The organism is Caenimonas terrae, from assembly GCF_042655405.1.
Taxonomy (GTDB): domain Bacteria; phylum Pseudomonadota; class Gammaproteobacteria; order Burkholderiales; family Burkholderiaceae_C; genus Ramlibacter; species Ramlibacter terrae_A.
Genome location: NZ_JBHSMF010000015.1, coordinates 1 through 398,345 on the forward strand (window position 1 = coordinate 1; position 398,345 = coordinate 398,345).

General features: G+C 68.5%; 383 protein-coding genes, 1 tRNA gene, 3 pseudogenes and 1 riboswitch. Of the genes and pseudogenes, 255 read left to right on the forward strand and 132 right to left on the reverse strand.

Annotated elements, in window-relative coordinates:
• Positions 1-86: 86 nt before the first annotated feature.
• Positions 87-1,055: an MBL fold metallo-hydrolase gene (locus ACFPOE_RS22000; RefSeq protein WP_376852484.1), complete on the reverse strand. Its 969-nt coding sequence runs from the start codon at positions 1,053-1,055 to the stop codon at positions 87-89.
• A complete protein-coding gene (locus ACFPOE_RS22005; protein WP_376852485.1) occupies positions 1,052-2,737 on the reverse strand; it encodes an AMP-binding protein in 1,686 nt (561 codons plus the stop codon). The genes ACFPOE_RS22000 and ACFPOE_RS22005 overlap by 4 nt, the downstream gene beginning before the upstream one ends.
• 119 nt (positions 2,738-2,856) lie before the next feature.
• Here ACFPOE_RS22005 and ACFPOE_RS22010 point away from each other — a divergent pair, with 119 nt between their 5' ends.
• The 5 genes from ACFPOE_RS22010 (at position 2,857) to ACFPOE_RS22030 (ending at position 9,799) form a co-directional block, all read left to right on the forward strand.
• On the forward strand, positions 2,857-3,777 hold the full coding sequence (locus ACFPOE_RS22010; RefSeq protein WP_376852486.1) for an esterase/lipase family protein: 921 nt from the start codon (positions 2,857-2,859) through the stop codon (positions 3,775-3,777).
• A gap of 62 nt (positions 3,778-3,839) precedes the next feature.
• Positions 3,840-4,955, forward strand: coding sequence for a response regulator (locus tag ACFPOE_RS22015; RefSeq protein ID WP_376852487.1), 1,116 nt, complete (start codon positions 3,840-3,842; stop codon positions 4,953-4,955).
• Positions 4,955-8,308 (forward strand): response regulator, encoded by a 3,354-nt coding sequence (locus ACFPOE_RS22020; RefSeq protein ID WP_376852488.1) that lies wholly within the window; start codon positions 4,955-4,957, stop codon positions 8,306-8,308. The genes ACFPOE_RS22015 and ACFPOE_RS22020 overlap by 1 nt, the downstream gene beginning before the upstream one ends.
• 247 nt (positions 8,309-8,555) lie before the next feature.
• The gene (locus ACFPOE_RS22025) at positions 8,556-9,077 is read left to right on the forward strand and encodes a helix-turn-helix transcriptional regulator (protein WP_376852489.1); all 522 of its coding nucleotides are present in this window, start codon (positions 8,556-8,558) and stop codon (positions 9,075-9,077) included.
• A 59-nt stretch (positions 9,078-9,136) separates the two neighbouring features.
• Positions 9,137-9,799, forward strand: a complete 663-nt coding sequence (locus ACFPOE_RS22030; protein ID WP_376852490.1) for a Crp/Fnr family transcriptional regulator — start codon at positions 9,137-9,139, stop codon at positions 9,797-9,799.
• Between the two features lie 12 nt (positions 9,800-9,811).
• On the opposite strand, the gene ACFPOE_RS22035 is transcribed toward ACFPOE_RS22030, so the two are convergent.
• The 5 genes from ACFPOE_RS22035 to hppD all read right to left on the reverse strand — a co-directional run bounded on the left by ACFPOE_RS22035 (position 9,812) and on the right by hppD (position 16,827).
• On the reverse strand, positions 9,812-11,803 hold the full coding sequence (locus ACFPOE_RS22035) for a S8/S53 family peptidase (RefSeq protein WP_376852491.1): 1,992 nt from the start codon (positions 11,801-11,803) through the stop codon (positions 9,812-9,814).
• 3 nt (positions 11,804-11,806) lie between these two features.
• Complete coding sequence (locus ACFPOE_RS22040) at positions 11,807-12,901, reverse strand: phosphatase PAP2 family protein (protein ID WP_376852492.1); 1,095 nt, start codon at positions 12,899-12,901, stop codon at positions 11,807-11,809.
• A 31-nt stretch (positions 12,902-12,932) separates the two neighbouring features.
• Positions 12,933-14,711 (reverse strand): adenylate/guanylate cyclase domain-containing protein, encoded by a 1,779-nt coding sequence (locus tag ACFPOE_RS22045; protein ID WP_376852493.1) that lies wholly within the window; start codon positions 14,709-14,711, stop codon positions 12,933-12,935.
• Positions 14,712-14,842: 131 nt separating this feature from the next.
• A complete protein-coding gene (gene phhA, locus ACFPOE_RS22050; protein ID WP_376852494.1) occupies positions 14,843-15,691 on the reverse strand; it encodes a phenylalanine 4-monooxygenase in 849 nt (282 codons plus the stop codon).
• Positions 15,688-16,827 (reverse strand): 4-hydroxyphenylpyruvate dioxygenase, encoded by a 1,140-nt coding sequence (gene hppD / locus ACFPOE_RS22055; protein ID WP_376852495.1) that lies wholly within the window; start codon positions 16,825-16,827, stop codon positions 15,688-15,690. The genes phhA and hppD overlap by 4 nt, the downstream gene beginning before the upstream one ends.
• Positions 16,828-16,932: 105 nt before the next feature.
• Here hppD and ACFPOE_RS22060 point away from each other — a divergent pair, with 105 nt between their 5' ends.
• The 20 genes and pseudogenes from ACFPOE_RS22060 (at position 16,933) to ACFPOE_RS22155 (ending at position 39,200) form a co-directional block, all read left to right on the forward strand.
• Positions 16,933-17,415, forward strand: coding sequence for an Lrp/AsnC family transcriptional regulator (locus tag ACFPOE_RS22060; protein ID WP_376852496.1), 483 nt, complete (start codon positions 16,933-16,935; stop codon positions 17,413-17,415).
• A gap of 102 nt (positions 17,416-17,517) precedes the next feature.
• A complete protein-coding gene (locus ACFPOE_RS22065) occupies positions 17,518-18,180 on the forward strand; it encodes a GNAT family N-acetyltransferase (RefSeq protein WP_376852497.1) in 663 nt (220 codons plus the stop codon).
• A 79-nt stretch (positions 18,181-18,259) separates the two neighbouring features.
• The gene (locus tag ACFPOE_RS22070; RefSeq protein WP_376852498.1) at positions 18,260-19,135 is read left to right on the forward strand and encodes an HlyC/CorC family transporter; all 876 of its coding nucleotides are present in this window, start codon (positions 18,260-18,262) and stop codon (positions 19,133-19,135) included.
• Positions 19,136-19,137: 2 nt separating this feature from the next.
• Entirely contained in the window at positions 19,138-20,643 is a 1,506-nt protein-coding gene (lnt, locus tag ACFPOE_RS22075; protein WP_376852499.1) for an apolipoprotein N-acyltransferase, read from the forward strand.
• Between the two features lie 30 nt (positions 20,644-20,673).
• Complete coding sequence (glyQ, locus tag ACFPOE_RS22080) at positions 20,674-21,579, forward strand: glycine--tRNA ligase subunit alpha (protein WP_376852500.1); 906 nt, start codon at positions 20,674-20,676, stop codon at positions 21,577-21,579.
• Positions 21,580-21,582: 3 nt separating this feature from the next.
• Positions 21,583-23,712, forward strand: coding sequence for a glycine--tRNA ligase subunit beta (gene glyS, locus ACFPOE_RS22085; protein ID WP_376852501.1), 2,130 nt, complete (start codon positions 21,583-21,585; stop codon positions 23,710-23,712).
• 94 nt (positions 23,713-23,806) lie between these two features.
• On the forward strand, positions 23,807-24,379 hold the full coding sequence (gmhB, locus tag ACFPOE_RS22090; RefSeq protein ID WP_376852502.1) for a D-glycero-beta-D-manno-heptose 1,7-bisphosphate 7-phosphatase: 573 nt from the start codon (positions 23,807-23,809) through the stop codon (positions 24,377-24,379).
• 20 nt (positions 24,380-24,399) lie between these two features.
• Entirely contained in the window at positions 24,400-25,143 is a 744-nt protein-coding gene (locus tag ACFPOE_RS22095; protein WP_376852503.1) for a lysophospholipid acyltransferase family protein, read from the forward strand.
• Positions 25,144-25,154: 11 nt separating this feature from the next.
• On the forward strand, positions 25,155-26,057 hold the full coding sequence (locus ACFPOE_RS22100; protein WP_376852504.1) for a M48 family metallopeptidase: 903 nt from the start codon (positions 25,155-25,157) through the stop codon (positions 26,055-26,057).
• A gap of 127 nt (positions 26,058-26,184) precedes the next feature.
• Entirely contained in the window at positions 26,185-30,126 is a 3,942-nt protein-coding gene (locus ACFPOE_RS22105; protein ID WP_376852505.1) for a PAS domain S-box protein, read from the forward strand.
• Positions 30,127-30,208: 82 nt separating this feature from the next.
• Positions 30,209-30,610, forward strand: a complete 402-nt coding sequence (locus ACFPOE_RS22110) for a MerR family transcriptional regulator (protein ID WP_376852506.1) — start codon at positions 30,209-30,211, stop codon at positions 30,608-30,610.
• A 48-nt stretch (positions 30,611-30,658) separates the two neighbouring features.
• Positions 30,659-31,120, forward strand: a complete 462-nt coding sequence (locus ACFPOE_RS22115) for a PaaI family thioesterase (RefSeq protein ID WP_376852507.1) — start codon at positions 30,659-30,661, stop codon at positions 31,118-31,120.
• A gap of 17 nt (positions 31,121-31,137) precedes the next feature.
• Positions 31,138-32,334: an isovaleryl-CoA dehydrogenase gene (locus ACFPOE_RS22120; protein WP_376852508.1), complete on the forward strand. Its 1,197-nt coding sequence runs from the start codon at positions 31,138-31,140 to the stop codon at positions 32,332-32,334.
• A 145-nt stretch (positions 32,335-32,479) separates the two neighbouring features.
• Complete coding sequence (can, locus tag ACFPOE_RS22125) at positions 32,480-33,139, forward strand: carbonate dehydratase (RefSeq protein WP_376852509.1); 660 nt, start codon at positions 32,480-32,482, stop codon at positions 33,137-33,139.
• 36 nt (positions 33,140-33,175) lie between these two features.
• A complete protein-coding gene (aceK, locus tag ACFPOE_RS22130) occupies positions 33,176-35,002 on the forward strand; it encodes a bifunctional isocitrate dehydrogenase kinase/phosphatase (protein ID WP_376852510.1) in 1,827 nt (608 codons plus the stop codon).
• Positions 34,999-35,802 carry an alpha/beta hydrolase gene (locus ACFPOE_RS22135; protein WP_376852511.1) on the forward strand — a complete coding sequence of 268 codons (804 nt, stop codon included), beginning with the start codon at positions 34,999-35,001 and terminating at the stop codon, positions 35,800-35,802. The genes aceK and ACFPOE_RS22135 overlap by 4 nt, the downstream gene beginning before the upstream one ends.
• A gap of 97 nt (positions 35,803-35,899) precedes the next feature.
• On the forward strand, positions 35,900-37,081 hold the full coding sequence (locus ACFPOE_RS22140) for an acetyl-CoA C-acyltransferase (RefSeq protein WP_376852512.1): 1,182 nt from the start codon (positions 35,900-35,902) through the stop codon (positions 37,079-37,081).
• A gap of 6 nt (positions 37,082-37,087) precedes the next feature.
• Positions 37,088-38,215 (forward strand): acyl-CoA dehydrogenase family protein, encoded by a 1,128-nt coding sequence (locus tag ACFPOE_RS22145; protein ID WP_376852513.1) that lies wholly within the window; start codon positions 37,088-37,090, stop codon positions 38,213-38,215.
• 11 nt (positions 38,216-38,226) lie between these two features.
• A pseudogene (locus ACFPOE_RS22150) lies at positions 38,227-38,532 on the forward strand (YchJ family protein); the annotation flags it as partial.
• Positions 38,529-39,200 carry an HAD family hydrolase gene (locus tag ACFPOE_RS22155; RefSeq protein ID WP_376852514.1) on the forward strand — a complete coding sequence of 224 codons (672 nt, stop codon included), beginning with the start codon at positions 38,529-38,531 and terminating at the stop codon, positions 39,198-39,200. The pseudogene ACFPOE_RS22150 and the gene ACFPOE_RS22155, both read left to right, overlap by 4 nt.
• 18 nt (positions 39,201-39,218) lie before the next feature.
• Here ACFPOE_RS22155 and ACFPOE_RS22160 read toward each other — a convergent pair whose 3' ends face one another.
• Together ACFPOE_RS22160 and ACFPOE_RS22165 are read right to left on the reverse strand one after the other, a co-directional pair.
• Entirely contained in the window at positions 39,219-39,914 is a 696-nt protein-coding gene (locus ACFPOE_RS22160; protein WP_376852515.1) for a VIT1/CCC1 transporter family protein, read from the reverse strand.
• Between the two features lie 2 nt (positions 39,915-39,916).
• Positions 39,917-40,669 (reverse strand): Crp/Fnr family transcriptional regulator, encoded by a 753-nt coding sequence (locus ACFPOE_RS22165; RefSeq protein ID WP_376852516.1) that lies wholly within the window; start codon positions 40,667-40,669, stop codon positions 39,917-39,919.
• A 278-nt stretch (positions 40,670-40,947) separates the two neighbouring features.
• Here ACFPOE_RS22165 and ACFPOE_RS22170 point away from each other — a divergent pair, with 278 nt between their 5' ends.
• Complete coding sequence (locus tag ACFPOE_RS22170; RefSeq protein WP_376852517.1) at positions 40,948-41,154, forward strand: CsbD family protein; 207 nt, start codon at positions 40,948-40,950, stop codon at positions 41,152-41,154.
• A gap of 25 nt (positions 41,155-41,179) precedes the next feature.
• On the opposite strand, the gene ydiK is transcribed toward ACFPOE_RS22170, so the two are convergent.
• A complete protein-coding gene (ydiK, locus tag ACFPOE_RS22175; protein ID WP_376852518.1) occupies positions 41,180-42,238 on the reverse strand; it encodes an AI-2E family transporter YdiK in 1,059 nt (352 codons plus the stop codon).
• A gap of 314 nt (positions 42,239-42,552) precedes the next feature.
• On the opposite strand from ydiK, the gene ACFPOE_RS22180 reads away from it, so the two are divergent.
• The 4 genes from ACFPOE_RS22180 (at position 42,553) to ACFPOE_RS22195 (ending at position 48,391) form a co-directional block, all read left to right on the forward strand.
• Positions 42,553-44,217 (forward strand): ShlB/FhaC/HecB family hemolysin secretion/activation protein, encoded by a 1,665-nt coding sequence (locus ACFPOE_RS22180; RefSeq protein ID WP_376852519.1) that lies wholly within the window; start codon positions 42,553-42,555, stop codon positions 44,215-44,217.
• Positions 44,218-44,253: 36 nt separating this feature from the next.
• Positions 44,254-47,004, forward strand: coding sequence for a two-partner secretion domain-containing protein (locus ACFPOE_RS22185; protein ID WP_376852520.1), 2,751 nt, complete (start codon positions 44,254-44,256; stop codon positions 47,002-47,004).
• Positions 47,005-47,047: 43 nt separating this feature from the next.
• Complete coding sequence (locus tag ACFPOE_RS22190) at positions 47,048-47,779, forward strand: hypothetical protein (RefSeq protein ID WP_376852521.1); 732 nt, start codon at positions 47,048-47,050, stop codon at positions 47,777-47,779.
• Positions 47,780-47,884: 105 nt separating this feature from the next.
• Positions 47,885-48,391, forward strand: coding sequence for a hypothetical protein (locus tag ACFPOE_RS22195; RefSeq protein ID WP_376852522.1), 507 nt, complete (start codon positions 47,885-47,887; stop codon positions 48,389-48,391).
• Here ACFPOE_RS22195 and ACFPOE_RS22200 read toward each other — a convergent pair.
• Positions 48,388-48,996 carry a hypothetical protein gene (locus ACFPOE_RS22200; protein ID WP_376852523.1) on the reverse strand — a complete coding sequence of 203 codons (609 nt, stop codon included), beginning with the start codon at positions 48,994-48,996 and terminating at the stop codon, positions 48,388-48,390. The genes ACFPOE_RS22195 and ACFPOE_RS22200 overlap by 4 nt on opposite strands.
• Before the next feature lie 83 nt (positions 48,997-49,079).
• Here ACFPOE_RS22200 and ACFPOE_RS22205 point away from each other — a divergent pair, with 83 nt between their 5' ends.
• Both ACFPOE_RS22205 and ACFPOE_RS22210 read left to right on the forward strand, forming a co-directional pair.
• Entirely contained in the window at positions 49,080-50,138 is a 1,059-nt protein-coding gene (locus ACFPOE_RS22205; protein ID WP_376852524.1) for a hypothetical protein, read from the forward strand.
• Entirely contained in the window at positions 50,135-50,500 is a 366-nt protein-coding gene (locus ACFPOE_RS22210; RefSeq protein WP_376852525.1) for a hypothetical protein, read from the forward strand. Before ACFPOE_RS22205 ends, ACFPOE_RS22210 begins: the two co-directional genes overlap by 4 nt.
• A gap of 3 nt (positions 50,501-50,503) precedes the next feature.
• Here the strand turns inward: ACFPOE_RS22210 and ACFPOE_RS22215 are convergent, their stop codons facing one another.
• Entirely contained in the window at positions 50,504-51,277 is a 774-nt protein-coding gene (locus ACFPOE_RS22215; RefSeq protein ID WP_376852526.1) for an SDR family NAD(P)-dependent oxidoreductase, read from the reverse strand.
• 183 nt (positions 51,278-51,460) lie between these two features.
• On the opposite strand from ACFPOE_RS22215, the gene ACFPOE_RS22220 reads away from it, so the two are divergent.
• Positions 51,461-51,961 (forward strand): hypothetical protein, encoded by a 501-nt coding sequence (locus ACFPOE_RS22220; protein ID WP_376852527.1) that lies wholly within the window; start codon positions 51,461-51,463, stop codon positions 51,959-51,961.
• A 37-nt stretch (positions 51,962-51,998) separates the two neighbouring features.
• Here the strand turns inward: ACFPOE_RS22220 and ACFPOE_RS22225 are convergent, their stop codons facing one another.
• The 3 genes from ACFPOE_RS22225 to ACFPOE_RS22235 all read right to left on the reverse strand — a co-directional run bounded on the left by ACFPOE_RS22225 (position 51,999) and on the right by ACFPOE_RS22235 (position 57,008).
• Positions 51,999-54,041, reverse strand: a complete 2,043-nt coding sequence (locus ACFPOE_RS22225; RefSeq protein WP_376852528.1) for a hybrid sensor histidine kinase/response regulator — start codon at positions 54,039-54,041, stop codon at positions 51,999-52,001.
• Between the two features lie 9 nt (positions 54,042-54,050).
• Positions 54,051-56,171, reverse strand: coding sequence for a sensor histidine kinase (locus tag ACFPOE_RS22230; RefSeq protein WP_376852529.1), 2,121 nt, complete (start codon positions 56,169-56,171; stop codon positions 54,051-54,053).
• A 99-nt stretch (positions 56,172-56,270) separates the two neighbouring features.
• The gene (locus ACFPOE_RS22235) at positions 56,271-57,008 is read right to left on the reverse strand and encodes a response regulator transcription factor (RefSeq protein WP_376852530.1); all 738 of its coding nucleotides are present in this window, start codon (positions 57,006-57,008) and stop codon (positions 56,271-56,273) included.
• A gap of 136 nt (positions 57,009-57,144) precedes the next feature.
• Here ACFPOE_RS22235 and ACFPOE_RS22240 point away from each other — a divergent pair, with 136 nt between their 5' ends.
• Genes ACFPOE_RS22240 through ACFPOE_RS22250 form a run of 3 tightly spaced genes read left to right on the forward strand, consistent with a single transcriptional unit; the run spans position 57,145 to position 60,622 of the window.
• Positions 57,145-57,822: a hypothetical protein gene (locus tag ACFPOE_RS22240; RefSeq protein ID WP_376852531.1), complete on the forward strand. Its 678-nt coding sequence runs from the start codon at positions 57,145-57,147 to the stop codon at positions 57,820-57,822.
• Between the two features lie 43 nt (positions 57,823-57,865).
• Positions 57,866-59,149, forward strand: a complete 1,284-nt coding sequence (locus ACFPOE_RS22245) for an SPFH domain-containing protein (protein WP_376852532.1) — start codon at positions 57,866-57,868, stop codon at positions 59,147-59,149.
• A gap of 3 nt (positions 59,150-59,152) precedes the next feature.
• Entirely contained in the window at positions 59,153-60,622 is a 1,470-nt protein-coding gene (locus ACFPOE_RS22250) for an SH3 domain-containing protein (RefSeq protein ID WP_376852533.1), read from the forward strand.
• Positions 60,623-60,648: 26 nt separating this feature from the next.
• Here the strand turns inward: ACFPOE_RS22250 and ACFPOE_RS22255 are convergent, their stop codons facing one another.
• From ACFPOE_RS22255 to yghU, 7 genes are all read right to left on the reverse strand, one after another.
• Positions 60,649-61,188, reverse strand: coding sequence for an RES family NAD+ phosphorylase (locus ACFPOE_RS22255; protein WP_376852534.1), 540 nt, complete (start codon positions 61,186-61,188; stop codon positions 60,649-60,651).
• Between the two features lie 12 nt (positions 61,189-61,200).
• The gene (locus ACFPOE_RS22260) at positions 61,201-61,542 is read right to left on the reverse strand and encodes a hypothetical protein (protein WP_376852535.1); all 342 of its coding nucleotides are present in this window, start codon (positions 61,540-61,542) and stop codon (positions 61,201-61,203) included.
• 11 nt (positions 61,543-61,553) lie between these two features.
• Entirely contained in the window at positions 61,554-62,843 is a 1,290-nt protein-coding gene (locus tag ACFPOE_RS22265; protein WP_376852536.1) for a hypothetical protein, read from the reverse strand.
• Positions 62,844-63,074: 231 nt separating this feature from the next.
• Entirely contained in the window at positions 63,075-63,674 is a 600-nt protein-coding gene (locus ACFPOE_RS22270; protein ID WP_376852537.1) for a M15 family metallopeptidase, read from the reverse strand.
• Positions 63,675-63,735: 61 nt separating this feature from the next.
• Positions 63,736-64,116, reverse strand: coding sequence for a hypothetical protein (locus ACFPOE_RS22275; RefSeq protein WP_376852538.1), 381 nt, complete (start codon positions 64,114-64,116; stop codon positions 63,736-63,738).
• A gap of 87 nt (positions 64,117-64,203) precedes the next feature.
• Positions 64,204-64,839 carry a glutathione S-transferase family protein gene (locus tag ACFPOE_RS22280; RefSeq protein WP_376852539.1) on the reverse strand — a complete coding sequence of 212 codons (636 nt, stop codon included), beginning with the start codon at positions 64,837-64,839 and terminating at the stop codon, positions 64,204-64,206.
• Positions 64,840-64,856: 17 nt separating this feature from the next.
• Positions 64,857-65,732, reverse strand: coding sequence for a glutathione-dependent disulfide-bond oxidoreductase (gene yghU / locus ACFPOE_RS22285; protein WP_376852540.1), 876 nt, complete (start codon positions 65,730-65,732; stop codon positions 64,857-64,859).
• A 106-nt stretch (positions 65,733-65,838) separates the two neighbouring features.
• Here yghU and ACFPOE_RS22290 point away from each other — a divergent pair, with 106 nt between their 5' ends.
• Positions 65,839-66,693, forward strand: coding sequence for a YhjD/YihY/BrkB family envelope integrity protein (locus ACFPOE_RS22290; protein ID WP_376852541.1), 855 nt, complete (start codon positions 65,839-65,841; stop codon positions 66,691-66,693).
• On the opposite strand, the gene ACFPOE_RS22295 is transcribed toward ACFPOE_RS22290, so the two are convergent.
• Positions 66,682-68,862, reverse strand: coding sequence for an FUSC family protein (locus ACFPOE_RS22295; RefSeq protein ID WP_376852542.1), 2,181 nt, complete (start codon positions 68,860-68,862; stop codon positions 66,682-66,684). The genes ACFPOE_RS22290 and ACFPOE_RS22295 overlap by 12 nt on opposite strands.
• 115 nt (positions 68,863-68,977) lie before the next feature.
• On the opposite strand from ACFPOE_RS22295, the gene ACFPOE_RS22300 reads away from it, so the two are divergent.
• Together ACFPOE_RS22300 and ACFPOE_RS22305 are read left to right on the forward strand one after the other, a co-directional pair.
• Positions 68,978-69,670 (forward strand): hypothetical protein, encoded by a 693-nt coding sequence (locus tag ACFPOE_RS22300; RefSeq protein ID WP_376852543.1) that lies wholly within the window; start codon positions 68,978-68,980, stop codon positions 69,668-69,670.
• Entirely contained in the window at positions 69,667-70,983 is a 1,317-nt protein-coding gene (locus tag ACFPOE_RS22305) for a M16 family metallopeptidase (RefSeq protein ID WP_376852544.1), read from the forward strand. The genes ACFPOE_RS22300 and ACFPOE_RS22305 overlap by 4 nt, the downstream gene beginning before the upstream one ends.
• On the opposite strand, the gene ACFPOE_RS22310 is transcribed toward ACFPOE_RS22305, so the two are convergent.
• Positions 70,980-71,411, reverse strand: coding sequence for a YciI family protein (locus ACFPOE_RS22310; RefSeq protein ID WP_376852545.1), 432 nt, complete (start codon positions 71,409-71,411; stop codon positions 70,980-70,982). The two genes, ACFPOE_RS22305 and ACFPOE_RS22310, sit on opposite strands and share 4 nt — an antisense overlap.
• A gap of 169 nt (positions 71,412-71,580) precedes the next feature.
• On the opposite strand from ACFPOE_RS22310, the gene ACFPOE_RS22315 reads away from it, so the two are divergent.
• Together ACFPOE_RS22315 and ACFPOE_RS22320 are read left to right on the forward strand one after the other, a co-directional pair.
• Positions 71,581-71,934 carry a hypothetical protein gene (locus tag ACFPOE_RS22315; protein WP_376852546.1) on the forward strand — a complete coding sequence of 118 codons (354 nt, stop codon included), beginning with the start codon at positions 71,581-71,583 and terminating at the stop codon, positions 71,932-71,934.
• A 96-nt stretch (positions 71,935-72,030) separates the two neighbouring features.
• Positions 72,031-72,393 carry a hypothetical protein gene (locus ACFPOE_RS22320; protein ID WP_376852547.1) on the forward strand — a complete coding sequence of 121 codons (363 nt, stop codon included), beginning with the start codon at positions 72,031-72,033 and terminating at the stop codon, positions 72,391-72,393.
• 56 nt (positions 72,394-72,449) lie between these two features.
• Here ACFPOE_RS22320 and ACFPOE_RS22325 read toward each other — a convergent pair whose 3' ends face one another.
• Positions 72,450-72,620 (reverse strand): hypothetical protein, encoded by a 171-nt coding sequence (locus ACFPOE_RS22325; RefSeq protein ID WP_376852548.1) that lies wholly within the window; start codon positions 72,618-72,620, stop codon positions 72,450-72,452.
• Positions 72,583-73,500 (reverse strand): nucleotidyltransferase family protein, encoded by a 918-nt coding sequence (locus ACFPOE_RS22330; protein WP_376852549.1) that lies wholly within the window; start codon positions 73,498-73,500, stop codon positions 72,583-72,585. The genes ACFPOE_RS22325 and ACFPOE_RS22330 overlap by 38 nt, the downstream gene beginning before the upstream one ends.
• A gap of 109 nt (positions 73,501-73,609) precedes the next feature.
• On the opposite strand from ACFPOE_RS22330, the gene ACFPOE_RS22335 reads away from it, so the two are divergent.
• The 3 genes from ACFPOE_RS22335 to ACFPOE_RS22345 all read left to right on the forward strand — a co-directional run bounded on the left by ACFPOE_RS22335 (position 73,610) and on the right by ACFPOE_RS22345 (position 75,617).
• Complete coding sequence (locus tag ACFPOE_RS22335; RefSeq protein ID WP_376852550.1) at positions 73,610-74,350, forward strand: metallophosphoesterase family protein; 741 nt, start codon at positions 73,610-73,612, stop codon at positions 74,348-74,350.
• A 110-nt stretch (positions 74,351-74,460) separates the two neighbouring features.
• Positions 74,461-75,051, forward strand: a complete 591-nt coding sequence (locus ACFPOE_RS22340) for a hypothetical protein (RefSeq protein ID WP_376852551.1) — start codon at positions 74,461-74,463, stop codon at positions 75,049-75,051.
• Between the two features lie 8 nt (positions 75,052-75,059).
• On the forward strand, positions 75,060-75,617 hold the full coding sequence (locus ACFPOE_RS22345; RefSeq protein ID WP_376852552.1) for a hypothetical protein: 558 nt from the start codon (positions 75,060-75,062) through the stop codon (positions 75,615-75,617).
• A gap of 20 nt (positions 75,618-75,637) precedes the next feature.
• Here ACFPOE_RS22345 and ACFPOE_RS22350 read toward each other — a convergent pair whose 3' ends face one another.
• Together ACFPOE_RS22350 and ACFPOE_RS22355 are read right to left on the reverse strand one after the other, a co-directional pair.
• Positions 75,638-76,573 (reverse strand): tetratricopeptide repeat protein, encoded by a 936-nt coding sequence (locus ACFPOE_RS22350; protein ID WP_376852553.1) that lies wholly within the window; start codon positions 76,571-76,573, stop codon positions 75,638-75,640.
• Positions 76,574-76,665: 92 nt separating this feature from the next.
• Positions 76,666-77,106: a DUF1810 domain-containing protein gene (locus tag ACFPOE_RS22355; protein WP_376852554.1), complete on the reverse strand. Its 441-nt coding sequence runs from the start codon at positions 77,104-77,106 to the stop codon at positions 76,666-76,668.
• A 168-nt stretch (positions 77,107-77,274) separates the two neighbouring features.
• Here ACFPOE_RS22355 and ACFPOE_RS22360 point away from each other — a divergent pair, with 168 nt between their 5' ends.
• The 5 genes from ACFPOE_RS22360 (at position 77,275) to ACFPOE_RS22380 (ending at position 80,226) form a co-directional block, all read left to right on the forward strand.
• Positions 77,275-77,580: a hypothetical protein gene (locus ACFPOE_RS22360; protein ID WP_376852555.1), complete on the forward strand. Its 306-nt coding sequence runs from the start codon at positions 77,275-77,277 to the stop codon at positions 77,578-77,580.
• An 88-nt stretch (positions 77,581-77,668) separates the two neighbouring features.
• Positions 77,669-78,163 (forward strand): CBS domain-containing protein, encoded by a 495-nt coding sequence (locus tag ACFPOE_RS22365; RefSeq protein WP_376852556.1) that lies wholly within the window; start codon positions 77,669-77,671, stop codon positions 78,161-78,163.
• 25 nt (positions 78,164-78,188) lie between these two features.
• Positions 78,189-78,365 (forward strand): hypothetical protein, encoded by a 177-nt coding sequence (locus ACFPOE_RS22370; protein WP_376852557.1) that lies wholly within the window; start codon positions 78,189-78,191, stop codon positions 78,363-78,365.
• Positions 78,362-78,793 carry an archease gene (locus tag ACFPOE_RS22375; RefSeq protein WP_376852558.1) on the forward strand — a complete coding sequence of 144 codons (432 nt, stop codon included), beginning with the start codon at positions 78,362-78,364 and terminating at the stop codon, positions 78,791-78,793. The genes ACFPOE_RS22370 and ACFPOE_RS22375 overlap by 4 nt, the downstream gene beginning before the upstream one ends.
• A gap of 2 nt (positions 78,794-78,795) precedes the next feature.
• A complete protein-coding gene (locus ACFPOE_RS22380) occupies positions 78,796-80,226 on the forward strand; it encodes an RtcB family protein (protein WP_376852559.1) in 1,431 nt (476 codons plus the stop codon).
• On the opposite strand, the gene ACFPOE_RS22385 is transcribed toward ACFPOE_RS22380, so the two are convergent.
• Positions 80,216-81,718 (reverse strand): flavin-containing monooxygenase, encoded by a 1,503-nt coding sequence (locus ACFPOE_RS22385; protein ID WP_376852560.1) that lies wholly within the window; start codon positions 81,716-81,718, stop codon positions 80,216-80,218. The two genes, ACFPOE_RS22380 and ACFPOE_RS22385, sit on opposite strands and share 11 nt — an antisense overlap.
• Before the next feature lie 39 nt (positions 81,719-81,757).
• Between ACFPOE_RS22385 and ACFPOE_RS22390 the strand changes: the two genes are divergently transcribed.
• Positions 81,758-82,621: an NAD(P)-dependent oxidoreductase gene (locus ACFPOE_RS22390; RefSeq protein WP_376852561.1), complete on the forward strand. Its 864-nt coding sequence runs from the start codon at positions 81,758-81,760 to the stop codon at positions 82,619-82,621.
• Positions 82,618-83,406: a hydroxyacylglutathione hydrolase gene (locus ACFPOE_RS22395; RefSeq protein ID WP_376852562.1), complete on the forward strand. Its 789-nt coding sequence runs from the start codon at positions 82,618-82,620 to the stop codon at positions 83,404-83,406. Before ACFPOE_RS22390 ends, ACFPOE_RS22395 begins: the two co-directional genes overlap by 4 nt.
• 4 nt (positions 83,407-83,410) lie before the next feature.
• Here the strand turns inward: ACFPOE_RS22395 and ACFPOE_RS22400 are convergent, their stop codons facing one another.
• From ACFPOE_RS22400 to ACFPOE_RS22420, 5 genes are all read right to left on the reverse strand, one after another.
• Positions 83,411-84,607, reverse strand: coding sequence for a pyridoxal-phosphate-dependent aminotransferase family protein (locus ACFPOE_RS22400; RefSeq protein ID WP_376852563.1), 1,197 nt, complete (start codon positions 84,605-84,607; stop codon positions 83,411-83,413).
• A 76-nt stretch (positions 84,608-84,683) separates the two neighbouring features.
• Complete coding sequence (locus ACFPOE_RS22405; RefSeq protein ID WP_376852564.1) at positions 84,684-85,514, reverse strand: endonuclease/exonuclease/phosphatase family protein; 831 nt, start codon at positions 85,512-85,514, stop codon at positions 84,684-84,686.
• Positions 85,515-85,549: 35 nt separating this feature from the next.
• A complete protein-coding gene (locus ACFPOE_RS22410; protein ID WP_376852565.1) occupies positions 85,550-86,299 on the reverse strand; it encodes a glutathione peroxidase in 750 nt (249 codons plus the stop codon).
• A gap of 77 nt (positions 86,300-86,376) precedes the next feature.
• The gene (locus ACFPOE_RS22415; protein ID WP_376852566.1) at positions 86,377-87,087 is read right to left on the reverse strand and encodes a hypothetical protein; all 711 of its coding nucleotides are present in this window, start codon (positions 87,085-87,087) and stop codon (positions 86,377-86,379) included.
• A gap of 7 nt (positions 87,088-87,094) precedes the next feature.
• Positions 87,095-88,144, reverse strand: coding sequence for an AraC family transcriptional regulator (locus ACFPOE_RS22420; RefSeq protein WP_376852567.1), 1,050 nt, complete (start codon positions 88,142-88,144; stop codon positions 87,095-87,097).
• A gap of 163 nt (positions 88,145-88,307) precedes the next feature.
• Here ACFPOE_RS22420 and ACFPOE_RS22425 point away from each other — a divergent pair, with 163 nt between their 5' ends.
• The 7 genes from ACFPOE_RS22425 (at position 88,308) to ACFPOE_RS22455 (ending at position 96,469) form a co-directional block, all read left to right on the forward strand.
• Positions 88,308-89,915 carry a carboxyl transferase domain-containing protein gene (locus ACFPOE_RS22425; protein WP_376852568.1) on the forward strand — a complete coding sequence of 536 codons (1,608 nt, stop codon included), beginning with the start codon at positions 88,308-88,310 and terminating at the stop codon, positions 89,913-89,915.
• Between the two features lie 107 nt (positions 89,916-90,022).
• Positions 90,023-91,156, forward strand: a complete 1,134-nt coding sequence (locus ACFPOE_RS22430) for an acyl-CoA dehydrogenase family protein (RefSeq protein WP_376852569.1) — start codon at positions 90,023-90,025, stop codon at positions 91,154-91,156.
• Positions 91,157-91,168: 12 nt separating this feature from the next.
• The gene (locus ACFPOE_RS22435) at positions 91,169-91,957 is read left to right on the forward strand and encodes an enoyl-CoA hydratase/isomerase family protein (RefSeq protein ID WP_376852570.1); all 789 of its coding nucleotides are present in this window, start codon (positions 91,169-91,171) and stop codon (positions 91,955-91,957) included.
• Positions 91,958-91,962: 5 nt separating this feature from the next.
• A complete protein-coding gene (locus ACFPOE_RS22440) occupies positions 91,963-92,625 on the forward strand; it encodes a DUF4126 domain-containing protein (protein WP_376852571.1) in 663 nt (220 codons plus the stop codon).
• Positions 92,600-94,597 (forward strand): acetyl/propionyl/methylcrotonyl-CoA carboxylase subunit alpha, encoded by a 1,998-nt coding sequence (locus ACFPOE_RS22445; protein WP_376852572.1) that lies wholly within the window; start codon positions 92,600-92,602, stop codon positions 94,595-94,597. The genes ACFPOE_RS22440 and ACFPOE_RS22445 overlap by 26 nt, the downstream gene beginning before the upstream one ends.
• Before the next feature lie 34 nt (positions 94,598-94,631).
• Positions 94,632-95,552 carry a 2-hydroxyacid dehydrogenase gene (locus ACFPOE_RS22450; protein WP_376852573.1) on the forward strand — a complete coding sequence of 307 codons (921 nt, stop codon included), beginning with the start codon at positions 94,632-94,634 and terminating at the stop codon, positions 95,550-95,552.
• Positions 95,553-95,560: 8 nt separating this feature from the next.
• On the forward strand, positions 95,561-96,469 hold the full coding sequence (locus ACFPOE_RS22455) for a hydroxymethylglutaryl-CoA lyase (RefSeq protein WP_376852574.1): 909 nt from the start codon (positions 95,561-95,563) through the stop codon (positions 96,467-96,469).
• 13 nt (positions 96,470-96,482) lie between these two features.
• Here ACFPOE_RS22455 and ACFPOE_RS22460 read toward each other — a convergent pair whose 3' ends face one another.
• On the reverse strand, positions 96,483-98,192 hold the full coding sequence (locus ACFPOE_RS22460) for a response regulator (protein ID WP_376852575.1): 1,710 nt from the start codon (positions 98,190-98,192) through the stop codon (positions 96,483-96,485).
• Positions 98,189-100,153 (reverse strand): PAS domain S-box protein, encoded by a 1,965-nt coding sequence (locus ACFPOE_RS22465; protein WP_376852576.1) that lies wholly within the window; start codon positions 100,151-100,153, stop codon positions 98,189-98,191. The genes ACFPOE_RS22460 and ACFPOE_RS22465 overlap by 4 nt, the downstream gene beginning before the upstream one ends.
• A gap of 123 nt (positions 100,154-100,276) precedes the next feature.
• Between ACFPOE_RS22465 and ACFPOE_RS22470 the strand changes: the two genes are divergently transcribed.
• The 3 genes from ACFPOE_RS22470 to ACFPOE_RS22480 are packed head-to-tail and all read left to right on the forward strand — an operon-like array spanning position 100,277 to position 101,651.
• Positions 100,277-100,792 carry a YbaK/EbsC family protein gene (locus tag ACFPOE_RS22470; RefSeq protein WP_376852577.1) on the forward strand — a complete coding sequence of 172 codons (516 nt, stop codon included), beginning with the start codon at positions 100,277-100,279 and terminating at the stop codon, positions 100,790-100,792.
• Entirely contained in the window at positions 100,789-101,013 is a 225-nt protein-coding gene (locus ACFPOE_RS22475) for a DUF1289 domain-containing protein (RefSeq protein WP_376852578.1), read from the forward strand. The genes ACFPOE_RS22470 and ACFPOE_RS22475 overlap by 4 nt, the downstream gene beginning before the upstream one ends.
• The gene (locus ACFPOE_RS22480; RefSeq protein ID WP_376852579.1) at positions 101,010-101,651 is read left to right on the forward strand and encodes a DsbA family protein; all 642 of its coding nucleotides are present in this window, start codon (positions 101,010-101,012) and stop codon (positions 101,649-101,651) included. Before ACFPOE_RS22475 ends, ACFPOE_RS22480 begins: the two co-directional genes overlap by 4 nt.
• On the opposite strand, the gene ACFPOE_RS22485 is transcribed toward ACFPOE_RS22480, so the two are convergent.
• From ACFPOE_RS22485 to ACFPOE_RS22515, 7 genes are all read right to left on the reverse strand, one after another.
• Positions 101,645-102,901: an ATP-binding protein gene (locus ACFPOE_RS22485; protein WP_376852580.1), complete on the reverse strand. Its 1,257-nt coding sequence runs from the start codon at positions 102,899-102,901 to the stop codon at positions 101,645-101,647. The two genes, ACFPOE_RS22480 and ACFPOE_RS22485, sit on opposite strands and share 7 nt — an antisense overlap.
• A complete protein-coding gene (locus ACFPOE_RS22490; protein ID WP_376852581.1) occupies positions 102,898-104,520 on the reverse strand; it encodes a PAS domain-containing protein in 1,623 nt (540 codons plus the stop codon). The genes ACFPOE_RS22485 and ACFPOE_RS22490 overlap by 4 nt, the downstream gene beginning before the upstream one ends.
• Before the next feature lie 95 nt (positions 104,521-104,615).
• Positions 104,616-109,826, reverse strand: coding sequence for a trifunctional serine/threonine-protein kinase/ATP-binding protein/sensor histidine kinase (locus tag ACFPOE_RS22495; protein WP_376852582.1), 5,211 nt, complete (start codon positions 109,824-109,826; stop codon positions 104,616-104,618).
• Positions 109,823-111,925 (reverse strand): ATP-binding protein, encoded by a 2,103-nt coding sequence (locus tag ACFPOE_RS22500; protein ID WP_376852583.1) that lies wholly within the window; start codon positions 111,923-111,925, stop codon positions 109,823-109,825. Before ACFPOE_RS22500 ends, ACFPOE_RS22495 begins: the two co-directional genes overlap by 4 nt.
• Positions 111,926-111,937: 12 nt before the next feature.
• Complete coding sequence (locus ACFPOE_RS22505; protein WP_376852584.1) at positions 111,938-113,662, reverse strand: response regulator; 1,725 nt, start codon at positions 113,660-113,662, stop codon at positions 111,938-111,940.
• Positions 113,663-113,857: 195 nt separating this feature from the next.
• Positions 113,858-115,996, reverse strand: a complete 2,139-nt coding sequence (locus ACFPOE_RS22510) for an ATP-binding protein (protein ID WP_376852585.1) — start codon at positions 115,994-115,996, stop codon at positions 113,858-113,860.
• A gap of 54 nt (positions 115,997-116,050) precedes the next feature.
• Positions 116,051-117,325, reverse strand: coding sequence for a sensor histidine kinase (locus ACFPOE_RS22515; protein ID WP_376852586.1), 1,275 nt, complete (start codon positions 117,323-117,325; stop codon positions 116,051-116,053).
• A 285-nt stretch (positions 117,326-117,610) separates the two neighbouring features.
• On the opposite strand from ACFPOE_RS22515, the pseudogene ACFPOE_RS22520 reads away from it, so the two are divergent.
• From ACFPOE_RS22520 to ACFPOE_RS22550, 7 genes and pseudogenes are all read left to right on the forward strand, one after another.
• A pseudogene (locus ACFPOE_RS22520) lies at positions 117,611-118,409 on the forward strand (MFS transporter); the annotation flags it as partial.
• Between the two features lie 334 nt (positions 118,410-118,743).
• Positions 118,744-124,701 carry an excinuclease ABC subunit UvrA gene (gene uvrA / locus ACFPOE_RS22525; protein WP_376852587.1) on the forward strand — a complete coding sequence of 1,986 codons (5,958 nt, stop codon included), beginning with the start codon at positions 118,744-118,746 and terminating at the stop codon, positions 124,699-124,701.
• 80 nt (positions 124,702-124,781) lie between these two features.
• Positions 124,782-125,435 carry a peroxiredoxin gene (locus tag ACFPOE_RS22530; protein ID WP_376852588.1) on the forward strand — a complete coding sequence of 218 codons (654 nt, stop codon included), beginning with the start codon at positions 124,782-124,784 and terminating at the stop codon, positions 125,433-125,435.
• Positions 125,436-125,450: 15 nt separating this feature from the next.
• Complete coding sequence (locus tag ACFPOE_RS22535; RefSeq protein ID WP_376852589.1) at positions 125,451-126,497, forward strand: histone deacetylase family protein; 1,047 nt, start codon at positions 125,451-125,453, stop codon at positions 126,495-126,497.
• A gap of 14 nt (positions 126,498-126,511) precedes the next feature.
• Positions 126,512-126,979: a GNAT family N-acetyltransferase gene (locus ACFPOE_RS22540; RefSeq protein ID WP_376852590.1), complete on the forward strand. Its 468-nt coding sequence runs from the start codon at positions 126,512-126,514 to the stop codon at positions 126,977-126,979.
• A 58-nt stretch (positions 126,980-127,037) separates the two neighbouring features.
• On the forward strand, positions 127,038-127,802 hold the full coding sequence (locus tag ACFPOE_RS22545; RefSeq protein WP_376852591.1) for a gamma-glutamyl-gamma-aminobutyrate hydrolase family protein: 765 nt from the start codon (positions 127,038-127,040) through the stop codon (positions 127,800-127,802).
• 191 nt (positions 127,803-127,993) lie between these two features.
• A complete protein-coding gene (locus ACFPOE_RS22550) occupies positions 127,994-128,929 on the forward strand; it encodes an NHL repeat-containing protein (protein WP_376852592.1) in 936 nt (311 codons plus the stop codon).
• A gap of 31 nt (positions 128,930-128,960) precedes the next feature.
• Here ACFPOE_RS22550 and ACFPOE_RS22555 read toward each other — a convergent pair whose 3' ends face one another.
• Positions 128,961-129,764, reverse strand: coding sequence for an HAD-IIB family hydrolase (locus ACFPOE_RS22555; RefSeq protein WP_376852593.1), 804 nt, complete (start codon positions 129,762-129,764; stop codon positions 128,961-128,963).
• A gap of 8 nt (positions 129,765-129,772) precedes the next feature.
• Positions 129,773-131,404 carry a peptide chain release factor 3 gene (locus ACFPOE_RS22560; protein ID WP_376852594.1) on the reverse strand — a complete coding sequence of 544 codons (1,632 nt, stop codon included), beginning with the start codon at positions 131,402-131,404 and terminating at the stop codon, positions 129,773-129,775.
• Positions 131,405-131,503: 99 nt separating this feature from the next.
• Here ACFPOE_RS22560 and ligD (ACFPOE_RS22565) point away from each other — a divergent pair, with 99 nt between their 5' ends.
• The 3 genes from ligD (ACFPOE_RS22565) to ACFPOE_RS22575 all read left to right on the forward strand — a co-directional run bounded on the left by ligD (ACFPOE_RS22565) (position 131,504) and on the right by ACFPOE_RS22575 (position 133,923).
• Complete coding sequence (gene ligD, locus ACFPOE_RS22565) at positions 131,504-132,793, forward strand: non-homologous end-joining DNA ligase (RefSeq protein ID WP_376852595.1); 1,290 nt, start codon at positions 131,504-131,506, stop codon at positions 132,791-132,793.
• A gap of 69 nt (positions 132,794-132,862) precedes the next feature.
• On the forward strand, positions 132,863-133,597 hold the full coding sequence (locus ACFPOE_RS22570) for an AzlC family ABC transporter permease (protein WP_376852596.1): 735 nt from the start codon (positions 132,863-132,865) through the stop codon (positions 133,595-133,597).
• Positions 133,594-133,923 (forward strand): AzlD domain-containing protein, encoded by a 330-nt coding sequence (locus tag ACFPOE_RS22575; RefSeq protein WP_376852597.1) that lies wholly within the window; start codon positions 133,594-133,596, stop codon positions 133,921-133,923. The genes ACFPOE_RS22570 and ACFPOE_RS22575 overlap by 4 nt, the downstream gene beginning before the upstream one ends.
• A gap of 6 nt (positions 133,924-133,929) precedes the next feature.
• Here the strand turns inward: ACFPOE_RS22575 and ACFPOE_RS22580 are convergent, their stop codons facing one another.
• Positions 133,930-135,018: an ATP-dependent DNA ligase gene (locus tag ACFPOE_RS22580; protein ID WP_376852598.1), complete on the reverse strand. Its 1,089-nt coding sequence runs from the start codon at positions 135,016-135,018 to the stop codon at positions 133,930-133,932.
• A gap of 82 nt (positions 135,019-135,100) precedes the next feature.
• Positions 135,101-135,171, forward strand: a riboswitch (S-adenosyl-L-homocysteine riboswitch).
• A 74-nt stretch (positions 135,172-135,245) separates the two neighbouring features.
• Here ACFPOE_RS22580 and ahcY point away from each other — a divergent pair.
• From ahcY to ACFPOE_RS22600, 4 genes are read left to right on the forward strand one after another with little or no spacing between them, the layout of a single operon-like run.
• Positions 135,246-136,682 (forward strand): adenosylhomocysteinase, encoded by a 1,437-nt coding sequence (ahcY, locus tag ACFPOE_RS22585; RefSeq protein WP_376852599.1) that lies wholly within the window; start codon positions 135,246-135,248, stop codon positions 136,680-136,682.
• A gap of 5 nt (positions 136,683-136,687) precedes the next feature.
• Positions 136,688-137,458 (forward strand): TlyA family RNA methyltransferase, encoded by a 771-nt coding sequence (locus tag ACFPOE_RS22590; protein WP_376852600.1) that lies wholly within the window; start codon positions 136,688-136,690, stop codon positions 137,456-137,458.
• Positions 137,459-137,472: 14 nt separating this feature from the next.
• Entirely contained in the window at positions 137,473-138,300 is an 828-nt protein-coding gene (gene metF / locus ACFPOE_RS22595; protein ID WP_376852601.1) for a methylenetetrahydrofolate reductase [NAD(P)H], read from the forward strand.
• A 17-nt stretch (positions 138,301-138,317) separates the two neighbouring features.
• Positions 138,318-138,779, forward strand: a complete 462-nt coding sequence (locus tag ACFPOE_RS22600) for a septal ring lytic transglycosylase RlpA family protein (protein ID WP_376852602.1) — start codon at positions 138,318-138,320, stop codon at positions 138,777-138,779.
• A 4-nt stretch (positions 138,780-138,783) separates the two neighbouring features.
• Here ACFPOE_RS22600 and paaE read toward each other — a convergent pair whose 3' ends face one another.
• The 5 genes from paaE to paaA are packed head-to-tail and all read right to left on the reverse strand — an operon-like array spanning position 138,784 to position 142,537.
• Entirely contained in the window at positions 138,784-139,884 is a 1,101-nt protein-coding gene (paaE, locus tag ACFPOE_RS22605) for a 1,2-phenylacetyl-CoA epoxidase subunit PaaE (protein WP_376852603.1), read from the reverse strand.
• Between the two features lie 16 nt (positions 139,885-139,900).
• Positions 139,901-140,398, reverse strand: a complete 498-nt coding sequence (paaD, locus tag ACFPOE_RS22610; protein ID WP_376852604.1) for a 1,2-phenylacetyl-CoA epoxidase subunit PaaD — start codon at positions 140,396-140,398, stop codon at positions 139,901-139,903.
• The gene (paaC, locus tag ACFPOE_RS22615) at positions 140,392-141,183 is read right to left on the reverse strand and encodes a 1,2-phenylacetyl-CoA epoxidase subunit PaaC (protein ID WP_376852605.1); all 792 of its coding nucleotides are present in this window, start codon (positions 141,181-141,183) and stop codon (positions 140,392-140,394) included. Before paaC ends, paaD begins: the two co-directional genes overlap by 7 nt.
• Positions 141,183-141,536 (reverse strand): 1,2-phenylacetyl-CoA epoxidase subunit PaaB, encoded by a 354-nt coding sequence (gene paaB / locus ACFPOE_RS22620; RefSeq protein ID WP_376852606.1) that lies wholly within the window; start codon positions 141,534-141,536, stop codon positions 141,183-141,185. The genes paaC and paaB overlap by 1 nt, the downstream gene beginning before the upstream one ends.
• Positions 141,533-142,537, reverse strand: coding sequence for a 1,2-phenylacetyl-CoA epoxidase subunit PaaA (gene paaA / locus ACFPOE_RS22625; protein WP_376852607.1), 1,005 nt, complete (start codon positions 142,535-142,537; stop codon positions 141,533-141,535). Before paaA ends, paaB begins: the two co-directional genes overlap by 4 nt.
• A gap of 733 nt (positions 142,538-143,270) precedes the next feature.
• Between paaA and ACFPOE_RS22630 the strand changes: the two genes are divergently transcribed.
• Positions 143,271-143,678, forward strand: a complete 408-nt coding sequence (locus tag ACFPOE_RS22630; protein WP_376852608.1) for a CAP domain-containing protein — start codon at positions 143,271-143,273, stop codon at positions 143,676-143,678.
• A gap of 49 nt (positions 143,679-143,727) precedes the next feature.
• Positions 143,728-144,321: a CAP domain-containing protein gene (locus ACFPOE_RS22635; protein WP_376852609.1), complete on the forward strand. Its 594-nt coding sequence runs from the start codon at positions 143,728-143,730 to the stop codon at positions 144,319-144,321.
• Positions 144,322-144,326: 5 nt separating this feature from the next.
• Here the strand turns inward: ACFPOE_RS22635 and ACFPOE_RS22640 are convergent, their stop codons facing one another.
• Positions 144,327-145,247 (reverse strand): 23S rRNA (adenine(2030)-N(6))-methyltransferase RlmJ, encoded by a 921-nt coding sequence (locus ACFPOE_RS22640; protein ID WP_376852610.1) that lies wholly within the window; start codon positions 145,245-145,247, stop codon positions 144,327-144,329.
• A gap of 97 nt (positions 145,248-145,344) precedes the next feature.
• Here ACFPOE_RS22640 and ACFPOE_RS22645 point away from each other — a divergent pair, with 97 nt between their 5' ends.
• The 3 genes from ACFPOE_RS22645 (at position 145,345) to ACFPOE_RS22655 (ending at position 147,452) form a co-directional block, all read left to right on the forward strand.
• Complete coding sequence (locus tag ACFPOE_RS22645) at positions 145,345-145,800, forward strand: hypothetical protein (protein WP_376852611.1); 456 nt, start codon at positions 145,345-145,347, stop codon at positions 145,798-145,800.
• A gap of 56 nt (positions 145,801-145,856) precedes the next feature.
• The gene (locus ACFPOE_RS22650; RefSeq protein WP_376852612.1) at positions 145,857-146,336 is read left to right on the forward strand and encodes a hypothetical protein; all 480 of its coding nucleotides are present in this window, start codon (positions 145,857-145,859) and stop codon (positions 146,334-146,336) included.
• A gap of 288 nt (positions 146,337-146,624) precedes the next feature.
• Positions 146,625-147,452 carry an IS1 family transposase gene (locus tag ACFPOE_RS22655; RefSeq protein ID WP_376852613.1) on the forward strand — a complete coding sequence of 276 codons (828 nt, stop codon included), beginning with the start codon at positions 146,625-146,627 and terminating at the stop codon, positions 147,450-147,452.
• Here ACFPOE_RS22655 and ACFPOE_RS22660 read toward each other — a convergent pair.
• A complete protein-coding gene (locus ACFPOE_RS22660; protein WP_376852614.1) occupies positions 147,449-148,081 on the reverse strand; it encodes a hypothetical protein in 633 nt (210 codons plus the stop codon). The genes ACFPOE_RS22655 and ACFPOE_RS22660 overlap by 4 nt on opposite strands.
• A gap of 345 nt (positions 148,082-148,426) precedes the next feature.
• Between ACFPOE_RS22660 and rplM the strand changes: the two genes are divergently transcribed.
• The 5 genes from rplM (at position 148,427) to erpA (ending at position 150,904) form a co-directional block, all read left to right on the forward strand.
• Entirely contained in the window at positions 148,427-148,882 is a 456-nt protein-coding gene (rplM, locus tag ACFPOE_RS22665; RefSeq protein ID WP_376852615.1) for a 50S ribosomal protein L13, read from the forward strand.
• Complete coding sequence (rpsI, locus tag ACFPOE_RS22670) at positions 148,879-149,271, forward strand: 30S ribosomal protein S9 (RefSeq protein WP_376852616.1); 393 nt, start codon at positions 148,879-148,881, stop codon at positions 149,269-149,271. The genes rplM and rpsI overlap by 4 nt, the downstream gene beginning before the upstream one ends.
• 88 nt (positions 149,272-149,359) lie before the next feature.
• Complete coding sequence (locus tag ACFPOE_RS22675; RefSeq protein ID WP_376852617.1) at positions 149,360-150,064, forward strand: DUF6776 family protein; 705 nt, start codon at positions 149,360-149,362, stop codon at positions 150,062-150,064.
• Between the two features lie 18 nt (positions 150,065-150,082).
• Positions 150,083-150,484: a bactofilin family protein gene (locus ACFPOE_RS22680; RefSeq protein WP_376852618.1), complete on the forward strand. Its 402-nt coding sequence runs from the start codon at positions 150,083-150,085 to the stop codon at positions 150,482-150,484.
• A gap of 54 nt (positions 150,485-150,538) precedes the next feature.
• A complete protein-coding gene (gene erpA, locus ACFPOE_RS22685) occupies positions 150,539-150,904 on the forward strand; it encodes an iron-sulfur cluster insertion protein ErpA (protein WP_376852619.1) in 366 nt (121 codons plus the stop codon).
• On the opposite strand, the gene ACFPOE_RS22690 is transcribed toward erpA, so the two are convergent.
• Together ACFPOE_RS22690 and ACFPOE_RS22695 are read right to left on the reverse strand one after the other, a co-directional pair.
• On the reverse strand, positions 150,901-152,010 hold the full coding sequence (locus ACFPOE_RS22690) for an anhydro-N-acetylmuramic acid kinase (RefSeq protein ID WP_376852620.1): 1,110 nt from the start codon (positions 152,008-152,010) through the stop codon (positions 150,901-150,903). The two genes, erpA and ACFPOE_RS22690, sit on opposite strands and share 4 nt — an antisense overlap.
• A 31-nt stretch (positions 152,011-152,041) precedes the next feature.
• Positions 152,042-153,397, reverse strand: coding sequence for a M23 family metallopeptidase (locus ACFPOE_RS22695; RefSeq protein WP_376852621.1), 1,356 nt, complete (start codon positions 153,395-153,397; stop codon positions 152,042-152,044).
• Positions 153,398-153,570: 173 nt separating this feature from the next.
• Between ACFPOE_RS22695 and tyrS the strand changes: the two genes are divergently transcribed.
• From tyrS to dtd, 3 genes are read left to right on the forward strand one after another with little or no spacing between them, the layout of a single operon-like run.
• Positions 153,571-154,806 (forward strand): tyrosine--tRNA ligase, encoded by a 1,236-nt coding sequence (gene tyrS, locus ACFPOE_RS22700; RefSeq protein WP_376852622.1) that lies wholly within the window; start codon positions 153,571-153,573, stop codon positions 154,804-154,806.
• A 49-nt stretch (positions 154,807-154,855) separates the two neighbouring features.
• Positions 154,856-155,773, forward strand: a complete 918-nt coding sequence (locus tag ACFPOE_RS22705) for a cation diffusion facilitator family transporter (RefSeq protein WP_376852623.1) — start codon at positions 154,856-154,858, stop codon at positions 155,771-155,773.
• Positions 155,770-156,210 carry a D-aminoacyl-tRNA deacylase gene (dtd, locus tag ACFPOE_RS22710; protein WP_376852624.1) on the forward strand — a complete coding sequence of 147 codons (441 nt, stop codon included), beginning with the start codon at positions 155,770-155,772 and terminating at the stop codon, positions 156,208-156,210. The genes ACFPOE_RS22705 and dtd overlap by 4 nt, the downstream gene beginning before the upstream one ends.
• 26 nt (positions 156,211-156,236) lie before the next feature.
• Here the strand turns inward: dtd and ybeY are convergent, their stop codons facing one another.
• The gene (ybeY, locus tag ACFPOE_RS22715) at positions 156,237-156,689 is read right to left on the reverse strand and encodes an rRNA maturation RNase YbeY (protein WP_376852625.1); all 453 of its coding nucleotides are present in this window, start codon (positions 156,687-156,689) and stop codon (positions 156,237-156,239) included.
• Complete coding sequence (locus ACFPOE_RS22720) at positions 156,686-157,630, reverse strand: PhoH family protein (protein ID WP_376852626.1); 945 nt, start codon at positions 157,628-157,630, stop codon at positions 156,686-156,688. Before ACFPOE_RS22720 ends, ybeY begins: the two co-directional genes overlap by 4 nt.
• 52 nt (positions 157,631-157,682) lie before the next feature.
• On the opposite strand from ACFPOE_RS22720, the gene ruvA reads away from it, so the two are divergent.
• Both ruvA and ruvB read left to right on the forward strand, forming a co-directional pair.
• Positions 157,683-158,258 carry a Holliday junction branch migration protein RuvA gene (gene ruvA, locus ACFPOE_RS22725; RefSeq protein ID WP_376852627.1) on the forward strand — a complete coding sequence of 192 codons (576 nt, stop codon included), beginning with the start codon at positions 157,683-157,685 and terminating at the stop codon, positions 158,256-158,258.
• A 6-nt stretch (positions 158,259-158,264) separates the two neighbouring features.
• Positions 158,265-159,323 carry a Holliday junction branch migration DNA helicase RuvB gene (gene ruvB, locus ACFPOE_RS22730; RefSeq protein WP_376852628.1) on the forward strand — a complete coding sequence of 353 codons (1,059 nt, stop codon included), beginning with the start codon at positions 158,265-158,267 and terminating at the stop codon, positions 159,321-159,323.
• Here the strand turns inward: ruvB and ACFPOE_RS22735 are convergent.
• From ACFPOE_RS22735 to ACFPOE_RS22765, 7 genes are all read right to left on the reverse strand, one after another.
• Complete coding sequence (locus ACFPOE_RS22735) at positions 159,272-161,047, reverse strand: lysoplasmalogenase family protein (RefSeq protein WP_376852629.1); 1,776 nt, start codon at positions 161,045-161,047, stop codon at positions 159,272-159,274. The two genes, ruvB and ACFPOE_RS22735, sit on opposite strands and share 52 nt — an antisense overlap.
• A gap of 21 nt (positions 161,048-161,068) precedes the next feature.
• Positions 161,069-162,265 carry a DSD1 family PLP-dependent enzyme gene (locus tag ACFPOE_RS22740; RefSeq protein ID WP_376852630.1) on the reverse strand — a complete coding sequence of 399 codons (1,197 nt, stop codon included), beginning with the start codon at positions 162,263-162,265 and terminating at the stop codon, positions 161,069-161,071.
• On the reverse strand, positions 162,234-162,878 hold the full coding sequence (locus ACFPOE_RS22745; protein WP_376852631.1) for a histidine phosphatase family protein: 645 nt from the start codon (positions 162,876-162,878) through the stop codon (positions 162,234-162,236). Before ACFPOE_RS22745 ends, ACFPOE_RS22740 begins: the two co-directional genes overlap by 32 nt.
• 79 nt (positions 162,879-162,957) lie before the next feature.
• The gene (locus ACFPOE_RS22750) at positions 162,958-163,560 is read right to left on the reverse strand and encodes a DUF4136 domain-containing protein (protein ID WP_376852632.1); all 603 of its coding nucleotides are present in this window, start codon (positions 163,558-163,560) and stop codon (positions 162,958-162,960) included.
• A gap of 9 nt (positions 163,561-163,569) precedes the next feature.
• A complete protein-coding gene (gene ttcA, locus ACFPOE_RS22755) occupies positions 163,570-164,490 on the reverse strand; it encodes a tRNA 2-thiocytidine(32) synthetase TtcA (protein WP_376852633.1) in 921 nt (306 codons plus the stop codon).
• A gap of 21 nt (positions 164,491-164,511) precedes the next feature.
• On the reverse strand, positions 164,512-164,892 hold the full coding sequence (locus tag ACFPOE_RS22760; RefSeq protein ID WP_376852634.1) for a dihydroneopterin aldolase: 381 nt from the start codon (positions 164,890-164,892) through the stop codon (positions 164,512-164,514).
• Positions 164,889-165,668 carry an SDR family oxidoreductase gene (locus ACFPOE_RS22765; RefSeq protein WP_376852635.1) on the reverse strand — a complete coding sequence of 260 codons (780 nt, stop codon included), beginning with the start codon at positions 165,666-165,668 and terminating at the stop codon, positions 164,889-164,891. Before ACFPOE_RS22765 ends, ACFPOE_RS22760 begins: the two co-directional genes overlap by 4 nt.
• A 21-nt stretch (positions 165,669-165,689) precedes the next feature.
• On the opposite strand from ACFPOE_RS22765, the gene ACFPOE_RS22770 reads away from it, so the two are divergent.
• The 3 genes from ACFPOE_RS22770 to ACFPOE_RS22780 are packed head-to-tail and all read left to right on the forward strand — an operon-like array spanning position 165,690 to position 167,931.
• Positions 165,690-166,772: a class I SAM-dependent methyltransferase gene (locus tag ACFPOE_RS22770; protein WP_376852636.1), complete on the forward strand. Its 1,083-nt coding sequence runs from the start codon at positions 165,690-165,692 to the stop codon at positions 166,770-166,772.
• Positions 166,773-166,802: 30 nt separating this feature from the next.
• Positions 166,803-166,997, forward strand: coding sequence for a DUF2905 domain-containing protein (locus ACFPOE_RS22775; protein ID WP_376852637.1), 195 nt, complete (start codon positions 166,803-166,805; stop codon positions 166,995-166,997).
• Between the two features lie 10 nt (positions 166,998-167,007).
• Positions 167,008-167,931 (forward strand): ROK family protein, encoded by a 924-nt coding sequence (locus ACFPOE_RS22780; RefSeq protein WP_376852638.1) that lies wholly within the window; start codon positions 167,008-167,010, stop codon positions 167,929-167,931.
• Here ACFPOE_RS22780 and ACFPOE_RS22785 read toward each other — a convergent pair.
• The 5 genes from ACFPOE_RS22785 to ACFPOE_RS22805 all read right to left on the reverse strand — a co-directional run bounded on the left by ACFPOE_RS22785 (position 167,928) and on the right by ACFPOE_RS22805 (position 173,363).
• Positions 167,928-169,160, reverse strand: coding sequence for a multifunctional CCA addition/repair protein (locus ACFPOE_RS22785; RefSeq protein ID WP_376852639.1), 1,233 nt, complete (start codon positions 169,158-169,160; stop codon positions 167,928-167,930). The genes ACFPOE_RS22780 and ACFPOE_RS22785 overlap by 4 nt on opposite strands.
• 24 nt (positions 169,161-169,184) lie before the next feature.
• Positions 169,185-170,078, reverse strand: coding sequence for a 4-hydroxy-tetrahydrodipicolinate synthase (gene dapA / locus ACFPOE_RS22790; RefSeq protein WP_376852640.1), 894 nt, complete (start codon positions 170,076-170,078; stop codon positions 169,185-169,187).
• Complete coding sequence (locus tag ACFPOE_RS22795) at positions 170,075-170,758, reverse strand: glutathione S-transferase family protein (protein ID WP_376852641.1); 684 nt, start codon at positions 170,756-170,758, stop codon at positions 170,075-170,077. The genes dapA and ACFPOE_RS22795 overlap by 4 nt, the downstream gene beginning before the upstream one ends.
• A 95-nt stretch (positions 170,759-170,853) precedes the next feature.
• Positions 170,854-171,369 carry an MgtC/SapB family protein gene (locus ACFPOE_RS22800; RefSeq protein ID WP_376852642.1) on the reverse strand — a complete coding sequence of 172 codons (516 nt, stop codon included), beginning with the start codon at positions 171,367-171,369 and terminating at the stop codon, positions 170,854-170,856.
• Positions 171,370-171,371: 2 nt separating this feature from the next.
• On the reverse strand, positions 171,372-173,363 hold the full coding sequence (locus tag ACFPOE_RS22805; RefSeq protein WP_376852643.1) for a lytic transglycosylase domain-containing protein: 1,992 nt from the start codon (positions 173,361-173,363) through the stop codon (positions 171,372-171,374).
• A 9-nt stretch (positions 173,364-173,372) separates the two neighbouring features.
• Between ACFPOE_RS22805 and ACFPOE_RS22810 the strand changes: the two genes are divergently transcribed.
• Positions 173,373-173,960 carry a 5-formyltetrahydrofolate cyclo-ligase gene (locus tag ACFPOE_RS22810; protein WP_376852644.1) on the forward strand — a complete coding sequence of 196 codons (588 nt, stop codon included), beginning with the start codon at positions 173,373-173,375 and terminating at the stop codon, positions 173,958-173,960.
• Positions 173,961-174,052: 92 nt separating this feature from the next.
• On the opposite strand, the gene ACFPOE_RS22815 is transcribed toward ACFPOE_RS22810, so the two are convergent.
• Positions 174,053-175,036 carry a LysR substrate-binding domain-containing protein gene (locus tag ACFPOE_RS22815; protein WP_376852645.1) on the reverse strand — a complete coding sequence of 328 codons (984 nt, stop codon included), beginning with the start codon at positions 175,034-175,036 and terminating at the stop codon, positions 174,053-174,055.
• A 115-nt stretch (positions 175,037-175,151) separates the two neighbouring features.
• On the opposite strand from ACFPOE_RS22815, the pseudogene ACFPOE_RS22820 reads away from it, so the two are divergent.
• Positions 175,152-175,394: pseudogene (locus ACFPOE_RS22820) on the forward strand (DUF2917 domain-containing protein); the annotation flags it as partial.
• Positions 175,395-175,483: 89 nt separating this feature from the next.
• Here ACFPOE_RS22820 and ACFPOE_RS22825 read toward each other — a convergent pair.
• Positions 175,484-175,945, reverse strand: a complete 462-nt coding sequence (locus ACFPOE_RS22825; protein ID WP_376852646.1) for a TfoX/Sxy family protein — start codon at positions 175,943-175,945, stop codon at positions 175,484-175,486.
• Between the two features lie 39 nt (positions 175,946-175,984).
• Here ACFPOE_RS22825 and ACFPOE_RS22830 point away from each other — a divergent pair, with 39 nt between their 5' ends.
• The 4 genes from ACFPOE_RS22830 (at position 175,985) to ACFPOE_RS22845 (ending at position 178,520) form a co-directional block, all read left to right on the forward strand.
• Entirely contained in the window at positions 175,985-176,584 is a 600-nt protein-coding gene (locus ACFPOE_RS22830) for a TetR/AcrR family transcriptional regulator (protein ID WP_376852647.1), read from the forward strand.
• Positions 176,581-177,075, forward strand: coding sequence for a gluconokinase (locus tag ACFPOE_RS22835; RefSeq protein ID WP_376852648.1), 495 nt, complete (start codon positions 176,581-176,583; stop codon positions 177,073-177,075). Before ACFPOE_RS22830 ends, ACFPOE_RS22835 begins: the two co-directional genes overlap by 4 nt.
• Positions 177,076-177,135: 60 nt before the next feature.
• The gene (locus ACFPOE_RS22840) at positions 177,136-178,125 is read left to right on the forward strand and encodes an MBL fold metallo-hydrolase (RefSeq protein WP_376852649.1); all 990 of its coding nucleotides are present in this window, start codon (positions 177,136-177,138) and stop codon (positions 178,123-178,125) included.
• A gap of 101 nt (positions 178,126-178,226) precedes the next feature.
• Positions 178,227-178,520, forward strand: coding sequence for a hypothetical protein (locus ACFPOE_RS22845; protein ID WP_376852650.1), 294 nt, complete (start codon positions 178,227-178,229; stop codon positions 178,518-178,520).
• 10 nt (positions 178,521-178,530) lie between these two features.
• On the opposite strand, the gene ACFPOE_RS22850 is transcribed toward ACFPOE_RS22845, so the two are convergent.
• Entirely contained in the window at positions 178,531-179,529 is a 999-nt protein-coding gene (locus ACFPOE_RS22850; protein WP_376852651.1) for a DUF6279 family lipoprotein, read from the reverse strand.
• Between ACFPOE_RS22850 and glmU the strand changes: the two genes are divergently transcribed.
• Positions 179,422-180,798 carry a bifunctional UDP-N-acetylglucosamine diphosphorylase/glucosamine-1-phosphate N-acetyltransferase GlmU gene (gene glmU, locus ACFPOE_RS22855; protein ID WP_376852652.1) on the forward strand — a complete coding sequence of 459 codons (1,377 nt, stop codon included), beginning with the start codon at positions 179,422-179,424 and terminating at the stop codon, positions 180,796-180,798. The genes ACFPOE_RS22850 and glmU overlap by 108 nt on opposite strands.
• 1 nt (position 180,799) lies before the next feature.
• Here glmU and ACFPOE_RS22860 read toward each other — a convergent pair whose 3' ends face one another.
• Positions 180,800-181,309: an Lrp/AsnC family transcriptional regulator gene (locus tag ACFPOE_RS22860; protein WP_376852653.1), complete on the reverse strand. Its 510-nt coding sequence runs from the start codon at positions 181,307-181,309 to the stop codon at positions 180,800-180,802.
• A gap of 119 nt (positions 181,310-181,428) precedes the next feature.
• Here ACFPOE_RS22860 and glmS point away from each other — a divergent pair, with 119 nt between their 5' ends.
• Both glmS and ACFPOE_RS22870 read left to right on the forward strand, forming a co-directional pair.
• Positions 181,429-183,300: a glutamine--fructose-6-phosphate transaminase (isomerizing) gene (gene glmS, locus ACFPOE_RS22865; RefSeq protein WP_376852654.1), complete on the forward strand. Its 1,872-nt coding sequence runs from the start codon at positions 181,429-181,431 to the stop codon at positions 183,298-183,300.
• Between the two features lie 80 nt (positions 183,301-183,380).
• Positions 183,381-184,085, forward strand: coding sequence for a hypothetical protein (locus ACFPOE_RS22870; protein ID WP_376852655.1), 705 nt, complete (start codon positions 183,381-183,383; stop codon positions 184,083-184,085).
• On the opposite strand, the gene ACFPOE_RS22875 is transcribed toward ACFPOE_RS22870, so the two are convergent.
• The 5 genes from ACFPOE_RS22875 to ACFPOE_RS22895 all read right to left on the reverse strand — a co-directional run bounded on the left by ACFPOE_RS22875 (position 184,082) and on the right by ACFPOE_RS22895 (position 190,472).
• Positions 184,082-184,966, reverse strand: coding sequence for an NAD(P)H-hydrate dehydratase (locus ACFPOE_RS22875; RefSeq protein WP_376852656.1), 885 nt, complete (start codon positions 184,964-184,966; stop codon positions 184,082-184,084). The genes ACFPOE_RS22870 and ACFPOE_RS22875 overlap by 4 nt on opposite strands.
• A complete protein-coding gene (locus ACFPOE_RS22880; protein ID WP_376852657.1) occupies positions 184,963-185,721 on the reverse strand; it encodes a histidine phosphatase family protein in 759 nt (252 codons plus the stop codon). Before ACFPOE_RS22880 ends, ACFPOE_RS22875 begins: the two co-directional genes overlap by 4 nt.
• 15 nt (positions 185,722-185,736) lie before the next feature.
• The gene (gene ligD, locus ACFPOE_RS22885) at positions 185,737-188,328 is read right to left on the reverse strand and encodes a DNA ligase D (RefSeq protein ID WP_376852658.1); all 2,592 of its coding nucleotides are present in this window, start codon (positions 188,326-188,328) and stop codon (positions 185,737-185,739) included.
• Between the two features lie 83 nt (positions 188,329-188,411).
• Complete coding sequence (locus ACFPOE_RS22890; protein ID WP_376852659.1) at positions 188,412-189,479, reverse strand: DNA topoisomerase IB; 1,068 nt, start codon at positions 189,477-189,479, stop codon at positions 188,412-188,414.
• Positions 189,480-189,500: 21 nt separating this feature from the next.
• Positions 189,501-190,472, reverse strand: a complete 972-nt coding sequence (locus tag ACFPOE_RS22895; protein WP_376852660.1) for a ferritin-like domain-containing protein — start codon at positions 190,470-190,472, stop codon at positions 189,501-189,503.
• Positions 190,473-190,716: 244 nt separating this feature from the next.
• On the opposite strand from ACFPOE_RS22895, the gene ACFPOE_RS22900 reads away from it, so the two are divergent.
• Both ACFPOE_RS22900 and ACFPOE_RS22905 read left to right on the forward strand, forming a co-directional pair.
• Positions 190,717-191,181: a hypothetical protein gene (locus tag ACFPOE_RS22900; protein ID WP_376852661.1), complete on the forward strand. Its 465-nt coding sequence runs from the start codon at positions 190,717-190,719 to the stop codon at positions 191,179-191,181.
• Positions 191,178-192,068 (forward strand): hypothetical protein, encoded by an 891-nt coding sequence (locus tag ACFPOE_RS22905; RefSeq protein WP_376852662.1) that lies wholly within the window; start codon positions 191,178-191,180, stop codon positions 192,066-192,068. The genes ACFPOE_RS22900 and ACFPOE_RS22905 overlap by 4 nt, the downstream gene beginning before the upstream one ends.
• Positions 192,069-192,160: 92 nt before the next feature.
• Here the strand turns inward: ACFPOE_RS22905 and metK are convergent, their stop codons facing one another.
• Positions 192,161-193,345, reverse strand: coding sequence for a methionine adenosyltransferase (metK, locus tag ACFPOE_RS22910; RefSeq protein ID WP_376852663.1), 1,185 nt, complete (start codon positions 193,343-193,345; stop codon positions 192,161-192,163).
• A gap of 134 nt (positions 193,346-193,479) precedes the next feature.
• Here metK and ACFPOE_RS22915 point away from each other — a divergent pair, with 134 nt between their 5' ends.
• Positions 193,480-194,298, forward strand: a complete 819-nt coding sequence (locus ACFPOE_RS22915) for a lysophospholipid acyltransferase family protein (RefSeq protein ID WP_376852664.1) — start codon at positions 193,480-193,482, stop codon at positions 194,296-194,298.
• A complete protein-coding gene (locus ACFPOE_RS22920) occupies positions 194,298-195,164 on the forward strand; it encodes an LpxL/LpxP family acyltransferase (protein ID WP_376852665.1) in 867 nt (288 codons plus the stop codon). The genes ACFPOE_RS22915 and ACFPOE_RS22920 overlap by 1 nt, the downstream gene beginning before the upstream one ends.
• A gap of 35 nt (positions 195,165-195,199) precedes the next feature.
• Here the strand turns inward: ACFPOE_RS22920 and ACFPOE_RS22925 are convergent, their stop codons facing one another.
• Together ACFPOE_RS22925 and yihA are read right to left on the reverse strand one after the other, a co-directional pair.
• Positions 195,200-196,147 carry an alpha/beta fold hydrolase gene (locus ACFPOE_RS22925; RefSeq protein WP_376852666.1) on the reverse strand — a complete coding sequence of 316 codons (948 nt, stop codon included), beginning with the start codon at positions 196,145-196,147 and terminating at the stop codon, positions 195,200-195,202.
• Positions 196,117-196,800: a ribosome biogenesis GTP-binding protein YihA/YsxC gene (gene yihA / locus ACFPOE_RS22930; RefSeq protein WP_376852667.1), complete on the reverse strand. Its 684-nt coding sequence runs from the start codon at positions 196,798-196,800 to the stop codon at positions 196,117-196,119. The genes ACFPOE_RS22925 and yihA overlap by 31 nt, the downstream gene beginning before the upstream one ends.
• A gap of 79 nt (positions 196,801-196,879) precedes the next feature.
• Here yihA and ACFPOE_RS22935 point away from each other — a divergent pair, with 79 nt between their 5' ends.
• The 5 genes from ACFPOE_RS22935 (at position 196,880) to ACFPOE_RS22955 (ending at position 202,864) form a co-directional block, all read left to right on the forward strand.
• Entirely contained in the window at positions 196,880-197,560 is a 681-nt protein-coding gene (locus tag ACFPOE_RS22935; RefSeq protein ID WP_376852668.1) for a c-type cytochrome, read from the forward strand.
• Positions 197,561-197,649: 89 nt separating this feature from the next.
• Positions 197,650-199,773, forward strand: coding sequence for a cytochrome c biogenesis protein ResB (locus ACFPOE_RS22940; protein ID WP_376852669.1), 2,124 nt, complete (start codon positions 197,650-197,652; stop codon positions 199,771-199,773).
• Positions 199,770-201,095 (forward strand): c-type cytochrome biogenesis protein CcsB, encoded by a 1,326-nt coding sequence (ccsB, locus tag ACFPOE_RS22945; RefSeq protein WP_376852670.1) that lies wholly within the window; start codon positions 199,770-199,772, stop codon positions 201,093-201,095. Before ACFPOE_RS22940 ends, ccsB begins: the two co-directional genes overlap by 4 nt.
• A 78-nt stretch (positions 201,096-201,173) precedes the next feature.
• Positions 201,174-202,169 (forward strand): protein-methionine-sulfoxide reductase catalytic subunit MsrP, encoded by a 996-nt coding sequence (gene msrP, locus ACFPOE_RS22950; RefSeq protein WP_376852671.1) that lies wholly within the window; start codon positions 201,174-201,176, stop codon positions 202,167-202,169.
• Positions 202,169-202,864 carry a protein-methionine-sulfoxide reductase heme-binding subunit MsrQ gene (locus ACFPOE_RS22955; protein ID WP_376852672.1) on the forward strand — a complete coding sequence of 232 codons (696 nt, stop codon included), beginning with the start codon at positions 202,169-202,171 and terminating at the stop codon, positions 202,862-202,864. The genes msrP and ACFPOE_RS22955 overlap by 1 nt, the downstream gene beginning before the upstream one ends.
• Here ACFPOE_RS22955 and lysA read toward each other — a convergent pair.
• Together lysA and lptM are read right to left on the reverse strand one after the other, a co-directional pair.
• Positions 202,844-204,121, reverse strand: coding sequence for a diaminopimelate decarboxylase (lysA, locus tag ACFPOE_RS22960; protein WP_376852673.1), 1,278 nt, complete (start codon positions 204,119-204,121; stop codon positions 202,844-202,846). The genes ACFPOE_RS22955 and lysA overlap by 21 nt on opposite strands.
• The gene (gene lptM / locus ACFPOE_RS22965) at positions 204,118-204,363 is read right to left on the reverse strand and encodes an LPS translocon maturation chaperone LptM (protein ID WP_376852674.1); all 246 of its coding nucleotides are present in this window, start codon (positions 204,361-204,363) and stop codon (positions 204,118-204,120) included. The genes lysA and lptM overlap by 4 nt, the downstream gene beginning before the upstream one ends.
• Positions 204,364-204,375: 12 nt before the next feature.
• Between lptM and cyaY the strand changes: the two genes are divergently transcribed.
• Entirely contained in the window at positions 204,376-204,705 is a 330-nt protein-coding gene (cyaY, locus tag ACFPOE_RS22970) for an iron donor protein CyaY (protein ID WP_376852675.1), read from the forward strand.
• Between the two features lie 15 nt (positions 204,706-204,720).
• Here cyaY and ACFPOE_RS22975 read toward each other — a convergent pair whose 3' ends face one another.
• Positions 204,721-207,159, reverse strand: a complete 2,439-nt coding sequence (locus ACFPOE_RS22975; protein ID WP_376852676.1) for a penicillin-binding protein 1A — start codon at positions 207,157-207,159, stop codon at positions 204,721-204,723.
• Between the two features lie 258 nt (positions 207,160-207,417).
• On the opposite strand from ACFPOE_RS22975, the gene ACFPOE_RS22980 reads away from it, so the two are divergent.
• The 40 genes from ACFPOE_RS22980 (at position 207,418) to tatC (ending at position 244,514) form a co-directional block, all read left to right on the forward strand.
• Positions 207,418-208,497, forward strand: a complete 1,080-nt coding sequence (locus tag ACFPOE_RS22980; protein WP_376852677.1) for a pilus assembly protein PilM — start codon at positions 207,418-207,420, stop codon at positions 208,495-208,497.
• The gene (locus ACFPOE_RS22985; RefSeq protein WP_376852678.1) at positions 208,494-209,108 is read left to right on the forward strand and encodes a PilN domain-containing protein; all 615 of its coding nucleotides are present in this window, start codon (positions 208,494-208,496) and stop codon (positions 209,106-209,108) included. Before ACFPOE_RS22980 ends, ACFPOE_RS22985 begins: the two co-directional genes overlap by 4 nt.
• A gap of 2 nt (positions 209,109-209,110) precedes the next feature.
• The gene (locus ACFPOE_RS22990; protein ID WP_376852679.1) at positions 209,111-209,785 is read left to right on the forward strand and encodes a type IV pilus inner membrane component PilO; all 675 of its coding nucleotides are present in this window, start codon (positions 209,111-209,113) and stop codon (positions 209,783-209,785) included.
• Entirely contained in the window at positions 209,782-210,324 is a 543-nt protein-coding gene (locus ACFPOE_RS22995) for a pilus assembly protein PilP (RefSeq protein WP_376852680.1), read from the forward strand. Before ACFPOE_RS22990 ends, ACFPOE_RS22995 begins: the two co-directional genes overlap by 4 nt.
• Before the next feature lie 14 nt (positions 210,325-210,338).
• Positions 210,339-212,444: a type IV pilus secretin PilQ gene (gene pilQ, locus ACFPOE_RS23000; protein WP_376852681.1), complete on the forward strand. Its 2,106-nt coding sequence runs from the start codon at positions 210,339-210,341 to the stop codon at positions 212,442-212,444.
• A gap of 43 nt (positions 212,445-212,487) precedes the next feature.
• Entirely contained in the window at positions 212,488-214,893 is a 2,406-nt protein-coding gene (locus ACFPOE_RS23005) for a hypothetical protein (RefSeq protein ID WP_376852682.1), read from the forward strand.
• Between the two features lie 44 nt (positions 214,894-214,937).
• Entirely contained in the window at positions 214,938-215,441 is a 504-nt protein-coding gene (locus ACFPOE_RS23010; RefSeq protein WP_376852854.1) for a shikimate kinase, read from the forward strand.
• A gap of 44 nt (positions 215,442-215,485) precedes the next feature.
• Positions 215,486-216,592 carry a 3-dehydroquinate synthase gene (gene aroB, locus ACFPOE_RS23015; RefSeq protein ID WP_376852683.1) on the forward strand — a complete coding sequence of 369 codons (1,107 nt, stop codon included), beginning with the start codon at positions 215,486-215,488 and terminating at the stop codon, positions 216,590-216,592.
• 16 nt (positions 216,593-216,608) lie between these two features.
• Positions 216,609-217,739: a deoxyguanosinetriphosphate triphosphohydrolase gene (locus ACFPOE_RS23020; protein WP_376852684.1), complete on the forward strand. Its 1,131-nt coding sequence runs from the start codon at positions 216,609-216,611 to the stop codon at positions 217,737-217,739.
• 7 nt (positions 217,740-217,746) lie between these two features.
• The gene (locus ACFPOE_RS23025) at positions 217,747-218,976 is read left to right on the forward strand and encodes an MFS transporter (RefSeq protein ID WP_376852685.1); all 1,230 of its coding nucleotides are present in this window, start codon (positions 217,747-217,749) and stop codon (positions 218,974-218,976) included.
• 35 nt (positions 218,977-219,011) lie between these two features.
• Complete coding sequence (locus ACFPOE_RS23030; protein WP_376852686.1) at positions 219,012-219,659, forward strand: hypothetical protein; 648 nt, start codon at positions 219,012-219,014, stop codon at positions 219,657-219,659.
• 4 nt (positions 219,660-219,663) lie between these two features.
• Positions 219,664-220,215: a DUF1415 domain-containing protein gene (locus tag ACFPOE_RS23035; protein ID WP_376852687.1), complete on the forward strand. Its 552-nt coding sequence runs from the start codon at positions 219,664-219,666 to the stop codon at positions 220,213-220,215.
• Positions 220,216-220,226: 11 nt separating this feature from the next.
• Complete coding sequence (locus ACFPOE_RS23040; RefSeq protein WP_376852688.1) at positions 220,227-221,090, forward strand: class I SAM-dependent methyltransferase; 864 nt, start codon at positions 220,227-220,229, stop codon at positions 221,088-221,090.
• Positions 221,091-221,120: 30 nt separating this feature from the next.
• Positions 221,121-221,840, forward strand: a complete 720-nt coding sequence (locus tag ACFPOE_RS23045; RefSeq protein WP_376852689.1) for a transposase — start codon at positions 221,121-221,123, stop codon at positions 221,838-221,840.
• A 111-nt stretch (positions 221,841-221,951) separates the two neighbouring features.
• Positions 221,952-226,682: a glutamate synthase-related protein gene (locus ACFPOE_RS23050; RefSeq protein ID WP_376852690.1), complete on the forward strand. Its 4,731-nt coding sequence runs from the start codon at positions 221,952-221,954 to the stop codon at positions 226,680-226,682.
• Positions 226,683-226,697: 15 nt separating this feature from the next.
• Positions 226,698-228,164 carry a glutamate synthase subunit beta gene (locus tag ACFPOE_RS23055; RefSeq protein WP_376852691.1) on the forward strand — a complete coding sequence of 489 codons (1,467 nt, stop codon included), beginning with the start codon at positions 226,698-226,700 and terminating at the stop codon, positions 228,162-228,164.
• An 88-nt stretch (positions 228,165-228,252) separates the two neighbouring features.
• Positions 228,253-229,068, forward strand: a complete 816-nt coding sequence (locus tag ACFPOE_RS23060; protein WP_376852692.1) for an ABC transporter ATP-binding protein — start codon at positions 228,253-228,255, stop codon at positions 229,066-229,068.
• A complete protein-coding gene (mlaE, locus tag ACFPOE_RS23065; protein WP_376852693.1) occupies positions 229,065-229,847 on the forward strand; it encodes a lipid asymmetry maintenance ABC transporter permease subunit MlaE in 783 nt (260 codons plus the stop codon). The genes ACFPOE_RS23060 and mlaE overlap by 4 nt, the downstream gene beginning before the upstream one ends.
• Before the next feature lie 24 nt (positions 229,848-229,871).
• Positions 229,872-230,366 (forward strand): outer membrane lipid asymmetry maintenance protein MlaD, encoded by a 495-nt coding sequence (gene mlaD, locus ACFPOE_RS23070; RefSeq protein ID WP_376852694.1) that lies wholly within the window; start codon positions 229,872-229,874, stop codon positions 230,364-230,366.
• Complete coding sequence (locus ACFPOE_RS23075; RefSeq protein ID WP_376852695.1) at positions 230,363-231,169, forward strand: MlaA family lipoprotein; 807 nt, start codon at positions 230,363-230,365, stop codon at positions 231,167-231,169. Before mlaD ends, ACFPOE_RS23075 begins: the two co-directional genes overlap by 4 nt.
• Positions 231,170-231,268: 99 nt before the next feature.
• Entirely contained in the window at positions 231,269-231,901 is a 633-nt protein-coding gene (locus tag ACFPOE_RS23080; protein ID WP_376852696.1) for an MlaC/ttg2D family ABC transporter substrate-binding protein, read from the forward strand.
• 9 nt (positions 231,902-231,910) lie between these two features.
• A complete protein-coding gene (locus tag ACFPOE_RS23085) occupies positions 231,911-232,183 on the forward strand; it encodes an STAS domain-containing protein (RefSeq protein WP_376852697.1) in 273 nt (90 codons plus the stop codon).
• A gap of 60 nt (positions 232,184-232,243) precedes the next feature.
• Positions 232,244-233,194 carry an ABC transporter ATP-binding protein gene (locus ACFPOE_RS23090; RefSeq protein WP_376852698.1) on the forward strand — a complete coding sequence of 317 codons (951 nt, stop codon included), beginning with the start codon at positions 232,244-232,246 and terminating at the stop codon, positions 233,192-233,194.
• Positions 233,191-233,946: an ABC transporter permease gene (locus tag ACFPOE_RS23095; protein ID WP_376852699.1), complete on the forward strand. Its 756-nt coding sequence runs from the start codon at positions 233,191-233,193 to the stop codon at positions 233,944-233,946. The genes ACFPOE_RS23090 and ACFPOE_RS23095 overlap by 4 nt, the downstream gene beginning before the upstream one ends.
• 14 nt (positions 233,947-233,960) lie before the next feature.
• Positions 233,961-234,209 (forward strand): BolA family protein, encoded by a 249-nt coding sequence (locus ACFPOE_RS23100; protein WP_376852700.1) that lies wholly within the window; start codon positions 233,961-233,963, stop codon positions 234,207-234,209.
• A 7-nt stretch (positions 234,210-234,216) separates the two neighbouring features.
• The gene (gene murA, locus ACFPOE_RS23105; RefSeq protein WP_376852701.1) at positions 234,217-235,482 is read left to right on the forward strand and encodes a UDP-N-acetylglucosamine 1-carboxyvinyltransferase; all 1,266 of its coding nucleotides are present in this window, start codon (positions 234,217-234,219) and stop codon (positions 235,480-235,482) included.
• 10 nt (positions 235,483-235,492) lie between these two features.
• Positions 235,493-236,131, forward strand: coding sequence for an ATP phosphoribosyltransferase (hisG, locus tag ACFPOE_RS23110; RefSeq protein WP_376852702.1), 639 nt, complete (start codon positions 235,493-235,495; stop codon positions 236,129-236,131).
• Between the two features lie 5 nt (positions 236,132-236,136).
• The gene (gene hisD, locus ACFPOE_RS23115) at positions 236,137-237,456 is read left to right on the forward strand and encodes a histidinol dehydrogenase (RefSeq protein ID WP_376852703.1); all 1,320 of its coding nucleotides are present in this window, start codon (positions 236,137-236,139) and stop codon (positions 237,454-237,456) included.
• Entirely contained in the window at positions 237,453-238,529 is a 1,077-nt protein-coding gene (gene hisC, locus ACFPOE_RS23120; RefSeq protein WP_376852704.1) for a histidinol-phosphate transaminase, read from the forward strand. The genes hisD and hisC overlap by 4 nt, the downstream gene beginning before the upstream one ends.
• Positions 238,526-239,134, forward strand: a complete 609-nt coding sequence (gene hisB, locus ACFPOE_RS23125; RefSeq protein WP_376852705.1) for an imidazoleglycerol-phosphate dehydratase HisB — start codon at positions 238,526-238,528, stop codon at positions 239,132-239,134. The genes hisC and hisB overlap by 4 nt, the downstream gene beginning before the upstream one ends.
• Before the next feature lie 4 nt (positions 239,135-239,138).
• Entirely contained in the window at positions 239,139-239,783 is a 645-nt protein-coding gene (gene hisH, locus ACFPOE_RS23130) for an imidazole glycerol phosphate synthase subunit HisH (protein WP_376852706.1), read from the forward strand.
• Positions 239,784-239,831: 48 nt separating this feature from the next.
• A complete protein-coding gene (hisA, locus tag ACFPOE_RS23135) occupies positions 239,832-240,572 on the forward strand; it encodes a 1-(5-phosphoribosyl)-5-[(5-phosphoribosylamino)methylideneamino]imidazole-4-carboxamide isomerase (RefSeq protein ID WP_376852707.1) in 741 nt (246 codons plus the stop codon).
• A gap of 21 nt (positions 240,573-240,593) precedes the next feature.
• The gene (hisF, locus tag ACFPOE_RS23140; protein WP_376852708.1) at positions 240,594-241,373 is read left to right on the forward strand and encodes an imidazole glycerol phosphate synthase subunit HisF; all 780 of its coding nucleotides are present in this window, start codon (positions 240,594-240,596) and stop codon (positions 241,371-241,373) included.
• A 33-nt stretch (positions 241,374-241,406) separates the two neighbouring features.
• On the forward strand, positions 241,407-241,805 hold the full coding sequence (gene hisI, locus ACFPOE_RS23145; protein WP_376852709.1) for a phosphoribosyl-AMP cyclohydrolase: 399 nt from the start codon (positions 241,407-241,409) through the stop codon (positions 241,803-241,805).
• The gene (locus tag ACFPOE_RS23150) at positions 241,802-242,218 is read left to right on the forward strand and encodes a phosphoribosyl-ATP diphosphatase (protein WP_376852710.1); all 417 of its coding nucleotides are present in this window, start codon (positions 241,802-241,804) and stop codon (positions 242,216-242,218) included. Before hisI ends, ACFPOE_RS23150 begins: the two co-directional genes overlap by 4 nt.
• On the forward strand, positions 242,211-242,567 hold the full coding sequence (locus ACFPOE_RS23155; RefSeq protein WP_376852711.1) for a DUF4870 family protein: 357 nt from the start codon (positions 242,211-242,213) through the stop codon (positions 242,565-242,567). The genes ACFPOE_RS23150 and ACFPOE_RS23155 overlap by 8 nt, the downstream gene beginning before the upstream one ends.
• Positions 242,568-242,587: 20 nt before the next feature.
• Complete coding sequence (locus ACFPOE_RS23160) at positions 242,588-242,950, forward strand: histidine triad nucleotide-binding protein (RefSeq protein WP_376852712.1); 363 nt, start codon at positions 242,588-242,590, stop codon at positions 242,948-242,950.
• Between the two features lie 71 nt (positions 242,951-243,021).
• Positions 243,022-243,258 carry a Sec-independent protein translocase subunit TatA gene (gene tatA, locus ACFPOE_RS23165; protein WP_376852713.1) on the forward strand — a complete coding sequence of 79 codons (237 nt, stop codon included), beginning with the start codon at positions 243,022-243,024 and terminating at the stop codon, positions 243,256-243,258.
• A 9-nt stretch (positions 243,259-243,267) separates the two neighbouring features.
• Positions 243,268-243,726 (forward strand): Sec-independent protein translocase protein TatB, encoded by a 459-nt coding sequence (tatB, locus tag ACFPOE_RS23170; protein ID WP_376852714.1) that lies wholly within the window; start codon positions 243,268-243,270, stop codon positions 243,724-243,726.
• Positions 243,726-244,514: a twin-arginine translocase subunit TatC gene (tatC, locus tag ACFPOE_RS23175; RefSeq protein WP_376852715.1), complete on the forward strand. Its 789-nt coding sequence runs from the start codon at positions 243,726-243,728 to the stop codon at positions 244,512-244,514. Before tatB ends, tatC begins: the two co-directional genes overlap by 1 nt.
• Positions 244,515-244,521: 7 nt before the next feature.
• On the opposite strand, the gene ACFPOE_RS23180 is transcribed toward tatC, so the two are convergent.
• A complete protein-coding gene (locus ACFPOE_RS23180) occupies positions 244,522-245,670 on the reverse strand; it encodes a Do family serine endopeptidase (RefSeq protein WP_376852716.1) in 1,149 nt (382 codons plus the stop codon).
• Between the two features lie 56 nt (positions 245,671-245,726).
• Positions 245,727-246,989 carry a diguanylate cyclase domain-containing protein gene (locus ACFPOE_RS23185; RefSeq protein WP_376852717.1) on the reverse strand — a complete coding sequence of 421 codons (1,263 nt, stop codon included), beginning with the start codon at positions 246,987-246,989 and terminating at the stop codon, positions 245,727-245,729.
• Positions 246,990-247,198: 209 nt separating this feature from the next.
• On the opposite strand from ACFPOE_RS23185, the gene pdxA reads away from it, so the two are divergent.
• Complete coding sequence (gene pdxA / locus ACFPOE_RS23190; RefSeq protein ID WP_376852718.1) at positions 247,199-248,248, forward strand: 4-hydroxythreonine-4-phosphate dehydrogenase PdxA; 1,050 nt, start codon at positions 247,199-247,201, stop codon at positions 248,246-248,248.
• Here pdxA and mscL read toward each other — a convergent pair.
• Positions 248,235-248,660 (reverse strand): large conductance mechanosensitive channel protein MscL, encoded by a 426-nt coding sequence (gene mscL / locus ACFPOE_RS23195; RefSeq protein WP_376852719.1) that lies wholly within the window; start codon positions 248,658-248,660, stop codon positions 248,235-248,237. The genes pdxA and mscL overlap by 14 nt on opposite strands.
• Before the next feature lie 125 nt (positions 248,661-248,785).
• Here mscL and petA point away from each other — a divergent pair, with 125 nt between their 5' ends.
• From petA to ACFPOE_RS23225, 6 genes are all read left to right on the forward strand, one after another.
• Positions 248,786-249,385, forward strand: coding sequence for a ubiquinol-cytochrome c reductase iron-sulfur subunit (gene petA / locus ACFPOE_RS23200; protein ID WP_376852720.1), 600 nt, complete (start codon positions 248,786-248,788; stop codon positions 249,383-249,385).
• Between the two features lie 5 nt (positions 249,386-249,390).
• Positions 249,391-250,797, forward strand: coding sequence for a cytochrome b (locus tag ACFPOE_RS23205; protein ID WP_376852721.1), 1,407 nt, complete (start codon positions 249,391-249,393; stop codon positions 250,795-250,797).
• A 17-nt stretch (positions 250,798-250,814) separates the two neighbouring features.
• The gene (locus ACFPOE_RS23210; RefSeq protein ID WP_376852722.1) at positions 250,815-251,573 is read left to right on the forward strand and encodes a cytochrome c1; all 759 of its coding nucleotides are present in this window, start codon (positions 250,815-250,817) and stop codon (positions 251,571-251,573) included.
• Positions 251,574-251,670: 97 nt separating this feature from the next.
• Positions 251,671-252,282 (forward strand): glutathione S-transferase N-terminal domain-containing protein, encoded by a 612-nt coding sequence (locus ACFPOE_RS23215; RefSeq protein WP_141509423.1) that lies wholly within the window; start codon positions 251,671-251,673, stop codon positions 252,280-252,282.
• Positions 252,283-252,297: 15 nt separating this feature from the next.
• Positions 252,298-252,804 carry a ClpXP protease specificity-enhancing factor gene (locus tag ACFPOE_RS23220; RefSeq protein ID WP_376852855.1) on the forward strand — a complete coding sequence of 169 codons (507 nt, stop codon included), beginning with the start codon at positions 252,298-252,300 and terminating at the stop codon, positions 252,802-252,804.
• Between the two features lie 15 nt (positions 252,805-252,819).
• Positions 252,820-252,895, forward strand: a tRNA-Thr gene (locus ACFPOE_RS23225).
• Positions 252,896-252,928: 33 nt separating this feature from the next.
• On the opposite strand, the gene ACFPOE_RS23230 is transcribed toward ACFPOE_RS23225, so the two are convergent.
• On the reverse strand, positions 252,929-253,240 hold the full coding sequence (locus tag ACFPOE_RS23230) for a hypothetical protein (protein ID WP_376852723.1): 312 nt from the start codon (positions 253,238-253,240) through the stop codon (positions 252,929-252,931).
• Positions 253,241-253,263: 23 nt separating this feature from the next.
• Between ACFPOE_RS23230 and ACFPOE_RS23235 the strand changes: the two genes are divergently transcribed.
• The 3 genes from ACFPOE_RS23235 to cqsA all read left to right on the forward strand — a co-directional run bounded on the left by ACFPOE_RS23235 (position 253,264) and on the right by cqsA (position 258,531).
• Complete coding sequence (locus tag ACFPOE_RS23235) at positions 253,264-254,235, forward strand: M23 family metallopeptidase (RefSeq protein ID WP_376852724.1); 972 nt, start codon at positions 253,264-253,266, stop codon at positions 254,233-254,235.
• A 129-nt stretch (positions 254,236-254,364) separates the two neighbouring features.
• Positions 254,365-257,148, forward strand: a complete 2,784-nt coding sequence (gene secA, locus ACFPOE_RS23240; protein ID WP_376852725.1) for a preprotein translocase subunit SecA — start codon at positions 254,365-254,367, stop codon at positions 257,146-257,148.
• Between the two features lie 141 nt (positions 257,149-257,289).
• On the forward strand, positions 257,290-258,531 hold the full coding sequence (gene cqsA, locus ACFPOE_RS23245) for an alpha-hydroxyketone-type quorum-sensing autoinducer synthase (protein ID WP_376852726.1): 1,242 nt from the start codon (positions 257,290-257,292) through the stop codon (positions 258,529-258,531).
• Positions 258,532-258,541: 10 nt separating this feature from the next.
• Here cqsA and ACFPOE_RS23250 read toward each other — a convergent pair whose 3' ends face one another.
• Positions 258,542-259,519, reverse strand: coding sequence for a DNA-binding transcriptional response regulator (locus ACFPOE_RS23250; RefSeq protein WP_376852727.1), 978 nt, complete (start codon positions 259,517-259,519; stop codon positions 258,542-258,544).
• 48 nt (positions 259,520-259,567) lie between these two features.
• Positions 259,568-260,740, reverse strand: coding sequence for a sensor histidine kinase (locus ACFPOE_RS23255; protein WP_376852728.1), 1,173 nt, complete (start codon positions 260,738-260,740; stop codon positions 259,568-259,570).
• Positions 260,741-260,955: 215 nt separating this feature from the next.
• On the opposite strand from ACFPOE_RS23255, the gene ACFPOE_RS23260 reads away from it, so the two are divergent.
• The 3 genes from ACFPOE_RS23260 (at position 260,956) to ACFPOE_RS23270 (ending at position 263,377) form a co-directional block, all read left to right on the forward strand.
• On the forward strand, positions 260,956-261,630 hold the full coding sequence (locus ACFPOE_RS23260; RefSeq protein WP_376852729.1) for a helix-turn-helix transcriptional regulator: 675 nt from the start codon (positions 260,956-260,958) through the stop codon (positions 261,628-261,630).
• 79 nt (positions 261,631-261,709) lie between these two features.
• A complete protein-coding gene (locus ACFPOE_RS23265; RefSeq protein WP_376852730.1) occupies positions 261,710-262,600 on the forward strand; it encodes a hypothetical protein in 891 nt (296 codons plus the stop codon).
• 6 nt (positions 262,601-262,606) lie between these two features.
• Positions 262,607-263,377 carry a type III pantothenate kinase gene (locus ACFPOE_RS23270; protein WP_376852731.1) on the forward strand — a complete coding sequence of 257 codons (771 nt, stop codon included), beginning with the start codon at positions 262,607-262,609 and terminating at the stop codon, positions 263,375-263,377.
• Here ACFPOE_RS23270 and ACFPOE_RS23275 read toward each other — a convergent pair.
• Positions 263,367-264,476 (reverse strand): M14 family metallopeptidase, encoded by a 1,110-nt coding sequence (locus ACFPOE_RS23275; RefSeq protein WP_376852732.1) that lies wholly within the window; start codon positions 264,474-264,476, stop codon positions 263,367-263,369. The two genes, ACFPOE_RS23270 and ACFPOE_RS23275, sit on opposite strands and share 11 nt — an antisense overlap.
• On the reverse strand, positions 264,473-265,669 hold the full coding sequence (locus ACFPOE_RS23280) for a M20 aminoacylase family protein (RefSeq protein WP_376852733.1): 1,197 nt from the start codon (positions 265,667-265,669) through the stop codon (positions 264,473-264,475). The genes ACFPOE_RS23275 and ACFPOE_RS23280 overlap by 4 nt, the downstream gene beginning before the upstream one ends.
• Before the next feature lie 80 nt (positions 265,670-265,749).
• Here ACFPOE_RS23280 and argE point away from each other — a divergent pair, with 80 nt between their 5' ends.
• Positions 265,750-266,919 carry an acetylornithine deacetylase gene (gene argE / locus ACFPOE_RS23285; protein WP_376852734.1) on the forward strand — a complete coding sequence of 390 codons (1,170 nt, stop codon included), beginning with the start codon at positions 265,750-265,752 and terminating at the stop codon, positions 266,917-266,919.
• Between the two features lie 17 nt (positions 266,920-266,936).
• Here the strand turns inward: argE and ACFPOE_RS23290 are convergent, their stop codons facing one another.
• The gene (locus tag ACFPOE_RS23290) at positions 266,937-267,296 is read right to left on the reverse strand and encodes a hypothetical protein (RefSeq protein WP_376852735.1); all 360 of its coding nucleotides are present in this window, start codon (positions 267,294-267,296) and stop codon (positions 266,937-266,939) included.
• Positions 267,297-267,426: 130 nt separating this feature from the next.
• A complete protein-coding gene (locus tag ACFPOE_RS23295; RefSeq protein WP_376852736.1) occupies positions 267,427-268,554 on the reverse strand; it encodes an ABC transporter substrate-binding protein in 1,128 nt (375 codons plus the stop codon).
• 102 nt (positions 268,555-268,656) lie between these two features.
• On the opposite strand from ACFPOE_RS23295, the gene ACFPOE_RS23300 reads away from it, so the two are divergent.
• The 4 genes from ACFPOE_RS23300 to ACFPOE_RS23315 are packed head-to-tail and all read left to right on the forward strand — an operon-like array spanning position 268,657 to position 273,442.
• Positions 268,657-270,729 carry a molybdopterin-containing oxidoreductase family protein gene (locus tag ACFPOE_RS23300; protein WP_376852737.1) on the forward strand — a complete coding sequence of 691 codons (2,073 nt, stop codon included), beginning with the start codon at positions 268,657-268,659 and terminating at the stop codon, positions 270,727-270,729.
• Between the two features lie 14 nt (positions 270,730-270,743).
• A complete protein-coding gene (locus ACFPOE_RS23305) occupies positions 270,744-271,817 on the forward strand; it encodes an aminopeptidase (protein WP_376852856.1) in 1,074 nt (357 codons plus the stop codon).
• On the forward strand, positions 271,810-272,196 hold the full coding sequence (locus ACFPOE_RS23310; protein WP_376852738.1) for a polyhydroxyalkanoic acid system family protein: 387 nt from the start codon (positions 271,810-271,812) through the stop codon (positions 272,194-272,196). The genes ACFPOE_RS23305 and ACFPOE_RS23310 overlap by 8 nt, the downstream gene beginning before the upstream one ends.
• Positions 272,197-272,209: 13 nt before the next feature.
• The gene (locus tag ACFPOE_RS23315) at positions 272,210-273,442 is read left to right on the forward strand and encodes a CaiB/BaiF CoA transferase family protein (protein ID WP_376852739.1); all 1,233 of its coding nucleotides are present in this window, start codon (positions 272,210-272,212) and stop codon (positions 273,440-273,442) included.
• Here the strand turns inward: ACFPOE_RS23315 and ACFPOE_RS23320 are convergent.
• The 5 genes from ACFPOE_RS23320 to ACFPOE_RS23340 form a co-directional block, all read right to left on the reverse strand.
• The gene (locus ACFPOE_RS23320) at positions 273,435-273,689 is read right to left on the reverse strand and encodes an acyl-CoA-binding protein (protein WP_376852740.1); all 255 of its coding nucleotides are present in this window, start codon (positions 273,687-273,689) and stop codon (positions 273,435-273,437) included. The genes ACFPOE_RS23315 and ACFPOE_RS23320 overlap by 8 nt on opposite strands.
• A 37-nt stretch (positions 273,690-273,726) precedes the next feature.
• The gene (locus ACFPOE_RS23325) at positions 273,727-274,173 is read right to left on the reverse strand and encodes a hemerythrin domain-containing protein (RefSeq protein ID WP_376852741.1); all 447 of its coding nucleotides are present in this window, start codon (positions 274,171-274,173) and stop codon (positions 273,727-273,729) included.
• 81 nt (positions 274,174-274,254) lie between these two features.
• A complete protein-coding gene (locus tag ACFPOE_RS23330; protein WP_376852742.1) occupies positions 274,255-275,028 on the reverse strand; it encodes a tetratricopeptide repeat protein in 774 nt (257 codons plus the stop codon).
• Positions 275,029-275,046: 18 nt separating this feature from the next.
• Complete coding sequence (locus ACFPOE_RS23335; protein ID WP_376852743.1) at positions 275,047-275,712, reverse strand: TetR/AcrR family transcriptional regulator; 666 nt, start codon at positions 275,710-275,712, stop codon at positions 275,047-275,049.
• A 110-nt stretch (positions 275,713-275,822) separates the two neighbouring features.
• Positions 275,823-276,326, reverse strand: coding sequence for a phasin family protein (locus tag ACFPOE_RS23340; protein WP_376852744.1), 504 nt, complete (start codon positions 276,324-276,326; stop codon positions 275,823-275,825).
• Between the two features lie 302 nt (positions 276,327-276,628).
• Here ACFPOE_RS23340 and rfbA point away from each other — a divergent pair, with 302 nt between their 5' ends.
• From rfbA to ACFPOE_RS23455, 23 genes are all read left to right on the forward strand, one after another.
• Positions 276,629-277,501, forward strand: coding sequence for a glucose-1-phosphate thymidylyltransferase RfbA (gene rfbA / locus ACFPOE_RS23345; RefSeq protein WP_376852745.1), 873 nt, complete (start codon positions 276,629-276,631; stop codon positions 277,499-277,501).
• Between the two features lie 22 nt (positions 277,502-277,523).
• Positions 277,524-278,642, forward strand: a complete 1,119-nt coding sequence (locus tag ACFPOE_RS23350) for a DegT/DnrJ/EryC1/StrS family aminotransferase (protein WP_376852746.1) — start codon at positions 277,524-277,526, stop codon at positions 278,640-278,642.
• A gap of 1 nt (position 278,643) precedes the next feature.
• Entirely contained in the window at positions 278,644-279,597 is a 954-nt protein-coding gene (locus ACFPOE_RS23355; RefSeq protein ID WP_376852747.1) for a glycosyltransferase family 2 protein, read from the forward strand.
• Complete coding sequence (locus ACFPOE_RS23360; RefSeq protein WP_376852748.1) at positions 279,594-280,541, forward strand: WxcM-like domain-containing protein; 948 nt, start codon at positions 279,594-279,596, stop codon at positions 280,539-280,541. Before ACFPOE_RS23355 ends, ACFPOE_RS23360 begins: the two co-directional genes overlap by 4 nt.
• Positions 280,538-283,261 carry a GtrA family protein gene (locus tag ACFPOE_RS23365; protein ID WP_376852749.1) on the forward strand — a complete coding sequence of 908 codons (2,724 nt, stop codon included), beginning with the start codon at positions 280,538-280,540 and terminating at the stop codon, positions 283,259-283,261. The genes ACFPOE_RS23360 and ACFPOE_RS23365 overlap by 4 nt, the downstream gene beginning before the upstream one ends.
• Positions 283,262-283,317: 56 nt before the next feature.
• The gene (locus tag ACFPOE_RS23370) at positions 283,318-285,033 is read left to right on the forward strand and encodes a GspE/PulE family protein (protein WP_376852750.1); all 1,716 of its coding nucleotides are present in this window, start codon (positions 283,318-283,320) and stop codon (positions 285,031-285,033) included.
• On the forward strand, positions 285,026-286,276 hold the full coding sequence (locus tag ACFPOE_RS23375; protein ID WP_376852751.1) for a type II secretion system F family protein: 1,251 nt from the start codon (positions 285,026-285,028) through the stop codon (positions 286,274-286,276). Before ACFPOE_RS23370 ends, ACFPOE_RS23375 begins: the two co-directional genes overlap by 8 nt.
• 26 nt (positions 286,277-286,302) lie before the next feature.
• On the forward strand, positions 286,303-286,734 hold the full coding sequence (gspG, locus tag ACFPOE_RS23380) for a type II secretion system major pseudopilin GspG (RefSeq protein ID WP_376852857.1): 432 nt from the start codon (positions 286,303-286,305) through the stop codon (positions 286,732-286,734).
• A gap of 17 nt (positions 286,735-286,751) precedes the next feature.
• Positions 286,752-287,201 (forward strand): Tfp pilus assembly protein FimT/FimU, encoded by a 450-nt coding sequence (locus tag ACFPOE_RS23385; RefSeq protein WP_376852752.1) that lies wholly within the window; start codon positions 286,752-286,754, stop codon positions 287,199-287,201.
• Complete coding sequence (locus ACFPOE_RS23390; RefSeq protein ID WP_376852753.1) at positions 287,198-287,599, forward strand: type IV pilus modification PilV family protein; 402 nt, start codon at positions 287,198-287,200, stop codon at positions 287,597-287,599. The genes ACFPOE_RS23385 and ACFPOE_RS23390 overlap by 4 nt, the downstream gene beginning before the upstream one ends.
• Positions 287,596-288,246, forward strand: coding sequence for a type II secretion system protein J (locus ACFPOE_RS23395; protein ID WP_376852754.1), 651 nt, complete (start codon positions 287,596-287,598; stop codon positions 288,244-288,246). The genes ACFPOE_RS23390 and ACFPOE_RS23395 overlap by 4 nt, the downstream gene beginning before the upstream one ends.
• Positions 288,247-288,287: 41 nt before the next feature.
• On the forward strand, positions 288,288-289,106 hold the full coding sequence (locus tag ACFPOE_RS23400) for a type II secretion system protein GspK (protein WP_376852755.1): 819 nt from the start codon (positions 288,288-288,290) through the stop codon (positions 289,104-289,106).
• 7 nt (positions 289,107-289,113) lie between these two features.
• Entirely contained in the window at positions 289,114-290,364 is a 1,251-nt protein-coding gene (locus tag ACFPOE_RS23405; RefSeq protein WP_376852756.1) for a PilN domain-containing protein, read from the forward strand.
• A complete protein-coding gene (gene gspM / locus ACFPOE_RS23410) occupies positions 290,361-290,909 on the forward strand; it encodes a type II secretion system protein GspM (protein WP_376852757.1) in 549 nt (182 codons plus the stop codon). Before ACFPOE_RS23405 ends, gspM begins: the two co-directional genes overlap by 4 nt.
• The gene (locus tag ACFPOE_RS23415) at positions 290,906-291,571 is read left to right on the forward strand and encodes a hypothetical protein (RefSeq protein WP_376852758.1); all 666 of its coding nucleotides are present in this window, start codon (positions 290,906-290,908) and stop codon (positions 291,569-291,571) included. The genes gspM and ACFPOE_RS23415 overlap by 4 nt, the downstream gene beginning before the upstream one ends.
• A gap of 134 nt (positions 291,572-291,705) precedes the next feature.
• A complete protein-coding gene (gspD, locus tag ACFPOE_RS23420) occupies positions 291,706-293,856 on the forward strand; it encodes a type II secretion system secretin GspD (RefSeq protein WP_376852759.1) in 2,151 nt (716 codons plus the stop codon).
• A gap of 19 nt (positions 293,857-293,875) precedes the next feature.
• Positions 293,876-294,301, forward strand: a complete 426-nt coding sequence (locus ACFPOE_RS23425) for a hypothetical protein (RefSeq protein ID WP_376852760.1) — start codon at positions 293,876-293,878, stop codon at positions 294,299-294,301.
• 183 nt (positions 294,302-294,484) lie between these two features.
• Complete coding sequence (locus tag ACFPOE_RS23430; protein WP_376852761.1) at positions 294,485-296,182, forward strand: cell surface protein; 1,698 nt, start codon at positions 294,485-294,487, stop codon at positions 296,180-296,182.
• Positions 296,183-296,293: 111 nt separating this feature from the next.
• A complete protein-coding gene (locus ACFPOE_RS23435; protein WP_376852762.1) occupies positions 296,294-297,148 on the forward strand; it encodes a peptidylprolyl isomerase in 855 nt (284 codons plus the stop codon).
• Between the two features lie 58 nt (positions 297,149-297,206).
• Positions 297,207-298,007: an ABC transporter permease gene (locus ACFPOE_RS23440; RefSeq protein WP_376852763.1), complete on the forward strand. Its 801-nt coding sequence runs from the start codon at positions 297,207-297,209 to the stop codon at positions 298,005-298,007.
• Entirely contained in the window at positions 298,004-299,245 is a 1,242-nt protein-coding gene (locus ACFPOE_RS23445; protein WP_376852764.1) for an ABC transporter ATP-binding protein, read from the forward strand. Before ACFPOE_RS23440 ends, ACFPOE_RS23445 begins: the two co-directional genes overlap by 4 nt.
• A gap of 10 nt (positions 299,246-299,255) precedes the next feature.
• Positions 299,256-300,149 carry a lysophospholipid acyltransferase family protein gene (locus ACFPOE_RS23450; protein ID WP_376852765.1) on the forward strand — a complete coding sequence of 298 codons (894 nt, stop codon included), beginning with the start codon at positions 299,256-299,258 and terminating at the stop codon, positions 300,147-300,149.
• A gap of 98 nt (positions 300,150-300,247) precedes the next feature.
• Positions 300,248-301,039 carry a sterol desaturase family protein gene (locus ACFPOE_RS23455; protein WP_376852766.1) on the forward strand — a complete coding sequence of 264 codons (792 nt, stop codon included), beginning with the start codon at positions 300,248-300,250 and terminating at the stop codon, positions 301,037-301,039.
• A gap of 31 nt (positions 301,040-301,070) precedes the next feature.
• Here the strand turns inward: ACFPOE_RS23455 and ACFPOE_RS23460 are convergent, their stop codons facing one another.
• From ACFPOE_RS23460 to rfbB, 3 genes are read right to left on the reverse strand one after another with little or no spacing between them, the layout of a single operon-like run.
• Positions 301,071-302,522 (reverse strand): hypothetical protein, encoded by a 1,452-nt coding sequence (locus tag ACFPOE_RS23460; RefSeq protein ID WP_376852767.1) that lies wholly within the window; start codon positions 302,520-302,522, stop codon positions 301,071-301,073.
• An 8-nt stretch (positions 302,523-302,530) separates the two neighbouring features.
• Positions 302,531-306,445, reverse strand: coding sequence for a methyltransferase domain-containing protein (locus tag ACFPOE_RS23465; RefSeq protein WP_376852768.1), 3,915 nt, complete (start codon positions 306,443-306,445; stop codon positions 302,531-302,533).
• Between the two features lie 5 nt (positions 306,446-306,450).
• On the reverse strand, positions 306,451-307,539 hold the full coding sequence (gene rfbB, locus ACFPOE_RS23470) for a dTDP-glucose 4,6-dehydratase (RefSeq protein ID WP_376852769.1): 1,089 nt from the start codon (positions 307,537-307,539) through the stop codon (positions 306,451-306,453).
• Between the two features lie 305 nt (positions 307,540-307,844).
• Here rfbB and ACFPOE_RS23475 point away from each other — a divergent pair, with 305 nt between their 5' ends.
• From ACFPOE_RS23475 to pdeM, 5 genes are all read left to right on the forward strand, one after another.
• Entirely contained in the window at positions 307,845-308,522 is a 678-nt protein-coding gene (locus ACFPOE_RS23475; protein ID WP_376852770.1) for a glycosyltransferase family protein, read from the forward strand.
• 40 nt (positions 308,523-308,562) lie between these two features.
• Positions 308,563-309,666 (forward strand): MraY family glycosyltransferase, encoded by a 1,104-nt coding sequence (locus tag ACFPOE_RS23480; RefSeq protein ID WP_376852771.1) that lies wholly within the window; start codon positions 308,563-308,565, stop codon positions 309,664-309,666.
• Between the two features lie 62 nt (positions 309,667-309,728).
• Positions 309,729-310,619: an acetylglutamate kinase gene (argB, locus tag ACFPOE_RS23485; RefSeq protein ID WP_376852772.1), complete on the forward strand. Its 891-nt coding sequence runs from the start codon at positions 309,729-309,731 to the stop codon at positions 310,617-310,619.
• Positions 310,620-310,727: 108 nt separating this feature from the next.
• Positions 310,728-311,369 carry a nucleoid occlusion factor SlmA gene (gene slmA, locus ACFPOE_RS23490; protein ID WP_376852773.1) on the forward strand — a complete coding sequence of 214 codons (642 nt, stop codon included), beginning with the start codon at positions 310,728-310,730 and terminating at the stop codon, positions 311,367-311,369.
• Between the two features lie 12 nt (positions 311,370-311,381).
• Positions 311,382-312,053 (forward strand): ligase-associated DNA damage response endonuclease PdeM, encoded by a 672-nt coding sequence (gene pdeM / locus ACFPOE_RS23495; RefSeq protein WP_376852774.1) that lies wholly within the window; start codon positions 311,382-311,384, stop codon positions 312,051-312,053.
• 83 nt (positions 312,054-312,136) lie between these two features.
• Here pdeM and ACFPOE_RS23500 read toward each other — a convergent pair whose 3' ends face one another.
• The 3 genes from ACFPOE_RS23500 to ACFPOE_RS23510 are packed head-to-tail and all read right to left on the reverse strand — an operon-like array spanning position 312,137 to position 315,489.
• The gene (locus tag ACFPOE_RS23500; protein WP_376852775.1) at positions 312,137-313,213 is read right to left on the reverse strand and encodes a malate/lactate/ureidoglycolate dehydrogenase; all 1,077 of its coding nucleotides are present in this window, start codon (positions 313,211-313,213) and stop codon (positions 312,137-312,139) included.
• A gap of 16 nt (positions 313,214-313,229) precedes the next feature.
• A complete protein-coding gene (locus ACFPOE_RS23505; RefSeq protein WP_376852776.1) occupies positions 313,230-314,756 on the reverse strand; it encodes a UxaA family hydrolase in 1,527 nt (508 codons plus the stop codon).
• 10 nt (positions 314,757-314,766) lie between these two features.
• The gene (locus ACFPOE_RS23510) at positions 314,767-315,489 is read right to left on the reverse strand and encodes a FadR/GntR family transcriptional regulator (RefSeq protein ID WP_376852777.1); all 723 of its coding nucleotides are present in this window, start codon (positions 315,487-315,489) and stop codon (positions 314,767-314,769) included.
• Positions 315,490-315,604: 115 nt separating this feature from the next.
• Between ACFPOE_RS23510 and ACFPOE_RS23515 the strand changes: the two genes are divergently transcribed.
• The 15 genes from ACFPOE_RS23515 to ACFPOE_RS23585 all read left to right on the forward strand — a co-directional run bounded on the left by ACFPOE_RS23515 (position 315,605) and on the right by ACFPOE_RS23585 (position 333,127).
• A complete protein-coding gene (locus ACFPOE_RS23515; RefSeq protein WP_376852778.1) occupies positions 315,605-316,339 on the forward strand; it encodes an SDR family oxidoreductase in 735 nt (244 codons plus the stop codon).
• Positions 316,336-317,082 (forward strand): SDR family NAD(P)-dependent oxidoreductase, encoded by a 747-nt coding sequence (locus tag ACFPOE_RS23520; protein WP_376852779.1) that lies wholly within the window; start codon positions 316,336-316,338, stop codon positions 317,080-317,082. Before ACFPOE_RS23515 ends, ACFPOE_RS23520 begins: the two co-directional genes overlap by 4 nt.
• Positions 317,083-317,114: 32 nt before the next feature.
• A complete protein-coding gene (locus ACFPOE_RS23525) occupies positions 317,115-317,963 on the forward strand; it encodes a fumarylacetoacetate hydrolase family protein (RefSeq protein ID WP_376852780.1) in 849 nt (282 codons plus the stop codon).
• Positions 317,964-318,277: 314 nt separating this feature from the next.
• Positions 318,278-318,979, forward strand: coding sequence for a TetR/AcrR family transcriptional regulator (locus ACFPOE_RS23530; RefSeq protein ID WP_376852781.1), 702 nt, complete (start codon positions 318,278-318,280; stop codon positions 318,977-318,979).
• 3 nt (positions 318,980-318,982) lie between these two features.
• The gene (locus tag ACFPOE_RS23535) at positions 318,983-320,779 is read left to right on the forward strand and encodes an acyl-CoA dehydrogenase C-terminal domain-containing protein (RefSeq protein WP_376852782.1); all 1,797 of its coding nucleotides are present in this window, start codon (positions 318,983-318,985) and stop codon (positions 320,777-320,779) included.
• 56 nt (positions 320,780-320,835) lie between these two features.
• Positions 320,836-321,210: a DUF2147 domain-containing protein gene (locus tag ACFPOE_RS23540; RefSeq protein ID WP_376852858.1), complete on the forward strand. Its 375-nt coding sequence runs from the start codon at positions 320,836-320,838 to the stop codon at positions 321,208-321,210.
• Positions 321,211-321,228: 18 nt separating this feature from the next.
• Positions 321,229-323,628 carry a 3-hydroxyacyl-CoA dehydrogenase/enoyl-CoA hydratase family protein gene (locus ACFPOE_RS23545; RefSeq protein ID WP_376852783.1) on the forward strand — a complete coding sequence of 800 codons (2,400 nt, stop codon included), beginning with the start codon at positions 321,229-321,231 and terminating at the stop codon, positions 323,626-323,628.
• Between the two features lie 67 nt (positions 323,629-323,695).
• Positions 323,696-324,901, forward strand: a complete 1,206-nt coding sequence (locus tag ACFPOE_RS23550) for an acetyl-CoA C-acyltransferase (RefSeq protein ID WP_376852784.1) — start codon at positions 323,696-323,698, stop codon at positions 324,899-324,901.
• A 13-nt stretch (positions 324,902-324,914) separates the two neighbouring features.
• Positions 324,915-325,727 carry an acyl-CoA thioesterase gene (locus ACFPOE_RS23555; RefSeq protein ID WP_376852785.1) on the forward strand — a complete coding sequence of 271 codons (813 nt, stop codon included), beginning with the start codon at positions 324,915-324,917 and terminating at the stop codon, positions 325,725-325,727.
• A gap of 2 nt (positions 325,728-325,729) precedes the next feature.
• Positions 325,730-326,470 carry an SDR family oxidoreductase gene (locus ACFPOE_RS23560; RefSeq protein ID WP_376852786.1) on the forward strand — a complete coding sequence of 247 codons (741 nt, stop codon included), beginning with the start codon at positions 325,730-325,732 and terminating at the stop codon, positions 326,468-326,470.
• Positions 326,470-327,069, forward strand: coding sequence for a 2-hydroxychromene-2-carboxylate isomerase (locus ACFPOE_RS23565; protein WP_376852787.1), 600 nt, complete (start codon positions 326,470-326,472; stop codon positions 327,067-327,069). Before ACFPOE_RS23560 ends, ACFPOE_RS23565 begins: the two co-directional genes overlap by 1 nt.
• Complete coding sequence (locus ACFPOE_RS23570) at positions 327,066-327,833, forward strand: enoyl-CoA hydratase (RefSeq protein WP_376852788.1); 768 nt, start codon at positions 327,066-327,068, stop codon at positions 327,831-327,833. Before ACFPOE_RS23565 ends, ACFPOE_RS23570 begins: the two co-directional genes overlap by 4 nt.
• Before the next feature lie 188 nt (positions 327,834-328,021).
• Complete coding sequence (locus ACFPOE_RS23575; RefSeq protein ID WP_376852789.1) at positions 328,022-329,689, forward strand: ShlB/FhaC/HecB family hemolysin secretion/activation protein; 1,668 nt, start codon at positions 328,022-328,024, stop codon at positions 329,687-329,689.
• 9 nt (positions 329,690-329,698) lie between these two features.
• Complete coding sequence (locus ACFPOE_RS23580) at positions 329,699-332,410, forward strand: two-partner secretion domain-containing protein (RefSeq protein ID WP_376852790.1); 2,712 nt, start codon at positions 329,699-329,701, stop codon at positions 332,408-332,410.
• 6 nt (positions 332,411-332,416) lie between these two features.
• A complete protein-coding gene (locus ACFPOE_RS23585; protein ID WP_376852791.1) occupies positions 332,417-333,127 on the forward strand; it encodes a hypothetical protein in 711 nt (236 codons plus the stop codon).
• On the opposite strand, the gene ACFPOE_RS23590 is transcribed toward ACFPOE_RS23585, so the two are convergent.
• Positions 333,016-333,777: a Crp/Fnr family transcriptional regulator gene (locus ACFPOE_RS23590; RefSeq protein ID WP_376852792.1), complete on the reverse strand. Its 762-nt coding sequence runs from the start codon at positions 333,775-333,777 to the stop codon at positions 333,016-333,018. The two genes, ACFPOE_RS23585 and ACFPOE_RS23590, sit on opposite strands and share 112 nt — an antisense overlap.
• A gap of 66 nt (positions 333,778-333,843) precedes the next feature.
• Between ACFPOE_RS23590 and ACFPOE_RS23595 the strand changes: the two genes are divergently transcribed.
• The 3 genes from ACFPOE_RS23595 to ACFPOE_RS23605 all read left to right on the forward strand — a co-directional run bounded on the left by ACFPOE_RS23595 (position 333,844) and on the right by ACFPOE_RS23605 (position 336,265).
• Positions 333,844-334,602, forward strand: coding sequence for a Crp/Fnr family transcriptional regulator (locus ACFPOE_RS23595; RefSeq protein ID WP_376852793.1), 759 nt, complete (start codon positions 333,844-333,846; stop codon positions 334,600-334,602).
• Between the two features lie 14 nt (positions 334,603-334,616).
• The gene (locus ACFPOE_RS23600; RefSeq protein WP_376852794.1) at positions 334,617-334,829 is read left to right on the forward strand and encodes a hypothetical protein; all 213 of its coding nucleotides are present in this window, start codon (positions 334,617-334,619) and stop codon (positions 334,827-334,829) included.
• Between the two features lie 230 nt (positions 334,830-335,059).
• On the forward strand, positions 335,060-336,265 hold the full coding sequence (locus ACFPOE_RS23605) for an MFS transporter (protein WP_376852795.1): 1,206 nt from the start codon (positions 335,060-335,062) through the stop codon (positions 336,263-336,265).
• Here the strand turns inward: ACFPOE_RS23605 and ACFPOE_RS23610 are convergent.
• The 3 genes from ACFPOE_RS23610 to ACFPOE_RS23620 all read right to left on the reverse strand — a co-directional run bounded on the left by ACFPOE_RS23610 (position 336,262) and on the right by ACFPOE_RS23620 (position 340,956).
• Positions 336,262-338,874 (reverse strand): penicillin-binding protein 1A, encoded by a 2,613-nt coding sequence (locus ACFPOE_RS23610; protein WP_376852796.1) that lies wholly within the window; start codon positions 338,872-338,874, stop codon positions 336,262-336,264. The two genes, ACFPOE_RS23605 and ACFPOE_RS23610, sit on opposite strands and share 4 nt — an antisense overlap.
• A 130-nt stretch (positions 338,875-339,004) precedes the next feature.
• Positions 339,005-339,574, reverse strand: a complete 570-nt coding sequence (locus tag ACFPOE_RS23615) for a DUF2889 domain-containing protein (RefSeq protein ID WP_376852797.1) — start codon at positions 339,572-339,574, stop codon at positions 339,005-339,007.
• Positions 339,575-339,597: 23 nt separating this feature from the next.
• Positions 339,598-340,956, reverse strand: a complete 1,359-nt coding sequence (locus tag ACFPOE_RS23620; RefSeq protein ID WP_376852798.1) for an MATE family efflux transporter — start codon at positions 340,954-340,956, stop codon at positions 339,598-339,600.
• Positions 340,957-341,027: 71 nt separating this feature from the next.
• On the opposite strand from ACFPOE_RS23620, the gene ACFPOE_RS23625 reads away from it, so the two are divergent.
• On the forward strand, positions 341,028-341,753 hold the full coding sequence (locus ACFPOE_RS23625; RefSeq protein ID WP_376852799.1) for a ribonuclease activity regulator RraA: 726 nt from the start codon (positions 341,028-341,030) through the stop codon (positions 341,751-341,753).
• A 177-nt stretch (positions 341,754-341,930) separates the two neighbouring features.
• The gene (locus ACFPOE_RS23630; RefSeq protein ID WP_376852800.1) at positions 341,931-342,458 is read left to right on the forward strand and encodes a carboxymuconolactone decarboxylase family protein; all 528 of its coding nucleotides are present in this window, start codon (positions 341,931-341,933) and stop codon (positions 342,456-342,458) included.
• On the opposite strand, the gene ACFPOE_RS23635 is transcribed toward ACFPOE_RS23630, so the two are convergent.
• The 3 genes from ACFPOE_RS23635 to ACFPOE_RS23645 form a co-directional block, all read right to left on the reverse strand.
• Positions 342,459-343,241, reverse strand: a complete 783-nt coding sequence (locus ACFPOE_RS23635; protein WP_376852859.1) for an ABC transporter ATP-binding protein — start codon at positions 343,239-343,241, stop codon at positions 342,459-342,461.
• 153 nt (positions 343,242-343,394) lie between these two features.
• Complete coding sequence (locus ACFPOE_RS23640; protein WP_376852801.1) at positions 343,395-344,174, reverse strand: ABC transporter permease; 780 nt, start codon at positions 344,172-344,174, stop codon at positions 343,395-343,397.
• Positions 344,175-345,119: an ABC transporter substrate-binding protein gene (locus tag ACFPOE_RS23645; RefSeq protein WP_376852802.1), complete on the reverse strand. Its 945-nt coding sequence runs from the start codon at positions 345,117-345,119 to the stop codon at positions 344,175-344,177.
• 106 nt (positions 345,120-345,225) lie between these two features.
• Between ACFPOE_RS23645 and ACFPOE_RS23650 the strand changes: the two genes are divergently transcribed.
• Positions 345,226-345,633: a hypothetical protein gene (locus ACFPOE_RS23650; RefSeq protein ID WP_376852803.1), complete on the forward strand. Its 408-nt coding sequence runs from the start codon at positions 345,226-345,228 to the stop codon at positions 345,631-345,633.
• 5 nt (positions 345,634-345,638) lie between these two features.
• Here the strand turns inward: ACFPOE_RS23650 and hutH are convergent, their stop codons facing one another.
• Positions 345,639-347,198, reverse strand: a complete 1,560-nt coding sequence (hutH, locus tag ACFPOE_RS23655) for a histidine ammonia-lyase (protein WP_376852804.1) — start codon at positions 347,196-347,198, stop codon at positions 345,639-345,641.
• Positions 347,195-348,928 carry a urocanate hydratase gene (gene hutU / locus ACFPOE_RS23660; protein WP_376852805.1) on the reverse strand — a complete coding sequence of 578 codons (1,734 nt, stop codon included), beginning with the start codon at positions 348,926-348,928 and terminating at the stop codon, positions 347,195-347,197. Before hutU ends, hutH begins: the two co-directional genes overlap by 4 nt.
• A 192-nt stretch (positions 348,929-349,120) precedes the next feature.
• Here hutU and hutC point away from each other — a divergent pair, with 192 nt between their 5' ends.
• The 5 genes from hutC to ACFPOE_RS23685 are packed head-to-tail and all read left to right on the forward strand — an operon-like array spanning position 349,121 to position 353,753.
• Positions 349,121-349,831, forward strand: a complete 711-nt coding sequence (hutC, locus tag ACFPOE_RS23665) for a histidine utilization repressor (protein WP_376852806.1) — start codon at positions 349,121-349,123, stop codon at positions 349,829-349,831.
• Entirely contained in the window at positions 349,828-350,382 is a 555-nt protein-coding gene (locus tag ACFPOE_RS23670) for a HutD/Ves family protein (protein ID WP_376852807.1), read from the forward strand. The genes hutC and ACFPOE_RS23670 overlap by 4 nt, the downstream gene beginning before the upstream one ends.
• Positions 350,379-351,593 (forward strand): imidazolonepropionase, encoded by a 1,215-nt coding sequence (gene hutI / locus ACFPOE_RS23675; RefSeq protein WP_376852808.1) that lies wholly within the window; start codon positions 350,379-350,381, stop codon positions 351,591-351,593. Before ACFPOE_RS23670 ends, hutI begins: the two co-directional genes overlap by 4 nt.
• Complete coding sequence (hutG, locus tag ACFPOE_RS23680; protein WP_376852809.1) at positions 351,590-352,390, forward strand: N-formylglutamate deformylase; 801 nt, start codon at positions 351,590-351,592, stop codon at positions 352,388-352,390. Before hutI ends, hutG begins: the two co-directional genes overlap by 4 nt.
• A complete protein-coding gene (locus ACFPOE_RS23685) occupies positions 352,380-353,753 on the forward strand; it encodes a formimidoylglutamate deiminase (RefSeq protein WP_376852810.1) in 1,374 nt (457 codons plus the stop codon). The genes hutG and ACFPOE_RS23685 overlap by 11 nt, the downstream gene beginning before the upstream one ends.
• A 4-nt stretch (positions 353,754-353,757) precedes the next feature.
• Here the strand turns inward: ACFPOE_RS23685 and ACFPOE_RS23690 are convergent, their stop codons facing one another.
• The 3 genes from ACFPOE_RS23690 to ACFPOE_RS23700 are packed head-to-tail and all read right to left on the reverse strand — an operon-like array spanning position 353,758 to position 355,341.
• Positions 353,758-354,498 carry an aldolase gene (locus ACFPOE_RS23690; RefSeq protein WP_376852811.1) on the reverse strand — a complete coding sequence of 247 codons (741 nt, stop codon included), beginning with the start codon at positions 354,496-354,498 and terminating at the stop codon, positions 353,758-353,760.
• Positions 354,491-354,925, reverse strand: a complete 435-nt coding sequence (locus ACFPOE_RS23695) for a hypothetical protein (RefSeq protein WP_376852812.1) — start codon at positions 354,923-354,925, stop codon at positions 354,491-354,493. The genes ACFPOE_RS23690 and ACFPOE_RS23695 overlap by 8 nt, the downstream gene beginning before the upstream one ends.
• A gap of 41 nt (positions 354,926-354,966) precedes the next feature.
• The gene (locus ACFPOE_RS23700; RefSeq protein WP_376852813.1) at positions 354,967-355,341 is read right to left on the reverse strand and encodes a hypothetical protein; all 375 of its coding nucleotides are present in this window, start codon (positions 355,339-355,341) and stop codon (positions 354,967-354,969) included.
• Positions 355,342-355,425: 84 nt separating this feature from the next.
• Here ACFPOE_RS23700 and ACFPOE_RS23705 point away from each other — a divergent pair, with 84 nt between their 5' ends.
• The 10 genes from ACFPOE_RS23705 to ACFPOE_RS23750 all read left to right on the forward strand — a co-directional run bounded on the left by ACFPOE_RS23705 (position 355,426) and on the right by ACFPOE_RS23750 (position 364,672).
• Positions 355,426-356,373: a LysR family transcriptional regulator gene (locus ACFPOE_RS23705; RefSeq protein ID WP_376852814.1), complete on the forward strand. Its 948-nt coding sequence runs from the start codon at positions 355,426-355,428 to the stop codon at positions 356,371-356,373.
• A gap of 135 nt (positions 356,374-356,508) precedes the next feature.
• Positions 356,509-357,060: a cupin domain-containing protein gene (locus tag ACFPOE_RS23710; RefSeq protein WP_376852815.1), complete on the forward strand. Its 552-nt coding sequence runs from the start codon at positions 356,509-356,511 to the stop codon at positions 357,058-357,060.
• A gap of 19 nt (positions 357,061-357,079) precedes the next feature.
• Positions 357,080-358,087 carry a hydroxyquinol 1,2-dioxygenase gene (locus ACFPOE_RS23715; RefSeq protein WP_376852816.1) on the forward strand — a complete coding sequence of 336 codons (1,008 nt, stop codon included), beginning with the start codon at positions 357,080-357,082 and terminating at the stop codon, positions 358,085-358,087.
• 10 nt (positions 358,088-358,097) lie between these two features.
• Entirely contained in the window at positions 358,098-358,568 is a 471-nt protein-coding gene (locus ACFPOE_RS23720; protein ID WP_376852817.1) for a nuclear transport factor 2 family protein, read from the forward strand.
• 22 nt (positions 358,569-358,590) lie between these two features.
• Positions 358,591-360,054 carry an aldehyde dehydrogenase family protein gene (locus ACFPOE_RS23725; RefSeq protein ID WP_376852860.1) on the forward strand — a complete coding sequence of 488 codons (1,464 nt, stop codon included), beginning with the start codon at positions 358,591-358,593 and terminating at the stop codon, positions 360,052-360,054.
• 38 nt (positions 360,055-360,092) lie between these two features.
• Complete coding sequence (locus ACFPOE_RS23730) at positions 360,093-361,346, forward strand: ABC transporter substrate-binding protein (protein WP_376852818.1); 1,254 nt, start codon at positions 360,093-360,095, stop codon at positions 361,344-361,346.
• Positions 361,347-361,359: 13 nt separating this feature from the next.
• Positions 361,360-362,079: an ABC transporter ATP-binding protein gene (locus ACFPOE_RS23735; protein ID WP_376852819.1), complete on the forward strand. Its 720-nt coding sequence runs from the start codon at positions 361,360-361,362 to the stop codon at positions 362,077-362,079.
• Position 362,080: 1 nt separating this feature from the next.
• Positions 362,081-362,803: an ABC transporter ATP-binding protein gene (locus tag ACFPOE_RS23740; RefSeq protein ID WP_376852820.1), complete on the forward strand. Its 723-nt coding sequence runs from the start codon at positions 362,081-362,083 to the stop codon at positions 362,801-362,803.
• 7 nt (positions 362,804-362,810) lie between these two features.
• Positions 362,811-363,671 carry a branched-chain amino acid ABC transporter permease gene (locus ACFPOE_RS23745; RefSeq protein ID WP_376852821.1) on the forward strand — a complete coding sequence of 287 codons (861 nt, stop codon included), beginning with the start codon at positions 362,811-362,813 and terminating at the stop codon, positions 363,669-363,671.
• Positions 363,668-364,672, forward strand: coding sequence for a branched-chain amino acid ABC transporter permease (locus tag ACFPOE_RS23750; protein WP_376852822.1), 1,005 nt, complete (start codon positions 363,668-363,670; stop codon positions 364,670-364,672). The genes ACFPOE_RS23745 and ACFPOE_RS23750 overlap by 4 nt, the downstream gene beginning before the upstream one ends.
• Here ACFPOE_RS23750 and ACFPOE_RS23755 read toward each other — a convergent pair.
• Both ACFPOE_RS23755 and ACFPOE_RS23760 read right to left on the reverse strand, forming a co-directional pair.
• Entirely contained in the window at positions 364,661-365,035 is a 375-nt protein-coding gene (locus ACFPOE_RS23755; protein WP_376852823.1) for a VOC family protein, read from the reverse strand. The genes ACFPOE_RS23750 and ACFPOE_RS23755 overlap by 12 nt on opposite strands.
• A 164-nt stretch (positions 365,036-365,199) precedes the next feature.
• Entirely contained in the window at positions 365,200-366,237 is a 1,038-nt protein-coding gene (locus ACFPOE_RS23760) for an AI-2E family transporter (protein ID WP_376852824.1), read from the reverse strand.
• A 107-nt stretch (positions 366,238-366,344) separates the two neighbouring features.
• On the opposite strand from ACFPOE_RS23760, the gene ACFPOE_RS23765 reads away from it, so the two are divergent.
• The 7 genes from ACFPOE_RS23765 to ACFPOE_RS23795 all read left to right on the forward strand — a co-directional run bounded on the left by ACFPOE_RS23765 (position 366,345) and on the right by ACFPOE_RS23795 (position 374,406).
• A complete protein-coding gene (locus tag ACFPOE_RS23765) occupies positions 366,345-367,010 on the forward strand; it encodes a TetR/AcrR family transcriptional regulator (protein ID WP_376852825.1) in 666 nt (221 codons plus the stop codon).
• Positions 367,001-367,909, forward strand: coding sequence for an SDR family oxidoreductase (locus tag ACFPOE_RS23770; protein ID WP_376852861.1), 909 nt, complete (start codon positions 367,001-367,003; stop codon positions 367,907-367,909). The genes ACFPOE_RS23765 and ACFPOE_RS23770 overlap by 10 nt, the downstream gene beginning before the upstream one ends.
• A 66-nt stretch (positions 367,910-367,975) precedes the next feature.
• A complete protein-coding gene (locus ACFPOE_RS23775) occupies positions 367,976-369,586 on the forward strand; it encodes an acyl-CoA carboxylase subunit beta (protein ID WP_376852862.1) in 1,611 nt (536 codons plus the stop codon).
• Positions 369,587-369,711: 125 nt separating this feature from the next.
• The gene (locus ACFPOE_RS23780; RefSeq protein WP_376852826.1) at positions 369,712-370,890 is read left to right on the forward strand and encodes an acyl-CoA dehydrogenase family protein; all 1,179 of its coding nucleotides are present in this window, start codon (positions 369,712-369,714) and stop codon (positions 370,888-370,890) included.
• An 8-nt stretch (positions 370,891-370,898) separates the two neighbouring features.
• Positions 370,899-372,779, forward strand: a complete 1,881-nt coding sequence (locus tag ACFPOE_RS23785; protein ID WP_376852863.1) for an ATP-binding protein — start codon at positions 370,899-370,901, stop codon at positions 372,777-372,779.
• Positions 372,776-373,924 (forward strand): acyl-CoA dehydrogenase family protein, encoded by a 1,149-nt coding sequence (locus ACFPOE_RS23790; protein WP_376852827.1) that lies wholly within the window; start codon positions 372,776-372,778, stop codon positions 373,922-373,924. The genes ACFPOE_RS23785 and ACFPOE_RS23790 overlap by 4 nt, the downstream gene beginning before the upstream one ends.
• Positions 373,921-374,406: a thioesterase family protein gene (locus ACFPOE_RS23795; RefSeq protein ID WP_376852828.1), complete on the forward strand. Its 486-nt coding sequence runs from the start codon at positions 373,921-373,923 to the stop codon at positions 374,404-374,406. Before ACFPOE_RS23790 ends, ACFPOE_RS23795 begins: the two co-directional genes overlap by 4 nt.
• 123 nt (positions 374,407-374,529) lie before the next feature.
• On the opposite strand, the gene ACFPOE_RS23800 is transcribed toward ACFPOE_RS23795, so the two are convergent.
• The 10 genes from ACFPOE_RS23800 to ACFPOE_RS23845 all read right to left on the reverse strand — a co-directional run bounded on the left by ACFPOE_RS23800 (position 374,530) and on the right by ACFPOE_RS23845 (position 383,642).
• Entirely contained in the window at positions 374,530-374,700 is a 171-nt protein-coding gene (locus ACFPOE_RS23800; RefSeq protein WP_376852829.1) for a hypothetical protein, read from the reverse strand.
• Positions 374,701-374,762: 62 nt separating this feature from the next.
• A complete protein-coding gene (locus ACFPOE_RS23805) occupies positions 374,763-375,239 on the reverse strand; it encodes a hypothetical protein (RefSeq protein WP_376852830.1) in 477 nt (158 codons plus the stop codon).
• Positions 375,240-375,275: 36 nt separating this feature from the next.
• A complete protein-coding gene (locus tag ACFPOE_RS23810) occupies positions 375,276-376,436 on the reverse strand; it encodes an ABC transporter substrate-binding protein (protein WP_376852831.1) in 1,161 nt (386 codons plus the stop codon).
• A 254-nt stretch (positions 376,437-376,690) separates the two neighbouring features.
• A complete protein-coding gene (locus ACFPOE_RS23815) occupies positions 376,691-377,857 on the reverse strand; it encodes an ABC transporter substrate-binding protein (protein WP_376852832.1) in 1,167 nt (388 codons plus the stop codon).
• 185 nt (positions 377,858-378,042) lie between these two features.
• Positions 378,043-379,896: an AMP-dependent synthetase/ligase gene (locus ACFPOE_RS23820; protein ID WP_376852833.1), complete on the reverse strand. Its 1,854-nt coding sequence runs from the start codon at positions 379,894-379,896 to the stop codon at positions 378,043-378,045.
• Complete coding sequence (locus ACFPOE_RS23825; RefSeq protein WP_376852834.1) at positions 379,893-380,057, reverse strand: hypothetical protein; 165 nt, start codon at positions 380,055-380,057, stop codon at positions 379,893-379,895. Before ACFPOE_RS23825 ends, ACFPOE_RS23820 begins: the two co-directional genes overlap by 4 nt.
• Positions 380,054-380,830: an ABC transporter ATP-binding protein gene (locus ACFPOE_RS23830; protein ID WP_376852864.1), complete on the reverse strand. Its 777-nt coding sequence runs from the start codon at positions 380,828-380,830 to the stop codon at positions 380,054-380,056. The genes ACFPOE_RS23825 and ACFPOE_RS23830 overlap by 4 nt, the downstream gene beginning before the upstream one ends.
• Before the next feature lie 17 nt (positions 380,831-380,847).
• Positions 380,848-381,648: an ABC transporter ATP-binding protein gene (locus ACFPOE_RS23835; protein ID WP_376852835.1), complete on the reverse strand. Its 801-nt coding sequence runs from the start codon at positions 381,646-381,648 to the stop codon at positions 380,848-380,850.
• On the reverse strand, positions 381,648-382,724 hold the full coding sequence (locus ACFPOE_RS23840; protein ID WP_376852836.1) for a branched-chain amino acid ABC transporter permease: 1,077 nt from the start codon (positions 382,722-382,724) through the stop codon (positions 381,648-381,650). The genes ACFPOE_RS23835 and ACFPOE_RS23840 overlap by 1 nt, the downstream gene beginning before the upstream one ends.
• A 42-nt stretch (positions 382,725-382,766) precedes the next feature.
• Positions 382,767-383,642 carry a branched-chain amino acid ABC transporter permease gene (locus tag ACFPOE_RS23845; RefSeq protein WP_376852837.1) on the reverse strand — a complete coding sequence of 292 codons (876 nt, stop codon included), beginning with the start codon at positions 383,640-383,642 and terminating at the stop codon, positions 382,767-382,769.
• Between the two features lie 116 nt (positions 383,643-383,758).
• On the opposite strand from ACFPOE_RS23845, the gene ACFPOE_RS23850 reads away from it, so the two are divergent.
• Positions 383,759-384,589: a crotonase/enoyl-CoA hydratase family protein gene (locus ACFPOE_RS23850; RefSeq protein ID WP_376852838.1), complete on the forward strand. Its 831-nt coding sequence runs from the start codon at positions 383,759-383,761 to the stop codon at positions 384,587-384,589.
• Between the two features lie 6 nt (positions 384,590-384,595).
• Here ACFPOE_RS23850 and ACFPOE_RS23855 read toward each other — a convergent pair whose 3' ends face one another.
• Together ACFPOE_RS23855 and ACFPOE_RS23860 are read right to left on the reverse strand one after the other, a co-directional pair.
• Positions 384,596-385,819: a hypothetical protein gene (locus ACFPOE_RS23855; RefSeq protein WP_376852839.1), complete on the reverse strand. Its 1,224-nt coding sequence runs from the start codon at positions 385,817-385,819 to the stop codon at positions 384,596-384,598.
• A complete protein-coding gene (locus ACFPOE_RS23860; protein ID WP_376852840.1) occupies positions 385,816-386,256 on the reverse strand; it encodes an acyl-CoA thioesterase in 441 nt (146 codons plus the stop codon). Before ACFPOE_RS23860 ends, ACFPOE_RS23855 begins: the two co-directional genes overlap by 4 nt.
• Positions 386,257-386,300: 44 nt before the next feature.
• On the opposite strand from ACFPOE_RS23860, the gene ACFPOE_RS23865 reads away from it, so the two are divergent.
• The 5 genes from ACFPOE_RS23865 (at position 386,301) to ACFPOE_RS23885 (ending at position 390,481) form a co-directional block, all read left to right on the forward strand.
• Positions 386,301-388,178 carry an ABCB family ABC transporter ATP-binding protein/permease gene (locus ACFPOE_RS23865; protein ID WP_376852841.1) on the forward strand — a complete coding sequence of 626 codons (1,878 nt, stop codon included), beginning with the start codon at positions 386,301-386,303 and terminating at the stop codon, positions 388,176-388,178.
• Positions 388,179-388,183: 5 nt separating this feature from the next.
• A complete protein-coding gene (locus tag ACFPOE_RS23870; RefSeq protein WP_376852842.1) occupies positions 388,184-388,648 on the forward strand; it encodes a metallophosphoesterase family protein in 465 nt (154 codons plus the stop codon).
• A 94-nt stretch (positions 388,649-388,742) separates the two neighbouring features.
• Entirely contained in the window at positions 388,743-389,192 is a 450-nt protein-coding gene (locus ACFPOE_RS23875; RefSeq protein ID WP_376852843.1) for a hypothetical protein, read from the forward strand.
• A gap of 7 nt (positions 389,193-389,199) precedes the next feature.
• Positions 389,200-389,583: a hypothetical protein gene (locus tag ACFPOE_RS23880; RefSeq protein ID WP_376852844.1), complete on the forward strand. Its 384-nt coding sequence runs from the start codon at positions 389,200-389,202 to the stop codon at positions 389,581-389,583.
• An 85-nt stretch (positions 389,584-389,668) separates the two neighbouring features.
• The gene (locus ACFPOE_RS23885) at positions 389,669-390,481 is read left to right on the forward strand and encodes an N-acyl homoserine lactonase family protein (protein ID WP_376852845.1); all 813 of its coding nucleotides are present in this window, start codon (positions 389,669-389,671) and stop codon (positions 390,479-390,481) included.
• Between the two features lie 4 nt (positions 390,482-390,485).
• Here the strand turns inward: ACFPOE_RS23885 and ACFPOE_RS23890 are convergent, their stop codons facing one another.
• Complete coding sequence (locus ACFPOE_RS23890; RefSeq protein WP_465251317.1) at positions 390,486-391,574, reverse strand: integron integrase; 1,089 nt, start codon at positions 391,572-391,574, stop codon at positions 390,486-390,488.
• Between the two features lie 640 nt (positions 391,575-392,214).
• Between ACFPOE_RS23890 and ACFPOE_RS23895 the strand changes: the two genes are divergently transcribed.
• The 8 genes from ACFPOE_RS23895 to ACFPOE_RS23930 form a co-directional block, all read left to right on the forward strand.
• Positions 392,215-392,691: a GNAT family N-acetyltransferase gene (locus tag ACFPOE_RS23895; RefSeq protein ID WP_376852846.1), complete on the forward strand. Its 477-nt coding sequence runs from the start codon at positions 392,215-392,217 to the stop codon at positions 392,689-392,691.
• Between the two features lie 85 nt (positions 392,692-392,776).
• On the forward strand, positions 392,777-393,052 hold the full coding sequence (locus ACFPOE_RS23900) for a hypothetical protein (protein ID WP_376852847.1): 276 nt from the start codon (positions 392,777-392,779) through the stop codon (positions 393,050-393,052).
• An 89-nt stretch (positions 393,053-393,141) separates the two neighbouring features.
• Positions 393,142-393,366 carry a hypothetical protein gene (locus ACFPOE_RS23905; protein WP_376852848.1) on the forward strand — a complete coding sequence of 75 codons (225 nt, stop codon included), beginning with the start codon at positions 393,142-393,144 and terminating at the stop codon, positions 393,364-393,366.
• Positions 393,367-393,858: 492 nt separating this feature from the next.
• Positions 393,859-394,281, forward strand: coding sequence for a hypothetical protein (locus ACFPOE_RS23910; protein ID WP_376852849.1), 423 nt, complete (start codon positions 393,859-393,861; stop codon positions 394,279-394,281).
• A 231-nt stretch (positions 394,282-394,512) separates the two neighbouring features.
• Positions 394,513-394,863 carry a hypothetical protein gene (locus ACFPOE_RS23915; RefSeq protein ID WP_376852850.1) on the forward strand — a complete coding sequence of 117 codons (351 nt, stop codon included), beginning with the start codon at positions 394,513-394,515 and terminating at the stop codon, positions 394,861-394,863.
• Between the two features lie 557 nt (positions 394,864-395,420).
• A complete protein-coding gene (locus tag ACFPOE_RS23920; RefSeq protein ID WP_376852851.1) occupies positions 395,421-395,837 on the forward strand; it encodes a DUF2059 domain-containing protein in 417 nt (138 codons plus the stop codon).
• Between the two features lie 920 nt (positions 395,838-396,757).
• Positions 396,758-397,081 (forward strand): hypothetical protein, encoded by a 324-nt coding sequence (locus ACFPOE_RS23925; protein ID WP_376852852.1) that lies wholly within the window; start codon positions 396,758-396,760, stop codon positions 397,079-397,081.
• 1,057 nt (positions 397,082-398,138) lie between these two features.
• Positions 398,139-398,345 (forward strand): hypothetical protein (locus ACFPOE_RS23930; protein ID WP_376852853.1); only part of this gene is annotated, 207 nt, incomplete at its 3' end.

Consider the following 398,345-nt stretch of genomic DNA (forward strand, 5'->3'; position numbering starts at 1 on the left):
TAGGACATCGTCAGGCTCTTACAGCCCTCAAAAGCCCCAGCAGAAGTGCTGGGGCTTTTGTCTTTGGCGATCCAGTTTGAGCGTCGTCACGCATTCAGGATCAATGCGCCGTCGCGCCTGGCGGCACCGGAGCGAACCAGCTCTGACGTCAGGCCATCGATCCAGTCGGCCAGGGCGGATTCTGCGGCGTAACGCCGATGCACCAGGCCCAGATACTCGTTGCCAAGCGCCCAGCGCTGGAAGTCCGCCGCGCGAATTTGCTGCAAGTCGAGCAGCTTGAACTTGAGCAAGACCTTGGCCGCATGCCTGGCGTGCCTTGCCGGGTCGGCAACGAAGCTTTTCAACCGTGATCGCGCCGCTGCAAGTGCCGCACCGGCGTCGGTGAACACCGGGCCATGCCCCGGAACGACCACAACCGGCCCCAGCGACTCGATCAGATCGAGTGTCGCCGCCACCTCGTCGAACGCTTCGATTCCCTCCAATTCATCGAACACGATTCCGAATCCGTTCTCCCACAACGCATCGGCCGAAATCAGCGTCCGGGACGCCGGCGCAAATAAGATGACCGAGTGCGGATCGTGCCCGGGCGCCGCGTGGATCTGCCAGTCGGAACTCCCGAGCGTGATCTGCTGGCCCGGTACCAGCATCCCCTCGAACCGAAAACGCGGGCACTCTTGTCCGGTCGGCGTGTAGCTCAGGGCGACCGGGTCCCATTGCCGTACGAAGTCGGCCAGACCGGGTGGAATCAGGGTCCGTGCCGCCGGATATTCCTGCTGGAGCGCGGCGTTGCCACCGCAATGGTCGCTGTGCAGATGGGTGTTCAGGATCAGGTCGAGCTCGCGCCCACCAAGGCCATTGCGTGCCAGTGCGACGGTCTGGGAAGAATGGGTGCAATAACCGGTGTCGACCAGCGCACTGCCCTCTGGTCCCTGGAACAGCACGCCGTTGGCGGACAGCCAGCCGCGCTCGAAGACCTGCATCCCGGCCGGCAGCGGGCATTCAGCTTGCACGATGAAGCTGGCAGGAGAGCGCTTGTTGGGAGCCGATGATGTCACTTCGCCGTGCGAAGCTCGCGCCGCAGGATCTTGCCGACATTGGTCTTGGGAAGTTCATCGCGGAACTCGATGTATCTCGGGTGTTTGTAGCCGGTGAGATTTTCGCGGCAATAACGAGCAATGTCTTCTTCCGTCAGTGTGGGGTCGCTGCGCACGATGAACACCTTGATCGCCTCGCCCTGCTTGTCGTCGGGCACCCCGATGGCCGCGCATTCCACCACTCCGGGGCACAGCGAGATCACGTTCTCAAGCTCGTTCGGAAACACGTTGAAGCCGCTGACCAGGATCATGTCCTTCTTGCGGTCGACGATGGTCGTGTAGCCGGCGCTGTCCATGATCCCGATGTCGCCAGTGCGCAGGAAGCCGTCGGCAGTGAAGGCCGCTGCATTTTCCGCGGGTTGCTGGTAGTAGCCCGGCATCACATTGGGGCCCTTGATGCAGATCTCGCCCGGCTGGCCGAAGGCAAGGGACTGGCCCGCCTCGTCCTTGATGGCAATGTCGATTCCGGGCAGCGGCAGCCCGATGTTGCCCGAGAACGTGCGTGCCGTGACGGGGTTGTTGGTGCCGATCGCGCAGGTCTCGCTCATTCCCCAGCCTTCCACCATCGCGCAGCCGGTCAATTCCTGCCACTGCCGCGCGGTGCCGGCGGAGGCCGCCATGCCGCCCGCCTGCGAAACGCACAACTGCGAAAAGTCCACGGTGCGAAACTGCGGGTGGAGCATCAGTCCGTTGAACAATGTATTGACCGCCGGCAGCAGGTGAAATGGCCGCTTCTTCAGCACCTCGATGAACTTGCCGATGTCGCGCGGGTTGGGGATCAGCGTCAGGTGCGAGCCCCAGCGGATTGCCAGCAGGCACAGCGTGAGCGCGAAGATGTGATACAGGGGGAGCGCCGCGATGCTGTTGACCCGGTTGACATTGCCCAGGCGCCCGAGCGCAGGCGTGAACCATTGTTCGGCCTGGAGGATGGCTGCGACGATGTTGCGATGGGTGAGGACCGCGCCCTTGGACAGGCCGGTGGTCCCGCCGGTGTACTGCAGGAAGGCGATCGAATCGAGCGACTGGGCGGCCGGCCGCAAGGGCAGCGCCGAGCCTTGCGCCACCGCGCGGTTGAACGGCGTGACGGTGCGGCCGTTGCTCAGCGGCAGCTTGTAGGCAGGCACGAGCTTGGCCAGGTGCCGCACCGCGAACGTGATCCAGCGTCCGAACCAGAAGCCCAGCAGGTCGCCCATCGACGCCATCACGACATGCTTGACTTGCGTGCGCTCGATCACTTCCTCAAGGGTGCCGGCGAAGTTCTCGAGGATGACGATCGCGGTCGCGCCGGAGTCGTTCAACTGGTGCTCCAGTTCGCGGGCGGTGTACAGCGGGTTCACGTTCACGCAGGTATAGCCAGCGCGCAGCACTGCAGCCATGGTGACGGCGAACTGCGGGATATTTGGCAGCATGATGGCCACCCGCGCGCCCGGCTCCAGGCCCCTCGCCTGCAGCCACGCGCCCAGCGCGCCGGACAATTCGTCCAGGCGCCGGTACGTCATCCACCGTTCCATGCAGACGGAAAACGGACGGGCCGCGTTCTCGCGCAGAGACTCCTCCAGCAGGTGCGTCAACGACCGGTACCGGTCCGGCGCCACGTCGTGGGCCACGCCCTGCGGATAACTCTTGAGCCAGACTCTGTCCATCGCATCGCTCCTTGGCGCGGATTGTCCAGGCAGCCGCCGCCGGTGCCTAGCGGGCTTGTCCTAGGGCAAGCGACACCGCCGTCACGCAAGGGACAGTCCGCGCCACAATGCCGCAACGAATGAAGCGAGCCTCTTCTTCCCTTGCCCGCATCCTCCAGTGCGCCACGCTGCTGCTGCTGGCAGGCGCGATTGCCTGGCTTGCCTGGTACCGGAACCGTTCGCCGTGGCTCGCCGGAGCGGGATTCGCGGCGATTGCCGCAGCCTACTCGGGCGCGCTGGCCTTCGAGTTCCTGGCGCTGCGCCGGGTCAACCGCAGCGACCCCGTGCCGCAGGCCGGTTGGGCCACGCTGGCACGAGCCTGGCTGGCGGAGACGCTGCAGGCGCCCCGCGTCTTCGGCTGGCGCCAGCCGTTCCGCTGGAACGCCGTCGCCGACCACCTCCCCGCTGTGCCCGAATCAGGCGGGCGCCGCGGCATCGTTTTCGTCCACGGCTTCATCTGCAACCGTGGCTTCTGGACGCCCTGGCTGCGCCAGGTGAGGCGGCGTGGCCATCCATTCGCCGCGGTCAATCTGGAACCCGTGTTCGGCTCCATCGACGACTACGTGGCCATCATCGAGCGCGCCGTCACCGCGGTCACCTTGTCCAGCGGCCTGCCTCCGATCCTTGTCTGCCACAGCATGGGCGGGCTGGCCGCGCGTGCCTGGTTGCGTGCCGGCCCACATGCGCGGCGGGTCCATCGCGTCGTGACGATCGGCACCCCGCACCAAGGCACTTGGCTGGCGCGCTCGAGCAGAAGCAAGAACGGCCGGCAAATGGCACAGGGCAGCACATGGCTGCGGCAGCTGGAAGCAGACAGCGCCTCGCTGCCGCAGCCGCCGTTTACCTGCTGGTACTCCAACTGCGACAACGTCGTCTTTCCCTCTTCGACAGCCACGCTGTCCGGGGCGCAGAACCTGCTGGTGGTGGGCGCCGCGCACGTGGACCTGGCCTTCCATCCGCGAGTGATGGCCCAGACGATGGCGCTGCTCGACCGCCTGTAAGATAAGCGGCACTGGTGGCGGCCGGCATGCGGCCAGCCCGGGAGAACCAAGAGGGACACAGCATGGCATTGATCGTCGTGATGGAAGACGATGCCGGAACCCGCATGATGGTGGCGTCCGTCCTGAAGCGTGACGGGCACGTCGTGCTGGGAGCGGAAGACGCGGCCAAGGGTCTGGACCTGGTGCGGCAGAACAATCCGGAGCTGATCATCAGCGACGTCCAGATGCCGGGGATGAACGGCTTCCAGATGCTGGCGAGCCTGCGCCAGAACCCGGTCACCGCCACCACGCCCGTCATCCTGCTCACGTCGCTGCAGGAGCGCGCGCACATCCGCATCGGCATGACCACCGGCGCCGACGACTACATCACCAAGCCGTTCCGGCCGGACGAGTTGCGCGAGGCTGTGGCATCGCAGTTGAACAAGCGCAGCATCCAGGCCAGCCTGCGCTCGATGGCGGTGGACGCCGCGGTCGAAGTCGCGCTGGTGGAGCAGAAGCACCAGCTGGCCAAGCTCTACGAACAGCGCCTCGCCTCCGAACTGAGCGAGCGCTGGCCCAGCGGTGCCGGCAGCGCCGGCGACGAACGCCTGGACAGCGCCACGGTGCTGTTCGCCGACATTCCCAACCATGCTGCGCTGGCCGAAAAGCTCGACGCCGAGGAACTGACCGACCTGGTCAAGAAGGTGTACGGCAACACCAACGACACGATCCAGCTGTTCGGCGCGCGGCACATCCGCTTCGTCGGCGAAGGGGCGCTGGCGGTGTTCGCCGCCAGCACCGACACGCACACCGTCAATCATTCGCTGCGGGCGGTGCGGGCAGCGATCGGTCTGGTCGAATCCGGCCGCGGCATCAACAAGTACCTTGCCGCCCGCTACCCGGGCCGCGACCTGCCGCCCTTCGAAATCAACGTGGCGCTGCACACCGGAACGGTGACCCTGACCCTGCTGGCCGATCCGCTGCACGGCACCGCGCAGGTGCTGCCGGTGGGCGACGCCATCAGCGTCGCCATCCTGCTGCAAAAACAGGCCCGCGCGCTCGGCTGGCCGGTGGTCGCCAGCGCCGTGGCCTTGCGCGCCATCGCCGGCGCCGTGCGCACCGGCCAGCGCGCGATGCTGCAGCTGCCGGGCCGTTCGGCGCCGATGGACGCCGTCGAACTGGTAGGCCTGGCGCTGTGATGCCCGCTGCCCGCGGCAGAAGGATGTTTTCGCTGCGGCGCATCCTCGCGGCCAGCCTCGTGCTGCTCGCCGCGCTGCCGGCGCTGCTGGTGGCGTGGATGCTGACGCGGGCCAGTACCAGCGCAGTGGAGGACCTGGCCGCCAAGATCCTCACGCAGGTCGCGGCCCTGGTGCAGACCGGCACCGAAGCGCACCTGCGCCAGGCCCACGACGTGCTCAATGGCCTGGTGTCGGAACGGCCGAACCAGGCCGAATTGCAGCGGGCCCGCGAGGGGCTGCGCAGCCTGGGGCAATACGAAGCGATGGCGATGGCGCTCAGTCGGCAACTGCCCGAAATTCCCAGCATCCACTTCGGCAACCTGCGCGGCGAGTACCTGGGTGTCACCGCCGGTGCCGACGGCGCGCGGGTCGGGGTCCGCCGGGCCGGCGGCCAGGGCCGCAGCTTCTATCTGGTGAACCTGCCGGGCGAACGACAGCGGGTGCAGTCGGTGGACAGTCGCAACTTCGAGCCGCGGACCACGCCCTGGTACGCAGGCGCCGTGATGGCCAAGGGCCGCGTGTTCTCCCCGGTTCAGCTGTCCAGCGGCCGGCGGCAGCTGGTGGTGAGCCTGTCGCAGCCGGTGTACGACGTCGATGGCGGCGTCGCTGGCGTCTTCGGCCTGGACCTGTCGCTGCAGCAGCTGGCCGACGTGCTGCGCACCCAGCGCATCAGCGCGCGCGGCGCCGCCTTCGTGGTCGACGAGAAGGGCTTGCTGGTTGCCAGTTCCGCCGGCGACCCGCTGTTCGGCGACGACGCCGCCGGCTCGCACCGGCGCACGCCGGCCGACAGTACCAACCCCATCGTGCGCGCCGGCTTCGCCGAGTTGCAGAAGATCTGGGCCGAGCGCAGCGCCGATTCCGTCGCCGTCGACACGGCGCTGCGGCGCCTGCCGGCGGGCAACGACACGCTGCTGATGGTGCAGCGCCCGTTCGGCGAAGCGCTCGGCCTGCGCTGGACGCTGGTGGTCGCGGCGCCCGAAACCGATTTCACGGCGGAGGTCACGCGTGCCGGCCGGGTCTCCCTGGCGGCGATGGCGCTTCTCATCCTGCTCGGAACGTTGCTGGCTTTCCTGATCGCCCAGCGCCTGGGCCAGCGGCTGCGTGCGCTCAGCGTGGCTGCGGCCAGGCTGGGACAGGGCGAGATTCCCCCGGTCCAGGAAGCCACGCGCATCCGCGAGGTGCACGAGCTGTCGGTGGTCCTGCATGACAGCGCGGTGCAGCTGGAGCACTTCCGCCGCCAGGTCGAGGCCGACGCGAAGGCGCTGCAGGATGCCAACGACACGCTCGAATCGCGGGTGCGGGACCGCACCGCGCAACTGGCTGCATCGCGCGAGGAGGCGCTGTCCGCGGCCCGCGCCAAGTCGGCCTTCCTGGCCACCATGAGCCACGAGATCCGCACGCCGCTCAACGGCATCGTCGGCATGAGCACGCTGCTGGCTGAAACCTCGCTCGATGCGGAGCAGCGCGACTACCTGGCGACCGTGCGCCTGTCGAGCGACCAGCTGCTGTCGGTGATCAACGACATCCTGGATTTTTCCAAGATCGAGTCCGGCAAGCTGGAACTGGAGCAGGAGCCTTTCAGCCTGCGCTCGGCCGTCGAGGAAGCCTGCGACATCGCGGCCCCGCGCGCCCGCGAGAAGGGACTGGAACTGATCATCGACATCGCCGACCAGGGGCCGGGCGCGATTCCCGAGGCGGTGCTGGGCGACGTGACCCGCCTGCGCCAGGTGCTGATCAACCTGATCAACAATGCCGTCAAGTTCACGGCGGCCGGCGAAGTTTCGATCCACGTGCGGCAGCTGCCGGCGGCCGATGCCGCCGGTCGCAAGCTGCTGGAGTTCCGCGTGAGCGACAGCGGAATCGGCATTCCCACCGACCGCATCGGCAGCCTGTTCGAAGCGTTCACCCAGGTCGACACGTCCACCACGCGCAAGTACGGCGGCACCGGGCTGGGCCTGGCGATCTGCAAGCGCCTGGTCGATCTCATGGGCGGCCAGATCGGCGTGGAAAGCCAGCCCGGCGCCGGGTCGACCTTCTGGTTCACCATCGCGGCGGCGCCGGCCCTGCTGGCGCCCTCGTTCGACCCCGCCGATGCGGCGATGCTCCATTCGATCCGGACGCTGGTGGTGGACGACCACGCCACCAACGTGCGCATCCTGACGCGGCAGCTGGAGCGATGGGGCATGCAGGTGGTGAGCGCGGATTCGGGTGCCCAAGCGCTGGGTTGGATGGCGCAGTCGCCGGCGCCGCCCGACATCGTCATCACCGACATGCACATGCCGCAGATGGACGGCCTCGCCCTGGCCCGCGCGCTGAAGGCGAACCCGCGCTGGCAGGCGATTCCCATCGTGCTCCTGAGCTCCGGCTTCATGCCCGCCGCGGAGGATGGCGCCCAACTGTTCAGCGCGCGGCTGCTCAAGCCGGCGCGGCAGAACCAGCTGTTCGAGACCGTGCTGCGCTGCCTGTCGGCCGACCCGTCCTCGGCTGGCCGGGTACCGGCCGTTCCGGCGGACCTCCGGAAGAACGTCAGCGTGCTGGTGGCCGACGACAACGCCGTCAACCTCAAGGTCGCGTGCGCCATGCTGGTCAAGCTGGGCTACGACATCGCAACGGCAAGCGACGGCCGCGAGGCGGTGGAAGTGTTCGCGCATGCTGCTGCCCGGGGTGAGCGCTTCGGGGCGATTCTGATGGACGTCAACATGCCGGATGTCGATGGCCTGCAGGCCACCCGGCAGATCCAGTGGGCATGGGGCGAGCGCGCGCCGCCGGTCATCGCGTTGACGGCGGCCGCGTCGTCGGAAGACCGGGAGCGCTGCGAGGCCGCCGGCATGGTGGACTACCTCACCAAGCCGCTGATGGTGGCGGACCTGGCCAGGATGCTGGAGAAGTGGATCCCCGCGGCTGCGGGCGGCGCGCCGTTGGAGGCGGCTGCCGGCCCGATCCCTGTAACCCCGGGCGTGCCCGGTGCGTTGGTGGACTTCGCCCGGCTGGAGGAATTCCGCGACTACGACGACGAAGCGCTGACGATGACAAGCGAAGTCATCGCGCTGTTTCGCGCCGATGCGCCGCTGCGGCTGGACGCGATCGGCAGCGCCATCGCGGCCGGCGACGGCCCGGCGCTGGCGCAGGCCGCCCACGCGCTGAAGGGGTCGGCCGCCAACGTGGGCGCGGCCGCCATCGGGCAGGTCGCCGGCGAACTGGAGGCTCTTTCGCCGCAGCAGGTGCCTGCGCAGGCCGCCGCCCTGCTGGCGCAGTTGCGGGTCCTGTGGCCCCAGACGGTTGCCGCGATCGCGCGCTGGAACGCCCCCCGCTAGCCGGTTTGCGGCCAGTTGGCAATGTGAATATCGCACAGGAAATCTGGCGTTAATCCCCATTAGTGGGGGCTCCCTTTTCCTAAGCTTCGGCCATCACTAAGTGGGGCTCGACATGGAACTAATGGCAAACGGTGTGCATTCGGTCGGCAATGCGTCGCGGGACGCAACGAATGGAGCGGGGTCCGGACTGGCCCTGGTAATGGATGAACTCGCATACGGCGTCTTGGTCACGAGTCTGGACAATCAGGTGCTGCACGCAAACCAGGCAGCGCGCCATGAACTGGCGCGGCGGCGCGTGCTGGGGGTACGCGACCAGCTGTTGTACGGCTGTTCGCCGGACGATGGCAAGGCCTTGCAGGAGGCGGTGACCAAGGTCGGGCAGGGCAAGCGCAGCATGCTCACCCTGTCGACGCCCGACGGGTTCAGCCTGACGATGGCGGTGCTGCCACTGAAGGTGGACGAGGCCACCGGCCTGGTGCGGGCGGCCTTCATGTTCTCCCGGGCCTCGGTCTGCGAATCGCTCATGCTCTGCTTCTTCGCCCGCAGCCACAGCCTGACTGCCACCGAAGAGCATGTCCTGGGCATCTTGTGCCAGGGCTATTCCGCGCCGCAGGTCGCCGCCAAGCTGAACGTGGCGGTCTCCACTGTGCGCAGCCACGTGCGCAGCCTGTGCGCAAAGACGCGCTCCAGCGGCGTGCGGGAGCTGGTGAACCGGGTGGCGGTGCTGCCGCCGGTGGCGCCGACGCTGCGCCATGAAGTGATGCACTGACCCGCTGCTCGATCCGGGACTCGCATGCTAGAGTGGTCGACGTCAGGGGGAGCCAGAAGATGCCTGCTGCGCCGATTCAATCCGGAAACGCCGAAGCGCTGATCGCCAAGCTCAGTCCGATGCTGCAGCCGCTGGCGCAGCGCGGGGTGATCCGCAGCTACAAGAAGAACAGCGTCGTCATCAACGAAGGCGATGTCGGCGAATCGCTGTTCATCCTGCTGCAGGGCCGTGTCAAGGTCTATGCGACCGACGACAACGGCCGCGAGATCACCTACGGCAACATCGATGCCGGCGACTATTTCGGCGAGATGTCCCTCGACGGCGGTCCGCGCTCGGCATCCGTCATCACGCTGGAGCCCAGCGTCTGCGCGGTGGTCACGCGCAATTCGGTGCGCGACCACCTCGCGGTGCAGCCGGACTTCGCGATGGAACTGGTCACGCAGGTGATCCGGCGCGCGCGCAGCGCGACCGAGACTGCGCGCCAGATGGCGCTGCTGGACGTGTACGGGCGCGTGATCTCCACCCTGGAAAGCGAGGAAGGGCCGGGCCGGCCCGAGGCGCCCGTGCTGCTGCAGCAGATCACCCACCAGAGCATCGCCAGCCGGGTCGGCGCCTCGCGCGAGATGGTCAGCCGCCTGCTCAAGGACCTGGAAAAGGGCGGCTACATCAGCATGGGCGTCAAGAAGATCACCCTGCTCAAGAAACTGCCGGCCCGCTGGTAGCCGGCCCGCGGCTCACCGCTTGCCCGATGCATTGAGCAGCTGGCGGGTCACTTGCGGCGATGCCGCGCTGGTGCCGCGCAGGCGCACCATGGCGCCACTGCGGGTGCCGGCGCCCGTCACCCCTTGGAGCACCGGGTTCTCGTCGCCATAGGCTTCGTCGCGCGGCACCTTCACCACGCCGGGGCGCTCCGGCCGGCTGCGGTCCGGATCCGGCTTGCGCGGCGAATAGAGGGCCCACCTGGGATCGGGAATGCCGGGCACGGCGCTGGTATGCGTCATGCGGGTGGCGCCCACGGAGGTCGTGCGGCTGCCGGTGCCAATGCTGTTGAAGCTGCCGCTGCGCCGGATCAGTGTCGGGTCGGCCGGCGAATCGACCGGGGCGCCGATGGCGTAGTCGGCGTCCTCGAAGCAGGACTGCGGCCGGCCGCTGGCGCCGTCCACGATGTCGTCGCGTTCGATGTATGCATCCACCACGGCGTCCCCGCCGCGCGTCTTGAGCTTGACCCGCCAGCGTCCGCTCGGGGCGGTGGCGGCGCCCGGCTCGAAGCTGAAGGTACGCGACAGCGCCAGCAGTGCGCAGGTCCCGTTCTCGCCGGTGGCTACCGAGCGCGGGTAGATCAGGGCGCAGCACGGCAGCGCCTGGCCGTCGGTCCACATCCTGGACTCGCCCCAGCGCAGCGCCGGCAGCGGTGAGCGCCCGGGCGGCGTCACCTCGATTTCCACCTCGTGCGCGCCGGCCGGCAGCCACAGCTCGAGGAAGCTCTGCGTGCGGTCGTCGGGCTGCACCTGCCAGTCGAGCGCGGCCTTGCGGCGCCACGGCGCGCGCGGTTTGCTCGCCGCAGTGAGCGGGATGTTGGCATGGGTGCGCGACTGGTAGCCGTTGCCGGCCGCCAGCACCAGCCGCAGCCGGCCGTCATACAGCGCGACCAGCTGGTCCATCGCGGCCTCGAGCACCGAGCTGCCGTCGTGCGGCCCGGCCAGCGTGCCGAAGCTGATGTTCACCGTGATCTGCGCCTCGGTGTCGCAGCGCGACAGGATATAGAGCAGGCCGTCCAGCACGCCGACGTTCATCGAACCGCCCGAGGTGTCCTGCACCGTGTCGTAATCGAGCTGCACGGCGATCACCGGGCATTTGCTGGCGGCGTCGCCGGGCTCGTCCCAGCTCGCAGGCGCGTCGAAGCCCGGCGGCAGGTTGGCCACCCGCGACGGCAGCGGCATCGGCCCGGCCGCCAGGTCCAGCACGAAGGTGCCATGGCTTTGCGCGGTGTCCAGGGCATGGAAGCGGACGCGCCCATCCGGCGACACCTTGCCCAGCGTCGACAGCCCCAGGTCGATGTACACGCCCGATTCGTCGCAGACGCCGTGGCTGGTGTTGGCGGCCATGGCACGGGCGATGTCGGCCGCCGTCAGCTCATGGCCGTACCCCATCGAGGCCGGCACCCGGCCGGCACCCTCGCTGTCCTGGCGCCAGAAGAATGCGGTGCGGGGCTTGCCCGCCGCATCCAGGAAGTCGGCGTGCGCCAGCGCCAGGCTGTCGTCGATGAGCCCGATCACCTTGCCGGACAGCAGCCCCGGGCCGGCGGCACGGCCCTCGCGTGCTCGCGATTGCTGCGGTTGCGGCGGATCGCGCGACTGCTCGCCGGCCGGCAGGCCCATCTCGAAGCGCTTGACCACCTCGTGCAGCCGCCCGCCGGGCTGGATCTCGCGAAAGAACGCACGGCCGGCCAGGACGCTGCAAAAGCGCAAGCCGGCCGGTGCGGCGTGCGCGGTGTAGACCTTGCGCACGCACACCGACTGCGGCGAAGCCAGGGCCACGAAGGCGGCGATGGACCATCCCTCACGCAATTCCACCACGCCCGGCAGCCACTTGCCGGGCACTTCCTCGTAGCCGGAGAAGTGGTCGGCCTCGGCCCAGACCAGGTAGGGGTCGAAGCCGTCGGTGGCGCCGGGCCGGGACCAGTCGATGCCGGTGAAGCTGCCCTTGGGAAGTCGGCTCCAGCCCATGGCCTACTTCCACTCCGCCAGCGCCTTCTTCCAGACACAGGCCAGCAAGGGCGCCTGGCTCACCTCCCAGGCGGCCGGCCGGTACGCGTAGTAGCCGCTACTGCCATCGGTCATCGAGACGCGCGGGTCGAAATCCAGCGGCGCCTGGTGGCGGCCGTGGAACTTGCGGCCGTCGAAGCCCCATTCGTTGACCTCCCCGCCGCGGCAGCGGGCGACGAAGAACTCGCCCAGCGCGGTGCCGAGCAGACGCCCGGCAGCGCTGTCGACCGGATAGTGCAGGCCGGCGACCGTGCGGTTGACGGCGACGCGCGCAGCAAAGCGCTGCAACTGCTCGCGGTACTTGCTGCCGGTACGCCTGGAATGCTGCATGAGGGCTTGCAGCACGCCGGCGATCATGAAGGTTTCGGTCGCGTGGCCGCTGGGCCAGCTGGCGTGGCCCGGCACCGTGACCATCGGCTGGATCTGCGGCGACAGCGTGCCGGGCCGCGGACAGGAGAAGGCGTGCTTGAGCCGCATCTCGACGTCCACCGTCATCGACAGCGCCAGCGCCGCCAGCGCCTGGGTCCAGGGCTGGCGGTACGGCTGCATCCCCAGGATCGCCGCCCAGAAGGGCACCTGGGTCGGCATGGTCTGCGCCACGATTTCGCTGGCGCGGCTCTCCCGCAGTTCCGCGTAATTGGCGACCAGATCGACCTGGACCGCGAAGATCTCCTCGGTCGGGCGCACCAGCTTGACCACCGCCCGGTCCTTGAGGTTCGATGCCAGCAGGTCGACGAAGCCGACCGTCACCGCCTCGCCCTGGACGTTGAAGGTCAGGCCCGAGAGCAGTTCCACCGAACAGGTCTGCAGCCGCTGCGTCACGTCCCATTCTTCGATGTGGCCGGGCTGGTCCAGCGGCAGCGGCAACTTGAACGGCAGCGTCGCGCCGGCGAACGGCCCGACCAGCGCCGCGCGGTTCTGCGTCAGCGCTTCCGCCAGCAGCGGTCCGCCGTCCGGGGCAGGACCCGGCTGGCCGCCGGAACCCCAGCCGCCCCACCCACCCCATCCTCCCCAACCGCCCCAACCGCCCCATCCGCCCCAGCCACCGAGTGTGCTCATGCGCTGCTCCTCGAAATTGTTGGTTGTCGTTTCAGGCCGGCAGGCCGGCCCGCAACAGGGCATCGGCCACGGTGGTGGCCATCGCGCCGCGGGCCGGCGTCCGTGCCAGGAATTGCGTAACGGTGAAAGACGGTTCCAGCTCCAGCAGCTTCTGCACCGTGTCGCGCGCATCGTCCATCTGGTTCGACAGCGACTGGGCGATCGCCAGCGCGCGGTAGGTGGAGGTATGGGAGCGGTTGGCCCTGAGCGAGCGCTTGGCCAGCTCGATCGCTCGGTCGTATTTGCCGGCGGTGATTGCGGCCGATGCGGCCAGCGAGTCGTAGAAATAGCGCAGCGGGTCCAGCGGCGACAGCCGCAGCGCCCGTTCGCTGGCGTCCAGCGCATCGGCGCCGTTGCCCATGAAGGCGTTCAGCGTGCCGGTCAGCAGCCAGGCCAGCGACTCGTTTGGATTGATCTGCAGCGCTGCCTGGTAGCTGCTGGCGGCGCCGGCCAGGTCCTTCACCAGGTTGGTCAGCACGAAGCCCTGCACCGTCAGCGCGAGCGAGGATTGCGGGTCGTTTTCCAGCGCGCGGCGGGTGCTGTCCATCGCCTGGCGCCCCTGGGCCTGCGGATCGTCCGACCAGCCCTGCTGCACCAGCAGCACGTGCCAGGTGGCCAGCCAGGCGTGCGGCGCGGGATGGCGCCGGCTGCGCTCCACCAGGTGCTCCAGCATCTCGCGCGAGCGCTTGAAGTCCGAGGGCGAATTGCGGTGCATCAGCGCCACGGCACCCAGCAGCAGGGTATAGCCCTCCAGCGTCGGCAGGGCGTGCCGATGCGCGCGGCCGACCTCGTGGTGCATCACGGCGGCGCTGATGGCGGCGACCAGCCGCGCGATCAGCTCGTCGTCGGCTGAGAACACGCCGCTGACCCGGCCCTTGAGGCTGTCGGCCCAGACGATGTGGCGGGTCTTGGTGTCGATCAGCTCGACGAACAGCGCCAGGTCCGAGCCGCTGGCCCGGCAGACGCCCGACAGCACATAGCTGGCGCCCAGGTGGGCCTTGATGTCGTCGACCGAGTCGTCGCGGCCGCGAAAGAAAGTGGTGGACAGGCGCGAGATGACGTGCAGTTCCGACGTGCGCGACAGCGCGGCGATCACGTCGTCGGCCAGCGCCTCGCCCAGCAGCTCCTGGCCCGGCTCGCTGCTGCGCATCGAGAACGGGATGATGGCGATGGTGGGCCGCAGGTCCAGCCGCACCGTCTGGCCCGGTGCGATCACCGGCTGGTGTCCCGGCGGGCCGACGCGGTACACCCGCACCGGCTCCGCCACGTGCTTCAGGTAGCAACCGCCCAGGTCCTCCACGTCGGCATCGAGGTTGGGTGCGAGGCGGTCGCGCAGTTCGGCGGTGATGATGAATTCGCCCGGGCCGGCCAGTCCGGCGATGCGGGCGGTGAGATTGACGTCCGAGCCGTAGATGTCGTGCTTGTCGGCGACGAATTCGGCCAGGTGGGCGCCGATCCGCAGGTGCAACTGCTGTTCGGATGCCAGCCCCTCGTTGCCCTGGGCGGCCAGCTCCTGCAGCGCAAAGCCGGCGCGGATGCAGCCCAGCGCGTCCTTGAATTCCAGCATCAGGCCGTCGCCCAGGCTCTTGACCAGGCGCCCGCCGTGCAGCCCGAGAAGGTGGTGTTCGGTCCGGTCCACCAGCTTTTGCCAGCGCGCCACAAAGTCATTTTCGTCCTGCTCCATCAGGCGGACCGACTCCACGACGTCCATCACCATGAGGACCTTGGTCTGGCGGGCAAAGGGGGAGGGCAAGTCGGTGCTGGCGGACATCGTAGGCGTAACTGCGCGTAAGAACCTCCGCATTTTGGGGGAGGTTGCGTCCGCTGTCTTGCCCCATTTGGGCGACGCAGCGCTGCCAGGCAGAGTGTTGTTTCAGTGCCGAAGGAATTCGGCCCGCCGGGTCAGGCGCCGGCGGCCAGCTCCGGCAGCGACTTCACCCGCTGGTAGATCGGGGTGAAATCGGGCGCCGTCTTGTCGAACAGCTCCTGGAAGCTGTCGATGACGAAATAGGTCTGCTGGTAGCTGTCGATCTTGTAGCGGGTGCGCATTACCCGCTCGATGTCCAGCGGCAATCGCTGCGGCTCGGGGCTGCGCACCGAATGCTGCAGCTCGCCGCCGGAGCTGAGGATGCCGGCGCCGTAGGCGCGCAAGCCGTCGCTCTGGCGGATCAGCCCGAATTCGATGGTGTACCAGTACAAGCGGCTGAGCAGCTCGCAGGCGTCCAGCCGGTGGGCCTTTAGCCCGCCCTTGCCGTATTCCTGCATGTGGTCGGCAAAGATCGGGTTGAACAGCAGCGGCACGTGGCCGAACAGGTCGTGGAACACATCCGGCTCGACGATGTAGTCGAATTCCTCGGGCTTGCGGATCCAGTCAGTCACCGGGAACTTGCGCGCCGCCAGCAGGCTGAAGAACGGCACCTCGGGGATCAGTCCCGGCACCGCCACGATCTCCCAGCCGGTGGCCTTGTGCAGCCGCTCGTTGACTTCCTCGAAGCGCGGGATCCGGTCCTTGACCCCCAGCAGCGGCAGGTCGCGGATGAATTCGTCGCAGGCCAGGCCCGGCAGCAGCGCCGCCTGGCGCTCGTAGAGCTTGCGATAGGTCTCGTGGTCGGCCGGCGTGTATGCGGCGTAGTTCTGCGGGCAGGTGTAATCGGCCGTGGCGCGCGAATAGTCGCCGCGCGGCGGCCGGTCCGACTGGCCGTACACCACCGGTTCCGGCGCAACGTCAGCGGCGACCACGGGAGATTTCATGACGCAGCGGGCAGCACGCCGCGCCGCACCTGGTCCAGCTCCATGGTCTCGAACAGCGCCTTGAAGTTGCCTTCGCCGAAGCCTTCGTTGCCCTTGCGCTGGATGAACTCGAAAAAGATCGGGCCCAGCTGGTTCTCGCTGAAGATCTGCAGCAGCAGTTCCCCCGGCGTGCCGTCCACCAGGATGTTGCGCGCCTGCAGGTCGGCGATGTTCTCGCTCAGCCCGGGGATGCGCTTGGGCAGCAGCTCGTAATAGGTTTCGCTGGTGTCCAGCAGCTTGACGCCGGCCATCTGCAGCGAATCGACCGTGTCGTACAGGTTGGTCGAGCCCAGCGCGATGTGCTGGATGCCCTCGCCGTGGTACCTGTCCAGGTATTCCTGGATCTGGCCCGATTTCTCGTTGCCTTCCTCGTTGATCGGGATGCGGATCTTGCCGCAGGGGCTGGTCATCGCCTTGCTCTTGACGCCGGTGGAATGCCCCTCGATGTCGAAGTAGCGGATCTCGCGGAAGTTGAACAGCCGCTCGTAGAACTCCGACCACTCGCCCATCCGGCCGCGGTGCACGTTGTGGGTCAGATGGTCGATGTAGGTCAGGCCGAAGCCTGGCGGGTTCAGTGCCTCGGCCGAATCGATGCCGGGCAGGGCCTCGAAATCGACGTCGTAGAAGCCGATGTTGCCGATGTCGCCCTGGCGCGCGCCGTTCTTGCCGCGCCAGCGGTCCACCAGGTAGATCAGGCTGTCGCCGATGCCCTTGATCGCCGGGATGTTCAGTTCGCCCGGGCCGGCGACGCCGGCGTAACCCCAGGCGCCCAGCGCGATCGCCCGCTCGTAGGCCGCCTTGGCGTCCTGCACCCGGAACGCGATCGCGCAGATGCTGGGGCCGTGCTGGCGGGCGAAGCGCTGCGCGAAGGAATCCGGCTCGGCGTTGATGATGAAGTTGATGCCGCCCTGCCGGTACAGCGTCACCTGTTTGTGGCGGTGCCTGGCCACCGGCCTGAAGCCCATGCGCTCGAACAGCTCGCCCATCGCCTTGGGGTCCGGCGCCGCATATTCGATGAATTCGAATCCGTCGGTTCCCATCGGGTTCTCCCACGCCGTGACGGCTTGGGCGGCTTGTTGGGGCAGGGCTGCGTTCATGCGGAGGGTCTCCAGGGCGGCGAAGAGTCCACTGTAGCGCCCGGACGCTCAATTTTCCGCCGTGTTCGGGCCGGATTCGTGCGCCTGGCGCAGTAAAATTGCGTGGTGAACGAAACCAGCGCACTCGACAAGCTCGACAAGGGCATCCTGCGCCTGCTGCAGGAAAACGGGCGGGAAACCTACGACGTCATCGGAGAGAAGGTCGGCCTGTCGTCCAGCGCGGTGCTGCGCCGGGTCAAGCGGCTGGAGGAAGCCGGCGTGATCGGCCGTTACGTGGCGCTGGTGCGGCCCGAGGCGGTGGGGCTCGGCCTGACGGCCTATCTGAACGTGCGGCTGGAAAAGCACACCGAGCGCCACAAGCGCAACCCGATGGACGTGTTCCGGGCCAGCGTGCAGACCTGGCCGGAAGTGGTGGAGTGCGCCTCCCTCACCGGGGACATGGATTACCTGCTGCGGGTGGTGGTGCAGGACATGGCGCATTACAGCCGCTTCATCATGGATACGCTGCTCAAGCATCCCAGCGTGCAGGACTGCAAGACCAGCTTCGTGCTGGACCGGGTCAAGGCGACGACCGCGCTTCCGGTCTGATAAACAACAGTTGTGGGACCGCGCCTAGGTAGAACTACCTGAAATCGGGCGATCGGCGTGGCGGCTGATTGCTTCCTCGGGGTTAACCCTTACATTGAAGCCATGGTCGATTCTCCCCAACAAGCAAGCCCTGCCAGTCCGGTGGTGGTGCCGATCCGCTCGCTCGGCCCCGGCCATCGCGACCGGATCGCGGCCCATCTGCTGGCGCTGGACGCCGACGACCGCTACCTGCGCTTCGGCTACCTTGCGACCGACGAGCAGATCGAGCGCTATGTCGCCGGGCTGGACTTCGACCGGGACGACATCTTCGGCGTCTACAACCGCAAGCTGGAACTGATCGCCATGGCCCACCTGGCGTTTTCCAGCGATGCGCAGCACAGCTCCTGCGGCGAATTCGGCGTCTCGGTGCTGAAGAAGGCGCGCGGGCGCGGCTACGGCAGCCGGCTGTTCGAGCGGGCCGTCATCCATGCCCGCAACGAGGGCGTGGACCTGATGTTCATCCATGCCCTGACCGAGAACAGGGCGATGCTCAAGATCGCCACCAACGCCGGCGCCACCCTGGAACGCGCCGGTTCGGAAACCGACGCCTACCTGCGCCTGCCCCCTGCCACCCTGGACAGCCGGATGAGCGAGATGGTCGAGGAACAGGTGGCGCGCACGGATTACCGGCTCAAGTCCCAGGCCCACAGCTTCCGCCAGTTCCTGTCCGGCCTGCAGGACGTCCGCCGGGGCGTGCGCGAAGGCCGGCACAAGTCGGGCCAATAGGCGGGCGGGGCCCGGACGCGGGGCCGCCAATCCGCTATCCTTGTCGTCCCTCCACTACAGCACGTCCTGCCCTAGGCCTGTGTCCGACCCGCACCCTGCGCGCGCTTCCGAAAAGGAAGACAAGCGCACTTTCCTGCAGAAGATCCAGGAGTTCATCCATCCCGGACCGGACTCCAAGGCCGAGCTGATCGAAACGCTGGCCGACGCGGAAGACAACGACATCATCGGCGCCGAATCGCGCGTGATGCTCGAGGGCGTGATCCGGATGGCCGACCAGACCGCCGGCGAGGTGATGGTGGCGGCGCCGCGGATGGACCGGATCAACATCGACGCCGGCTACGACGAGATCCTGCACGTGGTCATCGACACCGCGCACTCGCGCTTTCCGGTGTACGAGGGCGAGCGCGACAACATCATCGGCATCCTGCTGGCCAAGGACCTGCTCAAGCTGCACCGGGCGCCGGAGCTGAACATCCGGGCGCTGCTGCGGCCGGCCACCTTCGTGCCGGAGAGCAAGGGCCTGAACGACCTGCTGCGCGAGTTCCGCGGCAACCGCAACCACCTGGCGATCGTGATCGACGAATTCGGACGGGTCGCGGGCCTGATCACCATCGAGGACGTGCTGGAACAGATCGTCGGCGAGATCGAGGACGAATTCGACATTCCGGAGGACGAGGGCGACATCTTCGGCCTGTCCGACCGCACCTACCGGGTCAGCGGCGACACCTCGATCGAGCGCGTCAACGAGTCCTTCGGCGTCTCGCTCCTGCCCACCGACGGTGTGCAGGACTTCGACACCATCGGCGGGCTGATCGCGCACGAGATGGGCCACGTGCCCAAGCGCGGCGAGCACCACAGCCTGGCCGGCCTGAACTTCGTCGTGCTGCACACCAAGGGCGGCGCGGTGCGCTGGTTCAAGGTGTCGCCGGTCGCCGACGACGACCGGACAGGCTGACGTTGCGGGGCCGGGCGCCGTTCCCGTTCGCCATCGCGCTGCTCGCCGGGCTGGCGCAAGCCGTCTCCATCGCGGCGCCCTGGAACGGGCAGCCGCAATGGTGGCTGCAGCTGCTGTCGGTGTGTGCGCTGGCCTGGCTGCTGCAGCGCGAGCCGCCGCGCCGCGCCTTCTTCCTGGGCTGGGCCTTCGCGACCGCGTGGCTGACGGCCACATGGTGGTGGCTCTACATCTCGATGCATGACTATGGCGGGCTGCCGGCGGTGCTGACCGTGGTGGCTGTGGTGGGGCTGGCCGCATTCCTGTCGCTGTATTACGCCGCGGCGGCGGGGCTCGCCGCCCGCAGCGGCGGGCGCTGGGGCGCCGTCGTGTTCGCCGCCCTGTGGACGCTGGCCGAACTGCTGCGCGTCACCGTCTTCACCGGCTTTCCCTGGGGCGAGGGCGGCTACGCCCATCTGGGCGGGCCGCTGGCCGGCTACGCGCCCTGGATCGGCGTGCACGGCATGACCTTCGTCGCCGCTTTCATCGCAGCAGCAGTCGCGGCCCTGCCACGGCAGCGGCTCGGTGGCGTGGCGGCGGCGGCCTGCCTGGCGCTGGGCCTGGCGTTGCCGCTGGCCGGTGCGTTCAGCACCAGCGCCGGCCGGGTGCCGGTCACGCTGCTGCAGGGCGACATCCCGCAGGACGAGAAGTTCGAGCACGGCAGCGGCATCCCGATGGCGCTGAACTGGTACGGCACGCAGCTGCGCGACGCAACCACGCCGCTGGTGGTGGCGCCGGAGACGGCGATCCCGCTGCTGCCGCGGCAGCTGCCCGAGGGCTACCTGGAGACGGTGCTGCAGCGATACGGCCGCGGGACCCAGGCCGCGCTGCTCGGGATCCCGCTGGGCAACACCAAGGAGGGCTACACCAACTCGGTGATGGGCGTGAAGCCCGGCGCCGGCGCCTATCGCTACGACAAGCACCACCTGGTGCCCTTCGGCGAATTCATCCCGCCGATGTTCCGCTGGTTCACCGAGATGATGCGCATCCCGCTGGGCGACTTCAACCGCGGCACGGTCGGCCAGCCTTCGTTCGACTGGGCCGGCCAGCGCTTCGCGCCCAACATCTGCTACGAGGACCTGTTCGGCGAGGAACTGGGCCGGCGCTTCGGCAACCCCACCGTGGCGCCGACGGTGTTCGTCAACGTCAGCAACATCGGCTGGTTCGGCGACACGATCGCGATCGACCAGCACCTGCAGATCAGCCGGCTGCGGGCGCTGGAGTTCGAGCGGCCGATGCTGCGCGCCACCAACACCGGTGCCACGGTGATCATCGACCACCGCGGCCAGGTGACGCATTCGCTGCCGCGCTACACCCGCGGCGTGCTGGTCGGCGAGGTGGAAGGCCGCAACGGCATCACGCCCTATGCCTGGTGGGTGGCGCGCGCCGGGCTGTGGCCGCTGTGGCTGCTTTTCGGCGCGATCGCCGCCCTGGCGATGCGCCAGCGGCGCCGCGCCGGCCCTGCCACGTAAAATCAGCGGTTTGCCCGCGCACCCATTGCCATGTTGACCTTCCAGCAGATCATCCTGAAATTGCAGTCCTACTGGGACGCGCAAGGCTGCGCGCTGCTCCAGCCCTACGACATGGAAGTGGGCGCCGGCACCTCGCACACCGCCACCTTCCTGCGCGCGCTCGGCCCCGAGCCCTGGAAAGCGGCCTATGTGCAGCCCAGCCGCCGGCCCAAGGACGGCCGCTACGGCGAGAACCCGAACCGCCTGCAGCATTACTACCAGTACCAGGTGGTGCTCAAGCCGGCCCCGGCCGACATCCTGGAGCTGTACCTCGGCTCGCTGCAGGCGCTGGGTTTCGACCTGAAGCAAAACGACATCCGCTTCGTCGAGGACGACTGGGAAAATCCGACCCTCGGCGCCTGGGGCCTGGGCTGGGAGGTCTGGCTCAATGGCATGGAGGTGACGCAGTTCACCTACTTCCAGCAGGTCGGCGGCATCGACTGCAAGCCGATCACCGGCGAAATCACCTACGGCCTGGAGCGCCTGGCCATGTACCTGCAGGGCGTGGACAACGTCTACAACCTGAAATGGACCGAGACGCTGTCGTACGGCGACGTCTACCTGCAGAACGAGAAGGAGCAGTCGGCCTACAACTTCGAGCACAGCGACGCCGACTTCCTCTTCACCGCCTTCACCGCGCACGAGAAGCAGGCCAAGAACCTGATGGAACAGCAGCTCGCCTTGCCGGCCTACGAGCAGGTGCTCAAGGCGGCCCACAGCTTCAACCTGCTGGATGCGCGCGGCGCGATCAGCGTGACGGAGCGGGCCGCCTACATCGGCCGCATCCGCAACCTCGCGCGCGGCGTGGCGCAGAGCTATTACGACAGCCGCGAGCGCCTGGGCTTTCCGATGGCGCCGCCCGAGTGGGTGGCGCAGATGATCAAGAAGGCAGCGTAAGACATGAGCACGCAAAACCTTCTGGTGGAACTGTTCGTCGAGGAACTGCCGCCCAAGGCGCTGAAGAAGCTGGGCGCCGCATTCGCCGGGACGCTGCTGGCGCAACTGCAGGCCATGGGCCTGGCGACGGCGCAATCCAAGCTCACGTCGTTCGCCTCTCCGCGCCGGTTGGCCGTGCATGTCACGGCGGTGTCTGGCGAAGCCGCCGACACCGAAATTCTGCAGAAGCTTGTTCCGGTATCGATTGGCATCAAGGACGGCAAACCCACAGACGCATTGCGAAAGAGGTTAGCCAAGGAGGGTCGGGCGCACCTGGCCGACCTTTGGCCCGACGCACATCAAGGGGCCGACAGCCTTGTCGTTCAAGACGATGGCAAGGTCGAGGCGATCTTCCTTAAGGGCCTGGCAGCCGGAGCAACGTTGCGGGCAGGACTCCAGCGCGCATTGGACGGCGCCATTTCGAGCTTGCCGATTCCGAAGGTCATGGCGTATCAACTCGCCGACGGCTGGTCAACAGTCAGTTTTGTGCGGCCTGTCCACGGCTTGGTTGCTTTGCATGGTTCGGAAATCGTGCCGATCACGATGTTCGGACTGACCGCCGGCCGCGAAACCCGCGGCCACCGCTTCGAGGCCGCCGTCGACCCGGTGCGGCTGCAGGATGCGGACAGCTATGCCGCGACGCTGGAGCAGGACGGCGCGGTGATCGCCAGCTTCGAGGCGCGCCGCGCGGAGATCGTGCGCCAGCTCGCCGCTGCCGCTGCCAAGGTGGGCGGCGGCGTGCGCGCCATCGAGGATGACGCGCTGCTGGACGAAGTCACCGGCCTGGTCGAGCGGCCGCACGTGCTGACCTGCCGCTTCGAGAGCGAATTCCTCGAGGTGCCGCAGGAATGCCTGATCCTCACGATGAAGGCCAACCAGAAATACTTCCCGCTGCTGGACGCGCACGGCAAGCTGACCAACCAGTTCCTGGTGGTGAGCAACATCCGGCCCGCCGATGCCAGCGCCGTGATCCAGGGCAACGAACGGGTCGTCCGGCCGCGGCTGGCCGACGCCAAGTTCTTCTTCGACCAGGACCGCAAGAAGCCGCTCGAATCGCGGGTGGCGCAACTGGCCAAGGTGGTGTACCACAACAAGCTGGGCACGCAGGGCGAGCGCACCGAGCGCGTGCGGGCGCTGGCCAAGGTGATCGGCGCGCAGCTGGGAAGCGACCGGCTCGCCAGCCACGCCGACCAGGCCGCGATGCTGGCCAAGGCCGACCTGGTGACCGACATGGTGGGCGAGTTCCCCGAGCTGCAGGGCACGATGGGCCGCTATTACGCGCTCAACGACAAGCTGCCGGCCGACGTTGCCGACGCGATCGAGGACCACTACAAGCCGCGCTTCGCCGGCGACGAACTGCCGCGCGGCCAGGCCGGGCTGGTGGTGGCGCTGGCCGACAAGCTCGAGACGCTGGCCGGCCTGTTCTCGATCGGCCAGCTGCCCACCGGCGACAAGGATCCGTTCGCCCTGCGCCGCCATGCGCTCGGGGTGGTGCGCATGCTGATGGAAAAGGACCTGCCGCTGGGGCTCGACCAGCTGATCGGCGAAGCGGTGGTGCTGTTTCCCGGCGCCGACGCCAAGACCGCGGGGCTGCTGTCGGAGTTCGTGTCGGACCGGCTGGCCGGCCTGCTGCGCGAGCAGGGCTTCAGCGCCCAGGAAGTGGACGCCGTCATCGCGTTGAAGCCGCAGCGCCTGGGCGACATTCCCAAGCGGCTGGCGGCGGTGCGCGCCTTCGCGGCGCTGCCCGAAGCCCCGGCGCTGGCCGCGGCCAACAAGCGGATCTCCAACATCCTGAAGAAGGCCGAGAAGGCCGACGCCCACGTCAGCGAGGCGCTGCTCAAGGAGCCGGCCGAACAGGCGCTGTACGCCGCGATGAAGGACATCGCCCCGCGCGCCGCCGCGCAGTTCGAGGCCGGCGACTACGCCGCGTCGCTGCAGACCCTGGCCGCGCTGCGCGGGCCGGTCGATGCCTTCTTCGACGACGTGATGGTCAACGCGGAAGAAGCGGACCTGCGCCTGAACCGCCTGGGCCTGCTGGCAACCCTGCACCAGGCGATGAACCGCGTGGCCGACCTGTCGCGCCTGGTGTCATGAGCCCGCACGCTCTGCACGTCGTGTCATCGCTGCCCGCCGACGGGGCCGGCCGGCCTTGCGGCCGCCCGGCGGCAGGCCGGATCGGAGCCACGGCATGAAGATCGTCATCCTCGACCGCGACGGCACCATCAATGCGGACAGCGACGAGTTCATCAAGTCGCCCGACGAGTGGCTGCCGCTGCCCGGCGCGCTGGAGGCGATCGCGCGCCTGAACCACGCGGGCTGGCACTGCGTGATCGCCTCCAACCAGTCGGGCCTGGGGCGCGGCCTGTTCGACGTCAGCGCGCTCAACGCCATGCACGCCAAGATGCACAAGATGCTGGCGGCGCAGGGCGGACGGATCGACGCCGTGTTCTATTGCCCGCATACGCCCGAGGACGGCTGCCTGTGCCGCAAGCCGCTGCCGGGCCTGCTCGAGCAGATCGGCGAGCGCTTCGGCGTCGAGCTCAAGGGCACGCCGCTGGTCGGCGACGGCCTGCGCGACCTGCAGGCGGCGGCGCTGGTGGGCTGCGAGCCGCACATGGTGCTCACCGGCAAGGGCGCGCCGTACCGCGGCATGCCGCTGCCCGAGCTGTTCCCGCGCGGCACCCGCGTCCACGAGGACCTGGGCGCTTTCGCCGACTGGCTGATCGCGCGCCGCGCGCTGGCCCAACCCGTGGCGGCCTGAGCGCTGCCGGTCTGCACCACATGGCCCTGCTCCGCTCGATCCTTCACGCCCTCTGGATGCTGGTCACGGTGGTCCCGTGGGGCATCTGGATGGTGACATCCTCGCTCTGGAGCAATGGAGAGCAGATGTTCTGGAAGGCCGCCCGCTGGCTGGGCTGGCAGATCGACGCCGCCCGCATCCTGTGCGGCATCCAGGTGCGCATCACCGGCATGGAGAACCTGCCGACCGGAAAGACCAGCCCCGCGATCCTGCTGGTCAAGCACCAGTCCACCTTCGAGACCTTCCTGATGCCGACGATCATGCCGCACCCGCTGGCCTACGTCTTCAAGCGCGAACTGATCTACGTGCCCTTCTTCGGCTGGGCGATGGGCCGCATGGACATGATCCACATCGACCGCAGCCAGCGCGCCCAGGCCTTCAGCAAGGTGGTGGAGCAGGGCAAGCGGCTGCTGGCGCAGGGCATCTGGGTGATCATGTTTCCCGAAGGCACGCGCATCCCGCGCGGCCAGGCCGGCACCTACAAGAACGGCGGCACCCGGCTGGCGGTGGAAACCGGTGCGCCGGTGATCCCGATCGCCGTGACCTCGGCCAAGGTCTGGCCGCGCAAGGCCTTCATCAAGCATCCGGGCATCGTCGACGTCTCGATCGGCAAGCCGATCCCCAGCCAGGGCCGCAAGCCCGATGAACTGATGCGCGAAGTGCAGGCCTGGATCGAGGCGGAAATGCATCGCCTCGATCCCGACGCCTACGGGGAAAAAAAGTAAACTTGCCGTCCATGCACCGGCTGCTCCAGCTCACTCTCGACCTGTTCGAAACAGCCGCTCCCGCCGCCCCCGCTCCCGCACCGGTCCCCGCGCCAGCCGCCTTGGATGCACCGCCCGCGGTGCCCTTCGACCAGGTGATGGCGGCCGCCACCTTCCGCCACCCGGACGCCAGCCGCGAGGCGCTGCTGGGCGCGACGCTGGTGGCCTACCAGTTCAAGCGGGCCCGCCGCCGCAACATCGGCTTCCTGGTCGGCTCCGAGGGCCTGACCATCACCGCTCCCAAGTGGGTGCCGCTGTACGAGATCGACGCCGCGGTCAAGAGCAAGCAGGCCTGGATCCTGCGCAAGCTGGCCGATGCCAGCGAGCGGCGCCAGCGCATCGAATCGGCCCGCATCGACTGGAAGGACGGCGCCAGCTTCCCCTTCATCGGCGAGACGGTGGTGCTGGTGCTGGACCCGCGCCACGCCTTCGAGGAAGTCGGCGCGGTGCTCAACACCGATGCCACCGCGCTGCCCGGCGTGCCCCGCCTGACGCTGCACGTCGGCTTGCCGCACACGGCCACGGCCGACCAGATCCGCGACGCGGTGCAGGCCTGGCTGATGCGCCAGGCCAAGCGCCTGTTCGAGGAACGCCTGAACCACTATGCGCCGCAGCTGGGCGTGCGCTGGACCAAGCTGGCGCTGAGCAGCGCCGGCACCCGCTGGGGCACGGCGCATTCGGACGGCACCATCCGCCTGAACTGGCGGCTGATCCACTTCCGCCTGCCCGTGATCGACTACGTGGTCGCGCATGAACTGAGCCACCTGCGCGTGATGGACCACAGTCCGCGCTTCTGGGACACGGTGCGCACCGTGGTGCCCGACTACGCGCAGCTGCGCGGCCAGCTCAAGGACGAGGCCCTGCCGGCCTGGTGACGCTGCCGCCCGGGCCCTTATTGCCCCGGGCCGTACACTGCGCGCTGCGCCGAGCCAGTCAGCCGGCACCTAACCAGGATGGACGATGCAGGGTCGGTTGAGTTTGCGCGAGCGCTTGGTGATCCTGATGGTGGCAGCCATCCTTCCGCTGTTCGCCCTGTCATCCTGGCTGGCGCTGCGCGAGAACCGCTCGGCCACCGAGCTGGCGCAGTCGCAGCTGCGCTTCGCCGCGTCCCTGGTGGCGGCCAACCAGGATCGCTACGTGGAAGCGGCGCAACAGCTGCTGGGCGCCATCGCCAGCATCCCGGACCTACCCACCGAGTCGGCCGCCGCCTGCCAGCGCGAGTTCGAGGGATTGCGCGGGCGCTTCCCGGCCTATTCCGACATCGGCATGCTGGCGCTGGACGGCAGCTTGCTCTGCCATGCCGGCGGGGACGCCGACGGTGCCGGCGACAAAGGCACCAACGCCGCCGGGCGCGACTACTTCAGGCAGGCGGTGGCGCAGCGGCGCTTCGTGATGGGCGAGGTCGTCGCCGCCGGCAAGTCCGGCACCCACCTGATCCCGTTCGCGGCGCCGGTGATCTCCGGCGGCAAGGTCACCGCTGTCGTATTCGCCACGCTGTCCCTGGAGCAGACGGCCGCGGCGCTGGCCACGCTGCAGCTGCCGGACGGCGCGCGCGTGATGGTGAGCGACCGGCACGGCCGGCTGCTGATGGAGTATCCGCCGCAGCCCGGCCAGACCGTGCCTCGCCAGCTGGCCGGCGCCGAGCTGCTGGAAGCGGTCGGCGCGACGAAGGGCGGCGCCGGCGAGCGCATGGACAGCAAGGGCAGCGCGCGCCTCTATGCCTATTCGCCGGGCATGCAGCCAGGCGGCGAAGGCTTCGTGGCGCTGGTGAGCATCGACAAGGCGCGGATCGCGAGCGGCATGGTCGATGCCCTGCGCCACGAGCTGCTGGTGCTGGCGCTGACGCTGATGCTCGGAATCTCCGGCGCGTGGTGGATCGGCGGCCGGGTGATCGTGCGGCCGGCCGAGCAGATCGTCGGCGCCGTGCAGCGGCTGCAGGGCGGCGCGCTGGACGCCCGGATCCCGATGCGCGACCGGCTGGAGCGCGGGGAGTTCGCGCGCATCGCCGGCGCCTTCAACCTGATGGCCGAATCGCTGCAGATGCGCCAGCAGGACCGCGACGCCGAACTGGTGCGCAGCCGCAGCGCCTACGCCGTGCTGGACCTGGTCCTCAACAGCATGCAGGACGCGCTGGTGGCGGTGAATGCGGCCGGCCAGTTCCTGATGTTCAACAAGGCCGCGGCCCGCCTGTTCCCGCTGCAGGGGCCGCCGGTGCTGCTGCAGCAATGGCCGCAGCTGTACGGCCTGTACCAACCCGACGGCAGCACCCATTTCCTGCCCGATGAACTGCCAACGGCGCGCGCGCTGCGCGGCGAGACCGGCCGCCACCTGCAGATGCTGGTGCGCAATGCGCAGGTGCCGACCGGGCGCCTGCTGCAGTGCAGCTACCAGCCGGTGCGCGGGGAAGGCGGCATCAGCGGCGGGCTGGTGGTGTTCACCGACGTCACCGCGCTGCAGCGGCTGCAGGAGGAACAGGCGCTGCAGTTCCGCCAGCTGCGCGACACCCAGCTCAAGCTGATCGAGGCGCAACGGGTCGGCAAGATCGGCAACTGGGACACCGACCTGGTGACCGGCCGGCTCTGGTGGTCCGAGGAGGTGTACCGGCTGTTCGGCGTGCCGTCCGGCGGCTTCGCCGGCACGCTGCACGACTTCATGGACCGCATCCATCCCGAGGACCGGGCCCGCCATGCGGCCGCCCGGGAGGCGGCGATCACCCGCGGCCGGCCGATGAACATGGAGTACCGCATCATCCGGCCCGACGGCCAGATCGCCTGGATGCACGACATCGCGGAGATGCGGCGCGGCGGCGACGGCCGGCCGGTCTGGTACGGCGGCGTGGTGCAGGACATCACGGCGCGCAAGCAGGCCGAGGCCGACCTGGTGCTGCTGCGCAAGGCAGTGGCGCGGCTCAACGACATCGTGCTGATCACCGAGGCCGGGCCGCGCCAGCGCATCGTGTTCGTCAACGAGGCGTTCGAGCGCCTCACCGGCTTTTCCGCGCAGGAGGCGATCGGCAACAACGCCCACATGCTGCACGGGCCCAAGACCGACCGCGGCGCGCTGGAGCGGATCGAGGCCGCGGTGGCGGCCTGGCAGCCGGTGCGCGAGGAACTGATCAACTACACGCGCGACGGCCGCGAGCTGTGGCTGGAGGTGGACCTCGTTCCGCTGGCCGACGAGAACGGCAAGCACACCCACTGGATCGCGGTGGAGCGCGACATCACCGCCCGCAAGGAGGCGCAGCGGGCGCTGCTGGCGAGCGAGCGGGAGCTGCAGGACTTCACGCGCATGCTGCAGCGCTCGGCCGACGCGGCGCGGGAGATCACCAGCCGCAAGTCGCTGGAGGAAACGCTGCAGGCGGTGGCCGACCAGTCGCGCCACGTGATCGGCGCCCACCAGGCGGCGATCAGCCTGACGAGCGGCCATGGCTGGGACCGGCTGGTGACGGCCACCTCGATGTCGGAGCGCTATGCGCAGTTCGGCGGCGCCGCGCCGCTGCCGGACGGCTCGGGCCTCTACGTGCTGGCCAGCGAGAGCGGCCGCCCCCTGCGGCTGACGCGGGTCGAGATGCGCGAACACCCGCGCTGGCGCGAAGCCGGCGGCAAGGACCGGCCGCCGCTGCGCGGCCTGCTGGCGGTGCCATTGGTGGACCGCAACGGCGGCACCATCGGCCTGCTGCTGCTGTCGGACAAGGACGAAGGCGACTTCAGCGAGCGCGACGAATACGTGGCGCTGGAAATGTCGCAGCTGGCCTCGATCGCGATCGAGAACGCCCGGCTGCTGCAGCAGGTGCTGGACTTCAACGCCGGCCTGGAGGCGCGGATCGCCGAGCGCACCGCCGAACTGGCGCAGCAGGAGCGGCTGTACCGCACGCTGGCCGAGCAGGCGCCCGAGGTGGTGTGGAACACCGATGCCAGCGGCGCGCGCCTGACCTTTCTGAACCGCGCCTGGTACGAACTGGTCGGCGGCGCGGCCGACGACTGGCTGGGCCGCAGCGGCCTGGAAGCGGTGCACCCGGACGACCGCGACGAGGTGGCGGCCCACTGGCGCGACGCGATGGACCGGCTGGCACCGATCTCCGGCGTGCGGCGCCTGCGCGCGCGCGACGGCAGCTACCACACGATGTCGTACCGGGGCTCGCCGGTGTTCGACGACCAGGGCCAGGTCGCCTTCTGGGTCGGCATCGACACCGACATCACCGAATTGAAAGCCATCGAGCGGGCGCTGCGCGGCTCCAACCAGGAGCTGGAGGCGTTCTCCTATTCGGTGTCGCACGACCTGCGCGCGCCGCTGGGCGCGATCGGCGGCTTCAGCCGCGCGCTGCAGCACCGGCTGGAGTCGCTCGACGACGAGCGGGCCCATCACTTCCTGGCCCGGATCCAGGCCGGCGTCGAGCGCATGGAGCAGCTGATCGAATCGCTGCTGGCGCTGGCCAAGGTGGTGCGGGCGCCGCTGCGCTACGGCGAGGTGGACCTGGGCGCGCTGGCGCGCGAGACCATCGAGGGCCTGCGCGAGGCCCATCCCGGGCGCGAGGTGCGGGTGACGATCCACGAGGACCTGCTGGCCCTGGGCGACGTGCGGCTGCTGCGCATCGCGATGGAGAACCTGCTGGGCAACGCCTGGAAGTTCACCTCGCAGCGCGAGGGCGCGGCGATCGAGGTCGGCCGGCTGCCGGACAGCCGGGTGTTCTTCGTACGGGACAACGGCGTCGGCTTCGACATGGCTTATGTCGACAAGCTGTTCGGCGCCTTCCAGCGGCTGCACACCGAAGCCGAGTTCCCCGGCACCGGCATCGGGCTGGCGACCGTGCGGCGCATCGTCACCCGGCACCAGGGCCGGGTCTGGGGCGAATCGCAGGTGGGGCATGGCACCACCTTCTACTTCGTGCTGTCCGAGCTGCCGCCGCCGGCCTGGCTGGCGGGCGAGGCGGGGCGGCCGGCGTAGCGGGTGTGTTGACGTTGGTGTGTTGACGTTGACGTCAACGTCAACTGCGGATGTAATCGGCGGGCGTCCCACACTGCTCCCAATGGCCACCACCACCTACACCATCAGCGACCTGGCGAAGGAATTCGACCTCACCACCCGCGCGATGCGCTTCTACGAGGACATGGGCCTGCTGCGGCCGGAACGCGGCCCCGGCGGGCGCAGCCGCATCTACAGCGCGCGCGACCGCACCCGGCTGAAGCTGACGCTGCGCGCCAAGCGGCTGGGGCTGTCGCTGAGCGAGGCGCGCGAGCTGATCGACATGTACGACAGCCCGCGCGACACCGGCCCGCAGCTGAAGAAATTCCTGGCCATCCTGGCCCAGCACCGCAAGCAGCTGGAGGAGCAGATGGCCGACCTGCAGGCCAACCTGGAGGAGGTGAAAGCGCACGAGCGCGAGGCCCGGGCCCTGCTGGCCAAGACCGACAAGGCGCGGCAGGCATAATTGACGTTGACGTAAACGTCAATCCACCGCGCCGACCCGGAGTCACCCATGGCCACCGCCGATTTCGTCCCGCAGGACCCCCAGTACGCCGCCCGCGTGGCCGCCAGCTTTGCCCGCCAGCCGGCCATGGAAACCATCGGCGCCAGCCTGGCGCAGGTGGCGCCCGGGCGGGTGGTGATCGAGCTGCCGTTCGCGCCCGGGCTGACCCAGCAGCACGGATTCCTGCACGGCGGGGTGGTCGGCATGGCGCTGGATTCGGCCTGCGGCTATGCCGCCTTCAGCCTGATGCCGGTCGACGCGGCGGTGCTGACCATCGAGTACAAGATCAACATGCTGGCGCCGGCCAAGGGCCGGCGCTTCCGGATGGAAGGGCTGGTGGTCAAGCCCGGCCGCACCATCACGGTCACCGAAGGGCGCGCCTACGCCATCGACGGCAGCGAGGAGAAACTGGTCGCCACCATCGGCTGCACGCTGATGGCGGTGTACGGCCGGGACGGCATCCGGCACTGACATCCAAGGGGACGAGAATGAATCTTCCAGGCCTGAACTTCCAGCTCGGCGAGGACATCGATGCGCTGCGCGATGCGGTGTACCAATTCGCGCAGGCGGAGATCGCGCCGCGCGCGGCGCAGCTCGATGCCGACGACCAGTTCCCGATGGACCTGTGGCAAAAGATGGGCGCGCTCGGCGTGCTGGGCATCACCGTGCCCGAGGAATACGGCGGCGCCGGCATGGGCTACCTGGCCCACATGATCGCGATGGAGGAGATCTCCCGCGCCTCGGCCTCGGTCGGCCTGTCGTACGGCGCGCACAGCAACCTGTGCGTCAACCAGATCAAGCGCAACGGCAGCGAGGAGCAGCGCAGGAAGTACCTGCCCAGGCTGATCTCCGGCGAGCATGTGGGCGCGCTCGCCATGAGCGAGCCGGGCGCCGGCAGCGACGTGATCTCGATGAAGCTCAAGGCCGAGTGGAAGGAGCCGAGTTCCTCGGGGGGCGGTTTTTACCTGCTCAATGGCAGCAAGTTCTGGATCACCAACGGCCCCGACGCCGACACGCTGGTGGTCTACGCCAAGACCGAGCCGGAGCTGGGCGCGCGCGGCGTCACCGCCTTCCTGGTGGAGAAGGGCATGAAGGGCTTCTCGGTGGCGCAGAAGCTCGACAAGCTGGGCATGCGCGGCTCGCACACCGGCGAGCTGGTGTTCCAGAACGTCGAGGTGCCCGCCGCCAACGTGCTGGGCAGCCTGAACGGCGGCGCCCGGGTCCTCATGAGCGGCCTGGACTACGAGCGTGCCGTGCTGGCGGCCGGCCCGATCGGCATCATGCAGTCGGTGATGGACAACGTCGTGCCCTACATCCACGACCGCAAGCAGTTCGGCCAGAGCATCGGCGAGTTCCAGCTGATCCAGGGCAAGGTGGCCGACATGTATACCGTGCTGCAGGCCGGCCGCGCCTTCTGCTACACGGTCGGCAAGAACCTGGACCTGCTGGGCAGCGAGCACGTGCGGCAGGTGCGCAAGGACTGCGCCTCGGTGATCCTGTGGTGCGCCGAGAAGGCCACCTGGATGGCCGGCGAGGGCGTGCAGATCTTCGGCGGCAACGGCTACATCAACGACTATCCGCTGGGCCGGCTGTGGCGCGACGCCAAGCTGTACGAGATCGGCGCCGGCACCAGCGAGATCCGCCGGATGCTGATCGGGCGGGAGCTGTTCGCGGAGACGATGTGACGGACGTGCAGCGCGCAGCGCGACAGCCCGTCATCCCGGGCTCGACCCGGGATCCAGACCTCGGCACGCCACCCTATGGATGCCGGATCAAGTCCGGCATGACAGGCCAGCGCGCCGGAATGACAGCAGTAGGAAAATCCATCCCATGACCACAGCCAACATCTCCGACCTGTTCGACCACAACCGCGTCTGGGCGGCCCAGATGGAGCGCGAGCGGCCGGGCTTCTTCACCAGCCTGGTCAAGCAGCAGACGCCCAAGTTCATGTGGATCGGCTGCTCCGACAGCCGGGTGCCGGCCAACCAGATCACCGGGCTGGACCCGGGCGAGGTGTTCGTGCACCGCAACGTCGCCAACATCGTGGTGCACTCGGACCTGAACGCGCTGTCGGCGATCCAGTTCGCGGTGGAGATGCTGCGGGTGGAGCACATCATGATCGTCGGCCACTACGGCTGCGGCGGCGTGCTGGCCGCGCTGCACGGCACCCGCATCGGGCTGGCCGACAACTGGATCCGCCACATCCAGGACGTGCGCGACCGCCATCGCTCGCTGCTGGAAAGCCTGCCCGAGAACCGCCGCGCCGACGCGCTGGTGGACCTGAACGTGATCGAGCAGGTGGTCAACGTCTGCGTCAGCACCGTGATGGTCGATGCCTGGGCCGCCGGCCAGAAGGTCAGCATCCACGGCTGGGCCTTCGGCGTGCACGACGGCCTGCTGCAGGACCTGAAGATGACGGTGGCCAGCCCGGACGCGATGGAGCACCTGTACCGCGACGCGGTGGACAGCGTGTGGGCGGCGCGCAAATGAGCAAGCGCGCCGGCGCCGGGGTCGCAGGGGGCTAGCGTGGCGACCTTCCCGCAGCGCCTGGACTCGCCGCTGGCGTACGACATCGCCAAGGCGATGATGGACGGCTTCAACCGGCATTACCGCCTGTTCCGCACGGAGTCGGCCCGCGCCAAGCACCGCTTCGAGACGGCCGACTGGCACGGCCAGCAGCGGGCCCAGCGCGAGCGCATCGAGTTCTACGACCTGCGGGTCAAGGAAGCGACGGCGCGGCTGGAGAAGGAGTTCAAGGCCGGCGAGCAGGCGATGGACGTCTGGCAGCAGGTCAAGCTGCACTACATCGGGCTGCTGGTGGACCACCACCAGCCGGAACTGGCCGAGACCTTCTTCAACTCGGTCACCACCAAGATCCTGCACCGCACCCATTTCCACAACGACTTCATCTTCGTGCGGCCGGCCGTTTCCACCGAGTACATCGAGAACGACGAGCCGGCCGCCACGCCCACCTACCGCGCCTACTACCCGACGCACGAGACGCTGCGCGAGTCGATCGTGAGGATGATCGACAACTTCCAGCTGCAGGGCCCGTTCGACGACCTGGAGCGCGACGCCGCCCTGGTGCTGGAGGCGATGAGCGCCCGCCTGGCGCAGGTGAAGCTGCGCGCCAACTTCCAGATCCAGGTGCTGTCCAGCCTGTTCTTCCGCAACAAGGGCGCCTACGTCGTCGGCAAGATCATCAACGGCTTCAACGAGGTGCCGTTTGCGCTGCCGATCCTGCACGGCAAGGGCGGCAAGCTGGTCATCGACGCCTGCCTGTTCGGCGAGGACGACCTGCAGGCCCTGTTCAGCTTCGCCCGGGCCTACTTCATGGTGGACATGGGCGTGCCCAGCGCCTACGTGCAGTTCCTGCGCTCGCTCATGCCGCGCAAGCCGCGCAACGAGCTGTACAACGCGCTCGGACTGGCCAAGCAGGGCAAGACGCTGTTCTACCGCGACTTCCTCTACCACCTGCGCCATTCGAGCGACAAGTTCCGCATCGCCCCGGGCATCAAGGGCATGGTGATGCTGGTGTTCGACCTGCCGTCCTTCCCCTACGTGTTCAAGGTGATCAAGGACTTCTATCCGCCGCCCAAGGACACCACGCGCGAGAAGATCAAGGGCAAGTACCTGCTGGTCAAGCAGCACGACCGGGTCGGCCGCATGGCGGACACCCTGGAGTACAGCGAAGTGGCGTTCGCGCGCGACCGCTTCGAGGACGAGCTGATCGAGGAGATCCGCAAGTTCGCGCCCAGCCAGCTGGAGATCTCGGACCGCGACGGCGACGGCCGCGAGGAGGTGATCGTCAAGCACCTGTACATCGAGCGCCGGATGATCCCGCTGAACATCTACCTGCAGGAGGCCTTCGACGCCGGCCTCGAGGGCGAAGGCGTGGCGGCGGCGCACGCGCGCGGCCAGGTGGAGCGGGCCGTGATCGAGTACGGCAACGCGATCAAGGACCTGGTGGCGGCCAACATCTTCCCGGGCGACATGCTGTTCAAGAACTTCGGCGTCACCCGCAACGGCAAGGTGGTGTTCTACGACTACGACGAGATCGAATACCTGACCGACTGCAACTTCCGCAAGGTGCCGCAGGCGCGCAACGAGGAGGACGAGATGTCGGGCGAGCCCTGGTACTCGGTCGGCCCGCACGACGTGTTCCCCGAGACCTTCGCGCCGTTCCTGCTGGGCCATCCGGTGGTCCGCAAGGTGTTCATGGAGCACCATGGCGACCTGCTCAGTGCCGAGTTCTGGCAGGGGCACAAGGAGCGCATCCTGGCCGGCCACGTGCACGACGTGTTCCCGTACGAGCGCGAGAAGCGCTTCCGCAAGGCCAGGGTGGCGGCATGAGCAGGCGCCTGCCGTGGCTTGCCGCGCTCGCCAGCCTGCTGGCCGCGGGCGCCTGCTTCGGGCAGGCCGCGCAGGTGGTGGTGGACCTGCGGACCCGTCCGGGCGTCAAGGAACGCATGCTGGTGGTGGAGCCTGGCAAGCCCTCGGCGGTGCTGGTGCTGATGGCGGGCGGCAACGGCCATATCGGCATCTACGACAACGGCGGCCTGCGCAGCGAAGGCAATTTCCTGGTCCGCTCGCGCGCGCTGTTCGTGCAGCGCGGTGCGGCGGTGCTGCTGCTGGACGTGCCCAGCGACCATGACCGGCCGCCCTACCTGAGCGGGGAGTTCCGTGAAAGCGACGAGCACGCTGCCGACATCGGCGCGGCGATTGCCTGGGCCCGCGCCCGGTGGGGCCTGCCGGTCTGGCTGGTGGGAACGAGCCGCGGCACCCAGTCGGCGGCGTACGCGGCCACCGTGCTCACCGGCGCTTCGGCGCCCGACGGCCTGGTGCTCAGCTCGACCATCCTGGCCGAGGGCCGCATGCCGGCGGCACGACCGGTGCAGGAGATGGCGCTGGAGAAACTGCGCGTGCCGGTGCTGGTGCTGCACCACGGCGAGGACCAATGCCCGGTGACGCCGCCGTCGCTGCTGCCGGCCCTGATGGCGAAGCTGCCGCCCGCCACCAGCCGGCTGATCACCTACCAGGGCGGGCACGCGTCCGGTGCGGCCTGCGACGCCTTCGCCTTCCACGGCTACAACGGCATCGAGGACCAGGTGGTGGCCGACATCGCCGCGTTCGTCGCGGCCCATCCGAGGTAGCAGAATGAAAAACCCCACCAGCGAGCGGACCACGGGCATGTGCCCATGATCTGCTCCATCCTTACCCACCGACCCTTTCATTTCAAGGAGAAACACCATGGCTGAATCCATCGTCATCGTCGGCGCCGCCCGCACCCCCATGGGCGGCTTCCAGGGCGACTTCTCGTCGCTGGCCGCGCACGACCTCGGCGGCGCGGCAATCCGCGCCGCGGTCGAACGCGCCGGCATCCCGGCCGACGCGGTCGGCGAAGTGCTGTTCGGCAACTGCCTGATGGCGGGCCAGGGCCAGGCCCCGGCGCGCCAGGCTGCGTTCAAGGGCGGGCTGCCCAAGAGCGCCGGTGCGGTCACGCTGTCCAAGATGTGCGGCTCGGGCATGAAGGCGGCGATGTTCGCCAACGACATGCTGTTGGCCGGCACCCACGAGGTGATGGTGGCCGGCGGCATGGAGAGCATGACCAACGCGCCCTACCTGCTGCTCAAGGGCCGCGGCGGCTACCGCATGGGCCACGACAAGATCTTCGACCACATGATGCTGGACGGCCTGGAAGACGCCTACGAAGCGGGGCGCTCGATGGGCACCTTCGGCGAGGAGTGCGCCGCCAAGTACAACTTCACCCGCGAGGCGCAGGATGCCTTCGCCACCGCCAGCGTGAAGCGCGCCAAGGCGGCCACCGAGTCGGGCGCCTTCGCCGCCGAGATCACGCCGGTGACGGTGAAGGACCGGGCCGGCGAGCGGGTGATTGCCATCGACGAAGGCCCCGGCAAGGTCAAGCTGGACAAGATCGCCACGCTCAAGCCGGCCTTCAAGAAGGACGGCACCATCACCGCCGCCTCCAGCTCCAGCATCAACGACGGCGCCGCCGCGCTGGTGATGATGACCGAGAGCACCGCCAAGCGCCTGGGCTGCAAGCCGCTGGCGCGCATCGTCGCCCACGCCATGCACGCGCAGGAGCCGAACTGGTTCACCACCGCGCCGGTCGGCGCCACCCAGAAGCTGCTGGCCAAGGCCGGCTGGAAGACCGGCGACGTCGACCTGTGGGAAGTCAACGAGGCCTTCGCCGTGGTGCCGATGGCGCTGATGGCGGAACTGAAACTCTCGCACGACATCGTCAACGTCAACGGCGGCGCCTGCGCGCTCGGCCACCCGATCGGCGCGTCCGGCGCCCGCATCATGGTCACGCTGATGAATGCGCTGCGCAGCCGCGGCGGCAAGCGCGGCATCGCCACGCTGTGCATCGGCGGCGGCGAGGCGACGGCGGTGGCGCTGGAACTGATGTAACACGGGATGCTCCTTACCGACGACCAGGAAGCGATCCGCGACGCGGTGCGCAGCTTCGCGCGCGAACAGCTCTGGCCGAACGCGCCGCGCTGGGACCGCGAGCACCATTTCCCGCGCGAGGCGCACCAGGGGCTGGCGGCGCTGGGCGCGTACGGCATCTGCGTGCCGGAGGAATTCGGCGGCGCCGACCTGGGCTATCTGAGCCTGGCGCTGGTGCTGGAGGAGATCGCCGCCGGCGACGGCGGCACCAGCACCGCCATCAGCGTCACCAACTGCCCGGTCAACGCCATCCTGATGCGCTACGGCAATGCGGCGCAGAAGAAGCAGTGGCTGACGCGGCTGGCGCGGGGCGAGCTGCTGGGCGTGTTCTGCCTGACCGAACCGCACGTCGGCAGCGATGCATCGGCGCTCAGGGCCACCGCGACGAAGACCGGCGACGGCTACGTGATCAACGGCGTCAAGCAGTTCATCACCAGCGGCAAGCACGGCCAGCTGGCCGTGGTGATCGCCGTCACCGACAAGGGCGCCGGCAAGAAGGGCATGAGCGCCTTCCTGGTGCCCACCGACAGCCCGGGCTACGTGGTGGCGCGGCTGGAGGAGAAGCTGGGCCAGCGCTCCAGCGACACCGCGCAGATCAACTTCGACAACTGCCGCATCCCGGCCGAGAACCTGATCGGCCAGGAAGGCGAGGGCTACCGCATCGCCCTGTCCTCGCTGGAGGGCGGGCGCATCGGCATCGCGGCGCAGAGCATCGGCATGGCGCGCAGCGCGCTGGAAGTGGCCATCAACTACGCCAAGCAGCGCGAGAGCTTCGGCACCGCCATCATCAACCACCAGGCCGTGGGCTTTCGCCTGGCCGACTGCGCGACCAGGCTGGAAGCGGCGCGGCAACTGGTCTGGCACGCGGCCAGCCTGCGCGACGCCGGCCGGCCCTGCCTGAAGGAGGCGGCGATGGCCAAGCTGTTTGCCAGCGAGGCCGCCGAGCAGGTCTGCAGCGCCGCCATCCAGACGCTGGGCGGCTACGGCTACGTCAGCGACTTCCCGGTCGAGCGCATCTACCGCGACGTGCGGGTCTGCCAGATCTACGAGGGCACCTCCGACGTGCAGAAGATCATCATCCAGCGGGCGCTGTGACCGCGCCCGACACTCCGGCGGCGCAGGCGGAAGCGCTGATGCGCTCGCGCTACGACGCCTACGTGCGCGGCGACCGCGAGCACCTGCTGGCCACCTGGCACCCCTCGACCCGCCCGCAGCAGCTGGAACTGGACCCGGGTGCGAAGTGGCTTGGCCTGGACGTGCGCAGCCGCAGGCAGCTCGACGCCACCCACGCCGAGGTGGAATTCGTCGCCCGCTGCCGCGACCGCAGCGGCAGGGCGACGCGCATCCACGAGCGCAGCCGCTTCGTGCAGGAAAATGGCCGCTGGTTCTACCTCGATGGAGACCTGCTTTGACCGCGAGCCGATTCGACGCCGTGCTGTTCGACTGCGACGGCGTGCTGGTGGACAGCGAGCCGATCACCAGCGGCGTGCTGCGCGACATGCTGGAAGAACTGGGCTGGGCCATGACGAGCGAGGAATGCATGCGGCTGTTCGTCGGCAAGGCGGTCAAGGACGAGGCGGCGATCATCGAGGCGCGCACCGGCCGGCCGCTCACCGCCCAGTGGCTGGCGAGCTTTCGCGAGCGCCGCAACGTCGGCCTGGAGCGCGGGCTGGTCGCGATCCGCAACGTGCATGGCGCGGTGCATGCGCTGCACACGCACTTCGGCGGCCGGATCGCCTGCGCTTCCGGCGCCGACCTGTTCAAGGTGAAGCTGCAATTGCGCAAGGTGGGGCTGATGCCCTACTTCGAAGGCCGGGTCTTCAGCGGCCACGACCTGCCGCGCTCCAAGCCCTTTCCGGATGTGTACCTGGCCGCGGCGGGCGCCGTGGGCGTGGCGCCGCCGCGCTGCGCGGTGGTGGAGGACACGATCACCGGCGTGGCCGCGGGTGTGGCTGCCGGCGCCACCGTGTTCGGCTACAGCCCGCCCGAGGCCGGCCACGACGCGCCGCAGGCGCTGCGCGATGCCGGCGCGGCGGCGGTCTTCACCGACATGGCACACCTTCCCGGTCTGCTCGCCTGAGCGTGGGCTTGAGCGGCATCAGGCCGCCACGGTGCCGAACAGGGCGCCGACGCCGGCGGTGATCGCCATCGCCAGCGCGCCCCAGAACAGGACCCGCAGCGCGCCGGTCCACACCTTCGCGCCGCCCACCCTGGCCGCAGTGGCGCCCAGCAGCGCCAGGAACACCAGCGAGCTGCCGGCCACCACCGGGATCAGCGCGCCCGGCGCGGCCGCGGCCGCCAGCAAGGGCAGGGCGGCGCCGACCGCGAAGCTGGCGGCGGAGGTGAGCGCGGCCTGGATCGGCCGCGCGGCCAGCGTGTCGGAGATGCCCAGTTCGTCGCGGGCATGGGCGCCCAGCTTGTCGTGGACCATCAGCTGCCTGGCCACTTCCTTGGCCAGTGCGGGATCGAGGCCGCGGCCGACGTAGATCCCTTCCAGTTCGCGGTGCTCGGCGGCGTCGTCGGCCGCCAGTTCCTTGCGTTCCATCTCCAGCGCGGCCTGCTCGGAGTCCGCCTGCGAGCGGACCGAGACATACTCGCCGGCCGCCATCGACATGGCGCCGGCCACCAGCCCGGCGATGCCGGCCACCATCACCGCGCTGTGCGTTGCATGGGCCGCGGCGACCCCGAGCACCAGGCTGGCCGTCGAGACGATGCCGTCGTTGGCGCCCAGCACCGCGGCGCGCAGCCAGCCGATGCGGTCCGTGCGATGCAGTTCGATGTGGCGTGGAGCCATGCTCAGCTCCCGCAGGTTTCGCCGGCCGGCACCAGTGCCGCCGGCCTCGAGCGCAGGTATTCGCGGCTGACGGCCGCGTAGCACTCGCAGGCATGGGCCTGCATGGCGGCGCGGTCCAGCATTTCGATGTGGCCGCGGCCCCACAGGATCAGGCCCAGCGCTTCCAGCCGGCCGGCGGCCACGGTCACCGTCTCGCGCCGCACGCCCAGCATGTCCGCAGCAAGCTGGTGGGTCAGCACCAGCTCGTTGGAGCGCAGCCGGTCCAGGCAGGACAACACCAGCCGGCACAGGCGCTGCTCCAGCGAATGGTGCTGGTTGCAGACGGCCGACTGGGCGATCTGCGCCATCAGCGCGTGGGTGTGGCGCAGCAGCAGACGCCGCAACGCCCCGTTGCGTTCGAACTCCTGCCGTGCATGGTCGGCGCGCAGCCGCCAGGCCGAGCCGGAAGCGATCACGGTGAAGCGGCCGGGTGCGTCCTCGGCGCCGAGCAGCAGCCCGATGCCCACGGCGCCTTCCCGGCCGGTCAGCGCGTAGGTGGCCGAGTCGCCGTTCTCCAGCTCATGGGACTTGCCGACGATGCCCGAGGTGATGAAATACAGGTGGCCTTCGCGCATGCCGGCCTCATGCACGGTGAGCCCGCGCTCGAGCAGGCAGGGCTGCAGCGCCGGCAGCAGGCGCTCGTATTCGTTCCATGGCAGCGCTGCCAGCAACACGTTGTCCAGGGGCGGTTGATCGGGCATTTGGCGCGCTTGCATGGGCATCTCCAGTGTGGTCAGTATTGGAGGCGCCCTCTCATTTCGGTTTGACATCGGTCAAGCGGATTGTGCGGCAGCGCACAGACCTGTTTTCAGTTGTATCCAGGCCCGCTCAGCTCCACGGCTGCGCCAACAAAGTCCGTGCGCCGGCAGCTTGATCAGGCGCATGGATGTTCCTGGCCCACGACCTAATCTTCGAATCCGGGTCTGCACGGATTCCGGGCCATCGGTGTGGCCAGCGGCCACGCGTGCTTTTCATCATTCACGAGGTTAACGTCATGAACAAGGATCAGGTCAAGGGTCAGATCAAGCAGGTCGTCGGCAAGGCGCAGGAAAAAGCCGGACAGGTCACCGGGAGCACCGACCAGCAGGTCAAGGGCATTGTCAAGCAGGATGAAGGCAAGCTGCAGGAGACTCTGGGCGACGTCAAGGAGGTTCTCACGGACGCTGTGAACGACGTGAAGAAGGGCATCGCGCGCAAGTAAGCGGCGACTGCACCGGACGCCGGCGCTACCGCCGCAGCGCGTCGTCGGCGATCCAGGCCCGCAGCAGGGTGTAGGCGACGGCGAGCACCACCGGGCCGACGAAGACGCCCACCAGCCCGAACGCCAGCAGGCCTCCGACGACCCCGGCGAACACCAGCAGCAGTGGCAGGTCGGCGCCACGCTTTATCAGCAAGGGGCGCAGCACGTTGTCCAGCGTCACCACGGCCAGCGTCCACACGAGGAGGAACGTGCCCCAGCCGGTCTCGCCGCTCCAATAGAGCCAGATCACCGCGGGAATCAGCACCGGCGACGGGCCGACCTGGGCGATGCACAGGAAGGCCACGACGGCGGTCAGCAGCCCGGCGAAGCGGATGCCGGAGATGCCGAGTCCGATCCCGCTGAGGGCGGCCTGCACCGCCGCGGTCACTACGACGCCGAGGGCGATGCTGCGGATTGCCTGGGCGGCGAGCAGCACCGCGTTCTCGCCGCGCTCGCCGGCCAGCCGGCGGCCGAACCGCAGGACCTGCGCCCCTGCGGCTTCACCGCTGGCGTAGAACAACATCGTCAGGGCGAGCGTCAGCAGGAACTGCATCAGCAGGATGCCCAGATTGCCGGCCTCGGCCACCCCCCATTGCGCCAGTTGTCCGCCGTAAGGCAGGATCCGCGCGAGCAGGCCTTCGATGCCCGACGTTGCGACCTGCTCCCATGCCGCGACCACCTTGGGCCCGATGACGGGCAGATGCGAGATCCAGGCGGGCGGCGCCGGCATCGTGAAGGCCGCCATGGATTTCACCCACGCAACGATCTCCTGCGCGTTCAGCACGATGGTGCCGATCGCGAGCGCCAGCGGCACGGCGAACACCAGCATCAGCACGCCGGCCATCGCCACGATCGCAAGCCAGCGGCGCTTCCACAGCCGGCCCTGGAACCAGAGCAGCATCGGCCAGGTCGCGACGGCGATCATCGCTGCCCAGATCGCCGCGGCAATGAAGGGCCGCAGGATCGTCAGCGATGCCACGACCAGGCCGCCCAGGAAGATGACGCTCAGCAGCGTGCGGGTCAGGTCGCCCCGAGGTTCGGCCATAGTTTCGACAATTTGCTGGAATCGCGCGGCCCGTTCAGTGCGCTATCGCACAGACCTTGTGGCGGCTGGCCGCGGGCCGCTTGCGCTAGATCAACTGGCGTGCGCGAAGGCGCATTCCGGGCTCGCAACGCCTCGTCCCCTGGCATAGAGTGGGACCAGCTGGTGTCGATCGCCCGCCGGCTGCAGGAATGAGCGCTGCCGTGCTCGTTTTGTTCGCTACCTAACATACACGATGGCACAGTCTGCCTACGCTGTCGTGAGTCCGAAGGAAGGCCGGCGTTCCGGCCTACCCGATCCTGACACCGGAGGGGCCCATGTCGCGACAACGATTCGTACTGCCTGCCCTGTTGGCCATGGCGCAGGCGGCGCTGGCCCAGCAGCCGCCCGCCGGCGGCCAGCTGCTGCAGATTCCGCCGACGCCGGCCGCGCCCCGGGCGGCGCCGGAGATCCGCATCCAGCAGCAGGCCGCGCCCGCGGCCGAGGGCCAGGACTCGGCGAAGATCACCGTGCGCGCCCTGCGCATCACGGGTGCGCACGTGTATTCGGAATCCGAGTTGCTCGAACTCACCGGCTTTCGCCCGGGCAGCGAACTGTCGCTCTCCGAGCTTCGATCGATGGCCGACCGGATCACCGCGTATTACCGGGCCCACGGCTACTTCGTCGCGCTGGCCTGGCTGCCGGCGCAGGAGGTGACGGACAACGTGGTGACCATCTCGGTCAGCGAAGGCCAGTACCGCAACATCACGGTCAACAACTCGACGACCGTGTCCGACCGGTTGATCCGCAGTGACCTCGAGGGCATCAACAGCGGCGATCCGATCCTCACGGCGCCGCTGGAAAGCCGGCTGCTGGTGCTGTCGGACCTTCCGGGCGTCAACGTGCGCTCGACCCTTGTGCCGGGGGCCTCGATCGGCAGCTCGGACCTGATCGTCGACGTCACGCCGGGACAGCGCATCTCCGGCAGCGTCGATGCCGACAACGCGGGCAATCCCTACACCGGCGAAGTCCGGGTCGGCGCCACGCTGAACGTCAACAACCCGCTCGGGCTGGGCGACGTCGCCAGCCTGCGCCTGCTGACATCGGGCAAGGGCCTGCGTTATGGCCGCGCGTCCTATCAGCTGCAGGTCGGCAGGGGCCAGGTCGGCGTGGCCTACAGCCGGCTGGATTACCACCTCGACAAGCAATTCGAGAGCCTCGACGCCAACGGCACGGCCGAGATTGCCAGCGTGTTCGGCCGCTACCCGCTGATCCGCTCGCGCAACAGCAACCTGTACCTGCAGCTGGCCTACGACGCGAAGACGTTCCAGGACCGGATCGATTCGACCGGCGCCGTCACCGACAAGAAGGCCCAGGTCTGGATGACCAGCCTCTACGGCGAGCACCGCGACATGGTGGGCGGGGGCGGACTGAACTCCTATGCGCTGACCTGGTCGTCCGGCACCATCGACATCCGCACGCCCGAGGCGCTCGCGGCCGACGCCGCCACCGCGCGCAGCAACGGCCACTTCGACAAGCTGTCGTTCAATGCGATGCGGCTGCAGACCCTGGGCGGACGCTTCTGGCTCTACGGCGCGGTCAGCGGCCAGGCCGCCTTCAAGAACCTGGACGTGTCCGAAAAGATGGAGCTGGGCGGCATGAACGGGGTGCGCGCCTATCCGGAAGGCGAGGCCTATGCGGACGAGGGCTATCTGCTCACGCTGGAGGGGCGCATGCAGCTGGCGAGGTTCACCGGGCGCATGCCGGGCGATTTGCAGCTGATCGCCTTTGTCGATACCGGCGGGGTCCGGATCAATCACGACCCGTGGACCCCGGCCGACAACCGCAGAACCCTCAGCGGCGCCGGCGTCGGCCTGAACTGGAGCGATCCCGGCAACTTCATGGTCCGGGCCTATTACGCCGTCAAGGTCGGCAGCGAGAAGGCCACGTCCTCGCCGGACAAGTCCGGCCGGTTCTGGATCCAGGCCGTCAAGTACTTCTGACCGTCGTCATCACCCAATCAGCAGGCAGGGCACCAAATGAACTCCAGCCATCGCTTCACCCAGGGGCCTCGCCCCTCGTTCGCACTCACGACGCTCGCGCTCTCCCTGCTGCTGGCGTTCACCGGCAACGGCCATGCAGCGCCGGCCGGTGGCGTCGTCACCGCCGGCGCGGCCGGCATCAGCACCAGCGGTGCGAAGACCACCATCACGCAGACCTCGCAGAACGCCGCCATCAACTGGCAGAGTTTCGGCATCGCCGCCGGCGAGAGCGTGCAGTTCGCCCAGCCTTCCAGCAGTTCGGTGGCGCTCAACCGGGTGCTGGGCCCGGATCCGTCCGCCATCCTCGGCAGCCTGTCGGCCAACGGCAAGGTGTTCCTGATCAACCCGAACGGCGTGCTGTTCGGCAGCGGCTCCACTGTCAACGTCGGCAGCCTCGTGGCCTCCACGCTCGGCCTGTCCGATGCCGACTTCATGGCAGGTCGGTACAAGTTCTCCAACCCCGGCAGCGGCACGGTGGTCAACGAGGGCGCGATCCGGGCCGACGGCGGCTACGTTGCGCTGCTTGGAACGAATGTGGGCAACCAGGGCGTCATCTCCGCCAGGCTGGGCGCGGTGGCGCTTGCCGCCGGCAACGCCATCACGCTGGACGTGGCCGGCGACAACCTGCTGAACGTGACGGTGGACGCCGGCGCCGTGAACGCCCTGGTGCGCAACGGCGGGCTGATCCAGGCCGACGGCGGACGCGTGCTGATGACGACGCAGGCGGCCGGGGACCTGCTGTCCACGGCCGTCAACAACACCGGCGTCATCCGGGCGCAGTCGATTGCGAACCGCGACGGCAAGATCGTGCTGCTGGCCGACCTGCAAAGCGGCACGGTGAATGCCGGCGGCACGCTGGATGTCTCGGGCGCGGGTGCCGGTCACGCCGGCGGCAGCGTCACGCTGACCGGCCACCACGTCGGGCTGTTCGGCGGGCGCATCGATGCCTCCGGCGATGCCGGCGGCGGCACCGTGCTGGTCGGCGGAGACCTCCACGGCAAGAACCCGGACGTGCCGAATGCCTCCGCAACCTACATGAGCGCCGATTCCACCATCAGCGCCGACGCCGGCGGCACTGGCAAGGGCGGCAAGGTCGTGGTCTGGTCGAACGACTCGACCCGCGCCTACGGCAGCATCACGGCGCGCGGCGGCGCCCGGGGCGGCGATGGCGGCATGGTGGAGACCTCCGGCCACTGGCTCGACGTGGAGGGAATCAAGGTCAATGCCAGCGCGGCCGGCGGCAGCAGCGGCACATGGCTGCTCGACCCGGCGGATGTCACGATCTCGGCCGCGGCGACGACCAACGGCTCCATCGTCGCCGGCGTCTTCACGCCGGCCCCCGGCGTCAGCACGTCCAACGTGAATGTCGCCGAGATCGTTGGCGATGCGGCCAATGGCCTGACCGGCGGCACCAGCATCACGATCAACACGGCGAACAGCGGCACAGGCAGCGGCGATATCACCGTGGCGGCCCCGATCACCTGGACGCGGACCGCGCCCGGCCCGGCAACCACCCTGACCTTGAACGCCACGCGCGACGTGAACCTGAACTCGGCGATCACGACGTCCTTCGGAAACCTGGTGGCATGTTGCGGCCGCGACATCAACGTGCGCGCCGCCATCACCACCACCGACGGCAGCATCCTGCTGGGCGCCGGGAACGTCGTCACCCTGAACGTCGGCGCGGCCCTGTCGACGACGCGCGGCAACATCGCCATGTGCGCCGGCGCGGATGTCAACGTCAACGGCGCCATCACGCTGATCAACGGCAGCGTGATCCCGGACCAGAGCCTGGGCCTGCCGTTCGGCCTGCTGCTGAGCGCGGGCACCAACGGCAACGGACCGGGGGCTGCCGCCGGCACCGTGCGGTTTGCGCCGGGCACGCCGCCCGGCGCCATCACGAACGCAGCCGTCACCGTGAACTACAACCCGATCTCCTACACCAGCCCGACCGATTATTCGACGGCGGTCTTCTTCACCCGGGTCAACAGCCCGCTGACGCAACACATGCTGGTGTTCCCGACGGGCGGCGACAAGACCTTCGACGGCACGACGGCGACCACGCTGACGTCGCTGAAACAGGACCCCGCGGGCGTGACGCTGATCGCCGGCGCGGGCAGTGCGGCGAACTTCGACACCCCCGACGTAGGCGCGAACAAGACGATCACGTACACGGGCTACACGCTGGGCGGCCCCAATGCCGCGGCCTACGCGCTGCCGGTGACGTGCTGCGGCCCCATCGTCTCGAAGACCACGGGCAACATCGCCGCCGTCGTCCCGCCGCCGACGCCAGCTCCGACCCCACCCCCGACGCCTGCCCCGACGCCGGCCCCGACGCCGGCTCCGACCCCGGCACCAACGCCGGTGCCGGTCCCGCCGGTCGTGATCCCGCCGGTTCCGCCGGTCGTGGTGCCGCCGGTGGTCGTCGTGCCGCCGCAAGTGCAAGTGCCGCCGGTGGTCGTCGTGCCGCCGGAGCTGCCGCCGGAAGTCGTGCCTGTCCCGTTCGTCCTGCCTGGCTACGTGACCGTGGCGGTGGTTCCGGTCTTGTTGCCGCCGCCACCGGGTCTGCTGCTGGTGCAGCCTCCGGTCGCGCCGCCGATGGCGTTGGTGGTGAGCCAGCCGGCCGCGCCGGCGCCCGAGATCGAGGTGCAGCCGGTGCAGCCGGTGGCGCCGCCGGTCGCGGTCCCCGCCCCGGCGCCGGCCCCTCCTGCGCCGCGGGTGCTGCGGCCCAAGCCGTTCCGGAACTAGCGGCGGCATGCAGCAGCGAGAGCACCGACCCGCGACGCCTGCCGTGGGCAAGCTTCTGCGCGCAGCCATCGGCGGCCTGGCTGCGGGCCTGGTGATGCTGCTGGCGCGCGGCGCAGTGGCGCCCGTGCTGGCGGCGCAGGAAGAGCACGTGCCCCGGCGCGCGGACTTCGGGCATGAGCGCCCCGGGCCCGACGTGCGCCACATCGCCGACTGGGCACTGGACTCAGGCGACAACGCCGGCCTGCCCTTCGTCGTGGTCGACAAGGTCCACGCCCGGGTGTTCGTGTTCGCCGGCAACGGCCGGCTGCTGGGCGCCAGCCCCGTGCTGGTCGGCCTGACGCCGGGCGACGATGCCGTTCCGGGCATCGGTGCGCGCCAGCTCTCCACCATCCAGCCCGCGGAGCGCACCACGCCGGCCGGCCGCTTCGCCGCCGCGCTGAACAAGAGCCTGGCCGGCGAGGAGATCCTGTGGGTGGACTACGACTCGGGCGTGGCGCTGCACCGCGTGATCGCGACCGTGCCGAAAGAGCGCCGGCTGCAGCGCCTGCAAAGCGCCCTGCCGCAGGAGCACCGCATCACCTTCGGCTGCATCAATGTGCCGGTGAAGTTCTTCGACAAGGTGGTCAGCCCGGCATTCACCGGCACCAGCGGGATCGTCTACGTGCTGCCCGAAACGCGCCCGGTGCGCGACGTGTTCGGCTCGTACGATGTCGGCCCCGGCCCCGGCCCGGCCGCCGGCCGCCAGGGCGGCAGCGAGGCGGCGCCGTCGCGGTAACAGGTGCAGCAGGTTGCCGACCGGTCTATATTGCCGGTCCATGGCCGACACAGCTTCCTTCCCCGGACGGCCCGCACCCGCCGTCGCCGCCAGCGGGGCGGACCGGTGAAGAACTGGCTGTCCCTGCCCGCGGTGCAGATCGCCGTCTGCGTCACGCTGTTCCTGCTGGCCGGCTGGTATTGGGGGCCGATCGCGATGGTGTGGAGCTCGCCGCTGCTGGCCGCCGCGATCGCGCTGCCGCTGATCAACCTGGCCGCCGGGCTGCGGCACAGCGCCCGTGAACGCACCTGGTTGCCGGTGCATGGCCAGCACTATGTCTACAAGGGCGTGACGGTCCACGTGCTGGAAGACGAGGAGCACCGGCGCTGGGTGTGCCTGGCCGACGTGCGCAAGGTCGTTGGCGTCACCGCCGCCGAGCGCGCGCTGGCGCTGGCCTATCCCGGCCGCTGCGAGCGCTTCGACCGCAGCGGCACCTGCCTGCGCGACGACGCGCTGGTGGAACACCTGGCCAAGGAGAACGAGCCCGGCGCGCTGCGCTTTCGCACCTGGGTGGAACGCACCGTGATGCTGCCCGGACGCAAGGTCCGCGGCAACCTCGGCATCCGCGACTAGGCCGCGCCGACCAGTTCGCAGTAGCTCGCCCGCGTGGCCGGCCCGACGGCGTCGATCGCCTGCCGGTACGAGGTCTTGTGGCGCGCCAGCAGGCGCGCCGAGGCCACCGTCCTGGACTTGCAGTACCAGTGGCAGGTGTGCTGCATCAGGAACAGTTCCGCCATCAGCGTGAAGGCCTTGGCCTGCGCCGTCCCCTGGCCGGCCTCCGCCACCGCGCGGCTGATGCCGCGGGCGTGGATCGCCAGCGCCTTGCGCACGTCGAACGTCGCCGCCGGCATCCAGCGCGTCGCGAAGGGCAGGCCGATCGGCAGCGTCGACACCCGCGCGTCGGCCTCGTCCACCTTGGCGAAACCGGCGGCGAAGCGCTCGAACTGGCTGGCCAGCGCCTGCTCGGTGCCGCGCAGCAGGCTCCAGATCTGCTCGCGGCGGCCGGCATCGGCTTCGCCCAGCGCCCGCAGGTAGCCCTCGGTCAGCGTTTCCAGGTGGCGCTCGATCTGGTAGCTGCCCAGGTGCGAGCCCAGCAGGGCGATGCGCGCGCCCTGGTCGCGGCTCTTGGCCAGCCAGCCGGCAAAGCCAAGGATCATGCCCAGAAGAATCAATTCCATTGCTCGAGTGTAGTCAGCCCATTCGCCGCCCCGGTCCTACAGCGCCCGGAGCGCCCGCCGCCTAAGCTGAAGGCGTGGACAGCATGCGGTTTTTTCGCCTCCTGGGCGTGTCGATAGCGCTCGCGGCGACGGCTGCCGGCGCGCTGGCCCAGCTGCCGCCGGTCACAGTCGTCGGCAAGGGCGTGCGCAACCCGGTCGAGAAGTCCTATCGCAAGATGGTGCGCGGCATGGACCTGTTCGAACGGCGCCATGCGCTGGCGCCGCAGGCGACGCTGGCCTTCCGCCTGCTGCCGCGCAAGCGGGACACCGACATGGCCAGCGTGCGGGTGGACGTGGTCGGCCAGGAAGTGGACTTCAACGTGCCGGTGGCGGCCGACGGCACCTTCGTGCTGCCGCGCAACCAGCAGGCGCTGGCGGAGGACGCGGTGGTGACGCCCAACCGGCGGGCGCAGACCATGACCTGGCGCACCGAGATCCGCACGCCCGGCCTGCCGCCGGGCACGCGGCGGCTGGGCGACCTGCGACTGGAGTGCGAGGTGGGGATGGAAGCGGACCTGATTTCCAACAACCGCAGCCTGTTCGACCGCCTCGCCGGCCTGTTCGCCGATACGCCCGCCTACTGCAGCGGCCGCAACCAGCGCTACCTGTTCTTTTCGCAGCGGCCGCTGTTCGGCGTGACGCTGGTCAGCGGTGCGCGCCGGCAGATCGTGCCGGTGGACCGCCTCTATGCCGGCGCCACCATCGACCCGACCCTGCCGGCGGAGCTGCCCTTCTGCGATTGCGAGGTGCTGCTCGATCGCACCTACTTCCTGCCGCTGGGCGACCCCGGCTGGCCGGACGACACGCTGGTCCAGTTCGAGTGGATGGACGCGCCGGCGCCGGTCCAGCCGCCGGCGGAGACGCAGCCGCTGCAACGCGCGCTGGAGGCCGTGGCGATCGGCAGCGGCACGCGCGCCGACCTGGAGGCCGCGCTCGGGCCGCTGACGGCGGTGCGCTTCGACAGCGGCTACGAGGTGGCGGTCTATCGCGGCGCGCCGCTGCGCAAGGACGGCGACGCCCCCGAGCTGGTCGTGCTGTACGGCCCCGCGGGCCGCGCGCTGAAGGCGCGGGTGCGGCCGGCCGACGACAATGGGCCGCAGTGAAGCTGAACTTCCTCGAATTCGACTCCAGCGAAGACGCCCAGGGCCACGGCAGCTTCGACGCCATGGCCTCGGCGGCGCCGGCGCAGCTGGCCGCACTGCGCGAGGAAGTGCAGCGCGTGCTGGGCTGGGCCCATCGCCAGTTCCCGGGCCGGCGCGGCGCGCTCGACGAGGGCGGCGACTGGGACTACGAACTGCAGGGCGTGCAGGAAGTGGCCACCACGCTGGCTGCGGACTACGACCCCGACGCCGGCCACCTGCGGCTGGAACCCAGCGCCACCGGGGCGCCGCGCATCACGCTGAGCCTGACGCTGACCGGCACGCCGCAGTTCTGCGACGCATTGCGCGCGGAATTCGGGTTGTAGCGCTCAGAGCGTGTTGACCAGGTGGCCGCCGTCGACGGCAATCACCGAGCCGGTCATGTACGACGAAGCGTCGGAGGCCAGCAGCAGCAGCGGGCCGTCCAGCTCCGCCAGCTGGCCGACGCGCTGCTGCGGCACCCGCGCGACGATCGCCTGTCCCACCGGCGAGCGCAGCATCTCGCGGTTGATCTCGGTCTCGAAGTACCCCGGCGCCAGCGCATTGACGCGGATGCCGTGCTCGGCCCATTCCAGCGCCAGCGCCTTGGTCAGCTGCACCACCGCCGCCTTGGTCGCCGCGTACGACGCCACCGACGGCCGCACCCGCAGGCCCAGGATGGAGGCGATGTTGATGATGCTGCCCGGCGTGCCGGCCTTGATCAGCGCGCGCGCGGCCGCCTGCGCCACCTTGAACACGCCCGACAGGTTGACGTCCACCACCGAGGCCCAGTCTTCGTCCTTGACGTCGACGCTGGGCGCGCGGATCACCGTGCCGGCGTTGTTGACCACGATGGTGGGCACGCCGAAATGGCCGCTGGTGTGGGCGAAGGCGTCGGCCACGCTGGCCGAATCGGTGACGTCGGCCTGGTAGGCGCGCACGTGGGCCGGCCGCCCGAGCTTCGCGCCCAGCGCATGGGCCACGTTGCGTCCTAGCTCGATGCGGCGTCCGATCAGCGCCACGTTGGCGCCCTGGCCGAGCAGCACCTCGGCGAAGTGCAGGCCCAGGCCGCTGAAGCCGCCGGTGACGAGGGCGGTGCGCCCGTGCAGGTCGAATGAGGTCATGCGCGCAGTCTAGCGGCCGGCGCGCGCGAAGCAATCCCTGGCTGAGCTGGCGCGGCCGGCCCGCTTCGAAGGCTGCTGACGGCGGCGCGCGCTTTTGTCTGACAACCAGCCGACCACCCGCGCGGCAACGTATTTCTCTCATCCATCACCGCGGACGCCGTCCGCACCAACCAAGGAGACCCCATGTCTGACAAGAATCCCGCCAACAAGGACCCCATCACCGGCGCGCCCGGTAGCCATCCGGTCGGTACCGGCGTCGGTGCTGCCGGCGGTGCCGCGGCCGGCGCAGCCATCGGCTCCATGGCCGGCCCGGTCGGCACGGTGGTCGGTGGCGCCGTCGGCGCCGTCGCCGGCGGCCTGGCCGGCAAGGGCGCGGCCGAGGGCGTGAACCCGACGGCCGAAGACAGCTACTGGCGCGAGAACTACACCAAGACGCCCGGCTACCGGAAGGACTACACGTACGACGATTACGCGCCAGCCTATCGCACCGGCTACACCGGCTGGGAGCGCGCCCGCGCCTCGGGCCAGAGCTTCGACGCCTACGAGCCGACGCTGCGCAGCGAGTACGAGAAGGCCAAGGGCAAGTCGCGCCTGAACTGGGAAGAAGCCAAGAGCGCCACCCGCGATGCCTGGCACCGCGTGGAGCGCGCCATTCCCGGCGACTTCGACAAGGACGGCCGCTGAGCGAACCCGCGAGCCGGTTCCGCGCTGGCGTGCGTCGTCAGACGGAGCCGGCCGCCAGCAGCGCGTTGAGCCGGTCGAAGTCCACCGGCTTGGTCAGGTGGTGATCGAAGCCGGCGGCGCTGGAGCGGGCCCGGTCCTCGGCCTGGCCCCAGCCGGTCAGCGCAATCAGCGTGACATCGCGGCCCCAGTCGCTGGCGCGGATCCGGGCGGCCAGCTCGTTGCCGTTCAGGCCCGGCATGCCGATGTCCAGGATCGCGATGTCGGGCAGCATCTGCTGTGCCAGCGCCAGCGCCTTGTGGCCGTCGCTGGCGGCCTGCACCTCGTGGCCCTCCATTTCCAGCAGGGCCACCATCGTCTCCAGCGCGTCGGCGTTGTCGTCGGCGATCAGCACCTTGCGCCGCGCCGGCTCGCCTGATCGGCCCTGCGCCGGCAACGCGTGGGCTGGTGAAATGCCCGCATCGTCCGCCGGCGCGAGCGGCAGCGTCACCACGAATTCGGAACCCGTTCCCACGCCGGCGCTGCGCACTGCGATCGTTCCGCGGTGCAGGCCGACCAGCCCGCGGCTGAGCGCCAGGCCGATGCCCAGGCCGCCCTCGGCGCGGTCGATGGCCGACGAGATCTGCGAGAACATCTCGAAGATGTGGTCCTGCGCTTCCGGCGCCAGCCCGATGCCGTCGTCCTGCACCCGGATGGTCACTTCGCGGCCGTCGGTGCCGGCCCGCAGCGCGATGTTGCCGCCGTGGTCGGTGTACTTGGAGGCGTTGGACAGCAGGTTGCACAGCACCTGCGCCAGCCGCAGCGGGTCGGCCAGCAGCCGCACCGGCGCCGCCGGCAGCTCGATGGCCAGCCGGTGGTTCTTGCGCTCCAGCGACGGCATGCTGATCTCCAGCGCCGAGTCCACCACCTGCTGCAGGTCGACCGGCTCCAGCCGCAGGTCGAGCCGGCCGCGCGAGATGCGCGACACGTCCAGCAGGTCGTCCAGCAGCAGCGCCATGTGGCCGGCCTGCCGCTCGATCACGTCCAGCGCCCAGGCCTTGCGCTCGGAGTCGGCCGCGCCCGAGCGCGCCACCATCGCGGCCTGCCGGATCGGCGCCAGCGGGTTGCGCAGCTCGTGGGCCAGCGTCGCCAGGAACTCGTCCTTCTGGCGGTCGGCGTCGCGCAGCGCCTGCACCGCGCGCACCTGCTCGGACACGTCGCTGCCCTGGGCGAAGATCGCGACCACCTTGCCGTGGACATCGCGCACCGGCTGGTAGACGAAGTCGACGAAGGCCTCGGACTTGGGGGCTCCCGGTGTCCGTTGCACCAGGATGCGCATGGCCCGGCCGATGAATGGCTCGCCGGTGGCATAGACGTCTTCCAGCAGGCCGGCGAAGCCCTGCTCCTGGGCCTCGGGCAGCGCCTCGGCCAGCGGCCGGCCCTCCAGGTCCCGGTGGCCGATCAGCTGGTAATACGCCTGGTTGACCATCTCGAACACGAAGTCAGGCCCGCGCAGGATGGCGATGAAGCCGGGCGCGTTGTTGAACCAGGTCCGCAGCGTGTGGGCGGCGTCGGCCGCTTCCCGCGACAGGCGGGCCAGCGCCGCTTCCGCCCGCACGTGCAACGTTTCCTCCGTCACGGCGCAGAACAGGCCGTCGATGGCGCCGCCGTCGCCGTGGATCGGGCTGTACGACCAGGTGAACCAGCAATCCTCCATCACGCCGTTGCGCAGGATGGTGAGCGGAACGCGTTCGTTCCAGCTGGCGCGGCCGTCGCGGATGACGGCGCCGACCTGCGGCTCCAGCACCGGCCAGATCTCGCTCCAGCTGTCGGTGGCCGGGCGGCCGAAGGCGCCGGGATGCTTCAGGCCCAGCATCGGGATGTAGGCGTCGTTGTAGATGTTGACCAGCGACGGGCCCCACCAGAGGAACATCGGGAAGCGCGAATTCAGGCAGATGCCGGCCGCGACGCGCAGGCTTTGCGGCCACTGCGCCATCGGCCCGAGCGGCGTGTCCTCCCACGCGGTGCTGTTCAAGAGATGTCCGGCTTCGCTGCCGGCCAGGACCGGAATGGAGGAGGCGGAGGCCGGCCGGGGGTCTGACATCGAACGAGTCTACCTCTGGCGCTCGAGCCCGCACTGCAGAGCCAGGACGATGCTGACGCCGCCATCCTCGTTGCGCGCCTCGATCGTCCCGCCCATCTTGCTCATGTAGGTGCGCGCCACGAACAGGCCCTGGCCGCGCTGGCCGCCGGCGGCGCCGGATTCGCCGCCGCTGACGCCGTAGTCGAAGACCCGCGCCAGCAGCTCCTGCGCGATCGGCGGGCCCTGGTTGTGGATGCGCACGCTGGCCGTGGCGCCGTGGTCCGCCAGCGAAATGGTGATCGGCGTGCCGGGCGTGCGATGGCGGTCGGCATTGCGCAGGATGTGCGTCACCACGTCCTCCAGCGGGAATTCATCGGCCCGCACCAGCAGCGGCGCGCCGGCCGGCGCATAGCGCACGTCCGCCACGCCGGCGAAGTGCGCGTTGGCCGCGACGTGGCTGAGGAAGCGGTCGATGTCCAGCGCGCCCACCTGCAGCGCCGCCGCCTGCAGCGCCTCGCTCGGCGAGGCCTGGCTGTAAAGCACCTTCACCGCCTGCTGCATGCGCTGCACGTAGCGGTGGCTGCTGTCGCCGGCGTCCGGGTGCAGCACCATCAGCGACTGCAGCGGCGACATGATCTCGTGGCCGACCGCATGCCACATGTCGCGCTCCTGCCGGGTGCGGATGCTCTCGCGCTGCACGTCGTCCTTCACCCGCTGCAGCAGATCGGACAGGGCGCCGGCCAGGATGCCCAGCTCGTCGCGGCCGCGCAGGTCGGACACGTCCAGGCCGCCGATGCGCTGCTCCACGTTGGGCGCGTTGACGTTGTAGGAAACGGCGGCCGCGCGCCGCGTCAGCACCGTCACCCGCCGCAGCAGGCTCAGTTCGATCACCAGCCAGGCCAGGCCGATCGCGGCCAGCATCGCGCCGACCGACCACGACATGCGGGTGGCGATGATGCCCAGCGTACGCTCGCCGCTGCGGGCATTGCCCTGCAGCGTCACCTCGTAGTTGCCGGCCGGGGTGCCGATCACGTCGCGGCGGGTCAGCTGCGGCGCCGCGCCGGGATCGACCGGCAGCCGCGCGATCAGCCGCGACAGCCAGGGCGAGGACCGCTGCGCATTGTCGGTCTTGCCGCGCAGCGTGATCGCCTGCGCATCGGGCCGGCCGGCCTTGCGGATCGACAGCGTTTCCCCCGGCAGCAGGGCGTCGCCCAGGTCGCTCAGCGCCAGCGGCACGGTGGCGCCGGGCGCGTTGCTGTCGAACAGCGGCACCGGGTTGTCGGGCGCCAGCATCTGCAGGTGCACCAGCGTGCGCTCCAGGTCGGCCGGCGGCCAGGCCGGGCGCCGGTTGCCGAACAGCGCCAGCCGGTACGCCTCCACCGGCAGCCGGATCGAGAAGGTGGTGCGGCGCGCGCAGGTCTCGATCGCGCCGGCCGGGTCGGCGCAGCGGCTGCTTTGCCACAGCCAGCCGCGGAAATCGCGCACCGGCGTGGCCAGCAGGGGCAGCGCCTCGGCGTTCTCGCGCTCGTCGAGGAAGCCGGTGAGGCGCCCGCGCATCACCGGCGCGTCCGGGTCGCCCAGCCGCTCGAAGGGCGCGATCCAGCGGGTGGTCTCGCCGCCCTGCGTCAGGCTGATGCGGGCGCGGTGCACGTCGCTGATCGACAGCGCCCCGCGTTCGCGCGGCACCAGCGCGGCGGCCTGGAAGCTGCCCACCAGGTAGATGAAGCCGCCGGCATACGGGTTGTTGCCGATCGCCACGCAGATCGAGCTGCCGTCCGGGTACTGCACGCTGCAGCCGGCCGTCTCCACCGCCTGCTGCGCCTTGAATTGGTCGTCGAAGTCCAGCGCGCCATAGGGCAGCAGCAGCGGCCGCAGCGGCACCTGGGCCTGGCTGCGGCCGGGGTTGAGCAGCGCCAGCTGGCCGGCCGGATGGCGCAGCCGCGCCGACACCTCGGCCAGCGTCTTGCCCAGGCTGGCGTCGTAGCTGCGCAGGCTGCGCTCCTTCTCGTCCTTGAGCAGCACGCCGGCCAGCGCCAGCGTGGCCACCGCCAGCAGCAGGAACACCGCGCGCACGATGATGCGGCGCCGGAACGCCACCAGCCCCAGGCGCGGCATCTCGATGCGCGGCAGCGAGAGATCGGGGACTTTCATTGCCCGCGTTTCCATCCTTCGACAGGCTCAGGATGAACGGGTGTGCCGGCGCTCATTTCTTCCCCTTCGACAGCTCAGGATGATCGGGCGCGCTGGCGCTCATTTTTTTCCGTTCGGGCTGAGCTTGTCGAAGCCCACGCGGGGTGCCGCCTTCACCCAGCGGAACCCCCGCATCGGGATGTTCTCGATGCCGTCGAAGGCCGGGTCCACCTCGCGGAAGGCGTCGCGGATGGTGCTGACGTGCTTGCGCACGTTGTCGCGGTTGCGGCCGCTCTTGACCACGTCGAACAGCTCGTCGTAGCTCACCACCTCGCCGGCGCGCTGGTACAGCGTGGCCAGGATGCGCTGCGCCGTCAGCGGCAGGTTGATGCGGGCGCCGCGCCAGGTCGGCGTGCGCTGCCACAGCGGATCGAGCGCGAGTTCGCTGGCCGCGGCCACCGGCGCCTGCGCCTGCGAGGCCTTGGCCACCCGCAGGATGTCCAGGAAGGTCTCGATGAAGTCCGCCTCCTCGAAGGTGGTCTTCTGCAGGTAGTCCCAGGCGTCCAGCGCCTTCATGATGCTGCGGTAGATCGCCGCCGGCATGGCGGAGACGACCAGCACCGGCGTGCCCTGGCGCCGCTTGTTGATGGCGTTGATCAGCGCCACGCCGGCATTGCGCTCGTGTCCCAGCTCGATGTCCAGCACCACCACGTCGTAGCGTTCGCGGGCCAGCGCCGCCTCCGCCTCGTCGCGGGTGAACCACTGGTCGATGCGCACGTCCGGCCGGGCGGCCTTGATCCAGCCGGCCAGCTGGTTGCTGGTGGGCAGGTCGTCCTCGATCACGGCCACTGTCGTCATGGCGCGGATTATCGGCCGGGCTGCGCGCGGCGCCTGTGAAGCTTTCTTCCGGGGCCGGAAGACAGTCGCCCGGCGCCTGCCTTGTCCGCTCCGGGGCCGATTCGAAGAATGGGTGCATCCAACAAGGAGAACCCGAATGGCCAACCGAATCGACCGCTTCCACGCCGCCCGCAACGCCACCCGCAACCTGCTGGAATGGCTGGCGGTCGCGGCCCTGAGCATCCTGGCTGCGCTGGCGCTGGTCTGCAAGGGCCACGCCGGCGAGCCGGACGCGTCCCACCTGGGGCAGCTGCTGCGCCCGGCCGTCGACGCCGTGGACCTGGCCGGCCTGCCCGCCGGCGGCTGGTACCGCGTGACCAGCAAGGAGGGCGCGCTGCAGGTGCAGGCGGTCGAGGCGCCGGTCAGCCGGCCCGGCGAGGAAGAAGCCGAAGCCATCGACACCCGCTACATCCGCGTGCCCGGCGCCCGCATCGCCGAGGGCCGGCTGCCGGCCCTGGACTTCGGCGGCGGCCTGTTCGCGCCGCGGCCGGACCACGCCTACCAGCTGGAACTGAACGGCCGCCGCTTCACGCTGTCGGTGGGCCAGGGCCCGGTCTACACCGTGGGCCTGGGCGAGGACAGCTACGGCTTCCGGCTGCCGGCCGGCCCGGCATCGGACAGCGAGGTGCTGGCGGTGGCCGACCTGGACAGCGACGGCAAGCCCGACTTCATCGTGCGGGTGGACGGGCAGGAAGTGCTGCTGCTGTCCTCCCTCACCCAGCCGGGCCTGAACCCGCCGGCCGCCGTGCTCGCCCTGCGCGCCGACGGCTGCTGAACCCCACCCCGCCATTCAACCGAAAACCAAGAAGGAGATCGCCATGGACTTCCGCCGTACCCGCATCGCCCTGCGCACAATCCGCCGCTCGCTGGCCGCCGCCATCGACCGCGCCTTCGGCCGCCGGCAGGACGACGACGCCACCCGCCCGCCCTTCGGCGCCGAGCGCACGCTGGGCTCGTTCCGCCGCTACCGCAACGCCGCCATCGCGATCGCCCTGGTCGGCGGCGCCGGCACGCTGCTGTGGAAGCATCCGCCGATGCAGGCGGTGGGCCGCGGCGACGTCGGCGTGCGCACCAACCAGCTCACCGGCAGCGCGGTGCAGTGGCAGGACGGCAGCATCTTCGTCTTCCCCGGCCTGCACCAGGTGCGGGTGCTGGCGCTGCGCGACCAGGTGTACCGGCCCGGCAAGGGCGGCATCGCAGCGCTGCAGTCGGTGGAGGGCCTGTCGCTGGGCGTGGACATCGCGGTGCGCTATGCGCTGGACCCGTCGCGCGTGCTCGCCGCGGCCAGGGACATGCCGGACGACGTCGCCGGCGGCGTGGTGGAGCCGGCGGTGCAGGGCGTGATCTACAAGGTGTTCGCCCGCTACACGGTGCGCGAGATCTTCTCCAGCAAGCGGGCCGAGATCCAGCAGGCGATCGAGGGCGAGCTCAAGCCCCGGCTGGCCGCCGACGGCCTGCTGCTCAAGGCAGTGCAGATCGGCCAGGTGGAACTGCCACCCGACTACAAGCGCGGCATGGAAGGCCTCTTGGCGGAGGAACTGGCCAGCGAGAAGATGCGCTACACGCTGGAGCTGAAGGACAAGCGCGTCAGCGAGACCGAACTGGACGCCAAGGCCGACAAGGCGCGGCGCGAGATCGCGGCCGAGGCGGCGGCGCGCGAGCAGGTGATCGCCGCCCGCGGGCAGGAGGAGGCGATGAAGCACGTGCTGCCCTTCAAGCAGCGCCAGATCGAGCAGCGCCAGCTGGAGGCGGAGGCCGACAAGCAGAGCCGCATCCGCGTCTCCGAAGGCGCGGCGCAGGCCCGCCGCATCGAGGCGGCCGGCGAGGCGGACGCCCGCCAGAAGCTGGCCGAGGCCGAGGCCTGGCGGCTGGAGCGCGTGGGCAAGGCCAACGCGGAGCAGATGGGGCGCGAGGGCGCGCTGGTGGCCCGCTATCCGCTGTTGATCCAGAAGACGCTGGCCGACAAGCTCTCGGACAAGATCCAGGTGATCATCGCGCCGCCGCCGGCCGACGGCGGCTTCATCGGCACCGCGCTGCTGGGCGGCAACAAGCACGCAGGCGCTGCGGCCACGCAGACGCAGGCCGCGAAAGAGGAGGACTGAGCCATGGCCGCAACGACACTGGCCGCGGTGGCTGTCGCCGCCACCATGCAGACCGCCATCGTCACCAGCGACCAGGCCGCGCTGCGCGCCGCGCCGCGCGACTCGGCGCAGCAGCAGGCCCAGCTCTGGCAGGGCGAGGTGCTCGAAGTGCGCGGCGAGCGGCTGGACTACCTGCAGGTGTACGACCACCGGCGCGAGCGCGCCGGCTTCGTGCGCGCCAGCCAGGTACGGCGCAGCGCACTGGCGCCGGCCGACGCGCCCGAGCTGCTGGCGGTGCTGCGCTTCGTGCAGGAGCGCCCCGGCAGCGAGGCGCTGGGCATCGGCATCGCCGCCGCCTGGCTGCAGGCGGCGCCGGCCGAGGCGCTCAATGGAAGCGACGGCATCGCCGCCTTAGACGCGCTGGGCACCATGGCCGACCGGCTGGCGCGCCGCGCGTCCTCCGGTGCAGCATTGACGAAGCCGCAGGAGGCGGCGCTCTCGGCGCACCTGGACGTGGCGCGCCATTACGGCGTCAACTTCGCCAGCTACGAACGCGACGGCCGGATGACGATCTGCTACGACGGCGAGGCCTTTCGCCGCGTGCTGGCGATGAAGTCCGTGCCGGAGCAGCGCGCCCGCGCCGCGCTGGCGCTGACGCGGACCGAATGCGTGGACCCCAACCTGCAGCCGCTGCAGCGCGCCCAGGTGGACCAGTGGCGTGCCGACGTGCTGGAGCGGGTGGACGCCGCCCGACTGCCCGGCTGGCTGCGCAACCGGGTGCTGATGCGGCGGGCGAGCGTGGCGGCCACGGTCGCCTACCAGCGCACGCGCCAGGGCCTGCCGGCTGCCGATGTCGCGCAGAAGGCGCTGGCCGAACTGGCCAGCGTGAGCAAGAGCGAGCTCACGGACGTGGACCAGCCCGCTTACAACGATGCGGCGATGCGCGTGAACGCGTCACGCTGGGCCGCGCTGCCGGCAGTCGCCGTCGCTGCCGCCGAGGCGGGTTCCAGGAATCCGTTCATCGTGACCGTGCCCGGCCAGCCCGGCGAAACGTGCGTGCTGCTGGTGGACGCGAAGCACGACGAGAAGAGCCCGCTGGCGCGGCGCTGCACCTATGCGATCGTGTGGGCCGGCTCCGCCTCGCTCAATCGCGAAGGCAATGCGCTGGCGCTGGCCGTGCAGCCGCTGGAGGCGTGGCGCGAGCTGTGGCTGTTCCGCAAGGATGCGCGCGGCGCGTGGGACATCAGCGTGCTGCCGCCGGCGACGACCAACCCCGATCTTGGCTACGCCGAGTTCGCCGGCTGGGTGCCTGGCGGCAAGCAGGTGCTGGTGGCGCGGGAGGCGAGGGGGGAAGGGAAGTACAAGAGAAGCTTCGAGGTGCTGAAGCTGGCGTCGCTGACGGCGGAACGGCAGGCGGCCGAGCCGGCAATGCTGGGAGCGTTCAACAGGTGGCAGGACGCGGGGTGGAAGGGTGGGTCGGTGAGTTTGCGGTGAATGTGGAAAGGCACCTCTGGAGACAATCAGTCGACCAACTTCTTTTCCTTGCCCCACTTGAGCCAGTCCACGTCCTCCTCCAACTCGGCCACAAGAGTTCCGCGGAAATCGGCGCTATCTGGAAACAAGATCAAGTTGTCGCACGCCCAACGCGCGGACGGAACGATTAGCCCGTCACAACCTAGGAACTCAACTGCCGCGCCAATTTGCTGTGTGCGAGGAAGATTGACGGCTTCGTAATCGCCAGCCGCTACGCCTAATTCCTCTAAGTTGGCACGGACGAGCTTAAGCGTACGATCCGCGACCACATTTAGCGTGTGAATGGTCGCTGGTTTTGAGGGGCGCGGAGTCCACTGTGACCAATGAAAGCAGATCTCGGCCAACGCCCCCTCTCGCTCAAAGCTGGTGTACAAAACCCCCGCTCCGCCGGGTGGCATCCACCTTCCGCCGCTTCGAGACGTTAAGAGAGGGTCGAGGCGCTTTCTGGTTGCCCGATAGACGCGCCCAGCGAACGCTTCGCGTGGTAGGTCGGCCAGCTTATCAAGCAGTTCAGAATCGTGAATCATGCTTGATCGACTTCAGATATGAACACCGTCCCTCAGCTGATGGACCGCAGCCAGCACTTCATCTACGCGCCCTTTCTGAATGAGTTCTGCAGGTGTTTCGCCGTTCAAGAGTCGCTGTCGCGAAAAAATCCAGAGTCGTGCTTCCTGAGGTTCATAAAAATCAGAGAGCTGATCAACTATGAATTCAAGTTCTAACAGCTGTCTCTCAGTTGTGGGGTGAGGAAAGGCCTTGCCCTGATTCCATCGCGAAACCGTCTCGGGACGTACCTCTAGGACGTTGGCAATATCAGATGAGCGCATAGCGCCCTTAGCCTGGATAGCATCCAAACGTCGAGCAATCGCATTGCTATTCATTTGTTACCTCCCTAAGCTTGCCGACCAACTTCTCGAGCAGCCCGAGTTTTTGGATGTTGCGCGAACGATGTTTGCCGACGAGTTTGAGAATATGTGCCAAGTACTATCCGAAGGTCATTAAGTCGTTTGCTGTGTCCGTCGATCTTCTTCTGCAGAGTCTCTGGCAGGGGCAGCTGTTTAGCGAGGATTGCCCGGTCACTAGCTGGACGCAGGTGCTCTTCCAGGAACTGTTGGGGTCGCAGCGACTCAGGGATCTGACTGAGACCGGCAATCTCCCGCGTCCGTTGGTAAAGGAAGTGCCGTGCGGGCGCTTGAAGCATGTCTGTAATGCCTCTGGCACAACAGGCAGTGTTTCTGCACCCAAATGCCGTCCGCGCCTTTCCGCCGGTCTCGAACAGTCTTTCGGCATCCCCACGCGGAAGCATGAGATCTAGAGGCGGAATGTAAACACGCAGCTTAGGCGCAAAGGCGGGGCCTCCAGGCACCGGAACCTTATGCCAATGCCCGCAATTGAAACGCTCTCCAAGCGTGATGCCGTGTGACAAGCCTCCCACGACGCCGAACGCTAGTAGTGACAAGCCCACCAAGCCACCCATGTGATCAGCAACTATAGGAAGACCCAAATCGTGAAAGTCCACCGCGGCATCGCTATAGCGGGTAACCGCTGTGGGCGAACTGTCTGCGCCACATCCGTCGACGTGAAGCCACACGCTGTCGATGTTTGCAGCACGAAGTCGGTCGAGGATGGCTTTACGCTTGCTAGCTGTCCGGAAAGTCACATAACTGACCGCCAACGAATAGTTAATCTGAATGTTCTTGCCTCCACGACGGTGGAGAGCGAGACGCAACGCTTTTGTCGTTGCTATGTCGATATCCAGCCAACGATCATCAGGCCCAGTGAGCAGATGAGTCGGCGCTAGGACTTGGGTGAATCCATTCGCGACCGCAAATTGCGCGATTTCGTCTGCAATCTTGTGTCGGAGGTTTGGGGAGAAGTCGTCGTAGGTATGAACCCGCTTTGCTGACCAAGGCAAGTCCCCCATCGCCTCAATGTAGCCCCCTGGCAGCGCCATTGGCTGGGTCTGTGGGTCAAGCACAGCGTCTATACGACGTTCAAGAACTAGCGAAAGGAGCTCCTTTTGCTTTGCGACCCGCCGCGCGTCAAACACAACGCCGCTAAATGCCGCGTCGCCGGAGGAAATAAAGCTCTGCAGGTCCTTTTGACCTGTGTGCCCAATCCGGAGATAAAGACCCAAAGGGTCGGGTGCGGCGCGGACAAGACGGATATTGGGCAATGCCATGTTGCTCTCCAAGGAGGATAGCGGTTATTATAGGCATCGACATTGACATTTTCAATGTCTTTTTGCCTGGCACGTGAACGATGCATGCGCGGCACGGTGGAGAAGCGTTCGGCGGCCCGTATACAACTTGTCCGCTGTACAGGCGCGGGCGGGTTGCCGGGGGCGTGCGCTTGGCGGGGTGCCCCGTGGGGCGCTCGAGCCGCGCGCCTACGGCATCGGGCAACACTTCTCTCACTCCACCCTGACAAACCTCGCCCTCACATGCTCCCTGTCTAGCATCTCGAAGTGCCACCACTCGTTGTCGATTCCCTGAAATCCGCTCTCGCATAGAGCGTTGCGCAACAGCTCGCGGTTGCGGTGTTGCGCGGGCGTCAGTTCGCCGGTGGCCAGATGCTCCGCTTCCAGCCGCGGATGCGACCGCTCCGTCATTTCGTCGAAGCCGCTGCCCATGTCCAGCTCGCGGCCCTGGGGGTCGATCAGCGTCGCGTCCAGCGCCATGCCGAACGAGTGGATGGAGCCGCGGGCCGGGTCGGCCACGTACTGGCGCAGGTCCGTGCCTGCCAGGTGGTCCCACAGCTGGATCTGCACGCGGTGCGGCCGCAGCGCATCCAGCACCAGCAGCCGATGGCCCGGCGCCTCGCGCGCGAGCAGCGCCACGGCGCGCTCCAGCCCCGCGGCGGCCAGGTGGTGCAGCCACGCGCAATCCAGCGCGCCGTACAGGTCGCGCCCGACGAAGTTGTCCACGCCCGCATAGCGCAAGTCGACCGCCAGGTGAGGGACGGTCGACAGGTGGCGGAAATCGGGGTTCGAGGCGATGTCTTCGCAGCGCATCAGGATGGATCAGGGGCAGTGGCGGATCTCACGAGGATATCCGGCCAGCTGCACCCCGGTCTCAGCGGCGGTACGGGTTGTAGGGCGCGCGGTCGAAGCGGTTCGGCACGCCGTCGTGGTCGGCATCGCCCCAGCCGCCCCAGTTGCCACGGCGCTCATGCTCGCGGTGATGGCGGTTGACGTAGTAGACCGGCTGCGGCTGGTAGTACACGGGGGGCTGCTCGTAGTACACCGGGGCCTGCTCGTAATACACCGGCTGCGGCTGCGTGTAGACGACCTGCGGCTGCGAGTACACCGGCGCCGGCTGCGCATAGCCGTAGGGCGCATTGAGGCCGATCGACAGGACCACGTCGGAGCGGGCCTGGGCCGCGGTGGCGGCGGCCAGCGCGCCGATGGCGATGGCGGCGGCCAGGAGAGGCTTGGCGTTGAAGATGCGGTTCATGCTGGCTCCTTGTTGAAGGTGACTGCATGGTGCGCCGCCCTCCATGAACGGCAACTGAACGAAACGCAACTTGTCGACCCGGCCCTGCTACAGCGCCATCGACGGCCGCCGGGCCATCGCCGCCCGCCAGCGCAGCAGGTGGGGATGCTGCTCGCCGGCCTTGACCTTCACCACGCGGGCGAAGTCCACCGCCACCACGGCGGTGATGTCGGCGATGCTGAAGCCGTCGCCGGCGATGTATTCGCGGCCTTCAAGCCGCGCATCCAGCATGGCGAAGAAGTCCTGCACGCGCAGCAGGCCGCGCTGCGCCAGCTCGGGGATCTGCGCATAGTCCCTGGGCCCCGGCAGCGCCCGGTTCACCATGCCCGGCGAGGCGTTGCGCAAGGCCTCGGCGATGGCCAGCAGGCCCTCGAATTCCATCCGCCAGTTCCAGCTCGCGATCTGCGCCTTTTCCAGCGGCGTGCGGCCCAGCAACGGCGGCTCGGGGCGCAGCGCCTCCAGATAGGCCGCGATCGCCGCGTTGTCGGTCAGCAGCGCGCCTTCCTCGGTCTGCAGCGCCGGCACGGTGCACTGCGGGTTGATGCGGCGGAACGCGTCATCGAACTGCGCGCCGCTGCGCAGGTCCACCTGCACCGTCTCGTGCGCCACGCCCTTTTCGGCCAGCAGGATGCGCGCGCGGCGCGGGCTGGGCGCGGTGGCGCAGTCGTACAGGGTGATCGTCATCGGGCGCGGCCCGGCGCTCACGGCGCCGTCCCCAGCTTGTCCTGCGTCCGGGTCTCGAAGTCGCTGGCGTCGTGCCGCTCGTGCAGCTGGCTGGCCGGCTCGCCCCAGGTGCGGTTGACCATGCGTCCGCGCCGCGCGGCCGGCCGCTGGGCGATCTCGTCGGTCCAGCGCAGCACGTGCTTGTATTCCTGCACCTGCAGGAACTCGCCGGCGCCATAGAGCTGGCCCTTGGCCAGCGCGCCGTACCAGGGCCAGATCGCCATGTCCGCGATGGTGTAGTCGTCGCCCGCCATGTAATGCGCCTGCGCCAGGTGGCGGTCCAGCACGTCGAGCTGGCGCTTGACCTCCATCGCATAGCGGTCGATCGGGTATTCCATCCTGGTCGGCGCATAGGCATAGAAGTGGCCGAAGCCGCCGCCCAGGAAAGGCGCGCTGCCCATCTGCCAGAACAGCCAGGACAGGCATTCGGCCCGCGCCGCGCCGCCCGCGGGCAGGAAAGCGCCGAACTTCTCGGCCAGGTGGATCATGATCGCGCCCGACTCGAACACGCGCACCGGCTGCGGGCCGCTGCGGTCCATCAGCGCCGGAATCTTGGAGTTGGGATTGACGGCCACGAAGCCGCTGCCGAACTGCGCGCCCTCGCCGATCGGGATCAGCCAGGCGTCGTATTCCGCGCCCGCGTGCCCAAGTGCCAGCAGTTCCTCCAGCAGCACCGTGACTTTCACGCCGTTGGGCGTGCCCATCGAATACAGCTGCAGCGGATGCCGCCCCACGGGCAGTTCCTTGTCGTGCGTGGCGCCGGCGATGGGACGGTTGATGCTGGCGAACTTGCCGCCGTTGTCCCGGTTCCAGGTCCAGACGGCGGGTGGGGTGTAGGCCGGGGAGTCGCTCATGCTCGAACCTTCATTGATGGGGACAGCCATCGTACTGCGGCGGACCTGCCGTCCTGGCGGCATCGCGCCGGGCGGCGCCGGCCGCCGCTTCGCTATATTCCCCGCAGTGGCCACAACAACATCATCATCCCGAGCCCAGGGCGGCCTGGCCAGCCGCATCGGGCGGCGCGGCCGCGAGCAGCGCGTCGCCCAGGCGGCCGGCGGCCTCACGTTCACCACGCTGCTGTCGATGGTGCCGCTGCTGGCGGTGAGCTTCGCGCTGTTCTCGCGCACCCCGGTGCTGCGCTCCACCGGCGAGGCGATCCGCGATCACCTGCTGCGCGGCCTGCTGCCGGACGACATCGCGCGCACCGTGCTCAAGCACCTGGGGCAGTTCACCGGCAACGCCGGCGGCGTCACGCTGGTGGGCTTCGGCTTCCTGCTGCTGTCGGCGCTGGCGCTGCTCCTGAGCGTGGAGAACACCTTCAACCGCATCTGGCAGGTGAAGAAGCCGCGGCCGCTGCTGCGCCGGCTGGTGCTCTACGCCTGCATCCTGGTGGCGGGCCCGGTGCTGCTCGGCGCCAGCCTGTGGGCGACCTCCTATCTGCTGCTGGCCTCCAGCCGGATGGTCGGGCCGCCGCTGCCGTGGCTGCCGCATGCGGTCAACATCGGCGCCGCGCTGCTGGGCGCCGCCGGCTTCGCCTGCCTGTTCCGCTTCGTGCCGAACACCACGGTGCGCTGGCGCGATGCGGTGGCGGCCGGCCTGCTGGCAGGCATTGCCTTCGAGGTCGGCAAGCGCGGCTTCGCCATCTACCTGGCCAACGTGCCCACCTACCGCACCATCTACGGCGCCTTCGCGCCGCTCACCGCCTTCCTGGTGTGGGTGTATTACTCGTGGTTCGTCACGCTGGGCGCGGCGGTGGTCTGCGCCAGCCTGCCGCGCGCCGGCGCGCCATCCGGCCGCCGGCTGTCACGCGCGTGAGGCGCCGGCCAGCACCCGCGCGGCGTCGGCCTGCAGGTCCTGCGCGATCGCCACCGCCAGCCGCAGCCGCCGCAGCAGCCAGGGCGTGAGGTCGTGCTCGCTGTCGGCGGGCAGCTCCAGCATCGGCGCCGTTTCCTCGCGCGCGGCCGACGGCGCGGCGCTGGCCGGGCCGGCGCCGGTCAGCGCGGCGGCGATGGCGAGGGCACCCCGGTCCAGCGGATCGCGCAGCAGCGTGAAGTCCAGCCGCTCGCGGCGCTGCAGCAGCATGGTCTTGATCGCGGTGAGCTGCGCCAGCAACTGGTAGCTGTGCCCGAGCATGCGTTCCAGTTCCTGCAGCGGCGGCCGCACCGCCTTCGGTTCCGACAGCGAGCGCTGCACCGCCTGCACCAGCGCCGACAGGCTGTCGTAGGCCTCGCGCCGCGCCAGCCGCCAGCCCAGCTCCGACTGGGTGTCGGGCGCCGCCTGCTGGCCCAGGCCGAGCGCCAGTTCCGTGTGCTTGGCCTGCGCCGCCAGCGCCCGCCGCACCAGCGCGCCGACCTGGGTGCGCTCCCACGACGGCAGCACGTAGCTGAACACCCAGGCGATGGCGACGCCGATCAGCGTGTCCATCAGCCGCTCGGCCACCTCGAACGCCGGCGGCGTGCCGGTGCTGAGCAGGTGGGCCTGGATCAGCGCCAGCACGGTGGCGGCCACCGCGGTGACCAGGTAGCGCTGGATCGCGAACGCGTGCGCGATGCCCTGCGCCACCGCCACCACCAGCAGCAGCACGACGGCCGGCACGTGCGCGTACAGCAGCGCGCCGGCCAGCAGGCAGCCCAGGAAGGTGCCCGCCACCCGGCTGTTGCGCCGCTCCAGCGTCTGCGCCAGGCTGCCGCGCAGCACCACGGTGATGGTCAGCAGGATCCAGTATTCGTGCGCGCCCCAGGGCAGGGCGACGCCGACCGCGTAGCCGGCCGCGATGGCGAGCGCCGCGCGGATCGCATGGCGCAGCGGCGGCGCGTCCCAGCGCCACAGCGACAGGAAGGGCCGCCAGGTCCACTTGGTGGGGCTGACGAACAGCTGCCAGGCGGTGCGCACCACCGCCAGGTCGGGCGGCTGCTCGCCGCGCGCCAGCGCCACCGACCGGGCCACTTCGTCGTGCAGGTGGCCCGCCCGCCGCGCCAGCGCGCTGGCCAGCATCTGCGGCGGCGGCGCGTGGATGTCGCGGCTGCCGGGCCCCGGCGCGATCGCGGCTGCGGCTGCCAGCGCGGGCCGCGCGTGCAGGCGCCCCGAGGCGCGCCGTCCCAGCATCATGGCGTGGGCCAGCTGGTCGAGGTCGCCGGCCAGCGCCTGGATCTCCACGCCCAGCACCTGCAGCAGCGCCTGGTGCTCGGGCATCGTCCGCAGCACGTCCAGGTCCAGCGCGCAGGCCAGCAGGTGGTCGCGCATGTCCAGCAACTGCATCAGCATGCCGGCCAGCTGCTGCCGCCGCGGCGTGCCGGGCGATTCCAGCAGGATGTTGCGGGCGGCCTGCAGCTGGTCGGCCAGCGCGGCCTGCTGCTTCATCAGGCGCCCCACCAGCGCCGTGCGCCGCTGCGCGTCCTGGCTCATGGTGAAGTGCAGGCCCTGCGTGCGCATCAGGTCGGCCACCGCATGCAGCGCATCGACCAGGGCCAGCACGCGGTAGCGCCGGTTCAGCAGCGAATTGGCCAGCGTGCCCCAGCAGGCGTACAGCATGCCGCCCAGGCCGAAGGCCAGCGTCGCCTGCAGCGCCTGGTCCGGGCCGGCCGGCGGCGGCGCGGCCAGCGCGAAGATCATGGCGAACATCACGGAGACCGACACCGGCAGCCCGCGTTTGCCCCAGGCCGCGCCCAGGAAGGCCACGAAGGTGGCCGACACCAGCAGCGCCATCAGGCCCAGGGTCGAGCCGCGCATCAGGGTGGTGGCGTAGAACAGCGGGGTGCCGATCAGCACCGCCGGCAGGAAGTGGGTGAACTTGCCGCGCCGCGGCCCCGGCTGGTCGGGCGGCGTCACGATGATCACGCCCACCGTCGCGGCGGCCGCCGCCTCCGGCCCGAGCAGCAGGTGCACCAGCGTCGAGATCAGCAGCAGGCCGGTCGCCGTGACCACGCCGCTGGTGACGTAGGAGCTCATGGCGATGCGCAGGGCGGATCGGAAGTGGTCGTTCAAGGCGGGACCTGGTGGCGCAGCGGGTGCGGGCCGCCAAGCATAAGGCGAGCCGCGCGCCACCACTTTCCCGCTGGTAGAGTCGGGCGGCACGGCAAGCCCGCCGGGCGAGCGATCCATGAACCGACTTCAATCCGAGCTGCAGCGCCTTTACCACTCGCCCGAGGCCGGTCAGGTGCGCGCGATGGTGCTGGAGGTCGGGCGGCCGGCCAGCTGGGACGCGCTGGGCAAGGCGTGGCGCGGCGTGCAGGCGGACCTGGGGCTGCCGGCCCCGGCGATCGCCGTCTCCGGCGCCGACGCCTTCCAGCTCTGGTTCTCGCTGGCGCAGCCGGTGCCGGCGCAACAGGCGATGGATTTTCTCGACGCGCTGCGGCGCCGCTACCTGGGCGAGCTGGCGCCGGAACGAGTGCGCATGCACCACGGCGCGGTGCTGCCGCCGCTGGAGGCCAGCCCCGGCCGCTGGTCGGCCTTCGTCGCCCCCGACCTGGCCGGCATCTTTGCCGACGAACCCTGGCTGGACCTGCCGCCCGGCCCGGAGGCCCAGGCGGAGCTGCTGTCGCGGCTGGAGAGCATCAAGCCGCAGGAGCTGGCAGCGGCCGCCAACGAGGCGCCCGCTCCCGCCGCATCCGCCCCCACATTCGCCGCCGCGCCTGAAGCCGGCCACGCCGGGAGCCCGGCGCCGTCGATTGCCGGCGGCGCCGATCCCAGGCGCTTCCTGCTGGAGGTGATGAACGACCGCGCAGTCGACCTGCGCCTGCGCATCGAGGCGGCCAAGGCGCTGCTGCCTTACGTCGAGGGGCAGCCGCCATGACCACCGACAAGACCATGGAGCCGGTCGTGAAGACCCTCGCCAACGGCGTGCGGCTGCTGGCCATCCCGCTGGCGCATGTGCAGAGCGCCAGCGTCGGCGTGTTCCTGCGGGTCGGCTCGCGCGACGAGACGCCGGCCAGCAACGGCATCAGCCACGTGCTGGAGCACATGGCCTTCAAGGGCACGACCACCCGCTCGGTGCAGGAGATCAACCTCGATGCCGAGCGGCTGGGTGCGGATGTCAACGCGTTCACCAGCAAGGACACCACCGGCTACTTCATGACCGGGCTGGGCCGGCACGCCGACCGCTTCCTGGAGATGACGGCCGACATCGTCCTGAACAGCACCTTCCCGCCGGCCGAACTGCAGCGCGAACTGCAGGTGATCCGCCAGGAGGCGATCGAGTCGCTGGAGGATCCGCAGGAAGGCTCCAGCGAACTGCTGGACCGCGCGATCTGGGGCGAGCACCCGATGGGCATGCCGGTGATCGGCACGGTGGAGAACATCGAGCGCTTCACCCGCGACGACCTGGTCGCCCACGTTGCGTCGCACTACGTCGCCGACAAGACCATCGTGGTGGCAGCCGGCAATCTGGACGTCGAGGCCTTCCTGGCCCAGGGCGAGCGGCTGTTCGCCGGCACGCTGCGCGCCGGGGGCACGCCGGCGCCGCTGGCCGCGCCGCGCTATGTCGGCGGCGCGATGGGCCAGCGCTTCAGCCAGGTTTCCCAGGTGTTCGTCAACATCGCCTACCCGCTGGCGCCGGCCGATGCCGGCCAGATGCTGGAGCAGCGCTGGCGGCTCGCGGCCTCGGTGGCGGCCATCCTGTTCGGCGGCGGCATGTCGTCGCCCTTCACCGACACCATCCGCGAGCGGCTGGGCCTGGCCTACAGCGCCGAATCGACCTCCGAGCACGGCGACACCTGGTTCAACTTCCTCGTCCACGCCGTCACGACGCCCGACAAGCTGGAGGAGCTGATGGCGGCCACCGGCGACCTGCTGCGCGAACAGGCGGTCCGGATCGACCCGGTGCACCTGGAGCGCGCCAAGAACCAGCTGGCGGTGTCGCGCGTGCGTTCCGCCGAGCGCACTTACGCGACGATGGAGCGCGCCGTCGAGGAGCTGTTCGTGCACGGAACGGTCACCGCCCCGGCCGACACCATCGCCATGATCGAAAGCATCAAGCAGGAGGAGGTGCGGGCCGTGTTCGAGCGCATGCTGCGCCATCCGCCGGCGCTGGCCATCACCGGCAAGGCCGCCACCACCAAGGCGGCCAGGACCCTGGCCGCGACGCTGTCCGGTGCGGCGGCGCGCTAGCCTTTGGCCTGCGTCGCCACCTGGGCGCGCAGCCGCTCTTCCTGCGCGCGCAGCTCCGGCGTCAGCGCCGCGCCGAAATCCTCGGCGCCGTAGATCTGCCGGATCTCGATTTCCGAATCGCCCGGCATCGGGTTGGGACAGCGCTTGACCCAGTCGATCGCCTCCTGCAGCGACGCGCATTTCCACAGCCAGAAGCCGGCGACCAGCTCCTTGGTCTCGGCGAACGGGCCGTCGATCACGGTGCGCTGCTTGCCCGAGAAGCGCACGCGGGCGCCGCGCGAGCTGGGATGCAGGCCCTCGCCGGCCTCCATCACGCCGGCCTTGACCAGCTCCTCGTTGAACTTGCCCATCGCGGCGAAATCCTGCTCGGTGGGCATGATGCCGGCCTCGCTGTCCTTGGTCGCTTTCACTAACACCATGAATCGCATGTCGGTCTCCTTCGGGTGGGATGTCGGCAGATTTTCCGCTCACCTGCACGACGAACGGCGCAGCCCGATTCGACAACCGGGCAAGATGGGGCCCCATCGGCAGGCATTTGACTTACACGATGGCATGGCGCGGCCGCCATGCTTGGCACTCACAGGATCGACGGGACCCATGTTTCAGCTTCGCTTTCAGCCCCAGCAGGGGCATTTCCTGGTCCACCTGGTCGGCCTGGTGTCGCTGCCGGCCTGGGAGGCCGGCTTGCGCGAGTTGCGCGAGGCCCTGGAGGGCCAGCCGGGGGACCGGCTGGTGGTGGACCTGACCGGGCTGGTCGGCTTCCTGGGCGTGCCCGAGCGCACGGCGGTCGGCAACCTGATGGCCGTGCACCTGAAGCGGATGAAGCGGGTGGCGATCCATGTCCAGGCCGAGAAGATCGCCGGCGTGGTCGAGGCGCAGGCGCAGCGCCAGGGGCTGGACCTGCGGGTGTTCCCCAGCCACGAGCAGGCGCTGGCCTGGGTGCTTTCCTAAGACCAGTCCCACACCGGCCGGCGCCTCCGTCCGGCAGCATCGGCCCCGCCCGGGCAGCACCCTTGAGCGGACTGAAACCACATCAAGGATGTTTCGATGCACAACAAGCTCCTGTTGACGCTGCTGATGGCCGCCGCCGCGACCGTCGCGGTGGATGCGAACGCGAAGAAACCGGCGCCGGCCAAGGTCGCCGCGCCGGCCAAGGTCGAGGCGGTGGCGGTGGACGTGGCTCCGCCTTCGGGCAGCTGGGAGTCGCCGCAGGCCCCCGCCAACGGCCACATCTGGTCGTCCGGCTACTACGAATGGAAGGACGGCCACTACACCTGGAAGCAGGGCGAGTGGATCCTGGACAAGCCCGGCATGGACTACCGCCAGCACAAGTGGGCGCAGCGCGCCGACGGCAAGTGGGTTCTCACCGGCGGCGACTGGGTCAGCGAGAAGGTCGCCGGCAGCAAGTAGGCTGGCGGCTGCGGCTCTCGGGCCCTCCGGGCCGGTCGAAGCCGCAATGGCAACGGCTACGCGGCCTTGCCGCCCTTGTCCAGGCTGCCGCTGGCCGGCAGCGTCTTCTCGATCACCGCGTCGTCCGGCACGTCGTGCGGGCCGTCTTCGTCGGGCATCGGGTTGCGCTCGTCGACCGCGTCCAGGTCGTCATCCGAATCGCTTGGCGGGGACTGTGGCGTGGGCATGGTTGCTCTCCTTCACAAGTGAATGGGGCGCCGGCAGCTCGGCGCCGCCGCTGCCGGCCGGCCCGGCGGCAATGGCGTCGGTCCAGCGGGCGACGTCGTCCGGCGTCATGGTGCTGGCCGGGGTCAGCCGGCCGTCCACGTAGCCGAGCCGTTCGACGTCGTGCAGGTACTGCTGGCGCGACAGCAGCGTGCCGGCGCAGACGCGTGGATCGTCGGCCGGCGGCTGCCGCGTTTCGGCCGCCAGCCGCGCAATCAGATTCTCCATCACCCAGCTCGGGATGCGGTGCCGTTCGCCCGGATAGACGAAGCCGAACAGCGTCAGGTGCGACAGCAGCACCCGCCAGTGCGGCCCGAAGCGCTGCAGCAGGCCGGGCCAGTCCACGCGCTCGGCGTTGGCCTGCAGCAGGTGGGCGATGTCGGCGCCGTCGTAGCGCTCGCGCTCCTGGATGAAGGCCTTGGACAGCAGCGCGTCCTCGATGTTGGCGACCAGCACCGGCACGCCCAGCACGTCGGCCTGCGCGTTGTCCTTGAACCAGAGCTCGCCCACCGGCGTCATGCCGTTTCCCGAATTGAAGATCAGGTCGATGAAATCCTCGCCAGCGTAAACCTTGCCCAGCCAGTGCGGGTAGGTGAGTTCCGCACGCCATCCCTGCGCCTGCGCCAGCGCGGCCACCCGCTCGTAGTCCTGGCGCCGGATGAACAGGTCCAGGTCCTTGGTGGAGCGGCGGATGCCCGTGAAGCAGGCATGGGCGAACGCCCCGCCGACCAGGAAGGGCACTGCCTCGTCGACCAGCAGTTGCAGGGCGCGGCGAAAGAAGGCTGCGGTCAGGGGCGGGACTTCGTCTTCCAGGGACGGTGCGAGCGCGATCGGTGAGGACATGCCGCTCAGGCTAACCGCGGCCGCGCGCGGCCGGCTGAGGTCCGGCGACCTCACACGAAGTCAGCCTCGGCCTACAGGCGGCGCACGGCGGCCGCGGCAGCATGGTGGCATGGGCAAATCCGCAGGCACCGTCCGCTTCGCCGTCGTCGGCGACATCCACGTCCACAAGGAATCGGGCGGCACGCTGCGCGCCTTCTTCGGCGCCGCCTCGGAGGCGGCCGACGCGCTGCTGCTGTGCGGCGACCTCACGGACTACGGCACGGCCGAGGAAGCGCAGGTGCTGGTGGACGAACTAAGCGCCGTCTCGGTGCCGATCGTCGCGGTGCTGGGCAACCACGATTTCGAATCCGGCACGCCCGAGGTGGTGGTGGACGCGCTGGCCAGGGCCGGCGTGCGCGTGCTCGACGGCGAGGCGGTGGAGATCGAGGGCGTGGGCATCGCCGGCGTCAAGGGCTTTGCCGGCGGCTTCGGCCGCGGCTCGCTGGGCGCCTGGGGCGAGCCGGCGATCAAGCTGTTCGTGCAGGAGTGCCTGAACGAGGCGATGAAGCTGGAGTCGGCGCTGGCCAAGCTGCGCACGCCCCGGCGCATCTGCATGCTGCATTACTCGCCCATCGTCGGCACGGTGCAAGGCGAGCCGGTGGAGATCTTCCCGTTCCTGGGCAGCAGCCGGCTGGAGGAGCCGCTGCTGCGCTATCCGGTGGACGCGATCTTCCACGGCCACGCGCACCGCGGCACGCTGGAGGGCAAGACCATCGGCGGCGTGCCGGTCTACAACGTGGCCAAGCCCCTGCTCACGCGCAGCTGGCCCGAGCGGCCGCCGTTCCGGCTGTTCGAGCTGCCGCGGGACTGAGCCTGTTGCTTTTCGTTGACGGCCGGAGGGCAAGATGCCTGGCGGCACCCGGCGATCGAGCCGGCCGGCGCAAGCCTCATTACCATCTCATCCAACAAGAAGGGGTTGGGATGAGGAATCTAATCTGCATCATGCTGGCCTTGCTGCCGGCAGTTTCCGGCGCCGCCATGTTCCGCTGCGGCAACGTGTACCAGGACCGGCCCTGCGCCGAGATGCCCGGCCAGGAGATCCGGCCCTCGGGCATCTCGGTGCCCTCGGGCGCCGCGGTGACGGTGCCGGGCGCAGGCAGCCGCCCTGCCGGATCGAAGGCGGCCGCCACGCAGTTCTGCGCGCAGAAGGGCCAGCAGGCCGAGAAGATCGTCTGGAAGCGCGAGGGCGGTGCGTCGCGCGACGACCAGATCGCGGAACTGGGGAGCCGCCGCGGCATGGTGAACGGCCAGGAGCTGGAACGGCTGATCCGCGACGTGTACACGCGCAAGGGGTCGGCGATCGAGATCCGCGGCCTGGTCGAGGCCGACTGCATGCAGCGCCAGCCGCACCGGGTGGTGGAGAAGGCGGACGCCGCCACCTGTGCGATGTACCGCGACATGCGCACCCGGCAGGAGATCCAGTCGCGCGCCGCCAAGAACCAGTCGCAGATCGACCTGTTCAACCAGGTCAAGCGCGAGATGGACGACAAGATCGCCGACGCCGGCTGCTAGGAGCGCGCATGAACAGATCGATTGCCCTGCTGCCGGTGTTGCTGCTGGCCGTGCTGCCGGCGGCGGTGGAAGCGGCCCTGTTCCGCTGCGGCAACAACTACCAGGACCGCCCCTGCGATGGCGCCACGCCGGGCCGCGAGCTCAAGACCTGGGACGGCGGATCGCGAAGCGCAACTCCGCCTGCCGTCGCGGCGCCCGCCGCCGCCACGCCTGCGCCCGCGCCACCGCGCGCTGCGCTGCCGACCTCGGCCAGCCAGGAAGGCGTGTCGATCCAGACGGCGCTGGCCAAGGGCAAGGGCCGCGTCACCATCAGCAATGACAGCGGCGCCGAGATCTGGTTCAACGTGATCGAAGGCGAGCGCAACAGCCTGGCGTGGATCCCGGTCGCCGTCCCCGGCGCCGGGCTGGCGCCCGGCAAGTCGCGGGATGTCGACGCGGGCCGGGTCGCCGCCGGCAGCGCGGTGCAGGTCAACTGGTGGCACCAGGGCGACAAGAAGCTCAGCGAGGCAGAGCCGGTGATCTGGGGCCCGGACCATGTCCGGTCCTCGGTGCTCAGGATGCCCTGAGGTCCAGGGCGGGCAGCCTGTCAGCTGTCCCAGCCGCCGCCGTCGTCGGTGCCGAAGGAGCCGCCGCCATCGTCCCACGAGGCGGTGTCGTCGATGCCGAAGTTGTCGGGCAGTGCCGCGCCGCCTGCGCCGCCCAGCGAGCCCAGGCCGGCATCGTTGGCCAGAGAAGAATGGCTGGCGGAGCCGGCGCCGGAGGGCAGGTCGCCGCTGCCGCCCAGCCCGTGCTGCGAGCGGTCCCCGCCCAGCAGGTGGCGGCCGATCTCCTGCGCCGCCAGCGCACCGGCGCCCACGGCCAGCCCGGTTGCCAGCCCGCCCATGATCTGGCTGCCGCGGCCAGGCGGCGGGGCATCGCCGGGCGGCGGACCATAGCCCGGCTGCGGCCCGTACCCCGGCTGCTGGCCCCACGCGGCATCCGGCACCGGATTGGCCGCAGAGCCGCCGCCGGCCGGATAGGCGGCCGGCGCCTGCTCGCGCGCCGCGCGCCGCGAGCGCAGCACGAAGGCCACGACGATGGCGGCGCAGGCCACCAGCAGCAGGGCGCCCCATGGGAAGGACGGGGCGGGCGGCGTGTCGCGCACCACGTCGGCAGCCGGCGCCACGCTGGCCCGGGCGCGCGCCGGCGGCGAGGCGCTCAGCTTGTCGCGCAGGGCCTGCACCGCGTCGGGCCGCGCGAACGGCAGGCCCGGCGCCAGCGATTCGGCGCGCGCCAGCGCCTCGCGCGCCGGCGCGGCGTTGCCGGCGCCGGCCTCCAGTTCGGCCAGCACGAAGTGGGCCTTGGCGCTGTTCGGGTGCTTGCGCAGCACCTCCTGCGTCATCTGCCTGGCCTGGTCGATCCGGCCGGACTGGGCGACGGAATAGATCTGCTGGATGGTCGGCTCGTCCTGCGCCACGGCCAGCCCGGCCAGGCCCAGCGCCGCCGCCGCCAGCAGCATCGTCCTGAGGATTCGCATGAACATCGAGACACACTCCTTGGCACGGCACCGGCCGTCGCAACCAAGGTATGTGCGCTGCGCCGGATTGCAAGCGCCCGGCGCGGCGGGGACGCCGGCTAGCTGCCCTCGCTCTTCCAGCAGAGAATCACCGTGCGCTCGTCCGGCGCGCCGCCGTAGTACTTGTCCAGGCACTGCCGGAACACCTGCTGGCCCGGCTCGGCGGCCATGAACAGGGTCAGGCAGGAGCGGAACTTCAGGTCGTCCGGATGGCCCAGGATGTCCTCGATGTCGTCGTTGGGCACCTGCAGCAGCAGCCCACAGCATTCGAGCAGGCGCGGGCCGAGCACCGGGTGGGCCAGGTAGGCGCGGGCCTCGGCCACCGAGTCCAGGCCGTAGCGCTTGGCCATCGCGCTGTGCCCGAGCGCGGCCAGCTGCGGAAACACGAACCACATCCAGTGGCCGGACTTGAAGCCGCGCCGCAGCTCGCCGCGCACGGCGTCGATCACGGGCGCCTGGGCGCTGACGAAGCGCTCGAGATCGAATGGGTCGGCGGCCATGCGCAAGTTTAGTGCGCGCCGATGGAAGCACCAGCCCTTGCCTCACCCTCCGGTTGGAGGGCGACGGCACCGAAGGCGCCGAAAAGCCTGCCGCTGGCGGCGAACTTGATGTAAAGCAAGGCCGGCGCAGCGCGGCCGGCGCATGCTTGTCCATGCAGGAGAGCAGACATGATGAGACGCAAAGCCAAGCCCCTTCCGAAGGCCACGCCCGACATCGTCGAGGAAGCCGAATTCGCCGCGCCGCCACCGATCCTGGAGCGCCCCGACGGCTACTACTGGCAAGGGGCGCATGCGCAGGCCGAGGTGGGGCCGTTCGAGAGCTACGAGCTGGCGCAGGCCAACCGCGACGCGGTCGGCGACGAAAGCGAGTCCCTGCGCGAGGCGGAAATCGGCATCGGCATGAACGAATGGATCGATGCCGAAACCGGGCAGCCGGCCGAAGGCCAGTCGCCGCCCCACCTGGAAGAAGAGTAGCGACCGCGCGCGCACGGCGCGCTTGATCTGGATCATCGCCCGCGCCGGACGCGGGCCTAGAGTTGACCGATCTTCCTGGAGATTCCCCATGAACATTTCCTCCCTGTGCACGCGCGAGATCGTGGCGGTTGCGGCCGACGCGTCGGTGCGCGAGGCGGCCGAGGCCATGCGGCGCGGCCACGTGGGCGCGGTGGTCGTCACCGATCCGGCCGAGCCGGGGCGTGCCGTCGGCATGGTCACCGACCGCGACCTGGTGCTGGAACTGCTGGCCACCGGCCGGCCGCCCGAGGCCCAGCCGATCGGCGCGCTGTGCAGCACCAAGCTGGTCGGCGTGCCGTCCACCGCCTCGGTGCAGGAAGCGGTGCGCACCATGCAGAAAGAGGGCGTGCGGCGCCTGCTGGTGGCCGAGCCGGGCGGCAACCTGGCCGGCGTGCTGTCGGCGGACGACCTGTTCGAAGCCATCGCCGGCGAGCTCGGGGGCCTGGCCGGCGCGCTGCGCGAGGGCACCGCGCGCGAAGGCGTGCGCAACGCGCCGGGAGCGGACATTCCCCGCGCGCTCTACCTGACCCGCAACGAACCCTGAGCGCACACAGCCAAGAGGTATGCCGATGAAGCCCGAACCGAACCCCCAGCGCGACGAGCCGCCGATCCCCGACAAGGAAATCCAGCAGGGCGGCAGCCGGGGCATCGTCACGGACGAGGTCCTGAAGCGGGTGGTCAAGCAGCACCCCAAGCGCGACGAGCCCAAGGTGGACAGCGTGGAGCCGGACGAAACGCCGCCGTGAAGCCGGCCGCGGCGCCGCGCTGGGAACATTTCGACCACGGCGCCGACATCGGGGTGCGCGGCATCGGCCCGACCCCGGCGGCCGCGTTCGAGCAGGCGGCGCTGGCGCTGACCGCGGTGGTCACCGATCCGCAGCGGGTTGCGCCGCTGGCGCCGGTATCCATCGCCTGCCAAGCGGCCGATCTCGACTTGCTGCTGGCCGACTGGCTCAACGCGCTGGTCGGCGCGATGGCGGTGCGCCGCATGCTGTTCGGCCGCTTCGAGGTGCGGCTCGATGGCGCCCGCCTGCAGGCGACGGCCTGGGGCGAGCCGACCTCGGTGCAGCGGCACCAGCCTGCGGTCGAGGTCAAGGGCGCCACCTACACCCAGCTGCGGGTCGCCCGCACGCCCGAAGGGGAGTGGATGGCCCAAACCGTCGTGGATGTCTGACCATGGAACTGAAGGACCTGATCCGCCGCGGCCCCTGCGCATGGGAAATCCCCATGCGCGGGCCGATGAAGGTGCCGGCCGTGGTCTACGGCAACGAGGCGCTGGTGCGCGAGATGGACGACAAGGCGCGCGAGCAGGCCGTCAACGTCGCCTGCCTGCCCGGCATCGTCCGCGCCTCCTACGTGATGCCGGACGGCCACTGGGGCTACGGCTTTCCGATCGGCGGGGTGGCCGCCTTCGACGCCGACCAGGGCGGGGTGGTGTCTGCCGGCGGCGTCGGCTTCGACGTCTCCTGCGGCGTGCGCTGCCTGCACACCGGCCTGCGGCGCGGCGACGTGCTGGGCGTGCAGCAGAAGCTGGCCGACGCCCTGTTCGCCGACATCCCGGCCGGGCTCGGCAGCCAGGGCGCGATCCGGCTGAACCACCAGGAGATGCACGACATGCTGGTGGGCGGCGCGAAGTGGGCGGTGCGCAAGGGCTGGGGCTCGGAAGCCGACCTCGACCGGATCGAGGAGGGCGGCCAGATGCTGCATGCCAAGCCCGGCTTCGTCTCCGACCTGGCCAAGACCCGCCAGCGCCCGGAGATGGGCACGCTGGGCAGCGGCAACCACTACCTGGAGGTGCAGGAGGTGGGCGAGCTCCACGACGCCGCCATCGCCGATGCCTTCGGCCTGCACGGCGGCGACATCGTGGTGATGATCCATTGCGGCTCGCGCGGCCTGGGCCACCAGATCGGCACCGATTACTTGAAGCGCATGGTGGAGGCGGCGCCGTCCCACGGGCTGGTGCTGCCGGACCGCGAGCTGGCCTGCGCGCCGCTGCGCTCGGAACTCGGGCAGCAATACCTGGGCGCGATGCGCGCCGCCATCAACTGCGCGCTGGCCAACCGGCAGATCCTCACCCACCTGGTGCGCGCCGTGTTCGCCCGCGTCCTGCCGCAGGCGCGCCTGCCGCTGCTGTACGACGTCTCGCACAACACCTGCAAGCAGGAGCAGCATGTGGTGGACGGCCGGCGGCGCGAGCTGTTCGTGCACCGCAAGGGCGCCACCCGCGCCTTCGGCCCGGGCCATCCGGACCTGCCGGCGGCGCTGCGCGCGGCCGGCCAGCCGGTGCTGATCGGCGGCTCGATGGGCACCGGCTCCTACGTGCTGGCCGGCACCCAGGCGTCCGAGGGCCTGGCCTTTTCGTCGGCCTGCCACGGCGCCGGCCGGGCGATGAGCCGGCACCAGGCCTCCAAGAACTGGCAGGGCCGCCAGGTGGTGGACGAGCTGGCGCGCCAGGGCATCTTCGTGCGCAGCCCGTCGCCCCGCGGCGTGGCGGAGGAAGCGCCGGGCGCCTACAAGGACGTCGCCGCCGTGGTGGACGCCGCCGAACAGGCGGGGCTGGCGCGCAAGGTGGCGCGGCTGCGGCCGCTGGTCTGCGTCAAGGGGTAGCGGCGGTCCGCTTGGCGACGCCGAAGCGCAGCGCGCCGCCGCGCAGCGACGAGAACTTCAGCGACAGCAGGTCCAGCAGGTAGTTCTGGTACATCCGCCACGGCGCGTGGGCGCCCTGCCGCGGCAGCAGCGCCCTGGCGCGCTGGATGTAGCCGGAGCTGAGGTTCAGGAAGGGCTGGGTCAATGCCATCGCTTCCTCGTCCGCCACCGGCACGACCGAGTCGAGGCCGCGCCGCTCCATGTGGTTGAGCAGCCGGCAGACATAACGCGCCGCCAGTTCGCACTTGAGCGTCCACGAGGCGTTGGTGTAGCCGGTGGCCACCGCCATGTTGGGCACCCCGCTGTACATCACGCCGCGGTAGACCAGCGATCGGCCCGGATCCGCCGGCATGCCGTCGATGCTGACGCGAGCGCCGCCCAGCATCTTGAGCTGCAGCCCGGTGGCGGTGACGACGATGTCGGCCGGCAGCTCCGCGCCCGAGGCCAGCCGGATGCCGGTGGGCGTGAAGCGGTCGATGGTGTCGGTGACGATGGAGGCCTTGCCCGCGCGGATCGCCTGGAAGATGTCGGCGTCCGGCGCGATGCACAGGCGCTGCTCCCACGGGTTGTAGCTGGGGGACAGGTGCCGGTCGACATCGAATTCCGGGCCCAGGAAGTGATGGGACGCGCGCTTGAGCAGCGCCCGCGCCCGCACCGGCCAGCGATGGCAGTACTGGTAGAACGCGGCCGCCAGCAGGATGTTCTTCCAGCGCACCAGCCGGTAGGCCAGCGCGCGCGGCAGCCGCCGGCGGATCGCGGCGCCGACCTTGTCGCGCGCCGGCAGCGCCACGATGTAGCTGGGCGAGCGCTGCAGCATGGTGACGTGGGCGGCGCTGGCCGCCATCTCGGGCACCAGCGTGATGGCGGTGGCGCCGCTGCCGATCACCACCACCCGGCGGCCGGCGTGGTCGAGGTCGGCCGGCCAGTGCTGCGGATGCACGATGCGGCCGGCGAAGCTGTCGCGGCCCGGCCAGTCGGGCGCGTGGCCCGCCTCGTAGTCGTAGTAGCCGCTGCAGAAGAACACAAAGCGGCAGCGGATGGGAAGGGCGGCGCCGTCCTGCGTGCTGCAGCTCACCGTCCAGCGCGCCTGGGCCGAGTTCCAGTCCGCGCCGGTGACGCGGTGGCCGAAGCGGATGTGCTTGTCGATTCCTTCCTCGCGCGCCGTCGCTGCCACGTACTCGCGGATCGCCGGCCCGGGCGCGAAGGACGCATCGCTCTCCCAGGGCCGGAAGCTGTAGCCCAGGGTGAACATGTCGGAGTCGGAGCGCACACCCGGATAGCGGAACAGGTCCCAGGTGCCGCCGATGGCCTGCCGCCCTTCCAGGATCACGTAGCTCAGTTGCGGGCACAGCGCCTGCAGGTAATGGCCGGCGGCGACGCCCGACAGGCCGGCGCCGATCACCACCACGTCGAACGAGGAAATGCCGGGGTCGCCGGACTCGAGCGCTGCCATGCGGTGCACGCTACCATGCTTTTTTTCTGGAGCAAGAGCATGGCAACCATCGCATTCCTGGGCACCGGGCTGCTGGGCAGCGCATTCGCCGAGGCGGCCGCCAAACGCGGCGACACCGTCACCGCCTGGAACCGCTCGGCCGACAAGGTCCGGCAACTCGAACAGTTCGGCGTCAAGGCCGCCGCCAAGCCGGCCGATGCCGTGCGCGGCGCCTCCCGCGTGCACCTGGTGCTCAAGGACGACGCGGTGGTGGAGGAAGTGATCGCCGCCGCCGGCCCCGGCCTGGCGCCCGACGCCGTGCTGATCGACCACACCACCACCTTGCCCGGGCTCACCGCGGCGCGGGCCGAACGGCTCAAGGCGCAGGGCATCAGGTACCTGCACTGCCCCGTCTTCATGGGGCCGCCGGCCGCCCGCAACGCGCAGGGCTCGATGATGGTCGCCGGGCCGCGCGCGCTGTTCGACAGCGTCAAGGACGCCTTGGCGCCGATGACCGGCCGGCTGCAGTACATGGGCGAGCGGGCCGACCTGGCGGCCGTCAACAAGCTGTTCGGCAACGCGATGATCATCGCCATGTCGGCGGCGATGGCCGACGTGCTCACCATCGCCCAGGCCAGCGGCGTGGCGCCGGCCGACGCCATCGACCTGCTCAAGCTGCTGGACCTCAACGCGATGGTGGCCGGCCGCGGCGCCAACATGGCCAAGGGCAATTTCGCCGCCAGCTTCGAGCTGGCGATGGCCCGCAAGGACGTGCGGCTGATGCTGGAGACCTGCGGCGCGCGGCCGCTGGCCGTGCTGCCCGCCATCGCGGCGCGGATGGACCAGCTGATCGCCGCCGGCCATGGCGCCAAGGACGCCAGCGTGCTGGGCATCGACGCCGTCGCGCCGGGGAGCGCCGCATGATCGTCGAGCGCATCTGGACCGGCAACGCCTACCGCAACTTCAACTACCTGGTGGCCTGCCCCGACACCGGCGAGGCGCTGGCCATCGATCCGCTGGACAGCGAGAAGACGCTGGCCACCGCCAGGGCCAGGGGCTGGCAGATCACCCAGGTGCTCAACACCCACGAGCACCACGACCACATCGGCGGCAATGCCGCGGTGGTGGCCGCCACCGGCGCCAGGGTGATCGCCCACCACCGCGCCGCCGGCCTGATTCCCGGCGTGGACCGCGGCGTGCAGGCCGGCGACGTCATCAAGGTGGGCAAGCGGGTGGAGCTGGAATGCCTGGACACGCCCGGCCACACCATGTGCCACATCTGCCTGCGCTCGCACACCGACCAGCCGGCGCTGTTCTCGGGCGACACGCTGTTCAACGCCGGCGCCGGCAACGTGCACAACGGCGGCAACGTGGACGCGCTGTTCGCCACCTTCGTCGAGCAGCTCGCCAGGCTGCCGGCCGACACGCGCATCTACCCGGGCCACGACTACATCGAGAACAACCTGAAATTCACGCTGGCGCGCGAGCCGGACAACGTCGCCGCGAAGGAGCTGCTGCCGCAGGTGGCCGGCCGCGATCCGGCCGCCGTCGTCACCACGCTGGCCGACGAACAGCGGATCAACACCTTCATGCGGCTGGACAGCCCGGGCGTGATCGACCGGCTGCGGCAGGACTTTGCGGACCTGCCGGACCGGCCCGATGCGAAGACCGTGTTCAGGAAGCTGCGCGAGTTGCGCAACAAGTGGTGACGGCTCAGGGCTGGGATGACAGCGAGCGCACTGCGCGGGCGGTGCCGCCACCGCCGACGTTCACGCCCAGCGTGAGCAGCGCCGCTTCGACGCCGGCGATCGCGCCCAGGATCATCGCGGGGTTGCAGTCGCCCAGGTGGCCGATGCGGAAGGCCCGGCCGGTCAGCGGGCCCAGGCCGCCGGCGATCGCCACCTGGAAGCGCTCGCGCGCCACGGCCCGCAGCGCATCGACGTCGATGCCCCCGGCCACCGTGATGGTCGTGACCGAGTGGGAGCGCGAGGCCGGTTCCTGCGCGAAGAAGTCCAGCGCGCCGCCTTCGCGCCAGCCCTCCACCGCCGCATGCACCGCGCCGGCCAGCTGCGCGTGGCGCGCCCACACCGCCTCCAGCCCCTCGGCGAAGATCAGCCCCAGCGCCGCTTCCAGCCCCAGCAGCAGGTTCTGCGGCGGCGTGCCGCAGAACTTGCGGTACGACAGCGCGTCCCGGCGCCGCACCCAGTCCCAGTAGAAGCGCGGCGCCGGATTGGCGCCGGCGAGCGCGAACGCCTTGGCGTTGACGGCGATGAAGCCGAGGCCGGGCGGGCACATCAGGCCCTTTTGCGAAGCGCCGACCGCCACGTCCACGCCCAGCGCATCCATCGCGAACGGGATCGCCCCCAGCGAGGCCACCACGTCGGCCACCAGCAGCGCCGGATGGCCGGCGGCGTCGATGGCGCGCCGGATGGCGGCTATGTCGCTGGTGACGCCGCTGGCGGTATCCGTGTGGACCGCGAACACCGCCTGGATCGCGTACTGGCGGTCGTCGCGCAGCGCCTGCTCCACCGCGGCCGCATCGATCGGCCAGCCCTCGCGCCAGGGCGTGCGGACCACGCGGCGGCCCAGCGCTTCGGTCTGGATCGCCCACGATTCGCTGAAGTGGCCGGTGCCGGGCACCAGCACCGCAGCGCCCGGTGCCGCGACGTTTTCCACCACCGCTTCCCACACGCCGTGGCCATTGGCCGCGTACATGAAGACGTCGGCGCCGGGGCTGTGCAGCAGCCGCTTGAGGCCCTCTTCGCAGGCCGCGATGTTGGCGTCCAGCCGCGGGTCGGCCAGGTCCATCGGCTGCGCGCTCATCGCATGCAGCACGGCGTCGGGCAACGGGGTCGGGCCGGGCGAATGCAGCGAGCGGCGGCCGGGGATGCGGGCAGGAGGATTCGTCATGCGTTGGTCGTCGTGAGGAGCTGGCCGATGCGGGCCATTATGCAAACTCGCGGCAGCCGCTGCCGATGGGGCAGCGCTAGCGCAGCGACACCATCACCGGCTGGTGGTCCGAGGCCTGGGTGGCGCCGTCGATCTCCATCCGGCGCACCCGCTGCTTCAGTGCGTCGCTGACGAACACGAGGTCGCAGGCCATCGGGTCGGGGCCGTACTCGCGCTCATAAACGCGGAAGGTGGGCGGCTGCGGCAGCTCGCCGTGCAGCACCCGCCACGCGTCCTGCAGGCAGCCGGCCAGGACCGGATAGTCGGGATCGCTAGGCGCCAGGTTGAAGTCGCCGCACAGGATCGCATTGGCGGTGTGCACCTTGGCCTGGAACGGCGAGCCGTCGTCGCCGGGCTGCGGCGGCGCATCCGCCTGCGCGCAGGCCTGCCGGTGCAGCTCGCACAGGGCGCGCGCCTGCGCCATCCGCTGCAGCGCCGAGTAGTACTCCAGGTGCGTCGTCATCACCCGCAGCGGGCCGAGTGCCGGATCGACGACCGTCACCACGGTGCACATCCGCGGCATGCTGCAGACGCCGGCGTCGGCCGGGTAGGGCAGGGCATGGTGCTGCACCTGCGCCACCGGCAGCCGGGTGGCGACCAGGTTGCCGAACTGCCGGCGCTGGCCGTCGGCGCCGAATTCGTCGACCGCCGCGCCGAAGAACAGCTGGAAGCCGGGCAGCAGCTCGCGCAGCAGCGCCGGCTGGTCGTGGCCGGCATTGCCCGCCAGGCCGGGGTAGTTGACCGCGATCTCCTGCAGGCACAGCACGTCGAAGTCAGCCAGATGCCGGGCGCCGGCGACGATGCGCTGCGGGCTGACCGTGCCGTCGATGCCGCGGCACCATTGGACATTCCAGGTGACGAGCTTCATGGCTGGCTGTCGATGCGCCGCCGGGCTCTTTCCGTTCAGGCGGCCTTGCGCTGTTTCACCCACTTCTCGACCGCGTCGCTGCCGCCGACCAGCTCGCCGTTGACGAACAGCTGCGGCACGGTGCGGGCCTTGGCGATCGCGCCCAGCGCCCGCGTGCGGATGGTGTGCGGCAGGTTGACGTCGGCGAATTCGACGCCCGCGTCCTTCAGTTGCTGCTTGGCCTTGGCGCAGAACTCGCAGCCTTCGCGGGTGAGCAGCGCCACCTGGTCGGGCGCCTTCGCATCCTTGTTGACGTACTTGAGCAGCGTGTCCGCGTCCGACACCTCGAACGGATCGCCCGGCTTGTCGGGCTCAATGAACATCTTGTCGATCACGCCGTCCTTGACCAGCATCGAATAGCGCCACGAGCGCTTGCCGAAGTTCTCGTCGCTCATGTCCACCAGCATGCCCATGCCGCCGGTGAAGGCGCCGTTGCCGTCCGGCAGCACGAACACGTTGTGGGCTTCCTGGTTCTTGGCCCATTCCTCCATCACGAACGGGTCGTTGACGGCGATGCAGATCACCTCGTCGACGCCGTTGGCCTTGAAGGTGGGCGCCAGCTCGTTGAAGCGCGGCAGGTGCGTGCTGGAACAGGTGGGCGTGAAGGCGCCCGGCAGCGAGAACACGGCCACGGTGCGGCCCTTGAACAGCTTGTCGGTGTCGGTCTGCTTCCACTGGCCGTTCTGGCGGTACTTGAAGGTGACCTTGGGAACGGGCTGGCCTTCGCGGGATTCGGGTTTTGTCATGGGAGAGGTCCGGGTTGAAACACAACCCGGAATCTTCGCCGAATTCCCTGTATCCATGGGTACAGGGGGGCCGGACGCTACGGTTCCAGCCGGACCGTCGGGCGGATCGCGTCCAGCTGCGCCCAGTCGACCTCCAGCAGGCGGACGTCGCGCCCGCCGGCCTCCGGGGGCGGACCGTCGCGGATGCCGACCTCGCCCAGCCCGAAGCGCCGCATGTCGTCGGCCGACAGGGCGTAGAACTCGTCCACGTCGTAGGGCGCGATCTTGCCGAACCAGCAGACGAAGCCGTCGACGCCGGCCTGCCGGTAGAACTGCTGCTCGCGCACGGCCAGCTGGCGGGCGCCTTCCAGCATCTCCGGGCTCCAGCTGGCCTGGCCGGTCTGCTGCAGGTAAAGCACGTGGGTCATGTTGCCGTGCCAGGCCACCGCCAGCGGATGGCCCATGCTCTTGCGCCGGCCGGCCGGAAAGATGTAGTTGGCGCAGGACGAGCGGCACTCGGTGGGCACGTCGACGTCCAGCCCGCGCGCCAGGATGGCGGACGCCATGTCCAGCGCCGCCGTCACCATGCCGCCGCGCGAGGTGATGACCAGCCGCCTGATCGCCGGGTCCTGCAGCAGGTGCAGGAATGCTGCGGCCGATGGCGGATTGATCTGGCCCTCGAACAGCACCGTGTCGCCCACCGCCTCCACTTTCGCCGCGGCCGTGGTCTGCGCGCCTGCATGGCCGGCCAGGGCGAGCAGCAGGGCCAGCAGCGCCGGGCGCGGGCGGGCGAATGCGAAGGGCCTCATGCCCGCACTATGACCGGTTCCTGAATTCCGCCGGGGTGGTGCCGGTCCAGGCGCGGAAGGCCCGGGCGAAGCTCTTGTCGTTGCCGAAGCCCGCCGCGGTCGCCACCTGCTTGATCGGCTTGTCGGTGCGGTTCAGGATGTCCTTGGCGATGGCGAAGCGCACTTCGTCCTTCAGCCGCTGCAGGCTGGCGCCTTCCTCCTTGAGCTGCCGGTGCAGCGTGCGCGGCGACACGTTGAGCAAGTCCGCCAGCTGCGTCGCGTTGTGGCCGCGCGCCGGGTCGGCGGCCAGCGCCTGCCGCACCTGCTCCACCAGCAGCCGGTCGCGCCGGTACTGCAGCACGGTCAGCGGCAGCGCGTGCTTGAGCATCTGGCCCAGCGCCTTCTCGTCGCGCCGCAGCGGCAGCGCCAGGTAGCGGGCGTCGAACTGGATCGCGGCTTGTCCTGAGCCTGTCGAGGGGGCCTGTCCTGAGCCTGTCGAAGGGGCCTGTCCTGAGCCTGTCGAAGTGGCTTGTGGCGCGCCGAAGCTCAGCGGGCCGGGGAACAGCAACGGGTAGGCGGCGGCGTGCGGCGGGGCGTCGAAGGGAAAGCGCGCCCCCTGCAGCGGGATGCGCGAATCGATGTACCAGCAGGCCAGGCCGTGGATGTTGCGCAGCACGTGCACCAGGCAGAACTCGCGCGCGGCGCCCAGGTCGCGCCGCTCCTCGATCGCGATCGTGGCCGTGGCTCCCGAGACCGCCACCCGCAGCGCGATGTCGTCGGTGATCAGCGCGTGGTGCCGGCACCAGCGCTTCAGGGCCAGGCCCAGGTCCGGCGCGCTGAGCGAGGCGCGGGCCAGCATGCCGTAGCTGCCCCAGGGCAGCCTGCGGCCGAAGGCGCCCAGGCCTTCGTCGTCCAGTTCCTGCATCGCCGCGCCCGACAGCACTTCCATCTGGGCGGCGGTGATGCGCCCCTCGGGCTTGTGCAGCTGGGCTGGCGTGATCTGTGCCAGCCTGAGGACGCCGGCGGGGCTCTGGCCGTAGCGTGCGTACGCCGCCACGATGGCTCGCGCGAACGCCATGGGGGTGGCGGCCCGGGGCGCAAGCAGTGGTTGGCGCGGCACGCCTTGCAGTTTCTGCGAGGATGGCAGGATCTGCAACCTGGCTGGCGCTCCGCGGCCTAGGGATTCGGCCTATGCTGACAGCCGGGCTTACGATGCCCGCAAGACGGTCGCGAGGAGACAAATGTCAGTTCTGGAAACCCAACTCAATCCCCGCTCGGCCGACTTCCAGGCCAATGCGGCGGCGATGCAGTCGCTGGTGGAGGACCTGCAGGTGCAGCTGGCGCAGGCGGCGGCCGGCGGCGGCGAGACCGCCCGCGCGCGCCACGTCAAGCGCGGCAAGCTGCTGCCGCGCGACCGGGTGCAGATGCTGCTGGACCCGGGCACGCCCTTCCTGGAGCTGGCGCCGCTGGCGGCGCACGCCATGTACAAGGGCGACGCGCCGGGCGCCGGGCTGATCGCCGGCATCGGCCGCGTCTCCGGCGTGGACTGCGTGATCGTCTGCAACGACGCCACCGTCAAGGGCGGCACCTACTACCCGATGACGGTGAAGAAGCACTTGCGGGCGCAGGAGGTGGCGCAGCAGAACAACCTGCCCTGCATCTACCTGGTCGACTCCGGCGGTGCGAACTTGCCCAACCAGGACGAGGTGTTCCCCGACCGCGACCACTTCGGCCGCATCTTCTACAACCAGGCCAACATGAGCGCGCTGGGCATCGCCCAGATCGCGGTGGTGATGGGCTCTTGCACGGCCGGCGGCGCCTACGTGCCGGCGATGAGCGACGAGACCATCATCGTCAAGAACCAGGGCACGATCTTCCTGGGCGGCCCGCCGCTGGTGAAGGCGGCCACCGGCGAGATCGTCTCGGCCGAGGACCTGGGCGGCGGCGACGTCCACACCCGGCTGTCCGGCGTGGCGGACCACCTGGCGCAGAACGACGCCCACGCGCTGGCGCTGGCACGGCAGGCCGTCGCCTCGCTCAACCGGCCCAAGGTGGTGGCGCAACAGCTGCGCGCGCCGCTGCCGCCGAAGTTCGACCCGCGCGAGCTGCAGGGCGTGGTGCCGACCGACGTGCGCAAGCCCTACGACGTGCGCGAGATCATCGCCCGCGTCGTCGACGGCTCGGAGTTCCACGAATTCAAGCAGCGCTACGGCGCCACGCTGGTCTGCGGCTTCGCCCACCTCGAGGGCATGCCGGTGGGCATCATCGCCAACAACGGCATCCTGTTTTCCGAGAGCGCGCAAAAGGGCGCCCACTTCATCGAGCTGTGCTGCCAGCGCAAGGTCCCGCTCATTTTTCTCCAGAACATCACCGGCTTCATGGTCGGGCGCAAGTACGAGAGCGAGGGCATCGCGCGCCACGGCGCCAAGCTGGTGACGGCCGTGGCCACGGCCAGCGTGCCCAAGTTCACCGTCATCATCGGCGGCAGCTACGGCGCCGGCAACTACGGCATGTGCGGCCGCGCCTATTCGCCGCGCTTCCTGTGGATGTGGCCCAACGCCCGGATCTGCGTGATGGGCGGCGAGCAGGCCTCCTCGGTGCTGGCGAGCGTCAAGCGCGACGCGATCGAAGCCAAGGGCGGCCAGTGGAGTGCCGAAGAGGAAGCAGCCTTCAAGCAGCCGCTGCTGGACCAGTTCGCCCACCAGTCCCATCCCTATTATTCCAGCGCCCGGATCTGGGATGACGGCGTGATCGACCCGGCGGACACCCGGCGCGTGCTGGCGCTGGGCCTGTCCGCGGCGCTCAACGCGCCGATTCCCGCGCCGAGGTTCGGCGTGTTCCGCATGTGACAACCAGACTCCGTTCGGGCCGGGTGGAACCCGTTCGCCCTGAGCTTGTCGAAGGGCTTCGACAGGCTCAGCCCGAACGGTGATTCAGACCAAACGGGAAAACAACCATGAACTCCATCTACACCAACCCCGACCACGAGCTGCTGCGCGACCAGGTCGCGAAGTTCATCGCCCGCGAGGTCGAGCCGCACGGCGCGGCCTGGGAGGAAGCCGGCTGCGTGCCGCGCGAGGTGCTGCGCCGCATGGGGCAGGCCGGCCTGTTCGGCCTGATGTACGAGAGCGCGTACGGCGGCGCCGAAGCGGACGCGATGACCAACCTGGTGTTCGCCGAGGCGCTGTCGCAGTCCACCTTCGCCGGCTTCATCATCACGGTGCTGGTCCACTCCGACATGGCCAGCCCGCACCTGCACCACGCCGGCAGCGCAGCGCAGAAGGACAAGTACCTCAGGCGCGTGATCGCCGGCGAGCTGATCACCGCCGTCGGCATCACCGAGCCGGGCGCCGGCTCCGACGTGGCCGGCATCCGCACCAGCGCCAGGCGCGATGGCGATCACTGGGTGCTGAACGGCACCAAGATGTTCATCACCAACGGCGTGCATGCCGACCTGTACTTCATCGCCGCCAAGACCGGCACCGGCAAGCGCGACATGTCGATGTTCATCGTGGAGAAGGGCACGCCCGGGTTCTCGGTGGGACGGGCACTGAAGAAGACCGGCTGGCTGTCCTCGGACACGGCGGAACTGGTGCTGGACAACGTGCGCATCCCGGCCGGCAACCTGCTGGGCGAGGAGGGCAAGGGCTTCTACTCGGTGATGAAGAACTTCCAGACCGAGCGCATCGCGCTGGCCGCGATGGCGGTCGGGCATTGCCAGCAGGCGCTGAAGCTCACCATCGACTACGTGCGCCAGCGCCAGGCCTTCGGCGAGCCGCTCTGGAGCAACCAGGTGATCCGCCAGCGGCTGTCGATGGCCGACGCCAAGACGCGCGCCGCGCGCCAGTTCATGTACCACTGCGCCTGGCGCGTGACGCAGGGCCACGACATCGTGCAGGACGTGTCGATGCTCAAGGCCCTGACCGGCGAGCTGGTCAACGAGGTGGTGCAGACCTGCCAGCAGTTCCACGGCGGCATGGGCTACATCCGCGAGACAGCGATCGAGCGGCTCTGGCGCGACGCCCGGGTGCTGGCCATCGGCGGCGGCGCCACCGAAGTGATGCTCGAAGAGGTGGCCAAGCGCTATTAACGGAACAACGACATGAATCATCTTGAACTGGCTTTCGACAAGGGGATCGCGACGGTCACCATGAACCGGCCCGAGGTCCGCAACGCCTTCAACGAGGAAGTGATCGGCGAGCTCAGCGCCGCCTTCCTGGGCCTGGGCGAGCGCGACGAAGTGCGCTGCGTGGTGCTGGCCGCGGCCGGCACGGCCTTCTGCGCCGGCGCCGACCTCAACTGGATGAAGCGCGTCGCCGATTACTCGCACGACGAGAACGTGGCCGACGCCGAGGCGCTGGCGCGGATGCTGCGCCTGATCTACCGCTGCCCCAAGCCGACCATCGCGCGGGTGCAGGGCGACGTGTACGCCGGCGGCACCGGCCTGGTGGCGGCCTGCGACATCGCGGTGGCGGCCGACACGGCGGGCTTCTGCATCAGCGAGGTGAAGCTGGGACTGATCCCGGCCACCATCAGTCCCTACGTGGTGCGGGCGATGGGGCCGCGCGCCGCGCACCGCTATTTCCTCACCGCCGAACGTTTCGACGCGGCCGAGGCGCTGCGCATCGGCCTGGTCCACGAGGTGGCGGCGCCCGACCAGCTGGACGCCAGGGTGGCGGCGCTGGCCGGCGCGCTGGTGCAGGCCGGCCCGGCCGCGGTCAAGGCCTGCAAGGCGCTGGTGCAGGACGTGGCGGAGAAGGACATCACGCAGCTGCTGATCGACCGCACGGTGCAGGCCATCGCCGACGTCCGCGTCAGCGAGGAAGGCCGCGAAGGCATCCAGGCCTTCCTGGGCAAGCGCAAGCCGAACTGGCTGCTGCCGGCCGCCTGAACGCCATGGACCATCTTCCGGGCCTGCTCGATACGCCGCACCTGCTGGCCCTGGCCGCGGCGCTGGGGTGGGCCAGCGGCATCCGCCTGTATGCGGCGGTGTTCCTGGTCGGCGCCGCCGGCGCCATGGGCTGGGTGGACCTGCCGCAGGGCCTGCGGATCCTGCAGCATCCGGGGGTGCTGGCGGCGGCCGGCTTCATGTGCTTCGTCGAATTCTTCGCCGACAAGATCCCGGTCGTGGACACCGTGTGGGACGCGGTCCACACGCTGATCCGCATCCCGGCCGGCGCCGCGCTGGCGGCCGGTGCGCTGGGCGCGGACGGCTCGGCGATGGCCTGGATCGCCGCATTGCTGGGCGGCAGCCTGGCGGCGACCAGCCACGCCGCCAAGATGACCACCCGCGCGGCGGTGAATACCTCGCCCGAGCCCTTTTCCAACATCGCCGTCTCGCTGGCCGAGGACGGCTTCGTGGTCTTCATGCTGTGGCTGTCGGCCACCCATCCGCTGCTGTTCGCGGTGGCGCTGGCAGTGACGCTGGTCGTCGCAGTGGTGCTGATGGTGGTGCTGGTCAAGTTCCTGAAAACCGTGTTGCGCGGATTGAGCCGCTTCTTGTCGGGCGCAGGCCTGTCCCCGGGGAAAACCAATGTTCCAGAAAATCCTGATCGCTAACCGTGGCGAGATCGCCTGCCGCGTGGCCGCGACGGCCCGCCGGATGGCGGTGCGCACCGTCGCCGTCTATTCCGATGCCGATGCCGACGCCAAGCACGTGCACGCCTGCGACGAAGCGGTCCACATCGGCGGCAGCGCGCCCAAGGACAGCTACCTGCGCTGGGAGCGGATCATCGAGGCGGCCAGGTCCACCGGCGCGCAGGCGATCCATCCGGGCTATGGCTTCCTGAGCGAGAACGAGGAGTTCGCGCGGGCCTGCCAGGCTGCCGGCCTGGTCTTCATCGGCCCGCCGGCGTCCGCGATCCAGGCCATGGGGCTGAAGGCCGAATCCAAGCGGCTGATGGAAACGGCCGGCGTGCCGCTGGTGCCCGGCTACCACGGCGCCGCCCAGGACCCGGCGCTGCTGCACCGGGAGGCCGACCGCATCGGCTACCCGGTGCTGATCAAGGCCAGCGCCGGCGGCGGCGGCAAGGGCATGCGCATCGTGGAGAAGGCCAGGGACTTCGAGGCGGCCCTGGCTTCCTGCAAGCGCGAGGCGATCAACAGCTTCGGCGACGACGCGGTGCTGATCGAGAAGTACGTGCAGCGGCCGCGCCACATCGAGATCCAGGTGTTCGGCGACACGCAGGGCGATTGCGTCTGGCTGTTCGAGCGCGACTGCTCGGTGCAGCGCCGCCACCAGAAGGTGCTGGAGGAAGCGCCGGCGCCGGGCATGACGCCGGCCATGCGCAAGCAGATGGGCGAGGCGGCGGTGGCGGCGGCCAAGGCGGTGGGCTACGTCGGCGCCGGCACGGTGGAATTCATCGTGGAGCAGCGCGATGGCGGCGCCATGAATTTCTTCTTCATGGAGATGAACACGCGGCTGCAGGTGGAGCATCCGGTGACCGAGGCCATCACCGGCCTCGATCTGGTCGAATGGCAGCTGCGGGTGGCGTCGGGCGAACCGCTGCCGCTGAAGCAGGAGCAGCTGAAGATCCACGGCCACGCGATCGAGGCGCGCATCTGCGCCGAGAACCCGGACAACAACTTCCTGCCGGCGACCGGCACGCTGCGGATCTACCGCAAGCCGCACTGCACGGCGTTCGAACGCAGCGCGGTGCGGATCGACGACGGCGTGCGCGAGGGCGACGCCATCTCGCCGTATTACGACTCGATGATCGCCAAGCTGATCGTGCACGCGGACAGCCGCGAGCAGGCGCTGGCGCGGCTGGACGAGGCGCTGGCGCAGACCCACATCGTCGGCCTGGCGACCAACGTGCAGTTCCTGCGCCATGTGGTGGCCAGCCCGTCGTTCGCGCAGGCCGACCTGGACACGGCGCTGATCGAGCGCGAGAAGGCGGTGCTGTTCCACCAGGACCCGGTCGGCCTGCCGCAGGCCGCCGCCGCCGCGGTGGCGCAGACCCTGCTCGATGAAAAGGCGCTGGAGGGCAGCGACCCGTTCAGCCGGCGCGACGGCTGGCGCTCGCACGGCGTGGCGACGCGGCGCTTCCAGTTCGAGTTCCACGGCCAGATGCACGAGGCGCAGCTGGCCTACCTGCACGATGGCGCGCTCACGCTCGCCGTCGGCGGCAGTTCCGGCCCGCTGCAATTCGCGCGCAGCGGCGGCGGCATCGACGTGCAGTACGCCGGCCAGCGCCAGACCGTGACCGTCTACAGCATCGGCGAGCTCGATCACGTATTCACTTCCCGCGGGGCGACGCAGATCCTCGCCACCGACCTGCTGGCGCACGCCGGCGAGGGCCTGAGCGACAGCGGACGCCTCACCGCGCCGATGCCGGGCAAGGTGGTGTCGATCGCGGTGCGGGCCGGCGACAAGGTCAGCAAGGGCCAGGCGCTGGCGGTGATGGAGGCGATGAAGATGGAGCACACCATCGCCGCCCCGGCCGACGGCACCGTGGCCGAGGTGCTCTACGCCCCGGGCGACCAGGTGGCGGAAGGGGCGGAGCTGCTCAGGATGGCATCCCGGCCTTAGCCGGGACCCGGACCTCGGAATTGGAAATGACCCCATGAGAATCTCCTTCTGCTGCTCCAACACCAAGCCCGAACCCTGGCTGGCGGGCTTTCGCGAGGCCTTGCCGGGCGTCGAGATCGCCGCCTGGCAACCGGGCGCGCCGCCGGCCGAGCACGCCGTGGTGTGGGCGCCGCCGCAGCAGTTCTTCGACGAGCAGGCGGGCGTCAAGGGCATCTTCAACATCGGCGCCGGCGTCGACGCGCTGCTCAAGCTGCGGCTGCCCGAGGGCGCGCTGCTGGTGCGGATCGAGGACGGCGGGATGGCGGTGCAGATGGCGGAATTCGTCAGCCATGCGGTGATCCGGCACTTCCGCGAGTTCGATGCCTACGACCGCGAGCAGCAGCAGGCGCACTGGGGCTTTCGCAAGCCGAACCGGCGCGTGGATTTTCCGGTCGGCATCCTGGGCCTGGGCGTGCTGGGCCGGCGGGTGGCGCAGTCGCTGCTGCATTTCGAATTCCCGGTGCGCGGCTGGAGCCGCTCGCCGCACCAGATCGCCGGCGTGGAATGCTTCGCCGGCGCGCAGCAGTTCGACGCCTTCCTGCGCGGCACCAGGATCCTGGTCTGCCTGCTGCCGCTGACGCCCGAGACGGCCGGCATCATGAACCGTGACGCCCTGTCGAAACTGATGCCCGGCGGCTACGTGATCAACGTGGCGCGCGGCGCGCACCTGGTCGACGACGACCTGATCGCGCTGCTGGACGGCGGCCAGCTGGCCGGCGCGGCGCTGGACGTGTTCCGCCACGAGCCGCTGGCGCCGGAGCATCCGTTCTGGCGCCATCCGAAGATCACCGTCACGCCGCACACCTCGGCCCGCACGCTGCGCGAGGAAACGATCGCGCAGATCGCGGGCAAGATCCGCGCCTTCGAGCGCGGAGAGCCTGTCGCCGGCGTGGTCGACCCGCAGCGCGGATACTGAGGTCCATCATGAAACTTCCATCCAGGGTCAGGCTGGTCGACGTCGGCCCCCGCGACGGCCTGCAGAACGAAAAGCAGCCGGTGCCGGCCGCCGTCAAGATCGCTCTGGTGCAGCGCCTGCAGGACGCGGGGCTGAAGGACATCGAGGTCACCAGCTTCGTCTCGCCCAAGTGGGTGCCGCAGATGGCCGACGCCGCCGAGGTGATGGCCGGCATCCGGCGCCAGCCGGGCGTGCGCTACTCGGTGCTGACGCCCAACATGAAGGGCTTCGAGGCGGCCCTGCCGTTCAAGCCCGACGAAGTGGTGGTGTTCGGCGCCGCCAGCGAAGCCTTCAGCCAGCGCAACATCAACTGCTCGATCGCCGAGAGCATCGAACGCTTCGCGCCGGTGGTGGCGGCCGCGCGCGGGCACGGCATCCATGTGCGCGGCGTGATCTCGTGCACGGTGGGCTGCCCGTACGAGGGCGAGATCGCGCCGGAGCGGGTGGAGATGGTGGCGCGGCTGATGAAGGGCATCGGCGTGCAGCATTGCGGCGTGGCGGACACCATCGGCGTGGGCACGCCGCTGAAGGTGCAGCGGGCGCTGGAGGCGGCCCTGCAGCATTTCGGCATCGACGACGTCTCCGGCCATTTCCACGACACCTACGGCATGGCGCTGGCCAACACGCTCGCGGCGCTGGAGATGGGCGTGTGGCAATACGACACCTCGTCGGCCGGGCTGGGCGGCTGCCCCTATGCCAAGGGCGCGACCGGCAACGTGGCCACCGAGGACGTGGTCTACATGCTGCAGGGCATGGGCATCGAGACCGGCATCGACTTCGACAAGCTGGTGGACGCCGGTGCCTACATCAGCGAGTTCCTGCAGCGCAAGCCCAACTCGCGGGCGGCGACGGCGATCCTGGCCAGGCGCGCCGGCTAGGCCCGGCCGGGCGCTACGGCGCCGCCGGCGCCAGCCACTTGCGCAGCTGCGTCCACAGCGCCTTCGCATCGACCGGCTTGGAGATGAAATCGTTCATGCCCGCGTCCAGGCAGCGCTGCCGGTCCTGCGGGGTGGCATTGGCCGTCAGGGCCACGATCGGCAGCAGCCGGTGCGCCGGGTTGGCACGGATGGCGGCGGTGGTGGCCAGGCCGTCCATCACCGGCATCTGCAGGTCCATCAGCACCAGGTCGTAGCTGTCCTCGGCCAGCCGGTCCAGCGCGACCTGCCCGTTGTCGGCCACCTCGACGACGCAGCCGCGGTGCTCCAGCAGCCGGGTGGCCACCATCTGGTTGAGGTCGTTGTCTTCCACCAGCAGGATGCGGGCGCCCGCCAGCACGTCGACGCCATCGGGCGCGGCCGGTGCCGTCGGCTGGGGCGCCGGGGCAGCAACCGCGCCCTCGCACAGGTCAAGCGCCAGCCAGAAGGTGCTGCCGACCCCGGCCTCGCTCTGCACGCCGACCTCGCCACCCATCAGCCCGGCCAGCTTGCGGCAGATCGCCAGCCCCAGGCCGGTGCCGCCGAAGTTGCGGGTGATCGAGCTGTCGGCCTGCTCGAAGGTCTGGAACAGCCGCCCGATCTGCTCGGCGCTCAGGCCGATGCCCGTGTCCTGGACGGAGAACTGCAGCCGGACGCCGCCGGCCGTGCGCGCCAGCAGCCGCACCGACACCGCGACCGTGCCGCTCTCGGTGAACTTGACTGCGTTGCCGGCGAAGTTGATCAGGATCTGCCCCAGCCGCAGCGCGTCCCCCACCAGCCGGGGCGGGATGCCCGCGCCGACCTCGAAGGTCAGCGCCAGCCCCCTGGCACGGCTGGCCTCGCCGAGCTGGCTGGCCACGTCGTCGAACAGGCCCTGCAGCGTGAAGTCGCCCAGCACCAGCTCGAGCCGCCCGGCCTCGACCTTCGAGAAGTCCAGGATGTCGTCGATGATCCGCATCAGGTGGCGGCCCGAGCCCAGCACCCGCACCAGGTACTCGTGCTGCGCCGCGGTCGGCTCGCCTTGCAGCAGCAGCTCGGACAGGCCGATGATGGCGTTCATCGGCGTGCGGATCTCGTGGCTCATGTTGGCCAGGAAATCGCTCTTGGCCCGGGTGGCCGCCTCGGCGACTTCCTTGGCCGCCGCCAGTTCGGCGGTGCGCTCGCGCACCGCCTGTTCGAGCCGGCCGGTTTCGGTGGCCGCCTGGCGCGCCAGCGTCCACTTCGAGGTCAGCGTGCGGGCCAGCTGGCTGACCTCGATCATGTCGAACGGCTTCTTGATCACCAGCAGGCGGTCCTGCACGTCCAGCCGCGCCAGCACCTCGTCCCACGAATGGTCCGAGTAGGCCGTGCAGATCACCACCTGCAGCTGCGGGTCGGCCCGCCACAGGTGCTCGATGGTCTCGACGCCGTCCCAGCCCGGGGGCATGCGCATGTCGACGAAGGCCAACGCGTACGGCTGGCCGGCCGCCACGGCGGCCTGCGCCAGCGCCACGCCCTCCTGGCCCTGGTAGGCCGAATCCATCAGGTAGCTTTCGCGCGTGACCGCCGGGGCCTGGCCGAACAGCGCCGCCTCCGCCTCGTCCATCAGGTCCACCTCCGGCCGGATCCCCAGGATCTTGCGGAAGTCCTCATGGATGGCCGGCATGTCGTCCACCAGCAGCACCCGGCGGTTGGCAGTCATCGTCATGGCTTTGCCGCGCCTGCCGGCGTTCCGGCGTGGTCCTGCTGCATGGCGACGATGTCCTTGATGTGTTCGATGTTGGCCACCAGCGACTCCAGTTCGCGCGCCGTGGCCTGCTGTTCGTGCTGCAGGTGCGCCGACAGCTGCTGGAGGTATTCGGGCAGCCGGCGGCCGCGCGGGTCGCCGGTGAGGAACCCCGCCAGGTCGGACCCGTGCTCGCGCAGCAGGTCCGCCACCTTGGCCAGGTTGGCCGCGCGCGAACCGCGCACGGTCTCCACCACCAGGCTGGCCGACACGTTGACGCTGTTGAGCGCATTGCCGACGTTGTGCAGCACGTTGATGGCGACTTCCGCCTTGCCGGCCCGGTGCGACGCCGCCACCAGCTGCCGGTGCGTCGCCGCCAGTTCGGCCTGGGCGCGGTTGCGCTCGGTGACGTCGCGCTGGATCGCCAGGTAGTGCGTGACGTTGCCGGCCGGCCCGCGCAAGGGGGCGATCTGCCACTCCATCGCGAACGCGCTGCCATCCTTGCGGTAGTTGATGGCCTCGCCGTCGAACAGCTCCCCGCGCCCCAGCTGCTCCCGCAGCCGCGCCAGCACGCCCCGGTCGGTGAGCGGCCCCTGCAGCACGCGCGGGGTGAGGCCGATCACTTCGTCGCTGGTGTAGGAGGTCATGCGGGTGAAGGCGGGATTGACGAAGACGATGCGCGGCCCGGGGGCGTCGAGGTCGGCCTCGGTGATCATCACCGATTCGCCGGCCTGCTCCACCGCCGACCCGAGCAGCCGCAGCGATTCCTGCGCCATCTTCATGTCGTGGATGTCGGTGCAGGTCCCGAACCACTTGAGCACCTGGCCGGCGGCGTCGCGCTGCGGCACGCCGCGTGTCAGCCACCAGCGGTAGGTGCCGTCGGCGCGGCGCAGGCGGCATTCCAGCGCGTAGGTTCCCTCCGTGGCCGTCGCGTGCTGCCAGGCGTCCCAGGAACGCTGCCGGTCGTCCGGATGAAAGGGCGTGGTCCAGTCGTCCAGGCTCTGCTCCAGCGACAGGCCGGTGTAATCCATCCACTTCTGGTTGAAATACAGCACCGAGCCGTCGGCGCGCGTGATCCAGACGATCTGCGGCATGGATTCGGCCAGGGTGCGGAACTCCGCTTCGCTGGCGCGCAGGGCGGTCTCGGCCTGCCGGCGCCGGGAGGCGTCGAACGCCGTGCCGCGCACCGCGACGATGGCGCCGGCCGCGTCCCGCACCGGCTCGCCCCGCAGCACCAGCCAGCGCCTGGACCCGTCCGGGCGCACGGCCTCCACCTCGATCGCGAATTCGATGCCTTCCTGCGCCGCACCGTGCAGCGCTGCGTCCAGGGTCGGGGCAGCGGCCGCGTCCAGCAGGCAGGACATCCGCGTGGGCGACGGCACGCCGCCGTCGGGGTCCAGTCCGAAGATCCGGTAGGTCTGTTGCGACCAGCGGGTCGCGCCGCTGGCGAGGTCCAGGTTCCAGCTGCCCAGCCCGACGAGGCGTTGCGTCTGCCGCAGGTCGGCCTCCCGTTCCCGCAGCGCCGCTTCCGCGCGCTTGCGCTCGGAGATGTCCTGCACGTGGGAGATGAAATAGTCCGGCCGGCCGTCCTGGTCGCGGACCAGCGACACGTTCAGCATCACCTCGACCAGATGCCCCCGGGCGTGGATGTAGCGCTTTTCCATCTGGAAGGCGCCGATCTCGCCGCTCATGATGCGGCGCATGTTGTCCATGTCCGGCCCGAGGTCGGCCGGATGGGTGATGTCCTTGAAGGTGCGGGCCATCAGCTGGACCTCGGTAAAGCCCACCATCTCGCACAGCGTCCGGTTGACCCGCAGCCAGCGGCCGTCGGGCGACAGCAGCGCAACGCCGATCGGCGCGTGCTCGAACGCGCCGGCGAAGCGCTCCTCCATCAGCGCTGCGGACCGGTCTTGGGTCGCAAGGGTGCCGGATTCGATGGTCATGATGCAGCGATGCCCTGCGCAAGCCGCGCGCCGCCGAGGGCGCCCGCGCGCGCCGCGGGCCGCGGGAAACGGCCCCGGGCCGAGGCAAAATGCCTGCCATGCGTCCCACTTCCGAGGCTTTCCATGGGCAGTGCTGAACCCGTTTCCCTGCCCGAGGGCGTGCAGCGCGTGGCGCGGCTGCTGCAGCAGCAGGGCCATCCGCATGCACCCCGCATGCTCGACGACGCGGCGCGGACCGCGCAGCAGGCGGCCGACGCCCTGGGAGTCGCCATCGGCCAGATCGCCAAGAGCATCATCTTCCGGCGCAAGGCCGACGACGCGGCCGTGCTGGTGGTCACTTCCGGCGACCGGCGGGTCGACGAGAAGAAGGTCGAGGCGCTGGTCGGCCTGGGCGGCCGGCTCGGGCGGGCCGATGCGGAGTTCGTCAAGGCGTGCACCGGCTACTCCATCGGCGGCGTGCCGCCCGTTGCGCACACCCGCCCGCCGGTGACGCTGATCGACCGCGAGCTGTTCCGCTTCGGGGAGATCTGGGCTGCCGCCGGCCATCCGCACGGCGTGTTCCGGTTGCGGCCGCAGGACCTGGAGCGGCTGACCGGCGCGCCGGTGGCCGACCTGGTGCAGGACCCGGCCGCCGCATGACGGCCGCCGACCAGATCGCGCAGCGGGCGCGCGAAGCGCTCCGGCTCGGCGAGTCCGAACCGCTGCCGTCGCCCTGTGTCTCGGTGTGCCGCATGGATCCCGCCAGCGGGCTGTGCGAAGGCTGCCTGCGCACGCTCGACGAGATCGCGGCGTGGGGCATGCTGGACCGGCGCAGCAAGCTGGCCGTGTGGGCGTTGATCGAACGGAGGACCGGCCAGTGAAGCAGATCACCTTCCATCTCGATTTCATCTCGCCCTACGCGTACCTCGCCTTCGAGCAGCTGCCCCGCACGCTGCAAGGGTTGAGCTACAGCGTCGACTACAAGCCGCTGCTGTTCGCCGCGCTCCTCAAGCACCACGGCCAGCTCGGGCCGGCCGAGATCCGGCCCAAGCGCGACTGGACCTACCGCCAGGTGCTGTGGCTGGCGCACGCCCACGGCATCGAGCTGCAGCTGCCGGCGGCCCACCCGTTCAACCCGCTGCCGCTGTTGCGCCTCGCGCTGGCCTGCGGCGCCGACGGAAAGATCAACCGCTACGTCGCCGAAACCGTGTTCCGCCACGTCTGGCGCGGCGGCGCCGACGCTGGCGATGCCGCCCGGCTGGCGGCGCTGGCGCAGGCCCTGGCTCCCGCGCGCGACCCGGCGGGCGACGCCGTCAAGGCCGAACTGCGGGCCAACGCCGACGAAGCGATCGCGCTCGGCCTGTTCGGCGTGCCGGCGCTGGTGGTCGACGGCAGGCTGTTCTGGGGTTTCGACGCGCTGCCGATGCTGCGTGCCTACCTCGATGGCGCGCCATGGTTCGCGGCGGGCGACTGGGAGCGCGCCGGCCAGGTCGCGACGGGTGCGGTGCGCCCTCACTGAATGGCCCCCAGCGGCCGCGCCGGCGACAGGGTGAAATAGACGGTCGTGCCGCCGCCCGTGCACGAATCGGCCCAGACCCGGCCGCCGTGCCGGCCGATGATGCGGTTGACCGCCACCAGCCCGGCGCCGGTGCCGGCCAGCGTGCTGTCGCCATGCAGCCGCTGGAAGCTGTGGAACAGCTTGTCGGCGGAATCGATGTCGAAGCCGCTGCCGTTGTCGCGCAGGTAAAACACCGTTTCGCCGGCGTCGCCGTCCTGGCGGCCGAACTCGATCCGCGCCGACGGTTGCGCGGCGCTGAACCTCCAGGCGTTGTGCAGCAGGCGCCGCAGCGCTCCCTGCGCCAGGTTGCGGTCGGCTTCGGCCCACAGGCCCTCCTGGACCTCGAGCGTCACCTGCCGCTGGGGCTCGGCCTTGCGCAATTCGTCCACCAGTTCGCCGCACAGGGAGCCCAGTTCCACCCGCTCGGGCCGCAGCCGTGCGCGCGCGACCTGGTTCAGGAACAGCAGTTCCTCGATCAGCCGCTCGCCCACCGCCGCGTTGGCCTGGATCCGGTGCAGGTAGTGCAGCGGCTTGCCGGCCAGTTCGCCGTCCAGGCTGCGCGCCAGCAGCTGGCTGAACGAGTGCATCGCGGTCAGCGGCGCGCGCAGGTCGTGCGACATCGATTGCGAGAACGCTTCCAGTTCGGCATGCGACTGCCGCAGCGCGGCCTCGCTGGCGCGCAGGCGCTCCAGCGCCTGGGTCAGGCTGTCGATCTGCGATGCCGCCTGCCGGGTCGCGTCCCATTTGGCGCTGAGGGTGCGGGCCAGCTGGCTGACCTCGATCACGTCGAACGGCTTCCTGACGATCAGCAGCCGGTCGCGCACGTCCAGGCGGACCATCACCTCCTCCCACGGATGGTCGGAATAGGCGGTGCAGATGACGATCTGGATCTGCGGATCGATCCGCCAGATCTCCTCGATCGTCTCCACCCCGTCCCAGCCGGGCGGCATGCGCATGTCGACGAAGGCCAGCGCGTAGGGCCTTCCCGCGGCCAGCGCCGCCTGCACCATCTCCGCGCCCTGGCAGCCCTGGAAGGCGGAGTCGAGCTCGAAGCCGGCGTCGGGCGGCAGCACCGGCGGGCAGCCGAGCGCCGCCTCGATTTCGTCCAGGCGCTGCTGCACCGGTTGCGGGGCGAGGATCTTGCGGAAGTTGTCGTGGATCGACGCCGTGTCGTCGATCAGCAGGATGCGCCGGTTGCCAGCCGGGGTCATGGCGGGCTCCCGGCGGGATCGAACGGCAGGTCCAGCGTGAACGTGGCGCCCAGCCCGGGACCGTCGCTGGCGGCGGTCAGGGTGCCCTTCATCTGCGCGGCGGCCAGGGCGCAGCTGTGCAGGCCGAAGCCGTGGCCGCGCTCCCGGGTGGTGAAGCCGTGCGAGAAGATGCGCATCAGGTTGCCCGCCGGGATGCCTTCGCCGTTGTCCTGCACCGACACGCACAAGCGGCCGCCGGGCAGTGCGATCCGCACGGTGAGCCGGCGCGATGATTGCGGCAGCGCCAGCAGTGCATCGCGGGCATTGCCGATCAGGTTCACCAGGACCTGCAGCACGCGGCCGCGGTCCAGGCAAGCATCGGGGACCGGCTCGAACTCGCGCACCACGACCACCTCGTCTTGCGACAGGGCCTCGCTGTTGATCCGCAGGGCGTCTTCCACCAGGTCGCCGATGGCGGCGGTCTCCAGCATCGGCGGCCGCCCCGCGTGGGTCTGCTGCATCGACACCACCTCGCGGATGTGATCGATGCTGCGGGTGAGGTTGTCCAGTTCCTGCAGCATGCCCTGGCGCTCGCGCACCAGCGCCTGGCTGACCGCCCCCAGGTACTCGGGCAGCAGCCGGCCCCTTTCGTCCAGCGCCAGGAAGCGGTCCAGCTGGGCGGCGTTGTCGTTGATCAGGTCCACCGCGCGCGCCAGCCCCTGCGCCCGCGACTGGTGCAGCGTGTTGCGCAGCAGGTCGGCCGAGACGGTGACGCTGTTGAGGATGTTGCCGACGTTGTGCAGCACGTTGGTGGCGATTTCCGCCATGCCGGCCTGGCGCGAGGCCTCGCGCAGGTCGCGCTGGGCCGCGTCCAGTGCCGCCTGGGCGCGCCGCTGTTCGGTGATGTCGGTGACGATGCCGGTATTGCGGATCAGGCGGTCCTGGGCGTCGCGGACCTGGAAGCCGCGCACCCGGATCCAGCGCAGCTCGCCGTCCGGGCGGGTGATGCGGTATTCCGTGTCCAGGCTGCGCCGCTCGCCGGCCAGGCCCGCGAACAGCTTCGCCACCCGCTCGCGGTCCTCCGGCACGATGTAGCCGGTCCACTTCTCCGGGCTGCCGTAGTGGTGGTCCATCGGCAGGCCCCAGATCCGCTCGAAACCGGGGCTGACGTAGTGCACGTCGCGCATGTCCGGCGAGCGGATCCAGAACACGTCCGTGATGTTGTCGGCCAGGTGGCGGAACTTGGAATCGCTGTCGCGCAGCGCGTTCTCGACCAGCTTGCGTTCCGTGGTGTCGCGCACCAGCGCCAGGATTTCGCCTGCCGGCAGCTGCACCAGCCGCGCCTCGTGGTGGGTCGTGTGGCCCGGCCCGCCGCCCGGGAATTCGACCGCCACGGCCGTGCCCTCGCAGGCCAGCTGCTGCAGCGCACCGGCGAAGGGGTCAGGGCCGACGCTGAGCCCGAGCTCGTGGATCCGGCGGCCGACCAGGGCGCTGCGCTGCGTCGCCAGCGCAGCGGCCGCCGCGTCGTTGGCATCCAGCACCAGGCCTTGCGCATCGAGGCGGAAGGCCGGATCCGGCAGCGAGTGGAACACGGTGTCGACCGCGACTTGCTGCAGCAGGATCGAGGGCAGGCTGGACATCACCTTGTTGTTGTTTTCCGCCGGACAGGAAGGACGCGGCGCGGGCCAGTTTACCTGTCCGCCTGCGGCTCTCGCCTCGGTCCGTGATGGGTCCTTCATGCCGTCTCGATGCCGCCAAGGGGCAGTTCCAGCGTGAAGGTGGCGCCCAGGCCGGCGCCGCTGCTTTCCACTGTCAGGGTGCCGCCCATCTGGCGGGCCGCCAGGGCGCAGCTGTGCAGGCCGAAGCCGTGGCCGCCCTTGCGGGTGGTGAAGCCGTGGCCGAAGATCCGCGCGAGGTTCTCCGGCAGGATGCCCTCGCCCTCGTCCTTGACCCGGATCCGCAGGATGCCGTCGGGCGCCTGCACCTGCAAGGTCAGGCGGGCGGCGGGACCGGCGGCGTGCATCGCATGCCGGGCATTGCTGATCAGGTTGACCAGGATCTGCATGATGCGGGTGCGGTCCAGCAGCGCTTCCGGCACCGGCTCGAATTCACGCACGACCGTGACCTGACTGGCCAGCGCCTCGCCGTTGATGCGCAGCGCGTCTTCCACCAGGTCGCAGATGCGGGCCGGCTGGTACAGGCTGGAGGTGCCGGCGTAGGACTGCTGGGTCGCCACGACTTCCTTGATGTGGTCGACGCTGCGCGCCAGGTGGCCCAGCTCCGAGATCACGTCCGCGCGCTCGGCATCCAGCGTCTTGGCCAGCGCCGACAGGTAGCCTGGCAGCAGCTTGCCCCGTTCGTCGGACGTGAAGTAGCTGGCCAGGTCGATGCCGGGCTGCTGGATCAGCATCGCCGCATTCGACAGCCCCTGGGCCCGGGAATTGCGCACCTTGCTTCGGATCAGGTCCGCCGACACGTTGACGCTGTTGAGGATGTTGCCCACGTTGTGCAGCACGTTGGAGGCGATTTCCGCCATGCCGGCCCGGCGCGCCGTCTCCAGCAGTTCGGCCTGGGTGTCGCGCAGCTCGCTGGTGCGCTGCTGCACCCGCTGCTCCAGCTCCTGGTAAAGGAGCGCGTTCTCCAGCGAGACCGCGAGCTGGCCGGCAATCAGCAGCACCGCGTCCAGGCCGTCGGCGGAGAACGCTCCGCGGCTCAGGCGGTTCTCCAGCAGCAGCATGGCGCGCAGCGCCCCCTGGTTCAGGATCGGGACCAGCAGCAGCGAGCAGCGTTCCAGCGCGGCGAAGTAGGGGTCGCGGCCGAAGCGCTCGTCGCGGGTGGCGTCTTCCACCAGCAGCGGCTCCAGCGTCCGTTCGGCGTAGCGGAAGGCCGACAGCGGCAGCAGTCCGCGGGTGGCGGCCAGTTCGATCGGCAGGGCCGGGTCCTGGCCGTCCGATCCGGCCGAGAGCGACCATTGCTTGTCCTGCGCGCTCCATTGCGCCAGCTGCACCGAGGTGGCGCCGGTCATCGACACCAGCAGTTCGGCCACCCGGGCCTTCAGCCGCTCCGGGTTGGTCTCGGAACTCAGCGCCTGCAGGGCCCGCAGCAGCGCCAGCGTGTCGATGCTGTAGTCCGCTGCCCGCTGGTGCGCCGCTGCGGCCGCCCGCCGCGGCGGCTTGCCTGCCGCGCGCAGGGAAGGGTGGGTGCGTTCCAGCTGGCGCACCTTCGCCACCGCGCCCCACTCGGCATAGCGCTGGCGGGCCTGGGCCAGGAAGCGCTCGGCCGAATAGGGCATGCCGTGCGCGGTCAGGAACAGCGCGCACCGTTCGGCAATCAATGCCTTGTGCCATGGCCGCACTTGCGGATCGGCCTGTGCCTGCGCGGCGTCGAAGGCCGCCGCCCCGGCCTCGAAGTCACCCAGGGCCCAGGCCCGCTCGGCATCGACCCAGCACACCAGGTGCTGGAAATTGCCCGGCATTTCGGCCGCGCGGTTCGCCAGCCAGCCGCGGCAGGCGTCGAGCTCGGCCAGGCCCGCCGCCTGCTCCGGCGGCTGCAGTCCGTGCAGGCGCTGCGCCAGGGCCAGCGCCTGCAGCATGTGCATGCTCGTCGTCAGGTAGGTGCCGCCGATGGCGTCCTTCAGCGACACTGCAGCCGCCGCGTGCCTGGTCAACGCCGCAGCGTCGCCGCCGATGGCGGCCGCGAGTGCGCGCGGCACATGGAAGTTGACCGCAGCCACCGGGTTGCCCGCCACGCTGGCGAGGTGGGCCGCTTCGTCGAAGCCCGGGTCGTCGAAGGAGCCGAGCGCCACCGTCTCGCCGTGCAGCATGCGGGAGAACTGCCGACAGGACAGGTAGCACAGCTCGGCGTGGGCGTTGCCGGTGCGGGCGCACAGCGCCAGCGCCTCCTCGGCTGCCGCGCCGAACTGTTCCACCGTGGGAGCGCAATCCATCAGCGCGTAGAGCGATGCATAGTGCGTGTAGCAGGCGTTCTGCAGGTCGCCGCCCTTGACCAGGCCGTCGTGCGCCCGCTGCGCCTCGGCGACGCAGAGCTCGAGCGGCTCGCACCAGGGCGCCGAGCCCAGCGCGAACAGGAACCGCGATTGCGACGCTTCCGGCTCGTAGCCGCGCGCTTCGCTGACGCGCAGGATGCGCCGGCCGATCATGTGGGCGGTCCGGTGGTCCTGGAAGGCGGCGACGCAGACGAACGGGGTGTGGCTCAGCGCGCCCACCAGTTCGGCCGCCGGCCCGTGCACGACCCACAGCCGCTCGCTCGCCAGCACCAGGCCGATCAGCACCATCGGGTCGCAGAAGAAGCTGGGCGGCATCATCCGGTTGATCACGCGTCCGGCCGCCAGTGCGCGCGGGTCGGTGGCCTCGGCGTGCCGCAGGTCCGACGCCTCGGCGTCGGCGTCGAGCCACCGGCCGAACAGCGCGGGGCCTCGCTGCAGCTGGACGGCCACGTCGGCGGGTGCCAGCAGCGGCAGACCGAGCCGGGCCAGCATCGCCTGGCCCAGCGCGACGGCCTGGTCGGGCTTGCCGTGGTTGGTCAGGCTGGAGATCTGGACGCAGGCGGCAGCGACCAGCAGCAGCGGATCGGCGCACAGGGCCTCGATCGTCGGATACAGCGATTCGGCTTCGTCCAGGCGTCCCTGGTTGTAGAGGGCGACCTGGCGCTCGATGTGCAGCGGCAGCAGCGAGTCCTGCGCGCCCGCGCTGGCCAGCAGCTTCAGCGCGCCCGCCAGGAAGCGTTCGGCGGTGGCCGGGTTGAACGCCTGCATCGGGTGGGCGTTGCGCCGCAGCAGGTGCGCGGCCTGGATCCGTTCCTGCGGATCGGTGACCAGTGCCAGTGCCTGCAGATACTGGTGCGCCGCGACGCCGCCGTGGGCGGGGCCCGCGGCCAGCCGCCGCGCCAGCGCCAGGTGCAGCTGCTGGCGCTGCAGCGGCTCCAGCCGGTCCAGGCATGCCTGCTGGAGCCGGTCGTGGCGGAACCGGACCAGCCGCTGGCCCTCGCGCTGCACCACCAGCAGGCCCTGCTCCATGGCCGGACGCAGGCCCCGTTCCAGCGCCGCCCGCGGCAGCGCGCAGGCGGTCTCGAGCAGATCCAGTTCGACTTCCCCGCCCAGGCAGGCCATCACCTGCACCAGGTCGAGCGCGTCGGCCGGGAGCGCAGCGATGCGGTCTGCCAGCAGGCTGTCGACACTGCCCTGGCCGATGTGACCGCGGATGGCGCGGGCGTCCCAGGACCAGCCCTCGGGGCCGAGCTCCAGTGTGCCGTCGCGGCGCAATCCGTCGAGCAGCTGCACGGTGGCGAAGGGGTTGCCGTCGGTCTGGGCCGAGATCGCCAGCCCCAGCCGCAGCGCCTCCGGCCGCGGCAGCCGCAGCATCTCGGCCAGCAGGTCGGCCAGGTCGCTGGGGGGAAGGTTGCTCAGGGCCAGCGTGAGCGGCGGCACGTCCAGCAGCGACCAGCGCGCCAGCATGGCGCTGAGCGGATGCAGCGCGTCCACCTCGCCCGGGCGGTAGGTGCACACCAGCAGGATGCCGCGCAGCGAACTGTCGGTGAGGACCGCATTGATGACGCCGATCGGCAGCGGCGCCGCCCACTGCACGTCGTCCGCCACGATCACCATCGGCCGTTCCGGCGACGCGACCACCCGCAGCAGGTCGAGGGTGACCTCGACCAGCCGGTCCCTGGCCGTCATCGGATCGATGCCCTCCTCGGGGGCCGGCGCTCCGAACAGCACGGCCAACTCGGGAACGGAGGAGACCAGGCTGCAGCCGACGGCTCCCAGCGCGTCGATGATCCGGTTGCGGATCGCGAGCAGTTCGTCCTCGGGCTCGGCCAGCAGCATGCGGCCCAGCGCGCGCAGGGCCTGGAAGATGCCGTCCGACGCCAGGTCCTGGCGCTGGGCGTCGAACTTGCCGTAGAGGAACCAGCCGCGCCGCGCGGCGACCATCGGCCGCAGCTCGTTGGTCAGCGTGGACTTGCCGACGCCGGGAGCGCCGTGGACGAGGACGCCGCGCGAGCCGCCCAGCAACGAGTCCTCGAAGGCGCGCTTGAGCGCCTGGATTTCCGCCTGCCGGCCGATCAGCCGCGACGGCGGCGGCAGGCGCGCGGCGAAGTCGCAGTCGCCCAGCCGGAAGGCGGAACGATCGCCGGCCTCGAGCCGGCCACGCAGCCGGGCCAGGTCGTGCACCAGGCCGTTGGCGCTCTGGTAGCGCTGGTCCGGTTCCTTGGCCAGCAGGCGCAGGATCAGGTCGGACAGGCCTTGCGGCACCTGCGGATCGCGTTCGATCGGTGCCACCGGTTGCGTGACCAACTGGCTGTGGATCAATTCCAGCGGGTCCTTGGCCTCGAACGGCGGCCGTCCGGTGGCCAGTTCATAGAGGGTCGCTCCGAGCGCGTACAGGTCGGCGCGCTGGTCCACCGCGCGGCCGGTGCGGCCGGTCTGCTCGGGCGCGAGGTAGGCCAGCGCGCCGGCGATCTCGCGCAGCGGCGCGAAGCCGGGATGCTGGTCGGCCGACATCGCGAGTCCGAAATCGACCAGGGTCGGGCGGCGGTCCGGCCCTTCCAGCGCGATGGTGGCCGGGCTGATCTGTCCGTGCACGACGCCTGCGCCGTGCACGGCAGCAAGCAGGACCGCCAACTGCTGCGCCAGCTGCAGCAGTCCGGCGAGGTCGAAGGCCTCGGTTTGCAGGAAGGCCGCCAGCGGGACGGCATCGTGGTCTTCCAGCGCCAGCACGTTGTTGGGATGCGGCCCCGAAGCCTGCCGCGGAACGCCCTCGATACCGGCCAGCTGCTGCAGGATCTGCCGTTCATGGCGCAGCCGTTCCGGCCCGTCGTTGCCCAGCGGCTCCTTGTAGATGATGGCCGGCCCGGTCCCGCTGGAGGCGAGGCTGAACACGCGGCCGGTCGCGCACTCGGACAGGAGCACCGGGATCGCGAGGGTCATGCGACTGGCACCACGCCGATCGGCAGTTCCAGCGTGAAGACTGCGCCCTTGCCCGGGCCGTCGCTGTCGGCGGTGAGCGTCCCGCCCATCTGGCGCGCTGCCAGCGCGCTGCTGTGCAGGCCGAAGCCGTGGCCGGACTTGCGGGTGGTGAACCCATGCGCAAAGATCCGGGTCAGGTTGTGTTGCTCGATGCCTTCGCCCTCGTCGCGCACGATGATCCGCAGCCGGGACGATCCCGCCATTTCGACGCGCAGCGTCAGGCGGGCATTCTCGCCGCGGCCGGCCATGGCCTGCTTGGCGTTGCTGATCAGGTTGACCAGGATCTGCAGCACCCGGCCGCGCTCCAGCGGCACCAGCGGCACCGGCTGGTACTCGCGGATCACGGTCACCTGGTGGCGGGTCAGCGAACTGCCCTGCATCCGCAGCGCGTCCTCGGCCAGGTCCGAGGCCAGCACCGGCTCGACCACGCCGGCGCCCGCGGCATGCGACTGCTGGGTGGTGACGATTTCCTTGATGTGGTCGATGCTCTTGGTCAGCCGCTCCAGCTCCTCGACGACGCCCGCCTGCTCCTGCACCAGGGCCCGGCCCACCGCGTTGAGGTAGTCGGGCAGCATCCTGCCCTTGGCGTCATGGGTCAGGAAGTCGCCGAGGTCGCCGGCGCGCTCGTCCATCAGCTGCAGGGCGCGCGACAGGCTGGGGACCCGCGACTTGCGCACCGCGCTGCCGATCAGCCCGGCGGAGACATTGACGCTGTTGAGGACGTTGCCCACGTTGTGCAGCACGTTGGTCGCCATTTCGGCGCGGCCCGACTGGTGCGCAATGGCCAGCAGTTCGCTCTGCGTCTCGCGCAGCTTGGCCGTGATCTCCTCGTTGTGCTCCAGCGCCGCCTCGGCGACGCGCTTGGCCTCGGCCAGTTCCTCGACGATCCGGCTGCGCGCCTCCAGCAGCGCATTGCGTTCGTTCTGGACCACGAGTTCGCGCTCGGCGCGCTGGCGCTCGTCCTGCTCCGAGGCCAGGACCCGCCGCGCTTCGTTCAGGCGCTCGGTGCGGGCCGCCACGTCGCGCTGGACCCGCCCCAGCAGGACATGGAACAACAGGATCAGGCTGCCCCCGATGGCGGCGTCGACCAAGACGATGGTGGCGACCACCCGCGAGCGCAACTGGGCGGCGGCGGTGATGTCGCGCATCACCACCAGCTCGCCGACCCGCTGGCCCCGCAGGTTGGGAAACGGCATCGCGATGATCTGCGCCGCCCGGCCGTCCCACTTGATCTCGAAGTTGCGCTCCTGGTGGCTGCCGGCCGGCTCGGCCAGGTAGGCACGCAGCGGGGCCGGAATCACGGACGTGGTGCGGCTCAGGACGATCACGCCCGGAAACTCGTCCCAGGCCAGGGGGTCGGGCTTGTGCTGCTGCACGGCCTGCCATTTGCTGCCGTCGAAGTTGGTCTTGTCGAGGGCGACAAACACGTCGGCCTTTAGCGCCTTCCTGAGGCCTTCGACCAGGTGCTCGAACTCGACGCCCATCTCCAGGTAGCCCAGGAGCTCGCCTTTGACCATCCAGGGGTAGACCAGCCGCAGCGTGAAGCTGCCCAGCGGCCCCTGTTCGTTGCCCCAGAACGGCTTGCCGGTCCGCTGCGCCTCCTGCAGCACGAAGCGGTTGATCTTGTCGCCGTCGTCTCCCGGTGCATGCACCCGCAGCAGGGCGGTCCGGTCCGGGAGGATGTAGTAGAAATGGGAGATGTCGTTGCGGGCCCGGATCCCGTCCAGGAGCGGCAGCGACAGCTCCAGCAGCGCCTTGCGGTCGCGCTTGCGCATCGCCGCCTGGAAGCGCGGATCGCCCATGACCGGCTCCATCACCGAGCGCATCACCTGGAGCCGCAGCGCGGTGCGCTCCGCCAGGATCACCTGGACCGCCGCCGCGGTGTCCTTGATGTCGGCCGCGTTGCGCTTGCCCTGTGCCGTGACCAGCATGACCACGAAAGACGCGATCAGCGCCAGCAGCCCCAATCCCAGCGGCACCAGGATGCGCATCCGAATCCCGGAGGCGATCGAGCGGGGATCGGCTGCCGGCTCCGCAGCGGCCCCGACGAAATCAGGCATGCGGTCCACTTGTCAGGCCGCCCCTGCCGGGGCCGACAAGCGCGCCGACAGTCGCGCCGGGATCCACTTCAGCAGGACCTCCCACATCGCCGTCAGCTCCAGCGGCTTGGCGATGAAGTCGCTGATGCCGGCGTCCAGGCAGCGCTGGCGATCCAGGGGCAGGACGCTGCCGGTCATGGCGACGACCGGCAGCCGGTCGTGGTCGGCCCGCCCGTGGATGAGCCGGGTGGTGGCGATGGCGTCCACGCATGTCGTCTGGACGTCGATCAGCACGATCTCGTACGCGTGGTGCTCCAGCTGCTCGAGGGCGGCGTGCCCGTCTTCCACCACGTCCACCGTCAGTCCGGCCTTCTGCAGGAAGGCGCGGGTGATGATCTGGTTGATCTCGTCGTCATCCACCAGCAGCACCCGGCCGCCGTGCAGGCGCGACCGCATGTCGGGCAAGGGCGCGCCGGGCAGGGTCCCGGGCCTGGGCAATCCCAGGCGTGCCGTGAACCAGAAGCTGCTGCCGTGGCCGACCTTGCTTTCCACCCCCACCTCGCCGCCCATCAAGTGGGCCAGCTTGCTCGAGATCGCCAGGCCCAGGCCGGTGCCGCCGAAGCGGCGGGGGGTGGAGGCGTCGGCCTGCCCGAAGCGCTCGAACAGCAGGCGCTGCTGTTCCTCGGAGATACCGGGCCCGGTGTCGGTCACGCTGAGCCGCAGCACAACCTCGGCTTCGCTGCGCGAATGCACCGACACCTCGATGCCCACCCGGCCGCGGTCGGTGAACTTGATCGCGTTGCCGATGAAATTGAGCAGCACCTGGGCCAGGCGGAGCGGGTCGCCGAGCAGTTCCGGCGGCACGTCGCGCTCGACCGCGACCTCCAGTTCCAGCCCCTTTTCGACGCACCGCTGCGACAGGTTTCCAGTGACGCGGTCCAGCACAGAGTCCAGGGTGAATGCGATGCTCTCCAGGTGCAGCTTGCCCGATTCCACCTTGGAGAAATCCAGGATGTCGTTCAGGACGGCCAGCAAGTGGTCGCCGGAGCCTTGCACCTTGGTCACGTAGTTGCGCTGCAGCCCGGTCAGGTCGGTCTGCAAAAGCAGGTGCGACAGTCCGATGATCCCGTTCATGGGCGTGCGGATCTCGTGGCTCATGTCGGTCAGGAACTCGTCCTTGGCCCGGGTGGCGCGCTCCGCGGCATCCCTGGCGCAGACCAGCTCCTGCGTGCGCTGCTGCACGGTTTCCTCCAGCTGCTGCAGGTTCTCGTCGGCCTGCCGCGCCAGCGACCATTTGGCGGTGAGCGTGTGCGCGAGCTGCGACACCTCGATCATGTCGAATGGCTTCTTGACGATCAGCAGGCGATCCCGCACGTCGAGGCGACGCAGCACTTCTTCCCAGGGATGGTCGGAGTAGGCGGTGCAGATGACGACCTGCAGCTGGGGATCGGCCTGCCAGAGGTTCTCGATCGTTTCCACGCCGTCCCAGCCCGGCGGCATGCGCATGTCGACGAAGGCGACCGCATAGGGCCGGCCTTCGTTGACGGCGGCGTCCACCTTGACCAGCCCCTCGCGGCCCTGGTAGGCGGAGTCGACGTGGAAGCCTTCTTCGACGGCGGCGGGGGCTTCGCCGAACAGTTCATTTTCCAGGTCGGCCAGCTCGGACGAGGCGCCGGGTCCCGAGAGCGTCTTGCGGAAGTCCTGGTGCATGGACGGCATGTCGTCGACGATCAGGATGCGGCGGTTATTGATGAGCATAGGTCTTACTCGTCGAGCGGATGTCGTCGGTCAGCGGGATCCGGGTCCGGCTGTCGTGGGCGTGGTGCATGAGGGGTACTACACATGAGCGGTGCGGGCTGCGCGACAGTTCAGCGAAGAGCGATGTAACAAAACGCATCCAACAGGGTTCATGAGACCTCATTCCAATCGCTGTGTACATAGTCATTGGCCTGCTCAAGAGTGGGCAATTTGCTTAGGGTCCGACCCGTAGTCCGGGGGCGTCGGGTCGACCGGCAACTCCAGCGTGAAGGTGGCTCCCTTGCCGGGCCCCTCGCTGGCCGCCGTCAGGGTCCCGCCCATCGCCCGTGCCGCCAGGGCGCTGCTGTGCAGGCCGAAGCCATGGCCCGTGCTGCGGGTGGTGAAGCCGTGCGCGAAGATGCGGGTCAGGTTCTCCGCCGAAATGCCCTCGCCTTGGTCGCAGACCGCGATCCGCAGCCGGTCGGTCCCGCTCAGTTCCACCCGCAGCGTGAGCCGGGGCACCGCCGCCGGCATCGCCGCCATGGCCTGCCTGGCATTGCTGATCAGGTTGACCAGGATCTGCAGCACCTGGCCGCGGTCCATCGGGATCGGAGGCACCGGCGTGAACTCCCGGATCACGGTCACCCGATGGCGTGTCAGCGACGGGGCCTGCATCCTCAGCGCGTCCTCCGCCAGCTCGGTGGCCAGGACGAGCTCGATCACGCCGGCGCCGGTGGCGTGGGATTGCTGCACGGTGACGATGTCCTTGATGTGGTCGATGCTCTTGGCCAGGCGTGCCAGTTCCTCGAACTGGCACTGCTGCTCCGTCACCAGGGCCTTGGTCACCGCAGCGATGTAGCCGGGCAGCATCCTGCCCTTCTCGTCCCGGCTCAGGAAGTCGCCCAGGTCGGTGGAGTGATCGTCGATCAGGCGGACGGCCCGTGTCAGTCCGGGCAGGCGCGAGCGCCGCAGCGCCGCGCCCATCAGGCCGGCGGACACGTTGACGCTGTTGAGGACGTTGCCCACGTTGTGCAGCACGTTGGTGGCGATCTCGGCCCGGCCGGCCTGGCGCGCCGTTGCCAGCAGCTCGCTCTGCATGGCCCGCAGCTGGCCCGTGACCTCCTGGTTGCTGCGCAGCGCGGCTTCTGCCTTCTGGTTGGCGGCAGCGAGTTCTTCCACCATCCGGCTGCGCGTTTCCAGCAGTTCGTTTCGTTCCTGCTGGACGCCCAGTTCCTGCTCGGCCCGCTGGCGCTCCTGCTGCTCCAGCACCAGCACCCGCTGCGCGTCGTTCAGGCGCGCCGTGCGCGTCGCCACGCCGCGCTGGACCCGGCCCAGCAGCACGTAGAAGAACAGCATCAGCCCGCTGCCGGCCGCCCCGACGACGGCGATGATGGCGACCACCGTCTTGGTGCGCCCGGCCGCCGCCGCGGTCATGTCCTCCATCACCACCATCACACCCAGGCGCTGCCCAAGGCGGTTCATGAACGGCACGCCGATGGTCTGCACCACCCGGCCGTCCGCCGCGAACTCGAAGTTGTCTTCGCGCTCGCGCCCGGCGGGTTGCGACAGGTAGGCCTGGACCGAGGGCGGGATGGCCTTGAGCGTGCGATTGAGCACCACCACCTGGGGAAACTCGTCCCAGGGAATCGGCTCCTCCTTCCTGGCCTGGCGCTGCTGCCACTGGCCGGCGTCCAGGTAGGACTTGTCGATGGCGACGAAGACATCCGCGTCCAGCGCGGTCTTGATCCCTTCCATCAGCTGCTCGAAATCGATGCCGAGCTGGAGGTAGCCGATCAGCTTCTCGTCGACGCGCCAGGGGTAGACCACCTGCAGCGTGAAGTCGCCCTGTGGCCCCAGCTCGCTGCCCCAGAACGGCTTGTCGTACTGCGATTCCTCCAGCAGGAAGCGACTGAACTTGTCGCCGTGGTCGCCGGGCGCCTCGACCCGCAGCAGCACGGTCTTGTCGGGGAGGATGTAGTCGAAGCGCGAGATGCTGTTCTTGGTCCAGATCCCGTCCCTGATGGGCATGGACAGGTCGAGCAGGGCCTGGCGGTCGCGGTTGCGGAACGCGGCCTCGATGTTGGGGTCCCGCATGATCAGCTCGATGACCGTGCGCATCGTCTGCACCTCGTGCGAGGTCCGCTCCTGCAGCATCACGTCGGCCGCCGCCGCGGAACGGGCGATGTCCATTTCATTTCGCTTCATGCGCGCGAGGACCAGCACGGCGACGAAACTGGACACCAGCAGGACCAGGGCCAGGGCGAGCGGAACCAGCACCTGCATGCGCAGGCCAGCGGCAACCCAGCGCGCGTCGATCACTGGCGCCGACGGGTCGGTCGCGGGGGAATTCGGCATGTGCTGGCGCGGGTCAGGCGATGAACGAGGCCGCGACAAGGGGCGGGACCGGCATCAGGTCTGCGCCTGGGCTTGCCTGGGCGCCACGGCGGGCGCGGGCTCGTGGGTCGGCAGGGAGAAGTAGAAGGTGCTGCCTTCGCCCGCGACCGAATCGGCCCAGACCCGGCCGCCGTGGCGGGCCATGATGCGGCTCACCGTCACCAGGCCGACCCCGGTGCCCGGGAAGTCGTGGTGGGCGTGCAGGCGATGGAAGTTGTGAAACAGCTGGTCGGCATCCGCCATGTCGAAGCCGCAGCCGTTGTCGCGGACGAAAAAGGTGCTTTGCTCGCAGGTTTCCAGCGCCATGCCGATCTCGATCAGCGTCGCCTCGCGGCGGGAGCTGAATTTCCAGGCGTTCTCCACCAGGTTGCGGATCGCGATGCGCATCAGCCTGGCGTCGCCGTGCACCCGCAATCCGGGTTGAACCGTCACGACCGCCTTGCGGTCCGGCGACGCGTCCTGCAGATCCAGGGTCAGCTGCCGCACCATCGGGGCGATATCGAGCGGCTCCAGCTGCAACTCGGCGCGTGCGATATGGGTCAGGGTCAGCAGCCCGTCCACCAGCTTCTGTCCGAGCATGGTGCCGGCGCGGATGCGATCGAGGTAATGCAGCGCGTTGCCGCTGCAATCGCCCAGTTCCGACTGCAGCAGGCCTGCGAACGAGCCGATGGTCGCGAGCGGCGACTGGAGATCGTGCGAGACCGAATTCGCGAACCCTTCCAGCTCCTGGCTCTTGTAGCGCAATGCGCTTTCGGACGCGCGCAGGTGCTCGACCAGCACCTCCAGTTCCTTCTTCTGTTCGTCGGCCCGGCGGGCAAGCGACCACTTGGCCGTCAGGGCGCGCGCCAGCTGGCTGACCTCGATGATGTCGAAGGGTTTCTTGACGATCAGCAGCCGGTCCTGGACGTCCAGCCGCTCCAGCACCTCCTCCCAGGGATGATCGGAATAGGCGGTGCAGATCACCACCTGCAGCCTGGGGTCTGCCTCCCAGAGCCGTTGCACCGTCTCCAGGCCGTCCCAGCCCGGGGGCATCCGCATGTCGACGAAGGCCATGGCGAACGGCATTCCCGCCTCGGCTGCCTCCTTGACGAAGGCCAGGCCTTCCCGGCCCTGGTAGGCGGACACCAGTTCGAATTCTGACGCGGGTCGCGGCGGGATGTCGAACAGGGCCATGTCGGTGGGCCCGAAGTCCGGCCCGGCGCACTGTGTCCCCAGGATCTTGCGGAAATCCTCGTGGATCGATCGGGTGTCGTCGATCAGCAGGATCCGGTTGTTTGAATCGCGGGTCATGACGGGCCTTGGGGACTGCACGGGGTGGCGGAGCGGACTTTCGTAACAATGAAGTTACGTGAAGTAACAAAAAGCATCTATAACACCGATCAGACACCAACTCGGCCGTCGGGGATAGAGGCGAAGAGCCTGTCTTGAGTAGTCCATTTGCCTACTTGACTCCCGTCAGCATGGGGTCAGTTTGGCGCAAGCCAGCGTTGGTTTGGCGTCAGAGCAGGGTCAGAGCGCCGCCGAAGAATTGCCGGCAAGCGCCCATCTCGGGCGCGCAGCAAAGGAGACCGTCCCATGGCCATTGCCGCCACAGCCGCCGCCGCCACTGCCCGGCCGATGTCCGCCGAAGAGAAGAGGTGATCTTCGCTTCCTCGCTCGGCACCGTGTTCGAGTGGTACGACTTCTACCTGGACGGATCGGTGGCGCCGATCATCGCCAAACAGTTCATTTCCGGCCTGGCCTGATCATGGGCCTGTCGACCTTCATCGTCGGCGTGCTGCCTTCCTATGCCGCGATCGGCGTGGCCGCACCGGCGGTGCTGATCGCGCTGCGGCTGCTGCAGGGGCTGGCGTTGGGCGGCGAGTACGGCGGCGCCGCGACCTATGTGGCCGAACATGGGCCGCAGGGCAAGCGCGGTGCGTATACGGGATGGATCCAGACCACCGCGACCGCGGGGCTGTTCCTGTCGCTGCTGGTGATCCTGGGCGTGCGCACCTCGCTGGGCGAAGCGGCGTCCGGCGACCGGGGCTGGCGCTTGCCCTTCCTGGTGTCGATCCTGCTGCTGGCGGTGTCGGTATGGATCCGCCTGACCATGAACGAATCGCCGGCCTTCCGCAAGATGAAGGCCGAAGGGCGCACCTCGAAGGCGCCGCTGACCGAGTCCTTCGGCCAGTGGAAGAACCTCAAGATCGTGATCCTGGCGCTGGTCGGCCTGACCGCCGGCCAGGCCGTGGTCTGGTACTCGGGCCAGTTCTACGCGCTGTTCTTCATGACCCAGGCGCTCAAGGTCGACAACGCCACCGCCAACATCATGGTGGCCGCCGCGCTGTTGATCGGCACGCCCTTCTTCATCGTGTCCGGCGCGCTGTCGGAGCTGGCCAACGCCTCGGTGAGCTACGACAACGTGGAAGCGCCGGCCGGCACGCCGGCCACCATCAAGATCGGCGAAACGGTGATTCCGAGCTACAGCAGCAAGGGACTGGGTGCCGTGATTGCCGGCGCGACCTTCGTGATCGGCACGCTGTTCATCCGGGAGACCAGGGACGTGGACATCTACGCCCGCGACTGAGCATCTCAGGTCCGGCGCGGCCCGCTTCGCGCGGGCTTTTTTGTTTCATTTCATGTCCGGGCCCGCAGTAACCCCAGGCCGGCGCCGATGGTGGGCGGTCCCTAGAATGTTCCGCCTCACTCAAGAAAAGACCAACTGAATGACCCAGGGACTGATCCGGATCCGCGGCGCCAGGCAGCACAACCTCAAGAACCTCGACCTCGACCTGCGCACCGGCGAACTCACGGTGGTGACGGGTCCCAGCGGCTCGGGCAAGTCGAGCCTGGTGTTCGACACCTTGTACGCCGAGGGCCAGCGCCGTTACGTCGAAACCTTCTCCGCCTACGCGCGCCAGTTCCTGGACCGCATGGACAAGCCGGCGGTGGACCGCGTGGACGGCGTGCCGCCGGCGATCGCGATCGACCAGACCAACCCGGTGCGCTCCTCGCGCTCCACCGTCGGCACGATGACGGAGCTCAACGACCACCTGAAGCTGCTGTTCGCCCGCGCCGCCAACCTGTTCGACCGCAAGACGGCGAAGGCCGTGCGGCACGACTCGCCGGAATCGATCTATGCGGAGCTGATGGCCCGCACCGCCGGCAGCGACCCGCGGCTGGTCGTGACCTTCCCGGTGGAATTGCCGGGCGGGACGACCGCCGAAGAGCTGGAGCAGTGGCTGGCCGCCAGCGGCTTCACCCGCGTGCAGGCGGAGCGCGAAGTTGCGACGCCGACCGGTCCCCGCAAAGTGCTGGACGTGGTCGCGGACCGCTTCCGCATCCAGGGCACCGAGCGGGCGCGGGCGCTGGAGGCGATCGAGGTGGCGCTCAAGCGCGGCGTCGGGCGGATGAGCGTCTACGTCGCTGAAATGGGGTCAGATCCCGATTCAGGACGCGGAGCAGCCGGCGACGGCAGCGCAACTTCGAAATCGGGCTCTGACCCCATTTCCCCCGCCAACGACATCTGGAAATTCTCCACCGGCCTGCACTGCCCCGACAGCGACATCCGCTACGCCGACCCGATCCCGTCGCTGTTCTCGTTCAACTCCGCGGTCGGCGCCTGCGAGACCTGCCGCGGCTTCGGCCGGGTGATCGGCGTCGACTACGGGCTGGTGATCCCCAACGACAAGCTGACGCTGCGCGCCGGCGCGATCAAGACCATCCAGACGCCGGCCTGGTCCGAAGCGCAGGACGACCTGATGAAGTACGCGGAGGCTGCCGGCATCCCGCGCGACACGCCCTGGTACAAGCTCACGCCCGACCAGCAGAAATGGGTGGTCCAGGGCAACCCGAACTACAAGGACGGCAACTGGAGCAAGCAGTGGTACGGCATCAAGCGCTTTTTCGAATACCTCGAAAGCAAGGCCTACAAGATGCACATCCGGGTGCTGCTGTCCAAGTACCGCAGCTACACGCCCTGCCACGTCTGCGAAGGCGCGCGCCTGAAGACCGAGAGCCTGCTGTGGCGCATCGGCAGCAAGGACGACGCCGATGCGGTGCTGGAGCCTGGCAAGCGCTTCATGCCGGCCGGCGTGGACTGGACGCGCGAGCAACTGGAGGCGCTGCCGGGCCTGTGCCTGCACGACCTGATGCTGATGCCGATCGACAAGCTGCGCAAGTTCTTCGACCGCATGACCGTTCGCCCTGAGCTTGCCCTTCGACAAGCTCAGGACGATCGGAAGTCAGGGGCTTCCCTTCGACAGGCTCAGGACGGGCTCGGCTCAGCCCGAACCGGTCAGGAAGAAGCCCTCAAGCTGTTGTTCGAGGAGATCACCACCCGCCTGAAGTACCTGGTCGACGTCGGCATCGGCTACCTCACGCTGGACCGGCAGAGCCGCACGCTGTCGGGCGGCGAGGTGCAGCGGATCAACCTGACCACCGCCCTGGGCACCTCGCTGGTCAACACGCTGTTCGTGCTGGACGAGCCCAGCATCGGCCTGCATCCGCGCGACATGAACCGGATCACGGAGGCGATGAAGCGCCTGCGCGACGCCGGCAACACGCTGGTGGTGGTGGAGCACGACCCGGCCGTGATGCTGGCGGCCGACCGCATGATCGACATGGGCCCCGGCCCCGGCGAGCGCGGCGGCCAGATCGTGTTCGACGGCACCACCGACCAACTGCGCCACGCGGACACGTTGACCGGCAACTACCTGGGCGGGCGCAAGCAGATCGGCATGGGCTTCAAGCGCGCCGTGGTCGATGCCACGCCGCGGCTGGTGCTGGAGGGCGCGCGCGAACACAACCTGAAGAACGTGACGGTGGAGTTTCCGCTGCAGCGGCTGGTCACCGTCACCGGCGTCAGCGGTTCCGGCAAGTCCAGCCTGATCCAGGACGTGCTGGCGCCGGCGCTGGCCCGCCACTTCGGCAAGGCCACGGAAACGCCGGGCCTGCACGACCGCATGCTGGGCGCCGACCACCTGAGCGACGTCGTGTTCGTCGACCAGTCGCCGATCGGCAAGACCGCGCGCTCCAACCCGGTGAGCTATGTGGGCGCCTGGGACGCGATCCGGGAAATCTTCGCCGGCGCGCCGCTGGCGCGGCAACGCGGCTACACCGGCGCCAAGTTCAGCTTCAATAGCGGCGACGGCCGCTGCCCCACCTGCGGCGGCTCCGGCTTCGAGCATGTGGAGATGCAGTTCCTGTCGGACGTCTACCTGCGCTGCCCGGACTGCGACGGCAAGCGCTACCGGCCGGAGATCCTGGAAGTGACGATCGAGCGGCAGCCGATCGGCGCCCTGCGGCCGCGTGCCTTGAACGTCGCCGACGTGCTCGATCTGACCGTGAGCGAGGCCGCCTCGCTGTTCGCCAACGACCGCGACGTGATCCGCGCGCTGCAGCCGATCGTCGACGTCGGCCTCGACTACGTGAAGCTGGGCCAGCCGGTGCCGACGCTGTCGGGCGGCGAGTCGCAGCGGCTCAAGCTGGCCGGCTTCCTGGCCGGCGCGGCCAAGACCGCGTCGAGCAGCCGGCAGGCGAAGGCCACGCGCGGCACGCTGTTCCTGTTCGACGAGCCGACCACCGGCCTGCACTTCGACGACATCGCCAAGCTGATGCGCGCACTGCGCAAGCTCATGGAGGCGGGCAACTCGATGATCATCATCGAGCACAACCTGGATGTGATCCGCTCCTCCGACTGGCTGATCGATCTCGGCCCCGAAGGCGGCGACGCCGGCGGCCTGGTGGTCGCCGAAGGCACGCCGGAGGACGTGAAGCTGCACGCCACTTCGCACACCGGCAAGGCGCTGCGGGAGTACGACAGCACGTTGGGAATGGGGACGTATGTTTCGGATGCAGAAGCAGAAACTCCGTTCGGGCTGAGCCTGTCGAAGCCCTCGCGAGCCCTTCCCTTCGACAAGCTCAGGGCAGGCTCAGCTCAGGGCCGGGTTGTGGCGCCCGATGCTTCGACAGGCTCAGCACGACCGGATTCGATCCAGATCGTCAACGCCCGCGAGCACAACCTCAGGTCGCTGTCGGTCGACATCCCGCACAACAAGTTCAGCGTGGTCACGGGCGTCTCGGGTTCGGGCAAGTCGACGCTGGCCTTCGACATCCTGTTCAACGAAGGCCAGCGCCGCTACCTCGAATCGCTCAACGCCTATGCCCGCAGCATCGTGCAGCCGGCCGGGCGGCCCGAAGTGGACGCGGTGTACGGGATCCCCCCGACAGTCGCCATCGAGCAGCGGCTCTCGCGCGGCGGGCGCAAGTCCACCGTCGGCACGACCACCGAGGTGTGGCACTTCCTGCGCCTGCTGTACGTGAAGCTGGGCACCCAGCATTGCGTTCACGACGGCGCCGAGGTGAAGCCGCAATCGGCCGACAGCATCGCGGCGCAGCTGATGAAGCGCTACAAGGGCCAGCACATCGGCCTGCTGGCGCCGCTGGTGATCAACCGCAAGGGCGTGTACACCGAGCTGGCGGACTGGGCGCGGCCGCGCGGCTACACCCACCTGCGGGTGGACGGAAACTTCCTGCCGACCACCGGCTTCCCGCGGATCGACCGCTTCAAGGAACACACCATCGAGCTGCCGGTGTGTGACCTCGACGTCACGCCGGCCAACGAAGCGCTGTTGCGCGAGAAGCTGGCCGAGGCGCTGGAGCACGGCAAGGGCGTCCTGCACGTGCTGGCGCCGCTGGACGGCCTGCGCGGCGCGTTCATCGCCGGCATCGACAAGCACCACCACATCGGCAAGATCGAGGTGTTCTCGGTGCGGCGGGCCTGTCCGGTCTGCAGCACCAGCTATCCGGAACTGGATCCACGCCTGTTCTCGTACAACAGCAAGCACGGCTGGTGCCAGGACTGCGTGGGCACCGGCGTCAAGCTGACCAAGGACCAGCGTGCGGTGTACGACGACACCATCCGCGACGATGCCGACAAGGGCCGCGAGCAGACCTTCGGCGAGCCGGAGGTGGAAGACGTGGCCGACGAAGCCTGCGCCACCTGCCACGGCAGCCGGCTGAACCTGCAGGCGCGCAACGTGCAGTTCGACCGGACCGGCATCGCCGAAGTGGCCGCGCTGTCGGTGGTGGACGTGCGGCGCTGGGTTGAGAGCCTGCAGGTCAAGGACGTGATGAGCGTGCGCGAGCAGGGCATCGCCCGCGACCTGATCCCCGAGATCCAGGGCCGGCTCGAGTTCCTGGAGGAAGTGGGGCTGGGCTATCTGACGCTGGACCGCGGCGCGCCCACGCTCTCGGGCGGGGAAGCACAGCGGATCCGGCTGGCGGCGCAGCTCGGCTCCAACCTGCAGGGCGTCTGCTACGTGCTGGACGAGCCGACCATCGGCCTGCATGCGCGCGACAACCAGATCCTGCTCAACGCGCTGCACAAGCTGGGCGAGAAGGGCAACACGCTGGTGGTCGTCGAGCACGACGAGGACACCATCCGCCGCGCCGACCACATCATCGACATCGGCCCCAGCGCCGGCAAGCGGGGCGGCCGGGTGGTGGCGCAGGGCAGTGTGCAGGACATCAGCGACGTCGAGGAGTCGGTGACGGGCCGCTACCTGCTGCACGCGATGAAGCATCCGGTGCAGCCCAGGCGCGATGTCGACCGCAAGGCGGAACGGCTGGAACTCAAAGGCGCTGACCTGCACAACCTGCGCAGCATCGACATCGACGTGCCGCTGCGGCGGCTGGTCGCGGTGACCGGCGTCTCCGGATCCGGCAAGTCCACGCTGGCGCGCGACGTGCTGCTGGTGAACGTGCAGGCCGCGGTGCAGCAGCGCTACACCAAGGCCGGCCGCGACGCCGACGCCAAGGGCAAGCATCCGGCCTGGGTCGGCTGCAAGGGGCTGGACGGCTACCAGGTGATCGACCGGGTGCTGGAGGTGGACCAGACGCCGATCGGCAAGACGCCGCGCTCCTGTCCGGCCACCTACATCGGCTTCTGGGACACCATCCGCAAGCTGTTCGCCGACACCTTGGAGGCGCGGGCGCGGGGCTACGGGCCGGGACGGTTCTCCTTCAACACCGGCGAAGGCCGCTGCCCCACCTGCGAGGGCCAGGGCATGCGCACCATCGGCATGAGCTTCCTGCCGGACGTGAAGATCCCCTGCGAGTCCTGCCACGGCGCGCGCTTCAATCCCGAGACGCTGGCCGTCACCTGGCGCGGCAAGAGCATCGGCGACGTGCTGCAGATGGAAGTGGACGAGGCGGTGGACTTCTTCGCCTCGATGCCCAACATCAGCCATCCGCTGCAGCTGCTCAAGGACGTGGGCCTGGGCTACCTCACGCTGGGCCAGCCGTCGCCGACGCTGTCGGGCGGGGAAGCGCAGCGGATCAAGCTGGTGACGGAACTGTCCAAGGTGCGCGACGACATCACGCGCCGGGGCCAGAAGCCGCCCCACACCTTCTACGTGCTGGACGAGCCGACGGTGGGCCTGCACATGGCCGACGTCGAGAAGCTGATCCGCGTGCTGCACCGGCTGGTGGACGGCGGCCACAGCGTGATGGTGATCGAGCACGACCTGGACGTGATCGCCGAAGCCGACTGGATCATCGACCTGGGCCCCGAGGGCGGCAACGCCGGCGGCAAGGTGGTGGCCCAGGCGCCGCCGGAAAAGGTGGTGAAGCTGGGTACGCACACCGGCGTGGCGCTGGGGCCGGTGCTGGCGCGGACGTGATTGTCATGCCGGGCTTGACCCGGGATGACAAGCTGCGCGCAAAGGCGCATTATTTTCAACCCACTCACAGGAGAACAACCATGCTTCGCATCAACGACACCGCCCCCAATTTCACGGCCCAGACCACCCACGGCCAGATCGACTTCCACAAGTGGATCGGCGACAGCTGGGCCGTGCTGTTCTCGCATCCCAAGGATTTCACGCCGGTCTGCACCACCGAGCTGGGCTACATGGCCAAGATCGAGCCGGAGTTCACCCGGCGCAACGTCAAGCTGATCGGCCTGTCGGTGGACCCGGTGGACAGCCACAGCAAGTGGCTGGGCGATATCGAGGAAACGCAGGGTGCCAAGGTCAACTATCCGATCATCGCGGACAGCGACCTGGCCGTCGCCAAGCTCTACAACATGCTGCCGGCCGACGAGCCGCCGACGGCCGACGGCCGCACCGCCGTCAACAACCAGACGGTGCGCTCGGTGTTCGTGGTCGGCCCCGATAAGAAGATCAAGCTGATGCTCACCTATCCGATGACCACCGGCCGCAACTTCGACGAGATCCTGCGCGTGCTCGATTCGATGCAGCTCACCGCCAAGCACCGCGTGGCGACGCCGGCCAACTGGAAGCAGGGCGAGGACGTGATCATCGCCGGCTCGGTCAGCGACGACGAGGCCAAGACGCTGTTTCCCGGCTACAAGGCGCTCAAGCCTTACCTGCGGGTCACTCCGCAGCCGAAGTAGGGCACCATCGCAGGCATGCTGACGATCTACAACGACCGGCATGCCCTGCACCAGGGCAGGTTCGAGATGTTCCGCGGCGAGCTGGTGCCCTGCTTCGAGGTGCCGGCCCGCGCCGACTTCGTGCTGCGGGAGCTGCAGCTGCGCGGGCTGGGCGCGATCGAAGGGCCGCAGGAACTTCCCGCCGTGGCGATCGCGCGCATCCATTCGCAGCGCTACCTGGACTTCCTGGCCGGCGCCTGGCAGGAGTGGGTGGCGCTCGATCCCGCCAATGCGAATCGCGATGCCCTTCCGTCCTATTGGCCGATCCGCAGCTTTCGCAGCGACGTGCTGCCCGCCAGCTTCTCCGCCCGCATGGGCCTGTTTTCGTTCGACGCCGGCAGCCCGCTGACCGCGGGTACCTGGGCCGCGGCGCGGGCCGGCGCGGCATGCGCCATCACCGCGGCGCGCAAGGTGCTGCAGGGCGAGCGCGCTGCCTTCGCGCTGACCCGGCCGCCGGGCCACCACGCCGGCATGGACTTCTTCGGCGGCTACTGCTTCCTGAACAACGCCGCGCTGGCGGCGCAGGCGCTCCGCGACGCGGGCCTGGAGCGGGTCGCGGTGCTGGACGTGGACTACCACCACGGCAACGGCACCCAGTCCATCTTCTACCAGCGCGCCGACGTGTTCTTCGCCAGCGTCCACTGCGATCCGCACACCGAATACCCGTACTTCCTGGGCTACGCCGACGAGCGCGGCGCCGGCGCCGGCGAGGGCTGCAACCTGAACCTGCCGCTGGCCCGCGGCAGCGGCTTTCCCCGGTGGCGCACCGCGCTGGCGCAGGCGCTGCGGGCGATCGCCGATTTCCGCGCCGACGCGCTGGTCGTCTCGCTGGGCGTGGACACCTTCGAGGGCGACCCGATCTCCGGCTTCGGCCTGCGCAGCGCGGACTACCTGGCCATCGGGGAGGACATCGCCGCCGCCGGATTGCCCACGGTGTTCGTGTTCGAGGGCGGCTATGCGGTGGCAGAAGTTGGCATCAACACCGTGAACGTGCTGGAAGGTTTCGGCCAGCGCGCCGGATGACATAGGATGGTCCCATGCTGATCCTGCCGGTCACCCGACTTGCCCAGGTCGCCGACGCCGGCGCCATCGCCGAGATGTCGCGCAGCTACATCGAACAGGGCCTGGGCTGGAGCTGGCGCGAGGGCCGTGTGCTGCGCGCCATCCGCGACCCCGCGACCAACGTCGCGGTGATGACCGAGTCGGAGGCCATCGTCGGCTTCGGCATCATGCAGTACTGGGAAGAGACGGCCCACCTGGCGCTGTTCGCCGTGCGTCCGAGCTACCGCAACCGCGGGCTGGGCAGCCGGCTGGTGAACTGGCTGGAGCAGCCGGCGCGGGTGGCCGGCATCGAACGGGTGCGGGTGGAAGCGCGCGCCGACAACGCCAAGGCCATCGCCTTCTACGGCCGGCTCGGCTTCGTGCCGATGCGCACCGTCAGCGGCTATTACGGCGGCGTCGTCGACGCGGTGCAACTGCAAAAGCAGCTGGTCACGCGTCCTTGATCCGGCGCGCGGGCGACGGCCTGTCACGGCCGAGCCTGGTTGCTGCGAAAATCCGGCGATGCCCAAGCACAAGCCCCTGGTCTGGCTGCCGGCCTGCCACCGCAACCTGGACCTGTCCGACCCGGGCGGCTACACCGTGCTGGCCGATCGCTATGCAGCCGCCGTCACCGCGCTGGGCCTGCAGCCGGTGCTCTTTCCGATGGCCGACGCGGCCGACGTGCCGGACCTGCTGGCGCTGGTGGACGGCGTGCTGCTCACCGGCTCGCCCTCGAACGTGGAAGCCACCCGCTTCGGTGCCGACGCCCTGCCCACCGACCTGCTTGACCCGCGCCGCGACGCGCTGACCATGGCCCTGGTGCCGGCTGCCATCGCGGCCGGGGTGCCGCTGTTGGGCGTCTGCCGCGGGCTGCAGGAAATGAACGTCGCCCTGGGCGGCAGCCTGCACCAGCGGGTGCATGCCGAGCCGGGGCTGATGGACCACCGCGAGCCCGACGACCCGGACCTGGCGGTGCAGTTCGCGACGCGGCATGAAGTCGCGCTCACGCCGGGCAGCGCTTTCGCCCAGTGGGCCGGCGCCACCCAGGCCAAGGTGAATTCGCTGCACGGCCAGGGCATCAAGCGCCTGGGCCGCGGGCTGATCGCGGAAGCGCTGGCGCCCGATGGCCTGATCGAAGGCGTCAGAGTGGAGGACGCGCCCGGCTTTGCTTTCGGCGTGCAATGGCATCCCGAATGGCGGCATGCCGAGAACCTGTTCTACCAGCGCAGCCTGGAGGCGTTCGCTGCGGCCTGCCGGAAGGAGCACGACAACAGGGGGACGCGATGAGCAACCAAGATGTGGCACGGCGATCGGTGCTGGTGAGCGGACTGGGCGTGGCCCTGGCAGCCTGCGGCGGCGGTGGCGGCGATGCACCAGCGCCTTCCCCGGGGCCCGCGCCTTCACCGGCGCCCACACCTGCACCGCCACCTACACCGGCGCCCACGCCCGCGCCCTCACCGCCGCCGGCGCAGGGCACCGTGACATTGGTGGCCGGCAGCCTCGAGGAGTTGCCTGACACGGCGGTCCGCAGCGACGCGGACGGCCCCGGCCCGCTGGCACGCTTTCGCTCTCCCGGTGGACTGGCGGTTGACGCAGCCGGCAACGTGTACGTCGCCGACACGATGAACCACACGATTCGCAAGATCTGGACCGACAACATGGTGACGCGGTTCGCCGGCGCGGTGCGGGTGCCGGGCAATGTCGACGGCTTCGTCGCGACCTTCAGTTTCCCGGCCGGCATCGGATTCGACGGCGCCGGCAACCTGTACGTGACCGACGGCTGGTCGGCGCAGGCGCTGAGCGGCAACGTCTGGTGGACTTGCGTGCGCAAGGTGTCGCCCGCGGCAGAGGTCGGCACCGTGCTGGTGATCAAGGCGCCGGACGTCATCCTCGGGCCGTCCATCGTGGTCGACGCGGCGGGCGGCTTCTGGTTCACGTACGGCGGCGCGGTGCGCCGGATCGATCAGGCCGGGGCATCCACCAATGTCACGGTGCCCGAACGTTCACGCGCCATCGCGAGCCTGGCTGTCGACAAGTCCGGCACGGTCTACATCGGCGACCAGAACACCATCAGCAAGGTCGTGCCGGGGCAGCCTGAAGTGGTGCTGGCCGGCACCGGGACGGTGGGCTATGCCGACGGCGCGGGGAGCCAGGCGCGCTTCGATTTCTACCAGCCGGGTGTCCTGAACATGTCGGCGCTGATGACCAGCATGGTGGTGGACAGCGCCGGGACCCTGTATGTCGCGGACACCAACAACCGGGTGATCCGCCGCATCACCCCCGCAGGCGTGGTCTCCACAGTCTCAACGCTGCCGTTCGCCTTCGCGTCGCCGCCGCGCGGGCTGGCGCTGGCAGGCGACAAGACACTCTTCGTGACGAGCGCGAACGCCGTGCTGCGGATCGACCTGGCCTAACTTGCGGGGGCGTTGCCCGTGCGCACGGTGCTCAGGATCGACCTGCGCTGAGGATCGCTTGCGCCACTTCGGCGAAACCGGCGCCGCGCTCGCTCGGCGTGACGTATTCGGGCGGATGGCTCAACTCCGCTTCGAAGCGCCGGATGTTGGCCACGCCGACGCTGTGCGGGAAGTGCTCGAACATCAGCACGTCGTTGGTCGAATCGCCCACGTACACCCAGCGCCCGATCTCGGCGTCCAGCTCCCGGCCGAACAGCTCGCGCACGATCCAGCGCGCGCCGGCCAGCTTGTTGTGCTCGCCGATCCAGCCGTTGATGTGGATCGAGCTGACGGTGGCGTTCAGGCCCTCGGCGCGCATCAGCTTCACCACCTGCGCGATCGCCTGCGGCGGCAGGTGGACGAATTCGCTGTGGTCGATGGCGATGTCGGTTTCCCGGCCCGGGCTGTCGGTCGAGACGTTGGCGCCGGGGATTTCCTCGACGATGCGGCGCGCCACCCGCTGCATGCGCGCGTAGTTGGCGCTGCGCAGCGCGTCGTCCTGCTGGTAGATCTTGCGCAGGCCCGGGGCTGCGCCGGTGGAGGAATGGATCAGCGCCACCGCGCCGTTCTCCGCCACGATCGCATCCACCGGCCAGTCGCGCGCGAACGGCTCGCTCCAGCCGGCCGGGCGGCCGGTGATCGGGATCACGTGCAGGCCCGCCCCGTGCAGCGCGGCCAGCGCGCGCAGGGCGTCGGCGGTGACGGCGCCTTCGGTGGTCAGGGTGTCGTCGATGTCGGTGAAGACGCCGACCAGTTGCCGCCGCTGCGCGGCCGGCCAGAGTTGCAGCGGCTTCATGCGCGCCGTCAGGCCTGCAGCGCCAGGCCGGCGTGCTCGCGCAGCAGGTGGAAATGGATCTTCGGGAAGCGCTCCTGCGCCAGCCGCACGTCGTACGGCGAGGTGCACAGGAAGGCCAGCGCGTTGGCCGCATCGCGCGCCATCCGGGCCGGATAGGCGTCCATGAAGGCGCGCAGTTCGGCCGGCGTGTCGGCCGTGATCCAGCGGGCGCCGGTGTACTGGCAGCCCTCCAGCCGGATGTCGGCGTCGTACTCGGACTTCAGGCGATGCTGCACCACCTCGAACTGCAGCTGGCCGACGGCGCCCAGCAGCATCGCGCCGCCCATCTCGGGGCGGAACACCTGGATCGCGCCCTCTTCGCCCAGCTGGGCCAGGCCCTGCTGCAGCTGCTTGGTGCGCAGCGGATTCTTCAGCAGCACCGTCATGAACAGTTCGGGCGCGAAGAAGGGCAGGCCGGTGAACTGCAGGTTGGCGCCGTCGGTGATGGTGTCGCCCAGCTGCACGCCGCCGTGGGTGGTGAAGCCGATGATGTCGCCGGCATAGGCCTCGTCCACCGCCTCGCGCCGCTGCGACAGGAAGGTGACGACCGAGGTCGGGCGCAGTTCCTTGGCGGTGCGCTGCACCTTGAGCTTCATGCCGGGCGTGTACTTGCCCGAGGCCATGCGCACGAAGGCGATGCGGTCGCGGTGGTTGGCGTCCATGTTGGCCTGCACCTTGAACACCACGCCGGAGAAATCCGGGTCTTCCGGATGGACCTCGCGCACCACCGGCTCCTTGTTGACGACCAGCTTGCTGACGCGGGGCTGCGGCGGCGGCGCCAGGTCCACCAGCGCTTCCAGCACTTCCATCACGCCGAAGTTGTTGACGCCCGAGCCGAAGAACACCGGCGTCTGCTTGCCGGCCAGGAAGGCCTCGTGGTCCCAGGTGGGCGAGGCGCCGATGGCCAGTTCCATACTCTGTTCGGCGGTCTCGAATTCGTGGCCGAAGCGCTGGATCAGGTTCTCGCGGTCGGTCAGCGGCACCGTCTCGAAGTCCTGCGGCAGCCGCTCGGAGCCGGACTCGAACACCGTCATCGCATGGGTGCGCAGGTTCATGATGCCGCCGAAGGTCTTGCCCTGGCCGACCGGCCAGGTCATCGGCACGCAGGCCATGCCCAGCTCGCGCTCCACTTCGTCCAGGATGTCCAGCGGGTCGCGCACCTCGCGGTCCATCTTGTTGACGAAGGTGATGATGGGCGTGTTGCGCTGGCGGCAGACCTCGATCAGGCGCCTCGTCTGGGCCTCCACGCCGTTGGCGGCGTCGATCACCATCAGCGCCGAGTCCACCGCCGTCAGCACGCGGTAGGTGTCTTCCGAGAAATCCTTGTGCCCGGGCGTGTCCAGCAGGTTGATCACGTGGTCGCGGTACAGCATCTGCATCACCGACGATGCGACGGAGATGCCGCGCTGCTTCTCGATCTCCATCCAGTCCGAGGTGGCGTGGCGCGAGGCCTTGCGCGCCTTCACCGACCCGGCGATCTGGATCGCGCCGGAGAACAGCAGCAGCTTTTCCGTCAGCGTGGTCTTGCCGGCGTCGGGGTGCGAAATGATGGCAAAGGTGCGGCGGCGCCGGGTTTCGGCGGCAAAGGGGGAGGCGGACAAGGGAGGACTCCGGGGACGGCAAATCGGGCTGAGTTGCAAACCGTTTCAGCCAGCCCCGTATTGTGCCGCCTGGGTGTAGCCTCGGCAGGAATGGGAAAAGTGGCCGGACCGGAACTGCTGAAAGTGGGGGGGCGCGAGATCGCCATCTCGAATCCCGGGAAAGTGCTGTTTCCGGACGCAAGGCTCACCAAGCTCGATCTGGTGCGCTATTACCTGGCGGTGGCGCCCGGCGCGCTGCGCGGGGCCGGCGGCCGGCCCAACGTGCTGGTGCGCTACCCGGACGGGGTGGGCGGCGAGTTCTTCTTCCAGAAGCGGGCGCCGGCCAACCGGCCGGACTGGCTGGAGGTGGCGACCATCCGCTTTCCGTCCGGCAATGTGGCGCAGGAGGTGGTGCCGCGCGAGGCCGCGGCGCTGGCCTGGATGGCCAACCTGGGCTGCATCGAGTTGCACCCGCACCCGGTGCGCGCCGACGACCTGGACCACCCGGACGAACTGCGGGTGGACCTCGATCCGGTGCCGGGCGTCGAATGGAAGCAGATCCGCGAGGTGGCCGCGGTCGCCCACGAGGTGCTGCACGAGCATGGCCTGGTCGGCTGGCCCAAGACCTCGGGCTCGCGCGGCATCCATGTCATCGTGCGGATCGAGCGCCGCTGGAGCTTCGACCAGGTGCGGCGCGCCGCGCTGGCGCTGGCCCGCGAGGTGGAGCGGCGGGCGCCCGGGCTCGCCACCAGCAAGTGGTGGAAGGAAGAGCGCCACGGGGTGTTCGTCGATTACAACCAGAATGCCAAGGACCGGACCGTGGCCTCGGCCTATTCGGTGCGGCCCAAGCCCGATGCGCGGGTCTCGGCGCCAGTGACCTGGGAGGAACTGCGGCGCTGCGACCCGGCGGACTTCACGATGCTGACGGTGCCGGCCCGCTTCAAGGCGATCGGCGATCCGCATGAGGGCATCGACGTGGCGGCCGGCTCGCTGGAGCGGCTGCTGGAGCTGTCGGCGCAACAGGAAGCGGCCGGCGACGGCGATGCGCCCTGGCCGCCGCACTACCGCAAGCAGGCCGGCGAGCCGACCCGCGCTGCGCCATCCAGCCGCAAGGCCAGGCCGCTGGTGGAGATCGGCCGCTCGGCCAAGCTGGAGGAAGCGATGGCGGGGCTGGAACGCTGGAAGGAACGCCATCCGAAGGCGGCGGCGCACCTGGAGCCGGCCGATGTGCTGGTGGACCGCATGCGGGGCAGCTCGTCGCTGTGGACGCGCATCCGCGTGAACCTGGAGCACGTGCCGGCGCGGCTGCGGCCGAAGCAGGAGGCGCTGGATCCGGATGCCGCGCCGCGCGAGAACGACACGGCCGCCCACAGGAAAAAGGCCAAGGCTGACGCGGCCGGGAAGCACTGAGGCAGGGGCCGGGCGCGGCCCCGGCGACAATCGGCGCATGGGGAGGAGCCTGTGTCGCTGAAGTCCTGGGTGGCAATTTTTCGTGCCGATGCGCAGTCCATGGCGCGCCGGCCCATGGTGATCGAGGGCGCGCGCGAGGCCGTCCCGATGGCGATCGGCATCGGGGCCTGGGGCCTGGTGGCGGGCGTGGCGATGGCCAAGAGCGGCATGGGCCTGCCGCTGGCGATCTTCATGTCGGTCATCGTCTATGCCGGTTCGGCCCAGATCGCGGCCTTGCCGCTGATCGCGGCGGGGGCGCCGATCTGGGTCGTGTGGGCCACGACGCTGTGCGTCAGCCTGCGCTTCCTGGCCTACAGCTTCCACTACCGGCCCTACTTCGCGCACCTGCCGCGCGGACGGCGCATCGCGCTGAGCTTCCTGATGGGCGACACCAACTTCGCGCTGTTCATGCGGCGCTTCCCGGAGCTGGTGCCCGGCCCCAGGCACGAGGACTATTTCCTGGGCAGCGCCCTGCTCACTTTCGGCGTCTGGCAGGTGGCCATCATCACCGGAATCGTTGCCGGCCACGTCATCCCGACGGCTTGGGGCCTCGGTTTCGCGGGGACGATGGCGCTGCTCGCGCTGACCTGCACGCAGTTGCGCGAGCCGTCCACCTGGGTGGCCGCGATCGTGGCCTGCTGCGCGGCGGTGGCAGCGTATGCCTTGCCGCTGAAGCTGAACATCCTGGTGGCGATCGCCGCTGCCGTCGCCTTCGGCGTGCTGGCCGACCATGCCCGGGCCGCGCGCAAGGGGGCGATGCCATGAGCCCGCTGGAGATCTTCTGGACGGCGCTGGGCATGGCCCTGATCGCGCTCCTGTGCCGCTCGTTCTTCCTGCTGCCGAACGAGGAACTGCCGATGCCGCGCTGGCTGCGCGAGGGGCTGCGCTACGCACCGACGGCCGCCCTGGCCGCGGTGGTCGCTCCGGAGCTGGTGATGTCGCAGGGCCACCTGATCGACACCTGGCGCGATCCGCGCATCTTCGGCGCCCTGGCGGGGCTGGCCTTCTACGCGTGGCGGCGCAGCCTGTTCGGCACCATCGTCTGCGGCACCGGCGTCATGCTGGCATTGCGCTTCGGCCTGGGCTGGTGAGGCAGCTCACTTCTTGCCGGCCCCGAACACCCGCGCCAGCTCGAACGGCGTCGTCACCTCCAGCTGGTCGTAGCGGCAGTCCGCCGGCTGCTTGTCCTCGCGCCAGCGCAGGAACTGCGTCGCATGACGGAAGCGGTCACCCTGCAGATGGTCGTACTTGACCTCGCAGACCCGTTCGGGCCGCACCGGCTCCCAGCTCAGGTCCTTGCCGGCGCTCCAGCGCGACTTCGCGCCCGGCATGCGGTCGGCGTCGCCGGCTGCGGCGGTCGCCCAGTCCTTCCACGGGTGATCCTGCATCGCGTTCTTGCGCAGGTGCTCCAGTTCGTCGGCCAGCTGCCGCCGCATCTCCATGGTGAAGGCCGAGGTCACGCCCACGTGCTGCAGCACGCCGGCGTCGTTGTACAGGCCCAGCAGCAGCGAGCCGACGGCGTCGCGCGTTTCCTTGTACCAGCGAAAGCCGGCCACCACGCAATCCGCGGTGCGCGCATGCTTGATCTTGAACATGGCCCGCTTGCCGGGCTGGTAGGGCGCATCGGCCGGCTTGGCCATCACGCCGTCCAGGCCGGCGCCCTCGAAGCGCACCAGCCAGTCGGCTGCGGTAGCGCGGTCCTGCGTCATCGGCGTGAGGTACACCGGCGGCCTGACCGAGCCGAGCAGCTGCTCCAGCCGCGTGCGCCGCTCGCTTTGCGGCAGCGCCATCACGCTCTTGCCGCCGGCGGCGATCAGGTCGAAGGCGATGAAGGAGGCGGGCGTTTCCTGCGCCAGCCGGGCCACCCGCGAAGCGGCCGGGTGCAGTCGCTGCTGCAGGGCGTCGAAGTCCAGCCCGCCGCCGGTGGCGACGACGATCTCGCCGTCGATCACGCAGCCGCGCGGCAGGAGCTCGCCCAGCGCCTTGGCCAGCTCGGGAAAGTAGCGGTCCAGCGGCCGCAGGTCGCGGCTCTGGATCACCACTTCGCCGGCCTTGCGGAACACGATGGCGCGAAAGCCGTCCCATTTCGGCTCGAACAGGAAGCCTTCCCCATTCGGGAGCTCGTCGGCCACCTTGGCCAGCATGGGCTCGATCGGGGGCGAGAGAACGGTTGAGGTAGTAGCCATGGAGAATTTTTACCGGTCTTCGTGCCCAGCGGTGCAGGCGGCGTTCCTGCGGCCGGGTCATCCGTTTTCCTATAAAATCCAGCCATCCGAGGAGCGTTGCAGCGCCGCAAAGGCGTGAGGCTCGGGTTCCATCCGCAACGACGCTCGCCCACGTTTCCGTGTGGTGAGCCTCCAATCTCCCCCTGAAGCGTGGTCCGTGGACCAGTCTTATTGCCGAAAGAGGAAACATGAACGCCGTTCTCAAGACCACCGCCCCTGCCGACACCGCCATCGCCGACATCTCGCTGGCCGCCTGGGGCCGCAAGGAAATCCGCATCGCCGAAACCGAGATGCCCGGGCTGATGTCCATCCGCTCGGAATACGCCAAGAGCCAGCCCCTGAAGGGTGCGCGCATCACCGGCTCGCTGCACATGACGATCCAGACCGCGGTCCTGATCGAGACGCTGCAGGCCCTGGGCGCCAATGTGCGCTGGGCTTCCTGCAACATCTTCTCGACCCAGGACCACGCCGCTGCCGCCATCGCCGCCGGCGGCACGCCGGTGTTCGCCGTCAAGGGCGAGTCGCTGGAAGACTATTGGGATTACACCCACCGCATCTTCGACTTCGGCGCCAAGGGCGCGGCCGGCGAAGGCCCCAACATGATCCTGGACGACGGCGGCGACGCCACCCTGCTGATGCACCTGGGCCAGCGCGCCGAGAAGGATGCCTCCCTGGTTGCCGGCAACGGCGGCAGCGAGGAAGAGCGCATCCTGTTCGCCGCCATCCGCAAGAAGCTGGGCGAGGACTCGACCTGGTACAGCCGCAAGGCCAAGGAAATCATCGGCGTCACCGAAGAGACCACCACCGGCGTGCACCGCCTCAACGAGATGTCGGCCAAGGGCACGCTGCTGTTCCGCGCCATCAACGTCAACGACTCGGTGACCAAGAGCAAGTTCGACAACCTGTACGGCTGCCGCGAATCGCTGGTGGACGGCATCAAGCGCGCCACCGACGTGATGATCGCCGGCAAGGTCGCCTGCGTGGCCGGTTACGGCGACGTCGGCAAGGGTTCGGCCCAGGCCCTGCGCGCGCTGTCGGCCCAGGTCTGGGTGACCGAGATCGACCCGATCAACGCCCTGCAGGCCGCGATGGAAGGCTACAAGGTCGTGACCATGGAATATGCCGCCGACAAGGCCGACATCTTCGTGACCACCACCGGCAACAAGAGCGTGATCCGCCACGAGCACATGGCCGCCATGAAGGACCAGGCGATCGTCTGCAACATCGGCCACTTCGACAACGAGATCGACGTCGCCTCGATCGAGAAGTACGAGTGGGAAGAGATCAAGCCGCAGGTGGACCACATCACCTTCCCGGACGGCAAGAAGATCATCCTGCTGGCCAAGGGGCGGCTCGTGAACCTGGGCTGCGGCACCGGCCACCCCAGCTTCGTCATGAGCTCGTCGTTCGCCAACCAGACGATCGCCCAGATCGAGCTGTTCACCAAGCAGGACCAGTACGAAGCGGGCAAGGTCTACGTGTTGCCCAAGCACCTGGACGAGAAGGTGGCGCGCCTGCACCTGGAGAAAGTCGGCGCCATGCTGACCGAGCTGACCGACGAACAGGCCGCCTACATCGGCGTCAGCAAGAACGGGCCGTACAAGGCCGACACGTACCGGTACTGAACGGTTTGCGCGTCGACCAACTCCTCGTCGAACGCGGCCTCGCGAGCTCGCGCTCGCAGGCCCAGCGGCTGATCGCTGCCGGCGTCCAGTGGCGCCTGCCGCCGGCCGGCTGGAAGGCCGTGGGCAAGAACGGCGACGAGGTGCCGGACGAAGCGGAGATCGAGTTGCTGGACGCAGCGGAGGCGCGCTACGTTTCGCGCGGCGGCCTCAAGCTGGAGGCGGCGCTCAAGACGGCCGGCATCGACGTGCAGGGCAGGCACTGCCTGGACGTCGGCCAGTCCACCGGCGGCTTCACCGATTGCCTGCTGCAGCAGGGCGCTGCGCAGGTGGTGGGGATCGACGTCGGCTCCGCCCAGCTGCATGCCAACATCCGCGCCGATGAACGGGTGGTCTGCGTCGAACAGCTCAACGCGCGCAACCTGGATGCCGCGGCCTGGATCGCAGGGGACGAGCGGCCGGAGCAGGCGCCGGCGCAGTTCGACCTGGTGGTCGCCGACCTGTCGTTCATCTCGCTGACGCTGGTGCTGCCGGCGATCGCGCCGCTGGGCAAGCCCGGCGCCGATTTCCTGCTGCTGGTCAAGCCGCAGTTCGAGCTGCAGCCGGCGCAGATCGGCAAGCACGGCCTGGTCAAGGACCCGGCGTCCTATGCGGTGGTGGAGCAGCGCATCCGCGAGGCCTGCGCCGCGCTCGGACTGCAGGTGAAGGCCTGGTTCGACAGCGCCATCACCGGCGGCGACGGCAACCGCGAATTCTTCGTTCACGCGACGGCGCCGTGAACAGGAGCAGTGCAATGACATTCCCGGTCAGTTTCGAATTCTTTCCGCCCAAGACGCCCGAGGGCGCCGCCAAGCTGCGCGTCGCGCGCCGGGCGCTTTACACGGCCAAGCCGGAGTTCTGCTCGGTGACCTACGGCGCCGGCGGTTCGACGCAGGACGGCACCTTCGGCACGGTGGCGGAGATCCTGGAGGAGGGCGTGCGCGCCGCCTCGCACTTCTCCTGCATCGGCGCCACCCGGGCCACGGTGCGCGAGCAGCTGGCCCGGCTCAAGTCCATGGGCGTCAAGCAGCTGGTGGCGCTGCGCGGCGACCTGCCCAGCGGCTACGGCACCGGCGGCGAGTTCACCTACGCCAGCGACCTGGTGGCCTTCATCCGGGCCGAAACCGGCAGCGATTTCCGCATCGAGGTCGCGTGCTATCCGGAGATCCATCCGCAGGCGCGGTCGGCCGACGCCGACCTGCAGGCCTTCGCGGCCAAGGTGCGGGCCGGCGCCGATTCGGCCATCACCCAGTACTTCTACAACAGCGATTCGTACTTCCGGTTCGTCGAGGATGCGAAGCGCGCCGGCGCCGACATCCCGGTGGTGCCCGGCGTCATGCCAATCACCAGCTCGACCCAGCTGCTGCGCTTTTCCGACGCCTGCGGCGCCGAGATCCCGCGCTGGATCCGGCTGCGGCTGCAGGGCTACGGCGACGACTCGGCATCGATTCGCGCCTTCGGCCTGGACGTCGTGACGCAGCTGTGCGAGCGGCTGCGCACGGGCGGTGCCCCGGGCCTGCACTTTTACACGATGAACCAGTCGGCCGCGACGCTGGAAATCTGCCGGAGGCTTCCGCTGTGAGGCGGCTGGCCGCACTGATGGCCCTGGCCTGTGCCTGCTCGTGCGCGCTGGCGCAGGAACAGCAACAGGACCAGCCGCAGGACCAACTGCAGGACCAACTGCAGCAGCCGGCCGCCGTCGCCGCTGCCGAGCTCGCCGGGCCGCCGGTGCCCGAAAGCGCTGCGCCGCTCGGCGTGGTCAAGCGGCTGGAAACCGGAATCGCCTCCTGGTACGGCAAGCAGTTCCATGGCCGCAAGACCGCCAACGGCGAGCGTTTCGACATGGACGCGCTGACGGCGGCCCATCCCAAGCTGCCGTTCGGCAGCTGGGTCCGGGTGCGCGACCTGGTCAGCGGCCGCAGCGTCGACGTGCGGATCAACGACCGCGGCCCGCACATCAAGCAGCGCGTCATCGACCTGAGCCGTGCTGCCGCGCGTGCGCTCGGCCTGGGCGGCACCCACCAGGTGGAGCTCACGCTGCTGGACAAGCACCCTCGCTGACGGCTCAGCGCTCGTCGTAGCTGACGGTCAGCGTGGACGTCAGCGGGCGGGCCTGGCAGGTGAGCACGAAGCCCTGTTCGATTTCCGCCGGCTCCAGCGTGTAGTTGCGCTCCATCTCGGCGCGGCCCTCGAGGATGCGGGCCCGGCAGGTGCAGCAGACGCCGCCCTTGCAGGAGTAGGGCAGGTCCAGTCCGGCTTCGAGCGCGACGTCCAGCACGCGGTCCTGCGGTCCCATGGCCAGCGAATGGGTCTTGCCATCGAGCACCACCTGCAGCCGCGTCGGCGCCTGCGCAGCTCCCGCAGCGTGGCTGGCTGCCGCAGCGGCGGGCCGGGGTGCCGGCGCCGCCAGCGCGCCATCGGGATGGAAGCGCTCGGCATGCACGCGTTCGGGCGCCAGCCCCGCGGCCAGCAATGCGGCCTGGGCCGCGTCGATCATGCCCTCCGGCCCGCACAGGAAGGCCTCGTCGATGGCGGCGACCGGCAGCAGCGTGCGCAGCAGTTCGTCCACCTTCGCTTGGTCGATCCGGCCATTGAGCAGCGCCGTTTCCTGCGGCTGCCGCGACAGCAGGTGCAGCAGCGTCAGGCGCGCCGGATAGCGGTCCTTCAGGTCCTGCAGCGCTTCGTTGAACATGATGGTGTTCATCCGTTGGTTGCCGTAGACCAGCGTGAAGCTGGAATCGGGTTGCTGCTCCAGCGTGCTCGCGATGATGGACAGCAGCGGCGTGATGCCGGAACCGGCCGCGAAGCCCACGCGGTGGCGCGCTGCGGCCACTTTCGGCGTGAAGCGCCCCTGGGGCGGCAGCACTTCCACGCTTTCTCCCGCCTGCAGGGCCTGCACCGCCCAGCGCGAGAAGCGGCCGCCGTCCACCGGCTTGATGCCGACCTCGATCTCGCCGTCGCGCAGGAAGCGCTGCCGGGGACTGCAGATCGAATAGCTGCGGCGCTCCTCCTTGCCGTCCAGCGTGGTGCGCAGGGTGAGGAACTGCCCCGGCAGGAAATCGAACTCGGCGCGCAACGCCGCCGGCACCGCGAATGTGATGGCGACGGCACCGGCGGCTTCGGGGCTGACGCGCGCGATGCGCAGTGGATGGAAATGGACGGCCATGGGATGCGCGCTGCGCCTAGTACGGCTTGAAATAATCGAAGGGCTCCAGGCAGTCCAGGCACTTGTAGAGCGCCTTGCATGCGGTGGAGCCGAAGTGGGAGGTCTCGGTGGTGTTGGCGCTGCCGCAATGCGGACAGGCGATGGCGCCGGCCGGCCGCGGCGGCTGGAAGCGCAGCACGTGCTGTGAAGAGGGAACCGCATGGGGCGGCGCGATGCCGAAGGCGCGCAGCTTTTCCCGGCCCGCTTGGCTCATCCAGTCGGTGGTCCAGGCCGGCGCCAGCCGGGTGACCACCTCGGCGCGCAGGCCGGCCGCCGCCAGGGCGGCGCGCACGTCGTCCCCGATCTGTTCCATCGCGGGGCAGCCGCTGTAAGTCGGGGTCAGCACGACTTCGAGCGTGCCGCCCCGCTCGTTGATCTCACGCAGGATGCCCAGCTCGCGGATCGAGACGACCGGAATCTCGGGGTCGGGAACCTGCTCCAGCAGGGCCCAGGCGCGGTCGACGCAGCTCACCATGTCGCGCCGGGATGCTGGCGCGCCAGGCTCTGCATCTCGCCCAGCAGGTAGCCCAGGTGTTCCGAATGCAGGCCCTGCTTGCCGCGCGGAAGATAACCGTGGCCGGCCGGCCGGCGCAGCGTGGCCTGCGCCAGGGCGGCGTCGAGTTCGCTATCCCAAGCGGGGCGCAACGCGAGCGGATCGGCGCCGGTGCCGTCGGCAATCGCTGCGGCTTCGTCGGCGGAGACGGTCCAGAATTCCTGGGTGTAGGGCAGCAGGTGGTCCAGCGCCGCCTGCGCCCGGGCGTGCGATTCGTCGGTGCCGTCGCCCATCCGCACCAGCCAGTCGCGCGAATGCCGCAGGTGGTACTTCACTTCCTTGAGCGCCCGGGCGGCGATGGCGGCCAGCTGGGCGTCGCGCGACGACTGCAGCGCCTCCCACTGCCGCAGCGCGAAGGCGCCGTAGAGGAAGTTGCGCACGATAGTGGTTGCGTAATCGCGCGGCGCCACCGCCGTGCCGGCCAGCGGCCCGTGGTGCGGCAGCTCCAGCAGCGTGAAGTTGCGAAACTCCTGCTGGTCGCGAAAGTAGGCCAGGCTGTCTTCGGTGGCGCCGTCGCCCTGCACCGCTGCCGCGTGCTGGTACAGCATGCGGGCCTGGCCGATCAGGTCCAGGCTGATGTTGGCCATCGCGATGTCTTCTTCCAGCACCGGACCGTGGGCGCACCACTCGGCGTTGCGCTGGCCCAGCACCAGCGCGTTGTCGGCCAGGTGCAGCAGGTAGCCCGGGGGTGCCGTCGTCGCGGCCATCACATGTGGCCGACGTCGTCGGGAATCTCGTAGAAGGTCGGGTGGCGGTAGATCTTGTCGGCGGCCGGGTCGAAGAATTCGCCCTTGTCGTCCGGCTGGCTTGCCGTGATCAGTGCCGACGGCACCACCCAGATGCTCACGCCTTCCTGGCGCCGCGTATAGACGTCGCGCGCCATCTGCAGCGCCTGTTGCGCGTCCACCGCGTGCAGGCTGCCGCAGTGCTTATGCTCCAGGCCCTGCTTGCTGCGGATGAAGACTTCCCACAAGGGCCATTCGCCACCCGTTCGGGCCGGGCCGGTCGAAGCCTTGGCGAGCCCGTCGCCAGGCTCAGGGCGAACGGACGCCGTTGTCATGCTGCTTCCTTCAACGCGCGCGCCTGCTGCTTGCGCGCATGCGCCAGCGCCGCATCGCGCACCCACTGCCCTTCCCGGTGCGCCTGCACGCGGGTGGCCAGCCGCTCCTTGTTGCAGGGGCCGTTGCCGTTGACCACCGCCCAGAAGTCGTCCCAGTCGATCGCGCCGTAGTCGTGGTGGCCGCGCTCCTCGTTCCACTTCAGGTCGGGGTCGGGCAGGGTCACGCCCAGGATCGCGGCCTGCGGCACGGTGGCGTCGACGAACTTCTGGCGCAGGTCGTCGTTGCTGATGCGCTTGATGCCCCAGCGCATGCCGAGCGCGCTGTTCGGGCTGTCGGCATCGGGCGGCCCGAACATCGCCAGCACCGGCCAGTACCAGCGGTTGACGGATTCCTGCACCATCGCGCGCTGGGCCGCCGTGCCCTTCATCATGGCCATCAGGTTCTCGTAGCCCTGGCGCTGGTGGAAGCTTTCTTCCTTGCAGATGCGGATCATCGCCCGCGCGTACGGCCCGTAGGAGCAGCGGCAGATCGGCACCTGGTTCATGATGGCCGCGCCGTCGACCAGCCAGCCGATCACGCCGACGTCGGCCCAGGTGAGGGTCGGGTAATTGAAGATCGAGCTGTACTTGGCCTTGCCCGCATGCAATGCGTCCAGCAGCGCGTCGCGGCTCACGCCCAGCGTCTCGGCCGCCGAATAGAGATAGAGGCCGTGGCCGCCTTCGTCCTGCACCTTGGCCAGCAGGATTGCCTTGCGCTTGAGGGACGGCGCGCGCGAGATCCAGTTGCCCTCGGGCTGCATGCCGATGATCTCGCTGTGGGCGTGCTGGCTGATCTGCCGCACCAGCGTCTTGCGGTAGGCCTCGGGCATCCAGTCCTGGGGCTCGATCCTGGCGTCGGCATCGATCCTGGCATCGAAGGCCTGCTGCAGCGCATCGGCCCGCGGCACCAGCCCGGCAGGGCCCGGCTGGCCATCCGGAACGTCCATGGCTTGCGTGTACATGCGGCGGATTATAGACATTCACCGACCGATCGGTCGGTGAATGCGCGGTTTCGCCGGCCCGTCCCCGGAGCGGCGCCCGGAGATTCGCCCTCCTTTGGCGAAAAACATGCAACAAACATGATCCGAAATGCGGGTGTCGGGGCGCCGACCGCGCGGCGCGGATCGGGCTCAGGACCCCGAAACGGCCGGTGGCGCCGTTTTGGCGAGGGATCGTGTGGGACGGCGCTGACAGGCGGCATCGACATTTGCTTACAGCGATGACTCTGCCGTCGATAGACTCGCCGCCATGAAAAACCGATCTATCGATTCGAAAGCCGGCATGTGGCGCTGGTCACTTGCGGCCCTGGTCCTGGCGGTGCAGGCCTGCGGTGGCGGTGGTGGCAGCGACGTCAGCTCCGGCACGGAGACTGCGGTCGGCGTCGCGCCGTCGGCGCAGTTGCCGCCGGCTCCGGCCCCGGCCCCGGTTGCGGTTGCGGTTGCGGTTGCGGCCACGCCGGCTCCAGCACCCGCTCCCGCGCCGGCATTCGCCCCTGCGCCCGCCCCGACGCCTGCGCCGACGCCTGCCCCGACGCCTGCGCCAGTGGTCGCTGCGGCGGTCCCGGCTCCCGCACCTGCGCCCGTTGTTGCCGCAGCGCCGGCACCGGCCCCGACTGCTGCGCCCGCGCCCGCTCCGCTGTCGTCGAGTCCAACCCTGATCCAGCTCTCGGACGCCACGACCTGTTCCATTCCCGGCATGCGCGAAACCATCCTGGCCCAGATCAACGCTGCCCGCGCGGCCGGCCATGTCTGCGGCACCGAGATCATGGCGGCGGTGCCGCCGATGCGGTGGAATGACATTCTTTTCTCTGCCGCCGCGCGGCATTCCCTGGACATGGTCGCCCGCAACTATTTTTCGCATGACACGCCCGAAGGGGTCACCTTTACCCAGCGGCTGGCCAACGAGGGCTACAGCTTCTGGGCGGCCGGTGAAAACATCGCCGCCGGCCAGACCACGGTCAGCGGCGTGATGGGCGCCTGGCTCAGCAGTGACGGCCACTGCCGCAACATCATGCAGCCCGTGCTGAACGAAGTCGCCGTGGCTTGCGTCGCGTCGTCCAGCGGCTACGGAAACACCTGGACGATGGACCTCGGCGGGCGCTGAAACAAGCGCGGTTGCCCCACGCGGGGCCGAGTGTTGTCATCATCGCGCCATGTTTGAACGTGCGTTGAATCTCGGACCCTGGAGCCTGGTGGTCGCCGCCGCCGTCGCCGGCTGTTCATTGCAGCAGCCGGCCCCGGCACCGCAGGTGGCCGCAAGGGCGCGGCCGCGCCCTGTCCCGCCGGCTTCGTCGGCGCCGGCGGAAATCGTCAGCGACTGCGGGATCTCGAAGCTGCGCGAGACCGTCCTGGTGCAGGTGAATGCGATGCGCGCGGCGGCGCGGTCATGCGGCCCCAGGAAGATGCCGGCCGTCCGCGCGCTGGCGTGGAACAAGGCGCTGGCGGAGGCCGCGGAGCAGCATTCGGTCGACATGGTGGCGCGCCGCTATTTCGACCATGTGAGCCCGGACGGCAGGCACGTCTCCCAGCGCGTGGCGGCGCAAGGCTACAAGTGGCGCGCGGTCGGCGAGAACCTGGCGGGCGGCGACACCACGGTCAACGGGGTGCTGGCCGGCTGGCTCAAAAGCCCGGACCATTGCCAGAACATCATGAACCCGGCCTTTTCCGACGTCGGCGTCTCCTGCGTGCGCCAGGGGGGCTCGAAGTGGGGGACCTACTGGACGATGGTGCTGGCGGCCCACCGCTGACCGCGTCAGCCGCCGGCTTCGACCGACTGTCCCTGGCCCCTGCCACGACCCAGCACCTGCAGCATCTGCGGCAGCGCCAGTTGCAGGGCGGCCTTGAGCGTGTGCGGCGGGTTGATCACGAACATGCCGCTGGCGGTCAGCCCCTGGCCGCGCTCGGGCTCGCCCGGCACGTTGCGTTCCTCGGCCTGGCCGATGTTGAGGGTCGCGTGCAGCCAGGGTCGGCCGGCCTGCGTGGCCAGCGTCTTCAGGCGGCGCGGCACCTCGTGCGCCTCCGGCCGCGGGATCACCGGGTACCAGACCGCATAACTGCCGGTGGCGAAGCGCTTCAGGCTGTCCTGGATCGAGGCCGTGACCTTGGCGTAGTCACTCTTGATCTCGTAGCTCGGGTCGATCAGCACCAGGGCGCGGCGCGCCGGCGGCGGCAGGAAGGCCTTCAGGCCCTCGAAGCCGTCCTCGCGCGCCACCGCCACCTGCCGGCCGGCCTCGAGTTGCGACACATTGGCCACCAGCGACTTGATATCGGTGGGGTGCATCTCGAACAGCTTGAGCTTGTCGCGCGTTTCCTCGCGCAGCAGGCGCTGGATGACGAAGGGCGAACCCGGGTACACCTTCGGCTGGCTGGAGCTGTTGAAGGCAGCGACCAGGTCCATGTAATCCTGCAGGGCGGGCGCGATCTCGGCGATGGCCGGCGCCGCCTTGCCCGCGGGCTTCAGGGCCGCAAACAGCTTGAGCACGCCATCGGCCGCCTCGCCCGAGGTTCCGGCGTAATCGCCGTCGAGCCGGTACAGCCCCGCGCCGGCGTGAGTGTCCACTACCGTCAGGGCCGTGTCTTTCTGGGTCAGGTGCCGCAGCATGGCGATCAGCACCGTGTGCTTGAGCACGTCGGCGTGGTTGCCTGCATGGAAGGCGTGGCGGTAACTGAACATGCGTCGATGGTACTCGTCAGTGGAGCGCTGGGCGGTAGTGTCTCAGTTTGAAAGTAACGCCGCTTGTGGTTCTGGCGCCTGTCGCTAGGGTAGGTGCATGCGAGATCAAAACCAAATCGCCTTTGGCATATTGCAGCAGGCGACCACCACAGAGCCACGGCCAGGCGAAGCCCCGGCCCATCGGCTCCTGCGCGCTATCGCCTTCCTGGGCGGTCAGGCCAGCAAAGCCCAAGTCACCCCAGAGGACCGCCGTGCGAACGGCCTCAAGGGCGCTATCAAGCGTTGGGGGGCCATCCGGGAGCGCGATAATTCGCCCATGCCTGCACGCCCCAAGAACCTCGACATGAACCAGCTCGCCAAGCGGATATTGGACGAGGCGACGGGTGACGAGCCAAAGACAGCACCAACGCCTTCCAAGAATGAGGCTGCTGTAGTCCTTGGCAAGTTGGGTGGTGTCAAAGGTGGCGTTGCACGCAAAGCGGCTCTGTCGCCAGAGCAACGAAGCGAGATTGCCAAAAAGGCAGCTGCGAAGCGCTGGTCAAGCGATCAGTAGGAAAAATACCTAGTTGCCCCTTGTGCCCGTTTCCGTTTCCGTTTACATTATGGTGGATGGAAACGCAAATCCTCTACGCCGCAGAAGCCGAACAGCTTTCTCTGGAAAAGCAACTAGCCAAACTCGACTCCGAGTACAAGGCGAAACGAAAACCAATTCTTGAGCGCCTTGAGGCCGTCAAGATGCTGCGGCTTGCCTACGGCATTGATTACCGGGTGGGCCGTCAACCTGAGATGTTTGAATCTGGCGCGCATCCCGAACAGGCGATCCCCACGCCCCGCGAGAACTCCCACAAGGCGCGCGTTCTATCTGCCGCCATGGCGCTGCTCGCCGATGGCGTTTCCATGAAGACGCCCTTGCTGCTGGAGAAGATGGAGGCACGAGGCATCGAGTTCCAGGCCAAGGACAAGCAGGGCAACTTGAGTGTCATCCTAAGCAAAGACCCAAGATTCGTCAGCGACCGTAGAACCGGCTGGTCGCTGGCACAAAAAAACCAGCAAGACGCGGCAACGTCTGCTGGTTCTCTGCCGACATGAGCCGGTTCACAACTTTTGCCCTGACTAGGCACCCACGCGCACGGAATGACGCGCAGAGAGGAGATCAAGTTGCTTAGCAAGTATCTGTCATTAATATGACTTAACGCCAGTTACGTGCAGGAGCCTTTCGGCCCCTGCGCGTATTCTCGGCGGTTTCCTCCCCTGTTGTCAATTCTTTTTGGCTCTCTGCTTCAGAGGGCCGCGCTAGCTTTCACATTTGTTTTGCTGATTCCTTGACATTGCTTGATCGGTCAAGCATAATTCAGTTCAAGCAAGCAAGGAACCGACATGAACCGCCTCCCCATCGAAAAGCGCGCTCAGATCATCGGTCTGTTGGTCGAGGGCATGAGCATGCGGGCTGTGACCCGCATGGTGGGTTGTTCCATCAACACCGTGACCAAGCTGCTGGAAGAAGTCGGCTTCGCCTGCAACATGTACCAGTCCGAGCATCTGCGGAACCTGCCTTGCAAGCGTGTGCAGTGCGACGAGATTTGGGCCTTCTGCTACTCCAAGGAAAAGAACGTGTCTCGTGAAGACAAGGGCGTCTTGGGCCACGGCGACGTTTGGACCTGGACGGCCATCGATGCCGAGTCCAAACTGATCGTGTCCTATCAAGTTGGCAAGCGTGATGCCGAGTACGCGCAGATGTTCATGGCCGATGTTGCCGGACGCCTCGCCAATCGGGTCCAGTTGACCACTGACGGCCATGCTCCCTACCTGCAAGCCGTGGGCGATGCCTTCGGCTCTGAGATCGATTACGCCATGCTGGTGAAGCACTACGGAGCCGGTTCGGTGACTGACCAGCGTAGGTACAGCCCGGCGCATCTTATAGCGACCGAATTGCGCCCCATCAATGGCAACCCGGACGCGAAGCACATTTCCACGAGCTACGTCGAGCGCCAGAACCTGACCATGCGCATGGGCATGCGCCGGTTCACGCGCCTAACCAATGGCTTTTCTAAGAAGGTTGAGAACCTGGAGCATGCCGTGTCGCTGCACTTCATGCACTACAACTTCTGCCGGGTTCACAAATCGCTGCGCGTCACCCCAGCGATGGAAGCGGGCCTGACCGATCACGTCTGGACGCTGGAGGAGGTTGCAGCGCTTGCGGATTAGCTTTCTCTGGTGACCTTCAACTCACCGTTCTCCATCGTGATTCGGAAAGTGGCCCTGACAGAGGGACCCGGTCCAAAGGTCTGAATTGTGTAACGGTAAGGACGGTCGTCGGCAGGCACCCGGAGTCCATCCCGCGAGGCAATGAAGAATTTGTCGGGGTCTCCAGCCCACCAGTGGACCAAATCAAAATACTTTTCTCCATTAGGCTGCAACGCGAACGCGTAAGCGACCGAGCAGGTGATGTCTCGTAGAGGGCACTGATACCTGTCCCCCGCGACATCCTTTCCATCTCGGTCCAGCAACTCAATGAGCCCCAGGCTGCCGGTGACTTCCGCAGGGGATAGATTGACGAGCGCGACACAGTACATGAGGGTGTCTTGATTCCTCTGCTCGTCTTTGTCCGCCACTACCTTCTTGAAACGGCCGCCCTCGCGGGGATGACCAGGTTCAAACCTGATCTGCAAACGCGGTCGCGCATACTGCCACCAAAAAGTAAATACCGTGGCGAAGAAGAGCACAAGGATCAGCGCCAAGTGGAACCATACCGACGACAAGAAGCTCGGTGGATGCTGATATAGCTGCCCTAGGCCCATGGGGAACCCCAGCGCACCAAGGATGTAAGCGACCATCCACCCAAGCCCCAACCAAAAGAGCTTCTTCGGAATGTCTCGCAAAAGCCAGCGCGCAAACTCCCCAGCCATTCTCCCCATAGGAAGTCACCTCCGCCGGGGATCGTAACTGCTGAATTGCCGTTACATCTCATACTGAGACACCACCCGCTGGGCCCCGGGTTTGCGTCAAGTCCTTTATTCTTCGTATAATGTTGGGCTCCGTAGCGTCTTGTGGCCCCGCGCCGGAGATGGAGAGTCAACACGTTGCGAATCGCGTTGACGCTTTACCCCCACCTAAGAGATTCCCGTCAGAGGAACGCCGACCGTGGAAAAGGGCCCGCCAAACCGCATCGAAAGATACTCATGAAAACGTTCAGCGCCAAACCCGCTGACGTGGTGCACGAGTGGTTTGTGATTGACGCGACCGACAAGGTCCTCGGACGAGTAGCCAGCGAAGTTGCTCTCCGTTTGCGCGGCAAACACAAGGCCATTTACACGCCTCACGTCGACACCGGTGACTTCATCGTCATCATCAACGCTTCGCAGATCCGGGTCACCGGCACGAAGAACCAGGACAAGGTGTACTACCGCCACTCCGGTTACCCGGGCGGCATCACGGCCACCAACTTCCGCGACATGCAAGCCAAGCATCCCGGCCGCGCGCTGGAAAAGGCCGTCAAGGGCATGCTGCCAAAGGGCCCGCTCGGCTACGCCATGATCAAAAAACTCAAGGTGTACGGCGGTGCAGAGCATCCCCACACCGCCCAGCAGCCCAAGGTGCTGGAACTTCCTGATGCGCAGATCGGAGCCAGAACATGATCGGTGATTGGAACAACGGCACCGGCCGCCGCAAGTCCAGCGTGGCCCGCGTGTTCATGAAGAAGGGCACCGGCAAGATCACGATCAACGACAAGGACATCGAGGCCTTCTTCGGCCGCCAGACGTCCATCATGATCGTCAAGCAGCCCCTGTTCCTGACCAACCATGTCGAAACCTTCGACATCAAGGTCAACGTGCACGGCGGCGGCGAATCGGGACAAGCCGGCGCCACCCGCCACGGCATCACCCGCGCCCTGATCGACTACGACGCGGCCCTCAAGCCGGCGCTGTCGCAAGCCGGCTTCGTGACGCGTGACGCGCGCGAAGTGGAACGCAAGAAGGTCGGCCTGCACTCTGCACGCCGCCGCAAGCAGTTCAGCAAGCGTTAATTCGTTTTCGCTACCGGATACAAAGCCGCACAAGTTCGCTTGTGCGGCTTTGTCGCTTTGGACGTCTTTTGAGGCAGCATTCAAGCTCATGCGTTTCAAGCTCCTGCGCCGCCGGCTGACCATCAGCGCCCCCCACATGGCGATCCGTACCCACCGGCCGTGGATCCGCTGGGCCGGCATTGCGATCATGACCGGCTTCTATGCCGCCATCGCGCTGTGGACCTTCGAGCTGGGCAAGACCTTCGCGGGCGTGGACGGCGGCGCCAAGGAGGAACTGGTGCGGCTGCGCGCCGATAACGCCAGGTTGCGCGACGAACGCGACAAGGTGCAGTCGGTCATGAACACCTCGGCCAGCATGATCACGACCGAGACGTCCACCCGCGAGCGGCTGGCCGCCCAGATCAAGGTGCTGGAGGCCGAGAACCGGGCGCTGCGCGACGACCTGGGCTTCTTCCAGAAGCTGATCCCCGCGACCGGCTCCGAGAGCGTGGCGATCCGCGCCCTGCAGGCCGAGGTGCTGGCCGGCACCCAGCTCAGGTGGCAGGTGATGGTGATCCAGCAGCAAAAGAGCGCGCCGGAGTTCCGCGGCAAGCTCCAGGTCAGCATCTCGGGCACGCTGGACGGCAAGCCCTGGATGATGGACCTGCCCGGCGGCGCCCAGGCTCTGCAGTTCCGCCAGTACCGGCGAATCGAGGGCCTGGTCGATCTGCCGCCCCAAGCCGTGGTAAAAAACGTTTCGGCCCGGGTCGTCGAAGGAACGGCAACCCGCGCGGTCCAGAGCATCAAGCTGTAACCCGTTGAGGAGAAGAGCATGTTTGGGAAGAACGCACAACCGCCGATCAAGAGCCTGATCGCGCAAGGCAGCCGGATCGAAGGCAACCTCCGTTTCACGGAAGGACTGCGGGTGGACGGCGAGGTGTTCGGCGACCTGCGGGCCAATCCCGACCAGCCCAGCATCCTGGTGATTTCCGAGGAGGCCGTCGTCGAAGGCGCGATCGACGCCGACCACGTCATCATCAACGGCAGCGTCAAGGGTCCCGTCAACGCGCGCGAGCTGCTGGAATTGCAGCCACGGGCGCGGATCGAGGGCGACGTCTCGTACAAGGCGCTTGAAATGCACCAGGGCGCCGTCATTTCCGGGCAACTCAAGCCGATGCTCGATGGCGAGGAAAAGCCCTTACTCAAGCTGGCGGCAAAACAGCTGCTGGCCTGATACCCGAGCAAATCAGCGTACTATTCCAGTTCAAGAGTCACCGGAGTCCCCTTCATGAGCGCAGTTGCCGAAAACGTCCAGACCGACATGCCCGCCCCGCTGGTGTTCACCGATAGCGCGGCCGCCAAGGTCGCCGACCTGATCGCCGAGGAAGGCAATCCGGAACTGAAGCTGCGCGTGTTCGTCCAGGGCGGCGGCTGCTCGGGCTTCCAGTACGGCTTCACCTTCGACGAGATCACCAACGATGACGACACGGTGATGTCCAAGAACGGCGTTTCGCTGCTGATCGACGCGATGAGCTACCAGTACCTGGTCGGCGCCGAGATCGACTACAAGGAAGACCTGCAGGGCGCCCAGTTCGTGATCAAGAATCCGAATGCCACCAGCACCTGCGGCTGCGGCTCCAGCTTTTCCAGCTAGGCCGGGTAGACACACCCCAGCACACGGGCGCCTCTGGCGCCCGTTGTGCTTTGGAGCTCCAGTTTTTCGCGCCGCACCGTCTTGCGGGCCAGCCAGGCGAAGGCCGTCGCCTCTACCTGCAGCGGCGGCAGGCCGGCCTGGTCGCTGGAGACCACCTGGATGGCCGGCAGCAGGGCCCGCAGCCGTTCCATCAGGAAGGTGTTGAGCGCGCCGCCCCCGCAGACGATCAGCCGCGCCATGGCCGGCTCGTGGCGCAGGATCTCGCCCGCGCAAGCCGCCGCCGTCAGTTCCGCCAGCGTCGCCTGCACATCCGCGGCGGAGGCGGACTCGAACCCCAGCAACTGGCGGTCCAGCCAGCCGCGGTTGAACAGGTCGCGGCCCGTGCTCTTGGGCGGCAGCCGGCCGAAGTAGGAATCCGAGCGCAGGCGCTGCAGCAGCGCCGGCACCGGCCGGCCACCGGCCGCCCAGCGGCCTTCGCTGTCGTAGTCCTTGCCCAGGTGCTGCTGGGTCCAGCCGTCCATCAGGGCGTTGCCGGGTCCGCAGTCGAACCCCAGCATGGAGCCGTCGGCGCGCAGCAGGGTGATGTTGGAAATGCCGCCGATATTGAGCACGCCCACGCTGCGTCCCGGCTCGGCGAACAGCGCCTGGTGGAAGAACGGCGCCAGCGGCGCGCCCTGGCCGCCGGCCGCGACGTCGCGGCTGCGGAAGTCCGCCACCACGTCGATGCCGGTCAGTTCCGCCAGCAGCGCCGGCTGGCTCAGCTGCAGCGTGTAGCCGGTGCCGTCGAACTCCTGCGGCCGGTGGCGCACGGTCTGCCCGTGGGCGCCGATCGCTTCGATCGACGATGCCGGCAGGCGGGTGGCGGCCAGCAGCTCGTGGACCGCGTGCGAATAGGCGCGCACCAGGGCGTTGCCGGCCAGCGCGGCCCGGTGGAGTTCGTCGTCGCCCTTGCTGTTCAAGGCCAGCAGCTCCGCGCGCAGGCTGGCGGGAAAAGGCCGGCTCGCATGGGCCAGCACCGTCGGCGAAGGCGCTGAGAAATCGGCCAGCACGCCGTCCACGCCGTCGAGCGACGTGCCGGACATCAGGCCGATGAAGTACTCGGGCATGGGCGGATGTTAGCCCGCCACTGGCGGCGAGTTATCGCGCGCTGGCGACGGTGGCCGACGAGGCGGCCGCGAGCTCGGTGCGCATCAGGTGGGAAAGCCGTTCGAAGGCCGGCCGGGCCGCGGCGGACACCGGCGCCGAGCTGTTTTCCTTGGCTGCCAGCAGCGGATCCTGGTGGATGCCGTTGACGCGGAATTCGAAGTGCAGGTGCGGGCCGGTGGCCCAGCCGGTGGCGCCGACGGCGCCGATGTGGTCGCCCTGGGCGACCTTCTGGCCCTGGCGCACGTTGATCCGGCTCAGGTGCGCGTAGACCGTCTCCGCGCTGGTGCTGTGCCTGACGATGATCACGTTGCCGAAGCCGTTCTGCACGCCGGCAAACTCGACCACGCCGTCGCCGACGGTGCGCACCGGCGTGCCCGTGGGGGCGCCGTAGTCCACCCCCAGGTGGGCCTTCCATTGCTGCAGGATCGGGTGGAAGCGCATCGCGAAGCCGCTGGTGACGCGCGAGAACTCCATCGGCGAGGCCAGGTAGGAATGGCGCAGGCTGCGGCCGTCGAGCGTGTAATAGCCGCCCTTCTGGCCTGCTTCTTCGAACCACATGGCCTGGTGCGAGACGCCGGCGTTGACGAATTCCGCCGACAGGATGCGGCCGGTGCGCAGGGGCTCGCCGTCGGCCTCCAGCGCTTCGTAGACCACGTTGAAGCGGTCGTTCTTGCGCAGCGCGCGATGGAAGTCGATCTCGCCGGCAAAGATGTCGGTCAGCTGGGTGGCGATTCCCTCGGGAATCCGAGCCTCGTCGGCTGCCGCAAACAGGGATGTGCGGATGGCACCGCTGGCCAGCCGCGCGGAAGCGGTCAGGGGGGCGCTCTCGACCCGGGCGGCGAAGCGGCCGGTGCCGGCCTGTTCGATCACCAGGCGCTGGAAGTTGCCGCTGTCGTCGGGCGCCCAGCGCACGGTCAGCTTTTCCAGCTTGTGGCTGTCGGTCGCCTCGACGGTGACGGTGCGGCCGGCGCGGCCCAGCACGACGCTGCGGTAATTCGGCTCGGTGCGCAGGAAGTTGGCGGCGGCCAGGTCGTCCACGCCCAGGCGCGTCAGCAGCGCTTCCACGGTATCGGTGGAACGTGTCACTTCGGAGCGGAACAGCTTCAGGCTCTGGACGTCGAGTTCGGAGGCCTGCGCCGACAGCGGCAGGGGCTGCACGGTCTCGAGGATCTGGCGCACCGGCAGGGCGGATGGATCGGGACCCAGCGACGCCACGGCGAAGGCGCCGCCGCCGCCGCACAGCAGCAGGGCCGCAAGCGCGGCGGTCACGTGTTTCGGATGATGCTCGAGTGCGTGGGCAGCGCGGGCCAGCAGTCGTTCGCCGGCGGCAATGAAACCGTTGTTCAAATCGAAGAGTCCTTGGAACAGTTGCCGGATTGGTCCTACATCGGGGCGGGACGCATTCTGACACTTACAACCCGGCGCGGACGCCCTGGAACATCCGCGATTTAGAATCCGCTGCTGCCAGTCGGGTGCCGGAGTATGCCATCCCCGGATGCTCCAGAACCGGAAAACCCCTTATGAATCAAGCTCCTGTTACAAAAAACCACCCCTTGACGGATGCCGTCAGGGAAGCCCTGGCGGTCACCCTCAGGGGTACTGATGAGCTACTCCCCATGGAGGACTGGACCTACAAGCTGGCCCGCTCCGAAGCGACAGGCGTGCCTCTGAGGGTCAAATTCGGCCTGGACCCGACTGCGCCCGACATTCACCTGGGCCATACGGTGGTGTTCAACAAGATGCGCCAGCTGCAGGACCTCGGCCATACGGTGATCGCGCTGATCGGCGACTTCACCACCATGATCGGGGACCCCTCGGGTCGCAACAGTACGCGCCCGCCGCTCACCCGGGAGCAGATCGAGGCCAATGCCAAGACCTATTTCGACCAGCTACGGATGGTGTTGGACGTCGAAACCGCAGAGGTTCGCTACAACAGCGAGTGGAGCGACCCGCTGGGCGCGCGCGGCCTGATCCAGCTGGCCGCCAAGTACACCGTGGCCCGGATGATGGAGCGCAACGATTTCCACGACCGCTTCAAGTCGGGCGCCTCGATCAGCGTCCACGAGTTCCTGTATCCGCTGATGCAGGGCTACGACTCGGTGGCGCTGCGAAGCGACCTCGAGCTCGGCGGCACCGATCAGAAGTTCAACCTGCTGATGGGCCGCCACCTGCAGCAGGAATACGGCCAGGAGCCGCAATGCATCCTGACCATGCCGCTGCTCGAAGGCCTGGACGGCGTCGAGAAGATGTCCAAGAGCAAGAACAACTACATCGGCATCAGCGAGGACCCCAACACCATGTTTGCCAAGGTGCTGTCGATCTCCGACGACCTGATGTGGCGCTGGTTCACCCTGCTGAGTTTCCGCGGCGAGGCCGAGATCGCGGCGCTGCGGCGCGCGGTGGAGGGTGGCCGCAATCCGAAGGACGCCAAGGTGATGCTGGCCAAGGAACTGACGGCCCGCTTCCACAGCGCCGCCGCGGCAGATGCCGCCGAGCAGGACTTCAACAACCGCAGCAAGGGCGGCGTGCCGGACGAGATCCCCGAAGTGAACCTTGGCGGCAGCCCGCTGGGGATCTCGGCCCTGCTCAAGCAGGCCGGACTGGCGCCGTCGACTTCGGAAGCCGGCCGCCTGATCGACGGCGGCGGCGTCCGCATCGATTCGTCGGTGGTCAGCGACAAGGGGCTGAAGCTCGATCCCGGCACCTACGTGGTCCAGGTCGGCAAGCGCAAGTTCGCAAGAGTGACGCTCACCTGAGCCGCGCAACCGCACCGCCAGCCCAGTGGCGCTGCGCCACAATCGGCCCATGGACCTGAGATCGACCGCGAAGAACGCCTCCCCGACCCTGTTGCTGCGGCTGTCGATCGTGGTGGCGATCGTCACCATCGTGATGAAGACGGCAGCCTGGTGGATCACCGACTCGGTCGGCCTGCTGTCGGACGCGATGGAATCGCTGGTCAATCTGGCAAGCGCCGCCTTTGCCCTGACGATGGTGACCATCGCCCGGCGGCCGGCCGATGCGGACCATCCTTACGGGCACCACAAGGCGGAGTACTTTTCCTCCGGCTTCGAGGGGCTGGCGATCATCGTCGCCGCGGTCGGCATCGCCTGGGCGGCAGTGCAGCGGCTGTTCCATCCGCAGCCGCTGGGCCTGCTGGGCTGGGGGCTGGCGCTGTCGGTGTCGAGTTCCGCCCTCAACGGCGTGCTGGCCTGGGCGATGCTGCAGTCGGGGCGCAAGCACCGTTCGATGGCGCTGGAAGGCGATGCACGCCACCTGATCACCGACGTCTGGACCTCCGCCGGCGTGGTGCTCGGCGTCGGCCTGGTGGCGCTGACGGGCTGGGCCTGGCTGGACCCGGCGGTGGCCGTCGGCGTGGCGCTGAACATCCTGCGCGAAGGTGCCCACCTGATGTGGAAATCGTCGCAAGGCCTGATGGACGAAGCCCTGGAACCCGAGGTGATGGAGGAGGTGGGCAAGACGCTGGCCGCGTTCGAGCACCCGGCCATCCGCTTCGACCACCTGTCGAGCCGCCGCTCGGGCAAGCGGCGCTTCATCGACCTGCACATGCACATGCCGTCGGACTGGACCTTGCGCCGCGCCGCCGCCGTCCGGGCGTCGGTGGAACAGGCCTTGATGAGCGCGGTGCCGGGCCTGAGGGCCACGATCCAGCTGCTGCCCAACGACGTCGAGGTGCACTCGCAGGACGAGGACGACCTGATTTGATCTCCGTAATCCAGCGTGTCAGCCAGGCACGGGTCGAGGCCGGGGGCGCCACCGTCGGCGCCATCGGCCGCGGCCTGCTGGTGCTGCTGTGCGCCGAGCGCGGCGACAGCCAGGTGCAGGCCGACAAGCTGCTGGCCAAGCTGTTGAAGCTGCGCATCTTCGCCGACGAGGCCGGCAAGATGAACCGCAGCGTGCAGGACGTGGGCGGCGGCTTGCTGCTGGTCAGCCAGTTCACGCTTGCCGCCGACACGTCCGGCGGCAACCGTCCCAGCTTCACAACTGCGGCGGCGCCCGACGAGGGCCGGCGGCTCTACGATTACTTCGTGGCCCAGGCGCGCGCGGCCCACCCCGACGTCGCAACCGGTGAATTCGGCGCCGACATGCAGGTGCATCTGGTCAACGACGGTCCCGTGACCATTCCCTTGCGGGTCCCCTGAAGACCGGGGACGGACAGCCCCCGTCTTCAATAAGGGTTGGCAAACCCAAGCGCCGACAGCAGGAGGATCTCGAGGGTCTCCATCTCGAGCGCATCGGCTTCGTCGCTCTCGTGGTCGTAGCCCTGGGCATGCAGGGCGCCGTGCACCAGCATGTGCGCATAGTGCGCCCGCAGCGTCTTGCCTTGCTCACGGGCCTCGCGTTCGATCACCGGGCCGCACAGGACCAGGTCGGCCATCACCACCGGCTGCTGCGCGTAGTCGAAGGTCAGCACGTTGGTGGCGTAGTCCTTGCCGCGGTATTGCCGGTTCAGCGCGCGCCCCTCGTCCTCGCCGACGACCCGCACCGTGATTTCGGCGGGCGCGGCGAGCGCATGCGCGATCCAGCGGGCGACGGCCGGGCGACGCAGCACGGCGCGGTGCGAAGCGATGCCCGGGAACTGCGAGAACTGGAGTTCCAGGTCCAGCGCCGGCGCTCTCATTTGAGTTCGCGCTTGCGCTGCGCGTCGTACGCATCGACGATGCGGGCCACCAGCGGATGCCGCACCACGTCCTTGCTGGTGAAGCGGGTGTGGGCGATGCCCTTGACCCGCTTGAGGATGTATTCCGCTTCCACCAGCCCGGACAACTGCCCCTTGGGCAGGTCGATCTGGCTGATGTCGCCGGTCACCACCGCCTTGGCGCCGAAGCCGATGCGGGTCAGGAACATCTTCATCTGCTCGGGCGTGGTGTTCTGCGCCTCGTCCAGGATCACGAACGCGTTGTTCAGCGTGCGGCCGCGCATGAAGGCCAGCGGCGCGATCTCCAGCGCCGAGCGCTCGAAGGCCTTCACCACCTTGTCGTATCCCATCAGCTCGTAGAGCGCGTCATACAGCGGCCGCAGGTAGGGGTCGACCTTCTGGCTGAGGTCGCCGGGCAGGAAGCCCAGCTTCTCGCCGGCTTCCACCGCCGGCCGGGTGAGCACGATGCGCTGCACCGCACTGCGCTCCAGCGCGTCGACCGCGCAGGCCACCGCCAGGTAGGTCTTGCCGGTGCCGGCCGGGCCGATGCCGAAGGTGATGTCGTGGGTGGCGATGTTCTCCAGGTACACGCTCTGGTTCGGCGTGCGCGCCTTGAGGTCGGTGCGCCGGGTGTGCAGCGTCTTCGCCCCTTCCTCGTCCTCGCCCATCGCGCCGTCGCCGGCCAGCATCAGCTGCACCTTGTCGGCGGCGATCGGCCGCGCGGCGATCTCGTACAGCGCCTGCAGCACTTCCATCGCGCGCTGCGCCTTCGCCTTGGGGCCGTCCACCTTGAACTGCTCGTGCCGGTGGGCGATGCTCACCTGGAGCGCCACTTCGATGGTGCGCAGGTGTTCGTCCATGGAGCCGCACAGGTGGTTGAGGCGGGCGTTGTTCGGCGGGGCGAAGGTGTGTCTGAGAATCAAGCTGATAATTCCGGTGAAGGGCTCCCATGATAGGCAACAAACCGGATTCCAAATGATCGGCAGGCTCAACGGAACACTGGCGGACAAGAACCCGCCGCAGCTGCTGGTGGACTGCAATGGCGTCGGCTACGAGGTCGACGTGCCCATGAGCACCTTCTACAACCTGCCGTCGGTCGGCGAGAAGGTGTCGCTGCTGACCCATTTCGTGGTCCGCGAGGACGCCCAGATCCTGTACGGCTTCGGCACCGGGGCCGAGCGCGATGCGTTCCGCCAGTTGATCAAGATCTCCGGCGTCGGCCCGCGCACCGCGCTGTCGGTCCTCAGCGGCATGAGCGTCGCCGACATCGCGCAGGCCGTCACCGCGCAGGACGCCGGCCGGCTGGTGAAGGTGCCGGGCATCGGCAAGAAAACGGCGGAGCGGCTGCTGCTGGAACTCAAGGGCAAGCTGGGCGCCGACATCGGCGCCGGCAGCCTGGGCGCCACCACCGATGCGCAGGCCGACATCCTGCAGGCGTTGGTCGCGCTGGGCTACAGCGACAAGGAAGCGTCCGCTTCGGTCAAGGTGCTGCCCAAGGACGTCGGCGTCAGCGACGGCATCAAGCTGGCCCTGAAGGCATTGGCGAAATAATCAGCAATGAGCATCCAGACCGACGACTTCGAGCTGCCGCCGTCCAAGCGGGTGATCTCCACCGAGCCGGCCTCGCCGCAGGAGGAAGCGATCGAGCGCGCGTTGCGGCCCAAGCTGTTCGACGACTACGTCGGCCAGGCCAAGACCCGCGAACAGCTGGAGATCTTCATCGGCGCGGCCCGCAAGCGCGGCGAGGCGCTGGACCACGTGCTGCTGTTCGGTCCGCCCGGCCTGGGCAAGACCACGCTGTCCCACATCATCGCCCACGAGCTGGGCGTCAATCTGCGCCAGACCTCCGGCCCGGTGCTGGAAAAGCCCAAGGATCTGGCGGCGCTGCTGACCAACCTGGAAAAGAACGACGTCCTGTTCATCGACGAGATCCACCGCCTGTCGCCGGTGGTGGAGGAAATCCTGTACCCGGCGCTGGAGGATTACCAGATCGACATCATGATCGGCGAGGGCCCGGCGGCGCGTTCGATCAAGCTGGACCTGCAGCCGTTCACGCTGGTCGGGGCGACCACCAGGGCCGGCATGCTGACCAACCCGCTGCGCGACCGCTTCGGCATCGTCGCGCGGCTGGAGTTCTACACGCCGGAGGAACTGGCCCGCATCGTCAAGCGCAGCGCCGGCCTGCTGAACGCGCCGATGGAAGAAAAGGGCGGCGCCGAGATCGCGAGGCGTTCACGCGGCACACCGCGGATCGCCAACCGGCTGCTGCGGCGGGTTCGCGACTACGCCGACGTGAAAGGGACGGGAACGATCACGCTGGACATCGCCAACATGGCGCTGAAGATGCTGGACGTGGACCCGCAGGGCTTCGACGTGATGGACCGCAAGTTGCTGGAGGCCGTGATCCACCGCTTCGACGGCGGCCCGGTCGGCCTGGACAACATCGCGGCCAGCATCGGCGAGGAGCGCGACACCATCGAGGACGTGATCGAGCCCTACCTGATCCAGCAGGGCTTCCTGCAGCGTACGCCGCGCGGGCGCATCGCCACGCTGGCGGCCTACCGTCACCTGGGCGTGACGCCGCCCAAGAGCGCCGGCGAGCTGTTCTCCGAATAGCGCAGCTCGGCGCGGATGGCGCCGGCATTGCGCGCGATCAGGATCTGCGCCACGTAATAGGTGGCCAGCACCAGGAACTGCGCCATCGGGAACTGCACGGCGAACTTGTTGGTGGCCAGCAGCGAGTCGCTCAGCATGAAGAAGCAGGCGCCCACGGCGGCCGCCGTCGAGGCCTTGTCGCGCAGCCAGCCGGCCCGGCCGATCGCCTGCGCCGCCATCAGCGAGATCACGATCACATAAGCGGCGACGGCGACCCGCAGCGGCGCATTCAGGCTGCCATAGAGGAAGCCGTACATCGCCCCGCCCAGGCCCAGCGTCGCCAGCAGCGCGCGGGTGTTCGGCAGCCAGGGAACGCCCTGCTTGAACATGGCGATGTAGAACAGGTGGGCGATGAGGAAGCTCACCAGCCCCGGAATGAACAGGCCCGGCAGCATCAGCAGGCAGTCGCCCACCAGCGAGCAGGCCAGTCCGGCCAGCAGCAACCGGTCGAAGTGCGCCGGTGACCTGGTGGCGCGGTTTCGCTGCACCACGCAGGCGATCGCCAGCAGCATCGCCAGCGGCTTGAACACCCGGTGCAGCAGCATCAGGTTCTCGGCGCCGGTGGCGGTGGCGAGCGCCGCGGCCTCCACCAGCAGCACCTCCAGCACCGTGATGCGGCCCTGGAACAGCGCGCCGACCGCCCACAAGCCGGCCGCCAGCGCCGCCAGCCAGACCGTCGACTGCGCCAGCGGCATGCTGTCGGCATGCCAGAGGAACAGCGAGACGCCGCCAAGCAGCAGCGCGAACTGGGCGGCGCCGAACCAGGCGACCGGCGCACTGATGGGCGGGTGATACCGCTGCACCTGTTCCAGTACGAATGGCGGCTTCGGAAAACGCTGCGCCACGTCGGCCGGGCGCCATCCCGGCGGCTTGAACCAGACCCGCAGCTTGTCCATCCAGTTGCGCGCATGCCAGCTGTCCTTGGCCAGCGCCCAGTAGACCTCGGCGTTGGACCACAACGGGTCCCAGCTGTTCAGGGGACTGCGGGTGCCGTACACGCACTTCTCGCCTTCCTCCTGGAAGCTGCCGAACAGGCGGTCCCACACGATCAGCACGCCGCCGTAGTTGCGATCGAGGTAATCGTCGTTCACCGCGTGGTGCACCCGATGGTTGGACGGCGAGCAGAACCAGCGGTCGAACCATCCCAGCTTGCCGACGTGCTCGGTGTGCACCCAGAACTGGTACAGCAGGTCGATCAGGGCGACGGTGCCGAAGACGATGGGCGGCACGCCGGCGACCGCCATCGGCAGGTAGAAGACCCAGCCCACCAGCGCGCCCGAACTGGTCTGGCGCAGCGCGGTCGACAGGTTGTAGTCCTGGCTCTGGTGGTGCACCACGTGGGCGGCCCAGAACAGCGCGCATTCATGGCCGGCGCGGTGCAGCCAGTAGTAGCAGAAGTCGTAGAACACCAGCGCCAGCAGCCAGCCGTACCACGCCATCCAGAACTCGCGCGCGGCGTCGATCGGCACCAGCGAGACGGTGGTGTAGACCGCGCCGTAGATGCCCACCCGCAGCAGCCGGGTGAACACCTTGGTGGTCTCGCTCAGCATGCCGAGGCTGATGCTGTTGACGGCGTCGTTGAGGCGGTAGGTGTTGCGCTTCTTCTTCCAGCCCCAGGCCAGCTCCAGCGCGATCAGCAGCAGGAACACCGGGGTGGCGAGGACGATGATTTGTGACGGGCTCATGGTGGCCCCATTCTCGCCAGCCTAGGTCAGCGCGCCTCTGGCATCAACCCTGATGATCCGCTCCACCTTGCCGGCCTTCAGGCCGCCGGTGACGCCGATCATGGTGTCGTGCAGGTTGACAGTGGGGTCGCAATGGCCCGGAATCAGCCACAGCGTGCGGCCCAGCGCCGGCAGTTCGGCGCCTGGCCGGGCGCGGCGCAGGATGCCGTGCTCGTCGCCGCCGTTGAAATACTCCAGCTCGGGCTCGGAACCGAAGGAATAGACCGTCGGCATGCCGGAGTCGATGGCGTGGCACTTGTGGCCGGCGTCGCACACCACGTGCCCGCCTGCGGCGCTCATCACCTGGGTCTTGACGAACAGCGCGTGCTCGAACTGGGGCTGCGCCGGGTCCCGCTCGTTCTTCGCGTAGTCGCCGTCCATGAACAGGAAGGAGCCGGCCTGCAGTTCGCCGAACACGCCGCTGGCTGCCTCCAGCACGAAACTGCCGGTGCCGGCCCCGGTGACCAGGTCCACCGCGATGCCTTCGCGCTCGATCAGCTTGCGCGTTGTCTCCGCATCCTGCACCACGCTGGCAATGGCGTCGCGCCGTTCCTGCGGGCTGCGCAGGTGCTGCGCCTTGCCCTGGTAGGCCTGCAGGCCGGCGAAGCGCAGCGCCGGATGCTTGCGCACCTCGTGCGCCAGCGCCACCGCCGCCTGGCCGGGGGCCACGCCGCAGCGGCCCTGGCCGACGTCGAGTTCCACGAACACGTCGATCACCGCCGGGATGCCGGTCGCGGCGCGGCGCTCGTTCATCGCCTGCGCCAGGCGCGCGACGCCCTCGGCGCTGTCCACCGCGATCGCCAGCTGGCCGCGCTCGGCCGCCAGCATGTGCGACAGCGCCGCCACCCGGGCCAGCTTGTGCGGCGCGATCACTTCGTTGCTGATGTAGACGTTGGTGACGCCGCCGGCCACCATGGCCTCGGCCTCGGCGGTCTTCTGCACGCAGACGCCGACCGCGCCGGCCTGCATCTGCAGCTTGGCCAGGGCCGAGCTCTTGTGCATCTTGGCGTGCGGCCGCCAGCGGATGTCGTGCTTCTTGGCGAACTCGGCCATCCGCGCCAGGTTGCGCTTCATCGCGTCGAGATCGAGAACCAGGGCCGGCGTGTCGATGGCGTCGACCCCCTGGCCGATCAGCAGGCGCAAGGCTTCAGAAAGAGGTGTTTTCGTCGGCAGGTTCATCGTCCAGGTGCTGGGTGTCGGACCAGCCGACGAGGGTAAAGCCCTGGGGCGTCCACAGCAGGCGATTGATCGCGCCGTTGGGAAGCTGCCAGGTCCGGGGCGAATTGACTTCCTGGCCGGTCGCGATGCGGTAGAGCGTGTCCAGCACGCCGCCGTGCGCCACCACCACGATCTGCTCGCCCGGATGGCGGGCGGCCAGGTCCTTCATGGTCTGGGTGACCCGTTCGCGCAGCTGCAGCAGCGATTCGCCGCCCTCGGGCGGGGCCCATTCGGGAAGGCGCTTGCGCCAGTTGAGCGCGTGGTCGGGCCAGGTTTCGCGGATTTCGTCGAAGGTCTTGCCCTCGAAGATGCCGAAGCTGCGTTCGCGCAGGCCTTCGTTGGGAATGACGGGGATGCCGGCCGCCGCGGCGATCGGCTGCGCTGTCTGGTGCGCGCGCCCGAGGTCGCTGGAATAGACGGCGCTGATCTTTTCGCCCTTGAGCGCCGCGCCGACCCGGCTGGCCTGCCAGCGGCCGGTCTCGTTCAGATCGATGTCCTTCTGGCCCTGGATGCGTGAATCAACGTTCCACGAGGTTTCCCCGTGGCGCACGGCAATGATTCGGGTGGCTTCCATCCACTGGCATTTTATTGGGCTGTCGGGTTGGCCCGCAGGGAAATGCGTTGCGAACTGTCTCGTCGGCGCAAAAAAGCGCTCAGCGCGCGGCCGCGGGGGGCCCGACTGTCACATTGACCTGACGCACGCCCGCCGGCGCGCTCGGGAAACCCTGCAGGGCGGCGTCGAACATCGCCGGGAAGACCGCTGCGTTGTCGCTCCAGGGGCCGTCGCTGACGGCATGGGTTTCATAAACCACCCGGCCGGTCGGCAATTCGCGCACGACGATCCCCACCTCCCGGTGGTACCAGGGCTGTTCGGCCCGCGGGAAGGGGCCGAATGCGCCGTGCCAGGGGTGCCAGCCTGGCAGGCCACCCCATTCGTCCCACGGATCGGCCCAGGCCCAGGGAGAGAGCACCCGCTGGACCCGGGCCGTCACCTGCACGCCCAGCTGCGGGGCGGCGTCGTCCCGGCGCAGGCCGGCCTTGAACAAGGCGGGATCGGCCATCGCCTCGATCTGGCCCTGGAACTGGAAGGCCTGCTGGGAGGGCAGCCGGTCGAACCGGTAGGTCGGCTGGGCCGGCAGCGCCGCCAGGCTGGAAAAGGACTGGACGTTGCTGTCGACGACGAAGCTGGTGGCGCAGCCGGCAAGGGCCGCTGCCGCGAGGACCAGTCCGGCCAGACGCATCGACTTCGACCACATGGCGGCTCCTCAGAACTTGATGACTTGCAGGCCCGGCAACGTTGCCGCGAGGGGAAACTCCTCCGGGTCGAAGGCCTTGTCGCCGTCGTCGCTGGGAATCCCGGTGGTGGTCAGACCCTTGAAGTCGTACTGTGTTCCGTCGGCCAGGTGGGAGGGGACGACATTTTGTAACGCCGAGAACATGCTCTCCACCCGGCCGGGGTATTTCTTGTCCCACTCGCGCAGCATGGCCCCGACCTGCTTGCGCTGCAGGTTCTCCTGGCTGCCGCACAGCGTGCACGGGATGATCGGGAAGTCGCGGTGCTGCGCCCAGCGGACCAGGTCCTTCTCCGGCACGTAGGCCAGCGGCCGGATCACGATGTGGCGGCCGTCGTCGCTCACCAGCTTGGGCGGCATGCCCTTGAGCTTGCCGCCGAAGAACATGTTCAGGAAGAAGGTCTGCAGCATGTCGTCGCGGTGGTGGCCCAGGGCGATCTTGGTGGCCCCCAGTTCGTCCGCCACCCGGTACAGGATGCCGCGCCGCAGGCGCGAGCACAGGCTGCACATGGTCTTGCCGGCGGGGATCTTGTCCTTGACGATCGAGTAGGTGTCCTGGTTCTCGATGTGGAAGGGCACGCCGGTCTTGGCGAGGTACTCCGGCAGCACGTGCTCGGGAAAGCCCGGCTGCTTCTGGTCCAGGTTGACGGCGATCAGCTCGAAGTCCACCGGCGCGCGCTGCCGCATCTTCTGCAGGATGTCCAGCATGCCGTAGCTGTCCTTGCCGCCGGACATGCAGACCATCACGCGGTCGCCTTCCTCGATCATGTTGTAGTCGGTGATGGCCTGGCCCACCAGCCGGCACAGCCGCTTTTCCAGCTTGTGGGTTTCCCGCTCGATCTTGCGATCGGCGGACAGGGGGACGGGTTGGTCGTCGATCCAGAGGGCGCTCATGGCTCTATTTTCCCACTGCGGCTACCAGCAGCCGGCCTCGGCCCGGATGGCCACTTCGCAATCGTCGAAGATTTCCAGCTTGGCGATCTTGACGCGCACCCCGACCACGCCCGGCAACTGCAGCAGCCGCAGCGACAGCTTGCCGATCAGGCTTTCCAGCAGGTTGACGTGTTCGGCGGTGCACTCGTCGATGATGATCTTGCGCACCTTGCGGTAGTCCAGCACGTGGGTGATGTCGTCGTCGCTGGGCAGCAGCGGCTGCGGGCCGAGGTTCAGTTCGGCGTCCACCATGATCGGCTGCGGCGAGGTCTTCTCGTGCGCGAGGATGCCCAGGTTGGCGTCGAAGCGCAGCCCGGTGAGGGTCAGGATCTGGCTGCCGGTGCGCGGTGGCGTCTGGGTCATGGCATCAGCGAGAAATCGCGCTCAAACTTCATCAGGTGCTGGCCGCCGTCCACCAGCAGCGTGGTGCCGGTGATGGATGCGTTCTCGAGCGCGAACTTCACTGCCGCCACCACGTCCTGCGGCGTGGAAGACCGGCCCAGCGGCGAGAGCTTGTGCAGCTGTTGGAACTTCTCCTGCGCCAGCAGGTGGCTGGTCAGGGTGAGGCCCGGCGCCACGCCGACCACCCGCAGCTGCGGCGCGAGCGCCATCGCCAGCATCGTGGTGGCTGCTTCCAGCGCCGCCTTGGACAGGGTGTAGCTGAGGAAGTCGGGGTTCTGGTTCCACAGCTTCTGGTCGAGCATGTTGACCACTGCGCCGCTGCCGTTGCGCGACTTCAGGTGGGCATACAACGCCTGCGCCAGCAGGATCGGCGCGCCGGCGTTGGTCCGCAGGTGCGCCGCCAGGGCGTCGTAGCCGAAGCTGGCGACTCCGTCGTGCTCGAACAGCGACGCATTGTTCACCACTGCATCGACCGCGCCGAAGCGCTCGACCACGCGCGGCAGCAAGGCCCGCACCGCGGCTTCGTCCTGCAGGTCGGCCTGGAACGCCTGGAAGGCGGCGCCCGCCGGCGCGGCAGCGGCGCAGTCCGCCACGGTTTGCTGCGCCTCGCCGGCCGAGCCACGGTAATGGACGGCCACCTGCCAGCCGCCGGCGGCCAGCGCCAGCGCGACCTCGCGGCCGAGCCGGCGGGCGGCGCCGGTGACCAGGACGGTGCGTGGCGGCTGGGGTGGATTCATTCGAAGGACAATCGGGGCGACATGACAGAAGCAGCCAGTTTAACGAGCGCTCCCCGACTGCTGGTGGAGAAGGCGATTGCGCGGGCCGGAGGCTGGATTCCGTTCGACCGGTTCATGGCGCTGGCGCTGTATGCGCCGGGCCTGGGCTATTACGCCAACGATTCGCGCAAGTTCGGCACCATGCCGTCCTCCGGCAGCGATTTCGCCACCGCACCGGAGATGACGCCGCTGTTCGGCGCCGCTCTGGCGGTGCAGGTCGCCGACGCGATGCGCGCCACCGGAACTACCGACGTGTGGGAGTTCGGCGCCGGCTCGGGCGCGCTCGCGCTGCAGCTGCTCGACGCCCTGGGCGCGTCGGTGGCCAGCTACACCATCGTCGACCTCTCGGGCAGCCTGCGCGAACGCCAGCAGCAGGCGCTGGCGCAGTACGGCAGCAGGGTGCGCTGGGTGAGCGAACTGCCGGAGCGCTTCAGCGGCATCGTGGTCGGCAACGAGGTGCTCGACGCGATGCCGGTCAAGCTGCTGCTGCGACGGGGCGGTGCCTGGTTCGAGCGCGGCGTCGGTCCCGGCCCGGGCTGGGTCGAGCGCCCGACCGACCTGCGTCCGCCCGTCGAGATCCCGGGCCAGCACGATTATCTGACCGAGATCCATCCCCAGGCCGAGGCCTTCATCCGCACGCTGGCCGACCGGCTGGAGCGCGGCGCCGCCTTCTTCATCGACTACGGTTTCGGCGAAGACGAGTACTACCATCCGCAGCGCCACATGGGCACCTTGATGTGTCACCGTGGCCACCTGGCTGACACCGACCCCCTGGTGGACATCGGGCACAAGGACATCACGGCCCACGTCGATTTCACCGGCCTGGCGCTGGCCGCGCAGGAGGCGGGCCTTCCGGTGCTGGGCTACACGACCCAGGCCCGCTTCCTGATGAACTGCGGGCTGCTGGAGCGGTTGGCGGCCGCGCCGTTGCCGCAGCGGGTGGCCGGCCAGCGGCTGATCGCCGAGCACGAAATGGGCGAACTGTTCAAGGTCATCGGTTTCCACAAGGGACCGTTCTGGGACGCTTGCGGTTTCTCGCAGGGCGACCGCACGGACCGGCTCTAGCCGGCGCCGGCAGACCGTAAACTCGCTGCAATGATCCGCTGGATTCTCGTCATCTTCCTGGCCCTGATGTTCATCAGCTGGTTCAGTCCCATGCTGCAGCGCCTGGGCTTCGGCAAGCTGCCGGGCGACCTGCGCTTCCGGCTGTTCGGGCGCGAGTGGTTCATTCCGCTCACCACCACCATCATCCTGAGCATGCTGGCCGCGCTCGTCTCGAAAATCCTCTGAGCGCGCAGCCATGAAAGCCTGCATCGACATCGGCGGCACCAAGATCGCGGTCAGCCTGAACAGCGGCAGTGACCTGGACCTGGTCGCCCGCCGCAGCGAGCCGACCGCCAAGACCGGCGACAACGATGCGCTGGCGCGGCAGGTGATCCGCATGGTGGACGCGGCCTGCGCCGAGGTCGGCGTCGCGCCGGCCAGCGTGCAGCGCGCCGGCGTGTCGTCGGCCGGGCCCTTCGTGATCCGTGAGGGCATGGTCGAACTGGCGGCGCCCAATATCTGCGGCGGCATCGCCGGACCGGCGCGCGGACTGCCCAACTCCTGGGACACCGCATTGCTGGAAGCGCCCCTGCGCCAGCGCTTTCGCGACGTGCGGGTGGAGAACGACTGCGTCGCGGCGCTCGAGGCCGAACGCCGCTGGGGCGCCCTGCAGGGCGTCGACCATTGCGCCTACGTGACCTGGAGCACCGGCATCGGCACCGGCCTGTGCGTGGACGGCCACGTGCTGCGCGGCAAGAACGGCAACGCCGGCCATGCCGGCCACATGTACGTGTCCGACAACGACGACGCGCTGTGCGGCTGCGGCAACATCGGCGACATCGAGGCGCTGGTGGCCGGCAACGCCATCGCGCGCCGCTTCCACACCGAAGCGGCCGCGCTGCTGGCACTGGCGAAAGGCGGCGACGTGCAGGCGCTTGCGCTGGTGTTGAGCCTGTGCCGGGACATGGGGCGGATGCTCTACAACATGATCATCACGCTGGACCTGCAGCGGATCAGCCTGGGCGGCAGCGTGTTCTGGCACCACCGCGAGTTCCTGCTGCCGCTGCTGGTGGAGGAGATCCGCGGCAAGCTGCCGGCCCTGACCGATGGCTGCGAGCTGGTGCCGGCCGGCCTGCAGGACCGCGTCGGCGACTACGCAGCGCTGGCGCTGCTGGTCTAGCCAGCGTCGGGCAGCGCCAGCTGCACGGCAGCGACCCGCGCCTGGTGGATCAGTTCGCCGATCTTCTCGCCTTGCGCGCCGGCCGCCTGCGCCGCTTCCGCGATCGCCTGGGTGGTCACCTGCTGCGCCGCCGCCAGGGCTTCCATCAGCCTGGGCCGCTGCGGGTAGGGCTGCTCCTGCAGGCCGCCGCGGCCGCGGGCATCGCATTCGCAGGCCAGCAGGATCTGGTCGAAGCGCACCGGTTTGCGAAACGCGTCGCAGCGCTCCAGCAGCCGCACCAGCGCCGCCGCCTTGAATTCGCGGCTGCGGTGGATGTTGCCGTGCTCGCGCGCCACCACGTCGGCCAGCTCGCGGCAGTCGTTGGGCACGCGCAGCCGGTCCGCCAGCACCTTGAGCAGGCGCGCGCTGCGTTCCTCGTGGCCGATGTGCTTGGGCAGGGCCTCGGCCGGCGTGGTGCCCTTGCCCAGGTCGTGCGTCAGGCAGGCGAAGCGAACCGCCAGCGGCGCCTGCAGCCGCGCGCTCATGTCCAGCACCATCATCAGGTGCACGCCGGTGTCCAGCTCCGGGTGGTAGTCGGCGCGTTGCGGCACGCCCCACAGGCGGTCGACCTCGGGCAGGATGCGCGCCAGGGCCCCGCACTCGCGCAGCAGCCCGAACATGCGTGAAGGCATCTGCTCCATCAGCCCGCGCGCCAGCTCCTGCCAGACGCGCTCGGGCACCAGGTGGTCGGCCTCGCCGTCCGCCACCATCTCGCGCATCAGCTGCAGCGTTTCGGGCGCCACGCTGAAATCGGCGAAGCGCGCGGCGAAGCGGGCGACCCGCAGGATGCGCACCGGGTCTTCCCGGAACGCATCGGTGACGTGGCGCAGCACCCGCTGCGCCAGGTCGCGCCGGCCGCCGAAGGGATCGACCAGATGGCCCGCTTCGTCCTGCGCGATCGCGTTGATCGTCAGGTCGCGCCGCGCCAGGTCTTCTTCCAGCGTGACGCCGGGGTCGGCATGGATGGCGAAGCCGTGGTAGCCGGGCGCGGTCTTGCGCTCGGTGCGGGCCAGCGCGTGTTCCTCCCGGGTCTGCGGATGCAGGAACACCGGAAAGTCCTTGCCCACCGGCAGGTAGCCCTGCTGCACCATGGCCTCGGGGGTGGCGCCGACCACCACCCAGTCGTGGTCGTTCACCGGCAGGCCCAACAGGGCATCCCGCACCGCACCGCCCACCATGTATGTCCGCATGGCGGCAGTTTACGGTGAGCGCCCTCAGGCGTTGAGCCGCTCCCAGACGCCGCGGGCGCGGGCGCGCACGGCCGCCGGCGCCGGCAACAGCGGCAGCCGGCAATCGCCCGCCTCCTGGCCCAGCGCGCGCAGCATGGCCTTGACCGACATCGAGAACACCGACTCGTCGCTGTTGACGAAGGCGAAGGACTCGAGCAGCCGGGCGTTGATGGCGCGGGCCACCTCCACTTCGCCCGCGTTGAAGGCCGCAATCATTCGCGCGAACTGCGGTCCGGTCCAGTGGCTGCTGGTGCCGACCACGCCGACGGCGCCGACGGCCAGCAGCGGCAGCGTCATCGCGTCGTCGCCGCAGTAGAGGTCGAAGTGGTCTCCCGCCTCGGCGACCAGGGCCGCCGCTGCCGGCGGATCGCCCGTCGCATCCTTGAAGGCGACGATGTTGGGTACTTCGCGCAGCAGGCGCAGCAACACCTCGTGGCCGATGCGCCGGCCGGTGCGCACCGGCACGTCGTAGAGCATCACTGGCAGCTCGGTTGCCGCGGCCGCCGCGCGAAAATGCGCTTCGATGCCGGCCTGCGGCGGCCGGTTGTAGTACGGCCCCACCACCAGCACGCCGGCCGCGCCCAGCCCGCGGGCCTGGCGGCTGAGGGCGACGGTGTGCGCGGTGTCGTTGCTGCCGGTGCCCGCCAGCACCGGGACGGTGACGGCCTCGCTGACGGCGCGCACCAGGTCGCAGCGTTCGGCGTCGCTCAGCGTCGATGCTTCCCCGGTGGTGGCTGCCACCACCAGGCCGTCGTTGCCGCGGTCCGCCGCCAGCCAGCGCGCCAGCCGCTGCGCCGCGTCCAGATCCAGCCGCCCCTGCGCATCGAAGGGCGTGACCATCGCGCTCATCACGGCGCCGAAGTGGCGCGGCGCGCTCATCGCGCGGTTCGGTAGGGTTCGTCGAAGGGGATGAAGTCGTGTTCTTTCAGCGCCTCGTCGTTCCAGGCCTTGACGCCCGGCAGCGCCAGCACCTGTTCCACGTAAGCGGCGATCTCCGCCGGCACCGGCAAAGCGTAGGTCTTCAGGCGCAGGCACACCGGCGCGAAGTAGGCGTCGGCGGCGCTGAACCGGCCGAACAGCATCGGCCCGCCCCATTGCTGCAGCAGCCCGCTCCACATCGAGACGATGCGCTCCACATCGGCGCGCACGCCGGCCTGCTCGCGCCAGACCCTGGCCCCGACCTCGGGCAGGCTGGCTTCGACGTTCATCGGGCAGTTGCTGCGCAAGGCGGAAAAGCCCGAATGCATCTCGGCGCAGACGCTGCGGGCGCGCGCCCGGGCCTGCGGCTCCTGCGGCCAGACGCCGCGGTCCGCGAAACGCTCGGCCAGGTATTCGACGATCGCCAGCGTGTCCCAGACGGCAAAGCCTTCGTCCACCAGCACGGGCACCTTGCCGGCCGGGTTGACGCCGGCGATGGCCTGCTTGAACGCGGACTGGCCTTCGAAGGAATCGAAGCGGACCATGGTTTCGGTGAACGGGATCTGCAGCTGCTTCATCAGCACCCAGGGCCGCATCGACCAGGACGAATAATTCTTGTTGCCGATATAGAGCGTGAGCATGGGCTTCTCCGGGTTGACCGCCCATGCTAGCGGCAGCGCACGCCCCATTGATGCAAAAAAGACGCCGGATTGATGCCGGCGTGGCGCTCATGCGCTCAGGGTTGCCGGTTCCGGCGTTCCAGGTGGCGGCGCAGCGGTCCTTCCAGCGCCAGGATCGCCAGGGCGAGCAGGGTGCTGAGCACCGCCGTCATCTCCCGCCCCAGCCCGGCGGCCAGGCCAATGGCAGCGGTCAGCCAGAGTCCGGCGGCGGTGGTCAGGCCCTTCACGTGGTCGGTGGTGGCGGAGGGATGGTCGCCGCCGAACTTGAGGATGGTGCCCGCACACAGGAAGCCCACCCCGGCGATCACGCCCTGCATCACCCGGCTCAGCTCCGCCGGGTTCATGCCGGCCTGCTGCGGCACCAGCACGAACAGGGCGGCGCCCAGCGACACCAGCATGTGGGTGCGCACGCCCGCCGCCTTGCGGTGGATCTCGCGCTCCAGCCCGAGCAGCCCGCCCAGCAGCGCCGCCATCAGCAGCCGCACCAGCAGCCGGGTGAATTGCTGCACGTCCGGCAGGTCGGAGAACTCGGACGCGGCGGCCCGGGCCACCTCATGCCAGAAGCCGTCCATGGTCAGGGGATGTCGCGGAAGGGTTCCGGCTGGCTGGAGTCGCGCGGACCGATCTGGCCCAGCCTCGCCTTGAGCGACTGCGGCTGGCCGGTCAGCATGGCCGCGTAATTGGTGGTGTTGGACATCACCTTCTTGACGTAGTCCCGGGTCTCGCTGAACGGCACGTTCTCGGCCCAGGCCGCGCCCTCCAGCACCGGGCCGTTGCGCCAGGCGCGCGGACGGCCCGGTCCGGCGTTGTAGGCGGCGGCGGCCATCGGCATGGAGCCGCCGAAATCGTCCAGCACCAGCTTGAGGTAGCCGGTGCCGATGGCGATGTTGGTCTCGCGGTCGTTCAGCTGGTCGACGGTGAACCGGTCCATGCCGATCTTCTTGGCCGTCCAGCGCGCCGTCGCCGGCATCACCTGCATCAGCCCGGAAGCGCCGACGTTGGAGCGGGCGTCCATGACGAAGCGGCTCTCCTGGCGGATCAGCCCGTACACATAGGCCGGGTCGATGCCGATCTCGCGCGCGCGCCGCAGCACCGCCTCGCGGAACGGCGTCGGGAAGCGCAGCTCGAAATCCAGTTCGGCCTTGGTGCGGTCGCTGGTGTTGATGCAGCGGTCCCACAGCTCGCGTTCGCAGGCCAGTTGTGCCGCGGCCAGCAGTTCGCGGTCGTTCATGCCGCCCGGCTTGGCCAGGTTGGTGGTGTAGTTCCACTCGCGCACCCCTTCGGGGCGCAGTCCCAGCAGGATCGCGTAGATGGCGCGCTGCAGTCCGAGGTTCTGGCGGGCGCCTTCCTTCTCGGCGTCGGTGAGCGGCGCGGGCCGGGCCGGCGCCGTGATCTTCTGGCCCAGTTCCTCCAGCGCCAGCTGCTCGTAGAAGCCGCGCACCGAGGCGATCGATTCCAGCAGGCGCTGCGCTTCGGCGCGGCTGGCTTCGGCGTTGGCGATGCCCAGCAGGGCCCTGGCCTTCCAGTACACCCAGGTCGGCTCCTTGCGCGCCTGCTCGCTCATGGCGTCGACGGCCCGCAGCACCAGGGGCCACTGCGGGCCGGCCGGCGCCCGCAGCGCGGCGCGCGCCTTCCAGCCGAGCATGTCGTCGGTCAGGTCGCTGTCGCGCGTGACCTTGGCGTAGTAATCGAGCGCGTCGTTCCCGAGCTTGCCGGCCGACTGGCGGCCGATCACGCCCCAGACCCAGTTGCGTTCCTCGGCGACGAGCTGCGGCTTCCACTTGCCCTCGAGCAGCACGGCGGCGCCGTCGGGGTCGGTGGTCGCCAGCTTGATCAGCGCCAGCGTCACCATCTCGCGGCGCGACTTGAACACCGCCAGCTTCTTGCTGGTGAGGAACCTAGACGGGCTGTTGCTCAAGTCGTTGAACAGGTCCAGCGCGTTCGGCGCCGCGATTTCCACCGCCGCTGCCGCGGCGCGCGGCCGGTTGGCCTCGGTGGCCAGCCGCGCCTTGCGCCATGCGTCGTTGATCGTCAGGTGGCGGCTGCCCTGGGCGTCGGCGATCAGCGTGCGCGCGGCCAGCGTGCAGCCGTCGTCGGCGTCGCGCTGCGCGAACCAGTTGCGCCGCACTTCGTCCTGCAGGCCCGCGGGTGCGGCCGGGCCCTCGCGCAGCGACTGCGCGAGCAGCGCGTAGCAGCGCACTTCGCGGTCGTCGTTCATGCGGTAGCGCGGATATTCGGCGGAGAACGCCGTCCAGTCGCGCCGCTGGCCCAGCACCATCAGCCAGTCGGCGCGCAGCCGGTCTTCCTGGTAGGTGCCGGCATAGCGGCTCATGAACTCCTGCACTTCCGACGGCGCCGCGACATCCAGCCGCGCCCGCAGTTCCCAGTACGCCGCATACGGCTCCAGCGCGTGGCCGCGCGCCAGCGGCAGCAGCTGCGTGAGCTTCTGCCGGTTGCCTTGCTTGAAGGCCTGGTTCATCTCCAGGATGATCTCGTCGCGGGACTGGGCGCCTGCCTGGCAGCTCAGCGTCACCGCGATCAGTGCCAAAATCGTTCGTAACTTCATTGGGGGATTATGGACAAGCCAGACGAAAAAAGGGCTTTGCGCCAGCGGCTGGTCGAACAGCGCCTGGCGATGCCGGACCGCGCCATGCGCTGCGACCTGCTGCAGCGGGTGATGCGCATCTGGCTCGTCAATCGCCCCGACACCGTGATCGGCGCCTACTGGCCGATCAAGGGCGAGTTCGATCCGCTGCCGGCGCTGCACCGCTGGAAGGAAGACGGCGAATTGCTGGAAGAGCCGCAATTGCGGCGCATCGGGTTGCCGGTGGTGGACAAGATGCACAAGACGCTCAAGTTCCACGCGTGGTATCCGGGCTGCCCGATGGAGGAAGACGCTTACGGCATCCCCAAGCCCAAGGATACCGAGGTGATCGTGCCGACCCTGCTGTTCGTGCCCTGCGTGGGCTACGGGCCGGGCGGCTACCGCCTCGGCTACGGCGGCGGCTTCTATGACCGCACGCTGGCCTCGCTGCAGCCGCGGCCCTACACCGTGGGACTGGGCTTCACCGACGCCTACGTCGACGAACTGGAGCCGGAGCCGCACGACATCCCGCTGGACGCGATCCTCAACGACAACGGCGTGGTCTGGCCCTTCAGATAGGCCCCCACGCTCCTCACTTGGCGTAGTCGCTGCCCCCGCAGGGGGCCGCAGCCGGCCTTGGGGCGGCCCGGCGGCCGGGTGGACGCGTTCGCTCAGTCGATGTTGTCCACGGTGTCGGGGTCCGGCACCTCGCCGATGGCCAGGCGCGTGGCCTTGGCCTGCTCCTTGAGCCAGGCGCAGAACTCGCGGATCTCCGGTCGCTGCGCGCTGCGCGGCCCGACGATCAGGAAGTACGCGTGCGGCGATTCCATCCGCAGCTTGGGCAGCGGCTCGATCAGCTCGCCGTTGGCCAGCGCTTCGGCCACCATCGGCAGCCGCGCCAGCACCACGCCCTGGCCGGTGAGCGCGGCTTGCACCATCTGGTAGGCGTAGTTGAAATAGAGCCAGCGCCGCGGCACCAGCTTGGATTGCTGGTGCTCGTCGAACCAGCGCCGCCAGGTCAGCCACTCCAGGTGCGTGCGGTGCGCGTCGCCGGCCTCGATCAGCGCGAACTGCGCCAGGTCGGCCGGCTGCTTGAGCGGCGCGCTGCTTTTGAGCAGCCAGGGGCTCACCACCGGCGTCAGTTGCTCGCCGAACAGGCGCAGCGCGTTGGCCGGCATGTTGGCCGTGGGGCCGTAGCGCAGCGCCAGGTCGACGTCGGCGATGTCCAGGTCCAGCGAGGCATCGGACGCGTCGATGCGGATGTCGATGTCGGGGTTGTCGCGCTGGAACTGTTCCAGCCGCGGGATCAGCCACATCGAGGCGAATGACGCGAAGGTCGTGAGCGACACGCTCTTGCGCCCGGCGCTCTGGCGGATCTGGCGCACCGCGCCGTCGATGCGCGGCAGCGCATTGCTGACGGCCAGCAGCAATTGCGCGCCGGCGCTGGTCAATTCCACCGCGCGGGTGTGGCGCAGGAACAGGCTCACGCCCACTTCTTCCTCCAGCGACTGGATCTGCCGGCTGACGGCCGACTGGGTCAGCGCCATCTCCTCGGACGCGGCCCGGAAGTTGAGGTGGCGGGCCACCGCCTCGAACGCCCGCAGGTTGCCGGCGGAGATCGGGCGGCTGCGCAGATGGGTCTGGGAATGCTGCATGGGCGGGCTGGTGATTGATGCGGATCGGGAATCAATAGCCTAGCCGGATTTCATTGGACTGCCAAGCTGGCGGCGCCGATCATTCATGCACCGAACGACACAACCGGAGAGTTCCATGGCGGCTTCCACACGCATTGCTTCGCATCAATCTACAGCCTCGCTGGCGGGCGCCTGGAAACTGGCGGGCGGGCGGGCCATGACCCTGCAGCCGCGCGAGGCCGGCGTGCTGCGGGTGGCGCGCGGCGGCCTCTGGGCCACCGGCGACGGTCCCCACGCCGGGCCGTTGAACGACCAGGGCGACCACTTTCTGCAGGCCGGCGAGCAACTGCAACTGCGCCGCGGCCAGCGCCTGGTGGTTGAAGCATGGAACCGGATGGGCGCGGCTTATTTCACCTGGGATCCGCTGCCGCAGCCGGTCGCGCGGCGGGTGCGGGCTGCCGACCTCGCTCAGCCGGCGGAAGACTTGCGCCTGGCCGTGGCGCTGGGCGCCAGGGCCGCGGGCCGGCTGCTGGCGGCCTTGGCCGGCCTCGGCTGGAGTGCGCTCGGGCGGGATGTGCGGCCTTCCTTGGCCGATTGCGCCTTCAAGGCGCATTCCAGGGCCTGACGGGCCCACGGCCCCATCAGCTCGGGCGATTCCATCGCCTCGGCCGGCGCGCTGTAGTAGTTGACGCTTCGCTGCACGCCCTTGGCCATGTAGGTGAAGCGTTCGCAGCCCGCGACCTCGTAATAGCTGCGAATGGCGCCGTCGGCCTTGAGCCAGAGCCGCTCGCCGGAGCCGCGATCGGCCACCAGCGCGATGTTGTAGCCGCCGGTGCTGATGCCCCAGCCGCCGAACATGGGGCGGATCTCGCACGGCCCGGCGCTGGCGAGCAACTCGCAGCAGTGGCGGGCGAAGGTGCTGGGCGGCATGGAGCCGACACAATAGCAGCGGCCCGCGATAATTCCAAGATGGCCCGCCCCAAGTCCTCCCAGCACGACCTCAGGCGGGACGAGATCCTGGACATCGCGGCCCAGTGCTTCGCCGACCGCAGCTATCCGGCCGCCAGCATGAACGACATCGCGGCCGCCGGCGGCACCTCCAAGGCCAGGCTGTACCACTACTACGAGAGCAAGGAAGCGATCCTGTTCGACCTGCTGGACCGCTACACGCAGCGCTTGCTGGCCGTGATCGGCCAGGCCGAGGCGACGGCGCAGCGGCGCGACCTCGACGACCGGGCGGCGCTGCACGAACTGGTGCGCGGCTTCCTGCAGGAGTACGAGCATTCCGCCACCCGCCATGTGGCCCTGCTGCACGACACCAAGTTCCTGGGCGACCAGCAGCGCGAGCTGATCCTGGACCGGCAGCGCGACGTCGTGTCGGCGGTGACGCGCTTCCTCAAGCGCGCCTACCCCGAGCGCCTGACGGCCACCAACCAGACCGCGCTGACCATGATGCTGTTCGGCATGATCAACTGGACCTTCACCTGGCTGCGCCCCGGCGGGCCGATCAGCTATGCGGCATTCGCGGAGGAAGTGATCTCGGTGCTGGAACGGGGGCTGGCCCGATGAGCGCGCTGCACGTGGTGGTGATGGGCGTTTCCGGCTGCGGCAAGTCGGCGGTCGGCGAGCGGCTGGCCGCTGCGCTGGGCCTGCCGCTGATCGAGGGCGACAGCTTCCATCCGCCCGGCAACATCGCGAAGATGCAGCAGGGCGTGGCGCTGACCGACGAGGACCGCACCGGCTGGCTCGCCGTGCTGGGACGCGAGCTGTCGCACCATCCGCGCGGCGCGGTGCTGACCTGCTCGGCCCTCAAGCGCAGCTACCGCGACAGCCTGCGCGCCGCGGTGCCCCGCCTGCGCTTCGTCCACCTGGCCCTGAGCCAGCAGGATGCGCTGCGCCGCGTCGCCGGCCGGCCCGGCCATTTCTATCCGCCCAGCCTGGTGGCCAGCCAATTTGAGGCGCTGCAGGATCCTGCAGGCGAGCCCGGCGTGATCGCCATCGACGCGTTGCTGCCGTTGGCGACGGTGGTGGACCGCGCGCTGGAGGCGCTGCGGGAGTGATTCAACAATCCGTAATCGATTACGGTTAGTTAAAATCGCGCTCCCAACAGGAGACTCCCCATGTCCAAGGCATTCGCCAGCCAGGCCGACCTGGCCGACAAGAAGATCACGTTCGAGCAGCTCAGCGCCCACTGCTGGGCCTACACCGCCGAGGGCGATCCCAACTCCGGCGTGATCATCGGCGACAAGTTCATCATGGTCAGCGACGCGACCGCCACGCCGGCGATGGCGCGCGACCTGATTGCCCGCATCCGCACCGTCAGCGCCAAGCCGATCAAGTACGTGCTGCTGACCCACTATCACGCGGTGCGCGTGCTGGGCGCCAGCGCCTTCGTGGACGAGGGCGCGACCGAGGTGATCGCCAGCCAGGGGACGCTGGAGCTGATCGCCGAGCGCGGCAAGGAAGACATGCAGTCGGAGATGGAACGCTTCCCGCGCCTGTTCCGCAACGCCGAATCGGTGCCGGGCCTGACCTGGCCGACCATGGTGATCGGCGGCGGCATCCCGGCCCGGGGCGAAGTGCCCGGCAAGCTGACGGTGGACCTGGGCGGCGTCAAGGTGCAGATCTGGCATCCGGGCAACGGCCACACCCGCGGCGACACCATCGCCTGGGTGGAAGAGGAAAAGGTGCTGTTCTCCGGCGACCTGGTCGAATACAACGCCGGCGTGTACACCGGCGACGCCCATCTGCAGGAGTGGCCGGCCACGCTGGAAGCGCTGCGGGCGCTGCGTGCCGAGGCGATCGTGCCGGGCCGGGGCGAGGCGATGAAGGGCGCAGCCGAAGTGAATCAGGCGCTCGACTACACCAAGCGCTGGGTGGAAACGCTGTTCGCTGCGGCGAAGGAAGCGGCCGCCGCCGACATGGACCTGAAGGCGGCCATGGCCCACACGCGCAAGACCATGGATCCGGTGTTCGGCCACGTCTTCATCTACGAGCACTGCCTGCCGTTCGACGTCAGCCGTGCCTATGACGAAGCCAAGGGCATCAAGATTCCCCGGGTGTGGACGGCCGAGCGCGACAAGGAAATGTGGGCCGCCCTGCAGGCCTGAACGCCGCTGTAGGCGGGGGCCGACAGGAGCGTCGCGCGCGTTCCGACAATGCGGGGTGGTGGCGGCTTCTAAGCTGAACCGAACGTTCCAGGAGACCCCGCATGTATTCCAAGACCAACCGCATCCTCCAGCAGCAGCCGCCCCGCCACAGCGACCCGCAACAGCAGCAGGCCGGCTCCAGCGACTTCCAGCCCAAGCCCGCCGCGGGCCAGCAGCAGATGGGCGAGGGCAGCTACGAAGGCAGCGCCGACTACAAGAAGCGCACCGAGGACTATCTCAAGACCCACGACGTCAAGGCCGATGCCGAGGCCGCCAAGCCGCGCTCGGCGCAGGAGGCGCGCGAGCTGGAGCAGGCCGAGGAAGAAGGCAAGTCGCACTCCAAGGGCGAAAAGTAAGTCCGCCGGCTCAGGGCTCGCCAGCCAGTTCGTCCAGGTCGCGCTGGTAGGCGCGCAGACGCCGCACAGCGCTTTGCCGCTGCTGCGGCGTCGTGCTTTGGTGGAGTGCAGCCAGGTTGGCGCAGCCTTGTTGTATCAGTCCGGCTTCGTAGCTGCGGTATTTCGGATCCGGTGACTGCAGCCCGTGTTCCACCGCCTGGTGGATCGCGGCCCGCGCATCCGGCAGGGACACTGGCTGGCCACCGAGCCGGCGCAGCGTCCGCAGGATGTCCTGTTGCCGGCGCTGGCGTTCCCGCAAATTGGTCTGCGCGCTGTAGAGGCTGCGTTCGACCTGGGCCCGGATGATCTCGCGCTGCTGGTCGTCCAGCCGGCCGTAGAACGTCTCCATCCGGTCGAGGTACTGCTTGAACTGTTTTTCCCGCAAATCCTCGAGTGACAGGTCCACCCAGTCCTTGCGGTAGTCGGCGTTGTTCTTCTCGTACTTGCGCTGCAGGTGTTGCAGCTGTTCCGGCCGCAGTCCCAGCGCCAGCGTCGCTGCAGCAGGTTCGGCCCGTTCCAGCAGGGCGGCGATGCGCAGCCGGATCGGCGGCACCAGCGCGCAGATCTCGTCCGCGCTCATCTCGCTGCCCACCATCTGCTCGACCTGCCGCAGCAGGGCGGAGATCTTCGGCAGTTCCTCGCGCCGGTGCCACAGGTGCAGGCGGGCGACGTCCTCGCGCATGCGCCGTTCCTGTTCGTCGCTGAAGTCGATGTAACCGTCCAGCCACCAGCCCGCCACCTGCGGCAGCGTGTTGTAGCCCAGCTTGATGGCGCTGCAGCCAGCGAGCGCCACCGCCACGCTGAGCAGCCCGATAATCCGGACAAGATGAGCGAAGCGATGCATGAACAACGAGGATTCCCTATGACAGCTTTGGATGTGGTCGTCATGGCCGCCGGCAAGGGCACGCGCATGAAGAGCCGCCTGCCCAAAGTGTTGCATCGATTGGCCGGCCGTGCGCTGATCCAGCATGTGATGGACACCGCAGCGGGGTTGAACGCCCGTTCCACCGTGGTCATCACGGGCCATGGCGCGCAGCAGGTTGAGGCGGCGCTGGGCAAGTCGGCGGCGTTTGCCCGCCAGGAGCCGCAGCTGGGCACCGGCCACGCGATGCAGCAGGCGGCGCCGCTGCTGCCCGACGACGGCACCACGCTGGTCCTCAACGGCGACGTGCCGCTGATCGAACTGCAGACCCTGCAACAGCTGGTCGAGAGCACCGGCGGCGAGCGGCTGGCGCTGCTGACGGTGGACATGCCCGATCCGACCGGCTACGGCCGCATCCTGCGCCGCGGCGACGACGTGCTGGCGATCGTGGAGCACAAGGACGCCAGCGAGCAGCAGCGCGAGATCCGCGAGGTGTACACCGGCGTGATGGCGGTTCCGACGCGGCTGCTCAAGGACTGGCTGGGGCGCCTGACCAACGACAACGTCCAGGGCGAGTACTACCTCACCGACATCGTGAAGATGGCAGTGGCCGACGGCGCCCATGTGGCGGCGGTGAAGACGGTCGACCGGATCCAGGTCGACGGCGTCAACAGCCCGGTGCAGCTCGCCGAACTGGAGCGGGCCTACCAGCTGCGCCACGCCAGGGCGCTGATGGAGCAGGGCGTTCGCATCGCCGACCCGGCGCGCTTCGACGTGCGCGGCCAGCTGCACTGCGGCCAGGACGTGGAGATCGACGTCAACTGCGTGTTCGAAGGCGACGTCTCGCTGGGCGAGGGCGTGCGCATCGGCGCCAACTGCGTCATCGCCAACGCCAGCATCGGCGCCGGTGCGGTGATCCATCCCTTTACCCACATCGACGGCGAGAAGGCCGGCGTGAAGGTCGGCGAGGGTGCGCTGGTCGGACCGTTCGCGCGGCTGCGCCCGGGCGCCGACCTCGGTCCGGAAGTGCACATCGGCAATTTCGTCGAGGTCAAGAACTCCACGCTGGCGCGCGGCGCCAAGGCCAACCACCTGGCCTACCTGGGCGACGCCACCGTCGGCGAGCGCGTCAACTACGGGGCCGGCTCCATCACCGCCAACTACGACGGCGCCAACAAGCACCGCACGGTGATCGAGGCGGACGTCCACATCGGCAGCAACTGCGTGCTGGTGGCGCCGGTGACGATCGGCCGCGGCGGCACCGTGGGCGGCGGCTCCACCATCACCAAGGACACGCCGGCGCAGGCGCTGTCGATCGGCCGCGCCCGGCAGGCCAGCATTCCCAACTGGCAGCGGCCCAAGAAGGCCGCAAAATAGTTCAGTCCTTGCGCTTGCGCGCCAGTGGCAGCCGCGGCTCGAACTTGGCGCGCTTGACCGAGAAGAAGGTTTTCACGTTGCGCACGTTGGCGTCGCTGGTGAACAGGCGCTGCGCCAGCGCCAGGTAGCCCGGCATGTCGGCGGCGTGCACCACCAGGACGAAATCCGGCCCGGGGGAGACGCGGTAGCACTGCTGCACCGCGGCGTCCGGCGCCACCCGCTTCTCGAACGCCTCCAGCGCTTCCTGGTCCTGCCGGTCCAGCGTGATCTCGACGATCGCCGTCAGCCCGTGACCGAGGTGGCTGGCCAGCCGGTCCGGATCGAGCACCGCGATCTGCCGTTCGATCAGGCCGGCGTCCTTGAGCCGCTTGACCCGGCGCAGGCAGGTCGGGGCCGAGATGTGGACCCGTTTGGCCAGCGCCTGGTTGCTTTCGGAGGCGTCGTCCTGCAGCCGGCTGAGCAGCGCCAGATCGAGGGCGTCCAGATCGATTTGTTGCGAAATGACAGGCATTTTGAAAGTTTAATGCAGCTGCAGAAACCGGTGAAAGTTTCGTTCAAAGAAATGGCAATCCAGTTCGCATATTGCAGCGGCCCTTCCCTACAGTCTGTACATCTTCAAGGAGCCGAACAATGTGCGGAATCGTCGGAGCGGTGTCCAACCGCAACATCGTGCCGATCCTGGTCCAGGGCCTGCAGCGGCTGGAATACCGGGGCTACGACTCCTGCGGCGTGGCGGTCCACGCCGGCGGCCTCAAGCGCGCCCGCAGCACGTCGCGCGTCGCCGAACTGCTGGACCAGGTGGCGACCGACCACATCGAAGGCACCACCGGCATCGCCCACACGCGCTGGGCGACGCACGGCGTGCCGGCGGTGCACAACGCCCATCCGCACTTCAGCCACGGGCCCGGTGACAGTGCGGAGTCGCGCGGCGGCCGGATTGCGCTGGTCCACAACGGCATCATCGAGAACTACATCGAGCTGCGCAGCGCCCTGCAGGCCAGGGGCTATGTGTTCGCCAGCCAGACCGACACCGAGGTGATCGCCCACCTGGTCGACAGCCTGTACGACGGCGACCTGTTCGACGCCGTGAAGAGCGCCGTCAAGCAGCTGCACGGCGCCTATGCGATCGCCGTGTTCTGCAAGGACGAGCCGCACCGGGTGATCGGCGCGCGCGCCGGCTCGCCGCTGATCCTGGGCGTGGGCAAGGAGGGCGGCGAGAACTTCCTGGCCAGCGACGCGATGGCGCTGGCCGGCGTCACCGACCAGATCGTCTATCTCGAGGAAGGCGACCTGGTCGACCTGCAGCTGGGGCGTTACTGGATCGTCGACAAGTCCAACAAGAGCGTCACCCGCCCGGTCAAGACCGTGCTGGCCCATAGCGGCGCCGCCGAACTGGGTCCCTACCGCCACTACATGCAGAAGGAAATCTTCGAGCAGCCGCGCGCCATCGGCGACACGCTGGAAGGCATCCAGGCCGTGGTGCCGGAACTGTTCGACGGGCCCAGCGACAAGCCGGGCAGCAGCGCGCACCGGGTGTTCCAGGAGATCGACTCGGTGCTGATCCTGGCTTGCGGCACCAGCTATTACAGCGGCTGCACCGCCAAGTACTGGCTCGAGAGCATCGCCAAGCTGCCCACCCAGGTGGAGATCGCGAGCGAATACCGCTACCGCGACTCGGTGCCCGATCCGAAGACGCTGGTGGTGACGATCACCCAGTCCGGCGAAACCGCCGACACCCTGGCTGCCTTGCGGCACGCGCAGTCGCTGGGCATGACCAACACGCTGACCATCTGCAACGTGGCCACCTCGGCGATGGTGCGCGAATGCAAGCTGGCCTACATCACCCGCGCCGGCGTCGAGATCGGCGTGGCCTCCACCAAGGCCTTCACCACGCAGCTGGCCGGCCTGTTCCTGCTCACGCTGGCGCTGGCCCAGGCCAAGGGCCGGCTGTCCGGGGACGAAGAGCAGCGCCACCTGAAAGCGATGCGGCACCTGCCGGCGCAGTTGTCCGCCGTGCTGGCGCTGGAGCCACAGATCATCAGCTGGGCCGAGGATTTCGCGCTCAAGGAGAACGCGCTGTTCCTGGGCCGAGGCCTGCATTACCCGATCGCGCTGGAAGGCGCGCTCAAGCTTAAGGAAATCACCTACATCCATGCCGAGGCCTATGCGGCCGGCGAGCTCAAGCACGGGCCGCTGGCGCTGGTGACCAGCGAGATGCCGGTGGTCACGGTCGCCCCCAACGACACGCTGATCGAGAAGCTCAAGAGCAACATGCAGGAAGTGCGCGCCCGCGGCGGCGTGCTTTACGTGCTGGCCGACGCCGACAGCCGCATCGAGAGCGAAGTGGGCATCCACGTGATCCGGATGCCCGAGCACTACGGCCCGCTCAGCCCGCTGCTGCACGTGGTGCCGCTGCAGTTGCTGGCCTATCACACGGCCTGCGCCCGGGGAACGGACGTCGACAAGCCGCGCAACCTGGCCAAGAGCGTGACAGTGGAATGAAAAAGTGAGCAAAGCATCACGCTTTGTCCCCTCGTGGAGGCGATGTTGACAAGGCCGGAAGCCGTAAATATTCTCGGGCGATGACAAATGCCACGCCCGCCGCGCAGGAGCCGGCCGTTTCCCCGTCCGTGGCCAGGGCCGAAGCCGCCCGCTACGCGCTGTTGCGGCGCCTCGCGCCGTCGATGCGCCACCATCTCGTGGTCAACCTGCAGCCGATCGGAATGATCTACGAGGTCATGGACCGGCGGCTGCGCGCGCCGACGCCGGATCTGGCCAGCGTCCACGACAGCGCCCACAAGATCAACGGCTTCGCCCGTGCCGCCCTCGATTCGTGCCTGGACGTGGTCACCTGGCTGGCGCCGGACCAGACCGCCACCACGCCGGTGTCGGACGGCGTGCGCGAATGCGTCGGCCTGCTGGCGACCAGCCTCGGGTTCCGCGGCTATGCCATCCGCAACGAGGTCGGCGACCTGCCGGGCGCCGTGAGCCGCGCCTCCCTGCGCAACGTCCTGACCTCGTCGCTGGTCCACCTGACCGACCAGCATCCGCCGCCGGCCGACGTCGTGCTGACGGCCAGCGCGGAGGCACAGGGGCTGCGGGTGACGCTCATGCTGCGTCCTACCGACGGCAGCCAGGGCTTCGCCAACGAAGCGGGTTACCGCAAGCTGGAGTGGGGCGACGTGCAGGCGCTGGCGGATGCGGAATCGATCCAGGTCCAGCGCGACGGCCAGGCCCTGCGCATGGTGGTCCCCTGGACCACGCCGCGCGCCCGGGACGCCGGCTAGCGGGACAGCTCCAGCAGGGCGGCCGGAACCTCTGCCGGCAGCTCGCGCGCCAGGAATCCCAGCGGTCCGGCGCTGGCCAGCCGGGCGCCGGCGGTGGCGTGCAGCACGATGCCCCAGGCACAGGCCTGCTCCGGCGTGGCGCCGCGGGCGGCCAGCCCGCCGATGATCCCCGCCAGCGTGTCGCCGGAGCCGGACGTAGCCAGGCCCGCCTCGCCGGCGCGGTGGGTCCAGAGCCGGCCATCCGGAGTGGCGATGACCGTGGTCGCGCCCTTGAGCGCAACCACCGCATTCCAGCCCAGGGCAGCGTCCAGCGCGGCGCGCTGCGGGTCGGCCGCGATCTCCTTCTTGCCGCGCCCGCTCAAGTGCGCCATTTCCCCCGCGTGCGGCGTGAGGAGCACCGGCTGGGCGAACGGCGAGGTGCGGCCGGCGGCATCCATCGCCAGCGCATCCAGCACCACCGTGCAATGCGCCAGCCAGGGCAGCAGCCCGGCGACGAACTCGCCGCTGCCTTCCTCGTCCATCAGGCCGGGGCCGACGACCGCGGCGGCGCAGCCTGGCGCCACATCCTGCAGCCGCGCGAGGCCTTCCACGCCGAGTCCGCCGGCCGCGGTCTCCGGCAGGGCGATCACGCGGGCCTCCGGCATCGCCAGCGCCATTCCGCTGGCCACCGAAGCCGCCGTCGCGATCACCAGCTTGCCCGCGCCCGCGCGCAGGGCTGCGGTAGCCGCCAGCAGCGCGGCGCCCGGAATCTCCCGGCTGCCGGCGACCACCAGGATGGCGCCGCGCTCCTCCTTGTCGGCGTCGTCGGCGATCTCGGGCAGCGGCCAGGCCTTGAGCGCCCTGGCGTCGAGCACGGTGGATGGTGCCGCTTCGCGCTTCATGGCTTGGCGGCGACGTTGACGTCTTTGGCTGCGGTGACCGGCGCGCCCGCCTGCCGCAGCGGCGCGATGAAATTCACCAGGTCGGGCACCAGAGCGTCCTGTTCCGGGTCGTAGCGGTAGGAAGTGACGCCGCAGTTGGGGACGTCGGCCAGCCGGTCGATCGCCAGGATCTGCGCTTCGTCCATGCATTCCACCAGGTAGCGCATGCAGTTGACGATCACCTGGTGGGCGACCACCAGCACCCGCTGGCCGCCATGCTCGCGGGTGGCCATCTCCATCACGCTGCGCAGCCGCAGGATCACGTCGCACCAGCTCTCGCCGCCGGGCGGCCGGAAGTAGAACTTGCCCACGTGCGAGCGCTGCTCGCTCAGCTCGGGGAATTTGGCGCGGATGCCATGGATGGTGAGCCGGTCCAGCACGCCGAACTCCTTCTCCCGCAGCCGCTCGTCATGGCGCACCCGGACCGACTTGCCGTCGATGCCGGCTGCCTCCAGCAGCAGGCGCGTGGTTTCGCGGGCCCGCACGTAGGGCGAACACAGCACCACGTCCGGCCGGCGCTCCCTGGGCAGCTCGCCGAACCAGTGGCCGAGCGCCACCGCCTGGGTCTTGCCCAGCTCGGACAAGGGCGTGTCGATGTCGCGATGCTCGATGTCGATGACCGGCAATCCCGCGAGTTCGGCGGCGTCGCGGGCGACGTTGCCGGCGCTCTGGCCGTGGCGGACGATCCAGAGGGTGCGGGGCCATTGCTGCTGCATGCGAAGCGGGTCCTTTCAGCGCGCGAAGCCCAGCAGCTTCATCGCCGCAGCGGGCGCGGCGTGGCTGCCCTGGTAGTCCCGCCACGGCGCATTTCCCTGGTCGAGCCGCTCATGCACCGTCTTCACGGTCCACTGGTCGCCGCCGGTCAGGCCATCGAGTTCGTCCCAGGTGATGGGCACCGAGATGCCCAGGCCCGGGCGGGCGCGGGCCGACCACGCGCAGGCGGTGGTCGCGCCGAACCCGTTGCGCAGGTAGTCGATGAAGATCTTGCCCACACGGTTCTTCGGGCCGCTCTTGGCGACGAAGCGGTCGGGAATGGTGCGTGCCAGGTGCTGCACGATGGCGGCCGAAAAATCCTTCACCGTGTCCCAGTCGAACTGCCGCTTGAGCGGCACCACCACGTGCAGGCCCTTGCCGCCGCTGGTCTTGACGAAGGCCGGCAGCTTCAGCTCGCCGAGCATGGCCCGCACCAGCTGCGCCGCCTGCTGGACTTGCGCCCAGCTCACCCCTTCGCCGGGGTCCAGGTCGAAGGTCATCCGGTCGGGCTTGCCGATCGCGCTCTTGACGGCATTCCAGGTGTGGAACTCGATCACGTTCATCTGCGCCGCCGACAGCAGGCCCTGCGCGGTCGCGATTTCCAGCATCGGCTTGTGGTCCGGCGAGAACGACGGGTCGAGCTGCTCCACGCCCGGCATGTCGTAGCGCTCCAGGTGCTTCTGGAAGAACAGCTCGCCGCCGACGCCGGCCGGGGCCCGCACCAGCGACACCGGCCGGCCCTTCAGGTGCTCCATGATGAGCGGGGCGACCAGCGCGTAGTAGCGCACCAGCTCGATCTTGGTGGTGCCGCTTTTTTCATCGATGACCCGGTCCGGATGGCTCACCCGCAGCGACGCCGGCAGCGCCGGCGCCACGCCTGCGGTGGCCGCCGCCTTGGCTGCCCTGGCCGGCTTCACGCTGCTCGCCGCCTTGCTCGCCTTGGCCGGCTTGTCCGGCGGCGGATCGTGCCGGGGCTGTTCGCGCACGATGGACTTGGGTTTCTTGTCGGCCCGCAGGCCATGGAACACCGAATGGCGAATGCGTCCGGTGCGGGTCCATTCGCCGAAAGCGACTTCTCCCACCAGTTCGGGCCTGACCCAGTGCGCATTGCGGGGCAGTTCCGGATCCGGCGCGAAGGCCGGCTTGTCGCCCGCCAGCGCGTCCAGCCGCTCGCGGATGTCGCGCAGCGTGCGCTCGTTGAAACCGGTGCCGACGTTGCCGGCGTAGCGCAGCTGGCCTTCCTTGTCATAGACGCCCAGCAGCAGCGAGCCGATGCCGGTGCGCGAACCCTTGGGATCGGTGTAGCCGCCGATCACGAACTCCTGGCGCTGGCCGCACTTGAGCTTGATCCAGTCCGAGGAGCGCCGCGTCACGTAGGCCGAATCGCGGCGCTTGGCGACCACGCCCTCCAGCCCGAGCCGGCAGGCGGAGGCGACGATTTCCTGGGGCGGCGCGTCGAACACCGCGCTGAAGCGGACGTTGGCGGCGGGCTGGCGCTCCACCACGCGCTGCAGCACCTCGCGCCGCTGCTCCAGCGGCACGTCGCGCAGGTCGTAGCCGGCGCAGTAGGGGATGTCGAACAGGTAGTAGACGATGTCGGCGGTGCGCGCGCTGTCGAACGCGCCCTGCAGCGCCTGGAAGTCCGCCGGCACCCGGTCGCCCGGCATGATGATCTCGCCGTCGTACCAGCCGTCGGGCAGCTCCATGCCTTCGAGCGCCTGCGCCAGCTGCGGCAGCTTGTGGGTCCAGTCGTTGCCGTTGCGGGTGACGAGGCGCACCTTGCCGCGCTCGGCGCGGGTCAGCATGCGGTAGCCGTCGAACTTGATCTCGTAGATCCAGTTGTGCGGATCGGCCGGCGGGCTGTCCACCAGCGTTGCCAGCTCGGGTTGCAGTTCCGCGGGCAGTGCGGCCTTGCGCGCGCCCTGCGGCGGCCCGTCCACCACGGCCGATGCCGGCGCGCCCGCTGCCGCCTGGGCGGCGGCCGCGCCGGCTTTCGCTGCCGGCCGGTCCGGCAGCGCCTTCACGCTGTCGGGCATTTCATCCACCACGCTGAATTCGGCGGCCGGCCGCACATGCTCGTCCCTTTCCTTGATCAGCAGCCAGGCTTCCTGGCGTTCTCCCGGGCGCTGCTTCATCCGCACCAGCGTCCAGTGGCCGTGCAGCTTGTGGCCGCGCAATTCGAACTTGAGCTTGCCGTCCCGGTAGCCCTGGCGCGGGTCGCCGACCGGCACCCAGGTCCCCTTGTCCCAGATGATCACCTTGCCGGCGCCGTATTGCTTGGGCGGGATGGTGCCCTCGAACTGGTTGTACGACAGCGGATGGTCCTCCACATGGACGGCCATGCGCTTGTCCGCGGGGTCGAAGCTCGGGCCCTTGGGCACGGCCCAGCTCTTCATCGTGCCATCGAGTTCCAGCCGGAAATCGTAGTGCAGCCGGGTGGCCCAGTGCTTCTGGATCACGAACACCCGTTCCTTCTCGTTGGGAACGCCGCCTGCGGCCGGCTCGGGCGTGATGTCGAAGTTGCGCTTGTCGCGGTAGGCCTTCAAGGCACTGGAGGATCGATCGTCCATGGCGGTCTCTTTTCTGCTGCAACGATAAGAGCTGGTCCTGGCAGGACCTGTAGGACAAGCCTGCTTTGCGGCGTGAGGGGCGGTTAACGCAGCGTGGCCAGCAGCGCCACCAGCCGCTTCTCGGCGGCGCTCAGGCCGGAGCCGCCGCCCTTGGCTGCCGGAACGTGCTCGTCGAACAGGGCGTGGCCCTTGAGCGCCGCGAGTCTCATGCCCAGTTCGAGCACGCCCGGATGGATATATGCCTTGCGGCAGACCGCCGGCGTGTTGCCCAGGCTGTGCGCCACCTCGGCCAGCAGTTGCTTGAGGGTGAAGCTCTCGCCCGAGGCGCCGCAGAACTTGCGCAGCGTGTCCAGCGCCAGCACGCTGCCGTGCCAGGTGCGGAAGTCCTTCGCGGTGAAGTGCTCCGGGCAGAGCGAATCGAGGAAGTCGTTGACGTCGCCGGAACCGACGGTGTGCAGCTCGCCGTCCTCGCCGCGGTACTGGAACAGCTCCTGCCCGGGCAGGTGCAGGCAACGCCGCACCACGCGCAGCACGCGCGGGTCCTTGACCTCGACGTCGTGGCGCACGCCGCTCTTGCCGCGGAACGAGAGCCTCAGCGACTCGCCCTGGATGCGCACATGGCGGTTGCGCAGGGTGGTCAGCCCGAAGGATCCGTTCTCCCGGGCGTACTGGTCGTTGCCGACGCGGATCAGCGTCGTGTCGAGCAGGCGGACGATCGTGGCGAGCACCAGCTCGCGCGAATGCTCCTTCTGCGCCAGCTGCCGCTGCACCTTGCGCCGCAGCCCGGGCAGCGCCTTGGAGAATTGCAGCAGGCGCTCGAACTTGCCGGTGTCGCGTTCCTCGCGCCAGGTCGGGTGGTAGCGGTATTGCTTGCGGCCGCGGGCGTCGCGGCCGGTGGCTTGCAGGTGGCCATTGGGAGAGGCGCAGATCCAGACCGATTCGTAGGCCGGCGGGATGGCGAGCTTGCGGATCCGCGCCAGCTGGGCTTCGTCCTTGATCCAGCGGCCCTTGCTGTCGCGGTATGCGAATTCATTGCCACGCCGCACCCGGGTGATGCCCGGCTGCGCGTCGCTGGAATAGAAAAAGCCGGCGGGGACGGCGCCGGCCTCGGGATGTGCCGTCTCGGCAAAGGAGCCGGACGCCAGCAGCATGGTGGCGTCCCGGCCCCGCGATCAGGAAGCGGCGCGGAACTGGTCCCGCAGCATCTTGACCTGGTCGTGGTTGCGCTGCAGGCCCTGCATCTGGCGCTCCACCACCAGCTTGACCGCAGCCGGCAGCGGCTGCTTCAGCGCCTTGGCGTAGCGCGCCTTGGCGTTGTCTTCGCCGCGTTCGCATTCCTCCAGCACCGCCTTGTCGTCATAGGTGCTGAGCGTCGCCTTCACCGCCACCCAGCCGCGGTGCAGGGCGCCCATCGCGCTGCCGTGCTCCTCGATCGAGCCGCCCAGGCTGCGGATCTGCTCGTTGAGTTCCTGCGCGGCGCTGCGGCAATCGTCGGCACGCTGCAGGAAGGTGGACTTCAGGTCGGAGCGCTTGGCCTGCTCGGCGCAGGCGCGGAAGCCGTACTCGCCGTCCTTGCAGCATTCGACCAGGTCCTGCAGTGCGTCGACCACATCGTCGGTGTCGCCCGACATGTTGCCGGCACTTTGCGCCTTGCCCACTGCAGCGGCGGCGCCACCGGTCTTGAGCGTGGTGTCGACGCGGTTCCATGCCGCGCGGCTGGCGTTCTTGGCCTGCGGCCAGGACAGGCTGGAGCCGCCGCGGGTCGATTCCCATTCGGACGCCAGGCTCGGCTCGGCCAGGTCCCAGCTGTCGTAGCGGGTGCGGCCGGTCACGCCCAGGCGGTACGCAGGGGCGTACTCGTCGAAGGCGCGGCCCGACTCATAGTAGGGTTCGCGCGAATAGTTGTCGCGCCAGTACGCTTCCTCGGCCGTCGGGTTCACCGACTCTGCCGCTGCCTTGCCGGCCAGTCCGCCGACCACGGCGCCGACCACGCCGCCGACGGCCATGCCGATCGGCCCGCCGATGGCACCGACCGTCGCGCCGGCGACGGCACCGCCGGTGGCACCGATGCCGGTTCCGACCGGATGCGCCCCGGGTTCGTCGGTGATCGGGTCGCGGTTCAAATCTCGTTCTTCAGCAGCCATGGGGTGCTCCTTCGTCAGTCAATGGGGATGGATGATCACGCAATGCCGCAACGTGGCGGCGTCATGTGTGATGTCATCTTGCGGTCCATGCCCCAGCCGCGGCCGTCAGGCAAAGCGCGACAAAGGCTGTAGGAACTTTCCCACTGTGGGCGGGCGCAGCGCATGGCGGCGCTCACAGGGGGTCGCTGGCTTGTCCTACAGCTGCTGGCGCAATCGCGGGGCACCCTGTTGGCAAGGCTCCGCCATGAAGCAGTCGCTGCGCAAGACCCCAACCCAGCTTCACCTCGCTTACAAATACGGTGAAGGCAGCGACCGCCTGATCGGCCGCAATCTTTCCCTGCTGCTCGAAGACGCGGAGCTGACCATCACAATCGACCTGTCCACCAATTTCCAGTTGCGCAACAAGAGCTCCCCGGCCTACCTCGACGCGGTCAATTTCGTCCACAACCACCACAAGCTGTGCTCTCTCCAGTGCAGCGACAACCTGGTGCGGACGCGCTTGATCCGGGCCTGGGAAAAGGTCCAGGACCCCCAGCTCAGGATGTGCCTCGAGCTGGGGCAGCGAGGGCGCTTCCTCTATCGCGTGCAGCCGCACTCGCTGTTCGCCGGCGGGATCCAGCTGGACGTGGTGGAAGTGCTGGAAGAGGACCTGCGTCCCAGCCGCCTGCTGCCGCCGCAACAACTGGACAACTCTAGGAGCCACCAATGATCCACCGCTTTCTGGCCGGGCTGACCCGCGCCGCCGCCGTCCTCGCCATCGGCGCTGCCTCGATGCACGCGATGGCCGACGACGCCGCGGGGCTGCGCGCCAAGCACGCCGAACTGCGCGAGCAGCTCGCCAGCAATCCGTTCAAGCGTCCGCTGGTGATCGAATCGGCCCAGGCCGGCGACAACCTCAAGGGCGACGTCTATGCGGTGCTCGATCACCCGTTCAGCACCCTCAGCGGTGAGCTCAAGACCCCGGAAAACTGGTGCGACATCCTGATCCTGCCGTTCAACACCAAGTACTGCCATGCGGTGAGCGGTGACGGCGGCACCAACCTGATGGTGCGCATCGGCCGCAAGTTCGACCAGCCGGTGCAGGACGCGTACAAGCTGCAGTTCTCCTACCGCGGCGTGGCCGCCACGCCCGACTACTTCGAGAGCCGGCTGCGCTCCAAGGAAGGGCCGATCGGAACGCGCGACTACCACATCGTGATCTCTGCGGTGCCGCTGGACGACAAGCGCACCTTCATGCACCTGAGCTATTCGTACGGCTACGGCTTCGCCGGCAGGGTGGCGATGCAGGCCTACCTCGCCACCGCCGGCGCGGACAAGGTCGGCTTCAGCGTGACCGGCAGGGACGCCAATGGCCAACCGGTGTACATGGGCGGCGTGCGCGGCGCAGTGGAGCGCAATGCGATGCGCTATTACCTGGCGATCGATTCCTATCTCGATTCGCTCAGCGCCCCCGAGGGCCAGCGGGCCGAGCGCCGCATCCAGAGCTGGTTCAACGCCACCGAGCGCTATCCGCGCCAGCTGCGCGAGATGGACCGGCCGACCTACGTGGCGATGAAGCGCAACGAGGTCGAGCGCCAGCAGGCGCTGATCCAGTGACACTCCTGGGGCCTTGTGTCGCCACCTCACATCGCTGCGCGATATGAGTGGCCACCAAGTCTGCCGAACCGCTGCGCGGTTGCTGGCCTCAATTATTTGAGGCCAGCCGCTGCACGCAGCGCGGCAGCCTTGTCGGTGCGCTCCCAGGTGAACTCCGGCTCTTCGCGGCCGAAGTGGCCGTAGGCGGCGCTCTTCTCGTAGATCGGGCGCAGCAGGTCCAGCATCTGGATGATGCCCTTGGGCCGCAGGTCGAAATGGTCGTGGATCAGGGAGGCGATCTGGTCGTCCGGAATCACGCCCGTGCCTTCGGTGTACACGGTGATGTTCATCGGCTTGGCCACGCCGATCGCGTAGGCCACCTGGATCTGGCACTGGCGGGCGATGCCGGCGGCGACGATGTTCTTGGCGACGTAGCGCGCGGCATAGGCGGCCGAGCGGTCCACCTTGCTCGGGTCCTTGCCCGAGAAGGCGCCGCCGCCGTGCGGGCAGGCGCCGCCGTAGGTGTCGACGATGATCTTGCGGCCGGTCAGGCCGCAGTCGCCCTGCGGCCCGCCGATGACGAAGCGGCCGGTCGGGTTGATCAGGTACTTGGTTTCCTTGAGCCACTCCTTGGGCAGCACCGGCTTGATGATCTCCTCGATGATCGCCTCGATGAAAGATGCCTTCATCTTCTTGGGCGTCTCGCTCTGGTCCGGGCTGTGCTGGGTCGACAGCACCACGGTGTCGATGCTGTGCGGCTTGCCGTCCACATAGCGCATCGTCACCTGGCTCTTGGCGTCCGGGCGCAGAAAGGGCAGCCGGCCGTCCTTGCGCAGCTGCGCCTGGCGCTCCACCAGCCGGTGGGCATAGTGGATCGGCGCGGGCATCAGCTCGGGCGTCTCGTCGCAGGCATAGCCGAACATCAGGCCCTGGTCGCCCGCGCCGGTGTTGAGGTGGTCGTCGCTGGCGTGGTCCACGCCCTGGGCGATGTCGTTGGACTGCTTGTCGTAGGCCACCAGCACGGCGCAACCCTTGTAGTCGATGCCGTATTCGGTGTTGTCGTAGCCGATCCGTTTGAGCGTGTCGCGCGCGACCTGGATGTAATCGACGTTGGCCTGCGTGGTGATCTCGCCGGCCAGCACCACCAGGCCGGTGTTGGTCAGCGTCTCGGCTGCCACGCGGCTGCGCGGGTCCTGCTTGAAGATCGCGTCCAGGATCGCGTCCGAGATCTGGTCGGCCACCTTGTCGGGGTGGCCTTCGGACACGGATTCGGAAGTAAAGAGAAAGTCGTTCGCCATTTGAATAAACTCCGTCGGTTGGTTGCAAGGCGCGTTGCCTTGTGCCGGAGCTTGGGGCGAACGCTTTAGCAGATCTTTTTTAACGTCGCCCTGCAAGTAGTTCATAACTCGGCGACCAGCAGATTTTAATCCGATTGAAAACCCTGTTCCGCCTGCTGTCTGCGCTGCCGTTGTTCCTGCTCCACATGCTGGGCGGGCTGCTCGGCTGGGTTGCCTTCCTCGCTTCGCCGGTCTACCGCCGCCGATTTCTGGCCAACGCCGCGCAGGCCGGCCTGCGCCTGGCCGACGTGCGGCGGGCCATCGCCGGCGCCGGCGCGCTGATCGCCGAGACGCCGCGCCTGTGGTTCGGACGGCCGCCGCGGATCGAATGGGACGGCGCCGGCCTGATCGAGCAGGCGCGCGCCGCCGGCCGCGGCGTGGTATTCCTGACGCCGCACCTGGGCTGCTTCGAGGCGACGGCCCAGGCCTATGCGGCCCAGCATGGCCGCATCACCGTGCTGTACCGGCCGGCGCGCAAGGCCTGGCTGCGCGAGATGGTGGACACCGCGCGCGGCCGGCCGCAGCTGGCCACCGCGCCCACCACGCTGGCCGGCGTCAAGCAGATGCTCAAGGCGCTGAAGGCGGGGGAGGCGGTCGGCCTGCTGCCCGACCAGGTTCCGCCGCTGGGGCTGGGCGAGTGGGCGCCGTTCTTCGGCCGTGCCGCCTACACGATGACGCTGCCGGCGCGGCTGGCGCAGCAGACCGGCGCCCGCATCCTGCTGGCGTGGGGCGAGCGGCTGCCCTGGGGCCGCGGCTACCGGATCCACCTGCGCGCTGCGCCGCCGACCCTGGCGGCCGATCCGGCGGCGGCAGCGGCGCAGGTCAATGCGCTGATGGAAACGCTGATCCGCGAATGCCCCAGCCAATATCTCTGGGGCTATGCGCGCTACAAGGCGCCGGCGGAGGCCCGCTGATGTTCAGCCGCCTCGGAGTCCTGCTGATGCGGGCGCTGGCGCCGCTGCCGCTGGCGTGGCTGCGGGCGCTGGGCTGGGCGCTGGGCTGGGTGCTGTATGTCCTGATCGGCTCGCGCCGGCGGGTGGCGCGGGCCAACCTGGACCAGTGCTTTCCGCAATGGAGCCCGCAGCAGCGCGCGGCCCTGGTGCCGAAGATCTTCGTGCGCTTCGCCCAGGCGTGGTTCGACCGCGCCTGGCTCTGGCACGGCAAGCCGGAGGTGGTGCGGCGCCGCCTGCACGTCACCGGCGCCGTCTCGGAATTCGACGGCGACACGCCGATCGTGATCTTCGCGCCGCATTTCGTCGGCATGGACGCGGGCTGGACCGCGGTGACGCAGCAACTGCCGCGCCGCTTCACCGGCATCTACACCGACCAGTCCAACAAGATCGTCGACGCCTGGATGCTGCAGGGACGGCAGCGCTTCGAGACCGCCCGTCCCTTCGGCCGGGTGGACGGCGTCAAGGACATCGTTTCCGCCCTGCGCGGCGGCTCGCCGCTGTACCTGCTGCCCGACATGAATTTCGGGGTGGAGGAGTCGGTCTTCGTGCCGTTCTACGGCGTTCCGGCCGCCACCTTGCCCTCGCTCTCGCGCTTCGCGCGGTTGGGCGGCGCCAAGGTGGTCCCGGTGGTGGCGCGGATGACGCCGCAAGGCTACGACGTGGTCGTAATGCCGGCCTGGAAGGACTACCCGACCCGCGACGTGACGGCGGACACCGCGTTGATGAATCTTCGGCTGCAGGAGTACATCGACACGATGCCCGACCAGTACTACTGGGTGCACAAGCGCTTCAAGAGCCGCCCGCCTGGCGTGCCGGGGATCTACTGAGATCTTGGGGACGGCGTCCGGCGCGGTCCGAGCGGCTAGGCACCCAGGAAATTCGCCAGCCGCGCGGCGACGAATTCCGGCCGCTCGTGCACGATCCAGTGGCTGGCGCCTTCGACCTTCTCCAGCGTGAGATGGGCGATGTACTGCTCCAGGCCCTCGATCAGTTCCGGCGGCAGGGCGACGTCGTCCAGGCCCCACAGCACCAGCGTCGGGATGTCCACGGTCAGCATCGCCATGGGCAGCTCGATCGCGGCGGCGCCGGCGTCTTGCGGCCGCGGCGGCCGCAGCGGCGAGGCGCGGTAGTAATTGCAGCCGCCGACCAGGCCTGCACCGGGGGCGCTGCCGGCCGGCCCGCTCCACACCGCGCGGTACTGGTTCTTCACCGGCTCGGTCAGCCACGCGGCAGGCGTCCCGGCGTGGGCGAAGAACGGCCACATCCGGGCGAAGTCGTTCTCCGCCAGCAGGCGCTCGGCGTCCGGCCGGATCAGGAAATTCATGTAGGCGCTGGCGGCCTGCTGCTTCGGATTGCCCTTGAGCTCGCGCAGGAAGGTGCCGGGGTGGGGCGAGTTGACGATCGCCAGCCGCTTCGTCAGCTGCGGCAGCTGGTTGGCCAGGTTCCAGGCGACCGCGCCGCCCCAGTCGTGCGCCACCAGGCATTCGAGCGGGGAACCGACGACGCCGATCAGCGCCGCGATGTCCTGCACCAGGGGCTTGGCACGATAGGCCTTCACGTCCGCCGGTGCGCTGGAGCGCTCGTAGCCGCGCAGGTTGGGCGCGATGCAGCGGTAGCCGCCATGCTCGGGCCGCGCAAAGTGCTCCAGCAGCGGGTCCCAGACGAACGCGGCCTCCGGGAACCCGTGCAGGAACATCAGCACCGGCCGTCCCGGCTCGCCGGCGGCGCGGCAGCTCAGGGTGATGCCATGCGGCAGCGGCTGCTGGAAGGTCTCGATGGTCACGCTGTCTCCGGGGCCGGATGGATCCATTGCCAAAGCAGCATGGCGGCGTCTTCCACCCCCTGCTTCTTCAGCGCGGAGAACAGTTTCGCCTCGCCGCCGCCGGCCTGCAGTCGCGCAATCGACAGCGCCTTGGTCTGTTCGCTGCGATTGAGCTTGTCGGCCTTGGTCAGCAGGAGCAGGAATTTCAGCCCCTGCTCGACCCGCGGCCGGATCACCTCCAGCAGGATGTCGTCCAGCTCCGTCAGGCCGTGGCGCGGATCGACCAGCAGCACCACGCCGCGCAGGTTCTCGCGCGAGACCAGGTAGTTGGCCATCACCTGTTGCCAGCGCAGCTTGTCCTGCTTTGGCACGGCGGCATAGCCGTAGCCTGGGAGGTCGGCCAGCACCGCGTCGGTGACGCCCTGCTTGCCCAGGGTGAACAGGTTGATGCTCTGGGTGCGGCCGGGCGTCTTGGAGGCGAAGGCCAGGCGCTTTTGCTGCGTCAGGGTGTTGATGCAGGTCGACTTGCCGGCGTTGGAACGGCCGACGAAGGCGATCTCGGGGTAGTCGTGCGGCGGCAGGAATTCGAGCGTGGGCGCGGTCGTCAGGAATTTGGCGGTGTGCAGCCAGCCCATCGCCACGGTGGCGGGGTCCTTCTCGGGGGCGGGGCGGCTCTCTTGCGGGGGCGCGGGCTTGGTCATGGAGAGCTTCGGTGTCGGGGGGAACCCAGGGAGGGCATTGTAGAATCACGAGGTTTTGCGCCAATAGACCGAACTCGATATGAAGCTTCTCGCATCCCTGCTGATGGCCGCCTCGCTGGCGGCGACCTCCCTGTCCGCGTCGGCAGCGGATGAAAAGCCGGCCGCCGCGCCGGCCGGGCACGGCGCCGTTGCGGCCGCTCCTGCCGCCCCCGCCGAGGCCAAGCCGGACCTGGTCCAGGGCGAAGCGAAGTTCACCGCGGTCTGCGCCGCCTGCCACGGCGCCGACGGCAATTCGGGCGTCCCGGCCAACCCCAAGCTGGCGCAGCAGCATCCCGAATACGTGGTCAAGCAGCTGCAGGACTTCAAGTCCGGCAAGCGCCCCAGCCCGATCATGCAGCCGATGGCTTCGCAATTGAGCGACGCCGACATGAAGAACATCGCCGCCTGGGTGACCTCCAAGAAGGGCAAGGCGGGCTTCGCCAAGGACAAGGACCTGGTCGCGATGGGCGAGCGCATCTACCGCGGCGGCATCGCCGACCGCCAGGTGGCGGCCTGCGCCGGCTGCCACAGCCCGAACGGCGCCGGCCTGCCCTCGCAGTTCCCGCGCCTGTCCGGCCAGCATGCCGACTACACCGCCGCCCAGCTGACCGCCTTCCGCGACGGGGTGCGCAAGAACGGCCCGATCATGGTGCAGGTCGCCGCCAGGCTCAATGACCGTGAAATCCGCGCCGTCTCCGACTACATCGCCGGTTTGAGATAAGCGGGGCCCGCGGGAACCAACCCCGCCCTCCAGGACACTACCCAAGGCGGGATCTGCGGATACCCGCCTTTTTTCCTTCCATCCATCCAATGACTGTTTCCACCCAGGGCCTTCGCGTGCGCAGCGGCTCGCCCGGTCTTCGCGGCGCAGTGGAACTGCTGTCGTCGATGCGGTTCTCGATTTCGCTGCTGACCGTGATCTGCATCGCGTCGGTGATCGGCACGGTGCTCAAGCAGCACGAGCCGCTGGTCAACTACGTCAACCAGTTCGGCCCGTTCTGGGCCTCGGTGTTCCTGGCGGTGAAGCTGAACGCGGTCTACAGCGCCTGGTGGTTCCTGCTGATCCTGGCCTTCCTGGTGACCAGCACCTCGCTGTGCATCGCCCGCAACACGCCCAAGATCATCACGGACCTGAAGGCGTTCAAGGAGAACATGCGCGAGCAGAGCCTGCAGGCGTTCCACCACCGCGCCACCGCGCCGCTGCCGCTGGCGCCGGAGGCAGCCGCCCAGCGGATCGGCAAGACCCTGTCCGGCGGCGGCTGGAAGGTGCGGCTGCAGCAGCGCGAGGGCGGCTGGATGGTGGCGGCCAAGGCCGGCGCCGCCAACAAGCTGGGCTACATCGCCGCCCACAGCGCGATCGTGCTGGTCTGCCTGGGCGGCTTGCTCGATGGCGACCTGATCGTGCGGGCCCAGATGCTGTTCAACGGCAAGACCCCCTACACCGGGGGCGGGATGATCGCGGACGTGAAGCCGGAACACCGGCTGGCGGCCTCCAATCCGACCTTCCGCGGCAACCTGCTGGTGGCCGAGGGCACGCAGTCGTCCACCGCGATCGTCAACCAGTCCGACGGCATCCTGCTGCAGGACCTGCCGTTCTCGATCGAGCTGAAGAAGTTCATCGTTGAGTACTACTCCACCGGCATGCCCAAGCTGTTTGCCAGCGACATCGTGATCCACGACCGCGAGACCGGCAAGCAGGTCCCGGCGCGGGTGGAGGTGAACCATCCGGCCAGCTACCACGGCATCGAGATCTACCAATCGAGCTTCGACGACGGCGGCTCGCGGGTCAAGCTGCAGGCGGTGCCGATGAACGCGGCCAGCAAGCCGTTCGAGGTCGAGGGCACCATCGGCGCCAGCACGCAGCTGGTGCGCGGCGCCGGCGACACCGCCGACAAGATGACGCTGGAGTTCACCGGGCTGCGCGTCATCAACGTCGAGAATTTCGGCGCCGGGGCGGGCGACGGCAGCGGCACCGACGTGCGCAAGGTGGACCTGCGGCAGTCGATCGATTCGCGCCTGGGCGCCGCCAACAAGACGGTGACGAAGAAGGAACTGCGCAACGTCGGCCCGAGCGTCAGCTACAAGCTGCGCGACGCCGCCGGCCAGGCGCGCGAATTCAACAATTACATGCTGCCGGTCGACATGGGCGACGGCGTGCCGGTCTACCTGATGGGCATTCGCGACACCCCGGCCGACCCCTTCCGCTACCTGCGGATCCCGGTGGACGACCAGGGCGGCATCAATGGATTCGTGCGCCTGCGGCTGGCGCTGCTGGATCCGGCGCTGCGGGAACAGGCGGTCCGCCGCTATGCCGCCAAGGCCACCGACGCCTCGCGTCCCGAACTGGCCGGCCAGCTGGCGGCGTCCGCCTCGCGGGCGCTGGCGCTGTTCGCCGGCGACCCCCCGTCGGGCAAGGAGGGCGTGCCCAGGGGTGGCCTGCAGGCGATCTCCGAATTCATGGAAACCAATGTGCCGCAAGCCGAGCGTGCCCGCGCCGGCGAGGTGCTGGTGCGAATCCTGAGCGGCGCCCTGTTCGAGCTGGCCCAGATCACCCGCGAGCAGGACAAGCTGGCGCCGCTGGAACCGAGCGAAAAGACCCAGGCTTTCATGAGCCAGGCGGTGCTGGCGCTGAGCGACGCCCACCTGTATCCGGCACCGATCGCCTTCGAACTCAAGGACTTCACGCAGGTGCAGGCCAGCGTGTTCCAGGTCACGCGCAGCCCCGGCCGCAACATCGTCTACCTGGGCTGCGCCCTGCTGATCCTGGGTGTATTTGCAATGCTGTATGTTCGTGAACGCCGGGTGTGGGTCTGGCTGGCGCCGCGCGACGGCGGGGCCCAGGCCACGATCGCCTTGTCAAGCAACCGCAAGACGATGGACACGGACCGCGAATTCGCCGTGCTGAAAGACAAACTCATGGGGCTCGCAGCATGAACACCGCTACTACCACCGCCACCTTCGACCTGAACGAAGGCTTCTTCGCGCGCCGCAACTGGCTGGACTGGCTGTTCGCCGCCATTGTGGTGGCCGGCGGGCTGTTCGGGTTCTCCCGCTATTCGGCGTACATGGACGTCTACGAGAAGGGCATCCTGCTGGCCGCGATGCCGGCGGCGATCTGGATCGGCTGGTTCTGGCGCCCGCTGCGCATCCTGATGCTGGTCGCGGCGGCCTTCGCGCTGCTGGGGATCGCTTCGTACCAGGGCAACCTGGCGCGCGCGGACAGCGTCTTCTGGCTGAAATACTTCCTGTCCAGCCAGTCCGCCATCCTCTGGATGAGCATGCTGGTGTTCATGAGCACAACGTTTTACTGGATCGGCATGGCATCGCGCGGCGAGGGCGCCACCATGGCCGCCATCGGCTCGAAGCTGGCCTGGGCGGCGGTGGCGATGGCGCTGATCGGCTCGCTGGTGCGCTGGTATGAAAGCTACCTGCTGGGCGCCGACATCGGCCACATCCCGGTGAGCAACCTGTACGAGGTGTTCGTGCTGTTCTGCTGGCTGACCACCACCTTCTACCTGTACTTCGAAGACCAGTACAAGACGCGCGCGCTCGGCGCCTTCGTGATGCTGGTGGTGAGCGCCGCGGTCGGCTTCCTGCTCTGGTACACGGTCGTGCGCGAGGCCCACGAGATCCAGCCGCTGGTGCCGGCGCTGAAAAGCTGGTGGATGAAGCTGCATGTCCCGGCCAACTTCATCGGCTACGGCACCTTCGCGCTGTCGGCGATGGTGGCCTTCGCCTACCTGATCAAGCTGCAGGCCGGCCAGACGCGCTGGTACAAGCTGGCGCCCCTGTGGCTGCTGGGCGTGGTGCTTTGCTTCGAGCCGGTGGTGTTTCGCAAGACGGTGGAAGGCGCCAGCAGCTACTGGGCGGTGTACTTCGGCATTTCGGCGCTGATCGTCGGCGGCATCCTGTTCGGGCGGCAGCGCATCGCTTCCAAGCTGCCGCCGCTGGAAGTGCTGGACGACGTGATGTACAAGTCCATCGCCGTCGGCTTCGCCTTCTTCACCATCGCCACCGTGCTGGGAGCCCTGTGGGCTGCCGAAGCCTGGGGCGGCTACTGGAGCTGGGACCCGAAGGAAACCTGGGCCCTGATCGTCTGGCTGAACTACGCCGCCTGGCTGCACATGCGGCTGATGAAGGGCCTGCGGGGCACGGTCTCGGCCTGGTGGGCGCTGGCGGGCCTGGCCGTCACCAGCTTCGCCTTCCTGGGCGTGAACATGTTCCTGTCGGGCCTCCACAGCTACGGGACGCTCTAGGCAACTTCGGCACGGTTGTTGAATCCTTGTGAGAATGGCCTGCGTATTCACCGCACCGGCCCCACAAGGAATCTAGCCATGCTGATCAAGACCCACCGCGACGGGTTCGTCCATCCCGTCTCCAGCGAAATCACCCCCGAGGCGATCTATCGCGATCGCCGTGAACTGATGCGGCTGATGGCCGGCGGCGTGGCCGGCGCCGCGCTGGCGTCCTGGGCCGGGCGGCAGGCGTTCGCCCAGGCGTCCAGGCCGGGCAGGCTGGCCGCGATCGCCGCTGCCAAGTCGGCCGTTCCCGGCGCCGTCACCATGGAAAAGGTGACCGATTACAAGGACGCCACCAGCTACAACAATTTCTACGAGTTCGGCACCGACAAGTCCGATCCGGCCAAGAACGCCCACACCCTGAAGACCACGCCCTGGACGGTGGAGATCGAGGGCCTGGTGAAGAAGCCCGGCAAGTACTCGCTGGAAGACCTGATGAAGCTGAGCGCGCAGGAAGAACGGATCTACCGCCTGCGCTGCGTCGAGGGCTGGTCGATGGTGATTCCCTGGGTCGGCTACTCGCTGTCCAAGCTGGTCGAGAAGGTGGAGCCGCAGGGCAACGCGAAATTCGTCGAGTTCATCAGCCTGGCCGATCCCAAGACCATGCCTTTCGTCGGCTCGCGCGTGCTGGACTGGCCTTACGCCGAAGGGCTGCGGATGGACGAGGCGATGAATCCGCTGACGCTGCTGGCCTTCGGCATGTACGGCGAGGTGCTGCCGAACCAGAACGGCGCGCCCGTGCGGCTGGTGGTGCCGTGGAAGTACGGCTTCAAGAGCGCCAAGTCGCTGGTGAAGATCCGCTTCACCGACAAGGAGCCCCAGACCGCCTGGAACAAGGCGGCGGCCAACGAGTACGGCTTCTACTCGAACGTGAACCCGCAGGTCGACCACCCGCGCTGGAGCCAGGCCACCGAGCGCCGCATCGGCGAAGACGGCCTGTTCGCCAAGAAGCGCAAGACCCTGATGTTCAACGGCTACGAGGCGCAGGTGGCGCAGCTGTACGCCGGGATGGACCTGAAGAAGAACTTCTGATGGCAGCCGGCACCGCCAAGCGCCTGTCGGTGGCGGCGCTGCTCCTGCATCCGGCGGCCAAGCCGGTGCTGTTCGTGGCGGCGCTGCTGCCCTTCGGCTGGCTGTTCTACGGCGCGCTGACCAACCAGCTGGGCGCCAACCCGGCCGAATACCTGATCCGCGCCACCGGCGACTGGACGCTTCGCTTCCTGTGCCTGACGCTGGCGGTGACGCCGCTGCGGGTGATCACCGGCACGCCGGCGCTGGCGCGGCTGCGCCGGATGATCGGCCTGTTCGTCTACTTCTATGTCGTGCTGCACCTTCTGAGCTACAGCTGGTTCGACATGGGCTTCGACGTCGCCGACATCGCCAAGGACATCGCCAAGCGGCCCTTCATCCTGGTGGGCTTCAGCGGCTTCCTGCTGCTCACGCCGCTGGCGGCAACCTCGTTCAACCGCGCGGTCAAGGCGATGGGCGCGCGGCGCTGGCAGGCGCTGCACAAGCTGGTCTACGTGATCGCCGGCCTGGCCCTGCTGCACTTCTTCTGGATGCGGGCCGGCAAGCACAACTTCGCCGAGGTCGCGGTCTATGCGGCGATCATCGGCGTGTTGCTCGGCTGGCGCCTCGTCCAGTACGCCAGGAAGAAGCGCGTTGCCGCTGGCGCGGCCCAGGGCGCGCTGCGGCCGCGCAAGGGCTCAGGGCAGCAGGCGCTCTGAACGCATCTGGTCCGCCGGGCTCTCGCGCTCGCGGATCAGGTGGGCCTTGCCGGCGTCGACCAGCACTTCGGCGGCGCGGCCCCGGGTGTTGTAGTTGCTGGCCATGCTCATGCAATAGGCACCGGCCGACATCACGGCCAGCAGGTCGCCCTGGTCGACCGCCAGCGCGCGCCCGTGGCCGATCCAGTCCCCGCTCTCGCAGACCGGCCCCACCACGTCGTAGACGCTCGATGGGCCATTGCCCTGCCGCAGCGGCACGATCGCGTGGAAGGCCTGGTACATCGCCGGGCGCGGCAGGTCGTTCATGGCGGCATCGACGATGCAGAAATTCTTCTGCTCGCCCGGCTTGAGGTAAAGCACCTCGGTGACGCAGACGCCGGCGTTGCCGACCAGCGAGCGCCCGGGTTCGATCATGAACTTGCGGTCGCCGAAGCCGCGGCTGTCGATCTTGGCGAACAGCGCGCTCCACAGCGCGTCGGCCTTGGGCGGCTCGTCGCCGTTGTAGTCGATGCCCAGGCCGCCGCCGAAGTCGATGTGGGGCAGCGGGATGCCGGCGGCCTCGACCGATTCGACCAGGTCCAGGATGCGGTCCATGGCGTCGAGGTAGGGCGCCTGCGTGGTGATCTGCGAGCCGATGTGGCAATCGATGCCGACCACCTTCAGGCCCGGCAGCGCCGCCGCGCGCTGGTAGGCGTGCAGGGCGCGCTCGTGGGCCACGCCGAACTTGTTGCCCTTCAGGCCGGTGGAGATGTAGGGATGGGTCTTGGGATCGACATTCGGGTTGACGCGGATGCTCACCTGCGCGGACTTGCCCGCCGCAGTGGCCACCTCGCTGAGCACTTCGAGTTCGGCTTCGCTTTCGACGTTGAAGCAGCCGATGCCAACCTGCAGCGCCCGTGCCATTTCGGCGCGGGTCTTGCCCACGCCCGAAAAGATGATGTCCCCGGGCGCTGCGCCGGCGGCGAGTGCCCGTTCGAGTTCGCCGCCGGACACGATGTCGAAGCCACAGCCGGCCCGCGCGAACACCTGCAGCACGCCGAGCGAGGAATTGGCTTTCATCGCGTAGCAGATGCTCGCGTTGCGGCCGGCAAAGCCGCGCCGGTATGCCGCCAGCGACTCCAGCATCGCCGCCTTGGAATAGACGAACAGGGGCGTGCCGAACTGGCGCGCCAGCGTGGCCAGGGGCAGGCCCTCGACGCAAAGCTCGCCCCCGACCATGTCGAAATGCGGGCGGCCGGGAAGCTGGGATGGGATCATTGGGGGACGGGCAAGGGCGAGGCTGTGCCGGTCGCAGGGGGCGCGGACGCGGGCGAGGCCGGCGGCGTCGCGGCCGCCGGGCGGACCGACTCCGTCAGCGTGGCGCGGTTCTGCGCGGCCGGGTCGGTGGGGATGAACAACGGCCCTTTCTGGCCGCAGGCCACCAGCGGCGCGACCACGATTGCCGCAAGGGCAAGGCGGCGCAGCGGGGCGCTCACTAGAATTCGGCAAACTTTCAACATGGTGAAATTGTAATGACCGACCTGGAATTCATGGATCGCGCCGAGGCGCTGCTGGCGCGGGTCGAGCAGAGTTGCGACCGAATCAACGACGAATCGGACGCCGACATCGACAACCAGCGGGTCGGCGGCATGGTGACGCTCTCGTTTCGCAACGGCACCCAGATCGTCGTCAACCTGCAAAAGCCGCTGCAGGAGGTGTGGATGGCGGCGCGGGCCGGCGGCTTTCACTACCGGTTCGACGGCTCGCAGTGGAGCGACACCAAGGGGCAGGGCGAATTCTTCGCGCACCTGGCGCGCTACGCCAGCGAGCAGGCCGGGCAGCCGCTGACATTCGAGGGCTGAACCTGGCCGCGCGGGCTAGTTGCGAAACAGGTCCAGGATGCTCTTGCGCTCGTCGGTGGCCGGCAGCGGCTGGCGCGGCGGCGGCATGCCATCGGAGTTCAGCAGGCTCTTGTCCTCCGGCGGCGGCGGCGGTCCCACCGGCGCCGCGGGTGCCGTGCCGAGCGAGGCGACACCGTTGCCGCGCGCGTACTCCTCGAAATACCACTCCCCGCCCACATTGACCACGCCCGCCGGCGCCGACGGTTCCATGATCGGGACGCCCTTGAGCGCCGTCTCCATGAAATTGACCCAGACCGGCAGGCTCAGGCCGCCGCCGGTCTCGCGGTCGCCCAGCGAACGCGGATTGTCATAGCCCATCCAGACGATCGCGACCAGCGTCTGGTGGAAGCCGTTGAACCAGGTGTCGATCGAATCGTTGGTGGTGCCGGTCTTGCCGTACAGGTCGGGCCGCTTGAGGTCGCGCTGCGCCTTGGCGGCGGTGCCCGAACGGGCCACTTCCTGCAGCAGGCGGTCCATGATGAAGGCATTGCGCGCATCGATCGCGCGGACCGCTTCGTTGGGCAGCGGCGGCTGGCTCTCCACCAGCGCCTTGCCCTTCTGGTCCGTGATCTTGGTGACCAGCCACGGATTGACGCGGTAGCCGCCGTTGGCAAACACCGAGTAGCCCAGCGCCATCTGCATGGGCGTGACGGACCCGGCGCCCAGCGCCATCGTCAGGTAGGGCGGATGCTTGTCGGCATCGAAACCGAAGCGCGTGATCCAGTCCTGCGCGTTCTGGGCACCGACCGCCTGCAGGATCCGGATCGACACCATGTTCTTGGACTGGGCCAGCGCCCGGTGCAGCGGCATCGGGCCCTCGAACTTGCCGTCGTAATTCTTCGGCTCCCAGGGCTGGCCGCCAGTCACGCCGGCGTCGAAGAAGAGCGGGGCGTCGTTGATGATGGTCGACGGCGTGAAGCCTTTTTCCAGCGCCGCGGAATAGATGAACGGCTTGAAGCCCGAGCCCGGCTGGCGCCAGGCCTGGGTCACGTGGTTGAACTTGTTCTTGTTGAAGTCGAAGCCGCCCACCAGGGCGTGGATCGCGCCGTCGCGCGGGTCCAGCGCGATGAAAGCGCCTTCGACCTCCGGCAACTGCGTGATCTCCCAGGTGTTCTTGGGCGTCTTGGCGATCCGGATGACGGCGCCGCGGCGGATCTTGATCTTGGGCGGCGCCTTGTCCGACAGGCCGGACTGGGCCGGCCGCAGGCCTTCGCCGACGATGTCGATCTGGTCGCCGGTCTGGCGCACGGCGACGATCTTCTTCGGGCCCGCTTCCAGCACCACCGCAGCCAGCACATCGCCGTTGTCCGGATGCTCGGCCAGGGTGTCGTCGATGGCGTCCTCGGCTTCCTTGGGGTCGGCCGGCAGGTCGATGAATTCCTCGGGGCCGCGGTAGATCTGGCGCCGCTCGTAATCCATGATGCCCTTGCGCAGGGCACGGTAGGCCGCGTCCTGTTGCTCGGCCTTGACGGTGGTGAAGACGTTCAGGCCGCGGGTGTAGGTTTCGTCGCCGTACTGGGCATAGACCAGTTGCCGCACGGTTTCGGCGATGTACTCCGCGTGCACTTTCGTATTGTCGCCGCCGCTGCGCACATGCAGTTCCTCCTTCTTGGCGGCCTCGGCTTGCGCAGCGGTGATGAAGCCGTTCTCCAGCATCCGCTCGATGATGTATTGCTGGCGCGAGCGTGCGCGGCTCGGGTTGCTGATCGGGTTGTACGCGGAGGGCGCCTTCGGCAGTCCGGCCAGCATGGCCGCCTCCGCGATGGTCAGTTCCTTCATCGGCTTGCCGAAGTACGCCTCCGAGGCGGCGGCAAAGCCGTAGGCACGGTTGCCCAGGAAGATCTGGTTCATGTAGATCTCCAGGATCTGGTCCTTGGAGAGCAGGTGTTCCAGCTTGAACGTCAGCAGCACTTCATAGAGCTTGCGGGTGAAGGTCTTTTCCGAGGAGAGATAGACGTTGCGGGCCACCTGCATCGTGATGGTGGAAGCGCCCTGGCTCTTGACGCGCCCCAGGTTGGCCAGTGCCGCGCGCATCAGGCCCTTGTAGTCGACGCCGCCATGGGAATAGAAGCGTGCGTCCTCGATGGCGAGCACCGCGTTGACCATCACCTTGGGGATTTCCCGGATCGGCGTGAGGTTGCGGCGCTCCTCGCCGAATTCCCCCATCAGCAGCCCCTCGGAGGAATAGATGCGCAGCGGTAATTTTGGGCGGTAATCCGACAGATCGGAGATATCAGGAAGATTTGGGTAGGCAACCGCCAGCGCCACTCCTACGATAGTGATAACGCTGAGCAGGCCCGCCAGGAACAGCCCGCCGATCCACAGCAGAGCTCGCATGAGGCGGCTGCGCAGGGCGGGTTGCGCAGACGGACCGGACGACGTGGCAGACGCATCGGATGAGGAATCGGAAGGCATACAGGTCCAGTTGACGTCCCGCGGCCATTATAGAAATGGGCCTGATGCGGGGCTCGTTAGGGCGGGGAGCAGGGTCGGGCGGTCCGCCGGATGCCGGCGGTCCACCGCCCATTATTGCAGGTCAAGGCGTCGGGTTTTGGCAACGATTGTTGGGTCCGAAATAGAAAATCCCTTTGCGGGACAAGGATGTTGCAGCTAGCATTGAAGTGATTTCTTAACTTTGTTACGCCGCGAAATCCGGGGTATCAGGAGACAGTCGTGAGCTTACTGGGGTCGTTGTTTAGCCGCCAGCCGGCGCCTTTGCTGGGCTTGGACATCAGTTCTTCTAGCGTCAAGCTGGTCGAGCTGGGCCGGGACAAGGAAGGCAATCTGGTTCTGGAGCGCTGTGCGATCGAGCCCCTCGAGCGGGGCTGGATCACCGACGGAAACGTCGAGAAGTTCGATGAGGTGGCCGAGGCCATGCGTCGCGTCGTGAAGAAGAGCGGCACCCGCACGCGCAACGTGGCCATGGCGCTGCCGCCCTCGGCGGTCATCACCAAGAAGATCATCCTGCCCGGCGGTATGAGCGAGCAGGACCTGGAGGTCCAGGTGGAAACCGAGGCCAACCAGTACATCCCGTTCTCGCTGGATGAGGTGAGCCTGGATTTCTGCGTGATCGGCCCCAGCCCCACTTCTGCGGGCGATGTCGAAGTCCTGATCGCCGCCTCGCGCCGCGAGAAGGTGCAGGACCGGCAAGGCCTGGCCGAGGCCGCAGGCCTGAAGCCGGTGATCATCGACGTGGAATCCTATGCGTCCCGCCTGGCGGCCGGCCGGCTGATCGAAGCGCTGCCCAACCGCGGCGTGGACACGATGGTTGCGCTGTTCGAGGTCGGCGCATTTACCACCAGCATGCAGGTCATCCGCAACGACGAAGTCCTGTATGACCGGGACCAGGCCTTCGGCGGCGCCCAGCTGACGCAGCTGATCGTGCGGCAGTACGGCTTCTCCCCGGAAGAGGCGGAAACCAAGAAGCGCAACGGCGACCTGCCGGAGGACTACGACGCGGGCGTGCTCAAGCCCTTCGTGGACAGCATGGCCCAGGAAATCGCCCGCGCAATGCAATTCTTCTTCACCAGTACCCCGCACAACCGGGTGGACTACGTGATGCTCGCCGGCGGCTCTTCAGCGCTTCCCGGCCTGACCGAGACCGTGACGGCCCAGACGTCGTTCCCGTGCATGCTGGCCGACCCGTTCGAAGGCATGCAGATCGGCGACGGGGTGCGGGAAAAGAAGATGCGCCGTGAGGCACCGTCGTACCTCACGTCCTGTGGCCTGGCCATGCGGAGGTTCCTGCAGTGATCCTGATCAACCTGCTGCCTCATCGCGAGGCTGCCCGCAAGCGCCGGCGCGAGGCGTTCTTCGCCACGCTCGGCGTGTCCGCCCTGATGGGCGGTGTCATCGCCGGCGGCATCTTCCTCTGGTACGCCGCGCAGATCTCCAACCAGCAGGCAAAGAACGTGGTGCTGCAGACCGAGATCAAGCGCCTCGAGGGCCAGATCAAGGACATCGCCACGTTGCAGGAAGAGATCGCGGCACTGCGGGCCCGGCAACAGGCCGTGGAAGACCTGCAGGCCGATCGCAACTTGCCGGTCCACCTGCTCAACGAAATGGTGCGGCAGCTACCCGACGGCGTCTTCATCACCAGCATGAAGCAGGAGAACCAGGTCGTGTCGATCCAGGGCGTCGCCCAGTCGAACGAGCGCGTTTCCGAACTGCTGCGCAACCTGGGCAACAACAGCCCCTGGCTGACCAAGCCGGAACTCATCGAGATCGTGTCCGGCACCGTTCCTCTGGGCAAAGAGCAGCGGCGGGTCTCCAACTTCCAGATGAAGGTCAGGCTGTTGCGGTCCAGCGAGGCGCAGAAGGCCGCTGGCGGCGCCAGTGCCGCATCCGCTCCGGGAAAGACCTGACCATGGCCGACAAGACTCCGTCCAAGCTCAACTTCGCGGAACTTCAGCAGCAGCTGAAGTCCCAGTTCCAGGGACTCAATCCCAACGACCCGTCCTCCTGGCCGGCGATTCCGCGCTTCGCGCTGTGCTTCGTGCTGATGGTGGCGATCGTGGTGGCGCTCTGGTTCGTCTGGTTGAATAACTCCGACGCCGAACTCGAGGCCGAGCGGGCCAAGGAAGTCACGCTGCGCGACGACTACCAGAAGAAGCTGGTCCAGGCGGTCAACCTCGATGCCCTCAAGAAGCAGCGCGAGCAGGTCCAGCAGTACGTGACGCAGCTCGAAAAGCAGTTGCCCAGCAAGGCCGAAATGGATGCGCTGCTGTCCGACATCAACCAGGCGGGCCTCGGCCGCAGCCTGCGCTTCGAGCTGTTCAGGCCCGGCAGCGTGAGCGCCAAGGAGTACTACGCCGAGCTGCCGATCGCGCTGCGGGTGTCGGGCCGCTATCACGACATCGGTTCGTTTGCCTCCGACGTCGCCAATCTGTCCCGCATCGTCACGCTGAACAACCTGAGCATCCTTCCCACCCGCGACGGCCAGCTGCAGATGGAGGCGACTGCCAAGACGTTCCGCTACCTGGACAGCGACGAGGTTGCGGCCCAACGCAAAGCCACTCCTGCCGGAGCGAAGAAGAAATGATCTATCGACGCGTCGGCGCATGCGCCGCACTGATCGCCTTGCTGGCTGGCTGCGGGTCATCCGGCCAGGAAGAGCTCCAGCAATGGATGACGGACCAGCGCAACCAGACCAAGCCCCAGGTGCAGCCGATCCCGGAGCCCAAGAAATTCACGCCGCAGGCCTATACCCAGGAAGCGGCGACCGACCCGTTCAGCAGCCAGAAGCTGACCGAGGCGCTCAAGCGCGATTCGTCGCAGGTCAGCGCCAACGCCGCCCTGGTGGCGCCTGAACTGGCGCGCCGCAAGGAGCCGCTGGAGAGCTTCCCGCTGGACTCGATGAGCATGGTCGGCAGCCTGGTCAAGCAGGGCCAGCCGGTGGCCCTGATCAAGGTTGACAACCTCCTGTACCAGGTTCGCCCGGGCAATTACCTGGGCCAGAACTACGGAAAGATCACCAAGGTGGGAGAGACCGAAGTGACCCTGCGCGAAATCGTGCAGGACGCCGGCGGCGAATGGATCGAGCGCACAGCCAAACTGCAACTGCAAGAGAGGGCAAAATGAACATACATAGCTGGATGACGTTGCGGCGAGCGTGGCAGATGTGCGTGGGGTTGCTGCTGGCGGCCGGCGCGCTGGCCGCCCAGGCGCAGACGGTGGTGGAAGCGGTTTCCAGCTCGGTGCAGGGCGGCGTCGAAGTTGTGCGCGTGGACTTTTCGCAGCCACTGGACGCGGTCCCGGCCGGCTTTGCAATCCAGGCGCCCGCGCGCATCGCGCTCGACATCCCGGGCGCCTCGAACGGCCTGGGCCGTTCCACCGTCGACATCAACCAGGGCAACGTGCGGTCCGTCAACGTGGTGCAGGCCGGTGAGCGGACCCGACTGGTCCTCAATCTCAAGTCGCCGACCGCCTACAAGGCGACGCTGGTGGGCAAGTCGCTGATCGTGTCGTTGGAGCCGGTGTCCGCCGCGGCGCCGACGCCCAGCAGCGTGCCGGTGTTCGCCGAGAGCCGCAACCGCGACACCCAGCCCCTGCGCGACATCGATTTCCGCCGCGGCCCGGACAGTTCAGGCCGGGTGGTCGTCGACCTGCCGAACAACCAGGTCGGCGTCGACATCCGCCAGCAGGGCCAGACCCTGGTGGTCGAATTCCTCAAATCCACGCTGCCGGAAGGCCTGCGCCGCCGGCTGGATGTCTCGGACTTCGGCACGCCGGTGCAGACCGTCACCACGTTCCAGACCGGCGACCGCGTCCGGGTGGTGATCGAGCCCAAGGGCGCCTGGGAGCACAGCGCCTACCAGAGCGACAACCAGTTCGTGGTCGAAGTCCGGCAACAGAAGATCGACCCGAACAAGCTGACGCAGGGCCCGGGCTACAGCGGCGAGAAGCTGTCGCTGAACTTCCAGAACATCGAGGTGCGGTCGCTGCTGCAGGTGATTGCCGATTTCACCAACTTCAACATCGTGACCTCCGATTCGGTGACGGGCGCGGTGACGCTGCGGCTGAAGGACGTGCCGTGGGACCAGGCGCTGGACATCATCATGCAGGCCAAGGGCCTGGGCATGCGCAAGAGCGGCAATGTGCTGTGGATCGCGCCGAAGGACGAAATCGCGTCCAAGGAGAAGCTCGAGCTCGAGGCGCAGGCCGCCATCCAGAACCTGGAGCCCTTGCGCACCCAGTCGTTCCAGCTCAATTACACCAAGGCCACCGAGATCGCTGCGCAATTGACGACCGGCACCGGCGCGGCACGGATCCTGAGCATCCGCGGCAGCGTGATCGCCGAGCCCCGGACCAACCAGCTGTTCGTCACGGACGTGCCGGGTCGCCTGGAGCAGGTGCAGCAGCTGATCGCAAAACTCGACATCGCGGTCCGCCAGGTCCTGATCGAGGCGCGGATCGTCGAGGCGTCGGACACCTTCGGCAAGTCCCTGGGCGTGCGACTCGGGGGCAGCGACCTGCGCGGGGTGCGCGGCGGCGACCCGGGTTACCAGGTGAGCGGAAGCAACCGGATCGCGCTGGGCGGGACCTATAACGCGGTTTCAGCCACCACCGGCGAAAGCTCCGGCACGCTGGACACCACCAACACGACCTTCGTGAACCTGCCCGCCGTGGGGCAGGGCGGCTTCACCCCATCGAGCTTCGCAATCTCGCTGTTCAGCGCAGCCGCCAACCGGTTCCTGAACCTGGAGCTGTCGGCGCTGGAAGCCGACGGAAAAGGCAAGCTGGTGTCGAGCCCGCGCATCGTGACCGCCGACCAAACCAAGGCGTCGATCGAGCAGGGAACGGAATTCCCCTACCAGCAGGCAACTTCGAGCGGCGCCACCTCCGTGGCCTTCCGCCGCGCCACCTTGAGGCTCGAGGTCACGCCCCAGATCACGCCGGAAGGCAACATCATTCTTGACCTGGACATCAACAAGGATAGTCGCGGCGAAACGACGGCAGCGGGAATTGCTATCAATACCAAGCATATTAAGACGCAGGTGCTGGTCGAAAATGGCGGAACCGTGGTCATCGGCGGTATCTTCGAACTGACGGAAACCGAAAACGAGGCCAGGGTGCCGTTCCTTGGCGACCTGCCGGCCGTCGGCAATTTGTTCAAGAACAAGCAGCGGACGTCCAGCAAGCAGGAAATGCTGGTGTTCATTACCCCCAAGATGATTGCAGACCGCGCGGCAGCGCGTTAGACCTACCCCTCTCTTACCTGAAGCAGTTGGAAAAGGAAGATTCATGACTCGTTACCTGAAACCATGGGCGGCATTACTGGTCGCTGCCTTCCTGACCGCCTGCGGCGGCGGGGGAGGAAGTCCGGGCGCGACTTCGACCGGCGGGGGCGTCACGCCCACCGATCCGACGGCCGTCGCGACCGCCTCGGTCGCAGACCTTGCGATTTATACCGACAAGTCGGCGATGTCGAATTCAGGAACGGACAAGGTCACCGTCACGGTGGTTGCGGTCAACGCCAACCGGAATGCGGTGACCGGCGCAACCGTCACCGTATCGGCCGACAAGAACAGCATCTTCACGGCGGCCGGCGCGACAACCGATGCAACGGGCACCTTCACTGGCACGTTGACGATCGGTTCCGACCGCACCAATCGCACGATCACGATCACGGCCATCGCCAACGGCATCAGCCGGCAGACGACCGTGCAGGTCGCGGATATCTCCGGGCCCGGCAACACGGCCAATGCAGTGGCGGACTTCGCCCTGCTGACCGACAAGACTTCGATCGCCAATACCGGGACCGATACCGCGGTCCTGACGGTCGTGGCGGTGGATTCCAATCGCAACGTCGTGGCCGGCGCAACCGTTTCCGTCGCAGCCGGAGCTAACGCGATCTTCACGCCCAACGGGACCAACGTCACCAACGCATCGGGCATCTTCACCGGAACGATCTCGGCCGGTTCCGACAAGACCTTGCGCACCATCCCGATCACGGTGACGGTCAACGGGATCGTCAAGACGACGACCCTCGATGTCACCTTCCCTGTGGTGCCGACGACGCCCTCGACGCCCGGTGGCACGACCACCACCACGACCCCGGTGATCCCGGTCGCCGACATGGTGCTGTTCCTGGACAAGTCCACCATCAACAACAGCGGCTCGGACAAGGCGCAGTTGACGGTCATTGCCCTGGACGTGAACCGCAACGTCGTCTCCGGCGCCGCTGTCGCGGTAACGACGGACCAGAACAGCGTGTTCATTCCGACCGGTGGAAACACCACCAATGCGCAGGGAACGTACACGGGCAACGTGTCGATCGGCGCCGACAAGTCGAACCGCGTGATTACCCTGTCGGTGACAATCAACGGTATCGTGCGGCGCACGTCGGTCCAGGTGATCGGCAGCAAGCTCACCGTGCAGGCCCAGCCCAGTACGCTGGCGCCCGGCCAGGCTGGGACGATCTCGACAGTGCTGCAGGACTCGTCGCTCAACCCGGTTGCCGGCACCACGATCACGTTGAGCGGTTCGCTGCCGGGCGTTTCCGGATTGACTGCGGTCACGGACTTCAGCGGCCAGGCCAAGTTCAGCTTCACCGCGCCCGGCACGACCGGCACCTTCACGATCGGTGCCGCTGGCAGCGGCGTGACGGCTGCCAGCGTCCAGGTCCAGGTCGTGACCGCAGGCGTCATTCCGGACGCCGTGATTCCGGCCGGGGTCGTGCCATCACTGTCGGCTTCGCCGAACGTGTTGCAGGTCAACGCCGTCGGCTCGACCGCCAACCGCTCGACGCTGCGCTTCCTGTTCGTGGATGGCTCGGGCAATCCGGTCACGAATGTCCGCGTCCGCTTTGACGACCTGACCACCGGCATCGCCGCCGTAGGGTCGTCGATCACCAGCGGCACCCAGACCCTGGTGACCGACAACTCGGGCGTGGTCACCGCGCAGTACATTGCCGGCCAGAACTCCAGCCCGACGAACGGAGTAACGATTCAAGCCTGCTACAACTTCACGGACCCGGTGCCTCCGTTGCCATGTCCTGCTGCCAACTCCGTAAAGGCGACGCTGACGGTAGCCGGCGCCGCGCTGGCGGTGTCGATCGGCGACGACAATTTGCTGACGCCATCGAACGGGACCTACATCAAGAAGTTTGCCATCACGGTGGCCGACTCGGCTGGCAGAGCCGTTGCCAATGCTCCTGTCGATATCTCGCTGGACTTGACCCATTATGGAAAGTCCCAAACCTGGGGCAGGGGAACCTTGTCGACGGTGCCCACATCCCTGACGGCTGACGCGACGATCGCAGCCTCCGGTACCGCCACGGTCTTCTACTGGTGCCAAAACGAGGATACGAATCGCAATGGGGTGGTGGATCCCAGCGAAAACCGGGACAACAGCGTGGACGCAAATGGTCAACCAACACTGCAGCCTCGTCGCAGCGACATGATCATCAGTTATGACGATCCGACAGTGACCACGACCAATGCAAGCGGCATCTTGATCATCAGGGTCCAGTACTCGCAGCGTTACGGCGGTTGGCTGGCCTACAAGGTGCGAGTCACTGCAAATGTGGCGGGATCGCAAGGCATGGCCGAAAGACCGTTCGTCACGGATGTTCTGGCGGCGGATGTGACCAATGGCTCGTTCCTGACGCCGGCCTACGGAGTCAACAACTGCACGACGGCGAACTGACGCCCCAGCAGCCAGGCGGCCCCAGGCGCCTGGCGCTTGTCGGCCTGCCGGGCTCCGGAAAATCCACCGTCGGGCGCCAGCTGGCCCGGCGGCTCGGGTTGCCCTTCACCGATTCGGACCACGTGATCGAGCAGCGCATCGGCTGCTCGATCCGTTCCTTTTTCGAGCGCGAGGGCGAGCCCGCCTTCCGCGACATCGAGCAGGCTGTGCTCGACGAGCTGATGGACTCGCCGCCGGGCGTGGTCGCCACCGGCGGCGGCGCCGTCCTGCGTTCGGCCAATCGCGAGCGCCTGCGCGCCGGCGCGACGGTGATCTACCTGCGCTCCACGCCCGAAGAGGTGTACCGCCGGACGCGTCACGACAAGAGCCGGCCGCTGCTGCAGGTCGACGACCCGATGGAGCGCCTGCGCAGCCTGCAGGCCGAGCGCGATCCGCTGTATCGCGAGGCGGCGCATTTCGTGGTCGAGACCGGGCGTCCTTCGGTGCCGACCCTCGTCAACATGATCCTGATGCAGCTGGAACTGGCCGGGTTGGTGACGCCCAAGTAGGCCCACTGGCAAGGCCGGCCCCCGTGCCGACTTAAACTCGCGGCATGTCCGCTGTATCCGCTCCTGCACCCGTCCGGCGCGTCGCCATCGAGCTTGGCGAGCGCAGCTATCCGATCGACGTGGGCAATGGCTTGCTGGGACAGGCCGCGACGTGGTCAGCCCTGCCGCAGGCCTCGTGCGCCCTGATCGTCACCAACGACGTGGTCGGGCCGCTCTACGGCGGCCGCATGGCCGAGGTCCTGCGCACCCGCTATCGCCAGGTCCACACGGTCGTCCTGCCCGACGGCGAGCAGCACAAGGACTGGCAGACGCTCAACCTCATCTTCGATGCGCTGCTCCGGCACGCCTGCGACCGCCAGACGGTGATCGTCGCGCTTGGCGGCGGCGTGGTGGGGGATATGGCGGGATTCGCGGCCGCCAGCTACATGCGCGGCGTGCCGTTCGTCCAGGTGCCGACGACGCTCCTGGCACAGGTCGATTCCTCCGTCGGCGGCAAGACGGCGATCAACCATCCGCTGGGCAAGAACATGATCGGCGCGTTCTACCAGCCGCAGCAGGTGGTCTGCGACCTGGACACGCTGCAGACGCTGCCGGCCCGGGAACTGAGCGCCGGCCTGGCGGAAGTGATCAAGTACGGCCCGATCCTGGACATGGAATTCCTCGCGTGGATCGAGGGCAACATCGATGCGCTGATGGCGCGCGACCCGGCGGCCCTGGCCCACGCGGTGGTGCGCAGCTGCGAACTCAAGGCATGGGTGGTCGGGCAGGACGAACGCGAATCCGGGCTGCGCGCGATCCTCAATTTCGGCCATACCTTCGGCCACGCGATCGAGGCCGGACTGGGTTATGGAGCATGGCTGCACGGCGAGGCGGTCGGCTGCGGCATGGTGATGGCGGCGTTGCTGTCGCAGCGGCTGGGTGGGGTCGACGCCGCTTTCGTGCGACGGCTGCACGACCTGATCCGCAAGGCAGGTCTGCCGGTGAAGGGTCCGCGGCTGGGCGCCGAGCGCTACCTCGAGCTGATGCGGGTGGACAAGAAGGCGCAGGCCGGCGAGATCAAGTTCGTGGTGATCGACCGGCCAGGGCACGCGAGCGTCACGGGCGCACCGGATGCACTGGTGCGCGACGTGATCGAGCAGTGCTGCGAGTAACCCGCGAGGCAAGCCGGTGACCCTTGCGCCATGGGCCTGCGATCCGGGGCAATCGCGCGGCCGCCGCCACCCTGAACCGGCGGCGCCGACGCGCACCGAGTTCCAGCGCGACCGCGACCGCATCGTCCATTCGACCGCATTCCGGCGGCTGGTCTACAAGACCCAGGTGTTCCTCAACCACGAGGGCGACCTGTTCCGGACCCGGCTGACGCATTCGATCGAGGTGGCCCAGCTCGGGCGTTCGATCTCCCGTTCGCTGCAGCTGGACGAAGACCTGGTGGAGGCGATTGCCCTGGCCCATGACCTGGGCCACACGCCCTTCGGCCACGCCGGCCAGGACGCGCTGGACGAGTGCATGCGGGCCCACGGCGGCTTCGAGCACAACCTGCAGAGCCTGCGCGTCGTCGACCGGCTGGAGGAGCGCTATCCCGCCTTCGACGGCCTGAACCTCACCTTCGAAACCCGCGAGGGCATCCTCAAGCACTGTTCGCGCGCCAATGCGCAGCGGCTCGAACTGGCCGAGCCGGGCGGGGTGGGCCGGCGCTTCCTGGAGCGCCGGCAGCCCTCGCTCGAAGCGCAGCTGTGCAACCTGGCGGACGAAATCGCCTACAACGCCCATGACATCGACGACGGCGTGCGCTCGGGGCTGATCACGCTGGAACAGCTGGAACAAGTGGAGCTGTTCCAGCAGCATGCGCGGGAGTCGCTGGCCGACCATCCGGGCCTGCAGGGGCGCCGCCTGCTGTATGAAGCGATCCGCCGAATGCTCAGTGCCCAGGTCTACGACGTGATCGAGGCGACCGCCGCCGCGATCGCCCGCGTCGCTCCGGCCAGCGCCGACGACGTGCGCGCGAGCGAGGCGCTGGTGCGGTTCAGCGACACCATGCGCGAGCGCTCCGGCGCGCTCAAGTCCTTCCTCATGCGCAACCTCTATCGCCATCCGCAGGTCACCCAGACCACGGTGCAGGCGAAACGGGTCGTGCGCGAACTGTTCGACGCCTACTGCGCCGACCCGGGCCAGATGCAGGCCGGCTTTGCCGCGCGCCCGGACACGCCGCGGGCGGTCGCCGACTACATCGCGGGAATGACGGACCGCTTCGCCGGCCGCGAGCACGAACGCCTGACCGGCAGCAGGCTGCTCGCATGAACGCAGCATGAGCAGGCCCCAGCCCCAATGGCTGGTGATTTCGGCCGGCGTTTGCGCTGCGCTGCATGTCGGCAAGCTGCCGGCGGCGCTGCCGGTGCTGCGCGACTCGCTCGACGTCAGCCTGCTGCAGGCGGGCTTCCTGCTGTCGCTGGTGCAGCTTGCCGGCATGGCGCTGGGCGTCGTGGTCGGCCTCTTGGCGGACGGCGTGGGCCTGCGCCGCACCATGCTGGCGGGGCTGTTGCTGCTGGCTGGCGCGAGCGCGCTCGGCGCGGGCGCCGACCAGCCTTCGCAGCTGCTCGTGCTGCGCGCGGTCGAGGGCCTGGGTTTCCTGCTGGCGACGATGCCGGGGCCGGGCCTGATCCGGCGGCTGGTGCCTTCCGGCAGGCTCAGCGCGGCCCTGGGACGGTGGAGCGCGTTCATGCCGCTGGGGACGGCATTGGCGCTGCTGTGCGGGCCGTTGGCGATCGGCCTGGCCGGCTGGCAAGGGCTCTGGCTGACGCTCGCGGCGATCACCCTGGGCGTGGCCCTGGCGCTCTGGGCCTGGGTTCCGGCCGACCGGCTGCAAGAGCGGCACGCCTCCATGCCCGCCGGCTGGTCGACCCGGCTGCGCCAGACGCTGACGTCGCGTGGACCGTGGGTGGTGGCGTGGTGCTTCGCCGTCTATTCGGCCCAATGGATCTCGGTGATCGGCTTCCTGCCGTCGATCTATGCGCAGGCCGGGCTGGCGGCCGGCTGGACCGCCGTCGCGACCGCCGGTGCGGCGGCCGTCAACATCGTCGGCAACGTCGCCGCGGGACGCCTGCTCCAGCGCGGCGCACTGCCGGACCGCCTGCTGCTGGCCGCCTATGCAGCAATGGGTCTGGGCGCCTGGGTCGCCTTCGGCCCCCTGGTGCAGGGGCTGCCGGCGCCGGCGGCGGTTGCTGTGCGCTATGCGGCGGTGCTGGTCTTTTCGATGCTTGGCGGGATGATTCCCGGGACCCTGTTTTCGGCGGCGGTGCGGCTGGCGCCCGGCGAGCACGCCGTCTCGACCACCGTCGGCTGGATGCAGCAATGGTCCTGCGCGGGCCAGGTGGCCGGGCCGCCGCTGGTCGCTTGGGTGGCGCACCGGGCCGGCGGCTGGCAGTGGACCTGGCTGGTCACCGGGTGCTGCACCCTGGCGGGAATGGCATTGGCAGTGGCCGCGCGCCATCGCCTGCGGTCTTCCGTGGTGTCGCATGGGGCCGCAGGCGCCCCCTAGAATCAGGCGATGCCTTATCGAACCAGGAGGACCGCATGAGCTTCCTCGACCAACTCAAGACCCAGGCCAACGCCGTCAAGAGCCACCAAGACCAGCAACAGGTCGAGCATGACGCCAGCACGCTGGCCACCGAGCAGGCATGCAGCACCGTGATGTTCTATCTCGAGCAGATGGTGAAGTCGCTCAACGTGATCGAGCCCGACGGCCCCAAGCTGAGCCTGGACGGCAAGACCCCCTGGCCGGCGATGAAGCTGACCGGTTTCCAGCTCGATGCGCGCAAGAAGATGCTGCGCAACCGCGAAGTCATCGACTACATCGGCGTGGCCTGGCAGATCGTGCCGCGCGCCGGCCGTCCCGTCACGGGCAGCGTTTCGGCCAACTTCCTGCCCGACCTGCAGCGGCTGGAAGCGCGGCTGGCGGCCGGCTGGGTGCAGCACGAACGGCACGAGATCCGCCATCCGGAAAAGAACACGCTGCAACTGGTGCGCCTGGACTACACCACGCAGTCGCGCGGCAATATCCGCGTGACGCCGGACCATGAGAACGCCATGCTGGCCTTCCGCCTGGCCAACCTCAACGGCTTCGGCCTGACCAACACCACCTGGCCGGCGGCGCAGCTCCATGCCCCGGTGCTCGACGAGCTGGCCAAGATGGTCTGTGGCCAGCCGAGCCGCTTTGCCTGACGCGATGCCCGGCGACGACGCAGTGATCGGCGCCACCCGCAGGTGGCTGGAGCGGGCCGTCATCGGCCTGAACCTGTGTCCCTTCGCCAAGGCCGTGCACGCCAGGGGGCAAGTTCATTTCGCCGTCAGTGCGGCCGACTCGCCGGCTTCAATATTGGACGACCTGGCACGCGAGCTGGACGGCCTGGTGGCGCGCGACGCGCGCGAGCGCGATACGACGCTGCTCATCGTCCCGCATTGCCTGGAGCTTTTCCTCGATTTCAACGACGTGGTGGCGCGCGGCGAGCGCATGATCCGCAAGAAGGGCCTCGAGGGCGTGATCCAGCTGGCCAGCTTCCATCCCCATTTCTGCTTCGCGGACAGCAGCGACGATGACGTGACCAATTTCAGCAACCGATCTCCCTATCCCACCCTGCATTTGCTGCGCGAGGCCAGCATCGACAAGGCGGTGCGCGCCTTTCCGGACGCCGAGGCGATCTACGGCGCCAACCTCGAAACGCTCAGGAAGCTGGGCGCCGAGGGCTGGGCGGCGCTCGATGTGGGGCCCGCACGATGAAGGCGGCCAAGATGCACTCGCAAAAGGCTGCACCTGCCCCAGCCCAGCTCGATCCCGACATCCGGCCGGGCCAGTCGGTGGAGCTGCTCAAGGAATTGCACATCCTCACGCGCGACGGCAAGCTCAATCAGGACTCGCGCCGCAAGCTCAAGCAGGTCTACCACCTGTACCAGTTCATCGAGAAGCTGCTGCTGGAGCTGGCGTCGGACGTGCCGGCGGCAGCCGGCCCCACGCTGGCCGATCATGGCGCAGGCAAGTCGTATCTGGGGTTCATCCTCTACGACCTGTTCTACAAGAGCCGTCCCGGTGGCCACATCTACGGCATCGAGACCCGCAGCGAGCTGGTCGACAAGTCGCGCGAGCTGGCCGCCCGGCTCGGCTTCGAGCGGATGTCCTTTCTCAACATCAGCGCGGCCGACGCCGCCGACAACGCTCTGCTGCCGGCGGAGATCGACATCGTCACCGCGCTCCATGCCTGCGACACCGCCACCGACGACGCCATCGCCTTCGGGCTGCGCAAGAACGCCAGGTTCATGGTGCTGGTGCCCTGCTGCCAGGCCGAACTGGCCGGCTGCCTGCGCCAGAACAAGGCGCTGTCGCTTGCGCGGACGCCGCTGGCCGAGCTCTGGCGCCATCCGCTGCACACGCGCGAGATGGGCAGCCAGCTCACCAACGTCCTGCGCTGCCTGTACCTCGAGGCCATGGGCTACCAGGTGACCGTGACCGAACTGGTCGGCTGGGAGCACAGCATGAAGAACGAGCTGATCCTGGCCCGGCGCACCGGCCAGCGCAAGCAGTCCGCGGCCGACCGGCTGCGCGCCCTGCTGGCCGAATTCGGGCTTCAGGGGCTGGAGCCGCTGCGCTATCCCCTCTAATCGGGGTCAGACTCCAATTATCATGGCTGGATGGCGCGCCTTCCAAGACTGACCGTTCCCGGCTATCCCCACCACCTGATCCAGCGCGGAAACAACCGGCAGCCGATCTTCGGCAACGACGCCGACTACGAAACGCTGCTGGCGATGCTGGAGGAGAACGCCCGCAAGTTCGAGGTCGAATTGCACGCCTACGTGCTCATGACCAATCACTTCCACCTGCTGGCCACCCCGGCGACGCCGACCGGGCTTCCCTCGCTGATGCAGGCGGTGGGGCGGCGCTATGTCCGGCATTTCAACCAGGTCCAGGGGCGCACCGGGACGTTGTGGGAAGGACGGTACCGCTCCACGCTGATCGAGGCCGACCGGTACCTGCTGGCCTGCATGGTCTACCTGGATCTAAATCCGGTGCGGGCGGGAATCGCCCAATCGGCGGCCGACTATCCGTGGTCAAGCCATCGCCACTACGCCGGGATGCGCGACGACAAGCTGGTGACACCGCATCCCCTGTACTGGACGCTCGGCAACACGCCCTTTGCCCGCGAAGCTGCGTATGCCGAGATGGTTGTTGCAGGCATTAGCCAACAACAGCAGCACGCGCTTACCAACTCGGCCTTGCAGGGGTGGGCGCTGGGGGAGGCCAGTTATGTCCAGGACCTGCAAAAGCGCACCGCCCGGCGCGTCAGCAAGGCGAAGGCGGGGCGGCCGCCGCAAAAGACTGCAGCAGGCCGGGTTCTTCCTGTCCCCAAATAACTTCAGACGGATTACGGGCCAACGTAATTGGAATCTGACCCCGATTATTTGACTTGGCTTTGATGCTGCGCTGCAGTATGCTGGCCCTCCCCCGAAAAACAGGAGTGCGCCATGACCACGGCCGCCGAAATCACCTATTTGCAAGAACACGGCCTGTATTCGGGCGCCAACGAGCACGACGCGTGCGGTGTTGGTTTCGTAGCGCACATCAAGGGCGAGAAAAGCCACAGCATCGTCCAGCAGGGTCTGAAGATCCTGGAAAACCTGGACCATCGGGGCGCCGTCGGCGCCGACAAGCTGATGGGCGACGGTGCCGGCATCCTGATCCAGCTGCCGGATGCGCTTTATCGCGAGGAAATGGCCAAGCAGGGCGTCGAGCTGCCGCCGCCCGGCGAATACGGCGTCGGCATGGTGTTCCTGCCCAAGGAACACGCCTCCCGCCTGGCCTGCGAGCAGGAGCTGGAACGCGCCGTCAGGGCCGAAGGCCAGGTGCTGCTTGGCTGGCGCGACGTGCCCGTGGACAAGGACATGCCGATGTCGCCCGCCGTGCGCAAGAAGGAGCCGATCCTGCGCCAGATCTTCATCGGCCGCGGCAACGACGTGATCGTGCAGGACGCGCTGGAGCGCAAGCTGTATGTGATCCGCAAGACCGCCAGCGCCCACATCCAGGCGCTCAAGCTCAAGCACAGCAAGGAATACTACGTTCCCAGCATGTCCAGCCGCACCGTGGTCTACAAGGGCCTGCTGCTGGCCGACCAGGTGGGCACCTACTACCTGGACCTGAAGGACCCGCGCTGCGTCTCGGCGCTGGGGCTGGTGCATCAGCGCTTCTCCACCAACACCTTCCCCGAGTGGCCGCTGGCCCACCCGTATCGCTACGTCGCCCACAACGGCGAGATCAACACCGTCAAGGGCAACTACAACTGGATGAAGGCGCGTGAAGGCGTGATGTCCTCGCCGGTGCTGGGCGCGGACCTGCAGAAGCTGTATCCGATCAGCTTCGCCAACCAGTCGGACACCGCCACCTTCGACAACTGCCTCGAACTGCTGACGATGGCCGGCTATCCGATCAGCCAGGCCGTGATGATGATGATTCCCGAGCCCTGGGAACAGCACGCCACGATGGACGAGCGCCGCCGGGCCTTCTATGAATACCACGCCGCGATGCTGGAGCCGTGGGACGGCCCCGCCTCCATCGTCTTCACGGACGGCCGCCAGATCGGCGCCACGCTGGATCGCAACGGCCTGCGTCCGTCGCGCTATTGCGTCACCGACGACGACCTGGTGATCATGGCCTCCGAAACCGGCGTGCTGCCGGTGCCGGAAAACAAGATCGTGCGCAAGTGGCGGCTGCAGCCCGGCAAGATGTTCCTGATCGACCTGGAGCAGGGCCGGATGATCGACGACGAGGAGCTCAAGTCCAGCCTCGCCAACAACAAGCCCTACAAGCAGTGGATCGAGAACCTGCGGATCAAGCTCGACGACCTGTCGGACACCTCGGGCAGCGCGCCCGAGAGCGACGTCGACCTGCTCGATCGCCAGCAGGCCTTCGGCTACACGCAGGAAGACATCAAGTTCCTGATGTCGCCCATGGCGCAGGCCGGCGAAGAAGGCATCGGCTCGATGGGCAACGACAGCCCGCTGGCCGTGCTGTCCAACAAGGACAAGCCGCTCTACAACTACTTCAAGCAGCTGTTCGCGCAGGTGACGAATCCGCCGATCGACCCGATCCGAGAAGCGATCGTGATGTCGCTGGTGTCCTTCATCGGCCCCAAGCCGAACCTGCTGGACATCAACCAGGTCAACCCGCCGATGCGGCTGGAAGTGAGCCAGCCGATCCTCGACTTCGCCGACATGGCCAAGCTGCGCGACGTGGAAAAGCACACCCACGGCAAGTTCCGCAGCTACACGCTGGACATCACCTATCCGCTGGCGTGGAGCCACGAGGGCGTGGAAGCCAAGCTGGCGTCGCTGAACGCCGAAGCGGTCGATGCGATCAAGAGCGGCAAGAACATCCTGATCATCAGCGACCGCGCGGTCGGCCCGACCCAGGTCGCCATCCCCGCGCTGTTGGCGCTGTCGTCGATCCACCAGCACCTGGTGCGCGAGGGCCTGCGCACCACCGCGGGCCTGGTGGTCGAAACGGGCACCGCGCGTGAGGTGCACCATTTCGGCGTGCTGGCCGGCTACGGCGCCGAGGCGGTCCACCCCTATCTCGCGATGGAGACGCTGGTCTCGATCCACAAGGACTTGCCGGGCGACCTGAACCCGGACAAGGCCATCTACAACTACGTCAAGGCGATCGGCAAGGGCCTGTCCAAGATCATGTCCAAGATGGGCGTGTCGACGTACATGAGCTACTGCGGCGCCCAGTTGTTCGAGGCCATCGGCCTGAACAGCGAGACGATCGAGAAGTACTTCACCGGCACCGCCAGCCGCGTCGAGGGGATCGGCGTGTTCGAGATCGCGCAGGAAGCGATCCGCATGCACAAGGCCGCGTTCGGCAACGACCCGGTGCTCGAGAGCATGCTGGACGCCGGCGGCGAATATGCCTGGCGCGCGCGCGGCGAAGAGCACATGTGGACGCCGGACGCGATCGCCAAGCTGCAGCACAGCGCGCGCTCGAACAACTGGAACACGTACAAGGAATACGCCCAGTTGATCAACGACCAGAGCCGTCGCCACATGACGCTGCGCGGGCTGTTCGAATTCAGGATCGACCCGTCCAAGGCGATCCCGGTGGACGAGGTCGAGCCGGCCAAGGAGATCGTCAAGCGCTTCGCCACCGGCGCGATGTCGCTGGGCTCGATCTCCACCGAAGCCCATGCCACGCTGGCCGTGGCCATGAACCGCATCGGCGGCAAGAGCAACACCGGCGAGGGCGGAGAGGACCCGGCCCGCTACCGCCAGGAGCTCAAGGGCATTGCGATCACCCAGGGCCAGACCATGGCGCAGATCATCGGCAAGGACGTGGTGGAGGTCGACATCCCGCTGCAGGCCGGCGATTCGCTGCGCTCCAAGATCAAGCAGGTCGCGTCCGGCCGGTTCGGCGTCACCGCCGAATACCTCACCTCGGCCGACCAGATCCAGATCAAGATGGCGCAGGGCGCCAAGCCGGGCGAGGGCGGCCAGCTGCCCGGCGGCAAGGTCTCCAAGTACATCGGCAAGCTGCGCTACTCGGTGCCGGGGGTCGGCCTGATTTCGCCGCCGCCGCACCACGACATCTATTCGATCGAGGATTTGGCCCAGCTGATCCACGACCTGAAGAACGTCGCGCCCCATGCCTCCATCAGCGTGAAGCTGGTGTCGGAAGTGGGCGTCGGCACCATCGCCGCCGGGGTCGCCAAGTGCAAGAGCGACCACGTGGTGATCGCCGGCCATGACGGCGGCACCGGCGCCTCGCCGTGGTCGTCGATCAAGCATGCCGGCAGCCCGTGGGAGATCGGCCTGGCCGAAACCCAGCAGACGCTGGTGCTGAACCGCCTGCGCGGCCGCATCCGGGTGCAGGCCGACGGCCAGATGAAGACCGGCCGCGACGTCGCCATCGGCGCACTGCTGGGCGCCGACGAATTCGGCTTCGCCACCGCGCCGCTGGTGGTGGAGGGCTGCATCATGATGCGCAAGTGCCACCTGAACACCTGCCCGGTGGGCGTGGCCACGCAGGACCCGGTGCTGCGCAAGAAGTTCTCCGGCCGGCCCGAGCACGTCGTCAACTACTTCTTCCATGTCGCCGAGGAAGTGCGCCAGATCATGGCGCAGCTGGGCATCCGCAAGTTCGACGACCTGATCGGCCGGGCCGACCTGCTCGACACCCGCAAGGGCATCGAGCACTGGAAGGCGCGGGGACTCGACTTCAGCCGCCTGTTCGCGCTGCCCAACGTGCCGGCCGAAGTGGCGCGCTTCCAGGTCGAGGACCAGGATCACGGCCTGCACAAGAGCCTGGACCGGGTGCTGATCGAGAAGTCGCGGCCGGCGATCGAGCGCGGCGAAAAGGTGCAGTTCATCGAGGTGGTGCGCAACGTCAACCGCACGGTCGGCGCCATGCTGTCGGGCGCGCTCACCAAGGTGCATCCCGAGGGCCTGCCGGACGACACGATCCGCATCCAGCTGGAAGGCACCGGCGGCCAGTCGTTCGGCGCCTTCCTGGCCAAGGGCATCACGCTGTACCTGATCGGCGACGCCAACGACTACACCGGCAAGGGCCTGTCGGGCGGCCGGATCGTGGTGCGTCCGAGCATCGACTTCCGCGGCGCGGCGGTGGACAACATCATCATCGGCAACACGGCGCTGTATGGCGCAACCACCGGCGAAGCCTTCTTCAGCGGCGTCGCCGGCGAGCGCTTCGCGGTGCGGCTGTCGGGCGCCACGGCGGTCGTCGAAGGCACCGGCGACCACGGCTGCGAGTACATGACCGGCGGCACGGTGCTGGTGCTGGGCAAGACCGGGCGCAACTTCGCGGCCGGCATGTCCGGCGGCATCGCCTACGTCTACGACGAGGACGGCCAGTTCGCCAGCCGCTGCAACACCGCGATGGTGTCGCTGGAAAAGGTCGGCACGGCGGCCGAGCAGCAGGCCGGCGTGAAGTCGCGTCTGCACAAGGACCAGACCGACGAGACCCTGCTGCGCAAGCTGCTGGAGGAGCACAACCGCTGGACCGGCAGCCGCCGCGCCCGCGAATTGCTGGACCACTGGGCGATCTCGCGCATGAAGTTCGTCAAGGTGTTCCCGAACGAATACAAGCGGGCGCTGGCCGAGATGTACGAGCGCGAGGTGGAAGCCGCCAGCGCCGGCACCAACGCCCACGTGGCGATGAAGCACGAAGCAGCCGTCCCGGCGAAGTAAGGACTAGGAAGAATCATGGGAAAAGTCACCGGCTTCATGGAGTTCGAACGAGTCGAGGAGGGCTACCGACCGGTCGACCAGCGCCTGAAGAACTACAAGGAATTCGTCATCGGCCTGGACGACGCGCAGGCCAAGCTCCAGGGCGCCCGCTGCATGGACTGCGGCATCCCGTTCTGCAACAGCGGCTGCCCGGTCAACAACATCATTCCGGACTTCAACGACCTGGTGTACCGCCAGGACTGGCAGAACGCGTTCGTGGTGCTGGACTCGACCAACAATTTCCCGGAGTTCACCGGCCGCATCTGCCCGGCGCCCTGCGAAGCCGCCTGCACGCTCAACTTCAACGACGAGCCGGTCGGCATCAAGTCGATCGAGCACGCCATCATCGACCGCGCCTGGGAGCACGGCTGGGTCCATCCGCGGGTGGCCAAGATCCGGACCGGCAAGAAGGTCGCGGTGGTGGGCTCCGGGCCGGCCGGCATGGCGGCGGCGCAGCAGCTGGCGCGCGCCGGCCACGACGTCACCCTGTTCGAGAAGAACGACCGCATCGGCGGCCTGCTGCGCTATGGCATTCCCGACTTCAAGATGGAGAAGAGCCATATCGACCGCCGCGTCGACCAGATGGGGGCCGAGGGCGTGACCTTCCGCACCGGCGTGATGGTCGGCAAGCTGCCCGAGGGCAGCAAGGTGACCAACTGGGCCAAGGAGACGATGTCGCCCGAGCAGCTGCAGCAGGACTTCGATGCGGTGGTCCTGACCGGCGGCGCCGAACAGTCGCGCGACCTGCCGGTGCCAGGCCGTGACCTGGACGGCGTGCATTTCGCGATGGAGTTCCTGCCGCAGCAGAACAAGGTCAACGCCGGCGACAAGGTCAAGGGCCAGATCAGCGCCAAGGGCAAGAAGGTGATCGTGATCGGCGGCGGCGACACCGGCTCCGACTGCGTGGGCACCAGCAACCGCCACGGCGCCGCCAGCGTCACCCAGTTCGAGCTGATGCCGCAGCCGCCGGAAGAAGAGAACAAGCCGCTTACCTGGCCTTACTGGCCGTACAAGCTGCGCACCAGTTCCAGCCACGAAGAGGGATGCGAGCGCGAATTCGCCATCGCCACCAAGGAATTCATCGGCGACAAGGGCAAGGTCACCGGGCTGAAGACGGTCCGCGTCGAGTGGAAGGACGGCAAGATGGTCGAGGTTGCCGGCAGCGAACAGCTGCTGGAGGCCGATCTGGTGCTGCTGGCGATGGGCTTCGTCAGCCCGGTGGCGACCGTCCTGGACGGCTTCGGCGTCGACAAGGACGGCCGCGGCAACGCCAAGGCCACGACCGAGTTCACCGGCGGCTACGCGACCAACGTGCCGAAGGTGTTCGCGGCCGGCGACATCCGCCGCGGCCAGAGCCTGGTGGTGTGGGCGATCCGCGAAGGCCGCCAGGCGGCGCGGGCGGTGGATGAGTTCCTGATGGGCTACTCGGACCTGCCGCGCTGAGGGCGCCCCGGCGCCGCTCAGTGCAAACCCTTATGATGCCCGCCTGTGCCATTGATGGCCGGGCTGGGTCCCGGCCTTCCCATTCCGGATGACCGAATCCCCCGCTCCCAATATCGTCGAATGCAGGAACGCCAGTTTCGGCTATGGCGAGCGCCGCATCCTCCAGGACGTGAGCTTCACCGTTCCACGCGGCAAGGTCACGGCGCTGATGGGTGCGTCCGGCGGCGGCAAGACCACCGTGCTGCGGCTGGTCGGCGGCCAGGTGCGCGCCCAGCAGGGCCAGGTGCTGTTCGACGGCAAGGATGTGGGCAGGATGGACGCCGACGGCCTGTTTGGCATCCGGCGCCGGATGGGCATGCTGTTCCAGTTCGGCGCGCTGTTCACCGACCTGAGCGTGTTCGACAACGTGGCCTTCCCGCTGCGCGAGCACACCAGCCTGCCTGAGGCCCTCATCCGCGACATCGTGCTGATGAAGCTGCAGGCCGTCGGCCTGCGCGGCGCCCGCGACCTGATGCCCAGCGAAGTCTCCGGCGGCATGGCGCGGCGCGTCGCGCTGGCGCGGGCGATGGCGCTGGACCCGGAACTGATGATGTACGACGAGCCGTTTGCCGGCCTGGACCCGATTTCGCTGGGCACGGCCGCGCGCCTGATCCGCCAGCTCAATGACACCCTGGGCATCACCAGCATCGTGGTCTCGCACGACCTGGAGGAAACCTTCAGGATCGCCGACCAGGTCATCGTGCTGGCCAACGGCAAGGTCGCCGCCCAGGGGACGCCCAAGGAAGTCCAGGGCTCGGTGGACCCCCTGGTCCACCAGTTCGTGCACGCCGAGCCCGACGGGCCGGTCCATTTCCACTATCCGGGCCCCTCGGTGGCGCAGGATTTCGGCGGAGGCCTGCAATGAGCTGGTACAACCCGGCCGACGTCGGCTTCGCCCTGCGCTCCAAGCTGTCCGACCTGGGCCGCGGGGCGCGCCTGTTCCTGCGGCTGGTGTCGCTGGCCGGTCCCAGCTTCCGCCGCTTCGGCCTGATCCGCGACCAGGTGCATTTCCTGGGCAACTACTCGCTGGCCATCATCACGGTCTCCGGCCTGTTCGTCGGCTTCGTGCTGGGCCTGCAGGGCTACTACACGCTGCAGCGCTACGGCTCGTCCGAGGCACTCGGGCTGCTGGTGGCGCTCAGCCTGGTGCGCGAACTCGGCCCGGTGATCACCGCGCTGCTGTTCGCGGGTCGGGCCGGCACCTCGCTGACGGCCGAAATCGGCCTGATGAAGGCGGGCGAGCAGTTGAGCGCAATGGAAATGATGGCCGTCGACCCGGTCAGCCGGATCCTGGCGCCCCGTTTCTGGGGCGGCGTGATCGCGATGCCGCTGCTGGCTGCGGTGTTCAGCGCGGTCGGCATCGTCGGCGGCTGGGCCATCGGCGTGCTGCTGATCGGCGTCGACCCCGGCGCCTTCTGGAGCCAGATGCAGGGCGGCGTCGACGTCTGGAAGGACGTCGGCAACGGCGTGGTCAAGAGCCTGGTGTTCGGCGTCGCCGTCAGCTTCATCGCCCTGCTCGAAGGATTCGAGGCCCATCCCACGCCCGAGGGCGTTTCGCGCGCCACCACCCGCACGGTGGTCGTCGCCTCGCTGACCGTGCTCGGGCTGGACTTCATTCTCACCACGCTGATGTTCAGCATCTGAAGACATTTCCCCAAGGTACCCCTCATGGAACGCTCCAAAAACGATGTCTGGGTCGGCCTGTTCGTGATGATCGGCGCGGCCGCCATCCTGTTCCTGGCGCTGCAGTCCGCCAACCTGCTGTCGCTGAGCTTTCAGTCCTCCTACAAGGTGACGGCGAAATTCGACAACATCGGCGGCCTCAAGCCCAAGGCGGCGGTCAAGAGCGCGGGTGTGGTCGTGGGTCGGGTAGAGTCCATCACCTTCGACGACAAGTCGTTCCAGGCCCGGGTGCTGCTGGCGCTGGAAAGCCGCTACAGCTTTCCCAAGGACAGCTCCCTGAAGATCCTCACCAGCGGCCTGCTGGGCGAGCAGTACATCGGAATCGAAGCCGGCGCCGACGAGAAGGTCTTGGCGGCGGGCGATACCATTTCGACAACGCAATCGGCGGTGGTCCTTGAAAACCTGATCAGCCAGTTCCTGTTCAGCAAGGCAGCCGAGGGTGGAAACAGCAACGCCGCAGCGACGGCTCCGAAAAAATGAACATCACGAGAAACCCGGGTACCCCCCTGACGCGCTTTGCCACATGGATCCTCGCCGCCGGCCTGGTGCTGGCGCTGGCCGGCTGCGCCACCAAACCGACCAATCCCCGCGACCCGTTCGAGCCGTTCAACCGCAAGGCGCTGCAGTTCAACGAGGGCGTCGATGCCATGGTGCTCAAGCCGGTGGCCACGGTCTACCGGGCCCAGGTCCCGCCGCTGGTGCGCACCGGCGTCAGCAACTTCTTCGGCAACCTCAGCGACGGCTGGTCCTTCATCAACAGCGCCCTGCAGTTCAAGTTCCGCAACGCCGCCGAGAACTTCATGCGGCTGAACGTCAACACCTTCTTCGGGCTGGGCGGCATCCTGGACATCGCCAGCGACATGAACATCGAACGGCACCGCGAGGACTTCGGCCAGACGCTGGGCCGCTGGGGCGTGCCGGCCGGGCCGTACATCATGCTGCCGCTGCTGGGACCGTCAACGATGCGTGACACGCTGGCTCTGCCCATCGACTGGACGGCCGACCCGGTCTACTACGTCAAGCCGAGCCAGGACCGCTTCGTGCTGGGTGCGCTGCGTACCGTGGACAAGCGCTCCAATTCGCTGCGGGTCGGCGCAGTGCTGGAAGAAGCGGCGCTGGACAAGTACACCTTCATCCGCGACACCTACCTGCAAAAGCGCAGGGCCGACATCTTCGACCGCGAAATGCCGGCCGACGGCTCGGTCGATGCGCCTTCGGACGGCGCGGTCGAGCCTCCGGCGGCTCCGCTACCCGGACAACCGGCATCGGCCCCGGCGCGTTAAAGGGTTGCAGCCTGTTTCAAACGGCTGGTCCGCCCCGGAACCCGGGGCGGCCTCACAGTTCCAACAGGATTACGCGGCTCGCCGCAACGAAAGAAATCGATGAAACGACGTTTATTCGCCCACCTCGCAGCGACCGTGCTGACGGTTGCTGCCTTTGGGCTGGCGCCGCTGGCCCATGCTGGCGACGAGAGCCCCGACGCGATGATCAAGCGTCTGTCCGACGAGGTGATGGCCTCGATCAAGGCCGACAAGGGCGTGCAGACCGGTGACATGGCCAAGATCATGGCGCTGGTGGACAGCAAGATCATGCCGAACGTGAACTTCCAGCGCATGACGGCCGCCGCCGTCGGGCCGGCCTGGCGCCAGGCCTCGCCGGACCAGCAGAAGCGGCTGCAGGAGGAGTTCAAGACGCTGCTGATTCGCACCTATTCCGGCGCGCTCGACCAGGTGAACGACCAGGTGATCACCGTCAAGCCGCTGCGCGCCGCGCCCACGGATACCGACGTCGTGGTTCGCTCCGAAGTGCGCGGCCGGGGCGATCCGATCCAGCTCGACTACCGCATGGAGAAGGCGCCTTCGGGCTGGAAGATCTACAACCTGAACGTGCTGGGCGTGTGGCTGGTGGAAACCTACCGCAGCCAGTTCGCGCAGGAGATCAACGCCAAGGGCGTGGATGGCCTGATCGCCACCCTGGCCGAGCGCAACCGCTCCAACGCCGCCAAGAAGAGCTGAGGTCCGCGCGTGCTGGTGCTGCCCGCCGAACTGACCCACGAGCATGCCGCCGCTTGCTGCCGGATGCTCGAACAGGGCATGCGCACTGACCCGGCGGCCGTGATCGTGGCCGACGCGTCGGCGCTGGCTCGCTTCGATTCATCCGCGCTGGCCGTGCTGCTCGATTGCCGGCGCGAGGCGCTCGCGCTGGGCAAGAGCCTGGCCGTCAAGGGGCTGCCGCCCCGGCTGCGGGTGCTCGCCGGCCTGTACGGCGTCGCCGAACTGCTGCCCGCGGCCACCTGAAGGGCCTTGCCCGCCCGCCAGGGCAGGCGCAGGGCCGGCAACGTAAAATCGCGGGCTCCGATGCCCGCGATCTCCTTCCAGTCCGTCTCCAAGACCTTTGCTTCCCCTCGCGGCCCGCTCCAGGCGCTCGACGGCGTGAGCTTCGACATCCAGCAGGGCGAATTCTTCGGGCTGCTGGGCCCCAACGGCGCCGGCAAGACCACCCTGATCAGCATCCTGGCCGGCCTGGCCCGCCCGACCTCGGGCAAGGCCATGGTGCTGGGCAGCGATGTGCAGTCAGATTACCGCCAGGCGCGCCGCAAGCTGGGCGTGGTGCCGCAGGAACTGGTGTTCGATCCCTTCTTCACAGTGCGCGAGGCGCTGCGCATCCAGTCGGGCTACTTCGGCGTCAAGAACAACGACGCCTGGATCGACGAACTGCTGGAAAGCCTGGGGCTGGCCGACAAGGCCTCGTCCAACATGCGCCAGCTGTCCGGCGGCATGAAGCGCCGGGTGCTGGTGGCGCAGGCGCTCGTGCACAAGCCGCCCGTGATCGTGCTCGACGAGCCGACCGCGGGCGTCGACGTGGAACTGCGCCAGACGCTGTGGCAGTTCATCGCGAAGTTGAACAAGCAGGGCCACACGGTGCTGCTGACGACCCATTACCTGGAAGAAGCCGAGGCGCTGTGCAGCCGCATCGCGATGCTCAAGGCCGGCCGGGTGGTGGCGCTGGAACGCACCAGCGAGCTGCTCAAGTCGGCCTCCAGCAACGTGCTGCGCTTCAAGATCGACAGCCCGCTGCCGGCCGAATTCGAGGGCAAGGCCCGGGTCACCGGCCGCATCGTGCAGCTGCCGGCGCACGACGCCCACGAGATCGAACGCTACCTGGCGGTGATCCGCCAGGCCGGCCTGCGGGTGGAAGACGTCGAGATCCGCAAGGCCGACCTCGAAGACGTCTTCATCGACGTGATGTCGGCCGACCGCGGCGGCAAGGCGGTGGCGGCGCCGAGCCTGGAGGCGGCACCCTCATGACCGGCTGGCGCACCCTGCTGTACAAGGAAGTCCTGCGTTTCTGGAAGGTCGGTTTCCAGACGGTTGGCGCGCCGGTGCTGACCGCCGTGCTGTACCTGCTGATCTTCGGCCACGTGCTGCAGGACCACGTCAAGGTCTACGACCGCATCGAATACACCGCGTTCCTGATTCCCGGCCTGGTGATGATGAGCGTCCTGCAGAACGCCTTCGCCAACAGTTCGTCGTCGCTGATCCAGAGCAAGATCACCGGCAACCTGGTGTTCGTGCTGCTCACGCCGCTGTCCCACTGGGGCTGGTTCTTCGCCTACGTCGGCTCGTCGGTGGTGCGCGGCCTGGCCGTCGGCCTGGGTGTGTTCGCCGTCACCTCATTCTTCGCCCGGCCCGATTTCGCCGCCCCGCTGTGGATCCTGGTGTTCGCGCTGATGGGAGCGGCCATGCTGGGCGCGCTTGGCCTGATCGCCGGCCTGTGGGCCGAGAAGTTCGACCACATGGCGGCGTTCCAGAACTTCATCATCATGCCGATGACCTTCCTGTCGGGCGTGTTCTATTCGATCCGCTCGCTGCCGCCGGTCTGGCAGGACGTGAGCCACCTCAACCCGTTCTTCTACATGATCGACGGCTTCCGCTACGGCTTCTTCGGGGTCAGCGACGTCACGCCCTGGCTCAGCCTGGCGATCGTCGGCTCCGCGCTGCTGGCGGTGAGCGCCGTCGCCGTCCACCTGCTGCGCATCGGCTACAAGATCCGCAGCTGACCGAGAATCCCGACATGACCGCCGCTGAACTCCAGTCCCTCATCGCCGCCGGCCTTCCCTGCACCCATCTGGTGGTGGACGGGGACGGCCGCCACTGGTCCGCCGTGATCGTTTCCGCGGAATTCGAGGGCAAGCGCCTGATCCAGCGGCACCAGCGCGTCTATGCCACGCTGGGTGCGAGAATGCAGACCGACGAGGTGCATGCCTTGTCGATGCAGACCCTGACACCCGCCGAATGGGCGGCCGCATCCACTTCAAACTGAGCTTTTCATGGACAAATTGCTGATTCGCGGGGGGCGCCAGCTCCATGGCGAGGTCCGGATTTCCGGCGCCAAGAATGCAGCCCTGCCAGAACTGTGCGCGGCGCTGCTCTCCAGCGAGCCGGTGACGCTGCTGAACCTGCCGCGGCTGCAGGACGTGGCGACCATGCTCACCCTGATCCGCAACATGGGCGTCACCATCGAGCAGGTCGAAGGCGGCGTGCGCATCGATTCGAGCAAGCTCAGCTCGCCCGAAGCGCCCTATGAACTGGTCAAGACGATGCGGGCCTCGGTGCTGGCGCTGGGTCCGCTGCTGGCGCGCTTCGGCGACGCCACCGTGTCGCTGCCGGGCGGCTGCGCCATCGGCTCGCGGCCGGTGGACCAGCACATCAAGGGCCTGCAGGCGATGGGCGCCGACATCGTGGTCGAGCACGGCTACATGATCGCCAAGCTGCCCAAGGGCCGCACCCGCCTGCAGGGCGCCAGCATCCGCACCGACATGATCACCGTCACCGGCACCGAGAACTTCCTGATGGCGGCGACCCTGGCCGAGGGCGAGACCGTCCTGGAGAACGCGGCGCAGGAGCCCGAGATCACCGACCTGGCCGAAATGCTGATCGCCATGGGCGCCAAGATCGAAGGCCAGGGCACCAGCCGCATCCGCATCCAGGGCGTGGACAAGCTGCATGGCTGCACCCACCGCGTGGTGGCCGACCGGATCGAGGCCGGCACCTTCCTGTGCGCCGTCGCCGCCACCGGCGGCGACGTCGTGCTGCGGCACGGCCGCGCCGACCACCTCGATGCCGTCATCGACAAGCTGCGCGAGGCGGGCGCCAGCGTGGCGGCGGTCGAGGACGGCATCCACCTGCACTCGCAGGGCCGGCTGGTGGCGCAGAGCTTCCGCACCACCGAATACCCGGGCTTCCCGACCGACATGCAGGCGCAGTTCATGGCGCTCAACGCCATCTCGGAAGGCCCGTCCAAGGTGACGGAGACCATCTTCGAGAACCGCTTCATGCACGTCAACGAGCTGGTGCGGCTGGGGGCCAACATCCAGGTGGACGGCAAGTTCGCCGTGATCGAGGGCGTGCCGCAGCTGTCCGGCGCCGTGGTGATGGCAACCGACCTGCGCGCGTCGGCCAGCCTGGTGATCGCCGGCCTGGTGGCGGACGGCGAGACCATCGTCGACCGCATCTACCACCTGGACCGCGGCTACGACCAGATGGAAGCCAAGCTGCGCGGCATCGGCGCCGACATCGAACGCATCAAGGGATGAAGCAGCAGCCATGATCACGCTGGCCTTGTCCAAGGGACGCATCTTCGAGGAGACCCTGCCGCTGCTGAAGGCCGCCGGGATCGAGGTGCTGGACGACCCCGAGAAATCGCGCAAGCTGATCCTGGAAACCCGCGACCCGCAGGTGCGGGTGGTGCTGGTGCGGGCCAGCGACGTGCCGACCTACGTGCAGTACGGCGGCGCCGACCTGGGCGTCACCGGCCTGGACACCTTGATCGAGCACGGCATCCAGGGCCTGTACCAGCCGCTGGACCTGAAGATCGCCAAGTGCCGGGTCAGCGTCGCGGTGCGTTCCGACTTCGATTACGAATCGGCGGTGCGCCAGGGCTCGCGCCTGAGGGTGGCCACCAAGTACGTCGCGATCGCCCGCGAATTCTTCGCCGCCAAGGGCGTCCACGTGGACCTGATCAAGCTCTATGGCAGCATGGAACTGGCGCCGCTGACCGGCCTGGCCGATGCGATCGTCGACCTGGTTTCCACCGGCAACACGCTCAAGGCCAACAACCTGGTGGAAGTCGAGCGGATCATGGACATCAGTTCGCGGCTGGTGGTGAACCAGGCCGCACTCAAGCTCAAGCGCGACGAGATCCGCCGCATCATCGATGCCTTCGAAGGGGCGATCGCGCCCTGACCGCCATGAGACCGACCGCCTCGCCCGCCCGCCTGTCCACTGACTCCGCCACCTTCGAAGCGGACTTTCGCGCCCGCCTGCACTGGTCGGCGGAAACCGACGCCGAGGTGGAGCAGCGGGTGGCGCAGATCCTGGCCGACGTGCGCGAGCGCGGCGACGCCGCGGTGCTCGAATACACCAAGCGCTTCGACGGCCTCGATGCGCCGTCGATGGCGTCGCTGGAACTGACGCAGGCGGAGCTCAAGTCCGCCTTCGAGCAGCTGCCGGCGGCGCAGCGCGAGGCCCTGCAGGCGGCGGCGCGCCGGGTGCGCAGCTACCACGAGGCGCAGAAGAAGGCCAGCGGCGAGAGCTGGAGCTACCGCGACGCCGACGGCACGCTGCTCGGGCAGAAGGTGACGCCGCTGGACCGCGTCGGCATCTACGTGCCCGGCGGCAAGGCCGCCTATCCCTCGTCGGTGCTGATGAACGCGATTCCGGCCCACGTCGCCGGCGTCAGCGAGATCATCATGGTGGTGCCGACCCCGCGCGGAGAGAAGAACCCGCTGGTGCTGGCCGCGGCCCACGTGGCCGGCGTCAGCCGCGCCTTCACCATCGGCGGCGCCCAGGCCATCGGTGCGCTGGCCTACGGAACGCACACCATCCCGAACGTCGACAAGATCACCGGCCCGGGCAATGCCTACGTGGCCAGCGCCAAGCGCCGGGTGTTCGGCACGGTCGGCATCGACATGATCGCCGGCCCCAGCGAGATCCTGGTGCTGGCCGACGGCAGCACGCCGCCGGACTGGGTGGCGATGGACCTGTTCAGCCAGGCGGAGCACGACGAACTGGCGCAGAGCATCCTGCTGTGCCCCGACCTGGCGTACATCGAGCGGGTGCAGGCCGAGATCGAGCGGCTGCTGCCGCAGATGCAGCGCGCCGGCATCATCGCCAAGTCCCTCAATGGCCGCGGCGCGCTGATCCATACCCGCAGCATGGAAGAGGCATGCGAGATCAGCAATCGCATCGCGCCCGAACACCTGGAGGTGGCCAGCAGCGAGCCGCACCGCTGGGAGCCGCTGCTGCGGCATGCCGGCGCCATCTTCCTGGGCAGCTACACCAGCGAGTCGCTGGGTGACTATTGCGCCGGTCCCAACCACGTGTTGCCCACCAGCGGCACGGCGCGCTTTTCCAGCCCGCTGGGCGTGTACGACTTCCAGAAGCGCAGCAGCCTGATCGAGGTGACGCAGGCCGGGGCCCAGGCGCTCGGCGCGATCGCCTCGGTGCTGGCGCACGGGGAGGGCTTGCAGGCCCACGCCCTGGCGGCCGAAATGAGATTGGACAAATGACTGCTCTGCAACGCGACCTGGCCAAGCTGATCCGCCAGGACATCCAGTCCATGCACGCCTATGCGATCCAGCCCTCGGCCGGCTTGATCAAGCTGGACGCGATGGAGAATCCGCACCGGTTGTCGCCCGAGTTGCAGGCGCAGCTGGGCCGCCGGCTCGGGACGCTGGCGCTGAACCGCTATCCGGCCGGCCAGGTCGACGACCTGCGCGCCGCGCTGGCGAAGTACGCGGGCATGCCCGATGGCTTCGACATCATGCTGGGCAACGGCTCGGACGAACTGATCTCGCTGGTCGCGATGGCCTGCGACGTGCCCGGCGCCTCGATCCTGGCGCCGCTGCCGGGCTTCGTGATGTACGCGATGAGCGCGCAGCTGCAGGGGCTGAAGTTCACCGGCGTGGACCTGACGCCGGACTTCGGGCTCGACGAACCGGCGATGCTGGCGGCGATCGCCGAACAGCGGCCGTCCATCATCTACATCGCCTATCCGAACAATCCCACGGCCAACCTCTGGGACGACGCGGTGATCGACAGGATCATCGCCGCGGCGCCCGGCCTCGTCGTGATCGACGAGGCCTACCAGCCCTTTTCCAGCCGCAGCTACATCGACCGGCTGGCGCGCCACAGCCACGTGCTGCTGATGCGCACCATGAGCAAGTTCGGCCTGGCCGGCGTGCGCATCGGCTACATGATGGGGCCGAAGGCGCTGATCGCGCAGTTCGACAAGGTCCGCCCGCCCTACAACATCAGCGTGCTCAACTGCGAGGCGGCGCTGTTCGCGCTGGAGCACGCCGGGGTGTTTGCGGCCCAGGCCGGCGAGCTGCGCAAGGAGCGCTCGCGCATCCAGGCCGCGCTGGCCGCGCTGCCGGGCGTCAAGGCCTGGCCCAGCGACGCCAACATGATCCTGGCGCGCTTCCCGGACGCGCAGCGCACCTTCGACGGCCTGAAGGCGCACGGCGTGCTGGTCAAGAACGTTTCTAGAATGCATCCATTGCTGGCGAACTGCCTGCGCCTCACCGTCGGCACCGAAGGTGAGAACACGCAGCTGCTGTCGGCGCTCAAGGCCTCCCTATGACTGCACTCCCGACCACCGACCGGCAAGCCGAAGTCGTGCGCAACACTGCCGAAACGCAGATCACGGCGCGCGTCAACCTGGACGGCACCGGCAAGGCGAATCTCGCGACCGGGATCGGCTTCTTCGACCACATGCTGGACCAGATCGCCCGCCACGGGCTGATCGACCTGGACATCCAGGCCGCCGGCGACCTGCACATCGACGGCCACCACACGGTGGAAGACGTCGGCATCACCTTCGGCCAGGCGGTCTACAAGGCCGTCGGCGACAAGAAGGGGATCCGCCGCTACGGCCACGCCTACGTGCCGCTGGACGAAGCGCTGTCGCGCGTGGTGATCGATTTCTCGGGCCGCCCCGGCCTGGTCATGAACGTGCCGTTCAAGAGCGGCATGATCGGCACCTTCGACAGCCAGCTGGCGCACGAGTTCTTCCAGGGCTTCGCCAACCATGCCTTCGTCACGCTGCACATCGACAACCTGCGCGGCGAGAACGCCCACCACCAGTGCGAGACGGTGTTCAAGGCGTTCGCCCGGGCGCTGCGCTCGGCGCTGGAACTCGATCCCCGCGCCGCCGGCACCATCCCGAGCACCAAGGGCTCGCTCTGAATCGATGAAGACAGTCGCGGTCGTCGATTACGGCATGGGCAACCTGCGCTCGGTGTCGCAGGCGGTGCGCCACGTGGCGCAGGGCAGCGGCTTCGAGGTGGTCGTCACCTCGCGGCCGCAGGATGTGCGCGAGGCCGAGCGCATCGTGCTGCCGGGGCAGGGCGCCATGCCCGACTGCATGCGCGAACTGTGCGAATCGGGCCTGCTGGAGCCGGTGCTGGAAGCGGCCGCCTCCAAGCCGCTGTTCGGCGTCTGCGTCGGCATGCAGATGCTGCTCGATCGCAGCGCCGAGGGCCCGACCGAGGGCCTGGGCCTGATCCACGGCGAAGTCGTCAGGTTCGAGCTGGCCGGTCGCCTGCAGCCCGATGGCAGCCGCTACAAGGTGCCGCAGATGGGATGGAACCAGGTCTGGCAGACCCGGCCGCACGCACTGTGGGCGGGAATTCCGGACGGCAGCTACTATTACTTCGTGCACAGCTACTACGCCAGAACGTCGGATGCGCGCCACAGCGTGGGAGAGGCCGATTACGGCGCGCGCTTTACCGCCGCAATTGCACGCGATAATATTTTCGCAACCCAATTCCACCCCGAGAAGAGCGCCGACCACGGTCTGGCGCTGTACCGCAATTTCCTGCAATGGACCCCCTGATCGAACAACAAAGCGGATCGCTGCGATCGGCCTTGTGATCGTCCCGTTATGCTCCTCATCCCCGCGATCGACCTGAAAGACGGTCACTGTGTCCGCCTCAAGCAGGGCGACATGGACCAAGCCACCACATTCGGCGAAGACCCGGCTGCCATGGCGCGCAGCTGGCTGGAACGCGGCGCGCGCCGGCTCCATCTGGTGGACCTCAACGGCGCCTTCGCCGGCAAGCCGCAGAATTTCACCGCCATCCGCTCCATCCTCAAGGCGGTCGGCGAGGAGATCCCGGTGCAGCTCGGCGGCGGCATCCGCGACCTGGACACCATCGAGAAGTACATCGACGGCGGCCTGCGCTACGTGATCATCGGCACCGCCGCGGTCAAGAACCCCGGTTTCCTCAAGGACGCCTGCACCGCCTTTGGCGGCCACATCATCGTGGGGCTGGATGCCAAGGACGGCAAGGTCGCCACCGACGGCTGGAGCAAGCTGACCGGCCACGAGGTGGTGGACCTGGCGCGCAAGTTCGAGGACTGGGGCGTGGAATCGATCATCTACACCGACATCGGCCGCGACGGCATGCTGTCGGGCATCAACATCGAAGCCACCGTCAAGCTGGCGCGGGCCCTGCACATCCCGGTGATCGCCTCAGGCGGCCTGTCCAACATGGCCGACATCGAGAACCTCTGCGCGGTGGAGGAGGAAGGCATCGAGGGCGTGATCTGCGGCCGCGCGATCTATTCGGGCGACCTCGACTTCGGCCAGGCCCAGGCCAAGGCCGACGAACTCGGCGCCTAGTCGTCGCTCCAGGAACTGTCCTTGCTGGCCAAACGCATCATTCCCTGCTTGGATGTGACGGGCGGCCGCGTCGTCAAGGGCGTCAATTTCGTCGAGCTGCGCGACGCCGGCGATCCGGTGGAAATCGCTGCCCGCTACAACCTGCAGGGCGCCGACGAACTGACCTTCCTGGACATCACCGCCACCAGCGACGAACGCGACCTGATCCTGCCGATCATCGAGGCGGTCGCCTCGCAGGTCTTCATCCCGCTCACCGTGGGCGGCGGCGTCCGCACGGTGGAAGACGTGCGCCGGCTGCTCAACGCCGGCGCCGACAAGACCAGCTTCAATTCGGCGGCGATCGCCACCCCGCAGGTGATCAACGCAGCGTCGGACAAATACGGCGCCCAGTGCATCGTGGTGGCGATCGACGCCAAGCGCCGCTCGCCGGAGGAAGCCGCGGCGCGCGGGCCCGGCTGGGACGTGTACAGCCATGGCGGGCGCAAGAACACCGGCCTGGACGCCGTCGCCTGGGCCGGCGAGATGGTCAAGCGCGGCGCTGGCGAGATCCTCCTGACCAGCATGGACCGGGACGGCACGAAGTCCGGCTTCGACCTGGAGTTGACGCGCGCCGTCAGCGATGCAGTGAGCGTGCCGGTGATCGCGTCCGGCGGGGTCGGCACGCTGGACCACCTGGCCGACGGCATCCAGCGCGGCGGGGCCGACGCGGTGCTGGCGGCCAGCATCTTCCACTACGGCGAATTCACGATCGGGCAGGCCAAGGCCAGGATGGCCGAGCGCGGAATTCCGGTGCGGCTCTGATCGCCGGTCCGGCGGATGCCGGACAATAGCCGGATGGACTGGCTCGACGAAGTGAAATGGGACGCGCAGGGGCTGGTGCCCGTGATCGCGCAGGAGGTCGGCACGAACGACGTGCTGATGTTCGCCTGGATGGACCGCGAGGCCTTGCGGCAGACGGCCGAACGGGGCCGCGCCGTGTACTACAGCCGCTCCCGCGGCAAGCTCTGGTTCAAGGGCGAGGAATCGGGCCACGTCCAGACGGTGCACGAGATCCGCATCGATTGCGACAACGACGTGCTGCTGCTGAAGGTGACCCAGCTCGGGCATGATCCGTCGATCGCCTGCCACACCGGGCGCCACAGCTGCTTTTTCAGCCGTTATCGCGATGGGGTGTGGGAAGCCATTGAACCGGTGCTGAAAGACCCCAGCTCCATCTACCAGCACAAGCCATGAGCGCCAAGCCCGCAAGTCCCTCGCCGCAGCCCGCACCGTCCCGCAACGGCGCGGACGCGCTGGCGCGCCTGGCCGCGGTGATCGAAAGCCGCAAGCCCGCCAGCGGCGGCGACCCGCAGGCCAGCTACGTCGCGCGGCTGCTGCACAAGGGCCCGGACGCGTTCCTCAAGAAGATCGGCGAGGAGGCCACCGAGGTGGTGATGGCGGCCAAGGATGCCGACCACGGCGGCGACCCCAGGCGCATCGTCGGCGAAGTGGCGGACCTGTGGTTCCACAGCATGATCGCGCTGGCACACTACGGCCTGGCGCCGGCCGACGTGATCGCCGAGCTGGAGCGGCGCGAAGGCACCAGCGGGATCGAGGAAAAGGCCCTGCGCAAGGCAATTCACCGCGAAGGAGAGGGCAATGGCTGAAACCGATCTGGCGGAACTGGAGGGGCGCAGCTCCGGCGACCGCACCTTCATGTACGTGTTGTACGGGCTGCATACGCTGGCCTGGTTCAGCGCCGGCATGCTGGCGGTGATTGCGGTGGTCCTGAACTACATCAAGCGCGGCGACGAGCAGGACCCGCTCTACGTCATGCACCACAACTACATGATTTCCACCTTCTGGTGGACGCTGTTGTGGCTGGTGATCACCGCTCCGCTGTGGCTGGTGTTCTTCTTCCCCGGGGCCGCGGCCTATTTCATCATCTGGCTCTGGTACCTTTACCGCTGCGTGCGCGGCTGGCTGCGCTTTGCCGACGGCAGGCCCCCGCGCTGACCCCTTGAAGTTTCACGGCCATGAGCTCCGACCATTCCAGTTGCCTGTTCTGCAAGATCGTCCGCGGGGAGATTCCCTCGCGCAAGGTGTACGAGGACGACGAGCTGCTCGTCTTCCACGACATCCACCCCTGGGCGCCGGTGCACTTCCTGATGGTGCCAAAAAGGCACATCGACTCGCTCGCGCAGGTCCAGGAGGCGGACGCGCCGCTGCTGGGCCGCATGCTGGCCCTGGCGCCGAAGCTGGCGCTGCAGGAAGGCTGCCGGCCCTATCCGCAGGGCGGCCACCGGGTCGTCATCAACACCGGGGCGGAGGGCGGCCAGGAGGTCCACCACCTACACGTGCACGTGATGGGCGGCCCCCGGCCGTGGCTCAAAGGCTGAGTCCGGCAAGGGCATGTCGGGCGAACTTCAGCCGGCGTCTAAAATCTCACCAGTTCGTTTAGGAGTACTCCATGGGTTCATTTTCAATCTGGCACTGGCTGATCGTGTTGCTGATCGTCGTGATGGTGTTCGGCACCAAGAAGCTCAAGAACATCGGCTCTGACCTGGGTGGGGCCGTCAAGGGCTTCAAGGACGGCATGAAGGAGGGCTCGGTCCCGGACGTGCCGGTGCCGCCGCAACAGGTCGGCACCGCCCCCGGCGCGACCGACAAGACGACCATCGACGTCGAAGCCAAGAACCGTTCCTGATCGCCGTCCGTGATCGATCTCGGCATTGAAAAGATGATGGTGATCAGCGTGGTCGCGCTGATCGTCATCGGTCCGGAAAAGCTGCCCCGGGTGGCGCGGACGGTCGGCACGCTGCTGGGCAAGGCCCAGCGCTACGTGGCCGACGTGAAGGCCGAGGTCAACCGCTCGATGGACCTGGAAGAGTTGAAGAAGATGAAGGAGACGGTGGAGACGGCCGCCCGCGACGTGGAGGGCTCCATCCACAGCGGCGCCGCCGACTTCGAGAAGCAGTGGTCCGAGGCCACCAGCACCGCGCAGGCGGCGCTGCCCGAGGTGCCGGTCTATCCCGAGTACAAGCACCCGAAGAAGAAGTGGCGCATCAAGCAGGGCGCCACGCCCACCTGGTACAAGGCCCGCAACGGCATCCGCACCAAGGCGCTGTCGGGCGCGGCCCGGGTGGCGCGCTACCGTCCGCACAAGTTCAACTGATGTCGGACACCTCGAACAAAGAAGACGAACTCGCCGGCACCGAACAGCCCTTCGTCGCCCACCTGGTCGAACTGCGCGACCGGCTGATCAAGGCGATCGTCGCCATCGCGGTGGTCGCCGCCGTGCTGTTCGTCTATCCCGGGCCGGCGGCGCTGTACGACATCCTGGCGGCGCCGCTGATCCACAGCCTGCCCAAGGGCGCCACGCTGATCGCCACCTCGGTGATCTCGCCGTTCCTGGTGCCGCTGAAGATCCTGCTGATGGCGGCCTTCATGGGCGCGCTGCCGGTGGTCCTTTACCAGGCCTGGGCCTTCATCGCCCCGGGCCTGTACCTGCACGAGAAGAAGCTGGTGCTGCCGCTGGTGGTGTCCAGCACGGTCCTGTTCTTCATCGGCGTCGCCTTCTGCTACTTCTTCGTGTTCGGCCAGGTGTTCAAGTTCATCCAGAGCTTCGCGCCCAAGAGCATCACGGCGGCGCCCGACATCGAGGCCTATCTCAGCTTCGTGCTCACCATGTTCCTGGCCTTCGGGCTGGCTTTCGAGGTGCCGATCGTGGTGGTGGTGCTGGCGCGGCTGGGTTTCGTCTCGATCGAGAAGCTCAAGAGCTTCCGCGGCTATTTCATCGTGCTGGCGTTCATCATCGCCGCGGTGATCACGCCGCCGGACGTGGTCTCGCAGCTGGCGCTGGCGGTGCCGATGTGCCTGCTGTACGAGGTGGGCATCTGGGCCGCGCAGATCTTCATCCGCAACACCCAGCCGCCGCCGGAAACCAGCGCCGCGGATTCCTGAGCGAGCGTCAGCGCGGCACGGCGCGGGGCTTGGGCCGCACCCCGGGCGTGACCTTCAGTTCCATGTTCTCGTCGCGCCGCTGCAGCCGAACGCCGGCGGCGGTGCCCGGCTTGAGCGCCGCGACCTGCGACAGCAGTTCCGACACCGCGGAGATCTGCTTGCCGCCGACCTCCACGATCACGTCGCCCGGGCGGATGCCGGCCTGCGCCGCCGGCCCGTTCTGCAGCACGCCGGTGATCAGCACGCCGCGCTTGGCCTTGACGCCGAAGGTCTCCATCAGCTCCGGGGAGAGTTCGGCCGGCTCGACGCCGATCCAGCCGCGGGTCACCACGCCGTCCTTGACGATGCTCTCCAGCACCTGCTTGGCGGTGGACACCGGGATGGCGAAGCCGATGCCCATGCTGCCGCCGGTGCGCGAATAGATCGCCGTGTTGATCCCCATCAGCGTGCCGTTGGCGTCCACCAGCGCACCGCCGGAGTTGCCTGGATTGATGGCGGCGTCGGTCTGGATGAAGTTCTCGAAGGTGTTGATGCCCAGCTGGTTGCGCCCCAGCGCCGAGACGATGCCGCTGGTGACGGTCTGGCCGACGCCGAACGGGTTGCCGATGGCCAGCACCTGGTCGCCCACCTGCAGCGAATCGGAGTTGCCCAGGGTGATCACGGGCAGCCGGTCCAGCGCCACCTTCAGGATCGCCAGGTCGCTTTCCGGGTCGGTTCCGATCACCTTCGCGCGGGCCCGCCGGCTGTCGTTGAGGACCACCTCGATCTCGTCGGCGCCGTCGACCACGTGGTTGTTGGTCAGGATGTAGCCGTCCGGACTGATGATCACGCCGCTGCCCAGGCCGGCCTGCGGCTGGCTGTTGGCCTGGTCGCCGAAGAAGAAGCGGAACCAGGGGTCGTTGGCCTGTGGATGCTGTTCGGGCGCTTTGGTGGTGTTGATGCTGACCACCGCGGCCGACGCGCGCTTCGCCGCCAGCCGGAAGCTGCCGCTGGGCACTGCAGCCACCGGCACGGCAGGCGCCTCGATCAGCGAAATGCCGGTCGCTCCCGGCCGCAGCGCGCGGCCGATCCAGTCAGGCTTGAGCGTGGCCACCACGAAATAGACCGCCAGGACGACGGTGACAGCCTGCGAGAAAACCAGCCAGTAACGACGCATGATGGATTGGGGCGGGGTAATCCCGCAGTGTAGACGGCCGTCGCCCTCGACGGGCCTCAGTGGCGCATCGGGCGCGCCCTGGCGCCATGGTGGCGCGCGCCCGCGATCCGCCGGACCGCAAGCTGGGCCTGTTCCACCGGCACGATCCGGCCGGTCTGCGGATCCAGCATCGCGGTGCGCGAGGGCGTGGCGCGGGCCGCTTCCGCCATCCGCTCGGCGTCGTTCAGCACCTCGTCCAGATGCGCTTCCTGCGCCGTGAGGTGCACGATCCCGACGCCGATGTCGGGATGGACCTCCAGCCGCTGGCCGTCGCTGCTGCCGACCTCGACCGGCCGGCGCAGGCTGCACGCCACCCGCAGCCCCAGCGTGCGCAGCCACACCGGCGCGTCGATCGACTCCACCAGGCAGACGAAGCAGGAGTCGTAATAGCGCCCCACCGGGTTGACCACGCCGACCTGGCGCTGGATCCGCCCGGCCAGCCGGATGAACATGTCGTTGACTCCGCGCGGGCCGGCCTGGGCCCGGACGCGGTCGATGTTGAACACCATGACCGCCAGCACCGCGCCGTCGTGCTTCATGCGGCGGCGCCGAAGCTGTGCCTTGACCAGCCGCTGGCCCAGGGTGACGCCGGTATGCAGGCGCGTGACGGGATCGAAGTCCGAGCTCGCCTCTTCGTGCCTGGCCTGCCAGTCGTGCTGGTCGCGCCGCCAGAGCACGTAGCCGATCAGGCCGTTGGCGAGCGCCGCGCAAACGGCAAAGCCTGCTTCCCAGGCCGCAGTGACGCCGGGCAGCGGGATCGCGGTGGCGTACATGCCGCCGATGGCCGGCAGCGTCAGCAGGCAGCCGAAGGCCATCGCCGAGGCCAGCCGGTCGCCCATCAGCGAAGCACGCCAGATCGCCCAGAGCGTCAGCGAGGCGGCCAGCAGCGACACCGCCCCCGCCAGCGGCAGGCGCTGCGGCGCCGGCAATGCGAAGCAGGCCAGCGCTGCCAGCGGCGCGACCAGTGCAGCCAGCCGCAGGCTGCCGGCCATCAGCCGTTCGCGATGCCGGGCATTGAGCCAGCCGCCGACGAGGAAGGCCGACAGGCCGACGCAGAGCGGCCCGGCCATCACCTGGACGGCTTCCAGGATGTCGGGCTCCAAGTCCGGCGCCAATGCCTCCGGCAGGCCACTGAGCACGGCCACGAAGCCCAGGACGGCGAGATGAAATGCGTTGCTGTGCGCCACCGACGGCGTCGGGTGGATGGCGAGGTCGACCGCGCGCCCGAGCGCGATGGCGCCGATCGCGCCGAGCGCCAGGCTCCAGATCGTGATTTCCACCGCAGTCATCGCGACGGCCGTCCCTGAATTCTTGTTCGATGGTCCGGTGTGCCCGGGAACGAAAGCATTATTCGACGCCGGCCACCGGCCAGGATGGGGGAGTTCCCTAGGCTGGACGACAATCCGGCCATGGCCACCCAGCACCAGTTCCTGAACGCATTCGACGCGCTGCCGGCGGTGGCGACTCCGCTGTCGGGCGTGAGTCCAGCATGAAGCCGATCGCGATCACCCTGGGCGACCCGGCCGGCATCGGGCCTGAAATCATCGTCAAGGCCTTCCGCGACGGCAGCGCCGCGCTGGCCGGATGCTTCGTGGCAGGCGACCTGGATTGCCTGCGCCGCGGCGCCGCCGCCGTGCAGCAGGGCCAGGCCGGCGTGCCGATCGCAGTGATCGAGGCGCCGGCGCAGGTGCTGGATGTGCCGCCGCGCTGCATCCCGCTGTTGCAGGTCGTGGCGCCGCAGCCGCTGCCGCCGCTCGGAGAAGTCAGCGCTGCCGCCGGCCGGATCGCCGCCGATTGCGTGACCTGGGCGGCGCGGGCTGCGCTGCGCGGCGAGATCGCCGCTCTGGTGACGGCACCACTGCACAAGGAAGCGCTGGCTGCCGCCGGTGTCCGCTTTCCCGGCCACACGGAATTGCTGCAGGCCGAGGCGGCAGCGTTCGCGGGCCGCACCGTGGCCGATATGCCGGTGCGGATGATGCTGGCGAGCGACGAGTTGCGCACCGTGCTGGTGAGCATCCACATGTCGCTGCGCGACGCGATCGAGGCCGTCAGCTTCGACAACGTGCTGCAGACCATTCGCATCGCCCACGCGTCCCTGTCGGCGGTGCTGGGGCGCAAGCCGCGCATCGGCGTGGCGGGACTGAACCCTCATGCGGGCGAGGGCGGCCTGTTCGGCCGCGAAGAAGTGGAAGTGATCGCCCCGGCGCTGCGGGCGGCCCAGGCCGAGGGCATCGATGCCCTCGGCCCGTTCGCGCCGGACACGGTCTTCATGCGGGCCCGATCGGGCGGCGGCCGCGCCGGAGAGTTCGACGTGGTGGTGGCGATGTACCACGACCAGGGCCTGATCCCGGTGAAGTACCTCGGGGTGGACAAGGGCGTGAACGTCACCCTGGGCCTGCCGATGGTGCGGACCAGTCCGGACCACGGGACGGCCTTCGACATCGCCGGCAGCGGCCGGGCCGATCCCTCCAGCCTGCTGCAAGCGGTGCAGATGGCCCGCCTGCTGGCGGCGGGTCCGGTTGCGGTCAGCTGCGCCTGAGGCTGTCGCGGATTTCGCGCAGCAGCACGATGTCCTCGGCCGGCGCTGCCGGCGCCGCCGCTGGTCCGGTGCGCCGCATGCGGTTGATCTGCCGCACCATCAGGAAGATGATCAGCGCCAGGATGGCGAAGTTCACGGCGACGGTGATGAAGTTGCCGTAGGCCAGCACCGGCACCCCGGCCTTCTTCAGCGCGTCCAGGGTCTGCGGCGTGCCGGCGGGCACCGGCCTGAGCACGACGAACAGGCTGGAGAAATCGAGCTTGCCGAAGATCGCGGCCACGACCGGCATGATCAGGTCGTTGACCATCGAGTCGACGATCTTGGCGAACGCCGCGCCGATGATCACGCCGACGGCGAGATCGACGACGCTGCCCTTGACCGCGAACTCGCGGAATTCCTTCATCATCCCCATGGCGTCTGCTCCTGTTGTTGGCCGTCGCAGTATCGGCGCAACACGGTGCCGCCGTGTTGAATTCGTCATTTACGGTCAGCTACAATCGTCGGTTGACCCTGACAGCGACATCCTTGAGGACCCCCATGAGCGACACCCCAGTGGACACCAGCAAGCGGACGTGGCTGATCGCGTCCGGTTGTGCTGGTGCTGTGGGCGCCGGTTTCACCGCCGTGCCCTTCGTCAGCAGTTTTGAGCCTTCGGAGCGTGCGAAGGCCGCAGGTGCGCCGGTGGAAGCGGACATTTCCGCATTGAAGCCGGGCGAGAAGATGACGGTGGAATGGCGCGGCAAGCCCGTGTGGATCGTCCGCCGCACGCCGGAGCAGGTGGCCGAACTGCCGAAGAACGACCCCTTGCTGGCCGACCCGAAGTCGCAGCGCAAGCAGGACGAACTGACCCCGAAGTACGCGCGCAACGAGGGCCGCTCGATCAAGCCCGAATACTGGGTTGGCGTCGGCATCTGCACGCACCTGGGTTGCTCGCCTTCGGACAAGTTCCAGCCCGGCCCGCAGCCCTCGCTGCCTGACAGCTGGCCGGGCGGCTTCCTGTGCCCCTGCCACGGTTCGACCTTCGACCTGGCGGGGCGCGTGTACAAGAACAAGCCCGCGCCGGACAACCTTGAGGTGCCGCCCCACATGTACGTGTCGGACACCCGGTTGCTGATCGGCGAAGACAAGAAGGCTTAAGCACCATGGCTGAATTCAAGGAAATCTCCCCGAACGCCACGGCCGGCGCCAAGCTCGCCAACTGGTTCGACAACCGCTTCCCGACGGCAGGCGCCGCCTATCGCGAGCACATGTCGGAGTACTACGCTCCGAAGAACTTCAACTTCTGGTACTTCTTCGGCTCGCTGGCGATGCTGGTGCTGGTGATCCAGATCGTCACCGGCATCTTCCTGGTGATGCATTACAAGCCGGACGCGGCCAAGGCCTTCGAGTCGGTCGAGTACATCATGCGCGACGTGCCCTGGGGCTGGCTGGTGCGCTACATGCACTCCACCGGCGCCTCGGCCTTCTTCATCGTGGTCTACCTGCACATGTACCGCGGCCTGATCTACGGCAGCTACCGCAAGCCGCGCGAGCTGGTGTGGATCTTCGGCTGCGCGATCTTCCTGGTGCTGATGGCGGAGGCCTTCATGGGCTACCTGCTGCCCTGGGGCCAGATGTCCTATTGGGGCGCCCAGGTGATCGTCAACCTGTTCTCCGCGATTCCCTTCGTCGGTCCGGACCTGGCGCTGCTGATCCGCGGCGATTACGTGGTGTCCGATGCCACGCTGAACCGCTTCTTCAGCTTCCACGTGATCGCCGTGCCGCTGGTGCTGCTGGGCCTGGTGGCTGCGCACATCTTCGCGCTGCACGACGTCGGCTCGAACAACCCGGACGGCGTCGAGATCAAGGCCGGCCCGAAGGACGCCAACGGCAGGCCGGTGGACGGCATCCCGTTCCACCCGTTCTATACGGTGCATGACCTGTTCGGCGTGTCTGTGTTCCTGATGGTGTTCTCCGCGATCATCTTCTTCGCGCCGGAGCTGGGCGGCTACTTCCTCGAGTACAACAACTTCATCCCGGCCGATCCGCTCAAGACGCCGCTGCACATCGCTCCGGTCTGGTATTTCACGCCCTTCTATTCGATGCTGCGCGCGATCACCAGCGAGATGATGTACGCGCTGATCGCGTGCGTGGTGGCGGCGGCGGGCTTCGGCGTGCTGAAGTCCCGGCTGTCGGGCCTGTTGAAGGCGGTGGTGGCGGTTGCCGCGGTCATCGTCGTGGCGCTGATGCTGTCGATCGACGCCAAGTTCTGGGGCGTGCTGGTGATGGGCGGCGCCGTGATCATCCTGTTCTTCCTGCCCTGGCTGGACAACAGCCCGGTCAAGTCGATCCGCTACCGTCCGGGCTGGCACAAGGCGGTGTACGGCGTGTTCGTGGTGAACTTCGTCGTGCTCGCCTACCTGGGCGTGCAACCGCCCTCGCCGATCGGCGAGCGGGTGTCCCAGGTTGGCACGCTGTTCTATTTCGGCTTCTTCCTGCTGATGCCGTGGTGGAGCCGGCTGGGCGAATTCAAGCCCGTGCCGGAGCGCATCACGTTCGCCGCGCATTGAGCTGGAGACTGTCAAGAATGAAAAAACTGATCCTGATCCTGCTGGCCGCCTTCGGCTTCGCCCTGGGCGCGCACGCCGCCGAAGGCGAGGGGATTGTCTGGGACAAGGCCCCGAGCAACACCAACGACCTGCCGGCGCTGCAGAACGGCGCCAAGCTGTTCGTCAATTACTGCCTGAACTGCCACTCGGCAGCCTTCATGCGCTACAACCGCCTGCGCGACATCGGCCTGACCGAGCAGCAGATCAAGGACAACCTGCTGTTCACCACCGACAAGGTGGGCGACACCATGAAGTCGGCGATAGACCCGCGGCAGGCCAAGGAATGGTTCGGCGCCAACCCGCCCGACCTGAGCGTGATCGCCCGTTCGCGCTCCGGCCACGGCGGCACCGGCGCGGATTACATCTACACCTACCTGCGCACCTACTACCGCGACAACAGCAAGGCCACCGGCTGGAACAACCTGGCGTTCCCCAACGTCGGCATGCCGCACGCGCTGTGGGAATTGCAGGGCCAGCGGGAGCCGCAGTTCGACACCCGCGAGATCCACGGCCACGAAGCCAAGGTTTTCACCGGCTGGAAGCAGGTCACCCCAGGAACTCTGAGCCCCCTGCAATACGAGCAGGCGGTCGGCGACCTCGTCGGCTACCTGCAATGGATGGCGGAACCGGCGCAGAACTCGCGCGTGCGGGTCGGCGTGTGGGTGCTGCTGTTCCTCGGCGTGCTGACGCTCTTCACCTGGCGCCTGAATGCGGCGTTCTGGAAAGACGTTCACTGACAAGGCGAAACGCCGGCGGCCGGCGGCCGCCCGCGCGTCCTTCCATGAGTGGGCTGCTTCAGGCACCCACTCTTTTTTGATTTAAGGAGCCTTCATCATGATGGTGCTGTATTCGGGAACCACCTGTCCTTTCTCCCACCGCTGCCGCTTCGTGCTGTTCGAAAAGGGGATGGACTTCGAGATCCGCGACGTCGACCTGTACAACAAGCCGGAAGACATCAACGTGATGAATCCGTACGGCCAGGTTCCGATCCTGGTCGAGCGCGACCTCATCCTGTACGAGTCGAACATCATCAACGAGTACATCGACGAGCGCTTCCCGCATCCGCAGCTGATGCCCGGCGACCCGGTGGACCGCGCCCGCGTGCGCCTGTTCCTGCTCAACTTCGAGAAGGAACTGTTCGTCCACGTCAGCACGCTGGAATCGCGCGCCGCCAAGAGCAACGAGAAGGCGCTGGAGAAGGCGCGGGCGCACATCCGCGACCGCCTGACCCAGCTGGCCCCGGTGTTCCTGAAGAACAAGTACATGCTCGGCGAGAATTTCTCGATGCTGGACGTGGCCATCGCGCCTCTGCTGTGGCGGCTGGATTACTATGGAATCGAGCTGTCCAAGAACGCCGCGCCCCTGCTGAAGTACGCAGAGCGCATCTTCTCGCGGCCCGCCTACATCGAAGCGCTCACGCCGTCCGAAAAGGTGATGCGCAAGTAATCGCCCTGCCCAATGATGAATGCGCTGGAATCGACGTCCACCCGCCCTTACCTGATCCGGGCCCTGTACGACTGGTGCACCGACAACGGCCTGACGCCGTACGTGGCGGTGCTGGTGGACGATTCCGTGCAGGTGCCGCGCGAGTACGTCAAGAACGGTGAAATCGTGCTGAACATCAGCTTCGACGCCACCAGCTCGCTCAAGCTGGGCAACGATTTCATCGAGTTCAAGGCCCGCTTTGCCGGCAGCGCCCGCGAGATCATCGTGCCCGTGAACCGCGTGATCGCCATCTACGCGCGCGAGAACGGCCAGGGCATGGCCTTCCCGGTGGCGGGCCCCGGGGCGGACGAGGCACCGCGGCCCTCGCCGCTGTCCAGCGTTCCGGCGGCCGGCGCCGGCGCCGACGCGGAGCCCAAGGTGGTGCAGCTGGTCAACCCCGAGGTGGTTTCCGACGGCAAGGATGCGCCGGAGCCGCCACGGCCTCCCAGCGGTCCGCGGCCTTCGCTCAAGCGCGTCAAGTAGCTAGAATTTCCCCGTGCCGATTTAGCTCAGTTGGTAGAGCAACCGCCTTGTAAGCGGTAGGTCGTCAGTTCGATTCCGACAATCGGCACCATTGGACCGCCAGGCGGTCGTTTCGCCTGCTTGGTTACCTTTGAGCGCTTTGAACCTTCAAACGGATTGAGGTAACCTGCCAGCCGCAGTCGGCCAGACGGCTCTGCAGGGCCGGCAGGACCTGCCTCAATTTGGCGGCTGCGGCGTTGTTGCCCACGAGCAGGCACCAGCTGCTGCCGTCGATGGGGCCGGCCTTGACCGCGGGGCGCAGTGCCGGCGGGATCAGGGGCTGGATGGCCTTGAGTCGCTCGCCGGATTCGCGCGCGAGCTCCGCCAGCCGCGCCAGGGCGGGGGACTCTTCGGCGGCCTGCAGCAGCGTGACCGGATGGTTGCGTCGGTTGGTCAAAGAACAGAGAGCGAGGAGATCAAGTGCATTTCATTATCACGGACGCGTGGCTGGCGAAGAGTCGCGCGGTGCATCTGAGCGGCACGCGCCTGCTGCTGTCGCTGCTGGCGCTGTCGCTGGCCCTGATGGTGACGGCCGCGGGCCTATACCACTGGGTGTTCCTCAAGGGCGCGCGCGAAGGCTGGCCCGTCATCGGCGCGCTGGTGCGGCTGGTGGTGAAGGACGAATTCGAGCAGCGCGACCGGTTCATGCGCGAAAACCTCGATGCCATGGCGCGCAAGGTCGGCGAGATGCAGGCCAGGATGGTGCAGCTGGAAGCGCTCGGTGAGCGGGTGTCCGGCCTGGCCGGCGTCAATCCGGCCGACATCAAGGTGGCGCCGGGCCGGGGCGGCGCCCTGGTCGCGGGGCCGTCTCTGACGCTGGAGCAGCTGCAGGCCACGCTGGCGGAGCTTGACCAGGTGGCCGAACAGCGCACCGACCTGATGACGGTCATGGAGTCGCGCCTGCTGGACCAGAAGATCCGCAAGATGATGGTGCCGACCCAGCAGCCGGTGCTGAACGGCCACGTCGGTTCCGCGTTCGGCTGGCGCATCGACCCCTTCACCGGCCGTTCGGCCCTTCACACCGGGCTTGATTTCCAGGCCGACACCGGGACGGCGATCCTGGCAGCGGCCGGCGGCGTGGTCGTCACCCAGGAATTGAACCCGGCCTACGGCAACATGATCGAGATCGACCATGGCAACGACGTGATCACGCGTTACGCCCATGCGTCGCGGGTCTGGGTGAAGAAGGGCGACCTGGTCAAGCGCGGCCAGAAGCTGGCCGAGGTCGGCACCACCGGCCGTTCCACCGGTCCGCACCTGCATTTCGAGGTGCTGGTGCAGGGGGTACCGCAGGATCCGCAGAAGTTCCTGGCCGCGGGGCAGAACCTGGCCGGCCCCCAATTGGCCAGGGCCGGCGCACCGGCCACGCTCCAGATCGCCAGCCACAGGTAAAATCAGCGGCTTTGCTGGATCCGCCGATGCCTTGCATTGGCCGGCTCCGGCCTCATTTTCCATCCTGCATAACAAAGGATTGCGCTGCCCCTGCGGGCCCCGGTGGGCTGGCAGGGCGGTATCGCGTTCATGGCCACCAATCTCCTGACCAAAATTTTCGGCAGTCGCAACGACCGCCTGCTCAAGCAATACAGCAAGACCGTCGAGCGGATCAATGCGCTTGAGCCGGAGTTCGAAAAGCTCAGCGACGACGAGCTGCGCGCCAAGACCGAGGAGTTCCGCACCCGGGTCGCCGGCGGCGAGGCGCTCGACGACATGCTGGCCGAGGCGTTCGCGGTGGTGCGCGAGGGCTCCAAGCGGGTCATGAAGATGCGCCACTTCGACGTTCAGCTGCTGGGCGGCATGGCGCTGCACAACGGCAAGATCTCCGAAATGGGCACGGGCGAGGGCAAGACGCTGACGGCCACGCTGCCGGTCTACCTCAACGCATTGACCGGGCGCGGCGTCCACGTGGTGACGGTCAACGACTACCTGGCCAATCGCGACGCGCAGTGGATGGGCAAGCTGTACAACTTCCTGGGCCTGACGGTGGGCGTGAACCTGCCCAACATGCCGCGCGAAGCCAAGCAGGCGGCCTATCGCTGCGACATCACCTACGGCACCAACAACGAATTCGGCTTCGACTACCTGCGTGACAACATGGTCTACGAGGTGGCGGACCGGGTGCAGCGCGGCCTGAACTACGCCATCGTCGACGAGGTGGACTCGATCCTGATCGACGAGGCCCGCACGCCGCTGATCATCAGCGGCCAGGCCGAAGACCACACCGAGATGTACATCGCCATGAACAAGGTGGTGCCGCTGCTGACCAAGCAGGAGGGCGAGGCCGACCCGCGCACCGGGGAGGGCATCACCAAGCCGGGCGACTTCACGGTGGACGAGAAGAGCCACCAGGTGTTCCTGACCGAGCAGGGCCACGAGAACGCCGAACGCATCCTGTTCAACCTCGGGATGATTCCCGAGGGTGCGACGCTGTACGACCCGGCCAACATCACGCTGATGCACCACCTGTACGCGGCGCTGCGGGCCAACCGGCTCTACTTCCGCGACCAGCACTATGTGGTGCAGGCGGGCGAAGACGGCAACCAGGAAGTGGTGATCGTCGACGAATTCACCGGCCGCCTGATGGCGGGCCGGCGCTGGAGCGACGGCCTGCACCAGGCCGTGGAAGCCAAGGAAGGCGTGCCGATCCAGGCCGAGAACCAGACGCTGGCCTCCATCACCTTCCAGAACTACTTCCGCCTTTACGGCAAGCTCGCCGGCATGACCGGCACGGCCGACACCGAGGCCTACGAGTTCCAGGAGATCTACGGGCTGGAGACCACCGTGATCCCGCCGAACCGGCCGAGCCGCCGCGACGACCAGCTCGACCGGGTCTACAAGACCACGCGCGAGAAGTACGAGGCGGCGATCAAGGACATCCGCGAGTGCTACGAGCGCGGCCAGCCGGTGCTGGTCGGAACGACGTCGATCGAGAACTCCGAAATCATCGACGAGCTCCTGAACAAGGAAAACCTGCCCCACCAGGTGCTCAACGCCAAGCAGCACGCGCGCGAAGCGGACATCGTGGCCCAGGCCGGCCGGCCCAAGATGATCACCATCGCCACCAACATGGCCGGCCGCGGCACCGACATCGTGCTGGGCGGCAACGTGGAGAAGGCGGTCGAGGCGGTGGAGGCCGACGAATCGCTGGACCCGGACGCCAAGGCGAAGAAGATTGCCGAACTGCGCGAGCAGTGGACCAAGGACCACCAGACCGTCACCGCGCTGGGCGGCCTGCGCATCATCGCCACCGAGCGCCACGAGTCGCGCCGCATCGACAACCAGCTGCGCGGCCGCTCCGGGCGCCAGGGCGACCCGGGCTCGTCGCGCTTCTACCTGAGCCTGGACGATCCGCTGATGCGCATCTTCGCCGGCGACCGGGTCAAGGCGATCATGGAGCGGCTGAAGATGCCCGACGGCGAGGCCATCGAGGCCGGCATCGTCTCGCGCAGCATCGAGAGCGCCCAGCGCAAGGTGGAAGCGCGCAACTTCGACATCCGCAAGCAGCTGCTGGAATACGACGACGTCTCCAACGACCAGCGCAAGGTGATCTACCAGCAGCGCAACGACATCCTGGACGCGGCCGACCTGTCGGCCCAGATCGCGTCGCTGCGCGAGGGCTGCTTCACCGACCTCACGCACCAGTTCGTCCCGCCCGAATCGGTCGAGGAACAGTGGGACCTGGCGACACTGGAAAAGTCGCTGTCCGAGGAGTGGGGCGTGCCCATCTCGCTGCAGGCGCTGGTGCAGGGCGCCAGCTCCATCACCGACGACGAAGTGCTGGAGAAGGTGCTGCACGAGGCCAACCAGGCCTTCGAACGCAAGGTGCAGCAGATCGGGCCGGAGAATTTCACCCAGTTCGAGCGCATCGTCCTGCTGCAAAGCATCGACACCCACTGGCGCGAGCACCTGTCGGCGCTCGACTACCTGCGCCAGGGCATCCACCTGCGCGGCTACGCGCAGAAGCAGCCCAAGCAGGAATACAAGCGCGAAGCCTTCGAGCTGTTCGGCCAGCTGCTCGATTCGGTGAAGAACGAAGTGACCAAGCTGCTGATGACGGTCAAGGTGGAATCGGGCGAGCAGCTCGAGCAGGCGGCCGAGGACCTGGAAAACCGGGCAGAGCGGATCGCCAACGTGACGTACACGGCGCCGACCGAAACCGGCGAAGTGGAAACGCTGGTGGACCAGAGCACGGCCCGGCCGACCGGCTCGGCGGCTTTCGACGAGCAATACGCGCGCGTCGGCCGCAACGATCCCTGCCCTTGCGGCAGCGGCAAGAAATACAAGCAGTGCCACGGCAAGCTGGCCTGACCCGTCAGCCCGGGTCTTCTTACACTTAGTATCAAAAGATCCGGCTAGCAACATTCACCCCCTGTCATTGTTGACAGGGGGTGAATGACGCAACTAATCGTTTCAGCCTTCAATGGGTGCACAGCAATACCTGGTGCACCAATGGAAGTCCTTCACAAGCCGGTTTCGGCGAGCGCCGCTCGTCGCCCTATCCTGTCCGCGCGTCTGCAGCAACGCATCGAAACCCAGTTTTCGGCGCGCCTGCGGGACGAGTGGGGCGGCAGATTCGTCACCCACGGCAAGAGCCCCGACACGAATGACGTGCGCCTGGACGGCAACGATTACCTGGCGATCACGGGCCATCCGGAGATCGTCCAGGCGCAACTGAGCTCGCTGCGCAGCGACCGGGAATTCGTGCTCCAGTCCGGCGTGTTCCAGCTGGAAGGCAACAGCGCGTGGCAGCTCGAACGGGCTTTTTGCGACTGGCTGGGCGTCGAGGACGGACTGCTCTGCCAGTCCGGCTACACCGCCAATCTCGGGCTGCTGCAGGTGGTGGCCGATGCCGACACCCCGGTCTACATGGACAGCCTGGCCCACATGTCGCTCTGGGAAGGGGCGCGGGCCGCGAACGCGCCGGTCCATGCGTTCCGCCACAACGACCCGGCCCACCTGGCGAAGGTCATGGCCCGCCATGGGCCGGGCCTCGTCGTCGTCGACTCGGTCTACAGCACCACCGGCGCGCTCTGTCCCCTGGTGCAGATCGTGGAGGCTGCCGAAGCCGCTGGCTCGATGATCCTGGTGGACGAATCGCACTCGGTCGGCACCCACGGGCCGGCCGGCGCCGGCTTGTGCGCGCAGCTGGGGCTGACCAGCCGGGTGCAGTTCATCACCTGCAGCCTGGCCAAGGCATTCGCCGGCCGGGCCGGCTTCTTTTCGATGCCGGCGCAACTGCGCAACTACCTCATGTGCCACAGCTTTCCCAGCATCTTCAGCTCCTGCCTGTTGCCGCACGAGGTGGCCGGCCTGCGCGCCACGCTGGAAGTGGTCAAGCGCAGCGACGATGCCCGCCGCAAGCTGTTCGCGAACACCCTCCGGCTGCGCGGCAGCCTTTCCGACGCGGGCTATCCGATCCACCAGGGCAGCGAGCAGATCATCTCGCTGGAAGCCGGACTGGAGTTGGACACGCTGGCCTTGCGCGACGCGCTGGAAGCGCAGGGGGTGATCGGCAGCGTGTTCTGCGCGCCGGCCACCAGCCGCAACCGCGCGATGGTGCGGTTGACGCTCAATGCCGGACTGACCGAGGCGGAGCTGAGCCACGTCGAATCCGCGGCCCGGGTCGTCGCGGCCAAGGTGAAGCCCTGGGAATGGCCGATCGCCAGGCGCAACCGCGCGCAGCCGGCCTAGGGGCTGGCGGCTAGCCTTGCACGAAGCGGGGCTCCTGGCGCGCCAGCCAGTTCGAGTAGCTGTTCACCGGGTCCGGCGCGTGCGGCGGATCGATGGTGAACAGCGCGCCCAGCAGGCCCTCGCCCTGTCCGACCGGATGCGCCTGCATCAGCTGGGGCGGGCCGCGGCGCCCCAGCGCCTGCCGCAGTTCCAGGTCGGCCAGCCGGCGGCCGGAGCGGATCTCGTCCAGGCCAGCGGCGGGCACGCCTTCGATCTCGGCCAGTTCCGCCAGCGCGTTCAGGCCTTCGCGCGTTTCCAGCTGCAGCCAGCTGACATGGCCGGCGCTGTCCATCCCGAGCACGCCGAACGGCTGGCCGATCACCACGTGTTCGATCCAGTGCTTGGCGGCAAAGGCCTTGAGGTCGCGCCCCGCCGCGGCCCCGCGCAGCAATGCGTTCTGCTCGGGGCTGAGCGTCACGCGCCAGGTCTGCTCGTGGCGCGCGTTCGGCGTGGCCAGCAGCTGTTCGACGGCGTCGATCAGCCGGCGCGAAATGTCGGGCGTCTGCTTGGCGATGAACTGGTCGATCAGCCCGCGGTTGAAGGCGCGCACCGCCACCTGTTCGTCGGCCTGGCCGGTCAGCAGCACCCGCGCGCCAGGCCAGTCCATCAGCTCGCCCAGCGCCTGCAGGCCGTCCATGCCGGGCATCGAGTAGTCGACGACGCAGACGCGCGTGAGTGCGTAGCGCTCGGTGTACTTGGACCAGTACCCCAGGATCTGCGGAATCAGCGGCTTGCCCTCGCGCCATTCGGTGATCAGCTGCTGCTGGTTCCACGCGTCGGCTTCCCAGAACGGCGGCTCCTGCTGCAGGTAGTTGATGCACTCCGCCGGCCGCATGAACAGCTTCACGTGCCAGCGCTTGGGCAGCACCAGCGCCAGCATCTCCAGGTAGTCCGGGTCGTCGTCGAGGAAGACCACCGTGCCGGGGCGGTGAAAGAGGGGAAAGCTCATCGCTGATCCTGTGGTCGGGGGGCTTGTTCTTGGGAGTGGGTCATTGTGCTAGGCCAGCAGCGGCAGTTCAATTGTGAAGATGGCGCCGCGCGCCGGTTCGGATTTCACGCGGATGGTGCCGCTGGCGCCCTGGACAACGCGCTGGCAGAAGGCCAGGCCCAGCCCGTGGCCGGTGCCGCGGTCGGTCGAAAAGAAGGGTTCGAAGATGCGCGGCTGCAGCGCCGGGTCGATGCCGACCCCGCGGTCGTTGACAACGATCCGGCCGCGGCTGTGCAGCGTGCCGACCTCGACCAGCAGGTCGCCCGGATGGCTGGCGGTGGTGGCCGCGGCCAGCGAGCGCAGCGCGTTCTTCAGCAGGTTGTCGATCACCTGCGCGAACAGCGCGTGCGAGCCTTCGAACAGGAAGTCGCGCCGCACCAGCACCTGGACGCATTCGCGCTCGCGGGTGCTGCGGTACGGGTAGTCCGAGACCGCCTGGCGCACCAGGTCGGCGGCGGAGATCGTCTCCTTGTGCACCGGCAGCCGCATCAGGCGGGCGTTGGCGATCTGCATGTCGATCTGGTGGTTCATGTTGCGCACCAGCGTGTTCAGGCGCGCGCCGAGCTTGTCCAGCTTCTGGGCCGAGGCTTCGCCGCCTTCCCCGGTCTCGGTGCGCACCGCGTCGCCGATCAGCGACATGGTGGCCAGCGGCGTGCGCAGTTCGTGGGCCATGATGCCCATGGTGCCCAGCGTATAGTTCAACTGCTCGCGCCGCAGGTTCGACGAGGAGATGCCCAGCACCAGGCCCATGAACCAGCTGAAGGCCAGCACCACGATGTTGGTCAGCACCTGCGTCATCGGCATGTCGGCCGCGGGCGGGCCGAAGGCGATGAACGCCACCCAGGCCAGCGCCACGCCGGAGACGCTGCCCAGGGTCGCGATCCGCCAGTCGGTCAGCTGGTAATAGATCAGGAACATCGCGCCAAGGCTGGCCAGCCAGACCGTGTTGCCGCTGTTGCAGAAGTACATCCACGAAAAGAACAGCGGCAGCGTCAGCCAGAAGATGCCGGTGAACGTGGCGGCGGAAGCGCGGCTGGGCGGCGTGGCGCTGAACTGCGGAAACACCAGCAGGCTCAGTCCGAGCACGCTCATGATCAGCCGCAGCACCAGGCTCTCGTACGGCTGCGGCAGCAGCTTGCCCCAGATCCAGTAGAACAGCGGGTGCCCCAGGGCGGTGGACAATCCAAGTGCACGGATGCGCCAGCGGGACGGATGCAGCACCGGTTCGAGCAGCGGGCGGACCACCGCGTTGGATGCCCACGATTGAAGCAGCCCGGTTCCACTGGCATAAAGCGCACGTATCGACAAATGTTTCCCTCTTCCCCAGGCCAGCACTCGCTCCGATGAGCGGCGAAGAATGGTGATATTGTCTCAGCCGCGGCAGAAAGGCGATTCAAATGCCCCTTGGGGTCCCTGTTAACTTTGACAGCGTCAGCCTCGATGGCATCCTCAGCGACTGGATCGCGGCCCTGCGGGAGTTCTCGGTGGAAGCGGTGGTGATCCTCGGTCCCGACCCGTTCGGCGGCAGCGAGGACCGCGAGGTTGTCGCCGTGCATCCGCCCGTGCTGGCCGAAGCGGCCAATGCGCTGGCGGCGAGCCGCGACTTCGGAGCGCCGTGGCGCGACTCGGATGCGCCGCTGGTGGCCTGGCAGTACATCGCCAAATCGGACCACCTGGGCACCAGCCGCTGGCGCCAGCTGTGGCTGGCGCACGGTTATCAGACGGTGGTCCGGGTCGAGTTCTCGCTGCCCGCCGGCCGCGCCTTCGAGTGCTTCATGTTCAGCCCGCGCGAGCTGACGGACCGCGCCGAAGCGGCGTCGCTGGCATGGTCCGCGCTCAACATCTGGCCGCTGGTCAAGCGCTCGATCGCCCAGGCCCGTTCCACCCTGAGCCCGCGCGAGCGGGAGTGCCTGGTGCTGGCGTTCCAGGGCCTGACGGCGCGCGAGAGCTCGCTGCGCCTGAGTTGCACGGAGCGCACGGTGAACTACCACCTGGCCAATGCGATGGGCAAGCTGAAGGTGGACAACAAGATGGCGGCAATACAACGCGCATGCTGGATCGGCGCCCTCTGAGCGGGCTGTCGCAGGTGCTAGCGGGTATATTGCGGTCGAAGGGGAACCCATGGACGAGTCCGATCGCACAGCATCCCTGATGTCTCCCGCCAAGCTGGCGCAGCTCAAGCCCAAGCCGGCCACCACGCCGGCGGCGTGGCTCACCCAGATGGCGGCCGACGCCGGCCACATGCACGTCAAGCGCATCGCGGAACTGGGCGAGTTGCTGCGCGCCAAGGCGCGGCTGCCCGGGCTGGCGGCGGTCGCCAGCCGGCTGGAGAAGCTGGCCGACGACCTGCCGGACCTCGATTTTTCGCTGCTGGAGCCGCGTGGCCTGTGGGCCCGCGCGCTGGGCAAGAGCAAGGGCAGCGGGTCGGAGTTCGCCCACCGCTTCGAGGAAGTCGGCGGCGAGGCGGCCGAGATCGCGGCAACGGCGATGTCGCTGGGGTCGGAGCAGAAGGCCGATGCGGCGCCGCTCGAACGTGCCCTGGTGGAACTGGAAGTGGAATTCCGCGCCGTGGAGAAGATCATCGACCAGGGCGCGCGCTGGCTGCAGGACATGCGCAACCAGATCAAGTTGCGTCAGGCCGCGGCCACCGACCCGCAGGCCCGCCGCGCCGTGCTGGAAGACTCGGCCCGCTGCGACATCCTGGTCGACCGCCTCAAGATGCTGCGCGCGCTGTGCAACGCCTGTGCGCCGGTGCCCGACCTGGTCCGGGCCTATCTCCACAAGCGGGACGCGCTGCTGCAGGCCCTGCACAAGTCGCTGGTCTCGGAGGTCGACGACTGGCACGGCGTGCTGGCACCGGTGGCGGCCGTCGCCGCCGAAGGCCAGAACCCGGCCCAGGGCATCGAGCCCCAGCTGGAGGCACACAAGGACCTGGAAAAGACGGTGGGCAAGGCCGTTTCCGCCTGCCAGCAGCTGCTGGGACAGGAGCAGGAGCTGGCCGCCAGCCTGGCTGCCCTGAGCGCCACGCAGTTCTCCGGCTGAGGGATCATGGGCTTCCTGGCCATCGACGTCGGCAACACGCGCCTGAAATGGGCGCATTACGCCGCCGCCGAGCCGGGTGCGAAGCTGCTGGCCCACGGCGCCGAGTTCCTGGAGAACATCGACCACCTGCCCGAGCGGGAATGGGCTGGCCTGCCGCGGCCCGACCGCATGCTGGGCTGCATCGTGGCGGCCGACGCGGTGCGCCGGCGGGTGGAGGAAGACCTGGCGGAGCTGTGGGACCTGCCCGCGCAATGGGTCGTGCCGGCCGCTTTCGAGGCCGGCGTGACCAACGGCTACGACCACCCGGCCCGGCTGGGGGCCGACCGCTGGGTGGCCATGATCGGCGCCTGGCACAGGGCGCTGGCCACCGGCCCGGCACGGCCGCTGGTGGTGGTGATGGTCGGCACCGCGGTGACGGTGGAGGCGGTGGATGCCAGCGGCCGCTTTCTCGGCGGCTTCATCCTGCCGGGCCACGGCATCATGCTGCGGGCGCTCGAATCCGGGACGGCGGGCCTGCATGTGCCGACCGGCGAGGTGCGCGAATTCCCGACCAACACCAGCGACGCCCTCACCAGTGGCGGCACCTACGCGATCGCCGGCGCCGTGGAGCGCATGGTGCAGCATGTCCGCCAGCACTGCGGCACCGAGCCGGCGTGCTTCATGACCGGCGGGGCGGGCTGGAAGATGGCGCCGAGCATGTCGGTCAAGTTCGAGCTGGTAGACAGCCTGATCTTCGACGGCCTGCTGGAGATCGCCCGCCAGCGCTTCAGGCCGTGACTGGCGCGCCCAGGCCGTCGGCGGCCTGGACCAGCGCTTCGCGTGCCTGGGCCACCACCTGCTCCTTCCACGCGTCGGTGTCGGTGTAGAACGCCTCCCTGACCTGGCCGCGGATCTGCGCAACGAGCGCCGGCGCGGCCTGCGGATTGCGCTGCAGCCACTGCTCGGCGCGCAGCGAGTGCAGGGTCTGCATGACCGGCACGGTTCCGTATTCCATCGCCATGCCGGTGTATTGCGCCTGCGGGCATTCCTCGTATGCGGCCTGGAACATCATGCCGGTGAGGAACGACGAGGTGGAGGAGCCGTCGTAGATCGACGTCACCGGCGTCTTGCCGTCACCATTCCACCAGCGGCGCGCCCGCTCCAGCGTGGCGGCATCGTCGCGGGCCGCATAGATGCGTTCCCCGACCCCGGGGGCGCCCAGCCCGGTGTGGATGTCGATCCAGGCGATGCGGGCGGCGCGCCGGCCGTGGGCGCGCAGCACCTCGCGCACCGCCTTGTTGCTCCAGGATGCCTCGGTGCCGCCGTAGAACAGGCCGTCCGGGAAGTCGTGCTGGCCGCGGCTGACGGCTGCCTGGTAGGCCGCTTCGCCCCGGGACCGGACGAAGCTGGCGAGTTCGGCATTGTTGGCGGCGCCCGGGGGCCACTCCCGCGGCAACAGCAGTTCCTGGACTTCGCGATAGGCCTCGTTGGCCGGCAGCGGGAGGCTGAAGTCGTGGAAATTGCGGTTCAGGTCGACGTTCTCGTGCGTGGTGCGGCGCAGGTGCGAAAAGCCGTACGGGTTCAGGCCGTGGATGTACAGCACGGCGACACCCTGCGCCTTCGCGTGCTCGCGCCAGCGTGCATCGCGCAGCGCCGCCACCTGCACGCCGCTGCCGCAGAAGCCCTCGACCCCGTGGCAGGCGCTCGACAGGATCAACAGCGCGGCCGCATCCGCAGGGCCGTCGCGCGCCACGTCCATCGCCAGCGGCTCGCCGTCGATGCCCTTGAGCGGGTGCGGCTTCGATTCGACCGCCAGCCCGGCGCCGGCGGCCGCATCCAGGAACTTGCGGCGGGCTTCGGCGTAGGAAGCCGCGAAGGCTTGCGCGGCCGCGCTCATGCGCGTTCGCGGGCCAGCCAGGCCTGCGCCAGCCGCACCCAGTAGGTGGCACCCAGCGGGATCAGGTCGTCGTTGAAGTCATAGCTGGGGTTGTGCAGCATGCACGGCCCGCCGCCGTGGCCCATCTCGCGGTGGCTGCCGTCGCCGTTGGCGATGAAGCAGTACGCACCGGGCTTGGCCTGCAGCATGTAGGCGAAATCCTCGGCGCCCATGGTGGGCTCCTGCACATCGACGTTGCCGTCGCCGACGATGGATGCCATCACCTTGCGGGCGAACTCCGCCTCGGCCGGGGAGTTGACCGTCGGCGGATAGTTGCGCACGAATTCGAATTCGCAGCCGGCGTCATGGGCGGCGCAGACGTGTTCGGCGATCTGCTTCATGCGCTTCTCGATCAGGTCCAGCACCTCCAGCGAGAAGGTGCGCACCGTGCCCTGCAGTTCGCAGCTGTCGGGAACGACGTTGGTGGCTTCGCCGGCGTGGATCATGGTGACCGAGATCACCCCGGCGTCGATCGGCTTCTTGTTGCGGCTGATGATGGTCTGGAACGCCTGCACCATCTGGCAGGCCACCGGCACCGGGTCGATGCCGTTGTGGGGCAGGGCGGCGTGGCTGCCCTTGCCGCGGATGACGATCTTGAATTCGTTGGAAGAGGCCATCACCGGGCCGGCGCTGACGGCGAACCGGCCCACCTGCGTGCCCGGCCAGTTGTGCATGCCGAACACCGCGTCCATCGGGAACTGCTCGAACAGGCCGTCCCTGATCATCTCGCGGGCGCCGCCGCCGCCTTCTTCCGCCGGCTGGAAGATCAGGTAGACCGTGCCGTCGAAGTCGCGGTTCTTCGCGAAGTGCTGGGCCGCGGCCAGCAGCATCGCCACATGGCCGTCGTGGCCGCAGGCGTGCATCTTGCCCTGGTTGCGGCTGGCGTGGCTGAAGGTGTTGAACTCCTGCATCGGCAGCGCGTCCATGTCGGCGCGCAGGCCGATCGCCCGCGAACTGGTGCCCGCCTTCACGATCCCGACCACTCCGGTCCGGCCCAGGCCCCGGTGAACGGGGATGCCCCAGTCGGTCAGCTGCTTGGCCACCACGTCGGCGGTGCGGTTCTCCTCGAAGCACAGTTCGGGATGGGCGTGGATGTCGCGCCTGATGGCCGCGATCGACGCGGCCTGGGTGACGATGGAGTCCAGGATGTTCATGGCTGATTGGCTGAAGACGTCGGACCCGCCAGTCTATCGCCCCGCAGCGGCCCGGCCCGGATATCCGCGAGAATGAATGCATGGAAAACACCTCCCTGTCCCCGCGCGCGCTGGAACTGGCGCAGACCCTGGTGCGCATGAACACGGTCAGCGCCAACTCCAACCTCGCGCTGATTCATTTCATCCGTGACGAACTCAAGCGGCTGGGCGTCTCCGCCCGGCTGACCTACAACGCCGACAAGACCAAGGCCAACCTGTTCGCCACGCTGGGCGAGGGCAAGCCCTCGGGGGTGATCCTGTCGGGCCACACCGACACCGTGCCGTGGGACGGCCAGGACTGGAGCGTCGACCCGCTGGGCGCCGAGGTCCGCGACGGCAAGCTGTTCGGCCGCGGCAGCGCCGACATGAAGAGCTTCATCGCGCTGGCGCTGGCGCATGCGCCGCTGTTCCTGGAAAGCAAGGCGCCGTTCGCGATCCACTTCGCGTTCAGCTACGACGAGGAGGTGGGCTGCTTCGGCGTCAAGGGCCTGATCGCCGACATGCGCGACGCCGGCGTCAGCCCGCTGGCCTGCATCGTCGGCGAGCCCACCAGCATGGTGCCGGCCATCGCCCACAAGGGCGTGTACCGCTACCGCTGCTGCGTGCGCGGCAAGGAAGCCCATTCGTCGCTGACGCCGCAGTCGGTCAACGCGATCGAAGTGGCGGCCCGCATGGTGGTCAAGGTCAGGGACATGGCCGATGGCTTCCAGCGCGACGAACCGCGCTACGAGGGCTTCGACGTGCCGTTCTCCACGGCCAGCGTCGGCCAGTTCCACGGCGGCATCGCCGACAACGTGGTGCCGCGCGACGCGGAGTTCCGCTATGAATTCCGCGACCTGCCGACCGCCGACGTCGGGGCGATGCAGGCCGAAGTGGTCGGATACGCGCGTTCGCTCGAACCGATGATGAAGAAGGTGGCGCCGGAGACCGGCATCGAGTTCGAGACCATCTGCGAGATCCCCAGCTTCCTGGGCTCGGCGGCCGACCAGGTCACGCGCATGGCGCAGCGGCTCTCGGGGGAGCAGGGCACCACGCTGGTGGCCTTCGGCACCGAGGCCGGAATCTTCCGCAAGTCCGGCATCCCGACGGTGGTGTGCGGGCCCGGCAGCATCCTGCAGGCCCACCAGCCGGACGAATACGTCAGCCTCGAGCAGTTGTCACGCTGCCAGGCCTTCCTGCGCGGCCTGGCGGCCACGCAGGAAATCGGCTGACGCCCAGGCGCTCGGGCTTACTTGGTCGGAGCGGGGGCCGGTGCCGGCGGCAGCTTGTCGCCGATCTTGTCGCCGGTGTTGCGCATTGCGTCCGCCATCTTGTGGCCGGTGCGCTTGACGGCGCGCTTGGTCTTCTTGGCGACGCGCTTGGTGGCCCGGGCCGGACGCGAGTCCTCGGCCTTCTGGATCACGGCCATCTTCGGCTTGTTCGGGTTGGCCGCGTTCGGGTCGTTCGGGTAAGCCTCGCCGGCCTTGTTGGTGTTCGAATTGGTCGGGCCGGTCGGGTTGGCCGACTGGGCGCCGGCGTTCATTGCGAACGCCGCTGCGCTCAGGGCCAGGATCGCCGAAGCGCTGCGCAGGAATTTTTGGGTGGACATGACTGCCTCTTTCTGTGGATGAGCCAGAAGTATCGGGCCCATCGCCAGCCAAAAGCGCGATCCTCAGCCGTCGGCCGCCAAAATCGATTCCTGCTGACAGCCCTGTAGGCGCCCACTGACAGGAAAACGGTCAGGTGCGAACCCTGCCGTCGCCCGTGAGCATCGACAACTCGACGAACGACGATGCGACGTGGTCGGCCGGCGACAGCGACACCGAGAACCCGCCATACGACTGGCTGCCCAGCGATTCCAGGCCCGCGATCAGCGATTCGCGGCTGGGCTTGCTGCCGGCGCGGCGCAGGCCGTCGGTCAGGACCTTGGCCGCCAGGTAGCCTTCCATGCTGGAGAAGTTGGCCTGGTAGTCGCCGCCGGCCTTCTTCACCGCATCGACGAATTCGCGCGCGATCGGGCGCGCCGGGTTGTACGGCGACGGCATCACCTGCGACACCACGATGCCGGCGCCGTCCTTGCCCAGCTCGTCGGCCAGGGCCTGGGTGCCGACGAAGGACACGTTGTAGAACGTTCCGCCATAGCCGCCCTTGCGGGCCGTGCGGATGAAGGCCGCGCAGGCCTTGTAGGCCCCGACCTGGACGATCGCGTCGGGGTGGGCGTCGACCAGGGTTTTCACCGCAGCCGCCACTTCCACCGAGTTGCGCTCCACCGTCGCCAGGGCGATCGGCTTGAGGCCCAGCTTGCCCAGGGCCAGCTGCACCCCGTCCAGGCCGGCCTTGCCGTAGGCATCGTTCTGGTAGAAGACCGCGATCTTCTTCAGCCCCAGGGTGGTGAGCTGCTTGACGATCAGCGCGGTCTCGTCGTTGTACGACGCACGCACATGGAAGGCGTAGCGGTTGCCCGGGTGGCGCAATGCCATCGCGCCGGTGAACGGGCCGAAGAAGGGCGTGCGGGCGGCCGTGGCCAGCGGCAGCGCCGCCACGCTGGTGGGCGTGCCGACGTAGCCGAACAGGGTGAAAGCGTCTTCCGCGAGCAGCTTGCGGGTGTTCTCCGCGCAGCGGTCTGGCTCGTAGCCGTCGTCCATGTGCACCAGCTCGACCGGGCGATGGGCAATTCCTCCCTGCGCGTTGACCTGGTCGAAGTAGAGGCGAGCGCCGAGGTTGAGCTGGATTCCCAGCTGGGCGGCCGGGCCGGTGAACGGAGCCGACTGGCCCAGCAGGATCCGGTCGCTCTGGGCGCGCACGGCGGGCGCCCCCACGACTGCTAAGGAGCCGAGGGCCCGCGAGAACTGGCGACGATTGAGCATGAAGAATTATCCCTTCTGACCCGGTGGGAACCTAGCGAATTGCTGCCGCCGCCCAAAGCCCCGTCGCATCCGCCCCACCACCGGGCCGGATACGATGGGCGGATGGCCAGTTTCAGCTCTCCCCCCGTGCTCACCGAACCTGGCGTCGACCAGGCGATCCGCGGCGCCTGCCCGCACGATTGCCCGGATACCTGCGCGCTGGTGACGACCGTGCGCGACGGTATCGCGATCAAGGTGCAAGGCAACCCGGCCCACCGCCCCACCGATGGCGTGCTGTGCACCAAGGTCTCGCGCTACGCCGAGCGCAGCTACCACCCCGAGCGGCTGCTGCAGCCGCTCAGGCGGACGGGCCCCAAAGGTTCGGGCCGCTACCAGCCGGTCGGCTGGGACGAGGCGCTGGCCGACATCGCCGCGCGCCTGCAGGAGATCGCCGCCCGCGACCCGCAGGCGATCCTGCCCTACAGCTATTGCGGCACCATGGGACTGGTCCAGGGCGAAGGCATGGCTGCGCGCTTCTTCCACAAGCTTGGCGCCTCGCTGCTGGACCGCACCATCTGCGCCAGCGCCGGCGGCGAGGCGCTGACCCAGACGCTGGGCGGCAAGGTCGGCATGAAGGTGGAGTTCTTCGCCGAATCGAAGCTGATCGTGATCTGGGGCAGCAACTCGATCACCAGCAACCTGCATTTCTGGCGGCTGGCGCAGGCGGCCAAGCGCGATGGCGCCCGGCTGGTCTGCATCGATCCGCGCCGCACCGAGACCGCCGAGAAATGCCACGAGCACATCCAGCTGCGTCCGGGCACCGACGCCGCACTGGCGCTGGCCGTGATGCGCGAGCTGGTCGTCAACGACTGGCTGGACCACGACTACATCGGGCGCCACACGCTGGGCTGGGAAGGCCTGCGTGAACGCGCCATGCTCTGGACCGCCGAGCGCGCGGCGCAAGTCTGCGGCATTCCCGTGCAGCAGATCCGCGACCTGGCGCGCGACTGGGGCACCACCAAACCGGCGGCCATCCGCCTGAACTACGGCATGCAGCGGGTGCGCGGCGGCGGCAACGCGGCCCGCGCCATCGCCTGCCTGCCGGCGCTGACCGGCGCCTGGCGGCACCGGGCCGGCGGCCTGCTGCTCTCGAGCTCGGGCATGTTCCCGGTCGACAAGGCGACGCTGCAGCGGCCGGACCTGCTGGCCGGGCGCACGCCGCGCACGATCAACATGGTCACGATCGGCGACGACCTGTTGCGGCCCTCCTCGCCGCAGTTCGGCCCGCGCATCGAGGCCCTGGTGGTCTACAACTCCAACCCGGTCGCAGTGGCGCCGGAATCGGCGCGGGTGGTGCAAGGCTTCGCGCGCGAGGACCTGTTCACCGTGGTGCTGGAGCAGTTCCAGACCGACACCGCCGACTATGCGGACTACATCCTGCCGGCCACCACCCAGCTCGAACACTGGGACATCCACACCTCCTACGGCCACACCGATGTGCTGCTGAACCGGCCGGCCGTGGCGCCGCTGGGCCAGGCCCGGCCGAATTCGGCGGTGTTCCGCGAACTGGCCGCGCGCATGGGCTTCGACGAACCCTGTTTCGCCGACGGCGACGAAGCGATGTGCCGGCAGGCCTTCGGCGACCGCGTGGATTACCAGCAGCTGCTGGAGCAGGGCTTCGCCACGCTGCAGATTCCGCAGGCTCCATTCGCCGAAGGCAGCTTTCCGACGCCGTCGGGCAAGTGCGAGTTCTTCAGCGAGCGGCTGGCGCGCCAGGGCATGGATGGACTGCCGGACCATGTGCCGAACCACGAGGTGGCTGGTTCGTCCGCGCGCCATCCGCTGGCGATGATCTCCCCGCCGGCACGCAACTTCCTCAATTCCACCTTCCCGAACGTGCGCAGCCTGCGCGACATCGAGGGCGAGCCGCTGCTGGAAATCAGCCAGGACGACGCCGCGGCCCGCGGCATCGCCTCGGGTTCCATCGTGCGCGTGTTCAACGACCGCGGCGAATACCGCTGCAAGGCGATGGTGTCCGGGCGGGCCCGGCCCGGCGTCGTCAACGGGCTGGGGATCTGGTGGCGCAAGCTCGGCCTGGACGGCACCAACGTCAACCAGCTCACCAGCCAGAAGCTCACCGACATGGGGCGCGCGCCGGTGTTCTACGACTGCCTGGTCGAAGTGCAGCCGGCGTGAGGGCCAAAGTCGCAATGGGCCTGGCAGCGGTCGCGGCGGTGGCCGCAACCCTGTGCCTGACGGGCTGTTCCACCGCCGGCTATTACTGGCAGTCGGCCACCGGCCACCTGCGCCTGATGAGCGCCGCCCGGCCGATCGCCGACTGGCTCGACGACAGCGCTTCGCCCGAGCGCCTGAAGGCCAGGCTGGCCCTGAGCCAGCGCATCCGCAGCTTCGCCGTCACCGAGCTGAAGTTGCCCGACAACCCGAGCTACCGCCGCTATGCCGACCTGCATCGCAATGCCGCGGTGTGGAACGTGGTCGCCGCGCCGGAGTACTCGCTCAAGCTCAAGACCTGGTGCTTTCCGGTGACCGGCTGCGTCGGCTACCACGGCTATTTCGACGAGAAGCGGGCCCAGGCCGAGGCACAGCAGCTCAAGGCACAAGGGCTGGAGGTCTCGGTGTATCCGGTGCCCGCGTATTCGACGCTGGGCTGGATGAACTGGGCCGGCGGCGATCCGCTGCTCAACACCTTCATCAACTATCCCGAGGGCGAGCTTGCGCGCCTGATCTTCCACGAGCTCGCGCACCAGGTGGTCTATGCCAGCGGCGACACCACCTTCAACGAATCCTTCGCCACCGCCGTGGAGCGGCTGGGCAGCGCGGCGTGGCTGGCCCAGGCCAGCCACGCCGCGCGCACCGAATACGCGGACTTCGACGGCCGCCGCAACCAGTTCCGCGCCCTCACGCAGGCCACCCGGCGGCGGCTGGCCGCGGTCTACGGGGAAGGGCCCGCGGCCTGGCCGAGCAAGGCGATGGCCGCCGACAAGCGCGCGACGCTCGAGGAGTTCCGCCTCGAGTACGCGCGTCTGAAGGCGAGCTGGGGCGGCGATCCGGCCCGCTGGCGCGGCTACGACCGCTGGGTCGAGCAGGCCAACAACGCGGCCTTCGGGGCGCAGGGCGCCTACGACGACCTGGTACCGGGCTTCGAGGCGCTGTTCCGCCGCGAGGGCAGCAACTGGAAGCAGTTTTATGATGCGGTCAAACGGCTGGCCGCCCTGCCGACAGAACAACGACACGCAACGCTCAAGGAGATGGCCGGTGCCTGACATCCACATCCAACGCGACCACGACCTGGGGCTGGCGCAGGCGCGCAAGCTGGCCTTTCGCTGGGCCGAACTGGCGCAGGAGAAGTTCGACATGGCCTGCAGCTACGAGGAGGGCAAGGCCGCGGACCTGGTGACTTTCAGCCGCTCCGGCGTCAACGGCGAACTGAAGGTGACGGGCGATGCGTTCGTGCTGGACGCCCGGCTCGGCTTCCTGCTCGGCGTGTTCAAGGAGCGCATCGAGACCGAGATCGTCAAGAACCTCGACGAGCTGCTGGCGCAGGAGGAGCCCCTGAAGGCCCTGGACGTCGCGGTCGCCAGGCACGGCGCCAAGGCCGCCAAGACGGCGGCGAAGAAACCCGCCGCCAAGAAGAAGGCCTGAGCACACGCGGGCCATGCAGGCAACCCCAGCCCCCGCAGCCGGCGGTCCGCTCGCCGGCATCAAGGTCCTCGAGCTGGGCCAGCTGATCGCCGGCCCGTTCGCGGCCAAGACGCTGGGCGACTTCGGCGCCGACGTCGTCAAGATCGAGCCGCCGGGAACCGGCGACCCGCTGCGCAAGTGGCGCCTGCTCAAGGGCGGCACCTCGCTGTGGTGGCAGGTGCAGTCGCGCAACAAGCGGTCGGTGGCACTCGACCTGAAGCAGCCGGCGGCGCAGGAGATCGTGCGCAAGCTGGCGGCCGAGGCCGACGTGCTGATCGAAAACTTCCGGCCCGGCGCCATGGAAGGCTGGGGCCTGGGGCCCGACCAGCTGCTGGAGATCAACCCGCGGCTGGTCATGCTGCGCATCAGCGGCTATGGGCAGAGCGGGCCTTACCGCGACAAGCCGGGCTTCGGCGTGGTGGCCGAGGCCATGGGCGGCCTGCGCCACCTGACGGCGGAACCGGGCCGGGTGCCGGTGCGCGTCGGCGTGTCGATCGGCGACACGCTGGCGTCGCTGCACGGCGTGATCGGCGTGCTGATGGCGCTGCACCATCGCCATGCCTCGGGCAAGGGCCAGGTGATCGACGTCGCGCTGTACGAGGCGGTGTTCAACTGCATGGAAAGCCTGCTGCCGGAATACAGCGCGTTCGGCGCCGTCCGCGGCCCGGCCGGCAGCGCCTTGCCCGGCATCGCCCCCACCAACGCGTACCAGTGCCGGGACGGCGGCTATGTGCTGGTCGCCGGCAACGGCGACAGCATCTACCGGCGCCTGATGGCGGCCATCGGCCGCAGCGACCTGGGGGAGGATCCGGCCCTGGCCGACAACGCCGGCCGCGTCCGGCGGGTGGACGAGATCGACGCCGCGATCGGCGCTTGGGCGGCGCTTCACAGCGTCGACGAAGCGCTGGCGATGATGGATGCCGCGCAGGTGCCGGCGGGAAAGATCTACACCGTCGCCGACATCGCGGCCGACCCGCATTACAAGGCGCGGGGGATGCTGGAGCAGGTGACTCTTGCCGACGGCAGCACCGTGGCCGTGCCCGGCATCGTGCCCAAGCTGTCCCTGACGCCCGGCGGCCATCGGCGCAATGCGCCGGACCTCGGCCAGGACACGGACAGCGTGCTGCGGGAGATCGGCCTGACGGCGCAGCAGATTGCAGCGCTGAAGGAGCGCGGCATCGTCGCCGGCGGCGCGGGACTCAGCTGAGCGACTCGATCAGGTCGACGTACTGCTGCATCGCGGCGTCCTTGGCCGTGCCCTTCAGGCCGTTCCAGGCGTCCCACTTGGCGCGGCCGACCATGTCGCTGAAGCCAGGCTTCTTGTCGGTGACATCGCCTGCGGTCGCCTGCTTGTACAGGCCATAGAGCTTGAGCAGGGTGGCGTTGTCCGGCCGCTCGGACAGGCTCTTGGAGTTGGCGACGGCGGCGTCGAAGGCGGCTTGGAGATCGGCCATGTGAAGGTCCCTGGAAGTGTGAGCCGATCTTAAGGCGTCACTTTTCCTTCATCTTCAGGCTCAGGAACTCGGCTTCGTAGTCCTTGGCGAGCGACAGCTTCTGCGCCTCCGTCAGCACCTTGCCGGCCTCCTGGAAGAACTTGTTTTCTTCTTCCTTCAGGTGGTGCTCCACCTTCTCGCACAGCTTGCGCGCGCCGGCCATCCAGCCGGGCGCATTGAGCTCCTGGCCTTCCAGGTCTTCCACCATCTCGTCCATCTGGTGGTGCTCGGAGATCGCGTGGCGCGAGGCGTTGACCGTCGAATCGTGCTCGAACAGCGGAATGTAGAAGCAGCGTTCCTCCGCGGTTTCGTGGGCCCTGAGCTCGCGCTTGAGCTCCAGGAAGATGGCGTGCCGCTCGGTGCCCTGCGGCTCGCTGGCCAGCAGGCGGGCGGCCAGGGCGCGCTGGGTTTCGTGGCTGACGCGGAGCGCTTCGAAGATGTTCATGGGCCGCAAGTCTGGGCCACGGCTGTGCTTGCCCTTGTAGGCGCGAACCGCGATTTGCTGCGCGATTCGGGCAAGCCGCCGTCAGTCGTCCAGTTCGGACCGGGCCATCTCCACTTCCAGCCGCTCCTTGGCGTCCATCGGCTTGCTCTTGGCGGCCTGCTCGTACAGCTTGGTCGCTTCCTTCATCTTGCGGTCGCCTTCCAGCATGACCAGGCCGTTGGCGTATTCGATCATGGCGATCGCCGACCCCGGGTTCAGCTTGAGGCCGTCCTGGAACAGCCGCAGCCCGGTGTCCTTGTTGGCGCCGTGCGTCATGCCGCCGATCAGGCTGCCGACCTTGTCGATCACCTCCGCATGGAACGCGCCCAGCGCGATGCAGGCGTCGGCGTGCCGGGGCTGCAGCTTGATCGCGCGTTCCAGCGATTCCTTGACCTTGTTGCCCAGGCCCTGCGCCAGCGCGCGGGCGACGCTGATGCCCTGGCTGTAGCGCCCGAGCGCATAGGCCTGCCAGTACCATGCGTTGGGGTTCCTGGCATCGGCGGCGGCCTGCGCCTCGGCGCGCTGCGCCACCTCCAGCAGCAGATCCAGCTTGGTCTTTTCCTTCTTCTCCAGGTAGTTGGCGTAGATGCAGGTGGCCTTGTTGGCCACCGTGATGCCGTCGCCGCCGGCCTGCAGGCCGGCCTGCGCCGCCTGCTGGAAGTCCCCGCTGTGGAACAGCGCCCAGGCGGCCAGCACGGCCTCGTCGCGCGGCAGCGGCTCGGCGTCGCCGGCGTGCAGCCGCGCCCAGTCGTTGCGCACCGACGCCGCGTCGAACGGATACTCGCCCAGGTGGGGAAAGGCGGTCCATTTGGCCATGAGGATCTCCTTTGTGTCTCAGCCGCCGTCGCTGCCGCTGTAGGCTCCCACCAGCCCCAGCAGGTGAATGCGCTGGCCCTGTTCCAGATAGGGTAGCAGCAGATTGAGGACATGGTGCGCCCCGCGCAGCATTGCCAGCTGCGCGCTCTCCGGTTCCAGCGCGCGCCTGGGATCGCGCACGTACTCGTAACTCAACCAGTAAGTCAGCACCACGACCATGCAGGTCGCGGTGGCATCGAGCTCGCGCGAGTCGATCGCCAGCGAGCCGGCCCGGCTCATGCCGTCGAGCATCGCCCTGACGGCGCGCGTCTTGTTCTTCAGCACCTGCTGGAATTGCGTCTCCAGCCGCCGGTTCTTCGACAGCAGGTCGTTCAGGTCGCGGTACAGGAAGCGGTATTGCCAGATCAGCTCGAACAGCGAATGCATGAAGAACCAGCTGTCCTCCACATCGGCGACGTCGCCGCCGGCCTGCAGCAGCTCGTTCAGGCTGGCCTCGTACCGATCGAACAGGGCGTTGATCAGTTCGTCCTTGGCCGGGTAGTGGTAGTACAGGTTGCCGGGGCTGATCTTCATCTCGGCCGAGATCAGCGTGGTCGAGACGTTCGGTTCGCCGAAGCGGTTGAACAGCTCGAGGCTGACCTCCAGGATCCGCTCGGCGGTTCGGCGCGGCGCCTTCTTGGCCATGCGTCAGGCGCCGTCGCGCAAGGAGGGGTGCGGGTTCGCGGGGCTGGCCATGAAGCCAGTTTAGGGCGCGGACCCGGCGCCCCATGCTGCAACGCAGCAACGGTCGGCGCTCAGGCCGACTTGCGCGCAGGCTTGCGTTTGGCCGCTGCCGGCGGCGCGGTCTTCTGCGCCGCGCGCTTGGCGGCGGAAGGACGGGACGCGAGCTTGCCGAGGTTTCGATTGAGTTCGTCGATGCGCGCGCTCAGGGTCTCGATGTCGCTGGCCGTCGGCACGCCGAGATTCTTCAGCGCCTTGGCGACCCGGTCTTCGAAGATGGTCTCGAGCTTGTCCCAGCCGCCCGAGGCCTTGGAGGAGATCTCGGTGGCGAACGAGCTCATCTTGCTGGTGGCCTCGGAGATCTTCTCGCCGGCGGCGGCCTGGGTCTTGCGCTGCATGGTCACGCCTTCCTTGACCAGCGTGTCGAACACCTTGCTGCCTTCTTCCTGCGCCTTGGCGAAGGCGCCGAGGCCGGCCAGCCAGATCTGCTGCGCCGACTCCTTCACCGTGCTGGAAAAATCGGGGGGAAAGCCGCCGGCCGGACTGTCGGCGCCGGGCGTCTTGGATTTCGTGACCATGGGAGTGCTCCTTTGATTCGGCGCGGAACCGTCCGCGCAACGCATCGGCCCACTCTAGCCGCGCGCCGTCCCGGTGTTTAGGTGTTGCTTTCTAACGCCCGCCCGAAGCACCGTCCGGGCGGCCCGGATGGGGGCGGCGGCAGCGGCCCCATAATTGAAGGCTAAGCAACAAAGGGCTGGAAGCGGCTTCCGGGCGCCTTCCGCTAACGGCAGGACGGTGCGGTCTCGCGCAGGCCCGGCAGCGCCGGGCGGGCATCCGGGATCCGTAAAGCTGTCAAGCTGGAGCAGCTGGTCGACATGACATGACGAATCGAAAAGGCATCATCCTCGCCGGGGGGTCCGGCACGCGGCTGCACCCCGCCACGCTGGCCATCAGCAAGCAGCTGCTGCCGGTGTACGACAAACCGATGATCTATTACCCGCTCAGCACGCTGATGCTGGCGGGCCTGCGCGACGTGCTGGTGATCAGCACGCCGCAGGACACGCCGCGCTTCGAGCAGCTGCTGGGCGACGGCTCGCAATGGGGCATGAACATCCAATACGCGGTGCAGCCCCAGCCCGACGGCCTGGCCCAGGCCTTCCTCATCGGCGCCCGCTTCATCGGCAATTCCCCCAGCGCGCTGGTGCTGGGCGACAACCTGTTCTACGGCCACGATTTCGCGCCCCTGCTGGCGCAGGCGGACCAGCGGCCCGATGGCGCGACGGTGTTCGCCTATCACGTGGGCGATCCGCACCGCTATGGCGTCGTCGCTTTCGACAAGACCGGCAAGGCCAGCAGCATTGAGGAGAAGCCCTCCCAGCCCAAGAGCAATTTCGCCGTGACCGGCCTGTATTTCTACGACCGCCACGTGACCGAGATCGCGCGGACGGTCCGGCCCAGCGTGCGTGGCGAGATGGAGATCACCTCCATCAACCAGACCTACCTGGAGCAGGGCGGCCTGAGCGTGCAGGTGATGCAGCGCGGCTATGCCTGGCTGGACACCGGCACCCACGAGAGCCTGCTGGAAGCCAGCCAGTTCATCGCCACGCTGGAGCACCGGCAGGGCCTGAAGATCGGCTGTCCGGAGGAGATCGCGTGGCGCCAGGGCTTCATCGGGGCGGAGCAGCTGGAGCGGCTGGCCCAGCCCATGGCCAAGACCAGCTACGGGCAGTACCTGCTGCGCCTGCTGAAGTGAAACGCGAACGGATTCGACACCCATGACAAGCAACAAGCGAACGATCCCGCTGTTTTCCTCGGCGCTGGCCAACCAGGGCATCGACCTGGCCGGCGCCATGCGGCGCGTGCTGGAGAGCAACAGCTTCGTGATGGGCAAGGAAGTCGCGGCGTTCGAAGCGGAATTCGCGGCCTACACGGGCGTCGCCCACTGCATCTCGGTGGCCAACGGCACCGACGCTCTTGAGCTGGCCCTGCGCGCGCTCGACCTGCAGCCGGGACAGCAGGTGGCCTGCGTCGCCAATGCCGGCTTCTACAGCGCCACTGCGATCCATCTTGCCGGGGGCGTGCCGCTGTATGTGGAGGTCGACGAGCAGTCCCTCACCATGGCGCCGCAGGCTCTGGAGCGCGCCTTGCGCGACAAGCCGGCCGCGGTCATCGCCACCCACCTGTACGGCCAGCTGGCCGACATCGAGCAGCTTGCTGCGCTATGCCGCAGCGCGGGGGTCCCGCTGATCGAGGATTGCGCGCAGAGCCATGGCGCCAGCCGCGGCGGCCGGCGCGCGGGCAGCTTCGGCGACATCGCCTGTTTCAGCTTCTATCCGACCAAGAACCTGGGCGCGCTGGGCGACGGCGGCGCGGTGCTGACGGCCAACGACGCCCTGGCAGCCCGTCTGAGGGCCTTGCGCCAGTACGGCTGGTCCAAGAAGTACGAGGTCGCGATGCTGGGCGGCGGCAACAGCCGCCTCGACGAACTGCAGGCCGCGCTGTTGCGCGAGAAGCTGCCGCTGCTGGAGCAGCACAACGCCCGGCGGCGCGCCATCGCCGCCCGCTACAACCAGGCGTTCGCCAAGCTGCCGCTGCGGCTGCCGGTGTCGGTGGGGGCGGATTTCGCTGCCCATCTCTATGTGGTGCGCACCGAGCGCAGGGAAGGGCTGCGTGCGCACCTGGCCGAGTGCGGCGTGGCGACCGACGTGCATTACCCGATCGCGGACATCCGGCAGCCGGCCTTCGGTGGCCGTTACGACGGCGTGTCGCTGCCGGTGAGCGAAGCGGCCTGTGCCAGCGCCATGTCGCTGCCCTGCTTCCCCGGCATGCCTGACGAGGACGTCGAGCGCGTCGTCGAGGCGGTCGCCGCCTTCTTTTCCGGCGCCGGGGCCTGAGTTGCTGACGCTGGTCATCCCGGTCTACAAGAACGAGGGATCGCTGCCGGACCTGCTGGCCGCGGTCGAGCGCCTGTCCACCCAACTGCAGGGCGAGATGGAGACGGTGTTCGTGGTCGACGGCAGCCCGGACCGCTGCTACGAGATCCTGCGCCGCGAACTGCCGCTGCGCGGCATGCGCACCAAGCTGGTCCTGCTGTCGCGCAACTTCGGCTCCTTCCCGGCGATCCGCACGGGCCTGATGCATGGCGACGGCGAGCGCTTCGCCGTCATGGCGGCCGACCTGCAGGAGCCGCCGGAGCTGGTGCTGGAGATGGACCAGGCCCTGCGCGGCGGCGATGTCGACGTGGTGGTGGGCGTGCGGGAAGCGCGCCACGATCCCTTGCTCTCGCGGCTGCCGGCGCAGATCTTCTGGGGCCTGTACCGGCGCTACGTGGTGCCGGAGATGCCGCCCGGCGGGGTCGACGTGTTCGGCTGCAACCGCGCGTTCCGCGACACGCTGGCGCAGCTGCAGGAAAGCCACAGCTCGCTGGTGGCGCAGATCTTCTGGCTCGGCTTCCGGCGCCGGACGCTGTCGTACGTGCGCCAGCCGCGGGCCCACGGCGCATCCGCCTGGACCCTGCGCAAGAAGGTCAACTACCTGATGGACAGCGTGTTCGCCTTCACCGACCTGCCGATCCGGCTGCTGATGCGCACCGGCGCGCTCGGTGCCGCGGCCGCCGCCCTGTTCGGCCTGGTCGTGATCATCGGCAGGATCGCCGGGACGATCACCGTTCCCGGCTACGCCATGACCGCGATCCTGATCGTCTTCTTTTCGGCGCTGAACCTGCTCAGCCTGGGCATCGTCGGCTCCTACGCCTGGCGCGCGTATGAAAATACCAAGGGCCGGCCGCTGTCGGTCGCGCTCAAGGTGGAGCGCTTCGGCGCCGCCGCCGCCACTGTTGAATCTCCATGACCAAACCCTTCATTCACCCCAATGCGCTGTGCGAGAGCGGCCAGGTCGGCGAAGGCACGCGCATCTGGGCGTTTGCCCACGTGCTGCCTGGTGCGCGGATCGGCCGCGACTGCAACGTCTGCGACCACGTCTTCGTCGAGAACGACGTGATCGTCGGCGACCGGGTCACGCTCAAGTGCGGCGTCCAGCTGTGGGACGGGCTGCGGCTGGAGGATGACGTGTTCATCGGTCCCAACGCGACCTTCACCAACGACATCTTCCCGCGCAGCAAGGAATACCCGGAGGCATTCGGCCAGACGGTGGTGCGCAAGGGCGCCTCGATCGGCGCCAATGCCACCATCCTGCCGGGCATCACCATCGGCGCGCGCGCCATGGTCGGCGCCGGCGCCGTCGTCACGCGGTCGGTGCCGCCGAATGCGGTGGTGGTCGGCAACCCGGCCAAGATCGTCGGCTATGTGGACACCGCCGACCATGGACGGGCCGAGGCGCCCGTGGCGCCGGTGGCGGTTGAGGCGGTGCACCAGACCTCAGTGCGCGACGTCACGCTGCACCATCTGAAGAACGTCGCCGACATGCGCGGCAGCCTGTCGGTCGGCGAGTTCGGCCGCGACATCCCGTTCGACGTGAAGCGCTATTTCCTGGTCTACGACGTGCCCAGCGTCGAGATCCGCGGCGAGCACGCCCATCGCAGCTGCAAGCAGTTCCTGATCGCAGTCAAGGGCAGCGTCCACGTGGTGGCCGACGACGGCGCCAGCCGCGAGCAGTTCCTGCTCGACAAACCCTGGCTGGGCCTCTACCTGCCGCCGATGACCTGGGGCATCCAGTACCGCTATTCCCCGGACGCAGTCCTGCTGGTGCTGGCCTCGCAGCACTACGACAGCGCCGACTACATTCGCGATTACGACGAATTCCTGGGAATGACCCGCGATCCGCTGAAGCCGTGAAATCACTTCGCTCTTCGTTGTCCGTGGCCAGCGCGGCGCGCTTCCTCGCGTCCGGTGGCTTCAACACCCTGGTCACCTACGCCGCTTACCTGGTGCTGCTGCACTGGTTGCCGTACCAGGCCAGCTATTCGATCGCCTTCGCCAGCGGCATCGGGCTGGCGTACGTGCTGAACCGCTATTACGTGTTCCGGCGCACCGGCGGCTCGCTCGGGCCCGTGTACGTGGCCATGATCTACACCGGCCAGTACCTGCTCGGGATGGCGATCGTGTCGGCCTGGGTGAAGTGGCTCGACGGCCCCCCCAGGCTGGCGCCGCTGGTCGCGATCGCGATCAGCCTGCCGCTCACTTACCTGAGCAACGCCCGCGTTTTCACCGGCGATCCGGGACCAGCCCAGGCGGGCGGCGATGTCGGCGCGGCCGTCGGTCCCCGGCTGGAGCGCCTGGCGCTGGTGGTGCTGATCGGGCTGCCGGTGCTGAGCCTGGCTCTGAACGCACTGGGCTGGCTGCACTACGGACTGGACCTGCCGTTCTACGACGACTGGCGGGCCTACGCGACCGGCCAGATCGATTCGCTGGACCCGTCGTACCTGTTCATGGGCATCAACGACACCATGGCACCGGTCGGATTCGCGCTGGACGCACTGGCCCAGCGCGCGATCGACGGCAATTCGGTGCTGTACCAGCTGCTGTCGATGCTCACCGTGCTGGGCTTGCTGCTGCTGCTGCAGTGGAAGCTGCTGCGGGCCAGCCTCGGCAGCCCGCTGCTGGCGGCGGGTTGCTTCGTCTTCACGCTGCTGATGCTGCAGCCCGGGTCGTACTGGGGCCGGGAGAACCTGGCGTACCACCAGGCGCTGCCGCTGGTGTTCCTGCTGGCGGCCTTCTGGCTGATCGTGTTCAGCCCGTGGCGCAACCGGTGGCGCCTGCCATGCATCGCGCTGCTCGGCACCCTGGCGGGACTGACCTACGTCTCGGGTGCATTCGGCACGCTGGCGGCGGCGATGGGGCTGTTGACCGTGGTGTTCCTGCTTGGTGCCCGCCGCCACGCGCGCATCCTGCAGGGCGCCGTGGTGCTGGCCGTCGCCGGGGTCGCGACCTCCCTCACGCAGTTCAAGATCGGCGTGCTGCCGACCATGGGCGCGTCGCATCGCGGCGATGCGCGGCTGGCGCTGCCGAACGAGCCCGACTTCTGGTTGTTCTTTTTCGGCAAGGTCGGCCGCTCGCTGTTGCTGCCGCAAGACCAGCCGGGCCTGTCGCTAATCCTGGTGCTTGTGGCGTGCGCCCTGGCGGTCGCGGTCGCGGTCGCGCTGGTCAAGCGGGTCCGCGCCGACCGCGACGGCCCGCATGTGCCGGTCGCCTTGATCTACGGCGCGCTCTGCGCGACTGTCTTCGCGTACCTCCTGCTGGTGGCGGCCGGGCGGACCTACCTGCGGGACGCGCCGATCGACGACCCGCTCGATGTGTTCCTGCTGGGCTTCACCCGCTTCCACTTCTTCTGGGCCGCGCTGCTGTGGCCGTGGGTCATCGCCGCTGCAATCGTCCTGTTCAAGGGCCGGCGTCCGGCGCTGCCGACGTCGCTGGCGGCGGCCTCACCGGTCCTGTGCGCGGCCGCGATCTACCTGATGGTTGCCGGCGGGGCGCTGGCGCATTTCCAGCGCCACCAGATGGAAGCGTCGTTCCGCAACGCCACGGTGACCTGCCTGATGTCGCAGCTGCAGAAGGGCGAGGGCATCGATTGCCCCGAGTTCAACATGCCCGACCTGACGCCGGCCTACATCTATGCCCGCCGGATCGGCGCGTCATTCGTGCGCTATTTCCCGATCCTGCCGCTCGACCTGGGCGTGGATGACCCGCCGCCGTGGTTCCGCCTCAGCCGCGACGAGGCGCGCGTCGACCGGCACAACGTCACCGCGCAGGGCGCGGGCTACCTGGCGGGGGACGACCCGCAGTTCCACATCCGGATCGGCCGGCCCGTCGAAATGGCCAACTGCGTGCTGCTCGACGTCACTGCCCTGGTGTCAGCTGACCGGGACGACGAGATGCAGGTGTACTTCCGCGGCTATGGCCAGCCTGAATTCAGCGAGGAGCACTCTCGCAAGATGGCCTTGAAGGGAAGGGCCGGACCGAAAGCCATCTCGTTCCAGGTCGAGAGCGACAGCGGTTTCGAGGACACGCTGCGGGTGGACCCGGTGAACAAGCAGCAGCCGTTCTCGATGCCGCAGCTGGAAGTGCGGTGCCGGCTGAAATATTCCACCCTGCCTTTCTTCACGCTGGCGCAGCCGCCGAAAGGCGCGCAGCTGCTGGACAGCGCATACCTGGACCCGGTCGCGGGCGACGTGCACGCGTACCGTGCCGGCGACGACGCACAGGTAACCTTCCGCACCGACAAGCCGCAAACGATGGCGGAGTGCAGCACCCTGGACGTTCAGGCGAAGATGTCGGTCGAGCACAAGGCCAACGCCCAGATCTACTTCGTGGGCCGCGGCAAGAAGGAATTCACCGAAAAGGCCTCGGTCATGCTGCCGGTCGCTCCGACCGGCGACGCAACGCCGCAGCAACTGGTGTTCCGGCTGGAAAGCCCGATCGGGTTCGAGGACAGGCTGCGCTTCGATCCGGTCGACAGCGCGCAGCGGGTCCGCGTCTCCGACGTCCAGGTCAGCTGCCACCGGCGCCTGTCCAGCGTGGCCGCCGCCGCAGCGGCCGCGGCCGGGTCCGGGAAATAGCAGCCGTTCATAATGCTCCGTTGCGCCTTCGCGCGCCGCTTCATTCATTTACCGGTATGGCCAATCCCCAGAGTGTTCTCGAGCCCGCAGGCGAGGTCGATCTAGCCCACGATTTGGGCGAGCTGCTGGTGCGGGCCGGCAAGCTCAGTGCGCGCGACCTGGAACGCGCGTTCGCCGCCCGCCTCGAAATGGGCGGCTCGCTTGAAGCGGTGCTGGTCCAGCTCGGACTGGTGTCGGAACTGGACGTCGTGCAGACCCGGTCCGTCCAGCTCGGCGTGCCCTTCGCCTCGGTCGACGATTTCCCCGCGGTGCCGGTGGAGGCGCCAGGCCTGCTGACCGAATTCCTAAGCACCCATGCCTGCTATCCGCTGCGGCTGGAAGACGGGCGGCTCGACGTCGCCATGGCCGCGCCGCAGGACGAGTTCGTGCTCAAGGCGCTGCGGCTGGCCACCGGGTTGGCGATCCGCCCCTTCATCGCGCTGCCCAGCGACATCGAGCGGGCGCTGACGCAGCCCGCCGCCGGTACCGAGGGCGACGAGGACGAGGACCAGCTCGACGACTCCGGCGATTTCGTCGAGCACCTGAAGGACCTGGCGAGCGAGGCCCCGGTGATCCGCCTGGTCAACTCCATCATCGGCAAGGTGATCGAGCTGCGGGCTTCCGACATCCACCTGGAACCCTTCGACGACGGGCTGCACGTGCGCTACCGCGTGGACGGCGTGATCCATCTGTCGGAGCTGGTGCCGCCCAAGCACGGCGCCGCCGTGAGTTCGCGGGTCAAGCTGCTGGCCCACCTGGACATCGCCGAACGGCGGCTGCCGCAGGACGGCCGGATCAAGACCCGGGTGAAAGGGCGCGAGCTCGACCTGCGGGTCTCCACCGTGCCGACGGTGCATGGCGAGAGCGTGGTGATGCGCGTGCTGGATCGCGCCAGCGTGCGCTTCAGCCTGGAGCAGATGGGGTTCGAGGCCGACACGCTGGCCCGCTTCAATGCGCTGCTGGCGCGGCCGCACGGCATCGTGCTGGTGACCGGCCCGACCGGCTCGGGCAAGACCACGACGCTGTATGCCGCGCTGTCCAAGCTGGACGCCTCCACCCAGAAGATCATCAACGTCGAGGACCCGGTCGAATACCAGCTCGAAGGCATCAACCAGATCCAGGTGCACGCGCAGATCGGGCTGACCTTCGCCAATGCGCTGCGGTCGATCCTGCGCCAGGATCCGGACATCATCATGATCGGCGAGATGCGCGACGGCGAGACCGCGCAGATCGCCGTGCAGTCCGCGCTGACCGGCCACCTGGTGCTGTCGACCCTGCACACCAACACCGCAGCCGGCGCGGTGATCCGGATGCAGGACATGGGCGTGGAGCGCTACCTGATCACCTCGTCGGTCAACGGCGTGCTGTCCCAGCGGCTGGTGCGCACCCTGTGCAACCACTGCAAGGAGGCGGAGACGCCGTCGGCGCAAGTGCTGCGCAGCTCCGGCCTGGGCCGCTTCCTGCAGCCCGGCAAGCCCACCTATCGCGCCCGCGGCTGCGCGCTGTGCCGCGATACCGGCTACCAGGGCCGCACCGGCATCCACGAACTGCTGGTGCTCGACGAGCCGATGCGGCGCGCCATCATCGAAGGCAAGGACGCCAGCGAACTGCAGACGATCGCCGCCGCCTCCGGCATGCTCACCCTGTACGAAGACGGCCTGCGCAAGGTCGCCGCCGGCACCACCTGCCTCGAGGAACTGCTGCGCGTGACGCAGGACACCAGCGATGCCTGAGTTCGCCTGGCGGGCGGCGGACGCCTCGGGCCAGCTCACCGAGGGCCGGGTCGAGGCCGCGTCGGTCCATGCGGCCACCCGCCAGTTGCGCGAGCGCGGCCTGGTGCCGGTCAGCGTGCTGGACGCCGGGCCGGCCGCCGCTTCGGTGCGCGCGCAGTTGCCCGCGTCGCGCGGCGCCGCCCGCAAGAGCTTCCGCTCCAACAACGGGCCGGTCACCCAGGCCGAAGTGCTGGCGCTGACCAGCGAGCTGTCCATCATGTTGCGCGCCGGGCTGGCGCTGGCCAGCGCCCTGCGGGTGCTGATCGACATGAGCCTGCGGCCGCCGGTCGCCCGGGTGCTCCAGCAGATCCTGGACGACGTCAAGCACGGCGCCTCGCTGAGCAAGGCGCTGGCGCGCGAGCGCGAGCTGTTCGGCGAGTTCTACCTGAACATGGTGCGCTCGGGCGAGGCCAGCGGCCAGCTGTCCAGCGTGCTGCAACGGCTGGTGGAGCACATGGAACGGCTGCGGGCGCTGCGCGAGAGCGTGATTTCCGCCACCATCTATCCGGCCATCCTGCTGTTTGTCGCCGTGGTGTCGCTGGTGGCGATGCTGGGCTTCGTGGTGCCCCAGTTCGAGAAGCTGTTCAACGACCTGGGCGACGCGCTGCCGATGGCGACCCGCATCGTCATGCAGCTGGGACGCGGGTTCCGCGAGTGGGGGCTGGTCATCGGCCTGGTGCTGGGCCTGGGCGGCTGGCTGGCTTCGCGCTGGCTGCGCACGCCGCGCGGCACCGCTTGGTGGCAGCGGCTGGTGCTGCGGCTGCCGGTGCTTGGCCGGCTGCTGCTCAAGTACCAGCTGAACCTGTTCTCCAGGACGCTTGGCACCCTGCTTGGCAACGGCGTGCCGATGCTCAGCGCGCTGCACATCGCGACCGACACCATGGGCAACGACCTGCTGCGCGCCAGGCTGGCCTCGGTCGCCCCGGCGGTGAAGGAGGGCGGCCGGCTGGTCGATGCGCTCTCCGCCACCGGCATCTTCGAGCCGCTGGCGGTCAACCTGGTGCGCGTCGGCGAGGAGACCGGGCGCATCGGCCCGATGATGCTGGAGCTGGCCAACATCCTCGACCGCGAGGTGGAAACCGGCATCCGGCGCGCGCTGACGCTGGTGGAGCCGATCCTGATCATCGTGCTGGGCCTGATGATCGCCAGCATCATCGTGTCGATCCTGCTGGGCATCCTGTCCATCAATGACCTCGCCGTATAATTGATCGTTTGATCGAGGACAACGAGATGGTGCATTTCCGTCGCCGCTCCGCGGCCGCATCCGCTGGCTTTACATTGGTCGAACTGCTGGTGGTGCTGGCCATCCTGACGCTGCTGGCGGGCCTGGTGGGCCCCCGCGTGCTGAGCCAGCTCGGTGGCGCCAAGACCAAGACCGCGGCAGTCCAGATCGCCGACATCGACAAGGCGCTGGAGCTGTTCAAGCTGGACGTGGGGCGCTACCCCACGACCGAAGAGGGGCTTGACGCGCTGGCCAAGCGCCCGGCATCCGTCACCACCGGCTGGTCCGGCCCCTACCTGAAGGGCAGCTTGCCGACCGACCCCTGGGGCAAGCCGTATCACTACCAGCTCACCAACGGCGCCGTGGAAATCCTGTCGTACGGCGCCGACGGGGCGCCCGGCGGCGAGGGCGAAAATGCCGACATCCGCAACACGCGCTAGCGCGCGCTGAGGCCGCTGTGCGAGTCGAGCGCGGCTTCACTCTGGTCGAACTGCTGGTGGTGTTTGCGATGATCGCCCTGATGGCGGGCCTCGTGCCGCTGGCGTTCGAGCGGCTGCGCGAATCGGCCCAGTACCGCGACACGGTGCGGGGCATGCTCACCGACATCCGCCAGGCCCGGTACCGGGCGCTGGCCGAAGGCCACGAGGTGCGCTTCAAGGTCGATCTGGAGCAGCGCAACTACGGGATCGAAGGCCGCAAGCCCCGGATCGTCCCCCAGCCGCTGCGCCTGCGCGCCACCGTTGCCGACATCGAGCTGAGCGCCGCCAAGGGCGCCGGCATCCTGTTCCTGCCATCGGGCGGCGCCACCGGCGGCACCATCGAGATCGTGCGGCCAAGCGGGGCGGGCGTGCGGCTGACGGTCGACTGGCTGTCGGGCGGCGTGGCGCAGTCGCCGCTCGCACAATGAGCGCCCGCCGCCGCCGCCAGGGCGGCTTCTCGCTGCTCGAGCTGCTGGTGGCGTTCGTCATCATGGCCTTCTCCCTGGGCATGCTTTACCAGGCCACCGGCGGCACCGTGCGCAGTCTCGGAGACACCGAAACGCACCTGCGGGCGACTGTGCTGGCGCAGAGCCTGCTCAATTCGCGCGACAGCGTGCCGGCGGCGGGCTGGAACGAAGCGGGGCAGAGCGCCGGCTTTGCCTGGCGCGTCAGCAGCGTCCCGCTGCGCACGGATGTGACCGATCTCAAGGTGCCGCCGCTGCAGCAGGTGGAGATCGTCATCGCGTGGACCGACCGCAACGGCCCGCGCCAGCTGGAACTGAGCACCTTGCTGCCGCAGGCCAAGCCGCCGGCGGGTCCGGGATGATGCGCGGCCGCCGCAGCGCCCGGGGCTTCACCCTGGTGGAAATCCTGGTCGTCATGACGCTGATGTCGGTGGTCATGCTGGCGTTGGGCGCGGCCATGCGCACGATCGCCCAGACCGAGGAACGGGTGGACCAGCGGCTGCAGCGGGACGACGAGATGCGGGTGGCGACCAGCTTTCTGTCCAGCACGCTGGGCCGGATCTCGCCGCGCCGCTCGCCGACCCTGGCGGCCGCGGGCGGCAACGTGCCCCTGTTTGCCGCGGCGCCAGCGCAAGTCATGTGGGTCGGCGTGATGCCGGCCCGCTATGGTGCGGGCGGGCGCTACTTCTTCCGCATCGCGCTGGAGCGCCAGGCCGACCGGTCCGATGTCGTGATCCGTTTCGCTCCCTGGACGCCGGCCGGCGCGTTTCCCGCCTGGGGCGGGGCCGATTCCCGCCCGCTGCTGCGCGCGGCGACCGGCTTCGCGCTGGAGTACCAGCAGCCGGACGGCTCGTGGCGCGGCGACTGGGCCGACCCGCAGACACTGCCGGGCCGCATCCGGATCTCGCTGCGCACGGCGGCAGTGGAATGGCCGCCGATCGTCATTGCGTTGCGCCAGCTGCCCGCCGGCGACAACGGGCGCGGCGGCTTTTCGTTGGGGCCGGAATGATGCGCGCACGCTCGCTCCCCGCCCGCCGCCCGCAGCAGGGGATGGCGCTGGTTGCCGTCCTGTGGATCGTGGCCGCCCTGAGCATCCTGGTGACGGGCATGGTCCAGGCGCACCGCGACGAGATCCGGCTGGTCGCGTCGGCGCGGCAGACGGTCCAGGGCAGTGCCCTGGGCAACGCGGCCGTGCAGCTGGTGCTGCAGCAGATGGCGGCACGCACCGAACCGGTGGCGCGCCTGAGCCGCATCGATGTCGAATTTGCGGGGCAGACCATCCCGGTGGAAGTGACGCCGCTGAACGGCCTGATCGACCTGAACCGGGCGCCGGAGGCGCTGCTCGCCGCCCTGTTCACCGTGGCCGGGAAGCTGGCGCCCGATGCGGCCGCCGGGCTGGCGAAGGCGCTGGTGGCGGCGCGCGCGGCGGGCCCGCTGACGCAGCGCGGGCCCCGCTTCGAGGCGGTCGAAGACCTGCTGCAGCTGCCGGGAGTGGACTTCGGCCTCTATGCTAGACTTTCGCCGCTCGTCACCACAGACGCCCTGGGCGGCGGCCGCGTCAATCCGATGGCCGCCCCCGAAGGGGTTCTTCTGGTGCTTTCTGACGGTGACGTCGCACGGGCTGCGCGGATCGCGGCCGGCAGGGACGGCGGTGGTCCGGGCGTTGATACAACCGACCTCCCCGCGCAATTTGTAGATACCGTGGCGACGACGCGCTTCAGGCTTGTGGCCCAGGTGCCCCTTCCTGATGGCAGGCGTTTGCTCAGTTCGCGCCTGGCGGAAACGGGCAAGCTCGCCGCCGACGGTGTGCCGTGGCGCATCTTCCAGGCCGAGGACCGGTTCGACCAGGCGCCGGCGACGATGAATTGAAATGACAATGCCCGACTCTCCCCCGATCCCGCGCACAGGCGGCACCGATTCCGCTCAGGCCCGGTTCGCGGCATGGCTGGGCGGCGTGCGCGCGCGTGCCGGTTCGCTGCGGACATGGGCCGCGCCGGGCCAGGCCGTGGCCTTGCGGCATCCCGATGGCAGCGAGTCGGTCTGGCAGGGCGGAATGCGGCTGCCGGATGGGGCAGCGGGCAAGGCGCCGAAGTTCGTCGCGGTCGAATTGCCGGAAGAGATGGTGCTGCGGCGCGACCTGCTGCTGCCGCGCATGACGCAGGAAGACAGCGCCGAAGCGGTGCGGCTGGAGGCGCGCAGCAACAGCCCCTTTGCCGCCGAGGACCTGGCGTGGGGCAGCGTGGAGCGCGAGCTGGAAGGCGGCCAGAAGAGCGTTTCACTGGCGCTGGCGTCGCGCCGCCACATCGAGCAATTCATGCAGCAGCGGTGGCCCGAGATGCTCGCCGCCGCCAGGCAGCCGGAAGTGTGGGCGATGTCCGCGCAGGGCGTGCCCGTGGTCATCCTGGGGTACGGCGAAGTCCATCGCCTGCATGACGCTTCGCTGGAGCGCCGCTGGAACTGGGCGCTTGCCGCAGTCGCCGTGGCCCTGGCGACGCTGGTGGCGATCACCCCGACGATCCAGCTGCGGTTGCGGGCCCTGGAGGCGGTGCAGGCCTTCGACACGGTGCTGCGCCGGGTCGCTCCCCTGGTGCGCAAACGCGACGAACTCGCGGCGCTGAACGACAAGGCGCGCGCCCTCGACCAGCTCGCCGCCGAGCGGGTCGATCCGGCCGCGGTGATGGAGTACCTGACCCGCGTGCTGCCCGACGACACCTATCTGTACAGCCTGGACATCCAGAAGAACAAGATCACCGCATCGGGCCATACGGTGGATGCGTCGGCGGTGCTGCAGAAGCTCAGCTCCGACCCGATGCTCAAGAATGTGAAGGCGCCGACCGCAGTGACGCGGCTGCCCGGTGCCGCCAAGGAAGCGTTCGTCATCGAATTCACCATGGAGCCCAAGCCCGTTGCGGCGAACGGCGCGGCGCTGGTGGCAAACGCATTGCCGCCCGCCGCCGGCGCCTCGACGGCGGCTTCGGCGCCGGTCGCTGTCCCGGCGGCGCCGGCGGCATCCGCAGCAGTGGCAGCGCCCGCCGTCGCTGCGGCGCCGGTTGCCGCGCCCAAGGCGCCGTTGCCGGCCAAGCCTGCCAGCGGTTCCTCGCCCTTCGTGATCGGGGGTTCGCGATGAGGTGGAACATTGCCCCGGCCCAGCGCAGCGCGCTCGCGCTGGCCTTCGGCTTCGTGGTCTTCATCGGCGGCCTGGGTGCATATGTGTACTCACGCCATGTGTGGGCGCAGGAGCGCCTGGCCGAACTCGAGCCCCGTTATGCCCGCCTGGTGGGCCTCGGCGAGAGCGGCCCGGCCCTCGACACCGCGCTGGCGCAACGGCGCGCGTTCCTGGCCCGCCATGCTTACCCGCTCGGGCAGGACGTCGCCCGCGCCGGCAGCGACGCGCTGCAAAGGGCGCGTGAAACGATGTCGCGCGCCGGCCTCGACGTGTCGACGACGCAGGTGCTGGCGGCCAAGGAAGTGGACGGCTTCGATCGCATTCCGCTGATGCTGCGGATGGAAGGCGAACTGCCCGCGCTGCAAAGCGCGCTGACGGTGTTGCCCAGCCTGTCGCCGTCGCTGTTCATCGAGAGCTTCACGATCCAGACCATCGGAATGCCCAAGGACGGTCCGCAGCGGCTGTCGTTGCAGGCGAACCTGTTCGTCCTGCGGAGCCGCAAATGAACCGCAGGCTGACCTTCGCGCTGCTGCTCGTTTCCACCGCGCTCGCCGGCCTGCTGATCTGGCTGTGGATCGGGCCGGATGGCAGCCTGCGCGGCATCCACTGGCAGGCGCCCGCCGCGATCCGCCCCGACCTGGGCAGCCTGTCGGCAACCTCGATCGGGCGCGACGACGCCGACGTGGGCCGGTACATGGCGATTCTCGATCGGCCCGTGTTCTCGCCGTCGCGGCGGCCGCCGCCGCCACCGCCGCCGCCCAAGGCGGTGGTTCCGGTGCGGGCCGACCCGCTCGATGGCATCCATCTGTACGGCCTGTTCAGCGGCGGCGGCAGCGGCGGAGTGATCGCCAGGGTGGAAGGCAAGACCCGCAGGATCAAGGTGTCCGAGGCCGTCGGCGACTGGAGCCTGAAGGAAATCAGGCCGCGCGACGTCGTGTTTGCCAAGGGAGCCGAGACCCGGGTCGTGCCCCTGATGCAGGCCAGCCAGGGCGCGGCAGGCGCTGCGCCCCGGCCGGCCTTTTCTGCGCCTGTGTGGCCCAGCGCTGCTCCGGCGCCGGCTCCGGCGGCCCCATCTGCTGCGCCGGCGCCCAAGGCACCGGCCGGCGCCGCGCCCAAGCCGGGCGCCTCCGCGCCTGCGAATCCCTTCGTCATCGGCGGTTCAAGATGAACTCTCAGGCGCCACGGGCATCCTATCTGCACAAAACAATGAACAAATCACGCTTTGCACTCTCCCTCGTCGCGCTGGCCGCTTGCAGCCTCGCGGCCGCCCAAGGCGAAGCAACCGTCGTGCCCGGGAGCAGCTTGAACACGGTCAGCCCCGTGCCCACCGTCGACAAGCCGAATCCGCAGCCGATCAACGGGGTGCGGATCATCCGCGGAACCGACCGCGTCGTCGCTCCGGCGCCGGCGGCCGTGCCCCTGACGGGAACGCCGAACACCTTCCGCTTCGAAGACGCACCGCTGCTGGACGTGGTGCACATCATCCTGCGCGACATCCTGAAGGTGGACTACATGATCCACCCGCCGGTGACGGGCACCGTGACGCTGGCAACCAAGGGCGACATCAGCCCCGACGACGCGGCTTACCTGCTGGAGAGCGCATTGCTCGCCAATGGGCTGGTGATGGCGCAGGACAGCCGCGGCACGTACCACGTGGGCCGCCCGGAAGCGCTGCGCGGCTTCGTGTCCGCGCCGCGCCAGGCGGGAAACGGGCCGCTGCAGCCCGGCTTCGGTGCCGTCATCGTGCCGCTGAAGTACATCGGTGCCGCCGAAATGGCCACCATCCTGCGGCCGATGCTGCCGCCCGAATCGCTGCTGCGCGTCGATACCGTGCGCAACCTGCTGGTGCTGGCCGGAACGCGAACGCAGGCCGAGGGCTGGCTGAGCATCGTGTCGACGTTCGACGTCGACCTGCTCAAGGGGATGTCGGTCGGACTGTTTCCCTTGAAATACGCATCGGTTCAGGAGGTCGAAGCTGCGATGCGCATGCTGTCCTCCGGCGGCCGGCCCGCCGCGACGGGCGCGCCGACCCCGCCGGGCAGCCCCGCCGACGCCGCTGCGGCCCTGGCGGAGAACCCGTTCTTCGGTGCGCTGCGGATCATGCCGATCGAACGCTTGAACAGCATCCTGGTCGTCACGCCCAAGGCTGCCTACCTGGAAGATGCCAGGCGCTGGATCGAACGGCTCGACCGCCCGGGCCTGAACCTCTCCGAGCAGGTGCTGCACGTGTATCCGGTCCAGAACGGGTCGGCGCGCCATCTGGCGGAAGTCCTCAACGGCATCTTCGGCTCGGGCGAGGTCAGGTCGCCCACGGCAACGGGCGTCGCTCCCGGACTGAATTCGGCCAGCGCGTCGACCTTCGGCAGCGGCGGCGGCGGCATGGGGATTCCGTCGGGCGCCGGCGGCATCAGCGCCGTGCTGCAGGCCGGGCAGGCCGCGGGCGCCCAGGCGCCTGCTCCCAGCGCCACGCCCTTGCGGCTGGGAAGCATCCGGGTCGTGGCCGACGAGGTCAACAACTCGGTCCTGGTCTATGGCACCGCGCTCGAATTCGCGAAGATCGAATCGGCCCTGCGGCGCCTGGACCTGCCCCCGACGCAGGTGCTGATCGAGGCGAGCATCGTCGAGGTCACCCTGACCGACGACCTCCAGTACGGCCTGCAATGGACCTTCAACGACGCGCAATCCAACGGCAAGGTGGGCACCAGCGTGCTGAGCAGCCTGGCCGGCGGAGTGCTCGGCGGACCGCTGGCAGGCTTCTCCTATACGCTGCGCAATTCGGCGGGCAACGTGCGCGCCGTGCTGAACGCACTGGCGGACAAATCGCTGGTCAAGGTGATCTCCAGCCCGTCGCTGATGGTGATGGACAACCACACGGCGCAGATCGTGGTGGGCAACCAGCAACCCGTGCAGTCGGGCCAGACCATCACGACCGGCGGCGTGATCTCCAACAGCATCGTCTACAAGGACACGGGCGTCGCCCTGGCCGTCACGCCCTCGGTGAACTCCGGGAACATGGTCACGATGACGATCAACCAGGCGGTGACGGACGTGGGCCAGATCGACACCGCCACCGGCCAGCGCGCCTTCCTGCAGCGGCAGATCAACAGCAAGGTGGCGGTGCGCTCGGGCGAAACCCTGGTCCTGGGCGGGCTGATCCGCGACAACTCGACCACCGGTTCCTCGGGCATCCCCTTGCTCCACGAGATTCCGATCCTGGGGGGATTGTTCGGAACGAAGAATTCGAACGGCCAGCGCACCGAGCTGCTGGTCATCATCACGCCCAAGGTCGTGCGCTCGGACGACGACGCGCGCGACGTCAGCGCCGAAATGCGCGATCGCATGAAGAGTTTCACCGGTTACAAGCCCTTCGGCGCGCTCGCTCCCGCGGGCGCTGCGCCGGCCATTCCGTTGCCCGCCGATCCCAATGCCGGCGGGCCCAATTCCATCCCCTGACTTTTTAAGCGGAGTTTCCATGCCATTTGTAATTTCCCCTGTCGTTGCCCGCTACGCAGCCGCCCTGGTGGCTGCCGTCGCCCTGGCCGGATGCGCCACCAAGCCCAGCGGTCCCGAACAGGTCGTCCGGGAACGTGCCACGCAGCAGTGGCAGGCGAGAATCGCCGGCGACCTGGACAAGAGCTACGGCTTCACCACGCCTTCGTACCGAGGCGGCACCTCGCTGGAGACGTTCAAGAAGGGCTTCGGCAGCGCTGTCGTGGTCAAGTCGGCCGAGGTCGCCACGGTGGTGTGCGAAACCACGGACAAATGCGTCGTGAACGCCAAGGTGGTGGCGCAGCCCAACCTCTTGCTGGGACGCCGTGCTGTTCCCCCCTTCACCACGTACATCGACGAAACCTGGCTGCGGGAAGACGGCCAGTGGTGGCTTTTCCCCACACCCTGAAAAATACCATTGGCTATGAGGGCGTCGGGCCCATACAATCGCGGCCGATGTGTTGGATTTAGTCAACACGTCAGACTTGGCAAGAAAAGGAAAGTGGTTTCGCCTGTAGGCCTATGCTACGATTTCCCGGCGTAATCAATTTCACAAGTAGTTGCGCTAACCAACTTATCTATGGAGTGTCTAATGAGGAAGAATCTGATTGCAATGAGCGTGGCCACGCTGGTTGCCGGTCTCGGCTTGGCCGGCGGCGCATCTGCTGCCGTGTTCGCTGACAACGGTGTCGCCACGACCACCCCCACCAATGCCACCGCTGAAACGGTGCAGAACGGTGGTATCGGTCATCAGCTCATCATCCCGTATTACAACGTTCAGGGCGGCAATGCCACCCTGTTCAACATCGTCAATACCGACCTGGTGAACGGCAAGGCCGTCAAGATCCGCTTCCGCGGCGCTTCCAACTCGGACGACGTGTTTGACTTCCAGCTGTACCTGTCGCCTGGCGACATGTGGGCCACCACGCTGACCAAGGCCGCTGACGGCACGGCCACGCTGGCCACGGTCGACAAGAGCTGCACGATCCCGAACACGATCAACGGCACCCCGTTCGTGACGGCTCGCCTGCCCAGCTTCCTGACGGCCGCCCAGAAGGCGCAGCAGACCCGCGAAGGCTACATCGAGATCTTCAACATGGCGGACATCCCGCCGACGACCCCGAATGCTGACGGCAGCTCCTCGGCAACGGCGAACCCGCTGTACACGGCCATCAAGCACGTCAACGGCACGCCGCCTGGCTGCAGCTCCGCTGCAATCAACGCGCTGGCAACCGATCCGGCCACCCTGGCTGCAGCGTATGCCGATGGCTTCCGCTCGCCGTCGACCGGCCTGTTCGCCAACTTCACCATCATCAACGTGCCGAAGTCCGGCGCCGAGACCGGTGAAGCTGTGTCGATCGCTGCCACCGTCGGTGTGAACGGCGCTAACGGCCGCGGCAACATCGTGTTCTTCCCGCAGGTTGCTGGCGGTGCTACCACCCCGGACAGCTTCACGGCTGACCCGGCCCTGCGCACTGTCGCAGGCGGCGCCACCGGCGTGCAGAACGGTTCTGGCGGCGCATACGCCGGCGGCACGGTTCCGATCATCGCTGCTTCCCAGTTCGACCTGCCTGACCTGTCGACCCCGTACCTGCTGCTGGCCGCTTACCCGCCCGTCGCTGCCGATCCGATCAACCAAGCTGAAGCTCTGACGCGTTCGCTGGCTGTGATGAACGTGATCAACGAGTTCATCACGGACCCGGTGATTGCCGCCAACACGGACTGGGTGTTCTCGCTGCCGACGCGTCGTTACAGCGTTGCACTGGACTACCGTCCGGCGACCGCCGCTGGTGTGACCAACGCCCAGCGCGCCTTCACGAAGTTCATCAATCGCGACTACTTCGATTCGACGAACTCGCCGGTTGCACTGAGCTCCACCACGGGCATGCCCCAGATCTGCGTCACCACGCAATCGACGGTGTTCTACGATCGTGAAGAAGGTACCTTCGTCGGTAGCAGCTTCGTGATCTCCCCGAACCCGCCGGCACCGCAGTTCGCCCTGTGCGGCGAAACCAACGTGCTGACCTTCAACTCCCCGTTCGGCGCGTCCGTCCTGGGTGCTGAAATCTCGTCGGCCAACACGACCGTTCCGAACAACGTCACCGTTGGTTGGGCTCAGGTCAACACGCCTGGTCTGACGACCGGTGCGGCTCCGAACGTTGGCGGCAACGGCCTGCCCATCCTGGGCAAGGCTTATGTCACCGCGCGCAACAACGCCGTGCAAGCTGGTTTCACGACCAACTTCGGCGGCAGCTGGGAACACCGTTACCAGCGTCCGCTGGTGCCTTGATCTGATTGGTTAGCGTAGTTTGAAAAGGCGGGGTTTACCCCGCCTTTTCTCTTTTTCCAAAGCGTATTGATGGCCCTAGAGATGAAATTCACTTCCGTCGCGTCCAGCCTGATGCTGGCCGCACTTGCTTCCTTTGCCTCCGCCCAGGTCCTGGCTGCGGACGCTGTCCTCGCCGAAACGAAGGACGCCAAGATCACGACCATGGACATCAAGGGCGATGCCCTTCGGTTCCCTGTCGAAGTTCAAAAAGCCAACCTGTCCAAGCCCGAGAACGTCCTGCAGATCGCCAACAACCTGGTGATCCGGCGTCAACTGGCCCTGAATGCAGAAGCAGCAGGCATTGCCAAGGACCCCGCCGTGATGGCCGCGCTGCACATTGCCCGCGACAAGGTTCTGTCCGATGCCCTGATTGCCAAGATCGATGCCGCCGCCAAGCCCAAGCCTGAAACGGTGGAACGCCTGGCACTGGCCAATTACAAGGCCAACCCGGAGCGCTTCCGCGCGCCGGCGGAGACCACGGCCCGCCACATCCTGATCAAGATGGAAACGCCCGATGCCAAGGCCAAGGCCGAAGCGATCCTGGCGCAACTCAAGGCCGGTGCGGACTTCGCGTCCCTGGCACGCGAGAAATCCGAAGACCCCGGCAGTGCCGTCAACGGCGGTTCGGTCGGTTCCTTCCCCAAGAACACCATGGTGGCTCCGTTCGAAAAGGCACTGGACAAGCTGGAAAAGCCCGGTGACATGAGCGGCGTGGTGGAAACCCAGTTCGGCTATCACATCATCAAGCTCGAAGGCCGCCGCCCCGCCGGCATCCGGCCCTACGACGAGGTGAAGGCCGCGTTGCAGCGAGAGGTCGAAACCAAGATCCTGAGCGACGCCCGGGTGGCCGAAGTCCAGAAGGTGCAGGATCTGGTCAAGGTCGACAAGGACGCGATCAGCGCCTTCGCGGCTTCGAACAGCAAGTAGCCGCCAGCATGGCACGGGCGCTGCAGCGACGCAGCGCGCCGTGCTGCCAGGAATCCCAATGACACCCCTTGCCGAAGAAGCGCGGGCCGCGTGGCGCGCCCGCTCGCTGGTCTGGGTGATGACGCGACGCGAAATCGTCGCCCGCAACGCCGGTTCGGCGGGCGGGTGGCTGTGGTCTTACGCGCAGCCGCTGTTGATGGTGGCTGCGTATTACCTGGTGTTCGATGTCGTCTTCGCCATGCGCCTGGGCGACAACGCGCCGACGAAGAAGGTCGGTGCGTTTCTCGTCGTCGGCGCCTTGCCGTGGATGGCCTTCTGCGACACCGTCAGCCGCGCGATGAACAGCTTGGTCGACGCCGGCAGCATGCTGCAGAAGAGCCCGCTGCCCGCCGTCCTGTTTCCCGTGCGCAGCGCACTGGCCAGCACGGTCATCTACGCGCCGATCATCCTCGGCCTGGCGCTCGCCTACGCGCCGATGCACCGGTTCAGCCTGGCCTTCGTGGCCATCGTGCCGCTGGTGGGAATGCAGCTGCTGCTGTCGCTGGTGCTGGGTTACCTGCTCGCGCTGTTTGCCGCGGCCATGCGCGACACCATCCAGGTCGTCGCCTTCCTCTTCTCGGTGGGCATCTTCCTGTCGCCGGTGCTTTTTCCGGCGACGATGTTCCCGCAGCCTTGGCGCTGGGTGCTCTGGTTCAACCCGATGTCGGCTCCGGTGATGGGCTACCAATCGATCCTGCTGCAGGGCGCATGGCCCGACTGGACGGTGTGGGTCGTGACCGCAGGCTGGATCCTGATGTTGACTGCCGCGCTTGCGGTGGTGGTCAGCCGCAGCCGCGACCAGCTGGCGGACTGGCTGTGAACGGCGTCACGCACCAGGCCGGGCTCGTGCTGCGGGCCGAGGGCCTCGGCAAGGAATACAGGCTCTACGACTCGCCGCGGCAGCGCCTGGCATCCCTGCTCACGGGCAAGGCCTCGCATCGCAGCCAGTGGGCCCTGCGCGACGTCTCGTTCGAGTTGCGCAGGGGGCAGTGCCTCGGCGTGATCGGCGACAACGGCGCCGGCAAGAGCACGTTGCTCAAGCTGATTGCCGGGACGCTCAAGCCGACCGCCGGCTCGCTCACCCAGGCCGGACGCGTGACCGCGATCCTGGAACTGGGCGCCGGTTTCCACCCGGAGTTCAGCGGCCGCGACAACCTGTTCTTCGGCGGCAGCCTGATCGGCATCGGGCAGGCACAGATGAAGCAACTGCAGGACTCGATCATCGAGTTCTCGGAGCTGGGGGAGGCCATCGACCGCCCGGTCAAGACCTACTCCTCCGGCATGGTGGTGCGCCTCGCGTTCGCCCTGGTGACGGCGGTGGAGCCCGACGTCCTGATCGTGGACGAGGCGCTGGCGGTCGGCGACCAGCACTTCCAGAAGAAGTGCGTCGAGCGCATCGAGGCGTTCCGCGAAAACGGCTGCACCATCCTGTTCTGCTCGCACAGCCTCTACCACGTGCGGCAGCTTTGCGACGCCGCCCTGTGGCTCGACGGCGGCAAGCAGCGTGCCTGGGGCCCGACCGAGCGCGTCCTGGCCGGTTATGAATCGCACGTGCGGGAACAGAACCAGATCGGGAACGTGAAGCCGGCCGGGACGCTGGAAACGGCAGGCGACGGTGCAGACGCGCAGCAACGTCCCGCTGCGCTGGCGTCCGAACGCCGCGGCGCCATCCTGTCGGTCAACGTGGCGGGGCTGGGCGCCGGCCAGCCGCCACTGCTCGCAGGGCCCGACCTGAAGGTGGAGATCGTCGCCCAGCTGGCCGAGGGCGAACAGCCGCACATGGGCGTGATGCTCGAACAATCGCATGGCGTCGGGATCACCGTGGCCGCCACCCATGCCGACCGTACGGCGCCGATCCGCGGCGCCGACGGCCTCTGGCGGGCCACCGTCACCTTCCCCGACCTGCCGCTGCACTCCGGCGAATTCGTGCTCAGCGCCTACCTCGCGGATTCGAAGGGCCTGGTGATCTACGACGAGTGGCACCACTGCACCTTCTTCGCATGGGAAGTTCCCAGCCTGGTGCCCGGGCTGCTGCAGCTGCCGCACCGCTGGGACTGAGGCCGGTTGCGTGAGTGCAGCACTAGGCCGCCTGCGCACCGAAGCGCGCGATCTCGCCGAGCTGGTGCTGCTTCCGGGCATTGCATCCCTGCTGCCGTGGTCGATCGGATTCAGGCTGTTGCGGCGGCTCGCCGAGGTCGCGCGGCCGTATTCCGACGCCGGACGAAGCGCACTGGCGCAGGCCCACAGCCGCGGCTGGGTGGGCGACGCCGCCCACTGGACGCGCGTGCGCCGACTGGTGACGCTCGTCGACCATGCCGACCTGTACCTCGCGCGGACACGCTCCGACCGGTGGATGGCGCGCCATATGGACGTCGAGGGCAGCTGGCTGCCGCCCGGCCAGCCCGGCATCATCTTCACCTTCCACTGGGGCGCCGGCATGTGGGGGCTGCGCCATGCCCGGGCGTCGGGCCTGCGCGCCCATGCGCTGGTCGCTCCGCTGGACGGCGCGCAGTTCGCCGGCCGGCGCGTCCTGCTCGCCTACGCGCGCGCGCGCACCGCGGAGGTCGCGCGGGCCCTCGGGTGCCCCACCCTGGATATCTCGTCCAGCCTGCGCCCGGTGCTGCAGGCGCTGCGTCGCGGCGAACAGGTTGTCGCGGCGGTGGACGTCCCCGCTGACCTGGTCAGCGCCAGCCAGGAGGTCGAGCTGCTCGGGATGACCGCTCGGGTGCCGCGCGGGCTGTTGCGGCTGGCGGTGGACCAGCGGGTGCCGGTGACCGTGTACCTGACGGGTCTGAAACCGGCGTCCGGCCGGCGCTTCCTTCGCATCCACCAGCTCGGCGTCCATGACAGCGTGGACACCCTCGCCGCGCAGGTCTTTGGCCACCTGGACCGCGCGATCCGGGAGGATCCGCCATCCTGGCATTTCTGGGGTGAAGCCGAACGGGTGTTCGCCCGCCCCTGAGGCGCCGCGGCCATTGCGGGCCAGATATACTTTTTGGAGAGCGGAAGCAGCCCCTGGTGCCGGTCCATGCGCAATGGACCCCTGCTTCCCGACCCCCGATGTACGACTACCTGTATCCCTATTTCTTCCAGAGCTTCCACGCCATGTACCTGGCGTTGAGCGTGCTGGTGCCGCTGATGGTGCTGGAAGTCCTGGTGCCCGGGCGCCGCCTGCATTGGCCGACGGTGGCATTCAACCTGGCCTACGCACCGGTGTTCATTGCGGTCGCTGCGATGGCGCTGCAGCCCATCGCCTCGCGGCTCGATCCCCACCTGACGCTCAACCTGCTGAACGGGCGGGCGCAACACTGGGGAGCCTGGCAAGTCGGGCTGTTGGCGCTGGTCTATCTCGCCTGTTATGACTTCCTGTACTACTGGCTGCACCGGGCGCAGCACAGGTTCGCATTGCTCTGGCGCTTCCACCAGTTCCATCACGCGGACGTCAATCTGTCTGCCTCGTCGGCGTTCCGCCACCATTGGCTGGAAGATACCTTCCGCTATTTCAGCATCGCCGTGCCGTTGCTGCTCCTGTTCGGCAACATCGGCGGAGTCATTCCCTGGCTGGCTCTGTTCATGGGCGGGTACGGATTGTTTATCCACTGGAATACCAGGCTCGGGCTGGGGCCGCTGGATGGGGTGTTCGTGGGGCCCCGCTACCACCGCATCCACCATTCGCTCGCCCCCGAACATCGCGACAAGAACTTCGCGATCTTCTTCCCGGTGATCGACCGATGGTTCGGCACCCAGGTGCTTCCGGAACCGGGCCAGGTGCCGGTCACCGGGGTGGTCGGCCTGCAGTCCCCCAACCACCTGAAGCACCTGCTTCCGCTGCCGCCGCGAAACGCCGGCTGAATCCTGCTCCCCGGGCACGCGGAAGCCGAACTTACTGCGCCATCTGATGCGAGTAAGGCTCCGGCCAGTCGTACCGGTGAGTGGCCATCGTGCTCAGAGTCACCGCGAAGAATGTGCCCGCCGCCAGCAGCAGCGATGCCAGCAGGATGCGCCAATGCAGCGCAAAGTCGCGCCGCAGCTGCTGCGCGTCGAAGTGGAAGGCGATGACGCAGTACGCGAGCATGTGCAGGGGCAGGAAGAAGCGCGTCTCGATCCCGCCCGGAACGATGGCCAGCACCGGCAACACCACCAGCGCCAGTGAAATGGGCCATGAAGCCGGAACCGCCCGCCAGCCGCTGTCGCCCGGCTGAACCGTGCGTGCGCGGACCGACACAGCCACCCACGCAGCCAACGCAAGGACCAGGAAGTTGAACAGCGCAGTGCGGTTGCGCAATGGCGACGGCTTGTGCGTGTAGACCAGGCCGTCGCGGACGTCCAGGCCATTGATCACATGGCGACTGTACAGCGCCAGGAAATCGAGCGGGTGCAGCACCACGACCTTGAGGTAATACCGCAGCGAGAACAGGTCGCCGCCGTCCATGGTGTCCCTGAACAATTTCGCCCCGGCCGGGTCGAAGTAATAGGCGTGCGAACTCAGCGCGTCGGCATACAGCGTGGTTTCATACCGCTGCAGCGTCATGCCCCTGACCAGCTGGGTGGCGAACAGGCTCTTGTTGTCGATGTCGCTCTGCACAGCCAGGCTGTTGACACCGTGGGTGTACTTGTTGATGGCCGCTTGCGGCAGCGAGACGAGCAAGACGCCTGCTGCGAAAGCGGCCAGTCCGACCCAGCGGGGAAAAGGCGCCTTGGCCCAGGCGCCGCGGATCGTCAATACGGTCAGCAGGCCGAGCGGGACTCCCCCGAACAGATAGATCGTCCGGGTGTTGTAGGCCGCCCCCATCAGGATGCCGGCTGCAAACAGCATGCCGATGAACCGCTTGCGCGATCCGGTGGCCGCCAGGCCGCGCAAGGCGCACATCAGTGCCGTGAAAGCCAGCAGCACCGCGGGCAGGTCGCTCAGCGGATAAAGCAGCATGCCGGGAAACAGGATCGCCAGCAGCACGACCGGCACCAGCCGGCGCAGCACGGAGAGCCTGCCGCCGAAGGCCTGCCTGAACGCAGCCGGCAGCAGTGTCGTCAACAGCACTCCGTAGGTCAACGACATCCCGGCGCGGTAAGTCAGCAACGGGTAGCCGGTGACGGTGGTGAGATAGTGGAGCGGAGTCAGCAGCGCCGGAAAGAAATAGCCCCGGATGCTGCGCTCCGTGCGGAGATTTTCGAACGTGGCCAATGCCCAGTAATGGTCGGAGTCGTAATGGAACCTGGTGAAGTTGTAGTCGTAGTGCAGCGCCAGCAGAAACAGGGTGGCGATCACGCAGGCGAGCGTCGCCTGGTGCCTGTCGATGAATTCAGCCAGTCGGACGGACGAGAGCGGACGGTGCACGAGCATGCTCAGGCCCGCAGCCAGCTCTTGACGCGGGTCTGCAACCGCAGCGGCAATGCGCGCGCAACCAGGCGCAACGGGGGCGCGGCGCGCAGGTGCACCAGCGCCGCCAGCGTCCAGCGCCGCAGGCGCCGGTGTTGCCGGTCCGTGCCATGGCCTTCGCCGGTCGACAGGGCCGTCAGCAATTCGGGCGCGATCGCAGCGGCGACGTCCATCGGCCGCACGTTGCGCAGGTAGTCGTCGTACGTCCAGGCGCCGATCAGGGCGTCGGCCTTGCTCTCGACCACTTCCCATTGGGGTTGCGGGGAAACACCTTCGACGAAATTCTTCAGGCGCACGTCCTCGAAGAACGCCAGCCAGTCGGCGGCGGCGGTATCCCACGGCTTCACCCAGGTCCAGCGCCGGCCGCTCAAGCGCTCGGGAAAGGAGCCGATGTCGGGCGCCACGATCGGGCAGCCGGCCACCAGCGCCGAACTGAGCGTGTAGCTGTAGGTCTCGGGCCAGAGCGCCGGAAACCAGATCAGGTCCGGCTTGATCCACGCCAGCAGGCCCGGCAGGTCGCTTTCCAGGTACGGCCCGTGCACGGTCAACGCGGCCCGGGGTTGCTTGAGCAGGTCGCGGTAGGCGTGGCCGATCAGGTGGAACTCGAGCGGCGCCCGGGCGCGGGCCGCCAGGCTCGCAACGTCCTCGAGCACGTCGGCGCCCTTGATGCGGCTCAGGCCGCCGAGCACGACCACCTTCAGGCGGGCATCGGCGGGCAGCGGCAGCACTTCGGGGGCCGGCACGCCCGCCAGGCGATCCATGTCGGTGTGCGGCGCCAGCCGCACGTCTGCCGCGGGGAACATCCGCACGAAGCGGCGCGCCGTGTCCCGGCTCGGAGCCAGCACGTGGCGTGCAGCGGACAGCAGCTGGGCATGCCGCGCGCGCCACTGCGCGACGTCCAGCCCGCCCGGCGCGGGGGCCTTCGGCACGCAGTGCGCGCATTCGCCCAGGCCGGTCTCGCCGCAGTAACGGTCGGTCTCGTCGGTCAGCGAGATCTGCGTGCACATGCTGTAGAAATCGTGGGCGGTGAAATCCCAGCGCACGCCCAGCTGCGTTCCCAGTTGCAGGATCTCGTCGCGATGACCGAGCAGATGGTGGTAATGCACGTGCGCGATGCCCAGTCCGCGCAGCACCTCCAGCAGCGTTTCCCATTGACACGGCAGCGCGAAATCCAGCCGGAAGCCGGCGCCGGGCTCGAGCAGTTCCAGCCGCACCGCGCTGCCCGGCGTCGGCCGCAGCGAGAAGAACACGGCCCGCCCGTCCAGGTGCTGCGCCAGCTCGCCGGCATGGCGCACGGTGCCGCCGCTGCGGTCGTGCAGCACGGCGACCACGCCGGGCAGCCCGCGCGCCCGCACCCGGGCAACGTCGACCGCCAGCCGCGCTCCGCGGGCCGGATCGGCGGCGACGAAGGCATGCACGATGCCGTCGTAGCTGGGGTGCAGGCGGCGCAGCTTCTCCACCGCCTCCCGTTCGCGGGCGCTCTTGCTGTCGCCGAAACTGACGCCGCCGGTGTGCAGCACGAAGGTGTCGAGGGCATGCAGGTTGCGCCAGCCGGCGTCGGCGGCGCGCCGGCAGAAGTCGTTTTCCTCGCCGTAGCCCTTGCCGAAGTTCTTCACGTCGAACAGGCCGATGGTGTCCAGGCAATCGCGCCGGATGTACATGCAGAACCCGACGCCGGTCGGGACGTCCACCACCTGGCCGGCGTTGGTGGCGGCGAACAGCGCGTCGAGGCTGTCCGTGTCGCAATGCGGCGGCAACTCGTTCGGCTCGCAAAAGCGCGGGTAACTGCAGATGGTGGCGTTGTTGGAGAACGGCGTGACCGAGGCGATGCGGGCGTCGCTGTACGCCGCCCGGCGCAGCCGGTCGAGCCAGTCGTTGGCCACTTCGGTGTCGCTGTTGAGGAGCAGCACGTCGTGCTGGTCGCTGACCGTCATGCCACGATTGACCGTGCCGACAAACCCCAGGTTGTCGGCGTTCTCGAGCAGCAGGATGCGCTTGTCTCGTTGCGCGACTTCCCGCAACCACGCGGTGACCTGGGGTTCGGGGCTGGCGTCGTTCACGATGACCAGCCGCCACGGCGTCGCGCAGTTGGCCGCCAGCACCGATTCGACGCACTGGCGCGTGTCCGCAAGGCCCTTGTAGACAGGCACGATCACATCGACGGTGGCAACCGTCGGCGTCACGGGCTGCCGCGCCTTGGCGACCGGCAGCGGCTCTGGCGGGCGCTTGCCAAGCAGCCGTTCGACCTTCATCTTGGCCCGCACCAGCGGGCGCGTCGCGCGAAACACGGTGGAACTCTCGATCCAGCGCAAGTGGGCAGCCAGGGCTTCATACATCTTTCCCAGGTTGGCCTGGTTGATCTGGAGCGCGAGCTTCTCGCGCGCCAGCAGGTCTTTCTCGTCGCCCAGCCGGGCGTTGTGCTGCTGCAGCAGCGCAAGCCGTTCGGCCAGGTCGCGCTGCTCCCGCGCCAGCGCTTCGGCGTGAGCCTGCTCCTGCAGCAGGCGCTGGCGTGTCTGTTCCGCTTCGCGAACGGCTTCGACCCTGCGCTGCTCGGCGTCTGCGCGCAGCTGCTCGGCTTCGGCGCGCACTGCCCTGGTTTGCGCGTTCGCCTGCTCCCAGGCCTTCGCCTGCGCTTCGATCGACTCGACGCGCACGCGCTCCAGCTTTTGTTCCAGCGGCTGCACCACACCGGCCAGCGCCATGTAGTCGGCCGACATCGGCCAGCCCAGCTCCACTTCGAGGGCGACTTGGGCAGCGCCGGCGCAGGCCTGCAAGGTGCGCAGCGGGACGGGCAGGATGATGTTCGGGTCTTCGCCATGCAGCAGAACCACGGCGGCCGAGGCCGGCCAGGGAGAGCGCAGCAGCATGTCGTGGTGTTCCGCCGCCTCCAGGGCCTGCAGGCCGTCGGTGTCACAGCGCCACTGCCACACCACCTGGCCATTCACCACCAGGCTGATGCGATGCAGTTGCAGGAAGCCGGCCCGGTCCGCCGGGTCCAGCCGCAGGCCGGTGGGCGCATTGGCGCCGGCGGGCAGCGAAAACCGCAGCACCTGCCGGTCCCGCCCGATCACGCCGGCCGCAACCAGCTTGCGGTCTTCGCGGTAGCCGTCGGCGCCGCCGACATAGAGCTGCGCCGAGAACAGGGCGTCGGCAGCGGGACCTGCGGCGTCGACGTCGCTCACCGGGCCGACCCCAGGGCGCGCTGCCAGCACCAGCTGGTAGGTGCCCGCATCCGGCACCGCGAGCAGGTAACGCGCCACGGCCGGCGGCAGGTCATCGAAGGCCAGCTTGAACTCGGACTCGTTCAGGGGCCGCTCGATCGCTTCGATGGCCCCTGCGGACCAGCCCTCGGCCTGCAGGAACTGCAGCAGGGAGCGGCGGGTGAAGAAGCGCAGGTGGGTGCGATCGAGCAAACCCTCGTCGCGGTAGGTGAAGTCGCCGTGCAGCAATTCGGCCACCAGCCCGCAGTAGCCTGCATTCGGCACCGAGATCAGGATCTGGCCGCCCGGCGCGAGCAACTCGCGGCAGCCGTTCAGTGCGGTTGCCGGCTGGCGCAGGTGTTCGAGCACGTCGGCGCAGACGATGAAGTCGTAGTGCTCTCCGCTGAACGCGAGGTGCCAGTCCGGGCGCTCCAGGTCGCCAACCTCGACCCGGCGATAGTGCGGCCGCGCGATGGCCGCTTCCTGCTCGTTGATGGTCAGCCCGTCGACGGTGCATCCGGCATGGGCGCGCAGGTGCTCGCCCAGCGCCCCGCTGCCGGTGCCCAGGTCCAGCACGCGGCTGCCCGCAGCGACCATGCCGGCCAGCACGGACAGGGAGCTTCGCTCGCCCTGCGCGATCGCGCGCAGGTAGACATGCAGGTCCTTGCTGGCGTCCGTCATGCCGCTCAGGCCTCAGCCCGAGCCACGGACCCGCCCTGGGCGTTGTAGTGGGTGTCTACCCACTGGCGGTACGCGCCGCTGGTGACCGACTCCACCCACTGCTGGTGGGCGAGGTACCACTCCACGGTCTGGCGGATGCCCTGCTCGAAGCCGATCGTGGGCTGCCACCCGAGTTCGCCGGCGATCTTGCTGTCGTCGATGGCATAGCGGCGGTCGTGGCCGGGCCGGTCTTTCACGTGCGTCACCAGCTCGCTGTGGCGCCTGCCTCCCGGCATCGGGCGCACCGCGTCCAGCGTGTCGCAGATCGCCCGCACCACGGCCAGGTTGCTGCGCTCCGAGCGGCCGCCGACGTTGTAGGTTTCCCCCGGCCGGCCGCGCTCCAGCACCGCCCGGATGGCGCGGCAATGGTCTTCCACGTGCAGCCAGTCCCGGACCTGGAGGCCGTCGCCGTAGATGGGCAACGGCTTGCCGAGCACGGCGTTGTGGATCACCAGCGGAATCAGCTTTTCCGGAAACTGCCGCGGCCCGTAGTTGTTGGAGCAGTTGGTGGTGAGGGTCGGCAGCCCGTAGGTGTGCCGATAGGCCCGCACGAAGTGGTCGGACGCGGCCTTCGACGCCGAATAGGGGCTGTTCGGCTCGTAACGGTGTTCTTCGGTAAAGCCGGCGTCGTCGGGGCCCAGCGACCCGTAGACCTCATCGGTGGATACATGGAGGAAGCGCAAGGCCGCTGCATCGGCCGGCTGCAGGGCCTTCCAGTACGCCAGCACCGCATCGAGCAGCCTCAGCGTTCCCATGACGTTGGTTTCGGCGAAGGCCAGCGGCCCCGAAATCGAACGATCCACATGGGTCTCGGCGGCAAAATTCAGCACCGCGCGCGGCTTGTGCTGGGCCAGCAGCCGGGCGGTCAAGGCGCTGTCGCCGATGTCGCCCCGATGAAAGCTGTAACGCGCGTCGCCGTCGAGGGCGCTCAGGTTGCCCGGATGGCCGGCATACGTCAGCAGGTCGAGGTTGACCACCGGCTCATCGGTGGATTGCAGCCATTGCAGGATGAAAGCCGACCCGATAAAGCCGCAACCCCCGGTCACTAGAATCATGATTGAGCTGTTTTCCGAAATATTCTTTTGAACCGCTCGGATTGTAAGTGTCCGCAGCGTTGCGCCCCTCGGTCCGCCCGGTAACGCCAGGGGAGGCGAGCCAGCGGCCGGACCGGGCCGATCGGGGCCCTGGCCGGGCCGCAGGCCGGAATCATTAGAATCGTGGATCTCTGCCTTCATAGGTTGCCAGCGTTTTGCCAGACTCCAGCGCCATCACTCACTTGACCTTGCCACCCAACAGGGGACTGGCAACCCTCACGGTTTCAATCGTCAGCCACGAGCACGACCTGTGGATCGCAAAGCTCATGGCCCAACTTTGCGAAGTGCATGGCGGCCTCATTGCGCACGTGGTCCTGACCCACAACCTGCGGGCCGAACCGGTTCCCACGCCGGCGATCGGCTGGCCGTTCAAGCTGACGCAGGTGTTCAACGAGTCGCCGGCGGGTTTCGGCACCAACCACAACCGCGCCTTCGAGCTGTGCCGCACGAACTTCTTCTGCGTCCTCAATCCGGACATCGAGCTTTGCGATGCTTCGGTCTGGCCGCGGCTGCTGCAATGCATGTCCGATTCCCAGGTCGGCTGCGCCTACCCGTCCCTGCTCAATGCCGACGGCACCCGCCAGGAAAACGAACGCGAGGTGGTCACGCCGATGGCGCTGGTGCGCCGCCACCTGCTCAAGAACCCGCAGCGCCGCGCCGATTGGGCCAGCGCCGCCTTCTGGCTGGTGTCGGCGCGGGCCTGGCGCAGCATCGGCGGCTTCGACGAGAGCTATTACATGTACTGCGAGGACGTGGACTTCTGTCTGCGCCTGCAGATGGCCGGCTGGAAGCTCGCGCGTGCCGACGCCACCGCGGTGCACGACGCCGGATGGAGCAGCCGCCGGCTTGGCGCCTACCTGGTCTGGCATCTGAGCAGCCTGGTGCGGCTCTGGATGCAGCCGACGCTGCGCCGTTACCTGTCCTGGCGTGTCAACGGGGCTTGACGCCCGGAGGGCGCTGCAAAAGGCGCGACAATAGCGCCGGATGCTCTTTCTTGTAATTTTGTGTTTGGCGTGCGCCTGTGTCGCAACGGCCCTTCTGGTGCGCTTCAGCGCAGAGCATGCCCGTCAATACGGCCTCGGTGTTCCCCAGCGTTTCCATTTCGGCCACGTGCCGCGCCTTGGCGGCGCGGCGATGCTGGCGGGCTGCTCGCTCGGCTGGGGCTGGATGGCGCTGTCGGGCCCGCTGGGGCTGAGCAACCAGATCCGCATCAGCGGCTGGATGGCGCTCATCTTGTGGGTCGTGATGACCATCCCCACAGTCGGCGGCATCATCGAGGACCTGACGCAGCGCCTTGGGCCGCGCTTTCGCCTGCTGCTCACCGGACTGGCGGCGGTCATCGCGGTGAGCATGCTCGGGCTCGCTGTGCCGAGCCTGGGTCTGCCCGGCATCGACGACCTCTGGCTGGCCCATCCCTGGCTGGGGATGGCGCTGGCCATCTTCGCCATCACCGGGCTGCCGCACGCGTTCAACCTGATCGACGGCTACAACGGGCTGGCCGGGCTGGTGGCCCTGATCTGCTGCCTGGCCGTGGCGTATGTCGCGCTCCAGGTCGGTGACCGGCAACTGGCGGGCCTGGTGCTGTCCCTGGCCGGAGCGACGGCCGGCTTCCTGCTCTGGAACTACCCGCGCGGACTGATCTTTGCCGGTGACGGCGGGGCCTACCTGTGGGGCGTCGTGATCGCCATGGCCTGCGTGATGCTGGTGCAGCGCCATCCGCAGGTCTCGCCGTGGTTCCCGGCGCTGCTGCTGATCTACCCGGTGTGGGAAACGGTGTTCTCGATCTGGCGCAAGGCCACCCGTGGCGTTTCGCCCGGCGTGGCCGACGCCTTGCACTTCCACCAGCTGATCTACCGGCGCATCGTGCGCGAAGTCTTCCACGACGACGAGTCGCGCCGCATGCTGATGCGCAACAACCGCACCTCGCCCTACCTGTGGGGCTTCGCACTGCTGACCGTGTGTCCTGCCGTCATGTTCTGGAACCACACCTACGTGCTGATGGGGTTCACGCTGCTGTTCGTGGTGTCGTACGTGTTTGCGTACCGCACCATCGTGCGCTTCCGCGTCCCGCGCTGGCTCAGGCGCTAGGGCAGCGGTGCCTGCCGCGCATGCGGCACAATTTGGCCATCCACGCATCCTCACGAGGACCCATGACAGCGCTTCCTTCCATTGCGCCGCGCGACAAGGCCGAAATCCTGGCCCAGGCGCTGCCCTATATCCGCAAGTTCCATGGCAAGACCATGGTGATCAAGTACGGCGGCAACGCCATGACCGATCCCGAACTGCAGGCGGACTTCGCCGAGGACGTGGTGCTGCTCAAGCTGGTCGGCATGAACCCGGTGGTGGTCCATGGCGGCGGGCCCCAGATCGAGCAGGCGCTCAACCGCCTGGGCAAGAAGGGCGAGTTCATCCAGGGCATGCGCGTGACCGACGACGAAACCATGGAAGTGGTGGAGTGGGTGCTGGCCGGCCAGGTGCAGCAGGACATCGTCGGCCTGATCAACCAGGCCGGCGGCAAGGCCGTGGGCCTGACCGGCCGCGACGGCGGCATGATCCGGGCCCAGAAGCTCAGGATGGTGGATGCCAACGACCCGAACAAGCAGCACGACGTCGGCCAGGTCGGCGACATCGTGACCATCGACCCGAGCGTCGTGATCGCGCTGCAGGACGACCAGTTCATCCCCGTCATCAGCCCGATCGGCTTCGGCGAGGACAACGAGAGCTACAACATCAACGCCGACGTCGTCGCCGGCAAGCTCGCCACGGTGCTGCAGGCGGAAAAGCTGTTGCTGCTGACCAACACGCCCGGGGTCCTGGACAAGAGCGGCAAGCTGCTGACCGACCTCACGGCCCGCGAGATCGACGAATTGTTCGCGGACGGCACCATCTCCGGCGGCATGCTGCCCAAGATCAGCGGCGCGCTCGACGCCGCCCGCAGCGGCGTCAACTCGGTCCACATCATCGACGGCCGCGTGCCGCACTCGCTGCTGCTGGAGATTCTCACCGAGCAGGCCTACGGGACCATGATCCGGTCGTTCTGACGCGCCGGCGGGGTAAGCGCGCACTTGGACGCCGGGGCGCTTGCCGGGCCGCGGGAAAACCCCAGAGTGGGCTGTGCGAGAATTGCCGCCACACCTCTTGCCCACCCAATGCCCGACTCGCAGCTGAGCACCCCAGAGCCTCTTCCCGAAGCGGAAAGCGCCGCCGCGCCGGTCCGCAAGCGCCCCAAGCCGGGAGAGCGGCGCGTGCAGATCCTGCAGGCGCTGGCCACCATGCTGGAACAGCCCGGCGCCGAGCGCATCACGACCGCGGCGCTGGCCGCGCGGCTGGAGGTGAGCGAGGCGGCGCTGTATCGCCACTTCGCCAGCAAGGCCCAGATGTTCGAGGGGCTCATCGAGTTCATCGAGCAGAGCGTCTTCACCCTGGTCAACCAGATCACCGAGCGTGAAAGCGTCGGCGCCGCGCAGGCGGCCAAGATCGTGACCATGCTGCTGCAGTTCGCCGAGAAGAATCCGGGAATGACGCGGGTCATGGTGGGCGATGCGCTGGTGTTCGAGAACGAGCGGCTCCAGCAGCGCATGAACCAGTTCTTCGACAAGATCGAAGCCACGCTGCGGCAAAGCCTGCGCACCGGCGCGGAAAGCGATGCAGCGACGCCGAGCGCGGACGCCCAGGTCAAGGCATCGATGCTGACCAGCTTCGCGGTCGGGCGGCTGCAGCGATTCGCCCGCTCGGGCTTCCGGCGGATGCCGTCCGAGCATCTCGAGGCCAGCCTCGCGCAGATGCTCTAGGGCCCGGCGCCGATGTTGGAAACCCGGCTGGCGGGCGAATCGGTCGCGCTCCATCCGAGCGGCGCGATGGTCCTGGAAGCACGCCGCACCCTGCTGATCGCCGATGCCCACTTCGGCAAGGCGGTGAGCTTTCGCCGGCTGGGCGTGCCGGTGCCGCGCGGCACCACCACCGACAACCTGGACCGGCTCAGCGCCCTGGTGGCGGACAGCGGCGCCCGGCGCATCGTGTTCCTGGGCGACTTCCTGCATTCGCGCCGTTCCCATGCCGCCGGCACGCTGGCGGCGATCGGCCGCTGGCGCGAGGCGCACGCGGACCTGGAATTGACGCTGGTGCGCGGCAACCACGACGACCGGGCCGGCGACCCGCCGTCCAGCTTCGGCATCGAAGTGGTCGACGAACCGTTGCCGGTGGGCCCGTTCGCGTTGTGCCACCACCCCAGGCCGATCGCCGGACGCTACGTGCTGGCCGGCCACTGGCATCCCTGCATCAGCGTCAGGGGCCGCGCCTTCGAGCGGCTGCGGCTGCCCTGCTTCTGGTTCGGCGACGACAGCGGGGCCCGGCCGGCGCATGCCGTCGGCGTGCTGCCCGCATTCGGCGCATTCACCGGCATGCACGGCATCGAGCCGCGCGCCGGCGACCGCGTCTTCCCGGTGGCGGGGGATGTGGTGCGCGCTCTGCCGTGAAGAAGCCTCAGCCGCGCCGTCCTTGATCGACGGGATTGGCCTTCGATGCGTCGGGCGCCCGGGTCAGGTCCGGGATGCCGCTGTCATGCGACGCTGACGCCAACCTTCCGCCCGGCCGCGACGATCTCCGCCCAGGTGTGCCCGTCGACGGCGACGCCATCGCGCTCCCGGCTCTTGCGCGCCTCGCGCTCCGGCTCGCCGGCGATGCGCACCGCATCGAAGCCGGGCGCCGGCGGGCTGCGCCGGAGCCAGTCGACAAAGGCCAGCGTTTCCTGCTCGAAGGCGCGCTGCGTGCCCAGTCGCTTCGGATCGATCAGGATGACGAGCATGCCGTTGATCACCGCCTTGGCGTTGTCGGCCTGCCGGTGCCAGGTGCCGCTGCCGGTGAGGGCGCCGCCGAGCAATTCGCACGCAACGGCCATTCCGTACCCCTTGTGCTCGCCGAAGGGCATCAACGCGCCGAACAGGCCGGCGCCCGGACCCCCGTCGGACTGCGGCACCACCACCACGCCCGGGTCGTTGGTCGGCCGGCCGTGCTGGTCGATCAGGTAGCCGTCGGGCACCCGCCTGCCTTCGTTGTGGGCGACGCGCATCTTGCCCTGCGCCACCCGGCTGGTGGCGAAATCGAGCACGAAAGGCTCGCGGCCCGCAATCGGCACGCCGATGCAGCAGGGGTTGGTGCCGAACCGGCCGTCGCCCCCGCCCCATGGCGCGACCACCGGCCGCGACAGCACGTTGACGAAATGGATCGCCACCAGGCCCTGGGCCACGGCCATCTCCGCGAAGTGGCCGATGCGTCCCAGGTGGTGCGCGTTGCCCAGCGCGAGGATGCAGCTGCCCAGCTCGGTCGCGCGCGCGATGGCCATCTCCATGGCCTGCACGCCGACGATCTGGCCGTAGCCACGCTGGCCGTCCAGCGTCAGCAGGCTGCCGGCGTCCAGCTGCACCTTCGCGCTGGAATTGGGAATGAGGCCGCCCTCCAGCACCGCATCGACATAGCGCGGGATCATGCCGACGCCGTGCGAGTCGTGGCCGCTGAGGTTGGCGAGCACCAGGTTGGCGGCGACCTGCTGCGCTTCGTCCGGCAGGCTGCCGGCGCCGATCAGCACCGCCGCGCATTGCTCGCGCAGTGCCTGGGGCTGGAGCAATTTGTTGTCCATCGAATGTTCCTTCACGTCACATCACCGCGCCGACTTGCCACGGCACGAACTCGTTCTGGCCGTAGCCATGCTTCTCGCTCTTGGAGGCCTCGCCGGAGGCGGTGGCCAGCACCAGCTCGAAGATCCGCCGGCCCATCTCGGCGATCGTGGCCTTGCCGTCGATGATCTCGCCGCAGTTGATGTCCATGTCCTCTTCCTGCCGCTGCCACAGCGCCGTGTTGGTCGCCAGCTTCAGCGAAGGCGAGGGCGCGCAGCCGTAGGCCGAGCCGCGGCCGGTGGTGAAGCAGATCATGTTGGCGCCGCCCGCCACCTGCCCGGTGGCGCTCACCGGGTCGTAGCCCGGGGTGTCCATGTAGACGAAGCCGTGGGCCTTCACCGGTTCGGCGTATTCGTACACCGCCTCCAGGTTGGTAGTGCCGCCCTTGGCGACGGCGCCCAGCGATTTTTCCAGGATCGTGGTCAGGCCGCCGGCCTTGTTGCCGGGCGAGGGGTTGTTGTTCATCTCGCCTTCGTTGACCTCGGTGTAATGTTCCCACCAGCGGATGCGCTCGATCAGCTTCTCGCCCACCTCGCGCCGGATGGCGCGGCGGGTCAGCAGGTGCTCGGCGCCGTAGATCTCCGGGGTTTCCGACAGGATGGCGGTGCCCCCGTGCGCCACCAGCAGGTCGACCGCCGCGCCCAGCGCCGGGTTGGCGCTGATGCCCGAATAGCCGTCGGAGCCGCCGCACTGCAGGCCGATGGTGATGTGCGAGGCGCTGCACGGCTCGCGTTTCACCGCATTCGCTTTCGGCAGCATCTCCTTGACCAGCGCGATGCCCTTTTCCACCGTCTTGCGGGTGCCGCCGGTGTCCTGGATGTTGAACACCTTGAGCGTGTCGCCTTCGCGCAGGCTGCTGTGCGCCAGCCAGGCGTTGATCTGGTTGGCTTCGCAGCCCAGGCCCACCACCAGCACGCCCCAGAAGTTGGCATGGGTCGCGTAGCCGGCCAGCGTGCGCTCCAGGATCTGCATGCCCATGCCCTCGGTGTCCATGCCGCAGCCGGTGCCGTGCGTCAGCGCCACCACGCCGTCGACCATCGGGTAGTCCGCCAGCGCCGCCGGATTGGTCTGGCGCGAGAAATGGTCCGCGATCGCGCGCGCCGCGGTGGCGGAGCAGTTCACGCTGGACAGGATGCCGATGTAGTTGCGTGTCGCCACCCGGCCGTCGCCGCGCTTGATGCCCATGAAGCTGGCCTCGCGCTTGGCGGTTGGCGGCTTGACGTCGGCGCCGAAGGCGTAGTCGCGGGCGAAGTCGCCGCCGTTGGGGCCGACGCCGAGGTTGTGCGTGTGCACGTGCTCGCCGGCGGCGATCGGCTTGCTGGCGAAGCCGATGATCTGGTTGTAGCGGCGCACCGGCTCGCCCTGCGCGATGGCGCGGGTCGCCACCTTGTGGCCGGGCGGGATCAGGCCCTTGATGGTCACGTCCTGCGCCACCGAGCCGCCGACCAGCTGGGTGCGCGCGATCAGGACGTCGTCTGCCGGATGGAGCCGGATGAATGGAGTCATGCCTGTCCTTTCATGAACTGTTGGCGCGGCGCCAGCTCGCGCTGTAGCGGGTGTACGCCTTCTTGAGGTGGGATTGCATCGCGGAGCGCGCCGCGCCGGCGTCATGGGCGCGAATCGCCTCCAGCACCGCCGTATGTTCGCCCAGGGCCGCCTTCCATGACGCCGGATTCTCGAAGTGGTCGCCCAGGCGCTCGAACAGCGCCCCGCTGCGCGCCCGCCAGTAGCCGTGGACGGTGTCGCGCAGCACTTCGTTGCCGCAGGCCAGGGCCACGGCCGTGTGGAAGGCTTCGTCGCCCGCGCGCGGGGCCAGGCCGGCACCGGCCTGGTCCTGCATCTGGGCCAGCGCCTGCGCGATGGCGGCGACCTGGGACTTCTTCGCGTTGCGGGCGGCGAGCGCGGCCACTTCGCCTTCCACCAGTTCGCGCGCCCGCATCAGTTCCAGCGGGCCCCATTCGGCCAGGTCGCGGGCGGCGGCGGCGCGCGCCTTGCCGGCGCGGGTGGCCGGCTGCACGACGTAGATGCCGGAGCCGGTGCGCACGTCCACCACGTCTTCCACCTCGAGCGCGATCAGCGCCTCGCGCACCGTCGGCCGGCTCACGCCCAGTTGCCGGGCCAGGTCGCGCTCGGCCGGCAGGCGGCTGCCCGGCTGGAACTCGCCGCTGGCGATCAGCGAGCGCAGCTGCTCGGCGATCTGCCGGTAAAGGCGTTGCGGTTCGACGGATTGGAGCGGCACGATTCGCCTTAAGGGTTAGCCAGAATTGGCCAAGTGGCCTGACCAATTATAGTGAGCGACATCCCCGCCGCCGGCATCCGGCAAAACCCTCGCCGGGGTGTCCACTGGAGCAAGCATGAGACTGGAAGGAAAGACCGCCCTCGTCACGGCCGCGGGGCAGGGCATCGGCCGGGCCAGCGCGCTCGCGCTCGCCGCCGAAGGCGCGCAGGTCTGGGCCACGGACCGCGACGCCAGGCTGCTGGAGTCCTACCGGGGCGTGCCGCGCATCGAGGTCGCGGCGCTGGACGTGCTGGACAAGGCCGCGATCGGCAAGCTGGTCGCCGGCTTGCCGCCGCTGGACGTGCTGTTCAACTGCGCCGGCGTCGTGCACAACGGCACCGTCCTGGAGGCCACCGACGCCGACTGGGATTTCGCCTTCGACCTTAACGTGCGCTCGCAGTTCTGGATGATCCAGGCCGCGTTGCCGGCCATGCTGGCCAAGGGCGGCGGCAGCATCATCAACATGGCCAGCGTCTGCGGCAGCCTCAAGGGCCTGCCCAGCCGCTTCATCTACGGCAGCTCGAAGGCCGCGGTGGTGGGCCTGACCAAGAGCGTCGCCGCCGATTTCGTCGGCCGCGGCATCCGCTGCAATGCGATCGCGCCGGGTACGGTGGACACGCCCTCGCTGCAGGACCGCATCAACGCCTACGAAGACCCGGTGCAGGCGCGCCAGAACTTCATCGCCCGCCAGCCGATGGGCCGGCTGGCCCAGGCCCACGAGATGGCGCCGCTGGTGGTGTTCCTGGCCAGCGACGAATCGGCTTTCGTCACCGGCCAGGTCTACGCCAACGACGGCGGGATGACGATATGAACCAGCTCGATTTCAAGGGCCGCCATGCGGTGGTCACCGGCGGCGCCACCGGCCTGGGCTACGCGATCGCCCAGCGGCTGATCGCGTCCGGCGGGACAGTGACGCTGTGGGACCGCGACGAGGCGGGCGCGCAGCGCGCGGCCGGCGAGCTGGGCGGCGGCACGCGGGCGGTCGGGGTGGACGTCGCCCGGCATCCGTCGGTGCAGGCGGCGGTGCAGGCCACGCTGGCGAATGCGCCGCGCATCGATGCGCTGGTCAACAGCGCCGGCATCACCGGCCCCAACACCAAGGTCTGGGACTATCCGGTGCAGGCCTGGAGCGACGTGTTCGCCGTCAACGTGCACGGCCTGTTCCACTGCTGCCGCGAGGTGGCGCCGCTGATGCGGGCGCAGGGCTGGGGCCGCATCGTCAACATCGCCTCGGTGGCCGGCAAGGACGGCAATCCCAACGCCAGCGCCTACAGCGCCAGCAAGGCAGCCGTGATCGCGCTGACCAAGTCGCTGGGCAAGGAACTGGCGGACACCGAAGTGCGCGTGAACTGCGTGACGCCGGCGGCGGTGAAGACCGCGATCTTCGACCAGATGAGCGCCGAGCACATCGCCTTCATGCTGTCCAAGATCCCGATGGCGCGCTTCGGCACGCCGCAGGAAGTGGCCGCAATGGTGGCCTGGCTGTGCACCGACGACTGCTCGTTTTCGACCGGCGCGGTGTTCGACCTGTCGGGCGGCCGCTCGACGTATTAGATTCCCGCTATCGACCAACAACTAGGAACGCAATGAAACTCGTCCGCTATGGCAACCCCGGCAAGGAAAAGCCCGGCCTGATCGATTCCGAAGGCCGGCTGCGCGACCTCAGCGCAGTCGTGCCCGACCTCGGCCCGGCGCAACTGGGCAGCGTCATGATGGCGCGCATCCGCAAGCAGAACCCCGAGAAGCTGCCGCTGGTGCGCGGCAAGCCGCGCTTCGGCTGCCCGGTGGCCAGCGTCGGCAAGTTCATCGCCATCGGCCTGAACTTCGCCGACCACGCGGCGGAGGCGGGCGCGCCGATCCCGAAGGAGCCGGTGGTGTTCATGAAGGCCACCAGCTGCATCCAGGGACCGAACGACCCCGTGATGCTGCCGCGCGGTTCCACCAAGAGCGACTGGGAAGTGGAGCTGGGCATCGTCATCGGCGAGCGGGCGCGCTATGTGTCCAAGAAGGATGCGCAGGCTCATGTGGCCGGCTACTGCATCGTCAACGACGTCAGCGAGCGCGAGTACCAGCTCGAACGCGGTCCGCAGTGGGACAAGGGCAAGGGCTGCGACACCTTCGGCCCGATCGGCCCGTGGCTGGTCACGCCCGACGAGATCGAGAACGTCCAGCGCCTGGGCATGTGGCTGGACCTCAATGGCAAGCGCATGCAGACCGGCAACACGCGCACCATGATCTTCGACTGCGCCAAGCTGGTGAGCTATGTCAGCCACTTCATGACGCTGATGCCGGGCGACATCATCACCACCGGCACGCCGCCGGGCGTGGGCCTGGGCATGAAGCCGCCGCTGTTCCTGAAAAAGGGCGACGTCATGACGCTGGGAATCGAGGGGCTGGGCGAGCAGCGGCAGGACGTGGTCGGCTTCAAGGCCTGAGGCTCTTGCCCGGGCCCGGTGTGGGGCCTTGGAGCCCGCCAGGGAACTCTTTTTCCCCGGTGGGCTCTGACATGCACAGGAGAAATTGATTGCGCATCCGGGTCGGCGCGTTCCTCATTCGCGCGCGGCCCGGCGCGGCTCCGGCTGCGTGGATACCTCTCCTGGGCCGGTATGCTGTCAACTCCAGGCATCCCGGTCCTCACCCCCGAAAGCGTTCCGCCTCGGGGGTTTTTTTTGCGCCGCCCCTATGCAATGCGCATCGACTCGTGCAAAAATAGCACGATCGTTCGTTTTTATCCCTTCACCGCAAGATCATGTCCGTCACCGACCTGCCCCTGAAGCCCCCACGCGGCAGCGACCGCGATGGGCGCGGCCTGCAGAAAGGCCAGCAGACCAAGGCGGCCATCGTCGACGCCGCGCTGAGCGTGGCCACCCAGGTCGGGCTCGAGGGCCTGTCGATCGGCGCGCTGGCCGAGGCCACGCAAATGAGCAAATCGGGCGTGTTCGCCCATTTCGGCTCGCGCGAGGAACTGCAGATCTCGGTCATCCGCGAGTACCACCGCCGCTTCGAGCAGGAGGTGTTCTATCCCGCGATGAACGAAGCGCGCGGACTGCCGCGGCTGCGCGCGATGTTCGCCAACTGGATGCAGCGCACCTCGATCGAGATCGATTCGGGCTGCCTCTACATCAGCGGCGCGGTGGAGTTCGACGACCGCGAAGGCCCGGTGCGCGACGCCCTGGTCACGTCCGTCATGACCTGGCACGGCGCCCTGCGGCGCGCCATCCAGGCGGCCCGCGAACTGGGCCACCTGCGCGCCGACGTCGATGACGACCAGATGCTGTTCGAGATCCACGGCCTGATCCTTGCCCTGCATTACGAGGCGCGCTTCCTCAAGCATCCCGGCGCGATCGCCCGCGCCAACGCCGGCTTCGACCGCATCCTGCGGCAGTACGGCGCGCCGGCGCCCGACGCGCCCAAAGCCCGATCCACCAAGACCCAATCCTCCAAGGAGTGACCCATGCCCGTTTACAACCCGCCCCTGCGCGACATGCAGTTCGTCATGCACGAGGTGCTCAAGGTCGGCGATGAATACAAGGCCATGCCCCGGCATGCCGAAGTGGACGCCGAAACCGTCAATGCCATCCTCGAGGAGGGCGGCAAGTTCGCCAGCGAGGTCGCGTTCCCGCTGAACATCAGCGGCGACGAAGAGGGCTGCACGCTCAACCGCGAGACGCACGAGGTGACGCCGCCCAAGGGTTTCAAGGAGGCCTACGCCAAGTACGTCGAAGGCGGCTGGCCGGCGCTGTCGTGCGACCCCGACTACGGCGGCCAGGGCCTGCCGATCACGGTGAACCAGTGCATCTACGAGATGCTGAACAGCGCCAACCAGGCCTGGACCATGTACCCGGGCCTGTCGCACGGCGCCTACGAGGCGCTGCACGAGCACGGCACCGACGCGCAGAAGAAGATGTACCTGCCCAAGCTGGTGAGCGGGGAATGGACCGGCACCATGTGCCTGACCGAGGCGCACTGCGGCACCGACCTGGGCCTGCTGCGCACCAAGGCCGAACCGCAGGCCGACGGCACGTACAAGCTGACCGGCAACAAGATCTTCATCAGCGCCGGCGAGCACGACATGGCGCAGAACATCGTGCACCTGGTGCTGGCGCGGCTGCCGGATGCGCCGCAGGGCAGCAAGGGCATCTCGCTGTTCGCGGTGCCCAAGTTCAACGTCCAGGCCGACGGCTCGCTGGGCTCGCGCAACCCGATCTACTGCGGCGGCCTGGAGCACAAGATGGGCATCCACGGCAACGCCACCGCGCAGATCGTGCTGGATGGCGCGGTCGGCACCCTGGTGGGCCAGCCGAACAAGGGGCTGCCTGCGATGTTCGTGATGATGAACGCCGCGCGGCTGGGCGTGGGCAACCAGTCGCTGGGCCTGACCGAAGTGGCGTTCCAGAACGCGCTGGCCTACGCCAAGGACCGGATCCAGATGCGCTCCCTGTCCGGTGTCAAGGCCAAGGACAAGCCGGCCGACCCGATCATCGTCCACCCCGACGTGCGCAAGATGCTGCTGACCGCCAAGGCCTATGCCGAAGGCGGGCGGGCGCTGAACCTGTACTGCGGGCTGCTGATCGACCGCGAGCTGCACCACCCCGACGAGAAGGTGCGCAAGGACAGCGCCGAACTGGTCGCGCTGCTCACGCCGATCGTCAAGGCCTTCCTGACCGACAACGGCCACATCGCCACCAACGCCTGCATGCAGGTGTTCGGCGGCCACGGCTACATCAGGGAATGGGGCATGGAGCAGTTCGTGCGCGACAACCGCATCAACATGATCTACGAAGGCACCAACACCATCCAGTCGCTGGACCTGCTGGGACGCAAGGTGCTGGGCAACAACGGCGCGACGCTCAAGAAATTCGGCAAGCTGGTCGCCCAGCTGGTGGAAGAAGAGGGCGTCAACGAGAAGATGGCGGAGTTCATCAACCCGGTCGCCTATCTCGGCGACCAGATGACCAAGTTCACCACCGAGCTGGGGTTCAAGGGCTTCCAGGACCCGGACGAAGTGGGCGCGGCCGCCGTGGACTACCTGCGCGTGGCCGGCCACCTGGTGTTCGGCTATTTCTGGGCGCGGATGGCGCAGGTCGCGCTGCGTGAAATCGCGGCCGGCAACACGGATCCCTTCTACCAGGCCAAGCTGCAGACCGCGCGTTTCTATTTCGCCAAGCTGTTCCCCGAGACGGCGATGCTGATGCGCACTGCCCGCGGCGGCGCCAGGGTGCTGATGGACACGGACGAGGCGCTGGCGTGAAGCGCACCGTCGCCGCCTGTGTGTTGCTGCTGTCCGGAGCCGCTGCGTTCGCGCAGATGTCGCCGGTGGGCCTGTGGCGCAACCTCGACGACAAGACCGGCGAGGCCAAGGCCGAGATCCGCATCACCGAGACCGGCGGCGCGGTCAACGGCCGCATCGAGAAGCTGCTGCGCAAGAACGCCAAGCCCGACGAGAAATGCGTCGAGTGCCGCGACGAACGCAAGGACCAGCCGATGGTCGGCCTGGAGATCATCCGCGGCGCCAAGAAGGCCGAGGGCAAGGAGGTCTGGGAGGACGGCAAGATCCTCGACCCGGAAAACGGCCGCGAGTACCGCCTGCGCCTGACGCCGGTCGACGGCGGCCGCAAGCTCGACGTGCGGGGCTCGTTCGGCCCGTTCGGCCGCACCCAGACCTGGGTCCGCGTGCAGTAAAGATTTGGAAGAAGAAACATGTCCCGTTTTCAAGTGAAGAAGGTCGCCGTGCTCGGCGCCGGCGTGATGGGCGCGCAGATCGCCGCCCACCTCGTGAACGTCAGGGTGCCGGTGGTGCTGTTCGACCTGCCGGCCAAGGAAGGGCCCAAGAGCGGCATTGCTCTCAGGGCCATCGAGGGGCTGAAGAAGCTCAAGCCCTCGCCGCTGGGCGTGGCGGACGACGCGGCGCTGATCGTGCCGGCCAATTACGAAGAGCACCTCACGTTGCTCCAGGACTGCGACCTGGTCATCGAGGCCATCGCCGAGCGGATGGACTGGAAGCTGGACCTCTATCGCAAGATCGCGCCCTTCGTGGCGCCGCACGCGATCCTCGCCTCGAACACCTCCGGCCTGTCGATCACCAAGCTGAGCGAGGCGCTGCCTGAGGAAATGAAGCACCGCTTCTGCGGCATCCACTTCTTCAACCCGCCGCGCTACATGACGCTGGTGGAACTGATCGCCACCCCCAGCACCGAGCCGCAGATCCTGGACGACCTGGAGACCTTCGTCACCAGCGGCCTGGGCAAGGGCGTGGTGCGGGCCAAGGACACGCCCAACTTCATCGCCAACCGGATCGGCATCGCCGGCATGCTGGCCACGATGAAGGAAGTAGAGAAGTTCGGCCTGACCTACGACGTGGTGGACGACCTGACCGGCAAGAAGATGGGCCGCGCCAGCTCCGGCACCTTCCGCACCGCGGACGTCGTCGGACTGGACACGATGGCCCACGTGATCAAGACGCTGCAGGACACGCTGGACGAGAAGAGCGATCCCTTCTATTCCAGCTTCGCCACTCCCGCGGTCCTGAAAGAGCTGCTGGAGAAGGGCAACCTGGGCCAGAAGACCAAGGCCGGTTTCTACAAGAAGGTCGGCCGCGACGTGCTGCGCTACGAGCTGGAAAGCGGCGAGTACGTGCCCGGCGGCCAGAAGGGCGACGAGGTGTACGCGCGGATGCTCAAGAAGCCGGCGGCCGAGCGGCTGAAGCTGCTGCGCAACGCCGAAGGCGCGCAGGGCCGGTTCCTGTGGGCCATCCTGCGCAACAGCTTCCACTACGCCGCCGTCCATCTGGCATCGATCGCCGACACGGCGCGCGACGTCGACTTCGCGATGCGCTGGGGCTTCGGCATGAAGCAGGGCCCGTTCGAGCTGTGGCAGGAAGCGGGCTGGCTGCAGGTGGCCAACTGGATCAAGGAAGACATCGCCGCCGGCAAGACGCTGTCGAATGCGCCGCTGCCGGACTGGGTGTTCAGCGGCCCGGTGGCAGAAGCCGGCGGCGTCCATACCCCGGCCGGCTCCTTCAATCCGACCAGCAAGCAGTTCGAGCCGCGCCGCCAGCTGCCGGTGCACGAGCGCCAGCTGTTTCCGGAGTCGGTGCTGGGCAGCAATGCGCAGCGTTTCGAGACCGCCGGCAAGACGCTGCATGAGGACGCAGGCATCCGCCTGTGGACGCTCGACGACGAGGTCATCATCGCCAGCATCAAGACCAAGATGCACGCCATCAGCCCCGAGGTCTGCGAAGGCCTGATGGCCGCGGTCGACATGGCGGAAAAGGGCTACCAGGGCCTGGTGATCTGGTCCGGCGACGAGCCGTTCAGCGTCGGCGCCGACCTGCAGTCGATGCTGCCGGCCTTCATGGCGGTGGGTGTGGCCGCCATCGAGGACGCCGAGGGCTTCATGCAGCAGACCATGCTGCGCCTGCGCTATGCGGCCGTGCCGGTGATCTCCGCAATCCGCGGCATGGCGCTGGGCGGGGGTTGCGAGACCGCGGTCTATTCGTCGCGCCGCGTCGTTGCGATGGAGAGCTACATCGGCCTGGTGGAAGTCGGCGTGGGCCTGGTGCCGGGTGCCGGCGGCCTGACCTACATCGCGCGCCGCGCCGCCGAGACCCAGGCGCTGACGACGCACAAGGACCTGCTGCCCTTCCTCACCGAGGGCTTCACCGCCGCGGCGATGGCCAAGGTCGGCACCAGCGCGCTCGAGTCGCGCAAGCTGGGCTACCTGCTGGAGAGCGACATCGTCGTTCCCAACAAGGACGAATTGCTGTTCGTCGCGATCAACGAGGCCAGGGCGATGGCCACGGCCGGCTACCGGCCGCCGCTCAAGCGCCTGTTCCCGGTCGCCGGCCGCAGCGGCAAGGCCACCATCCAGGGCCAGCTGGTGAACATGCGCGACGGCGGCTTCATCAGCCGGCACGACTTCCACATCGCGTCGCTGATCGCCGATGTCGTCACCGGCGGCGACGTCGATGCCGGCACGCTGGTGAGCGAGGAGTACCTGATGGCGCTGGAGCGCAAGGCCTTCTGCTCGCTGATCGTCAATCCCAAGACCCAGGAGCGGATCCTGGGGATGCTGAGCACCGGCAAGCCGGTGAGAAATTAACGACTTTGCGGGACAGGCCAGGAATCGCGGCGCGATGCTGCTCCGTCCCCAACCGATCAAGGATCCCATGAAGCAACTCCAAGAAGCCTACATCGTTGCCGCCACCCGCACGCCGATCGGGCGCTCCCACCGCGGCTACTTCCGCAACACGCGGCCGGACGACCTGCTGGCGATGACGCTGCGGGCCGCGCTGGCGCAGGTGCCGGGGCTGGACCCCAACGCCATCGAGGACATCGTCTGCGGCTGCGCCATCCCCGAAGCGCAGCAGGGCCTGAACGTGGCGCGGATCGGCGCCGTGCTGGCCGGCCTGCCCAAGAGCGTGGGCGGCATCACGGTGAACCGCTTCTGCGCCTCCGGCCTGTCGGCGGTGCAGATGGCGGCCGACCGCATCCGCGTCGGCGAGGCCGACGTGATGATCGCCGCCGGCACCGAGAACATGAGCATGGTGCCGATGATGGGCAACTCGCCCTCGCTGTCGCCCACCATCTTCTCCAACCCGGACGACATCGAGAGCTACGGCATCGCCTACGGCATGGGCCTGACGGCGGAGAAGGTGGCGCAGCAGTGGAAGGTCTCGCGCGAAGCCCAGGACGAATTCGCCTACCGCTCGCACATGAAGGCAATCGCGGCGATGAAGGCCGGCGAGTTCGCCGACGAGATCACGCCGATCGACGTGCAGGAGCGCTCGGTCGACCTCGCGTCGGCCCAGGTGAGCATCAAGAGCCGCACCGTCAACCTCGACGAAGGCGCGCGGCCCGACACCACCGTGGAAGGCCTGTCCAAGCTCAAGACGGTGTTTGCCGCCCGCGGCTCGGTCACGGCCGGCAACAGCTCGCAGACCTCCGACGGCGCCGGCGCGCTGGTCCTGGCCAGCGAGGCGGCGATCAAGCGCTTCGGCCTGACGCCGCTGGCCCGCTTCGTCAGCTACGCCAGCCGCGGCGTGCCGCCGCACATCATGGGCATCGGCCCGATCGAGGCGATCCCGGCGGCGCTGCGCTCGGCCGGCCTGAAGCAGGACGACATCGACTGGATCGAGCTGAACGAAGCCTTCGCCGCGCAGTCGCTGGCGGTGATCAACACGCTGGGGCTGGACCCGTCCAAGGTCAACCCGATGGGCGGGGCGATCGCGCTCGGCCACCCGCTGGGCGCGACCGGCGCGATCCGCTCGGCCACGGTGGTGCACGCGCTGCGGCGCAAGAACCTCAAGTACGGGATGGTGACCATGTGCGTCGGCATGGGGCAGGGCGCGGCCGGCATCTTCGAGCGCCTCTGAGCGCGGGGACGGCATGACAACCGCCAGTCCGTTCGACCAGGCCATCGCGCTGCAGCCGCAGGCGGACGGCAGCTTCCTGGGACACACCAGCGCCGCCTACGGCAACATGGTGGGGCCCTTCGGCGGCGTGACGGCGGCGCAGGCGCTGAACGCCGTGCTGCAGCATCCGCAGCGGCTGGGCGACCCGATCGCCCTGACCGTCAACTTCGCCGCGGCGCTGGCCGACGGACCGTTCACCGTGCTCGCCAGGCCGGCGCGCACCAACCGCTCGACGCAGCACTGGGTGATCGAGGTGCAGCAGCAGGGCGAAGCGGTGCTGACCGGCACCGCCTTCTTCGGCCTGCGGCGCGAGACCTGGAGCGCCGACGAACACGCCATGCCGCCAGTGCCGGCGCCTTCGGCGGTCAGCCTGGCGCAGAACCCGCCCCGCGTGGAATGGGTCAGGCGCTACGAGATGCGCTTCGTCGAGGGCGCGATCCCCACCGAGTGGGACGGCAAGGACCAGGGCATCAGCCGCACCCGCCTGTGGCTGCGCGACGCGCCGCCGCGGCCGCTGGACTTCGCCTCGCTGACTGCGCTGGCGGACGTGTTCTTCCCGCGGGTCTGGCGGCGCCGGCCGGTGCTGGTGCCGATCGGCACCGTGTCGATGACCGTGTATTACCACGCCGACCAGGCCCAGCTCGCCGCCACCGGCAGTGGCTACCTGCTGGGCCAGACCCAGGCCCAGGCCTTCCGCAACGGCTTCTTCGACCAGACCGCGCAGCTGTGGAACGAGGCCGGCGAGCTGCTGGTGACCACCCACCAGGTCGTCTACTACAAGGAATAGCCATGGCCGCGGACAAGGTCGCCCTGATCATCGGCGCCGGCGACGCCACCGGCGGCGCGGTGGCGCGCCGCTTCGCGCGCGAGGGCTACACCGCCTGCGTCACGCGCCGCAGCCTCGACAAGCTGCAGCCGCTGCTGGAGCAGATCCGCGCAACCGGCGGCAAGGCCGAAGGATTCGCCAGCGACGCCCGCAAGGAAGAAGAAGTGGTGGCGCTGGTGGAGCAGATCGAATCCACGGTCGGCCCGATCGAAGTGCTGGTGTTCAACATCGGCGCCAACGTGCCCTCCAGCATCCTCGACGAAACGGCGCGCCGGTACTTCAAGGTCTGGGAGATGGCCTGCTTCGGCGGTTTCCTCAACGGCCGCGAGGTGGCAAGACGGATGGTGGCGCGGCCCGGCGACGGCCCCAAGGGCACGATCATCTTCACCGGCGCCACCGCGTCGCTGCGCGGCTCCGCCAACTTCGCTGCGTTCGCCGGCGCCAAGCACGCCTTGCGGGCGCTGGCCCAGAGCATGGCGCGCGAGCTCGGCCCGCTCGGGGTCCACGTCGCCCATGTGGTGGTGGACGGCGCGATCGACACGGAGTTCATCCGCAGCAACTTTCCTCAGCGCTACGCGATGAAGGAGCACGACGGCATCCTGAACCCGGAGCACATCGCCGACAGTTACTGGTACCTGCACACCCAGCCGCGCGACGCCTGGACCCACGAGCTGGACCTGAGGCCATGGACGGAGAAATTCTGATGACCACGACCGTTGAATTCTTCTTCGACGTCGGCAGCCCGGCCGCCTACCTCGCATGGACGCAATTGCCCGTGCTGCGCGGGGAGTGTGCCGCCGGCATCGAGCTCAAGCCGATGCTGCTGGGCGGCGTGTTCCAGGCCACCGGCAACCAGTCGCCGATGATGGTGCCGGCCAAGGGCAGCTACATGCAGCAGGACCTGGCCCTGCATGCGCAGCATTACGGCGTGCCGTTCCAGCACAATCCGCATTTCCCGATCAATACGCTGACCCTGATGCGCGGCGCCACGGCGCTGCAGCTGCGGCAGCCGGAGCGCTTCGCCGACTATGTGGACGCGGTGTTCCGCGCGATCTGGGTCGATGCGAAGGACATGAACGATCCGCAGGTCGTGGCGGCCGTCCTGGGCCAGGCGGGCTTCGACGCGGCCGCGCTGCTGGCGCAGGCCGCCGATCCGGCCGTCAAGGAGCGGCTCAAGCAGCTGACGCAGGAGGCGGTGGCGCGCGGCGTGTTCGGCGCGCCCACCTTCTTCGTCGGCGACCGCATGTTCTGGGGCCAGGACCGACTCGATTTCGTCAAGCAAGCACTGAAGGCACCGATATGACCACCGACATCCTCACCCATGCCGAAGCCGGCGTGCTGACCATCACGCTGAACCGCCTCGCGCGCAAGAACTCGATCACCTCCGCCATGTACGGTGCGATGGCCGATGCGATCGACCACGCCGCGGCCGATCCGTCCCTGCGCGTGGTGCTGATCCAGGGCCACGAGACGGTGTTTTCCGCCGGCAACGACATCGGCGATTTCCAGAGCAAGCCGCCGGCCGGCCAGGACTCGCCGGTGTTCCGCTTCCTGCGCGGCATCGCCACCTTTCCCAAGCCGCTGGTGGCGGCGGTGTGCGGTCCTGCCGTCGGCATCGGCACCACCATGCTGTTCCACTGCGACCTGGTGTACGCGGGCGACAACGCCGCCTTCTCGATGCCGTTCGTGAACCTGGGCCTGTGCCCGGAGGCGGCCTCCAGCCTGCTGGTGCCGCAGATGATGGGATACCACCGCGCCGCCGAGGCCCTGCTGCTGGGCGAGCCGTTCATGGCGGAAGCGGCGCTGGAAGTCGGCCTGGTCAACCGGGTGGTGCCGCCGACCGAGGCCAACGGCGTGGCGCGCCTGGTGGCGCTCAAGCTGGCGGCCAAGCCGCAATCCGCGCTGGCGGAGACCAAGCGGCTGATGAAGAAGAACGCCCAGCCGGCGGTGCTGCAGCAGATGGCGGACGAAGGAGTGAGCTTCGCCCGCATGCTGGGCGAGCCGGCGGCCAGGGAGGCCTTCGGCGCCTTCATGGACAAGCGCAAGCCCGATTTCTCCGGGCTGTGAAGCGGAAGGGGCCGCGGGTTTTCGGCTGATCTGCCACGGCCAGGCCGCTTTGCTGTAAGGCATTGCGCCGCTTTTGGCTTCTATGTTCGGTAGCCAACATACACGACTGCCCAGTCTCCTTAGGCTGTCCTGATTGCAGGTAGAGGGCGGGCGTTCCGGCCTCCAGCGATCCGACGCCCGGGGAACCCATGTCGCCAATCCGAATCTTTCCGCTCGCGCTGCTGGCACTGGCCCAGGCCGCGCTGGCGCAGCAGCCGCCCTCCGCCGGCGGGCAATTGCAGCAGATCCCGCCGGCGCCGCCCGCGCCCCGGGCGCCGCCCGAAATCCGGATCCAGCAGCCGGATGCGCCGGCCTCCGCCGCGGCGGACCAGGCCAGGATCAAGGTGGGCGCCCTGCGCGTCAGCGGCTCCCGCGTGTACTCGGAGCCGGAGCTGGTCGCCATCGCGGGCTTTCGCCCCGGCAGCGAGTTGTCGCTGTCCGAGCTGCGCGAGATGGCGGCCCGCATCACGGCCCATTACCGGTCGCACGGCTATTTCGTCGCCCTGGCCTACCTGCCGCAGCAGCAGATCCGGGACAACGTGGTGACCATTGCCGTCTCTGAAGGCCAGTACCGCAACGTCACCGTCAACAACACCAGCAATCTGTCCGACCGCGTGGTGCGCGGCGGCCTCGCCGGCATCGGCAGCGGCGATCCCATCCTGCTGGAGCCGCTGGAGACCCGGCTGCTGGTGCTGTCTGACCTCCCGGGCGTGAAGGTCCGCTCCACCCTGGTGCCGGGCGAATCGGTCGGCACCTCGGACCTGCTGGTGGACGTCACGCCGGGCAATCGCATTTCCGGCAGCGTCGATGCCGACAACGCCGGCAATCCGTACACCGGGCAATGGCGGGTCGGGGCGACGCTCAACGTCAACAACCCGCTGGGGCTGGGCGACGTGGCCGGCCTGCGCGTGCTGACCTCCGGCGAGGGGCTCAAATATGCCCGCGCTTCCTACCAGCTGCAGCTCGGACGCGGCCAGGTGGGCGTCGCCTACAGCAAGCTCGATTACCGCCTGGGCAAGGAATTCGAGAGCCTGGGCGCCCACGGCACCGCCGAAATCGCCAGCGCATTCGCCCGCTACCCGCTGCTGCGCTCGCGCAATGCCAGCCTGTACGCGCAGCTGGGGTATGACGCCAAGAGATTCCAGGACCGCATCGACGCGGTCCCGTCCGTGACCGACAAGCGGGCGCAGGTCTGGACCGCCAGCCTGTACGGCGACCAGACCGACAGCCTCGGCGGCGGCGGCCAGACTGCCTACGGGCTCAGCCTGTCGTCCGGCACCATCGACATCCAGACGCCGGGCGCGCTGGCGGTGGATGCGGCCACGGCGCGCAGCAATGGCCGCTTCAACAAGCTGGCATTCAATGCCAGCCGCTCCCAGTCGCTGGGCGGACCGTTCTCCCTGTACGGCGCGATCAACGGCCAGCTGGGTTCGAAGAACCTGGACGTGTCCGAGAAGATGGAACTGGGCGGGATGTATGCCGTGCGCGCCTATCCCGAAGGCGAAGCCTACGCCGACGAGGGTTACGTCGTGACCGTCGAAGGCCGGATGCTGCTGCCCCGGTTCTCGCCCGGGCAGCCGGGCAGCCTGCAGGCCGTCGCCTTCGTCGACGCCGGCAGCGTGCGGACCAACCACACGCCCTGGAGCGCCGGCGACAACCGCCGCACGCTGAGCGGCGCCGGCGTCGGCCTGGTGTGGAGCGATCCGGGCAATTTCACGGTGCGCGGCTACTACGCGCACAAGCTGGGCAGCGAAAAGGCGATGTCCTCGCCGGACCGTTCCGGCCGCTTCTGGGTCCAGGGCGTCAAGTACTTCTGAGAGAACACCATGCATCGCAGTCAATCCATTTCCCAGTCGCCGTTCGCGCTTCGCACCCTCGCGGTGTCGCTGGTGCTCGCCTTCGGATCCGCCGCCCACGCAGGCCCGGTCGGCGGCGTGCTCGCGGCCGGCGGCGCCTCCATCGCGACCGCCGGCGGCAAGACCACCATCACGCAGACCACGCAGAACGCGGCGATCAACTGGCAGAGTTTCGGCATTGCCGCCGGTGAGAGCGTGCAGTTCGCCCAGCCCAATGCCAGCTCGGTGGTCCTCAACCGCGTGCTGGGCTCGGACCCGTCGGCGATCCTGGGCGCGCTGTCGGCCAACGGCAAGGTGTTCCTGATCAACCCCAACGGCGTGCTGTTCGGCACCGGCGCCACCGTCAACGTCGGCGGCCTGGTGGCATCCACGCTGGGCATGACCGACGCCGACTTCATGGCCGGCCAGTACAAGTTCTCCGGCGCCGGCGGCGGCACGGTGGTGAACCAGGGCAGCATCCAGGCCGACGGCGGCTTCGTCGCCTTGCTCGGCACCAGCGTCAGCAACCAGGGCGCGATCTCCGCGCGCCTGGGCAGCGTGGCGCTGGCGGCCGGCAACGCCGTCACGCTCGACGTGATGGGCGGCGGCCTGCTGAACGTGAAGGTCGACGAAGGCGCGGTCAACGCGCTGGTGCGCAACGGCGGACTGCTGCAGGCCGACGGCGGCCGGGTCGTGATGACCACGCAGGCGGCCGGCAGCCTGCTGTCCACCGCGGTCAACAACACCGGGGTGATCCAGGCCCGGACCATCGCCAACCGCGACGGCACCATCATGCTGCTGGGCGACATGGCCAGCGGCACGGTGAGCGCCGGCGGCACGCTGGACGTCTCGGGCGCGGGCGCCGGCCAGAGCGGCGGCAGCGTCACGCTGACGGCCAACCATGTCGGCCTGTTCGGCGCGCAGGTCGATGCCTCGGGCGCGGCCGGCGGCGGCACGGTGCTGGTCGGCGGCGACTACCAGGGCAAGAACGCCGCGGTTCCGAACGCCTCCGCAACCTACATGAGCGCCGATTCGAGCATCGCGGCCGGCGCCACCGGCAGCGGCAACGGCGGCAAGGTGGTGCTCTGGTCCAACGATTCGACCCGCGCCTACGGCAGCATTGATGCGCGCGGCGGTGCGCAGGGCGGCAATGGCGGACTGGTGGAAACCTCCGGCCACTGGCTGGACGTGGCGGGCATCAAGGTCAACGCCGGCGCCACCAGCGGCCGCAACGGCAACTGGCTGCTGGACCCGGCCGACGTGACCATCTCCTCCGCCGCGACCACCAACGGCGCGATCATCGCCGGCGTCTTCACGCCCGCGGCCGGCGCCAGCACGGCCAACGTGAACGTCGCGGAGATCGTCGGCGACGCCGCCCACGGCCTGACCGGCGGCACCAACATCACCATCAGCACCGCCAACAACGGCACCGGCAGCGGCGACATCACGGTGGCGGCGCCGATCACCTGGGTGCGCACCGCCCCGGGCCCGGCAACGACGCTGACCCTGAACGCGATCCGCGACGTCAACCTGAACCAGGCGATCACCACCTCCTTCGGCAACGTGGTGGTGTGCTGCGGACGGGACGTCAACATCAAGGCTGCGATCACGACCACCCATGGCAGCGTCCTGCTCAGCGGCGGCAACAACGTCACCTTGAACGTGGGCGCGGCGCTGACGACCACCGACGGCAACATCGCCATGTGCGCCGGCAACGACGTCAACGTCATGGCCAAGATCACCCTCAATCGGGGCACGCTGACCGCCGACCAGAGCCTGGGCCTGCCCTTCGGCCTGCTGCTCAGCGCAGGCACCAATGGCAACGGACCGGGGGCCGGCGCCGGCACCGTCAATTTCCCGCCCGGCACCCCGCCGGCCGCCATCACGGATGCAGCCGTCACCGTCCGCTACAACCCGGTGTCGTATGCGGCGCCGACCGACTACGGGACGGCCGTGTTCTTCACCCGCGTCAACAGCCCGATCGACCAGCGCATGCTGGTGTTCCCGACCGGCGACAAGGCCTTCGACGGCTCGACGGCCACCACGCTGGGCTCCCTCAAGAACTCGCCGCCGGGCGTGATCCTGGTGGCCGGCGGCGCCGCCGTGGCGAATTTCGACACCGCGGCTGAGGGTTTCAACAAGACCATCACCTTCAGCGGCTACACCCTGGGCGGGCCGAACGCCGCCAACTACGACTTCGCCCGCACCTGTTGCGGCCCGATCGTGACGCGCTCGACGGGCAACATCGTGGCCGCCGTCGTGATCCCGCCGCCGCCGCCACCGGCGCCCGCTCCGACCCCGGCGCCGACGCCAGCCCCGACGCCAGCGCCGACGCCGGCACCGGCGCCTGTTCCCGCTCCCACCCCGGCACCGGCTCCGGTGCCGGCCCCGGCACCGACCCCTGCGCCGCCGGTCGCGCCGCCCGTCTCCGTCCCCGGACCGAGCGCGGTTGTCCTGCCATCGACGCTGCCCTACATCACGGTGGCTTCCACGCCGCCGGCGCCGGCGCCGTCGCCGGCGACGCTGATCGTGGTGCAGGCGCCGGTGCCCCCGCCCGTGACGCTGTACGTTCCGCCGCCGGTCGCCCCGCCGGCGCCCGTCCCGGTCGTCGAGCGCACCCCGCCGGCCGCCGTGCCCGTGCCGGCACCCACGCCGGTGCCTTATGTCGCTCCGGTGCGCGCGCGCCGGGCGTTCCGCAACTAGGCCCGGATGCAGCATTTCGCCAGGCTGTTGCACGCCGCGCTGCTTGCGCTGGCGGCCGCCGGCATGCAGCCGGCCGCCGCTGCCGGCGAGGTCCGTGCGCCCCGGCATGCGAATTTCGAACGCGAGCAGGCATCGCCCGACGCGCGCCACATCGCCGACTGGGCGCTGGACTCGGGCGACAACGCCGGCATGCCCTTCGTGGTGGTCGACAAGGTCCACGCCCGGGTGTTCGTGTTCGGCGCCGACGGCCGGCTGCTGGGCGCCAGTGCCGCGTTGCTCGGGCTGGCCCGCGGCGACGATTCGGTGCCGGGCATCGGCGAGCGCAAGCTGTCCTCCATCCAGCCGCAGGAGCGCACCACGCCGGCCGGCCGCTTCGTCGCCGCCCTGGACAAGAGCCTGGCCGGCGAGGAAATCCTGTGGGTGGATTACGACTCGGGCGTCGCCATGCACCGGGTGATCGCGACCGTGCCGAAGGAGCGCCGCCTGCAGCGGATGGAAAGCGCCTTGCCGCAGGAGCACCGCATCACTTTCGGCTGCATCAACGTGCCGGTCAGGTTCTACGAGAAGGTGGTCAGCCCCGCGTTCACGGGCACCAGCGGGATCGTCTACGTGCTGCCGGAGACGCGCCCCGCGCGCGAGGTGTTCGGCTCGTACGACGTCGGGGCCGGCGCTCCCGCCGGCCGCCAGGGCGGCAGCGAGGCCGGCTCGTCGCGGTAGCAGGTGCAGCAGGCCGCTTCCAGCCCGGCGTGGTCCAGGATGCGGATGCGGCCGCGGCTGTATTCGATCAGCTTGCGGTGCTGGAACGCCGACGCGGCCGCGCTCACCCCGACCCGCCGCACGCCCAGGATGCTCGAGAGAAATTCCTGCGTGATCGAGAAATCGTCCGCCTCGGCGCGGTCGCGCGCCATCACCAGCCAGCGCGCCAGCCGCTCCTCCACCACGTGGAAGCGGTTGCAGGCGGCGGTGCGCGCGATCTGCGCCATCAGCGAGTTCGCATAGGCCAGCAGCGCCTTGCGCAGCGGCGGGTGGCGCGCCATCGCGGCGTCGAAGCGGGCCCGGTCCATCCGCAGGCCGGCGCCGCCGCGCTGCACCAGCGCCCGCATCGGCGAGTGCGGCACGCCGAGCGCCAGCGCGATGCCCACGATGCCTTCGCGCCCCACCATCCCCACTTCCACCGCCAGCCGGTCGCCCACCACGGTCAGCAGCGACACCAGTCCCTCCAGCGGGAAGTAGACGGCGCGGATCGGCTGGCCCGGCTCGTACAGCACTTCGCCGAAGGCCAGCTCCACCGGGGTGAGCTGCTCCAGCAGCTCGCTGGCGACTTTACGCGGCAGCGAGTCCAGCACGAGGTTGCGGGTCGCGGGCATGCTGCATCTTGGTCGGGGGGTGCAACAGCGTCTGTGCGGTGTCACACGCTGGCGCACAATCGCGGCATGCCTTCCGATCCGCGCGCACTGCAGAACCAGTTGCTGGCTGCCCTGCCGGCGGCCGAATTCGAGCATTTCTCCAGCTTGCTCGAGCCCGTGGAGATGGCCGCGGGCGAGGTGTTGTACGAATCGGGCGGCCAGCTGCAGCACGTGTATTTCCCCACCACGGCGATCGTGTCGCTGCTGTACGTGCTGGAGAACGGTTCGACCGCGGAGATCGCGATGGTCGGCAACGAAGGCATCCTGGGCATCTCGCTGTTCATGGGCGGGGAGACCACCCCCAGCCGCGCGGTGGTGCAGCGCGCCGGCCAGGCGTGGCGGCTGCGCGCCGACCTGATCAAGCTCGAATTCAACCGGGCCGGGCCGCTGCTGCGGCTGCTGCTGCGGTACACGCAGGCGCTCATCACGCAGATGATGCAGACGGCCGTCTGCAACCGGCACCACGGCGTCGAACAGCAGGTTTGCCGCTGGCTGCTCCTGAGGCTGGACCGGATGTCGGGCCAGTCGCTTTCCATGACCCAGGAACTGATCGCCAACCTGCTGGGCGTGCGGCGCGAAGGGGTGACCGAGGCGGCCGGCCGCCTGCAGCGCCTGGGGCTGATCCGTTACAGCCGCGGCCGCATCGAGGTGCTGGACCGCGCCGGGCTGGAGCACGCTGCCTGCGAGTGCTACCGCGTGGTGAAGCACGAGTTCGACCGGCTGCTGCCGCCGCCGCCGGCCGAAGCGGGGGCGGGCGGGACTGGCTATCATGGCCGCAGTCCCTGACCGTCCATCCAGCAGTGTTCCAGTTCGCAGCCACCATTCTTGCCGCCATCGCCGCGGCCGCCGGCGCCGGCTTCGCCGCGCCATCCCTTCTCGGCCGCAGTCTCGCCAGTTACGAATTGCTGGCGCTGGCCGCGGCCTGCGGCGTGATGGGCTGGGGGCTGGCGGCGTCGATGCGGCGGCGCCAGCGCAAGCGCATGCTGGGCATGCGCGACTCCGCGCTCTGGTGAAACAGACGCAGCGCGCCCGGGCGTGGCGAAAAATGTCAGTAGTGTGACCAGGCTTGCCATGGCGTGCCCGGTCGCGACAGATCGCGCCCAGAAAAAATCCCTCGCGGCCGCGAGGGCCCCACGAGGGATATGAATGACCGGGCTGAAGAAACTTGCAAAGGGCCCGACCAGGAGAACCTTGAAACAAGCACGCGGCGTGCCATCGAGGCCCTCTTCACAATCCTTTACTTATGACTGACCCCGGCGCCCGCTCCAACTGGCTCGCTTTGGCCGTCACGCTCGCGATCCAGGCCCTGGCGTCGATGGCGGTGCTGACCGCGGCGGTGATGGCACCTGTGGTGGCGAAGGCGCTGGGCGTGTCGCCCACCTACCTGGGCCTGTACATCGCGATCGTCTACGTCGGCGCGATGGTCGCCAGCCTGGCCGCCGGCGCCGCGGTGGCGCGCTTCGGCGCGATCCGGGTCAGCCAGGCCGGGCTGCTGCTGTGCGCTGCCGGCCTGCTGCTGTGCATGCTGCCTTCGGTCTGGACCTTCGCGCTGGGCGGACTGCTGATCGGCCTGGGCTACGGGCCGATCACCCCCGCCAGTTCCTGGCTGCTGGCGCTGACCACGCTGCCGCACCGGATGTCGCTGGTGTTCTCGATCAAGCAGACCGGCGTGCCGGTGGGCGGCATGCTGGCCGGTGCGCTGGTGCCGACCATGCTGCTGCTGTCGGGCTGGCAGGGCGCGCTGGCCGCCGTGGCTGCCGCCAACGTCCTGTGCGCCCTGGGGGCGCAGCCGCTGCGCGCGCAGCTCGATGCCGACCGCGAACCGGGCAAGCCGCTCAAGCTGGGCAACCTGGTGCAGCCGATCCGGGTGGTGCTGTCGCAGCGCCCGCTGGCGACGCTGGCGGCCTGCTCCTTCGTCTTTTCCACCGCGCAACTGGTGCTCACGGGCTACCTTGTCACTTACCTCAGCCAGGTGATGGCCTATGGCCTGGTCACGGCGGGGCTGGCGCTGTCGGTGGCGCAGATCGGCGGCATCGGCGGGCGCATCGTGTGGGGCTACGTCGCCGACCGCGGGCTGGGCGCCAACCGCACCCTGGCGGCGCTGGCCTTCATCATGGCGGCCAGCAGCCTGGCGACGGCGCTGCTGAACACCGGCATGCCGACGCTGCTGGTGTTCGCGATCCTGTTCGTGTTCGGCGCCTCGGCCACCGGCTGGAACGGCGTCTACCTGGCGGAAGTGGCGCGGCGCGCGCCGCCCGGCATGGCGGGCATCGCCACCGGCGGCACGCTGGCCATCACCTTCCTGGGCGTGGTGCTGGGCCCGCCGGTGTTCGGCGCGGTGTCGGCCGCGATGGGCAGCTTCCGCTACGGCTACGCCGCGCTGACGCTGCCGGTGCTGCTGTGCGGCATCGTGCTGGTGCGCAACCGCAAGGAGCGCCTCGCGGCCTAGCGCTGCGGCTCCGGCGCCGGCGTTTCAGGCGGGCTCTCGAAGCGCACCGAGGGGCTGCCGCGCGCCGGCTGCGCAGGCGGCTCGCCGGCCGGCTCGGGCCTCTGCTCGCGCCGGTCCTCTCGCGGCGCGACGCTGATCGCGTTGCCCGATGCCGAGCCGATCGAGGGCGTGCCCAGCGCGGGCGCGCCGACCACGAACGGGCCCTCCGGTCGGTCGTTGCGCGCCGGCGCGACCTCGATCTGGCGCTGGACCGGCCGCGGCTGCTGGATCTCGAAGCCGCCGTTGGCGCCGGACGTGGCGCCGCCGCCGCCGGGCATCACGCGCACGATCTCCGAGCCCTGGTACTCCGAGGGCACCACCGTGGTGTCGACGCTGGCGGCGCCGGTGGCCAGCCTGGGCTGCGCCTCCGGTTCCGGGGCGGCCGTGTCCGGTGCCGCGGCCGAGGCCGGCAGCGCCGCCTGCGCCGCTTCGCGCTGCTCGAACAGGTTGTGGAACCAGTCGTTCATCTTGCCCAGCGCATCGGGGCCGCCGGGATCGGCCGGCGGCGCGCCGAAGCGCAGCGCGGGATCCACCAGCTTGGCCTTGATCGCCTGCTGGAACAGCTCGCCCACCATCGGCAGCGCGCTGTGCGCGCCCTGGCCCCAGGAATCGGCCATGGTGATGCGGTTGTCGTTGAAGCCGGCCCAGGCGCCCGCCACCAGGGTGGGGCTCATCAGGATGAACCAGCCGTCGGTGTTGTCCTGGGTGGTGCCGGTCTTGCCGGCCACGTCGGCCTTGATGCCGTAGCGGCTGCGGATGGCCATGCCGGTGCCGATGTCGACCACGCCGCGCATGGCATCGATCAGCGTCAGCGAGGCGCCGACCGACAGCGCCGGCTCGGGCGGGGCGGAGCGGAACTCCTCCAGCGGCTTGCCGTGCCGGTCCTCGATCCGCAGCACCACCATCGGCTCGATGTAGTTGCCGCCGTTGGCGATGGTGCCGTAGGAAGACACCATTTCCTTGAGCGTCACCGGGCTGGTGCCCAGCGCCAGCGACATCACCGGGTCCAGCTTGCTTTGCCGCACGCCCATGGCGCGGGCCAGCGCGGCGACGCGCTGCGGGCCGACCTTCTGCATCACCTGCGCGGTGATGGTGTTCTTCGAATAGGCGATGCCCTCGCGCAGCGTCATGGTCTTGCCGCTGGGCGGCACGCCGTCGCTGGGGCGCCAGACCACGCCCTTGTCGATCGGGATCTCCACCGCCTGGTCGACGAAGGTGTCGCTGGCGCGGGCGCCGGCCTCGAAGGCCGCGCCGTAGACGAAGGGCTTGAAGGTGGAGCCGGGCTGGCGCCGCGCCATGTAGACGTGGTCGAACTGGTCCTGCGCGAAGTCGGGGCTGCCGACCCAGGCCCGCACTTCGCCGTTGCGCGGGTCCAGCGCCAGGAAGCCGGCCTGGATCCGCAGCTTGTCGTCCTTGAGCGACTGGATGAAGGCGCTGTCGGCCTGCAGTTGCTTGATCGCTTCCGCGTCGCTGCGGCCCTCGTCGCGCGCCTTCTTGTACGGCGCGGATTCGCGGATGAACGCGGTCAAGGTGTCGCGGCTCCAGGGCGAGCGGCGGGCGTCGGCCAGCGCCTGCAGCGCCGTGGTCTGGCGCTCCACCGCCTGGTTGGCCATCGCCTGCAGCCTTGAATCGATGGTGGTGCGCACCACCAGGCCGTCGGTGTAGATGTTGTAGCCCTTGCGGTCGGCCCAGTCGATCAGCCAGCGGCGCAGCTGCTGCGCCAGGTGCGGCGCCGGGCCCAGCGGCTCGTTCTGGCGCTCGAAGTCGATCTTCAGCGGCTGCTTCTTGAGCGCTTCGTATTGCGCCGGCTCCAGCTTCTTGTCCTTGACCATCTGCGCCAGCACCGTGTTGCGGCGCTGGGTGGCGCGCTCGGGGTTGATCACCGGGTTGTAGTAGCTGGTGCCCTTGAGCATGCCGATCAGCGTCGCGCTTTCCAGCACGTCGAGCTTGTCGGCCGACTTGTCGAAATAGGTGCGGGCCGCCATCTCGATGCCGTAGGCGTTGTACAGGAACGGGACGGTGTTGAGATAGGTCTCCAGGATCTCCTTCTTGGAGTAGATCGCCTCGATCTTCAGCGCCGTGATCGCTTCCTTGATCTTGCGGGTGAGGGTCTGGGAGCGGCCGATCTCCTCCGGGTACAGGTTGCGCGCCAGCTGCTGCGTGATGGTGGAGCCGCCCTCGCGATCGCCGCTCAACGTGTGCACCGCGGCCGACAGCGTGCGCGTGAAGTCCATGCCGTGGTGCTCGTAGAAGCGGCGGTCCTCGGTGGCGACCAGCGCCGCCAGCACGTTGGGCGAGATGTCGGCCAGCTTGACCCAGTCGCGGTTGGCGCGCTTGAACATCGCCAGTTCCTTGCCGTCGGCCGACATCACGACCGCCGGCGCTTCCGACTTGGACTTGCGGATGTCGCCGATGCTCGGGGTGAACGGGATCAGCGCCAGCACGTACAGCAGCACCAGCAGCGGAATGATCGACAGCAGGATGCCGGCGCGCCGGACGTGGCCCTCGGGCAGGCGGTTGTACAGGGCGATGGCGCGCTCGCGCGCGCGGTCGAGGAAGGCCGTGCTCATGGCTGGACGTGATGGGTCATTGGGCTCTCCGGTAGCTCATGCGTGAGCGTAGGCTGCAGGCCCGCGCCGGCCTGTAGGACGGCGACGCGCGGGCGGGGGAAGAAAACCGCGCTTCGACGCGCGGCGCGTGCTAGGCCGCGGGCGGCCGGTAATACATGGGCAGCACCTGGCGCACCACCGGGCCTTCGCGGTCCCAGGACATGCACTTGCCGAGGAAGTACGGCGTCGGCGCATCCGGGTCGCGCTGCTCGCCGCGCGCCTCGCGCTGGCGGGACAGCTCGATCGGGATGGTCTGGAAGGCCGCGGTCGCGACGTTGAACAGCAGCTCGCGCAGGTGGGTGCAGCCGGCCACGCCGCCCATCGCCCCTTCGATCGCTTTGCGCCAGCCGGCGCCGAGCGTCGCGCCCACCAGCTTTTGCACCGGATCGGTCGCGTTCTGGCAATAGCCGAAGGGCGCGGCGTCCATCGCGGTCTCGATGGCGCGGATGGTCAGGGCATCGTCCACCGTCACGCGCACCCGCATGTGGTGGATCGCGCCGCCGGCCGGCAGCGCGCCGCGCTCGTGCATGTGGATCGCGTCGCTCTTGCTGTCGATCAGTTCGGCGTCGATGTCGAACAGGCCGTCCTCGCGCAGGAAGCCCTCGAAGCTGATCTTGCGGGTGTGCAGCGGTCTGCGGGCGGCGGGTACGGGAAGGGGCATGCCCCGATTTTAGGGAGCGGCGCTCAAACCAGCCGGCGCAGGGGCTTGTGCTTCCAGACGCCGTAGAAATAGAGGGCCTGCAGCGTCAGGCCGATCAGGTAGGTGCTGGGGTGCGCCATCCAGATGCCGGGCAGTCCGAACACGCGGTTGAAGGTCCAGCCCAGCGGAAACAGCACGAAGGCCAGCAGGCTGAGCGTGATGGCGGTCGGCACCAGCACCGTGCCGCTGGCGCGCATCACGCCGAAGAACACGCTGCCCAGCCCGAGCAGCACGGCGCCCCACACCGAGATGTGCAGCAGGCCGGCCGCCAGCAGCACGACCTTCGGATCGGTGATGAACAGGCCGACGATGTGCGGCGCCAGCAGCGCCACCAGGATTGCGAGGCCGCCGGTCAGCGCGATGTTCATGCCCAGGCCGACCCGGGTGACGGCGTCGAGCCGCTCCGGGCGCCCGGCGCCGATGGCCTGCGCCGCCAGCACCGAGGCCGTGATCGAGATCGACATCGCGGGGAACATGACGTAGGCCGTCACCTGGCCCACTGCGCCCCAGGCCGCGGTGGCCTGCGAGCCATGGCTGTTGACGATGCTCACCAGCGCCAGGTCGGCCAGCGAGCTGGTGATGAAGAACAGGCCGGTGGGAATGCCCAGCCGCACCACCGGCCGCAGCAGCGCCGGCTCGATCCGCCAGTGCGCCCCGAACCGGCGATCCGGCGCCAGCGGATGGCCGGTGCGCCGCAGGTGCCACACGATCCACGCCAGCGACAGCGCCGTCGCCGCCACCGTCGCCCAGGCGCCGCTGGTGATGCCCAGCGGCGGCAGGCCGGTCCAGCCGCGGATCAGCGCCGGCGTCAGCACCAGGATCACCGCCGACGAGATCAGCAGCGACAGCAGCGGCGTGACCGTGTCGCTGACGCCGCGCAGCACGGAGGCGGTGAGGATGGAGACGAACAGCAGCGGCAGGAAGGCCATCATCACGCGGGCATAGGCGATCGCGTCGGCCAGCACGTCGGCCGGCGTTCCCAGCAGCCGCAGCAGCGGCCCGGCCAGCAGGAAGCCGAGCACGCCGATCGCCGCACCCAGCAGCGCACCGGCGCAGACCACGGTGCCGGCGATGGCGCGCACCCTTTCGATGTTGTTGGCGCCCCAGGCCTGGCCGGCCAGCACCGAGGCGCCCGAGCCCAGGCCGATGACGAAGGCGACGAACAGCATCAGCAGCGGCGTGAACGAGGCCACCGCCGCCAGCGCGCCGATCCCCAGCATCCGGCCGACGTAGGCGGTGTTCAGCGTGCCCGACAGCGCCTGCAGCATGTTGGTCAGCACCAGCGGGCCCAGGAACACCCCGAAGGTCTTCCAGAGCGGGCGGTGGCTGGCTGCGGCGGGCATCGAGCGAACGAGTATGCATGAGCTGCGCACGGGGCCTTAGACTGGCGGGCAATGCAAACCAGGAGCCCTGCATGACGGTCGACACCCTCCCCATCGATGAAGCCATCCGCGCGAAACTGCTCGGCGTGGCCACCGGCACCCTGACGACGGTGCTGCTCAAGAAAGGCCTGCGCAACGTCTGGCTGCGCGGCACCATGCCGCTGGCGCCGGGCCAGCCGCGGCTGGTCGGGCGCGCCTTCACGCTGCGCTTCGTTTCCTCGCGCGAGGACCTGGCGACGCCGGCCTCCTGGGGCTCGCCCATCTCCACCCGCGCCGCGATCGAGGCGATGGCGCCCGGCGTGATCGCGGTGGTCGGCGCGATGGGCGTCACCGACGCCGGCATCTTCGGCGACATCCTGTGCGCGCGCATGAACAAGCGCGGCGTCGCCGGCCTGGTCACCGACGGCGTGGTGCGCGACATCGAGGGCGTGCTCGGCACCGGCCTGCCGGTGTGGTGCCAGGGCACGGCCGCCCCCGCCTCGGTCAACGGCCTGACCTTCGTCGGCTGGCAGGAGGCGATCGACTGCGGCGGCGTGGCGGTGTTCCCCAACGACGTGATCGTGGTGGACCGCGACGGCGCGGTGCTGATCCCGGCGGCGCTGCTGGAAGCCGTGACCGACGCCGCCGTCGAACAGGAGCGGCTCGAAGGCTGGATCATGCGCGAGGTGGAGCAGGGCGTCCCGCTGCCGGGCCTGTATCCGCCGAATGCCGAGAACCAGGCGAAGTACGACGCCTGGGCGGCGAGCCATCGAACCTGAGACGGATACCGGACGCAGAAAGCGCAGAAGACGCAGAAACAGAAGACAGCAGGATCGAGATCAACCTTCATCCGGTTTTCTTCTGCGCTTTCTGCGTTGCTTCTGCGTCTTCTGCGTCCTTGACTTCCGGCTTCCTGACTTCCTGACTTCCTGACTTCATCACCATCGGAGAAAGACATGGCAAGACTGCCCTATGCCGACCTGAACGCCGCCGAGGCCAAGCCGCTGGTGGACCGCATCGTCACCGAGCGCGGCAGCGTGCTGCACCTGTACCAGATGCTGCTGCACAGCCCGCCGGTGGCGCAGGGCTGGCTGGCTTACCTGACCGCGATCCGCCAGAAAAGCAGCGTGCCGCCGGCACTGCGCGAGCTGGTGATCATGCGGGTGGCGATCATCAACGGCGCCCCCTACGAGGCGGAGCAGCACGCGCCGATCGCGCTGAAGGAAGGCGTCACGCAGGATCAGCTCGACGAGCTCAAGGTCTGGGAGCATTCCAGGCGCTTCACGCCGCAGCAGCGCGCAGTGCTGGAGCTGACCGACGGCATGACCAGGAACGTGCAGGTGCCCAAGACGGCCGTCGCGACGGTGCGCGAGTTCCTGGACGACCGCCAGGTGGTGGAGCTGGTGGCCACCATCGGCGCCTACAACATGGTTTCGCGCTTCCTCGAGGCGCTCGACATCCATTCGGACGACGAGCGCAGCTGATCACGCCGTTTCGGCCAGGCCGGCGGCGCGCCGCACCTCGACGCGGATCTCCTCCGTCAGCCGCGCCTTCAGTTCCATGAACACCGGCGTGGTCTTGACCGAGTAATGGCGCGGATGGGCGATCGGCACCGGCAGGTCGCACTTGATGCGGCCGGGCCGCGCGCTCATCACGACCACGCGGTTGCCCATGAAGATCGCTTCGTCGATGTCGTGCGTGACGAACAGCACCGTCTTGCGTTCCGCCTCCCAGATGCCCTGCAGCAGCTCCTGCATCAGCTCGCGGGTCTGGTGGTCCAGCGCGCCGAAGGGCTCGTCCATCAGCAGCATCCGCGGCCCGTTGGCCAGCGCGCGGGCCAGTGCGGTGCGCTGCTGCATGCCGCCGGAGAGCTGCCGGGGAAAGTGGTTCTCGAAGCCCTGCAGCCCCACCTTCGCGATGAAGGGCTGGGCGATGGCTTGCTGCTCGGCTTGCGCCAGCCCCTGTTCGCGCAGGCCGAAGCAGACGTTCTGCAGCACCGTGAGCCAGGGGAACAGCGTGTAGCTCTGGAACACCATCCCGCGGTCCGGCCCCGGGCCCGTCACCGGGCGACCGTCCAGCGCGATGCTGCCGGTGGTCGGCGTGTCCAGCCCCGCCACCATCCGCAGCAGCGTGCTCTTGCCGCAGCCCGAGGGCCCCAGGATGGTGATGAAGTCGTTCTCTTCCACCGCCAGGTCGGTGGCCTGCAATGCCACCGTCCCTCCGCTCGCGCCGGGGAAGGTCTTGGAAACGCCTTGGATGTCGAGGATTGTTCATGAGTCAAGAAGGCAAGGACGCAGCAGACGCAGAAGCAACGCAGAAGACGCAGAAAGGTCCAGGAGGAGGATTGAATTCAAACTTCATTCGGTCTCCTTCCGCGATTGCTGCGTCGCTTCTGCGCTTTCTGCGTCCGGTATTCGTATTCATCGTCCAAGCTGCGCCCACGGAAACAGCCAGCGGTTGAAGAGCTTGAGCGCGTAGTCGGTGACGAGCCCGATCAGGCCGATGACGATGATGCCGAAGATGATCTGGTCGGTGGCCAGCAGCGCCTGGCTGTCGGTGATCATGTGGCCGATGCCCGCCGACGCGCCGATCAGTTCGGCGACGATGACGTAGGTCCAGGCCCAGCCCAGCACCATCCGCAAGGTTTCCGCGATCTCGGGCGCGCTGCTCGGAAGCAGCACCCGCACGACCACGCCGCGGTCGGCCGCGCCCAGCGTGTAGGCGGCCTCCACCAGGTCGCGCCGCGTGTTGCCGACGCTGACGGCGATCATCAGCACCAGCTGGAAGAACGAGCCGATGAAGATCACCGCCAGCTTCTGCGCCTCGCCGATGCCGGCCCACAGGATCAGCAGCGGGATGAAGGCGGAGGCCGGCAGGTAGCGCGCGAAGCTGACGAAGGGCTCGAAGAACGCCTCCACCGGCTTGTACGCGCCCATCAGCACGCCCAGCGGCACGGCCAGCACGGCGGCGATGGCGAAGCCGCCGAACACCCGCCACACCGTCCAGCCGATGTCCTTGACGAAACCCTGGTGCGCCAGCAGGTCGTAGCCCGAGCGCACCATGGTCAGCGGATCGGCCAGGAAGGTCTTCGAGACGATGCCGCCGAAGGTGACGCCGGCCCACAGGGCGATGAACAGGATGAAGAAGGCAACCCCCAGCGCGATCCGCGCGCCGGGAGCCACCGGTTGCAGCGGCCGCACTTAGTTCAGGAAGCGGGTGTCGGCCAGCTTGCCCATGTCCGGCAGGCTCTTGATGATGCCGGCCTCCATCAGCAGCTCCGCGGCTTCCTTGCTGAAGGCCGCGTGCTCGCCGGCGAAGAACTTGGCGTTGGCGGCGCGGTCCTGCCAGCGCAGGTACTTCGACGAAGCTTCGAAGGCCTCGCCGCTTTGCTTGACGTCGGCGCCCATGATCTCGAAGCTCTTCCTGGGCTCCTTGTGGATCATCTCCACCGCCTCGAAGTAGCTGTCGGCCAGCGCCTTGGCGGCCTTGGGGTTCTCGGCCAGGAACTTGGGCGTGCAGCCGAAGGTGTCCATCACCATCGGGTAGTCCAGCGTGGTGGCGATGATCTTGCCGGCTTCCGGCTTGGCCCGCACCGCGCCGAGGTAGGGCTCGTAGGTCATCGCGGCATCGACGCCGGCGGTGCCCGCGATCATCGCGTTGGCGGCGGCCTGCGGTTCCAGGTTGACCACCTTGACGTCCTTGGTGGACAGGCCGTTCTTCTTGAGCATCCAGGCCAGCGCGAAGTAGGGCGAGGTGCCCGGCGCACTGGCGGCAACCGTCTTGCCCTTGAGGTCGGCGATCTTGTTGATCCCTGGCTTGACCACCATGCCGTCGGCGCCGTAGCTCTTGTCCAGCTGGAAGATCTGCGTCGTCGCCACGCCGTTGGCATTCCACACCACCCACGTCTCCACCGTCGTGGCCGCGCACTGCACGTCGCCCGAGGCGATCGCCAGGTGCCTGTCCTTCTGCGGGATCTTCTTGATCGACACGTCCAGGCCGTGCTTCTTGAAGATGCCGGCTTCATTGGCCAGGGTCAGCGGCGCGAAGCCGGTCCAGCCGGAAATGCCGATGGCCACTTTGGTGTCCTGGGCGTTGGCGGCGGCGCAGGCCAGCGCGACGACGGTGAGGGTCAGCAGTTTCTTCATCGTGGTTCTCCGTGAGGGGGTTTCAAAATGTTATGCAGGCTGCGTGCCAACCGCAATGCGGGCTTGTCCGGTCTAATGGAGCTTTGGTCCAGCCGTCGATTCCGTCATGCAGCAACTCCGTTTCATTTCCCGCGTGCGCCTGCTGGCGCTCGCCATCCTGCTGGTGTCGCCTGCGCTGCGGGCGCAGGGCGTGGTGCCAGAGATCACCGCCGGCATCCCGGCCCAGGTCGAGGGCCGCTGGTGCGGCGCCGGGTTCCTGAGCGGCACCATCCTGGACCTCATCCAGCATTACCAGGACTTCGAAGGCATGCTGATGCGCGGCGACCGCAAGCGCCCGGTGGACGGCCGCATCGAAGGCCGGATCCTGCGCACCTCGCGCGAGAGCTCGGGCCGCGCCGGCGAACTGGTGCTGGAACTGGATGGCGACCGGCTGCGCATCGTGCGGGCCGGCGGCCCCTTGCGGCCGACGCAGGGCATGTCCTTCGTGCGGGCCGGCGGCGGCGACGGCTGCTGAGCGTTTCATGCGAGCCTGAGCGCCAGCAGTTCGGGGATCTCGGCCTCGGTCGCGTGGCCGATGGCGCCGGATGACACCAGCCGGTGCACGGCCTCGATCTCGCGCGCCAGGCTGCGGTCCTGCATCATCGCCGGCGACACGCTGCGCAGCAGCCGCATGACGTTCTCCAGCGCCGGCGCGCTGCGCAGCGGCCGCAGGAACTCGACGCCCTGCGCGGCCGCCAGCGACTCGATGGCCACGATGTGCGCCGTGTTGCGCAGCATCGGCTGCAGCCGGCGGGCGGCGAAGGTGGCCATGCTCACATGGTCTTCCTGGTTGGCCGAGGTCGGCAGGCTGTCCACGCTGGCCGGATGCGCCAGCGACTTGTTCTCGGAAGCCAGCGCCGCCGCCGTCACGTGCACGATCATGAAGCCGGAGTTCAGGCCCGGCTCGGGCGTGAGGAAGGGCGGCAGCCGCGACACCGCGGTGTCCACCAGCATCGCGATGCGGCGTTCGGCGATGGCGCCGATCTCGGCGATCGCCACCGCCAGCGCGTCGGCCGCCAGCGCCACCGGCTCGGCGTGGAAGTTGCCGCCGGAGAGCAGCGAATCCTGGGTTATCGTCGCGCCGGCGAACACCAGCGGGTTGTCCGTCACCGCGTTGGCCTCGCGCACCAGCACGGCGGCGGCGTAACGCATCTGGTCCAGGCAGGCGCCCATCACCTGGGGCTGGCAGCGCAGGCAGTACGGGTCCTGCACCCGGTCGTCGTGCTCCAGGTGGGACCGGCGGATCTCGCTGTTGGCCATCAGCGCGCGGTATGCGGCCGCGCATTCGATCTGCCCGGGCTGGCCGCGCACCGCATGGATGCGCGCGTCGAAGGGTCCGTCGCTGCCGCGGGCGGCGTCCAGCGTGAGGGCCCCGGCGATCACCGCCGCCTCGAACACGCGCTCGCTCGCCAGCAGCGCGTCGATCGCCAGCGCGGTAGAGACCTGGGTGCCGTTGATCAGCGCCAGGCCCTCCTTGGCCGACAGCCGCAGCCGCTGCAGGCCGGCCTGCTGCAGCGCGCGTGCGGCCGGCATCCGCTCGCCCTGGTAGAACACTTCGCCTTCGCCCACCAGCGGCAGCGCCAGGTGGGCCAGCGGCGCCAGGTCGCCGGAGGCGCCGACCGAGCCCTGGCAGGGAACCATCGGCAACAGGTTGCCGTTGTGCAGCGCCAGCAGCGCATCGACCACCTCCTCGCGCACACCCGAGTGGCCGCGGGCCAGGCTGGCGGCCTTGAGCAGCAGGATCAGGCGGACCACGCGCGGCTCCAGCGGCTCGCCCACGCCGACCGCGTGCGAGCGCAGCAGCCGCAGCTGCAGCGTGGCCAGGTCCTCGTGCGCGATCCTCGTGCTGGCCAGCTTGCCGAAGCCGGTGTTGACGCCGTAGACCGGCGCCTCGCCCTCGGCCGCGCGCCGGACCAGTTGTGCAGCGGCGCGGATGCCGGCGCGGAAGGTTGGGTCCAGCGCCGCCGGCGCCGGATCGGCGCAGCACAGGCGGCGCAGCTGCGCCAGCGTCAGCGCGCCGGGGACGAGGACCTCTGTCATTGCTCCGGTCGCCCTGCGCTTGTCGAAGGGCGGAGCATCGGCAGGTTCAGCCCGTGTTCGCGCGCCGACGCCATCGCGATTTGGTAGCCGGCGTCCGCATGCCGCATCACGCCGGTGGCCGGGTCGTTCCACAGCACGCGCGCGATCTTCTCGGCCGCTTCCGGCGTGCCGTCGCAGACGATCACCACGCCGGCGTGCTGCGAATAGCCCATGCCGACCCCGCCGCCGTGGTGGATGCTGACCCAGGTGGCACCGCTGGCGGTGTTGAGCAGCGCGTTGAGCAGCGGCCAGTCGCTGACGGCATCGCTGCCGTCCTGCATGGCTTCGGTCTCCCGGTTGGGCGAGGCGACCGATCCGCTGTCCAGATGGTCGCGGCCGATCACGATCGGCGCCTTCAGCTCGCCGCTGGCGACCATCTCGTTGAAGGCCAGGCCGGCCTTGTCGCGCTCGCCCAGGCCGATCCAGCAGATGCGGGCCGGCAGGCCCTGGAAGCTGATGCGTTCCCCCGCCATGTCCAGCCAGCGGTGCAGGGCCTTGTTCTCGGGGAACAGCTCCTTCATCCTGGCGTCGGTCTTGCGGATGTCGTCCGGGTCGCCCGACAGCGCCACCCAGCGGAACGGCCCGACGCCGCGGCAGAACAGCGGCCGGATGTAGGCCGGCACGAAGCCGGGATAGTCGAAGGCGTTGGCCACGCCGAAGTCCTTGGCCACCTGGCGCAGGTTGTTGCCGTAGTCCACGGTGGGAACGCCCATGGCGTGGAATACCAGCATCGCCTTCACGTGGACCGCGCACGATTCGCCGGCCGCCTGCGTCAGCCGGGCGTGCTGCGCCGGATCCTTCTGCGCCGCCTGCCATTGCTCCACGCTCCAGCCGATCGGCAGGTAGCCGTTGATGATGTCGTGGGCCGAGGTCTGGTCGGTCAGGATGTCCGGCTTCATGCCGCCGATCCGGGCGCGCCGCACCAGCTCCGGCAGGATCTCGGCGGCGTTGCCGCACAGGCCGATCGACACCGCCTCCCGGCGCCGGGTGTGGAAGCCGATCAGGTCCAGCGCTTCGTTCAGGTCCCGCGCCTGCCGGTCCAGGTACTTTGTGCGCAGGCGGAAATCGATCCGCGACTGCTGGCATTCGATGTTGAGCGAACAGGCGCCGGCGAAGGACGCCGCCAGCGGCTGGGCGCCGCCCATGCCGCCGAGGCCGGCGGTGAGCACCCAGCGGCCGGCCAGCTCGCCGCCGTAATGCTGGCGTCCCGCCTCGACGAAGGTTTCATAGGTGCCCTGCACGATGCCCTGCGTGCCGATGTAGATCCAGCTGCCGGCCGTCATCTGGCCGTACATCATCAGGCCGGCGCGGTCCAGTTCGTTGAAGTGCTCCCAGGTGGCCCACCTGGGCACCAGGTTGGAGTTGGCCAGCAGCACGCGCGGCGCACCGGTGTGGGTGCGGAACACGCCGACCGGCTTGCCCGATTGCACCAGCAGCGTCTCGTCTGGCCGCAGCTTGCGCAGCGAATCCAGGATGGCGTCGAAGGCCGGCCAGTTGCGCGCCGCCTTGCCGATTCCGCCGTACACCACCAGTTCATCCGGGTTCTCGGCCACGGCCGGGTCCAGGTTGTTCTGGATCATCCGGTAGGCGGCCTCGATCTGCCAGTTGGCGCAGCTCAGCTGCGTGCCCTGCGGCGCCCGCACCGGGCGCGCCTTGCTGTCGGAAAACGGGGCTTGCGATCGGTCCGCCATGGCGCGCTCCTGCGTTGATGCGGCAAATCGTAGTTGTCTATACAACTCGTGTCAATCCGGGACTTATCGGAGACGTCCGCGCACGCCAGGGCTGCGGTACGTCCCGGCCGGCAGCCGTGCCAACCGGCGGGCCAGAAGAGCCAACCGCTCCCTTGTCTATACAACTTGGCCGGCATCGGCTAAATTCGCCGCATGCCGCGCGCCGCCGTCCCCGCCTACGAACAGGTCAAGGCCTTCATCCGCGGCCGCATCGCTTCGGGCCAGTGGAAGCCGGGCGACCCGGTGCCCAGCGAGGCGGCGTTGATGCAGCAGTTCGGCATCAGCCGCATGACGGTCAACCGCGGCCTGCGGGAGCTGGCCGGCGAGGGGCTGGTGACGCGGATCCAGGGCTCGGGCACGCGGGTGGCGCAGCTGCACCGCATCTCCTCGCGGCTGACCATCCGCGACATCCACGAGGAGGTGGCCGAGCGCGGCCACGTGCACAGCACGCGCGTGCTGCTGGCCGCCAGGGAGAAGGCCAGCGCCGCGATGGCCCAGTCGCTGGGGCTGCGCACCGGCGGCGCGGTGTTCCACAGCCGGCTGGTGCACCTGGAAAACGGCGTCGCCATCCAGTACGAAGACCGCTACGTCAATCCCGCCGCCGCCCCGGATTACCTCAAGACCGACTTCACCCAAGTCTCGCCCACGCTGCACCTGCTGCAGCACGCGCCGCTGACCGAGGCCAGCTACTCGATCGAAGCCTGCCTGCCGACCGCCGAAGAGGCGAAGGAGCTGGGCATCCGGCGCACCGAGCCCTGCCTGGCGATGATGCGGCGCACCGTGAGCGGCGCGCACGTGGCGAGCGTCGCGCGGCTGGTGTATCCGGGATCGCGCTACAGCTTCGCGGGGCAGTTCCAGGCATGAACTGGCAGATCGTCCGCCTCGACGACGTGGCGGCCACGCCCTGGCGCAACGGCGGCGGCGTCACGCGCGAGCTGCTGGCCTGGCCCGGGGCGCAGGACTGGCGGGTGCGCATGTCGGTGGCGCAGGTGACGCGAGACGGACCATTCTCGCGTTTCGACGGCGTGCAGCGCTGGTTCGCGGTGCTGGCCGGCGCCGGCGTGCGCTTGCGGCTGGACGGCGCGGCGCACGTGCTGACGCAGCGCAGCGCGCCCTTCGTGTTCGACGGGGCGGCGGACACCGATTGCCGGCTGCTCGCCGGCCCGACGCAGGACTTCAACCTGATGCTGCGGCAATGCACGGGGCGCATGCAGCGGCTGCAGGGCAGGCACGCGTTCGGCTGCGGCGCCGGCGCGCTGGTGGCCGTCTACGGCGCCGGCAACGCGGCGCTGCTGGACGTCGGAGGCGGGCAGACGCAGATCGCCCCGCAGACGCTGGCGTGGCGGATACTGGATGCGGGCGGTCCGGTGCAGGTGGAAGCGGCGGACGCCCTGTGGATGGAGATCGCACCATGAGCCTGGAGATCTGGAGCAATTGCCGGGCCGCTACGATGCAGCCGGATGCGGCCGTGCCATATGGGCTGATCGAGGATGCGGCGATCGCGGTCGAGGGCGACCGCATTGCGTGGGTCGGCGCGGCCGCCGAACTGCCTGCGGCGATGCGGCAACGCGCGGGCCGTCACCACGATGCCGGCGGCGCGCTGATCACGCCCGGCCTGATCGACTGCCACACGCACCTGGTCTACGGCGGCGACCGCGCGGCGGAATTCGAGCTGCGCCTGAACGGCGCGAGCTACGAGGACATCGCCCGCGCCGGCGGCGGCATCGCCTCCACCGTCAAGGCCACGCGCGCGGCCTCGGAAGAAGAGCTCCTGGCGCAGAGCCAGCCGCGGCTGCAGGCGCTGCTGGCCGAGGGCGTGACCACGGTGGAAATCAAGTCCGGCTACGGCCTGGCGCTGGAGCACGAGCGCAAGTGCCTGCGGGTCGCGCGCTCGCTCGGCGCCTTGAACCCGGTCGAGGTGCGCACCACCTTCCTCGGCGCCCACGCGCTGCCGCCGGAGTTCGCCGGCCGCGCCGACGATTACATCGCCGAGGTGCTGCGCATGCTGCCGGCGCTGCATGGCGACGGCCTGGTCGACGCGGTGGACGCCTTCTGCGAGCGCATTGCCTTCAGCACGGCGCAGACCGCGCGCGTGTTCGAGGCCGCGGCGGCGCTGGGCCTGCCGGTGAAGCTGCACGCCGAGCAACTGAGCGACAGCGGCGGCGCGGCGCTGGCGGCGCGGCATGGCGCGCTCAGCTGCGACCACCTCGAGTGGCTCGGCGACGAGGGCGCCGCCGCGATGGCCAGGGCCGGCTCGGTGGCGGTGCTGCTGCCTGGCGCCTTCTACTTCCTGCGCGAGACCCGGCTGCCGCCGGTCGCGCTGCTGCGCCAGAACAAGGTGCCGGTCGCCATTTCCACCGACTGCAATCCCGGCAGCTCGCCCTGCACCTCGCTGCTGCTGATGCTGAACATGGCCTGCACGCTGTTCCGGCTGACGCCGCAGGAGGCGCTGGCCGGCGTCACCAGCGTCGCGGCGCAGGCGCTGGGCCTGCCGGACCGGGGCGTGCTGGCGGCCGGCATGCGCGCGGATTTCGTCGCCTGGGACGTGCAGCGCCCGGCGCAACTGGCCTACGCCATCGGCGCCAACCCGCGCCGCCAGACCGTGTTCAAGGGACAACCGACATGAGCTTCACACTGCACCGCGGCAGCTCGCCGCTGCTGGTCAGCATCCCGCACCTGGGCACCGAGATCCCGCCGGAGCTGAGGCCGCTTTACGACCCGCGCGCCCTGGCCGTCGAGGACGCCGACTGGCACCTGGACCGCCTCTACGACTTCCTGCCGGCGCTGGGCGCCAGCGTGCTGCAGCCGCGCTATGCGCGCTACGTGATCGACCTGAACCGCCCGCCGGACGACACGCCGATGTACCCCGGCGCGTCCAACACCGAGCTGTGCCCGACGCGCTTCTTCAATGGCGACGCGCTGTATGCCGAGGGCAGGGCGCCGCCGGCGGCGGACCTGGCCGCGCGGCGCGAGCAGTACTGGCGGCCGTACCACGAGGCGCTGCAGGCGGAGCTCGCGCGCATCAGGCAGCAGCACGGCTTCGTGCTGCTGTGGGACGCGCACAGCATCCGCTCGCAAATCCCCTGGCTGTTCGACGGCCGGCTGCCGGACCTGAACATCGGCACCGCGGACGGCGCCAGCGCGGACGCGTCGATCGCGCAGGCGGTGGTCGCCGCAGCCTCGGCCAGTCCGGCCTACAGCCACGTGCTGAACGGCCGCTTCAAGGGCGGCTACATCACGCGCCGCTACGGCCGCCCGGCCGAGGACGTGCATGCGGTGCAGCTGGAGATGTGCCAGAGCGTCTACATGCAGGAGGCGCCGCCCTTCGCCTATCTGGAGCCGCTGGCGCGCCGGGTGCAGCCGACGCTGCGGTCGATGGTCGGTGGCGCGCTGGACGCCTGCAAGGCCCTGTATGGCCGCTGACGCGGACCGCTTCCTCGCGCCGCTGGCCTGGGTTGGCGGCGCCTGGGCGCGCGACGTGCTGCTGGAAGTCGGCGCCGATGGCTGCTGGCGCAGCGTCACGCCGGACGCGCCCGCCGCGTCGCGCGCCGGCGCGCAGCCGCTGGCCGGCCCGGTGCTGCCCGGCCTGGTGGACGCCCACAGCCACGCCTTCCAGCGCGCCATCGCCGGCCTGACCGAGAGCAGCGCGCACGGCGAGGACGATTTCTGGCGCTGGCGCGACCGCATGTACAGCGTCGCCAACCGCATCACGCCGCAGCAGCTGGAGGCGATCGCCGCCTACCTGTATGCCGAGCTGCTGGACGCGGGCTACACCGAGGTCTGCGAATTCCAGTACCTGCACAACGCCATCGGCGGCCAGCCGTTCGCGCAGCCGGCCGAGATGGCGCTGGCGCTCGCGCGTGCCGCGGGCCGCGTCGGCATCGGCCTGACCCTGCTGCCCACGCTCTACATGCGCAGCGGCTTCGGCGCGGCCGGCCTGCGGCCCGACCAGCAGCGCTTCGCCTCCACGCCGGACTCCGTCATGCGGATCGGCGAAGCGGTCGACGCCCTGGCGCAGCCGCTGGTCCACGCCGGGGTGGCGCTGCACTCGCTGCGGGCGGTGGACCGTGCCGCGCTCACCGAAGTGGCGGCCGCCGCGCGCGGCCGCATGCCGGTCCACATCCATATCGCCGAACAGCAGCAGGAGGTGGCCGCTTGCGTCGCCCAGCACGGGCGCTGTCCGGTCGAATGGCTGCTGGAGCACGTGGAGCTGGATGCGCACTGGAACCTGGTGCACGCGACGCAGACCTCCTCGGGCGAACTCGCCGGCGTGCACTCCGCCGGCGCGAGCATCGTGATCTGCCCCGCCACCGAGGCCAACCTGGGCGACGGCGTGTTCGACCTGCCGGACTGGCTGGGGCGCCAGGGCAGCTGGTCGATCGGCTCGGACAGCCACGTCACGCGCAGCTGGCAGGAGGAATTGCGCCTGCTCGAATACTCGCAACGGCTGGCGCTGCGCCGTCGCAACATCGCGGCGCGCTCGGGGTCGCGCGAGAGCTCGGCGGCCGTGCTGTTCGACGGCGCGCTGGCCGGCGGCTCGGCGGCGGCGGGCCGGCCGCTGGGCGGGCTGCGCGCGGGCGAGCGGGCCGACTTCATGGTGATCGACCGCGAGGCACCGGCCCTGCTCGGCGTGCCCGATGCGCAACTGCTCGACGCACTGGTGTTCTCCACGCCGCATGCGGGCCTGCGCCAGGTGCACGTGGCCGGCCGACCGGTGCGCACGCTGGCCGACCGGCCGGAACTGGCCAGCGCGATGCGGGCGGCGATGCAGGCGCTCTGGCGCTGAACGGCTAGGGCCGCGCCAGCGTGCGCCGCAGCGCCTGGAACAACAGCTCGGACTGCAGCCGCTCGCCATTGGCCTCCTGCGCCACCCGCGCCGCGAGCGCCGGATCGACCGGCCGCAGGGCCCGGCCGGTGGATTGCGCGATCACCTGGACGGCGCAGGCGCGCTCCAGGTAGTAGAGGTCGTCGTAGGCGTAGTCGATGCGCTCGCCGCAGACCACCACGCCGTGGTTGCCCAGGAACACGATGTCGGCGCCCTGCATGGCGATGGCGATGCGTTTGCCCTCGGACGCATCCAGCGCCAGCCCGTTGTAGTTGCCGTCGATCGCCACCCGGCCGTGGAAGCGCATCGCGTTTTGCGACAGCGTCGTGTCCAGCCCGCGGTCTTCTGTCAGCGTGAGCGCGGTGGCGTAGGGCATGTGGCTGTGCAGCACGCAGGCCTTGCCGGCGATGCGGTGGACGGCGGCGTGGATGAACATCGCAGTCGGCTCGATCTCGTGCCGGCCCGCCAGCCGGCGGCCCTGCGCGTCGACCAGCACGATGTCGCCCGCCTGCACTTCGCTCCACATCAGGCCGCGCGGGTTCAGCAGGAACAGTTCGGGCCGGTCCGGCAGCGCCACGCTGAAATGGTTGCACACGCCTTCGCCCAGCCCGTGGTGGGCCGCGGCGCGCAGCGCCAGCGCTAGGTCGCCGCGCAGGGCGGCGACGGCGGGCGAGTCGAACAGAGCCTGGGGTCCGCGTTCAATCACATTCGATCTCCCGCACACCGACCCGGATGTAAGGGTGGCGGCAGATTTCATCTCCATCCTGTGGCACGGTCCAGTTGACCAGGTAGCGGTTGCCTGCCACCAAGCTCGCTGCGGCAACCGACGCCGCCATGCCGACAAGAATCCCGACGAAAAAGCCGATCGCATAGCGCTTCAAGATGATCTCCCTGGACCAGAGTGTGACGCGCACCGTCGCGCCGCCGATCATCGGCGAATCCCGACAGGCGGAACGGCAGCGTTCGTGCTGCGCGGCCCCTGGAGCCATCACGGCCGGCACGGTTCGGTGAGCCGGTCGGCGCTGACGCTGCTGAGCGAGCGCTCCGCCGGGGGCGAGATCTCCAAGGAGGAGTTCGAGGAGAAGAAGGAGATCCTCGTTCGGCGCACATGAGCGCGGTCTACGTTTGTCCATGCACGCGAATGTCCGCCGGCCGGCGCCCGGTGCTGGGAGCTTCATGGTTGCCGGTTCTGCGTTCGCCTGAAGGCCCACCCTGAAAGCGGAAGCAGGACAGCCAGAGCCATGCCTTGCAGCAGGGGAGCCATCACGACGGCAAGAGCCCCTTGCGCGTCGGTGTGCCAAAAGATCGCGTTGGCCAGATAGAGAACGCCGCCGATGGAAACGGCGACCGCGACCACATGCCAATGGACAGGGGCAACCCCTTTGCGGGCCACCAGGACGGCAACCATCGCCGCATAGGGGGAAACCAGCCAGGCAGCGAAGAACAGGAACGCGGCAGGGCTGGTCGGCTTGAGTGCGCTGACAAACCAGACGGTGGTGCCTGCGGCGGCCGCGATGGCGAGGAACCCGACCGTGCGGATGCGATGCATGTGGTCATTGTCGCTTTCCCTGTCCAGGGCAGCAAACGGGCCGGGAAGGCCGTCCCGGGCCGGCCGGCGTACAGTTTCACTCCCATGGACCGGCTGCAGAACATCGAGACCTTCGTGCGGGTGGCGCAGACGCAGAGCTTCGCGGAAGCGGCGCGGCAGCTGCGCGTCGCCAAGTCGGTTGTCACCACCCGGGTCAGGCAGCTCGAGGACTACCTGGGCGGGCCGCTGTTCCACCGCAGCACGCGGGTGGTGCGCCTGAGCGAGCTGGGCCAGGCCTACCTGCGCGACTGCACCGAGCTGGTCGGGCGCGCCAACGACATCGTCGACCAGATGCGCGAGGTGCGGGGCACGCCGGCCGGCAGCCTGCGCGTGCATGCGCTCACCGGCCTGGTGCTGGGGCACTTCGGCTCGCTGCTGCGGGAGTTCCAGGCCGCCTACCCGGAGATCCGGCTCGACCTGATCGTGAGCGACGCGGTGGTCGATCCGGTGCAGGCCGGCGTCGACTGCGCGCTGCAGATCTTTCCGGCCGCTTCCACCGAGCTGATCTCGCGGCCGCTGTTTCCGGTGCGGCGCGTGTTCTGCGCCACGCCGAAGTACCTGCGCGCCCACGGCACGCCCAAGGAGCCGCGCGACCTGCACGAGCACCGGCTCGGCCTCTACTCCGGTTACCCGACCCGGGACCGCTGGACCTTCCACCGCGAGGGCCAGCAGTTCACGATGTACCTGAACGCGCCGCTGCTGACCAACAGCGTCCACCTGCTGCGCGAATACGCGCTGGAACACGCCGGCATCGTCTGCGTGCCGACCCTGGTGGCCGGCGAGGCCATCCTCAGGGGCGACCTGAAGATCGTGCTGCCGGCGCACCAGCTGTCGTCGTTCTGGCTCAGCGCCGTCTACGCGGAAACCTCGCGCAACGCCTTCAAGCTCAAGCTGTTCATCGAGCACATCGCGGCGGAGTTCAACCGGGTTCCTCCCTGGGACGCGGCGCTGATCGAGCGCAAGCTGATGCCGCAGGGGCTGATCGAAGAATAAGGGTTAACCCCGAGGATTGTTCGGAAGCGCCGAACAATCCGGCCACGATCTGCGGCCTACCGGCCGGCCGGCCCGGCTCCTAGAGTTCGACCCAGCGCGGCGCAGTCCGCCGCGCCGAAGCGCAAGGAGACAAGCATGTCCGTGGCCTACCAGACCAGATTCGGCTCGCTCAAGAGCTACGACAAGGGGCGCGTCGAGGTGATCGACGACGACGTCAAGCACTACGCCTTTTCCAACTGTTTCGAGATTGCGGGCAAGAGCAGGCCGTACGAGCGGGTGGTGTTCGGCCAGAACCAGATCTACGTGCTGGAGACGGTGCGGGCCGAGGGCAATTCGCCCTGGTACACCTGCGCCCACGACGAATTCGCGCTGTGCATGGACGGCGAGGTGGAGGTGCACCTGGTGCAGCTTGACGCCTCGCAGGCCGTCCCCGACAAGGACAAGAACGGCGCGGTGCTGGTGGAGGGCGCACCGAAGGGCCAGAAGATGGGCTGGATGAAGCTCAGGCGCGGCCACCAGGGCCTGTTGCCCAAGAACAGCGCCTACCAGTTCCGAGCCGCCCAGCCCGCCGTGCTGGTGCTGCAGACCTGCAAGGGCGAGGTCTCGGTGGAACGCTGGGCCGAGATCTGCCAGGTGAATGCCGTTGCCGGACAGGCCGCGGCAACGGGGCGCCCGGTCCTGAACTGATCGCAACAGGAGACGCGAAATGAATGCACCCAACGACCTGGTCAACGTCGCCGCCTCCGAGCCCGACGCCACGCTCGGCTACCGCAGCTTCACGCTCGGCAGCTTCAGCTTCAGCCGCGACGAGTACTTCGCCCACATCCGCTGGATCACCCGCGACGGCCGGCCGCTGTCGCACACCATGGACGTCGCCAACTTCCTGCGCGCGCTGATGCGCGACGTCGCCTGGGGCTTCTTCTACGGCTGGGTCAACTTCGACCATGTGGTCGGCACCGTCAACCACTACAAGTCGGTCGACCTGTATGCCGGCTCGTACAACGCCACCATGAAGGCGGCCGGCGTGGACCTGCTGGAGAACTTCCCCGCCGACCAGATCGGCGCCACCTTCGCCGCGATGCTGGACGACTGGACCAACGAGAGCTTCGACCCGTTTTCCGCGCCGCAGGAGACGGGTTCGGCCTACGGCCGCAAGAACGGCAACAACAAGGCGAAGATCACCCGCGCCCGCGAACTGGCCAAGCGCTGCGTCGGCCTGAAGGACGACCTGCCGATGCGCACCGACGCGCGCGGCGCGCCGGTCAACCGCGCCTTCGCCGACGTGCCCCAGGACGCGCCCGAACTGCATCCCGAGCCGGGCTTCGAGAACGAGGTCCACGCCTTCAACCTGTTCGCGTTCCTGTCGCGCAGCCAGGTCACCTGGAACCCGTCGTTCACCAGCGTGGTGAAGTACAGCTTCATGTGCCCGACCACCGAGGAGCACATCCTGCCCATCATCCACGGCAACGACCGGGTCGAATGGTTCTTCCAGATGACCGACGAGATCCACTGGGACTGCGCCCACAAGGAGACCGGCAAGCCGCTGGCCCGCGTCATCATGAAGGCCGGCGACATGGCGGCGATGCCGGCCTATTGCCGGCACCAGGGCTACAGCCCCAAGCGCTCGATGCTGCTGGTCTGGGAGAACGGCTCGCCCAACCTGGTCTACGAGATCCAGAAGGGGGAAGCGCCCGAAGTTCCAGTCACGTTCTAAGGAGGCCACCATGTCCCTCACCCGCGAAACAATGACCGACGAGCAGCGCAAGTCCGTGGCGCTGGAATACCTCAAGGCGTTCGACAACGGCGGCGTCACGTCCAGCGGCGACTCGATCCTGGAGCTGTTCGCCACCGATGCCCAGGTCTACTTCCCCAAGTGGGGACTGGCCACCGGCCGCGACCAGATCGGCAAGCTGTTCGGCGACGTCGGCGCCACGCTCAAGGGCATCGTCCACCACTACGCGGAGTTCAACTGGGTCTTCTCCGGCAGCGACATGGTGGTGTGCGAAGGCACCAGCCATGGCGAGCATCGCGACGGCCCCTGGCGCGCCGGCGTGCCGGACTGGGCCGCGGGCCGCTGGTGCGACGTGTTCGAGATCCGCGACTGGCAGATCCAGCGCTGCTTCATCTACCTGGATCCGGACTACGCCGGCAAGGACACCAAGCGCTATCCCTGGCTGGCCGGCGTCGCGGGCTGAGCCGATGGCCGCGCCACCGGGGATCCGCCGCCAGCTCTTCATCGACGGCGGGTTCGTCGATGCGGCGTCGGGCGAAACGCGGGCCACGCTCAATCCGCACGACAACAGCGTGATCGCCGAGGTGGCGATGGCGGGCACGGAAGATGTGGCCCGCGCGGTGGCCGCGGCGCGGCGCGCCTTCCCGGCCTGGAGCCGCCGGCCGGCGGCGGAGCGCGGACGCATCCTGCTGAAACTGGCGGACCTGATCGAGGCCGGCGCCGAGTCCCTTGCGCAGCTGGAATCGCTGGACACCGGCCACCCGATCCGCGACTCGCGCATGCTGGACGTGCCGCGCACGGCGGGCTGCTACCGCTACTTCGGCGGCATGGCCGACAAGTTCCAGGGCGAGACCATCCCGGTGGAGGCGGGTTTCCTCAACTACACGCTGCGCGAACCGGTCGGCGTGGTCGGCCAGGTGGTGCCCTGGAATTTCCCGCTGATGTTCACCAGCTGGAAGATGGCGCCGGCGCTGGCGGCGGGCAACACCGTGGTGATGAAGCCGGCCGAGATCACGCCCCTGACCTCCCTGAAGATCGGCGAGCTGATGGCCGAGGCCGGCGTGCCGCCTGGCGTGGTCAACATCCTGCCCGGATTGGGCAGCGTCGCCGGGCAGGCGCTGGCCGAGCACCCCGGCGTCGCCAAGATCGCCTTTACCGGCAGCACGGCGACCGGCCGCCGCATCGTGCAGGCCTCGGCCGGCAACCTGAAGAAAGTCCAGCTCGAACTCGGAGGCAAGGGTGCCAACATCGTGTTCGAGGACGCCGGCCTGGCCGCGGCAGTGAACGGCTCGGCCTGGGCCATCTTCCACAACCAGGGCCAGGCCTGCATCGCCGGGTCGCGCCTGCTGCTGCACGAGAAGATCGCGGACGCCTTCCTGGAAAAATTCATCGCCCTGGCGAGCTCGATCCGCCTGGGCAACCCCTTGGACGATCAGACCGAGATGGGGCCGCTGACCAGCGCCGAGCACCGCGACCGGGTGCTGGGCTACGTCGACGTGGCGCGCAGCGAAGGCGGCGAGCTGCTGGCCGGCGGCAAGGCCCCGGGCGGCGCGCTGGCGCGCGGCTGCTATGTGGAGCCGACCATCGTGCGCGCCGCCAGCCCGGCGGACCGGATCGCGCAGGAGGAAGTGTTCGGGCCCTTCGTCACGGTGCTGACCTTCAGGGACGACGAAGAGGCCCTGAAGATCGCCAACGGGACCGACTATGGCCTGGGCAGCGGCCTGTGGACATCGAACCTGCAGCGCGCCCACCGGTTCGCGCGCGAGCTGCGCGCCGGCATGGTCTGGATCAACAGCTACAAGCGCGTCAACCCGGGATCGCCGTTCGGCGGCGTCGGCCTGTCGGGCTACGGCCGCGAGATGGGCTTCGACGCGATGCGCGAATACACCCAGGTCAAGAGCGTGTGGGTCAACGTCGATGCGCAGATCGCGCCGCACTACGCCCGCTGACGACTTGCCTGAAGACCAACGACCGAGGAGACACGATCATGAGCCTGACCCGCAGACAATTCAACCAGGCCGCCGCCGCGCTGGCCGCCGGCAGCGCGGCACCGGTCACGCTGGCCGCAGACCCGCTGAAGATCGGCTATGTCTCGCCGCAGACCGGGCCGCTCGCGCCGTTCGGCGAAGCGGACAAATGGGTGATCGACCAGATGAAGGCGGCGTTCAAGGACGGCCTCACCGTGGCGGGCAGGAAGTACGACGTGCAGATCCTGCTCAAGGACAGCCAGTCCAGCCCGAACCGGGCCGGCGAGGTGGCCAGCGACCTCATCCTGAAGGACAAGGTGGCCCTGGTGCTGACGGCAGGCACGCCCGAGACCGCCAACCCGGTCAGCGACGCCTGCGAGCTCAACGAGATTCCGTGCATCTCCAGCGTGGTGCCGTGGCAGCCCTGGTTCTTCGGCCGCAAGGGCGATCCGGCCAAGGGCTTCGCCTGGACCTATCACTTCTTCTGGGGGCTGGAGGACGTGATCGCGAACTTCACCAACGGCTGGAAGAGCGTGCCGACCAACAAGAAGGTCGGCGGCCTGTTCCCCAACGACGGCGACGGCAACGCCTGGGGCGACAAGGAGCTGGGCTTTCCCAAGCCGCTGGCGCAGATGGGGTTCACGCTGCTCGACCCGGGCCGGTTCCAGAACGGCACGCAGGACTTCAGCGCGCAGATCGCCGCATTCAAGAAGGACGGCGTGGAGATCGTCACCGGCGTGGTGATCCCGCCCGACGCCAAGACCTTCCTCACCCAGGCCCGCCAGCAGGGCTTCAGGCCCAAGGTGATCACGCTGGGCAAGGCCCTGCTGTTCCCCGGCGCGATCGAGGCGCTGGGCGACCTCGGCGAGGGCCTGACCACCGAGGTTTGGTGGAGCCCTTCGCATCCCTACACCTCGTCGCTGACGAAGCAGAGCGCCAGGGCGTTGGCCGACGCCTACGAGGCCGGCGCGAAGAAGCAGTGGACCCAGCCCATCGGCTTTGCCCATGCGCTGTTCGAGGTGGCGGCGGACGCGCTCAAGCGCAGCAAGTCGCTCAAGGCCGCCGACGTGCGCGACGCCGTTGCCGCGACCGCGGCCAATACCGTGGTCGGCCCCGTCAAATGGGGTGGCCAGGGGCCGTTCAAGAACGTCAGCAAGACGCCGCTGGTGCTGGGCCAGTGGGGCAAGGGCAGGAAGTACAAGTACGAGCTGACCATCGTCAACAACCAGGCGGCCAAGAACATCCCCACCGGCGGCACGATGCGCGCGATCTGAGCGCGCAGCTGCCATGGCCCTGCTCGCCCTGCACTCGGTCGGCAAGTCTTACGGGGCGCTCAAGGTCATCGACGCGATCTCGCTGTCGGTGGCGCCGGGAGAGACGCTGGGCATCCTGGGGCCGAACGGCGCCGGCAAGACGACGCTGTTCAACCTGATCTCGGGCGACGTCGCGGCGGACGCCGGCCGGATCGAGTACGACGGTCGCGACCTCGGCCGGCTGCGGCCGCACCAGCGCTGCCGCGCCGGCGTCGGTCGCAGCTACCAGGTGCCGCAGCCCTTCGGCCACATGACGGTGTTCGAGAACCTGGTGACGGCCGCCTGCTTCGGCGCGCGGCAAAGCGAACGCGAGGCCTGGCACACGGCGCACGAGGTGCTGCAGCAGACCGGACTGGCGCCGCATGCCAACAAGGCGGCCGGCGGCCTCACGCTGCTCGATCGCAAGCGGCTGGAACTGGCCCGGGCGCTGGCGACCCGTCCGCGGCTGCTGCTGCTCGACGAAATCGCCGGCGGCCTGACCGAGCACGAGGCCCGCGTGCTGGTGCAGGAGCTGGCGCGCATCAAGGCCCAGGGCATGACCATCCTGTGGATCGAGCATGTGGTCCATGCGCTGCTGGCGGTGGCCGACCGGCTGTTCGTCATCAACTTCGGCCGCGAGCTGGCCCAGGGCAAGCCGCCGGACGTGATGAACGACCCGCAGGTGCAGCGGGTCTACATGGGCATGGAGGCTTGAGATGGCCGCCACCGGGGCGAACCAGTCACCCCTACTCTGCACCCATGCACTGGAGGCCTTCTATGGCGATGCGCAGGCGCTGTTCGGCATCGATTTCACGCTCGAACAGGGCGAGGTGGTGGCGATCATCGGCGCCAACGGCGCCGGCAAGTCCACCTTCCTCAAGTGCCTGACCGGCCTGCTGCGGGCACCGCGGGAGGCGGTGCGCCTGGCCGGCGAGGCCGTCGGCGGCCTGCCGCCCGGCGAGATCGTGCGCCGCGGCCTGGCGCTGGTGCCCGAGGGCCGGCGCCTGTTCCCCAGCCTGTCGGTGCAGGAAAACCTGCTGATGGGAAGCTGTTCGCGCCGCAGCGGCCCCTGGGACCTGCAGCGGCTGTACCGGCTGTTCCCGGTGCTGCAGGACAAGCGGCATGCGCCGGCAACCTCGCTGTCCGGCGGCCAGCAGCAGATGGCGGCGCTGGGCCGGGCGCTCATGAGCAATCCGCGCGTGCTGCTGTGCGACGAGCTCTCGCTGGGCCTGGCGCCGATCGTGATCGGCGAGATCTACCGCGCCCTGCCGCAGGTGACGGCCGAGGGCATGACGGTGGTGATCGTCGAGCAGGACGTCGGCCTGGCCCAGCGCGTGTCGCGCCGCCTCTACTGCCTGCAGGAAGGGCGCGTGTCGCTGCAGGGGCGCTCGGATTCGTTCACCCGCGAGCAGGTCTCGCAAGCCTACTTCGGAGCGTGAGTCCGGCATGATCGATACGCTGGTGCAGGGGCTGCTGCTGGGCGCGCTGTACGCCCTGTTCGCCCTTGGCCTGTCGCTGATGTTCGGCGTGATGCGGCTGACGAACACGGCGCATGGCGATTTCATCGTCCTGGCGGCCTTCGCCGCCATCGCGGCGATCGGCCTGTGCGGCGGCGCCGTCGCGCCGGCGGTGCTGGCCTTGCTGCCGCTGGCCTTCGGCTTCGGCTACGCCCTGCAGCGCTATGTGCTGAACGCGACCCTGGGACGCGACCCGCTGCCGTCGCTGGTGGTGACCTTCGGCCTGTCGATCGTGATCCAGAACCTGCTGCTGGAACTGTTCTCGGCCGACCCGCGCTCGATCGCCAGCGGCGGCCTCAACACCGCCAGCGTGCAGCTGGGGCCGGAGCTGGCGGTGGGCGTGCTGCCGCTGATCGTGCTGGCCGTCGCGGTGGCGGCGACGGCGGGCCTGCAGCTGCTGTTCGGCCGGACGGCGATCGGCCGCTCGTTCCGCGCGGTGTCGGACGACCGCGAGATCGCCGAGCTGATGGGACTGGACGCGCGCAAGGTCTATGCGCTGGCCACCGCCATCGCCTGCGTGCTGATCGCCGTGGCCGGGGTGCTGCAGGGCATGCGGACCACCGTGGCGCCGTCGGACGGGCCGTTGCTGCTGCTGTTCGCCTTCGAGGCGGTCATCATCGGCGGCATGGGCTCGTTCTGGGGCACGCTGGCCGGCGCGATGATCCTGGGGCTGACGCAGCAGGCGGGCTTCCGGCTCGATCCGGGCTGGGGCATCTGGTTCGGCCACCTGGTGTTCCTGGCCGTGCTGGTGGTGCGGCCGCAAGGCCTGTTTCCGAGGACGCGAGGATGAGCGGCATGCCTGTGGCCTTCGCCGTCGAACGCGGCTCGCGCCAGGCCTGGGTCACGCTGGCCGCGGGCATGGCGCTGGTGGCCTTGGCGGCCAGCCTGCCGTTCTGGGGCGAGTCGAGCTGGATGCGCGAGTTCGTCGAGATCGCCTGCTACTTCGTCTTCGCGATGATGTGGAACCTGCTGGCCGGCTACGGCGGCATGGTCAGCATCGGGCAGCAGGCCTTCTTCGGCCTGGGCGGCTACGTGATGCTGATGCTGGGCAACTTTGCCGGCATGAACCCGTTCCTGGCGATCCCGCTGGGCGCGCTGGCGGCGGGCCTGGTGGCGATCCCGGTGTCCTGGGTGGCATTCCGGCTGTCCGGCGGCTACTTCGCGATCGGCACCTGGGTGATCGCCGAAGTGTTCCGGCTGGGCTTCGCCAACATGTCGGCGGTGGGCGGCGGCTCCGGCACCACGCTGACGGCCCTGCGCGGGATCGACAAGGCCACGCGCGAAAGCCTCACCTACTGGATCGCGCTGGCCTGCGTCGTCGGCGCGATCGCGCTGGTGTACCTGTTTCTGCGCAGCAAGCAGGGCCTGGCGCTGCTGGCGATCCGCGACAACGAGGTGGCGGCCGAGTCGCAGGGGATCGCCGTGCGGCGCATGAAGCTGGCCGTGTACGGCGTCGCGGCGCTCGGCGCCGGCCTGGCCGGCGCCCTGTATTTCGTCGGCAACCTGCGGATCAGCCCGGATGCCGCCTTCAGCGTCAACTGGACGGCCTTCGCGATCTTCATGGTGGTGATCGGCGGCATCGGCCGCATCGAGGGCCCGATCGTCGGTGCGCTGCTGTTCTGGGCGCTCAACAAGTTCTTCAGCGACTGGGGCACCTGGTACCTGCTGGGGCTGGGCCTGGTCGCGGTGCTGGTGACGCTGTTCTTCCGCCAGGGGCTGTGGGGCTTCGTGCAGCAGCGCTGGGGCTGGACGCTGTTCCCGACCGGCCGCGTGCTGAAGTTATATCGCTGAGACCCGCGGAATGTTCTGCGCGATGCGCCACAGGACGCCGCTCGGATCGAACAGCACGAAGTCGCGCATGGCCCAGGGCTGGTCCTGCGGCTCGCCGATCTTCACGCCGAAGCGCGTGGCGACATCCTTTGCTCTTGCGTGCCACGACCCGACATCTTCGACCAGCAGGTGCATCTGGAAGTTGTCGGCGTGCTCTTTGACGTAGAAATCCTGCAGCAGGAAGCTCGATTCCCCGCAGTGCAGGTACGCGATTCCGTCGAAGACCGAGGCCAGGGTGAAGCCCAGGGCCTGGTAGAACTGCAGCGACAGCGCGAAGTCGCGCGCCGGGACGAAGGCCTTGATTTCAACGCAGGCGAGGTTCATGGCGCCGAAATTACCAGAAACCGGCTCCGTCGCCGACTTCTCAACGAACCGGGCGGAGCAACGCGCAGCCTGGTTCCCTTTGTGAAGAGGATCCGGCTTCGCCGGTCCTCTTCACACTGATCAACCCACTTCCAAATCGCTCCGGCGATTTGGAAGTGACGAGCTTAGATCCATCTGCCGCCGCGCAATTCCCGCGTCAGCCAGGCGCAATAGACAGGGGCGGCGACCAGGCCGGCGGCGCCGAAGCCGGCCTCCAGCACCAGCATCGACGCCAGCAGCGCATAGGCCGGCACCTGGATCCGGTTGCCGACGAAGTGCGCGTTCAGGAAATATTCGAGCTTGTGCACCACCACCAGGAACGCCAGCGAGACGCCGCCCAGCCACGGCGAGACGGTCAGCGCGGCCAGCACGATCGCCGCGTTGGACAGCAGGTTGCCGACGATCGGCAGCAGGCTGGCGAAGAAGGTGAAGGCCACCAGCGTGTGCGACAGCGGCACCTTGTAGCCGAACAGCGGCAGGATCACCAGCAGGTAGGCGGCGGTCACCAGCGTGTTGACCAGCGAGATGCGCAGCTGCGCGGCCACGATGTCGCGGAAGGCCAGGGCCAGCTGCACCAGCCGGTGCTGCGCCAGCCGCATCAGCGGCGCGCTCGGTTCCGGCTGCGGCGCCGCGGCGCCGGCCAGAATGCCGATCGCCAGCCCCAGCACCAGATAGAGCAGGATCCGCAGCGCCTCCCGGCCCCATTGCTGCACCTGCGCGGCGTGGCTGCGCAGCCAGCTGGAGACCGCCTCCTGCAGCGCGGCCGCCGAATCGGGCAGCTTGGTGGCGATCCAGTCCGGCGCCGTGGTGCGGATGCTGTCCAGGGTGTCGGCCAGCAGCCGCAGCAGCTTGGCCAGCCCGCCCGAGGACGCGCTGAGCAGCAGCTCGAAGGCCTCGAACATCGCGAAGCCGATCGCCACCAGCACCACCGCCAGCAGCAGGTAGGTGATCCAGGGCGCGCGGGTGGAATCGAGGTGGGCCCGCACCCGGGCCCGCAGCGAGCGGTACAGCACGAAGCCGCCGACCCCGGCGAACAGCGCCGGCAGCAGGTGCAGGTGCAGCACCGCCAGCAGCGCGATGCCGGCGATGGCGACGCTGCGGAAGTGATAGACGTCCGCGCGCGGGATCGGCGCGTTCTCGGGAAACTCGGGCGGGAGGGTCATCGTGGTCGGGTGGCTGCGGTCCGATCCTAACCCGGCCCGCGCCCGGCACCGATTTTCACCAAGCACCCGCTTGCTAAAAATAGGATCCTTTGCTATGGTCCCCGGCGATGGAACGACCCGTAGCGCGCAGTTCGCCGGCGGCCGGCGACCCGGCGGCCGAACGGCGGCCGCGCGGCCGGCCGCGCAAGACGCTGCACGACCGCGACGACGGCAACCGCAGGCAGGAAGTGCTGCGGGCCGCCGCCAGGCTGTTCCGCCGCAAGGGCTTCCACGCCACCAGCACGCGCGACATCGCGGCGGCCGCCGGCATGCGCAGCGGCTCGCCCTTCTATCACTTCAAGAGCAAGGGCGCGCTGCTGTACGCGGTGATGGAGGAGGGCATGCGCTCGGCCATCCTGCGCCAGCAGGCGGCGCTGGCCGACGCGCCGGCCGTCCCGCAGGAGCGGCTGCGGCTGCTGGTGCGCAACCACTTCGACATCCTGCTCGGCCCGGGCAGCGACTTCATCCCGGTCATGCTGTACGAATCGCGTTCGATCACCGCCCGCCAGCGGACCCTGCTGGCGCAGCTGCAGGGCGACTACGAGGCGCCCTGGCTGCCGGTGCTGGACGGCCTGCACGCGGCCGGCCGGCTGCGGGCCGACGTCAAACTGGCGCGGCTGCTGATCTTCGGCGCCCTCAACTGGTCGGCCCAGTGGTATGACCGCCGCAAGGGCGCGTCGCTGGACGAACTGACCGGCGCCGCCCTGCAATTGTTCATCGGAGACTGCCCTTGACCTACCCATCCCATTACCGATCCGTCTTCGCCCCCGGCCTGTTCGCCCACAAGGTGGTGCTGGTGACCGGCGGCGGCTCCGGCATCGGCCGCTGCACCGCCCACGAACTGGCCTCGCTCGGCGCCCACGTGGTGCTGATCGGCCGCAAGCTGGAGAAGCTGCACGACGTGGCCGGCGAGATCCTGGCCGACGGCGGCCGCGCCAGCTTCCATTCCTGCGACATCCGCGACGAGGCGGCGGTGCAGAACACGGTGGAGGCGATCGTGCTGGTGCACGGCCGCGTGGACGGCCTGGTGAACAACGCCGGCGGCCAGTTCATCGCGCCGCTGGACAGCATCAGCGCCAAGGGCTGGGAGGCGGTGGTCAACACCAACCTCACCGGCGGCTTCCTGATGGCGCGCGAATGCTACGTGCAGTCGATGAAGCAGCATGGCGGCGCCATCGTCAACATCGTGGCCGACATCTGGGGCTCGATGCCCAACATGGGCCACAGCGGCGCGGCCCGTGCCGGCATGGTGAGCTTCACCGAGACGGCGGCGGCCGAATGGGCCCACAGCGGCGTGCGGGTCAACGCGGTGGCGCCCGGCTACATCGCCTCCAGCGGCATGGACCACTACCCGCCCGAGGCCGGGCCGATGCTGCGCGAGATGCGCTCCACCGTGCCGGCCGGGCGCTTCGGCACCGAGGCGGAGACCTCGGCGGCCATCGTCTACCTGCTCAGCCCCGCCGCCAGCTTCGTCAGCGGCTCGGTGCTGCGGGTGGACGGCGCGCGCCCGCAGGTGCGCATGGGCTGGCCGATGCAACTGCCCGACGCGCAGGCGCGCCAGCGCGAGGCGGTCAAGCCCTTCGAGGGCTTCCACCGGGGCACCACGCCCAAGCTGTTCGACGAGAAGGGCTGAGCGGTGCCGGCCTACCGATCGTCCTGGAACGCGCAAGGGCCGCAGGCGGCCGAGCGCCGCGCCGCCATGCTGGCGCGCATCGAGCAGCTGCGGACGCTGGAGCAGCGCCCGGGCGCGGCGTCGGCGGCCTCGCGGCCGGTGTTCGACAAGCGCGGCCAGCTGCTGCCGCGGGAGCGGGTTGCGCTGCTGCTCGACCCCGGCGCTGCGTACCTGCCCCTGTGTTCGCTGGCCGGCTACATGCAGGACACGAAGGACCCGGCCGCATCCGTGCCCGGCGGCGGCATGGTCGCCGGCATCGGCTTCGTCTCGGGTGTGCGCTGCATGGTGGTAGCCAGCGACTCGGGCATCGACGCCGGCGCCATCCAGGCGATGGGGCTGGACAAGATCCTGCGGGTGCAGGAGATCGCGCTGGCCAACAAGCTGCCGTTCCTGCACCTGGTGGAGAGCGCCGGCGCCAACCTGCTGAAGTACCGGGTGGAGGGTTTCGTGCAGGGCGGCGCGCTGTTTCGCAACCTGGCGCGGCTCTCGGCGGCCGGCATTCCGGTGATCACCGTGCAGCACGGTTCCGGCACCGCCGGCGGCGCCTACATGCCCGGCCTGTCGGACGTGGTGGTGATGGTGCGCAAGCGTTCGCGCGCCTTCCTGGCCGGCCCGCCGCTGCTGATGGCCGCGACCGGCGAAGTGGCGACGGAGGAAGAACTGGGCGGCGCCGAGATGCACACCTCGGTCTCGGGCCTGGGGGAGTATCTGGCGGAGGATGACCGGGAGGCGTTGGGGATGGCGCGGGACATCGTGGCCAGGACCGCTAACACCGTTCGGGCCGAGCCTGTCCAAGCCCACGCGAACCCTTCGACCCTTCGACAAGCTCAGGACAGGCCAGGCTCGGCCCGAACGGATTGCGGCCCGCGCTATCCCGCCGACGACCTCCTGTCCCTCATGCCGGCCAGCCTGCGCGAACCGGTGGACATGCGCGAGGTCATCGCCCGCATCGTCGACGGCTCCGACCTGCTGGAGTTCAAGCCGCTTTACGGCGCGGCGACGGTCTGCGTGCAGGCCGGGATCGGCGGCCATGCGGTGGGCTTCATCACCAACAACGGCCCGATCGACGTCGCCGGCGCCAACAAGGCGACGCACTTCATCCAGTGGATGTGCCAGCTGGGCCACCCCATCGTCTACCTGCAGAACACCACCGGCTACATGGTGGGCAAGGAGAGCGAGCAGGGCGGCATGATCAAGCACGGCTCCAAGATGATCCAGGCCGTGACCAATGCCACCGTGCCGCAGATCACCATCCAGTGCGGCGCCAGCTTCGGCGCCGGCAACTACGGCATGTGCGGCCGCGGCTATGCGCCGCGCTTTCTGTTCAGCTGGCCCAATGCGCGCACCGCCGTGATGGGCGGCGAGCAGGCCGCCCGCACCATGCAGATCGTCGCCGAGGCCGGCCTCGCGCGCAAAGGAATCAAGCCCGACCCGGCGCAGTCGCAGGCGCAGTTCGACCGGATCGTGGCGCTGTTCGAGTCGCAGGCCGACGCCTTCTACACCTCCGGCCTGCTGCTCGACGACGGCGTCATCGATCCCCGCGACACGCGCGACGTTCTTTCGTTCTGCCTCGACACCATTGCGCAGGCCGCTGCGCGCGAGTTGCGGCCGATGCAGTTCGGCGTGGCGAGAATGTGACGCAAGAAATTCTTGAACGCAGAGGACGCAAAGACTCGCAGAAGCCGCAGAAAAGTCCGCGTAACTTCTGCGTCCCCTGCGTTCACAACGGGCCTCCCTGCCAACCACCTCACCGGAGACAGGAAATGCAATTCACCCACGAGCACCAGGAAATCCAGAAGACGCTCAAGCGCTTCATCGACGAGAAGATCAATCCGCACGTGGACGAGTGGGAAGAAGCGGAGATCTTTCCGGCGCACGAGGTGTTCAAGGGCCTGGGCGAGCTCGGGCTGCTGGGGCTGACCAAGCCGCCGGAGCACGGCGGGGCGGGTCTGGACTATTCGTACGCGATGGCGATGGCGGAGACGCTGGGGCACATCCACTGCGGCGGCGTGCCGATGGCGATCGGCGTGCAGACCGACATGGCGACGCCGGCGCTGGCGCGCTTCGGCAGCGACGACCTCAAGCGCGAGTTCCTGGCGCCGGCGATCGCCGGCGACATGGTCAGCTGCATCGGCGTCAGCGAGCCGGGCGCCGGCAGCGACGTGTCCGCCATCAAGAGCGTGGCGCGCAAGGACGGCGACGACTACGTGATCAGCGGCCAGAAGATGTGGATCACCAACAGCCTGCAGGCCGACTGGATGTGCATGCTGGTGAACACCGGCGAAGGGCCGGCGCACAAGAACAAGTCGCTGGTCATCGTGCCGCTGCGCGAGGACGGCAAGCTGCGCAAGGGGATCGAGGTGGCGCGCAAGATCCGCAAGATCGGCATGAACTCCTCGGACACCGGCCTGATCTATTTCGACGAGGTGCGGGTGCCGCAGCGCAACCGGATCGGCGCCGAGGGCCAGGGCTTCATCTACCAGATGCAGCAGTTCCAGGAAGAGCGGCTGTGGGCCGCGGCCAGCTGCCTGCAGTCGTTGACCAACTGCATCGGCTGGACCATCGAGTGGGCGCAGGAGCGCAAGCTGTTCGGCGCCGCGCTGGCCGACCAGCAATGGGTGCAATTCAAGCTGGCGGAGCTGAAGACCGAAGTGGAAAGCCTGCGCGCGCTCACGTACCGGGCCGGTGAGTTGTACGTCGGCGGACAGGACGTGCTGGAACTGGCCTCGATGGCCAAGCTCAAGGCCGGGCGGCTGAACCGCCAGGTGCCGGACACCTGCCTGCAGTTCTGGGGCGGCATGGGCTACACCTGGGAGAACAAGGTCTCGCGCATGTTCCGCGACGGCCGGCTGGCCTCCATCGGCGGCGGCGCCGACGAGGTGATGCTGCAGATCCTGGCCAAGACCATGGGCGTGGCCAAGCGGCCGCCGTCCGCCAAGTGATGCACAAGATCCGCCGCCTGCTGGTCGCCAACCGCGGCGAGATCGCGCGCCGCATCCTGCGCACCGCGCATGGCATGGGCATGGAAACCGTCGCGGTGTATTCGGATGCGGACGCCGACGCGCTGCACGTGCGCGAAGCGACGACGGCGCAGGCGCTGGGCGGCCTGGCCTCGGCGGACTCCTATCTGCGCATCGACAAGCTGATCGCCGCGGCGCGCGCCGGCGCCGCCGACGCGGTGCATCCGGGCTACGGGTTCCTCAGCGAGAACGCCGACTTCGCGCAGGCCGTGCTGGACGCCGGGCTGGTGTGGGTCGGGCCGCCACCGGACGCGATCCGCACGCTGGGCAACAAGGCGGCCGCCAAGCAGCTGGCGCAGGCGCGCGGCGTGCCCTGCCTGCCCGGTTATCACGGCGGCGAGCAGTCGGACCAGCGGTTCGCCAGCGAGGCGCTGCGGATCGGCTTTCCGCTGATGGTGAAGGCGGCGGCGGGCGGTGGCGGCCGCGGCATGCGGCTGGTCGGCTCTCCGGAGCAACTGGCCGAGGCGGTGCGCAGCGCCCGCTCCGAGGCGCAGTCCGCCTTCGGCTGCGGCGACCTGCTGCTGGAACGCGCCCTGCTGCAGCCGCGCCATGTGGAGGTGCAGGTGGTCGCCGACAGCCACGGCCACTGCATCCACCTGGGCGAGCGCGATTGCTCGGTGCAGCGGCGCCACCAGAAGCTGGTCGAGGAGACACCCAGCCCCGCGGTGGACGAGGCGCTGCGCCGCCGGATGGGCGAGTCCGCGGTGCTGCTGGCGCAGGCGGCCGGCTACGTCGGCGCCGGCACGGTGGAATTCCTGCTGGAGGGACGCGAGTTCTTCTTGATGGAGATGAACACCCGGCTGCAGGTGGAGCATCCGGTCACCGAGATGGTCACCGGGCTGGACCTGGTGGAGTGGCAGCTTCGGGTGGCGCAGGGCGAAGCCTTGCCGCTGGCGCAGGAGCAAGTGCGCTGCGACGGCCATGCGATCGAGGTGCGCCTGTGCGCGGAGGACGACGAGTTCCGCCCGCATGCGGGAACGGTGCTGCACTTCCTGCCGCCGGCCGATGTGCGCTTCGACCACGCGATCGCCGAAGGCATGGCCGTCTCGCCGCATTACGACTCCATGCTGGGCAAGCTGGTGGCCTACGCCCCGACCCGGGACCAGGCGATCGACCAGCTGCTGGCGGCGCTGAACGCGCTGCAGTTGCTTGGCCTGCCGACCAACCGCGCGCTGCTGGCCGCCTGCATCGACCATCCGACCTTCCGCAGCGGCCAGGCGTTGATCCCGTTTCTTGCCGAACAGGCGGCGGACTTGCGCCGCACGCTGCGCGGCAGGGAAAGCGAGGCGGCTCCGGCCGCCGGCCTGGCGGCGCTGTTCCCGGCCCGGCAGGATCACGGGCTGGCCTGCCCGTTTCCGCGGCCGCTGCGGCTGCGCCACCGTGAGGAACTGCTGGCCTTGCGCGTGCAGGAGCGCGCGGACGGCCGGCTCGACGTCGAATCGACGGCCGGCATCCGGAGCTTGCGGCCGGCCAATGCCGCCTGCGTCCGCCTGGACGACGGCCGCTGGCACGTGCAGGTGGGCGCGGTGGACCTGTTCGTCGAGGACGCATCCTTCGAGCCGCCCAATGCCGGCGGCGCCGCGGCGGGCGGCGGCGAACTGCGCGCGCCCTTCAACGGCCGCGTGATCGCGGTGCACGCCGCGGCCGGCGCCGCGGTGGCGCACGGCGAGACCCTGCTGGTGCTCGAATCGATGAAGCTGGAACACGCGCTTGCCTCCAGCCGCGGCGCGGTCGTGCAGGCGGTGCATGCGCAGGCCGGCCAGCAGGTAGCCACCGGCCAGCTGCTGGTCACCTTCGAGGCAAGGCCATGACAACGGAACTGCAGCAGGACATCGGGGCGCTGGGCGACAGCGTCCGGCGCTTCACGCTGGAGCGCATCGCGCCGCACATCAACGCCTGGGACGAGGCCGGCGAATTTCCGCGCACGTTGTACCGCGAGGCGGCGGCGCTGGGCCTGCTCGGGCTCGGCTATCCCGAGGCACTGGGCGGCACGCCGGCGCCGTTCGCGCTGCGCAACGCCGTCTCCACCATCATGGCGCGCCACAGCGGCAGCGGCGGCCTGATGGCCAGCCTGTTTTCGCTGAACATTGGCTTGCCGCCGGTGCTGCGCCACGGCGCGCCGGAGCTGCAGCAGGAGGTAGTGCCGCCGGTGCTGCGCGGCGAGCGCATCGCGGCGCTGGCCATCACCGAGCCGGGCGGCGGTTCCGACGTCGCGGCGCTGCGCACCACGGCGTGCCGCGACGGCGGCGACTGGGTGGTCGACGGCGAGAAGGTGTTCATCACCTCCGGCATGCGGGCCGACTGGATCACGATGGCGGTGCGCACGTCGGAAGGCAAGGGCGCCGGCGGCATCTCGATGCTGCTGGTGCCGGGGGACGCGGCCGGCCTGTCGCGCACCGCGCTGGACAAGATGGGCTGGTGGTGCTCCGACACGGCGCACCTGCGGCTGGACGGCGTGCGGGTGCCGGCGCGCTACCTGCTGGGCGAGGAGGGCGGCGGCTTTCGCATGATCATGGGCAACTTCAACGGCGAGCGGCTCGGCATGTCGGCGATGGCGCTGGGCTTCGCGCAGGCCTGCCACGACGAGGCGCTGGACTGGGCGCGCCAGCGCCAGGCCTTCGGCAGCGCGCTGGTGGACAAGCAGGTGATCCGCCACAAGCTGGTGGACATGCAGATGCGCATCGCTTCCACCCAGGCGTGGCTGGACGCGGTGACGGCCCGGGCGGACGCCGGCGACCAGTCTGCCGACTGGGTGGCGCAGGTCTGCATGCTGAAGAACCATTCGACCCAGGCCATGCAGTTCTGCGCCGACCAGGCGGTGCAGATCCTGGGCGGCATGGGCTTCATGCGCGGCACCAAGAGCGAGCGGATCTACCGCGAGGTCAAGGTGATGATGATCGGCGGCGGCGCCGAGGAGATCATGAAGGACCTGGCCGCGAGGCAGCTGGCGCTATGACCAAGCCGCCGCCAGAGCCGCCCTTCGCGTTCGAGCCCGAGTTCGTCGCCGCCCTGATCGGCATGTTCGACGACGGCATCCCGTTCAACCAGGTGCTGGGCCTGAAGATCACCAGCCTGCGGCCCGACGGCGTGACGGGCCGGATCGGCATGAAGCCGGAGCTGGTCGGCAACTTCCTGCACAACCGGCTGCACGGCGGCGTGATCAGCGCGGGGCTGGATTCGATGGCGGGGCTGGCCGTGATGGCGGCGATCGGCGCGCGCCACATGGACGAAGCGCCGGCGCAGCGGCTGCAGCGCTTCACCAAGCTGGGGACCATCGACCTGCGGGTCGACTACCTGCGCCCGGCCATCGGCCGCAGCTTCGAGCTGCGGGCCGAGGTGATGCGGCTGGGCTCGCGCGTGGCCTCGACCCGGATGGAGTTCTTCGGTGCCGACGGCACCTTGCTGGCCAGCGGCGCGGGCGCTTACATCGTGTCTTGAGATTCGACGAACCGGTCGCAGCAACGCGCAGACCGGTTCCCTTTGTGAGCGGATCCGGCTTCGCCGGTCCGCTTCACACCGATCAAACCACTTGGAAAATCGCCCAAGCGATTTTCCAAGTGATCAACCCCCCTTGTGCGGACGCTTGCCCGGGTTCTTCTTGCTGCGCGTGGCCTTGCCGCGCTCCAGGCTGACTTTCTGGCCGCCGCCGTTGCGGCGCAGGCTGACGCCGGCGATGGGCTTGACTGCGGGGGTGGCCTTGCGGTCGGCTTCGGTAACGATCTTGTTGCCCATGGGGTGCTCCGGAAACGGGATGGTGACAACCCTCTATTAGGCCACAGTGCGGGAAAGGCCTCTCAGGGGCAGTTCATGACCCCGCCTTGCATGGTGCAAACGCCCCGCGGGCCCAATAGAACCGGGCCCTGCCGGTCGTAGTGCGTTCCATTGCTGTCCCAGCAGCCGGCGGCGTCGCAGGTGGTGACGGCGGGAGCACGCGGGACTGGCAACTGAGGCAGCGGCGCGGGCTGTGCCCTGGCCGCGGGCGGCGGCGCCAGCGCGGTTTCGGGCCGCAGGCGGATCGGCTCGGTGGCGACCGGCGGCGGCACGAAGCGGCCTTCCGGCGGCGCGGCTGGCTTGACGCCGAAGCAGGCGAGCGCCGCCCGTTCGCGCGCCGCTGCCAGCCGCTCGCGCGGCCCGCTGGCCGCCAGCGCGGCGTCCAACTGCTGGCGTGCCGCCAGGCAGGCCGGCGTCTTCATCAGGTCGGCGTTGCCCTGGGCCAGCACGGGCAGGGCGGCCGAGCAGGCAAGGGCGCAGTGGATGGCGAGCCGTTGCATGCTCCCATCGTAGTGCCCCACGGCCACGGGAAAGGCTCAGGGCTTCGGATAATCCGAGATCACCTTCCACTTGCCGTCGACGATCTGCGACAGCCGCGACAGGTCGCTGCCCAGCCGCTTGGTCGGGCTGAACGTGGCCTGGGCGCTGCCGAACATGTCGGGCGGCACCACCATGGTGTCCATGGCCTTGATGAAGCTCTCGGTGCTGAGGTTCGGCCCGGCCTTCTGCACCGCCCTGGACAGGGTGTCGATGATGTCGTAGCCGTAGACCGAGAACACGGTCGGGTCCTCGTTGAACTTGGTCTTGTACTTGTTGGCCCAGAAGCGGATCGGCTGCGATGCTTCGTCCAGGTAGGGATGCTGCACCGTCATGGTGGCGTACAGGCCGTCCATCGGCTTGCCTCCCAGCTTGTGGATCAGGTCCGTGTAGACCGCGCTGGAGCCGAGGAACACCGGGTTGAAGCCGGTCTTGCGCGATTCGGCGATGGTGCCGATGGTCTCGCGGATGATGGTGCCCAGCACCACCAGGTCGCAGCCGGCGGATTTCATCTTCGCCACCTGCGAGGAGAAATCGGTGGCGCCGCGCTTGTAAGTGGTCTTTTCCGCCATCTCCATGTTCAGCGTCTTCAGGCCGGCGTCGGCGCCGCGCTGCACCTCCAGGCCGAAATCGTCGTCCTGGTAGATCGAGCAGACCTTCTTGGCGCCCTTTTCCTTGACCAGCACCGGCAGCGTGGTGCGCATCTGGTCGTAGTAGGTGGCGGCGAACGAGTATTTGAGCTTGTGGAAGGGCTCGTACATCTCGCGCGCGGCGGTGATCGGGAAGAAGTTGATCACGTTCTTCTCGAACTGCACCGGCATCGCGGCCATGTTCTGCGCCGTCCCCAGATGGCCGGCCATGATGAAGATCTTGTCCTGGTTGACCAGCTTCTGCGCCGCCAGCACCGCGCGCTTGGGGTCGTAGCCGTCGTCCTCCGCGATCAGCCGGAGCCTGCGGCCATGGATGCCGCCCTGCTCGTTGATCTCGTCGATGCGCAGCAGCATGCCGTTGCGGGCCTGCTTGCCGTAGCCGGCCAGCGGCCCCGACATGTCCTGGATGGTGCCGATCAGGATCTCGTTCTTGCTGACCCCCTGGGTCTGCGCGCCCGCCAGCGAGGCGGCGAGGGTGAGGACGGCGAGGGTGGCGATCTTCAGTGTCATGGAGGCGCTCCTGCGATTGGGGATGAATGCTTCCGCATTCTTTTCCCATGGCCGCCGATGTCAAGCGGCGATCTACTGAGGCGCCCATGAAAAAGCCGCCCTCAAGCGGCCTTTTTGAATGCGGACAGCCGGACGCAGAGGACGCAGAAGCAACGCAGAAAGCGCAGAAGAAAACAGAATTGAAGATTGAATCCAATCATTCAACTGCCTTTTCTGCGTGTTCTGCGTCCCCGTCCCCGTCCCCGTGCCCGCCTTCAGGGCTTGACGTAGTCCGACACCACGACCCACTTGCCGTTCTGGATCTGCGACAGGCGCGACAGGTCGTTGCCCAGGCGCTTGGTGGCGCTGAAGCTGGACCTGGGCGCGCCGAACATGTCGGGCTCGAAGGTCATCGTGTCCATTGCCTTGACGAAGCTGTCGGTGGTGAGGTTGGGGCCGGCCTTCTGCGCGGCCTTGATGAACGAATCCATGATGCTGTAGCCGTACACCGAGAACACGGTCGGGTCTTCGTTGAACCGGGTCTTGTACTTGTTGGCCCAGAAGCGCAGCGGCTGCGACGCCTCGTCCAGGTACGGGTGCTGCACCGTCATCGTGCCGTAGATGCCGTCCATGGCCTTGCCGCCCAGCTTGTGGATCAGGTCGGAGTAGAGGGCGCTGGAGCCGATGAACACCGGGTTGAAGCCGGTCTTGCGGGACTCGGCCACGCTGCCGATGGTCTCGCGGATGATGGTGCCCAGCACCACCACCTCGCAGCCGCCGGCCTTCATCTTGGCAACCTGCGAGGAGAAATCGGTGGCGCCGCGCTTGTAGCTGGTCTTCTCCGCGTACTCCATGCCGATCGACTTCAGGCCGGCCTCGCCGCCCTTGAGCACCTCCTGGCCGAAGTCGTCGTCCTGGTAGATCACGCAGACCTTCTTGGCGTTCTTCTCCTTCACCAGCTTGGGCAGGGCGATGCGCAGCTGGTCGTAGTAGGTGGCGGCGAAGGAGTACTTCAGCCGGTGGTACGGCTCGTACATCTCACGGGCCGCGGTGATCGGGAAGAAGTTGACGATGTTCTTCTCGAACTGAACCGGCATCGCTGCCATGTTCTGCGCCGTCCCCAGGTGGCCGGCGATGATGAACACCTTGTCCTGGTTGACCAGCTTCTGCGCCGCCAGCACGGCCTTCTTCGGGTCGTAGCCGTCGTCTTCGGCGATCAGGCGGATCTTGCGGCCATGGACGCTGCCCTGCTGCTCATTGAGTTCGTCGATGCGCAGCTGCATGCCGGCCTTGGCCTGCTTGCCGTAGCCGGCCAGCGGCCCCGACATGTCCTGGATGGTGCCGACCAGGATCTCGTTCTTGCTGACGCCCTGCTGCTGCGCCAAGGCCGCGCTCGCCGCCAGTGTCATGGCCGCGACGGCCAGGGTGGACTTGAACTTCATTGACTCTGTCTCCTTCGTTGAAAAACCAATACGACAGCCGGACGCAGAATTCGCACAAGCAACGCAGAAGACGCAAAAGAAGGCAGTTGAAGGATTGAATTCAAGACTTCATTCGGTTTGTTTCTGCGATTTCTGCGTTGCTTCTGCGTCTTCTGCGTCCTTGTCCCCGATCCCGCTCCCGCCATTCAATACATGGCCTCGATCTGCGGCGAGTACTTTGTCTGCACCAGCTTGCGCTTGAGCTTCATGGTGGGCGTGAGCTCCTCGTCTTCGGCGGAGAGCTGGGTGTCCAGCAGGAAGAACTTCTTGATCTGCTCGACCCGCGCGAACTTCCTGTTGACGCGGTCGATCTCGGCCTGGATCAGCGCCTGCACCTGCGGCGCGCGCGTGAGGCTGGCGTAGTTGCTGAAGGGAACGTCGTTGTCCTGCGCGAATTTCTCGACGTTCTCCTGGTCGATCATCACGATCACGGTGAGGTAGGGCCGCTTGTCGCCGATCACCACCGCGTCGGTGATGTAGGGCGAGAACTTCAGCTCGTTCTCCAGTTCGCTGGGCGTGATGTTCTTGCCGCCGGCGGTGATGATGATGTCCTTCATCCGGTCGGTGATGCGGAAGAATCCCTCCTCGTCCACCACGCCGACGTCGCCGGTGTGCAGCCAGCCCTCCTCATCGACCGTCTCGGCGGTCTTCTCCGGCTGGTTCAGGTAGCCCATGAAGACGTTGCCGCCGCGCACCAGGATCTCGCCGGTTTGCGGGTCCAGCTTCACCTCGTTGTAGGACGCCGCCGGGCCGATCGAGCCGGGCTTGATGCGCGTGACCGGCACGCCGGTGGCGGCGCCGCACGACTCGGTCATGCCCCACACCTCCAGCATCGGCACCCCCAGCGCCAGGTACCACTTGACCAGCTCGGGCGAGATCGGCGCCGCGCCGGTGACCAGGAAGCGCGCGCGGTGGATGCCGATCATCTTGCGCACGTTGTTCAGCGCGATCCAGCGCGCCAGCATGAACTTGAGTTTGAGCAGGCTGCCGACCGGCTGCCCGGCCAGCACCTTGTCGGCGATCTGCGTGCCGACGCCGATGCCCCAGGCGTAGGCCTTCTGCTGCAGCGGGCTGGCTTCCTTCAGCGCGATCATCACGCCGGAATAGAACTTCTCCCACACCCGCGGCACGGCCGTGAACACGGTGGGCGAGATCTCGCGCACGTTCTCCGGCACCGTCTCCGGGTTCTCGACGAAGTTCAGGATGGCGCCGGTGTACAGCGCGTGGTATTCGCCGCCCAGCCGCTCGGCGATGTGGCACAGCGGCAGGAAGCACATGCGCTCGTCGTGCTCGTCCTGCGCCACCAGCGTGTTGTAGCCGTGCACCGTGTAGACCAGCCCCTTGTGGCTGTGCATCGCGCCCTTGGGCTTGCCGGTGGTGCCGGAGGTGTAGACCAGGATCGCCAGGTGGTCGGGGCGGCAGGCCTTCACCCGCTGCATGACCTCGTCGGGATGCGCCGCGTTGTAGTCGCGGCCCATGGCGCGCAGCTGCGCCAGGCTGATGACGCCGGGGTCCTGCAGGTCGCGCAGGCCTTCCATGTCGAACACGACGATCTTCTTCAGGCCCGGCAGCTGCGCCCGCACTTCGAGTGCCTTGTCCAGTTGCTCGTCGTCCTCCACGAACAGGATGCTGGTGCGCGAGTCCTCGCACAGGTAATGCACCTGCGAGGCGGCGTCGGTCGGGTAGATGCCGTTGGAGACGCCGCCGGCCGACAGCACCGCCAGGTCGGCCAGCACCCATTCGACGACGGTGTTGGACAGGATCGAGGCCGTGTCATGCGGCTGGAAGCCCAGCGCCAGCAGGCCGCCGGCGATCTCGCGCACCGCTTCGCCGGTCTGCTTCCAGCTCCAGCTGCGCCAGATGCCCAGCTGCTTCTGCCGCATCCAGACCTGGTCGCCGCGCCGGGCGACGCCGTTCCAGAACATCGCGGGAATGGTGTCGCCTTCCAGCACCACGCGGGTTTCCGGCTTGATTTGGGAGAGGTCCCAGAGTTTGCTCACGTGCGCTCCATTGCAGTGAATGCGGACAGCCGGACGCAGCAGACGCAGAAGCAACGCAGAGGGCGCAGAAAAAAATTCTGAAATGTTTTCATGGCGGTCTTTTGCGTTTTCTGCGTGGCTTCCGCGCTTTCTGCGTCCTTGCCCCCGAATTTCTCTTTCATCGCCAATTCTTCTTCTTCTTCCAGCGCCGCTCGCCCCGCACGCCTTCTTCCTTCATGCCCAGGTAGAACTCCTTGATGTCTTCCTTCTCGCGCAGCCTGGCGCAGGTGTCTTCCATCACGATGCGGCCGTTCTCCAGCACGTAGCCGTAATCGGAGGCGTTCAGGGCCATGTTGGCGTTCTGCTCCACCAGCAGGATGGTGGTGCCGCGCTCGCGGTTGATCCGCACCACGATCTCGAAGATCTCGCGGGTGAGCTTGGGGCTCAGGCCCAGGCTCGGCTCGTCCAGCAGGATCAGGTCGGGCGCAGCCATCAGCGCCCGCGAGATCGCCAGCATCTGCTGCTGGCCGCCGGACAGCAGGCCGGCGTCCTGCGCCGAGCGCTCGCGCAGGATCGGGAAATAGCTGAACACCGTCTCCATGTCGCGCGCCACGCCGTCCCGGTCCTTGCGGGTGTAGGCGCCCATCACCAGGTTGTCGCGCACCGACAGCAGCGGAAACACCTCGCGCCCTTCCGGCACGTGCGACAGGCCCTGCTGCACGATGTAGGCCGGGTCGCGGGCGGTGATGGCGCTGCCCTTGAACTCGATGCTGCCCTTGCGCGGGTCGATGATGCCGGAGATGGTCTTGAGGATGGTGGTCTTGCCGGCGCCGTTGGAGCCCAGCACGGTGGCGATCTCGCCGCGCCGCACCTGCAGGCTGACGCCGCGGATCGCCTTGATCGGGCCGTAGGCGCTCTCCACGTTGGAGAGCTTGAGCACGGGCAGGTCGCTGATGGAGGGAGGATTCAGACTCAAGCGACCTCCCTGCGCAACGCCGACACGTCGTCGACCGAGCCGAGGTAGGCCTCGATCACGCCCGGATGGTTCTGCACCTCGCGCGGCGTGCCGGTGGCCAGCACCTCGCCCTGGTTCATCGCCAGCACGCGGTCCGACACCTTGGACACCAGGCTCATGTCGTGCTCCACCATCAGCACGGTGATGCCCAGCTCGTCGCGGATGTCCTGGATCCAGAACGCCATGTCGTCGGTCTCTTCTACGTTCAGGCCCGACGACGGCTCGTCCAGCAGCAGCAGCTTGGGCTCGGTGCACAGCGCCCGCGCCACTTCCACCACCTTGCGCACGCCGTAGGGCAGGCCGGCCACCATCGAATCGCGGTGGTGCTGCAGGTCCAGCAGTTCGATCACCTGCTCCACCTTCTCGCGGTGCGCGACCTCGGCCCGGCGCACCTTGCCGGTGAAGAACATCTCGCTCCAGACCCCGGTGCTGCTGTGGGTGTGGCGGCCGATCAGCAGGTTGTGCAGCACGGTGGCGTGCTCGAACAGCTCGATGTTCTGGAAGGTGCGGGCGATGCCCAGCGACGCGATCCGGTGCGGCGGCTGCTCGGTAAGGACCTTGCCCTGGTAGTCGATGGTCCCCGTCGTCGGCGTGTAGATGCGGCTGATCAGGTTGAACACCGTGGTCTTGCCGGCGCCGTTGGGGCCGATCAGCGTGAAGACCTCGCCGCGTTTGACGTCGAAGCTGACGTTGTTGACCGCGAGCACGCCGCCGAAGCGCACGCTGAGGTTTTTCGCGGAGAGAAGGATGTCGCTCATCACCGCAGCCGATCCGACTTGGTGAAACTCTTCTGCCGCTTGAACAGGCCCTTGCGGTAGAACGGGAACAGCTGGAACCAGGTGCGCACCTTCAGCCAGCGGCCGTACAGGCCCAGCGGCTCGAACAGCACGAAGGCGATCAGCACCGCGCCGTACACCACCGACTGCAGGCCCGGGGCCTGGCCGATCACCGGCGGCAGGTAGTCCTTGGTCAGCGAGATCAGCTGCGGCATGGAGATCAGGAAGATGGCGCCCAGGAAGGCGCCGTGCACCGAGCCCAGCCCGCCGATCACCACCATCAGCAGCAGGTCGATCGACTGCAGGATGTCGAACTGGTCGGGCGAGATGAAACTGAGCTTGTGGGCGTAGAGCGCGCCGCCGATGCCGGCCAGCGCGGCCGACAGCGCGAACGACAGCGTCTTGTAGCGCGCCAGGTTGATGCCCATGCTCTGGGCCGAGATCTCGGAATCGCGGATGGCGACGAAGGCGCGGCCGGTCGGCGAGCGCAGCAGGTTGAGGATGGCCAGGGTGGCGGCCACCGCGATCACCAGGCACAGGAAATAGAAGGCCGGGCCGGAGCCTAGCGACCAGCCGAACATCTTGGGCGGCTCCAGCCGCAGGCCCGAGTTGCCGCCGGTGACGCTCTCCCAGCGCGCGAACACCTCCTCCACGATGAAGCCGAAGGACAGGGTGGCGATGCCCAGGTAGATGCCCTTCACGCGCAGCGCCGGCAGTCCCACCACCACGCCGACGGCGGCGGACAGCGCCGCGGCGCAGGCCAGCGCCAGCGGGAACGGCACGCCGTGGCCGGTGAGGTAGGCCTGGGTGTATGCGCCGACGCCCAGGAAGGCGGCGTGGCCCAGCGAGAACAGGCCGGTGAAGCCGGCCAGCAGCATCAGCCCCAGGCCGACGATGCCGTAGATCAGCACGAAGGTGAGCTGGGCCAGCCAGTATTCCGGAAAGATCCAGGGCGCGGCGGCCAGCAGCAGGCCCAGCGCGCCGTACCAGAACACGTGGCCGCCGTGCTGGGCCAGCTTGATGTCCTGGCCGTAGTCGGTCTTGAAGATGAAACGCATCGTTCTAATCAGTTGGGGACAGAGCTGAAGGTCTGTCCCCAATCAAACTTTCTTTCGTAGTTTTTCCCCGAACAGCCCGTTCGGCTTCACCATCAGCATGAGCAGCACCACGATGTAGGCGGCGACGTCCTTGAAGCCTTCCGGCAGGTAGAAGCCGGAGAGCGATTCGACGATGCCGATCACCAGGCCGCCGACGATGGCGCCGGGCAGGCTGCCGAAGCCGCCGACCACCGCCGCCGGGAAGGCCTTCAGGCCGATGAAGCCCATGTTGGCGTGCACGAAGGTGATGGGCGCCAGCAGCAGGCCGGCGATGGCGGCCACGGCGGCGGCCAGGCCCCACACCAGGGAGTTGAGCCGCTTGACCGGAATGCCCATGTAATAGGCCGCCAGCTGGTTCTGCGAGGTGGCCTGCATCGCGATGCCGACCTTGCTGTAGCGGAACACCGCGAACAGCAGCGCACACAGCACGGCGGTGGAGGCGATCACCACCATCTGCTCGGCGTTGAGCACCAGCGCGCCGGCGTTCCAGACCTGGTCCTTGTACGGCACCGGCAGCGTGTGCGTCTCCGTCCCGATGCCCGGGATGGTGGTGATCAGGCCGCGGGCGACGTAGCCGATGCCGATGGTGAGCATCACGATGGAGAAGGCCGGCTGGCCCAGGATCGGGCGGATCACCGCCAGCTCCAGCAGCACGCCGAACAGCGCCATCACCGCGATCGCGCCGAGCACCGCCAGCCAGAACGGAAAGCCGAACAAGGTCATCGCCGCCAGCCCGCAGAAGGCGCCCAGCATCATCAGCTCGCCCTGGGCGAAGCTGACGGTCTCGGTGGCCTTGTAGATGAGGACGAAGCCCAGCGCGATCAGCCCGTAGATGCACCCCTGCGCGATGCCGCTGATCACCAGTTGAATGAATTGCACGTTGCTCCAGGTCTGCGGTCGTGGCCCACGGTTATAGCTGCGCAGCGGGTTCTTCCTGTACAGGGTTGTCCCGAAATCTGTCGCCGACGCGGCATCGATTCGGTTGTAATCCGGGGATGGAAAAAGCAGTCCGCATCGACAAGCTGGAGCAGGTGACGGTGGTGACGCTGGACCGTCCCGACGTGCGCAACGCGGTGGACGCCGACACGGCGCGCGCCCTGTACGAGGCGTTCGTCGCCTTCGAGGCGGACCCGCAGGCCAGGGTGGCGGTCTTCCACGGCGCCAACGGCCATTTCTGCGCCGGCTGGGACCTGCAGGCGGCGGCGAAGATGGCGGGGCGCGCCGGCGGCGCCGGGGTGCTGGTGGACCTGGACTTCGACCCGGCGCAGGCGGTCCCGCAGCCGGGCCGGGAGCAGGCCACCGGACCATTGGGACCGATGGGGCCCTCCCGGCTGCTGCTGTCCAAGCCGGTGATCGCCGCCGTCAGCGGCGCCGCGGTGGCCGGCGGGATGGAGCTGGCCCTGTGGTGCGACATGCGGGTGATGGAGCAGGACGCGTACTTCGGGGTCTATTGCCGGCGCTTCGGCGTGCCGCTGATCGACGGCGGCACGGTGCGGCTGCCGCGGCTGGTGGGCATGGGCCATGCGATGGACCTGATCCTGACCGGCAGGAAAGTGGAGGCGGCCGAGGCGCTGCAGATCGGGCTGGCCAACCGGGTGGTCGCCACCGGCCAGGCGCGCGAGGCGGCGATCGCGCTGGCGCGCCAGCTGTGCGCCTTTCCGCAGGCGACCATGAACGCCGACCGCATGAGCGCCTACCGCCAGTGGGACCTGCCGCTGCCGCAGGCCCTGCACCAGGAGTGGGAGCGCGGCAAGCAGCGCATCGCCGACGGCTTCGAAGGCGCGGCCCGCTTCGCCGGCGGCGCAGGCCGGCACGGACGCTTCTAGCGATGCCTAGCGTTTGAGCAGGCGCCCCAGCAGCGAGCCGCCGCGGACCCGTTGCGGACCGTCCCCGGCCAGGCTGGCGGGCTGCCGGTGCGCCGGTTCCGGATCCGGCACGGGGGCCGCGGGCGCGGCCTCCACCACCGGGCTGTCCGCCATCGGCTGCAGGCCGGCCGGCGACCAGGCCTGGCGCAGGTTGTCGGGCCAGGAACCGGCGGGCAGCGGCAACACCGCGCCCGGGTGGGCGTCGCTGACCAGCACCGGGATCAGCGGCTGCGCCAGCACGCCGCCGGGCAGGTGCTGGCGGTCGAACCAGGTGGACGAGACCTTCAGCGGGTAGGGCGAGATGGAGGGCGGCAGGTCCAGCCCGAACACCCGGACCTGTTCGTCGCCGAGGTATTGCGCGATCGAGGCCAGTTCCGGCACGTCGGGGCGGCGGCCCTTGAGCGAGAGCAGCATCCGCGCCATGGCGTGCAGGTCCGCATCCGGCACCCGGCCCTGCGGGTCGTACAGGATCTCGCCGGGCGCGCCGGCCATGGGGCCGGGCTGGAACAGCGCGTTGTTGGCCTGCACCACCGCCCCCCAGACCACGCGGCCTTCGCGCAGCATCGACTGGGCGTTGTCGAACAGGTAGTGCAGGTCGTCCCCGGCGGCCCACGGCGGCGCGTCGATCACGGCCGGCGCCAGCGCCACCGGCCAGGCGGGCGGCACCAGCGGCGGCAGCGGCCGCAGCGCCGCCGGCTTGCGCAGCGATTCGGGCGGCAGCATCAGGCCGGCGCTGAACAGCACGCTCTTGGTCACGGGCCGGTCGAACAGGCGCGAACAGATGGACGCCAGCGGCAGCAGCCAGGCGGTGCGCGGGGTGAGCCCGGGCGCAAACAGCAGTGTGACGCTGTTTTCGAAATGCGGGTCGTTGACCTGTCGTTCCCTCGCCGCCATCTCCTCGTAGCTGGCCCATTGCGGCGCCGCGCCCAGGCTGCGGCCGATCACCTCGCCGACATAGAAGGCCAGCAGGTACAGCAGGTTCTGCTTGGCCGGGTCGTCCAGGTCGTCGTCCTGCCGGATCTTGCCGGTGGTGCGCAGGGCGTCCAGCAGGACGTCGATCCGCTCCAGGCTCTGCACCGAATAGTCCAGCCGCGCGGTGCGCAGCACGCTCTCCAGCGCCAGGCCGTTCTGGATCGGCAGCTTGTGGTCGAAGGCGTGGAGGTAGCAGAGCGCGCGGTAGGTCAGCGTCACGCCGGCGTCCCCTGCCCGATCTGCCGCGGCCGGCCGCTGGCGTCGATCGCCACGTAGGTGACCGAGGCCTCCGTCACCTTGACGTACTGGCCCTGCGAGTGGAAGCGCTCGGCGAACACTTCCACCTTGACCGTGACCGAGGTGCGGCCGATCCGCGTCACCACCGAATAGAAGGACAGGATGTCGCCCACCCGCACCGGCTGCTTGAAGACGAACTCCTTGACGGCGACGGTGGCCATCCGCCCACCGGTGTGGCGGGCCGGGAGCACCGAGCCGGCCAGGTCCACCTGCGCCATCACCCAGCCGCCGAAGATGTCGCCGTTGGCGTTGCAGTCGCCCGGCATCGGGATGACCTTGAGCACCAGCTCGCCCTCGGTCGGCAAGGCGACGCTGGCGCCGCGGGCATCGGTGGGGTGAGGGCTTGTTTCGGCGGACATGGGCACAATCTCCATCCAATGGTGTCTTTTTCCGATTGTCCCTGATGCGCCGCGCCGCCGAACTTGCCTCCACCTCCGCGCCGCCCGCCACCGCCCGCCCGGACAAATCCGACTGGGCGACGCTGCAGCGCCTGCTGCCCTACCTGTGGCAGTACAAGTGGCGCGTGGTGGGCGCGCTGGTGTTCATGGTGGGCGCCAAGCTGGCCAACGTGGGCGTGCCGGTGCTGCTCAAGACGCTGGTGGACAAGATGTCCTTCAAGCCCGGCGACCCGGCCGCGGTGCTGGTGGTGCCGGTCGGCCTGCTGCTGGCGTACGGGCTGTTGCGGCTGTCCACCTCCCTCTTCACCGAGCTGCGCGAGCTGATCTTCTCCAAGGCGACCCAGGGCGCGGCCCGCCGCATCGCGCTGGAAACCTTCCAGCACCTGCACGCGCTCAGCCTGCGCTTCCACCTGGAGCGGCAGACCGGCGGCATGACGCGCGACATCGAGCGCGGCGTGCGCGGCATCGAATCGCTGATCTCGTATTCGCTGTTCAGCATCGTGCCGACGCTGATCGAGGTGGTGCTGGTGCTGTCGATCCTGGGCATCAAGTTCGACGCCTGGTTCGCCTGGATCACGCTGATCGCCCTGGTGCTGTACATCGTCTTCACCGTGACGGTGACGGAATGGCGCACCAAGTACCGCAAGCAGGCCAACGAGTTCGATTCCGCCGCGCACACCAAGGCGATCGACTCGCTGCTCAATTACGAGACAGTGAAGTACTTCAACAACGAAGGCTTCGAGGCCAGCCGCTACGACGAGAGCCTGCAGCGGCTGCGCAAGGCGCGGCTGAAAAGCCAGACCACGCTGTCGATGCTCAACACCGGCCAGCAGCTGATCATCGCCGTCGGCCTGGTGGCCATGCTGTGGCGCGCGACCCAGGGCGTGGTGGACGGCCGCATGACGCTGGGCGACCTGGTGATGGTCAACGCCTTCATGATCCAGCTGTACATCCCGCTGAATTTCCTGGGCGTGCTGTACCGCGAGATCAAGCAGAGCCTCACGGACCTGGACAAGATGTTCGCGCTGATGGAGCGCGAGCGCGAGATCGCCGACCGGCCCGGGGCGCAGCCGCTGGCCGGGCTGGAGCAGGCGACAGTCCGCTTCGAGCACGTCAACTTCGCATATGAAGCCAGCCGGCCGATCCTGCACGACGTCAGCTTCGAGATCCCCGCGGGCAAGACGGTGGCGGTGGTCGGGCCCTCGGGCTCGGGCAAGTCGACCCTGGCGCGGCTGCTGTACCGCTTCTACGACGTCGGCATCCCGGGCCATCCGGAAGTGCCGTCCGGCCGCATCACCATCGCCGGCCAGGACATCCGCGCCGTGACGCAGTCCAGCGTGCGGCAGGCGATCGGCATCGTGCCGCAGGACACGGTGCTGTTCAACGACACGGTGGAATACAACATCGGCTACGGCCGGCCCGGCTCCAGCCGCGCGCAGATCGAGGAGGCCGCGCGGGCGGCGCGCATCCACGGCTTCATCGAGTCCACGCCCAAGGGCTACCAGACCATGGTGGGCGAACGCGGGCTGAAGCTGTCGGGCGGCGAGAAGCAGCGGGTGGCGATCGCGCGCACGCTGCTGAAGGACCCGCCGATCCTGATCTTCGACGAGGCGACCTCGGCGCTGGACTCGGCCAACGAACGCGCCATCCAGGCGGAACTGAAAAGCGCGGCGCAGAACAAGACCACGCTGCTGATCGCGCACCGGCTGTCCACCGTGGTGGACGCCCACGAGATCCTGGTGATGGACGCCGGCCGCATCCTGGAGCGTGGCAGCCACAACGAGCTGCTGGCCCGCGGCGGCCGCTACGCCGAGATGTGGGCATTGCAGCAGCAAAGCGGCGAGGCGGCGGAGCCGCGCTTCGAAGAAGTGATGGGGATGTAGGCAGCATGCGGGTGGGCCTGATTTCCGACACGCACGGCCTGCTGCGGCCGCAGGCGCTGGCCGCGCTGCAGGGCAGCGAGCACATCGTCCATGGCGGCGACATCGGCAACGCCGAGGTGCTGGAGCAGCTGCGCGCCATCGCGCCGCTGACGGTGGTGCGCGGCAACGTCGACACGGACGACTGGGCGCAGGCGATCGGCGAGACCGAAACCATTGCGCTGGCCGGCGTGCGCATCCACGTGCTGCACGACCTGAAGGCGCTGGCGATCGACCCGGCGGCGCTGGGCGTCGGCGTGGTGGTGAGCGGCCATTCCCACAAGCCGCTGGTGGAGCAGCGCGGCGCGGTGCTGTACGTGAACCCCGGCAGCGCCGGGCCGCGCCGCTTCCGCTTGCCGGTGAGCGTGGCGCAACTGGTGATCGAAGCGGGCGGCGCGGTGACGGCGCGGATCGTCGAGCTGTCCTATGCATAGGGAATGCCACCGTTGACACGGATGGCAGCGCGGTGAAGACTGCGCGCGGCCGGCGACATCGCCGGCCTTTTCATATGCAAACAAAGGACCAAGAATGAACAACAGATCATGGGTGGGTTTCCGGGTGCTGGCGGTGGCGTCGTGCGTCGCGATGGCAGGCTGCGCGGGTTTGCAGACCAGCGGCCACAAGTACAGCGATTCGTACAAGCTGAACCAGCCGGTAAAGGGGGAGGGCTGCTATGACGCTTCCGTGCTGCTCGGGAAGAACGTCGGCGCTTCGATGGAAATCGCCACCAAGGTGCTCGCAGCGATCGACTCCACCGTCAGCGAAAAGACCGCCAACCAGGTCAAGGCCCAGCGAAACCGCCACATCGGCCTGCTGGTGGGCAGCGGCGGCGAGGAGCTGTCGATCTCGTTGAGCCCGGTGCAGGGCAACCGGACCTTCGTGACCGTGGCGACCAAGACCGGCTTCGTCGGCGGCGCCGGCCAGAAGGCCTGGTCTTGCCAGATCGTCGACCAGATGGTCGCGATGAGCGCGCGATAAGGCGGCGATGCCATCGCCAACCGCGATGCGGTGCCGGTGGGGGCTGCTGCCCCTGCTGGCCCTGCTCGGTGCCTGCAGCACGGTCACCAAGGTCGAGCGCGTCGGCCCGGATCTTCCTGCCCGGGCCGGCGCCTGCCATGTCGACGTGGTGGGAGCGGGCAGCCGCGACGTCGCCGCCTACCGGGTGGTGGCGAAGATCGAATCGCATATCCAGCGCAACGTCTTCTTCGGCGGCAGGGTCTCCCTGCGCGATGACGCGCACGCCGAACTTCGGGCGAAAGCTTGCGCGCTTGGCGGGGACGTGGTGCGGGTCGATGACTCGGTCGAATCCGGCGCGGCGGAGATGAGCGACGTCCACGTCTGGGCCACGGTGTTCAAAAAGGCGAAGTGAGGCAGGGCAAGCCGGCGTACCATCGGCGGCGAGCGGCGCGCAGTCGGTGGCGCCGGCCCCCCATCGACTCACAGGAGACAAGCCCATGCCAACGATCCTTCGCGCGCTGGTGGCCGCCAGCGCCCTGTTGTGCGCCGCGCTCGGCGCCTCGGCCCAGCCCGCCCCCGAGGTGACGCTGACCCGGCTGGAGTGCGGCACCGGCTTCAACGACCAGCGCCGCTTCAGCGACACCTTCGCCTACAGCGACCCGAAGATGCCCTTCACGTTCAGCTGCTACCTGGTGCGGCACGGCGACGACTACATGGTCTGGGACACGGGCTACCTGCCGGGCTCGAACCCGAGCGCGCCGACGGTGTCGCTGCTGGAGCAGCTGGCCCAGCTCAAGGTGCGGCCGGAGCAGGTGAAGTACGTGGGCATCAGCCACTTCCACGCCGACCACACCGGGCAGCTGCCCTCGCTGCCGGAGGCGACGCTGCTGATCGGCGAGCGCGAATGGGCGGCGCTGACCGCACCCAAGCCGATGGCGGGCGCCAACGTGGCGGCCTTCACCCACTGGATCAGCGGCGGCGGCAAGCTGGAGCAGCAGGCGGCGGACAAGGACGTGTTCGGCGACGGAACCGTGGTGATCCTGCGCACGCCCGGCCACACGCCCGGGCACCAGGCGCTGCTGGTGCGCCTGAAGGAGAAAGGCGCGGTGCTGCTGAGCGGCGACGCGGCGCACTTCCACGAGAACTACGCGAACAACGGCGTGCCGGGTTTCAACTACGACCGGGCCGACACCATCGCATCGCTGGAGCGGCTCAAGCAGATCGAGAAGAATCTCAAGGCCACCGTCATCATCCAGCACGACCCGCGCGACATCGGCAAGCTGCCGCCGTTCCCGGCGGCGGCGCGCTGACGGCTCACGCGTACAGCGCAGCCGGCTCGCGGCAGGCGGGCGGCGAGGCCGGCGACCGCGAGGGCGCAGGCGGGGGTCGCGGCGGGGGCTGAGCCGGGGGCGGTGCGCCCGCCAGGGCATCCAGCGGCGAGGCGGTGCCGCCGGCGGCCACCTTGAGCACGTGTGTGTAAATCATGGTGGTGCTCACATCGCTGTGCCCGAGCAGCTCCTGCACCGTGCGGATGTCGGTGCCGGCTTGCAGCAGGTGGGTGGCGAACGAGTGGCGCAGCGTGTGCACCGACACCGGCTTGGCAACGCCGGCCTGGGCCACGGCGCGCTTGAGCGCACGCTGCAGGCGTTCCTCGAACAGGTGATGGCGGCGGACGACGCCCGTTTCCGGATCGATCGAGAGCGTGGGCGAGGGGAACAGCCAGAACCAGTGCCAGCTGTACCCGACGCTCGGGTACTTGGATTCCAGCGCGTGCGGCACCTCGACGCCGGCGCGGCGATGCAAGCGGTCCGCCTCCCAGGTGGCGCGCGACGCCAGCAGCTGCTCGCGCAGCGCGCCGGCCAGCGAATGCGGCAGCATCACGACCCGGTCCTTGTTGCCCTTGGCCTGCCGCACGACGATGGCATGGCGCTCGAAGTCCACGTCCTTGATGCGCAGCCGCAGGCCTTCCATCAGCCGCATGCCGGTGCCGTACAGCAGGCGCGCCAGCAGCGCGGCCTCTCCGGTGAGCTGGTCCAGCACGGCCGACACTTCGGCGGCGGTGAGCACGGACGGGATGCGGCGCTTGTAGGCTGGCCGCTGGACGTTGTCCAGCCAAGGCAGGTCCACGGCCAGCACCTGGCGGTAGAGGAACAGCAGCGCGCTCAGCGCCTGGTTGTGCGTGGACGGCGAGACCTTGCGCTGGGTGGCCAGCATGGTGAGGAAGGCCTCCACCTCTGCCGCCCCCATGTCGCGCGGATGCCGCACGCCGTGCCATCGGATGAAGAAGCGCACCCAGTACAGGTAAGCCTTTTCGGTGGCGAGGCTATAGTGCAAATAGCGGGCACGCTCGCGCACCTGCTCGATCAGGCGACGCGACTGCAAGGGCGGGCCACCGGGTTGCATGAAAATAAATATACTGTACGAAAAAACAGTATAGCCAAAAATCGCAAGACCACAAGCCTTCGCCGGAGGATCCGATGCCAAGCTTATCGCGCAGCGCCCATATCGACCAGCTTAACGACGCAGGGGACTACGCGGCGGCGTTATTGGGGTCGAGGCAAACATTACGTTAGAGGGCACAGTGTCGAGATCCGCTTCAACTTGGGACCGCATCGTGTTCGCGGCAATCGCCGGTTTCTTCGGGGCCATCCTCGGCCTAGTTGCTGGTTTGCTGGCGGCGATGATTTTCGGGACGCAAGCGGGCCTCGCTGCGTCAGTAAGCTTTTCGGTAATTTACTTTTCTGTGGTGGGTGCCGTTCGCGGCCCCGACGCTGGATTCCTCGTTGCCGAGGAACTTTCTGCGATCGGCGCCGCGATACGTGGCGGATCAGCGAGCAATGGCTTCATTTACCCCGACCCCGTGAGCTATGGGCCAAGGGCCTGGCGCGCGGTCTGGACACTGGTGGTTTGGCTATGCGTAGTCTTGGTCATAACATGGCGGCATGCAGCCCTCTAACAAGTCCGTCAACGCGGACGCCCAAAGCCGTCCCGCCGCGGTGCGGCGCCGTTCCATGGTCGCCGGTTACGTCCGACGTTATGCCCCATGACTGTCAGACAGCGTCAAGCCACACTTGAAGACTCGCCGCAGGTTGCGGAGGTCTTGCTCTCCTCGCGCAAGACGTTTTTGCCTTACGCGTGCTCGGCGCAATCAGACTCTGAAGTAAGTCAATGGGTTCGGGAATCGCTCATTCCGTCGGGCAACGTCACGGTCGCCTGTATCGGCTCGTCCGTGGTCGGTGTCCTCGCAACCGCACGAGAGCCCACCGGGAGTTGGGTTAACCAGCTCTACTTAGCGCCAGATTATGTCGGGCAACGTATCGGTGCGCAGCTGCTTACTCATGCGCTCGCTACGTTGCCGCGGCCCGTGCGCCTCTATACGTTTCAAGCGAACAGCCGTGCACGCGCCTTTTACGAACGATATGGCTTCAAGGCAGTGGCTTTCACCGACGGCAGCGCGAACGACGAGCATTGCCCTGACGTCCTGTACGAATATGGTGGGACGGTCGACGATGGCGCATAACCCCTCCATCGAGCGGACGTCCCAAAAGCCGCTTCGCGCCCTTTGCGCCGCCGCTCATGTCGAACGTTAGAGCGCACGAACAACTATGGCTGGCACTCCCAACGAATACCAGATCCTCGCGTTCGCCGTGTACGAACTTCGGCTTCTGCTGTCTGGCGAGCTTGGCCCCGACTCGAAGGCCGAACCCTCGGTCCGGGTTGCAGCGCACTTGGCCTACGCTTTGCACAATCAGGCGCTGGCAATCCTCGAAGGGCGCTCCTTCGATCCGGTTCAAGCCATCGAGGCCATCGGGCGCGTGGACAAGCAATTCGGCGAAAACTCACTCCAGCGTCTCTCGGAGGTCGTCAATCGTGCGCCCTAACAGGTCCGTCAACGCGGACGCCCAAAGCCGTTCCGCAGCTTCGCCGCGCCGTTCCTTGGTCGCCGGTTACGTCCGACGTTAGAGCGCTTATGTCGGAACCGTTCTTCTCGGACTACGGCGTGGAACTTTTCAAGAGAGACGGCCGCCTTTTCGTGCGATATGACAGCGGTGGATTCGCTTCACGGATGATAGAGGCTGAGGTGTCAGAAGCACAGGTTTTGCGGTTGCAACTCGGGGAATTTGAGGCATATCGGGTGCTGCTTGATGTTCAGGAGGCGGCGGAAAGAAATGAAAAATCGGCAGGGGCGCCCTAACATGTCGATCGACACGGACGCCCACGGGCGTCTGCTCCCTTCGGTCGCACCGTACCGCGGTCGCCGGTCATCTTCACGTTATCAGTCAGGAGGCAGGGCGCAAGAGTGGGCGCACGCGCGCGCGATTGACCTGGCGCTCTGGCCGGCCCGTTCTCGCTCGGGCAGTGCGCGCCAGAGTGTTTGCCCTGCTGGTGGCACTTTGGCGTCCGGTGCGTTGGCGCTCAAGCCGTGCCACCTTTCTGGGGGATCGTCCCGAGCGTCCGGGCGGGCAGCAGGTGTGCTTAGCATCGCTCCGGTTGCTCCTGAAGCCCGCCGCGCGCTTGGCACCCTCGCAGCAGCAAGTTGCCGGTCGGCGGGCAGGTCGGGCTTGGCTTTGGCCCGGGCGGCATCTGATAACAAGTCAATGCACACGGACGCCCTGGTGCTAGCCGCTTCGCGGCTACGTTTCATGGGCGCCGGTGATTTCCGACGTTAGACCGCTGGAAACTAGACATGCCCACCTCCACCGAAGATGACGACCGCAAGGCCTTCTTCCAGAACTACGCAGACTATTCGAAAGCAGTCCGAGCGTGGCTGGTTGCCTACGGAATCGGCGGCCCCGTACTCTTCGTGACGAACGACAAGCTCACGGAGCGCGTTGCCAAGTCAGGCTACGGGAATGAGATCATCGCGTTGTTTCTGGTGGGAGTAGGGCTTCAGATAGTGTCGGCGATGGTAAATAAATGGGCGTCGTGGCACATTTACCGGGGCATCGGCGACGACGACTATCGCAGCCGCGCGGCGTACAGATTTTGGGGATGGATCAATGATCAGACTTGGATCGACATCTGGGCCGATTTGCTTGCACTGGTGGCCCTCGTCTTTGCGACCTGGCGCGTGCTCAATGTATTCATACACGTTGGCAATGCGGTCTAACAGGTCCGTCAACGCGGACGCCCAAAGTCGTTCCGCAGCTGCGCCGCGCCGTTCCTTGGTCGCCGGTTACGTCCGACGTTAGAGCGCATGAGAGACCGTATAGCGCGTATGCATCAGGCGGCAAAGGATCGCTTGCACGACGCAGAGATTCTTAGCGTATCGCTAGACAGGCGCTCGGACTCAAACTCCTTTCTGTGTGTTCTCGCTTTCGAAGTCCTTCTAAAGGCGGCATTGCTGTCGTCGCGCGGCGCTGAAGTGCGAGGGCACAAATACAAAGACCTCTGGGCGCAACTGCCTGAAGCGGCGCGCGCAAAGATCATGGTTGTTGCGAAGAATAGAAGTCCTGGGCACACGGACTTCTCAAATGTGGAGAGGCTCCTGGTCTGGTACCAGTACATCTTCGAGAAGGCGCGGTATTCCTACGAGATCTATGACGGTTACACGCCGGAGGAGATGCGGGAGCTGGGAAACTATTGGGAAGAGCTTGGGGCACCGAGTGAAGAGGCGTTGATCCAGTACCATCCCGAAGAACTCTTTTGCCTCACCGAGGGCTTGCTTGCCTATGTCGAAGAAGCGCTCTAACAAGTCCGTCAACGCGGACGCCCAAAGTCGTTCCGCGGCTGCGCCGCGCCGTTCCATGGTCGCCGGTTACGTCCGACGTTATCCGTCAAAGACATGAGAGAAAGAATGTCTGCGTTCGCATACGTTGCCGGGCTGGCGGTTCGTTCACCGTCGCGCCGGAATGGCTCGCACCAAGGCCGGTTGGCGGCTGGCGGTTCGTGCTTGGTGCTCGGGCGGATCTCAGGCGCACATGGTGGCGCTGACCTGCTTTGCCCACTGACTCCTGCGCCGAGGTTGGCACTCGGTGCGCTCGCGCTCAATCCGCCTCACTTCTCTGGGGGGCCATCCAGTGCGCTCGGGTGGGCAGTGCGTCAACTTGGTGGCGCTCCGGCTAACCTCAAGAATGGCCGCGCGCTTGGAGGCTTCGCAGCAGCAAGTGGCCGGTCGGCAGTCAACCTGGGTTTGGCTTTGGCCGGGGCGGCTTCGGATAACAAGTCGATCGACGCGGACGCACAAGTGCATCCGTGCGCTGCGCGCACACGCCCCGTGTGCGCCGGTCATCTCCAACGTTAGACAGCATGAAACGAATCCTCATACGCGCTTGCGTTTTCCTCCTGTCGGCCTTTTCTTTGGTCGGAATGGCCCAAGCGCAAGAGACCGACAGCGCTCTGGCAAAGCGACTTCTTGGCCAATGGCAAGAGCTGCGCATCCTGGATTGCGAAGGGTATCAGCAGGTCATGTCCTTGAACGCGAACGGTTCCTTTGAGGTCAAGGGCATCCTCCGTGCATGCGACGGCAATACGCCGTTTACCTGGCGAGGCAATTGGGAAGTTCAGGGCGGCAAGCTGCACTACGTCACGACATTTTCGGATCCGGTGCGTGTGTATCCTATCGGCGAATCCTTCGAGGACGAGATACTCTCGGTGTCTGAGAGCGAATGGGTGATGCGGGAGCAGAGTACCGGGAACAAATCCATTGCATATCGTGTGCGGTAGCCATGCTGTCTAACAAGTCCGTCAACGCGGACGCCCAACGGCGTCTCGCAGCTTCGCCGCACCTCTCCTTGGTCGCCGGTTACGTCCGACGTTAGGCGTCAAGAGAAGGAGCGTATGAGCACACTACTTACTTTGATCGGCTGGTGCCTGCTTTTCGTCTTGTGCTGGCCACTTGCCTTGCTGGCGTTGGTTCTCTGGCCAATCGTTTGGCTACTCTCCATTCCCTTTCGGCTCGTGGGGCTTACGTTCCAGGCGTTGTTTGCGTTCCTCGGTGCGCTCTTGTTTCTTCCGGCGCGACTCCTCGGGTATCGTCGCAAGCATGCATAGCCTCGTGGCCTCGGGAATGTGCGGGCAACCGTCAGGTTTCGCTCATGGTCGGTCGTCCTTGGCGCCTAACAAGTCCGTCAACGCGGACGCCCAAAGTCGTCCCGCAGCTGCGCCGCGCCGTTTTTTGGGCGCCGGTTACGTCCGACGTTAGATGGCAAGAGGCGCACTTGGAGTTCTTCTACTACTGCGTGACCTGCGTGAACTTTCGCCGTAATGCGCCCGCCGGAACTGTCCTTTCTCCGGCGCAGAAACGGTGGTGCGCCTTGCATGCGCGTCAGCTTCCTCCATCGGCCAATGAGCTTGCGCCGCTCTGCAACCGATACGTGAACGCAGATCCCCGGGCGACTGAGTGGAGTCGCGAAATTGCGCGACTGCCTGATGGGGAACTTTGGGATTTCCCGTTGTATGCTCCGCCAAAGAAGCTGACGGCGCTAGATGAGCTGCCGCAGGTCGACCCGATCTCTGGAAGTCCTGTAGCGTTAGGAGGGAGTGGCGATGCCATCTAACAGGTCCGTCAACGCGGACGCCCAAAGCCGTCTCGCAGCTGCGCCGCGCCGTTCCTTGGTCGCCGGTTACGTCCGACGTTAGCCCGCATGGATGCCGACCTTCCTCCGTCGTTGCTCGTACGTCTCGTGGCGACGACTTGGCTCGTCTTTCGTAGGCTCGTTTGCTTCGCCGGCGCTATCTTTTTCACTGCTCAGCTCTTGTCGCTTGTGCACAGGTTCGTCTGGATGGATGAAGTCTTCGGTCCTGCGAAGAAGGAGTTAATGGGCTGGGAGCGGGTTGAGACCGCCGCAGCACTAGCTGCCTGTATCGCCTTGTTCGTCTTCATTGGCGTGGTCGGTGTAAGCATTTCCAAGAGCGATCCGCTGCTGACGTATCGTGACCAAAAGCGCCGCTACGGCTGGCGGTGGTAGCAATGCAGGCTAACAAGTCCTTCGACGCGGACGCACAAGTGCTTCAGTGCGCGCTGCGCACTCGCACCATGCGCGCCGGTCAAGTCCGACGTTAGACATCATGGAAGCTGCCTCGCGTCGACTTATCCTTGCGCTCGCGAGCGCAACGGGGTGCGTGCGCGTGCGTGATGCGCGTGAGTTGGCTGACATACCACTCAAAGTTGAGCTGCTCTCATTTGAGAATGCGGCGATCCGCGATGAAGATTTGATGGCACTCCCTGCCTTCCCTGCGCTTCGGTGTCTGGACTTGGATGGTACGGCCGTTACAGACGCAGCTCTCGAGTGGGTGGCGCGGCAGGCGAGCCTTGAGGAGATTTGGCTCGAGTGCACTGGGGTGACCGATGCGGGTCTTAAGCACTTGCGTCCACTTCGTCGACTAATGTTCGTTTCCCTCGTCTACACGGAGGTTACGGCTGCTGGGGTCGCTGCTCTGCGCAGGGCAATGCCCACTCTGGAGGTTTCTGAGCCATGATGTCTAACAAGTCCGTCAACGCGGACGCCCAAAGTCGTCCCGCAGCTGCGCCGCGCCGTTCCTTGGTCGCCGGTTACGTCCAACGTTAGAGCTCACTCATGGACTTGCTGTCGTTTCAGGGCCGCCGATGTGAGGAAAAACCGCTGAGCGAGTCGACGCACTGGCTGTGCGCGCACGTCCAAGCACTCTTGGATGGCTTGCCCACCATTCGCCTCGAGAGGATTCTTGTCACAGTGGACCGAAGTGCAGAGATCTACGCGCTTGTTTCGGGTGCTGGCGGTCGGCTGGAGCGTGTTCCTGCTCACGCTGTCGTCTCGCCGCTTAGGCGCGAGGGCGGGCACATCTCGTGTGACACGTGCTGGGTGGACGTCTATGCGTGCAGTGAGCTCTAACAGGTCGTTCGACGCGGACACGCAGAGGCATTGTGCCGCGAGCCGTGCGCGGCAGCATACGGCTCGCGGCACAATGCCTCTGCGTGCCGGTCAACTCCGACGTTAAATCGCTATGTTGAGGCGCCTCGTCCCTTTCGCAATCTTTGGAGCGGCCATGTCGACCCTCGCTGGACCTGCTGAGTCTCTTGATGCTCAATTCTTCGCGCGAAACGTGCGGTATGAACTGATGGGCGAGCGAGTCGTACTAGTGGGGCGTGATTCACCTACGATGACGACGATCGATGATCGGGGTCAAACCGTTTTTCTGGCGGCCGACGGCGAGCACAGGGTTGGCGAATTGATTGCCCACCTTGCGCGGCAA

Coding starts and splice junctions, on each gene's coding strand:
- ACFPOE_RS22425 (WP_376852568.1), top strand. CDS start 88,308: ATGTCAGTTCTGGAAACCCAACTCAATCCCCGCTCGGCCGACTTCCAG.
- argB (WP_376852772.1), top strand. CDS start 309,729: ATGACAGCGCTTCCTTCCATTGCGCCGCGCGACAAGGCCGAAATCCTG.
- ACFPOE_RS22580 (WP_376852598.1), bottom strand. CDS start 135,018: ATGGCTACTACCTCAACCGTTCTCTCGCCCCCGATCGAGCCCATGCTG.
- ACFPOE_RS23205 (WP_376852721.1), top strand. CDS start 249,391: ATGGCTGAATTCAAGGAAATCTCCCCGAACGCCACGGCCGGCGCCAAG.
- ACFPOE_RS22895 (WP_376852660.1), bottom strand. CDS start 190,472: ATGGCTGCTGAAGAACGAGATTTGAACCGCGACCCGATCACCGACGAA.
- ACFPOE_RS23780 (WP_376852826.1), top strand. CDS start 369,712: ATGCAATTCACCCACGAGCACCAGGAAATCCAGAAGACGCTCAAGCGC.
- hppD (WP_376852495.1), bottom strand. CDS start 16,827: ATGAACGCAGCCCTGCCCCAACAAGCCGCCCAAGCCGTCACGGCGTGG.
- ACFPOE_RS22655 (WP_376852613.1), top strand. CDS start 146,625: ATGAACCGCCTCCCCATCGAAAAGCGCGCTCAGATCATCGGTCTGTTG.
- ACFPOE_RS23055 (WP_376852691.1), top strand. CDS start 226,698: ATGGGAAAAGTCACCGGCTTCATGGAGTTCGAACGAGTCGAGGAGGGC.
- ACFPOE_RS22120 (WP_376852508.1), top strand. CDS start 31,138: ATGAATCTTCCAGGCCTGAACTTCCAGCTCGGCGAGGACATCGATGCG.
- ACFPOE_RS23890 (WP_465251317.1), bottom strand. CDS start 391,574: ATGCAACCCGGTGGCCCGCCCTTGCAGTCGCGTCGCCTGATCGAGCAG.
- ACFPOE_RS23810 (WP_376852831.1), bottom strand. CDS start 376,436: ATGACACTGAAGATCGCCACCCTCGCCGTCCTCACCCTCGCCGCCTCG.
- secA (WP_376852725.1), top strand. CDS start 254,365: ATGGCCACCAATCTCCTGACCAAAATTTTCGGCAGTCGCAACGACCGC.
- hisH (WP_376852706.1), top strand. CDS start 239,139: ATGAAGACAGTCGCGGTCGTCGATTACGGCATGGGCAACCTGCGCTCG.
- ACFPOE_RS23925 (WP_376852852.1), top strand. CDS start 396,758: ATGGATGCCGACCTTCCTCCGTCGTTGCTCGTACGTCTCGTGGCGACG.
- ACFPOE_RS22275 (WP_376852538.1), bottom strand. CDS start 64,116: ATGAACCGCATCTTCAACGCCAAGCCTCTCCTGGCCGCCGCCATCGCC.
- ACFPOE_RS22235 (WP_376852530.1), bottom strand. CDS start 57,008: ATGACGACAGTGGCCGTGATCGAGGACGACCTGCCCACCAGCAACCAG.
- ACFPOE_RS22920 (WP_376852665.1), top strand. CDS start 194,298: ATGTTCAGCCGCCTCGGAGTCCTGCTGATGCGGGCGCTGGCGCCGCTG.
- glmU (WP_376852652.1), top strand. CDS start 179,422: ATGACAGCTTTGGATGTGGTCGTCATGGCCGCCGGCAAGGGCACGCGC.
- mscL (WP_376852719.1), bottom strand. CDS start 248,660: ATGGGGATGATGAAGGAATTCCGCGAGTTCGCGGTCAAGGGCAGCGTC.
- ACFPOE_RS23300 (WP_376852737.1), top strand. CDS start 268,657: ATGGCCAGTTTCAGCTCTCCCCCCGTGCTCACCGAACCTGGCGTCGAC.
- ACFPOE_RS22925 (WP_376852666.1), bottom strand. CDS start 196,147: ATGGATCCATCCGGCCCCGGAGACAGCGTGACCATCGAGACCTTCCAG.
- ACFPOE_RS22835 (WP_376852648.1), top strand. CDS start 176,581: ATGAGCGCGCTGCACGTGGTGGTGATGGGCGTTTCCGGCTGCGGCAAG.
- ACFPOE_RS23920 (WP_376852851.1), top strand. CDS start 395,421: ATGAAACGAATCCTCATACGCGCTTGCGTTTTCCTCCTGTCGGCCTTT.
- ACFPOE_RS22430 (WP_376852569.1), top strand. CDS start 90,023: ATGAACTCCATCTACACCAACCCCGACCACGAGCTGCTGCGCGACCAG.
- ACFPOE_RS22500 (WP_376852583.1), bottom strand. CDS start 111,925: ATGCCTGATTTCGTCGGGGCCGCTGCGGAGCCGGCAGCCGATCCCCGC.
- ACFPOE_RS22220 (WP_376852527.1), top strand. CDS start 51,461: ATGTCTGACAAGAATCCCGCCAACAAGGACCCCATCACCGGCGCGCCC.
- uvrA (WP_376852587.1), top strand. CDS start 118,744: ATGACCCAGGGACTGATCCGGATCCGCGGCGCCAGGCAGCACAACCTC.
- ACFPOE_RS22875 (WP_376852656.1), bottom strand. CDS start 184,966: ATGAAGCGCGAAGCGGCACCATCCACCGTGCTCGACGCCAGGGCGCTC.
- ACFPOE_RS22185 (WP_376852520.1), top strand. CDS start 44,254: ATGAACTCCAGCCATCGCTTCACCCAGGGGCCTCGCCCCTCGTTCGCA.
- ACFPOE_RS23520 (WP_376852779.1), top strand. CDS start 316,336: ATGAACCAGCTCGATTTCAAGGGCCGCCATGCGGTGGTCACCGGCGGC.
- ACFPOE_RS23840 (WP_376852836.1), bottom strand. CDS start 382,724: ATGCGTTTCATCTTCAAGACCGACTACGGCCAGGACATCAAGCTGGCC.
- murA (WP_376852701.1), top strand. CDS start 234,217: ATGGACAAATTGCTGATTCGCGGGGGGCGCCAGCTCCATGGCGAGGTC.
- ACFPOE_RS22215 (WP_376852526.1), bottom strand. CDS start 51,277: ATGACCTCATTCGACCTGCACGGGCGCACCGCCCTCGTCACCGGCGGC.
- rpsI (WP_376852616.1), top strand. CDS start 148,879: ATGATCGGTGATTGGAACAACGGCACCGGCCGCCGCAAGTCCAGCGTG.
- ACFPOE_RS22490 (WP_376852581.1), bottom strand. CDS start 104,520: ATGTCCAGCCTGCCCTCGATCCTGCTGCAGCAAGTCGCGGTCGACACC.
- ACFPOE_RS22765 (WP_376852635.1), bottom strand. CDS start 165,668: ATGAATCCACCCCAGCCGCCACGCACCGTCCTGGTCACCGGCGCCGCC.
- yghU (WP_376852540.1), bottom strand. CDS start 65,732: ATGAGCGACTCCCCGGCCTACACCCCACCCGCCGTCTGGACCTGGAAC.
- ACFPOE_RS23160 (WP_376852712.1), top strand. CDS start 242,588: ATGAGCTCCGACCATTCCAGTTGCCTGTTCTGCAAGATCGTCCGCGGG.
- paaC (WP_376852605.1), bottom strand. CDS start 141,183: ATGGCCGCGACGACGGCACCCCCGGGCTACCTGCTGCACCTGGCCGAC.
- ACFPOE_RS23685 (WP_376852810.1), top strand. CDS start 352,380: ATGGCCGCTGACGCGGACCGCTTCCTCGCGCCGCTGGCCTGGGTTGGC.
- ACFPOE_RS23905 (WP_376852848.1), top strand. CDS start 393,142: ATGTCGGAACCGTTCTTCTCGGACTACGGCGTGGAACTTTTCAAGAGA.
- ACFPOE_RS22240 (WP_376852531.1), top strand. CDS start 57,145: ATGGCCAACCGAATCGACCGCTTCCACGCCGCCCGCAACGCCACCCGC.
- ACFPOE_RS22780 (WP_376852638.1), top strand. CDS start 167,008: ATGAAAGCCTGCATCGACATCGGCGGCACCAAGATCGCGGTCAGCCTG.
- mlaD (WP_376852694.1), top strand. CDS start 229,872: ATGGAACGCTCCAAAAACGATGTCTGGGTCGGCCTGTTCGTGATGATC.
- ACFPOE_RS23035 (WP_376852687.1), top strand. CDS start 219,664: ATGCCCGGCGACGACGCAGTGATCGGCGCCACCCGCAGGTGGCTGGAG.
- ACFPOE_RS22020 (WP_376852488.1), top strand. CDS start 4,955: ATGCCCGCTGCCCGCGGCAGAAGGATGTTTTCGCTGCGGCGCATCCTC.
- ACFPOE_RS22825 (WP_376852646.1), bottom strand. CDS start 175,945: ATGCCGCCCAGCACCTTCGCCCGCCACTGCTGCGAGTTGCTCGCCAGC.
- ACFPOE_RS23435 (WP_376852762.1), top strand. CDS start 296,294: ATGCTGGCCGCACTTGCTTCCTTTGCCTCCGCCCAGGTCCTGGCTGCG.
- ACFPOE_RS23370 (WP_376852750.1), top strand. CDS start 283,318: ATGGCCAATCCCCAGAGTGTTCTCGAGCCCGCAGGCGAGGTCGATCTA.
- paaD (WP_376852604.1), bottom strand. CDS start 140,398: ATGGTGAGCTGCGTCGACCGCGCCTGGGCCCTGCTGGAGCAGGTTCCC.
- ACFPOE_RS22940 (WP_376852669.1), top strand. CDS start 197,650: ATGACTGTTTCCACCCAGGGCCTTCGCGTGCGCAGCGGCTCGCCCGGT.
- ruvA (WP_376852627.1), top strand. CDS start 157,683: ATGATCGGCAGGCTCAACGGAACACTGGCGGACAAGAACCCGCCGCAG.
- ACFPOE_RS22600 (WP_376852602.1), top strand. CDS start 138,318: ATGGCCCTGGCCTGTGCCTGCTCGTGCGCGCTGGCGCAGGAACAGCAA.
- ACFPOE_RS22010 (WP_376852486.1), top strand. CDS start 2,857: ATGAAGCGAGCCTCTTCTTCCCTTGCCCGCATCCTCCAGTGCGCCACG.
- ACFPOE_RS22495 (WP_376852582.1), bottom strand. CDS start 109,826: ATGACCCTCGCGATCCCGGTGCTCCTGTCCGAGTGCGCGACCGGCCGC.
- paaE (WP_376852603.1), bottom strand. CDS start 139,884: ATGGCCGTCCATTTCCATCCACTGCGCATCGCGCGCGTCAGCCCCGAA.
- ACFPOE_RS23850 (WP_376852838.1), top strand. CDS start 383,759: ATGGAAAAAGCAGTCCGCATCGACAAGCTGGAGCAGGTGACGGTGGTG.
- ACFPOE_RS23415 (WP_376852758.1), top strand. CDS start 290,906: ATGAACCGCAGGCTGACCTTCGCGCTGCTGCTCGTTTCCACCGCGCTC.
- ACFPOE_RS23400 (WP_376852755.1), top strand. CDS start 288,288: ATGGCGCTGGTTGCCGTCCTGTGGATCGTGGCCGCCCTGAGCATCCTG.
- pdxA (WP_376852718.1), top strand. CDS start 247,199: ATGAAGCCGATCGCGATCACCCTGGGCGACCCGGCCGGCATCGGGCCT.
- ACFPOE_RS23295 (WP_376852736.1), bottom strand. CDS start 268,554: ATGCTCAATCGTCGCCAGTTCTCGCGGGCCCTCGGCTCCTTAGCAGTC.
- ACFPOE_RS22800 (WP_376852642.1), bottom strand. CDS start 171,369: ATGGACGGCTTCTGGCATGAGGTGGCCCGGGCCGCCGCGTCCGAGTTC.
- ACFPOE_RS23500 (WP_376852775.1), bottom strand. CDS start 313,213: ATGGACAACAAATTGCTCCAGCCCCAGGCACTGCGCGAGCAATGCGCG.
- ACFPOE_RS23595 (WP_376852793.1), top strand. CDS start 333,844: ATGCCTTCCGATCCGCGCGCACTGCAGAACCAGTTGCTGGCTGCCCTG.
- ACFPOE_RS23260 (WP_376852729.1), top strand. CDS start 260,956: ATGCCCCTTGGGGTCCCTGTTAACTTTGACAGCGTCAGCCTCGATGGC.
- ACFPOE_RS22975 (WP_376852676.1), bottom strand. CDS start 207,159: ATGCCTTCCGATTCCTCATCCGATGCGTCTGCCACGTCGTCCGGTCCG.
- ACFPOE_RS22870 (WP_376852655.1), top strand. CDS start 183,381: ATGACAAATGCCACGCCCGCCGCGCAGGAGCCGGCCGTTTCCCCGTCC.
- ACFPOE_RS22005 (WP_376852485.1), bottom strand. CDS start 2,737: ATGGACAGAGTCTGGCTCAAGAGTTATCCGCAGGGCGTGGCCCACGAC.
- ACFPOE_RS22955 (WP_376852672.1), top strand. CDS start 202,169: ATGGCAGCCGGCACCGCCAAGCGCCTGTCGGTGGCGGCGCTGCTCCTG.
- ACFPOE_RS22805 (WP_376852643.1), bottom strand. CDS start 173,363: ATGAAGTTACGAACGATTTTGGCACTGATCGCGGTGACGCTGAGCTGC.
- ACFPOE_RS23545 (WP_376852783.1), top strand. CDS start 321,229: ATGTCCCGTTTTCAAGTGAAGAAGGTCGCCGTGCTCGGCGCCGGCGTG.
- ACFPOE_RS22540 (WP_376852590.1), top strand. CDS start 126,512: ATGCTGATCCTGCCGGTCACCCGACTTGCCCAGGTCGCCGACGCCGGC.
- glyS (WP_376852501.1), top strand. CDS start 21,583: ATGAGCACGCAAAACCTTCTGGTGGAACTGTTCGTCGAGGAACTGCCG.
- ACFPOE_RS23715 (WP_376852816.1), top strand. CDS start 357,080: ATGAATGCACCCAACGACCTGGTCAACGTCGCCGCCTCCGAGCCCGAC.
- ACFPOE_RS23760 (WP_376852824.1), bottom strand. CDS start 366,237: ATGACCCTCCCGCCCGAGTTTCCCGAGAACGCGCCGATCCCGCGCGCG.
- ACFPOE_RS23280 (WP_376852733.1), bottom strand. CDS start 265,669: ATGAACATCCTGGACTCCATCGTCACCCAGGCCGCGTCGATCGCGGCC.
- ACFPOE_RS23005 (WP_376852682.1), top strand. CDS start 212,488: ATGACTCGTTACCTGAAACCATGGGCGGCATTACTGGTCGCTGCCTTC.
- ACFPOE_RS22270 (WP_376852537.1), bottom strand. CDS start 63,674: ATGCGCTGCGAAGACATCGCCTCGAACCCCGATTTCCGCCACCTGTCG.
- ACFPOE_RS23305 (WP_376852856.1), top strand. CDS start 270,744: ATGGGCCTGGCAGCGGTCGCGGCGGTGGCCGCAACCCTGTGCCTGACG.
- ACFPOE_RS23040 (WP_376852688.1), top strand. CDS start 220,227: ATGCACTCGCAAAAGGCTGCACCTGCCCCAGCCCAGCTCGATCCCGAC.
- ACFPOE_RS22505 (WP_376852584.1), bottom strand. CDS start 113,662: ATGCTCATCAATAACCGCCGCATCCTGATCGTCGACGACATGCCGTCC.
- ACFPOE_RS23080 (WP_376852696.1), top strand. CDS start 231,269: ATGAAACGACGTTTATTCGCCCACCTCGCAGCGACCGTGCTGACGGTT.
- ACFPOE_RS22630 (WP_376852608.1), top strand. CDS start 143,271: ATGCGCGAAACCATCCTGGCCCAGATCAACGCTGCCCGCGCGGCCGGC.
- ACFPOE_RS22400 (WP_376852563.1), bottom strand. CDS start 84,607: ATGACGAATCCTCCTGCCCGCATCCCCGGCCGCCGCTCGCTGCATTCG.
- gspG (WP_376852857.1), top strand. CDS start 286,303: ATGGTGCATTTCCGTCGCCGCTCCGCGGCCGCATCCGCTGGCTTTACA.
- ACFPOE_RS23360 (WP_376852748.1), top strand. CDS start 279,594: ATGACCAAACCCTTCATTCACCCCAATGCGCTGTGCGAGAGCGGCCAG.
- ACFPOE_RS23670 (WP_376852807.1), top strand. CDS start 349,828: ATGAACTGGCAGATCGTCCGCCTCGACGACGTGGCGGCCACGCCCTGG.
- ACFPOE_RS23475 (WP_376852770.1), top strand. CDS start 307,845: ATGGCCCAACTTTGCGAAGTGCATGGCGGCCTCATTGCGCACGTGGTC.
- lysA (WP_376852673.1), bottom strand. CDS start 204,121: ATGATCCCATCCCAGCTTCCCGGCCGCCCGCATTTCGACATGGTCGGG.
- paaB (WP_376852606.1), bottom strand. CDS start 141,536: ATGACAACGGCGTCCGTTCGCCCTGAGCCTGGCGACGGGCTCGCCAAG.
- ACFPOE_RS22385 (WP_376852560.1), bottom strand. CDS start 81,718: ATGGCAGCGCTCGAGTCCGGCGACCCCGGCATTTCCTCGTTCGACGTG.
- ACFPOE_RS22860 (WP_376852653.1), bottom strand. CDS start 181,309: ATGCCTGTCATTTCGCAACAAATCGATCTGGACGCCCTCGATCTGGCG.
- ACFPOE_RS23755 (WP_376852823.1), bottom strand. CDS start 365,035: ATGAACCTCGCCTGCGTTGAAATCAAGGCCTTCGTCCCGGCGCGCGAC.
- ACFPOE_RS22345 (WP_376852552.1), top strand. CDS start 75,060: ATGAACAGATCGATTGCCCTGCTGCCGGTGTTGCTGCTGGCCGTGCTG.
- ACFPOE_RS23705 (WP_376852814.1), top strand. CDS start 355,426: ATGGACCGGCTGCAGAACATCGAGACCTTCGTGCGGGTGGCGCAGACG.
- ACFPOE_RS23895 (WP_376852846.1), top strand. CDS start 392,215: ATGACTGTCAGACAGCGTCAAGCCACACTTGAAGACTCGCCGCAGGTT.
- ruvB (WP_376852628.1), top strand. CDS start 158,265: ATGAGCATCCAGACCGACGACTTCGAGCTGCCGCCGTCCAAGCGGGTG.
- ACFPOE_RS23440 (WP_376852763.1), top strand. CDS start 297,207: ATGACACCCCTTGCCGAAGAAGCGCGGGCCGCGTGGCGCGCCCGCTCG.
- ACFPOE_RS23390 (WP_376852753.1), top strand. CDS start 287,198: ATGAGCGCCCGCCGCCGCCGCCAGGGCGGCTTCTCGCTGCTCGAGCTG.
- ACFPOE_RS22340 (WP_376852551.1), top strand. CDS start 74,461: ATGAGGAATCTAATCTGCATCATGCTGGCCTTGCTGCCGGCAGTTTCC.
- ACFPOE_RS23795 (WP_376852828.1), top strand. CDS start 373,921: ATGACCAAGCCGCCGCCAGAGCCGCCCTTCGCGTTCGAGCCCGAGTTC.
- ACFPOE_RS23275 (WP_376852732.1), bottom strand. CDS start 264,476: ATGAGCGCGGCCGCGCAAGCCTTCGCGGCTTCCTACGCCGAAGCCCGC.
- ACFPOE_RS22435 (WP_376852570.1), top strand. CDS start 91,169: ATGAATCATCTTGAACTGGCTTTCGACAAGGGGATCGCGACGGTCACC.
- ybeY (WP_376852625.1), bottom strand. CDS start 156,689: ATGAGAGCGCCGGCGCTGGACCTGGAACTCCAGTTCTCGCAGTTCCCG.
- ACFPOE_RS22640 (WP_376852610.1), bottom strand. CDS start 145,247: ATGTTCAGTTACCGCCACGCCTTCCATGCAGGCAACCACGCCGACGTG.
- ACFPOE_RS22455 (WP_376852574.1), top strand. CDS start 95,561: ATGAAACTTCCATCCAGGGTCAGGCTGGTCGACGTCGGCCCCCGCGAC.
- ACFPOE_RS22255 (WP_376852534.1), bottom strand. CDS start 61,188: ATGATTCACGATTCTGAACTGCTTGATAAGCTGGCCGACCTACCACGC.
- ACFPOE_RS22230 (WP_376852529.1), bottom strand. CDS start 56,171: ATGAAAGTCCCCGATCTCTCGCTGCCGCGCATCGAGATGCCGCGCCTG.
- ACFPOE_RS22470 (WP_376852577.1), top strand. CDS start 100,277: ATGGGCAGTGCTGAACCCGTTTCCCTGCCCGAGGGCGTGCAGCGCGTG.
- ACFPOE_RS23335 (WP_376852743.1), bottom strand. CDS start 275,712: ATGGCCAAGAAGGCGCCGCGCCGAACCGCCGAGCGGATCCTGGAGGTC.
- ACFPOE_RS23340 (WP_376852744.1), bottom strand. CDS start 276,326: ATGGTCACGAAATCCAAGACGCCCGGCGCCGACAGTCCGGCCGGCGGC.
- ACFPOE_RS23095 (WP_376852699.1), top strand. CDS start 233,191: ATGACCGGCTGGCGCACCCTGCTGTACAAGGAAGTCCTGCGTTTCTGG.
- ACFPOE_RS23730 (WP_376852818.1), top strand. CDS start 360,093: ATGAGCCTGACCCGCAGACAATTCAACCAGGCCGCCGCCGCGCTGGCC.
- rplM (WP_376852615.1), top strand. CDS start 148,427: ATGAAAACGTTCAGCGCCAAACCCGCTGACGTGGTGCACGAGTGGTTT.
- ACFPOE_RS22440 (WP_376852571.1), top strand. CDS start 91,963: ATGGACCATCTTCCGGGCCTGCTCGATACGCCGCACCTGCTGGCCCTG.
- ACFPOE_RS22680 (WP_376852618.1), top strand. CDS start 150,083: ATGTTTGGGAAGAACGCACAACCGCCGATCAAGAGCCTGATCGCGCAA.
- hisB (WP_376852705.1), top strand. CDS start 238,526: ATGACTGCACTCCCGACCACCGACCGGCAAGCCGAAGTCGTGCGCAAC.
- ACFPOE_RS23265 (WP_376852730.1), top strand. CDS start 261,710: ATGTCTCCCGCCAAGCTGGCGCAGCTCAAGCCCAAGCCGGCCACCACG.
- ACFPOE_RS22510 (WP_376852585.1), bottom strand. CDS start 115,996: ATGCCGAATTCCCCCGCGACCGACCCGTCGGCGCCAGTGATCGACGCG.
- ACFPOE_RS22740 (WP_376852630.1), bottom strand. CDS start 162,265: ATGAACCTGCCGACGAAAACACCTCTTTCTGAAGCCTTGCGCCTGCTG.
- ACFPOE_RS23395 (WP_376852754.1), top strand. CDS start 287,596: ATGATGCGCGGCCGCCGCAGCGCCCGGGGCTTCACCCTGGTGGAAATC.
- aroB (WP_376852683.1), top strand. CDS start 215,486: ATGTCCGCTGTATCCGCTCCTGCACCCGTCCGGCGCGTCGCCATCGAG.
- ACFPOE_RS22775 (WP_376852637.1), top strand. CDS start 166,803: ATGATCCGCTGGATTCTCGTCATCTTCCTGGCCCTGATGTTCATCAGC.
- ACFPOE_RS22350 (WP_376852553.1), bottom strand. CDS start 76,573: ATGTTCATGCGAATCCTCAGGACGATGCTGCTGGCGGCGGCGGCGCTG.
- ACFPOE_RS22530 (WP_376852588.1), top strand. CDS start 124,782: ATGCTTCGCATCAACGACACCGCCCCCAATTTCACGGCCCAGACCACC.
- ACFPOE_RS23100 (WP_376852700.1), top strand. CDS start 233,961: ATGACCGCCGCTGAACTCCAGTCCCTCATCGCCGCCGGCCTTCCCTGC.
- hisD (WP_376852703.1), top strand. CDS start 236,137: ATGAGACCGACCGCCTCGCCCGCCCGCCTGTCCACTGACTCCGCCACC.
- ACFPOE_RS22165 (WP_376852516.1), bottom strand. CDS start 40,669: ATGCAAGCGCGCCAAATGCCCGATCAACCGCCCCTGGACAACGTGTTG.
- ACFPOE_RS22065 (WP_376852497.1), top strand. CDS start 17,518: ATGGTCGATTCTCCCCAACAAGCAAGCCCTGCCAGTCCGGTGGTGGTG.
- ACFPOE_RS23465 (WP_376852768.1), bottom strand. CDS start 306,445: ATGACGGACGCCAGCAAGGACCTGCATGTCTACCTGCGCGCGATCGCG.
- ACFPOE_RS23650 (WP_376852803.1), top strand. CDS start 345,226: ATGCAGCAACTCCGTTTCATTTCCCGCGTGCGCCTGCTGGCGCTCGCC.
- ACFPOE_RS22460 (WP_376852575.1), bottom strand. CDS start 98,192: ATGACGATGACTGCCAACCGCCGGGTGCTGCTGGTGGACGACATGCCG.
- pilQ (WP_376852681.1), top strand. CDS start 210,339: ATGACGTTGCGGCGAGCGTGGCAGATGTGCGTGGGGTTGCTGCTGGCG.
- hisA (WP_376852707.1), top strand. CDS start 239,832: ATGCTCCTCATCCCCGCGATCGACCTGAAAGACGGTCACTGTGTCCGC.
- ACFPOE_RS22395 (WP_376852562.1), top strand. CDS start 82,618: ATGATCGTCGAGCGCATCTGGACCGGCAACGCCTACCGCAACTTCAAC.
- ACFPOE_RS23425 (WP_376852760.1), top strand. CDS start 293,876: ATGCCATTTGTAATTTCCCCTGTCGTTGCCCGCTACGCAGCCGCCCTG.
- ACFPOE_RS23775 (WP_376852862.1), top strand. CDS start 367,976: ATGCTGGCGCGCATCGAGCAGCTGCGGACGCTGGAGCAGCGCCCGGGC.
- ACFPOE_RS23270 (WP_376852731.1), top strand. CDS start 262,607: ATGGGCTTCCTGGCCATCGACGTCGGCAACACGCGCCTGAAATGGGCG.
- gspM (WP_376852757.1), top strand. CDS start 290,361: ATGAGGTGGAACATTGCCCCGGCCCAGCGCAGCGCGCTCGCGCTGGCC.
- ACFPOE_RS22475 (WP_376852578.1), top strand. CDS start 100,789: ATGACGGCCGCCGACCAGATCGCGCAGCGGGCGCGCGAAGCGCTCCGG.
- ACFPOE_RS23540 (WP_376852858.1), top strand. CDS start 320,836: ATGTCGCCGGTGGGCCTGTGGCGCAACCTCGACGACAAGACCGGCGAG.
- ACFPOE_RS23720 (WP_376852817.1), top strand. CDS start 358,098: ATGTCCCTCACCCGCGAAACAATGACCGACGAGCAGCGCAAGTCCGTG.
- ACFPOE_RS22650 (WP_376852612.1), top strand. CDS start 145,857: ATGGAAACGCAAATCCTCTACGCCGCAGAAGCCGAACAGCTTTCTCTG.
- ACFPOE_RS22205 (WP_376852524.1), top strand. CDS start 49,080: ATGCGGTTTTTTCGCCTCCTGGGCGTGTCGATAGCGCTCGCGGCGACG.
- ACFPOE_RS22760 (WP_376852634.1), bottom strand. CDS start 164,892: ATGACCCAGACGCCACCGCGCACCGGCAGCCAGATCCTGACCCTCACC.
- ahcY (WP_376852599.1), top strand. CDS start 135,246: ATGAACGCCGTTCTCAAGACCACCGCCCCTGCCGACACCGCCATCGCC.
- ACFPOE_RS23825 (WP_376852834.1), bottom strand. CDS start 380,057: ATGAAAGAGAAATTCGGGGGCAAGGACGCAGAAAGCGCGGAAGCCACG.
- ACFPOE_RS22995 (WP_376852680.1), top strand. CDS start 209,782: ATGATCTATCGACGCGTCGGCGCATGCGCCGCACTGATCGCCTTGCTG.
- ACFPOE_RS22330 (WP_376852549.1), bottom strand. CDS start 73,500: ATGTCCTCACCGATCGCGCTCGCACCGTCCCTGGAAGACGAAGTCCCG.
- ACFPOE_RS22310 (WP_376852545.1), bottom strand. CDS start 71,411: ATGCGATTCATGGTGTTAGTGAAAGCGACCAAGGACAGCGAGGCCGGC.
- ACFPOE_RS23605 (WP_376852795.1), top strand. CDS start 335,060: ATGACTGACCCCGGCGCCCGCTCCAACTGGCTCGCTTTGGCCGTCACG.
- ACFPOE_RS23060 (WP_376852692.1), top strand. CDS start 228,253: ATGACCGAATCCCCCGCTCCCAATATCGTCGAATGCAGGAACGCCAGT.
- ACFPOE_RS23750 (WP_376852822.1), top strand. CDS start 363,668: ATGAGCGGCATGCCTGTGGCCTTCGCCGTCGAACGCGGCTCGCGCCAG.
- ACFPOE_RS22135 (WP_376852511.1), top strand. CDS start 34,999: ATGAGCAGGCGCCTGCCGTGGCTTGCCGCGCTCGCCAGCCTGCTGGCC.
- ACFPOE_RS23320 (WP_376852740.1), bottom strand. CDS start 273,689: ATGGCCGATCTCCAAGCCGCCTTCGACGCCGCCGTCGCCAACTCCAAG.
- hutG (WP_376852809.1), top strand. CDS start 351,590: ATGAGCTTCACACTGCACCGCGGCAGCTCGCCGCTGCTGGTCAGCATC.
- ACFPOE_RS23800 (WP_376852829.1), bottom strand. CDS start 374,700: ATGGGCAACAAGATCGTTACCGAAGCCGACCGCAAGGCCACCCCCGCA.
- ACFPOE_RS23315 (WP_376852739.1), top strand. CDS start 272,210: ATGCAGGCAACCCCAGCCCCCGCAGCCGGCGGTCCGCTCGCCGGCATC.
- ACFPOE_RS23430 (WP_376852761.1), top strand. CDS start 294,485: ATGAGGAAGAATCTGATTGCAATGAGCGTGGCCACGCTGGTTGCCGGT.
- ACFPOE_RS22660 (WP_376852614.1), bottom strand. CDS start 148,081: ATGGTCGCTTACATCCTTGGTGCGCTGGGGTTCCCCATGGGCCTAGGG.
- ACFPOE_RS23575 (WP_376852789.1), top strand. CDS start 328,022: ATGTCGCCAATCCGAATCTTTCCGCTCGCGCTGCTGGCACTGGCCCAG.
- glyQ (WP_376852500.1), top strand. CDS start 20,674: ATGTTGACCTTCCAGCAGATCATCCTGAAATTGCAGTCCTACTGGGAC.
- ACFPOE_RS22555 (WP_376852593.1), bottom strand. CDS start 129,764: ATGAAGCCGCTGCAACTCTGGCCGGCCGCGCAGCGGCGGCAACTGGTC.
- ACFPOE_RS22900 (WP_376852661.1), top strand. CDS start 190,717: ATGAAGCAGTCGCTGCGCAAGACCCCAACCCAGCTTCACCTCGCTTAC.
- rfbB (WP_376852769.1), bottom strand. CDS start 307,539: ATGATTCTAGTGACCGGGGGTTGCGGCTTTATCGGGTCGGCTTTCATC.
- ACFPOE_RS22935 (WP_376852668.1), top strand. CDS start 196,880: ATGAAGCTTCTCGCATCCCTGCTGATGGCCGCCTCGCTGGCGGCGACC.
- ACFPOE_RS23150 (WP_376852710.1), top strand. CDS start 241,802: ATGAGCGCCAAGCCCGCAAGTCCCTCGCCGCAGCCCGCACCGTCCCGC.
- ACFPOE_RS23745 (WP_376852821.1), top strand. CDS start 362,811: ATGATCGATACGCTGGTGCAGGGGCTGCTGCTGGGCGCGCTGTACGCC.
- hutU (WP_376852805.1), bottom strand. CDS start 348,928: ATGGCGGACCGATCGCAAGCCCCGTTTTCCGACAGCAAGGCGCGCCCG.
- ACFPOE_RS23330 (WP_376852742.1), bottom strand. CDS start 275,028: ATGGCCAAATGGACCGCCTTTCCCCACCTGGGCGAGTATCCGTTCGAC.
- ACFPOE_RS22115 (WP_376852507.1), top strand. CDS start 30,659: ATGGCCACCGCCGATTTCGTCCCGCAGGACCCCCAGTACGCCGCCCGC.
- hisC (WP_376852704.1), top strand. CDS start 237,453: ATGACTGCTCTGCAACGCGACCTGGCCAAGCTGATCCGCCAGGACATC.
- ydiK (WP_376852518.1), bottom strand. CDS start 42,238: ATGGCCGAACCTCGGGGCGACCTGACCCGCACGCTGCTGAGCGTCATC.
- ACFPOE_RS22415 (WP_376852566.1), bottom strand. CDS start 87,087: ATGAGGCCCTTCGCATTCGCCCGCCCGCGCCCGGCGCTGCTGGCCCTG.
- ACFPOE_RS22705 (WP_376852623.1), top strand. CDS start 154,856: ATGGACCTGAGATCGACCGCGAAGAACGCCTCCCCGACCCTGTTGCTG.
- yihA (WP_376852667.1), bottom strand. CDS start 196,800: ATGACCAAGCCCGCGCCCCCGCAAGAGAGCCGCCCCGCCCCCGAGAAG.
- hutH (WP_376852804.1), bottom strand. CDS start 347,198: ATGACAGAGGTCCTCGTCCCCGGCGCGCTGACGCTGGCGCAGCTGCGC.
- hisI (WP_376852709.1), top strand. CDS start 241,407: ATGGACTGGCTCGACGAAGTGAAATGGGACGCGCAGGGGCTGGTGCCC.
- ACFPOE_RS22690 (WP_376852620.1), bottom strand. CDS start 152,010: ATGCCCGAGTACTTCATCGGCCTGATGTCCGGCACGTCGCTCGACGGC.
- ACFPOE_RS22105 (WP_376852505.1), top strand. CDS start 26,185: ATGGTGGCAGCCATCCTTCCGCTGTTCGCCCTGTCATCCTGGCTGGCG.
- ACFPOE_RS23350 (WP_376852746.1), top strand. CDS start 277,524: ATGACAAGCAACAAGCGAACGATCCCGCTGTTTTCCTCGGCGCTGGCC.
- ACFPOE_RS22905 (WP_376852662.1), top strand. CDS start 191,178: ATGATCCACCGCTTTCTGGCCGGGCTGACCCGCGCCGCCGCCGTCCTC.
- ACFPOE_RS23525 (WP_376852780.1), top strand. CDS start 317,115: ATGAAACTCGTCCGCTATGGCAACCCCGGCAAGGAAAAGCCCGGCCTG.
- ACFPOE_RS22365 (WP_376852556.1), top strand. CDS start 77,669: ATGAACATTTCCTCCCTGTGCACGCGCGAGATCGTGGCGGTTGCGGCC.
- ACFPOE_RS23615 (WP_376852797.1), bottom strand. CDS start 339,574: ATGCCCCTTCCCGTACCCGCCGCCCGCAGACCGCTGCACACCCGCAAG.
- ACFPOE_RS23885 (WP_376852845.1), top strand. CDS start 389,669: ATGCCAACGATCCTTCGCGCGCTGGTGGCCGCCAGCGCCCTGTTGTGC.
- ACFPOE_RS23620 (WP_376852798.1), bottom strand. CDS start 340,956: ATGCCCGCCGCAGCCAGCCACCGCCCGCTCTGGAAGACCTTCGGGGTG.
- ACFPOE_RS23735 (WP_376852819.1), top strand. CDS start 361,360: ATGGCCCTGCTCGCCCTGCACTCGGTCGGCAAGTCTTACGGGGCGCTC.
- ACFPOE_RS23550 (WP_376852784.1), top strand. CDS start 323,696: ATGAAGCAACTCCAAGAAGCCTACATCGTTGCCGCCACCCGCACGCCG.
- ACFPOE_RS23610 (WP_376852796.1), bottom strand. CDS start 338,874: ATGAGCACGGCCTTCCTCGACCGCGCGCGCGAGCGCGCCATCGCCCTG.
- ACFPOE_RS23290 (WP_376852735.1), bottom strand. CDS start 267,296: ATGTCCACCCAAAAATTCCTGCGCAGCGCTTCGGCGATCCTGGCCCTG.
- ACFPOE_RS23835 (WP_376852835.1), bottom strand. CDS start 381,648: ATGAGCGACATCCTTCTCTCCGCGAAAAACCTCAGCGTGCGCTTCGGC.
- ACFPOE_RS23910 (WP_376852849.1), top strand. CDS start 393,859: ATGCCCACCTCCACCGAAGATGACGACCGCAAGGCCTTCTTCCAGAAC.
- ACFPOE_RS22810 (WP_376852644.1), top strand. CDS start 173,373: ATGGACAAGCCAGACGAAAAAAGGGCTTTGCGCCAGCGGCTGGTCGAA.
- cqsA (WP_376852726.1), top strand. CDS start 257,290: ATGGAAGTCCTTCACAAGCCGGTTTCGGCGAGCGCCGCTCGTCGCCCT.
- ACFPOE_RS22110 (WP_376852506.1), top strand. CDS start 30,209: ATGGCCACCACCACCTACACCATCAGCGACCTGGCGAAGGAATTCGAC.
- ACFPOE_RS23375 (WP_376852751.1), top strand. CDS start 285,026: ATGCCTGAGTTCGCCTGGCGGGCGGCGGACGCCTCGGGCCAGCTCACC.
- ACFPOE_RS22260 (WP_376852535.1), bottom strand. CDS start 61,542: ATGAATAGCAATGCGATTGCTCGACGTTTGGATGCTATCCAGGCTAAG.
- ligD (WP_376852658.1), bottom strand. CDS start 188,328: ATGGACGATCGATCCTCCAGTGCCTTGAAGGCCTACCGCGACAAGCGC.
- tatA (WP_376852713.1), top strand. CDS start 243,022: ATGGGTTCATTTTCAATCTGGCACTGGCTGATCGTGTTGCTGATCGTC.
- ACFPOE_RS22465 (WP_376852576.1), bottom strand. CDS start 100,153: ATGACCATCGAATCCGGCACCCTTGCGACCCAAGACCGGTCCGCAGCG.
- msrP (WP_376852671.1), top strand. CDS start 201,174: ATGCTGATCAAGACCCACCGCGACGGGTTCGTCCATCCCGTCTCCAGC.
- erpA (WP_376852619.1), top strand. CDS start 150,539: ATGAGCGCAGTTGCCGAAAACGTCCAGACCGACATGCCCGCCCCGCTG.
- ACFPOE_RS22095 (WP_376852503.1), top strand. CDS start 24,400: ATGGCCCTGCTCCGCTCGATCCTTCACGCCCTCTGGATGCTGGTCACG.
- ccsB (WP_376852670.1), top strand. CDS start 199,770: ATGAACACCGCTACTACCACCGCCACCTTCGACCTGAACGAAGGCTTC.
- paaA (WP_376852607.1), bottom strand. CDS start 142,537: ATGTACACGCAAGCCATGGACGTTCCGGATGGCCAGCCGGGCCCTGCC.
- ACFPOE_RS23555 (WP_376852785.1), top strand. CDS start 324,915: ATGACAACCGCCAGTCCGTTCGACCAGGCCATCGCGCTGCAGCCGCAG.
- pdeM (WP_376852774.1), top strand. CDS start 311,382: ATGTTGGAAACCCGGCTGGCGGGCGAATCGGTCGCGCTCCATCCGAGC.
- ACFPOE_RS22390 (WP_376852561.1), top strand. CDS start 81,758: ATGGCAACCATCGCATTCCTGGGCACCGGGCTGCTGGGCAGCGCATTC.
- petA (WP_376852720.1), top strand. CDS start 248,786: ATGAGCGACACCCCAGTGGACACCAGCAAGCGGACGTGGCTGATCGCG.
- ACFPOE_RS23870 (WP_376852842.1), top strand. CDS start 388,184: ATGCGGGTGGGCCTGATTTCCGACACGCACGGCCTGCTGCGGCCGCAG.
- ACFPOE_RS22675 (WP_376852617.1), top strand. CDS start 149,360: ATGCGTTTCAAGCTCCTGCGCCGCCGGCTGACCATCAGCGCCCCCCAC.
- ACFPOE_RS23900 (WP_376852847.1), top strand. CDS start 392,777: ATGGCTGGCACTCCCAACGAATACCAGATCCTCGCGTTCGCCGTGTAC.
- ACFPOE_RS22170 (WP_376852517.1), top strand. CDS start 40,948: ATGAACAAGGATCAGGTCAAGGGTCAGATCAAGCAGGTCGTCGGCAAG.
- ACFPOE_RS22305 (WP_376852544.1), top strand. CDS start 69,667: ATGACCACCGACAAGACCATGGAGCCGGTCGTGAAGACCCTCGCCAAC.
- glmS (WP_376852654.1), top strand. CDS start 181,429: ATGTGCGGAATCGTCGGAGCGGTGTCCAACCGCAACATCGTGCCGATC.
- ACFPOE_RS23215 (WP_141509423.1), top strand. CDS start 251,671: ATGATGGTGCTGTATTCGGGAACCACCTGTCCTTTCTCCCACCGCTGC.
- ACFPOE_RS22485 (WP_376852580.1), bottom strand. CDS start 102,901: ATGACCCCGGCTGGCAACCGGCGCATCCTGCTGATCGACGACACGGCG.
- ACFPOE_RS23155 (WP_376852711.1), top strand. CDS start 242,211: ATGGCTGAAACCGATCTGGCGGAACTGGAGGGGCGCAGCTCCGGCGAC.
- ACFPOE_RS23865 (WP_376852841.1), top strand. CDS start 386,301: ATGCGCCGCGCCGCCGAACTTGCCTCCACCTCCGCGCCGCCCGCCACC.
- ACFPOE_RS23860 (WP_376852840.1), bottom strand. CDS start 386,256: ATGTCCGCCGAAACAAGCCCTCACCCCACCGATGCCCGCGGCGCCAGC.
- ACFPOE_RS23645 (WP_376852802.1), bottom strand. CDS start 345,119: ATGAAGAAACTGCTGACCCTCACCGTCGTCGCGCTGGCCTGCGCCGCC.
- ACFPOE_RS23535 (WP_376852782.1), top strand. CDS start 318,983: ATGCCCGTTTACAACCCGCCCCTGCGCGACATGCAGTTCGTCATGCAC.
- ACFPOE_RS22035 (WP_376852491.1), bottom strand. CDS start 11,803: ATGGGCTGGAGCCGACTTCCCAAGGGCAGCTTCACCGGCATCGACTGG.
- ACFPOE_RS23025 (WP_376852685.1), top strand. CDS start 217,747: ATGAGCAGGCCCCAGCCCCAATGGCTGGTGATTTCGGCCGGCGTTTGC.
- ACFPOE_RS23880 (WP_376852844.1), top strand. CDS start 389,200: ATGCCATCGCCAACCGCGATGCGGTGCCGGTGGGGGCTGCTGCCCCTG.
- ACFPOE_RS22545 (WP_376852591.1), top strand. CDS start 127,038: ATGCCCAAGCACAAGCCCCTGGTCTGGCTGCCGGCCTGCCACCGCAAC.
- ACFPOE_RS22180 (WP_376852519.1), top strand. CDS start 42,553: ATGTCGCGACAACGATTCGTACTGCCTGCCCTGTTGGCCATGGCGCAG.
- ACFPOE_RS22145 (WP_376852513.1), top strand. CDS start 37,088: ATGCTCCTTACCGACGACCAGGAAGCGATCCGCGACGCGGTGCGCAGC.
- ACFPOE_RS23515 (WP_376852778.1), top strand. CDS start 315,605: ATGAGACTGGAAGGAAAGACCGCCCTCGTCACGGCCGCGGGGCAGGGC.
- hutC (WP_376852806.1), top strand. CDS start 349,121: ATGCCGCGCGCCGCCGTCCCCGCCTACGAACAGGTCAAGGCCTTCATC.
- ACFPOE_RS22410 (WP_376852565.1), bottom strand. CDS start 86,299: ATGACAAAACCCGAATCCCGCGAAGGCCAGCCCGTTCCCAAGGTCACC.
- ACFPOE_RS22445 (WP_376852572.1), top strand. CDS start 92,600: ATGTTCCAGAAAATCCTGATCGCTAACCGTGGCGAGATCGCCTGCCGC.
- ACFPOE_RS23590 (WP_376852792.1), bottom strand. CDS start 333,777: ATGCCCGCGACCCGCAACCTCGTGCTGGACTCGCTGCCGCGTAAAGTC.
- ACFPOE_RS23805 (WP_376852830.1), bottom strand. CDS start 375,239: ATGCAACGGCTCGCCATCCACTGCGCCCTTGCCTGCTCGGCCGCCCTG.
- ACFPOE_RS23565 (WP_376852787.1), top strand. CDS start 326,470: ATGACCACGACCGTTGAATTCTTCTTCGACGTCGGCAGCCCGGCCGCC.
- ACFPOE_RS22225 (WP_376852528.1), bottom strand. CDS start 54,041: ATGTCAGACCCCCGGCCGGCCTCCGCCTCCTCCATTCCGGTCCTGGCC.
- ACFPOE_RS23045 (WP_376852689.1), top strand. CDS start 221,121: ATGGCGCGCCTTCCAAGACTGACCGTTCCCGGCTATCCCCACCACCTG.
- ACFPOE_RS22405 (WP_376852564.1), bottom strand. CDS start 85,514: ATGAAGCTCGTCACCTGGAATGTCCAATGGTGCCGCGGCATCGACGGC.
- ACFPOE_RS22830 (WP_376852647.1), top strand. CDS start 175,985: ATGGCCCGCCCCAAGTCCTCCCAGCACGACCTCAGGCGGGACGAGATC.
- ACFPOE_RS22355 (WP_376852554.1), bottom strand. CDS start 77,106: ATGGCCGCCGACCCATTCGATCTCGAGCGCTTCGTCAGCGCCCAGGCG.
- ACFPOE_RS22745 (WP_376852631.1), bottom strand. CDS start 162,878: ATGGAAGCCACCCGAATCATTGCCGTGCGCCACGGGGAAACCTCGTGG.
- ACFPOE_RS22265 (WP_376852536.1), bottom strand. CDS start 62,843: ATGGCATTGCCCAATATCCGTCTTGTCCGCGCCGCACCCGACCCTTTG.
- ttcA (WP_376852633.1), bottom strand. CDS start 164,490: ATGAGCGCCCTCTGGATCGACGACCAACCCGTCCCCCTGTCCGCCGAT.
- ACFPOE_RS23560 (WP_376852786.1), top strand. CDS start 325,730: ATGGCCGCGGACAAGGTCGCCCTGATCATCGGCGCCGGCGACGCCACC.
- ACFPOE_RS22015 (WP_376852487.1), top strand. CDS start 3,840: ATGGCATTGATCGTCGTGATGGAAGACGATGCCGGAACCCGCATGATG.
- can (WP_376852509.1), top strand. CDS start 32,480: ATGACCACAGCCAACATCTCCGACCTGTTCGACCACAACCGCGTCTGG.
- ACFPOE_RS23505 (WP_376852776.1), bottom strand. CDS start 314,756: ATGACTCCATTCATCCGGCTCCATCCGGCAGACGACGTCCTGATCGCG.
- ACFPOE_RS23250 (WP_376852727.1), bottom strand. CDS start 259,519: ATGAGCTTTCCCCTCTTTCACCGCCCCGGCACGGTGGTCTTCCTCGAC.
- ACFPOE_RS22645 (WP_376852611.1), top strand. CDS start 145,345: ATGCGAGATCAAAACCAAATCGCCTTTGGCATATTGCAGCAGGCGACC.
- ACFPOE_RS22030 (WP_376852490.1), top strand. CDS start 9,137: ATGCCTGCTGCGCCGATTCAATCCGGAAACGCCGAAGCGCTGATCGCC.
- ACFPOE_RS22325 (WP_376852548.1), bottom strand. CDS start 72,620: ATGCCCACGCCACAGTCCCCGCCAAGCGATTCGGATGACGACCTGGAC.
- ACFPOE_RS23765 (WP_376852825.1), top strand. CDS start 366,345: ATGGAACGACCCGTAGCGCGCAGTTCGCCGGCGGCCGGCGACCCGGCG.
- phhA (WP_376852494.1), bottom strand. CDS start 15,691: ATGAAATCTCCCGTGGTCGCCGCTGACGTTGCGCCGGAACCGGTGGTG.
- ACFPOE_RS22245 (WP_376852532.1), top strand. CDS start 57,866: ATGGACTTCCGCCGTACCCGCATCGCCCTGCGCACAATCCGCCGCTCG.
- ACFPOE_RS23325 (WP_376852741.1), bottom strand. CDS start 274,173: ATGAACATCTTCGAAGCGCTCCGCGTCAGCCACGAAACCCAGCGCGCC.
- ACFPOE_RS22635 (WP_376852609.1), top strand. CDS start 143,728: ATGTTTGAACGTGCGTTGAATCTCGGACCCTGGAGCCTGGTGGTCGCC.
- ACFPOE_RS22320 (WP_376852547.1), top strand. CDS start 72,031: ATGCACAACAAGCTCCTGTTGACGCTGCTGATGGCCGCCGCCGCGACC.
- ACFPOE_RS22280 (WP_376852539.1), bottom strand. CDS start 64,839: ATGACGATCACCCTGTACGACTGCGCCACCGCGCCCAGCCCGCGCCGC.
- ACFPOE_RS23585 (WP_376852791.1), top strand. CDS start 332,417: ATGCAGCATTTCGCCAGGCTGTTGCACGCCGCGCTGCTTGCGCTGGCG.
- ACFPOE_RS22250 (WP_376852533.1), top strand. CDS start 59,153: ATGGCCGCAACGACACTGGCCGCGGTGGCTGTCGCCGCCACCATGCAG.
- ACFPOE_RS22770 (WP_376852636.1), top strand. CDS start 165,690: ATGACAGAAGCAGCCAGTTTAACGAGCGCTCCCCGACTGCTGGTGGAG.
- ACFPOE_RS22315 (WP_376852546.1), top strand. CDS start 71,581: ATGTTTCAGCTTCGCTTTCAGCCCCAGCAGGGGCATTTCCTGGTCCAC.
- ACFPOE_RS22045 (WP_376852493.1), bottom strand. CDS start 14,711: ATGTCCGCCAGCACCGACTTGCCCTCCCCCTTTGCCCGCCAGACCAAG.
- ACFPOE_RS23075 (WP_376852695.1), top strand. CDS start 230,363: ATGAACATCACGAGAAACCCGGGTACCCCCCTGACGCGCTTTGCCACA.
- ACFPOE_RS23580 (WP_376852790.1), top strand. CDS start 329,699: ATGCATCGCAGTCAATCCATTTCCCAGTCGCCGTTCGCGCTTCGCACC.
- ACFPOE_RS22100 (WP_376852504.1), top strand. CDS start 25,155: ATGCACCGGCTGCTCCAGCTCACTCTCGACCTGTTCGAAACAGCCGCT.
- ACFPOE_RS22200 (WP_376852523.1), bottom strand. CDS start 48,996: ATGGAATTGATTCTTCTGGGCATGATCCTTGGCTTTGCCGGCTGGCTG.
- ACFPOE_RS22850 (WP_376852651.1), bottom strand. CDS start 179,529: ATGCTGGATCAGCGCACGGCCGGCCAATCGATGCAACACTTTGGGCAG.
- mlaE (WP_376852693.1), top strand. CDS start 229,065: ATGAGCTGGTACAACCCGGCCGACGTCGGCTTCGCCCTGCGCTCCAAG.
- ACFPOE_RS23710 (WP_376852815.1), top strand. CDS start 356,509: ATGTCCGTGGCCTACCAGACCAGATTCGGCTCGCTCAAGAGCTACGAC.
- ACFPOE_RS22880 (WP_376852657.1), bottom strand. CDS start 185,721: ATGCAGCAGCAATGGCCCCGCACCCTCTGGATCGTCCGCCACGGCCAG.
- ACFPOE_RS23875 (WP_376852843.1), top strand. CDS start 388,743: ATGAACAACAGATCATGGGTGGGTTTCCGGGTGCTGGCGGTGGCGTCG.
- ACFPOE_RS22840 (WP_376852649.1), top strand. CDS start 177,136: ATGTCCAAGGCATTCGCCAGCCAGGCCGACCTGGCCGACAAGAAGATC.
- ACFPOE_RS22360 (WP_376852555.1), top strand. CDS start 77,275: ATGATGAGACGCAAAGCCAAGCCCCTTCCGAAGGCCACGCCCGACATC.
- ACFPOE_RS22575 (WP_376852597.1), top strand. CDS start 133,594: ATGAGCCCGCTGGAGATCTTCTGGACGGCGCTGGGCATGGCCCTGATC.
- gmhB (WP_376852502.1), top strand. CDS start 23,807: ATGAAGATCGTCATCCTCGACCGCGACGGCACCATCAATGCGGACAGC.
- metK (WP_376852663.1), bottom strand. CDS start 193,345: ATGGCGAACGACTTTCTCTTTACTTCCGAATCCGTGTCCGAAGGCCAC.
- ACFPOE_RS23455 (WP_376852766.1), top strand. CDS start 300,248: ATGTACGACTACCTGTATCCCTATTTCTTCCAGAGCTTCCACGCCATG.
- ACFPOE_RS22845 (WP_376852650.1), top strand. CDS start 178,227: ATGTATTCCAAGACCAACCGCATCCTCCAGCAGCAGCCGCCCCGCCAC.
- ACFPOE_RS22160 (WP_376852515.1), bottom strand. CDS start 39,914: ATGGCTCCACGCCACATCGAACTGCATCGCACGGACCGCATCGGCTGG.
- hutI (WP_376852808.1), top strand. CDS start 350,379: ATGAGCCTGGAGATCTGGAGCAATTGCCGGGCCGCTACGATGCAGCCG.
- ACFPOE_RS22750 (WP_376852632.1), bottom strand. CDS start 163,560: ATGTGGTCGAAGTCGATGCGTCTGGCCGGACTGGTCCTCGCGGCAGCG.
- ACFPOE_RS23695 (WP_376852812.1), bottom strand. CDS start 354,925: ATGGACAAACGTAGACCGCGCTCATGTGCGCCGAACGAGGATCTCCTT.
- ACFPOE_RS23625 (WP_376852799.1), top strand. CDS start 341,028: ATGACGGTCGACACCCTCCCCATCGATGAAGCCATCCGCGCGAAACTG.
- ACFPOE_RS23630 (WP_376852800.1), top strand. CDS start 341,931: ATGGCAAGACTGCCCTATGCCGACCTGAACGCCGCCGAGGCCAAGCCG.
- ACFPOE_RS23740 (WP_376852820.1), top strand. CDS start 362,081: ATGGCCGCCACCGGGGCGAACCAGTCACCCCTACTCTGCACCCATGCA.
- ACFPOE_RS23480 (WP_376852771.1), top strand. CDS start 308,563: ATGCTCTTTCTTGTAATTTTGTGTTTGGCGTGCGCCTGTGTCGCAACG.
- metF (WP_376852601.1), top strand. CDS start 137,473: ATGACATTCCCGGTCAGTTTCGAATTCTTTCCGCCCAAGACGCCCGAG.
- ACFPOE_RS22890 (WP_376852659.1), bottom strand. CDS start 189,479: ATGCTGCTGGCGTCCGGCTCCTTTGCCGAGACGGCACATCCCGAGGCC.
- ACFPOE_RS22735 (WP_376852629.1), bottom strand. CDS start 161,047: ATGAGCCCGTCACAAATCATCGTCCTCGCCACCCCGGTGTTCCTGCTG.
- slmA (WP_376852773.1), top strand. CDS start 310,728: ATGCCCGACTCGCAGCTGAGCACCCCAGAGCCTCTTCCCGAAGCGGAA.
- ACFPOE_RS23790 (WP_376852827.1), top strand. CDS start 372,776: ATGACAACGGAACTGCAGCAGGACATCGGGGCGCTGGGCGACAGCGTC.
- ACFPOE_RS22300 (WP_376852543.1), top strand. CDS start 68,978: ATGAACCGACTTCAATCCGAGCTGCAGCGCCTTTACCACTCGCCCGAG.
- ACFPOE_RS22785 (WP_376852639.1), bottom strand. CDS start 169,160: ATGCGGACATACATGGTGGGCGGTGCGGTGCGGGATGCCCTGTTGGGC.
- ACFPOE_RS22420 (WP_376852567.1), bottom strand. CDS start 88,144: ATGGCGTTCGCGCGAGCCATCGTGGCGGCGTACGCACGCTACGGCCAG.
- ACFPOE_RS22335 (WP_376852550.1), top strand. CDS start 73,610: ATGGGCAAATCCGCAGGCACCGTCCGCTTCGCCGTCGTCGGCGACATC.
- dapA (WP_376852640.1), bottom strand. CDS start 170,078: ATGAGCGCGCCGCGCCACTTCGGCGCCGTGATGAGCGCGATGGTCACG.
- ACFPOE_RS23570 (WP_376852788.1), top strand. CDS start 327,066: ATGACCACCGACATCCTCACCCATGCCGAAGCCGGCGTGCTGACCATC.
- ACFPOE_RS23220 (WP_376852855.1), top strand. CDS start 252,298: ATGAATGCGCTGGAATCGACGTCCACCCGCCCTTACCTGATCCGGGCC.
- ACFPOE_RS23700 (WP_376852813.1), bottom strand. CDS start 355,341: ATGCATCGCATCCGCACGGTCGGGTTCCTCGCCATCGCGGCCGCCGCA.
- tyrS (WP_376852622.1), top strand. CDS start 153,571: ATGAATCAAGCTCCTGTTACAAAAAACCACCCCTTGACGGATGCCGTC.
- ACFPOE_RS22535 (WP_376852589.1), top strand. CDS start 125,451: ATGCTGACGATCTACAACGACCGGCATGCCCTGCACCAGGGCAGGTTC.
- argE (WP_376852734.1), top strand. CDS start 265,750: ATGGAAAACACCTCCCTGTCCCCGCGCGCGCTGGAACTGGCGCAGACC.
- ACFPOE_RS23180 (WP_376852716.1), bottom strand. CDS start 245,670: ATGCGTCGTTACTGGCTGGTTTTCTCGCAGGCTGTCACCGTCGTCCTG.
- ACFPOE_RS23815 (WP_376852832.1), bottom strand. CDS start 377,857: ATGAAGTTCAAGTCCACCCTGGCCGTCGCGGCCATGACACTGGCGGCG.
- ACFPOE_RS22815 (WP_376852645.1), bottom strand. CDS start 175,036: ATGCAGCATTCCCAGACCCATCTGCGCAGCCGCCCGATCTCCGCCGGC.
- hisG (WP_376852702.1), top strand. CDS start 235,493: ATGATCACGCTGGCCTTGTCCAAGGGACGCATCTTCGAGGAGACCCTG.
- ACFPOE_RS23405 (WP_376852756.1), top strand. CDS start 289,114: ATGCCCGACTCTCCCCCGATCCCGCGCACAGGCGGCACCGATTCCGCT.
- tatC (WP_376852715.1), top strand. CDS start 243,726: ATGTCGGACACCTCGAACAAAGAAGACGAACTCGCCGGCACCGAACAG.
- ACFPOE_RS23030 (WP_376852686.1), top strand. CDS start 219,012: ATGAGCTTCCTCGACCAACTCAAGACCCAGGCCAACGCCGTCAAGAGC.
- ACFPOE_RS22515 (WP_376852586.1), bottom strand. CDS start 117,325: ATGACCCGCGATTCAAACAACCGGATCCTGCTGATCGACGACACCCGA.
- ACFPOE_RS23530 (WP_376852781.1), top strand. CDS start 318,278: ATGTCCGTCACCGACCTGCCCCTGAAGCCCCCACGCGGCAGCGACCGC.
- ACFPOE_RS22450 (WP_376852573.1), top strand. CDS start 94,632: ATGAGAATCTCCTTCTGCTGCTCCAACACCAAGCCCGAACCCTGGCTG.
- rfbA (WP_376852745.1), top strand. CDS start 276,629: ATGACGAATCGAAAAGGCATCATCCTCGCCGGGGGGTCCGGCACGCGG.
- ACFPOE_RS22140 (WP_376852512.1), top strand. CDS start 35,900: ATGGCTGAATCCATCGTCATCGTCGGCGCCGCCCGCACCCCCATGGGC.
- ACFPOE_RS23090 (WP_376852698.1), top strand. CDS start 232,244: ATGCCCGCGATCTCCTTCCAGTCCGTCTCCAAGACCTTTGCTTCCCCT.
- ACFPOE_RS23210 (WP_376852722.1), top strand. CDS start 250,815: ATGAAAAAACTGATCCTGATCCTGCTGGCCGCCTTCGGCTTCGCCCTG.
- ACFPOE_RS22370 (WP_376852557.1), top strand. CDS start 78,189: ATGAAGCCCGAACCGAACCCCCAGCGCGACGAGCCGCCGATCCCCGAC.
- lptM (WP_376852674.1), bottom strand. CDS start 204,363: ATGTTGAAAGTTTGCCGAATTCTAGTGAGCGCCCCGCTGCGCCGCCTT.
- ACFPOE_RS22990 (WP_376852679.1), top strand. CDS start 209,111: ATGGCCGACAAGACTCCGTCCAAGCTCAACTTCGCGGAACTTCAGCAG.
- ACFPOE_RS22795 (WP_376852641.1), bottom strand. CDS start 170,758: ATGCTCACGCTCTATATCGGCAACAAGAATTATTCGTCCTGGTCGATG.
- ACFPOE_RS23050 (WP_376852690.1), top strand. CDS start 221,952: ATGACCACGGCCGCCGAAATCACCTATTTGCAAGAACACGGCCTGTAT.
- ACFPOE_RS22380 (WP_376852559.1), top strand. CDS start 78,796: ATGGAACTGAAGGACCTGATCCGCCGCGGCCCCTGCGCATGGGAAATC.
- cyaY (WP_376852675.1), top strand. CDS start 204,376: ATGACCGACCTGGAATTCATGGATCGCGCCGAGGCGCTGCTGGCGCGG.
- ACFPOE_RS22040 (WP_376852492.1), bottom strand. CDS start 12,901: ATGAGCACACTCGGTGGCTGGGGCGGATGGGGCGGTTGGGGCGGTTGG.